This is a genomic window from Pseudomonas sp. KNUC1026, assembly GCF_021650705.1.
Classification (GTDB): Bacteria; Pseudomonadota; Gammaproteobacteria; order Pseudomonadales; family Pseudomonadaceae; genus Aquipseudomonas.
Genome location: NZ_CP087138.1, coordinates 3620001 through 4081373 on the forward strand (window position 1 = coordinate 3620001; position 461373 = coordinate 4081373).

Consider the following 461373-nt stretch of genomic DNA (forward strand, 5'->3'; position numbering starts at 1 on the left):
GCTGGAGAACCAGGCCGGTGGCTGGCCTTGTTCGACTCCGTCATAACGGGACGCATCCTCCGCGCGCGCCCAACCGGGTACCGCAGCAGCGAGCCCGCCTGCTGCTGCCGCGCCAAGCAGGCGCCGGCGAGACAAGTAAGCGGATTCGTCAGTGACTTCAGACTCCCGGCAATCGGAAGGCTTGAAAGATTTGATGATCATCAGGGGGCTCCACAAAACAGGTGAACAGCCATTTAACTGGTGTGACGCCCCCGCGCCGGGTTTATTTCACTTGCCGACGCTGCATTCGGATCAAATGCTGGATAGGCCCGGAAGCTGCGTACACAACGAAAATAAGCAGCAGGATGCGAGGCGGATCACTGAACACGACGGCAAATACCAGCACAACGGCCAAGATCGCCACGAAGGGTACACGCCCTTTGAGGTCCAGCTCCTTGAAGCTGTTGTACTTGATATTGCTGACCATCAGCATGCCCGCAGCCGCTACCAGCAAAGCCACCAGGAACGACAACTTGGAGCCTGGGATGTCGAAGTCGCTCAGCGCCCAGACTGTGCCAGCAACAACCCCGGCGGCGGCCGGGCTGGCCAGGCCGATGAAGTAACGTTTATCGGCCTTGCCCACCTGAGTGTTGAAGCGCGCCAGGCGCAGCGCCGCGCCGGCTACATAGATGAAGGCAACCATCCAGCCTACCTTGCCCATGTCGCCCAATGCCCAGCCAAAGGCCAGCAGCGCCGGAGCCATGCCGAACGCAATCATGTCCGACAGCGAATCGTACTCGGCACCGAAAGCGCTCTGGGTATTGGTCATGCGCGCGACTCGGCCATCGAGCCCATCGAGCACCATGGCCACGAAGATGGCGATAGCGGCGAAGGAGAAATACCGCGAGGCCTCCGCAGCGTTGCCGGCACTCAAGGCGCTCTGTGCGCTGATCGAGTTGATGATCGAATAGAAGCCGGCGAACAGGTTGGCGGTGGTGAACAGGTTCGGCAGCAGGTAAATCCCGCGGTGGCGCACCTTGCGCCCTTCGGCATCATGGCCTTCTTCAATGTGCTCATCGATAGGCAACAGGCTATCGGCGTCGGGTGCCTTGCCGGGCTCTTCGGGACGTTCGCTCATTCTCTGAATACCTTGCACAAGCATGTGAAAAATCTGACAGGTGCTCACGGCCAGCGTTCGGCCATAAGCATGCCTGCTTTATACCAGATCAGGGCCTCCCCGAACGAGAGACGGTTGGCCGACCCGCCCTCAATCATCTGGCACAGCCCCGCCATCAGGCGACAAAAGCTTTGCAAGCGCGCCTTAACAGTCCAAAATCGCGGCTTTTTTTACTGGCCAAGGCGCAAGCTTCCCGTTCCACCCCGCCTAGGCCGCGTTACAGAGCCCTGCATACGGAGCCCCCGAATGAACAAGCAGGCCACCGGCGCCACCGCGCGCCTGGATCAAACCGCCACCGCCCAAGGGTGGAACCGCGAAGACACCACCTGGATGCTGGGCCTGTTCGGTACCGCCATCGGCGCAGGCACCCTGTTCCTGCCGATCAATGCCGGCCTTGGAGGCTTCTGGCCGCTGCTGGTGCTGGCCGTGCTGGCTTTTCCGATGACGTTCTACGCTCACCGCGGGCTTACCCGCTTCGTGCTGTCGGGCAAAGGCGACGAGGACATCACCGGCGTAGTCACCGAGCACTTCGGGGCGAAAGCTGGCACGCTGATCACACTGCTGTATTTTTTCGCAATCTTTCCGATCCTGCTGATCTACAGCGTCGCCCTGACCAACACGGTCAGCAGCTTCCTCGAGCACCAATTGCATGTAACCGCTCCGCCACGCGCTGCCCTTGCCGCGTTGCTGATCGTCGGCCTGATGATCGTCGTGCGCTGCGGTGAACAAGCCACGGTCAAAGTGATGAGCTGGCTGGTGTATCCATTCATTACTGCGCTGGTACTGCTGGGCCTGTTCCTGATTCCGCACTGGACCGGCGGCATTCTCTCCACCGCCACGCAGCCGCCCGCCCCGGCCAGCTTGCTGGGCACCCTGTGGCTGGCGATCCCGGTCATGGTGTTCTCGTTCAACCACTCACCGATCATTTCGGCCTTTGCGGTAGACGCCAAGCGTCGCCACGGCGAGCAGGCCGAACAACGCAGCGGCCAGGTGCTGGCGCGTGCCCATGGCCTGATGGTGATCACTGTGCTGTTTTTCGTGTTCAGCTGCGTGCTCACACTGTCCCCGGCGCAACTGGCGGAGGCCAAGGCGCAGAACCTGTCGATTCTGCTCTTATCTTGCCAACCACTTCAGCAACCCGATGATCGCTTTTGCGGCACCATTGATCGCCTTCGTGGCCATCTCGAAGTCCTTCCTGGGCCACTACATCGGCGCCAGTGAAGGCCTTAAAGGATTGATCGTGAAAAGCGGCCACCGGCCAGGAGAAAAAGCCCTGGACCGTCTCGTTGCAGTGGCCATGGCGGTGGTGTGCTGGATCATTGCCACGCTCAACCCCAGCATCTTGGCAATGATCGAGACGCTCGGCGGCCCGGTGATTGCAGCCATTCTTTTCCTGATGCCGATGTATGCGGTGCGCAAAGTCCCGGCCATGCGCCGTTACGCCGGCCAGTGGTCGAATGTGTTCGTGGTTATCGTAGGCTTGATCGCGATTTCAGCGCTGGTGTATTCGCTGATTTGAAACTGAAGTGGGCCGCCTTGCGCGGCCCACCGGGGCATCGCCTAAAGCGACTCGGTGCCCAGCTCATCCCACACGGCTTCGGCCAGGTGAAACGTGGCGTTGGCCGCCGGGATCCCGCAGTAGATCGCGCTCTGCAGCAACACTTCCTTGATCTCTTCTCGGGTCACGCCGTTATTCCGCGCCGCGCGAAGGTGCAGCTTCAACTCCCCTTCCCTGTTCATCCCGATCAGCATGGCGATGGTGACCAGGCTGCGCGTGTGGCGCGGCAAGCCGGGGCGGGTCCAGATATCGCCCCAGGCATGGCGAGTGATCATTTCCTGAAACTCGCCATTGAATTCGGTGATGTTGCTCAGGCTGCGATCCACATGCGCATCGCCCAGCACAGCTCTGCGAACCTGCATGCCCGCTTCGTAGCGTTGTTTTTCGTCCATGCTCAGGCCTCCTGCAAAAAATCGATGACCGCACGGGTGAACGGCTCGCCCACCTCGACGTTGGACAGGTGCGCGGCATGAAACTGCATATGCCGTGCACCCCTGACACGCGCGCTTATGAATTCGCCATCCACGGGTGTGGTTACAGGGTCCTGGATGCCGGAAATCACCAGCAATGGCGCGTTGATCTGGCCCAGTTGCTCGCGAAAGTCCGCATCACGCACCGCCGCGCAGTTGGCGGCGTAGCCTTCGGGCGACGTGGCGGCAAGCATGTCGGTGATGCGCTTGGCGGCTTGCGGGTTGGCCTGAGCGGAACGCCGGCGTGAACCAGCGCGCAATGGACGCATCACCCAGGCCCGCCATGGCGGCCTCACGTTCGCGCAGCACGGTTTCGATGCGCGGGTTCCAGACCTGCTCGCTGCCGATCTTGGCGCCGGTGTTGCACAGAATCAGCCTGGCGATGCGCTCAGGGGCATTGATGCCCAGCCACTGGCCAATCTGGCCGCCCATCGACAGGCCACAAAAGTGGACCTTGTCCAGGCCCAGAGCGTCGAGCAGCGCCAACACATCGCGGCCTAACTGCTCCAGGCTGTAAGGCCCCGGCGTCACCAACGAGTTGCCGTGCCCTCGGGTGTCGTAACGCAATACCTGAAAATGTTCGGTAAGGCCGGGGATCTGCTCGTCCCACATGTGCAGGTTGGTGCCCAACGAGTTGGACAGCACCAGCACCGGCAAGCCTTGGCGGCCATCGAGCCGGTAATTGAGTTCGCCATCGGCGAGTTTGACGCTAGCCACGAAAGCCTCCTATCAAGCGTTGAACAGAGAGTGTTCCGCCACTGCCCGTGCCACCCATGCCTGGGCCTGGCCCAGGTAATGTGCAGGGTCGAGCAAGCGGTCCAATTCATCGGCACTCAGTTGGGCAGTCACCTGCGGCTCGTCGCCGAGTACCTCGCGCAGATGGCGCTGCTCGGCCACGGCGCGCTTGCAGCATTGCTCCACCAGGTGGTGCGCCGCATCGCGGCCGATGCGCTGGGCCAGTGCGATGCTGACCGCCTCGGCCAGTACCAGGCCCTGAGTGAGCTGAAGGTTGCGAGCCATCCGCACAGCATCCACCTCAAGGCCATCGACGATCACTTGCGCCTGCGCCATGCTGCCGGCAACCAGGCAGTTCAGTTCTGGCAGCGTTTCCCATTCGGCGTGCCATAGCCCGAGGCTGCGCTCGTGCTCTTGAGGCAACGCGCTGAACAGAGTGGCCACCAGGCCGGGCGCGCGGGTGGCCGCGCCGATCAGTGCAGCTGCACCCACCGGATTTCGCTTGTGCGGCATGGTCGATGAGCCGCCCTTGCCCGGCGCCGACGGCTCGAATACCTCGCCCGCCTCGGTCTGCATGAGCAGGCTGATGTCGCGGCCGAACTTGCCCAGAGTGCCTGCGACCAGGCCCAGCCAGGCGCCGAACTCGGCAATGCGATCACGCTGCGTGTGCCAAGGCTGTTCTGGTAGCGCCAACGCAAGCTCCTCCGCCAGCGCCTCGGCGACCGGCAGCGCTTGCGCGCGCCAATGCAGCGAGTGTGCCGGAGGCGCCACCGAACTGCAGCACCAGCAGGCGCGGCCTGAGCTCGCGCAGCCGTTGACGGTGGCGGTTCAACGCGCCCAGCGTACCGGCCAGTTTCATCCCCAGCGTGACTGGGGTGGCATGCTGCAACCAGGTGCGGCCAGCCATGGGCGTGCCCGCGTGTTCAGCCGCACGCTGGGCAAGGCTTGTGCAAAGTTGCGCCAACCCTTTATCCAGCAGCTCGATCGCCTGCCGTAGCTGCAGGATCAACCCACTGTCCATGGCGTCCTGGCTGGTGGCGCCCAGATGCACATAGCGCTCTGCCTCGGCATTGCCAGAAGCGATTCGCTTGCCCAGCGCCTTGACCAGCGGAATCGCCGAATTGCCCGCACTGGCAACTGCCACCGCCAACGCATCGAGGTCATACAGCTCGGCCTTGCAGGCCGCCTCGATGGGCTCGACGCAGGCCTGTGGAGCCAGTCCGACACGCGCCTCGGCGCGGGCCAGGCCCGCTTCGAAGTCGAGCATGCCCTGCACCCGGCCGTGATCACAGAACACGTCGCGCATGGCGCGGGTAGTGAAATAGGCGTCGAACAGGCCGTTACGCGGGCGATCAGTCATGGCAGAACCTTGTGGCGGTCAATGGTCTTCGTGAAGGTACGAGGGTTTTTTCGGGAGGCGCAGGCTGAACAGGAAGGCGATCACCATCATCACCGTCACGTACCAGTAGAAAGCGTTTTCATTGCCCGCAGACTTCAAGCTCAGGGCGACGAACTCGGCCGAGCCGCCGAAGATTGCGTTGGCAACCGCATAAGACAGCCCCACCCCCAGCGCCCGTACTTCCGGCGGGAACATCTCTGCCTTCACCAGGCCGCTGATGGAGGTGTAGAAACTCACGATCGCGAGGGCCACTACAATCAGCACGAACGCCAGGAACGGGCTGGTCACCGTTTTGAGAGTCAGCAGGATCGGCAGCGTGAACACGGCGCCCAAGGCACCGAACCACATCATCGAAGCGCGGCGGCCGATACGGTCGGCCAGCATGCCGAACAGCGGCTGCATGCACATGTACAGGAACAAGGCACCGGTCATGATGAAGCTGGCCGTTTCCGGGGTCATCTTGGCGGTGTTCACCAGGTACTTCTGCATATAAGTGGTGAAGGTGTAGAAAATCAGCGACCCGCCGGCGGTGTAGCCGAGCACGGTGATGAAGGCGGCACTGTGGTGCTTGAACAAGCCCGCGAGGCTGCCAGCGTTTTTATCGTTACGGGTTTGCGCGGTGCTGGTCTCTTCCAGCGAACGGCGCAGGAACAATGAAATCACCGCAGCCACGGCCCCGATCACGAACGGAATGCGCCAACCGAACTCGGTCAGCTCCTGCTTGTTGAACACCTGCTGAAGGATAACCACCACCAGCACTGCCAGCAGTTGGCCGCCAATCAGCGTCACGTATTGGAACGAGGCAAGAAACCCACGCTGGCCGCGCAGCGCCACTTCACTCATATAAGTCGCCGTGGTGCCATATTCCCCGCCCACCGACAGCCCTTGAAGCAGGCGCGCCAACAGCAACAGCACAGGTGCTGCCGTGCCGATGCTGGCGTAGGTAGGCAAGCAGGCGATGATCAATGAGCCGCCGCACATCATCAGCACTGAAATCATCATCGACTTGCGCCGCCCGAGACGGTCGGCTACCCGGCCGAACAGCCAACCGCCGATGGGCCGCATCAGGAAGCCTGCGGCGAACACACCTGCGGTGTTGACCAACTGCACGGTAGGGTTGTCGGACGGGAAGAACGAAGGGGCGAAGTAGAGTGCGAAAAAGGCATAGACGTAAAAATCGAACCACTCCACCAGGTTGCCCGATGAAGCGCCCACGATGGCAAAGATCCGTTTACGCCGCTCTTCACTCGTGTAATGAGGCGTTGTCATGTTTTATTTCTCATTAAGGGTGATATTGGGAAACATAACGTAACACTGTGACAACGCTCTCGGGCATTCAAATTGCCATCCATGGCCACCAGCAAACATGCCGGGACAGCAGCGTCTCGAGGTATCTGCTGGATATAAGCCGATCGTGGCATCGGCCCGCACCTGCAACTATCGATACCGGGCGGCGCTGGTTTCCCGAACTCGGTCAGACCCGCTCGACCGCCAGCGCCAGGCCCTGGCCCACGCCAACGCACATGGTCGCCAGGCCCAGGCGGCCACCGGTCTTTTCAAGATGATGAACGGCCGTCAGCACAAGCCGCGCGCCGCTCATGCCCAGTGGATGGCCGAGGGCAATCGCGCCACCATTGGGGTTAACGCGGGCGTCGTCATCGCTCAGGTCGAGGTCGCGCAATACCGCAAGGCCTTGTGCAGCGAACGCTTCGTTGAGCTCGATGACATCGAAATCGCTTACCGCGATGCCCAGCCGCTCGGTGAGCTTGCGCACCGCAGGCACTGGCCCGATCCCCATCACCCGAGGGGCAACACCGGCACTGGCCATGCCCAGCACCTTGGCGCGGGGTTTGAGGCCATGTTTTTTCACCGCCTCGGCGCTCGCCAGGATCAACGCCGCCGCGCCGTCGTTGACACCTGAGGCATTGCCGGCAGTGACGGTTTTGTCGGCGCCATTGACTGGCTTGAGCTTGGCGAGGGTCTCAAGTGAGGTGTCGGCGCGAGGATGCTCGTCCTGCTCCACCAGCGTTTCGCCCTTTTTATTGGCGATGCGCACGGGCACGATCTCTTCGGCGAAGAACCCTGATGCTTGTGCAGCGGCTGTACGCTGCTGGCTGCGAACCGCAAAGGCGTCCTGATCTTCCCGAGATACCTTCCAGTCATCGGCCACGTTGTCGGCCGTCTGCGGCATGGCATCCACACCGTACTGGGCTTTCATCAAAGGGTTGATGAAGCGCCAGCCAATGGTGGTGTCTTCGATTTTCATGTCTCGAGAGAACGCGGTAGCAGACTTGCCCATTACGAATGGCGCGCGAGACATCGATTCCACGCCACCTGCGATGGCCAGCTCCATCTCGCCGCTGGCAATGGCACGAAATGCAGTGCCTACCGCATCCATGCCTGACGCGCACAGGCGATTGAGTGTGACGCCAGGCACGCTCTGCGGCAGGCCTGCCAGCAACAGTGCCATGCGGGCAACGTTACGGTTGTCTTCCCCTGCCTGGTTGGCGCACCCCAGGAAGACCTCGTCGACCTGAGCCCAATCGACCTGCGGATTGCGCTCGATCAGCGCCTTGATCGGCACCGCAGCCAGGTCATCGGCGCGCACCGCCGACAAGGCGCCGCCGAAGCGGCCGATGGGGGTGCGAATGGCGTCGCAGATGTAGACTTCGCGCATCATGCCTCTCCCGGTGCCTGGCCGTGGGCCTTGGCGGTACGTTCTTCGAGGTCGCGCAGCGCGGCCAGCTCGGTCTCGCTCGGCGCTTGCGTGGCACTGACCTGCTCAGCGAAACGAATCGCCCACCCGGTGGCCTCGACGATCTGCTCGCGGGTTACGCCTGGATGAATCGAGGTTACGACGAACTCGTTGCTGCCGGCCTCCGGCTCCATGATGCACAGGTCGGTAATGATCGCGACCGGGCCCGCGCCAGGCAGGCCGAGGCGCTTGCGTGAGTCACCGCCCTCTCCGTGCCCGACCGACGTGATGAAATCAAGCTTGTCGACGAAACTGCGGTGCGACTGTTTCAGGATGATCAGGCAGCGCTTGGCGGAGCCTGCAATTTCCGGCGCACCGCCGGCGCCCGGCAGGCGTACTTTCGGCTGGAAATAGTCACCAACGACGGTGGTATTGATGTTACCGAAGCGGTCGACCTGCGCCGCACCGAGGAAGCCCACATCGATGCGGCCGCCCTGCAGCCAGTAACGGAAGATTTCACCGGTGGGCACCACGGTATCAGCGGTCTCGGCCAGTTCGCCGTCGCCGATCGACAGCGGCAGCACCGTGGGCTTGGCGCCGATCGGGCCGGATTCGTAGATCAGCGTTACGTCTGGAGAATGGGTCAACCGCGCCAGGTTCGCCGCTTTGGAGGGCAGGCCGATGCCGACAAAGCAGACAGCCTTGTTGTCCAGCCAGCGCGAGGCGGCCACGGTCATCATTTCCGAGGTGTTGTAGTTCGTGCTCATGCTCATGCCTCCGCCGCCAGCGATGCCTTGAATGCGTTGAAGTCCGCAGTGCCGCGTATGTGCTTGTCGATCCAGGCCGTGAACGCTTCGCGCGAGCGGCCGATCGGGTCCCAATCCTGGTAGAAGCGATTATCGCGCTCGTAATAGCCGTGGGCGTATGACGGGTGGGCACCCCCAGGCACATGGCATACGGCGGCCAGCGCCCAGGTGGGCAGTACGCAAGCATTCATTGGGGCATCGAGATCGTCGACGATCTCTTCAACGGTAACGATGCAGCGCCTGGCAGCGAGCGCAGCCTCTTTCTGGACCCCGAGGATGCCCCAGAGCAGCACGTTGCCCTTGCGGTCTGCCTTCTGCGCGTGGATGACTGTCACGTCCGGGCGAACAGAGGGCACCGCTGCCAGCACTTCGCCTGTGAAGGGGCACGTCACGCTCTTGATCAGTGGGTTGACCTTCGGCAGGTCGGAGCCGGCATAAGCGCGAAGCACCGCGAAGGGCAGGCCCGAAGCGCCAGCCACGTAGGAGTTGGCCAGGTCGGCGTGGCTGTGCTCTTCGATTTCCATCGCGTGAGGCCATTGCTTCTCGACCGCATCACGCAAGCGGTGCAGCGAGCCAACGCCAGGGTTGCCGCCCAGGAAAACACCAGGCGGCGCGCGCAACCTGCGCCGATCAACTGGTCGTAGATAAGATCCGGCGTCATACGCACCAGGGTCAGGTCTTTCTTGCCTTGGCGGATGATTTCGTGGCCGGCGGCCGTCGGAATCAGGTGAGTGAAGCCTTCCAGGGAAACCGTGTCGCCGTCGTGGACGAATTGCTTCACGGCATCGTGCAGCGAAATGATGTCAGCCATCTTGTGGACTCCAGGGGCATGAGTCGTTCTTGTAAGCATTGATCGAGGCGCGGCAAATGGGCGCCATGCGGATCGATTGCCAAAGATTACGACCGTCCCTTGAAGCAAAACAATTCGATAATCGACTAAGCGTTCGATAATCGAACGCTTACCGCTGCGATGTCAGCTGAAGAGCTGCGCGCTCAGGTTGCGGCTTGCGGTGAGCATACTGGGCAAGAACTTCTGTTCGAGGTCGGCGCGGCTCACCCGGCCAGCATGCGTGCTGATGTTCAAGGCTGCCAACACTTGCCCCGAAGCGTCATAAACCGGCACTGCGATCGAGCGCAGGCCTTGCTCCAACTCTTGATCGACGATGCACCAACCCTGTTGCCGGACACCCTGCAGGCACTCCAGCAGCGCGGCTTTGGAAGTGATGGTCTTGCTGGTCTTGGGCTGCAGGTCGACGTTTTCCAGGTACTCGCTCAAGCTGGCATCGTCCAGGGCCGACAGCAGGATACGGCCCATGGAGGTGCAATAGGCCGGCAGGCGCCCACCTACGTTCAGGTCTACCGAGATCAGCCGCTGAGTGACGGCCGAACGAGCAATATAGAGGATGTCCTCGCCCTCCAGGGTCGCCATGTTGCAGGCCTCGTGCAGCTGCTCGCTCATGTGGTCCAGATACGGCTGCGCCGATACGGCCAGCGGCGTGGAAGAAAGGTACGCATGGCCCAGCGTCAGCACCTTGGGCAACAGCGAATAGGTACGCCCATCGGTGGTGGCATATCCCAGCTTGATCAGGGTATGCAGGCAACGCCTCACCGCCGCGCGAGGGATTTCGGTGCGGTGGCTGATCTGCGCAATGGTCAGGTGGCGCTTGCGCTCCTGGAATGCCTGGACCACGGCGAGGCCGCGTGCAAGGGAGGTCATGAAGTCGGGATCACCGGCGAACGCCTGGATGCGCTTGGCCGGCGAAGCCACGATGGGAGGAGCCAGCGAGGCGAAGGAATTACGCAGTTGATCGTTCATGCAAGGGGCCTCCGGGCAACTCGATGCGGCCCTTGTTTCAAAGGGGGCGATCGGGCGATTATCGGACCAGTGACCGATAATCGCAATTGACCCTGATCGTCGGTCGCTATACCTTTGCCCTGCCGACGGCCCGGCATATGGGCTGCGGGATTTCCTGGGAGAGACTGGTCAGGTACCCACCACGGAAGTCCAGGCAAGGCCTTGCTGGTTCAGCGAGGCCTTTTTCTTTACCCGCAACAACAGCCAAGTTGGTTTCAAGGCAGAACTATCTCACTCATGAAGTGCAGGCTCGTAAAACTTTTTACAGCACATCTCTGAAACCTCGGCCCACATTGACGAGTCCCATATAACGCGGATAACGTTGATACCAAACCAGCCTGGCCGCCCCGCCTGCCTTCTCGAACCACGGCAGTGCGTGGCCACTTCGATACGAACTAATACCAACAGGTAAGCATGTGACCAAAGACGAACTGCGCGCGGAACTCGAGCGTCAGGAGCAACGCTTCAAGGATATCTACGGTGGTGAAGTCACCACTTACGCGGCTCAACCCGAGCCTGAACGCAAGCGCTGGCGCAAGCGCGCGACCGTGCAGGACAAAGCGTTCGCACACGAACTGCAGAAGATGGAAAAAGAGCTGCACGAACCCGCCCAGTGAGCTCTGCCCACCGCTGAATAACGAGGCGTTTTAACGCCTGCGGTCAACCGTTCGCGACTTATCCGGAAGCCGGCGCTTCGGCGCAGCCACTTTTCTGTCATAATCGCGCCCCCCAAAGAACGGTCACACCACCTTCATGATTGATCTATTCAGCGGATTGGACGCCTGGGTCATCGTCAGCTTGCTGCTGGCACTGGGCTTCGTCCTGGCCTTCGAGTTCATCAACGGCTTCCACGACACTGCAAACGCGGTGGCCACTGTCATTTACACCAAGGCCATGCCGCCCCATCTGGCGGTGATACTTTCGGGCCTGTTCAACTTCCTCGGCGTCCTGCTGGGCGGCGTGGGCGTGGCATACGCCATCGTTCACCTGCTTCCCGTCGAGCTGTTGATCAACGTGAATACCGGCCATGGCCTGGCAATGGTGTTTTCTCTGCTTGCCGCAGCCATCGCCTGGAACCTGGGCACCTGGTATTTCGGCATTCCAGCGTCCAGCTCCCACACCCTGATCGGCTCGATCCTCGGCGTGGGCCTGGCCAACGCGATGATCAATCACATCCCGCTGGGCGACGGTGTGAACTGGCAGAAGGCGATCGATATCGGCGCCTCGCTGGTGGTCTCGCCCCTGGTGGGCTTCGCACTGGCCGGGCTGTTGCTGATCGCCATGAAGAAGTTGCGCCCGGCCTCGAAGATGCACAAGACGCCGGAACAGCGCCGCCTGCTGGACGACAAGAAGCACCCGCCTTTCTGGGGCCGCCTGGGCCTGGTGCTGTCGGCGTTGGGCATGAGCTTCGTGCACGGCTCCAACGATGGGCAAAAGGGCATTGGCCTGATCATGCTGGTGCTGATCGGCATTGTGCCGAGCCAGTTCGTCCTCGACCTGTCCAGCACCACCTACCAGATCGAGCGCACCCGCGACGCCACCGTACACCTCAGCCAGTTCTACCAGCGCAACGCCTCCTCCCTCGGGGATTATCTTGCGCTGGGCAAGGCACGCGCCAACGACCTGCCAGGGCAGTTCCAGTGCGACCCCAGCCAGACCGAACCGACCATCGCTGCGTTGCTCGCCAACCTCAACAACGTCAGCGACTATCACAGCATGCCGCCGGAACGGCGCATAGAAACACGCCGTTACCTTTTGTGCCTGGATGACACCGCACGCAAGGTCGGCAAGCTTCCGGCGCTGGATGGCCGTGAAAAGGCCGACCTCGACAAGCTGCGCAAGGACCTGACCAGCACCACCGAATACTCACCGTTCTGGGTGATCCTGGCGGTAGCCCTGGCCCTCGGCATCGGCACCATGGTCGGCTGGAAGCGCGTGGTCACCACCATCGGCGAAAAGATCGGCAAGCAAGGCATGACCTATGCCCAGGGCGTTTCGGCCCAGGTCACTGCCGTCACCGCCATTGGCCTGGCCAACGTCTTCGCGCTGCCTGTGTCCACCACCCACGTGCTGTCCTCAGGCGTTGCTGGCACCATGGTCGCCAACCGCAGCGGCCTGCAAGGCAGTACCGTGAAGAACATCCTCCTGGCCTGGGTGCTTGCTCTGCCCGTCGCCATGCTGCTCGCCGCAGGCCTGTTCTGGCTGGCGTCCCGCTTCGTTTCCTGACTATCATCGGCCGGCCAGGTAACGCCTGGCCGGTCGCGCGCAACCGCTTGCACCCTCGAACATCTGCCCGCAACCAGGGTCCATGTGTGATTCCGAATCCGAAGGCAACCGGTCAGTGAAACAGTACCCACACCGAAGCTCCTGTATCCGAGGTGCCCGTTGAAGCGCGCCTTGTGGCTCGTCATCGCCATCGCGGCCGCCATCGGCATCCCCCTGGCCCTGGGAGGGGCGGAGTTGTTCGCACGGCTGCGCCAGTTCCCGATGCATCTTTTGCTGGGCATGTTCGCCATGATCATGCTGTGCTGGGTCATCAACAGCACCCGCACTCGCTTGCTGCTCGGCGACCAGGCTCGAAACGTCGGGCCTGTGCGCTGCCTGGGGTTGGTGATGGCCACCGAATTCGCGTATTGCGCTACCCCTGGCGGTAGCGGCGCACCATTGACCTTCATGGCCCTGCTCAGGCGCCATGGCATCCACCCCGCTCGAGCTGGCGCGGTCTTCGCCATGGATCAGATCAATGACCTGCTTTTCTTCCTCTGTGCGCTCATCGGAGTGCTGTGCTACGCCCTGCTTCATCATTTGAGCGAGCACATGCGGGGGCTATTGGTCAGCAGCGCGGTGCTCATCGTTGCAGCGCTGGTGGGTTGTGGCTTCCTGGCACGATATCACCGGCGCATGTTGAGCCTCTCCGGCAAGCTGCTGGCAAAATTACGCGTACGCCACGCCACGCGCTGGCGCTGGGCACGCCGTACGCTGCACTTCAGCGCTCAGCTGGCCGACACTCTGCGCCAGCCCAAACGGCGGCTGCTGCTGGCGTTCGTACTCACTTGCATACATTGGAGCCTGCGCTACAGCGTGCTCTACATCACGCTCATCGGCCTGGGCGCGGAGCTCGACTGGGCCTGGAGTTTCCTTGTACAGATGCTGGCGTTGTGCGCGGGGCAATTCAGCCTGTTACCCGGCGGCGCGGGCGCGGCGGAACTCACCTCAGCAGCCTTACTTGCGCCGATGGTAGGCAAGAGCACTGCAGCGGCGGCAATCGTCATTTGGCGCATAGTCACCTTCTACTTCTACCTGGTGGCCGGCGGCCCGCTGTTTCTGATACTTGTAGGCAAACCGTTGCTCAAGCGCCTGCTGCGGCTGCGCCAGGATCCGTGATTGCACAACCTGTCTGGGCCAGCAATGCATCTGTCATCAACTAATACTGCGGCCTTTGGATATTAGTTGCACATGCAATCAGTGCTGGCGGTTATTTACCTCGAATGCCCGGTGACAATGGGCTTTGGTAAAGATTCAGACACACACTCTCCCCCTCACATGTGGATGTTTTCACAATAATCGCATTACTTCGGTTTACTCCTACCCGCTCTCTGACTATTATTGCCAGCATTGTTAATACACCGCTCACTTCAAAAGGCCGCACATGTCGCTGATCAACGATTACCGCACCACAGAAGAAACCATCCGCGAACTGCAGGCACGCCTGGCCGCACTCAAGGAAGACAAAAACCTGCAAAGCGAACTGGAATTCGAATCCAAGCTGCGTGCGCTGATGGGTGAATATTCCAAATCCCTGCGCGATATCGTCGCTATTCTCGACCCGAATGCTTACCAGGCCAAAGCACCGCGCGCCGCTAAAGTCGCAACGCCGAAACGCGCTCGCAAGGTCAAGCAATACAAGAACCCGCACAATGGCGAAGTCGTCGAAACCAAGGGCGGCAACCACAAAACCCTGAAAGAGTGGAAAGCCAAGTGGGGCCCGGAAGAAGTCGAAAGCTGGGCTACACTGCTCGACTGATCCAACGCTGCCCCAACGATAACGCCAGCCTAGCTGGCGTTTTTCGTTTATAGCCCAAACCGTTCACGTATTCCTTGTACATGAACTGCCCACTGCTGAAGCACGGGCTCCTCCGCCAGCTGATATTCAGCAAGCGCAATATCGAACTGTGAAAGCGTATGCGGCGCACCTTGCCGCGCATCCACCAGCCGGCTGCGGCAGAAGGCGTGCCAGCGCTGTTGCTCTGCCTCGCTCAAGCTGCCGGGAAAGTTTCTTGCCCGGTATCGCCACAACAATTCCGCGAGGCGTGCGTCATCGAATATCCATTCAGAATTGACCAGTGCCGAAGCGGAAGCGCTGCGTATCTGATCGCACAGCCGCCGATCACGGTCGCCGATAAATCCGTCATACAGTTGCTGTTCAGGGTCCTCACTTGCAGGGAAACCATTGTTTCGATACACCTCTGCCAGCAAAGAAGGCCAATCACACGCGGCATTCGCCAAGGCGTCGGCGCGTTGTTTCAACTGCGCCATATCCAATCCCAGGCGCTCACGATCTTGCTCACGTAATACGGCCATCGGCGCGATAACCGGGCAACGGTTCACATGAATCAACTTCAGAGGAACGGGCAGCTCCCCTTGCGCCAACTCTTCCCTGCGCGTGTACAACCGTTGCGCCAACACCTCGGGTTCAACTTCCCACAGCACAGAAGGATCCAGATGCAGGTCGCAGACAATGAGTGCATTGCGATTGACGGGATGCCAGGCCAAAGGCAATACCACACCCAGGTAGGAGCGCGCGGCCGAAAAGCGCCCTGAAATATGCACCAATGGCTGCATCAGATGAATCTGATCGGTGACCGCGCGCTTGCCACGCAACTGAAACAGCCAGTCGAAGAGTTTGGGCTGCCGCTCCCGAATCAACTTCGCCAACGCAATCGTTGCATGCACATCGCAAAGCGCATCGTGGGCCTGGCCATGTTCCAGGCCGTTGGCGCTGGCAAGAGCCTCCAGCTTCAGACTGACCTGCCCATCCCGGTGGGGCCATTCGATACCATCAGGGCGCAATGCGTAGGCCGCACGTACAACGTCGATCAGATCCCAGCGGCTGTTACCGCCCTGCCATTCGCGCGCGTAGGGGTCGTAGAAGTTCCTGTACAGGCTATAGCGCGTCACTTCATCGTCGAAACGCAAGGTGTTGTAGCCAGCACCACAGGTGCCTGGGCGTGCCAGTTGCTCATGCACACGCGCCATGAACGCCGCTTCGCTGATGCCTCGTGCCTCCAGTATTTGTGGGGTGATGCCTGTGATACGGCAGGCTGCCGGGTGCGGCAGGATGTCGTCGCTGGGCCGGCAATAGATGTTCACCGGTTCATCGATCACATTGAGCTGGTGATCAGTGCGTAAGCCAGCCACCTGCAAAGGGCGGTCGCACCGAGGGTCGATACCGGTGGTTTCGTAGTCGTACCAGAAGATGCTCGCAGCCACCTGAGGCTCCTGTGCGGGAAGTCAAAGGGCGTATTCTGCCCCATCAGGCCAAACCTGTGAGCTTGCCGGCACAGCCACGCTTGCTCTGGCAAGCCTGCGCCGCTAGCATCGGCGCTTTCCCAGCCTACCGACGGCCGCAATGTCTTACGTACACGCAACGCCAGGGACCGGAACGCTGCTACGCCCCGTCGACACCCTGCTGCGGGTCGAAACGCCGGAAGGCATCGACCTGTTTCTCCGCCCTGCGGGCCTTGTGCCTCGCGCCCTCGCTTTCTCCATCGACCTGGCTATCCGCGGCGCAGTGCTGGGAATGGTCGGTGGCCTGTTGATGTTTCAGGGCGACCTGGGCGTCGGCGCATTGATGATGCTGTTCTTCTTCGTCAACTGGCTGTACATGGCCCTGTTCGAGGGTTTGCGCCAGGGCCGCTCACCTGGCAAGCAACTGCTCGGGCTGAAAGTGGTACACGACGACGGCACACCCATCGGCTGGCCTGCGGCGCTATTGCGCAACCTGCTGCGCGCGGTGGATGCCCTGCCCTTCGGCTATGCGCTGGGGCTGATCAGCTGCCTGCTCGACTCAAGCTTCAAGCGCCTCGGAGACCTGGCCGCCGGCACGCTGGTGGTTTATCAGGAGGCCGCGCTGAAAACGCCTGACCTGCCGCAGGTGCCACCCCAACCTGCCCCCTTCCCCTGAGCGTGGCCGAACAACGTGCCCTGATCGAACTCGCCGAGCGGCAGGCAAGCCTGCCACCGGCGCGCGTTCAGGAACTGGCTGCCTTGCTCGCGCCCGCGCTGGGTGTATCACCCGAACAGGCCATGCCACGCATCGAAGGCGTGGCGCGGGCATTGGTGGGGCCGCTATGAAGCAGAGCCTGTTCGAAGCGCGTTACCAGGAACAATGGGCCGCGTTCGAAAACACTCTCCAGCAGTTGGAGCGCCGTGATCGTGCCACCCAGGAACATGGGCATTTCAGCCAGCGCTACCGGCAGCTGTGCAACCACCTGGCGCTGGCCCAGGAGCGCCATTACTCAAGTCACCTGATCGATCGGCTGCGCCACCTGGCCCTGCGCGGCCACCAGCAGCTCTACCGCCAGCGCGCACGGCCGGCCAGCAGTATCGCGGCGTTCATCCTGCGCGGGTTTCCCCGCCAGGTTCGTGCCAACCGCGGTGTGGTGCTGGGTGCCTTTGCGGCACTGTTCGGGACCCTGGTGCTGGTGGCCTTGCTGGTGCGCGTATGGCCGGACCTGGTCTACAGCGTGCTCGCGCCCGACAAGGTGAGCGAGATGGAGCAGATGTACGACGCCAGCCAGAGCCACCTTGGCCGCGCCGCCGACCGCGCGAGCACCGAAGACTGGATGATGTTCGGCTTCTACATCATGAACAACATCGGCATCGCCTTTCAGACGTTCGCCAGCGGCCTGCTGCTGGGCCTGGGCAGCCTGTTCTACCTGTTCTACAACGGCCTGCAGATCGGTGCGGTCGCCGGGCACCTGTCGGGTACGCCTGCAGGTGTGCCGTTCTGGTCGTTCGTGATCGGGCACGGCGCCTTCGAGCTGACCGCCATTGCGCTGGCTGGGGCAGCGGGCCTGCGCCTGGGCTGGGCACTGGTAGCCCCGGGCCGCCTGTCGCGCGGCACAGCGTTGCGACTGGCCGCTGCGCAGGCGCTGCAGCTGGTCTACGGTGTGGCCCTGTTTCTGCTGATGGCTGCATTTCTCGAGGCCTACTGGTCGTCCAAAGGCAGCATCGCGCCGGCGATCAAGTTCGCTGTGGGTGCAGTGCTGTGGATCTTGGTGATCGCTTATTTGTGCCTGGCAGGCCGAGGTGAACATGAACCTGGCTGACGCCTCCGTCTCGATCCGGCCACGCTCGCGCTGGGAGGCCATCGACCTGGGCCTGCGCCTGGCTGGCCGCCACCGCCGGTTGCTGGTTCTGAGCTGGCTATGGCTGACCGTGCCAGCCTTTTTGCTGATCAGTACCCTGAGTTGGCGCAATCCTGCCGTTGCGGTGCTGGTGTTCTGGTGGCTGAAGCCGGCGTTCGACGTATTACCGCTGCACATCCTGGCACAAGGCCTGTTCGCGCAGCCGCCTACGGTGCGCCAAGCCCTGCGCGCCTGGCCGCGGCTGCTCGGCCGGCACACCCTCTCCAACCTGACCTGGCGACGCCTGAACCCCATGCGCAGCTTCGACTTGCCGGTGGCGCAGCTCGAGGGCCTGCGCAGCCATGCATATCGCGATCGCACCAACCTGCTGCATCGCCAGCAAGGGGGAGCAGCCACCTGGCTGACGTTGATCGGCGCGCATGTCGAGGCCATCTTGCTGATGGGGGCCAGCACCGTTTTGCTGCTGATGATTCCACTGAGCGAGAACAGCGACTGGGAATGGTTCGACAGCTTGCGCGGCATTGCCACCAAGGAGGAGGCATGGGTAGGCCACGTTTCCAACCTGCTGTATGTGCTGGTGGTTGCGTTCTGGGAGCCGATCTACGTTGCCTGTGGCTTCACCCTTTACCTGAACCGCCGCACCTGGCTCGAAGCCTGGGACCTCGAACTGATCCTGCGCAGCCTGCGGCAACGCCTGCTGCCGATGGTTGCCCTGGGACTGTGTTTCGCGCTGCCCTGGGTTAGCCAGGAAGCGAAAGCCGGGCAGCCGGAAGCTCCGCGGCTCACCCAGCAGCGGCTCGACAGCGCGCAGTCGCGCCAGGCGATAGACGCCGTCCTCAAGCAGCCACCGTTCAGCAACCCGCACACCGAGACCCGCTGGCACTGGCGAGGCGAGCAGGCTAAAGATAAAAAGCCCGCCCGGAGAAAACTCAACCCAGCAAGCCGGCGCCTGAACCGCCTGCCTATCTTCAACACATCGGCGAAATCATCCAGGCCCTGCTGTGGATCGCACTGATGGCCGCGCTCGGTTGGCTCGCCTGGCATTACCGGCGGCTGCTGCTTGGCCTGGGCCAGCGCATAGCGCGCAAACGCCCACAGAAGCCGGCTGGCCCTGCACAGCTGTTCGGCATGGACCTGGCACCAGAAAGCCTGCCGGACGACCTGGCCAGCCACGCCGAGCGCCTGTGGCAACAGGATCCTCGCCAGGCGCTTGGCCTGTTGTATCGGGGCCTGCTCAGCCGGTTGCTCAACGACTATCACGTACCTCTGCATGCAGCCGACACCGAGGGGCAGGTGTTGCGCCGCATCGAGCAGTTGCAGTTGTCAGGCCTGGACGACTTCGGCCACAAGCTTACCCGCCACTGGCAGGCCGCCGCCTATGGCCACCAGCCGCCAGGGTCCCAGGTGGGGGCAGAGCTTTGCCAAGGCTGGCGGCGGCTGTTCTCGGCAGGTGGCGCATGAAGCTCGAATATGCACTTTCGCCTTGGCAGCGCTGGTGTGCGCCGCGCTCGGTGTGTTGCTCTGGCAGCAACTGGAACGCACCGAAGAGGTGGTCGATAAAGGGCCATCAGCCGAAGCGCTGGCCAACCCTTACCTGGCCGCGCAGCGCTTCATGCAGGCTCAGCACCTGAATGTCTCGGTCACTACGCGGCTGTCGAAATACGAACAGTTGGCCCCAGCCGACAACAGCCTGATGATCCTCGGCAGCCGCAGGCGCATGACGCCGAGCCAGGTTGAGGGGTTGCTGAACTGGGTGCGGCAAGGCGGCAGGCTGGTCGTCGTCGCCGAAAGCCGCTGGAACAATGCAAAGGGCAGCAGTGGCGACCGGCTGCTCGACACCTTGAAAATCCGCAGCACCTACGCGAGCGCCCCGCTCAAGCCCGAGGCAAGAACAGCGGAGAAACCCGGCACGGCCGCCAGTGTGCGGAAGCCTCGTGCGCAAGACCTCACCGAGTTGTTCATCGAGAACGAGCAGGCGCCGGCCAGGCTTGGCTTCCAGCCGAGCAATCATCTGGAAGACCCGACCGACAAAGCCATGGCCTGGGCCAACAGCAGTTATGCAACGCACCTGATGCAGCTGGACTGGGGCGATGGGGTAATCACGATTCTCAGCGACGCCGACCTGTGGACCAACGCTCACGTGGGCGAATACGACAATGCCTGGCTGCTGTGGTACCTGAATCAGGACCGCGCGGTTACCTTGTTGCAGCGCGGCCAGAACGACTCCTGGTCAGCACTGCTGCTACGCTACTTCCCCCAGGCCCTGCTGGCTTTGCTGCTGCTGTCGCTGGCCTGGTGCGCCTTCCACGGTGTGCGCCGCGGGCCGATGGTGCCAACAGCGCCACCCAGCCGCCGCAGCCTGATGGAACACCTGCGCGCAAGCGCCAGCTTCATGCTGCGCCACCATGGCCAACAGCACCTGCTGCGCACCTTGCGCCAGGACCTGAACCACCGAGCCAGCCGTGCGCACCCCGGTTTCAACCAACTACCGGTGGCCGATCAATGGCAGGTGCTGGCCCGCCTGACCCGCCAATCCACCTCCAGCGTCGCCCAGGCCATGGCCCCGGGCGAAGCCGGCAAACGCATGCCCTTGCACCAGTTCACCCAGCAGGTGGCCCGGCTGCAAACCCTCAGGAATGCCCTATGAGCGAGAACACCCCCTGGATATCACCGCCGCCAGCGCCCTGGCCCAAGCCCTGCAACAGCAACTGCGCCAGGCCCTGATCGGCCAGGACGAGGTGATCGACGAGGTCATCACAGCCTTGATCGCCGGCGGCCATGTGCTGCTCGAAGGCGTGCCGGGATTGGGCAAAACCCTGCTGATCCGCGCCTTGGCGCGTTGCTTCGGCGGTGAGTTCGCGCGCATTCAGTTCACCCCAGACCTGATGCCCAGCGATGTCACCGGCCATGCCGTATTCGATTTGCAGACCGAGCAATTCGAACTGCGCCGCGGGCCGGTCTTCACTCACTTGCTGCTGGCCGATGAGATCAACCGCGCACCGGCCAAGACGCAGGCTGCCTTGCTCGAAGCCATGCAGGAGCGCCAGGTTACCCTCGAAGGCCGCGCCTTGCCGTTGCCACAACCTTTCATGGTCATGGCCACGCAGAACCCGATCGAACAGGAGGGCACGTACCCGTTGCCAGAGGCCGAGCTCGACCGTTTCATGCTCAAGGTGCACATCGGTTACCCGGCTGCCGAGCATGAGCTGGAGCTGGTGCGCCAGGTGAGCCGTTCCACCCGCGCCGACATGCTGGAAGTGCAGCCCATGCGGCAAGTGCTGGACGCCCAGCAGGTCAGCGACCTGCAACGGGCCGCGAGCACCCTGCCAGTGGATGAGCAAGTGCTCGATTACGCCGTGCGGCTGGCCCGAGCCACCCGCGAATGGCCAGGGTTGGCCGTCGGTGCGGGGCCGCGAGCCTCGATCGCGCTGGTGCGTTGCGGCCGCGCGCGTGCGGTATTGCGTGGCGGCACTTTTGTGACCCCGGACGACATCGAAGGCGGGGCCTTGGCCGTACTGCGCCACCGGATCCGGTTGGCACCAGAGCTGGACATCGACGGGCTGAGCGCCGACCAGGTGCTGGGGCAGTTGCTGGACCAGATCCCGGCGCCACGCAACTGATGCTGCGCCCGACTCGGCTGGCCCTTTATTGGCTAGGTGCGCTGGCGCTGGTGGGCCTGGCGCAGGGGCTGCTGACGGTATTCGGCGTGCTCGGCCCAGCCTTTGCCTCCGTGAGCTGGGCGCTGGTGCTGGCGATTCTGGTGCTGATGCTGCTCGATGCATTGCTGCTCACCCGCCGCCTGGCACCGGAGGTGAGCCGCCAGCTTCCAGGCAACCTTGCCATTGGCCGCAGTGGCGAGGTGTGGTTGCACATTCGCCAGCGCAGCCAGCGCCCTCTTACGCTTGAGGTGTTCGATCACCCACCGCCAGGTTTGGCGTTCGAGGATTTACCGCAGCAAGTCACTCTCAAGCCAGGCGAGCACGTGCGCCTGGCCTATCGCCTGCGCCCCCTGCGGCGCGGGCGTTTTCTGTTCGAGCGTTGCGAATTGGCGCTGAGCAGTGCGATAGGGTTGTGGACCCAGCGACGTTACCTGCCGGTAAGCAGCGAAGCGCGGGTGTTTCCGGATTTCGCCCGCCTGTACGGCGCTGAGCTTCGGGTCATGGACGCGTGGCTGGGGCAAATGGGCGTGCGCCAACGCCAGCGCCGCGGTGAAGGCCAGTCATTTCATCAGTTACGGGAATTTCGTGACGGCGACAGCATCCGCCAGATCGACTGGAAAGCCACGGCGCGCAAACGCGCCCCCATCGTGCGCGAGTATCAGGATGAGCGTGACCAGCAGATCGTGTTGTGGCTGGACACCAGCCGGCGCATGCGCAGCCAGGATGGCGAGCTGTCACACTTCGATCATGCGCTCAATGCCGGCTTGCTGCTGGCCTACATCGCTCTGCGCCAGGGCGATGCAGTCGGTGTCCGAACCCTGGTTCCCAGCCCTTGCCGCGTCTCGCCAGCCAAAGGCCAGCGGCAACTGGGCACGCTGCTCGGTGCGGTTTACGACTTGGACAGCCACTTGGGCCACGCTGACTTCAGTGAGGCGGCCAATACCCTACTCGTCTGGCAGAAACGCAGGGCGTTGGTGATCCTGCTGACCAATCTGCGTGACGAAGACGATGAGGAACTGCTACTGGCGCTCAAGCGCATTGGCCGCCATCACCGCGTGCTGGTAGCCAGCCTTCGCGAGGAAGTGCTCGACCAGGCGCAGCAATCGACCGTAGCCAGTACTGCGCAGGCGCTCGAATATTGCGCGGTGGTGGATTACCTCAGCGAACGCCGCGCCTTGCATGAGCGTCTGGCCGCGCACGGGATCCCGGTGCTGGACGTTCGCCCCGGCGAACTGGGAACCGCGCTGGTAGGCAAGTATCTGGAATGGAAGCGCGCTGGCGTGCTGTGAAGCCTCAGCTCAGGCAGAGGCGCTCATGGGCAGAAAACTGAAGTATTCGCGCAACGCGCCCACCAGCTGCTGATATTCGGCAGGCGCCTGAAGCAGCATGAAGCCGGAGTCATAATGGCCAGGAGTGGCATCTTCCTGGCACCACAGGCAACTGGCAGTCAGGTTGATCAATTGCAACTCACCGCCCGCCAAGGGCGCTTTCAACTGCAGCTCGAAATCCGGGCCCACCAGCAAGGGAAGTTGGCTGATCAACATCAGGCCATCTTCGGAGACGTTGCCCAGATAGCCGATCTGCTGGTCGGTATAGCGGTTGTACACCTTGAGGTAGTAAGGCAGTTGGTGCCTTTCGATGCGTCGTTCGATGTATCGAGTCATGTTTTTGCTTCCCAGACCTCATGCAAAAGGTCGGACACACAGCAGCCAACCGAAGTGCGAAAAAAGTAACTACACGCGCTGAGCTTAACGGATAGCTATCAATCTGCCAGCTCCGCAACACTACGTTTCATTTAAATTCACATAGGCGCTGGCTGCGGGACCGCGACGCCGGCGGGGCGCAAGTGGCCGGTTTGCTCCAGCGTGTCCAATCGAGCCTTGGCACGGAATGCGTATTGGCTGGTGGGGTACTGGTACAGAATCCACTGGTAGGTTTGCGCGGCGTCCACGAACAGGTTCTGGCGCTCCAGGCATTGCCCGCGCAGCAATGCCGCCTCAGGCCGGATGTAAGGGCGTGAAACCGTCTTGCGGTCGACCTGGGTCAGTTCCAGCAACACCTTGTCGCAATCACCGTCGGTGTAGGCGCGGTACGCACTGTTCAGGTGCTGATCGGCGGACCAGCGGTTGCAGCCGGCCACGCAGGCTAGCAGGGTTAGGGCAACAAGCATTCGCATGGCAATCTCCTGGAATACTTTGGATATCGGCCTCAGCGGCAAATTCTTCAGTCATATCTCGCGGGCAAAATCTCGGCAGTAGTGCAGTTGAACGATGACTACAGCCCCTTAGAGGAGTAGCCTTTCGCTGCGCGTCAATAAAGGAGCCAGTGCATGACCGTACGCCGTACCAAAATCGTCGCCACCCTGGGCCCGGCCAGCAATTCGCCGGACGTTCTGGAACAGCTGATCCTGGCTGGCCTCGACGTCGCTCGCCTGAACTTCTCTCACGGCACCCCGGATGAGCACAAGGCTCGCGCCCGCCTGATCCGCGACCTGGCGGCCAAGCATGGCCGATATGTGGCGCTGCTGGGCGACCTGCAAGGCCCCAAGATCCGCATCGCCAAGTTCGCCAACAAGCGCATCGAGCTGAAGGTAGGCGATCGCTTCACCTTCTCCACCAGCCACCCACTCACCGACGGCAATCAGGAAGTGGTCGGCATCGACTACCCGGACCTGGTCAAGGATTGCGGTGTAGGCGATGAGCTGCTGCTCGACGATGGCCGCGTGGTCATGCGCGTCGAAACCGCCACTGACGATGCGCTGCATTGCGTTGTTCTGATCGGTGGCCCGCTGTCCGACCACAAAGGCATCAACCGCAGGGGTGGTGGCCTGACTGCGCCGGCACTCACCGAAAAAGACAAGGCCGACATCAAGCTGGCTGCAGAGATGGAAGTCGACTACGTCGCAGTGAGTTTCCCGCGTGACGCCGCCGACATGGAATACGCCCGCCGCCTGTTGACCGAAGCCGGCGGCACCGCCTGGCTGGTGGCCAAGATCGAGCGTGCCGAGGCCGTGGCCGACGATGAAAGCCTCGATGGCCTGATCCGCGCCAGCGACGCCGTGATGGTCGCCCGGGGTGACCTGGGTGTCGAAATCGGCGACGCGGAACTGGTCGCCATTCAGAAGAAGATCATCCAGCACGCTCGCCGCAACAACAAAGCGGTGATCGTTGCCACCCAGATGATGGAGTCGATGATCCAGAACCCGATGCCGACTCGCGCCGAGGTTTCGGACGTCGCCAACGCTGTGCTCGACTACACCGACGCGGTGATGCTGTCAGCCGAGAGCGCTGCGGGTGCGTATCCGATCGAGGCCGTGCAGGCCATGGCGCGCGTGTGCCTGGGCGCTGAAAAGCACCCCACCAGCAAGAAGTCCAGCCACCGCCTGTATACCCAGTTCGAACGCTGCGACGCGAGCATCGCGCTGGCTGCGATGTACACCGCCAACCACTTCCCGGGCGTCAAGGCGATCATCGCCCTGACCGAGAGTGGCTATACCCCGTTGATCATGTCGCGCATTCGCTCGTCGGTGCCGATCTTCGCCTTTTCCCGCACCGTGAAACCCAGGCGCGCGTGGCGATGTTCCGCGGTGTATACACCATCCCGTTCGACCCGGCGGCATTGCCTCTGGGTGAAGTGAGCCAGGCTGCCGTCGACGAACTGCTCAAGCGCGGGCTGGTCGAGCAAGGCGACTGGGTGATCCTCACCAAGGGCGACAGCTACCATACCGTTGGTGGCACCAACGGCATGAAGCTGCTGCACGTAGGCGACCCGCTGGTCTGATGCCTTGAGCTGCTGACAGGAACGCCCCGTAACCGGGGCGTTTTCGTTCTTGCCTGTCGGGCAGTAGCCCCACCGCCTGTCGCACGTCGCCCGGCGAGCCGGCCTCCCACCGAGTCAGTGCAGGGCCCTCCCACCGACCACAACCGAGCAGTGGGAGGCTGGCTCGCCGGGCGACAGGCACACTGTGATGCGAGAACCTCGATACCGTCGCGGGCGATGTCCATCGCGAAGTAGGTCAGGATCTGGTCGGCACCCGCGCGCTTGATCGCCCCCAGGCTCTCCCGCATCACTCGCGCCTCGTCCACCGCGCCGGCCAATGCGCCGAACTTGATCATCGCGTACTCGCCACTGACCTGATAAGCCGCAAGCGGCAGGCGCGATGCCTCGCGGATATCGCGGATAACGTCCAGGTAAGCCCCGGCCGGCTTGACCATCAACACATCGGCACCCTCAGCTTCGTCCAGCAACGATTCACGCACAGCCTCACGGCGGTTCATCGGGTTCATCTGATATGCCTTGCGATCCCCCTTCAGCGCGGTGCCACCGGCCTCGCGGAATGGGCCGTACAGCGCCGAGGCGAACTTGGTCGAATAGGCCATGATCGAGGTGTTATGGAACCCTGCGCCATCCAGTGCGCTGCGGATGGCTTGCACCTGGCCGTCCATGGCCGCTGAAGGCGAGATGAAGTCAGCGCCGGCACGCGCAGCCGCGACTGCTTGCTTGCCCAGGTTCACCAAGGTGGCGTCGTTGTCGACCTCGCAGTCATGCAGCACACCGCAGTGGCCATGTGAGGTGTATTCACAGAAACAGGTGTCGGACATCACGATCATTTCCGGCACCGCTTCGCGGGTGGTGCGCACGAGCCGCGACACCAGGCCGTTTTCAGCCCAGGTATCGCTGCCGGTGGCGTCGAGGTGGTGCGACACGCCAAACAGCATGACCGAACGGATGCCTGCCCGCGCATAGCGCTCGATCTCGCTGGCGAGTTTTCTCTCGGGGATGCGGTTCACACCGGGCATGCTGGTAATAGGTACGAAGTCGTCGATCTCTTCTTCGACGAAGATCGGCAATACCAGATCCTCGAGGCGAAATTCCGTTTCCTGGTAGACCGAACGCAGGGCTTCGGAGCGCCGCAGGCGGCGGGGGCGGCTGACGGGAAACTGGCTGCTCATGGTAATGCTCTTGAACCTCTCAACTGACTCGCTCATAGCCTCCGAGTACGCCCTTTCTGGACAGCACCCATTGCCAGAGCTGGATATCGCGGGCACGAAACGCGCCCGCGCACGACAACAGATAGTAACGCCACATGCGGAAGAAACGCTCGCCCATCGCCTCGGAAAACTGTGGCCAGGTTTTTTCGAAGTTGGCACACCAGGCCATCAGCGTCTTGTCGTAGTCCGCGCCGAAGTTATGCATGTCCTCGGCCACGAACAAACCATCGATCGCATCGCCGATCTGCCCTACCGACGGCAAGTCGCCGTTGGGGAAGATGTACTTGTCTATCCAGGGATCAGGCGTGCTGTGGCGGCGGTTCTTGCCAATCGTGTGCAGGAGGAACAGCCCGTCTTCCTTCAGGCAGCGGTGGGCCGCCTCCATGTAGACGCGGTGATTCTTGCGCCCCACGTGTTCGAACATGCCAACGCTCACTACATGATCGAACTGCTCATCGACATCGCGGTAATCCTGCAGGCGAAAATCCAGCGGCAGGCCTGGGTAGCGGGCCTTGGCCCACTCGCACTGTTCGCGGGAGATGGTCACGCCTACGCACTCAACGCCATAGTGTTGCGCGGCATACGACATGAAACTGCCCCAGCCGCAGCCGATGTCCAGCACCCGCTGCCCGGGCTTCAGGTCGAGCTTGCGGCAGATCAGGTCCAATTTTGCTTCCTGGGCCTCTTCAAGGTTATGTGCATGCTTCCAATACCCGCAGGTGTAGGTCATGCGTGCATCGAGCATCTGCTCATAGAAATCGTTGCCGATGTCGTAATGCTGCTCCCCGACTTTCAAAGAGCGCGCCCTGGTTTGCAGGTTCACGAACTTCGCCTTCACCGCATGAAAGAGCAAGGCTGCCGGGTTGATCAGGTCGGCGATGCCCGAGCGCAACAGCTTGGCGAAGAACTCATCCAGCTGTCGCGCGTCCCATTCACCGTTCACGTAGGCCTCGCCCAGGCCAAGGTTGCCCTCGGCCAGGACTTTTTCCGGTACGTGCACGTCATTGAGCGTCATGTCCCAGGGCGCTCGCCCCTCCATACCGATGCCCGCCTTGCTCAACAGTTCGCAGGCGAACTTGAATGAGCGAGTGGTGCGGGAACTGCTCGAGGACGCGGATGAACCAGAAAACTTGGTCGGCATGACGATCTCCTGTTCAAAACGGCTTCAATCGGTACAGCAGGAATCCATGTTCGGATATTGATCAAAATGACGTGGCTATGTTGCTGAGCACCATCGCTGACCGACAAAGTGCAGCGACGGAGATGTCAAAGGCTTGCCACAGGGGGCGAGGGTTGCCAGTTAACTGCCGCAGCACCCCGCATGAATCAGAGCTTAAGCGGGGAAATGGCCTTGGCAAAGTCTCCAGAGAGAAAACCTAGTTACCGGGTTGGCAATAATACGCCGGCGGCAAAACAGCCGGCGCAGCGCCTCATTGCTCGGCAGGTTTGCCTTTGCGTGGCCCTTGGCCCTGCGGCGCGAAGCCGTCCGCGCGGAACATCTGGCGAATCCCGCGGACTGCCTGGCGGATGCGGTCCTGGTTCTCGATCAGTGCGAAGCGCACATGGTCATCGCCATAGTCGCCAAAGCCAATGCCTGGGGATACGCACACCTTCGCCTCGGCCAGCAGTTTCTTGGAGAACTCCAGCGAACCCAAATGCGCGTACGCTTCGGGAATCTTCGCCCAGACGTACATCGACGCCTTGGGGTTCTCCACCATCCAGCCAATCTCGTGCAACCCTTTGACCAATGTGTTGCGCCGCTGCCGGTACTGCTCGGCGATGTCGCGCACGCATTGTTGGTCACCTTCGAGTGCGGCAATGGCCGCTACCTGCAGCGGCGTGAACGTGCCGTAGTCGTGGTAGCTCTTGATTCGTGCCAGCGCATTGACCAGCTCCGGGTTGCCCACCATGAAGCCAATTCGCCAGCCAGCCATGTTGTAGCTTTTCGACAGGGTGAAAAACTCCACTGCGATGTCCTTGGCACCGGGCACCTGCATGATCGAAGGCGCCTTCCAGCCGTCGTAGACGATGTCGGCATAAGCCAGGTCATGGATCACCAGCACGTCATAACGCTTGGCAAGGGCCACCACGCGCTCGAAGAAATCCAGCTCCACACATTGCGATGTAGGGTTGGACGGGAAGCCCAGAATCATCATCTTGGGTTTCGGGATGGACTCGCGAATGGCCCGCTCCAGCTCTTCGAAAAAATCGACGCCGGGCACCAGCGGCACCGAACGCACTTGGGCGCCGGCAATCACGGCACCGTAGATGTGGATCGGGTAACTCGGGTTGGGCACCAGCACGGTATCGCCGTGGTCGAGGGTTGCCAGCATCAGGTGGGCCAGGCCTTCTTTAGACCCGATGGTGACGATGGCCTCGCTTTCTGGGTCAATGGCGACGTCATAGCGGTCGGCGTACCAACGAGAAATCGCTCGGCGCAGCCGTGGTATGCCCCTGGACGTGGAGTAACCGTGAGTGTCTTCGCGCTGCGCGACACTGACCAGCTTTTCGACGATATGCGGCGGCGTAGCGCCATCCGGATTGCCCATCGACAGGTCGATGATGTCCTCGCCACGGCGGCGGGCGGCCATCTTGAGCTCGGCGGTGATATTGAAGACGTAAGGGGGAGACGATCGATGCGCGCAAAACGGCGCGGCGGACGGGTGCCAGCCATGTGAACCTCGAAATGTACGTAAGCGCCCGGAACCGTCCGAGCGACGTTGGCCAACGCATTGGCCTGCCGGCACAGTAAGCGGGCCGCAGTGGCGCTGTAAAGCCCGGAAATGAAAAAACCCGGCACAGGGCCGGGTTTCTCATTCACTTCACGCTCAGGGCGCGGCGTAGGTCAGCAGCAGCTCGCTAGGTGCCTTGAAGTCCAGGGACATCGCCACGCTGAGCGCGGTGATGGTGAAGATCGAGAACACGAACAGCTTGCGAGCCCATACGCGGTCATCGGCAGCCTTGTAACCGGTCCAGGCCATGTACAGCCAGTACATCCCCATCGCTGCCGCTACTGCCAGATAGCTCATGCCGGCGTAACCGCCGAAGGTGAGCATCAAGGTGGCGAGCAGGAAAGCGAAGGTGTAGACCAGGATATGCTTCTTGGCGACCAGAATGCCCCGCTTCACCGGCAGCACCGGAATCGACGCAGCCAGGTAATCGTTGAAGCGGAAGATCGCGATTGCGTAGGAATGCGGCATCTGCCACAGGCTGAACATCACCAGCAGGGTCAGCGCAGCCAGGTCGAACGTACCACTGACTGCAACGTAGCCGATCACCGGCGGCATTGCCCCGGAGAGGCTACCCACCAATGTGCCGTGTACCGACTTGCGCTTGAGGTACAGGCTGTAGAGGCCGACGTAGATGATGAAGCCGATCAGGGCGAACAGCGCCGCCAGCAGATTGGCTTCCCAGTACAGCAGGCCAAGGCCCGCCACACCGAGCACCGTTGCGTACGCCAGAGCAACCGGGGCCGGAATCAGCCCCTGCACCATGGCGCGGTTCTTGGTGCGTTCCATCTTCACGTCGATGTCGCGATCAATGCAGTTGTTGAACACGCAACCCGACGCTACCACCAACGAGGTGCCGATCAGCGTGGCAAGCAACAGAGCCAGGCTGACATGCCCTTGCGAGGCGAGGAAGAAACCACCTGCCGCCGAAAGCACGTTACCGAAAATGATCCCCGGTTTGGTGATTTGGATAAAGTGCTTTACGGACATGCCGGTGTTCCTCACTTCGCCATCATGAAGTGGTGGATGCTGAACATGATCCACAGCGACAGGCCGACCAGGAACGCGATGATCACCGCCGAGAAGATGAACGCGATCACGTTCCAGCGCTGCTCGGATGAGCGGTCCAGGTGCAGGAAGTAGATCAGGTGAACGATCACCTGAACCACTGCGAAGGCCAGGATGGTCAGCAGCACCGCATCCTTGGACATGAAGCCGGGCACCATGACCAGGCCAAACGGGATCACCGTCAGGATGACCGACAGGATGAAACCGACCATGTAGGACTTGAAGCTGCCGTGGCTCGCGCCGCCGGCTGAATGATTGGAGTTAGCCATTACAGGGCCCCCATCAGGTAGACAACGGTGAACACACAGATCCAGACGACATCCAGGAAGTGCCAGAACAGGCTCAGGCAGCTCATGCGGGTCTGGTTGGTTTCGGTCAGGCCCTTTTTCGAGATCTGCGCCATCATCACCGCCATCCAAAGCAGGCCGCTGCTCACGTGCAGGCCGTGGGTACCGACCAGGGTGAAGAAGCCGGACAGGAAGCCGCTCTTGTCTGGGCCATAACCTTCAACGATCAGCTTGTGGAACTCGTTGATTTCCATGCCGATGAAGCCGGCACCGAACAGGAAGGTGATGAACAGCCAGAACAGCACGCCGCTCTTGTTGCCTTTGTGCATGGCCAGCATCGAGAACCCGAAGGTGATCGAGCTGAACAGCAGCAGGAAGGTCTCGACCAGAACGTAGTCCAGTTCGAAGATCTCGTGGCCCGACGGGCCACCTGCAACGTTCCCGGCCAGCACCGCGTAAGCGGCGAACAGGCACGAGAACAGAATGCAGTCCGTCATCAGGTAGATCCAGAAGCCGAAGACGGTCATGCCCCCGGCGTCGTGGTGGTGCTCGTCATGCCCGTGGTCGTGACCGTGGGCAATATCACCGTGAGTAACTGTATTGGACATGGTGTTAAGCCTTCTCCACTCGCGCCATACCGGCGTTGGCGTTAGCCAGAGTTTTCAAACGTTCAGCCTCGATGCGAGCTACTTCGTCAACCGGGACGTAGTAGTCGATATCGTCGTCGTAGCTGCGGACGATCAAAGTCACGATCATGCCCACAAAACCTACGCCCACTGCCCACCAGATGTGCCAGATGAAGGCGAAGCCGAACACCAGGCTGAAGGCTGCGATCAGGAAGCCCATGCCGGTGTTGCGTGGCATGTGGATCGGTGCGTAGTGAGCGGCCTTCTCGGTCGCCTGGGAGCGCTCTTTCATGCCCCAGTAAGCGTCCAGATCAGCAACGGCTGGCACTTCGGCGAAGTTGTAGAACGGAGGTGGCGAGGAAGTCGACCATTCCAGAGTACGGCCATCCCATGGGTCGCCAGTGACGTCCAGGTTCTTGTTGCGGTCGCGGATCGACACGTACAGCTGAATCAGCTGGCATGCGATACCGGCAGCGATGAACAGCGCACCGACCATGGCGATCATCAGCCATGGAGTCCACTCCGGGTTGTCGGTGTGGTTCAGGCGACGGGTCATGCCCATGAAGCCCAGCACGTACAACGGCATGAACGCCAGGTAGAAACCGACCAGCCAGAACCAGAAGGACGCCTTGCCCCAACGCTCGTTCAGGGTGAAACCGAAGGCTTTCGGGAACCAGAAGGCAAAGCCCGCCAGGTAACCGAACACGGCACCGCCGATGATCACGTTGTGGAAGTGAGCGATCAGGAACAGGCTGTTGTGCAGCACGAAGTCAGCACCCGGAACGGCCAGCAGAACGCCGGTCATACCACCGATACTGAAGGTCACGATGAAGCCAACGGTCCACAGCATCGGCGATTTGAACTCTATGCGGCCGCGGTACATGGTGAACAGCCAGGTGAAGATTTTCACACCTGTCGGAATCGCGATCACCATCGTCATGATGCCGAAGAAGGCGTTGACGTTGGCACCCGAACCCATGGTGAAGAAGTGGTGCAGCCAGACGATGAACGACAGTACCGTAATGGCCACCGTTGCCCAGACCAGCGAGACGTAACCGAACAGGCGCTTCTTGGCGAACGTCGAGGTAACCTCGGAGAACACACCGAACGCCGGCAGGATGAGGATATAAACCTCGGGGTGGCCCCACGCCCAGAACAGGTTGACGTACATCATCGGGTTGCCACCAAGCTCGTTGGTGAAGAAGTGCATGCCCAGATAACGGTCAAGCGAAAGCAGCAGCAGGGTGGCGGTCAGGATCGGGAACGAAGCGGCGATCAGGACAGCGGTGCAGAGGCAGTTCCAGGTGAATACCGGCATTTTCATCAGAGTCATGCCAGGAGCACGCATCTTCAGAATGGTGACGATGAAGTTCACACCAGTGAGCAAGGTACCCAGGCCGGATATCTGCAGCGACCAGATATCAGTCGTCGACCCCTACCCCCGGGCTGTATTGCAACCCCGCTAGCGGCGGATAGGCGACCCAGCCGGTCTTGGCGAATTCGCCGACACCCAGGGAGATGTTCACCAGCAGCACGCCGACGACGAAGAACCAGAAGCTCACCGAGTTCAGGAACGGGAAAGCCACGTCACGGGCGCCGATCTGCAGCGGCACGACGATGTTCATCAGGCCGATCATGAAAGGCATGGCCATGAAGATGATCATGATCACACCGTGAGCGGTGAAGATCTGGTCGTAGTGCTCAGGCGGCAGGTAGCCGGTGGAGCCGCCGGTGGCGACTGCCAGCTGCGAGCGCATCATGACGGCGTCGGCGAAGCCGCGCAGCAGCATGATCATGGCGACGGCGATATACATCACGCCGATCTTCTTGTGGTCGACCGAGGTCAGCCACTCTTTCCACAGGTAGCCCCACTTCTTGAAGTAGGTGACCGCAGAGACAACACCCAGGCCAAGAACCGCTACGATGGCGAGGGTCACCATCACTATCGGCTCATGGAAGGGTATCGCTTCCAGACTCAGTTTACCGAACATCTCTTACTCCTCTGCCCCAGCAGCTGCGTGCGTGCTCATGTCCATCCCGCCCATGTCGGCCGAACCTTCTTTCTTGTGCTCGGTGCCGTGCTCGCCATGGCCCTTGCCCGGGTTCATGCCTTCGTACTTGTTGACGATGGTCTGGAACAGGTTGGGGGCGTAGGAGCTGTACAGCTCGACAGGGTTGTTCTCGCTCGGTTTAAGCAAGGCGCTGTAAGTCGCCGCATCGAGCGACTTGGACGAACCTTTGACTTCTTTGACCCAGGCGTTGAAGTCCGCCTCGGAAGTGGCCACTGCCTTGAATTTCATGCCGGTGAAGCCCGCGCCGCTGTAGTTGGCGGAGATACCGTCGAATTCGCCGTTTTCGTTGGCGATCAGGTGCAGCTGAGTAGTCATGCCGGCCATTGCGTAGATCTGGCCGCCCAGCGCCGGGATGAAGAAGGAGTTCATCACGGAGTCGGAAGTGATACGGAAATTGACCGGGGTGTTGGCGGGGAAGACGATCTTGTTGACCGTTGCAATGCCCTGCTCCGGATAGATGAACACCCATTTCCAGTCCATCGAAACCACTTCGATGGTCACAGGCTTGGCTTCATGATCCAGCGGGCGATAAGGGTCGAGGCTGTGAGTGGTGATGTAGGTCACGGTGCCCAGCGCGATGATGATCAGCAGCGGGATGCCCCAGACGACCATTTCGATCTTGGTCGAGTGTGCCCACTCGGGCGCATAGGTGGCGCTCTTGTTGGAAGCACGGTACTTCCAGGCGAACGCGAAGGCCATGACGATCACGGGTACTACGACCAGCAGCATCAGGCCGAAGGCGATGAGGATCAGGTTACGCTCCTCGATCCCTACCTGACCCTTCGGGTTGAGCAGGGTCCAGTCGCACCCACTGAGAAAAAGCATGCCGATCAACGGCAATAGGCCAAATAGTCTGGGGTAACGCTTTTTACTCATCTCACGACCTCTAAGCAGCTTGCTTCATTGCAATGGTGTGTTGTGATTGCCAACACTTCGTCCTGCCAAGCGTCAGCATTTCTCGAGATTGATAACGGGCGTGCCCGTAACCCGCAACTGCGGTAGGCAAGCCTGTTCGATACTCTCTGCTATGACTCGTCGATTATAGGCAAGTCGTGCGTTCGCGCCCCATTCCTTTGGTGCGGACAATCAATGAAGGGTAACTACCCGGGTTTCTGCGGAGCTGGCGAAGCACTGGCAAACAAGGCGTACAGCCTTGATTTCAGCGGCTCGCAGGGGTTGGCCCGAACAGAAATTGCCGCGATTGTAGTGAGCTAGCCCCGCATTGAATATGGCTTATTTAGCAACAGTAACTTGCCGATTATGCAACAAAGCGCCCCTTTTCAAGCCCTTGCGACACGATGTCGCAGCAGGTGCGCAGAGCCTGAAAGCCTTGAGTGGTGCGGCCTTGAGCCATTATGCGCAGGCCGAGGCCGCGACAATGGCCCTTCCTGGAAGGGGGCTATTGTCGCGGTTTCGGCATGATTCATGATGGGTGAGCTAGACCGACGCGCGGCGCCGATTTCGGATAACGCCTACAGGTACCAGAACGGCGGTGAGCACGAATGCCAGCAGAGCCCACTGCGCGAGTGACAAGCCAAGGATCGGAGGGTAAGGCGTGCTGCAGAACCCCTGAACCTCGAACACGGTGGGCCACCACCGGGCGAAAGGCAGGCCATCGACGATCGGCTGCAAAGTGTCGACGCCGCAGCTCGAAAGGGATGGGCCAGCACCCACGCGTGATTGCCCGCCGCTGCGATGCCGGCCAGCGCACTGAGCACCACCAGCACCTCGAACACGGTAAGCGAACGGCGCCCAGGCAAGGCTGCGCCGACGAAGGCGAACAACGCTATCAGCAACAAGGCATAGCGCTGCAGGATGCACAGCGGGCACGGCATCTCTCCAAGTGCGATCTGCATATAGAGCGCGCCACCCACCAGTGCCAGGCAGATGATGCCTAGCAACACAAGAAAGCGGCGTTCACGCCCTAATCGCACAGCTTCGTCACGCATGGTTCAGTCCTGGAATCGGCAATGGCTGGAGGGCGGCTACGGTACCACCGATAGCCCGGGCCAGTTAAGGTGTGGCCCGTTGAAGGCACATTAAGCCACACGCCTATTCCAGCGCCTGCGCAGGGCCGAAGAACTCCCAATGGCACCGCTCGGCGGGCACCCCCAGTTCGCCCAACCAACGCTTCACGTCGCCCATGAATGCTTTCGGCCCCAGGAAGTAGGCATCCAGCCCTTCACCGCCTGGCAACCACTTGCGCAGCAGCTCGCGGTCCAGGCGCCCGGCAGCATCGCACTGGTCGCCTTGCCCGTGCACCCGATAGTAGAAGAGCTGGTTTGCATGCGAATGGGCCAATGCCTGCAGCCAGGGGCCGAACGCTTGTGCCTGAGCGTTACGGGCGCAATGAATGAAGTGCACACGACGCCCTGCTTCAAGCGCTGCCTGCAGCATCGGCAGCATCGGCGTGATGCCGACGCCTGCACTGATCAGCACAACCGGCCCTGCGCCCTCTTGCAGCACGAACCCGCCCGCAGGCGGGAACAGATCCAGGCTATCGCCCACCTTCAACTGATCATGCAGATAGCCAGACACCAGCCCACCCGCTTCACGCTTGACGCTGATCCGATACTCGCGCCCGTCACTGGGTGCCGACAGCGAGTAATTGCGCCGTGCCTCGCCCGTAGCATCAAGCAGTACGCGCAAGCCAATGTATTGGCCGGGCAGCGCCCGCAACACAGGCAGGCCGTCAACCGGCACGAAGTAAAACGAGGTGATGTGCTCGCTTTCCGCCACGCGGCGCCCAAGCCGGAACCTTCTTGCGCCACGCCAGCCGCCATGTGCCTGGGCGTGGCGGGCGTACTCGCCCTCCTCCGCGCCGATCAGGATGTCGGCCAGTTGCGCATACGCAGCGGCCCAGGCGTCCAACACGGCATCGGTAGCAACCTGCTCGCCGAGCACCTGGCGAATCGAGGTGAGCAGGCAGGTGCCAACGATGGGGTAATGTTCAGGAAGAATCTGCAGCGCAACATGCTTTTGCACGATCTGCGTTACCAACGGGCCGAGCGAATCGAGGCGGTCGATATTGCGCGCATACATCAATACAGCGTTGGCCAACGCGCGGGGCTGATCGCCGCGCGCCTGGTGTGTCTGGTTGAACAGCACCTTGACCTGCGGATACTGGTCGAACATCAACTGATAGAAGTGGCGAGTGAGAGCCTCGCCGCCGGTTTCAAGCAGGGGAACGGTGGCGCGGATGATGTCACGGTGGGCAGAGCTGATCATGGAGGGCTTCCAGAGTATTGAAGTTCTTCCTCTGCTCTACATAAGCCGTGCCAATGGCCGATGCCCGTGTTCACTGGGTTTCAAGCAGGCCCGAGTCACAACGACTACACTGTCGCCGCAGTCCGAACGACTACAGGAAGTCATAATGACCTCAACAGTATTACTCACCGCTCTATTGCCTCTGGTTACCGACCTCGCCCGTGAACTCCCGGAGCAGGAACGATTCCGCCGCCTGCTTCAAAGCCTGAGGCTGGTGCTGCCTTGCGATGCGGTAGCCCTGTTACGCCTTGAGGGCGAGCACCTGCAGCCCCTGGCGGTGGATGGCTTGGCCATCGACACGTTGGGCCGGCGCTTCAAGGTGGCAGACCACCCCGCCTGCAGATCCTCCTGAGCTCCCCCTCCCCACGCGCTTCCCCAGCGACAGCCCGTTGCCAGACCCCTACGACGGCTTGATAGAAGGATTGGGTGACGACCTGCATGTACACGACTGCATGGGCTGCCCGCTGTATGTAGATGACCGCCCTGGGGGTTGCTGACCCTCGATGCGCTCGCCGCAGACCGCTTTGCAGCGCATGCGCCCGAGACTCTGCAGGCGTTCGCCAGCCTTGCCGCCGCAACCGTGCGGGTCGCTGAACACATCGAACGGCTCGCCAGCCGCGCCGAGCACGAACGCCAGCGCGCAGACAGCTACGTTGCGCAGGCACAAAGCACGCCGATGATCGGCCAGAGCCCGGCACTCGAGCAGTTACGCCAGGAAATCGAAACCGTGGCCAGCACCTCGTTGGCAGTTCTGATCTCCGGGGAAACCGGCGTAGGCAAGGAGCTGGTCGCCCAGGCGCTGCATCGCAGCTCGGCGCGGGCTAACCGGCCGCTGATCAGCCTCAACTGCGCGGCGTTGCCCGATACGCTGGTCGAAAGCGAACTGTTCGGCCACGTGCGTGGTGCGTTCACCGGCGCCACCGCAGACAGGCGCGGCAAATTCGAACTGGCAGACGGCGGTACCTTGCTGCTCGATGAGGTCGGGGAACTGCCACTGCCAGTGCAGGCCAAGCTGCTGCGTGTGCTGCAAAGTGGGCAGTTGCAGCGGCTAGGCTCGGACCGTGAGCATCGCGTGGACGTACGGGTGATCGCGGCGACCAATCGCGACCTTGCCGAGCGCGTGCGTGAAGGGTTGTTTCGCGACGACCTCTACCACCGCCTGAGCGTATACCCGATCAGCGTGCCGCCGCTCAGGGCTCGGGGCCGTGACGTGCTGCTGCTTGCCGGCTATTTTCTCGAGCAGAACCGTGCGCGCATGGGCCTGGCTGCTTTGCGCCTGGCCAGTGACGCACAAGCCGCCTTACTCAGCTACGCATGGCCAGGCAACGTGCGCGAGCTGGAGCATTTGATCAGCCGTGCGGTGCTGCGGGCCCGGCCCAGGGATCGTGCAAGCGCCGGGATGCTCACCTTGACGGCGCAGGCGCTGGGGCTGGCGCCCTCCGACAACCCGCGCCCCCCCATGCCAGCCAGCCCTGCGCCGCAGGATACAGAGCCCACAGGGCTGCGCGAGGCGGTAGATGACTTCCAGCGCGAGCTCATCCAGTACACCCTGGAACGGCACCACATGCAGTGGGCCAGCACCGCTCGGGCGCTGGGAGTGGATCGCGCCAACCTCAACCGGCTGGCGCAGCGCCTTGGGCTCAAGCCTTCGAGCAATGGATGACCCGATTGGCGACAAGGCTCAAGCCAGGGCTGTCGCAGCCGATAGCCTGCTACCGGATTGGAAAAATACCCTTTATGTCTAGCCTCAAGGTTCACGCCGACGCGCTGTCACTGCTGCTGTTCACCCTGCGCAGCGGAAAACTGATGGCCATCAATTTGCTGAAGGTCAGCGAAATCATCGCCTGCCCTCCCCTGACCCGCCTCCCGGAGTCGCATCCCTACGTCAAAGGGGTAGCGTCCTTGCGCGGCAGCACGTTGTCGGTCATCGACCTGAGCCGCGCAATCGGTGAACGGCCGCTGGCCGACCCCAACGGCGGCTGCCTGATCGTCACCGACGTCAGCCGCTCCCGCCAGGGCCTGCACGTGCAGGCAGTGAGCCGCATCATTCACTGCCTGACCACCGATATTCGACCCCGACCTTATGCGACCGGGGACCGGTCATTCATCACCGGCGTCACGGAAGTGGATGGCGCCCTGGTACAGGTGCTGGACATCGAGAAAGTCATCCACAGCATCGCGCCTGCCGAGATTCTCCCGCCCGAAGACCAGGCGCTGAACATGGAAGAGGCCGAACTGCTCGCCCACGCTCGCATCCTGGTGGTGGACGACAGCCAGGTTGCCCTGCAGCAATCGACGCTGACCCTGCGCAACCTGGGTTTGGAGTGCCGTACCGCCCGCAGCGCCCGCGAAGCGCTGGACCTGCTGCTGGAACTGCAAGGCACGCCGGGGCAGATCAACATCCTGGTGAGCGATATCGAGATGTCGGAGATGGACGGCTTCGCCCTGGCCCGCACGTTGCGCGACACACCGGACTTCCACGAGCTCTACATATTGCTGCACACCTCGCTGGACAGCGCCATGAACGCAGAACGCGCCAAGGCCGCAGGTGCCAACGCCGTGTTGACCAAGTTTTCGTCGCCTGACCTGACCGAGTCGCTGGTAAAGGCCGCGCGCACGGTGCTCAAAGGGTAATCAGCCAACCGCCCAAGGCAACCAGGCGCTCGCCAAGCCACTGATTGGCATGCGCGTGGGCCAGCACGCCTCCCAACAGCGCGCCTATCGATAGCCAACCCAATGCCGGAAGGCGCTCCCGAGTGGCGACCCAGGTTGCTGCCACTCCGCCCGCCATTGCCAGCGCCCCGCTTTCCTCACCCGCCAGCGTGGGCAGAACGTCGAGGGCGCTGTAAACGCCCTGCCACACAAACGGCGAAAGGCCAGAGGCCAAACTGATCATGACGGGCCACTCATCTCTACGAAACGGCCAAGTTTCATGACTCGGTTTTTCGACAGCTATTGGACGATTCCGATAACTCTGTAGGAAAAAGGTAAATTCTTACTTAAACGTTTTACTCACCCTTGTGTCTGTGTGCTGCAGCTGTCAGTGATGTCATTTTCACGGCACACTGGCGGCCGGCGCACCGCGCTATAAAAACGCCTACTCACCCGCTCCGGTTTCTCGATGCGTACGCTCACCCGTTCGATCCTTGCATGCGCCACCCTCGCAGTCCTGGCCGGCGCCGCGCTCTGGCATACACACGCGAGCGACACGCCCGTCGCGCACACCGCGCATGCCGTGGCGGTGAAAGTTGCCATGGTCACGCAGGCCGACATCCCCCACCGGGTCGGCGGCATCGGTACCGTGCAATCGTTGCAGAGCGTGGTCATTCGCCCGCAGCTGGACGGCACGCTGATGCGCCTGTGGGTCAAGGAAGGCCAGTTCGTCGAAAAAGGCCAGATGCTGGCCAGCCTCGACGACCGTGACTGGCGCGCGCAGTTGGCGCAGGCAGAGGCTGAGCTTGCGCAGACACGCGCAGGGTTGCGGGCAGCGCAGGCGGACCTCGATCGTTACCAAAGCCTTGAGCAAGGACGACGGCATCTCGCGCCAGCAGTTGGATCAGCAACAAGCCCAGCGTGACCGGCTGGCCGCGACGATGCTGGGCAACCAGGCTGCGGTGCAGGCTGCGCAGGTCAAGCTTTCCTTTACCCAGATTCGCTCACCGCTGGCTGGGCGCGTCGGCATTCGAAATGTCGACGTCGGCAACTTCCTGCGTGTCAGCGACACCCAAGGCCTGTTCAGCGTGACCCAGTTGAACCCGATCGCCGTGGAGTTCGCCCTGCCCCAGCAGCAGTTGCCTGTGCTGCAAACCTTGCTGCGCGCACCCACTCCAGCGCCGGTGCTGGCCCTTCCAAGCGGCGAAATGGCCACCGGCACCCCGCTCGCGATCGGCCGCCTGCTGTTGATCGACAACCAGGTGTCAGAGCAGCACCGGCACCTTGCGTGCCAAGGCTGAGTTCGACAACCGCGACCTAACGTTGTGGCCGGGCCAACTGGTCAATATCCAGCTGCAGACGCAGCTGCAGAAAGGCGCTCTGGTGATACCCAGCCGCGTCTTGCAACGAGGCATCGACGGCACATTCGTTTATCGGGTGGAAAAGGACATCGCCGAGGCAGTCCCGGTGAAGGTACTGGACCAGAACAGCGAAGTCATCGTGGTAGAAGGCGTTGCGGCAGGCGACGCCTTGATCAGCGACGGCCAGTCGCGAGTGCGCCCTGGCGCCAAGGTGCAGGTGATAGCCGATGAGCCGCCCGCGCCGCCCTCCGTGCTGGGCACTGAACCGTGAGCCGCGCGCCCTCCGCCTGGTGCATCCGCCACCCCATCGCTACCTTGTTGCTGACCACCGCGCTGGTGCTGCTGGGCGCACTGGCCTTTCCACGGTTGGCGCTGGCGCCGCTGCCGGAGGCCGAGTTCCCGACCTTGCAGGTCAGCGCCCAGTTGCCCGGGGCCAGCCCGCAGACCATGGCAAGCTCGGTGGCAACGCCGTTGGAGGTGCAATTCAGCGCCATCCCCGGCATCACTCAGATGACATCGAACAGCGCGTTGGGCTCCACTACCCTGACGTTGATGTTCAACCTGAACAAGAACATCGACGCCGCTGCGCAGGAAGTGCAGGCCGCCATCAACACCGCCGCCGGCAAGCTGCCGCGCGACCTGCCCAACCTCCCCACCTGGCGCAAGGTCAACCCGGCCGACAGCCCGGTCCTGATACTCGGTGTAAGCTCGCGCAGCCTCACCGGCCCGCAACTGAGCGACGCCGTCGAAACCCTGCTGGCCCGGCAGATCAGCCAGATCGAAGGCGTAGGCCAGGTCAGCATCATCGGCCAGCAGCGCCCGGCGATTCGTGTGCAGGCCAAGGCTGACCGCCTGGCAAGCCTGGGCCTGACCCTGGCGGATCTGCGCCAGGCCATCCAGGCGACCAGCCTTAACCTGGCCAAGGGTGCGCTTTACGGGGACAGCCGCATCTCCACGCTCAGCGCCAATGACCAGTTGTTCGAGCCTGAGGAGTACGCCGAGCTGATCGTCGCCTACCGAAATGGCGCCGCCATTCGCCTCGGTGACGTGGCGACGGTACGTGCCGGTGCGGAGAACGACTACGTGCAGGCCTGGTCGGCCAACCAGCCGGGGGTGAACCTGGTGATCTCGCGCCAGCCTGGCGCCAACATCGTCGACACCGTAGAGCGCGTCCAGGCGGCGCTGCCTGCGCTGAAGGCCGGGCTGCCGGCCACGCTGGACATCGAAACCCTCAACGACCGCACCCAGACCATTCGCTCATCGTTGCACGAGGTGGAGCTCACGCTTGGCATCGCCATCGTGCTGGTCATCGCAGTCATGGCGCTGTTCCTGCGCCAGCTCTCGGCGACCTTGATCGTTTGCGCCGTGCTGGGCGTGTCGCTGATCGCCACCTTCGCGCTGATGTACGTCATGGGGTTCACCCTGAACAACCTGACGCTGATGGCGATCGTGATCGCTGTGGGCTTCGTGGTCGACGACGCCATTGTCGTGGTGGAGAACATCCATCGCCATCTGGAAGCCGGCGAGCCCCGGCGCGAAGCCGCACTAAAAGGCAGCGCAGAGATTGGCTTCACTGTGGTCTCGATCAGCTTCTCGCTGATCGCCGCGTTCATTCCGTTGCTGTTCATGGGGGGCGTGGTCGGGCGCCTGTTCAAGGAGTTCGCCTTGACCGCCACCGGCACCATCGTGGTGTCGGTGATCGTATCGCTGACCCTCGCCCCTACCCTGGCGGCCATGTTCATGAACGCGCCCAAGCCCCACCCCCAAGGCAAGCACGGCGCCAGCGAACGATTGATGGCGGGCTACGAGCGGGCACTCAACGCGGCGCTGAATCATCCACGCACGATGCTGGCCCTGTTCGGCGCCTCACTGGCGCTGGCGATGGCAGGCTACCTGTTCATTCCCAAAGGCTTTTTCCCGGTGCAGGACACAGGCTTCGTGCTCGGCACCAGCGAGGCGGCAGCGGATATTTCCTATCCCGACATGCTGGCCAAGCATCAGGCGCTGGCGCGCATCATCGCTGCCGACCCTGCGGTGCGGACCTGGTCGCACTCGGTGGGTGTCAGCGGCAGCAACCAGGCAGTTGCAACGGGCCGCTTCTGGATCTCGCTCAAACCGCGCGAGCAGCGCGATGTGTCGGCGAGCGAGTTCATCGACCGCATTCGCGGCCAACTGGCCCAGGTGCCGGGGATCGTGCTGTACCTGCGCGCTGGCCAGGATATCAACCTGGGCGTCGGTGCCAGCCGAGGCCAATATCAATACGTGCTCAAGAGCAATGACGGCGGTGCGCTCAACTTCTGGGCCGAACGCCTGACCGACACCTTGCGCAAGATGCCAGCGTTTCGTGACCTTTCCAACGACCTGCAATTGGGCGCCAACGTCACCCCGATCCAGATCGACCGGCGTGCGGCTGCGCGCTTCGGAATCACTACCGCCGATGTGGACCAGGCGCTTTACGACGCGTTTGGCCAACGGCAGATCAGTGAATTCCAGACCGATACCAACCAGTACAAGGTGGTGCTGGAGCTGGACGCCGCCCAGCGCGGCCAGGCACAGAGCCTGAACTGGTTCTACCTGCGCTCGCCGCTGACGGGTGAGCAGGTACCCATGGCTGCGCTGGCGCACGTTGGCACACCGCTGAACGGCCCATTGTCGATCGCCCATGACGGCATGTTCCCCGCCGCCAACCTCTCGTTCAACCTGGCGCGCGGCGCGTCGCTGGGCGATGCGGTCGAGCAACTCCAGCAGGCCGAGAAGGACATCGGCCTGCCGGCAAACGTGACTGGCAGTTTCCAGGGTGCAGCCCAGGCCTTTCGCAGCTCTCTGGCCAGCCAGCCGTGGCTGATCCTGGCGGCACTGGTGGCGGTGTACATCATTCTCGGTGTGCTTTACGAAAGCCTGGTCCACCCCTTGACGATCATCTCCACCCTGCCCTCGGCGGGCCTGGGTGCGCTGGCATTGCTGTGGCTCAGTGGGCAAGCCTTCACCATCATGGCGTTGATCGGGCTGGTGCTGCTGATCGGTATCGTGAAGAAAAACGGCATCCTGCTGATCGACTTTGCACTCAACGCCCAGCGCGAAGCGGGCCTTACCCCGCGCGAAGCGATCTACCAGGCATGCCTGGCGCGGGTCAGGCCCATTGTGATGACCACACTGGCAGCCTTGCTCGGCGCTGTGCCGCTGATGCTCGGCTACGGCAGTGGCGCCGAGCTGCGCCAGCCACTGGGCATCGCGGTGGTCGGCGGCCTGTTGGTGAGCCAGTTGCTCACATTGTTCACCACGCCGATCATCTATTTGCAGCTCGAACACCTGTTTCATCGGCGCCGATAAGGGCGCAAAAGGCTGGCGCCCGCGGTATTTTCGAACGTACGTTCGCACCAACCTCCTTATCGAATGTCGCCAACGTGCATGTAACACATTAAAAACAAAGGCAAAACGCGCTGGAGTCGCAGCCAGCCTGCCTGCATGATCGGCGAACCGCGCTGAATGTGCAGCTTGTGAGGGGGCATCGGGGTCCCTATCATATCGCCGCCCCGACTACCGGCCGATGCCGCCCCATGCCTACCACCCTGACCTCGCACAACGCCCGCGCCCAAAGGCTGCTCGCCACAGGCTGCCTGGCAGGGATCGCAGCGATCATTGCCCTGGTCACCTTCCTGCTGGCCCGTGAACACAGCCTGGCGCGCGCAACGGCAGTACGTAACTCGGCCAACATCGCGCAACTCATCGATGCCGATGTACAGCGCAACGTCGAACTGTACGACCTGGCCTTGCAGGGGCTGGCCGAAACCGTCAGCCACCCTGACTTCGCCCGCATCCCGCCACGCCTGCGGCATCAGATGCTGTTCGGCCGCGCCATCGCGGCGCCCCTGCGCGGCGACGTACTCTGGCTGGACACCGAGGGCAACGTGGTCGCCGACTCGTTGACCACGCCGCCTCGAGCGGGCAACTTTTCGGCCTGGGCGGACTTTCAGTACCTGCGTGACCACCCCGGCAATGCTCTGCACATCAGCCCACCGTTTCGCGACACCCTCGGCGACCTGGGCTGGTGCATCAGCTTCAGCCGCCGCATCGAAACAGCCGATGGCCGTTTCCTCGGCGTGGCCACCGGCGCGTTGCGGCTTGACTACTTCAATCATCTGTTCCGCGATCTGAACATCGGTGTCGATAGCAGCATCAGCCTGATCAGCGACACCGGTTACATTCTGGCGCGTGAAACCCTGGGGTCGGGAGAAGACGTAGCGGGCCAGAACTTCGCGCACTCTCCGGGCATGCGGCCTTTCCTGGAGGGTGGCCGCAGCGGCAGCCTGACTCAGATATCAGGGCTTGATGGTAAAGAGCGCGTCTACACCTATACACAGGTCGGCAAGCTACCGCTGAAGGTGGTAGTCGGCATCTCTACCGAGCAGGTGTTCGGGCCCTGGCGGCGAACCGCTGGCATGGTGGGATTCGCCACCGTCGCACTGTGCCTGGGGATTTTCATGCTTACATTGCTGCTGCGCCGCGAACTCAACCGGCGCCAGCGCGCCGAGCTGAACCTGGCCAACCTGGCCATGACCGACGGGCTTACCGGGCTTGCCAACCGCCGCAGGCTGGACCAGGCCCTGGAGCTGGAATGGCTGCGCGCCCAGCGCAACCGTGACACGCTCGCGGTGCTGATGATCGATGTCGACCATTTCAAGGTATTCAACGAGCGCCACGGCCATCACGGCGGCGACAGTGCGCTGCGCGGCGTGGCGCAAATCATCGGCGATTGCATCCATCGCCCCGCAGACCTTGCGGCGCGGTATGGCGGTGAAGAGTTCGTGGTAGTGCTGGCGCAAACGGAACTCTACGGCGCGCTGGTCCTTGCAGAGACCATCCGTAAAGCGGTGCAGATGCACCCGCCGATGGGCGCTGGCTTGTCGCGGGTCACCGTGAGCATCGGGGTCAGCGCATTGCGTGCTCGCCCTGGCGTGCCGCTCGACGCTCTGCTGTGCAGCGCCGACCAGGCCCTTTACCAGGCCAAGGCCGAGGGGCGTAACCGCGTGTGCTCTCTGGAGGGCGGGTTGGCTCAGGGCCCGGAGCAAAAAACGCCGGCAGAGCCGGCGCAATGAGGGATCCAGCATCTGCTGGCACGAGCGATGATCAGCTAGCGCGGGCGATATTACGCAACGCCTTGATTTGATCGTGGTTACGCTGAACGCCGTGGTACTGGCGCTCGACGATGGAAAACACGTTGGCCGGCAACGGCTCGGCCAAGGCCTCCTTGTAGGCCTTGAGAGCGACATCCTCGCCACGTTCGGCCTCATTGAGGATGGCCTCTTCGCTCTTGCCGGTAACCAGCGACTTCAGGTCGACCCAGCGGCGGTGAAGGTCGCCGGAAAAGCTGGTGGAGTCTTCAGGCGTGCCGCCCAGAAGGGTTACCGCCTCTTGCAACTCGCCTGCGGCAGCTGCGCATTCGTCAGAGCGTTTTACGAACAAGTTCTTGAGCTCGACGTTCTTGACATCGTCTGCACAGGTACGGAATCCTTCCTGGCCGTCCTTGCACGTCTCGATCAGATGATTGAGTACCGATACAACGTCTTTGCCTGACTTGGTCATGAGAAGTTCTCTGTTGAAGTGATGACTATCAACTTTGCAGAGGACGTGCCACATTTCGTTTTTTTGAAAAGCGCTGACAGATCAAAGGCTTAATGAAAAATTGATATTTGAAACCCCTTTGTTATGCAAGATCGAGTGAAAGACGGCATTGCAAAATGCAATTTACTCGAAGGCTTGCCATCGCATCATTTAAAGCGCCAGATAATGAATCCAAAGATGCTTGAGCAGCTCGCAACTCGAACGATGCCCTTCGGCAAATACAAGGGGCGTGTGCTGGCAGATCTGCCAGGTCATTACCTCGCCTGGTTCGCCCGCGAAGGCTTTCCGAAAGGCGAACTGGGCACGTTGCTCGCGCTCATGCTCGAGATCGATCACAACGGCCTGAAAGCGCTGCTCGACCCGTTGCGCGGGCAAAAAAATGGGGCGCCGACCAAGCGCCCCCAAAAGCCATGAAACAATCGCTCGTCAGCCGAGCAGCGCCAGTGCCTCGCGGCTGCATTGCTCCACCTGATCCCACTGGCCAGCCTTGATCCAGGCTTTGTCCAGCATCCAGGTGCCGCCCACGCACATGACGTTGGGCAGGCTCATGTAAGTATTGAGGTTGGAGGTATTCACGCCCCCCGTGGGGCAAAAGCGTACATCGCCAAAAGGGCCGCCGAACGCTTTGATCGCGCCCACGCCGCCGCTGATTTCGGCAGGGAACAGCTTGAAGCGGCGGTAGCCCAAGGCGTAGCCCATCATGATTTCCGAGGCAGTCGCCACGCCCGGCAGCAAGGGAAGCGGGCTGTCGACGCCGGCTTCGAGCATGTCCTGGGTGCAACCCGGGGTCACTACGAACTGCGCGCCCACATCTTCGACGGCCTTGAGCATGTCCCGATCCAGCACGGTGCCGGCGCCCACCAACAGGTTGGGGCGGTGCTCACGCAGCAGCTTGATGGCCTTGAGGCCGTACTGCGAGCGCAGGGTCACTTCCAATGCGGTCAACCCGCCGGCAGCCAGCGCATCGGCCAGCGGCAGGATTTCACTTTCCGAGTTGATCACGATCACCGGCAGGATCCGCGCGGTAGCGGCCAGCGCGTCGATCTGTTTGACCTTGTCCTGCATCAGGGCTTTGCGTTCAGGCGTCATGGCGGCTGATCCTTGTTTCCAGGGGCACCAGAAGATGCCCAGTGGAGCGTTCAGAAAAGCGCGCACCGGCATCTGCGCCAGGTCGTCCCCGGCCAGCGCCGTGCGCAGCGTGTCGAGTTTGCCCTGCCCCTGGATGGACAGGATCGGGTAGCGGGCGCCAGCCAGCAGCGAGCGGGTCGTACTCAACCGCTGGTGAGGCACACTGGGTGCCAGCATGGGGACGCAGCGCTTGGGATTGTTCTCCTCCAGAGCTTCGGCAAGCCCGGGGCTTGCCGGGAACAGCGAGGCGGTGTGGCCGTCATCGCCCATGCCCAGCACCAGCACGTCGATGTCACCCAGCTCAGCCAGCGCCTCGTCGGCCTGCGCAGCAGACTCTTCCTGGCTTTCAGTGGCGCGGTAGAGGCCAATGAACTTCGCCTTTGCCACAGAGCCTTGCAACAGATAGCGTTTGACCAGGCCCTCGTTGCTGTCGGCATGGGTGACAGGCACCCAGCGTTCATCGGCCAACGTGATGGTCACCTTGCTCCAGTCCAGCACACGCCGGGTCAGTGCCTGAAAGAACATCACCGGGCTTCGCCCGCCGGACACCACCAACGACGCATGGCCGCGTGCCTCGATACCGTCGCGCAGGTGCGCAACGACCACTTCTGCCAGCGACTCGGCCAACAAAGGTGGGCTTGCGAATTCGTGCGCCGAGAGGTGCTCGGGCAGTTTCAGTTCAGATATCGCCATACCAGGATCTCCCGTCGCGGGTAATCAGTGCGATGGAGCTCATCGGCCCCCAGGAGCCCGCCGCGTAAGGCTTGGGCGCTTCACCAGAGCGTTTCCACCCGGCGATCAACTGGTCGCACCATTTCCATGAGTATTCGATTTCGTCCTTGCGGACGAACAGGTTTTGGTTGCCCTGCATCACTTCCAGCAATAGCCGCTCATACGCGTCAGGGATTCGCGCACTGCGGTAGGCGTCGGAGAAATTCAGCTGCAGCGGGCCGCTGCGCAGCTGCATCCCCTTGTCCAGGCCTTGTTCCTTGGTCATCACCCGCAGCGAAATGCTTTCGTCCGGTTGCAGGCGGATGATCAGCTTGTTGCTGATCTGCATGCGCTGCTCCGGGGCGAAGATGTAATGCGGGGGTTCCTTGAAGTGAATCACGATCTGCGAAAGCTTTTGCGGCATGCGCTTGCCGGTGCGCAGGTAGAACGGCACGCCTGCCCAACGCCAGTTGCGGATGTCGGCGCGCAGTGCGACGAAGGTCTCGGTATCGCTGTGCGGGTTGGAGTTTTCTTCCTCCAGGTAACCCGGCACGCTGCGGCCTTCGCTGTAGCCGGCGATGTACTGGCCGCGCACTACATGAGTGTGCAGCGCTTCGCCGGTGATCGGTTGCAGTGCCTTGAGCACCTTGACCTTCTCGTCGCGAATTGCGTCGGCAGAGAGGTCTGCCGGCGGGTCCATGGCGATCAGGCAAAGCAGTTGAACCAGGTGGTTCTGAATCATGTCGCGCAGCTGGCCGGCCTTGTCGAAGTAACCCCAGCGGCCCTCGATGCCAACCTTCTCGGCCACGGTGATTTCAACGTGGGAGATGTAGTTCTGGTTCCACTGGGTTTCGAACAGGCTGTTGGCAAAGCGCAGCGCAATCAGGTTCTGGACGGTCTCTTTGCCCAGGTAGTGGTCGATGCGGTAAACGCGGTTCTCGGGAAAATGCCGCGCCACGGCGTCGTTGACGGTGCGCGAGGATTCCAGGTCATGGCCAATGGGCTTTTCGAGCACCGCTCGCGTGCGCTCGGCCAACCCGACCTTGGCGAGGTTTTCACAGATGGCGCCGTACACGGACGCTGGCGTTGCGAAATAAGCGATCACAGTGCCGCTGTCGCCGACGCGCTCGGCCAGGGTCACATAATCGTCAGCCTTGAGAAATCCACATGTACGTATTCAAGCCGCGCCTTGAAGCGGGCCAATGCGGTTTCCTCAAGCTGTTCGGCGGGCACGAATTCGCGCAGGTGCTCCTCGATCTGCCCCAGGTGATAGGCCGCGTCACCCGCTTCGCGCGCCAGCGCCAGCAGGCGCGTGTTCTCGTGCAGCAGCTCGGCGCGGTCGAGCTGAAACAGCGCCGGGAACAGCTTGCGCAGCGCCAGGTCGCCCATGGCGCCGAACAAAGCAAAGGTGCAAGGCTCAGAAATCGAAATCATGATATGAATTCTTTTATCAAGTTGAACAAGTATTACGGTTTTGCTCGCGGGCCTCAAGGCCAAATGTAGTAATAAAACAACAAAGCGAGCATGCTAACAGAATGCTGTGGTGAACAAGCCTACCCCCCAGTACGATAGACCACCCTCGATGACAGCCTCACAGACGCCCAAGGAGCCCAGCATGGAGCGAGTGCGTAACCTCCTCGAACAGATCCAGGAACGCCTCGATCACCTCAATAAGGCTGAACGCAAAGTCGCCGAGGTTATCCTGCATAACCCCCAGCAGGCCACCCGCTACAGCATTGCAGCGCTGGCCCAGGCTGCGACGGTCAGTGAGCCGACGGTCAACCGCTTCTGCCGCTCTTTCAATGTGAGTGGATACCCGGAGCTCAAGTTGCAACTGGCGCAGAGCCTGGCCAGTGGCGCAGCCTACGTGAGCCGCGCGGTGTCGGCCGACGATGACCCCGCCGCCTACACGCAGAAGATCTTCGGCAGCGCCATCGCCTCGCTGGATACCGCCTGCCAGCAGATCGACCCACGCCAGGTGAGCCGCGCCGTGGACATGATGATCCAGGCCCGGCAAATCCACTTCTTCGGCCTGGGCGCCTCGGCACCCGTGGCGCAGGACGCCTTGCACAAGTTCTTTCGCTTCAACCTGCCGGTCAGCGCCCATGCAGACGTGCTCATGCAGCGCATGCTCGCTTCGGTAGCGCACACGGGGGAATTGTTCGTGATCATTTCCTACACCGGCCGCACGCGCGAACTGGTGGAGGTGGCCCGGACCGCACGCGAGAACGGCGCCTCGGTGCTAGGCCTTACGGCTGCGGGCTCGCCGCTCGACGAAGCGTGCAGCGCCAGTGTGAACATCCCACTGCCCGAAGACACAGACATCTACATGCCGATGACCTCGCGGATCATTCAGTTGACGGTGCTCGACGTGCTGGCGACAGGCATGACCTTGCGCCGAGGCTCGGACTTTCAGCCGCATTTGCGCAAGATCAAGGAAAGTTTGAACGCCAGCCGCTATCCGTTGCTTTAGAGCTACTAGCCCCTAGCTTCAAGCTTGAAGGAAAAGCGGCTCCGAGTCGGGGCGTAAAGCCGCTTTCCCGCTTTGGGGCTTGAAGCTCGCAAGAGCTGCGAGTTCATAGCTTCAAGCTTCCAGACGAAGCGGCTCTGCGCTATTGCGCATAACCGCTCCCGCTTGCAGCTAGTGGCTACTAGCTACCAACTTTCTTAGAACTTCGACTGCACCTTCAAGCCAACCACAACCGCGTCATCAACCTGATCCACACCACCCGGGTGTTTGATGTACTGCACGTTCGGGCGAACGGTCAGCCAGTTGGTGACGTGGAAGCCGTAGTACAGCTCGGCGTCATACTCGGTGTCCTGCACTGGCACGAAGGCGGGGTTGTCGTAGTCGCCGATGCCGTTGAGAGTGTTGATCAGATCGGCACGGCGGCGGGCATCGTCGTTTACGTGGATGCGAGCCACGCCAACACCGATGTCATCCTTCGGCCGGCTGTCGAGCAGGCCTTTGTACACAAAGCCCACCTGCTGGTAGTTGTCGATGAAGTTGGTGGCTTTGTCATGCACGGTGGCGTTGGCGAACATGCTCAGGCCACGGCTGGCGTCGCCGTTGTGCGAAGTCAGCTGCTGTTGCGCAACGACCCACCAGCCGTGCTTGCTGCTATGGCTCTTGAAGTCGTTACCGGTAACTGCCTGCTGCTGGCCATTCACATCTTCGGCGACGTCGTTGGCGCTGGCGGTGCTGTAGTAGTAACCCACGCGGTACTCGCCCGGCAGGCCGTTCACGCGTGGCGACCATACCAGCTCCACCGGGAAGATAGTGCCCTTGGTGCCGCTGGCGTTGAGCTTGAAGCCGTTGCCGGTTTCCAGGTTCGACGGGTTCTGGTTGAACGCGCCCACTTGTGCGTAGAACTCGGGGTTGAAGTTCCACTTCACCCGCGCAGCCCACTGGCTCACTGGCCAGTTGTACCAGATGCCGCCGACCCAGTTACCGACCTGCGAGCCGCAGAAGGCGAGGTTCTGGAAGTCGCAAGGGAAGCTGTTGAAGTCTTCGCCCGGGCCGAAGCGGCCGACTTTCACGTCAAGCTTGTCGTCCAGGTAGCGCTGGCGATACCACATTTGTGTCAGGCGCCAGGTCTGGCCGCGGCCCCAGACTTCCTGTGGCGAACTGAACATGCCAGCGCGCGGGTCGCTGATACGGTCGTTGCCGATGTTGCGGCCGCTACGTTCGGTCACGGTGAAGCGGAAGTCGGCGCCTTGCCAGCCGAGGATCTTCTCCAGGTCCATCTTCACGCCCAGCGCGAACTGGTCACTGTACCGCGCCGTCTTGTCGTGGTCGTAGCCGCCCTTGACGTTGCTGGCGGCCTCGCCCACGTACTCGGCTGTAAAGTCATAGCCTTTGTCGTAAAGGTCTTTGCGCGTGCCGCCCCAGTCGCCGGTGGCGTACTGCGAAGCATCGAACTGGCCGAACTCACCGGCTGCCTGGGCGCTCACCGCCAGGCTCATGGCGCCGAGCACGAACAGGCTGCGAGCCACGCGCGTGTGTTTGGCAGATGTGTGATTACGCATGTTCATCCCTTGATCACCCTCATTATTGTTTTGCGTTTATTGTTGTTATCGCCGGGCGTACCGCCCCTCACCGCCCTTTGAACTGCGCGATGTTGCCGGCCGATGGCTCAGCCGGTGTGTTGCTCTGGATAGCCAGGCGCTCGCCGCTCTGGGCGTCGAACAGCAGGGCCTTGCCGGCATCGAAACCGACTGCCATGGCAGCGCCCAGGGCGGGTGCCTGGTCGGGTGCGACCCGGCAGCACACCTTGGTGCCGTTGATGGTGACGAACACCAGGGTGTCCGGGCCGGTCGGCTCGGTCACTTCGACCTGGGCCGGCAATTGCACGACGGTGCCTACTCCGGCCAGTGCCAGCTGCTCCGGGCGCAGGCCCAGGATCAGCTCACGGCCGGTGAGGTCTTGATCGGTGTGGCCCAGGGCCAGGTTCAGATGGCCATGGCCACTGTCCAGCGGCGCGACCCATTGGCTGCCTTCACGCACCGGCTTGACCGGAATGAAGTTCATCGGCGGCGAGCCGATGAAGCTGGCGACGAACAGGTTGGCCGGTTCGTTGTAGATCTCGCTCGGGGTGCCAAACTGCTGGATGATGCCGTCTTTCATCACCGCAACCTTGTCGCCCAGGGTCATCGCCTCGATCTGATCGTGGGTCACGTACACCGTGGTGGTTTTAAGGCGCTGGTGCATCAGCTTCATTTCAGTGCGCATTTCCACGCGTAACTTGGCGTCCAGGTTCGACAGCGGTTCGTCGAACAGGTAAATCTTCGGCCGGCGCGCCAGAGCGCGCCCCATCGCCACGCGCTGTTGCTGGCCGCCAGAAAGCTGGCTGGGTTTTCGCCCGAGCAAATGTTCGATCTGCAGCAGCTTGGCGACCCGCGCCACTTCCTGATCTATCTCGGCGGCAGGCACCTTGCGGATCTTCAGGCCGAATTCGATGTTCTGGCGCACGCTCATGGTCGGGTACAGCGCGTACGACTGAAACACCATGGCGATGTCACGATCCTTGGGGCTCATGCGGCTGATGTCGGCGCCGTCCACCAGGATCTCGCCGCCGGTGATGTTCTCAAGGCCCGCGATACAGTTCATCAGGGTCGACTTGCCGCAGCCGGAAGGGCCGACCAGGATCAGGAACTCGCCCGAGTCGATGCTCAGCTGAATGTTCTTGAGGGTGTCCGGCAACCCGCTGCCGTAGGACTTGTTGACGTTGCGCAGTTCAAGCGTTGCCATTGCGTTACCCCTTGACCGCGCCGGCCGTCAGCCCGCGCAGGAAATACTTGCCCGCCAGCACATACACCAGCAGGGTCGGCAGCCCGGCGATCATTGCCGCGGCCATGTCTACGTTGTATTCCTTGACCCCGGTGCTGGTGTTGACCAGGTTGTTCAGGGCCACGGTGATCGGCTGCGCGTCGCCACTGGCGAACACCACACCGAACAGGAAGTCGTTCCAGATCTGGGTGAACTGCCAGATGATGCACACCATGATGGTGGGCACCGACATCGGCAGCAGGATCTTGCCGAAGATGGTGAAAAAGCCCGCACCATCGAGCCGCGCCGCCTTGACCAGGGCCTCGGGGACGGCCACGTAGAAGTTGCGGAAGAACAGCGTGGTGAAGGCGATGCCGTACACCACGTGCATGATCACAAGGCCCGCTGTGGTGTTGGCCAGCCCCATCTTGCCGAGAGTGAAGGAGGCAGGTAGCAGCACGGTCTGGAACGGCAAAAAGCAGCCGAACAGCAACAGGCCGAAGAACAGCTGCGAACCGCGAAAGCGCCACATCGACAGCACGTAGCCGTTGAGCGCACCGATTGCCGTGGAGATCAGCACCGCCGGCACAGCGAAGCGCACCGAGTTCCAGGAAGTAGCCATGCACCGTGGCCCAGGCCTTTTCCCAGCCGATGGTGGTGAAGGCGGCCGGCAGGCTCAGCAGGTTGCCGGTGCTGATGTCGTCAGGTGTTTTGAAGCTGGTCAGCAGCATCACCGCCAGGGGCACCAGATACACGAGGCACGCCAGGATCAGGATCGCGTAGATCAGCACGCGGCTGGGGGTGAGCCCCGGTTTGAGCGTGGCGCTAGTCATGGCGCTTGCCTCGCAATTCCGAATACAGGTAAGGCACCAGGATCGCCAGGATCGCGGCCAGCATCAGCATCGCGCTCGCCGAGCCCATGCCCATCTGGCCACGGCTGAAGGTGAACGAATACATGAATACCGCCGGCAGGTCGGACGAGTAGCCAGGGCCACCGGCCGTCATCGCCATGACCAGGTCGAAACTCTTGATCGCGATGTGCGCCAGGATCATGAACGCACTGAAGAACACCGGGCGCAGGCTCGGCAGCACGATCCTCAGGTAGATGGTGGGCAGGCTCGCGCCATCGACCTGGGCGGCCTTGATGATCGAGCTGTCGACGCCGCGCAGGCCGGCCAGGAACATCGCCATGACAAAGCCCGACGCCTGCCACACCGCCGCGATGACGACGCAGTAGATCACTCGATCCTGGTTGATCAGCCAGTCGAACGTGAAACCGGTCCAGCCCCAGTCACGCAGGAGCTTGTCCAGGCCCATCCCGGGGTTGAGCATCCACTTCCAGGCAGTGCCGGTGACGATCATCGACAGCGCCATCGGGTACAGATAGACCGTACGGATGAACCCTTCACGGCGAATGCGCTGGTCCAGCAGCACTGCCAGCACCACGCCCACCACAAGGCTCACGAAAATGAACAACCCGCCGAACACCAGCAGGTTCTTGCTCGCCACCCACCAGCGGTCGTTGTCCCACAGGCGCATGTACTGGGCCAGCCCGACGAACTTGTAGCTGGGCATGAAGCTTGAATTGGTGAACGACAGCAGGAACGTCCACCCGATGTAGGCGTAGAAACCCACCAGCACCACCACCATGCTCGGCGCCAGCACCAGCTTCGGAAGCCAAGCCTGCAGGCGGTCGAGCACGGGCGTTGCCTTGGGCAATGCAGCGACGGAACTCATCGGCACTTACTCATGAAGGTGTGAAACGCCCGGCGCAAGGCACCGGGCGGGCAAGCCGAACGCTTACTGCGCGGCCTTGATCGCGGCGCCCAGTTGCTGGGCAGCCTTGGCCGGGTCGGCGTTCTTGTCGCTGATGAACGCGTTCACCGTATCGAACACTGCACCCTGCACGGCCAGGTTGGTGGCCATGTTGTGGGCCATGCTCGGCTGCGCACCGTCGCCCTTGCTGGCTTCGGCGAAGTCCTTGGCCGAGGCCTGGGCGCATTCGTCGAACTGCTTCATGTCGATGTCGTTGCGAACCGGGATCGAGCCCTTGTTCTGGTTGAACACGGTCTGGAAGTGGGTGCCCAGGGCAATTTTGGCGACATCTTTCTGCGCAGCGACCGTGCCTTCGTCCTTGACCTTGAACATGGCCAGGGAGTCGACGTTGTAGGTGTAACTGCCTGCGGTGCCCGGGAACGGCACGCATTGGTAGTCCTTGCCGGCAACCTTTTTGGCGTTGCTCCACTCGCTCTTGGCCCAGTCGCCCATCGCTTGCATGCCAGCCTTGCCCTGGATCACCTGGGCGGTCGCCTGGTTCCAGTCCTGCGGGCCGCGATTGGGGTCCATGTAGCCGGTGAGTTTTTTCAACGCAGCGAAGGATTTCGCCATGTCGGCGCCGGTCAGGGTTTTTTGATCGAGCTGGACGAAGGCCTTGTTGTAGCCCTCAGGGCCCATCACTGCCAGCACGATGTCTTCGAACACCGTGGAGTTCTGCCACGGCTGGTCACCGTGCGCGATCGGGATGATGCCTGCAGCCTTGAGCTTGTCGGCGGCGGCGAAGAGTTCGTCGAGCGTGGTCGGCGCCTTGGCGATGCCGGCCTTCTTGAAGGCTTCAGGGTTGATCCACAGCCAGTTGACCCGGTGGATGTTGAACGGCACCGCTACGTAGTGGCCATCGTACTGAACGATCTTGGCGACGGTCGGCGACAGCAGTTTGTCCCAGCCTTCGCTCTTGGCGACATCGTCCAGGCCATCTTCGGTCAGCAGGCCCAACTGGCCCCAGTCCTGAATGTCCGGCCCTTTGATCTGAGCGGCACCGGGCGGGTTACCCGACACGGCGCGGGTCTTGAGTACGGTCATCGCCGCAGCGCCACCGCCACCGGCTACCGCGTTGTCTTTCCAGGTGAAGCCATCGGCCTTGACCTGGTTGCGCAACACGTCCATCGCGGCGCTTTCGCCGGCGCTGGTCCACCAGTGGGTGACTTCGATCGAACCTTTGGAATCGGCTGCCAGAGCAGCGAGGGGAAACAACGAGGCAAGGGAAATAACCGCAGCCAAGCGGGTAGTGGCTTTCATGACGAGTCCTTTTGTTGTTTTTATCAACAGCAAGCTTCTAGCTAGCGCTGTCCGGGAGTTTAAACAGCAAGTGGAGGGGCTTGGGTAACGAAGGGGTGTGGAAATGTCACCGCACGGTGACAAAAGCATGAACCTCAACTTCACGGCCGACGTTAAACAAAAGCAGTACGTTGAAACACACGATCAAGTGCCCCATCAGCCTAGCCATGGAATACTTTGCCGCCTCCAATTTATAACTCCAGGGTTATAAAAAATAAGGGAAACGTGTAAGGTGCAAAGCAGGCAACTGATCAAAGAGCTGGAAGCCGATGGTTGGTATCACGTACGCACGACAGGCAGCCACCCTCTGTATGCACATCCTACAAAGCCAGGTGCCATCCCCGTCCCCCATCCCCGGAAAGACCTCCCCTGGGGACTCTCAGGGCGATTCGAAAAAGTGCAGGCCTGGCCACGACCACAGGACATTGAAACCATGCAATATCCAATCTGTATCGAATGGGGTGACAAGCACACGGCCACCGGTATTCAGATCCCTGATATCCCTGGCGCCGCCACCGCTGGCGACACGTTCGAAGATGCGTACAGGGCAGCGGTGGAGGTCGCTCATCTCATGCTGGAACAGATCATGAACAATGGCGAAGAAATCCCTCTGCCTACGTCGGCAGCTGCGCACCGGGCAAATCCGGAGTTCGCGCATATGGGTTGGGGCCTGCTGGATATCGACATCACCCCCTATCTGGGGCATGTCGAAAAGATCAATGTCACGCTACCCGGCAAGGTCATCCAGCGTATAGACCGCTTCGTGCGCGAGCACAACGTGAAGAGCCGGTCGAGCTTCCTGGCCGAAGCCGCCCTGGAAAAGCTCAATCGCTGAGCCGTTCGCGCCGCGGCAGGCTGAGGGTCACACGCAGGCCGCCTGCGGGCAGGTTCTGCAGGCTCACCTCCCCCCGTGGCTGTGGGCGATGTTGCGAGCGATGCCCAGGCCAAGCCCGTAGCCCTGCTGGTGTGCAGCCAGGCGAAAGTGCGGCTCGAAGACCTTCTCCAGGCGCTGCTGCGGCACGCCGGGGCCTTCGTCGTCCACGTGCAGCACGAAGCTTTCAGCGTTGTCTTCGATGTGCAGGTGCGCGCGGTGGCCGTATTTGAGCGCGTTGTCGATCAGGTTGCCCATGCAGCGGCGCAGCGCCAGCGGCTTGCCCGGATAAGGTTTGCGCGCCCGGCCATCGAGCGTGACCCGGCCATCGCCCTCCGGCGCCAGGTATGGCTCGATCACGCACAGCAGGCTGCGGTTCAGGTCGATTGGCTCGATGTTCTCGTGAATGTCGGTTTCTTTCACGCATTGCAGCGCACCCTTGACCAGCAGGTCGAGCTCATCCAGGTCGCGGGTGAATTTTGCCTGCAGCGCTTCGTCTTCCAGCAGCTCCACCCGCAGCCGCAGGCGGGTGATGGGCGTGCGCAGGTCATGGGAGATGGCGCTGAACAGCTGGCTGCGCTCTGTAAGGTAGCGGCTGATGCGTTGGCGCATGGCAATGAGCGCGCGGCTCACCTCGACCACTTCGCTGCCGCCGCCGGCCTCCTCCAGCGTGGCCGCCTCATCGCCCAGTGAAAGATCACGTGCCGCCCGCGCCAAGCGCTTGAGCGGGCGGCTCTGCCAGTGCACCAGCAGCCCGGTGAACAGAAGCAAAAAGGCGCCGGTCAGCACAATGAACCACAACTGGGGCGTAGGGATATGTTCCTGTTCGAGGCTGGTGTAAGGCTCGGGCAGCAGGGACGCGATGAACAGCCACTCGCCTTCGCTCAGGCGGATCTGCGTGACCAGCACCGGCGGGTTCAGCGGCTCCAGCGTCAGCGCGTAGTAGGCCCACGAGCGTGGCAACTCATCGAGCTTGAGCCCGCTGTTGAACAGCCGCAGGTCGTCGGGGCTGACGAACGCTACGGAGATGTCCATTCCGTTACCCAGTTGCGCGCGCAGGCCATCGTTGACCGCGTCGATAACCAGTTGGCTGCGCGAGGTGAGTGGCTGGGTCTGCATTTCAAGCGCGCGGTCGTTGAGAGAGGTGAAAAAGCGCGTGCCGCCCATGCTGCGCAACTGGTCCAGCACCAGCGGCCGGTAAGCCACCGGCAGCGAACGGAAGTAACTGACGCTGGCACCCATCGAGCGCGCCAGGCTGCGAGCGCTGGCTTGCAGGCCTTCTTCTTCGCTGGTGCGCAATTGCGACAGCCACACCGCGCTCGACAGTGCCTGGGCCAGCAGCACCGCGAGCAGTGAAAGCAGCAGCATGCGCCCCAGCAGCGAGCGAGGCTTAAACAGGCGCAACCTGGGCCGCCAGCACGTAGCCACTGCCGCGTATGGTGCGAATCAGCCGGGGAGGTTTGTCGGTGTCGCGCAGGCGCTGGCGCAGGCGGCTCACCGCCATGTCGACGATGCGATCCAGCGGCATCGGCTCGCGCCCGCGGGTGGCGTTGCCGATCGTGTCGCGGTCGAGAATCTGCTGCGGGTGGTCGAGAAACAACTTGAGCAGCGCAAAATCGGCACCGGAGAGCAACACTTCTTCACCATCGGCATGGAACAACCGGTGGCTGACGGTATCGAGGCGCCAGTCCTCGAAACCCAGCACATCGCCCGAACGCTCCTGGCCGAACTGCGCCCGGCGCAGCAGCGCCTTGATGCGCGCCTGCAATTCGCGCGGGCTGAAAGGCTTGCCCAGGTAGTCGTCTGCGCCCAGCTCAAGGCCGACGATGCGGTCGGCCTCATCGGAGCTGGCCGTGAGCATGATGATGGGAACATGGGGCTGGCGCGGGTGCTGGCGAACCCAGCGGCACAGGCTGAAACCGTCTTCGTCCGGCAGCATCACGTCGAGTATCACAAGGCCCGGTAATGCGGAGTCGAAGGCGGCGCGAAAGCGCTCGCCATCGGCCGCCACCTGGACGGTGAAGCCGGCGCGGCCAAGGTAGGCTTGCAGCAGCTCGCGGATGTCCTGGTCGTCATCGACCAGCAATATGGTTTTGCCCGCAGTGGTCGAGGGTCACCTGCGTAGGTCATGGGGTCAGCGACAGGGGGTGCCGCCGACGCAGCCTAAGGGCACGCCACGCCTTTGTCGAGACGGGCGTGCCGATTCACCCAGGTGTTGCTGCAAGGCAACGCCTGCACCGGTAAGGCCGGCGAATTCGGCAGTCACGACCCACACCGGGATGCCTTCGAAGTAATGGCTCATGCAGCCTTTGTCGCTGAAGCTGTCATTGAAACCACTGCGCAGGAACAGTTCGAGGAACCGCGGGATCACACCACCCACGATGTACACCCCGCCGCGCCCGCCGACGGTGAGCACGTTGTTGCCTGCCACCCGGCCAAGGAAGCGGCTGAACTGCTCGACGGTTTGCAGAGCAACGGCATCGCCGGCCAGGGCGCCTTGAGTCACTTCGGCCTGATTGGCGAACAGCGGCACACTGCCGTCGACCGCGCAGATTGCCTGGTACAGGCGCAACAGGCCGCCGCCGCTCAGGATGGTTTCGGCACTGACATGGCCGATCAGCCCTTCGATGTGCTGGCGCAGCTGCGCCTCGCGAGCATTGCCCACAGGCAGGTCGACGTGGCCACCCTCCCCCGGCAAGGCCATGTACCGCCCGCCTGGCAAGCTCAGCAGAGTACCCACGCCCAGCCCGGTGCCCGGCCCGATCACCACCGCAGGCCGGGCCGGATCGGGCTGGCCCTCGCGCACCGCCTGGAACTCGCCAGGCTTCAGGCGCGTCATGCCCAGTGCCATGGCGGTGAAGTCGTTGACCAGCGACAGATGATCGACCTTCAGCGCCTGGCAAAACGCCTTGCGCTCGATACGCCAGTGGTTGTTGGTGAAGCGGAATTCGTCGCCACCGACGGGCCCGGCGACCGACAGGCATACCGAACCCACGTCGCCCAGGGCCAGGCCTTTGGCCTTGAAGTACTCACCGATCGCCTGCTCGGGGCTGCTGTAGTCCGCGGTCGCGTACACCTGCACCGAGTGCAGCGCGTTGTCTTCCCACAGTGCGAAGCGCGCATTGGTCCCGCCAATGTCGCCCACCAGTGCCAGTTTCATTTGAGGGCTCCCAGGGCCGAGGTGAAGGCGCTGGCGCCCTGCTCGGCCGAGCTGAACGCCATGCGCATGAAGCCGAACAGTTCCCGCCCGCAGCCTTGGCTGCTGTCGATGGTCGGCTGTGCCACCTCACGGGCGGCCAGCTCTGCCGGTTCGACCAGCACCTTCAAGGTGCCGTTCACCCCATCGACGCGGATCACATCGCCGTCGCGCACACGGGCAAGCGGGCCACCGTCCACCGCTTCGGGGCAGACGTGAATGGCGGCGGGGATCTTGCCTGAGGCACCCGACATCCGTCCATCGGTCACCAGCGCCACTTTGAAGCCGCGATCCTGCAACACACCCAGGAACGGGGTCATCTTGTGCAGCTCGGGCATTCCGTTGGCGCGCGGCCCCTGGAATCGCACCACCGCCACCACGTCGCGCTCCAGCTCGCCGGCCTTGAATGCTGCCGCCAACTCGGCCTGGTCTTCGAACACCCGCGCTGGCGCTTCCACCACCTGATGCTCCGGTGCAACGGCCGAGACCTTCATCACACCGCGGCCCAGGTTGCCCTCCATCACCCGCAGCCCACCTTCCGGCGAGAACGGCCGCGCCACTGGCCGCAGGATGGTTTCGTCCAGGCTCTGCGACGGGCCTTCGCGCCATACCACTTTGCCGCCGTCCAGGAACGGCTCCTGGGTGTAACGGCGCAGGCCGGGGCCGGCAACCGTGTTGACGTCTTCGTGCAGCAGCCCTGCGTCCAACAGTTGGCCGATCAGGAATGCCATGCCGCCCGCGGCCTGGAAATGGTTGATGTCCGCTTTGCCGTTGGGGTAGACGTGCGCCAGGGTCGGCACTACCTCGGAGAGGTCGGCCATGTCTTGCCAGGTCAGTTCGATACCGGCGGCCAGGGCAATGGCCGGCAGATGCAGGGTGTGGTTGGTCGAGCCGCCGGTAGCGTGCAGTGCGACCGTGGCATTGACCAGCGCCTTCTCATCGACGATGCGCCCCAGCGGCATGAAGCTCGCCCCGCTGGCTTTGGTCATCCGCGTGACCTGCTGCGCGGCCTCGACGGTGAGTGCATCGCGCAGGGGGTGTTGGGGTTGATGAACGAGCTGCCCGGCAGGTGCAGGCCCATCACTTCCATCACCAACTGGTTGGTGTTGGCGGTGCCATAGAAGGTGCAGGTGCCAGGGCCGTGGTAGCTCTTCATTTCGGATTCGAGCAGCTCTTCGCGGCTGGCCTTGCCTTCGGCGTAGCGCTGGCGCACTTCAGCCTTTTCCTTGTTCGAAAGCCCTGTCGGCATCGGCCCGCCCGGCACGAAGATCGTGGGCAGATGGCCGAAACGCAGAACGCCCATCATCAGGCCCGGCACGATCTTGTCACGATTCCCAGGCAAAGCGTTGCGTCGAACATGTTGTGCGAGAGCGCCACGGCGGTGGAGAGCGCGATGGTCTCGCGGCTGGCGATGGCCAGCTCCATACCGGCCTCACCCTGGGTCACACCATCGCACATCGCCGGCACACCGCCTGCGAACTGGCCAACCGAATGCACCTCGCGCAGCGCCTGCTTGATCAGCGCGGGGAAGGTTTCATAGGGCTGGTGCGCCGAGAGCATGTCGTTGTAGGCCGAGACGATTGCGACGTTCGCCGCGTTGAGCAGGCGCAGAGTGTCTTTGTCATCGCTGCCGCAACCTGCCACGCCGTGGGCGAAGTTGGCACATTGCAGCTTGCCGCGCTGGGGCCCCTCGCTGGCAGCGGCGTCTATCATCTGCAGATAACGCTGGCGGGTGGCTTGGCTGCGCTGAACCAGCCGCTGGGTAACCTCGAGAACGCGGGGATGCATGGGAAGACTCCAGGCTAATCAGGGTGACCTTGGCCGGCCAGGCGGTAGCGGATCGGACTCAACCAACGCCTTTGCCATGGATCAAAACAACATGCCGAACCGGTCACTCGTTGTAGATAAAACAAAATACTGCCATCAAAAGGGCTTGTTTTCTATTTTTATGCGCATAATCTTGTAATTCCTACAACAAAACAGATTCGTGACCTGGCCCGGCGGGGGCAACCTTCACTCATCTGACAGCAGGTACTGCCAATGACTATTCGCATCGCAATCAACGGCTTCGGGCGTATCGGCCGCAACGTACTGCGCGCACTCTATACCCAGAACTACCGCCAGCATCTGCAGGTGGTCGCCATCAACGACCTGGGCGACAGCAAGATCAATGCCCACCTGCTCAAGTACGACACCGTGCATGGCGCGTTCGATGCAACCGTTGAGCATGATCAGGAAAGCCTGACTGTCAATGGTGACCGTATTGCGGTCAGTGCAGTTCGCAATCCTGCGGAGCTTCCGTGGAAAGCGCATCAGGTGGACGTGGTGTTCGAATGCACCGGCCTGTTCACCGAGCGTGACAAGGCAGCAGCGCACCTGGCGGCGGGCGCTGCCAAGGTGATCATCTCGGCGCCCGCCGAAGGCGCCGACGCGACCGTTGTGTATGGCGTGAACCACGATGTACTGCGCGCCTCGCACCAGGTGATCTCCAACGCCTCCTGCACCACCAACTGCCTGGCGCCGGTCGCTCAGGTGCTGCACCGCGAGTTCGGCATCGAGCAAGGCCTGATGACCACGGTGCACGCCTTCACCAACGACCAGACCCTGATCGACAGCTACCACAGCGACCCTTACCGCGCACGCGCGGCCACCCAGTCGATGATCCCCAGCGAAACCGGCGCTGCCGAGGCGGTGGGCCTGGTGCTGCCGGAACTTGCCGGCAAGTTGACTGGCATGGCCGTACGCGTGCCGGTCATCAACGTGTCATTGGTCGACCTCACGCTGAACCTCGCCCGCGAAGCCAGTGCCGAGCAGGTCAATGCCGTGCTCAAGGCCGCCGCCGAGCAATCCAGGGTGCTCGGTTACAACGACCTGCCGCTGGTCTCGAGTGACTTCAACCACAACCCGTTGTCGTCTATCTTCGACGCCAACCACACCAAGGCCAACGGCAAATTGCTCAAGGTCATGGCCTGGTACGACAACGAGTGGGGTTTCTCCAACCGCATGCTGGACAACTGCCTGGCCCTGTTCAACGCTCAGTGATGGACTGGGGCGAGGTGCTGGCAGTGGCAGCGTTTTTTTGCTAAGCTCAGCCCAGCGCTTGATCTCAGGAGGCTTCATGAGCGACACCGGCACGGCGCGAGTGCCCAGCGAAGAGGTGATGGACCAGGCCATCGACTGGATCATCGCCCTCAGGGCGCCAACATCCAGGCAATGCCAGGGATTCGATGCCTGGCTGGCCGAGGACCCTGCACACGCGCAAGCCTATGCTCGCGCCGCCGCGCTGTGGGACGGCAGCGTTGCCGAGGAGGTCGAACGGGTGCTGGCGCGGCAATGCCGCGCGGCACCGCGGCCCGCACGGCGGGGCCGCTGGGTGGCTGCGCTGGCGCTGCTGGCCATCGCTACGCCTGTAGCGCTGCTCTGGCTGGCAGGCCCCCTGCTGCACTAAGGCTGGATTTTTACCGGCAAAGGGCCGACACTCGGTGCGTCTCGCCGTCTGAAACGCCTGCCACAGCGCAGCGCGGCCACCGTCTCTCAGGCCCGCACCATGTCTTACGTTCCACCCGCCCGCTCCCGCCTGGCCCGTGCGCTGTACGGCATCCTCGCCTACACGAGCCTGGCCATCGGCATCATCGCCATTTTCATACCCGGCTTGCCCACCACCGAATTCGTGCTGCTGTCAGCATGGGCTGCGACGCGCAGCTCGCCGCGCCTGGCCGCCTGGCTGGCGCGGCACAAGCTGTTCGGGCCGATGATCGAAAACTGGCACAACGGCAAGCGCATCGCACGCAAGGCCAAGATCAGCGCTACCCTGAGCATGATTTTGTGCGCGGTGATCATGTGGTTAACGCTACGCCACTATTGGCCGATCTACGCCGCCATCGGCGGCATGGTACTGGTCAACCTGTGGATCTGGTCGCGCCCGGAGCCGGAGGCACGCTGACGCCGCGCGCCGGCCAGGCGCGTTCGCCCACCCTGTTGGAGACAGGCTTATGTTCAAACCCGGCCATTTACACCTGGAGCACCGCCCCGTACAAAAACACGACGCCGCCTATCAGCTGGATGTCCATTACGACCTGCAAACCACCGACCAAGGCCCTGGCATGCACTTTCGTGTCACCGGCGACATTGCCGGCAAACCGGTGGATACCAGCTTCGACCTGCCACGCGACATGGCAGTGAACTTCGCCAGCCACATCGACCGTATCGCCCGCCAGCACGGCCTGCCGAAAACCCAGGTAGTACCGGTCAGCCTGCACCGGCAATACGACGAGATGTTCAACGACATCCGTACCAAGCTGAACCTGCACAGCGGCGATGCCCTGAGCACCGAGCGCCTCGACCGCCTGTAAAGCCTTGCAGCTTGCTTCTACAATAGGGGCCTTCTCTCACACCGGCCCCTGCCTAATGCGCATCCACGTAAGTTTCCACGACCGCGTCGGTATCACCCAGGAAGTGCTGGCCCTGCTGGGCGCGCGCAACCTGAACCTGGATGCGGTGGAAATGGTGCCGCCGAATGTCTACATCGATGCGCCCACCTTGAGTGCCCAGGTGCTCGAGGAATTGCGCGGGGCATTGCTGGCCATTGCCGGGGTGCAGGCGGTCACGGTGGTGGACATCCTCCCCGGCCAGCGCCGCCACCTGCAGCTCGACGCATTGCTGGCAGCGATGGGCGACCCCGTTCTGGCCCTGGACAGCGCCGGCAAGGTGCTGCTGGCCAACCCGGCGATGGTGTCGCTGTACTGCCGCGACCCTGCCGGCGAGCCGATCGACAGCGTATGCGCCGCACCGGGCCTGCTTGCCGCATTGCAGGAGCAAGGCTTCCGCCTGCCGTTGCGCGAGGTGACGGTCAGCGGTGAAACGCTGCTGCTCGACGCCACCCCCATTCCCCACGCCGGCGCCCTGGTCACGCTCTACCCACCCAACCGCATGGGGGAACGCCTGGCAGCGTTGCAACACGGCCACGCCGACGGCTTTGATGCGTTGCTCGGCGAGGCGCAGGTGATACGCCAGCTCAAGGCCCGTGCCCAGCGCGTGGCAGCGCTCGATGCGCCTTTGCTGATCCAGGGTGAAACAGGCACCGGCAAGGAGCTGGTCGCACGGGCCTGCCACGCCGCCAGCCCAAGGCACAACGCGCCGTTCCTGGCGCTCAACTGCGCGGCGCTGCCAGAAAACCTGGCCGAGAGCGAGCTGTTCGGCTACGCCCCGGGCGCGTTCACCGGTGCGCAACGCGGCGGCAAGCCGGGGCTGGTGGAACTGGCTCACAAGGGCACGGTGTTTCTCGACGAGATCGGCGAAATGTCGCCTTATCTGCAAGCCAAGCTGCTGCGGTTCCTCAACGACGGCAGTTTCCGCCGTGTCGGCGGCGAGCGTGAGGTGCGCGTCGATGTGCGCATCCTCAGCGCAACCCATCGGGACCTGGCGCGGCGCGTGGCCGAAGGCAGCTTTCGTGAAGACCTTTACTACCGCCTCAATGTGCTGAACCTGGAAGTGCCGCCGCTGCGCGAGCGCGGCCAGGACATCCTGCTGCTGGCGCGCTGGTTCATGCGCCAGGCATGCACCCAGATCGGCCGCCCCATCTGCCGCCTGGCGCCCGCTACCTACCCTGCCCTGCTCGGCAATCGCTGGCCGGGCAACGTGCGCCAATTGCAGAACGTGATCTTTCGCGCCGCAGCGATATGCGATGCCAACGTGGTGGGCATCGGCGACCTGGACATCGCCGGCACCTCGGTGGCGGCCTCCGGCGAGCGCGAGGTAGTGAGCCTGGAACAGGCAGTGGAGGATTTCGAGCGCGCGCTGCTGGAGAAGCTTTACGAGCAGCACCCTTCCAGCCGGCAACTGGCGTCGCGGCTGCACACTTCTCACACGGCGATCGCCAATCGGCTGCGCAAATACGGAATCGGCGCTCGGCTGTAATCAAATCGATACGGCGTATTAAATTCGTTACAAACCTGATATGTCGCCATCGGCCAAGGCTTTGTCGCACAGAGACGTTTTACGGCGACGCAATCGTAACGAAAGCTTTACAGCATAAAAGTGCATGCCCCTGCGTAAAGCCCGTGAAATAGCCGTTTCACCAATTGGCAGCATCCTTGCAAAGCAACCGGGATAAGGCCACACGGCCATCGGTATCGTCCAAGGAGTCTGCATGAGCGAGTTGCGTTTCACCGCCGAACACGAATGGCTGCGGGTTGAGCAAAACGGCCAGGTCACGGTCGGCATCACGGTGTTTGCCCAGGAGGCGCTGGGCGATGTGGTTTATGTGCAACTGCCTGAACTGCAAACGTTCAGTGCTTATGCCGAAGTGTCGGTGGTCGAATCGGTGAAAGCGGCCAGCAGCATTTATATGCCGCTCGATGGCGAGATCGTCGAAGTGAACGCAGCGCTGAGCGACACCCCGGAGCTGGTGAACGAAGCGCCGCTGGGTGATGGCTGGTTCTTCCGCTTCGTGCCGGCAGACCCTTCGCAACTCGCCGGGCTGCTGGATGCGGCCGGCTATGATCAACTGATCTCGACCCAGGCTTGAGGAGGCCCGCCATGCCCGTTCGCACACCCTTGACCTGCGACAACGAATTCATCGAGCGCCACATCGGCCCCAACGAGCAGGAAACCCGGCACATGCTCGAACTGCTGGGCTATGCCTCGCTCGACGAGCTGACCCGCGCCGTGCTGCCGCCCAGCATCCAGGGCAGCAGCGTGCTCAACCTGCCTGCCGGGCAGAGCGAAGCAGCCGCGCTCGCTGCGCTCAAAGCCATTGCCCAGCGCAACCAGCCGATGAAAAGCTGGATCGGCCAGGGTTACTACAATACCCACACCCCGGCGCCAATCCTGCGCAACCTGCTGGAAAACCCAGCCTGGTACACCGCCTACACGCCCTACCAGCCCGAGATTTCGCAAGGCCGGCTGGAGGCGCTGCTCAATTTCCAGACGTTGGTCAGCGACCTCACCGGGCTGCCCATCGCCAACGCCTCGTTGCTCGATGAAGCCACAGCGGCTGCCGAGGCCATGACCTTCAGCAAGCGCTTGTCGAAAAACAAGAGCGCCAATGCCTTTTTCGCGTCCATCCACTGCCACCCGCAAACCCTGGCAGTGCTGCGCACCCGTGCAGAGCCACTGGGCATTGAAGTGGTGGTGGGCGACGAGCGCGAGCTGGCGGGCGTGGAACGCTTCTTCGGCGCATTGCTGCAGTACCCGGCCAGCCTTGGCGAGGTGTTCGATTACCACGCGGTGGTGGAGCAGCTCCACCAGGCCGGCGCACTGGTTACCGTCGCTGCTGATCTGCTGGCACTGGCCGTGCTCACGCCACCTGGCGAGTTCGGCGCTGACGTAGCCATTGGCTCGGCACAGCGCTTTGGTGTGCCGCTCGGCTTCGGCGGCCCGCACGCAGCGTTCTTCGCGACCCGCGATGCGCTCAAGCGCGACATGCCCGGCCGCCTGGTGGGCGTGTCGGTCGACCGCCATGGCCAGCCTGCCTACCGCCTGGCCATGCAAACCCGTGAGCAGCACATTCGCCGCGAGAAGGCCACCAGCAACATCTGCACCGCGCAGGTGCTGCTGGCCAATATCGCCAGCATGTTTGCGGTGTACCACGGCCCCGAAGGCATCCGCCGGATCGCCGAGCGCACTCATGCACTCACGGCGATCCTGGCTGCGGGCCTCGAGCAGCTGGGGGTGCAGGTCAAGTCGCAGGCATTCTTCGACACGTTGACACTGCACACAGGCGATCGCACCGCGCACTTTGCAGGCAAGGCGCGCACTGCGGGCATCAACCTGCGCGAGGTGGACGCTGCCCACTTGGCCATCTCGCTCGACGAAACCGCACTGCAGGCCGACGTAGAGGCGCTGTGGCAAGTATTCGCCGATGGCGAGCTGCCAGGCTTCAGCGCTCTGCAAGCCGGGGTGGAAAGCCGCTTGCCGGCCGCTCTGCTGCGCAGCTCCGCAATCCTGCAGTTCCCGGTGTTCAACCGCTACCACAGCGAAACCGAGCTGATGCGTTACCTGCGCAAGCTGGCCGACAAGGACCTGGCGCTGGACCGCAGCATGATCCCGTTGGGCTCCTGCACCATGAAGCTCAACGCCGCCAGCGAAATGCTGCCGGTGACCTGGAGCGAATTCTCCAACCTGCACCCCTTCGTGCCTGCCGAGCAGGCCCAGGGCTACAAAGCCATGGTCGACGAGCTGGAGCAGATGCTCTGCCAGGCCACCGGCTACGATGCCGTATCGCTGCAGCCCAACGCTGGCTCCCAAGGCGAATACGCAGGCCTGCTGGCGATCCGTGCCTGGCACCGCAGCCGCGGCGAAGCCCACCGCGACATCTGCCTGATCCCCTCCTCGGCCCACGGTACCAACCCGGCCACTGCGCACATGGCTGGCATGCGCGTGGTGGTGACGGCTTGCGACGCGCGCGGCAACGTCGATATCGAGGACCTGCGCGCCAAGGCGCTGGACCATCGCGAGCAACTGGCAGCACTGATGATCACCTACCCGTCGACTCACGGCGTGTTCGAGGAAGGCATTCAGGAAATCTGCGCCATCGTCCACGACAACGGCGGCCAGGTGTACATCGACGGCGCCAACATGAACGCGATGGTGGGCCTTTGCGCGCCAGGCCGCTTTGGCGGCGATGTCTCGCACCTGAACCTGCACAAGACCTTCTGCATTCCGCATGGCGGTGGCGGCCCAGGCGTCGGCCCGGTAGCGGTCAAGTCGCACCTGGCGCCATTCCTGCCGGGCCACGGCGAGCTGGAACGCCAGGAGGGTGCGGTGTCTGCCGCGCCGTTCGGCAGTGCCAGCATCTTGCCGATCACCTGGATGTACATCCGCATGATGGGCGGTGAAGGCCTCAAGCGCGCATCGCAGGTGGCGATCCTCAACGCCAACTACATTGCCCGTCGGCTCGAAGAACACTACCCGGTGCTCTACACCGGGAGCACAGGCCTGGTGGCCCACGAGTGCATCCTCGACCTGCGCCCGCTCAAAGACAGCAGCGGCATCAGCGTCGACGACGTGGCCAAGCGCCTGATCGATTTTGGCTTCCATGCCCCGACCATGTCGTTCCCGGTGGCTGGCACCTTGATGATCGAGCCGACCGAAAGCGAATCTCTCGAAGAGCTGGAGCGGTTCTGCGCGGCGATGATCGCCATCCGCGAGGAAATCCGCGCCATCGAAGCCGGCACGCTGGACAAGGACGACAATCCGCTGAAAAACGCCCCGCACACCGCCCACGAGCTCGCCGGCCACTGGCCGCACGGCTACAGCCGCGAGCAGGCGGTGTTCCCGCTGGCCTCGCTGGTCGATGGCAAATACTGGCCGCCGGTGGGCCGGGTGGATAACGTCTACGGGGATCGCAATCTGGTGTGCGCCTGCCCACCGATCGATGCCTATCAGGACGCCTGACCCACAAGGAGCCTTTCATGGCGCTTTCGGTGTTTGACCTGTTCAAGGTGGGAATCGGCCCGTCCAGTTCCCACACCGTCGGCCCGATGCGTGCAGCCGCGCGCTTCGCCGCCGGGCTCAAGCGCGACGGGTTGCTGGGCGCCACCGTCCAGGTGCGTGCCGAGCTGCACGGCTCGCTGGGCGCGACCGGCAAGGGGCACGGCAGCGACGTTGCGGTGTTGATGGGCTTGGAGGGCGAAGAGCCCGATACCGTCGACACCGCCTGCGTGCAACCGCGCGTTGCAGCGATTCGCCAGCAAGGCCGCCTGAACCTGCTGGGTGAGCATTCGATCGCCTTCGTGGAAAAGCAGCACTTGGCGTTGATCAGAAAGCCCCTGCCCTACCACCCTAACGGCATGGTCTTCCGCGCCTTCGACGGCGCCGGGCTGCAACTGCGCAGCCGCGAGTACTACTCGGTCGGCGGCGGCTTCGTGGTCGATGAGCAGGCCTTGGGGGTCGACCGTATCGTGCCGGACCAAACGCCGTTGGCTTTCCCGTTCACCACGGGGCGCCAACTGCTGGCGCACTGCGCCGAACAGGGCCAGTCCGTCGCCGCGATCATGCTGGCCAACGAGGCAGCCTGGCGCTCTGAGAGTGAAACTCGCGCTGGGTTGCTGCGTATCTGGAAGGTGATGCAGGACTGCGTACAGGCCGGTTGCCAGAACGAGGGCATCCTGCCGGGCGGGCTGAAGGTGCGCCGCCGGGCTGCCGCGTTGTTCCGCCAACTGAGCAGCCAGCCGCAGGCAAGCCTGCGCGATAGCCTCACGGTGCTCGACTGGGTCAACCTCTATGCGCTGGCGGTGAATGAAGAAAATGCCGCCGGTGGGCGCGTGGTCACTGCCCCCACCAATGGCGCGGCCGGGATCGTACCGGCGGTGCTGCATTACTACTGGCATTTTTGCCCGGGCGCGACCGAAGATGGCATTGTGCGTTTTCTGCTCACTGCTGCCGCCATCGGCATCCTGTACAAAGAAAACGCATCGATTTCCGGTGCCGAAGTCGGCTGCCAGGGCGAAGTAGGCGTGGCCTGCTCGATGGCGGCCGGCGGGCTTTGCGAGGTGCTGGGCGGCACTGCCCAGCAAGTGGAGAACGCGGCCGAAATCGGCATGGAACACAACCTGGGGCTGACCTGCGACCCGATTGGCGGGTTGGTGCAGGTGCCCTGCATCGAGCGCAACGCCATGGGTTCGGTCAAGGCCATCAACGCTGTGCGCATGGCCCTGCGCGGCGACGGCGTGCACCACGTCTCGCTGGATAAAGTGATCCGCACCATGCGCCAGACCGGCGCCGACATGAAAAGCAAATACAAAGAAACGGCCCGAGGCGGCCTGGCGGTCAACATCATCGAATGCTGACCGCGCATTCAATTGGAGTTATCGATGAGCGACAACCTCAAACACACCCCGCTGCACGCATTGCATCTGGAGCAAGGCGCGCGCATGGTCCCCTTCGCCGGCTACGACATGCCGGTGCAGTACCCGCTGGGCGTGATGAAAGAGCATCTGCACACCCGCGCCCAGGCCGGGTTATTCGATGTTTCGCATATGGGACAGATTCGCCTGAGCGGTGCAGGCGTCGCGCAAGCACTGGAGCAGCTGGTGCCGGTGGATATCGCAGATCTGCCGGTGGGGCTGCAACGCTACGCACTGTTCACCAATGAAACCGGCGGCATCCTCGACGACCTGATGGTGGCGCGCATGGCGGAGGACGAACTGATGCTGGTAGTCAACGCCGCCTGCAAGGACGCCGACCTGGCGCACCTGCGCGCTCACCTGGGCCAGGATGTGACCATCGAGCCACTGTTCGAAGCCCGCGCCCTGTTGGCACTTCAAGGCCCCGCAGCCGTCACGGTGCTCGCGCGGCTTGCGCCCGAAGTCGCCGACATGACGTTCATGCAGTACCGCAGCCTGGAGCTGGCGGGCCAGCCTTGCTATGTAAGCCGCTCGGGTTATACCGGTGAGGATGGCTACGAAATCTCGGTGCCGGCCGAGGCCGCCGAAGCGTTCGCACGTCGCTTGCTGGCCGAGCCTGAGGTCACGCTGATCGGCTTGGGCGCACGCGACTCCCTGCGCCTTGAAGCCGGGCTTTGCCTGTACGGGCATGACATGAACACCCAGACCACTCCCGCTGAGGCCAACCTCGGCTGGGCGATCTCGAAAGTGCGCCGGCCCGGTGGCGCCCGCGCTGGCGGCTTCCCCGGCGCCGAAGCGCTCGGCGGGCCGCTGAAACGCAAACGCGTGGGCCTGCTGCCGCAAGAACGCACGCCCGTGCGTGAAGGGTGCTCGGTCACGGACGCTGCCGGCGAAACCATTGGCGAGGTATGCAGCGGCGGCTTTGGCCCATCACTGGGCGGCCCGCTGGCGATGGGTTATCTGACCATCGAGCACTGCGAGCCCGGCACGCTGGTCAATGCACTGGTTCGGGGCAAACCGGTGCCGATGAAGGTGGTGACGATGCCGTTCGTGCCCTCGCGTTATTACCGCGGCAAGGCGTGAAACCTGGCTGACATCTGTGCGTGCTGTAGTGGGCTGCCCGATGCCAACGGGCAACGCCATTGCACCGCAAATGTGCGGCATCCGCGTGCTAAACGGGCCGGTGCTTAACTGGTCACGAACGGGCGTAAAAAAGGTATAAAAGGTGTCGATTCCGGGCTTGTCTTTGTAACTGAAGTTGGCGTAGAGTCCACGACACTGTGTTTGCATGGGGTGCTTAGGGCTTTCCTGCAACCCCAGCAACAGTAATCTTTCATTCAGAAAGAAGCTGACATCAAAACTGATAGAGCTTCAAGGAAATAAGACAATGGCTGAGCGTCAATCCGGTACCGTCAAGTGGTTCAACGACGAAAAAGGTTTTGGTTTTATCACTCCTGAGAGCGGTCCGGATCTGTTCGTACACTTCCGCGCCATCGAAGGTAACGGCTTCAAGAGCCTGAAAGAAGGCCAGAAGGTTACCTTCGAAGCCGTCCAGGGCCAGAAAGGCATGCAGGCTGACAAGGTTCAGCCGCAGTAAGCTGATCGCCTCTGGCGTAGAAGCAGCAAAAAAACCGGTTGCCATGGCAACCGGTTTTTTTATTCCCGCCTTTCAAGGCTGCACGCTGGTTGGGTTCGCCGCACGGCGCATGCTCAAGCCTCAGCACACTCCGTACGACACCCAGCCTCAAAGCCTCGATCAGCCAGCTCTTCGCAGCAGCCAGACGCCTGCCAACGCGCAGATCGCTCCCGGTACCACCACCGCAAGCAAGGGCGGGAAGCCGAACACCAGGCTCGATGGCCCCAGCAGGTCCTGGGCGATGCGGAACACGAAGCCCACCAGCACGCCGGTGAAAACACGCTGCCCCAAGGTAACCGAGCGCAGCGGGCCGAAGATGAACGAAATGGCCATCAGCACCAGCGCGGCGGTCACCAGCGGTTGCAGCACCTTGGTCCAGAACGCCAGCCAGTACTTGCCATTGGAAAGCCCCTGCTGCGACAGGTAGTGGATGTAGCCCCACAGCCCGCTGATCGACAGCGACTCAGGCGCAAGCACCACGGTGTTGAGCAGTTGGGGCGTCAGGGAAACTTCCCAGGTTTCACTCGGGGTGGTGGACACTTCGGTGCGCTCACCAAGGAAACGGGTCGCACTGACATCGTTGAGCAACCATTTGCCGTCTTCATAATGCGCACGCTTGGCGAAGCTGGCTTCTTGAAGATGGCGCTGATCGTCGAAGTGATAGCGCGTTACACCATAGAGCAGCCCATTGGGTTGCACCGTGTTGATGTGGATGAATTCGTTACCCTGGCGGTGCCATACGCCATGGCGGCCGGTTTGTGCGTCGCCGCTGCCCTGGGCAAGCGAACGCGCGGCCTGGGCGAGGTTTTCGGCAGGTGGGGCAACGTATTCACCGATCAGCAGGCCCGACACCATGATCAGCAGCATCGGGCGCATCACAGCCCAGACAATCCGCCCGATCGAAACGCCTGCGGCACGCATGATGGTCAGCTCGCTGCTGCTGGCAAGGCTGCCCAGGCCGATCAGGCAGCCGATCAGTGCAGCCATCGGCAACATGTCATAGAGCCGCCGCGGTGCGGTGAACAGCACGTAGTGCCCGGCGTCCATCACCGAATAGGTTGGGCTGACATCGCTCATCTCGTCGATGAAGGCGAACAGCGAAGCCAGGCCCAGGATGATACCCAGCACCGCCAGGATCGCCACCAGCACACTACGGCCGATGTAGTTGTCGAGCTTTCTCACTGGGCAGCCTCCAGGGTGTCACGGCGGCGAGCGCGCCAATGCTTGAGCGGCTCCCAGTAGAAAATCCCGAGGCCAATGGCCAGGAACAACGCATGCACCCACCACATGCCTACTTGCATGCGGCCTTTTTCAAGCGCCCCGCGCACGGCGATCAGCAGCGTGAGGTAAGCCATGTAAAGCAGAATGGCCGGCAGCAGCTTGAGAAAGCGGCCCTGGCGTGGGTTCACCTTGGCCAGCGGCACGGCCAGCAAGGTCACGATGAACACCAGCAGCGGCAGTGACAGGCGCCATTGCAGCTCGGCGCGGTCGGCTTTTTCGGAAGAGGCCCAGAGCACGCCGGTCGGGGTGGCTTCGCGGGCAGTGATGTCCTCGCTCACGTCCGGCTTGGGCAGCATCACGCCATAGGTGTCGTACTGGATGACCCGGTAATTCGCCTGCCCGGGCAAGCCGTCATAGCGGTAGCCCTTGTCGAGGATCAGGTAGCGGCTGCCGTCGGGCGCATTTCCTGGCGGCCCTTTTCGGCAACAAGCAAGGAAATCTGCGGCTCCTTCTTGTTGTCGGTGGCCTCCTTGCGCTCGGAAATGAATACCCCGCCAAGGCGCACGCGGTCATCGGAGAGGGTTTCGGTGTACGTCACGCGGGAGCCATCGCGCAGGCTCTGGAAGCGGCCAGGTTCAAGGGTGTCGAACTCGGTCAGGGCATCCTGCTGGTTGAGGATCTGCTGCACGCGCGTCACGCCGGCCGGGGCCAGGCCAAGGCTCAGCCACGCCACCACCAATGCCACGAGCGTCGCCGGGGCGAGCGTCATCAAAAGCAGGCGGCGCGGGCTCATGCCGGTGGCCGAAAGCACCGTCATCTCGCTTTCAAGGTACAGCCGGCCATAGGCCAGCAGAATGCCGAGAAACAGCCCCAGCGGCAGGATCAACTGCAGAAAGCCTGGCAGGCGATAGCCCATGATCTGGAACAGCACGCCCGGGTCAAGCGCGCCACTGGCCGCCTGGGCCAGGTACTTGATGAAGCGCCCGCTCATGATGATGACCAACAACACAGCGCTTACAGCGCTGAGGGTGGTCAGGACCTCTCGGGACAGATAACGGAAAACGATCAAACCAGATTACTCCCGGGATGACGGCAAATGGCTGGATAACGGGGCAGCCCGGCCGTGGGCAACCGGCCCTATGGACAGCGGCTCGGACAAAATTGCGCGCATTATCCTGTGATTGAGCCCTGCTGTCGATTCGACAACGCCTTGTGAAGCGGGAAAGGAACCCCCTGCGGGGTTGCCGCGACCGCCTGTCCCGCGCACACTGGGGCCTTTGGCACGTTTGTGCCCCGGCGATCCCGGCATCGCCGCCGCAACCATCCGATGAGGGTCCCCATGGAACTGGTCGTAAAGAGCGTCAACCCCGAAACCCTGAAAACCGCCACCCTGGTGGTCGCTGTGGGCGAGAACCGTGCCTTGGGCAAAATCGCCAGCAAGCTCGACGAGCTCAGCGGCGGCGCCATCAGCGCAGTGCTCAAACGGGGTGACATCACCGGCAAGGCCGGCCAGAGCCTGCTGCTGCACAGCCTGCCCAACCTCAAGGCAGAGCGCGTGCTGCTGCTGGGCACCGGCGCCGACGCCATGGGCGACCGCGCCTGGCGCAAGGCGATCGCCGGCGTGATCGGCACCCTCAAGAACCTGGGCGGCGCCGACGCGGTGCTGGCGCTGGACGAAGTCGAAGTCAAACAACGCGATGCCTACGCCAAAGCGCGCCTGGCCGCTGAAACACTGCTCGACGCAGGCTATGTATTCGACCGTTACAAGAGCACCAAGGCTGAGCCTCGCGCCCTGCAGAAGCTCACCCTGGTGACCACCAAGAGCAACAGTGCCGCCGTCGAGCGCGCGGTCAGCGAAGCGCGCGCGATCAACATGGGCACTACCTTGGCCCGCGATCTGGGCAACCTGCCACCGAACGTCTGCACCCCGGTGTTTCTGGGCGAGCTGGCGAACAAGTTGGGCAAAGAGCACAAAGGCCTGAAGGTCGAAGTGCTGGATGAGAAAAACTCGCTCAACTCGGCATGGGTTCATTCCTGGCCGTGGGCCAAGGCAGCGATAACCCGCCTCGGCTGATCGTCGCCCAGTATCAGGGCGGCAAGAAAGGCGAGCAGCCGTACGCGTTGGTGGGCAAGGGCATCACCTTCGACACTGGCGGCATCAGCATCAAGCCTTCGGCCAACATGGACGAAATGAAATACGACATGTGCGGCGCGGCCAGCGTATTCGGCACCCTGCGCGCGGTGCTCGAGCTGGAATTGCCGATCAACCTGGTGTGCCTGATGGCCTGCGCCGAGAACATGCCCAGCGGCAAGGCCACGCGCCCGGGCGATATCGTCACCACCCTCTCGGGGCAAACCGTCGAGATCCTCAACACCGACGCCGAAGGCCGCCTGGTGCTGTGCGACACCCTCACCTACGCCGAGCGTTTCAAGCCCAGGGCGGTAGTCGACATCGCCACCCTCACCGGCGCCTGCATCGTAGCCCTGGGCTCCAATACTTCGGGCCTGATGGGCAACAGCGATACCCTGGTCGAGCAATTGCTCGCCGCAGGTAAGCAGGCAGACGACCGCGCCTGGCAACTGCCGCTGTTCGATGAGTACCAGGACCAGCTCGACAGCCCCTTCGCCGACATCGCCAACATTGGCGGGCCAAAAGCCGGCACCATCACGGCGGGCTGCTTCCTGTCGCGCTTCGCCAAAGCCTACGAATGGGCGCACCTGGACGTCGCCGGTACAGCCTGGATCAGCGGCGGCAAGGACAAAGGCGCCACTGGCCGCCCGGTCCCCCTGCTGACCCAGTACCTGCTCGACCGCGCCCGCGACGGCGTGCGCGGCTGATGCCGAGGCGCCTGGCAACGGGCGCCGTGCAACGGGCGCCGCTATCCCATGCCACAAGTCGACTTCTATGTACTACCCAGCGCCGATGACCAGGCGCGGGTGGACTTTGCCTGCAAGCTGGTGGAAAAGGCCTGGCGCCTGGGCCACCGGATCTACGTCAACTGTACGAGCGCCGAACAAAGCCAGGCCCTCGACGAACGCCTGTGGAGCTTCAAAGGTGAAGCCTTCATCCCGCATGCACTGGCGGGCGCCGAGGCCGATGCGCCGATCCTGCTCGGGTACGGCGAGCCACCTGCCGCGCATGAGGACCTGCTGGTCAACCTCACCGACCAGGTGCCGCCGGCCCACGCACGCTTCACCCGGGTCGCCGAAATCGTCACCGAAGCGCCCACCGCCCGCCAGGCGGCACGTGAGCGTTTCCGTTTCTACCGGGAACAGGGCTATGCTCTGCAAGACCACCGTCTGACACGTTTTTGAGCCTTTCCCATGAGCAAGCCCCCTGCGTTGCCCGAGTCGCATCAGTTGCTCGATGACCTCGAATCCATCCGTGCGCTGCTTGGCGACGACACGCTCGAGCCGCCGTTGCTGACCGATACCGTGCATGCCGAGCCCGAGCCGCCCTCCCCGCTCAGCGAAGAGAGCATTCCGTTGCTGTCTGATCCTGTTTCGGTTCCGGTTCCGGTTCCGGTTCCGGTTCCGGTATCGGTTCCGGTCTCGGCTCCATCTGCGGTCTCTTCGCCTGCGGCCACGCCCGAGCAGAACCGCCAGGCCACGCTGCTGCATCTGGACGCCGAGCTGCGCGATGCCGCGCGCAAGATCATGCAGGATGTGATCGATGACTTCGCGCCCCACATCGAAACCGAAATCCGCCGGCGCCTGGAAGCGCGCATGGCGCATGTTCTGAAAGGCCAATAGGTTTTCAGGATTCCACCCAACAGCCAGCCCACTGGCTGCTTCGTAGAATCGTCGGCGGCTCCGGTTCCCCATCCCTGGAGCCGCCTTTGCCTCCGGCCCGCTACCCCTCCCTGGGCGCCCACGCCCGTTTCAAGGGCCGGAGGTTTTTTTCATCACCGGCGCTGGCCCACGGCGAGCCTACACCCGCGAAGGCTTCCCCGTTATACTGTCCGGCTTTCCGAATCAATGCCGAAACAGGGCCTGCCACGCATGGACAAGACCTACCAGCCACACGCCATCGAATCTGCCTGGTACACCACCTGGGAATCGCAGAATTACTTCGCCCCCCAGGGTGCTGGCGAGCCCTACACCATCATGATCCCGCCACCGAACGTGACCGGCAGCCTGCACATGGGCCACGGCTTCAACAACGCGATCATGGACGCGCTCATCCGCTTCCGCCGCATGCAGGGCCGCAACACCCTGTGGCAACCGGGCACCGACCACGCCGGCATCGCCACCCAGATGCTCGTCGAGCGCCGCCTCGAAGCCCAGGGCCAGAGCCGTCACGACCTGGGCCGTGAAGCGTTCCTGGACAAGGTGTGGGAATGGAAGGCCGAATCCGGCGGCAACATCAGCCGGCAGATCCGCCGCCTGGGCTCCTCGGTCGACTGGTCGCGCGAGCGCTTCACCATGGACGACGGCCTCTCCGACGCGGTCAAGGAAGCTTTCGTGCGCCTGCACGAAGACGGCCTGATCTACCGCGGCAAGCGCCTGGTGAACTGGGATACCAAGCTGCACACCGCCATTTCCGATCTGGAAGTGGAAAGCCATGACGAAAAAGGCCACCTGTGGAACCTGCGTTATCCGCTGGCCGATGGTGCACGCACGGCCGAAGGCAACAACTACCTGGTCGTGGCCACCACCCGCCCGGAAACCTTGCTTGGCGATGCCGCCGTTGCGGTCAACCCCAACGACGAGCGCTATCAGGCACTGATCGGCCAGTTCGTGGAGCTGCCACTGGTGGGCCGGCGCATCCCGATCATCGCCGATGACTACTGCGACCCCGAGTTCGGCACCGGCTGCGTGAAGATGACCCCGGCGCACGACTTCAACGACTACGAAGTGGGCAAGCGCCACAACCTGCCGCTGATCAACATCTTCGACAAGAACGCCCAGGTGCTGGCCAGCGCCCAGGTGTTCAACCTCGACGGCAGCGTCAACGATCAGTTGGACACCACCCTGCCAGCCGCCTATGCAGGCCTGGACCGCTTCGAGGCACGCAAGCGCATCGTGGCCGACATGGACGCCGCCGGCCTGCTGGTCAGCATCGACGATCACGGCCTGAAGGTGCCCAAGGGTGACCGCTCAGGCACCGTGATCGAGCCCTGGCTCACCGACCAGTGGTACGTCTCCACCAAGCCGCTGGCAGAACCCGCCATCGCTGCAGTCGAAGACGGCCGCATCCAGTTCGTGCCCAAGCAGTACGAAAACATGTACTTCTCCTGGATGCGCGACATCCAGGACTGGTGCATCAGCCGCCAGCTGTGGTGGGGCCACCGGATTCCGGCCTGGTACGACGAAGCCGGCAATGTGTACGTAGGCCGCAACGAAGCCGAAGTGCGTGCCAAGCACAAGCTGGGCGAAAACGTTGCGCTGCAGCAAGACAACGACGTGCTCGACACCTGGTTCAGCTCGGGCCTGTGGACCTTCTCCACCCTGGGCTGGCCGGAGCAGACCGACTTCCTCAAGACCTTCCACTCCACCGACGTGCTGGTCACCGGTTTCGACATCATTTTCTTCTGGGTCGCCCGGATGATCATGCTGACCATGCACCTGGTCAAGAATGAGGACGGCACGCCGCAAGTGCCGTTCAAGACGGTCTACGTGCATGGCCTGGTGCGTGATGGCCAGGGCCAGAAGATGTCGAAGTCCAAGGGCAACGTGCTCGACCCACTCGACATCGTCGACGGTATCGGCCTGGACGCTTTGCTCGACAAGCGCACCAGCGGCCTGATCCAGCCCAAGCTGGCCGACAAGATCGCCAAGCAGACCAAAGCCGAGTTCCCCGAAGGCATTGCCAGCTATGGCACCGACGCCCTGCGCTTCACCTTCTGCTCGCTGGCTTCCACCGGCCGCGACATCAAGTTCGACATGGGCCGTGTCGAGGGCTACCGCAACTTCTGCAACAAGATCTGGAACGCCGCCCGCTACGTGCTCGACAAAGGCGAAGACTGCGGCCAGAACGGCGAGGCCGTGGAGCTTTCGCTGGCTGACCGCTGGATCATCTCGCAGCTGCAGCGTACCGAGGCGGAAGTCACCCGCCAGCTCGATCAGTTCCGTTTCGACCTCGCCGCTCAGGCGCTCTACGAGTTCATCTGGAATCAGTACTGCGACTGGTACCTGGAACTGTCCAAGCCGGTGCTGTGGGACGAGAATGCGCCGGTCGAGCGCCAGCGCGGTACCCGCCGTACCCTGGTGCGCGTGCTCGAAGTGGCTCTGCGCCTGGCGCACCCGTTCATGCCGTTCATTACCGAAGAGATCTGGCAGCGCCTGGCGCCACTGGCCGGTATCGAAGGTAAAACGCTGATGTTGCAGCCCTGGCCGGTAGCCAACGAAGCGCGCATCGACGAAGCCGCCGAGCGCGACATCGAGTGGGTCAAGGAACTCATGCTGGGTGTGCGCAATATCCGTGGCGAAATGAACATCGGCCCGGGCAAGCCGCTGGCACTGTTCCTGAAAAACGCCGGTGCCGACGACCAGCGCCGCCTCGCCGAAAACGAGCCACTGCTGCGCAAGCTGGCCAAGATCGAGTCGTTCACCGTGCTGGCTGAAGGCGAGGAAGCGCCGCTGGCCGCCACAGCCCTGGTAGGCGAGCTTGAAGTGCTGGTGCCGATGGCCGGCCTGATCGACAAAGGCGCCGAGCTGGCGCGCCTGGACAAGGAAATCCAGCGCCTGCAAGGCGAGGTTCAGCGCGTGGGCGGCAAGCTGTCCAACGCGGCATTCGTCGACAAGGCACCGCCTGCGGTGATCGAGAAGGAGCGTGCCAGGCTTGCCGAGTCCGAGCAGGCCCTGGCCAAGCTCGCCGAACAGCACGCACGCATCGCCAGCCTCTGACCCCCTCCGCCCGCCCCTGCCTGGGGCGGGCAATCCCCATGGCGGCACCATGACACCCGAAAAACCCAGCCTGCACCCGCGCAACCGCCATCAAGGCCGTTACGACTTCCCCGCGTTGATCCGCCAATGCCCCGAGCTTGGCGAATTCGTCATCCTCAACCCTTACGGCAAGCAAAGCATCGACTTTGCCAACCCGGCAGCGGTGAAGGTGTTCAACCGGGCGCTGCTCAAAACGCTTTATGGCATCCGCTGGTGGGACATCCCGGAAGGCTACCTGTGCCCGCCGGTACCGGGCCGGGCGGACTACCTGCACGGCCTGGCAGACCTGCTCGCTGCAGGCGGTGAGGTGCCGCGCGGCGCGCAGGTACGGGCATTGGATGTTGGCACTGGCGCCAACTGCATCTACCCGTTGCTGGGCCATGCCGATTACCGCTGGAAGTTCGTCGGCAGCGACATCGACCCCGTCGCCCTCGCCTCCGCCCGCCAGGTGCTTGAAGCCAACGGCCTGGGCAAAGCGATCGAATTGCGCCAGCAAGCCAACCCCAGGCATATCCTCCAGGGCATCATCCAACCCGGCGAGCGCTTCGACCTGACCCTATGCAACCCGCCGTTTCATTCAAGCCCTGGCGAGGCTACCCGTGGTAGCGAGCGCAAATGGCGCAACCTGGGCAAGCTGGACCCGAAACGCAAACTGCCGGTGCTCAACTTCGGCGGCCAAAGCAACGAGCTGTGGTGCGAAGGCGGCGAGCTGGGCTTTCTAGGGCGGCTTGTGGATGAAAGCGCTGCGTTCGCCACTCAGGTGGGCTGGTTCAGCAGCCTGGTGTCCAAGAGCGCGAACCTGGCACCACTGAAGGCGCGGTTGCAGCGTGTGGGGGCGGCCCAGGTGCAGGTGGGCGAGATGGGCCAGGGGCAGAAGCGCAGCCGGTTTCTGGCCTGGCGGTTTGCCCTCTAGCATCAGAAAGGCTTGTCGGCGAATGGGGTTGTTCGAACTGGCATGTCGCCCGGCAAGCCGGCCTCCCACTCGAGGGGCTTGTGAGCCTGGCTTTTGATGGAAGCCCGGCTTGCCGGGCGAAAGGGCGGGCTGGTCGGCAAATAGGGTTGTCGAACTGGCATGTCGCCCGGCAAGCAGGCCTCCCACTGGCGGGGCTTTCAAGCCTGGCTTTTGGTGGGAGACCGGCTTGCCGGGCGAAAGGGCGGCCCCGACACCGATCACCCCAACTACTTACACCCACCCACAAAAAAACCGCGCCCCTGCCTGCGGCAGTGAGCGCGGTTTTCGGTAAGGGGTGAGCCTTACTTGTTGACCGCGTCGGTCAGCACCTTGGCAGGCACGAACTTGACGACTTTCTTGGCAGCGATTTCGATCGCGGCGCCAGTCGACGGGTTACGGCCGGTGCGGGCAGGGCGCTCGGTGATTTTCAGCTTGCCGATACCTGGCAGAGTGATTTCGTTGCCATTTTCCAGCTGATCCGCAACGATCTGGCCCAATTGATCCAGAGCATTCTTGGCGGTGGCCTTCGGTGCCGAGATGGATTCGGCGATGTCGGCGATCAGTTGGTCTTTGGTCAGTGCCATGTCGATGTTCCTTCCTGTCAATATTCAAGAGTGTGCGAAGCCGTTTCAGCCCATGGGCAAATGGCGATACAACAGCCCGGGCCCATGCCTCGCCGAACGGGCATGTAGAGGCTCGAAAGCGGGTTTGGTTCGCTGCAAATGCGCAGGCTTCGCAGGGCTATACGGCGCGGTTTCCGGGGCTTTGCCGGCCCGCTCCGGCAGACGGGGCAAAACTAGCACAGCACTGGGCAAATATCCGCCTTTATTCCGATAAATACTGAATTAAATTGCCCTTTTGTTTAAAAACTAAACAGTTCAGGCGACCTCTTGAGTACGGGCTGCCGACCGCTCGAACAAGTTGCGTTAAACTCTTTCCCTTTTGAGCCTCCCCGAGATTGCCATGCCGATCCGCCACTGCATCGTCCACCTGATCGACAAGAAGCCCGACGGCAGCCCCGCCGTGCTGCACGCCCGTGATTCGGCACTGGAGGCTTCGCAGGCGCTGGAAAACCTGCTGGCTGATCTCAATGAAAGCTATAACGCCAAACAGGGCAAAGCCTGGGGGCTTTTTCACGGGGAATCAGGCGCCTACCCTTTCAGCGGCTGGCTCAAAAGCTATCTGGAAGAAGAGCAGGACTTCACTGCCTTCAGCCGCAAGGCGGTGGAGCACCTGCAAAAGCTGATGGAAGAATCCAACCTGTCGGTGGGTGGCCACGTGCTGTTCGCCCATTACAACCAGGGCATGACCGACTACCTGGCCATCGCACTGCTGCACCACAGCGAAGGGGTTGCAGTGAATGCCGAGCTGGACGTCACGCCTTCACGGCACCTTGACCTTTCGCAGTTGCACCTGGCCGCGCGCGTCAACCTCTCGGAGTGGCGCAACAACGCTCAATCCAAACAGTACATTTCGTTCATCAAGGGCAAGAACGGCAGAAAGGTTTCCGACTACTTCCGTGACTTCATCGGCTGCCAGGAAGGCATCGACGGCCCGGGTGAAACCCGCACCCTGCTCAAAGCCTTCAGCGACTACGTCGAAAGTGAAGACCTGCCCGAAGAGGCGGCGCGGGAAAAAACCAACACCCTGGTCGAATACGCCACCACTCAAAGCAAACTCGGGGAGCCGGTGACCTTGCAGGAGCTGTCGGAGCTGATCGACGAGGACCGCCCGCAGGCCTTCTACGACCACATCCGCAACAAGGATTACGGGCTGTCACCGGAGATTCCTGCAGACAAGCGCACGATCAACCAATTCCGCCGTTTCACCGGCCGTGCCGAAGGGCTGTCGATCAGCTTCGAGGCCCACCTGCTGGGCTCGAAGATCGAATACGACGAAGAGGCCGGCACGTTGACCATCAAGGGCGTGCCGACCCAACTGGCCGATCAGCTCAAGCGCCGGCAGGGCTGACGCGAAAGCCCACACGCGGGAAGTGCACGTTGACCGTGCCGGCACGCGCATCCTCGCGTTGCACGATCAACTCCTCGGCACCGCTGTATACCAGCGTGCCGGCGACTGCCTCCACGCCATAATCGGTCGCCGCAACTTCCACAGTTTGCCCAACCAACGGGCCTTGGTCTGCCGGCCCCTGCGGCAAGGCGGCCGGGGTGCCGGCGCGGGCGATCTCGATGGCATCGGTGGCTCCCAGCTCGCTGCTCGCACCATGGCCGAAGCCCACAACGCGCGCGGCCCAGGCAGCTACCTGCGGGTAGGCATCGACCAGGGCGCGGTCACAGGCGTGCCTTGCAGGAACCACATGCAGTGCGCTAGCGCGAAGTCGGCATAGGTAGCGTCGCCCAGCAGGAAGTCACCTTCTACATGCGCCAGCTGGCGCTCCAGCCGCGCCATGATTGCGCCCCACTCTACCTGCGCCTGCTCGAGCGGCACACGCTGGGCATTACCACCACTGAACAGCTTGGCGCGGTCAGCCAGGAATGCCTGGCGCTGCTCGTCGTTGAAGCGCGCAAAGCGCACCGCCGCTGACTCGGGCTGGAAAACCAGCGCCACGGCGCGCGGGAACACTTGAGTATCAGCCCAGGCTGCGAAACCGCTGATGACCGCTTCCAGGTGCTGCGGGAACAGTGCAGGTTGCGCTTTTCCTGCTCAAGCCGGCGAGCGATGAGTGCGGTGTCACAATAGATATCGGCGCCTACCTGCAACACCGGGGTCTTGCGGTAACCGCCGGTCAACGCCATGAGGTCAGGCTTGGGCATCATCGGCGGAATGCCTACCGAGCGCCAGGACAACCCCTTGAACCCCAGCATCAACCGCGCCTTTTCGGCGTAGGGGGAGGCAGGATAGTGGTGCAGAATCAACTCGCTCATGGCAACGCCCTTGGCAGTGAAATAGGCCCTGAGCTTACGCGCTAACCTCGGTAGGCCGCTACCAGCGCTTCCTTGGCAGGTTTGCGCAACGCCTTGATCAGCCGCTCGTGGCGCAAAGCCTCGCCCTTGCTGCCCCACGCCTCGACGTACACCAGCGCCAGCGCACGGCTGGAGGCAAAGAAACGTGCGCCCTGCCCGCGCTGATGGGCAATGAAACGCCGCGCCGGGTTATCACTGATCCCGCAGTACAGCGCGCCGTTCTCGGCGCGGACCAGGTAGACGAACCACGGCTTGGGCGGCCCGTACGGCGGCTCAGCCATCGACGGCCTCACTGCGCACTTGCACATGCAGCGCCCGGCCTGCACCAAGGCCAAAGCTGATCGCCAGCACACCGATCGCGGCAAACAACCAGCCGATCGCGCTCCAGCCACCGGTCCAGTCGTGGATCACCCCCACCAACAGCGGGCCGAGCGAGGCCAGTGTGTAGCCCACGCCTTGGGCCATGCCCGATAGCGCCGACGCCACATGCGCATCGCTCGCCCGCAGCACGATGAGGCTCAAAGCGACGGCGAACATCGCCCCCTGCCCCAACCCCAACAGCACCGCCCAGCCCCACAGCCCACCCAGCGGGGCATAGAGGCAGCCGAACAGGCCAGCCAGGGTCAGGGACATCACAATCACCACGGCCGCGCGCTGGTCCCGCCCGCGAGTGGCCAGCCAGGGCGCGGTGAGCGAGCTGAGCATCTGCACCAGGATCGACACCGACGTCACCAGGCCTGCCTGCTCGGGCGACAGCCCGCGCCCCACCAGGATCGAAGGCAGCCAGCCGAACACGATATAAGCCAACGAAGACTGCGAGCCCATGTACAGCGTCACCTGCCAGGCCAGCGGGTCACGCAGCAGGCCGCGGACCTGGAAGCGCCCACGGTGTGCATGCCCGTGATGGCGGGTGTGCGGCCACCAGGCAAGTGCCGCCACCACCACCGGCACCACCCAGAAGCCCAGCCCGAAGCGCCAGCTTTCGCCACTGGCGTGGGCCAGCGGCACACTGGCGCCGGCGGCCAGGGCCGCGCCCATGCACAGCGCCATGGTGTACACCCCGGTCAGCGTGCCGGCGTGGCGCGGGAAGTCGCGCTTGACGATGCCCGGCAGCAGCACACCGATCACACCGATGCTGGCGCCGCTGACCAGGCTGCCTGCGAACAGCCCCAGTGGCCCGGCCACCGTGCGCAGCAAGATGCCCAGCCCAAGGGTGGCCAATACCATCAGCACTACCCGCTCGGCGCCAAAGCGCCGCGCCAGCCCGGGCGCCAAGGGCGCGAACAGCCCCAGGCAAAGCACCGGTAAGGTCGTCAGCAGGCCGGCACTTGCCCCGGACAGCCCCAGCTCAACGCTCACCTGCCCCAACAGCGGCGCCAGGCTCGACAGCGCCGGGCGCAGGTTCAACGCCACCAGGACCAGCCCAACCAACAGCCAGGCGGGCTTGATCCTCGGCGCTGAAGGAATGTCGGCCGGTGGGGTTTCACGCAGGGGGCAGTCATGGGCAGGGTCTCGTTGTCAGGAGTTTCAGTGGTCTGCGCCACTGTCGATCAGTTCGCGGCAAAGGCGTGCCGCTGCTGCGCTGTCACGGGCCTCAACGGCATCGACCATGTCGATGTGCAGGTCGAAAGTCGCCTGCTCACGCTGTTGCGGGTGCAGTGTCAGGCGTAGCGAATCAGCGACCACTTGCGAAAAGTACCGGTAGAGCTGGCTCAGCATGGGGTTGCGCGCAGCATCCACCAGGCGCTGGTGAAAGACCATGTCGCAGGCGATGTAACTGTCCAGGTCGCTATGGTAATGCTTGCCACTGCGGGCAAGCGCTGCACGCAATGCGGCGAGGTCTTCAGGGGTGCGCCGGGCACAGGCCAGCATGATCGCCTCGACCTCGATGATGCGCCGGGTTTCACGGGCCTGGTCGAGCGTGCAGCCCGACATCGCCTTGAGCGCATCGGAAGGGTCGGCTCGCCCACGCAGGTAGCTACCGTCGCCCTGGCGCACCTCGATCAGCCCGGTGAAGGCCAGCACCCGCACGGCCTCGCGCACGGTATTGCGGCTGATGCCCAGTTCCAGTGCCAGTTCAGGCTCGGTGGGCAAGCGCTCGCCGACGGCCCACTGCCCTCGCGCAATGCGCTCGCGCAATTGTTCCAGAGCCTGGTCGACCAGCGAACGTTTGAGAAGAGGTGATGGCATTTCGTCCAATCATCGGATGAATAGGCCGAAAAGGATAAGCGAGCCATTCCCGGGCCGCAACCCGGGAATGGCGCGCGGTGCGCCTCAGTGCAGGATCTGGCCGAGGAACAGCCGAGTGCGCTCGTTCTGTGGGCGGTCGAAGAAGTCGTCAGGCTTGGCCTGCTCGACGATCTCGCCCTTGTCCATGAAGATCACACGGTCGGCCACGGTACGAGCAAAGCCCATTTCGTGGGTCACGCAGAGCATGGTCATGCCGTCTTTGGCCAGGCCCACCATGGTATCGAGCACTTCCTTGACCATTTCAGGGTCGAGCGCCGAAGTGGGCTCGTCGAACAGCATGATCTTGGGCTTCATGCACAGCGCGCGAGCGATGGCCACGCGCTGCTGCTGGCCGCCAGAGAGCTGGCCGGGGTACTTGTTGGCCTGCTCCGGGATGCGCACGCGCTGCAGGTAGTGCATGGCGATCTCTTCGGCTTCCTTCTTGGGCATCTTGCGCACCCACATCGGGGCCAGGGTGCAGTTCTGCAGAATGGTCAGGTGCGGGAACAGGTTGAAGTGCTGGAACACCATGCCCACTTCGCGGCGCACGTTCTCGATCTGCTTGAGGTCATCGGTCAGCTCGATGCCGTCGACCACGATGCTGCCACGCTGGTGTTCTTCCAGGCGGTTGATGCAGCGGATGGTGGTGGACTTGCCCGAACCGGACGGCCCGCACAGCACGATGCGCTCGCCCTGGCGCACATTCAGGTTGATGTCCTTGAGCACGTGGAACTGGCCGTACCACTTGTTCACACCGTCCATGCGGATGATGCCTTCGGCGCCAGGCTGTTTGTTATCGTTCATCTCAATTCACTCCTAACGCTTGTGGCCAGTGTCCAGCTTGCGCTCCAGGTACTGGGAGTAGCGGGACATGCCGAAACAGAAGATCCAGAACACCAGGGCGGCGAACACGTAGCCCTCGGTGGCCATGCCGAGCCATTTGGGGTCGGCGGAAGCTTGCTTGACGCTGTTGAGCAACTCGAACAGGCCTACGATGTAGACCAGCGAGGTGTCCTTGAACAGCGCGATGAAGGTGTTCACCAGGCCTGGGATGGTCATCTTCAGGGCCTGTGGCAGGATCACCAGGCACATGCTGCGCCAGTAACCCAGGGCCATAGCGGAAGCGGCTTCATACTGGCCCTTGGGAATGGCCTGCATGCCGCCACGTACCACCTCGGCCACGTAGGCCGACTCGAACAGGATGATGCCGATCAGCGCACGCAGCAGCTTGTCGAAGCTCATGCCCTCGGGCAGGAACAGCGGCAGCATCACCGAGGCCATGAACAGCACGGTAATCAACGGCACGCCGCGCCAGAACTCGATGAAGGTCACGCAGACCACCTTCACCGCTGGCATCTTCGAGCGCCGCCCCAACGCCAGCACGATACCCAGAGGCAAGGCGCCGGCAATGCCGACCACGGCCAGGATCAGGTTCAGCGTCAGGCCGCCCCAGGCCGAAGTAGGCACATGCTCCAGCCCCAGTACACCGCCGGAGAGCAGGAAGAAGGCGATGATCGGGTAGAGAACGATGAATGCGATGCCGTACTTGGCCTTGGGTGCGAACTGCCGAACGAACAGCGGTGCAGCGCCGACGATGGCCAGCAGCACGGTCAGATCGACACGCCAGCGCTGCTCATTTGGGTAATAGCCGTAGATGAACTGGCTGAAGCGCTGCTCAATGAACAGCCAGCAGGCGCCGCCGCTGGAGCACTGCTCGCGGGTGTCGCCCAGCCAGGTAGCATCGAAGATCGCCCAGCTCAGCGAAGGCGGGACCACCAGCCAGATCAGGTACAACGCCAGCAGCGACAGCAGGGTGTTGAACCAGTTGGAAAACAGGTTGTTGCGCAGCCAGGCCACAGCGCCGACGGTTTTCACCGGTGGCGGTAGGTCGGGCTTGAATTGATGGGTGCTCATGCGCGTGTCCTCACCGCTCGATCAGCGCAATGCGCTTGTTGTACCAGTTCATCAGCAGGGAAATGCTGATACTGATCGCCAGGTACACCGTCATGGTGATGCCCATCACCTCCGGCGCCTGGCCGGTCTGGTTGAGCACGGTGCCGGAGAACAGCGAAACCATTTCCGGGTAGCCCACCGCAGCGGCCAGCGACGAGTTCTTCATCAGGTTCAGGTACTGGCTGGTCAAAGGCGGCACGATCACCCGCAGGGCTTGCGGAATGATCACCTTGCGCAGGGTCGGCCCATTGCGCAGGCCCAGCGAGTGAGCCGCCTCGCTCTGGCCATGGCTGACCGAACGGATACCGGAGCGCACGATTTCGGCGATGAACGCGGCGGTATAGACCGACAAGGAGATCACCACGGCGAGCAGCTCAGGGATCAGTACCCAGCCGCCGGCAAAGTTGAAGCCCTTGAGCGCGGGCACTTCCCAATGCACCGGTGAGCCGAAGGCCAGGATCGACAGGCCCGGCAGCCCGATCAGCATCGCCAGCCCCACCCAGAACTTGTGAAAGGGCTGGCCGGTTTCATCGAAGCGCTTGTTGGCCCATTTGGCCATCAGCACCACACCCACCACCGCCAGCACCAGCGCCACGAGGAACGCTCGCATGCCTTCGGCAGGGATGGCGCTCGGCATGTTCAGGCCACGGGCGCTGACGAAGAACAGGTCCATGAAGCTGTGCGCCTGGCGCGGGCCGGGCAGGCTGAGGAAAATCGCGAAGTACCAGAAGAGAATCTGCAGCAACGGGGGAATGTTGCGGAAGGTCTCGATGTACACCGTAGCCAGTTTGTTGATCAGCCAGTTCTTCGACAGCCTCGCCACACCGAGCGAAAAACCCAGCAGGGTTGCCAGCACGATGCCGATGACGCTCACCAGCAAGGTGTTGAGGATGCCGATCACCAGCACGCGGGAATAGGTGTCTGCTTCGGTGTAGTCGATCAGGTGCTGAGCGATACCGAAGCCGGCAGAGTTCTGGAAAAAGCCAAAGCCCGAGGTAATGCCCCGGTGCTGCTGGTTGACCTGCATGTTGTGAAACAGGTACCAGCCGATGCCGATCACCAGAACGACAGTCAAAATCTGGAATATCCAGGCTCGCGCACGCGGGTCGGTCAGTAATGAACCTTTGGGTGCGCCAGATGTGTTATGCATGGGATGCCCCGACGAATGTAGACAAAGCTTGAGCAAACGAAAACGGCAAGGCAGGGGCACAACCCATCGGGCCGCGTCCCTGCGCCTGCTTTCAGATGATTTCGGTTACCCGTACCGGTGCGCGAGGAACCCGCGCACCGGCGGTGGCATCAGCGCACGGGCGGTGCGTACTGGATACCGCCGTTCTTCCACAGGGCGTTCAAGCCGCGGTCGATCTGCAGCGGAGTGCCTTTACCGAGGTTGCGTTCGAACACCTCACCGTAGTTACCCACCTGTTTGACGATCTGCACCATCCAGTCCTTCGCCACGCCAAGGTCTTTGCCGAACTCGCCATCGGCGCCCAGCATGCGGCGCACGTCAGGGTTGGTGCTGCTCTTGGCCATTTCTTCGACATTCTTCGAAGTGATGCCGGCTTCTTCGGCATCGACCATGGCGAACAGCGACCACTTGACCACGTTCAGCCACTCGTCGTCGCCCTTGCGTACCAATGGGCCCAGAGGCTCCTTCGAGATGGTTTCAGGCATCACGACGTAGTCGGCAGGGCTCGCCAGCTTGGAGCGTTGTGCATAGAGCTGCGACTTGTCGGAGGTCAGCACGTCGCAACGGCCGCTTTCCAGCGATTTGGCGCTTTCGTCGGAGGTTTCGAAGGTGATGGGGGTGTACTTGAGGTTGTTGGCGCGGAAGTAGTCCGAGACGTTCAGCTCGGTGGTAGTGCCAGCCTGGATGCAGATGGTGGCGCCATCGAGTTCCTTGGCGCTACTAACGCCCAGCTTCTTGTTCACCAGAAAGCCCTGGCCGTCATAGTAGGTGACGCCGGCGAAAATCAGGCCCATGCCTGCGTCGCGGGAGCTGGTCCAGGTGGTGTTGCGCGACAGCACGTCGATTTCACCCGATTGCAGCGCGGTGAAGCGCTCCTTGGCGTTCAGCTGGCTGAACTTGACCTTGGAAGCATCGCCAAACACTGCAGCGGCGACTGCACGGCACACGTCGGCATCGATACCGACGATCTTGCCCGAAGCGTCTGGAACGGAGAAGCCTGGAAGGCCGTCGCTGACGCCGCACTGGACGAAGCCCTTTTTCTTCACGCCATCCAGAGTGGCCCCTGCCTGAGCCAGGCCGCTGGCGCCGAAGGCAACAGCGACGGCCAGTACTGCCAGGGTGGATTTCAACATCTTCATTCAAACCTCCAATGGGCTCTGTGTTGTGTCCGAGCTTTAAATTGCGCCGCACCCTTGTGAGGCACTTGCCGGCCCTGTGCTGGCTTGTTATTGGGCCGAGCGGCGCTACGAGCTTGAAGCGATCGGGAAAAGGTGTGCGCCTTACCGTTGAAAATCACTGCCTCGTTGCGCCGTGGATCATCCCGCTGACGCAGGCCCGTTCGCCTTGCTACCACTCGTTGGCGGAACACAATGCAACGGGGAGACCGGTCCAGAGTCTCTAGCCTGTGTGTTACCGGCTGATGAGAAACGAACGATCCTTTTTGCCTTAGCAAAGCCCATACCACACCGGGTAAAAATTCCCTTTAAGTGCGCGTCAAGCGGCAAAGTTGTAACCTTGCGACAACTTGTTCAGATATCCCCACATTGCGCCCTGATCCAGTGCACCCTTCAGTGCACAGGGCGGTAACGCTGGCACCATTTTGGAGCAACCATGACCCCACCCTTGATCCTCGAACCTACCCAACCTGCCGACGCCTGTGTCATCTGGTTGCATGGCCTGGGGGCGAGCCGCACCGACTTCGAGCCGGTCGCACGGATGCTGCAGCAACGTTTGCCCACTGTCCGCTTCGTGCTGCCCCAGGCCCCCACTCGCCCGGTGAGCATCAACGGCGGCTATCGAATGCCGAGTTGGTACGACATTCTTGCCATGAGCCCCGAACGTGCGATCGACCGGCCGCAACTCGAAGCTTCGGCGCATCAGGTCCTCAATCTGCTCGACGAACAGCAGGCCCAGGGCATCGCCCCGAAGCGCCTGCTGCTGGCGGGCTTCTCCCAAGGCGGCGCGGTGGTGCTGCACACCGCTTATATAGAAGCGGATCGGCCCATCGGCGGTGTGCTTGCGCTTTCCACCTACGCGCCGACCTTCGATGACAGCGTTGCACTCAGCGACGGCCAGCGCGCGATTCCCCTGCTCAGCCTGCACGGCGCTCACGACAACGTCGTGCTGCGGCCCATGGGCCGCTCGGCGTTCGACAAGCTCGAAGCGGCTGGCGTAGAGGCGCAGTGGCGCGAATACCCGATGGACCACGAAGTGGTGATGGAGGAGATCGACGACATCGGCGACTGGCTGGCCGCGCGGCTGGCGTAAACAGCCACCGGCGCGGCACTACGCTGCGCCCGGTTCTTGCATTACACTGCCCGGCGTACATTCCTTAACCAATCGATGAGAAGACCGTGCTCAAGGCACTCAAAAAATATTTGCAAAACCTGAGGCCGAGCCGTTGCCGGCCGCCCCGGCGCCGACCGTAGCGCCCGCTCGTGAAGCGCCTGTTGCGCCCGCCGCTCCCCAAGCCATCGCCAAGGCCCCCGAGCCTCGAAATGAACAACCGCGCCGCGAACGCGCAGCCGAGCGCCCACGCAAGCCGCGCCCTGCCAAGCCTGCCGCCCCCGCCTGGCGCCCCGAGGATTTCACAGTAGAGCCGCAGGAAGGCAAAACCCGCTTCCACGACTTCCCGCTTGGCGATGAGCTGATGCACGCCATCCACGACCTTGGCTTTCCCTACTGCACGCCGATCCAGGCCCAGGTGCTGGGGCATACGCTCAAAGGCAAGGATGCCATCGGCCGCGCCCAGACCGGCACCGGCAAGACCGCCGCGTTCCTGATTTCCACCATCAAGCAGTTGCTGCAGACTCCGCCGCCGAAAGAGCGCTTCATGGGCGAGCCGCGCGCGCTGATCATCGCCCCGACCCGCGAGCTGGTGGTGCAGATTGCCAAGGATGCCGAAGCGCTGACCCGACACGCACCGTTGAACGTCATGACTTTCGTCGGCGGCATGGACTTCGACAAGCAGCTCAAGCAGCTGGAAAGCCGTTACTGCGACATCCTGGTGGCCACTCCCGGTCGCCTGCTGGACTTCCAGCAGCGCGGCGAGGTGTACCTGGACATGGTCGAAGTGATGGTGCTCGATGAAGCCGACCGCATGCTCGACATGGGCTTCATCCCGCAGGTCCGCTCGATCATTCGCCAGACTCCGCCCAAAAGCGAACGTCAGACCCTGCTCTTCTCGGCCACCTTCACCGACGACGTAATGAATTTGGCCCGGCAATGGACGGTGAACCCGGCCATCGTCGAGATCGAGCCCGAGAATGTCGCCAGCGAAACGGTAGAGCAGCACGTTTACGCGGTGGCTGCGGCCGACAAGTACAAGCTGTTGTACAACCTGGTCAGCGACAACGGCTGGGAACGGGTGATGGTATTCGCCAACCGCAAGGATGAAGTGCGCCGCGTCGAAGAGCGCCTCGTGCGTGATGGCGTGAGCGCCGCGCAGCTGTCTGGCGACGTGCCGCAACACAAGCGCATCAAGACGCTCGAAGCCTTCCGTTCAGGGCAGGTGCGCGTGCTGGTGGCCACTGACGTCGCTGGCCGCGGCATCCATATCGACGGCATCAGCCACGTGATCAACTTTACCCTGCCCGAAGACCCGGACGACTACGTGCACCGCATTGGCCGCACTGGCCGTGCCGGTACCTCCGGGGTTTCGATCAGCTTCGCCGGCGAAGACGACGCTTACCAGTTGCCCGCCATCGAGGCCCTGCTGGGGCGCAAGATCAGCTGCGAAATGCCTGCCGACGAGCTGCTGCGGCCCGTGGCGCGCAAGGCACAGGCCTGATCGCGCTTTCAAGCCAATGGCCCCGTCGCGCGGCGAGCCGCCCTCCCACCAAAACTTCAGCAGTGCAGATCACTTGGTGGGAGGGCGGCTCGCCGCGCGACAACCCACCACCACAGTTGCTCAGCCTGTCCTCGCCTAGTTGAGCAATGTGGCCACCGCCAGCACCACGTACCAGAGCACTGCCGCGCGCTGCAGCAACGACCACAGTGCGTCCAGGCCTTCGACGGGCTGTTCGGGCGAAGCGCCGGTTGCCAACTGGCCGGCTTGGCCAACCAGTTCACGCGCACCGATGTACCAATGCAGCAGCTCTTGCAGCATCAAGCGCATCACCGCGATGAAGTTACCCACCAAGGCAAAACTGGCACCCAGCAAACGCGCCGGCAGCCAGTCCAGCGCATGGCGCAACTGCGCGGCGCGCTCGACCAGCGGCGCATGCCGGCTGTGCTCGGCCACCAGTGCCACCAGGCGATACCCCAGCACCATGACCGGCCCCAGCAAGGCATACCAGAACACCACACTGAAAAAACTCTCCAGCGCACGCCACAGCAACCAACCCTGCACCTCGCCGACCAATTGCGCAGGCGTTTCGGCGCCCACGCCGATATCACGCTCAGCAACGTGCAAGGCGGCGGTGTCGTCACCCCGGCGCCAGGCATCGCGCAGCGGGCCCAGCGCAGCCTTGGGGTCTCCTCGCCCCAGGCTGTAACCGAGCACCAGCAGGTGCACCGGCAGCGCCAGCAGGCCGTAGCCGACCGGCTTGATCACCACCAGCAGCAAGCCCAGCACCGCCATCGGTACACCGGCCAGGATCAGCAGGATCAACCAAGGATCGCGGGCCAGCGCGGGCACACGCTCAAGGCGTGCCAATTCACCCAACAGGAAACCATCACGTTGCAGGCGCTGGCGCAGCGCCGAGAACTTCTCGACCCACACGATCACCAGCAGCACCAGAAAAGTCATTTCCCCTCCTCCCGAACAACTCGGCACGATAACGCGCCCAATCGAAACATGGCCCCGGGTCGGTCTTGCGCCCCGGCGCGATGTCGCTGTGGCCGGTGATGCGTGCTGCACCGATGGCCGGAAAGCACTGCAACAGCTCGGCCGTCAGCTGTTGCAGGCAAGCATATTGAGCCTCTGTGAACGGCAACTCATCGGTGCCCTCCAGCTCTATCCCCACGGAAAAGTCGTTGCACCCTTCCCGCCCCTCGAAGCTGGACACACCCGCATGCCAGGCACGCTGGTGGCAACCGACGAACTGAGTCAGCACCCCGTCGCGCTCGATCAGAAAATGCGCCGAAACGCGCAGGTGCGCGATGCCTTCGAAATAGGGATGCTCGGCCGGGTCCAGCCGGTTCTGGAACAGCGCCGCTGGCCGGCCGGTGCCGAACTGCCCAGGGGGAGGCTGATGTTGTGAATCACCAGCAGCGAGACCTCGCCACCAGGGCGTTCATTGAAATTGGGAGAGGGACAGTGCTGTGCGCCATGGCACCAGCCTGTCTGGGGATCCAGATGGATCGCCTCGGGGAGCATAAACCGTCCTTGCCGTCGTAAACCGCTGGCCTGCGAGTATGCCGCGCAAAGGCGGCATCAGGAAGGGTTCACGCAGTCTTGAGCAAGCGCAGCCGCCCGACGACGGCGTCCATGGCGCGATCCACCAGCAGGTTGTCGTCCAGCACGCGCAGCTCGTTGCGCTGGATCGCCAGTGCCAGGGCGGCAGCCGAGCGCTCCAGCACCTTCATGCCAGTGCGGTTGACGAACACATACTTGCCCGTGCTTTCGATGATGGTGGTGAGCTTGCAGCGCAAAGGTTCGCCGTCCTCCTCCAACAACTCGACCCACGTGCCAGGGCGCAGCGCGGCAGCCTGTTGCGCCGCGGGGTCTTCATCGGAAAACTCAGGCGAAACCTCGGCCACCGTCGAAGGCGCCTGCCCCCAGCACAATCTCGCTCTCCACCCGCACCAGAGCGATATCGTCATCGCCCTGCTGCAGGGCCATGGCCGTGCGCTGGATGGCCTGCACATGCAAGGCCTCCAGCTGGCTGAAGAAATCGCTGGTGGCGAAAGGGTCGAACGCAGCGCTGGTCAACCCCTCGCGCAGCGCCTTGAGCAGGCCTGGCACCAGGCTCAGCAGGCGGTTGCGAGCCTGAATGCCATCGTGGGGCTCAACGCTCCAGACCAGGTCGTCCATGGTCTCCAGCGCAGCCTGCCACTCAGGCGCCTGTTCGCCGTGCTTGAGCCAGGTCAGCAGCAGCACCTTACTCCACGCTTCTTCCAGCAACCGCACTACTACCTGCGGCAAGGTCTTGCCCAGCAAGCGGCGGTTGAGCTCGAACTGCACATGCAACCGCGCAAGCTCAGCCCGCGCGCGGCCCTCTTCAGCGTCACGAGTGCGCTGCTCGAGCAGCTCGCTGCGGCGGCGCTCTTCTGCGGTGAAGGCCAGAAAGTCCACCAACAGCTCGGAAAACAGCGACGTGTCGTCCACGAAGTCATTGAGAAGGCGCTGCACAATCTGATCGATGCGGCCGTGCAGCGCGTCACGCTGCGAATCGTCGCGCCCGCTCCAGCCCATGGCCGCCTGGGCGATCTCGTTGAGCAAGCGCCGCGCCGGGTGGTTGGAGCGGCTGAAAAAGCTTTTGTCGAGCACCGCGACTTTCAGGATCGGGATCTGCAGGCGGCCAATCAGTGCGCGCAGCGAATCAGGCAGGTTGCGGTCATCCAGGATGAACTCGAACAACATCGCAACCAGATTGATCACGTCTTCATCGACCGTGCCCACGACACGCGCCTTGCCGCTTTTCAGGCTTACGCGGTTGAGCAGTTGCTCGAGTTGCTGGCGAAGGTCGTAATCCTCGGAGTGCTCCGGCTGCTGCGGTACGTATTGCTGAAGGTGCGACAGCAGGCGCATCAGGTCGTTGGTGGAGATGGGCATCACGGTAGCGGCCGGCTCACGGCGCACAGGCGGATTGCCACGCACCTGGTGCACCAGCTCCTGCAGGGCGGTGAACACTTCGCGGACGCTGTCATCCAGTGGTTCTTCCAACGGCATTGCCTGAGCGGGTGCAGTGTCGTCCTCGGGGGTACGCCGCCGGCCAGGGCGGTCATCGGCGCGCCGTGCAGGCGCAACCTTCAGCTCAGGCAGGATGCCAGTGGCGATCAGCAACTGGTTGGCATCGAAATACAAATGATCCGTATCGGACAGCACATAGCGATCGAACAGCTTGAGAATGATCAGCTTGACCTTGATCTCGACACCCAGCGTCTGCCCGGCCTGCACGAAGTAATCGCAGAGCATCGCCGGGCCCAGCGGGTTGCTGTCATCGGTCAGCACGCGCGGCACCAGGGCATTGAGGCGAGTGGTCAGTTGAGTAAGCGACAGGCCGTCGCGGGCCAGCACTTTGTTGACCATCGAGTCGAGCGCAACGGTACGCTCCAACTCTTCATTGGGCACCAGCGCCAGCTTGTCATAATTGAGCGGCGCAGGGCGCGAGGGACCGGTGTCGTACTGGCCTACCCGCACGAAGGCTTCATAGAATTTGTCGAGAAAACCGCGCTCGATGTTCTTGCGCTTCAGGCGCAGGTCGCGCATGGCTTCGAAGAACAAGTTCTGCTCGTTATTGCTCGGGGCCTTGTCGGCCATCTCGAAGAGCGTGTCGTCAGCATTGTCGAACAGCGCCTGCAAGCCCTCGCGCAGTTGCTGGGCGGCCTTGTCGCGCACCTGCAGCACCACCACCGGCAAGCGTGCCAGCGGCGCACTGGCAGCCGGGTCGGCCGCCGCGTTAAGGTGCACCACTTTGCCGTCGTTTTGCATGCTCGACTCCATGATCGGCGAATCCATACGCTATGAGTGAATAGCCGCGTCAAGCGCGGCCGACATGAACCGTGCAGCCTTTGAGAGGCAAACCTGAGGTTGGTTTCATCCGCTCGGCGGAAACGCCATTAAAAAGTCGCCAAATTACAGGCAGGCTACTTTCAAGGCAGGGACGGTTCTTTCGTAGAGTGATTGACAACAGAATTTGCGTTTTGCTCAGCCGTTCCGATCAAAGGCGCTTTTTCACCTGTGGAAAAACCCGCCCAAGCCGGCACCAAGGGTTCGCGCGCCTCGCCACGTGCCCTATAATCCGCCGCACTTTGCCCTGGAGCCGCCCATGCCGAACCTCAGCCTCGCCTCCCTCAGCGCCGAGATCGACGCCAACGTGCGCCGGGCCCTGGCAGAAGATGTCGGAACCGGCGACATCACCGCCCAGCTGATTCCCGAAAGCCGCCTGGCCAGCGCAACCGTGATTACCCGCGAGGCGTGCGTGATCGCCGGCAGCGCCTGGGTGGACGCAGTGTTTCGCAAGCTCGACCCGCGTGTGGCTGTGCACTGGCAAGTGGCCGATGGCGCGCGCGCCCAGGCCAACCAGCCGCTGTTCCGGCTCGAGGGCCCGGCTCGCTCGCTGCTCACCGGCGAGCGCAGCGCCCTGAACTTCCTGCAACTGCTCAGCGGCGTGGCCACACGCGCCCAGGCCTTGGCCGATCAGGTTGCGCACACCGGCGTGCGCCTGCTCGACACCCGCAAGACCCTGCCCGGCCTGCGCCTGGCGCAGAAGTACGCGGTCACCTGCGGTGGCTGCCATAACCATCGCATCGGCCTGTACGACGCTTTCCTTATAAAGGAAAACCACATCGCAGCCTGCGGCGGGATCGCCCAGGCTGTAGAGGCGGCCCATCGCATCGCGCCGGGCAAGCCGGTTGAAGTCGAGGTCGAGAATCTCGCCGAGCTGGAACAGGCCCTGGCCGCCGGCGCCGACATCATCATGCTCGACGAGCTGAGCCTGGGCGACATGCGCACCGCCGTCGCACTCACCCATGGCCGCGCCAAGCTCGAGGCCAGCGGCGGCATCAACGACAGCACCTTGAAGGTGATCGCCGAGACCGGCGTTGATTACATTTCCATCGGAGCCCTGACCAAAGACGTCAAAGCGGTCGACCTGTCGATGCGCCTGTCACTGTGATCGGCCTTTTTTCTTTCTGACATCAAGGGTGCTATGGACATCGGGCCACGACTGAAAACCGTACGTGAACGCCATCAACTCTCGCAGCGCGAGCTGGCGCGGCGCAGTGGAGTCACCAACGCAACCATCTCGCTGATCGAGCAGAACCGCGTCAGCCCTTCGGTCAGCTCATTGAAGAAGCTGCTCGAAGGCATTCCCATGACCCTTGCAGACTTCTTCGCAAGCGATGAGCCGCCTGCCGAAAACCCTTACATCTACCGCGCCGGGAGCCAGCCAGACCTGGGCCGCCGGGGCGTGCGCCTGCTGCTGGTGGGTGCCACCGTCAAGGACCGGCAGATGCGCATGTTGCGCGAGCTCTACGCACCAGGCGCCGACAGCGGCGAGCCGATCGTGCACCCCGAGGGCGAAGAGTGCGGGCTGGTCACCCGTGGCACCATCGAGCTGACCATCGATGGCGAGGTGAGCATCCTGCAGGCCGGCGACGGTTACTACTTCCCCACCACCCTGCCCCACAGCTTCAAGAACATCGGCCAGGATGAGGCGGAGATCATCAGCGCCAATACACCAGCCAACTTCTGATCGGCGCTGAAAAGGCTGCGCTAAAGATCTCGGGCAAGCTGCCGATGGCATGGCATAACAAGGGATACGGATCGTCCGCGGGTTGCACAACCACCCCCAAACGCCTTCGCTCCGAGACCATTGCCATGTCCATCAAACGCTCCCTCAAGGCCCGCATGCTCGCCCTCATCGGCGGCAGCCTGCTGGCCATCCTGTTGATTTCCGTCGCCTGCTTTCACTTCCTCGCCGGCAATGTGCGCGACTACCGCGCACTGGTCGACGGCCCTGTGCGCACCTCGCAACTGGTCGAACAGGCCAACCTGCAATTCAAGATCCAGGTACAGGAGTGGAAGAACGTGCTGCTGCGCGGCAAGCAGCCGGCCGACCTGGACAAATACTGGAGCCAGTTCGAAGCCCGCCACCGTGATGTGCAGAACCTGCTCGGGCAGCTGGCTGCACAGCCGGGCCTGGCCGCTGAAGCCAAAGGCCAGATCGACCAGTTGCGTGAAGGCCACCAGGCTTTGCTCGCGCAATATGCGCGTGGCCGTGACACCTTCGTCGCGGGCGGCGCCGACCCTATCGCTGGTGACAAGAGCGTGACCGGTATCGACCGCGCCATCAGTGACCAGATGAGTGCACTGGCCAAACGAATCGCCGAAGACGCCAAGGCGCAAGCCGAGGGTATCAGCGCCACTGCCGAGCGAACCGTGTGGCTGGGCTTCTCGGTGCTACTCGCCTCCGGCGTGCTGATCGCATTGCTCAGCCTGTGGCTGGTGAGCCGGCAATTGGTGCAACCGATCACCCAATTGATCGGCTATGTCGACGACCTCAGCAAAGGCCGCTTCGCCGAACGCGTGAGCAGCGACCGCGAGGACGAGCTGGGCCGCCTGGCCAATGCCGCCAATACACTGCGTGACTTCCTCGCCGAAACCTTCACTCGCCTCAAGCGCAACGCTACCGAGCTCGACGGCGCAAGCTCCGAGCTGCACCAGATCGCCCGGCAGATGGCACAGGGCAGCGAGGAGCAGTTCCAGCGTACCGACCAGGTGGCCACGGCCATGACAGAAATGTCCGCCACCGCCCAGGAGGTGGCCCGCCACGCCCAGGACGCCGCACAGGCGGCCGATGATGCCGACGCTTCGGCTCGCCAGGGCGATCGGGTGATGAAGACGACCATCGGCGCCATCGACCACATGCGCCGCGAAATAGAAACCACCGCCGAGGTGATCCGTAAGCTGGAAAACGACAGCGGCCGCGTCGGCAAGGTGCTTGAGGTGATCCGTGGGATTGCCGAGCAAACCAACCTGCTGGCCCTGAACGCCGCCATCGAGGCCGCCCGCGCGGGCGAGGCGGGCCGCGGTTTTGCCGTGGTCGCCGACGAAGTGCGCAGCCTGGCGCAACGCACCTCCTCGTCCATCAGCGAAATCAACCAGATCATCGACGCCGTGCAGCTAGGCACCACCGATGCGGCCAAAGCCATCGAAAGCGGCCAGGCCCGCAGCAGCGAAAGCGCCGAGCACATCAACCGCACCAGCGAGATCCTGCACCAGGTGAGCGAGGCGATCGAAGCCATTCGCGGCATGAACCGCCAGATCGCCACCGCGGCCGAGGAGCAGACGTCGGTGGCCGAGGACATTGCGCAGAACCTCACGGAAATCACCGCGATCGCCAGTGAGAACCAGCAGAGCGTGCAGCGCACCGAGCAGGCGAGCGGGAACCTGAATCGGTTGTCGGGGCAGATGAGTGAATTGACAGCGCGGTTGGGGGGCTGACACGTCGCGCGGCGAGCCGTCCTCCCACCGAATTTGTGGGAGGCCGGCTTGCCGCGCGCCGTGTAACGGGCGACAGCTCCCCACCAAAGTTCAGCCGCGCGACGAGCACACTCTCAAAACTCCAGCCGCTTTTCCTTCGACGGCGGGTGCCCGAAATACGCGGTGTAGCACTTGCTGAAGTGGCTGGGCGATACGAACCCGCAGGCCACTGCCACCTGCACGATCGACAGCGTCGAATGCTGCAGCAGCCGGCGGCCTTCTGTCACTCGCAGTTCCAGGTAGTAACGCAGCGGCGTGGTGTTGAGCTGGTCTTTGAACAGCCGCTCGATCTGCCGCCGCGAACGGCCGACGTAACCGGAGATCTGTGCCAGGTCCAGCGGCTCCTCCAGGTTCGCCTCCATCAGCTTGACCACATCGCGCAGCGGTGCGGTCATCTTCACCCGCAGCTTGGGGTTTACCCGGCGGTAGCGCGAGGCTTCGAAGGCCAGGATGTCGACGATGCCGTCTACCAGGTCAGTGCCCTGCTGCAAGCCGATCCATTCCAGCACCATGTAGAACGCCCCGTTGGGGCTGGCCGCAGTGAAGCGGTCGCGGTCGACCATGTAGCTTTCGCTGGTGACCTGGCTGTGCTGGGCGGTTTCGGCCAGGGCCGGGCGATGTTCGGGATGGATGGCACAGCGGTAACCGTCGAGCAGGCCGGCGTGGCCGATGAACCACGCACCATTCCACAACCCACCCAGGGCAATGCCCTTCTCCGATGCCTTGCGCAGCAGCACCTTGAGCTCGGCGTGGGCACGCAGCGGCGTGCGCAGGCCACCGCAGATCACCAGCAGGCTCAGGCCCTCCAGGCTGGCGGCGCTCAGCGCCTGGTCCGGGCGGATGACGATGCCCAGGTCGCTGCACACCTCCGCCATCTCCAGGCTGAACGTGGTGGTGCGAAACAGGTTGGGCCGCAGCAGGTTGGCCGTCACCAGCGTATCCAGTGCCTGAGTGAATGCCGGCAACGAGAAGTGATCGAGCAACACGAACCCCACATGGGCGCAGCCGGTCGGCGCCGCTTGCCCACCTTGCAGGTAGCGCAGGTTCTTGCCCTTGATGCCGCCGCTGAAAGTGCGCCGTTCCATGATGTTTCCCCACAAAAACCGGTAGTGCGCCTGAAACAACGACCGCCGCTTGAGCAGCGGCGGTCGTCAACGGATCAGGCAACGCGTTCAGGTATTACGAAGCGTCGATCCAGATGGTCTTGAGCTCGGTGTACTGGTCGTGCGCCCATTGCGATTTGTCACGCCCGCCAAAGCCCGACTCCTTGTAGCCGCCGAACGGCGTGGAGGCATCGCCCTCACCGAAGCAGTTCACGGTGACGATGCCGGCCCGGATACCGCGCGAGAGCTTCAGCGCATTGCGCAGGTTGCCGGTGTAGGCAGACGCCGCCAGGCCGTAGTTCGTGTCGTTGGCAAGCTCGATGGCTTCTTCCAGGGTTTCGAACGTGGTCACGCTCAGCACCGGGCCGAAGATCTCCTCCTTGAACAAGCGGCTTTCGGGCGTTACGCCATCGACGATGGTCGGCTGTACATAGACGCCCTGCTCGGTCTGCCCGCCGGTTACCACCCTGAGCTGCGCCTCGCTGGCGTGCTCCAGATACGAGCGCACCTTTTCGAAGTGCGCCTTGCTGACCATCGAGCCCAAGCGGTTGTCCGGGTCGAGCGGGTCGCCCAGTTTCCAGTCGCGCAGGTGCACCTGCACCCGCTCGAGCAGCTCATCCTTCACCTGGCTGTGAACGATCAGGCGCGAAGAGGCCGAGCAGTTTTCGCCCATGTTCCAGAACGCGCCGTTGACTACGTGCTGGGCGACCTGGTCGATGTCTTCGACATCATTCATCACCACGGCCGGGTTTTTACCGCCCAGCTCCAGCACCACACGCTTGAGGTTCGACTCGGCGGCGTACTTGAGGAACAGCCGGCCGGTGTCGGTGGAACCGGTGAAACTGACGCCGGCGATGTCCGGGTGGCGGCCAATCGGTTCGCCGGCCTCTTTACCGCTGCCAGGCACCACGTTGAACACGCCCGCAGGCACGCCGGCCTGGTGAGCCAGCTCCGCCACGCGCAGCGCGGTGAGGGTGGTTTCCTTGGCCGGTTTGACCACGATCGAGCACCCGGCGGCCAGCGACGGGCCGATCTTCCAGGCCAGCATCAGCAGCGGGAAGTTCCACGGCAGCACCAGGCCCACTACGCCGATCGGCTCGCGCACCACCATCGTGACGGCACCGTTGCCCACGGGCGCGGTGGCGTCGTAGATCTTGTCGATCAGCTCGGCATGCCAGCGCAGGGTGTGAATGGTTTCCGGTACATCGATGTTCTGGCACTCGCGAACGGGCTTGCCGCTGTCCAGGCTCTCGAGCACCGCCAGTTCGTGGGCGTGGTCTTCAAGCAGTTGGGCAAATTGTTGCAGCACCGATTTGCGCGCCGCCGGGTGCAGCCCGCTCCAGCGGCCGTCCTCGAATGCGGCCTTGGCGGCCGCCACTGCAACGTCCACGTCCTGGCTGTCGCAGGCGCTGATGCGTGCCAGCTCGGCGCCCGTGGCCGGGTTGGTGGTCACGAAGGTGTTGCCGCTTTTGGCGGCGACGAATCGCCCATCGATGAACGCCTGGGTGCGCAGCTCAAGGCTCGCGGCGATGTCGGCGTAGGCTTGTTTGCTCAGCAGGTCGGCCATGCTCAGGCTCCTTGAGTGATCAGCGAGACGTTTTTCTTGAGCTGGGCAACAACCTGCTCAAGCGCGGCTTTTTCTTCGGCGGTCATGCCTTTGAGCGGGGCGCGCACGCCGCCGTTGGGCAGGCCTGCCAGCTCGCAGCCGTACTTGATCGACTGCACGAACTTGCCACCTTCCAGGTAATCCATCAGCGGCAGCATGGCGGCCATGATGCGGCGGCCCTTGTCGAAATCCTTCTCCAGCACACAGGCCTCATACAGCGCGACGTGCTCGCGCGGTACGAAGTTGGAGCCGGCGCATACCCAGCTGCGGGCGCCCCAGGCGAAGAACTCCAGGGCCTGATCGTCCCAACCGCAGGACAACTGCAGGTTCGGCTGGGTGGTCGACAGGCGGTGCAGGCTGGCCATGTCGCCGGAGCTTTCCTTGATCGCCTGGATGTTCTTGCAACCGGCAACGGCCTCGAAGAACTCAGGGCCCATGGCCATGTTCATGCGGCCGGGGTAGTTGTAGAGCATGATCGGCAGGCCTGCGGCTTTATCCACCGCCAGCACGTGCTCGGCGATTTCCTGTTCGGGTCGGCAGCGCATAAGGCGGCGTGCCGACCAGGATGGCCTCGGCCTTGTGCGCCTTGGCGGCCTCGGCGAACTGGATCGAGTCTTCGGTACGAATCGCACCGGTGCCGATCACCAGCGGGATGCGGTTACCGACCACCTCGCGGGCCTGGGCGATCAATGCCAGGCGCTCCTCGTTGGAGTGGGCGTAATACTCGCCGGTGGAGCCGCCGATCACGATGCCGTGGACCTTGGCCTCGATCAGGTACTCAAGCACCTGCGCAAAACCTGCGTGGTCGATCTGGCCGCTGGCCTGCAGCGGGGTGATCGCGGGGGTGAAGATGCCGTCGAAGTTCACAGTGTTGCCTCCATCAAGTGATGCGTAAAAGGCAGGGCCAGGCCCTGCGGCTCGGCAGTGTGCTGGCCTCAGCTTTCCCGCCCTGCGCGGCGTTGCCCCCACAACAGGTTGAGGTTCACCCCCGCCGACAGGAACGGCTGCGGCGGGTTGGCGTTCGGGCCGGGTGCGGCCAGCAAGAAATCGGTCAGGTCGGTGCGCTCGCCGGCAAGCCAGTCGGCCAGCAAGGTGCCGGTGATGGTGCCGCGGGTGACGCCCAGCCCGTTGCAGCCCAGTGCGCCATACACGTTGGGCGCCAATTGGCCGAAGAAGCCGCTGTGGTTGCGGGTCATCGCCAGCGCGCCGCCCCAGGTGTACTGGAAGTCGACGTTGGGCAGCATCGGGAAGCGCCGGGCAAAGGACGCCTTGTGGCGCTGCAAAAGCGCTGCAAGTATCTGGGGTTGCTGCGCCCGTCAGGGTTGAAGCTGAAGCTGTTGCGGATCAGCAAGCGGTTGTCGGGGTGCGCCGCACCGTGGTGCCGAACGGGTCGGCCGGGATGGCGCCCCAGTAGGGCTTGCCGCCCAGGCGCGCCTGCTCCTCCTCGGTCAACTGGCGAGTGATGCTGCCGTAGGTGAAGATCGGCAGCATGCGCCCTTGCAGGAAGCCGAAGTGCTGGCCGAACGAATCGTCGGCCAGCACCAGCCGGCGCGCGGTGATCGAGCCGCCAGCGTGGGTGAGCACGGTACGGTCGTAGCCGTAGTCCACGTCCAGAATCGGCGTACGCTCATAAAGGGTGACGTTCGCCGGCAGGCTGTCGGCCAGGCCCTTGACCAGCGCCGAGGGCTGCACCAGCACGGCGCCGGGCGTGTACAGCGCCCGGCGGTAAAAATGCGTGCCGAGGTGCTGTGGCAATTCCTGCTCGCCAATCATCTGGTAAGGCTGTTCGAGTTTGTCGAGGCCGCCCCGATAGGCATCGAGCACCGCCAGGCCGCGCTCCTCGACTGCCGCCTGGTACTTGCCGCACGCGGTCATCTGGCAGTCGATGCCGTTGGCTTCCACTTGCTGGCGCAGCAGGGTTTGCCCGGCCATGTTCAGCTTCAGCACGATCTTGGCCACAGCGATGTCGCCGATGTAGTCCGGCGCGCCGATGTCATGGGGCAGGTCGATGGCAAAGCCTGCGTTGCGCCCGGACGGGCCCAGGCCCACTTCCTGGGCTTCGACCAGCACCACTTCGTCATCGGGGAAATTCAGCGCCAGTTGCCGTGCGGCAGCGAGCCCGGTAAAGCCTGCACCCACCACTACCCAAGGGGCTTCGTGGTGGCCACGGTGGCTCGGCCGCGGCGTGCGCGCGGCGCTGAGGTGGAACCAGCCACAGCTGGCGTCATCGGCGGGCAGAGAAGCACTTTCATCGGTACTGAGCCATGTTCGTCTGGGTGTGGGCCTGTTCGCAGGGCGTACAGGGCTGGCCCACCCGCTGGCGGGTGGGGTTGGTCATGCGTTAAGTCAGTGTGCCGCCAGGGCGGGTAACGCCTGGGGCCGCCTGAATTGCGGGCTGTGCGTATCGCGAAACTCCATCGGCGGCAGGCCGAAGAGGTCCTTGAAGCGCCGGTAGAAGTGCGGGTAGCTGATGAACCCGGTGGCCAGGGCCACGTCGGTGAGCGAGCGGTCGCTGTTGACGATCAACTGCCGCGCTCGGGCCAGCCGCAGCTCCAGGTAGTAACGCACCGGCGGCGCCTGCAGGTAACGGGCGAAGCGGCGTTCCAGCTGGCGCCGGGAAACGCCGATCCGGCCGGCGATCTGGTCGATGTCCAGCGGCTCTTCGATGTTGTCTTCCATCAGCGCCACCGCAACGCTGAGCGACTTGGGCAAACGCCGGGCCGGTTGGATAGCGGCAATCTGCTCCGGTTGATGCAGCCGCTTGATCTCGCCGGCATCCACCAGGGGCCGGCCTTGGGCAATCAACGCACGCACTTCCAGCATCAGCCCAAGCGCGGCACTCGCCTCGGCACAGGTGCCAACCCGGTCGCTCAACACATGGCCGGCACTGCCCAGCGCCAAGGTGGGGTGGTATTCCTTGATCGGTGCGCAGCTATCAGGGTGGCTGACGCACGCCCGGCCTTGCAGCAGCCCGGCCTGTGCCAGGTGAAAGGCGGCGTTCCACAACCCGCACACCACCACACGGTCGGCGGCCGCGCTGCGCAACACCCGGTTCAGCGCAGGGTCTGGCGCCAGCTTCACCCGGTGCCCACCCACGACCACCAGCACATCATGGTGCCAGCGGCCGGGCACGATGGTGTGGGTGTCGAGGTTCACACCGACGTCACTGCGCACCGGGCCGCCGTGCATGGACCAACTGCTGATCTGGTAGTCGATGCCATCCAGCGCAGCGCTGCTGTTGAGCGCGTCGAGAGCGGTGGAAAACGCCGTCAGCGAAAACCGCTCAGGCAGGATGAACGCCACTCGCACGCAACGGCTGGCCGGTACAAGGCTCAAGCCGTAGCCGGGGTTGCGCAATGCCACTGGGTGCTGGGTCGAGCCGTTCATGCGATCACCTGCCTGTGCGTGCCTTGAGAGTTACTTCTGCGCCGCTGCGCGCGCGTCCTTGAGCCAGCCATCCCATTCGGCCTGGTGCGCCCTGATCCATTCCTGGGCTTGCTTCTTGATGTCGTCCAGCGACTTCTCGCCCTTCTGCATGCGCAGGTTCTGGGCGCTTTCGTCGCCCGTGGCGATCTGCACTTCGGAGAGGAAGGTGCGCGCGGCGGGGTTCTTCTCGGCGAAGTCCTTGTTCAGCACGGCTTTGACGGAGTCGATCGGCGCGCCAAGGTTCTTGCCTTCGAAGGTGGTGTTCACGTCGTTCTTGCCGTCTGGCAGCGAGGTGAACGGCACTGGCAGCCATACCACGTCACGGCCTTCGACCAGCACGCCGGAGATCCACTGCGGCACCCAGGTGTAATAGAGGATCGGCTTGCCTTCCTTGTAGCGGGCGATGGTGTCGGCCATCAGCGCGAAGTACGAGCCGCGGTTATCCACCACCGTGTCGGTCAGGCCGTAGGCCTTGAGCTGGTGCTCGACGATCAGCTCGCAACCCCAGCCAGGGTTGCAGCCGGTCAGGTCGGCCTTGCCATCGCCGTTGCTGTCGAACAGCTTGGCGATCTCGGGTTTCTTCAGGTCCGAGACGTCCTTGATGTTGTATTTCTCGGCGGTCTTCTTGTCGATCATGAAGCCCTGCAGCACGCCCGGCATCACGTCGCCCACCTTGACCATGGCATCGTCGCCACCGGCCTTTTCATAGAAGGCGGCGTGCAGCTTGTCCCACATGTGCACGGTGAAATCGGCATCACCGTAGGACAGCGCCAGGAACAGCGCCGGGTAGTCGGTCTCCTTCGGCGTCTGCACGTCGTAACCCAAGGCCTTCAGGCCAGCGATGGCGATCTCGCCGCGAAAGCGCTCTTCGGCGATGGTCGGGAAGATCGGCGTGACCTTCACCCCTTCGCCGGGCTTTTCAGCGCTGGCTTGCGCGGTGGACGCCAGGGCGAGCCCCAATACCGAGGCGGCGACGCTGGCCAGGATTGCGTTCTTGCACTTGGAAAAAGTCATGAATCACCTGCTTGAGTTTTTTGAGTTAGGTGAAAGGCAAGTTCAGTGGGTTACCGCTTGTGCTACTGCTTTTTTCTTCTTTTTAAGGCGCATCACCAGCCCGACAGGCCCGGTGTGATACCAACGCTGGCCGGTGCCCAGGTGCGAGCTGCGCTCGCCCAGCGCCTGGGTGAAACGGTCGAGGAAGATCGCCAGCAACACCAGGCCGATACCGCCGACACTGGCCAAGGCCATGTCGAGACGGCCGATGCCGCTGAGCACCATCAGGCCGAGGCCGCCGACCGAAATCATCGAGGCAACCACCACCATCGACAGCGCCAGCATCAGGGTCTGGTTGACGCCGGCCATGATGGTCGGCGCGGCCAGCGGCAACTGCACCTTCATCAGCATCTGCCACGGCGTGCAGCCGAAGGCGCGGGCGGCCTCGACCTTGTCTTCAGGCACCTGGCGGATGCCCAGGTTGGTCAACCGCACCAGCGGCGATACCGAGAAGATGATGGTGACGATCACCCCAGGCACGTTGCCGATGCCGAACAGCATCACCACCGGCACCAGGTACACGAACGCAGGCAGCGTCTGCATCGCGTCGAGCACGGGGCGGATGATCATCTCCAAACGGTCGCTGCGGGCGCAGATGATGCCCAGCGGGATGCCGATCACTGCGCAGAAGAACAGCGAGGTGAGCACCAGTGACAGGGTGACCATCGCATCGCTCCACACGCCGATCAGGCCCAGCGCGGTGAGCAACACCACCGAGAGGAGGCCGATGCGCCGGCCACCGACCTGCCAGGCGACCAGGCCGGCCAGTACGATGAACAGGCCGGGCGGCACTGCCATCAATGCGGCCTGAATGCCATCGAGCACCTGATCGACCGGCCAGCGAATCGAGCGAAACACATCACGGAAGTTGTGCACCAAGTAACGCAATGCACTTTCAATCCACGCGCCCAGCGGCACGTTGATGGACTTGAACGGGTCAAGAATATTGAAATCCGACATGAACGATACCTCAGGCCCGATCAACTCGGGCCAGTGAAAAAACCGCGATCAATGCCCGCCCAGATAACTCAGCAAGCGGCCCTGGGAGATGCTGCCTTTATAGGTGCCTACTTCATCCACCACCGGCACCGGCGCCGTGGCCTGGGCAATGATGTTGAAGATTTCCTTGATCGGCGTTTCTGCGTTGAGCGGTGTTTGCCGGCCAGGCTCATAGTTGCTGTGGGCATCGACCTGCGCGATGTCGCCGGCTTTGAGGATGCGGCTGGCGTCGAAGCCGTTGAAGAAGGTGCGCACATAATCGTTGGCGGGGTTGCAGAGCAGATCGCGCGGCGTGCCGATCTGCACAACCTTGCCCCCTTCCATGATCGCGATGCGGTGGCCGATGCGCACGGCCTCTTCGATATCGTGGGAGATGAAGATGATGGTGCGGTTCTGTTCTTTCTGAAGCTTGATCAGCTCGCCCTGCATCTCGCTGCGGATCAGGGGGTCGAGCGCGGAAAACGCCTCGTCCATCAACAGGATCGCCGGGTCGTTGGCCAGCGCCCGGGCCAGGCCCACACGCTGCTGCATGCCGCCGGAGAGCTGATGCGGGAAGCAGTGCTCCTGGCCGCCCAGCCCCACCTGGCGAAGCGCCTCGATCGCGCGGCGGTTGCGCTCTTTTTCGGCAACGCCGCTTATTTGCAAGCCGAAGCCTGCGTTATCGAGCACGGTCATGTGCGGCATCAAGGCGAAGGATTGAAACACCATGCCCATGTCTTTGCGGCGAACTTGCAACAGGGCTTTATCGCCCAGGCCGGTGATTTCCTTGCCATTGAGAAAGATGGAGCCGGAACTGGGTTCGATCAGGCGATTGAACAAGCGCACCATGGTCGATTTGCCCGAACCGGACAAACCCATGATCACGAAGATCTCGCCCCGCATCACGGCAAAGTTGGCATCGAATACACCGATGACCTGGCCGGTTTTCTCGAACACTTCGGCTTTGGAGGCGCCAGCCTTTACCATTGAGAGCGCAACTTCCGGTTGCGGCCCGAATACTTTGTAGACGTTTCGGACGGAAATAATTTCGTCGGAGTGACTCATCGCATGCCTCCTTCGTGTCCCGCGCGCACAACTTCACCTAACGCGTAGTTATGAAAAATGTATCTAGATGGGCAGGAGCAATGCGTCTGTATCTTCACGACGAAATTCCTATTGTTATTGTTTGCCCGCGGAATAGGGCTTTCAGGCAAATCTATAGGCTGGGCCTGCGCAAATCCAACAACATTTCCAGAGGCGATTTGATAACGTGAGGTTATTGGTCGCGAACAGGCTAAAAAGCGCCGCCAGTGGGGATGTACCCCCAACCCGGCCCCTAACCTGCCAACGCCACGCCCGCCGCCACTTTGCCCATGCCGAGGCCCGAGATGTCCAAACACGTCGACCCCGATGCCCTGTTGCTGAAAATGCCTTCGTTGCGCGCAGTGAAGGCGTTCGTGGCGGCCGCGAAATATGAAAGCTTCACCCGCGCTGCCGAAGCGTTGTGCGTTTCCCAGGCGGCCATCAGCCGGCAGATTCGTGAGCTGGAAAGCTATCTGGGTGCGCAGTTGTTCAGCCGCGTCGGGCGTGCAGTCACACTCACCAGCGCCGGCGAGCTGTTCTTCGATGCGGCGCAGTTATCGTTCGTCAACATCGCCCAGGCCGCCGAACGCATCCGCAACAATCAGGCTGCCAAGCGAATGCTGACGCTGTGCTGCTCGCCCGCGTTCTCAGCGCTGTGGCTGGCGCACCACCTGCCGGACTTCTTCACCCAACACCCGGACATCGAGCTGAACCTCATTACCACCCAGAGCTTCCTGACCATGGAGCCGGGGGTGCAGCCGGATGTGTTCATTACCAAGCTGCCGAAGGTGCGCGATGGCTACCGCAGCACCGCGCTGTTTCATGACGTGATCTACCCGGTGTGCTCGCCCGCTTACCTGGAGCGCAACCCGCAGATCGCTACCCTGGAAGGCGTGCGCGAAGCCGCCCTGCTCAACCTCAGCCCTTATGGCCGCTCGCAGGTGGCCGAGCATGTCGACTGGGGCGTGTGGCTGGCCTTTCAGGGTGTGGATATCGATGAACGCCCTGCCAGCAGCCCGCAGATCTTTAACGCCAACGACTACAACCTGATCATCAGCATGGTGCTCACCCACCAGGGCGTGGCGCTGGGCTGGAATCACCTGGTGGCGGCGCTGCTGGAACAAGGGCTGCTGGTGCGGCCGATCAAGGAGCAAGTGGTGCTGCGCAACAGCCGGCATTACCTGTCGGTGCGCGAAGAGGCCGAAGACACCGAAGCGGTTCGGCACTTCCAGCAGTGGCTGCTGGGGCGCCTGGCGCACCGCAACGCCTGAGCTGTGGTTATCGTTTGAGCGACTAAAAAGTCGCTGGAGCCTGGCAAGCGGGCGCTTCATCTTAGATTTTGAATTCTGCCGCCCTGAAACCTACAACAATGAGGTGCTGCTGCATGTCGCTCTACGCGTTTTGCCGCGATTTTTCGTTCGCGCACGTTCCCGTTCCCACCCAGGCCATCCTCAAGAAAAGCGTGCTCGACATCGTCGGCGTGATGGCCGGTGCGGTCTCCAACCAGACCAGCCAGGCGCTTTATCGCTATGCACGCCTGCATTATCCCAGTGGCCAGTTCACCAGCCGGCTGCCCTTCGACGGGGAGCGGGTCGGCCTGCTGGGCGCCGGTTGGGCCGGCGGCTTCACCGCCGACAGCCTCGACGCGCACGAAGGCCACTTCACCTCCAAAGGCCATGCCGGCGCGACCGTGGTGCCAGCCTTGCTGGCGCTGGCCGACGCCTTGCACCAGCAGGGCCAGCGCATCACCGGGCTGCAATTACTGGAAGCGCTGTGCGTGGGCTATGAAACCGGCCTGCGAGCGGGGGTTTCGCTGATCTCCACCTCGCCGACCTACCACGCTTCGGGCGGCTTCTCCGCCATTGGCGTGGTGTGCGGCGGCGCACGCCTGATGGGGCTGGACGAAGCCACCTTCAACCACGCCCTCGGCATCGCTGAATATTTCAGTGCGCGTTGCCCGATGATGCGCCTTATCCAGCACCCCACCATGCTGCGCGACGCCCATGGCTCGGGCGCTTATGTGGGCCTGAACGCGCTGCTGATGGCCCGTGAAGGCATCACCGGTGCGCCTGCCGAGACAGTGACCGGCGACGTCGCCCAGCCCTATTGGCGCGACCTCGGTGAGCGCTGGGAAATCGACGCTCAGTATTTCAAGCCCTGGCCGGTGTGCCGATGGGCGCAGCCTGCCTTGACCGCGATGACGGCGCTGTTGGCCGAGCATCCGGGCATCAGCGCAGAAACGGTCGAGGCAATCCGCGTCGAAACCTTCTGGGAGTCGATGTGCCTGCAAGGCCACCGCCCCGCCGATGCCGACCAGGCGCAGTACGCCCTCGCCTTCCCGCTCGCCGCATTGATCGCACGGGGCCAGGTAGGCCCGGCGGAGGTGACCGGTGAGTCGATCCATGCGCCGGACATTCTGGCGGTGAGTGGCCGCATCGAGATCGTGGAAGCTGTGGACATTTCTGCACGCTTCCCCGAGGAAATTCTCTCGCGGGTAATCGTGACGCTGAAAAACGGCGAGCGCTTCGTGTCGCCCATCACGGCTGCGCTCGGCGACCCGGAGCGGCCAATGACGCCCGAGGACATTGACGCCAAGTTCGACCTGTTCGCCAGCGTGAACCTCAGCCCCGCTGCCTGCGCCCAGGTGAAACAGGCCGTGAAGAGCCTGGAAACTGCCCCTTCTGCCATCGACGCCCTGGCCCCGCTGTTCAACGCGGCCGCCCAATAACCCGCACGCACCCTGTTCCGGAGGATCGCCATGAGCGACAAACAAACCGTGATCGACCTGATTTCGCAGCGCAAACCCCGCCACTCACTGCCGCGCGAGCTGTACAGCGACCCTGAGGTGTACCGGCAGGACCTGGAACAGCTTTGGCACAGAGACTGGATATTCGCCGGCCACACGTTCGAAATCGAAAAGCCCGGCCAGTATTTCACCCTGCAGATCGGTGACTACCCCGTGGCCGTCGTGCGCAGCAAAGGCGGTGAAGTACGCGCCTTCCACAACGCCTGCCGCCACCGCGGCGCCAAAGTGTGCGAACACGAACAGGGCAAGGTCGCCAAGCTGGTATGCCCTTACCACAAGTGGACCTACGAACTGGACGGCAACCTGCTGTTCGCCGGCAACATGGGTGCCGACTTCGACAAGGCTCAGTACAACCTCAAGCCGGTGCATGTGGAGGTGGTGGAGAGCTACATCTATGTGTGCGTCGCAGCCAAAGCGCCAGACTTCGAAGCCTTTCGCGCGTCGGTCACGCCGTTCATCCAGCCGCACTTGCTGAACAACTGCAAAGTGGCGTTCAAAGCTGACCTGATCGAGAAAGGCAACTGGAAGCTGGTGTTCGAGAACAACCGCGAGTGCTACCACTGCGACGGGACACACCCCGAGCTGCTCAACTCGTTCGTTGAAAATCTTTCAGTGGCGGGCGTTGGCGGCGAAGACGACCCGGAACTTGCCGCGCACTGGGCCCGCTGCGAACGCGCCGGGCTGCCGAGCAAGTTGGTGATGGACATCAATGGGCGCTTCCGCATGACCCGCATTCCGCTGTCCAAAGGCGCAGTGAGCTACACCATGGACGGCCAGCCTGCCGTTAATGGGCGCCTGGATGCCAGCGGTGAGGCGGACATTGGCGCGCTGCTGTACTTCAACTATCCGTCTACCTGGAACCACTTTCTTGGCGACCACGCCTTGAGCTTTCGCGTGCTGCCGATCGGGCCTAACGAGACGCTGGTCACGACCAAATGGCTGGTGCCGGCCTCGGCGGTCGAAGGGGTGGACTATGACCTGGAGCGGCTGACCAAGGTGTGGATTGCGACCAATGACCAGGATCGGCAATTGGTGGAGGGAACGCAGGCGGGGTGAATTCGCCGTCGTACGAGCCGGGGCCGTTCTCGGAGGTGGCGGAGAATGGGGTTTGCCAGTTTGATGATTGGTATTGCGGGACGATGCTGGATCGGTTGCGGGGGGTGGTGGGGTTGAAGGCGGTGGGGTAGGTGCTGGAGGGCGGGGTTGGGAGGGGGATGGTGCCGGAGATAGGAATCGAACCTACGACCTTCGCGTTACGAGTGCGCTGCTCTACCGACTGAGCTACACCGGCGGTGGGGCGGCAAGGTAGCACCCCGAGACAGCAAGGCAACAGCCCCACTATTGGGATTTGCATCCTTTTGGAAGAAAATTGAGTGAAATGCTGGTATTGGCAGAGCAGGTCCAGACGCCGGCAGGGTCTCGACGCAACGATAAAATTCCACCTGATATCGCCGCAGGAGGGTTAACAATCGTGCACGCAAGGTACTGGCCGTTGGCATCTGATGAGATAGATACAGAACAGCTGGCTGAAACAAGAGTATCAGCACCTATATCCGCTAGATTGGGCGAAGTTTTTCCACCTGCAAGCGCTTGATCGACATTGACCTGCAACGCAGACAACTCTGCCAAAGAAGCCGCGACCTTCGACTTGACTTGGAACTGACTATATACGGGAAATGCTATGGCCGCCAAGATGCTGATGATCGCTATAACGATCATCAGCTCAATGAGCGTGAAGGCCCTGTCCGCCTTAATAGCTCTTCTCCTGCTCAACTAATCAAGAGCCACCGCAGCTCTTCGGAACCAGAGTCCCATCAGTTACATCTGTGGCACAAGACCAAGTACCGTTGGCACGCGTCCAAGTAACCTTCTTGCCTTGAATCGCAACTGGACCATTCTGCATGACGCATTGAATGGAGCCAGATCCATCGGAAGCTTTACCGACGGCAGTCAAAGCAGAACAGTTAGAAGTGGATTCAGCCGCGGCACCAACATCTGTGGATTTTGCAACGTCGGAACCACTCTGAATACGATCATCGACACCTACTTTCAGCGCAGAGGTTTCTGCGATGGCGGCAGCAATTTTCGACTTCGACTGATATTTCGAGTATTGCGGGATAGCGATTGCAGCAAGGATACCGATAATTGCTACCACGATCATCAGTTCGATGAGCGTGAAGCCCTTCTGATTATTCATCGTACATCTCCAGATTCAGGGGAAAGCCCTGTCAGGTTACGCACCAGCAATTCATATGCCAGACCTGAAATCGTCGAAATTTCAGATCTGAAAAAGTTTCTTCACATGTATCACATGCCACTAATGAGCCATGTCTGACAAAATTTGTCACCCCCACCCAATCTTATTGGCACACTCGCATGACTAGGCTATAACAGCTGCAATTGCGCAGTATCCGGATCTCCGAATGAATGATATCGCCCTTACCGGCCTGGCCAGACAGCTGGTCGTCACTGAGCTTCTCACCGAGCAGGCCGCCCAGCAAGCTTACCTGCAGGCCCAGCGTGGGCGGGTATCGCTTGTTCACTATCTGGTCCAGAACAAGCTCGTGGAAGGTCGAGTACTGGCTGAGGTTGCGTCCGACCAGTTCGGAGTGGCTCTCTTTGATATTGCGGCAATGGATCGCAGCAGCCAGCCCAAGGCTGCAGTAAGCGAAAAGCTTGTACGCCAACATCGTGCGTTGCCGCTCTGGAAACGCGGCAACAAGCTTTTCATTGGTATGGCTGACCCCACTAACCACCAGGCAATCACCGATATACAGTTCAGCACCGGCCTGACCGCCGAGGCTATTTTAGTAGAAGACGATAAACTCACCGCAGCTATAGACCAGTATTTTGAGGCTGCAACTACTGGCCTGGAGGATCTGGCCGACGTAGATCTCGACGGAGTGGATATAGACTCCGCGTCTACAGAACGAGACGAGCCCATCACTGCGGATGCAGATGATGCGCCGGTTGTTAGATTCGTCAACAAGATGTTGCTGGATGCCATCCGGGGCGGCTCTTCCGATCTGCACTTCGAACCGTACGAGAAAGCCTATCGTGTCCGGTTCAGGACCGATGGAATGTTGAGAGAAATGGCGAGGCCGCCCATCTCGCTGGCGAGTCGTATTGCCGCTCGCTTAAAAGTCATGGCGAGTCTCGATATCTCGGAAAGACGGAAACCTCAAGACGGCCGTATAAAAATGCGGATATCTAAAAATAAAGCTATTGATTTTCGCGTTAATACCCTGCCAACGCTGTGGGGTGAAAAGATCGTAATGCGTATCCTCGACCCATCAAGTGCACAAATGGGAATCGATGCACTGGGATATGAGGCATCCCAAAAAGAACTTTATCTGAGCGCCCTCAAGCAACCACAAGGAATGATTTTGGTTACCGGCCCTACCGGGTCCGGTAAAACCGTATCTCTTTATACCGGCCTCAATATATTAAACACCGTTGACATCAACATCTCCACAGCCGAAGACCCAGTGGAGATCAATATGGAGGGTATCAACCAGGTAAATGTCAACCCCAGGCAGGGGCTGGATTTCGCATCAGCACTGCGTTCGTTCTCAGACAAGACCCTGATGTAATCATGGTCGGTGAGATCCGGGACCTAGAGACAGCCGAGATTGCAATCAAGGCTGCTCAGACAGGGCATATGGTGCTATCCACCCTCCACACAAACAGTGCTGCCGAAACATTGACGCGCCTTCAGAACATGGGTGTGGCAAGCTTCAACATTGCAACGTCTGTCAACTTGATCATTGCGCAGCGGCTTGCTCGAAAGCTGTGCCCACTTTGCAAAAAAGAGGCCGATGTTCCAAAGGACGTTTTGATCGCTGAAGGTTTCCCCGTTGAGTCCTTAGGGTCGTTCAAAATCTACGAGCCCGTAGGGTGCAGCCATTGCAACGCGGGCTATAAGGGCCGTCAAGGCATATATGAGGTGGTTAAGATCACCCCCGCCTTGCAGCGTTTGATTATGGAAGGCGGAAACTCGATCGAAATTTCTATGCAAATGCGTAAGGAGGGCTTCAATGACTTGCGGATGTCCGGCCTGGAGAAGGTCATGCTGGGTATTACTAGCCTAGAAGAAGTCAACCGTGTGACCAAGGATTGATAATGGCCACTCCGACTTCTAAAGAAACTTCATTTGCATGGGAAGGGTTAGACCGTAAAGGTAACTCTGTAAAGGGCGAGCTGAGCAGCCAGAGCATAGCCTTGGTCAAGGCTCAACTTAGAAAACAGGGCATTACACCTGGCAAAATCAAAAAGAAATCCAGACCATTGTTCGGCGGAGGGAAACGAATAAAGCCTCTGGACATTGCATTCTTTACACGCCAAATGGCCACGATGATGCGCGCCGGAGTACCGTTACTGCAGGCTTTTGACATCATTACCGAGAGTGTAGACAACGTCAACTTCAAAAATCTTGTTTTGAATTTGAAAAACGAGGTCTCTTCTGGTAATACGCTGGCTCATGCCTTGAGGCAGCACCCTAAATACTTCGACGACCTCTATTGCAACCTTGTCGACGCTGGCGAACAAGCAGGCGCGCTCGAGACGCTGCTTGATCGCGTCGCGACCTATAAGGAAAAAACCGAAGCACTCAAGGCAAAAATCAAAAAGGCGATGACCTATCCTATAGCGGTGCTGATTGTAGCGTTCGTAGTGTCGGGCATCTTGCTTATAAAGGTCGTGCCGCAGTTTCAAATCGTATTTCAGGGCTTTGGAGCGGAGCTACCTGCTTTCACACAGATGGTTATTTCTCTGTCGGACTTTGTACAAAACTGGTGGTACATCATATTGCCAGCCTTATTTATAGCTGGGTTCGCAGTTGTACAGGTTCAGAAAAAAGCGAGCGGTTTCGAGATGCGCTGGATCATTTTTATCTGAAAATTCCGATTATCGGGGGCATTCTCTATAAGTCTGCTATCGCCCGATTTGCCAGGACCCTCTCCACCACCTTCGCAGCTGGCGTTCCATTGGTTGAAGCGTTGGACTCTGTATCAGGTGCGACGGGAAATGTTGTTTTCAAAACCGCTGTCAACCAGGTAAAGCAAGATGTTTCCACAGGCACGCCTCTAAACACCTCTATGCGGTCGGCAAAGGTATTTCCAAGCTTGGCTATACAGATGACAGCGATAGGGGAAGAGTCGGGCGCTCTCGATAACATGCTTGACAAGGTAGCGGGCTATTATGAAGAGGAAGTCGACAACGCCGTCGGCAGCCTTACGACTTTGATGGAGCCCATGATCATGGCCGTCTTGGGCATTTTGGTCGGCGGCCTCGTCATCGCCATGTACCTCCCCATCTTCCAACTCGGCTCCGTCGTCTAACCCATGCCCGCTCTTGACCTCCTGGCCACCTCCCCCCTGGCCCTGACCCTCTGCACCCTGCTCCTCGGCCTGCTCGTCGGCAGTTTCCTCAACGTCGTCATCCATCGCCTGCCCATCACGCTCGACCGCCAATGGCGAGCCCAGGCGCTGGACTACCGAACTCCCCGAGGAACCCCAACCCGAGCGTTACAACCTCGTCACTCCCCGCTCCTGCTGCCGCACTGCCAGCGCCCGATCCGCGCCCACGAGAATATCCCGCTGCTCAGCTACCTGTTCCTCAAAGGCCGCTGCGCCGGTTGCAAGGCGCGCATCAGCGCTCGCTATCCGCTGGTGGAGCTGGCCAGCGGCGTGCTCAGCGTCTTCATCGCCTGGCATTTCGGCGCTACCTGGCAGATGGCGGCGATGCTGGTGCTCACCTGGGGCCTGCTGGCGCTGAGCCTGATCGACATCGACCGCCAGTGGCTGCCAGATGTGATCGTGCTGCCCCTGCTGTGGCTGGGCCTGATCCTCAACACGCAAAACGTTTTCGCCCCACTACCGGACGCGCTGTGGGGCGCGGTGTTCGGCTACGGCTCGTTGTGGCTGGTGTTTCAGCTGTTCCGGCTGGTGACCGGCAAGGAAGGCATGGGATATGGCGACTTCAAGCTGCTGGCGATGTTCGGCGCCTGGGGTGGCTGGCAGTTGCTGCCGCTGACGGTGCTGCTGTCGTCGGTGGTGGGTGCGGTATTGGGGGTGATTTTGTTGCGTGCGCGGGGTGCGAGCAGCAGCACGCCGATCCCGTTCGGGCCGTACATTGCACTGGCGGGGTGGATCGCTTTGCTCTGGGGTGATCAAATAACCGGCCTGTACCTGCAATTCGCTGGATTTAGATGACCCACACTCCCTGGATTCTTGCCCTCACCGGCGGCATCGGCAGCGGCAAGAGCGCCGCCGCCGAGCGTTTCATGGCCCACGGCATTGAAGTGGTGGATGCCGACCACGCCTCGCGTTGGGTGGTCGAGCCGGGCCAGCCGGCGTTGACGCAACTGGTGGCGCATTTCGGCGAGCGCGTGCTGAACGCCGAGGGCACCTTGAACCGCGCAGTGCTGCGCGAGCTGATCTTCGCTGACCCCGATGAACGGCAGTGGGTCGAGGCGCTGCTGCACCCGTTGATTGGCGCGGAGATCGAGGCGCGCCTGGCGCGGGCAACGTCGCCTTATGCGATCTACATGGCACCGCTGGTGGTGGAAACCGGCAACCGCCGTGGCGCACGCCGGGTGCTGGTGGTGGATGTGCCCAGCGAGCTGCAGGTGCAACGCACCCTGGCCCGCGACGGCACCTCCGAAGCACAGGTGCGTGCCATTCTGCAGGCCCAGGCCAGCCGCGAGCAGCGCCTGGCCTGGGCCGATGATGTGATCGTCAATGACCGCGACCTCGCCTGGCTGCACGCCGAGGTCGACCGCCTGCATTCGTTTTACCTGACTTTACCTGGAGCACCTGCATGAGCCCGACCATCGTTCACTGCCCTACCTGCAACGCCCCTGTGGAATGGGGCCCGGCATCGGCGCAGCGGCCGTTCTGTTCGGAGCGTTGCAAGCTGATCGACCTGGGCGCCTGGGCCTCGGAAGAGCACAAGATCCCGGTGGCGCCTGATGCCGAGGACGAGCTGTTTTCCGAAGACCTGATGCCGCGCCAGCACTGAACCCTGCCATCACTGCTTCATGATTTAGCTGCTAGCCTCAGGTGATCGAACCTTTTGAAGTTCCCGCGCCGAGGCCGGCCTTATGGACGACATCGACTACCTGCGCCTGCTCACCGACCAGGCCGAACAGGCCAATGCGTTTCTTTCCAATGCGCGCAAGTGGGAGCGGGAGCGCTGGGTGTGCCAGCGCTTGCTGCAAGGCCTGAACCTCAGCTATCGCGGCGAGGAGTTCATGCCGGCCGGGCAGGAGCCCCCGGACGTGTCGTTTCGCGAGGCGCGTTTCGAGGTGTTCTTCGTGCTCGACCATGGCCGGCGGCTGAACGACGAATGGCGCGAGGAGCTGACACGCCGGCGCAGCGCGCTGTCGCTCAGCCAGCTGGTTCAGCGCCAGGCACGGCCGCGGCGCATTCGTGCCAAGGATTTGCTTCAGCGGCTCGGGCCGAACCCTGCGCAAGAAGGCAGCCAGTTACCATGAGCGGGGGATCGACCTGTCCGAGCTGGACCTGGTGGCGTTCGCCAGCCTGAAGCGGGAAGTGCTGGATTTGAACAGTCACTTCCCGGCGCCCACCGAGTACCTGCGCCAGGGTTGGCGGTCGCTGTCGCTGGTGGGGCCGACGTTCGTGCGGGTGCTGTATGCGCATCCGGATGCGCCGGATTTTCTAAGGGCCAATCTTGGGCGCAGTTTGATTTTTGATGTGGGGATTACGCTGTAATGGGAGCCCTGGAGTAAGGCACGTCGCCCGGCGAGCCGGCCTCCCACCGGACAAAACTGTGGCCCTGTGCCACTGCGGATATATTTCCGAGCCAGCAATTGATCCCCGTCAGTGAACCCTGTAGCTTTTCCTGCATCTGAAGCTCCATCGTTTCCGCTCGCGGTCACCTGAAAAGATGCCAACTGTGCCTACCCTCCCCCTCATGCGCCGCGCGATCGCACGGCCGGGCAGGTGTCGGCCGCGTGCTTCCCGACTTTCTGCCCCCTTGCCCTGCTCGAGCTGCCTTGCGCTCGCGGCGAGGGTGGCTGCCCGCTTTCCCAACCTTATGAGATATCTCCATGACACATCGCATCGTGATCGTTGGCGGCGGCGCCGGCGGCCTGGAACTGGCGACCCGCCTGGGCAAGAGCGTCGGTAAACAGGGCAAGGCCAAGGTCACCCTGGTCGACGCGAACCTCACCCATATCTGGAAGCCGCTGCTGCACGAGGTGGCCGCCGGCTCGCTGAACTCCTACGCCGACGAGCTGAACTACGTCGCGCAAGCCAAGTGGAACCACTTCGAGTTCCAGCTGGGGCGCATGCGCGCGCTGGACCGTGACGCCCGCACCATCACGCTGGAGCAGGCCCTCGATGAGCAAGGCGCCGAGCTGGTGCCTGAGCGCAGCATCGCCTACGACACACTGGTGATCGCGGTGGGCAGCACCACCAATGATTTCGGCACTCAAGGCGCGGCCGAGCATTGCCTGTTCCTCGACACCCGCAAGCAGGCCGAGCGTTTCCACCAGCAACTGCTCAATGCTTACCTGCGGGCCCACGCCGAGCCTGAAGCGCATGAGGGTGAAATCAACGTGGCCATCGTCGGCGCAGGCGCGACCGGCGTCGAGCTGGCAGCTGAGCTGCACAATGCGGCTCATGAGCTGGCGGCCTATGGCCTGGGCCGGATCAAACCCGAGAACCTGCGCATCACGGTGATCGAAGCCGGCCCGCGGGTGCTGCCAGCGTTGCCGGAACGCATCGGCACGCCGGTGCACCGCACCCTGGAGAAACTCGGAGTTACGGTGATGCTGGGGGCAGCAGTCAGCGAAGTCACTGCCGACCACCTGAAAACCCAGGACGGCACGGTGATCCCGGCGGTGATGAAAGTGTGGGCGGCCGGCATCCGCGCTCCGGGCTTTTTGCAGGACATCGCAGGGCTCGAAACCAACCGCATCAACCAGCTGGTGGTGCGCCCAACGCTGCAGACCACGCTTGACGACAATATCTTCGCCTTCGGGGATTGCGCGGCCTGCCCACAACCGGGCACCGACCGCAACGTACCACCGCGCGCGCAAGCAGCGCACCAGCAGGCATCGCTGCTGGTGAAACACTCAAGGCGCGCTTGGCTGGCAGCACCGCGCCTCTGTCGGAATATCGCTACAAGGACTACGGCTCGCTGGTGTCGTTGTCGCGCTTTTCGGCGGTGGGCAATCTGATGGGCAACCTGACCGGTAGCGTGATGCTGGAGGGCTGGTTGGCGCGGATGTTCTACGTGTCGTTGTACCGCATGCACCAGGTGGCGCTGTACGGCCCGTTCCGCACCTTGATGAGCATGCTCGGCAGCCGCCTGGGCCGTGGCACCGAGCCGCGCCTGAAGCTGCACTGATTAGGCAAGCAAAGGGCCGGCCGTGCAATGCGGTTGGCCCCATCGAACCTGTGCGCCGACGATCAACTTTGCGCGCAAAGCCTCGGACAAATCCGCAGAAATCATTATTATCACTGGGTGAACTTCGGTAGCCGCACCCACTCGCGGCCGCCATCAGCATTCGAGGGCGTCATGGGCAACGAAAGCATCAATTGGGACACACTGGGTTTCGACTACATCAAGACCGACCTGCGCTACCTGGCCTACTGGCGTGATGGCGCCTGGCAGCCGGGCGTGCTCACCGAAGACAACAAGCTGCACATCGCCGAAGGCTCCACTGCCCTGCACTACGGCCAGCAATGCTTCGAAGGCCTGAAGGCCTATCGCGCCAAGGACGGTTCGATCAACCTGTTCCGCCCTGACCAGAATGCCCTGCGCATGGCACGCAGCTGCGGCCGCCTGCTGATGCCCCAAGTGCCTACCGAAATGTTCATCGACGCCTGCAAACAGGTGGTCAAGGCCAACGAACGCTTCATCCCGCCCTACGGCAAAGGCGGCGCGCTGTACCTGCGCCCCTTCGTGATCGGCGTCGGCGACAACATCGGCGTGCGCACCGCTCCCGAATTCATTTTCTCGGTGTTCTGCGTGCCGGTCGGCCCTTACTTCAAGGGCGGCATGAAGCCGCACAACTTCTCGATCTCCGGCTACGACCGCGCCGCGCCCAACGGCACCGGCGCTGCCAAGGTCGGTGGCAACTATGCCGCCAGCCTGATGCCGGGCGCTGAAGCCAAGCAGGCGCACTTCGCCGACTGCATCTACCTCGACCCGGCCACCCACAGCAAGATCGAGGAAGTCGGCTCGGCCAACTTCTTCGGCATCACAGCCAATAATGAATTCGTCACACCCAAATCTGCCTCCGTGCTGCCAGGCATCACTCGCCTGTCGTTGATGGAGCTGGCGCAGACCCGCCTGGGCCTGACCGTGATCGAAGACGACGTACACATCGACAACCTCGACCGCTTCGTCGAGGCCGGCGCTTGCGGCACTGCCGCGGTGATCTCGCCCATCGGCGGCATCCAGCACAATGGCAAGCTGCATGTGTTCCACAGCGAAACCGAGGTCGGCCCGGTTACCCAGAAGCTCTACAAGGAGCTGACCGGCATCCAGTTCGGTGAAGTCGAAGGCCCGGCCGGTTGGGTCATCAAGGTTTAAAGGCGAGCTGCAAGCTCCAAGCTCCAAGCTCCAAGCTCCAAGAAAAAGCAGATTTTCGCCCAAACGAAAATCTGCTTTTTGCTTTTAACTTGCAGCTAGCAGCTTGCAGCTTGCCGCTAACCGTTTATCCCATAACCTGGGCAAACGCCTCGATAACCTGGTCCAGGTTCGAGTGGTTCAGGCCCGCAATGCAGATGCGCCCGGTTTCCACCGCATAGACGCCATGCTCAGCCTTGAGCGTGCGCACTTGCTCAGCCGATAGGCCGGTGTAGGCGAACATGCCTTGCTGATGAGCGAGGAAGTCGAAATCACGATCCGGCAAACGGGCTTTCAGGCCTTGCACCAACGCCGCGCGCATGGCGGTGATGCGCTCGCGCATTTCGGCCAGCTCACCCTGCCATTGCTGATTCAATCGCGCATCGCCCAGCACCTTCGCAACCAGCGTGGCGCCGAACATGGGCGGGCTCGAATAGTTGCGGCGCACGTTCAGCTTCATTTGCCCGAACACACGGTCCACGTCCGCCTTGACGGTGTGCAGGCTCAGCGCGCCAACGCGCTCGCCATAGAGCGAGAAGGTTTTGGAGAACGAGCTGGAGACCAGAAATTGCATGCCGCGGCGGGCGCACTCGCGAACCAGCCACGCGTCGTCGTCCAGGCCGTCGCCAAAACCCTGATAGGCGATGTCGAGAAAGGCGATGGCGTCACGGGCCTGCAGTGCATCGAGCAGCGGCAGCCATTGCTCGCGGGTGGGTTGCACGCCGGTGGGGTTGTGGCAGCACGGGTGCAGCAGCACGATAGCCTTGGCCGGCAGGGCCTGGAAGGCAGCCAGCGCACCGTCGAAATCGAAGCGGCGGGTTTGCGGGTGGAAGTACGGGTAGCGTTTTACCTCGAAACCCGCCCCTTGGAAGATGCCCAGGTGGTTGTCCCAGGTAGGGTCCGAGACCCACACGGCGGAATCGGGCCAGGCGCTTTTGAGCAGGTCGGCACCCACCTTGAGTGCGCCGGAGCCGCCAACGGTCTGGATGACCGCCACGCCGTGGGTGGGCAGCACGCTGCCAGCGAACAGCAGTTCAGCCACCACCTTGCGATAGGCCGCCGAGCCCTCCTGCGGCAAGTAGGTGCGCGGGGTATGTTCGGCCACCAGCGCGTCTTCGGCTTCACGCACCGACGGCAGCAGCGGGATAAGCCCGGCTTCGTCGTAATAGATGCCCACACCAAGGTTGACCTTGTTCGGCCGCGGGTCCTCGGCGAACTCCCCCATCAACCCCAGGATCGGGTCGCCGGCGTACAGGGGCAAATGTTCGAACATACACACCTCTTGTGATCGATAAACGAGGCCACCCGGGCCTGAGCCGGTGATTACCCCACAGGCCCTTCACAGCGTCAAGCGGCGTAAAGCCGGGCACTGTTTGCAAAGATTGCTCGCCCATTGACAGGCCGGCTGCGGCATCTCAGTATCGGCATCACAAGTCGTACGACAACCTACAATAAGCAGCCGAGACCCTTATGTCACAGCCTTCCTTTCACCGTATTCTGCTGACCGGAGCCGCTGGCGGCCTGGGCCAGATCCTGCGCGAACGCCTCAAACCCTTTGCAACCGTGCTGCGCTTGTCGGACATCGCGCCGATGCCCGACGCGGTTAACCCTGCGCAAGAGTTGCGCCGCTGTGATCTGGCCGACAAACAGGCTGTAGACGAGTTGGTGGCCGGCTGTAATGCCATCGTGCACTTCGGTGGCGTCTCTACCGAACACAGCTTCGAAACTGTTCTAGGCCCTGAATATCTGCGGCACCTATCACCTCTACGAAGCGGCGCGCCGGCACGGCGTCAAGCGGGTGATCTTCGCCAGCTCCAACCACGTGATCGGTTTTCACAAGCAGAGCGAAACCCTCGACGCCGCAAGCCCACGCCGCCCCGACAGCTACTACGGGCTATCCAAGTCCTTCGGCGAAGACCTGGCGACGTTCTATTTCGACCGTTACGGCATCGAGACCCTGAGCATCCGCATCGGCTCCTCCTTCCCCGAGCCGCAGAACGTGCGCATGCTCAGCACCTGGCTGAGCTACGACGACCTCACCCAACTGGTGGAACGCGGGCTGTTCTGCGAAGCCATCGGCCACACGGTGGTTTACGGCGCATCGGCCAACGCTGGCAGCTGGTGGGACAACCGCCTGGCTGCACACTTGGGCTACCAGCCACAAGACAGTTCCGAACCCTTCCGCGCACAGGTGATGGCGCAGCCGCAGCCGGCCGCCGATGACCCATTGCGGGTTTACCAGGGCGGTGCGTTCGTCGTGGCGGGGCCCTTCGAAGGGTAGCCAGCAAGCTAACTATTTCATATCATTACCGCACTTCAGGCACGTCCAGTGCCGCGCAAAACCCCAATCCAGATCACCTCCCCGGCCCGCGAGCGATGCTCGCGGGCTGCGGAGGGCGTTTGGGCTGTAAAGAAGGAGTGGTATGAATTTCACTGCAGTACGTCAAAACATCCTTGCGGGGCTGACGTCATCGTTTGCACTGGTACCCGAATGCATCGCCTTCGCTCTGGTAGCTCAGGTCAACCCGCTGATGGGCCTGTACGGGGCTTTCATCATCTGCACCCTCACCGCGCTGTTCCGGAGGCCGGCCGGGCATGATTTCCGGCGCTGCCGGTTCGATGGCCGTGGTGATCGTGGCGCTGGTGGTGCAGCACGGGGTGGAATATCTGCTGGCAACTACCTTGCTCAGCGGCGTGCTGATGCTGCTGTTCGGCGCACTGCGCCTGGGCAAGCTGGTACGCATGGTGCCGCACCCGGTGATGCTGGGGTTCGTCAACGGCCTGGCGATCATCATCGCGCTGGCGCAGCTTGAGCATTTTCGCAATGGCGAGCACTGGCTTAGCGGCACCCCGCTGCTGACCATGCTGGCTCTGGTGGCGTTGACCATGGCGGTGGTCTGGCTGCTGCCGCGGCTCACTCGCGCCGTGCCGCCGGCGCTGGTGGCGATCGTCGGTGTAGGTGTGCTGACGCAACTGTTGCAGTTGCCCACCAAAACCCTCGGTGACATGGCGCACATCGCCGGTGGCCTGCCCAGCTTTCACCTGCCACAGGTGCCCTGGAACTTCGAGACACTACGCATCATCCTGCCCTATGCGGTGCTGATGGCGCTGGTGGGCCTGCTGGAAACCCTGCTCACCTTCAACCTCACCGACGAAATCACCGAAACCCGCGGCCAGCCCAATCGCGAGTGCCTGGCCCTGGGCGCGGCGAACATGGCCTGCGGCCTGTTCGGTGCCATGGGCGGCTGCGCAATGATCGGGCAAACGGTGATCAACCTGAGTTCGGGCGGCCGTAGCCGGTTGTCGGGCATCACCAGTGGGGTGATGATCCTGCTGTTCGTGCTGTTCCTGTCGCCTTTGATCGAGCGCATCCCGCTGGCCGCGCTGGTGGGGGTGATGTTCGTGGTTGCCCAGCAGACTTTCGCCTGGGGCTCGCTGCGAGTGCTGGGCAAGGTGCCGCGCAACGATGCGCTGGTGATCGTGGCGGTGACCGTCATCACCGTGTTCACCGACCTCGCCACGGCGGTGCTGTGCGGCATCGTGATCGCGGCGCTGAACTTTGCCTGGCAGCATGCGCGGGATATCCATGCCGAAAGCCACGACGATGACACCGGCGCGCGCCTCTATACCCCGCGCGGCACGTTGTTCTTCGCCTCGACCACGCAGTTCCAGGCGCTGTTCGACCCCGCCAGCGATCCACAACGCGTAATCATCGACTGCGGCCATCTGCGCCTGGCAGACCACTCAGCGATCGCTGCACTGGAGGGCTTGCTGGGCCGCTATGCCAAGGCCGGCAAGCAGGTGCAGCTTACGCACCTGTCGCAACGCTGCCGCGAACTGCTGCACCGGGCCGGGGTGGCGGTTTGAAGTGAAATATTTCAAGGCGGCCCTCTTCTCAAATCGCCGCCTTTGTCTAAGATAGCCGGACCTTCGACCCTACCCCTCCGGCTTCTCGCCACTATGTCCGAACCGAATCCATGCCTGACCTGCGGCGCCTGCTGCGGGTCTTTTCGTGTGTCCTTCTATCGGGGCGAGTGCGCCTCGGCCGGTGGCCCGGTGCCTGATGAGCTGACCACCCAGATCAGCCCCACGCTGGTGGCCATGTGCGGCACCGACACCAAACCGCCCCGTTGCACAGCGCTGCTGGGCAAGATCGGAGAGCAGGTCAGTTGCGGCATCTACGGCCAGCGCTCGAGCACCTGCCGCGAGTTCGAGGCAGCGTGGTACGAAGGCGTCCCGAACGAGGCCTGCGACCGCGCCCGCTCCATCCATGGCCTGCCGCCACTGTTCCCGGCCGATACGCACCTGGCTGCCAGCGATGGAGCACTTGCAGAGCCCGTATTGCTGGGCACCTTGGCTGACCCTGGCGGGCTGATTGCGCTCGCGGCCGAGGCAGACCCCTTCGAGCCGCCTCAACAGCCGAGTTAAAGCCGTCGCGTCATCCTGCCGTCATGAAAGTGTTGCGAGTTGTGTCAGAGAATGGCTCCTCCATTCTCACCTGGCTCGCACTGCTGCGAGCCCGCCCCCTGCGTTCTAGCCAGGCAGTCAGGCCAGCGGGTGCTTACAGGAGGACTGCCATGCAGGTCACCCCGGTCGACGGCATCAATAATCCCAAGGACAACCCGCTCTGGAACAGCGCCGTGAACAAGGCGGTAGATAAGGACGGGCAGCAACACGACGACAACGCATTCGGCCCCAATCAGAAACGCCCCGAAGGCGACTACCGCAGCGCCCAACAGATCATCGACGATAGCCCGCTGCTGAAAAATCTGGGCAACCAGAGTGGCGTCAAGGACAAGCTCAAGGAGCGCGTCGGCGATTTCGAGAAAGACCCGGATGCCGCCTATCGAGCCACGCAGGTGCTGGAGCACATCGAAAAGCTCGACGAAAACGGCAAGCTGATTACGCGCAAGATCTCCGAGCGCAACGAGGCCGGCAATGGCAAGGTCGACGGTTTCACCAAAAGTGGTGAAGCCCGCCACGGCACCGAGGCCGGGCGCCTGCAGGATTTCGGTAAATATGGCTACGGCTTTCTGAAAGGCGACCTGCCCAGCACCCAGCCCAAGCAAGCACCCAAAGGCGATGCGCCCTCCAACCACTTGCCCCTGCCTGGCGAAGCGCGCCCTGACAACGACAAGCGCTCGGCACAGCAGATCATCGATGCCAACCCGCTGCTCAAGAACCTGGGCAATCAGAGCGGGGTGAAAGACAAGCTCAAGGAACGTGTCGGTGATTTCGAGCACGATGCCGACGCCACCTGGCGCGCGGTCCAGGTGCTCAACTACGTGGAAAACTACAACGAGCAAGGCAAGAAGGTCAGTGGCGGCGACGTAGGCAACGGCCGCATCGACGGCTTCACCAAAAGCGGTGAAGCCCGCCACGGCACCGAAGCCGGCCGCCTGCAGGACTTCGGCAGATATGGCTACGAGTCGCTCAAGGGCCTGGACGGCGGCAGCACCGACGACCAGATCAAGGACCTCAATGCGCGCTCGACCGAGCAGGCGGTCAAGGATGCCGGCGGCGACGCTTCGAAAGTGGGCGAGCAATATTTCAAGGACGGTACCAGCAGCGCGAGCGGCGCCGACAAGGCTGCCGCCATCATCCAGCTGTCCGAGGGCCTGGCCAATTTCAAGGCCGGCCAGGATGCCTTTCACGACACAGGCCCCAACGCGTCCAACACCTGGGAAGGCGAAGGCCCCTCGCCGGGCCAGCAGCGTAAGGACTTCATCGACAACGTGCAGGGCAAGATCGACAAGCTCAGCCAGGACAAGGACGTCCAGGCCTTCCTCAACACCAAGGGCACCGAGGCGCTGCAGAAGCTGGTGAACAAAGACCCGGCCCTGAAAGCCGAGCTTGAGCGCCGCCTCACCGCCAGCTCCAGCACCACCGCCCTGGAGCAGGCCTTCGCCGCCAAAGGCAAGGATGGCAAACCGGTCAGCACCAACGAAGCGCTGAGCAACTTCATCCAGTACCCCGACTTTTATGCCCAGGCCCTTGGCAAACAGCCTGATTACAAGAAGGCCCTCGAGAATGCGCCGCAGAGCATCAAGGACAAGGTAAAGGAAGGCTACGACAACATTACCTCCGGCAAGGAAATCCAGAGCCTGAGCGATGGCGGTACCGATCCCAAGAAGGCAGTGATCCAGTCGGCGGTGAACAAAGCGGTGTACGACGCCGTGGTCGACGACAAGACCAAGCAGGAAGGCACCGAGAAGTTCTTCAACGCCGTGGCCAAGATAGGCCGCGACGACGTGCTGAAAGACAAAAGCATGGATGACCTCTACCGCGGCCTGGGCGTGACCGGCGCGGACGACCCGCGCCTGGCCCAGGTCATCGAAGACAACATCGCCAATCTCGCCGAGCCGGGCAAGGAAGCGCCCAAGACCGCCGATGTGATCAGCGCCATTCGCAATGTCGAGGACGCCATCCGCGGCGGCGCCAAGTACGATGACGCGATCAAGAAGGTCGAGAAAACCTGGGGCGGCAAGCTGCCGTCGGGGGTCAGCGATACCTACAAGGCCGGCGTGATGCACATCGCCTCGGGTGCGCTGCTGGCCGGGGCCATCGGCGTGCGCATGGCCAACGGCCAGGGCGGCAGCACTGCTCAAACCGTCGGCCAGTCGTTCCAGGCGGCGGGCCTGTTCCTGGAAGGCGGGGCCAAGTTCGTGCAGGACCAGTTCGACCGCACGCAGCAGGGTGACTACAAATTCAACGCGCCCAAATACGTGAAGGATGTGGAAAACGTCGGCAAGAGCGTGGGCGGCGTGGCGGGCAACATACTTGGGCTGGTGACCGGCGCCATCTCAGCGAAAGATTCGGCCGCCAAGGGTGACAAGGTCGCGGCAGGTTTCCAGGGCACGTTTGCCGGCCTGAACGGCATCTCTGCAGTCGCGGGCGCTCTTGAAGTCGCCACCTACGTGGTGCCGCGTATCACCACAGTGGCAACCGGTGTCGCCGAAGCGGCAGGGCTGATCGGCGGGGCAGCAGGTGCCGTGGCGGGCGCCGTTGGCGGCATCGCGGCCGTGGGCGGGCTGATCTACGCCATCGTCGCCAGCATCAAGGCCGATGACGCCCGCAACAAGCAGGAACAGAAGTGGTACAGCGGGCTGGCAGACCAGTTCAAAGGCTTCGGCGTCACGCCACCACCGCTCGATGTGATCATCGCGCCGGAAAACGGCTACATAGACGTCGGCAACCCCAACGCCAACTACTGACCTCCCACCGCCAGCGCCCAGCTCAGGCTGGGCCTGGCACATTCCCTCTTCGCCTGCGTGTCGTTACCTTGGCAGATTCGGTCGCCACAGTGCGATTGCCCCGCCACACCCCTGCTAGCCTGACCCTCGCCTGCCATTCCTATAACGAAAACCGAGGGCACCCTATGAAAGCGATGAAACTCACCGCCTGCGCCGCACTGATGCTGGCCAGCAGTGGATTGTGGGCGGCCGAGCCTGCCGAGTGCAGCAACGTGCGCCTGGGCGCAGTGAACTGGACCGACGTGATCGCCACCAGCGCCATGACGCAAGTAGTGCTGCAGAGCCTGGGGTATGAGGTCAAGCAGACGACAGCTTCGCAGCAGATCATTCTGGGCAGCATGGCCGACAACAAGCTCGACACGTTTCTGGGGTACTGGCAGCCGACCATGCAATCGGTCGCCAAGCCTTACCTTGAGAAAAAACAGATCGAGGTCTACAGCCCCGCTGCACTGGGCGATGCGCAGTCCACCTTCGCGGTGCCCCGCTATGCCTACGACGCAGGCCTGAAAACCTTCGACGACATCGCCAGATTCAAGGAAAAGCTCGGCGGCAAACTCTATGTGATCGAGCCAGGCAGCGGCGCCAACCGTATTACAGGGGAGATGATCGCTCAGGACCGTTTTGGCCTCAAAGGCTTCCAGTTGGTGGAGTCCAGTGAGGCGGGCATGCTCACGGCGGTCAAGCGTGCGGTGTCGCGCAAGGAATGGGTGGTGTTCTTTGGCTGGAAGCCGCACCCGATGAACCTGCAGATCGACATGGTTTACCTCACCGGCAGCCAGGACGCCTTCGGCCCTGACGAAGGCGCCGCTACCGTGTCGGTCATGACCGCCGCCGGTTATGACCAGCGCTGCCCGAACGTCGGCAAGCTGTTGCACAACCTGAGCTTCACCTCGGGCCAAGTGAGCGCGGTGATGGCGCCGATCCTGGAGCGCACTGCGCCGGAGCAGGCTGCCAAAACCTGGCTCAAGGCCAATCCATCAGCACTGGAGCCTTGGCTGAAGGGCGTTACAACCCGTGACGGCAAGGATGCTTTGCCTGCGATGCAGGCTGCGCTCAAGTAGATGAAGCTCAGCCCCGGAATGCAGGCGCTGGTGGCCAAAACAATGGCCCACGCCTGCCCCGCCGGCGCCAGCCTTGCAGAGGAGCGCGCGGCCTACTCGCGCATGGCCGCAGCGTTCACGCCTCCTGCCCCAACCGGCCTGGAGGAGCAAGACGTGCTCGCGCCCGGCCACCCGACCTTGCGCTGCTACCGCCCCATTGGCCCTCGGCCGCCGGCAGGTTGGCCCACGTTGCTGTACCTGCACGGGGGGGCTGGATGGTCGGCGACTTGAACTCCCACGATTTCATCTGCCGGCCACTGGCGCTTGAGCTTGACGCTCAGGTGGTCGCAGTGAATTATCGGTTGGCGCCGGAGGCACCTTATCCGGCGGCCCTGGAAGATACCCTGTGGGCGTGGCGCTGGTTGGCACAGGCAGAAGGCATCGACTGCTCGCGGCTGGCAGTGGCCGGCGACAGTGCAGGCGGTAACCTGGCTGCGGCACTTTGCCTGGCTTTACGCGGCCAGGCTGGGCCGCAACCGCGCGCCCAGGCTCTGATCTATCCACTGTTGGGGCCTGGCGGTGAAGGCTCGTGGCAGGCGAAAGCCTATGCGCCCATGCTGAGTGCAGCCGATGTGCAGGCGTGCATGGCGGCTTACCTGCCTGATGAAGCGCAACGAGTTTTACCCTTCGCGCTGCCGTTGCTCGCCCCCGACCTGAGCGGCCTGCCAGCGGCATGGGTAGCGGTCGCGGAACACGACCCTTTGTACGATGACGGAGTGCGCTACGCACAGCGCACGGGCGGCGTGCTGGTCGAGGGGCCCGGCTTGCTGCATGGCGCGCTCAGGGCAACGGACGACCCGTGCGTGAGGGAATGGCGCCAGGCATTGGTGCGGCACGTGCTGACGCACTGGATATAGAACCGCTAGAAACAAAAAGGCCCCGCATTAGCGGGGCCTCTTCGTTATATGGTGGGTCGTGTAGGATTCGAACCTACGACCAATTGGTTAAAAGCCAACTGCTCTACCAACTGAGCTAACGACCCAAAAATGGTCGGGGTGAGGGGATTCGAACTCCTGACATCCTGCTCCCAAAGCAGGCGCGCTACCGGACTGCGCTACACCCCGAATTGGCTCCGCGACCTGGACTCGAACCAGGGACCCAATGATTAACAGTCATTTGCTCTACCGACTGAGCTATCGCGGAACGACTTACTCGGTACTACTTCAAAGCTTGTTGGTACAAAGCGATGAACCCTTCGACTCGTTTACGCTGTTGCGTTCGCATCGTTGAGGCGCGCCATTCTACACCTTCAAACTTCGCTGTCAACACCTCGTTTTCATTTAACTGGCTGTTTTGCCAATTCTTTTCTACGAAGCCCGGAGCTTTTGAAACAGCCCCACTGTGACAGCGGGGCGCATTCTAAAACCGGTTCGCGAAAAATGCAAAACTTTTAGTCAGGGCCTCAGGAAAAAGCCAATTCGTCTCCGGATACGTTAGCCCGCACTGTGTCGCCCGGGTGAAAACTGCCCTGCAGAATCAACTGCGCCAGCGGGTTTTCGATCCAGCGCTGAATGGCCCGCTTCAGCGGCCGTGCGCCGTACACCGGGTCATAGCCCACCGCAATCAGCTTATCCAGAGCCTCGTCCGACAGCTCCAGCGTCAGGTCACGTTCGGCCAGGCGGCTGCGCAGGCGGCCGAGCTGGATTTTCGTGATACCGGCAATCTGCTCGCGGCCGAGCGGGTCAAAGATCACCACCTCGTCGATCCGGTTGATGAACTCGGCGGAAATGCGTGCTCACGGCATCCATTACCGCCGCACGTTGTGCTTCGCGATCCCCTGCCAGCTCCTGAATGCGTGCCGAGCCGAGGTTGGAAGTCATCACCACCACAGCATTGCGGAAATCCACAGTCCGGCCGTGGCTGTCGGTCAGGCGCCCGTCTTCCAGCACTTGCAGAAGGATGTTGAATACATCCGGGTGAGCCTTTTCCACTTCATCGAGCAACACCACCGAGTACGGCTTGCGACGCACGGCTTCGGTGAGGTAACCGCCCTCTTCGTAACCCACATAGCCGGGCGGCGCGCCGATCAGCCGAGCGACGGAGTGCTTCTCCATGAATTCGGACATGTCGATCCGCACCATGGCCTCTTCGGTATCGAACAAAAATTCAGCCAGCGCCTTGCACAGCTCGGTCTTGCCCACGCCGGTAGGGCCGAGGAACATGAACGACCCGCTGGGGCGGTTCGGATCGGAAAGCCCGGCGCGCGAGCGGCGCACCGCGTTGGCCACTGCCACCACGGCTTCGTTCTGGCCGATCACACGCTGGTGCAGCAGGCTTTCCATCTTCAGGAGCTTTTCACGCTCGCCTTCGAGCATCTTGCTCACCGGGATACCGGTCCACTTGGAGACCACCTCGGCGATTTCTTCCTCGGTCACCTTGCTGCGCAGCAACTGGTTTTCACTGTTGCCGTGCTGGTCGACCATCTGCAGGCTGCGCTCAAGGTCCGGGATCACCCCGTATTGCAGCTCGGCCATGCGGCTCAGGTCGCCCTTGCGGCGCGCGGCCTCAAGCTCCTGGCGCGACTGCTCGATCTTCTGCTGGATCTGCGCCGAGCCCTGCACTTCAGCTTTCTCCGATGTCCAGATCTCTTCGAGGTCGGCGTACTCGCGCTCCAACCGTGCGATCTCTTCGGTGAGCTTCTCCAGGCGCTTGAGCGCGGCTTCGTCCTGTTCCTTCTTCAGCGCCTGCGACTCGACCTTCAACTGAATGAGGCGGCGCTCCAGGCGGTCCAGCACTTCGGGCTTGGAGTCGATCTCCATGCGGATGCGGCTGGCGGCCTCGTCGATCAGGTCGATGGCCTTGTCCGGCAGCTGGCGGTCAGTGATGTAGCGGTGGCTGAGCTTGGCAGCAGCGATGATCGCGCCATCGGTGATAGCCACTTTGTGATGCACCTCGTAGCGCTCCTTGAGGCCACGCAGAATCGCGATGGTGTCTTCCTCGCTCGGCTCGTCGACCAGCACTTTCTGAAAGCGCCGTTCCAGCGCTGCGTCTTTCTCGATGTACTGGCGGTACTCGTTGAGCGTGGTAGCCCCGACGCAATGCAGCTCGCCGCGGGCCAGGGCCGGTTTGAGCATGTTGCCGGCGTCCATCGAGCCTTCGCCCTTGCCGGCGCCGACCATGGTGTGCAGCTCATCGATGAACAAAATCACCTGCCCATCCTGCTTGGCCAGGTCATTGAGCACACTCTTGAGGCGCTCCTCGAACTCACCGCGGAACTTGGCGCCGGCGATCAGCGCGCCCATGTCCAGCGACAGCAGCCGCTTGCCACGCAGGCCGTCGGGCACCTCGCCGTTGATGATGCGCTGCGCGAGGCCTTCTGCGATGGCGGTTTTACCGACACCCGGCTCGCCTATCAGCACCGGGTTGTTCTTGGTGCGGCGTTGCAGTACCTGAATGGTGCGGCGAATCTCGTCGTCACGGCCAATCACCGGGTCAAGCTTGCCGTCTTCGGCGCGCTTGGTCAGGTCGACAGTGTACTTTTCCAGAGACTTGCGCGATTCCTCGACGTTGGCGTCGTTGACAGCCTCGCCGCCGCGCAGGTTGTTGATGGCGTTTTCAAGAGCCTTGCGGGTCACGCCCTGGCTGAGCAACAGCTTGCCGGCCTTGGTGTTTTCATCGAGCGCCGCCAGCAGCATCAGCTCGCTGGAGATGAACTGGTCGCCCTTCTGCTGCGCCAGGCGGTCGGCCTGATTGAGCAGGCGCGCCATGTCCTGCGACATGTTCACATCGCCCGTGGGGTTCTGGATCTTTGGCAGGCGGTCGAGCTCTTCGGTGAGCGCCTTGCGCAAGGCGGTTACGTCGAAACCCACCTGCATGAGCAGCGGTTTGATCGAACCGCCCTGCTGGTCGATCAGCGCCTGGATCAGGTGCACCGGCTCAATGGCCGGGTGGTCGTGGCCCACTGCCAACGACTGGGCGTCGGAGAGCGCCATTTGCAACTTGCTGGTCAAACGGTCTATTCGCATGGAGGTACCTTCCTGAAGAAAGGCAGGCCGGAGCGCGAACCCCTGAGAGATGAAGAGACAACCTGCCCGAGATACCCGCTTAGATAGGGCCGATTCCGGGAGATTCAAGCGGGCAGACGTTGACCTGGCGCAGTACTCAGCTTTCGAGCCATACCAGCGATGCAAAGCGGCCGGTGGGATTGGCGCGGCGATAGGAGAAAAAACGCTCGTCTTCGACGGTGCAGAACCCGCCACCATACACTGCGCTCACGCCAGCCGAAGCCAGGCGAATACGCGCCAGTGCATAGATGTCGGCGATGAACTTGCCCGGTGCCTGGCCAGCAACGAACGCTGCAGCAGCTTCTGGATGCGAGCCGACGAACGCTTCACGCACCTCGCCCCCGACCTCGAACTGCCGAGGGCCGATGGCAGGCCCCAACCACACCAGCACCTCGGCCGGCGCCACGGCCAGGCTGGAGACGGTGGCTTCCAGCACGCCCGCAGCCAACCCGCGCCAACCTGCATGAGCGGCAGCCACGCGGGTGCCCGCGCGGTCACAGAACAGAGCCGGGAGGCAGTCGGCAGTCATTACCGTGCAGGCGATGCCGGGCGTGGCCGACCAGCTGGCATCAGCCTCATCGACCTGTGCAGGGTTGGCGTGAGCGACAGCGGTGCCGTGCACCTGCCGGAGCCAGGCCGGCTGGATGTTGAACGGTTGAGCCAAGGCACTGCGGTTGCTGGCGACCGCCTCAGGCGAATCGCCAACATGATCACCCAGGTTCAAGCCTGCGTAGGGGCCGATGCTCGCTCCACCTTCACGGGTGGTAACGCACGCCCGCACGTTGGCCGGCGCCGGCCATTGCGGCAGGATCAACCCAGGCAGGGTATTCAACCGACGAATTCCGCGCGGTCCTGGCGCAGCAACTGGAGCAGCCAGATGATGTCGTCCGGGATGGGAGCTTCCCAGCCCATGCGCTCGCCGGTGTGCGGGTGGTCGAGCTCCAGAAAGCGCGCATGCAGTGCCTGGCGCGGGAAGGTCTTGAGTGCGTCGACCAGCGAAGGGCTCGCGGCCGGGGAATACGGAAGCGGCCGCCGTAAACGGGGTCGCCCACCAGAGGAAGTTCACATGGGCCATGTGCACGCGAATCTGGTGCGTACGGCCGGTTTCCAGCTTCACCCGCACATGGGTGTGCGAGCGGTAGCGTTCCAGCACACGATAGTGGCTGACCGCCGGCTTGCCGTTGTCCATTACGCCCATGCGCTGGCGCTGGGTGCCGTGGCGGCCGATGGGGGCGTTGATCTTGCCACCGGCAGTTACCACGCCTACCACCACGCATTCATAGATGCGGCTCACCGAGCGTGCCTGGAGCTGGGCCACCAGGTTGGTCTGGGCCTGCAGCGTCTTGGCGACCACCATCAGCCCGGTGGTGTCCTTGTCGAGCCGGTGCACGATGCCGGCACGCGGCACATTGATGATGTCGGGCACGTGATGCAGCAATGCATTGAGCAAGGTGCCGTCGGCGTGGCCGGCGGCAGGATGCACCACCAGGCCAGTGGGCTTGTTGATGACCAGGATGTGGTCGTCTTCGTAGACGATGTCGAGCTCGATCTCCTGGGCCACCCACTCGCCCTGGGCTTCCTGCTCGGCCTCGAGCTGCAGCACAGAGCCGCCGTGAACCACGTCGCGAGGCCGCAGCACGGCGCCGTCGACGGTGAGGCGGCCGTCCTTGATCCAGCCGGCGAGGCGCGAGCGGCTGAACTCGGAAAACAGCTGGGCGGCGACCTGGTCGAGGCGCTGGCCACCCAGGTCGGAGGTGACTTCGGCGCGTAACTGGATGGTTTCGGACATGCTTGAGCTACAAGTAAAGAACAAGGCGGGCGGCAAGCCTTTGGATCGGCTGCGCGCTTGTGGTTAAATACGGCGACTTTTGCCCGGGGAGTTCCACGGGGGTGCTCATCATATCAGGACGGTCGCTCTCAAGACAGGGACCGTTGGGGGACGCAAGCCGCTATGCAAGCAAGACACCTGCTGCTGATCGCCATCATCGGCCTGACCGCCGCCTGTTCGTCTAAAAAGGAAGTGGTCGACGAAAACCTGAGCGAAGTGGAACTGTACCAGCAGGCGCAGAAAGACCTCGACCACAGCGATTACAACGCCGCGACTGCCAAGTTGAAGGCGTTGGACTCGCGTTACCCGTTCGGCCGTTTCGCCGACCAGGCTCAGCTCGAGCTGATCTACGCCAACTACAAGAACTCCGAGCCCGAGGCCGCCAAGGCCGCAGCCGAGCGCTTCATCCGCCTGCACCCGCAGCACCCGAACGTCGACTACGCCTATTACCTCAAGGGCCTGACCAGCTTCGACCAGGACCGCGGCATCGTCGCGCGCTTTCTGCCGCTGGACATGACCCGCCGCGACCCGGGCGCCGCTCGCGACTCCTACAACGAGTTCGCCCAGCTCACCAGCCGTTACCCCAACAGCCGCTACGCACCCGATGCCAAGCAGCGCATGGTGTATCTGCGCAACCTGCTGGCGGCGTACGAGATTCACGTGGCCGATTACTACATCACCCGCCAGGCGTGGGTCGCTGCCGCCAACCGCGGCCGCTATGTAGTCGAGAACTACCAGGGTACGCCGTCCGTCGGCGATGGCCTGGCGGTGATGACCGAGTCGTATGAGCACATGCACCTGGACGACCTGGCTGCCACCAGCCTCGAAACCCTCAAGCAGAACTACCCGAACCACCCGAGCCTGAAGAACGGCAAGTTCGTACCGCAACGGTCTGACGACGAGAACCGCAGCTGGCTGTCCAAAGCCACGCTGGGCCTGATCGAAGGCAAGGCGCCCTCGCCTCCCACTTCCACTCGCGCCCAGGAAGACCTGATGCGCAAGTACCAGGAAGACAAGGACGCCATGCCCAAGGAACTGTTCCCCAAATCCCAGGGCGGTACCGCTGAGGACACTGACCAGCCAGTGGACCAGCCCAAGAAGCGCTCCTGGCTCAGCTACATGACTTTCGGCCTGTTCGGCTGATGCAACAAGCCCCGGCCTGCCGGGGCTTTTTCATGCGGGATACCTTTCGAGCATCATGATACGCATCCTCTTCTGGGCCGCCGTGATCTACGTAGCCTTCTGGCTCTGGCGCCGCTACAAGCTGGCAGGCCAGCGCAAGGCACCTGCCGGTAAAAAGGGCCATACCCTGACCATGGTCCGCTGCGCCCACTGCGGCGTGCACCTGCCTGACGACCGCGCCCTCAAGCGCGGCGAGCACTGGTTCTGCAGCCCCGCACACCTGGAGCAAGGGCCCGCTGGCCGTGCTCGGTAACGTCAACGCCAGCCAGGCGCAGCGCATGCTGCGCCTCTACCACGTGTATCGGCTGATCATCGGCCTGTCGCTGGTGCTGCTGATTTCCAGCGAATTCGACAGCCGGCTCATGGAGCTGGCCAACGTTACGCTGTTCCGCGCCGGCAGTTGGGCCTACCTGGGGCTCAACCTGCTAGCGGTGCTGCTGTTGCGCCATGCCCGCCACCCGGTACGCGCCTTCACCCTGGCGGCAGCGGACGTGATCATGCTCGCCGGGCTGTTCTACGCCGGCGGCGGCATCCCCAGCGGCATCGGCAACCTGCTGATCGCCTCGGTGGCCATGGGCAACCTGCTGCTACGTAGCCGTGCCGGCTTGCTGATCGCGGCCATGGCCTCTATCGGCATCATCTACATCACTTTCTACCTCAACTACGCGCGCGGTGTGGCACCGAACGACTATCTGCAAGCCGGCTCGCTGGGCGTCCTGTGCTTTGCTGTGGCGCTGATCGTGCAGGGGCTCACGCGCCTGCTGCGCACCAGTGAGAGCCTTGCCGAGCAGCGCGCCAGCGATGTCACCAGCCTCGAAGCGCTCAATGCCCTGATCCTGCAACGCATGCGCACCGGCATCATCGTGCTCGACGCCGAGAACCGCGTGCAGCTGGCCAACCAGGGCGCGCTGGCGTTGCTCGGCATGCCTAACCTGGCCGGCCAACTGATGGCGGTGCATTCGGCAGAGCTGATCGAGCGGCTGCTGCAGTGGCGCGTGAACCCGGCGCTGCGGGTCAAGAGTTTGCGCCTCAGGGACAGCGGCCCTTCGGTGCAACCCAATTTCGTGGCGCTGCGCCACGGCGAGCGCCAGCAGACGCTGGTGTTCCTGGAAGACCTGTCGCAGGTCGCGCAACAAGCGCAGCAGCTCAAGCTCGCAGCGCTGGGCAGGCTCACCGCCAGCATCGCCCATGAAATCCGCAATCCCCTGGGCGCCATCAGCCATGCCGGGCAACTGTTGCAGGAATCCACCGACCTGGAACAGCCCGATCAACGGCTGGTGCAGATCATTCTGGACCACTCCAAGCGGATGAACCTGCTGATCGAAAACGTGTTGCAGCTGTCTCGGCGGCGCCAGGCAGAGCCTGAGCTGTTGGATCTGCGGGCCTGGCTGGATACCTTCAGCCATGACTTCAACGCGACGGCACGCGAAAGCCAGCAGCTGCACATACGCATAGGCCTGGGCAACATTCGAACGCGCATGGACCCCAACCACCTGACCCAGGTGGTCACCAACCTTGTGGAAAACGGCCTGCGCTACAGCGGCCAACAGCACGCGCTGGCGCAGGTATGGCTGCACCTGTACGTCGAGCCCGCCAGCGGCCTGGCGGTGCTGGATGTGCTGGACGACGGCCCAGGGTTTGCTCCCGACAAGCTGCAACACATCTTCGAACCATTCTTCACCACCGAGACCAAAGGCACGGGCCTTGGCCTGTACATCTCCCGCGAGCTGTGCGAAAGCAACCAGGCCCACCTAGACTACAGGCCACGCGATCAGGGCGGCAGTTGCCTGCGCATTACCTTCGCCCACGCCAACAAACAAGGTTGAGCCATGAGTGCACGGCAAAAAATCCTGATCGTCGACGATGAGCCGGACATCCGCGAATTGCTCGAGATCACCCTCGGCCGCCTCAAGCTCGACACTCGCAGCGCCCGCAACGTCAGGGAAGCCCGCGACTGGCTGAGCCGCGAGGCCTTCGACCTGTGCCTGACCGACATGCGCCTGCCAGACGGCACGGGCCTTGAGCTGGTGCAGCACATCCAGCAGCGCCATGCTCAGTTGCCGGTCGCGATGATCACTGCCTTCGGCAGCATGGACATCGCCATCCAGGCCCTCAAGGCCGGCGCGTTCGACTTTCTGACCAAGCCGGTCGACCTTGCACGCCTGCGCGAGCTGGTGGCCAGTGCGCTGCGTCTGAGCCAGCCACCCGCCGTGGCAGCGGCCAGCGAGGCCGGCAACGGCACCCGCTTGCTCGGCCAATCGGCGCCGATGCAGAGCCTGCGCAAGCAAGTCGACCGGCTGGCGCGCAGCCAGGCGCCGGTTTACATCAGTGGTGAGTCCGGCAGCGGCAAGGAACTGGTCGCGCGGCTGATCCATGAGCAAGGCCCGCGTGCCGACAAAAGCTTCGTGCCGGTCAACTGCGGTGCGATACCCAGCGAACTGATGGAGAGCGAATTTTTCGGCCACAAGAAAGGCAGCTTCAGTGGCGCGGTAGAAGACAAGCCAGGTCTGTTCCAGGCGGCCAATGGCGGCACGCTGTTTCTCGATGAGGTCGCCGACCTGCCCCTGCCGATGCAGGTCAAGCTGCTGCGCGCCATCCAGGAGAAGGCCGTGCGCAGCGTGGGCGGCCAGGCAGAGGTGGTAGTCGATACGCGCATCCTGTGCGCCACGCACAAGGACCTGGCGGAGGAAGTCGCTGCCGGCACCTTCCGCCAGGACCTCTACTACCGCCTGAACGTTATCGAATTGCAGGTGCCACCCCTGCGCGAGCGCCGCGAAGACATCCCGTTGATTACCGCGCGGGTGCTGGAAAAACTCGCAGAAGGCAGCGGCCTGGCGCCGGTGACGTTGTCACCCGCCGCCGCAGAGGCATTGAAGAGCTACCGCTTCCCCGGCAACGTGCGGGAGTTGGAGAACATGCTCGAGCGCGCTTACACGCTCTGCGAAGACGACATCATCGATGTGGGCGACCTGCGCTTCAAGCAGGCCACGCCACAGGCCGCAGGCGGCGAAGGTGAGCCGAACCTCGCTCAGGTCGAGGACCTGGAGGATTACCTTGAGGGCATCGAGCGCAAACTGATCCTCCAGGCGCTGGAGGAAACCCGCTGGAACCGCACTGCAGCGGCTCAGCGGCTGAACATGTCATTCCGCTCGATGCGCTATCGCCTCAAGAAACTTGGGCTGGACTGAGCCGCGTATCTGGCGCGTAGGGCGCCGGGTCAATGATCGGCGCCTTGCCGGCAACCAGATTCGCCAGCAACTGGCACGAAGCCGGGGCCAATACCAGGCCATTGCGAAAGTGCCCGCAGTTCAACCACAGGCCAGGATGGCGGCTTACCGGGCCGATGAACGGAATGCCTTCCGGCGACCCAGGCCGCAGCCCCGCCCAGTGCCCTACCCTTTCAGCCTTTTCCAATCCCGGCAGCAGCGCCACGGCTGAGGCCTCCAGGCTTTCCAGCGCTTCGGCCGTGGGCGTTTTGTCGAACCCTGCGTATTCAAGGGTGCTGCCTACCAGAATATGGCCGTCGCGCCGTGGAATCGCATAGCGCCCCTTGGCCAGCACCATGCGTGGCAGGAAGTCGCTGGCGCATTTGTACAGAATCATCTGCCCTTTCACCGGCTCCACGGGCAACGCCATGCCGAGGGTCGCGAGCAGTTCACCGCTCCAGGCGCCGGCGGTCAGCACCACGCGGTCGGCGCGCAATTCGCCCTCGGCCGTGCGCACGCCCACCACCTGGTCACCTTCGAGCACGAAGCCTTGCGCACAGCAGTGCTCGCGCAATGTGACGTTCGGGCAATGGGCCAAGGCAGCCTTGAGGGATTTTACCAGCCGAGGGTTGCGCACGTTGGCGACGTCAGCCATGTAGATCGCCCGCTCGAAACCTGCCCCCAGGGCTGGCACCTGGCGATAGGTGGCCTCGATGCTCACGGCGCTGAGCGGCCGGCGTTCGCGCCTGGCCCATTCCAGTGCCCGGGCTTCGTCATCGAGGTCGAGCCAGTACAGGCCAGTGACATGCACTTCGGGGTCGACGCCGGTGTCAAGGAACAGGCGGTCGGCCAGTTGCGGGTAGAAATCCTGCGACCAGTGCGCCAGTGCGGTTACCGCCTGGCTGTAGCGCCAGGGGTACAGCGGCGAGACGATGCCGCCGCCAGCCCAGGAGGATTCGAGGCCCGCGCCCTGGCGGTCGATAACGGTGACCTGGCCGTCCAGTTCGGCCAGATTCAGTGCAGTCAGCAGGCCGATGGCACCGGCGCCGACGATGAGTGTTTGCATGGGTCAGCGGCCCCAGCAGGTAGCTACGGAGTCGCTACCGGAAACTGTACGCAAGCCGGTATTGGTCAGGGTGAACGTGCCGCACGTATCGCCCGCCATCAGGGTTCCTGGCCTGGGCGTGGCAGTCAGTGTCCAGGCGCTTGCGGTAGGCGCGGGGAAATTGAAGCTGTAATAGCTGTTATCGGCTACAGGCTGAAAATTCAAGTAGCTGCCGTTATTACGGGTGTAGTAGCGCTCGGCCGCCTGGGCCATTTCACCCATTTGCTCCACCACCGCCGCGCGCTGGGTTCGCTTGACGTATTTGGTGTACGCAGGGTACGCAATCGCCGCAAGGATGCCGATGATGGCGACCACTACCATCATCTCGATCAGGGTAAAGCCGCGCTGCCTGGAATCCATGAACTGCTCCGTCTATTGGATCTGCCGCCACATGATACGCCGGCTGGCGCCGGGCGGGGGCAGTACGTCTCCGCCACAGCCAACGGTGCACTCACCACCTGAATTGTTGAGCTGTCGCGTTACCAGAGCGCCGCTGGAAGTGTTCGCCTGCAACACGTCGGTGCCATTGCTGTCACCGAACAGCACCGCTACACCCCCTGCATAGCCGGAGGCGAGTACCAGCCCGCTGTTGGGCGTGGTGGTACCACTGATCATCGAGTTCACGAACATGCGCCCGCTGAATGCCTGCAATAACACGATCCGGCCAAAGCCTTGGGCTGAACAGGGGTCGGAGGTATCGACGCCCGCAGTGGTGAAGATGATCCGCCCGCGCGAATAGCTCGCCTGGAAGATCACTCGCTCGCCTACCAATGTGTTGTTGTAGCTCAAAGGCATGTACCAGCCTTTCTTGCTGGTGTAGTCGACCGTGTTCTGGCTGGTGGTCATGTAGGTGTCGCCGCCGGAGCTGTAACTGCCGGTGATCGACTGCGCGACAAGATCGGAGACCGTGTAGTTGGCGGTGCTGGAGTCGGTGTCGCGCACGGCGTAGAAGGCCTGCACGGTGCTGCTGGTCTTGTCGGTGGTTTCCATGAACTTGCCGGTGCCGACGAACACGTTGTAACCCCCGGCCGGGTTGGCCACCACCAAAGGCTGTGCAGTGATGGGCTGGTTGGCGCCGCCGCTGGTGGTCAGCAGCGGGTTGCCGGAAAACGCCACACCCCAATTCGCCGAAGAGCTGCTGGTCAGGTCGAACTTCCACAGGCGGCCTTTGAGGTCGCCGGCGTAGGCGTATTGCACGGTGTCCGAGGCATTGACCCGCAACGCCACCGATGACAGGCCATTATCGGTTTCCGACGTATTGATGGTGATCTTGCGGATCAGCGCTCCGGTCGACAGGTTGACCACGTACAACGCCGCATTGCCCGACGTGCTGCCGTAGCCGTTGGCGATAAAGGCCGCCCAGGTACCATCGGCCAGCCGCGCGACCTGCGGCTTGGCATAGGCGTAACCCAGGTCTGTGAAGCCGGTGGTGGTGCTGTTGATTTCCCAGAGGGATGACGGCGCGTTGTTGCCGTTGCTGTACAGCCGGATCGCGTAGTAAGCCTTGCCCCCTGCGCCCGTACCGCCCAGCGCGACGGTATTCCAGGCCCCGCCTATCTGCGCGTCGTAGATGCTGACCTGCCCATCGTTCTGGAACCGGTGCGCGGTGCCATTGGCGTAGCCGGTATCGGCCACGTTGATCAGGCCGTTGAGCGCAGTCGACGGCATGTAGGCGTAGCGGCGCACGCCAGTGGAAGCGGTCAGCACGTTGGTGAAGCCCAGGTTGTCGTTGAACACGACGCTTGGGGTCATGCCGGTAGCCTTGCTGGTGATGAAGGTGGAATAGCTGGTGTCACCGGCGGTGTCGGAGGCGTTGATATCGGTGGGCGAGGCATAGGCGACCGGCGAGTTGATGACGTCGCCGATCAGCACGGTGCGGGTGCGCAGGCTGGATTTGTTGGTGCCTTTGGTCCACTCCACCAGGTCGTTGCCAGTGGTGCCGAGCGGCAGCCCGGTGGTCATGGCCGTTTGCTGGGCGGCGGACAGGTTGGCGAAGTTGAAGGTCACTGCTGCATTGGTGGACGTATTCCACGACTGGTAAAGGCCAGTGGAAGTGCCCACCGCAACCGTGGAATCGGAGTTCCAGGCAGGCGTGCCGCTGTTGAGGCTGCCATCGGTGTTGAAGCTGAACGCCTTGATGGTTCCGCGCCAGTCGAGCGGGTTGTAAGTGGCTTGATAGTAATAGGAGCTGGAGGTGAGCGATGAGCTGTTCGCTGTACCGGTAGCCCCGGAGCCGGACTGCGCGCTGATGGCGTTGAGCGCGGCCGTGAGCGCCGTAGTCAACGAGTTGGCATCGCTGGCCTGGTAGTAAGTGCCGTGGCCATAGCGGGCGGCATCGGAGAGCATCTGGTTGGCCGCCGTGAAGCCCACGGTGTAGGTGAGCATGTTCTGCTGAGTGAAGTCGGTGGCGTCCCAGCTCTTGCCAGCAAGGTCGTTGCCGTTGGTTGCGGTACGCATGTCGATGTCGTAGGCGAATTTGGCCACATCGTCGAGATAGAGCGTGTCACCCTCGTCGTCACCGTTGAGGTTATCGCCATCGTTGTTGACGTTGTCCCAGTTCGGCAGCGTGTTGCTCGAGGTGTACGCAGGGTCCGATGTAGGGAACGTCCGGTCATAGGTCGGCAGGCCATCGGTGATGACCACGCCGAAGTTCTTCTGGCAGCGGTACTGGATGGGGCTGGTGTAGGTAGCGGGCGAGCTGTTGTAGAACGGCGACATGCCGCGCATGTAGCGGGTGATCTCGTAGTAGGTTTCCGCCAGTGGCGTGTTGGCCGAGGCGGTCAGCCCGCCAATCGCCGAGATCAGGTTGTTGTAGTTGGTGTTGGCCTGCGTTTGCGTGGTGGTGCTGGTGGCCTGCAGGTCGGTGATCGACTGCGAGATCTTGCCCCCGGGCCCGGGTTGCCACTCACGGGCGGGTTGAACGTGGCCAGGCCGATGCGCAGCGAGCGGTTGGCCGAGACCAGTTGCGAGGCCACGGTTCGCGCCACGTTGATGCGGTAATCGTTGGGGATCGAGCCGTCGGTGTAATCCTTGGTGGTCGAGTTGCCCATCAGGCCGATCAGGTAAGACAGGTAATTGGACGAATAGCGGGTGCCGCCATTGCCGACCGGGTCGGGCAACTTCAGGCAGTAGCGCGAGTTGCCGCGGTAAAGCCCGGTATAACCGGTCGAGCAGCCGCCACGGTAGAGGTAACCGACCAGGATGTTCTCGCTGGTCATGTCGACGCCGTAGATCGAGTTGCAGTTGTCGTTCGATGCGCAGGCGTAGATGGTCGGGCGCGTGACGGTCTGATCGAAGGCGGTGGAGCGGATGAGGTTGTTCATGCTGCCGGAGTTGTCCACCAGCATCATCAGGTTCGGCGGCACGGCGGCGGCGCTGAGCAGCGGCGATGGCGACGGCGTGAAAGCAGCCCAGGCAGGGGTGCTCAGGTACATGCCCAGCACCAGGCCGTAGAGCCAGGCCATCCAACCGCGCCGCGCTTCAGGGTTTCTTGGCATAAATACTCTCCAGCACCGTGCGCACGGCCGTGTTGTTCGGGTTCATGCCCACCGCCGTGATGCGGTAGAGCATCACTGAGGAGCCTTCGGCCGCATCGAAATTGACCGGCGCGGTGCCGGTGATGCCCAGGTATTGAATCGCGTACAGCCCATCGGCCAGGGTGCCCTTCCACACCACGCTGTTCTGGCCATTGCCGGGTGCGGCGACAGTGGAGGTGTCGATGGGCGGTTTGCAGGCTGCGGTGCTGGCGCACACTGCCTGATTGAAATTGGCCGCCGCCACGGCTTTTTCACCGACGCGCAGCGCCGACTCGGCCAGTTGCAAGGTGGTGTTGCGGGTCGCGACGCTCCCGGCCATCTTCTCCTGCAATGTGGCGTTCTGCATGGAGGAGATGCCGATCAGCGTCAGCAACAGCAGAAATACCAACGCCACGATCAGCACAGCTCCGCGCTGGCCTGCGGCATTGGGTGGGCACTGAATAAAGGGGCGGGCCATGGTCATAGCATCCGATTGCGCAGGGCTGCCGTCACGCTGAAGCGCTGGTCGGCTACCCCTGCGGCGACGTTGGCGTTACCGACGGGGTCGGTCACGGTGAAGCTGATGCGCACGCTGCGAATGCGCGCTGCCTGGGCAACCGTCACGGCGTTGACATAGCTGGTAACAGCCACGTCGCTGTCGGCATCGGTACTCGAGAGGCCAAACGAAAGCGCGAATGCCGATACGTTGCTCACCAGCACCTGCTGCGCATTGCCGGTACCGGTATAGATGGCCATGTTCGCCGACTTGTAGGTGTAGACCGTCTGGCGGATCGGGAATGATGACTGATCGGCAGCCACCGCACCTTGAGGTGGCGTGCCGGTGTACACGGTGGCGCCGGAGCGGCAGTCGGACACCACCGTCCACGCGGGCGCCCCGCTGCCATTGCCGCCAACGTCGGCGGTATTGAGGGTCAGCACAGTCCCGGCCGCATTGGTGGTTGAGGTGATCCAGGCATTGTTGTTGAGCAGGGTCGAAAAACTCTGGTTGGTGCTCAGGTCGCTGGCGCTGTTCGGCACTACCACGATGCACCCGTACATGCCGACCATGCGGATCTCCTGGCTCAGGCGGCTGAGCAGGTAACGCGCGTCTTCCTGCATGGCTGCGGAGCTGTTCTGCGCGCTGTAGGTGGCGCGCGCGGAGATGAAGATATTGGTGACGCCCAGGGTGATGACCAGGCCCAGAGCCAGGGACACCATCAGTTCGATCAGGCTGAGGCCACGCTGGTACTGGTTCATGGGGTTACCACCGTGTCCATTGCCACGCGGCTGACCAGCTTGAAGGTCTGCAGGTTGGCCTCACCGGTAGCAGCGTTGGAGGTGTTCACAGCACTCGCAGCGCGGGAGTCATCCCATTGCACGGTGATGGTGTACTGGTAGCCATTCTTTTCGATCTTGGCATCGGCAGTGGATCCCAACTGGTTATTGAGGGCACTGGAAAAATCGAACAGGTCCTGGGTCAAGGGGTGGCACTGCCGGCAGTGGGTGCAGCCGCTCGGTTGGCCAAGGTGTAGTTGGCCCCGGGGTTGGCGCGGATGCGGTCCATCATGTCGTAGGCGATGTAACTGGCCTTGGTGCGCAAGGTGGAGCTGTCGGTGAATTTCAAGGCGTTGAGCTGGATGGCAGCAGCGCCCAGCAAGCCGATGGCCATGATCAGCAGCGCCACCATCACCTCGATCAGGGTCGAGCCCCGCTGGTTGCGCATCATTGGCAGGCGTTCCCGTTGTTGAGGATCATGCGGCCGGTGGGGCACACCACGATGTTGCGGGTGATGGTGCCGTTGGTGTAGGTGAACACCAGAGCGCTCGCTGGCGAGACCATCGAGCCCAGATTGTTGAACTCCAGAAATAGTGGCGTGCCCGAACCGGCCAGTGCCGAGCCCGAGGCCAAAGCCGGAACAATACGAAGAGGGTTATTCTGATCGTTGGTTAACACCACCTTTAAGTCTCCCGCCCAGTTAGCGGTGCCATCGACTGGTCTCACCTGGACATTCAACCCACGATTGATCGCCTCGAGCCGCGCATAGTTGAGCGCCCGATAGAAATCGTTGGTTTCGGTGTCGGCCCGCCCTCGCGCCATCATCGTGATGAATGACGGCACGGCAATGGTGACCACTATCGCCAGCACCGCGATCGTGACCATCAATTCCACCAGCGTAAAACCCTTTAAACGTTGATGCATTGCCACTTCTCCTCGACGCGCCGACTATAACCGCGCCCCGGCACCGGACCACCGGGGCACAGGATATACGGTTATTTTTGAAGGACCAGCGCACGGAAGCACTGGTTTTGGAAAATTCTTTTCAAGGAGGAGAACGCCATGGAGGGCGCCTGCCAGAGAGGCTGGACATTGGTTGAGCTGTTATCGGCAACTATCGTGATAACGATAATGGCGGCGCTTGGCCTGCATCACCTGCCGCCTCTGGTCGAGCAGCAGAGGCGAGCCGTGCTGGCGGAGGAGTTGGCGCAATCGCTCAGAAGCGCAAGGCTCGAGGCGGTCATGCGCAACCAGCGCGTCGCACTGGTCCCGCTGGAGGGAGGCTGGAGCAACGGCTGGCAAGTGGTAGTGCCCAGGGCATCTGAGCACCTGGTGCTCCGGGAAGCCCTCGGTATTGCCAGCACACGCGTGATCCCTACTCGCAACGTTCAGGAACAGGTCGCGTTCGACTACCTCGGCCGCCCCGCTCTGGAAAACAACGGTGCCCTGGCTGGCTCGTTTCACTTCTGCGATAACCGCAACCCCGAGCGCCACCGCCGCGTGATCATCGCCCGCACCGGCCGCATACGCATCAGCACCGAGCCACCGGCAACGGCGCTGTGCGACAGGCCGATCAGCTGACCTGCCTGACCCGCAGTTCCTTGGGCATGGAAAAGGTGATGTTCTCCGGGCGCCCGGCCAGCTCGTCGGCGCCAATGGCGCCCGACGCATGCAGCTGGTCGATCACGCCACGCACCAGCACTTCAGGGGCCGAGGCACCGGCAGTGATACCGATACGCTCAACGCCCTCGAACCACTCGCGCTTGAGGTCTTCGGCACCGTCGATCAGGTACGCAGGGGTGCTCATGCGCTCGGCCAACTCACGCAGGCGGTTGGAGTTGGAGCTGTTCGGGCTGCCCACCACCAGCACTACGTCGCACTCATCGGCCAGTTGCTTGACCGCGTCCTGGCGGTTCTGGGTCGCGTAGCAGATGTCGTCCTTGCGCGGGCCACCAATGTGAGGGAAGCGCGCACGCAGAGCGTCGATCACCCGGCTGGTGTCGTCCATCGACAGCGTGGTCTGGGTCACGAAGGCCAGGTTCTCGGGGTTGTGCACCTGGAGGCTGGCAACGTCATGCTCGTCCTCGACCAGGTAGATGGCACCGCCATTGGCGGTATCGTACTGGCCCATGGTGCCCTCGACCTCCGGGTGGCCTTCGTGGCCGATCAGGATGGTTTCGCGGCCGTCACGGCTGTAGCGAGCCACTTCTATGTGCACCTTGGTGACCAGCGGGCAGGTCGCATCGAAAACCTTCAAGCCGCGGCCGGCGGCCTCCTGGCGCACGGCCTGGGAAACGCCATGGGCGCTGAAGATGACGATCACGTCGTCCGGCACCTGGTCGAGCTCCTCGACGAAGATCGCCCCGCGCGAGCGCAGGTCTTCGACGACGAACTTGTTGTGCACCACTTCATGGCGCACGTAGATGGGCGGGCCGAACACCTCCAGAGCACGGTTGACGATCTCGATGGCGCGATCGACACCGGCACAGAAGCCGCGTGGGTTGGCGAGTTTGATCTGCATAAAGGCTCCCGGCGCAAGGCCAGCGGCCAGGGCTCAGAGCGCCCTGACCTCGATGATGTCGACTTCGAAAGTCAGTGTCTTGCCGGCCAGCGGATGGTTGAAATCCACAGTCACCTGGGCGGCGTCGAAGGCTTTGACAATGCCGGGCAGCTCGGTGTTGGCGGCATCGTTGAAGATCACCAGCAAGCCATCGGACAACTCCATGCCCTCGAACTGCGAACGCGGCATTACCTGCACGTTCTGCGGGTTGGGCTGGCCGAAGGCGTTCTCCGGCAGGATGGTGAGCGAGCGCTTGTCGCCGGCCTTGAAGCCGAACAACGCAGCCTCGAAGCCCGGCAGGAGATTGCCGTCGCCCACCTTGAATACGGCGGGCGCCTTGTCGAAGGTGCTGTCGACGGTGTTGCCGTCTTCCAGGTGCAGGGCGAAATGCAGGGTCACTTCGGTGCCTTGGCCGATGCGTACGTCAGTCATGGGCCTTTTCTCCGGCGGGCTTCTTGGATTTGAGCATGTCCAGCGCAAGCATGATCGCCCCCACGGTGATGGCGCTGTCGGCCACGTTGAAGGCCGGGAAGCGCCAGGTGTCTTTCCAGTGCACCAGGATGAAGTCGATCACGTGGCCCAGCACCATGCGGTCGTACAGGTTGCCCAGCGCACCGCCCAGCACCAGCGCCAGCGCAATGGCGAGCCAGGTGTCGCCCTTGCCCAGGCGCTTGAGCCAGACCACCAGAATCACGCTGACCACCACGGCGATCAGCGCGAACAGCCAGCGTTGCCAGCCGGAATGGTCCGCCAGGAAGCTGAATGCAGCGCCGGTGTTGTAGGCCAGGGTCCAGCTGAACAGGTCAGGAATCACCACGATCTGCTCGTACAGGCCCAGGTGGCCTTCGAACCAGGCCTTGCTGACCTGGTCGATCACCACCACCAGAACGCTCAACCACAACCAGGCCAGGCGCCCGAAACGTGCCGTCAGATCAGGCATAGTGGCGCACCTCGCCGGAGCCTGCGATGTTGTCGGCGCAGCGGCCGCAGATTTCCGGATGCTCAGGGTTCACGCCCACGTCGTCGCGGAAATGCCAGCAACGGCCGCACTTGGTACCGCCGCTCTTGACCACCTTGAGCTTCAGGCCCGGCACGTCGGTTGCCACCGCCTCGGCCGGGGCCTGGGCGAACGGCGCCAGGCTTGCGCGGGAGGTGATCAGCACAAAGCGCAGCTCATCACCCAGCTTGGCAAGGTCGCCGCTCAAGGCCTCATCGGTGAACAGGGTCACTTCGGCTTGCAGGTTGCCACCGATCGCCTTGGCGGAGCGCTGGTTCTCGAGCTCCTTGTTCACCGCACCCTTGACCGCCATCACGCGGTCCCAGTACGCACGGCCCATCTCTGTACCCTCGGGCAGCTCGGCCAGGCCTTCGTACCAGGTGTTGAACATCACCGACTCGTTACGCTCGCCGGGCAGGTACTGCCAGACTTCCTCGGCAGTGAAAGCCAGGATCGGTGCGATCCAGCGCACCAGCGCCTCGGCGATGTGATAGAGCGCGGTCTGGCAGGAGCGCCGTGCCACGCTGTTTTCGGCGGTGGTGTACTGGCGGTCCTTGATGATGTCCAGGTAGAAGCCACCCAGCTCCTGCACGCAGAAGTTGTGCACCTTGGAGTAAACGTTCCAGAAGCGGTAATCGCGGTAGCTCTCTTCCAGCTCGCGCTGCAGCAGCAACGCGCGGTCCACCGCCCAGCGGTCAAGGGCGATCATCTGCTCGGCCGGCAGCAGGTGCTGGGCCGGGTCGAAGCCCTTGAGGTTGGAAAGCAGGAAGCGCGCGGTGTTGCGGATACGCCGGTAGGCATCGGCGCTGCGCTGCAGGATCTGCTCGGAGACTGCCATCTCGCCGGAGTAGTCGGTAGAGGCGATCCACAGGCGCAGGATGTCGGCGCCGAGCGTGTCGTTGACCTTCTGCGGTGCGATCACGTTGCCCAGCGACTTGGACATCTTGCGGCCGTTCTCGTCCACGGTGAAGCCGTGGGTCAGCAGCTCGCGGTACGGCGCGTGGCCGTCGATGGCGCAACCGGTGAGCAAGGACGAGTGGAACCAGCCACGGTGTTGGTCGGAGCCTTCCAGGTACAGGTCGGCGCGCGGCCCTTCGCTGTGGCCCAGCGGGTGAGAACCACGCAGCACGTGCCAGTGAGTAGTGCCGGAGTCGAACCACACGTCCAGTGTGTCGCTGATTTTCTCGTAGTCGGCGGCCTCGGCGCCCAGCAGCTCGGCAGCGTCGAGCTTGAACCAGGCTTCGATGCCTTCCTGCTCGACACGCAGGGCCACTTCTTCCATCAGTTCGACGGTGCGCGGGTGCAGTTCACCGGTCTGCTTGTGCAGGAAGAACGGGATCGGCACGCCCCAGTTGCGCTGGCGCGAAATACACCAGTCAGGCCGGCCGGCGATCATGTCACGCAGGCGCGCCTTGCCCCAGTCGGGGACGAACTCGGTTTGCTCGATGGCGGCCAGCGAGCGCTCACGCAGCGTGGCGCCCTCGACCGGCTCGCGATCCATGCCCACGAACCACTGCGCAGTGGCGCGGTAGATCAGCGGGCTCTTGTGGCGCCAGCAGTGCATGTAGCTGTGCTTGATGTTCTCGGTGTGCATCAGCGCATCGGCTTCGCGCAGTTTTTCAACGATCGCAGCGCCCGCCTTCCAGATGAACTGGCCGCCGAAGAACTCCAGGCTGTCGACGTAGACGCCGTTGCTTTGCACAGGCGTGAGGATGTCGTCGTTGCTCATGCCGTAGCGCTTGCAGGTGACGAAGTCGTCCTCACCGTAGGCCGGGGCCGAGTGAACCACGCCCGTGCCCGCGCCGAGCTCGACGTAGTCGGCCAGGTACACCGGCGACAGGCGGTCATAGAACGGATGGCGGAAATTCAGGTGTTCGAGCTTGGCGCCAACGGTGGTGGCCAGCACCTGGCCTTCGCGGCCGTAACGCTTCAGGCAGCCCTCGACCAACTCCTCGGCCAGCACCAGCAGGCGGTCGCCAACGTCCACCAGCGCGTAGGTGAACTCGGGGTTCACGTTCAACGCCTGGTTGGCGGGGATGGTCCACGGGGTGGTGGTCCAGATCACGATGCTGGCGGGCTTGGCAAGGCTTGGCAGGCCGAAGGCACTGGCAAGGGCAGCAGCGTCGGCCGCCGGGAACGCCACATCGATGGTGACCGAATCCTTGTCGGCATATTCGACCTCGGCTTCTGCCAGCGCCGAGCCACACTCGAAGCACCAGTTCACGGGTTTGAGCCCCTTGAACACGAACCCTGCGCGGACCATTTCGCCGAGCGCGCGAATCTCACCGGCTTCGTTGGCGAAGTTCATGGTCTTGTAGGGGTTGCTCCAGTCGCCCAGCACGCCCAGGCGGATGAAGCCGGCCTTCTGTTCCTCGATCTGCTCGCTGGCATAGGCGCGGCACAGCTCGCGGGTTTTGTCGGCGGGCAGGCCCTTGCCGTGAGTGACCTCGACCTTGTGCTCGATCGGCAGGCCGTGGCAGTCCCAGCCGGGCACGTAAGGCGCATCGAAGCCCGAGAGGGTCTTGGAGCGCACGATCATGTCCTTGAGGATCTTGTTGACCGCATGGCCAAGGTGGATGCTGCCGTTGGCGTAGGGCGGGCCGTCGTGCAGAACGAAGGTGGGCCGGCCTTTGCCAATTTCGCGCAGCTTCTGGTACAGCCCAATGCTGTCCCAGCGCGCCAGGGTCTGCGGCTCGCGCTGAGGCAGGCCGGCTTTCATCGGGAAGTCGGTGTCCGGAAGATTAAGCGTGGCTTTGTAGTCGGTCATTTCAGGCTCTTCGTTAAGGCGGGTTGCCCCTGCCAATGGGCTTGCCAGTAGGCTTGTGCGGCGGCGACATCGGCGCCGATCGCGGCCTTGAGCGCCTCCAGCGAGGCGAAACGCTGCTCGTCGCGCAGCTTGTGGTGGAACACCACCGTGATACGGCGGCCGTAGAGATCGCCGGTGTAGTCGAGCAGGTGAATCTCCAGGTGCGGGCGGCCATCGCCGGCAACGGTAGGGCGCACGCCGATGTTGGCGACACCCGGGCGGGCCTGGCCGTCGATTTCGGCGCTCACCAGGTAAACCCCGGTGAACGCCACGCGGCGGCGCTTGAGCTGCACATTGGCGGTAGGCCAGCCGAGCTGACGGGCGAGCTTTTGCCCGTGCAGCACCCGGCCCGTGATGCTGAAGGGCCGCCCCAGCAGGCGTTCGGCAAGGGCGAAATCACCCTGCGCCAGCGCCGCTCTGACCTGCGTGGAGCTCACGCGCGTGCCGGCCGATTCTACGGTGTGCGCGGCTTCCACGGTGAAGCCCAGGCGTGCGCCGGCATCAGTCAGGAACGCGAAATCACCCAGGCGATCGCAACCGAAGCGGAAATCGTCACCCACTTCCAGATGCTTGACCCCCAAACCCTGCACCAGCACGGTGTCAACGAACGCCTCGGCGCTGAGCTGGCGAAAACGCTGGTTGAACGCCAGGCACACCACCTGATCGACGCCCTCGGCGCGCAGTAGCTCGACCTTGTCGCGCAGGCGTGCCAGCCGCGGCGGCGCCTCACCCGGAGTGAAATACTCACGCGGCTGCGGCTCGAACAGCACCACGCAAGTGGGCAGGCCCAACTCCGCGCCGCGCTCGCGCAAGCGCGCCAGGATCGCCTGGTGGCCGCAGTGAACGCCGTCGAAATTGCCAATGGTGGCGACGCAACCCCGGTGCCGGGGGCGCAGGTTGTGGAGGCCTCGAACCAGCTGCATAACGCGCTTCTTGCTCATAAAGTGGGCGATTATAACCACAGCAGGGCACAAGCGACAGGCAAGAGACGCCCTGCCCGGCGCTTGCCGGATGAAACCGTCAGTGCAGGCCGCGCCGAGCGAAATGCCGCAGCCGGAAGCCCAGCAATACCAGCATGCCAAAATACACCGCCACCCCGGCGCCGATCAGCAGGCCGAGGCGCGCGAAACGCTCGTACATCAGCCCATCGCTCCAGGCCGGCATCACCTGCATCAGCCCCCACAGCACGGCAGCCATGGCCAGCACCGCCAACCCCAGCCGGGCCAGGAACCAGAGCCAGCCCGCCTGGGGCTGGAACAGCGCCTGGCGGCGCAACTGCCAGTACAGCAGCGACGCGTTGAGCGTTGCGCCGCCGCTGATCGCAAGGGCCAGGCCCGCATGTTTGAGCGGCCCTATGAAGACCAGGTTGAGCAATTGGGTGACCACCAGCGTGAAGATGGCGATTTTCACCGGGGTGCGGATGTTCTGCTGGGCATAAAAGCCCGGCGCCAGCACCTTGATCAGGATGATGCCCAGCAGGCCTACCGAATAGGCGATCAACGCCTGCTGGGTCATGGCGGCGTCAGTGGCGTCGAACTTGCCGTACTGGAACAGCGAGACGGTGAGCGGCTCGGCCAGCAATGCCAGCGCCACCGAGCACGGCAGCACCAGCAGAAAGCAGAGCCGCAGCCCCCAGTCGAGAATGCGCGAATACTCGTGGCGGTCCTTGTTGGCGTAGGTCTTGGCCAGCGTCGGCAGCAGGATCGTGCCCAGCGCCACACCCAGCACGCCGGAGGGCAGCTCCATCAGGCGGTCGGCGTAGTACATCCAGGACACCGAACCTGCCACCAGGAACGAGGCGAAGATGGTGTTGATGATCAGCGACACCTGGCTCACCGAAACCCCGAGGATCGCCGGGAGCATCTTGCTCATCACGCGGCGGGCGCCGCTGTGGCGCCAGTCGATGCGGGGCAGCACGAGCATGCCGATCTTCTTGAGGTGCGGCAACTGATAGAGAATCTGCAGCAACCCGCCCGCCAGTACGCCCCAGGCCAGCACCATCACTGGCGGGTGGAAATACGGCGTGAGGAACAAAGCGAAGACGATCTGGCTGACGTTGAGCAAGGTAGGCGTGAACGCCGGGACCGAAAAGCGGTTCCAGGTATTGAGCACGGCGCCGGCGAGCGAAGAGAGCGAGATCAGCAATATGTAGGGGAAGGTGACCCGCAGCAGGGCGCTGGTAAGCTCGAACTTTTCGGGTGTGTCGGCAAACCCCGGCGCGGTGACCCAGATCACCCAGGGCGCGGCAATGACGCCCAGCACCGTGACCACTGCCAGGGCGAGCGTGAGAAGGCCCGCCACATAGGCCACGAACGTGCGCGCGGCCTCCTCGCCCTGCTGGTTCTTGTACTCGGCCAGGATCGGCACGAAGGCCTGCGAGAATGCGCCCTCGGCAAAGATGCGGCGCAGCAGGTTGGGCAGCTTGAAGGCGATGAAGAAAGCATCGGTGGCCATGCCGGCACCGAAGATTCGCGCGATCAGGGTGTCGCGGACAAACCCGAGCACCCGCGAGATCATGGTGATGGAGCTGACCGCAGCAAGGGACTTGAGCAGATTCATTGATAGCCGGCGCGCGTTGACGAAAGGCGCAGAGTGTACCCGCCCCTGCTGCGAAAAAAACGATGATCGTGCGTGAACGACCATTCAGCGGAACTGCCGCATCACCCTTGACATCCCGGCTGCGCATCGGCATGATTCGCGGCCTTATTTGTCTGCTTAACCCCAAGTCTTTCCAAGGAGCTCGACGGTGGCCAACTCACCTTCTGCCAAAAAACGCGCAAAACAGGCTGAGAAGCGTCGCAGCCACAACGCCAGCCTGCGGTCCATGGTCCGTACCTACATCAAGAATGTAGTCAAAGCCATTGCTACCAAAGACGCCGACAAAGCCCAGACCGCTTACACCCTGGCCGTGCCTGTAATCGACCGCATGGCCGACAAGGGCATCATCCACAAGAACAAGGCTGCTCGCCACAAGAGCCGCCTGAACGCACACGTCAAGGCACTGAAAGCTGCCTGATCCGCGTTCTGTTCGAAAAAACCGGCCTCGAGCCGGTTTTTTAATGCCTGCGATTAAGGGCGCCTGCAGAGGGCGCCGGCACAGGGCGCCTCTCAGGGCGCCGGCGGATTACTCCACGGCAGAATAGGAATGGCCGTGACTGCGTTCTGCGGGCTGCCCTCGATCATGCGGTCGCTGTACACCAGGTAGACGAGCGTGTTGCGCTTCTGGTCGAAGAAGCGAACCACCTGCATGGTCTTGAACACTAGCGAGGTGCGTTCCTTGAATACAACCTCACCATCCTGCAGCGGCTTGGCGAAGCGAACAGGCCCCACCTGCCGGCATGCAATGGACGCCTCGGCACGATCCTCCGCAAGGCCCAGGCCACCCTTGACGCCACCGGTCTTGGCGCGCGAAAGGTAGCAGGTCACGCCCTCCACTTTCGGATCGTCGAAGGCCTCGACCACGATCTTGTCGTTCGGCCCGACAAACTTGAACACCGTAGACACTTCGCCCACCTGTTCCGCACGCACCAGCCCCGGCAGCAGCACCAGCGCCGCCAGGCACACCCTCATCGCGCGGCCCATTACACCAGCACCAGGTTGTCGCGGTGCACCAATTCAGGCTCAGCCATATAACCCAACGCTCCTTCGATAGCGTCCGAGGGCAGGCCGATGATCTTCTGCGCCTCGACTGCACTGTAATTACTCAGGCCGCGCGCCACTTCTCGCCCATCCGGCGCCAGGCACACGACCATCTCGCCACGGCGGAACGCACCCTCCACCGCCTTCACCCCTACCGGCAGCAAACTTTTATTGGCCTCGCGCAGCGCTTGCACGGCACCGTTGTCGAGGGTCAACGCACCGCGGGTCTGCAGATGCCCGGCCAGCCATTGCTTGCGCGCCGCGACCATGCCGCGCTCGGGCGTCAGCAGGGTACCCAGCTGCTCACCGGCCTTGAGGCGATCGAGCACGCGCTCGATGCGGCCGCCGACGATCAGCGTGTGCGCACCCGAGCGGGCCGCAAGCCGCGCAGCGCGCAGCTTGGTCTGCATGCCGCCACGGCCCAGCGCGCCACCCGTGCCACCAGCCACAGCGTCGAGCGCAGGGTCGTCGGCACGGGCCTCATGGATGAGCTGAGCATCGGGGTTGTTGCGCGGGTCGGCGTCGAACATGCCATCGCGGTCGGTGAGGATCACCAGCAGGTCAGCTTCGACCAGGTTGGCCACCAGCGCAGCCAGCGTGTCGTTGTCGCCAAAGCGAATTTCGTCGGTCACCACGGTGTCGTTTTCGTTGATCACCGGGATCACACCCAACCCCACCAGCGCGCGCAACGTGCTGCGCGCATTCAGGTAACGCTTGCGATCGGAGAGGTCGTCGTGGGTAAGGAGGATTTGCGCGGTGTGGCGGCCGTGCTTGCCGAAGCTCGATTCCCACGCCTGTACCAGGCCCATCTGGCCGATGGCCGCTGCGGCCTGCAGCTCATGCATTGCGCTGGGGCGGCTTGCCCAGCCCAGGCGGCTCATGCCCGCTGCCACTGCACCAGAAGACACCAGCACCAGCTCGATGCCAGCCTCATGCAGCGCGATCATCTGCTCCACCCACACAGCCATGGCTTCGCGATCAAGCCCTTTGCCATCGCCCGTCAACAGCGCGCTGCCGATCTTCACGACCCAACGCTGCGCCCCTGTCACCTTGCTCCGCATCATCTTCAACCCGATCAAATCCAATAGGGAAACAAAACGCCGCACATACGAAAACGCCGCTTGCCCGGCAGTGCAGGCAAGCGGCGTTAAGTGTACTGCAATGCGTCAATCGCGGACGTAAATGATTTCCGGGCCGTCCTCGTCGTCCTCTTCGTCCCAGTCATCGTCATCATCGCCGATGTCATGGACGCTCTTCACACCGCTGCGGCGCAGTGCGCGCGCATCGTCCAGCGCCTGAAGCTGGGCACGAGCCTCATCTTCGATCTGCTGGTCGAGTTCGGCGATCTGCTCGGCGAACACCGGGTCGTTGGCCAGGCGGTCGGCGCGCTGCTCGAGGTAATCGAGGATGTCGTAGCTGAGCTGGCGAGTGCCCTCTTTGGTGAGCGCAGAGACCACGTACACCGGGCCCTCCCACTGCAAACGCTCGACCACGGCCTTGACCTGCTCCTCGTGCTCTTCTTCGAGCAACTGGTCGCACTTGTTCAGCACCAGCCAGCGATCACGATCTGCCAGCGCAGGGCTGAACTTGACCAGTTCGTTGACGATGACTTCAGCGGCATCGGCCGGGCTACTGCCGTCGAGTGGCGCCATGTCAACGAGGTGCAGGAGCAGGCGAGTACGCGCCAGGTGCTTGAGGAAGCGGATACCGAGGCCCGCACCATGCGAAGCGCCTTCGATCAAACCGGGGATATCGGCGATCACGAAGCTCTTCCAGCGATCGACGCTGACCACACCCAGGTTGGGCACCAGGGTAGTGAACGGGTAGTCCGCCACCTTGGGCTTGGCTGCCGACACCGAGCGGATGAAAGTACTCTTGCCAGCATTGGGCAAGCCCAGCAGGCCCACATCGGCCAGCACTTTGAGCTCAAGCTTCAGGTCGCGCTGGTCGCCCGGCTTGCCGGGAGTGGTCTGGCGCGGCGCACGGTTGGTGCTGGACTTGAAGCGGGTATTGCCCAGGCCGTGCCAGCCGCCCTGCGCTACCATGATGCGCTGCCCGGCCTTGACCAGGTCGCCGATCACTTCCTGGGTGCCTGCATCGATGATGGTAGTGCCCACCGGCACACGCAGCTCCAGGTCTTCACCCTTGGCACCGGTGCAGTCGGTACTGCCGCCGTTCTGGCCACGCTGGGCGTCGAAGTGGCGGGTATAGCGATAGTCCACCAGGGTGTTGAGGTTTTCGTCGGCCACCAGGTACACCGAGCCGCCGTCACCACCGTCGCCGCCGTTGGGGCCGCCATTCTCGATGAACTTCTCGCGCCGGAAGCTCATGCAACCATTACCACCATCACCCGCCTTAACGCGGATGGATACTTCATCTACAAACTTCATGATTCACGCCTCTCGCCTCATGGCGAGCGTTGAACGGAAAATTTAAGGCTCTTGCAAAAATGAGCGTAGCGCCACATGCCCCAATCGCCCATGCCGACCTTTGCAAGAGGCTCAGCACAAACAAAAAAGCCCTGTCGCAGGACAGGGCTTTTCCAGCGAACGCGCGATCAGGCCGCGACGACGCTCACATAGCGACGATTGAATTCGCCTTTGACTTCGAACTTGACCACGCCTTCGACTTTAGCGAAGAGGGTGTGGTCTTTGCCGATGCCAACACCGTAGCCGGCGTGGAACTGAGTGCCACGCTGACGAACGATGATGTTGCCAGCCTTGATTGCCTGGCCGCCGTAGATTTTAACGCCAAGGCGTTTACTTTCCGAGTCGCGGCCGTTACGGGTACTACCACCAGCTTTTTTGTGTGCCATGAGTTCAATACTCCTGTTGGGGCTTCAGGCGAAGATCAGGCCTGAATACCGGTGATTTTGATCTCGGTGAACCACTGGCGGTGGCCCATACGCTTCATGTGGTGCTTGCGGCGGCGGAATTTGATGATGCGGATCTTGTCGTGACGGCCTTGCGAAACGACTTCAGCTACCACCTTGGCACCGGCGACGACAGGCGCGCCGATGTTCACGTCGTCGCCATTGGCAACCAGCAGAACGCGATCGAAGGTAACGGATTCGCCAGTGGCGACTTCCAGTTTCTCGACCTTAAGGTATTCACCTTCGGCGACTTTGTATTGCTTGCCACCGGTAACGATTACAGCGTACATGGATATTTCTCCGATAATCCTGCTCACCCAGCGCTTTATAGAAGGTATGGTGGCTGGCATGGCTGCAGCGGGCTGGAAACCTTGGCTGCAATTGCGTAAGGCAGGTGATGCCCAGGAAGTTCAGGGTGCGCGATTGTACGCAACGTTCAAGCACCGCGCAAGGGCGCGGCCGGTGAAGCGACAGAACGCAGGCCGCCCGCCCTGGGACGCGGCCCGCGCCACACGGGGCTTTGCCTTGACAGCCCCCCACGCGGCACCTAGCATGCCGCGCAACCTTATTGGAGCCTGAGTCGCTGATGCAACCCCAAGCTTTCTACCGCGTGGTGGCGGACGATTTTATCGCCGTCGATGAAATCATCAAGCAGCAGCTCACTTCGCGCGTACCGCTGGTCTCGAAAATCGGCGATTACATCACCTCGGCTGGCGGCAAACGCTTGCGCCCTCTGCTGGTGCTGCTGTCCGGCAAGGCACTGGGCTATGCCGAGGGCGACCTGCGCCTGCTGGCGGCAACCATCGAGTTCCTGCACACCGCTACCCTGCTGCATGACGATGTTGTCGACATGTCGGGCATGCGCCGCGGCCGCTCCACTGCCAATGCCATGTGGGGCAATGCCCCAAGCGTACTGGTGGGCGATTTCCTTTATTCACGTTCATTCGAAATGATGGTGCAGCTCGGCTCGATGCCGGTGATGCAGATCCTCTCGCACGCCACCCGGGTGATCGCCGAAGGCGAGGTCCTGCAGCTCACCAAGGTGCGCGACGCCAGCACCACCGAAGAAACCTACATGGAAGTGATCCGCGGCAAGACTGCGATGCTGTTCGAGGCATCCACTCACAGCGCCGCCGCCCTGGCCAAGGCACCCGAAGCCCAGCGCCAGGCGCTGCAGCAGTTCGGCGACCACCTGGGCGTAGCTTTCCAACTGGTCGATGACCTGCTCGACTACAAGGGCAACGCCGAAGAACTGGGTAAGAATGTCGGTGACGACCTGGCCGAAGGCAAACCGACCCTGCCTCTGATCCATACCCTGCGCGCAGGTACACCGGAACAGGCTGCACTGGTGCGCCAGGCCATCCAGAAGGGTGGCATCGACGAGCTGGAGCGCATCCGCGAAGCCGTGGAGGCATCCGGAGCACTGGCCTACACCGCACGCCTGGCGCAAGAGTATGCAGCCAAGGCCATCGCTTGCCTGGAATTGCTGCCAGCCAGCGAATACCGAGATGCACTGGTGGAACTCACCGAGTTCGCCGTCGCCCGCACCCACTGATCACGTGCTGCACCACACGCGCCACGGCCCGGACAGACCCGGCCGTGGCGCTGTCATTTCTCCTTCGAGGCCCATGCCATGAGCACCTTGCCACCCTGCCCCCAGTGCAACAGCGAATACACCTATGAAGACGGCACCCAGCTGGTGTGCCCGGAATGCGCCCACGAGTGGCAGGCCGGCGCCTCTCCAGCCGAGGACGACAGTGCTCAGGTGCGTGATTCGGTAGGCAACGTGCTGCAGGACGGCGATACCATCACCGTGATCAAGGACCTGAAGGTCAAGGGCACGTCGTTGGTGGTGAAGGTCGGTACCAAGGTGAAGAACATCCGCCTGTGCGACGGCGATCATGATATCGACTGCAAGATCGATGGCATCGGTGCAATGAAGCTGAAGTCGGAGTTTGTCCGCAAGGCTTGATCGAAGTCACTTGCATTCCTGAAAATAAGAATTATTCTCATTGAAAGCTGACTTTCAAGGAGAATGCCATGACCTACCTCATCGATGCCTGGCTCGACCGGCCGCAACCTTACCTGCGCATTCTTCACCGGGAAACCGGCGAGGTATGTGCGGTGCTGGAAGCTGAAGCGCTGGAGGAGCTGCGTGATCAGGGCGACCTGGATTTCACCGGGCTCAACTCAAGCGAACCGGTAGTGCTCAAGGAGCTGGTGCGCAACCTTTTCCTGTTCTGCTACGCCCGGGCCTTGCGCCCGGGTGTGGCATTGCACTGAGTGCTGAAAGAAGCGTCGCGCGGCAAGCCGCCCTCCCACCGGGTGATCTGAACCCGTGAGGTGGGAGAAGCAGGCTTACAGAACTTCCAGCAACTCGACGTCGAACACCAGCGCGCTGTGCGGCGGGATGCTGCCCACGCCTTGCGCGCCGTAGGCCAGCTCGCTCGGCACGTACAGGCGCCATTTGCTGCCGGCGTTCATCAATTGCAGGGCTTCGGTCCAGCCGGCGATCACGCCGCCCACCGGGAACTCGGCCGGCTCGCCACGCTGGTAGGAGCTGTCGAACACCGAGCCGTCGATCAGGGTGCCATGGTAGTGGGTACGCACGGTGCTTTCGCGGGTGGGCTGCGCGCCGCTGCCGCTGTTGATCACTTCGTACTGCAGGCCCGAGGCCAGAGTAGTCACGCCTTCGCGCTTGCCATTGTCGGCCAGGAACGCGCGGCCCGTTTCGGCGGCAGCAGCAGCCTTGGCTTCGGCTTCGACCTGCATGATTTCGCGGATCTTGCGATAGCTTTCGTTCAACGCCTGAGCATCGACGCGGCTTGCCTCGCCGTTGAAGGCATCGGACAGGCCGGCGATGATTGCTTCCAGGCTTGCACCGGGTGGCGGGTTGTCACGGATCTGGTCGCCCAGCTGGCGGCCGATCCCGTAGCTTACGCGGGCTTCGTCGGTGGACAGATTGACTTCGGACATGCAACAGCTCCGTCATGGGGCCGCGACAGGCGGCCCGGCAAAAAGGGTTGGGCAGCCTACCACATCAATGCTTGGTGAGCTTATCCAGCAGGCCCATGGCACAGGCCGACACCACGAAGGTCACGTGGATGATCACGTACCACATCAAGCGTTCGGAAGGGATGTTGCCGGCGTCCATGAACATGCGCAGCAAGTGGATCGACGAGATCGCCACGATCGAGGCTGCGACTTTCATCTTCAACGAGCTGGAGTCCATCTTGCCGAGCCAGCTGAGCTTCTCGGAGCCCTCGTCGATATCCAGTTGCGAGACGAAGTTCTCGTAGCCGGAAATCATCACCATCACCAGCAACCCACCCACCAGCGCCATGTCGATCAGCGACAGCAACACGAGGATGAGGTCGGCTTCGGCCAGGTCGAATACGTGCGGCAGCACGTGCAGCACTTCCTGAAAGAACTTCAGCCCCAGTGCGAGCAAGCCCAGCGAGAGGCCCAGGTAGATGGGGGCCAGCAGCCAGCGAGAGGCATACATGGTTTTTTCGAGCAAGCGTTCCATAGTGCGGTTGAACCAGCGGCCATATAAAAGGCCGCCAGTATACCGGGAGCGCCGGGGCAAAGCAGGATGCGGCCGATGGTCACTCCGGCCGGTGAAGCGACTCGCCAAGGTGCCTGCCGCGCTCGGCGTTGATCTTGCGCAGCTCACCGTGCAGATGCAGGTTCCAGATCTGAGGGTCCTCGTCAACCTGATAGCCGTGCAGCGTCAGGCTGTCGACGATCGCCCCAAGCACCGATTCGGCAACCTTCGGCCCTCTGAACGGGCCTTGGGCCTTGACTGCCGAAGGCTGCTCGCCGGCCATCCCGGCGGCGAACAGCAGCGTCCAGATCCCTTGCTCACCGGCCACTGGCCGGATCATGCATTCGATACGGGTTTGCAGCCCCAGGCATTTGCGGGACAGGCTCAAAGCGTGTTCCATGCGCTTGCTCCCTCGCGGCGTTGGCCAATGGTCTATTGAGCTTAGAAGAGCGCGCCGGTTCCACCCAGCCGGCCGATTACTGGCAGGGCTTGACCTCCGCCAGCGCCTCGACGTGATGCTCCTTCTCCGCTTCTTTCAACTCTTCTTCGCTGACCACTTCGGCGATGGCGCGCAGGCGCTCCACCACCCGTGCATTGATGCTGCCTTCGGGGAATTGGCCGTCGTCGTCCGGCGCGCCGGCGTCCTGCCCCACCAGCAGGCTCAGTGCTTCATCAGCCTGGCTGACCGCGTACACATGGAAACGACCCTCGCGCACGGCCTTGACCACCCGCTCGTCGAGCATCAGGGTTGCCACGTTCGCCTTGGGAATGATCGCAGCCTGCTCGCCCGTGAGCCCGCGCGCTTCGCACAGCCGGAAGAAGCCCTCGATCTTCTCGTTCACCCCTCCTACCGCTTGCACCTCGCCGAACTGGTTGATGGAGCCAGTGATGGCAAAGCATTGCTTGAGCGGCGTTTTCGACAGCGCCGAGATCAACGTACAGGCCTCGCCCAGCGAAGCGCTGTCGCCGTCGACGTAGCCGTAGGACTGCTCCAGCGCGATGCTCGCGGAAATCGCCAGCGGAAATTCCTGGGCATAGCGGCTGCCGAGGTAGCCGGTCAGGATCATCACGCCCTTGGAGTGGATCGGCTGGCCCAGGTTGACCTCGCGCTCGATGTCGACGATGCCGCTGCCGCCAGGATAAACCGTGGCCGAGATGCGTGCCGGCACGCCAAAGGCCGAGTCGCCGACTTCCAGCACTGTCAGGCCGTTGCACTTGCCCACTGCCGCGCCCTCGGTATCGATCAGCACGATGCCCGCGAGCATGTCATCGAGAATGCGTGCCGAGACGCGCCCGGTCCGGGTGGCCTTGGCCTTGAGTGCGCGCTCGATGTGGCCGGCGTCGGTGCGCTCGTCACCGGCTACCTGGCGGATGAAGTCGGCCTCGCTGACCAGTTGGAACAGGTCGCCGATCTTCGCCGACAAGCGGCCCTGATGTTCGGCCAGGCGCGCGCTGTAGGTGGCCAGGCGCGCGACGGCATCGGCGCTCAGGGGCGCCATGCCCTCTTCGGAGGTGCGCGTCTTGAGCAATTGGGCGAACTGCTCAAGGCTGTCGTCGCCCATCGGAATGTCTTCATCGAAGTCCACCAGCACCCGGAACATCTCCTGGAAGTCCGAGTCGTGGTCTTGCAGCGCGTAATAGATCTGCCGGGAGCCGACGATCACCACTTTGACCTGCAACGGGATCATCTGCGGTGCCAGAGTGACCGTGGCCAAACGGCCGTACTCGCCCACTGGCGATTCCATCTTCAGCTTGCGCGATTGCAGCGCGCGCTTGAGTGCTTCCCACACGAAGGGTTCGCTGAGGAGTTTTTCTGCTTCCAGGATCAGGAAGCCGCCGTTGGCCTGGTGCAACGCACCCGGGCGCAGCTGTCGGTATGAGGTGTAGAGCGCGCCCTGGTCGGTGCTGTATTCGATGCGGCCGAACAGGTTGTCGTAGGTCGGGTGGGGCTCGAACACCACAGGCGCGCCCGCGCCTGCGGCGTGGCCCGCGACCAGGCTGGGGCGTACTGCTCTTCGAGCATCTTGCGCGCGACGGCGTCGTTCTTCGGCTCATCCACGAACTGCTCGACCACCGTACGCAGCAGGTTGACCTGCATGGCTTGCAGATAAGCGCAAACACCGGCGTTCTCGGCGTACTTTTCCGACAACGGCGCCAACAGCGGTTGCAAGGCGAGGGTGATGGTCTCTTCATTGAGCTGGCGCAGCTGGTTGCTCGACTCGCGCTTCCATTGCGGCAGGCTGGCCAGTTCCTCGTTCAGGCGCTCTTCGAGGCCTGAAATGTTTTCGTGGAATCGCTCGCGCTCGGCGTCAGGCAGTTGCGAGAACTCAGCCTCGTCCAGCGCTTTGCCTTCGAGCATCGGGGTAAAGGCGATGTTGCTGCTGTCCCGATACAGCGCCACGTTCTTTTCCAGCGCCGCACGCTCGATCACGTCCAGAGCGCGGTCGTAGCGCTGGTTGAAGGCGCGGTCGATGGCGCTTTTTTTCTGCTGGAAAGAAGGGTGCTCGAACACTGCCGGGAAGGTGGCCAGCAGGTTGTCGATCAAGCCGTTGATGTCGGCCACCAGGGTGCCTGCGCTGCCAGGTGGCAGCTCAAGGGCCTTGGGATTACGCGGCTCATCGAAGTGGTTCACGTACAGCCAGTCGCACGGGGTGTGCAGGCGTTTGGCTTCGGTTTTCAGGTAGCGCTTGGCGAACGAGAAGCGGCCGGTGCCCGGTTCGCCCATTACAAAGACGTTGTAACCCGGTCGCGGCATCGCGACGCCGAATTGCAGGGCCTCGACCGCGCGTTCCTGGCCCAGCACCCCGCGAAACGGTTCGAGGTCATCGGTGCTGGCGAAGCTGAACTGCTCGGCGGTGAAAGGCCGGGCGAGCGCTTCGGGAGACAGGCGCAGGCGGGTGGCGACAGAGTCAGGCATCGGGTGTCCTTGTTCGTGCGAGGCAGATGTCGGCATTCTGGCGCCCTCGCGCGGTGCCATGCAAGGCGCACGTTCAGGCTCGGCTGCGAGGTTCCCGGTGCGGTGCGATTTTATTTTTTTCCGGGCGAGATGGAGCGGAACCGCTCAACATGAGCCAGACTCCAAATCGCGTGGCCGTTCCTGCAGTCGGCCCAGCCAATGGATCACACAACGACGAGAATAAAGCTATGAAACGGATTCTGCTCGGTACCCTGCTCACCGCCGCCTCGCTCAACGCCATGGCCCAGGCCCCAGGCGGCCCGGACTGCGGTTGGGGCAACATGTTGTTCGAAGGCCAGCGTGGCACCCCCGCCCACTTCCTGGCTTCCACCACCAACGGCACCTCCGGCAACGCTACCTTCGGCATGACCAGCGGCACCAACGGCTGCAACACCTCTGGCGCACTCACCTACGGCGGCAAGTCGTGGATCGCCATGAACGGCATGATGAACGAACTCTCCGAAGACATGGCCAAGGGCCAGGGCGAAGCGCTGACGACCTACGCGGTGGTCATGGGTGTGAAGCCTGAAGACCGCGCCTACTTCGAGTCGGTGACCCACAGCCACTTCAACCAGATCTTCAGCAGCTCCGACGTGACCGCCGAAGACGTGCACAACAACACCCTGAGCGTCATGAAGGGCGATGCTCGCCTGGCCAAGTACGCCGAACAGGCTTGACCTCCCCGCCCTGCCCCTCGTGGGCAGGGCTCGATTCGCTGGAACCCCCTGAATGCACAAATGCCTGGCTTGGCTGGCACTGTTGCTGTGCGCCCCGCTCCACGCCGCAACCACCTCTGACATCGAACGCTTGGCACAGGCGCCCTACTGGCTTTCGCTGGGCCATTACACCCCGGCAAAAGGTGGCGGCTGGCGCAGCTACGTCGATGACGACTCATTCTTCCTGGCTGCCGACGGCGCCCACCACCCTGACGCCGAGCTCAAGGCCACTCTGGCCGCCTTGTACGCACCGGCAGCTTCGGGAGATCAGAACGCGCAATGCCGCTATCCGGCACGGGCTCGCTGGCTCAGGTCGCAGCTATCGCTTACCGACCTGCCCCAGGTGCACTGCGGCGAATTCGACCAGTGGTTCCAGGCCATCGCGCCGGCCAGCACCGTACTGGTGTTCCCTGCCGCGTACCTGAACAGCCCGTCTTCGATGTTTGGCCACACACTGCTGCGTATCGACCAGGCCGATACTCGCGCCAACCAGACCGCCCTGCTGAGCTACGCGATCAATTTCGGCGCCTACGTAGCGCCCGGCGACAACAGCATTCTCTACGCCTGGAAGGGCCTGGCCGGCGGCTATCCGGGCCTGTTCTCGCTGGTGCCCTACCAGCAGAAGCTCGCCGAGTACAACAGCCTGGAAAACCGCGACCTGTGGGAATACCACCTGAACCTCACGGCCGAAGAAACCTCGCGAATGGTCGAGCATGTGTGGGAGTTGCGCCAGGTTCGCTTCGATTACTACTTCTTCGACGAAAACTGCTCCTACCGATTGCTGGAATTGCTGCAGGTGGCCCGCCCGGGCCTGAACCTGACCTCACAGTTCCCGCTGACCGCAATCCCGACCGACACGGTCAAAGCGGTCAAGCGTGCCGGGCTGATCGCATCGACCGACTATCGCCCCTCCCGCGAGCGCGAGCTGCTGGGCCGGGCCAAGCCGCTGACGTCTGAAGAAAACCAGTGGGCGCTGCGCCTTTCGGAAGATACCGCACTACTAAAGAGCCCGGAATTCAGGGCCTTGCCTGCCGACCGCCGAGCGCTGATACAAGACACCGCCTACCGCCTGGAGCGCTATCGCGCAACCGGCCAGGAGCGCGACCCCAAACGCGCGCAACGCAGCTTCGAACTGTTGCGGGCCATGAACGAACAGCCGCCACCGCCCCTGGAGCTTGAACGCCCCGGCCTGCCTGAGGAAGGCCACCCTTCCCGCAACTGGAGCGCCGGGTGGGCAGCCGAGACGGCCAGGCGTTCGGTGAGTACGGCCTGCGCATGGCCTACCATGACCTGGCCGACAACAGCTATGGCTTCCCGCTGGGAGCACAGATCGAGATCCTCGGCCTGAAGCTGCGCCAGTACGAGGGCAACCATTGGCAATTGCAGCGCCTGGACCTGGCCAACATCCGCTCACTGACACCGCGCACCGAGCTGTTGCAGCCGCTGTCATGGCAGGTGGGCGGCGGCCTTGAGCGAGTGCCCGGCCGCCATGGCGACCAGGTGCTTGCCACCCACCTGAGCGGTGGCGCAGGCGGCACCTGGGCATTGGCCGACCAGGCGTTGTTCTATGCGATGGGCACCGGGCGCGTGGAGCACAACAATGACTTCTCAGCCTTCGCTGTACCGGCTGTAGGTTTCGACAGTGGCATCCTGTGGCGCAACGGGCTGGGCAATCTGACGTTGCAAGCCAAGGGCGATTACTTCGCCAATGGCGAAGTACGCAGGCGGCTGAGCATCGGGCAGCAGTGGGAGTTGACCCGCGACCTTGGGTTACGACTGACCGCCGGTCGGGATTTCACTCACCTGGGCGGGGCCCGCAACGAAGCGATGCTGGAGCTGCGCTGGTATCACTACTGAAACTTTGCAATGGTTTGACAAAAACCCCACCGGGAAGGGTCTAACCTTTTACCTAACCCGGGCAATTCGCTCGTGGCTCCGTGAGGTATCGGACGATGAAGCGGTATGGGTGTGCATTGGCGCTCGTGGCGGCGCTTGCCGGCTGCCAAAGTGCGCATGATCAGATGGTTCAGCAAGGTTACCCACCCGCCTTTGCTGATGGTTATCACGACGGCTGCAGCAGCGGCCGTGCCGCCGCCGCCTCATTCGGTGGCCTGTACATCAAGAATGTGACGCGCTACAGCAGCGACAAGCTCTATGGCGGAGGCTGGGACGATGGCTTTCGACAGTGCCAGGCACAGGCGGTGAGCCGTGACCAGCAAGAGGTGCAGAACCGCGTGCTAAACGACCGCGACCGTGAGTGGGAGCAGGAAAAACGCGCATGACCTACCGCGCCTACCACGGTAACTGAGCACGTTTGCGGGCTGCGGCTGAAACTTGAAGTACCCAGTGATGGCCTAACGCTTCAAGGAAGGAGAAACCATGAGCCGAGCTTTTGTGAACGAAGACCACGCCGCCGCACAGGCCAGCGCACCGGTGCAGCGGCCGATCAGCGACCAACCGAACTATGTGACCGAGAGTGGCCAGGCGCAGCTGCATGCACGCGTCGCCGAGCTCAACGCCCTGCGCAGCGAGCAAGTGGCGCTGGGTGAGCGTGGAGACAAGCAGGCGATGGCAGACCTGGAACGGGACCTGGGATATTTTCAGCAACGGCTGGCCAGCGCCCGGGTAGTGCCGCCGGTGACCGCGACCGAGAAGGTACAGATCGGCAGTTGGGTCATTTTCGCGGACGAGAACAATGACCATACTCAGGTGTGCCTGGTGGGTGAAGATCAGGCCGATGTCGCGGTGGGGTTGATCAACTGGGCCTCGCCGCTGGGCAAGGCACTGCTGGGGGCGCGCGAAGGGGATGAGGTGAAGTGGTCAAGGCCAGCGGGCGATGCGGTGATCGAGATCGTGCGGATCAGTGTTACACCCTCAGCCTGATTGCCAGCAACCGCGAGCGCGCCGCCAAAACTTGGTGGGAGGCCGGCGAGCCGGCCTCCCACAAGTGCTCTGCCCTGGCAACTTGGCCGCAGAGCTTTACCGTATCAGGCCAGGCTTTTGTAACGAACGCGTTTGGGTTGCGCGGCCGCGTCACCGAGGCGCTTCTTGCGATCGGCTTCGTACTCGGTGTAGTTGCCTTCGAAGAACACCACTTGCGAGTTGTCTTCGTACGCCAGGATGTGAGTAGCCACCCGGTCCAGGAACCACCGATCGTGAGAAATCACGATCGCAGCACCGGGGAAGTCGAGCAGTGCTTCCTCCAGCGAACGCAAGGTTTCGACGTCCAGGTCGTTGGACGGTTCGTCGAGCAGCAGCACGTTGCCGCCTTCCTTGAGGGTCAGCGCCATGTGCAGGCGGCCACGCTCACCACCTGAGAGATCCTTGACGAACTTCTGCTGGTCGCCGCCCTTGAAATTGAAGCGGCCCACATAAGTGCGCGACGGGATTTCGTAGCTGCCGATGCGGATCACATCGGAGCCATCGGACACCTGTTCGAACACAGTCTTGCTGCCGTCGAGGTCTTCGCGGCTCTGGTCGACGCAGGCCAGTTGCACGGTGTCGCCGATCTCGATGCTGCCCGAGTCTGGCTGCTCTTTGCCCATCAGCATGCGGAACAGGGTGGATTTACCCGCGCCGTTACCGCCAATCACGCCGACGATAGCGCCCTTGGGAATGGAGAACGACAGGTTGTCGATCAGCACGCGGTCGCCATAACCCTTGGTGACGTTGTTGAATTCGATGACCTTGTCGCCCAGGCGCGGGCCAGCCGGGATGTAGATTTCGTTGGTTTCGGCGCGCTTCTGGAATTCCTGAGACTGCATCTCCTCGAACCGGGCCAAACGGGCCTTGGACTTGGCCTGGCGGGCCTTGGCGCCCTTGCGCACCCACTCCAGCTCTTCCTTCATGGCCTTTTCGTGAGCTGACTGCTGCTTGCTCTCCTGGGCCAGGCGGTCGGATTTGGTTTCGAGCCAGCCGGAATAGTTGCCCTCGTAAGGGATACCGGCGCCGCGGTCCAGCTCCAGAATCCAGCCGGCGACGTTGTCGAGGAAGTAACGGTCGTGGGTAATGGCTACCACGGTACCCGGGAAGTTGTGCAGGAACTGCTCCAGCCAGGCGACCGAGTCGGCGTCCAGGTGGTTGGTCGGTTCGTCGAGCAGCAGCATGTCGGGTGCCGACAGCAGCAGGCGGCACAGCGCCACGCGGCGCTTTTCACCACCGGAAAGGTGCTCGATCCTGGCATCCCATGCCGGCAGGCGCAGTGCGTCGGCAGCCACTTCCAGCTGGCGCTCCAGGTTATGGCCGTCGCTGGCCTGCAGGATCGCTTCGAGCTTGGCCTGCTCGGCGGCCAGCTTGTCGAAATCGGCATCGGGCTCGGCGTAGGCGGCGTAGACCTCGTCCAGGCGCGCCTGGGCGTCCTTGACCACCGAAACAGCCTCCTCGACCACTTCGCGGACCGTCTTGGCGGGGTCAAGTTGTGGCTCTTGAGGCAGATAACCTACATTGAGATCCGGCATCGGGCGGGCCTCGCCGTCGAACTCTTTGTCGACCCCGGCCATGATCCGCAGCAGCGTGGATTTACCCGCGCCGTTCAGGCCCAGCACGCCGATCTTGGCGCCGGGGAAGAACGACAGCGAGATGTTCTTGAGGATTTCACGTTTCGGCGGAACGACCTTGCTCAGCCGATGCATGGTGTAGACGTATTGGGCCATGGGAAACCTGACTTGGGTGACGATGACGATGGTCAAAGATAACTGGACGCAAGCGGGCGCTTGCCAAGGGCGTCAAAGCTACCGGAATGCGACGCCGTCGGCAAACAGCCGACAAACAGGGCTGGCACTTTGCCACAGCACGCGTCATGCTATTTCGTCGCTAGCCAAGGACCCGGTATACGACTATTTCCCGTCTCGTTTCCCGTCATCCGCACGGCTCCAGCGCAGGTATACCCGTTGAGCACTTTGCCCAAGCCCCCATTGCGCCACCAGGCTGCCAGACCGGCACGCCACTGGTCGGGTTCACTGCGTGCCACGTTGGCCCTGCTGGTGCTGATGCTCACAGGCTTGCTGTTCTGGCAATTGCTGGATCAATACCTGCGCAGCGAACAGGCCGAGCATGATCGTGCCGTCGAATTCGCAACTTCCCAGGCCGATCACCTGAGCATGAGCATGGCGCTGCTGGCACAGACCGCCCTGAATCAGCTGGCCAATGTCGACCCTCCCCTGAGCCCGGCCAACCGCCCTGCCCTGCTCGGGCAATTGCGCAACACGCTGCCAAGCCTGGCAAGCGTTGCCTGGATCGACGCCCAGGGCCAACCACAAGGCGCGGTGCCGCTGGCCAGCGATGCACTGAATGACCTGCTGGTTCGTGCTGGCGCGGAGGGCTTTCACTATGCACAGGGCCGCGACAGCAAAAGCCTGGTGCTGTTGCTGCGTGAGCCCTCGGCAGCAGAGCGCGGGCATTGGTTGCTGACGTTCAGCCCAGCACTGTTCGACCAGTTCAGCGAAGACATCCAGCAAGCGCGCGGCCGCGCCTGGCTGCTGGAAAACAGCGAAACGCGCCAGGTTGTCTTGCGCGATGGCAAGCCCGGCGATACCACGCCGGTCAGCGACACAGAGCAGAACCAGAGTGTTCTGGTGGTGCCGCTCGCCGGCAGCGACTGGGCCATGCGCGGCCTGTTCGACGCCGAGAGCGCCCGCGTTGCGCTGTTCAAAGGGCTTGCCGGCAAGCTGTTGCTGGGCGCCTTGTGCGCGATCCTGCCGGCGCTGGTGCTGCGCGACATTCGCCGCCGCCAACGCGCTCTACAAGAAGGCAAACGCCGTTATCACGATATTTTCGAAGGCGCCGGCGTCGGCCTGTGCGTGCTCGACCTCGCCGCGCTGCGTGCCGCCCTGCACAACCATGGCATCGATGGCCCTGAACAACTGGCGCAATGGCAGGGCAAAAACCCGCAGCATCGCCTGACGCTGCTGGCGGCCATGCGCATCTGTGAAGCCAACCACCTGGCACTGGAACTGCTGGCCGTAGCCGATGCTACCCAATTGCACGACCGCCTGTTCGGCGCATCGGCCGATGCCACGCCGCTGATCACCTCACTGCTCGACCTGGCCCTGGGCCAACCCTACGCGCACGAAGTCGAGCTGCAGACCCACGACGCTAGCGGCAACAAGCAGTACCTGTGGTTCGCCCTGCGCCCCAGCGCCGAGGCCGAAGCCGACGAAGTGGTGTTGAGCCTGGACGACATCACTCAGCGCAAGCAGGCAGAGCTTTCGCTGGCTGAGCGCGAGGCATTCTGGGCAGAGGTCATCCAGACCGTCCCCGACCACCTCTATGTTGCCAACGTGCGCAATCGCGAATTGCTCTACAGCAATGAGCACCTGGGCCTGGCGCTGGGTTATGTAGAAGGCGAGCTGGAGCAGATGGGGCCCAATTACTGGGAGAGCATGCTGCACCCCGAAGACCTGACGCTGGCGACTGCCCTGCGCCAACGCCAGCGCGACACCGCATACGAAAAACCACTGCACACCCAGCTGCGCTTTCGCCACAAGGAAGGTGGCTGGCGCCGTTTCGAGATTCGCGAGCAAACCCTCAGCACCGATGCCGACGGCAAGGTGGCGCGCATCATCGGCGTGGCCAAGGACATTTCCGATCAGGTCGAGGCCAGCCAGTCGCTGCGGGAAAGCGAGCGCCGCTACCGCTTGCTGGCCGAGAGCATCAGTGACGTGATCTTCTCGACCGATAGCCAGCTGTCGCTCAACTATGTCAGCCCTTCGGTGGTGACTGTTCTGGGTTATGAAGTCGAAGCCGTGTTCGACCATGGCTGGCAGTCGATCATCGCCAACCCTGCACAATTGCAGAACCTGCAGGCATTGCTGGAGCGTGTCGAAACGGCCCTGGGCAACCCGCTGGCATTGGCCGAACTGCGCCAGCAGGTCAAGACCGATTTCTTCCTGTTCGATTGCCTGCGCGCCGACGGCCGCAAGATCCCCATCGAACTGCGGCTGGTGCTGATCTGGGACGAGAAAGACAATTTCGAAGGCATTCTGGGCGTGGGCCGCGACGTGAGCCAGCAGCGCCGTGCAGAAAAAGACCTGCGCATGGCTGCCACGGTATTCGAGCACTCGACCTCGGCCATCATCATCACCGACCCGGCCGGCTACATCGTGCAAACCAACGAAGCCTTCGCGCGGGTGACCGGCTACTCGGCCGACCAGGTGCTGGACCAGTTGCCCAACCTGCTCACCGTGCCGGACCAGCAACAGGCGCATTTGCAGTACGTGGTTCGCCAGCTCGGCGAGCGCGGCAGCTGGGAAGGCGAGATCTGGCTCAAGCGCCGCAATGGCGAGCATTACCCTGCGTGGGTCGGCATTACCGCAGTGTTCGATGACGAAGGCGACCTGGCCAGCTATGTGTGCTTTTTCAGCGACATCAGCGAGCGCAAGGCCAGCGAGCAGCGCATCCACCGCCTGGCGTACTACGACGCCCTGACCCACCTGCCCAACCGCACGTTGTTCCAGGACCGGCTGCACAATGCCTTGCAACAGGCCGAGCGGCAGAAAACCTGGGTGGTGCTGATGTTCCTGGACCTGGACCGCTTCAAGCCGATCAACGACTCGCTTGGCCACGCCGCCGGCGACCGTATGCTCAAGGACATGGCCGTGCGCCTGCTGGCCTGTGTGGCCGATGACGACACCGTGGCACGCATGGGTGGCGACGAATTCACGCTGCTGTTGCAACCTCGCGCAAGCCGCGAGCAGGCGCTGAACCGCGCCGTGCATGTGGCCGAGCAGATCCTGGGAAGCCTGGTGCGGCCGTTCGTGCTGGAAGGGCGCGAGTTCTTCGTCACTGCCAGTATCGGCATCGCGCTCAGCCCGCAGGATGGCAACGAGCTGTCGCAACTGATGAAAAACGCCGACACGGCGATGTATCACGCCAAGGAGCGTGGCAAGAACAACTTCCAGTTCTACCAGGCCGACATGAACGCGTCGGCGCTTGAGCGACTGGAGCTGGAAAGCGACTTGCGCCATGCGTTGGAACAGCGCGAGTTCGTGCTCTATTACCAACCGCAATTCAGTGGCGATGGCCGCCGGCTCACCGGCGCCGAGGCCCTGCTGCGCTGGAACCACCCGCGCCGCGGCCTGGTGCCGCCCGGGGACTTCATCCCGGTGCTCGAAGAGCTTGGCCTGGTGGTGGATGTAGGCGAGTGGGTATTGCATGAAGCCTGCCGCCAGCTCAAGGCGTGGCATCAGGCACGGGTACGGGTGCCGAAAGTCTCGGTGAACATCTCGGCACGGCAGTTCGCCGATGGCCACCTCGGCCGGCGCATCGCTTGCATCCTCGAAGAGACCGAGCTGCCGCCGGCATGCCTGGAGCTCGAGTTGACCGAAAGCATCCTGATGCGCGAAGTGAACGAGGCCATGCAGATCCTGGACAGCCTCAAGCAACTGGGGCTGTCGATCGCGGTGGATGACTTCGGCACCGGCTACTCATCGCTGAACTACCTCAAGCAGTTCCCGATCGATGTACTGAAGATCGACCGCACCTTCGTCGACGGGCTGCCCGACGGCGAACAGGATGCGCAGATCGCCCGCGCGATCATCGCCATGGCCCACAGCCTGAACCTCGCGGTGATCGCCGAGGGTGTGGAAACCCATGAGCAATTGGGCTTCTTGCGCGAGCATGGCTGTGATGAGGTTCAGGGGTATCTTTTCGGGCGCCCGATGCCGGCGAACCGGTTCGCCGGGCAGTTCAGCAATGATGCGTTGTTCATGCTCGAATGAAGTGCCTTGGTGACTGATAACCGGACAGGCCATAACGCTTCATGCCGATATGGTCTATAGCGCCCATCATGGACAGCGATGCGAAATTGGTGGCCGCCCCCGATACCGTATTGGCCAATTGAACAACGGCACCGGGAACAGGCCCTGAAGCATTCATATGGGCCAGCGTGGCCATCGCGTCGTGCGCCCATTGCATACCGGTACGCCAGGCCGCGGTAGTGCCACTGATGTCGCCGGCGTATACGGCTGCGGACAGATCGTCATATAGCTCGGCATGCGGCGGGCTGAGCCCTTCCCGGCCAGCCGCCAGGAAGTTTCGATTCACGCCGCGCAGATTTTCGTTGAAGGGATGGCCACGGCGGAGCTCCACTACTCGTGAGACATATTCTCGGGTCGGCAAAGGGATCAGTGTCTTCATCGAAGTTTGCCCACGAACATCGGCGGCTATTTGTCCCAACTCTTTCATGAACATCGAGGTGGGGATAAAGCTGCGGCCACTTGGATCGGAATAATTGACCGGATCAGCCTGGCAGAACGCATAAGCGTTCATCCCGCCCTCTTGCATCGGGCTGAGTACATCGGGGCTGGCGAATCTCCCAAGGCTGGCGACGTACTGGCGGTGCCCGGCTCCCAACAGATAATCACCCCTGCGGGGCTCAACCAGTTCGCCATTGAAGCCGACACGTGTCGCGATGCTCGGCCGAACGCCAAAGGGCGTGTAGCCGACGCTCGCCAAGCCGCAACGGATGACCGAACGGGAGCAATCTGTAGCAACGTGCATGGCGATCATCCGATCAGAGTTTCAACCGGTTATACGCTGCGCGCCTCACGCCAGCACCCGGCATATATGCCAGGCAGGTGAGCCACCCTCACCCCGGCAATGATCTTGCGTCATGTGCCTACCTCGGGCAGATCAGGTAGAATGCGCGCCTTATTACCACCGCCGATCCCCGAGGACCGCCCATGTTCAGCCGTGATTTGACCCTTGCCAAGTTTGACGCCGACCTGTTCGCCGCCATGGAACAGGAAGCTCGCCGCCAGGAAGAGCACATCGAGCTGATCGCCTCGGAGAACTACACCAGCCCCGCAGTGATGGAAGCCCAGGGTTCGGCGCTGACCAACAAGTACGCCGAAGGTTACCCGGGCAAGCGTTACTACGGTGGTTGCGAGTACGTAGACGTCGTTGAACAACTGGCCATCGACCGTGCCAAGGAGCTGTTCGGCGCCGACTACGCGAACGTCCAGCCACACGCCGGCTCCCAGGCCAACGCTGCCGTTTACCTTGCGCTGCTGCAAGCTGGCGACACCATCCTGGGCATGAGCCTGGCCCACGGCGGCCACCTGACCCACGGTGCCTCGGTGTCCTCCTCCGGCAAGCTCTACAACGCTGTGCAGTACGGCATCGACGGCAACGGCCTGATCGACTACGACGAAGTCGAGCGCCTGGCCGTCGAGCACAAGCCCAAGATGATCGTCGCCGGTTTCTCGGCCTACTCCCAGGTGCTGGACTTCGCTCGCTTCCGTGCCATCGCCGACAAGGTAGGCGCCTACCTGTTCGTCGACATGGCTCACGTGGCCGGCCTGGTCGCTGCAGGTGTCTACCCCAACCCGATCCCGTTCGCCGACGTGGTCACCACCACCACCCACAAGACCCTGCGCGGCCCGCGCGGCGGCCTGATCCTCGCCAAGGCCAACGCCGACATCGAGAAGAAGCTGAACTCTGCTGTATTCCCTGGCGCTCAAGGTGGCCCGCTGGAGCACGTGATCGCGGCCAAGGCCGTGTGCTTCAAGGAAGCGCTGCAGCCTGAGTTCAAGCAGTACCAGCAGCAAGTGGTCAAGAACGCCCAGGCCATGGCCGAAGTGTTCATCCAGCGTGGCTTCGACGTGGTCTCCGGCGGTACCCAGAACCATCTGTTCCTGCTGTCGCTGATCAGCAAGGACATCTCGGGCAAGGACGCAGACGCTGCGCTGGGCCGTGCTCACATCACCGTGAACAAGAACTCGGTGCCCAACGATCCGCGCTCGCCTTTCGTTACCTCGGGCCTGCGCTTCGGCACTCCGGCCGTTACCACCCGCGGCTTCAAGGAAACCGAGTGCCGCGAGCTGGCCGGCTGGATCTGCGACATCCTCGAAGACTTGAATAATGAAGCAGTGATCGATGCCGTTCGAGCCAAGGTTGCCGACATCTGCAAAAAACTGCCGGTATACGGCAACTAAATAGCACCATCTAAAAGAGCCCGGCCATCAAGCCGGGCTTTTTTATGCCCCGCGCCTTACTGGGAAAGCCTTCCATCTCCGCCGTCGCCTGCCTGCGCCGTAGCCTGAAACGCCCCCATCCGACCGTGCATAAGCTGCATCGGTATCGATTCAGGGGGTGTACTGATCAATCACGCCTGCGTGCCAGCCCAGGCTTTCACAATGACAATCCATGAACATCGGGTCGATTGAGCCAACCCCCCAAGTGACCTGCCAAACACCCCATCCCTAGCGATAAGGAAATCGCCAATGCCGAACGACTTCAAGATGTCATTCACCGCGACGCTTTTGATCAATGGCCATCCCGTCCGTGCCATGGATGAATTCACCGACCTGCCGGTAACGGTGGGCGCTCATGCAGGAAACCCTACTGTCGATGTATCCCAGGCACTAGGCGTGCTGATGGGGCCGGACGCTGAATGGGACAGTGAACGAGACAGCGGCCTGATCGATTTTCACCTGCTCGACACTGCCCCTTGCTCCGCGTGCCTGCTGTACTTTCGCCATCAGCAAGGCAAGTACCGCGTGTATGTGCGCACGGGTGCCTACGCAGGGTTTGGCTGGTACACCTGCGCAGACCAGGTGCCTCGCCTTCAGCAAGGCATCAGTGTGCCGCCCCCGCTCTGGACGCTGCGCCATGCCTACAGCGATCAGGTGCTGACCCTCGACAAGATGCCAACCGGGAGAACGCCGATCTGCCTGGAACCGCCAGGTGCCCAGCGCAGCATATCGCTGGAAGGCATAGGTGACCGGCACAATGGCGGCTACCTGAAAGTGGCGGGCGCCGGCTCACGTACTCGGCTGAGCCTCAATATCGTGGAGCGCGAAGCTGACTGGCTTGCCTAAAGTTGCTCGAAGGCGATGCGGATTCGCTCTTCTGGCAAGTCATCGCCGATGAACACGATCACGCTTTCCCGCGCCTTCCCCTCCTCCCAGGCGCGGTCCCAATCGAAGCCATAGAGCTTGAGTACGCCCTGGAACACCAGGCGTCGATCTTCTCCCTCGATGTTCAACACGCCCTTGTACCGCAGCAATTGCCGGCCATGGTCTTCCAGCAACTGGTTCATGAACTCGCTCAGGCGGTCGATATCCAGCGGTGCTTCGCGGCGCAATACCAGGCTGCGGATTCGATCATGGCTTGCACCTTTAACCACGGGCCGCAAGGTCATGCCGGCGCCCACATCCGCATTGAGATTGAAGCCGCGAATATCGAGCAACTCCGGCAGGTCGACCTCGCCATGTTCCACCACCCGGATCGGTGCACGCGGGTTGATGCGCCCCAGGCGTTCGCTCAAGGCTGAGAAAGCCTCAGGGCTGACCAGGTCGGTCTTGCTCACCAACAGGCGATCGGCAAACCCTACCTGCGCCTGGGCGATGGTCTGCTTCAAATGCTCCTCGGCGTGAGCCGCATCGACCAGCGTGACGATCCCGTCGAGCAGGTAACGCTCGCGGATGTCTTCGTCGGTGAAGAAGGTCTGCGCAACCGGTGCAGGGTCGGCCAGGCCGGTGCATTCGATCACTAGCCGTTCGAAATGGATAGCGCCGCTGTCCAGCCGCTGCAACAGAAAGCGCAGGCCTTTGGTGAGGTCGGAATTGACGCTGCAGCACACGCAACCGTTGGCAAGCGTGAGGACCTGCACCGCCTCGTCGCCGAGCAACTCGGTGTCGATGCCGGTTTCTGCGAATTCGTTTTCGATGACAGCGAGCTTCAGGCCATGCTCGGCCTTGAGCAGGTAGCGCAGCAGCGTGGTTTTACCTGCACCGAGAAAGCCGCTGAGAATGGTGACCGGGATTGGGCTCACGAAACCTCCAGGCAAGAAAACGCCGCGGGCAGCACACCTGGCCGCGGCGAGGGTAAGCGGGAGTCAACAGCAGCGCGGCGAGCCTTTGCCTCCACCGTAACGGGCTTCCTGGCGTTCCCGGAAGAACGCCTCATAGCTCATCACAGGCAGGTCGGGATGCTTGTTGCGCATGTGCTCCACGTAGTTGTCGTAGTCAGGCATGCCCACCATCAGGCGGGCCGCCTGGCCCAGGTATTTGCCGAGCTTGCCGAGGTCATTGAACACGTGCAGCCCTCCTCACTGTTGGCCACCGAGGGCCTGGAACGGGGCTTCCTTGTCGGTGCGCTCCTTGCGACCCAGCGCTTTGTAGCCAGTGCGCAACGCGAAGATCAGTACGCTGAACACCACGATCAGGAACAGCACGGTCAAGGTGGCGTTGGTATAGGCATTGACCATCACCTGATGCATCTGCTCGGCGCTCTTGGCCGGCGCCAGCACCTGGCCTGCGGCCAGGGCATCGCTGTATTTGCGCGCCAGCGCCAGGAAGCCCACGGCCGGGTTCGGGTCCAGCAACTTGATCAGGCCTGCGGTGGTGGTGCAGATCAGCAGCCATACTGCCGGCAGCAGAGTCACCCACACATAACGCTCGCGCTTCATCTTGATCAGCACCACGGTGCCGAGCATCAGCGCGATACCCGCCAGCATCTGGTTGGAGATACCGAACAGCGGCCACAAGGTGTTGATGCCACCCAGCGGATCGACCACGCCCTGATACAGCAGGTAACCCCACAACGCTACGCAACCTGCGGTGCCGATCATGTTGGCGCCCCACGACTCGGTACGTTTGAGCGAGGGCACGAAGGTGCCGAGCAGGTCTTGCAGCATGAAGCGGCCAGCCCGTGTGCCTGCATCGACCGCAGTCAGGATGAACAGCGCTTCGAACAGGATCGCGAAGTGGTACCAGAACGCCATGGTGTTCTGGCCGGGCAGCACCTGATGGAGGATCTGCGCGATACCGACAGCGAGCGTGGGCGCGCCACCAGCGCGAGCCAGGATGGTGTGCTCGCCGATGTCGTTGGCTACTGCCTGCAAGGCATCGGGAGTAATAGCGAAGCCCCAGTTGCTGACCGCCGCCGCCACCGCCGTTACATCGGTGCCGACCACTGCCGCTGGGCTGTTCATGGCGAAGTATACGCCTGGTTCGATGACCGAAGCCGCCACCATGGCCATGATTGCGACGAACGACTCCATCAGCATGCCGCCGTAGCCGATGTAACGCGCGTTGACTTCGTTATCCAGCAGCTTGGGCGTGGTGCCCGAGGAAATCAGCGCGTGGAAACCCGACACTGCACCACAGGCGATGGTGATGAACAGGAACGGGAACAGCGTGCCCTTCCACACCGGCCCTGTGCCGTCGGTGAACTGGGTGAGCGCCGGCATTTTCAGCTCCGGCATGGTGATCAGGATGCCGATCGCCAGGGCGATGATGGTGCCGATCTTGAGGAAGGTGGAGAGGTAGTCACGCGGGGCGAGGATCAGCCACACCGGCAGCACTGCGGCCACAAAGCCGTAGCCGATCAGCATCCAGGTGATCTGCACGCCGGTGAAGGTGAAGGCCTTGGCCCAGGTGGGGTCCGCGGCGACCTGGCCGCCCAGGTAGATCGACAGCAGCAACAGCACCACGCCGATCAACGAGATTTCGCCGATGCGGCCGGGGCGGATGTAGCGCATGTAGACGCCCATGAACACCGCGATCGGGATGGTCGCCATCACTGTGAACACGCCCCACGGGCTTTCGGCCAGTGCCTTGACCACGATCAGCGCCAGCACCGCCAGGATGATGATCATGATCAGGAAGCAACCGAACAGCGCGATGGTACCGGGGATCTGGCCCATCTCCTCGCGCACCATGTCGCCCAGCGAGCGGCCGTTGCGGCGAGTGGAAAGGAACAGCACCACGAAGTCCTGCACGGCACCGGCGAAAACCACGCCGGCGATCAGCCACAAGGTGCCGGGCAGATATCCCATCTGCGCCGCCAGCACAGGCCCGACCAGCGGCCCTGCGCCCGCGATGGCCGCGAAGTGGTGGCCGAAGAGAATGTGTTTGTTGGTGGGCACGTAGTCGAGCCCGTCGTTGTTGACCACGGCAGGCGTTGCCCGGCGTGGGTCGAGCTGCATCACCTTGTTGGCGATGAACAGGCTGTAATAGCGGTACGCGACCAGGTACAGCGAGACCGCTGCAACCACGATCCACAAGGCATTGATCGATTCACCCCGGCGCAACGCGACCACGCCAAGGGCACAGGCTCCTATCACCGCCAGCACGAGCCATGGCAAATGGCGGGCTGGGCTTGCTGTGTTTTTCATAGTTATTTTTATCCGGCAGATGGGTTTTCGAGGACCACGCCCTGAGTCTAGCCAGACTCAAGGGAAATCTCATCCCCACGTTGGTCTAGAGCGGCTCGCGCAGGGTTCCCACGGCCGCCATGCAACTGGGCTATAGTCAGCCGACGCCAAGGAGTGTTTTACATGAGCCAAGAACGCCGTCGTTTCACCCGCATCGGTTTTGACAAGCCCACCCTGCTCGCCCAGGGCGGTGCCACCTGGGCAGTGCATCTGCTGGACATTTCGCTCAAGGGGCTGCTGGTGCAGCGGCCCGATGACTGGGCCGGCGACGCCAGCCAGCCATTCGGCGCCCAGGTCGACCTGGGTAACCAGGCAGTGGTGAAAATGGAAGTGACGCTCGCCCATAACGAGGGCGAGCACCTTGGGTTTCAATGCACACAGATCGACATCGAGTCGGCCACCCACCTGCGCCGGCTGGTGGAGCTCAACCTGGGCGACCCTGCAGAGCTGGAGCGGGAGTTGGGGGCGTTGCTGGCCCCGGCCCCTTAATCGAACGCCGGCAACCCCCACTGCTCGGGCTCGAACGCCAGCAAACTCTCCAACCTGCCATCGGCGTGGGTGTATTTCTCCGGGTCCATCGCCGAATCCGGCACCGCCAGGGCATACATGCCCGCAGCCTTCGCTGCCGTCACACCAAAGGGTGAATCCTCGAACACCAGGCAGTCGGCCGGCGCGACACCCATGCGCCGGGCAGCGGTGAGGAAGATGTCCGGTGCAGGCTTGGCAGCAGCGACTTCAGGGTCGTCGGCGGTGACGATGGTGTCGAACAGCGAAAACCACTCTTTGTGCTGCGCTGTTTTAAGCTCGAAATAGCCGCTCGATGAGCTGGTCCCCACGGCCACCGGCACGTTGTGCGCCTTGAGGTGGCGCACCAGCGCCTCCGCTCCGGCCATGCCCAGCGCGGAAGGAAAGCGCTCCACCATCAGCGGCTTGCGCATCTCCAGAAACTCATCCACCGAAATCGGCAGCCCGATGTTCTCCACCACGTAGGTGGCAAGGTCACGGGAGCCGCGGCCGATGATGTGCTGTTTGTGTTCCCAGCCGAAAGTCTTGCCGTAGCGCCCGGCGATGATCTGCATCACTTCGGTGTAGATGCCCTCGGTATCGAGCAGCAGGCCGTCCATGTCGAAGATCACGGCTTTGATGAGGGGGCGTTGGCTCATGGTGGCTCCTGGCGTTGGCAAAAGATGAACAGGTTATTCGAACAATGCGTCAAGCGCCTGTTCCAGACGCGTGACAGCGACGATCTGCAAACCGGGAGGCGCTTCCTTGGGCGCATTGGCCTGAGGCACGATGGCGCGCTTGAAGCCATGCTTGGCCGCCTCCTTGAGGCGCTCCTGGCCACTGGGCACCGGCCGGACTTCACCCGACAGGCCGACCTCGCCAAACACCAGCAGCCCGTGCGGCAGCGGGCGGTTGCGCAAGCTGGACATCACCGCCGCCATCAGCGCCAGGTCGGAAGCGGTTTCCAGCACCTTGACCCCGCCCACAACGTTGAGGAACACGTCCTGGTCATGGGTGGGAATGCCGCCATGGCGGTGCAGCACCGCCAGCAGCATGGCCAGGCGGTTCTGGTCCAGGCCCAGGGTCACGCGCCGGGGGTTGGCCAGGTGGCTGTCGTCCACCAGCGCCTGCACCTCCACCAGCATCGGGCGCGTACCTTCCCAGGTGGCCATCACCACGCTGCCGGCAATCTCTTCCTGCGCCCGGCTCAGGAAAATCGCCGATGGGTTGGACACTTCCTTCAGGCCGCGGTCGGTCATCCCGAACACGCCCAGCTCGTTCACCGCCCCGAAGCGGTTCTTCACCGCGCGCAGCAAGCGCAGGCGCCCATCGGACTCGCCCTCGAAATACAGCACCGTATCGACCATGTGCTCCAGCACACGCGGGCCGGCGAGCGAACCTTCCTTGGTGACGTGGCCCACCAGAAAGATCGCCGTGCCCGTTTGCTTGGCAAAACGCACCAGCAGCGCCGTGCTCTCGCGCACCTGCGCCACCCCGCCCGGGGCAGACTGCAACTGCTCGGTGAAGATGGTCTGGATCGAGTCGATCACCATCACCTTGGGTTTTTCATGGCGAGCGGTGGCGATGATCTGCTCGATGGAGGTTTCGGTCATCACCTTGAGCTTGTCTTGCGGCAGGCCCAGCCGGCGTGCGCGCATGGCCACCTGCTGCTGGGATTCCTCACCAGTGACGTACAGCGCCGGCATGCGCGCCGCCATGGCGCAGAGGGTTTGCAACAGGATGGTGGACTTGCCGATGCCGGGGTCGCCACCGATCAGCACCACCGAGCCGTCGACCAGGCCGCCGCCAAGCACGCGGTCGAGCTCGGCCGAGGCGGTGCTGAAACGCGGGATCTCCTCGATGCTGACCTCAGCCAGCGTCTTGAGCTGCGCCTGCTCGCCAGCCCAGCCGCTGCGGCCACTGGCGGCAGCTGGGGTGTTTCCACCAAGGTTTCGACCAGGGTGTTCCAGGCACCGCACTCGCCACACTGCCCCGCCCACTTGGGAAAGGTCGCGCCACACTCGGTGCAGCCGTACATGCGCTTGGCCTTGGCCATGCCCGCCTCCGTTTTTTTCGCAAAAGGGCGCCATGATAACCCGCTAACCGGTCAAGCACGGCGCTTGATCGAAGCAAACTATTGAGGCCAGGCTGTGTCACTTCAAGTGGCGCAGCGCAATGCGTTACCGCGTGGATTACACTGCGTGCACACTAAATTTTGTTACTGGGGGTAAAAGCATGAGCTTTCTTCAAGAGTTCAAGGCCTTCGCGGTCAAAGGCAACGTGGTCGACCTGGCCGTGGGTATCATCATCGGCGCGGCGTTCGGCAAGATCGTTTCATCGTTCGTCGGCGACATCATCATGCCGCCGCTGGGGCTGCTGATCGGCGGCATCAACTTCACCGACCTTGCCGTCACGCTACGGCCGGCCGAAGGCACCGCCCCGGCAGTGGTGCTGGCCTATGGCAAGTTCATTCAGACTATCGTCGACTTCATCATCGTCGCGTTTGCGATCTTCGTGGGCGTGAAGGCGATCAACAAGCTCAAGCGTGAAGAGGCCAAGGCGCCTACACTGCCGCCGGCGCCGAGCAAGGAGGAAGTGTTGTTGACTGATATTCGGGATATTTTGAAGGCGCAGAGCGGGAAGGTGCCGCCAGCGCTGTAATTTTTAATACTGGGCCGTTCGAGTGCAATGCTTGAGCGGCCTGGACGAAACTACGAACTGCACAAAAAAGAAATCAATAGATACAAAATTATCTGCTTTTTTAACCCCGCATACAACTTAGACATTTCAATACAAAACCAATATTGAACACTTCACCGCACGCGATTAAATTTCTCGACCGCTGGCCAGCGAGCTTAACTATCGAGATTAATTAATTACGGGCGCACACAGTGGCACAATCCGAACTAAAAAACATAATGGTTACTACCGGCAACGACCTCAAACCTAGCAAAGGATTGGTAATCGGCTCGGGAACAGGTATTGGCTCTGCAAGCCAGGAGATCCAGCACTTCCAAGCGAGTGTGAAAGGAAAATTCACATTCGAACTTGACGCAAGTGCATTGAATTCGCTCCGAAAGCCGGGAGTTAGCAATGAAAACCTGCACCTCTTGGCCATGAGCTGGCAGAGGCAGAATACAAGAAAAATAGCAGCACTTCCTGTGGAGCTGGATCGAGAAATAGCCGAAAAACTTTCTTCCCTGACACCCCCAGCCACCGAATCGGAGAGACTTCAACAACAGCAGGAAATTATCAAGCAACTGATCGAAACAAAAGTTCCGCGAATTGAAAGCCGTATAAACAGCTCCAAACGTCTCCAGGACATGCAGTACCTTCGGGCAGCGCTGGATATCAAGCTGTTGACGGCGTCAGTAGATGAACTCAACGAAAAGCTCTACGCCGTTCAGCTTCGCGCACAGGCCGAGCAACAGCGGCTTGAAGATGAACAGAAATTGGCTGCGCAGCAAGCTGCCGAGAATGAGGCTCGTCAGCAGGCCGAGAATGAAGCCCGTCAGCAGGAAAACATCCAGGCGACATCCGGCACTGCGCACAGGTTGCCCGCTGCATTGGCGGCTGCTCGCCCCATGGTTCTCGATGCAACCCGCCTTTACCCCATCATTGCGGGCGGTAGCGAAGCGTTCGTGGCCAGCCTGCGTAGTGCTGCTGGCTGGGCAGCATCGGCGGCTGCAGGTACCGGCAGTGGTCTGATGCTCGGTGTTACGGCGTTGTTATATCCCTCAAAGCTGGAGGCTCCTACACTCACCGCCAAGCCCGTGGTTACCAGCTTCCCGCTGGAACTGCTGGCACCAGAGCTGGCGCAGCGCCTGACCGAGGCACGTGAGGCGGTAGAGGCCCAGCGCGCAGCTGAAGTGCCACTGCGCCTGACCGCCGCCGCCATTGGTGAGGACAGCGACAAGGTCGCTTTGGCAGCGTTCAAGCCGACGGCAACGGTGCCGGCGACGGTCAAGGTGGTGCACGCCACACATGACCCTGCCACTGGCAACTACACCGCGCAAACCGCTGAGCAACCACCGCGCACCCTGTTGTGGACACCAGCGGTCAACCCGCCAGACCCCTCCACTGCCTTGCCAGCAGAAACGGTAGAGCCTGAAGCCTACGAAGGGCCTGCTGTAGAGCCGGTCGAATTGCAGGTGCTTGAGTTGCCCGTCGCCGAACCGGTGGAGATCGATGACCTGATCATCATCTTCCCGGTAGACAGCGGGATGGCGCCGATTTATGTGATGTATGTGAGTCCGCGGTATTTGCCAGGGGTGGTTACCGGGCATGGGCTAGAAGCAGGACCAGGCTGGATGGCCGCAGCAGTTGACGAAGGGGCACGGATACCACTGCAAATCGAGGAGCTGCTTTTAGGAAAAACATACAGTTCATTCGATACCTTTCGCCAAGCGATATGGCGAACTGACAGCTAGCCACCCTGAGTTATCCAAGGCGTTTACGACTGCTGATCTGAAACGGATGGCTAGGGGAGCAGCTCCGTCAGTGAGCTACGATGAGACGGCAGGCAAAAGGAAAGCTTATGAAATACACCACAGGGTACCTATAAAGCACGGAGGCGGAGTTTACGATCTTAGCAACTTAGTGATACTCACACCTAAGCAGCATGTACTTGAACATAAAAAACGAGAGAAAAGACACGTGAGTAGAAAACTGGAAGACTATACCGAAAACGAATTTTTAAAATTTGTCACAGACATATATGAAATGAACACTGAGAGCGACAGAGAACATCAGGAATGGATGGGGGACTTTGCTGAGCTTGTACAACACCCCCGCGGATGGGACCTAATTTTCCGCTACATTGATGGAATTGAAAACACCCCCACCGGCATTGTCGCTTACATAAAGAAATGGAGAGCCGAAAATAACCTTTCAGGCTTCAAAGAAAACTGAGCCCGGCGGCCGCCAGTCGTCTGGCTGGCGGCACTCAGCGGCAGCCCAGAACCTTTCTGTATTAGGCTCTGTACGAAACCAACTGTTTTAAACACCGCAACGACACGCCAGCGAAACCATAGCGGCAAAGCTCTCCGCCAGCTTGTCGTACCGTGTACCAATTCTGCGGTTGTCTTTTAGCCACCCGAACATCCGCTCGAATGATGCTCCGTTGCGCGTATTTGGGCTTGTCGAACAGGCGAGGCAAGCCCGGTTTAGGCTTGCGCTTCATGATCCGCAGGGGAATGACGGGTTGCATTCGAGAGCAGTCGCAGTGCTGCCTCAGTGTCATGGTCGGTCATCACGGCGGGAGCGGCCTTTGCGCTGCGCGCCTATGAAAGATCCGCTACCAAATCCCAAGCTTCATCTGAGATATCGTATCGACTGGCCATCAGAGGATTCCTTTCCCTGGATGGCGGGAGACTCTACGGCAACTGACCTGCGGTGTGGGTTTGGCTGGGTTTCTGCCAATTACGTACAGAACCTGGAAAACCTGACAATACTAACTCCGAAAGCTCACGTTAAGATCCATAAAAAAACAGGAGAAGGCAATGAATAAGAAGCTCGAAGACTACACAGAGGGAGAATTTCTGAAATTTGTCCAAGACATTTTGAAATGAATACGACCAGCGAAAAAGAGCATGAGCGCTGGGCCATACATTTCGGAGAAGTGACACAACACCCCCGCAGCTGGGATCTGATTTTTTATCCCATAGCAGGCGAAGACAATACCCCATCAGGTGTAGTCAACGAGGTGAAGCAATGGCGAGCAACCAATAACCTTCCAGGCTTCAAAGAAAGCGGGACTATCAGTAATTTTGTGTTCGGGCATCACATGCGTTTAAGGTGCATGACATGCCAAGCAAAAAGACCCCGGCCGGCAAGGCCAGAAAAGACCTCCCAGAGATCCCCAAAGACCTGGTCGAACAGTTCGTCAAAGGCCCGATGACAGCTGAGGCGATCCAGGACATCTCGATGGCCTTCAAGAAGGCGTTGGTCGAGCGCGCACTGGGTGCGGAGCTTGGCTATCACTTGGGCTATGCGTCCGGCGAGACGCGCCCGGAAGGCACCGATAACCAGCGCAACGGCACCAGCGGCAAGACAGTGCTGACTGACGATGGCCCGCTCAAGCTGGACATTCCCCGCGATCGCGACGGCAGTTTCGCGCCCATCCTGATTCCCAAGCATGAGCGCCGCTTCACAGGGTTCGACGACAAGATCATCGCCATGTATGCCCGTGGCATGACGGTACGCGAGATCCGTGCGTTTCTGCTGGAGCAGTACGGCACGGACGTCTCTCATGACTTCATCAGTTCTGTTACTGACGCCGTGATGGAAGAAGTGGGTGCATGGCAACAGCGGCCTCTGGAGCCGATGTATCCGGTCATTTTCTTCGATGCCTTGCGGGTGAAGATCCGCGATGAAGGTGTGGTCCGCAACAAGGCGATCTACTTGGCGCTGGGCGTTTTGCCGGACGGCACCCGTGACATTCTGGGTATCTGGATCGAGAACACCGAGGGTGCGAAGTTTTGGTTGAAAGTGTTCAACGACTTGCGCAACCGAGGCGTTGAGGATGTGCTGATTGCCGTCACGGACGGACTCAGGGGCATGCCGGAAGCACTGGCGGCTGTTTACCCTGAAACGACTCTGCAAACCTGCATCGTCCACCTGATCCGCAATAGCCTTGAATACGCCTCCTGGGACAAACGCAAAGGGCTGGCCAAAGCTCTGAAGCCGATTTATCAGGCACTCAATGCCGAGGCCGCCGAGCAGGCATTGAACGACTTCGAGGCTGGGCCCTGGGGCAAGCAGTATCCGACGGTTGTTGCCGCGTGGCGGCGGGCTTGGGATCGCGTGATCCCGTTCTTCGTGTTCCCGCAGGCAATACGCAAGGTGGTCTACACCACCAACGCCATCGAGAGCATCAACGCCCAGTTGCGCAAGATCATCAAGACGCGCGGGCACTTCCCGAATGACGAAGCGGCGACCAAGCTGATCTGGCTGGGACTGCGAAACATCACCGCCAACTGGGGCAAGGCTGCGCATGACTGGAAAAGTGCGATGAATCAATTTGCGATCCTGTATGAAGATCGCTTTACCAGGCCAACCTGGTGATTTCACTGTCCGTCAGGTGACGGGCGTTAACCGCCCGCACACAAAAAATCTGACAGTCCCAAGAAAGCTGAGCTCGCCAGCCGCTGGCCCCTAGGCTGGCGGCACTCAACGACTGCCCAGAACTTTTCTGTAATAGATAAGCAATATCATGAAAAAATAATTGTGTTTCACACCAGTCTTTTTGCTTACGGCTACCAGGCCACAAAATCCCCCAGTCCAGAAATCGATAATTAGCCTTTGCTTTACCAGAAAATTTTCAATAGAAACAAATTGAAACCTCAAAAAAAATGAGCTCACAACCTGATTTCATATTCGGTTTGCTCTCGTAAACAACCCAACCTACTGTGCCGTTCGTTCAACTTCAAAAATTTTTCTCTGAAGCTACGATTGCCCTCGGCGCTCCCACATCATGCACAAACGCCTAGAACACTACACCCACACCCAATTCCTCGACCTGATCACCTGCATCCTCGAACACCGCACCCAGGACAACGAGGAGCACCTGGCCTGGATCACCCAGTTCGCCTACGCCTCGCAGCACCCCAAAGCCACCGACCTGCTCTATTACCCCGAGCCGGGCGCAGACCGCTCTGCCGAGGGCATTCTCGAAGACGTGCTGGCGTGGCGGCATGTCGAGGACCTGCCAGGCTTTCAGGGCTGCCTGGCGATACCCGGGGCCATCAAGCGGGCCGAATGCCTGAGCGAGTGCAGTGAGGCCGATCTTCGAGTGTTCGTCAGTCAAATCCTTTACGCGTCACCCACTCAGGCGGCGAAGCGGGCAGCCTGGTTACGGCGGCTGAAGGCGCTGAGCGGGCACGCAAACCCCGCCGAACTGTTCGAGCATCACTGGCCCGAGCGCAAGCCCAGGGTTGCGCAGATCCTGGTGGCGCTGCGCAAAACCCAGCAGGCGTGACCTACCAATAGTTTTCGACCGCTACCTGCCCTGGCCTGCGGCTCAGGGCCAGTTGCATGTCACGGGTTTTGAGCAAGCCGCGGGTGTCTTCGATCATCTGTGGGTTGCCGCAAATCATTACCCGGGAGTGTTCGGGGCTTAGCGCCACGCCAGCGGCGGCTTCGAGGCCGCCGTTTTCGATGAGGGTGGTGATGCGCCCCTCCAGCGCGCCGGGGTACTGCTCGCGGCTCACGCAGGGGATGAACTGCAACTTGCCAGCGTACTCGACCAGGTAGTCGCGTTGTTCAAGGCCTGCAATCAGATTGCGATAGGCCAGCTCCTTGCCTTCGCGCGCGCTGTACACCAGCAGCAGGCGATCGAACCGCTCCCATGCCTCGAAGTCCTGCAGGATCGACAGAAACGGCGCGATGCCAGTGCCGGTGGCCAGCATCCACAGGTCGCGACCGTCGCCGAAGCGGTCCAGCGTGAGGAAGCCGAACGCCTGGCGGTCGATCAGCAATTCGTCTCCCGGCTTGAGCCGCGAGAGTTCGCTGGTGAACTCCCCCCAGGCACCACGATGGAGAAGAATTCGAGAAATTCATCGTGCGGCGACGACACCATCGAGTAGGCACGCCACACCACGCTGCCGTCAGCCTTGGTCACGCCCAGGCGCGCGAACTGCCCGGCGCGAAAGCGAAACCCCTTATCGCGGGTGGTGCGCAGGGTGAACAGGCTGGGAGTCAGCGTCTGCACGTCGAGCAGGGTTTGCCGGGTGAATTTCTCGTCGCTCATGGGGCCTCCGGGAACAAGGCGCCTAGTGTGGCGCAATCGGCCGTCGACAAACACCGGCGCTTTGTAGTGGCATCGGGCAAAACCTCGTAAAATCCGCGTTCGCCCGTTTTGAGCTCGCCTCGATGCCCGTCTTTTCCAGCCCCTTCGCCTCCCTCGACCTGATCCGCCACCCCGAGATGGCCGATGAGCCGTTGTTCGCGTTCGACGCGGCGGACGAGTACCTGCTCGCTCACCTGGCCGAGCAAAACCTGCCGCCGAGCGCCCGGGTGCTGGTGCTCAACGACAGTTTCGGTGCGCTGGGCGCAAGCCTGATGGGGCATTTCGAGGTCGTCAGCAGTGGTGACTCGTACCTGGCCACCATCGCCCTGGGCAAGAACCTCATCCGCAACGGCCGGGCGTTCGATGCCTTGGAAGTGCTCCCGGCCAGCGCGCCCTTCGACGGCCTGTTCGACCATGTGCTGGTCAAGGTGCCCAAGGCGCTGGCGCTGCTGGAGGAGCAGCTCATTCGGCTGCAGGCGCACCTCAAGCCAGGCGCGATGGTGGTGGCCGGCGGCATGATCAAGCATTTGCCGCGCTCGGCCGGGCAGTTGCTCGAAGACCTGATCGGCCCGATGCAGGCATCGCTGGCCGTCAAGAAGGCCCGTTTGCTGGCTTCGCGCTACGTGCCTCGGGAGCAGGAGCGCTCGCCCTACCCGACCCGTTACAGCCTCGACAAGCCCGCGCTGGAACTGGTCAACCACGCCAACGTGTTCTGCCGCGAGGGGCTGGACATCGGCACCCGTGCGCTGTTGCCGCACCTGCCGCGCAACCTGGGTGAATCACGAGTAGCCGACCTGGGCTGCGGCAATGGCGTGCTGGCGATCGCCACAGCCCTGGCCAACCCGGAGGCTCAGTTCACGCTGGTGGACGAGTCTTTCATGGCCGTGCAATCGGCTAGGGAGAACTGGCAGGCAGCACTTGGTGAGCGCCCAGCCACGTTTCGGGCTGCCGACGGCCTGGCCGGGCAACCCGCCGCATCGCTTGAAATGGTGTTGTGCAACCCGCCGTTTCACCAGCAGCAAGTGGTGGGTGACTTCCTCGCCTGGCGGATGTTCCAGCAGGCGCGTGAAGCACTGGTACCGGGAGGCGGCCTGCTGATCGTGGGTAATCGGCACCTGGGTTACCACACCAAGCTGGCGCGGCTGTTCCGAGGCGTGGAGCAGGTTGCGGCCAACCCCAAGTTCGTGGTGCTGCTGGCCTACAAGTAAGCCTGGCGCTCATTGCATCCGGCACTCCACTGGCGCAGGTTTCACGGTGAAGCGCACGTACGCCACTTCGCCCTGCACGTAAATGCGATACCAGGGCCGCACCAGCAGCGGCTCGCCGAGTTCCGGCACGGTGTAGCGATAGCGCAGGCGTACCGTTTCAAAACCCCAGGGCGTCAATTGCTCGGGCAGCATCAGGTAATGGTTGCCGAAGATATAGTCCATCGCCGGCCAGGCCTTGCCGATGCAGCTGGGGGTGAACAACGGGCCATTACCCTCGCGAAGGATGACGATCTCGCGGCTGGCTTGCACCTGAGGCTGGGCCAGCAAGTCTGCGCCCAGCAGCGTGCGGGTGAACTGCTCAAGGCTCTGCTTGGCGTGCATCACCTGGCCATGCGCGTAGGCGAAGGCCAGGAAACACCACAGCGCCGGCAACAGCAGCAGCACCAGTGCCTGGCGAAGGCGCTCGAACCCGACATACGCCAGCAGAAACAGGCCCACCAGCCAGGGAGAGAACCCCATCAGAGCGCGCGCTCCGAGGTTGTTGCGGATGTCACTCACCAGCAGCAGCAAGCCGCCGACCGAAAGGCTCGCACCCAGCACCGCCAGCAGGCACAGGCTGATGAACAGCCCCGGCTGCGGGCGCCGACTACCGCGCGCCATGATGACCGCAAGCCCCACCAGCGCGCCAAGCGCCAGCACAGAAAACACCACCGTGCTCACCGGGTTGAGAAAACCGGCAAGCCGCTCCGCGATCAGGCCCGCCCTCGTCACCCACTCCTGTGGCGGCCCCAGCACCAAACCGCCACGGTCACGCGTCAAGCTCTGATAACCGGTGATGCCATAGAGCGCACAGCCAGCCATTGCCACCAGCGCGTGCCGCCCTGCCAACTTCAACAAGCGCTTGCCATTGGCCTGGCGCATGGCGCGAGCCAGTACATCCACGCACGCAAGGCCGAGGAACACGTTCAGGGTCAGTTGATGGGTGCTCAGGGCAGCCCCCAGCAGCAGGCCAGGCACCACCCATCGCAGCACAAGCGATCGGCTTCGATGGCTGATGGCCCACACCGTCAATGCGATGCCGGAGCTCACGGTGAAGCAGTCGTAGTGGTAGGACAGCACCTGCAGGTAGAAGGGGTTGTACCAGAGCGGCAACAGGATCGCGCACTGCATTGGCGTGGGCCTGCCGAACCAGCGCCGCGCCAGGCGCTGCATGGCCCAGGCCATGGCCAGCAGCCCAGCGAACAGGGTCAGCGGGAAGATATCCGGCGCCACAGTGGTGGCACTCAAGGCACTGAGCAACCAGTTACCCAGCAGCCGGCCCTCCTCGCCCCAGACGGTCGAGGTCGTCAAGGCTCGGGCGTTGTCGTCGATGTAGGGGTAGTTGTTGATCAGCAGCGGCAGGCTGTAGAGCATCAGTGCCGCGCAGAACAGCCAACCGGCCTGTGCCGGCCGCAACTGTCGGTGCACCAGTTGGCCCATCCACCGAGCGCTCATGGCTTGTCGGCCGAGGGTTCGCCACTCGGGCTGCGGCGCTGGCCAGGGTCGATGTGATCGACGATATAGCGCGGCCGCGACTGAGTTTCGGTGTAGATACGCCCGACGTACTCGCCCAGCACACCGATGCCGATCAGTTGCACACCGCCCAGGAACAACAGCGCCGTCATCAATGAGGGATAACCCGCCACAGGGTTGCCCCACATCAGAGTCTTGAAGACTATCCAGCCCCCGAACAGCAAGGCCGAACACGCGACGGCGATGCCAATGTAGGTCCACACCCTCAAGGGCAAGGTCGAAAACGATGTGATGCCCTGGAGCGCCAGGTTCCACAGCTTCCAGCCATTGAACTTGGAGGTGCCCGCCGCGCGGGAGGGACGGGTATATTCGACGATGGCCTGATGCCCGCCCACCCATTGCATCAAGCCCTTCATATAAAGGTTGCGCTCGGGCATGGCCTTGATCTGCTCGACGGTCTTGCGCGAGAGCAGTCGAAAGTCGCCGACGTCTTCTTCGAAACGGTTCTGGCTGAGGGCGTTGAGCACTCGATAAAAGCCCCGTGCGGTCACCCGCTTGAGCCAGCCATCGGCGCGCCGGTCGACCCGCTTGGCCAGCACCACGTCAGCCCCGGCGAGCCAGCACTCGACCAAGCGCGGCACCAGCTCGACCGGGTCCTGCAAATCCACATCGATGGGGATGGCAGCATCGCCCAGGCAGTGTTCCAGGCCCGCCAGCAAGGCCGACTCCTTGCCGAAGTTGCGGCTCAGGCTGATCAGCACCACCCGTTCATCCTGAGCCACCAACGCCTGTATCAACGCTTCGCTTTCGTCGTCGCTGCCGTCGTCGACGAATACCAGCTCCAGGTCGAAGGCCTGGCGCTGGGCCATCGTGATCGCTGCCGCGTAGAACAGCGGGATCGCGTCGCGTTCGTTGTAGACCGGGACGATCAGTGAAATCAGCATGGCCGGCACCTGGGCCGGTACACCAGGTAGCGGGAGAACGTGTAACCCACGAACAGACTGAGCAGGCTGAATGTGCAGAACGTTGCCAAGGGTGGCCATTGGAGGCGCTGCGCCAGGTGGCCAGTGCTCCAGGCCAACAGGCCCATGAACCCCAGGAACATGAAGTACCCGCTGGCTGATCGCGGCGATTCGAAAGTGAAGCGCCCGTTGGCCAGGTAGCTGAAGGTGGCGGCGAACAGGAACGCCAGGGTGTTGCCCAGTGACTGGCTGGCCTGCGCCAGGTAAACCAGGGCGAAGAAGGCACCAGCGTGCAGCAGGGTGTTGGCCATGCCAATGCAGGCATAACGCAGGAAGGAGGAGCGCGCGACCATCGGGTTGCTCACAGGGCAGAGAACTCAGGCAAGCCTAAGTGCTCGCGCCCGTGTGCATAACTGGCAGATGTGTCAGGTACGGCGCTTCGGCTCAGTGTGTACGCATGCCTGCCGCCGACATCAGCAGGCGGATCAGGCCGGCAACCACCGCCAGGCTCACTACGCTGCCCAGCCAGATCAGCGCCAGCCAGCCCAGCCGCTGCCACAGGGGCTTTTTCGTCTGTTCGACCATGGCCGGCACCTCAGTGGTAGCCGTCTTCGGCGCTCACCTTGCCGCGGAACACGTAGTAGCTCCAGAAGGTGTAGCCGAGAATGAACGGCAGGATGAACAACGTGCCCACCAGCATGAAGCCCTGGCTTTGCGGCGGTGACGCGGCATCCCAGATGGTGATGGACGGCGGGATGATATGCGGCCACAGGCTGATGCCCAGCCCGCTGTAGCCGAGGAAAATCAGCGCCAGCGTGAGCAGGAACGGCGAGTAGTTGGCGCCGCGCCCCACACTCACCCACAGCCCGGCCACGGTTGCCAGCACCAGCAGCGGCACCGGCAGGAACCAGAACAGGTTGGGCAGGCTGAACCAGCGCTGCGCGATGTCGCCGTGGGCCAGCGGCGTCCACAGGCTGACGATGCCGATCACCGCCAGCAACACCAGCAGTAAAGGCCGGGTGACCTGGTGCATGCGCGCCTGCAACGGGCCGGTGGTTTTCATGATCAGCCAGGTGCTGCCCAACAGCGCGTAGGCCACGATCAGGCCCAGGCCGCAAAACAGCGAGAACGGCGTCAGCCAGCCCAGCGCCGGGCCCGCGTAATGGCGCTCGACCACCGGGATGCCATCGATGAACGCGCCCAGCGCCACGCCCTGGAAGAAGGTTGCGGTCAGCGAGCCGCCGATGAACGCCTTGTCCCAGATGTGGCGCTTGTTGGCGCGGGCCTTGAAGCGGAACTCGAAGGCCACGCCGCGGAAGATCAGCCCCATCAGCATGAAGATCAGCGGCAGGTACAGCGCCGAGAGCACCACCGAATAGGCCAGCGGGAAGGCGCCGAACAGCGCTGCTCCGCCCAGCACCAGCCAGGTCTCGTTGCCGTCCCATACAGGCGCGACGGTGTTCATCATCACATCGCGGTCGGCCTCGGCCTTGACGAACGGGAAGAGAATCCCGATGCCCAGGTCGAACCCGTCCATCACCACATACATCATCACCCCGAAGATGATGATCACCGCCCAGATCAGCGAAAGATCGACGCCCATGGCTCAGGCCTCCTTGTGTTCATGGCTGGCGGAAATCGGCCGTGCCGGTGTACGGGCCTGGCCCGGGCCACCGCTACCCTGCGCATCGCCTTCGTGCGCTTTGGGCCCTTTGCGCACCAGGCGCATCATGTAGCCAAAGCCCACCCCGAACAGCGAGAAATACACCAGCACGAACAGCACGAGCGTGATGCTCATCTGCACCGCATCGTGGTTGGAGGAAGCATCGGCGGTGCGCATCAGGCCGTAGACCACCCACGGCTGGCGGCCGATCTCGGTGGTGAACCAACCCGCGAGAATGGCGACGAGCCCTGCCGGCCCCATCCACAGCGCCACGCGCAAGAAGGGCTTGCAGCTGTAAAGCGTGCCGCGCCAGCGTAGCCAGGCGCTGACCACACCCACGGCGATCATCAGCAGGCCAAGGCCCACCATCACTCGGAACGACCAGAACACGACGGTGGAATTGGGCCGGTCCTCAGGCGGGAACGACTTGAGCGCCGGGATCTGCCGGTCGAGGCTGTGAGTCAGGATCAGGCTGCCCAGGTAGGGCACCTCCAGCGCAAAGCGGGTTTTTTCGGCTTTCATGTCGGGCCAGCCGAACAGGATCAACGGGCTGGGCTCGCCGGGCACGTTTTCCCAGTGGCCTTCGATGGCCGCGATCTTGGCCGGTTGGTGCTCCAGGGTGTTCAAGCCGTGCATGTCGCCGACGAATGCCTGTACCGGTGCCACCAGCAGCGCCATCCACATGGCCATCGAGAACATCTTGCGCACTGCCGGGTTGTCGCGGCCACGCAGCAAGTGCCAGGCCGCCGAAGCGCCCACGAAAAACGCCGTGGCCACGAAGGCGGCGATCGCCATGTGCATCAAGCGATAAGGGAACGATGGGTTGAACACCACCGCGAACCAATCCACCGGGATCACCCGGCCATCGACGATCTGGTAGCCCTGAGGGGTCTGCATCCAGCTGTTGGAAGAGAGAATCCAGAAGGTCGAGATCAGGGTGCCGATGGCGACCATGACGGTTGCGAAGAAGTGCAGCCCTCGCCCCACGCGGTTCCAGCCGAACAGCATCACGCCCAGAAAGCCCGCTTCCAGGAAGAACGCAGTGAGCACTTCATAGGTGAGCAAGGGCCCGGTGACAGCGCCGGCAAAGTCAGAGAAGCCGCCCCAGTTGGTGCCGAATTCGTAAGCCATGACCAGGCCCGAGACCACGCCCATGCCGAAGTTCACGGCGAAGATCTTCGACCAGAAGTGATAGAGGTCGCGATAGACCTGCTCATGGGTTTTCAGCCACAGCCCTTCGAGCACGGCCAGGAAGCTGGCGAGGCCGATGGTGATGGCAGGGAAGAGAATGTGAAACGACACAGTGAAGGCGAATTGCATTCGGGCGAGATCTAGGGCCTCTAAACCGAACATGGGTGGCTCCTCTCAGGCAAGGGCATTGATCCAGGTCAATGCGTAGAGCAAGAGTAGACCCATCACGTGCGCAGGTTTATGTGGTGGATCGACGCGCGGCACGTTGCCTCACCGCCTTTACAAAGTGAAAAATTCGTTAGCCAAGTAACTTTCTGAAACAGACAAGTGCTACGCTCGCCGCACCCTTCTATGTTCACACGGCTGTCATCGCGCCCATGGCTTCGCCCACGCTCTTGCGGCACCACCGCCCGTTCCTGGCTTTCTGGCTGGCTCGCGTTTGCACTGCCAGCGCCTTTCAAATGCTCACGGTGGCGATCGGCTGGCACCTGTACGAGCTGACCAGCAACGTGCTCGACCTGGGCCTGGTGGGGCTGGTCGAGTTCGCGCCGCGGGTGCTGTTCATGCTGCACACCGGGCATGTGGCCGACCGCTACGACCGTCGCCGGGTTGCGGCCATCTGCCAGTTCTTGCAGGCGTTGGTGGCACTCACGCTGGTGCTGTGCAGCCTGAACGACAGCGTCACGCGTAATCTGATCTTCCTCATGGCCTTCTGCCTTGGCAGCGCACGAGCGTTCGAAATGCCCACCACGCAGGCCCTGCTGCCGAACATCGTGCCCGCGGGGCTGTTCCCGCGCGCGGTGGCGGCTTCGGCTTCTGCCATGCAGGCGGCCACTATCGTCGCGCCGGCGTTGGGCGGCTTTCTCTATGCCCTGGGCAGTGTGTGGGTTTACGCCCCTTCGGCCGCGCTTTACCTGCTGGCCATCGGCCTGGTTTCGAGCCTGCCGGCGCGGGAGGGGATAAATACCGTCGGCAAGGCCACGCTGGACTCGCTGCTTGCCGGCATCCGCTTCATCCGCAGCCGCCCGGACATCCTCGGCGCCATCTCGCTGGACCTGTTCGCTGTGCCATCGGGCGGCGCCACCGCGCTGTTGCCGGTGTTCGCCCGCGACATCCTGCTCACAGGCCCCTGGGGCCTGGGCATGCTGCGCTCAGCGCCAGCGGTGGGCGCGCTGTTGATGTCGTTCTGGCTTTCGCGCTTTCCTATCGAGCGCAACGTCGGGCGGATCATGTTCACCGGTGTGGGCGTTTTCGGTGTAGCGACCATCGCCTTCGGGCTGTCGACCTCGTTCTGGTTCTCGTTGCTGGTGCTGGCAGTGCTGGGCGCGGCGGACATGATCAGCATGGTGATTCGCGGCGCCTTCGTGCAGCTGGAAACCCCTGATGAAATGCGCGGCCGGGTGAGCGCGGTCAACGGGCTGTTCATCGGCGCCTCCAACCAGTTGGGCGAGTTCGAGTCCGGCGCTACCGCGCACTGGTTCGGCACGGTGCCGGCGGTGGTGCTGGGCGGCGTCGGCACCCTTGTGGTGTGCGGTACCTGGATCAAGCTGTTCCCCAGCCTTGCCCAGCGCGACCACATGCACCGGCCCGCGCCAGGTCAATAGCGCGCTGTGCAGGCTGGGTTAGGCTTGAGCGGGTATTCAATCTGAGGACGGCCCGATGAAACTTGCCCTGTTCAGCACTCAGCCTTATGACGTGCGCAGCTTCGAGCACGCCCTGGCTTGCGAATACGCTCGGGACGGCCTGAGCGTGACTTACCTGCCTGCGGCGCTGGACCACGACACCGTGGCACTGGCCGAAGGCTTCGACGCGGTGTGCGCCTTCGTCAACGACACCCTCGATGCGGGCGTGCTGGACGCGCTCAAAGCCTACGGCGTGCGCGCCATTCTGCTGCGCTGCGCGGGCTTCAACCAGCTCGATCTGGAGCACGCCCAGCGCATCGGGCTGTTCGTGGCGCGCGTGCCGGCCTACTCCCCGAAGCGGTGGCCGAGCACACCCTGGCACTGATCATGGGGCTGAACCGGCGCATCCACCGGGCCTACAACCGCGTGCGCGAAGGCAACTTCATGCTCGAAGGGCTGCAGGGCTTCAACCTGCATGGCAAGACGGTGGGTGTCATCGGCACCGGTCAGATCGGCCTGGCGGTGGCGCGTATTCTCAAAGGCTTCGGCTGCCGCGTGCTGGGCTATGACCCCTACCCTGCCGAGGCCTTTCAGGCCCTGGGCAACTACGTGCCGCTGCCGGCGCTGCTGGAGCATGCCGATGTGGTTACGCTGCACTGCCCGCTCAGCAGCAGCACCCGCCACCTGATCGGGGCGGCGGCGCTGGCGGCGATGAAGCCGGGCGCGATGCTGGTCAATACTTCGCGCGGTGCACTGATCGACACCCAGGCGGTGATCGACGCCCTGAAAACGCGCCATCTGGGGCGTTGGCGATCGATGTGTACGAGCAGGAGAACCAGCTGTTTTTCCAGGACCTCTCCAGTGACCGGATCGAGGATGAGGTGTTCCTGAGGTTGATGAGCTTTCCGAATGTGCTCATTACCGGGCACCAAGGGTTTTTCACAGTCGAGGCGCTGGAGCAGATCGCCGAGACCACACTGGGGAATTTGCGGTGTTTTGCGCACGGGGTGGCCTGCCCTAATGCTTTGACTGCTTGATTGCTCTTCAGAAGAGCGTCGCGCGGCAAGCCGCCCTCCCACTCGATGATCTGCAATGGTTTTGAAGTGGGAGGCCGGCTTGCCGGGCGACGTGTAACGGGCGACGGGCGACATGCAACGGGCGCCGCTAACACCGCCCGCTTTTTCTTACGGCCGGCGGCTCGCAGCTTCCACCTTTTGCTATCATGCGCGGCTTTTTCGCCCCCTGGCACAGGCTGTGCTTCGCTTGCGGCGAAACCTCATCACCCTCCGGAGAACGGGCATGCTCGAAAGGCTGTTCAAACTCAACGCGCACGGCACCAACGTGCGCACCGAAATCCTTGCCGGGCTGACCACCTTCCTGGCCATGGCCTACATCCTGTTCGTAAACCCCAGCATCCTGGGCAGCACCGGCATGGACAAAGGCGCGCTGTTCGTCGCCACGTGCCTGGCTGCCGCCATCGGCTCGGCCGTGATGGGCCTGATCGCCAACTACCCGATCGCCCTGGCACCGGGCATGGGCCTGAACGCCTTCTTCACCTACACCGTGGTGCTGCACATGGGCCATACCTGGCAGGTGGCGCTGGGAGCAGTATTCATCTCGGCGGTGTGCTTTTTCCTGCTGTCGGTGCTGCGTATACGCGAGTGGATCGTCAACAGCATCCCGCTGCCACTGCGCTCCGCCATCGCCGCCGGCATCGGCCTGTTCCTGGCGTTGATCGCACTGCAGAACGCCGGCATCGTGGTCGACAACCCTGCCACCCTGGTGGGCCTGGGTGACCTGAAACAACCGGGCGCCATCCTGGCAGCGCTGGGCTTCATCATGATCGTCGGGCTGGAAGCGCTCAGAGTGCGCGGCGCGGTGCTGATCGGCATCCTGGCGATCACTGTGGTCTCGATCCTGCTGGGCTACAGCCCGTTCAAGGGCGTGACTTCCATGCCGCCGTCACTGGCACCGACCTTCCTGCAGCTCGACATCAAGGGCGCGCTGGACATCGGCCTGGTGAGCGTGATTTTTGCCTTTTTGTTCGTCGACCTGTTCGACAACTCCGGCACCCTGATCGGCGTTGCCAAACGCGCCGGGCTGATGGGCAAGGACGGCCACATGCCGAACATGGGCCGGGCACTGATCGCCGACTCCACCGCTGCCATGGCCGGCTCGCTGCTGGGCACCTCGACCACCACCAGCTACATCGAATCGGCCGCCGGCGTGAGCGCGGGCGGGCGCACCGGGCTTACGGCCTGTGTGGTGGCGGTGCTGTTCCTGCTGGCGCTGTTCTTCTCGCCATTGGCCGATAGCGTGCCAGCCTACGCCACCGCCCCAGCCCTGTTGTTCGTGGCCGTGCTGATGATGTCGGGCCTGGCTGAAATCAACTGGGACGACATCACCGAAGCCGCTCCGGTGGCCGCCACTGCACTGGCCATGCCCTTCACGTATTCGATCGCCAATGGCATCGCCTTCGGCTTCATCGCCTGGACCGGGATGAAACTGGCCAGCGGCAAGGTGCGGGAGCTCAACCCGGCGCTGGTGATCCTTTCGGTGCTGTTCGTGATCAAGCTGGGGTGGTTCAACGCATGAGCGGCAATACATTCAACCCGGCCAACTACGAAGCGCAGCTTGGCGAGAAAGCCGAACGCCTGCGCGAGCTGCTGGCGCCGTTCGACGCGCCACCTGCGCAGGTGTTCGATTCGCCGCGCGAGCACTATCGCCTGCGCGCGGAGTTTCGCCTGTGGCGCGAGGGCGACCAGCGCCACTACGCCATGTTCGCCCCGGGCGAGAAACACACGCCCATCCTCATCGAGCAATTCCCCATCGCCAGCGAGGCGATCAATGCGCTGATGCCGCAGCTCAAAGCTGCCTGGCAGGCAGGCCCGGCGTTGGGCTTCAAGCTGTTCCAGGTGGAGTTCCTGACCACCCTCGCGGGCGATGCGATGATCACCCTGTGCTACCACCGCCCGCTGGACGAGGCCTGGGAGCAGGCGGCGCGGCCGCTGGCCGAGCAGTTGGGCGTGAGCCTGATCGGCCGCTCCAAAGGCAAACGGGTAGTGATAGGCCGCGACTACGCCAACGAAACCCTGGACGTTGCCGGCCGGCCCTTTCATTACCGCCAACCCGAAGGCGCCTTCACCCAGCCCAATGGCCAGGTGTGCCAGAAGATGCTCACCTGGGCATACGAAGCGCTCGGCGAGCGCAGCGACGACCTGCTGGAGCTTTACTGCGGCAATGGCAACTTCACCCTGCCCTTGGCCACCCGCGTGCGCCAGGTGCTGGCCACCGAGATCAGCAAGACGAGCGTGAACGCCGCCCTGCACAACCTTGCCGACAACGGCGTGGAGAACGTGCGGCTGGTGCGCTTGTCTGCCGAAGAGCTGACCCAGGCACTCAACGAGGTGCGCCCTTTCCGTCGTTTGGAAGGCATTGACCTGAAAAGCTACGATTTCGGGACGATCTTCGTCGACCCGCCCCGCGCCGGCATGGACCCGGACACCTGCGAACTGGCGCGTCGCTTCGAGCGCATTCTGTATATCTCCTGCAACCCGGAGACGTTGGCGGCCAACCTCGCTCAATTGCACGATACCCATCGCATCGAGCGTTGCGCGCTGTTCGACCAGTTCCCCTACACGCACCACATGGAAGCGGGCGTGATGCTGGTTCGCCGCTAAACGTTTTTTTCACATTCAACTCACTATTCCCCAACCTGCTGCACCGCATGCTCGCGGCCGTTTCGACTTACTGGCCAGGAGCATGCCGATGCAGGCAACCGCCTTCTTCACCCGCCGCCGTGCTCCGCTCCTTGCCATCGCCGCCTTGCTGGTGGCTGCCTTGGTTGGGGCAAGCCTGGCAGGCCACCACCGCTCACGTGCTCAGGCTGCCGCGCCCGTGGTGGTTTCCGGCCCGGCCCACCACACCGAATGGGCACGCTCGGTCGACCCGTCGATCAACCTGTTCCAGATGAGCCCGGTGCTCTACCGCAGCGGCCTGCCCAGCGACGACCGCGACGTGCAGCTCAAGGCGCTGGGAGTTCGCAGCGTGGTCAGCTTCATCAAAGATGATGACCGCGAGTGGGTCAAAGATCCGAGCATTCGCCTGTACAGCCAGCCCATGCACGCCGACCGGGTGACCGACGACGAAATCCTGCAAGCCTTGCGTACCGTGCGCGCGGCGCAAGCCCAGGGCCCGGTGCTGATCCACTGCAAACACGGCAACAACCGCACCGGCATCGTCGCGGCGATGTATCGCATCACGTTCGATGGCTGGAGCCGAGAGGCTGCGCTGGCTGAAATGCAGAACAACGGCTTCGGCAGCGAAGACGACATGACCGATGCAGTGGAGTACCTGGAGCAGGCCGACGTCGATGCGATTCGCGTCGCCCTGGCCAATGGCTCGCCGTGTGCTCACGGGATGTCGTGGTGCGGGGTAAAAGAGCAACTGGGCATGCTCTGAATTGCCCAAGGCGGCGGCCGGTGCGATACTGCCGCCACTGTGAACCATTCTCATATAGCCCTGAGCACCCCACCCCTCGCCTGCTGCTGGTCGAAGACGACCCGACGCTGTGCGCTGCCCTGGGCGAACACCTGTATCGCCGCCGGTTCAGCCTGAGGCAATGCCGTGATGGCCTACAGGCGCTGGCGCTCGCGACGAGCGAACGGTTCGACCTGATCCTGCTCGACATTCTGCTGCCTGGCCTCGACGGCCTGGGCTTGTTGCGCCAATTGCGCAGCAACTGCAACGTGCCGGTGATGCTGATGTCGGCCCTCGGTGCGGAGCAGGATCGCATTACCGGCTTCACCCAGGGCGCCGACGACTACCTGCCCAAGCCGTTCAGCCTGGCCGAGCTGGATGCGCGCATCGACGCGCTGCTGCGCCGAGCGGCGTTGCATCCGGCACCCGCGCCGGCACCCAGCCTTGGCCTGGCGTTCGATGAGCACAATCATGACGTCAGCCATCAAGGCCGCTGCGCCAGCCTGACCCGCTCCGAATACCGCCTGCTGTGCGTGCTGCGCGATCACATGGGCAGCCCACTGAGCAAACCCTTTCTCTATCAGCAAGTACTGCACCGCGCCTATACTCGCCTCGACCGCGGGCTGGACGTTCACATCTGCAACCTGCGGCGCAAGCTCGGCCAGATCGGCCGTGCCGACCTCCAGCTGCTGGCCATACGCAATCAGGGCTACCAGCTCACTCTCAAGGCCTGTTGAATGAAAACCCGCCACTCGCTGCTGTGGAAGCTTGCTCTGCTGCAGGTCGGCTTTTGCCTGCTGCTCGCCTGGCTGCTGTACAGCTGGGGGTTGGAGGTTGAGCGCAGCACGTATTTCCTGTCCTCCAGTGAGCGCCAGTATCTGGCCGACTATGCCGCCGAGGCCGAAGACATCTGGGACCACCAGGGCCCGCCTGGCCTCGAGCGCTGGCGCCAGGCGCTCGAGGCTCGCGAGCATACCTGGGCCGCCGTGCTCGGCCCGCGCCTGCAAAGCCTCACTGCCACCGCGCTGAGCGATGACGAGATGGCGCACCTGACCTTCATGCGCAAACTCGACTGGCCAATGAGCAAACGCCTGAAGGACGAGCTGCCCTTCGTCAGCATCGACTTCCCACGCCACCCCGAAGATGGCCGCCTGGTGCTGCAATTGCCCGAGCGCCTGCTGCCCACCGGGGTGACCATGACCACCTATGCCCTGACCCATGGCGTGGTGCCAGGCCTGCTGGCGCTGGGATTGGGCCTGCTGCTGTATCGCCTGCTGGTGGCGCCGCTGGCCGAGCTGCGCGAGCGGGCCAACGCTCTGCGCGCCGACAACCTCGACAGCCCGGCCGGCGGCCATCTGGCGCGGCGCCGCGACGAGCTGGGCGAACTGGCTCAGGCCTTCGAACATATGGCCATCCGCGTGCGCCAAAGCCTGGCGCAACAACGGCAGTTGCTGCGCACCCTCAGCCACGAAATCCGCACGCCGTTGGCGCGGCTGCGCATTGCCGGTGACAGCCCGCTGGGCGAAACGGCCCTGCGCGAGCGCCTGGGCCAAGAGGTCGACAGCATGCAGCGGCTGGTGGACGACTCGCTGAACCTGGCCTGGCTGGACACTGAACGCCCCCAACTGGCAGCCGAGCCAGTGGTGGTAGCCTCGGTCTGGGAGGCGCTGGTGGCTGATGCGTGCTTCGAGCAGGGCTGGGCCGCGCAGCGCCTGCCCTGCGATCTGGATGAGCAATGCGTAGTGAGCGTGCACCTGGATAGTTTTGCCCAGGCCCTGGAAAACCTGCTGCGCAATGCCATGCGCCACTCACCCGAGGGCGGCACGGTGCGCCTGGCCGGCCAACGCGAGCGCGATTTCTGGCACCTGACTGTCACCGACCAAGGGCCCGGGGTGGATGAGCAGGACCTGGAACGGATCTTCGAACCTTACCTGCGGCTCGATGGCGCCAAGGGCCAAGGCTTCGGGCTGGGCCTGAGCATCGCCCGCAAGGCCATCACCCTGCAGGGCGGCACGCTCTGGGCAAGCCGCGCCGAACCCGGGCTATGCCTGCACCTGCGGATACCAGCGCAAGGTTAAGAAAGTTAATGCGCTTTACTCTCAAATAACAGTCAATATCATTCGTGATCTTTCAAGGCCCGCCTGTGCTGGCCAGCCGCCTCTGGAGATCACCATGGCCTCTCGCCTGCCCTTGCCCGCTCTGCTTGCGATACTGACCAGCACCTCGCTTGCCCATGCCGAGCAGGCCTCTCCTGCTGACCAGCCCATCGAGCTGGAAGCGCAAAACATAGTTGCTACGGCAAAGGAAGAAACCAAGCAAGCGCCCGGCGTGTCGGTCATCACCGCCGAGGACATCAAGAAGCGCCCACCGGCCAACGACCTCTCCGAGCTGATCCGCACCATGCCGGGGGTCAACCTCACTGGCAACTCCACCAGCGGCCAGCGCGGCAACAACCGGCAGATCGACATTCGCGGCATGGGCCCGGAGAACACGCTGATCCTGATCGACGGCAAGCCGGTCAGCAGCCGCAGCTCGGTGCGCTACGGCTGGCGCGGCGAGCGTGACAGCCGGGGCGACACCAACTGGGTGCCGGCCGACATGATCGAGCGCATCGAGGTGATCCGTGGCCCGGCCGCCGCGCGCTACGGCAACGGTGCTGCCGGCGGGGTGGTGAACATCATCACCAAACAGCCGACCCAGGAAACCCACGGCTCGGCCACGGTCTACACCGCCTTCCCGCAACACAAGGACGAAGGCGCGACCCAGCGGATGGATTTCGGGTTGTCCGGAGCGCTGAGCGACACACTTGCCTATCGCTTGTACGGCAACGTCGCCAAAACCGACGCCGATGACGCCGATATCAATAGCGGCCATGAGTCCACCCGCTATGGCAACCAGGTCGGCACCCTGCCAGCCGGGCGCGAGGGCGTGCGCAACAAGGACGTGAACGGCTTGCTCGCCTGGCAACTGACGCCTGAGCAAACGCTGGAACTGGAAGCCGGGTTCGGCCGCCAGGGCAACCTCTACACCGGCGATACCCAGAACACCAACAGCAACGCCAACGTCAAAAGCCTGCTGGGGCACCAGACCAATATCCTCTACCGCAACACCTGGGCGCTGACCCATCGCGGCGCGTGGGATTTCGGCGACAGCCTGGCCTACGTGCAGTACGAGAAAACCCGTAACCAACGCATCAACGAAGGCCTGGCCGGCGGCACCGAAGGTATTTTCAGCAACACCCATTTCTACACCAGCGAGCTGCGCAGCCTGACCGCGCACGGTGAGGTGAGCCTGCCGCTGCACTGGGGCGTGGACCAGAACCTCACCCTGGGCACCGAATGGGTGGAGCAAAAACTCGACGACCCGCTGGCCAACACCCAGGCCACCACCGCTGGCGGCGCCGTCAGTGGGCTTGCGTCCACTGGCCGCAGTGGTTCGAGCGAGGCGCGCATCGCTTCAGTGTTTGCCGAGGACAACATCGAACTGCGCCCCGGCACCATGCTTACCCCGGCCTTGCGCCTGGACCACCACAGCGTGGTCGGCGACAACTGGAGCCCGGGCCTGAACCTTTCGCAAGTGCTCACCGACACCCTCACGCTCAAGGCCGGCATCGCCCGTGCCTACAAAGCGCCGAACCTGTACCAGCTCAACCCCAATTACCTGCTTTATTCGAACGGCCAGGGTTGCTATGGCCAGACCACTTCCTGCTACCTGCAAGGCAATGCCGGCCTGAGCGCCGAAACCTCGGTGAACAAGGAGCTGGGCATCGAGTACAGGCACGACGACGTAGTGGCAGGCCTCACCTATTTCCGTAACGACTACAAGAACAAGATCGAGTCGGGCATGGCGCCGGTAGGCACCGCAACAGGCGGCACCGGCAGCACTGCCAATGCCTCGGTGTTCCAGTGGGAGAATGTGCCCAAGGCACTGGTGGAGGGGCTGGAAGGCACCTTCAACATGGACCTGGCGCCTGATCTGAAATGGAGCAACAACTTCACTTACATGCTGCGCTCGAAAAACAGGGAAACCGGCGATGTGCTGTCGGTCACGCCCAAGTACACGCTCAACTCGATGCTCGACTGGCAGGCCAGCGAGAAGCTCTCGCTGCAACTGGACGTGGCCTACTACGGCAAGCAGAAGCCCAAGAAATACGACTACCACGGTAACCCGGTCACCGGCAGCGCTCGCCAGCAACTGGCGCCCTACGCCATCGTCGGCACCCGCGGCACCTATCAGCTGACGCAGCACCTGAGCCTGACTGCCGGCATCGACAACCTGCTGGACAAGCGCCACTGGCGCGAAGGCAATGCTCAGGGCGTGAACAACATCGACGGGGCGGGGGCCGCCACCTACAACGAGTCGGGCCGCACGTTCTACACCAGCGTCAGCGCGTCGTTCCGATGCGCGCGCTGGCTCACTGGCTGATGGCGGCCGGGCTTGCGCTCGGCGGCCTGGCGCAGGCCGCGCCACAGGATGCGCCCATGGACACGCGCCTGCTGCAACGCAACGACCTTGCCTACCGCTTCGAGACGTTCACCCTCGATTCGGCCGACGGGCAGCGGCACTATCAGGTGTGGGTAGGCTTGCCGCATCGGCCTGCACCCGCGAAAGGCTACCCGGCGCTGTACATGCTCGACGGCAATGCGGCGGTGGAGGCGCTGGACCCGGCCTTGCTCGCGCAGCTTGACCAGGGCCAGGCGCCGGTCCTGGTGGCAGTGGGTTACGCCGGAGGGCAGCGCATCGACCGCAGTGGGCGCACCTTCGACTACACCCCGCAACGCCCGGCCGGTGAACAGCGCGACCCCATGACCGGCGAGCCCAGCGGCGGCGCGCAGGCTTTCCTGAGGCTGCTGCAAGGCCCCATTGCCGAAAGGGTCAACGCCCTTGCACCGGTGGATACACAGCGTACTGCCTTGTGGGGGCACTCCTATGGCGGCCTGTTCACCCTAGGCGTGCTGCTTGACCAGCCTTCGGCCTTCGCCACCTACATCGCCGCCAGCCCCTCGCTGTGGTGGGCACCAGGCTGGGCGACCCGGCGCAGTCTCGGGCTGGCTGGCCGGCTCGAAGCGCCGCGCCGGCTGTGGCTGATGCACGGTGAGGCAGAACCCGCGCGGCCCCGGCCGAACCTGCCACCGGCGCAGGAAACCGCCGCAGGCCTTGCGCGGGTGCTGAGCGCAGTGCCCAGGCTTTCGGTGCGCTACCAGGGCTTCCCCGGGCTGGGCCATGGCCCGATGCTCGCCGCGTCGCTGCGCCAGGCGCTGCGATGGCTAAATGAAGAAGGCGGAATGTAACTGCCGGGCTATCCTTTTTTTACAAATTTTTGACCATGAGGTCACTAGCGTGCGGCCGTCCCCGATGCGGCCCCGCTATTTGGTAAGGAAAGGTCCAGTAATGCGTTTGCGTCAGCGTCTTCCCGCCTTGAGCCCTGAACCGGCTGATCATGCTGTTCGCTGCCCTGCTGGTGGCGCTTTACAACTTCGAAGCGTGGGGCGCGCTGGTGCAGTTGATCCAGCTCACCGGCATCAAGCGGGTGCTGTTCGAGATCTCGTTCGCGGTGCTGCTGTGGTCGGCATTCTGCCTGCTGCTGTTGCCGTTTTCATTCCGCCCGCTGTTGCGCCCGGTGATCAGCCTGGTGGCTATCACTGCTTCGCTGGCGGCCTACTTCATGAACGACTACGGCATCACCATCGACCGGGTGATGATGCAGAACGTGATGGAGACCGACGCCGGCGAAGTGGGCGCGCTGATCAGCGGCAAGATGGCTGCCTATGTGCTGTTGCTGGGCGTGTTGCCAGCGGCGCTGGCCTGGTACTGGCCGGTGCGCTACCGGCCGGTGCTGCATGGCCTGCTGACGAAGCTGGCGCTGGCCTTCAGCGCCAGCGTGCTGCTGGTGCTGTCGGTGGTGAGCTTTTATTCCACCTATGCACCGGTCTTTCGCGAGCCCGACAAGCTCACTCACTTCATCAACCCCACCAACTACATCTACGCCACCGCGCGCACCGCCAGCGAAAAGCTCATGCTCGAACGCAAGACAGTGGTGCAGCCGATCGCGGCAGACGCCGCTCGCACACCCTCCGGGCAGCGCAAGAAGCTGATGATTTTCGTGGTGGGCGAAACCGCGCGCGCCGATCACTTCGGCCTCAACGGCTACCCGCGCCCGACCACCCCGGAGCTGGGCCAGCTGGACATCCTCAACTTCACCCAGGTGCACTCCTGTGGCACGTCCACTGCCGTGTCGGTGCCATGCATGTTCTCGATGTTCCCGCGCAAGGAGTACACCGACAAGAAGGGCAAGAGCTTCGAAAGCCTGCTCGACGTGCTGCAACGCACCGGCATGAAAGTGCTCTGGCTCGAGAACAACAGTGACTGCAAAGGAGTGTGCCTGCGCGTACCGCATCAGGACATCCCGAAAATCCAGCCCAGTGCCTTCTGCGACGGCAAGCGTTGCCTGGACGAATCATTGCTGGTGGGCCTGCAGCCTTACATCGACAAGTTGGATGAGGACACCCTCATCGTCCTGCACTCCGACGGCAGCCACGGGCCGGAATACTACGACCGCTACCCGGCCGACCAGGAGGTGTTCAAGCCGGTGTGCCACACCAACCAGCTCGGCAGCTGCACCCCGCAGGAGCTGCAGAACGTCTACGACAACACCATCCACTACACCGACCACTTCCTGGCTCAGGTGGTCGGCCTGCTCAAGCAGAATCAGCAACGCTTCGACACGGCCATGTGGTACGTCTCCGATCACGGCGAGTCGCTGGGCGAGAACGGGGTCTACCTGCACGCAGCGCCCTACGCCATCGCCCCCGAAGCCCAGACCCATGTGCCGATGGTGCTGTGGTTCGGCCAGGGCACGCTGGCTGATGCCGGCCTGAACCGCGATTGCCTGGAGGGCCGGCAGAACCAGGCCGGGCTCAGCCACGACTATGTGTTCCACTCGCTGCTGGGCTGGTTCGACGTCAGCACCAGCCTGTACCAGGCGCCGCTGGATCTGTTTGCGGGGTGCAAGCGGTGAGGCAACCAGCCACCCTTGAGCGCTGTTGGGGTGGGCGTTAGACTCGCGGGACATTGGCCCTCCCCGCTTGGAACGCCTGGCGGCTTTTGAGAAGACCCGACAATGCTGATCACCCGGCTGAAACTGAAGAACTGGCGAAACTTCAAAGAGCTGGATATCGCGCTAAGCCCCACAACCTACGTTCTGGGGCCCAATGCTTCAGGCAAATCCAACTTGCTGGATGCGCTTCGCTTTCTGCGCGACGTCTGCAAGCCTGGCGGTGGAGGGCTGCAGGCGGCCGTGCGAAAACGTGGTGGGCTCCAGCATATTCGCTGGCTGGGCGCAAAAAGAATAGCGAGGTCCTGATCCAGGTTGAGCTGAGCAATGCTCAAGGTGAACCTGCGCAATGGATTTATTCGCTGAGTTTCAAGGCAGACGCCCGTGTCGGGCAGGAAAAGGTCTGGAGGCACACTGAGCTGATTCTGGATCGCCCCAATGCTGGCGATCTGGAAGATGCGCTTCTGCTGAGCCAGACCTTCCTGGAGCAAAGCACTGCCAACAAAGCCTTTCGCGAGATCGCTCATTTTTTTGCCAGCACCGAGTACCAGCATCTGGTACCTGCGCTGCTCAAGCACAAGCACGCCAGTGCCGGCATGCTGGATGACGATCCCTTCGGGCAGGGCCTGCTTGAACGTATCGCCGCGTGTCCTGAGAAAAACCGGGCGACCAAGCTAAAGCGCTTGCAGGCCGCCCTGTCGGCGGTTGTCCCGACATTCCAGACGCTACGTTTCGAGCGAGATGCCGAAACGGGAGCCGCGCATCTGGAAGCTGTTTTTGGCCAACAGGGCGCGGCGCAATGGCAAAACGAGCAGCAGTTCTCTGATGGCACCTTGCGCCTGATCGGAATGCTGTGGAGCCTTCAGCAGGAAGCCTCTCTACTGCTGCTCGAAGAACCAGAGCTTTCCTTGAACGAAGCCGTGGTTGCACTCATACCGCTGATGATCGACCGCCTGCTTCGCGAGCAGAAAGCTTCGAGCAGGCAAGTACTGATTACCACTCATAGCGAGGCGCTGTTGGACAACCCACTGGACGGGCGCTCCATCATCCTTTTGGAAACCGGTGCCGAGAGCAGCCAAGCCCGTACAGCCACCGATCAGGAACTGCAACTGATGGACGCTGGCCTGTCGCCAGCGGCAGTTCTGCTGCCCAAGGCCCAACCTGCTGGCCTGAAAGCCCTGGGTTTTTCCTGATGCCCGGAGCGCTCTATATCGTGGGTGAGGATGGCCTCTGTTGTGCGCTTGCAAAGGCTCTTGTCAGGCAATGCACGACGTCATGGCATACCGGTTATGAACAGAACACCTCCGGATTTGGCGAATTCGTCAAATACGTCGCGAAGATGAATCAGGTAGCAAGCACTACGCTTCCGGTTCTGATGCTTGCTGATGGCGATCAGGCGCCCTGCCCTGTTGAGCAGATCAAGGCGTGGCTGCCGCCAAAACCCGCTGCCCGGTTAATGCTGCGCTTGGCAGTAAGGGAATCTGAAAGCTGGGTTCTTGCTGACCGCCAAGGGCTTGCAGCATTTCTGGACATCAGCATGGCACACATCCCAGCAGCCCCGGATGAACTGCGTGCGCCCAAAGAATCTTTGCTTACCCTGATCCGGAAAAGCAAAAAACGACTCCTTCGCGAAGAAATGCTGCCCGCCAAGCAGAGCCGCGCACCTGTGGGGCTGGGCTATGTGCTTCACCTTGAGAGTTTCCTGGCCGAAGGCTGGAGCCTGAAACGAGCTGCAGAAAACTCCCCGAGCCTGGCGCGCGCAGCGGGCAGAGTAAGCCAGGTGCTTGGCGCTGAGGGCTAATCGCGCTGGGGTATTACTCGCCACGCTCATACGTTGCAGTTGCAACGTCCTGCGCATACCACAGGACCTTCCGTGACCACCCCACTCACCCCACAACGCGCACGCCTGATGGCCCTGCTGGTCGCTGCAGCGTTCTTCATGGAAAACCTCGACGCCACGGTGATCGTCACGGCGTTGCCCGACATGGCGGCCAGCTTCGGGGTGAACCCGGTGGACCTGAACGTGGGCATCACCGCTTATGTGCTGACCCTGGCGGTGTTCATCCCGGCCAGTGGCTGGGTGGCCGAGCGCTGGGGTTATCGGCGTGTATTCCTGCTCGCGCTGGCGACTTTCACGTTGGCCTCCGTGCTGTGTGGGCTGTCGCAGACGCTCTGGCAGTTCGTGCTGGCGCGGGTGCTGCAAGGCGTAGGCGGCGCGATGATGGTGCCGGTGGGGCGCCTGGCGGTGCTGCGCAGCACCGAGAAAAAAGACCTGCTAACGGCCATCGCCTTCATCACCTGGCCCGGGCTGGTGGCGCCTGTGCTCGGGCCGCCGCTGGGCGGGTTGATCACTTCCAGCGCCTCTTGGCACTGGATCTTCTGGTTGAACCTGCCACTGGGGCTGATCGCGCTGTTGCTCACCCTGCGCCTGATGCCTGCCGGGCAAGCGCAAGAAGCTCCACGGCGCTTTGACTGGCTGGGCTTCGTGCTGTGCGCCGGCGGTTGCGCTGCGCTGCTGCATGGCCTGGATGAAGTCGGCCGAGCGCCAACGGCCCTGGCTGGCTGGGGCCTGCTCGGGGCCAGCGTGCTGCTGATCGCTGCACTGGCCTGGCATTGCCGCCGCCATGCCGCGCCTTTGTTGCGGCTCGAAGCGATCAAGGTGCCAACCTACCGCGTCACCTTCAATGGCGGATCGCTGTTTCGCGCGATGGTGAGCGCTCACCCGTTCCTGCTGCCACTGATGTTTCAGCTGGGCTTCGGCCTGAGCCCGGTGACATCCGGATTGCTGGTGCTGTGCCTGTTCGCCGGCAATATCGGCATGAAGCCCATGACCAATGCCGTGCTGCGGCGCTGGGGGTTTCGCGTCACATTGTTCGGCAGCGGCACGGTGCTCACGTTGGCGACCTTCGCCTGCGCGCTGGTCACGCCAGCAACGCCATTGTGGCTGCTGGCGCCGTTGCTGGTGATCTCCGGGATGGCCCGCTCGATGGGGTTCACGGCGTACAGCAGCCTGGCGTTCGTCGACATGCCAGCCCCCTTGATGAGCTCGGCCAACACGCTGTTCAGCATGGCTCAGCAACTGGCGTTCGGGCTGGGCATCGCGCTGGCGGTGATTTTCCTGCGCGGTTCGCAAACGGTATTGGGCGTGGCGGACGGCAGCCTTTCGGCTTATCACCTGGCCTTTGCCTTGATTGGGGTGGCGACCCTGCTATCGATGGCCGACCTGTTGCGGTTGCCCAGGGATGCAGGCGCGCAGGTGTCTGGGCATGGGCTTGCCAGGCATTGACCGATTGCCGCCCACTTTCGCAAACCCTGTTCACCAGCCGGTACAAAACCCGTTGATTTGTGTAACCGGCTGGTTCATTTTAAAAACCATGCAGCGCCCAGAAGGCTCTGCAATCTCCAAGAACAACAATCGAAGCCCTCGACACGAGTAAACCGCATGTCGCGCAAAACCATTCTGGCCGGTCTGATCGGCGCTGGTATCCAGCAATCCAAAACCCCACCCATGCACGAGGCCGAAGGTGCCAGCCAAGGTTTGGGCTATGTCTATCGGCTGATCGACCTCGACGTGCTCAAGCTCGGTAACGAGCACCTCCAGGAGCTGCTGGTCGCCGCCGAGCGCACCGGTTTCACCGGCTTGAACATCACTTTCCCGGCCAAGCAGGCGATCATCCCGCTGCTCGATGAGCTGTCACCGGAAGCACGTGGCATCGGCGCGGTGAACACCGTAGTGCTCAAGGATGGCAAACGGGTGGGCCACAACACCGATTGCCTGGGTTTTGCCGAAGGTTTTCGTCGTGGGCTGGAAGGCGCGCCGCGTGAGCGCGTAGTGCAAATGGGCGCCGGTGGCGCGGGATCGGCAGTGGCTCATGCGCTGCTGCTCGAAGGCGTGAAGCAACTGACCGTGTTCGATGTGGACCCGCAAAAGGCGCAGGCGCTGGTGGACAACCTCAACGCGCATTTCCCCGGCGCCCCCGCTCGCACAGGCACAGACCTGCCCGCAGCCGTTGGCCAGGCACAGGGGATCGTCAACACCACGCCCATGGGCATGGCCAAGCTGCCCGGCACGCCGGTGCCTGCCGAGCTGCTGCGCGCGGAGTTGTGGGTGGCGGAGATCGTCTACTTCCCGCTGGAAACCCAATTGCTGCACGACGCCCGCGCGCTGGGCTGCCGCACCCTCGATGGCGGGACGATGGCGGTCTTCCAGGCAGTGAAGGCCTTCGAGCTGTTCACCGGCCTGCCCGCAGATGCAGAGCGCATGACCGCGCATTTCAAGCGCATGATCTGAGCAACGACCCTTCCTGACATCCAAGCTGCACTCAAGGCACTGCCCTGCCAAAGGGCCTTGAGTGCAGCGCCCTGTTAGCGCTATGGTAGCGATACCATTCGCGCTTGCGCCGCTTCAGGATAAGAACAATATGTCGAAGATCACTTGCGTCAGAACCCTGCGCCTGCCCGAGCGGCCGAAGCTGCTATGGGTCGAAATCGAAACCGACGAAGGCCTTGTGGGCCTGGGTGAAACCTTTCGCGGTGCGGCCACGGTCGAAGCGGCGGTACACGAGTTGATCGCCCCGGTGCTGATCGGCCGCGATGCTCGCCAGATCGAAGCCATTTCCCTGGAATTGACTACGCCCTATGTAGGCTTTCACAGCGCCAGCGCCGAAATCCGCGCCGCTAGCGCCGTAGACATTGCCCTGTGGGACCTCAAAGGCCAGCGCCACGGCATCCCCATCCACGAAGCTCTGGGCGGCGCTTGCCGCGAGCGCATCCGGGTGTACAACACCTGCGCGGGCTACGACTTCAACACCCAGCAAGGTGCCCGCCGCGAAATCGCTGCCAGCGACCGCGCCCAAGGCCCTTACGACGACCAGCTCGCCTTCGCCCGTGACCCGGCAGCCCTGGCCCGCAGCCTGGTCGAGGAAGGCTACACGGCCATGAAGATCTGGCCGTTCGACCGCTTCGCTCGCCAGCCGGGCGCCAACAGCATCAGCCTGGCCGAAGTGCGCCAAGGCGCTGAAACCTTCCGCCAGATCCGCGAAGCAGTGGGCGACCGCATCGAGATCATGTGCGAGCTGCACAGCCTGTGGGACAGCACTGCTGCGCTGCGCATCTGCCAGGCCCTGGAGCCGTTCGACCTCTACTGGGTCGAAGACCCCCTGTGCAAGATGGACGACGCCAAGGCCCTGGCCGACCTGCGCAACCGTACCCAGGTACCGATCTGCGCCAGCGAAACCCTGGGCGGCAGCACGGCCTATCGCGACCTGTTGGCTGCCGGCAGCCTGGATTACCTGATGCTGGACCTGGTGTGGTGCGGCGGCTTCACCGAAGCCCGCAAGATCGCGGCCCTGGCCCAGGCCTACAACAAACCCCTCGCACCCCACGACTGCACCGGCCCGGTGGCGTTGTTCGCAGGCCTGCAACTGGCATTGCATGCGCCCACGGCGGTATTGCAGGAAGTGGTGCGGGCGTCGCTTTCGACCTGGTACGGCGAGCTTGTGACCGAACTGCCGCGCATCGTCGACGGCCATGCACTGGCGCCCTCCGCGCCCGGCCTGGGCACGGCGCTGCGCCCGGAAGTGAAACGGCGGCCCGACGCGATCCTTCGCGAAACCCGCGGGTAGCGGGGCTGCGCCCTACCCTTTGCGCACAAAGCGCAGCAACGTATCGACGAACATCTCCCGGTGATGCGCCTTGAGCACCGGGTCGTCGAAGTCCACCGCGAACAGGGCACCGAAGGTGTGCCGGTTGGAAACGCGGTAGAAGCAGAAGGCGCTGATCATCATGTGCACGTCGATGGCCTTCAGCCCTTCCCGAAACTCACCCAGCGCCTCGCCACGGCGCAGGATCTCGTCGAGCGCATTGAGCACGGTGGTGTTCATCGACTGAATGGCCTTGGACTGCTTCACGTACTGCCCGCAATTGATGTTCTCGTTGCAGACGATGCGCACGAAATCCACGTTGCGGTCATGGTGGTCGAAGGTGAATTCCACCAGCCGGCGGATGCCCTCTTCCGGTGGCAGCTCGGCCAGGTGCATGTTGCTTTCGGTGTTGCGAATATCGCCGTAGAGCTTTTCCAGCACTTCGATGTAGAGCTGCTCTTTACTGTTGAAGTAGTAATAGATCATGCGCTTGCTGGTTTGCGTGCGCTCGGCGATGGCATCCACCCGCGCACCGGCCAGGCCCTGCGAGACGAACTCGACGATGGCCGCCTGCAGGATGTTTTCACGGGTTTTCTCGGGATTGTTCTTGCGGCTTCTGCGCGCCGGGAGGGCGGCGGGAGCTTCGTCTGTTGTTGTCATTGGGGGCTCACGGCCGGAGGGTCCAGCGCCGATTATGATCCGGCGCGGGCCCCGATTGAAAGGCCGCCAGTCAAAGCCTGGCTTTATGGCCCGCGCCGCTGCGTGCCTTGGCCATCGCCGCCAGGCGAACTGCCACGTTTGCTGCGCCATAGCCGGCGTAACCGCCCTTGCGCTGCAGCACTTCGAAGAAGAACCGGTTCTCGAACGGCTCGGTGTACACGTGGAACAGCTCGCCGCCGTTGGCATCGCGGTCGTACAGCACGTTGTAGTAGGCCAGCTCGCTCAGGAATTCATCATCGAAATCGAAACGCGCGGCCAGGTCGTCGTAGTAGTTGAGCGGGATGTCGAGCAGCGGAAGGCCGGCTTCCTTGGCGTGGTTGACGGTGGCGAAGATGTCCTCGCAATCGAACGCGACATGGTGCACACCGGAGCCGCGGTAGGTGCTCAGCGCATGTGAAATGGCAGTGCCACGGTTCTCCGAGATGTTCAGCGGCAGCCGCACGGTGCTGCAACGGCTGCGGATCGCGCGGCTTTTCACCAGGCCGTAGGGGTCGGGCAACACCACTTCGTCGTCAGCCTTGAAGTCCAGGATGCTTTTGTAGAACAGTACCCAGTTGTCCAGCGCATCCGGCGGCAAGGCCATCGCCATGTGGTCGATGCGCCCCAGCGGGCCGGGGGTGGCAGGCGCGGGCTTTAGGTTGAAGTCGGTCTCGTAGATGGTGCGGCCCTGGGCATCGGCGTCGACCAGGTAGATCAGGCTGCCATCGGGCGCGCGCACGGCGGCCAGCTCGCGCTCGTTAGGGCCGACCAGGCCGCGATAAGGCTGGGCCTTGTAGGCCACGGCACGCTCGAGCGCCTTGGCGCTGTTCTGCACGCGCACGGCGGTGGCACACAGCGAGGGGCCGTGAGCCTCGAAGAAGTTGTGGGCGAACGAGTAGGGTTCTGAGTTGAGGATCAGGTTGATGTCGTTCTGGCGCAGCAGGGTCACGTTCTTGGAGCGGTGCCGGCCGGCTTCGGTAAAACCCAGTTGGCCCAGCCAGTGGCCCAGTTTGGCGCCGGTCGTCTCATCCACGGCGAATTCCAGAAACTCGACACCGTCATAGGGCGCCGCCGCTGGCGGAGCGAACAGGATCTCGGGCTTCGGCTCGCTGCCAGCCAGGCGCTCGCGGGTTTTCTCTTCCAGGTACAGCAGCGAGCGCAAACCGTCGGCAGCATTGGCACGCGGCGGCGCGGCGCGGAAGCCGTCGTTGAAATCTCCAGCGACAACGGGCCGCTGTAGCCGGTTTGCAGGATCGGCGCCAGGAAACCCGGCAGGTCGAAGTCACCCTGGCCAGGGAAGTTGCGGAAATGCCGGCTCCACTCCAGCACGTCCATCGCCAGCACCGGCGCGTCGGCCATCTGCACGAAGAAGATCTTGTCGCCGGGGATCTGTGCGATGCCGGCTGGGTCATCCTTGAGCGAGAGGGTATGGAAACTGTCGAGAATAACGCCCAGCGCCGGGTGATCGGCCTGGCGCACGATGTTCCAGACCTGGCTGTAACGGTTGACATGCCGGCCCCACGCCAGCGCTTCGTAACCGATGCGCAGGCCACGAGCGCCCGCGCGCTCGGCCAGCAGGCGCATGTCGTCGACCAGGATGCGCTCATCGCCCACCGAGTCGGGCGCTACCGTGCTGCACACCAGCACCAGATCGGTGCCCAGCTCCTGCATCAGGTCGAACTTGCGCTCGGCACGGTCGATATTGCGCTGCAGGCGCTCACGCGGCATGCCTTCGAAATCCCGGAACGGCTGGAACAGCGTGATGGCGATGCCCAGGTCGGCGCACATCTGGCGGATTTCGCGCGGGCTGCCGTCGTAGTAGAGCAGGTCGTTTTCGAAGATCTCGACGCCGTCGAAGCCCGCGGCGGCCACCGCCTCGAGTTTTTCCGGGAGGGTACCGCTCAGGGATACCGTGGCGATGGAACGATGCATGACTGGCTCCAGAAGGCAGCGGGCAGGCCTTGGAAAGTGGCCTGTCGAGCGCCTGGTCTACGCGTTTTTGTGAGGGTTCTTATACCGTATATGGCAGAGTTTCTCGCGTACTGCCTGGTTACTTTTCGTTCGATTATCGAACGGTTGTTGCGTTCCATGTGGATGGATCAGTGCCGCGCCTGTTTCTGGGCTCGGCGCTGCAACCAGGCGGCGGCAATGCCCGACAGGCAGATCACACAGATACCTACGACAGCGCTGGGCGACGGAGTGTGATTGAAGATCAGGATGCCGTAGATCCCGGCGAATACGATCTGGCAGTAACCGAACGGTGCCAGCAAGGCAGGCGCCGCGTGGCGGAAGGCCTGGGTGAGCAACAAGTGGGCGCCCATGCCGCAGCCGCCCAACACCAGCATGAACAAGCCGTGCGTCAACGTTGGCCATTGCCAGAAGTACGGCACGATGGCGCTCATGATGATCGTGTTGAAGATGCCGGCGAAGAAGTTGCTGGTGGTTGGGCTGTCGGTTCTGGAAACGATACGGGTGAGCAACTGGTAGGCGCAGAAGCACAACGCCGAACCGAAGGGGAAAGGATCGCCGGCGTGAACAACTCACCACCCGGATGCACGATCACCATCACCCCGCTGAAGCCAACAAGCACGGCCAGCCACTGCCCGGTGCTGACCCGCTCCTTGAGCAGCGGCACGGATAGCGCCGTGACCATCAACGGTGAGAGAAAATTGACCGCCGTGGCCTCGGCCAGCGGGATGTATTGCAGGCCCGAGATGAACAGCAAGCTGGTACCCAGCAGGCACAAAGCCCGCGCCACCTGCAGCAACGGCCTGCGTGTGCGCAGGATGCGCAGGCCCGATTGCGGCAGGAAGATCCCCATCATCAGCAGCGTGTGTACCAGATAGCGGACCCAGATCACCAGCATCACCGGGTAGAAGCCCGACAAATATTTCGAAAGCACATCGTGGCTGGCGAACAGCAGCGTGGCCACCACCATCAGCAGCATGCCCCGAAGAGGCTGTTGCGCGGCGTTGAGCGAGGTGTCGGGGGAAGTCATCGGCGGGAGGCGTTCCAGTACGCGACGGGTTTTACCTATTTAGAACAATGTTCCGAAGCCTGCGCAAGCGCCTCAGCCAAACCACTCCGACACCAGCACCGCTTCAGAAATCTCGGCGGCGGCTGCCAGCAGGGCCGGGGCCAGGGCTGTGAGTTTCTCATCCGGCAAACGCGCACCAGGCCCGGCAATGCTCAGCACTCCTACCGCCGCGCCATGCTGCGGGTGCAGCACCGCGCAGGCAATTGCGGCGGTGCCGATCGCCGAGCTGTCGCGCACTTGAGCGTAGCCGCGCTGGCGTGCCCGGCCAAGTCGCTCCAGAAGCTCGGCGTTGTGCCTGGGTGCGCCCGGCCCGATGGCATCTGGCGTCAATGGCCCTTGCGCCTCTACCAGAGCCAACGCCTGGGCGTCGCTGAGAGTCGCAAGCCAGGCGTGGCCGGAGGCGGTGGGGAACAGCGGCGCATCGCGGCCCATGTCCGGGTCATAGCGCAGCCCTGCGCCAGCGCCCTGGGCCTTGGCGATCCAGGTCAGGCGCTGCTGGGCAATCACACCCAGCCGCACCAGCTCGCTGCTGTCACGGGCAAGGCGGTCGAGAATCGGCTGCACCACATCTACCCCGCTGCCAGCCAGGTGTCGGAAGCCCATGGCCACCAGCCGGGTGGTAAGCAGGTAACGCGCGTTCTCAGCGTTCTGGCGGACATAACCCAGGCGCGAAAGCTCGGCCAGCATGCGGTGAGCCGCGCTCTTGGGCACTTGGGCTTCGTCAGCAAGGCTTTGCAGGGCAAGGCCCCGCGGCGCTTGCGCGAGCAGTTCGATCAGGTGGATGGCGCGTTCGATCTGGCTTCCGGCCATGGGGCATCTCGTCAGGAGGCGATGGCGCCCAGCGAGCGATTTCGCAGGGCGCTGCGGGTGATAGGGCAATGCGGCATAGAGTATGGAACATGGTTCCGCTTTTCCACACCGATGCGCTATCACGCTCAGCGGCTCCTGGCCCAGCGCAGTGAAGTCAGAAGTCGAAGAACACCGTTTCACCTTCGCCCTGGATGCGGATATCGAAACGGTAGGCCGTCTTGCCATCCACTTCGCAACGCTTGGCTACCAGCGTCTCGCGACGCTGTGGTTGCTCGATCAGGTTGAGGATCGGGCACTTGGCGTTGGCTTGGGCTTCGTCATCGAAATACAGCCGGGTTTGCAGGTGGATGTTGATACCCCTGGCGAACAGGCTGACGTTGATGTGCGGCGCCATCGGCACGCCGGCCCCGGTGTGCACCACGCCAGGCTTGATGGTGTTCAGCGTCCATTCACCCGCGTCGAAGGTGGTGGCGGTGCGGCCGAAGCTGTTGAAGGGCTTTTCCAGGTCGAACGCAGTGTCGTAGCGGCCGGAGGCATCGGCCTGCCAGAACTCCAGAAACGAGTCGCGCACCAGGTGGCCGTTGCCGTCGTAGACGTTACCCAGCAACAGGATGTGCTCGCCGGGCGCGCCGGGCCTGGCCATCTGGTTCCAGATTTCCTGGTCGCGCGGCGGGTTGCCGGCTGCAGCCAGGGCCAGGCCGATGTGCACGTAAGGGCCGGCCGTTTGCGAGGGGGTTTCCTTGAGCAATTCGATAGGCATGGGCGGCTCCTCAGCGGTTCTCGAAGTGGGTCTGGCGTTGGCCGCGCAGAACGATGTCAAAGCGGTAGGCCAGGCAATCCATGGGGTTGGCATTGGCCATGTCGAGCCTGGCGATCAGGCTCTGGACCGCTTCGGGGTCAACGATCGACTTGACGATCGGGCACATCGGGATCAGCGGATCGCCCTCGAAATACAGCTGGGTGATCAACCGGGTGGAAATCGACGGGCCGCTGATGGAAAAGTGGATATGCGCCGGCCGCCAGTCATTGGGGCCGTTGCGCCAGGGGTACGGGCCCGGCTTGATGGTGCGGAACTGGTAGTTGCCGTCTGCATCGGTCAGGGCGCGGCCGACGCCGCCGAAATTCGGGTCCAACGGGGCAAGGTAGCGGTCGTTCTTGTGGCGATAACGCCCACCGGCGTTGGCCTGCCACATTTCCACCAGCGTATGCGGCACCGGGCGGCCGTATTGGTCCAGCACACGGCCGGCAACGATGATGCGCTCACCCACCGGCAGGCCGCCGTTGTTGAAATTGAGCAGCAGGTCGTTGTCGTGCTCGCCGAACTTGAGATGAGAGAAATTGGGGCCGGTGCTTTCGCTGGCAGTTTGCGGAACGCTCACCAGCGCCTGGCGCGGGGAGCGGGCTACCGAGGTTTTGTAGTCGGGGGTCAAGGCTTTGGGGTGCCAGTTACGGTCACGGATGACGAAGCGGCTCTGATCCTGATCAGACACGTCGAGCTCCTGTTGTTCGAGTTATAGGGCACGCGCTCACGGGGCGCATGCCGGCCAGTGTCGAACAACCGGCGGCGTTTAAATACTGAAAAGACGATGGCCACTCATAACCTGTGAGTTATGAATGGCTGATCTGGCTCAAATCGCAGGCAATTGTTCCATTGGCCAGCGCGCCTGCACATGGATGCCCAGGCCTTCCTTCTGCCCTGCCAACAAACGCTGGCAACCGGCATAGGCGATCATCGCGCCGTTATCGGTGCAAAACCGTGGCCTGGCGTAGAAAACACCGCCCTTGAGGGCTGCGGTCATGTGCTCGAGCTCCGCGCGCAGGGCCTTGTTGGCACTGACGCCGCCCGCAATCACCAGATGCTTGAGGCCGGTTTGCTTGAGAGCCCGTTTGCATTTGATGGCGAGCGTCTCTACCACGGCCTGCTGGAAAGCGCGGGCCACGTCGCAGCGGGTTTGCTCGCCATCGTCACCGGCCGCCTGGCAGGCCTGCCAGGTATTGAGGGTGAAGGTTTTCAAGCCGCTGAAGCTGAAGTCCAGGCCAGGGCGGTCGGTCATTGGCCTTGGGAAGGTAAAGCGCCCGGGCGTGCCCTGCTCGGCCAGGCGAGCGATCTCGGGGCCGCCAGGGTACGGCAGGCCCATGAGCTTGGCGGTTTTGTCGAAGGCCTCGCCGGCGGCATCATCCAGGCTCTCGCCCAGCAACTGGTACTGGCCGATACCATCGACCCGCACCAATTGCGTGTGCCCGCCGGACACCAGCAATGCAACGAAGGGGAAAACCGGCGGCTGCTCCTCGAGCATCGGCGCCAGCAGATGGCCCTCCATGTGGTGCACACCCAGTGCCGGAATGCCCCAGGCGAACGCCAGCGCCTGCGCGCAGGAAGCGCCTACCAGCAGGGCCCCGACAAGGCCGGGGCCGGCGGTATAGGCGATGGCGTCGATGTCGCGGGCTTCACAGCCGGCGCCGGCCAGCACTTCCCGAATCAGCGGCAGCATGCGCTTGACGTGATCGCGTGAAGCGAGCTCGGGCACCACGCCGCCGTAGACACGGTGCTGGTCGATCTGGCTGAATAGCGCATCTGCCAGCAGGCCGCGCTCGCTGCAATAGAGGGCTACGCCGGTTTCGTCGCAGGATGTTTCCATTCCCAGTACTAGCATGGCTTCTGGTTTCGGGCCTTGGGCATATGAAGAAGGCGCGCATGATAGTCGCCGCTCGCCATGCCGGCCAGCGGTTTTCGATCAGAGGCTTTGCAAACCCCTTACGCAAGGGGTACTATTCGCAACCCTTAAAAACTGACGTATCCAGAGCGCTTTCCGCCATGGGGTACGTTGCCCCGGTAATGAATGAAGGTAGCTCTGGATGCCAGCCGTCAAAGTTAAAGAGAACGAACCCTTCGACGTAGCTCTGCGTCGTTTCAAGCGCTCCTGCGAAAAAGCCGGCGTACTGGCCGAAGTTCGTAGCCGCGAGTTCTACGAAAAGCCCACCGCCGAGCGCAAGCGCAAGGCTGCTGCCGCTGTAAAGCGTCACGCCAAGAAAGTTCAGCGCGAACAGCGCCGCGCCGTACGCCTGTACTGATACAGTCGCACGCTGCAAGCTTCTGCCTGGCCCGGCCCTCAAAAGCCGGGCTTTTGGCAATTGTGTTTTTGGAAAGTGGCACTCTGCTGTCAGTTGCCTGATGTCTCCCTCCAGTTTTTCCCGCCTCGCCCGATACGCTCCTCATTGAAGGGCTTAACGTGACCCACTGGCGCCAACGCCTGAAGGAACCCGTATGGCCGGGCTGATTCCACAGAGCTTCATCGACGACCTGCTCAACCGCACCGACATTGTCGATGTGGTCAGCTCGCGCGTGCAGCTCAAGAAAACCGGCAAGAACTACTCCGCCTGCTGTCCGTTCCACAAGGAAAAGACCCCCTCCTTCACCGTCAGCCCCGACAAGCAGTTCGATCACCGCTTCGGCTGCGGCGCCGGCGGTAACGCACTCGGCTTCGTCATGGACCACGACAACCTGGACTTTCCCCAGGCGGTCGAGGAAATGGCCAAGGCCTTGGGCATGGAGGTGCCGCGCGAGGACGGCCGGCGCAGCAACAAACCGCGCCAGCCTACCGACTCGCCGCTGTATCCGTTACTGGAGGCGGCCGCCGAGTTCTACCGCCAGGCCCTGAAGAACCACCCGCAACGCCGGGCGGCGGTGGAATACCTCAAGGGCCGCGGGTTGTCCGGCGAGGTGGCGCGAGACTTCGGCCTGGGCCTCGCACCGCCGGGCTGGGACAACCTGCTCAAGCACCTGGGCGCCGACACCTTGCAACAGAAGGTGATGATCGATGCGGGCTTGCTGATCGAGAACGCCGACTCCGGCAAGCGCTACGACCGTTTCCGTGACCGGGTGATGTTCCCCATCCGCGACAGCCGCGGCCGGGTGATCGCCTTCGGTGGCCGGGTGCTGGGCGACGACAAGCCCAAATACCTGAACTCGCCGGAAACCCCGGTGTTCCATAAGGGCCAGGAACTCTACGGGCTGTACGAAGCACGCAAGCACAATCGCAACCTCGACGAAGTGATCGTGGTCGAGGGCTACATGGACGTCATTGCGCTCGCCCAGCAGGGCTTGCGCAATGCCGTGGCAACCCTGGGCACGGCCACCAGCGAAGAGCACCTCAAACGGCTGTTTCGCCTCGTGCCCAGTGTGTTGTTCTGCTTCGACGGCGACCAGGCCGGCCGCAACGCCGCCTGGCGCGCGCTCGAGTCAACGCTTGCCAGCCTGCAGGATGGGCGCAAGGCGCGCTTTCTGTTTTTGCCCGAAGGCGAAGACCCCGATTCACTGGTGCGTGCCGAAGGCACCGATGCCTTCCGCGCCCGTATTCATCAGCACGCGCAGCCGCTGGCCGATTATTTCTTCCAGCAGCTGACCGAAGAAGCCGACCCGCGCTCGCTCGAGGGCAAGGCGCACATGGTCACCCTGGCGGCACCGCTGATCGATCGCATTCCCGGCGCCAACCTCAAGGCCCTGATGCGTGCGCGCCTGGCGGAAATCACCGGGCTGTCGGGCGAGGCATTGAGCCAACTGGCGCAACAGGCGCCGGCTGCGCCTCAATCGGTTGCGGCAACGGAATTTGACGTCGGCGGCATCGACTTCGACGGCCATGGCGGCGACTACGCCCCGGCCTACGCCGATTACGCTGCCGACGCCCAGCCGCAGCAATGGGCGCCGCGCCAAGGCGCCGAGCGCAAGCCATGGAAGAAGGACGGCGGAGGCGGCAAACCGTGGCACAAGGGCAAAGGCCGTGGCGATTTCGTACCACGTGCCCCGCGCCCGCCAGTGAGCGTCGAAGCTCCGGTACTCAGCGCGCTGCGAAGTTTGCTGCACCATCCGCAACTGGCTGGCCAGGTCGAAGACGCCAGCCATTTCGCCGATGAGAACCAGGTTTACTCGCAATTGCTGGTGGCGTTGCTGGAGGCACTTCAGAAGAATCCTCAGCTACGCTCCCTACAGTTGATCGCACGCTGGCACGGCACCGATCAGGGCCGCTTGCTGACTGCACTGGCCGAAAAGGAGTGGTTGATCGATGCCGACAACCTTGAACAACAGTTTTTCGACACCATAACCAGCTTGTCGGCGCGCCAGCGTGAGCGCGCCCTGGAGCTGCTGCTCAACAAGGCCCGGCAGGGCCACTCGCTTAGCGCAGAGGAAAAAGACCAGCTGCGCGATCTCTTCAACAGCAAGGCGAACGCACAAACCCCGACCTCAACTGGCGTGTGAGGTCCTAGCTGCGGTATAATCCTCGGCTTGTTTTTTGCCCGCCAAGACCTTAAGTGGATAGGGTGTTATGTCCGGAAAAGCGCAACAGCAATCTCGTATCAAAGAGTTGATCACCCGCGGTCGTGAGCAGGGCTACCTGACTTACGCGGAGGTCAACGACCACCTGCCGGAGGATATTTCAGATCCGGAACAGGTGGAAGACATCATCCGCATGATCAACGACATGGGGATCAACGTATTCGAGAGTGCCCCGGATGCGGATGCCCTGTTGCTGGCCGAGGCCGACACAGACGAAGCCGCCGCCGAGGAGGCCGCTGCCGCATTGGCTGCGGTTGAAACCGATATCGGCCGCACCACCGACCCGGTCCGCATGTACATGCGCGAAATGGGTACCGTCGAACTGCTGACCCGCGAAGGCGAGATCGAAATCGCCAAACGCATCGAGGAAGGCATTCGCGAGGTGATGAGCGCCATCGCTCACTTCCCCGGCACCGTCGATCACATCCTGAGCGAATACGACCGCGTCACCACTGAAGGTGGCCGCCTGTCCGACGTCCTCAGCGGCTACATCGACCCCGATGATGCCATCGCCGAGCCTTCCGAGCCTCCGCCTCCTGCCGACGCCAAAGCGGCGCCCGCTGAAAAGGATGAAGAGGAAGAAGAGGAAAGCGGCGACAGCGACGACGAGGAAGAGACCGAAAGCGGCCCCGACCCGGAAATCGCTCGCCAGCGCTTCGGCGCTGTAGCGGATCAGCTGAAAGTCACCCAGAAGGTTCTGAAAAAGCACGCCCGTGGCAGCAAGGAAGGCGTTGCCGAACTGCTGGCCCTGGCCGAGCTGTTCATGCCGATCAAGCTGGTGCCCAAGCAGTACGAAGGCCTGGTTGAAATGGTGCGCGGTGCTCTGGATCGCGTCCGCACTCAGGAACGCGCCATCATGCAGCTGTGTGTGCGTGATGCCCGCATGCCGCGTGCCGACTTCCTGCGCTCCTTCCCGGGCAACGAAGTCGACACCGCCTGGGCCGAAGGCCTGGCCGCCGGCAAGAGCAAGTACGCCGAAGCTCTGGGTCGCCTGAAGGCTGATGTACAGCGCTGCCAGGAAAAGCTCGTCGCACTGCAGAACGAATGCGGTCTGACCGTCGCCGAGATCAAGGACGTCAACCGTCGCATGTCCATCGGTGAGGCCAAGGCCCGCCGCGCCAAGAAGGAAATGGTCGAGGCGAACCTGCGTCTGGTGATCTCGATCGCCAAGAAGTACACCAACCGCGGCCTGCAATTCCTCGACCTGATCCAGGAAGGCAACATCGGCCTGATGAAGGCGGTGGACAAGTTCGAATACCGCCGCGGCTACAAGTTCTCGACTTACGCCACCTGGTGGATCCGCCAGGCGATCACCCGTTCGATCGCCGACCAGGCGCGCACCATCCGTATCCCGGTGCACATGATCGAAACGATCAACAAGCTCAACCGTATTTCCCGGCAGATGCTCCAGGAGATGGGCCGCGAACCTACCCCGGAAGAGCTGGGCGAACGTATGGAAATGCCTGAGGACAAGATCCGCAAGGTATTGAAGATCGCCAAGGAACCGATCTCGATGGAGACTCCCATCGGCGACGACGAAGACTCCCATCTGGGCGACTTCATCGAAGACTCCACCATGCAGTCGCCGATCGATGTGGCCACCGTCGAAAGCCTCAAGGAAGCCACCCGCGAAGTGCTCTCAGGCCTCACCGCCCGTGAAGCCAAGGTACTGCGGATGCGCTTCGGCATCGACATGAACACTGACCACACCCTCGAGGAAGTGGGCAAACAGTTCGACGTGACCCGCGAGCGGATCCGCCAGATCGAAGCCAAGGCCCTGCGCAAACTGCGCCACCCAACCCGTAGCGAGCACCTGCGTTCGTTCCTGGATGAGTGATAGCTGGCGTTGAAACACCGATCCCCGCCTCTGAGTGATCAGTCGCGGGGATTTTTTTGGGCTTGGTTTTTCGACGAATGGGGCGGTGCCAGGATCAAGAAGTGAACGCGTGAAAAAATCTGCACGTCTTTATTTCTGAATGGTTTTTCGGATGGTGCCAGGCGTAGGAGCTGGTTATAATCGGCGGCCTGTCAGGGCCTATAGCTCAGTTGGTTAGAGCAGAGGACTCATAATCCTTTGGTCCACGGTTCGAGTCCGTGTGGGCCCACCAGACATCCCCAAAGCCGCGCAATTGCGCGGCTTTTGCGTTTTCGGCATGTGTCTACGGCTAGCCACCCACGGTACCTTTCGCCATCCAATTACAAACCCGGCACGACCTGTTCATACTTGCGGTCAGTCAGCGCAGATTCGACTTCAAAGGTGATGGTCATACGCGAATCCAGTGCAAGCAAAGGCGCTGGCGCCAAGGTAATCTGGGCCTGGCCGCATCCGCAATTACTGACTGTCCAACAATGATCAAGCTCCCCCTCCACCACCAACTCTACCAACGCATCCGCACCGCCATCGAAACCGGCACACTCCAGCCAGGCGAACGCCTGCCTTCGGTCCGCGCATTGGCCAAGGAAATGGGCGTGGCGCGGGGTACCGTCGACCAGGCCTGGGCCCAGTTGACCGGCGAGGGCTACCTGCTGGCTCGCGGCGCAGCCGGCACGGTGGTGAACCCTAACCTGCGCCTGCCCAACACTCCGCATGCCAAACCCGAGACACTGCCAGCGCAGGGTGCGCACTTCCCCGACACCCTCTGGCGCCCCGCCACCCTGCTCCCCTTCCAGATGGGTGTGCCGGCGCTCGACGCATTCCCGCGCAAGCTGTGGGCACGCATGGGCGCACGCTACCTGCGCGCCATGGGCACAGAAGCACTGGACTATCCGCCGCCCCACGGCCTGCCCGATCTGCGCGCAGCCATTGCGGCGTACCTGCAGATGGCGCGCGGTTTGCGTTGCGAGGCAGGGCAAGTCTTCATCACCAGCGGCTGGCGGCACAGCCTGGCGCTGGTTGCGCAGGCATTGCTAAGCCAAGGGGATGCGGTGTGGGTAGAAAACCCCGGTTACCCGCCCACGCGCCAGTTGCTGCGCGAAGCAGGTTTTACGCCAGTGCCGGTCGCGGTCGATGAGCAGGGCCTGAATGTGGATCAAGGCATCATCGAAGCCGCCCACGCGCGCCTGGCGGTCGTGACGCCCGCCAACCAAAGCCCGCTGTCGGTGAGCCTCTCCCTCCCGCGCCGGCAGGCGTTGCTGGCCTGGGCGAGCCAGGCAAACAGCTGGGTGCTGGAAGATGACTACGACGGCGAGTTCCGCTACAGCAGCCGGCCTCTGCCGGCCCTGGCCAGCCTGGATGCGAGCTGCCGGGTGCTCTACTCGGGCACCTTCAGCAAAGTGCTGTTCCCCGGCCTGCGCGTGGCCTATCTGGTGGTGCCGGCAAGTGAGGTAGAGCGCTTCGAGCACACCAGCCGCTGCTTTTTCGCGGGCGCCGTGCCGGCGATGGTGCAGGCGCAGGTTCAGGCGTTCATGGCTGAGGGGCACTTCACCCGGCACATCGCGCGCATGCGCAAGCTCTATGCTCAGCGCCGCCTCGAGGCGGCCGATGCGCTGGCACAAGGGCTGGGCGCCGGGATGAGAGCGGAGCCTGCACCTGGCGGCATGCACCTGCTGCTGAAGCTGGCCGCGCATCTGGATGACCGATGGCTGGCCCAACAACTGCTCGCCCAAGGCATGGCTGTGCAGCCGTTGTCGCAGTGGTACGCAGCGGATCCCGCTGTTCCGGGCCTGCTGATTGGCTTCACCCATTGCAGCGACCCAGCGGATGCGTTTCGCCTGGGCCAGGCCATCCGGCGCCTAACAGGTTTTTAATTGAGCCCGGATTTATCCAATCCATACAGTTCATCGCAGCTTCCCGGCACTGCGGTGAAGGCCACCCCCAACCGATTCCAGCCATTGATGGCGATGATCAGGTAAGTCAGCTCAGCCACTTCTTTCTCGGAGAACTGCTCACGCACCTGAGCGTACTCGGCCTCGTTCACGCCCTTGGGTGGCAGGTGCGTGAGCACCTCTGTCCAGGCCAAGGCTGCGCGCTCGCGGGCCGAGAACAGCGGCGACTCGTGCCAGATCGCAACGTGGTGCAACCGCAGTTCACGCTCGTCGTGAATGCGCGCTTCCTTTACGTGCATGTCCACGCAGAAAGCGCAGCCGTTGAGCTGCGAAGAACGCAGCATCACCAGGTGCTTGAGCGGTGCCAGCCATGGCGTTCTGCGGGTGAGTTCGAGAGTGAAGTCCAGGTATTTGGCGCTGGCTTCGGCGGCGAGTTGGGTGTAGTCGAGGCGTTGGGTCATGGATGCTACCTATGCTGTGGAAATAACTGGACGCACATTAGGTAGTATTGGCCTAGTTAAATAGAGCCAAGAATTGCGTTTTGATTTAGGCCATGAGCCGATTAGCGAGATTATTCGGCTCATTGGGTGAGCCGAATAATGATCGGCCAATGCTCAAGCGGAAAAAGCCGCTGGCCGTTCTCGATCTATTTCAAGGCTTACGCTTGCGCGGCCCGGTATTGAACTTGGGCACTTTGCGCACCGCCTGAATCTCCGGCTGCGGCGTGTCGTTGTTTTCCACCCAGCGCCCCAGCGAGCCCTTGGCACCTGCGGTTTTCGGCTTCTTGGGCTTCTTCGGTTTCTTGATCACTTCACCGCTTGCGGTGGTTTCCGGCACGCGGTGGTCGGGCTCGAAGCCAGGCTCATCGACCCGCTTGATCACTTGCCGGGTCAACCGTTCGATTGCGGCCAACTGGTCGACTTCATCGGCGCACACCAGCGATACGGCCTCACCTGTGTTACCCGCGCGCCCAGTGCGGCCGATGCGGTGCACGTAGTCTTCGGCGTTGATGGGCAGGTCGAGGTTGACCACCTGCGGCAGGTCCTGGATATCCAGCCCACGCGCAGCCACGTCGGTGGCGACCAGAATCGCCAGCTCGCCGGCCTTGAACTGATCCAGCGCGCGCTGGCGTGTGGCCTGCGGGCGGTCGCCGTGGATGCCGTCGGCGGCGTAGCCCTGGCCTTGCAGGCGCTCGACCAGTTGGTCGACGCCGTTGCGGGTTTTGGCGAACACCAGCACCTGCTTCCAGCGCTTGGTTTTTAGCAGATGGCAGAACAGGTCGGCCTTGCGCTTTTTGTCCACCGTCACCAGCCATTGCTTCACGCTGCTGGCAGCAACGTTGCGCGGGCTGACTTCCACCGACAGCGGCTCGTCGAGCATCTGCCCGGCCAGCAGGCGGATCTCGTCGGAGAAGGTGGCAGAGAACAGAAGCGTCTGGCGGCGCTTGGGCAGGCTGGCATAAAGGCCGCGCAGCTCCTCGGCAAAGCCCAGGTCGAGCATGCGGTCGGCTTCGTCGAGCACCAGCGCCTGCACCTGGTTGAACTTGACCGCGTTCTGCCGGAACAGGTCCATCAGCCGCCCGGGCGTTGCCACCAGCAGGTCGACACCACGGCGCAGGCGCATCATCTGCGGGTTGATGCTGACGCCGCCGTACACCGCATAGGTGCTGACCGGCAGCGCCTCAGCGTAGGCACTCACGTTGGCGTGCACCTGCTCGGCCAGCTCGCGGGTGGGTACCAGTATCAAAGCACGCACCGAATTGCTGGAAACCTTTGCCCCCTCCTGCGCCAGGCGCTGCAGCAGCGGCAAGGCAAAGCCTGCGGTCTTTCCGGTGCCGGTCTGAGCGGCGGCCATCAGGTCGCGGCCAGCGAGCACGGCAGGAATGGCCTTTTGCTGGACTGGCGTGGGCTCGCTGTAGCCCAGGGCTTCCAGGGTGCGCAGCAAAGGGTCGATCAGGCCGAGGGAGGCGAAGGTCATGGCGGTACCAATCAGGGTGGGGCAAATGCGGGCGCGCAGTTTACACCAGTGTGCGCCCGCCGAGCGCCACTGCCCGGCTCAATGGCGCAGCAGCAGGCTGCCTTCGATGGGGATGTAGCGGCTGGCGGCGCGGATCAATGCGCCTGCGGTCAGCCCCGGCACACCGTAGGCGGTGGCCTGCACGCCATTGCGCTCGATCACTCGCTGCAGCAGCAGGTCGAAATCGCCGTCACCGGAAGCCAGCACGACTTCATCGACGTCAGGTGCGGCGTCGAGCACATCGATGGTGATACCAACGTCCCAGTCGCCCTTGGCCGAGCCATCGGCGCGCTGAATGTAGGGCTTGAGCTTCACGGTGAAACCCAGGTTGCGCAGGATCTGCTGGAACTGCTGCTGGCGCGGGTCGCCACGCTCGGTGGCGTAGGCATAAGCCTTGACGATCTGGCCCTCGCGGCTGATCTGCTGCCAGAAGGCCGAGTAATTGAAGTGGCAACCGTAGGCCTGGCGCACGGTGTAATACAGGTTCTGTACATCGGCGAACACAGCGATGGTCTTCACACCTGCCCCTTTTCGGCTGGATACGGAAGCGCCGCCCGAAGGCGGCGCTGCGTGGTCAGGCGAGCAGTATGCCAGCCCTTGGGGGTTCAGACGTAATCATCGTCGTCGAAGGTGCCGCCGTCGGCGCCGTCGCTGCCCCAATCGGTGTTGGCGAAGCCGCCTGGGTCCTGGTCGCTCCAGTTGCCTTGGTTGCCTTGGTCGGCCACCTGGCCTTGATCGTAGTTTGCCGGCTCATCGCGAATTACCTCGACGATCTCCTCCGGGGCACTGTTGTGGTGGAACAGGCTGCTGATGCCCTCGGCCAGCATCACACCACCGGCCACGCCCGCAGCGGTCTGCAGCGCGCCACGCATGAAACCGCCGCCGGCCGGCGCAGCCTGGGGCTGTGGCGGCGGCGCGTAATTCTGCTGCGGCGCAGGCTGGCCCCAGCCGCTGTTGGGGTCACGCCACCCACCTGCGCTGCGCGGAGCCGGCGCAGGTTCGCGGTTACCGCCACCGAACAGGTTGGAGAGAAAGCCGCCACCGCCCTGTTGAGCCGGCGCCTGAGCGCGGCTGCGCGCCTCATCGAGCTCGGCCTGGAGCTGGCGCTTCTGCTCGTCCATGCGCTTGAGCGCAGCTTCCTGCACCAGGATGGCCTGGGCCATGTAATAGGCCGCAGACGGCTGTGCAGCAAGGTGTTGCTTGATCAACTGGTCGGCCTGAGCGTCGCGCGCGCCGCCCTCGGCCTCGGCCTTTTTCAAACGGGTAAACAGGCCATCGATCAGGGTTTGTTCATCACTGTTCATGGCGACCTCGCAAGTTGCCCAAAGAATTGGCGCATTGGCCAGACGAGAAAACAATGCGGCCCGGCCCTGGGCCTTTCAATCCATACCACGCATTAAAGTTAATTTATCCAGCCGGCTGATCGGCTACAGTGACGCCTGCTTTGCCCACCCGATCTCGATGCGAACCCGATGAATCCGCTGACCGTTGTCCAAGACGCCTTGTATTTCTTCCGCCGCCACCTGCTGGCCATCGCTGCGCTGTGCCTGCCACCGATCGTGCTGGAAGCGCTGGCGGAGCAACTGGTAGCCCACAGCACCGGGCCCAAGGGCTCACCTGTGTTCGACATCCTCGTCGGCCTGCTGTTCTATCCCTTGTACACCGGCGCCCTGATCCTGTTCCTCGACGCCCGCAGCCACGGTGACAACCCACGCACCCAGGATCTTTGGGCCATGGCCCTGCGCCTGTGGCCGACTTTTGCCCTGCTGGCGGCACTCAATACGCTGTGCATCATGCTGGGGATGTCGTTGTTCGTGCTGCCGGGGTTGTGGGTGATGGCCAAGCTGGCGTTCTCGGAATACCTGATGGTGCTGCGGGGGTTGCCCCCGCTCACTGCAGTCAAACAGAGCTTTCTGCTCACGCAGGGCCACTTCTGGCGCATCCTGTCGTGCATCCTGCTGGTGCTGGTGCCATTGTGGGCAATTGATTGGGCGAGCAGCCAGGTCTACCCGCCGGAAGGCGGCAACAGGCTGGTGCAACTGGTGATCGATAGCCTCAACAGCTTCTTGCAACTGTTCACCACGGTCGTGCTGTATCGCCTGTTCATGCTGGTGGCCGACCCCAGCCTGCGTGAGCAGCGCTAAGGCAAACTGGTGAAACACCTGCGGACAGCCTGGATGCTGGCCCTGATGGCGCTGGTCGCACTCGGGCTATGGGCCTACAAAGCCAGCTGGCACCCGCCAAAACATGAGCCCCTGGCTGTGCAATGCCAGAAGCAAGCACCAGACCTGGTGCCTGGCCAGGCGCTGAAGGTGATGACCTGGAACCTCCAGTACCTGGCCGGCACCCGCTACGTGTTCTGGTACGACGAAAACCACGGCAGCGATACCCGCCCCACTGAGGCAGACCTTGCCCACACGCTCGATGAAGCCGTGCGGGTGATCCGCGCTGAGCGCCCCGACGTGCTGTTGCTTCAGGAGGTGGACAACGGCGCCAAGGCCTCCGCCTATCAAGACCAGTTGGCCCTGCTGCGCGAACGCCTGGCCGACCTCTACCCTTGCGCCGCTCAAACCTACACCTGGAAAGCGAGCTTCGTACCAGATCGCCACATCCTCGGCAGCGCCGGGCGTACGCTGGCAACGCTGAGCCGCTATCGCATCAGCCAGGCCGAACGCAGCGCTCTACCCTTGCCCGGCAATGCCATCAGCCGCCTGTTCGGCCCGCGCCATGCGGTGCTGACCACCTGGCTACCGGTGCAGCGCAGCACGCCGCTGGCGGTGCTCAACACCGAACTGGATCACTACCGCACAGGTGACGCGGCCCAGCGCGAGCAATTGATCACCCTGCTGCGGCACATCGACAAGCTGGAGAGCCAGGGCACGCCCTGGCTGGTGGGCGGCGACTTCAACGCGCTGCCGCTGGGCCAACACCCGTTGCTGGCGCCCGAACACCGCGAGCGTTACTCACCCACCAACGACCTGCACCTGCTGTGGGAACGCTATCCGATGATCCCCAGCAACGCCGAAGCCAGCGGCGCCGAACGCCAGCACTGGCTGAGTCATCGCCCCAACGGCAGCCCGCAGCCGGGCCCGAGCCGCACCCTGGACTACCTGTTCCACAGCCCGGCGCTGAGCCGCCTGGAGGCGCAGGTGCGCCAAGGCGACACTCTCGGCATCTCCGATCACCTGCCGCTGATCGCCCGCCTGCTCTTGCCCGATGCCCCCGTGGACCCCGAACAATGAGCATCGGCAAAATCTGGTAACAGTACCGAACAGGATTTTACCACCGCCGCTTCGTTAGCTTAGTGCTCCTTCCGACAACGAGGCTCTACATGAAACGTTTCTCGCTGCACCTGCTCGCCGCCGCCCTGCCACTGCTCGCCGCCACCCACGCCAGCGCCCACGGCCTCTGGACCGAACAACGCCGTGGCCACATCGAAGTGGTGGTCGGCGAAGGCGCCGAAGACGACGCCTTCAACCCCGCCCAGGTCAAAGCCGCCCACGCCTGGAATGGCAAAGGCGATGCACTGAAGGTCGAGATCGAGAAACTCAAGGACCACGCCCGCGTGGTGCCCGCCAAGGGCGCAGCGGTGGTGGCCGTGGAATTCGACGCAGGCGTCTGGACCAAGGACGCCGAAGGCCAATGGGCCGAGAAACCCAAAGCCGAGGTGAAGAACGCCGTATCCACCACCCAGGGCCTGCGCTACAGCCTGGCGATCAACGACCACTACACCCAACTGCCCAAGCTCGACAAACTGGGCCTGGTGATCGTGCCGCAAGTGGACCCGACCGCTGTCGGCCAGGGCAAGCCGCTGGCCGTGCAGGTGCTGTCCAACGGCAAGCCGGTCGAAGGGGTCAAACTCTACGAAGACTTCCGCAACATGCCTGAACAGGCCGGAGTCACTACCGACAAGGACGGCCGCGCGCAGGTCACCGTGCGCAACGAGGGCTTGAACGTGATCGCCGCCTACAGCGACGCCAAGGTCGAGGGCAACAAGGCCATCGATTCGTACGGCTACTTCAGCTCTCTGACGTTCGTCGGCGCCGAGCACCACGAGTAACGCCCCACCGCGGCTCAGCCTGCCCGGCTGAGCCGCGCTTTCATTTCCCGCACATCCCTGGCTGGCGGCAGGCCGAACAGGCGCCCGTACTCTCGGGTGAATTGCGGCACGCTTTCATAACCCACCTCAAAAGCGCAGCGGGCGACCGGCAGCCCCTCCAGCAGACGCTGCCTTGCCTCGATCAACCTCAACTGCTTCTGGTACTGCAACGGCGTGAGCGTGGTCACCTGCCGAAAGTGCGCGTGAAACGCCGACAGGCTCAGCCCAGCAGTTTCGGCCAATTGCTCCATGCGCAGCGGCTGGTTGAATTCGGCGCGGATCCGCCCGATCGCCCGGCTGATCTTTTCGCGCATGGCTGCTGGGCACGCCCAGCGCACGCAAGGCACCGCCGTGGCGGCCAGCCAGCAACCAGTAATGCAACTCGCGCATCAGTGGGCCCTGGAGAATCGGCACAGAGGCGGGGCGTTCGAGCAAGTTCAGCAACCGCAAGGCCGCCTGGGCCACCTCGGCATCGGTCGGCTCAACGCGCACCCCCGAGCTGGCGCTGAACGGCGCGCTGCCCATCTCCATCACCAACGCTTCGATCAGCCCGAGATCCAGCTCGATCACGAACGCGTAGTAAGGCCGGCCGGCGCTGGCCTGAGTGATCTGGCTGACGGTCGGCACGTCCGCACTGATGACCAGCGACTGCCCCGCAGAGAACTCGAACGCCTGATTGCCGATAGCCACTCGCTTGCTGCCTTGCAGCACCAGCGCCACCAAGGGCCGGGAGATGGCGTAGAGCAATTGCGTGGGTGAGGTTTCGCGCAACACCGACACCCCGGCAAACGGTGTACGGGCCACGCCTTGGTGTTGATGGGCATCGGCATACCGGCGGGCGACGTCGAGCAAGGTGGGCATGAGTGAGCACTCGCAGTTGAAGCGAGCCCATTTCAGCGCGCCCAGGCCCTGCGCACAACCCACGCCGGCTGAACAGGCAAGGCCTGGCGAGGATCAGGCAACTTCATCACCGGGACGGCCCTATCGTGGGTTTCCCTCACAGCTTTCAAGGAGCTCAGCATGGCCACCGTCTCGATCATCACCGGCGCCAGCCGCGGCCTGGGCCGCAACACCGCGCTGGCCATCGCCCGCCAGGGCGGCGACGTCATCCTCACTTACCGCGAAGGCCAGGCGCAGGCCCAGGCGGTGGTCGAGCAAATCCGCGCCATGGGCCGCCAGGCGCTCGCTCTGCCACTGGATGTCAGCGCCCTGCACACACTGCCCGCCTTCGCCGAAGCGGTTTCCGCAGCCTTGGCCAGCCACTGGCAACGGCCACGCTTCGACCACCTGATCAACAACGCAGGCCAAGGCGAGATGGCGCCGCTGGCAAGCACCACCGAAGCGCAGTTCGACGCGCTGTTCGGCACCCACGTGAAAGGCACGCTGTTCCTCACCCAGGCGTTGCTGCCGTTGCTCGAAGACGGCGGGCGCATCGTCAACTTCTCTTCGGGGCTGACCCGCGTGTCGATGCCCGGCTTCGCCGCCTACGCCGCCGCCAAGGCAGCGGTCGAAATGCTCACCGTGTACATGGCCCGCGAATGGGGCGAGCGCGGCATCACCGCCAACTGCGTCGCGCCTGGTGCCATCGAAACGGACTTTCTCGGCGGCGCAGTGCGCGACACCCCCGCACTCAACCAGCAATTCGCCGCGATGACTGCCCTTGGGCGCACAGGGGTGCCAGAGGATATCGGGCCGATGGTCGCCAGCCTGCTGGCACCGCAGAACCGTTGGGTGACGGGGCAGCGGATCGAGGTGTCGGGTGGGCAAGGGATCTGAGAGCAGCATGGCTGAGGCAGCACGTGGTCCAACGAAAACCTCAATTTTTTTACCGCGCCTGTTAAGCAGATTCTCAGGAAAACTGGCTCCGTCGAGCGACGTATCAGGATGAGCTTTGGAGCAGATACACTGCGTTTGCAAGACAAGGACCCAGGGCCGAAAGGCACTAGATCAGCATGTTAAAGGAAATACATGAATTACTATTCGCTTTGCCATGAGTACTTGATCGACGGTTTTACTGATGGGAACGTAAAGTTTTCTCCGGCGCTTGAAGATCATTATCAAACGGGAAGGGATTTTTGTTTTTCGAACACATCGGTTTCTCTTATCATGGATAAGAAAGTCAAGAGATTGACATCTGATTTCTTTTTGACCACTTGCGGAGCTTTCTTCATGTCTGAGGAAATGAAGGAGGTAGTCGACGACTGTAAAAATCAGCTGGTTTTCATTCCTGCAGAGACCAAATATTTCAATGGCGAGATTACGGAAAAGAAATACTATTTTATTCATGATAGTAGAAAAATTTCCTGTTTCGACTATTTTCAATCCGAGTACTCTGGAAAAGCACTGACTATCAAAAATAAACAATCGGGAGTGCTGGCGAAAGATCATAGAGTTCGAGGAGTCAAAAAATTTGTCGTTGATGCGTCATCATCTGAAGGGTTGGATTTTTTATTCGTCAACAACGTGATTTGGATAGATCCAGTCGTGTCGGAGCTCTTGGTTGAAAAGGTCAAAAAGCATAAGTTGTTAGTAAGGTTTGAACCCATCGGGTAGCGAATTGTGTTGTTGATATTGGACTTACAATAAAAGTAGCGAAATCAGTTGCGTGACAGGAGCAAAAATGGACAACTCATTGAAGAAAGCGCTCAAGGCATTTCTTTCAGCTGGCTCCCTGGAAAAAATGCAAGATCAATCACTGATAACGGCTCTCCGCGAAAACGACATAATCATACCGAGCATCGATATGAGCCATGATGAGCTTTTGGATAAGCTTCATCATCAAATAAATCTAACGATCAAAAAAAGAGTAGTGGATTCCTTTCTGTTTGGTTTGGAACATGGCCGTGCCGAGTATAGAGCGGCTTTGCCTGCATTCGCGATCGCTTCTAAATTACCGCATCATTCTTTTGAGTCAAATGACGCTGTGCAATGCGATATATGCGGGGGCTTTAAAACTCGAAGCATGAATTTCACGCTTTATAACATTATGCGATATGTAGACGGCGCTACCAACAGTGGAGCGCCTGAACAGCTCTATATTTTTTTGAAAAAGCACAATGAGTCTGAAATCAAAGAAGCCGTATCACTCTCTGCGTTTAGTGAGCTCTTGATGCTTCTAAGAAATTTGAGCGATGACGATACTCTTATGACGCTTGAAAGAAAGATGAGATCGCTTTCTTCTTGCAAACTGACAAAAAATGAGGCGCGCGGTTTGATTGATCTGTTAGGGCATCTCAGTGTTTTGGAAAGCCCTGAGCATAAAGGCTTTTTGTCAGGGTTTAAAAATATCGGCACAATGCCCAGAAAGTCTCGCTCCAGTGAGTGGAGCTATCCTGCAGATTTCTGGAAGGGCCAGTTTGGTGTCAATGAAGCTGCACTGAAGTTCTGGTTTGAGGAATATTTATAGAGTTTGATAGCCGTAAAGGAGTGCAGTGGATATAGGCAGGATATTGTGCTTTGGTGTTCGCGTTTGATGTTTTAGCAGGGGTGCATAATGAGCAAGGAAGATAGAATTTATTTTGAAAAAGAACTCACCAAACATCTGCGCGGTATTGAATATCCTGGATTGACAATCAGGGTCGTGAAAGCAGGTGTGAAATTCCTCTGGAACAAAACCGTCGTTGCTGAGCTTGATTTTCAGTTTGTGTTGAGGGCAAATTCATACACTCTGCAGGGGCGTGTGTTTGGCGGGCCGATATTTGAATGCTCCCAAAAACATATTCCACCTTACAGAAGCAATATCTATAACGAAGGATGTTTTTCCTTTACCACATCGGGAAGGCAGGATAAAAAATTTAGCGATAATGTATGTGGTGATATTGGCGCCCCTAAATTAGACGAAGTCGCTAGTATGTGTCAGCGTATCCGGCGATCGTTAGAGGGCTACTACGTTCCGCTGATCGCTGGATGTATCATTCCAAATCACAGCACTGTTCAGAATGTTTTAGAGTCGCCGACGGATTACGCCTATCCTGCTGTATTTATTCATTCCGCGATAACGTGCAACCCTGCGTGTATCGATAAACAGATGCTGGATAGGCTGTTATCCAATAACAAGATCATCAAAAATAAAGCTTTTGACCTGGCCTTGTTCAATAATCTTCAGGCGCTGTATGGCTGCTGTACAGGACCACAGGACAGCTAAAGCCAAACGGGTTTGCGAGGCCCCGTCGGGGCCCCATCAAGTCCCCCTCGGCTTCGCCCGCGCCGTAGGCTCGGCCACCAATGGATCTTCAGGCCAATAATGCTTCGGATACCGCCCCTTCAAATCCTTCTTCACCTCGGCATAGGTATTGCGCCAGAAGCTCGCCAGATCCTGCGTCACCTGCACCGGCCTGCGCGCCGGCGAGAGCAGGTGCAGCTTGACCACTTGCCGGCCGCCGGCGATGCGCGGGGTGTCGGCCAGGCCGAACAGCTCTTGCAGGCGCACCGCCAGCACCGGCGGATGCTCGCTGTAGTCCAGGCGGATATTGGAACCGGAAGGCACGCCAATGCTGACCGGCGCGAGGCTGTCCAGTTGTTGCGGCAAAGGCCAGGGCAGGCTGTTGCGCAGGATCGAGGCCAGGTCCAGCTGGCTGAAATGGCTGAGCCGGCTGACCTTGCCCAGGTAGGGCTGCAGCCAGTCTTCAAGCGTTGCCAGCAATGCGCCGTCGCTGACATCAGGCCAAGTGCTGCCAGGGCCGTCGAGGCTGCGCAGGAGCTGCACGCGGGCCTGCCATTGGCGCAATTCAGGCGTCCAGGGCAGCAGCTCCAGGCCCTTGCGCCGCACCAGCCCGAGCAGGGCGCTGGCACGCGCTTCGTCGCTCAGGCTGGGCAAGGCCTGGCGGCTGATCACCAGCTCACCCACGCGCACCTGGCGTTCGGCCTTGAGCACGCCCTCACGCTCGTCCCAATCGAGCAGGTCCACTTCCCGGCGCTGGTCGCTCAACACGCTATCGAACAACGCTTCATCCAATTCAGCGGCCAGCCAGATGCGTTCCTCACGCTGGCCCTGGCGGCTTCCAAGGTCGGCAATCGCCAGCCAAGGGTGCTTCATCAGCGCATCCGCCTCGCCGAACTGCGCAGCACGGCCGTTGGCCAGGCGGTAGTCGGCCCCACCGGCACGTCGTTGCTGGGCGATGCGGTCGGGGTAGGCGAAGGCCAGCAGCGCGCCGACCCAACGGGAGTGTCCGGGGTCGCTCACAGGCTTACGAGGCTGCCCACGCAAGCCGGCGCGGTATTGCCGGGCGACCTGCCGCACCCGCTGGGCGCCGCCGCGGCCCTGGCCGATGGCCGCAAGGCGCTTGTGCAGGTCGGCGCCGCTGCCGGGCAGCAGGTCGCGCTCGCTGAGCAATGCGGCTACGTCGCAGGCAAGGTCAGCCAGGCCCAGGGCCTGGCCACGCAGCAGCAGATGGGCGATGCGCGGGTGCGCCGGGAGCTCGGCCATGGCCTGGCCGTGCGGTGTCAGGCGGCCTTGCTCGTCCAATGCGCCGAGCCGCGCCAGCAGGTCACGGGCTTGGGCGCAGGCGGCCTGGGGCGGCAGGTCGAGCCAGCGCAGGTCTTGCGGTGCGACGCCCCACTGGGCCAGTTGCAGAGCAAGGCCGGATAGATCTGCCTGGAGCATCTCCGCCGGACTGAAGGCTGCCAGTTGTTCGTGCTGGTCCTGCGACCACAGCCGGTAGCACACACCTGGCTCCAGGCGCCCGCGCGGCCGGCACGCTGGGTGGCGCTGGCGCGGGAGATGCGCTGGGTGTCGAGGCGAGTCATGCCGCTGCGCGGGTCGAAGCGCGGCACCCGCTCCAGGCCCGAGTCGACCACCACACGCACGCCTTCGATGGTCAGGCTGGTTTCGGCGATGTTGGTGGCCAGCACGATCTTGCGCTGGCCGGCCGGCGCCGGGTCGATGGCTGCGCGCTGCGCATCCAGGCTCAGCTCGCCGTGCAGCGGGCACAGGCGAACGTCTGCCCGTTCCCCCAGCGCTTCGGCCAGTTGCTCGTGGGTGCGGCGGATCTCGCCCAGGCCCGGCAGGAACACCAGCAAGCTGCCTGCCTGCTCGTCCAGCGCTTGCAGGCAGGCTTGCACCACCCGTGGCTCGATGCGCTCGCCTGGCTGCGCCGGCCGGCTCCAGTGGGTGGCCACCGGGAACATGCGCCCTTCGCTGGTCAGTACCGGCGCGTCATCGAGCAGCCGCCCCAGGCGCTCACCGTCGAGCGTGGCAGACATCACCAGCACCTTGAGTGCAGGCTGCTCGCGCAGCAGCTCGCGCCCGTTGAGCGCCAGTGCCAGCGCCAGGTCGCCTTCCAGGTTGCGCAGGTGGAACTCGTCGAAGATCACCAGGCCCACGCCGTCCAGCGCAGGGTCTGCCTGCAGGCGGCGGGTGAGGATGCCCTCGGTCACCACTTCGATGCGCGTGCGCGGGCCGACCTTGCTTTCGAGCCGCACCCGGTAGCCCACGGTTTCGCCAACCGCTTCGCCCAGTTCAGAGGCCAGGCGCTGGGCGGCCGCGCGCGCGGCCAGGCGCCGTGGTTCGAGCATCAGGATGCTTTGCCCGGCCATCCACGGCTCATCGAGCAGCGCCAGCGGCACACGGGTGGTTTTACCGGCGCCGGGTGGCGCTTGCAGCACCACTTCGTGGCGCGCCAGCAAGGCTTGGCGCAGCGCCGGCAGCACGGCATCGATGGGCAGGGAATTCATGGGGCCTCCAGATCGCAGGCGCGCAGTATACGGCGTTGGCCAGCGCGATGGCCTGGCCGAACTGCGCTAAGATCAGCGCCGTGCACGCCATCAGGAACCCCTCATGCCCCATGTGAACGCCGAAGCGGTCATCGCCGATATCCAGGCCCAGGCGCAACGCCGTGGCTACACCCTCGATGAACAACAGAACGCTGCGGTGATTCGGCTCGGCGAGCTGGCCGCTGCATTGTCGCCGGCCTGGCTGGAGCGGTTGAAGAAGCCCAAAGGCGTGTACATCTGGGGGCCGGTGGGCCGGGGCAAGAGTTTCCTGCTCGATGCTTTTTTTTCCGCGCTGCCGATCACCGAGAAGCGGCGTGTGCACTTTCACGCCTTCTTTCGTGAGCTGCACGAACGCCAGTTCCAACATTCGAGCAGCGAACACGCCATGGAAGAGGCGCTGGAAGAAATGCTCCATGGCTGCAAGCTGCTGTGCTTCGACGAGTTCCACCTGCATGACATCGGCGATGCCATGCTGATCACGCGGTTCTTCAAGGCGCTGTTCAAGCGCGATTGCCTGCTGCTGACCACCTCCAACTACGCACCTGAAGGCCTGCTGCCCAACCCGCTGTACCACGAGCGCTTCCTGCCGAGCATTCGCCTGATCGAAGCGCGCATGGATGTGTTGTCGATTGCAGGCGGCGTGGACTACCGCACCCTGGCCACCGCCGAGCCCGACCCGTTCGGCAAGGGCGCGTTCGTCAGCCCCGCAGATGCAGGCCAGCGCCAGGCGCTGGGCTTGCCGGGGACGCCCCGGCGGCCGAGCGCCTGGCGATCAACCACCGTGAAATCAAAGTCATCAGCGCCGCCCAGGGCACCTTGCACATGCGCTTTGCCGACCTTTGCGAAGCGCCCACCGCGACCATGGACTACCTGGCGCTGATCAAGGCCTACCCGCGCTGGGTGATCGAGCAGGTACCGCGCATCTCCACGGCGTCGGCAGCCGCGCAGCAGCGTTTTCTCAACGTGGTCGACGTGCTCTACGACAACCGCTGCGAGCTCTACCTCAACAGCCCGTGGCCGCTGGAAGTGGCAGTGGACCACTGCGAGATCGCCGACATCGTGCGCACCCGCAGCCGGTTGTCGCAGCTACGGCAGATTGCCGAGGCCGAATCGGTAGCTATCAGCTGAGCACCTCCGGCAATGGCGTACTTTGGGTAGCATGGCCACGCCCACACCCGGTACGTGAAGGAACGCACCCCACATGACGGACCTGATTGCCCTCGGCCTGCCTGGCTACCTTGTGATCTTCGCGACCTTGCTGGTCGCCTACACCATCTTCGGCATCGCCGGCTTCGGCACGGCGCTGGTCGCAAGCCCTATCCTGGCGCTCTACGTGCCGGTATCGCAGATCGTCCCTTTGCTGGCGCTGCTGGACCTGGGCGCTGCCGTGGTGAACGTCAGCCGCGATGGGCGCCAGGCCAATTGGCAGGAGTTGCGCCGGCTGGTGCCGCTGATGATCGTGGGCAGCCTGATCGGCGCGGCGATCCTGCTCACTACACGGCCCGACTTTCTGCTGCTGGCGCTGGGCGTGTTCGTGGTGGGCTATTCGCTGTATTCCCTGAGCGGGCTCAAGCCCGACCGTGAGTTCAGCCCGCGCCATGCCCTACCCTTCGGCGCCATCGGCGGCGTGTTCAGCGCGCTGTTCGGCAGCGGTGGCTTCATCTACGCCATCTACCTGAGCGGGCGGCTGCGCGACAAGAACGCCTTGCGCATCACCCAGACCACGCTGATCGGCATGAGCACGCTGACACGCGTGGTGCTGTTCACCGTCGCCGGCGTCTACCTCGACACCCGCCTGCTGTGGCTGGCGCTGCTGCTGGCGCCGGGCATGCTGGTGGGCATCACCCTCGGCCGGCGGCTGACCCTGAAGATGTCCCGCGAGCAGTTTCTGAAGGTGATCAACCTGGTGGTGCTGGCGTCGGGGCTGATGCTGATCGGCCGCTACTTCACAGCGTGACGCTCAAGGGTAGAAGCGCAACGGCCACCACGGTATAACTGCGAACCGCGCCCCTGCCGGCGCGGTCTGAACCTCAGCCCTCCCCTGCGGCGCTTCGCTTTCTGGAGAATTTCATGCGCATTGCCCACCGTGTGATCGGCACCGCCCTGGTCGCCACCCTGCTCACTCAACTCACCGCCTGCGGCACCCTGTTCTGGCCCGACCGCCGTGGCCAGATCGACGGCAAGGTCGACCCGGTGGTGGCGGTGCTCGATGCCGTCGGCATCCTGTTCTATGTGATCCCGGGCCTGATCGCCTTTGGCGTCGACTTCGCCACAGGCGCGATCTACCTGCCCCACGGTACCCAGGCTCAGGTCGACCCGGCCAAGCTGCGCCCCGCCGTGAACCCCGACGGCAGCGTCGACAAAGCACGCCTGCAAACCATCCTCGAACAGGAACTGGGCCAGCACCTGCCGCTGAATGACCCGCGCCTGATCGAGCACAAAGGCAGCGTGCAGCAACTGGCGGCCTTCGGCCTGGTGCCTGCAGCCTGATGCCTGCCGCCACCGCCGACCGCCACGCTCGCCTGCTGCGCCTGGCCACCCGCGCCTCGCTGAGCGTGGCGAGCACCCTGATCGTGGCCAAGGCCGTTGCCTGGTATCTGAGCGGCTCGGTGAGCCTGCTGGCAGGCCTGACCGACTCGGTGCTGGACGGCGCTGCGTCGTTTCTCAACCTGCTGGCCATCCATTACGCGCTGCGCCCGGCCGACGACGACCATCGCTACGGCCACGGCAAGGCGGAGGCCCTGGCGGGTATGGGCCAGGCGCTGTTCATTGCCGTGAGTGCGGTGATCATCGCTGTGCAGGCGGCCGAGCGCCTGCACAGCCCCGAGCCTATCGGCGAAGCCGGGCTGGGCATCGCAGTCATGGTGCTGTCGCTGGTGCTGACCGTGGGCTTGCTGGTGATCCAGCACAAGGTGATCCGCGAAACCGGCTCGACCGCCGTGCGCGCCGACTCGCTGCATTACCGCTCCGACCTGATGCTCAACGGCAGCATTCTGGTAGCGCTGGTGCTGGCTGCTGCGGGCTTCCCTCAGCTCGACGCGCTGTTCGGCCTGGGCATTTCGGTATACATCCTTTGGAGCGCGGTGCAGATCGCCCGGGAAAGCATCGAGATCCTGATGGACAAGGAGCTGCCGCTGGATGTGAGCGAACAGATGATGGACCTGGCCTGCGCAGTGCCCGGCGTGCTGGGCGCGCATGACCTGCGCACGCGCGTGTCGGGCAACCATTGGTTCGTACAGTTGCATCTGGAGCTGCCGGGGCAACTGACGCTGTCGGCTGCACACGCGCTGTGCGAGCAGGCCGAGGCGGCCATCGTGGCGCAGTTCCCGAAGGCCGAGGTGCTGGTGCACGCCGACCCTCATGAAGTGCTCAAGCGTCAGTTGACGCCGTAGCCGCGCGTCACCAGGCAGTTCGCCAAAGTCTGCCGGTAGGTGTAGACCACCGCGTCAGCCGGGGCGTACGTAGCGGCGCGTGGGTCGAAACCGCTCTGCTGGGTCGCCCATTGCTGGCATTCGAAGCGATCACGCTCCAGTTGCTCCAGGCTCTGCCCGTTGCTTGGGTAAACCTGCACATCCCAGGTGTTTGCATTGGAAGCCACCGGCTGTGCGGGCACAGGCTCGCTGTAGGTTGCGTTGGCAGGCGGGTTGACCACCACGTAGTCCTGCTCGTTGTCCATCCACTGGTACCAGGTCCCGGCCGCCAGGAAGAACACAGAACCACCGATCCAGGTACGCGTGGCGTAGTCGGGCAGCGCACGGGTGCGGATGCCGTAAGGCGGCGTAACCACGACGTAGCGGCCAGCCTGCGGTTGATACCAATAACCGCCGGAGTAGTAGAAGTCCCGGCCGCCGTAGGGCACGCGCCAGTTCTGCCCCGGGAAGCGATCAATCATCTGCCCGGGGCGATAACGCGGCCCTGGGCCCCAACCATTGCCCCGGGGCGGGCCCCAACGGTCGTCACCACGGCGCTGGCCCGGGCCGCCCGCTTCGTAGCGGCGGTTTTGCGGCTGCAGGTCGCGGTAGTCGCCACGAATGGGAGGCTCGGTCTGGCGCACGCTGTCCGGATGGGGCTGCAGCGGGTTGCCGTTGCTGTAACCAGGCTGCGGCTGGCCACCATAGGGGTTGGCCTGCCAGCTCGGCGGCTGCGGTGCTGGCGGCTGGGTTTGCTGGAAACGCCCCATCGGCCCGCGCTGCTGCGGCTGAACCGGCTGTTGTGGTGGCTGCTGCGGCGCAGGCTGTGAAGGCCTGGGTGCCTGCGGCTGCGGCGTAGGGGTTTGCTGGAATCGACCGGCCGGCCCCTTGTTATCCTGGAACATGCCCGGCGGGCCGTTGGTGTCAGCCTGGGCGTGCCCTGCGATACAAAGGCTCAACAACCCGGCACTGGCCAGGCGCCACATGCTTGCGTTCATGGGACTGCTCATAGGGGAAAGGGGCATACCGGATAAGACTGGAAAAACCGAAGGCGGTTCGCCGCTACTCTACCAGCGCGCTGGCCGGGCGTATGGGCCGTGGCGCACATTTCATGCGGGCATAAAAAGGAAGGCTCAGGGCCTTCCTCGATCGATACGGCGTCCGGCTCAACGCTTGTGGCGCAGGCTCACCTCGCACCCTCTGCTGGGACGGTGCGCAGCCCGGTGGCCAGGCGCGGCCCTGTGGGGCCGGCGGCCGCGAAGGGCCCGCTAGGGCCGTTCGCTGTGGACGATTGTCCGGGCAGTGATTCTGTTGGAAATCTTAGGCCAGCCCCGCCGGCAGGTGTTTGCGAAGATTGCCGGGATAATCGGTACTTGCGCAATTTTTCGCTCAGCAATCATAATTCGACGCAATTGGTAAAAATTGAGGCCCTGCCCATGAGCAAGCTGGACCGCTACGACCTGAGCATTCTCGCCGAGCTGCAGCGCGATGCCCGTATTTCCAACCAGGAACTGGCCGAACGCATCGGCCTGTCGCCCTCGCCCTGTTCGCGGCGGGTCAAGCAGTTGGAGGACGACGGCTACATCTCGCGCCAGGTCGCCCTGCTGGACCGCAAGAAACTGGGCCTGAGCCTGACTGCCTACGTGTTCATCGGCATGGATCGCCATACCCCGGAGCGCTTCGAGAAGTTCGAGTCGATCATCCGCGGCCTGCCGCAGGTGCTGGAATGCAGCCTGGTAACCGGGATGGACGCCGACTACCAGCTCAAGGTGGTGGTGCAGGACATGGACCACTACCAGCAGCTGCTGTTGGGCCACCTCACGCGCATCGAAGGGGTGACCAGCGTGCGTTCGAGCTTCGTGCTCAATCAGGTGCTGGCCAGCACCGAAATGCCTCTTACCCACCTGCGCAATCAGAGCTGAGGGGCAACCTCGCGCCACTGCCCCGGCTGCAAGCCGTCGAGTGCGTACGGGCCGATGCGCACCCGCACCAGGCGCAGCGTAGGCAGCCCCACAGCGGCGGTCATGCGCCGCACCTGGCGGTTGCGCCCCTCACGGATCACCAGCTCCAGCCAAGCCGTAGGGATACTTTTGCGAAAACGCACTGGTGGGTTGCGCTCCCACAGCTCAGGCGCCTCCAGCCGGCGGCACTCTGCTGGCAGGGTCGGGCCGTCGTTGAGCTGTACGCCCTGGGCCAACTGCCGGATTTGCTCGTCGGTCGGCTCACCTTCAACTTGCACCCAGTAGGTTTTCGGCAGCTTGTGCTTCGGGTCGGCGATACGTGCCTGCAGCCGGCCGTCATTGGTGAGCAGCAGCAGGCCTTCACTATCGCGATCCAGCCGGCCGGCGGGGTAAACGCCGGGGACGTCGACGAAGTCCTTGAGGGTGGCGCGGCCGGCTTCGTCGTTGAATTGGGTGAGCACGTCGAAGGGCTTGTTCAGCAGCAGCAGGCGCGGGCTGGCCGGCGGGGCCTTGGGCGTGCGGCGTTTGAATGGCGGGCGTGAGGGGGCGGGCATGGTCTGGGGCAGGTCGGCTTTTGAAGCGAGTAGCTTAAGCAGCAAGGCCGGGGGCAGCAAGGCAGCCCTCAGCATCTTCGCGTCGCGCGGCAAGCCGCACTCCTACGCGGTGAACTGGGCCTGTCAAGGTAGGAGCGTGGCTGGCCACGCGACGCGATGATCTTCCAGCCACCCAAACCATCTTGAATATCTACCGGCTCAGCCCTTGGTCCCCCAAATCGAAGCCAGGCTCTGCAAGGTCGAGCCACTGGTGCCCTGTTGCCCCAGGTATTGCAGGATGATCGGTGCGAACTGCCCGATCATGCCACTGTTCATGCCCAGCTGGCCGAAGGCACTGCTCATATCCCCTTGAGACTGCACATTGCCCAGCGCCTTGCTCAGGCCGGCGGATTTGCCCGACTGGCCCAACAGCCCGGAAAGCCCCTCCAGCCCGCCGAGCGCGTTGTTGCCCGACAACTGATCCAGCCCCGGCACCTTCTGCGTCAGCTCCGCATACTGCGACGGCTGCAACTTGTTCCGGGCAAGGCCCAGCATGGCACCTGTGCCGCCGACAGCCTGTTCTGGCGTGACGTTGAGCTGGGTACCTAGGGTATTGAGCAAACCGGCTGCCTTGGGCGAAGCCGCAACGGCGGCACCGTTCTGATTGCCGTTCTGCAAGGTCGAGGCGGCATTCACGGCGTCGTTGAGGTTGAAGGCGAAGGCAGGAGTAATGAGAAACAACGAAGCGGTAGCGATGAGTTCCTTGAATTTCATTTGTAAAACCTGAGGTGCGGTTTGAATCATTCAGGCCATTTCTGCTTTGAAAAGTTCCTTTCGAAATAACCAGCCCAACACCTACTGCCGCCAGAGTAGCTATTCTCCATGATTTAAAGAACGATTAAAGATTGATCCATATGAAAACTCAACATCAAACGACCTACTTTGTGAAAGTTGACCCCCAGTGCACCAGCATTCATGGAAAATTTACGCCTTTCGGCTTTACAGGGCACGCACACAGAGCGCTAACATTCGCTTCAATTCGCGTTCAGGCCGCTGATTCGATTTATCCTTTAGGCAACGGCTTTAGAATATACAGTCCTTCATTACAACGAATTTTGCAGCCTGATTCGACTGGCCCTTTCAGGGCAGCACTAAATTCATATGTTTACTGCGAGCAAGATCCCGTCAATCGACAGGACCCAAGTGGAAGAAATTCTATTTTCAATTGGCTGTATAGAAAAGGAGCTCGCCTTTGGGCCGGGAAATATAAAACCGGCACCAAGATCTCAGCCACTGAACATCTTGAAATGGGCGAAGCTTTGAGTGACTTATGGATTTCTCCCAAAAAAGTCGGAGCACCGCGCCTGATTGATCGACAGAGTTCAGAGCTCGCTTTTGATTTAGGCAATTTCCAAAGTCATAACACCTTGATAAATCTTCACTCAGCCTCAGAATTCAAAAAACTGAAAATCAAAACAACCAGGAAATTTACCTACCACGATAGTTACGACTTTCTAGTGCTCAAAGAGCATGACGACAGCGTGACACACGCGGTCATTGGCCACCATTCGGCGTCACCAGTCATCAGTGCCGGATACCTTACCCGTGTTTCTGAAAGCAGTTGGGAGATCAGTAATCACTCCGGGCACTTCCTCCCTGGCCTGGACACCTTGGAGTGGGTCAGAGACCACATCATAGGACTGGGTTTCAAGGCAGAAATACGAGGATATTGAGTTACGCGCCATCAAACATCAAATTTGTAGACCGCTAAAAACTCAAAGAAGCATGGCCGCTCTTGCAGGACAAGGGCGGCCAATTCAGTCAAGCCGCGCTGAACATCTTGTGCGGGTCGATCACAAACTTCTTCGGCACGCCCGCATCGAACTCGCCGTAACCCTGCGGTGCCTGGTCCAGGCTGATCACCTGCACGCCCACCACTTCAGCGATATTGATGCGGTCCCACATGATCGCCTGCATCAGCGCGCGGTTGTACTTCATCACCGGGGTCTGGCCGGTGTGGAAGCTGTGCGACTTCGCCCAGCCCAGGCCGAAGCGAATGCTCAGCGCGCCGACTTTGGCGGCGGCATCGACGGCGCCCGGGTCTTCGGTCACGTACAGGCCAGGGATGCCGATCTTGCCGGCCACACGGGTCACCTGCATCAGCGAGTTGAGCACAGTGGCCGGGGCCTCGCTTTTGGCACCTTCGTGGCCGTGGCCGCGGGCTTCGAAGCCCACTGCGTCGACCGCGCAGTCCACTTCAGGCTCGCCGAGGATATCGACGATCTGCTCGTGCAGCGGGGTGTCCTTGGACAGGTCGACCACTTCGAAACCCTGCGCCTTGGCGTGGGCCAGGCGAGCAGGGTTGAGATCGCCGACGATCACCACAGCCGCGCCCAGCAGGCGAGCCGAAGCGGCAGCGGCCAGGCCGACCGGGCCGGCACCCGCAACGTACACAGTGCTGCCTGGGCCAACACCGGCCGTTACAGCGCCGTGGTAACCGGTGGGCAGGATGTCCGAAAGGCAGGTCAGGTCACGGATCTTTTCCATGGCCTTGTCGCGGTTAGGCAGCTTGAGGAGGTTGAAGTCGGCGTAAGGCACCAGTACGAATTCGGCCTGGCCGCCGGTCCAGTCGCCCATGTCGACGTAGCCGTAGGCACCACCGGCACGGGCCGGGTTGACGGTCAGGCACACGCCGGTGTGCTGCTCTTTGCACGAGCGGCAACGGCCGCAGGCAACGTTGAAGGGAACAGAAACCAGGTCGCCGATTTTCAGGTTCTCGACGTCCGAGCCCTTTTCGATGACTTCACCGGTGATTTCGTGGCCGAGCACAAGGCCGACCTGGGCAGTGGTGCGGCCGCGGACCATGTGCTGGTCGGAGCCGCAAATGTTGGTGGAAACGACGCGCAGGATCACACCATGCTCGATCTTGCGGCCGCGCGGGTCTTGCATTTTCGGGTAGTCGATATTGCGTACCTCGACCTTGCCAGCGCCCAGATACACCACTCCGCGGTTGCCAGACATGCTTTCACCTCGCTGTTGTTGTTGCGTGCAGACACTCACAGAATCGCAGTTCGCCAACGCCGGAACATTGCCGATCCCGACATCAGCGTAGCCAAAGGCACCACTTGCGCCGTTAAAGAACGACCGTACGGTTGGCGTTGAGAAACACCCGGCGCTCGATGTGGTAACCCACCGCCCGCGCCAGGGTCAGGCACTCGATGTCGCGGCCCTTGGCGATCAGGTCTTCGGGGTAGTGGCTGTGGTCCACCACCTCCACGCCCTGAGCGATGATCGGGCCCTCGTCCAGGTCGTTGTTGATGTAGTGCGCCGTTGCCCCGACCATCTTCACGCCCTTGTTGTAGGCCTGATGGTAAGGCTTGGCGCCCTTGAAGCCGGGCAGCAACGAGTGATGGATGTTGATGGCCCAGCCGTCCAGGCGCCGGCACAACTCAGGCGAAAGCACCTGCATGTAGCGGGCGAGAATCACCAGCTCTGCGCCGGTGCGCTCGATCACCTCGACGACCTGGCGCTCTTGTGCGGGCTTATCGTTAGGGTCGAGCGGGAAATGGTAGTAAGGGATCGAATGCCAACGCGCCAGCGGCTCCAGGTCCGGGTGGTTGGAGACCACCGCGACCACGTCCATGGCCAGTTGACCAATGCGCTGGCGGTACAGCAAATCGTTCAGGCAGTGGTCGGCCTTGGAGACCATGATCACCACCTTGGGCCGGTACTGCGGCGGCACCAGCTCGAAAATCATGCCAAAGGCCTGGCCACGCTCGGCCAGGCTCTGGCGGAACACCTGCTCGTCGAAGCCGGTGGGCTGGCGAAACTCCACGCGAATGAAGAAGCGCCCGCTCAGGCGGTCGTCGAACGAGTGGTGCTCGGTCACGTAGCAGCCCTGTTCGAACAGGAACCGCGTCACCGCGTCCACCGTTCCCAGCCGGCTGGGGCAGTCGGCGGTGAGAATCCAGGTATCGGGTGCGCGGCTCATGGGCAGCTCCTTATTCGACGATGGCCAGGCCGTATTCGGCGGAGGCATCCTGCAGCCACAACCACCAGTAGTCCGAGAAGCTGCGGCGAATTACCAGCTCCCAGGTGTCCTCGCCCATGCGGCGGATCACCAGTTGCGACTTGGCGAACACCGTGCCGATGCCTTTGCCTACCGGGAAGTTGCTTGGGTGCACGTCATAGCTGGTGGACTTTTTAAGTACGTCCACCACGTTCGGCCCGGTCAGTTCCAGCAGGCTCTGCCCGCCGCTGACGTTGACCACCTGAATGTGCTGGCCGGCCAGCGCGTCGCGCAGGCCTTGTTCAAGGGCCAGCTCTTCGCCACGCGGGCAGATCAGCAGCCACTCGTCCGGGCCCATCCATTGCAGCGAAAGCCGCTCATTGGCCACCACTGCCAGCGCACCCGGCAGCTCCAGGCCCAGGGCCTTGTGCACGCCTTCGGCGAAAGCAGAGTCATGGCCATCACCGCGCAGGGTCAGGTGGCCGAGCAGTTGTCTGTGGCGCAGGGTCACGCCTGCGTTCTTGCGACCTTTGCCGACCAGGCTGGGCAGGTCGGCATGGTGCAGCGGGGACTCGACCTTGACGTCATCGCCCGGGCGCTGCTGGTAAACATTGGCTGTGCTCATCTTCGACACCTTCACAAATCGTGGAACACCCCGGCCTGCCAAGGCCGGCCGGGGCGCCTGGGCTTATACGTTCTGCCGTTCGTTTTTCGGGTCGACGAACACCGACGAGCAGATCTCTGCCTCGATGTTGGTGCCATCGGCCATCGGCGCCCACACCCGCTCACCCATGCGCTTGAGGCCACCCTTGACCACGGCCAGGGCGAAGGAGCGGCCCAGGGTCGAGCTCATGTAGCTGGAAGTCACGTGGCCGACCATGTCCATCGGAATCGACTGTTTGGTGTCGAACACCAGCTGCGCGCCCTCCGGTAGTACCTTGTTCGGGTCCACAGGCTTGAGGCCCACCAGCTGCTTGCGGTTCTCGCGCACGCAGTCTTCGCGGTTCATGCCGCGCCAGCCGATCCAGGAGAACGGCTTGTTACGGCCAACGCACCAGCCCATGTTCAGGTCGTCCGGGGTTACCGAGCCGTCGGTGTCCTGGCCGACGATGATGAAGCCCTTCTCGGCCCGCAGCACGTGCATGGTTTCGGTGCCGTACGGGGTCAGGTTGTACTTCTTGCCCGCCTCGGCGATTTTTTCCAGCACGCCCATCGCGTAGTCGGCCTGGATGTTCACCTCGTAGGAAAGCTCGCCGGTGAAGGAAATCCGGAACACACGGGCCGGCACGCCGGCAACCTTGCCTTCCTTCCAGGTCATGAACGGGAAAGCGTCCTTGTCCAGATCGATATCGGTCACTTCGGCCAGCAGCTTGCGGCTGTTGGGGCCAGAGAGCGTCAGGGTGGCCCAGTGGTCGGTCACCGACGTGAACCACACTTTCAGCTCAGGCCATTCGGTCTGGTGGTAGATCTCCAGCCACTGCAACACGCGGGCGGCGCCGCCGGTGGTGGTGGTCATCAGGAAGTGGTTCTCGGCAAGGCAGGCGGTCACACCGTCGTCGAAGACCATGCCGTCTTCCTTGCACATCAGGCCATAACGGGCCTTGCCCACGTCCAGCTTGGTCCAGGCGTTGGTGTACACGCGGTTGAGGAACTCGCGCGCATCCGGGCCCTGGATGTCGATCTTGCCCAGGGTGGAGGCATCGAGCAGGCCGACGCTGTCACGCACAGCCTTGCACTCGCGGGCCACAGCGGCGTGCAGGTCTTCGCCACGCTTGGGAAGTACCACGGGCGCTTCCACTGGCCGACGTCCTCGAACTCGGCGCCATTGCGCACATGCCAGGCATGCAGCGCGGTGAAGCGCACCGGCTCGAAGATGTGACCGCAGTGGCGGCCGGCCACGGCACCGAAGGTGACCGGGGTGTAGTTGGGGCGGAACATCGTGGTGCCCATCTCGACGATCGAGATGCCGCGGCTGCGGGCCGCGATCGCCAGGCCGTTGATGTTGCTCAGCTTGCCCTGGTCGGTGCCGAAGCCCAGCGCGGTGTAGCGTTTGACGTGCTCGACCGACTCGAAGCCTTCGCGGGTGGCCAGCTCGATGGCGGCAGCGGTCACGTCGTTCTGTTGGTCGACGAACTGCTTGGGCGCACGTGCGGTGCCTTTGTCGTGCGGCACCTGAAACAGCGCCAGCGTTGGTTCTTCAGGTTTGGAGAGCACCTTGGGCAGCGTGCCCTCGACGATCTTGAAGCCGGCTTCGGCAGCGGCGCGGGCGCCCCCTTCGAAACCGTCGGCCAGTGCGTCGCCCAGCGGGTACACGCCGTTGATGCCGCCGACGCACACGCGTTTTTGCGGTGCTTCGGTGGGCACGAAGCCGAGGATGTCTTCACGCCAGGCCGGGCGGCCGCCCAGGTGCGAGGCCAGGTGAACCACCGGGCTGTAGCCGCCGGAGCTGGCGATCAGGTCGCAGTCGAGCCATTCACCATTGCTGGTGACCTTCATGGCCTTGGCGTCGATGGTGGCCACGCGGGCACCGCTCACACGCTTGGTGCCACGGGCCTCGATCACCGCGCAGCCGGTGAGGATACGCACGCCACGGGCACGGGCTTCCTCGACCAGCGCACCACGCGGGTTGCTGCGGGCATCGGCCACGGCGACCACTTGCAGGCCAGCGTCCACCCAGTCGAGCACGACGCGGTAGGCGTGGTCGTTGTTGGTCGACAGCACCAGTTTCTTGCCAGGCGCCACGCCATAACGGCGCACATACACCGACACGGCGCCAGCGAGCATGTTGCCCGGCACGTCGTTGTTGCCGTACACCAGCGGCCGCTCGTGGGCGCCGGTGGCCAGCACCACGCGCTTGGCACGGACACGGTGCACGCGCTGGCGAACCTGGCCGATCGGGCGCGGTCGCCCAAGTGGTCGGTCAGGCGCTGGTGGATAGTCAGGAAGTTGTGGTCGTGGTAGCCGTTCACGGTGGAACGCGGCAGCAGGGTCACTTCTGGCAGTTTGGCCAGTTCGCTGATCACGCCGGCAACCCATTCGCTGGCAGGTTTGCCGTCGAGGGTTTCACGGGTGTCGAGCAGGCTGCCGCCGAACTCTTCCTGCTCGTCGGCCAGGATCACGCGCGCACCGCTGCGTGCGGCAGCCAGGGCAGCGGCGAGGCCGGCAGGGCCGGAGCCGACCACCAGCACGTCACAGTGCTGGTTCATGTAGTCGTAGGTGTCCGGATCGTTCTCGGTCGGCGAACGGCCCAGGCCCGCCGCCTTGCGGATGTACTTCTCGTACGTCATCCAGAAGGACTTGGGATACATGAAGGTCTTGTAGTAGAAGCCGGGAGGCATCATCTTGCCGCCGACCTTGCCCAGGATGCCCATCATGTCGGTGTTGACGTTCGGCCAGCCGTTGGTGCTGGAGGCCACCAGGCCCGAGTACAGCGCCTGTTGGGTCGCGCGCACGTTGGGGATCTGGGTGGCTTCGGTGGAGCCGATCTGCAGCACAGCGTTGGGCTCTTCGGCACCGGCGGCGATGATGCCGCGCGGGCGCGAGTACTTGAAGCTGCGGCCGATGATGTCCACACCGTTGGCCAGCAGGGCCGAGGCCAGCGTGTCACCCTCGTAGCCGGTGTAGCTCTGGCCGTTGAAGTTGAAGGAGAGCTTCTTGTTGCGGTCGATGCGACCGCCATTGGACAGACGATTGACTTGGCTCATGCCTATTCCTCCCGCGCCGCTGATTCAGGCACGGCTGCAGCCGGTTTGGCGGTCACCTGAGGTTTCTCGCCGATCTTGTAGGTTTCCAGAATCTCGTAGGTCACGGTGTCACGGGTGACGTTGAAGTACTGGCGGCAGCCAGCGACGTGATCCCACAGCTCATGGTGAATCCCGCGCGGGTTGTCGCGGAAGAACATGTAGGTGCCCCACTCCTGGTCGGAGCAGGCGTTGGGGTCCAACGGCCGGGCGATGTGCGCCTGGCCCGAGGCATGAAACTCTTCCTCGGACCGCAGCTCGCCGCAATGGGGGCAGAAAATCTGCAACATGAATGGCTGCTCCTGTTAGTGGGCGACGGCGGCGGCGCCGTGTTCGTCGATGAGCGCACCGTTGTAGAAACGGTCCATGGAAAACGGCGCGGCGATCGGGTGCATCTCGCCCTTGGCCAGGCTTGCAGCGAACACGTTGCCCGAGCCCGGGGTGGCCTTGAAGCCGCCAGTGCCCCAGCCGCAGTTGAAGAACAGGTTCTTCACCGGGGTCTTGGAGATGATCGGGCAGGCGTCCGGGCAGGTGTCGACGATGCCGCCCCATTGGCGGTTCATGCGCACCCGCGAGAGCACCGGGAACATCTCGACGATGGCCTGGATAGCGTGCTCGATGATCGGGTAGGAGCCGCGCTGGCCGTAGCCGACCCAGCCGTCGATACCGGCGCCGATCACCAGGTCGCCCTTGTCGGACTGGCTGATGTAGCCGTGCACGGCGTTGGACATGATCACGCTGTCGATGATGGGTTTGATCGGCTCGGACACCAGCGCTTGCAGCGGGTGGGATTCCAGCGGCAGGCGGAAGCCCGCCAGCTTGGCCATGTGCCCGGAGTTGCCTGCGGTCACCACACCGACGCGCTTGGCACCGATGAAGCCTTTGGTGGTTTCCACACCGATCACGGTGTTGTTTTCCTTGCGAAAGCCGATCACTTCGGTTTCCTGGATCAGGTCGACGCCCAGCGCGTCGGCCGCCCGGGCGAAGCCCCAGGCCACGGCATCGTGGCGGGCCACGCCACCGCGGCGCTGCACGGTGGCGCCCAGTACCGGGTAGCGGGTGTTCTTGGAGCAGTCCAGGTACGGGATTTCAGCCGCTACCTGCTCGGTGTTGAGCAGTTCACCGTCTACACCGTTAAGGCGGTTGGCGCTGACGCGGCGTTCCGAATCACGGATGTCCTGCAGGGTGTGGCACAGGTTGTACACACCGCGCTGGGAGAACATCACGTTGTAGTTCAGGTCCTGCGACAGGCCTTCCCACAGTTTCATGGCGTGCTCGTAGAGCTTGGCCGACTCGTCCACCAGGTAGTTCGAACGCACGATGGTGGTGTTGCGGGCGGTGTTGCCGCCGCCCAGCCAGCCCTTCTCGACCACCGCCACGTTGGTGATGCCGTGTTCCTTGGCCAGGTAGTAGGCCGTGGCCAGGCCGTGGCCGCCACCGCCGACGATCACCACGTCGTAGACTTTCTTGGGCACCGGCGTGCGCCACATGCGCTGCCAGTTCTCGTGGTGGCTCAGGGAATGCTTGAAGAGGCCGAAGCCTGAATAACGTTGCATGCTCGTTTACTCCAGCAGGCTCAGCGGTAAACCGGGAATTCGGCGCACAGGGCCGCGACGTTGCGGGCAACGTCAGCTTCCACATCGGCGTCACCGAGGTTGTCGAGGATGTCGCAGATCCAGCCGGCCAGTTTCACGCACTGCTCGACCTTGAAGCCGCGGCTGGTGACGGCCGGGGTACCGATGCGCAGGCCCGAGGTCACGAACGGCGATTGCGGGTCGTTGGGCACCGCATTCTTGTTCACGGTGATGTGCGCGCGGCCCAGGGCAGCGTCAGCATCCTTGCCGGTCAGGCCCTGGCGAATCAGGCTGACCAGGAACAGGTGGTTCTTGGTACCGCCGGACACCACGTCGTAGCCACGTTCGATGAACACACCGGCCATGGCCTCGGCGTTATCGATCACTTGTTGCTGGTAGGTCTTGAAGCCAGGCTCCAGCGCTTCCTTGAAGCACACGGCCTTGCCGGCGATCACGTGCATCAGCGGGCCGCCCTGGGCGCCAGGGAACACGGCTGCGTTGAGCTTTTTCTCGATGTCGGCGTTGGCCTTGGCCAGGATCAGGCCGCCACGCGGGCCGCGCAGGGTCTTGTGGGTGGTAGTGGTGACCACGTCAGCGAACGGAATCGGGTTGGGGTACAGGCCAGCGGCTACCAGGCCGGCAACGTGGGCCATGTCGACGAACAGCAGCGCGCCCACTTTGTCGGCGATGGCGCGGAAGCGGGCGAAGTCCAGCACCTGCGAGTAGGCAGAGAAACCGGCCACGATCATCTTGGGCTTGTGCTCGTCAGCCAGGCGCTCGACTTCGTCGTAGTCGATCAGGCCTTTTTCGTCGATGCCGTACTGCACGGCGTTGTAGAGCTTGCCCGACGAGCTGACCTTGGCGCCGTGGGTCAGGTGGCCGCCGTGGGCAAGGCTCATGCCCAGGAGGGTGTCGCCGGCTTGCAGCAGCGCCAGGTACACCGCGGCGTTGGCCGAGGAACCGGAGTGCGGCTGGACGTTGGCGTAGTCTGCGCCGAACAGTTGCTTGGCGCGGTCGATGGCCAGTTGCTCGACCACGTCTACGTGCTCGCAACCGCCGTAGTAGCGCTTGCCCGGGTAGCCTTCGGCGTACTTGTTGGTCAGGCCGGTGCCTTGGGCTTCCATCACGCGCTTGCTGGTGTAGTTCTCCGAGGCGATCAGCTCGATGTGGTCTTCCTGGCGCTGTTCTTCGGCATTGATGGCCTTGAGCAGTTCGTCGTCGTAACCCTTGATGGTGTCTTGCTTGCTGAACATCGCTGATCTCCTGGCGGCGCCTTCGGGGCCTGTTATGAGGAAGGCCCAGCGCACGGCAGGGGCCCTTGCCAGCGATGTTAGGGCCAGCCCTTCCCTATCAGATGCCTGCCCGCGCCACGCACCGGCGCATTTACGACATGCCATGCAAGGGCGTGCCTGCAACGCCCTGCGGCAGGGCTTGAGGCGGCTCAAAGCCCGTTATTCCAGTGGCTCGGGGCCCTGAACGGGCCTTCTGCCATTGCTTCGAGACGGTGCGGCGTGGCGCCGCAGGCGCCGAAAAGCGACATTCTGAAGCGGCCAGTCGCCCCGCGCGCAGCAGATGGGTAGGATAGGCCCTCGCCCGGCTCACGAGGCCTGGCTACACGAACCACAGGGAATGGCCGATGAACAACAACAGCCAGCAGTTCGCCAGCGACAACTATTCAGGCATCTGCCCTGAAGCCTGGGCCGCCATGCAGGCAGCCAACCAGGGCCACCAGCGCGCCTATGGCGACGACGAATGGACCGCCCGCGCCGCCAACCACTTTCGCCGGATTTTCGAAACCGACTGCGAAGTGTTCTTCGCCTTCAACGGCACCGCCGCCAACTCCCTGGCCCTGGCGGCGCTGTGCCAGAGCTACCACAGCGTGATCTGCGCCGAGAGCTCGCACGTCGAAACCGACGAATGCGGGGCGCCGGAGTTCTTCTCCAACGGCTCCAAGCTGCTGACGGCCAACACTGTAGACGGCAAGCTCAGCAGCGAAGCGATCCGTGAGGTTGCGCTCAAGCGCCAGGACATTCATTACCCAAAGCCACGGGTGGTGACGCTGACCCAGTCCACCGAAGTGGGCACGGTCTACCAACCCGCCGAGCTGGCACAGATCAGTGCGACCTGCCGGGAGCTGGGCCTGCACCTGCACATGGATGGGGCTCGGTTCAGCAACGCTTGCGCGTCGCTCGGCTGCACGCCAGCGGAGCTGACCTGGAAAGCGGGCGTGGACGTGCTGTGCTTCGGTGGCACCAAGAACGGCATGGCGGTGGGCGAGGCCATCCTGTTCTTCAACCATGAGTTGGCCGAAGACTTCGACTATCGCTGCAAACAGGCTGGGCAACTGGCCTCGAAGATGCGCTTCCTGTCAGCGCCCTGGGTAGGCCTGCTCGAGGACGGGGCCTGGCTGCGCTATGGCGCGCATGCCAATGATTGCGCACAGCTGCTTGCCACTCTGATCGCGGATGTGCAGGGGGTGGAGTTGATGTTCCCGGTCGAGGCCAACGGAGTGTTTCTGCAGATGCCGGAGCCGGCAATCGAAGCGCTGCGCGCCCGCGGCTGGCGCTTTTACACCTTCATTGGCGGGGCTGCGCGCTTCATGTGTTCCTGGGATACCGAGGAGCACAGGGTGCGGGAGCTGGCGGCGGATATTCGGGCGGTGATGGCTGCCTGACCCGCGCACTGGGTGGGAGGCCGGCTTGCCGGGCGCCGTGCAACGGGCGACAAGCTGATCGAGAAGGCCCCGTCGCGCGGCAAGCCGCCCTCCCACTTTCTGAACCGCACCGCCGAACCTTAGTGGGAGGCCGGCTCGCCGGGCGACGGCCTAGCGCTGCTCCAGCGTACGCTCGAGATCTTCGACCGTGCTGTCGACCTGCTGGCGGGCCTCGATCAACTGTGAACACAGATTCATTGCCGTCAGCACCAGCAAGCGGTCCCCTACCAGGCTGGGAAACTGCTTCTTGGTGGAGGCAAGGACCTCCTGCAGCATCTGTGCAGCCTGAAGCAGTGTTTGCTCCCCGCCAGGCGGGGCCTTGAGCGTGTAGTCGTGATCCAGAATGGTCACGACTTCAGTGCGCTCGTATCGGTCGGTCATGCCGTCACCGCCCCGGGTGACGCCCGATCGATCAGCGCCTGAATGCGCGCGGCGGTAGCGCCTTGTTGCTCTTCCTGCTCCAGCAGCGACAGTTGCAGGGTGTCGTTCTCTTCTCGGGCCTGGGCCAACTGGGCATTCAATTCGCCGTTGCTGTGCTCCAGCGCCTGGTTACGCTGCAGCAGTTCATTGACGAGTGTTTCCAGATGATTCAGAGACGCTTCCAACATAATGATTTCCCGGGTTTTTCAGGTGTTTAGCAAGGCGGCTACCATAGTAAAAAAGCCTCTGCGTAGCCAGCCAACTTCCGACACATCCGGATGATTTCATTGTCGGAAAATTCCGTGATCAGCAAGCCAATCACGGGTGGGGCATGGACTGTGTTTAAGGGGTGATGTTCCCCGCCAGAGGTGAAGCCGGACCAACGGCACCATTACGTTCACGATTGGCCCTAATGCGAAGGTCGACTTGACCGATACAGCAGCAACCCTTTAATCGGCGGCAGGGATGCGCCATTTCACTCTCAGGTACCTCCCGAATGGCCATGCGTAACTTTTCAATCGCCCAGCGCTCGCTGCTGGGTTTTGCTGTGATCGGCCTGTTGATGATCGCCCTAGGCGTTTTTGCCCTGAGCCAGATGACCAAGATCCGTTCGGCAGGCGTGAACATCGAGCAGAACAGCCTGCCCAGCATCACCAACCTCGACCAGTTCACCCAGCTCACCCTGCGCCTGCGCGTGCTCTCCTACCGCCTGCTGCTCAATCGCGAGCCTGAGGTACTGGACAAGACCCTGCAGACATTCGACACCCGCAACGAGCAGATCCGCGCGGCTCAGGCCCGCTACGAGAAACTCATCGACGGCGCTGAGGAAACCCAGGCGTACGAGCAGTACAAGACCCTGCTCGCCCAATATCGCCAGCTCGAAGCGCGCATGCGCCAGCTGTCGGCGGCCGGCCAGCTCGAGGAACTGCGCGGCATGCTCAACAGCGACCTGCTGAGCAACTCCGATGCGGTGAACAAGGTGCTCGACCAGCTCGTCACCATCAACACCGAGCAAACCCGTAAATCCAACGCAGTGGCAGCCGAGCAATACGACACCGCCTTCGTGCTGGTGATTGCCATGTTGATCCTGGCCACCGCCCTGACCTTGCTGTTCGCCTGGCTGCTGACTCGCAGCATTACCCAGCCGATCAACCGCGCCGTGGATGCCGCAGAACAGATCGCCCAAGGCGACCTCACCCAGGCCATCACCGTAGACGGCAAGGATGAAGCTGCACGCCTGCTCACCGCCATGCAGCGCATGCAAGGCCGCCTGCGCGACACACTGCAGCACATCGCCGGTTCCGCCACGCAACTGGCCTCGGCCGCTGAAGAGCTCAATAGCGTCACCGAAGAAGGCGCACGTGGCCTCAGCCAGCAGAACAACGAAATCGAACAGGCCGCTACGGCAGTGAACGAAATGACCAGCGCAGTGGAAGAAGTTGCCCGCAACGCTGTGAGCACCTCGGAAGCCTCGCGTGAAGCCACCAGCTCCGCCAGCGACGGCCGCGACCTGGTCACCGAAACCCTCAACGCCATCGAGCGCATGAGCGGCGACGTGCAGGCTACCTCTGACCTGGTAGGCAACCTCGCCAACGAATCGCGCAACATCGGCCAGGTGCTGGATGTGATCCGTGGCCTGGCCGACCAGACCAACCTGCTGGCGCTCAACGCTGCCATCGAAGCGGCGCGCGCAGGCGAGGCTGGCCGTGGTTTCGCCGTGGTTGCCGACGAAGTGCGCGCGCTTGCACACCGCACCCAGCAGTCCACCGCCGAGATCGAGCGAATGATCGGCAGCATCCAGAGCGGTACCGACAAAGCCGTGGACGCGATGCGCAGCAGCACCGACCGCGCCGAGTCGACCCTGAACATCGCCCGCGGCGCGGGCATGGCGCTGGAGACCATCCACGGAGCGGTGGCGCAGATCAACGAGCGCAACCTGGTGATCGCCAGCGCCGCCGAGGAACAGGCGCAAGTGGCCCGTGAGGTCGACAAGAACCTGGTGAACATTCGCGACCTGTCGGTGCAGAGCGCCGCCGGTGCACAGCAAACCAGCTCGGCCAGCACGGAGCTGTCGAAGCTGGCCGTAGACCTGAACACCATGGTCGGGCGCTTCCGCGTCTAGGCCTTTGGTAGGACTCAAGGCCGCCTGCGGGCGGCCGACACAGCCAGTAATAAGAACGACCTTTCCAGAGCCCCTGCCATGTCTTTATTCCAACGTTTCCGTGCCGGCCCTGCCGCCGCCCAGGCGCACACGATCCAGTGCAGCCAGGCCGGGCTGCGCGAGCAGCTGGCGCGGCTGCGTTGCCAGCCTACGTTCATCACCGGCTTCGTTTCCCCGCACCTGGACATCGACGCGGTCGCTCGCCAGGTCCATGAGCGTTTCCCTGGCTGCCCGATGGCGCTGAGCACCAGCGCCGGCGAGCTGTGCACCGGGCAAAACCGCCTGTACTGCGCGGCCTCCGGCACCTGGGACCAGATCGTGCTGGCGGTTTTCGATGCCTCGATCATCGCCAGCGCCGAGGTGGTCAGCGTGCCGCTGCACTGCGAGGACATTCGCCAGGGCAACGTGCGCCTCAGCCTGCCCGAGCGCGTACGCACGATTGCGCAATCGTTGCGACAGGTGCGGGTCAACACCACTGTCGACGCCCGCGATACCTTGGCGTACAGCCTGTTCGACGGCCTGAGCGCGTCGGAGTCGTTCTTCATGGAGGCGCTGTACGAGTCGGGGCGATTCCCCTGCCTGTTCGTCGGCGGCTCGGCCGGCGGCAAGTCGGATTTCCAGCACACCTGGCTGCACGACGGCAAAAAACGCTACGAGAACCACGCGCTCATCACGTTCCTCAAAAGCGCGCCTGGCGTGCGCTTCAGCGTGTTCAAAAGCCAGAACTTCGAGCCCACCCCTACTACCTTCAGCGTCCTCACCGCCTCGCTTGAAAGCCGTACCATCCGCCAGGTCATCGACAACAAGGGGCGTATCGCCTCGCTGGTGCGGGCGTTGTGCGATGTGCTGGGTTGCCAGCCGGCCGAACTGGAGAAGCGCCTGGCAGATTACTCATTCGCCATTCGCGTGGGCGGCGAGCTGTTCGTGCGCTCAGTGGCCAACATCGATGTGGCCAATGAGGTGGTGCACCTGTTCTGCGACGTCGCACCGGGCGAGGAACTGGTGCTGGTCAAACGCACACCACTGGTTGCCAGCACCCAGCGCGACTTCGAGACCTTCCTGCGCAACAAGCCAGGCCGCGCGGTTGCCGGGTTGCTCAACGACTGCATCCTGCGCAGGCTGAACAACCCGCAAGAGCTGGACCGCATGGGCAACGTCTTCGGCGACGTACCGGTGATCGGCTTCTCCAGCTTCGGTGAAATCCTGGGCCTGAACCTCAACCAGACCCTCACCGCCGTGTTCTTCTTCCAGGTGCCGCCAGGCGCGCGCTTCGACGACGACTACGTCGACCGTTTCCCGGCTCACTACGGTGAATTCAAGGCGTTTTTCCTGCACCGGCAGATCAAGAAACTTGCCGGGCTCAGCCAGGTGGTAGTGAGCCAGATCGAAGCGTTCAAGCAGGGCAACTACCACAGCGACATCGACCACGCCGGCCTGGACGATCACATCCGCCCGGTGTTCGAGGGCATGGCGGCACTAGGCAATATCCTTGAAGAGGCCGAAGCCGGCCGCGAGGTGCTCGACACACAGCTCAGCGAGCAGGCCCAGGCGCTTCACGAGAGCATGGACACGTTGACCGAAACCATCGCGCAGCAAAGCGATATCAGCCGCCGCGCCGAAGAGACCGTCAGCAGCCTGAACGACAAGGGTGCAACCGTGGTGGAAAGCGCCAACGCCCTTTCGCAGTCGAGCTTGCGCATCCAGAGCATCGTGCAGGTGATTCAGCAGATCGCTGGGCAAACCAACCTGCTGGCGCTCAATGCGGCCATCGAGGCGGCGCGGGCGGGGGAAATGGGCAGGGGCTTTGCGGTGGTTGCCGACGAAGTGCGCAACCTGGCGCAGATCACTCACAAGAACGCGGCTGAGATTGGCGTGGATGTGCAGCAGTTGTCACAGGCGATCGAGCAGGTGGCGGGGCATATCCAGCAGCAGACGGGCGATGTGAATGCGCTGGGGGAGATGCTGGCCTCGCTGGAGGACTCGACTCAGCAGAGCGTCGAGACCTCGCGGCGGACAAAGGCGGTGGCCGATACGCTGAAGGGGCTGACTCAGGGCTGAGCCGTGTGCGCCGTCGCGCGGCAAGCCGCCCCTCCCGCTCGGCTGAAGGCGCCGCTGCCGGATCACCTGGTGGGAGGCCGGCTTGCCGGGCGATCAATATTCGTCGCGCGGCGAGCCGCCCTCCCACTTGGCGCCCTCCCAATTGGCTGAAGGCGCAGCCGGATCACTTGGTGGGAGGCCGGCTAGCCGGGCGACGTGCAAGGGTCGACGGGCGACAGAGCTATCAATACTCTACGCGCACATCCCCTTTCGGCACGCTGCAGCACGAGAGAATGTAGCCTTCGGCTTCGTCTTCCTCGGTGATACCGCCGTTGTGGTCCATCTCCACCTCGCCGCTGACCTTGAGCACCTTGCAGGTGCCGCAGATCCCCATGCCGCAGGCCTTGGGAATGTACAAACCCAGTTTCGCGGCAGCGGCATGCACGGTTTCGCCCGGCGCCACACGAATGCTTTTGCCTGAATCAGTGAATTCGACCATGTTGAGTTCGGCCGCTGGCACTTCCGGCGCATCCGCGGCCTGCTCGGCATGCTCGACGGCATCGGCCTTGGCTTCGGCCGGTGTGGCGCCGAAGGATTCCTCGTGATAGCGGCTCATGTCGAAGCCGGCGTCCTGCAGCAGGCGCTTGACGGCCGTCATGTACGGCGTCGGGCCGCAGCAGAACACTTCACGCTCAAGGAAATCCGGCGCGATCAGTTCCAGCATGTGCCGCGACAGGTAGCCACGGTAACCCGCCCAGGGCTCGCCCAGGCCGTGGCGCTCGCAGATCACGTGCAGGCCGAAGTTGGGAATCCGCGAAGCCATCTGCTCCAGCTCGCGGTGGTAGATCACATCCTTGGGCGAGCGGGCGCTGTGCACGAACACCATGTCGACGTTGGCGTTGGTGTCGTAGAACCAGCGGGCCATCGACATCACCGGCGTGATGCCGACGCCGCCCGAGAGGTAGAGCACTTTCGGCGCCGCGAAGTCGATGGCGTTGAACAGCCCCACCGGGCCGTGCACCGGCAGTTCGAAGCCTTCGTGCATGTTGTCGTGCAGCCAGTTCGAGACCTTGCCGCCCGGCACGCGCTTGACGGTAATGGAAAAGCTGTAAGGCACCGAGGGCGCACTGGAAATGGTGTAGGAGCGCATCACCGGCTGGCCGTCGATTTCAAGCTCCAGGGTCACGAACTGGCCGGGCTTGAAGAAGAACAGCACCGGCTGGTCGGCCATGAAGCAGAACGTGCGCACGTCCCAGGTTTCCTGGATGACTTTCACACAACGAACCACGTGGCGACCGTTGGCCCAGGTCTGGGTTGTCACCGGGTTCAGGAAGTTATTGGACATGATGCTCTCCACGGCCGACTGCCGGCCTTTCATGGGAGCGATTCTGCAAGCGCCCATTGCCGCCGACTTTCCTATTCGCGACATTCACATACTTATGGCGACCAGCCCCATCAGGGCTGCATTGGCGCGTCGGGAACGGATTTGGCCGTGTCGCGTTTGGGCAAGGTTCCGGCCATCGCCGGTCGCACACTCCACCGCAAATGAAACACTGATTTCATCCGCCTTGCGTCGCCTACCGTGAAGCGCCGAAGGGCGCCCTAATACCCAATCGCCGGCCACCGTGGGTGGCCATGAGGAATATCGATGGACGTCACCCAAAAACTGACCCTGGGCGATCCACTGGAACCGGCCCGCAAGGCCACTGCCGAGATGCTGCAGACCCGCGAGCGCACCTACTCGCTGCCGCAGCCTTTCTATTGCGATGAGCGCGTGTTCGACATCGACATGCAGGAGGTTTTCCACAAGGAGTGGCTGATCGCCGGCATGACCTGCGAAGTGCCGGCCAAGGGCAACTACCTCACCCTGCAGATCGGCAAGAACCCGATCGTGGTGATCCGCAAACCCGACGGCAGCATCCAGGGGTTCCACAACGTCTGCCGCCACCGCGGCTCGCGGCTGTGCACCAAGGAAAAAGGCAAGGTCGCCAAGCTGGTGTGCCCGTACCACCAGTGGACCTACGAACTCGACGGCCGCCTGCTGTACGCCGGTACCGAAATGGGCGCTGATTTCGACATGTCGAACTTCAACCTCAAGCAGGTCCATACCAAGGTCGCCGGTGGCTACATCTTCATCTGCCTGGCCGAAAACCCGCCGGCAATCGACAATTTCCTCAGCACCCTGGCCCATTACATGGAGCCCTACGACATGGAAAACACCAAGGTGGCGGTGCAAACCACCTTGATGGAGAAAGCCAACTGGAAGCTGGTGCTGGAGAACAACCGCGAGTGCTACCACTGCAGCGGCTCGCACCCTGAATTGCTGCACACCTTGCTGGAATGGGACGACACCAACGACCCGCGCGCCAGCCAGGAATTCAAGGACCACGTGGCCGAGTCTGCCGCCGCCTGGGAAGCCGAGAAGATCCCGTACCTGCACGCCGGCTTCGGCCTGCGCAACCGCATCGTGCGCATGCCGCTGCTCAAGGGCACCGTGTCGATGACCATGGACGGCAAGCAGGGCAGCAAGAAACTGATGGGCCGCATCAAGAACCCCGACCTGGGCTCGATGCGCATCCTGCACCTCCCGCACTCCTGGAACCACTGCATGGGCGACCACGTGATCGTGTTCACCGTGTGGCCGATCAGTGCCCAGGAAACCATGGTCACCACCAAATGGCTGGTACACAAGGATGCGGTCGAAGGCGAAGACTACGACATCGCCCGCCTGCGCGAAGTGTGGGACGCCACCAACGACCAGGACCGTCGCCTGGCTGAAGAAAACCAGACCGGCATCAACTCCACCGCCTACCAGCCTGGGCCTTATTCCAAGACCTACGAGTTCGGTGTGGTGAACTTCATCGACTGGTACAGCGAGCGTGTGCTGGCCAACCTGGGCGCAGAGCCTGCGCCGTATCTGAAGGAAGTGAAGGTTCACGAGTAAGGCGCTGGGCCAGCCTGCTTATCAGGCTGGCCTTGCCTGTTTGGCGAGCGCTCAGAACATCGAGATATCCCACAAGGGTGAACGAGGCTTGAAGCCTATTCCGAAGCCAGGCATGAGGCGCGACAACCGCGACACCGCCTCCCGCATGTTCACCTTCTGGGCCCTGATACCCTTCCAATAATGCAGGTTGCGAAACCCTGCCGACACGATCCCTGCCCCGGTACCGCTCCACATCATGACCTGGGCCCTACTGGACTCGGAATCCACCATCCTCCAGATCGCCCCTCCAACTCCCACGAGCGCAGCCAAAGCGCCCACTTGAGTGCTGCGGCGCAGATACCCTTTTGGCTGCCTGTCAACCTGAAGAGCGCCCAGAGCACCGAGCGTGAGGGTGTTGATGGCTACGGTCAGAAGCGGCCCTGTCAGCGCTGTGCTGAACTGCCCTGAATGGTCGATACGATTCACCGGGTCCGCCAGGCAATAGGCATAAGCGTTCACTCCGCCCTCACCGAAAGGTGAGCACCGGTCCGGCCAGAGGAAACGCATCATGAGAGCGCTGTAGGCTCGGTAACCGTTACCAAACGCCTGCAGGGCGGCCACAGGCTCCACGTAGACACCGACGTAGCCCAGGCGGCCTGCCCGGTTCGGGCAGCCAGTACCAAACGGTGAGTAACACCAGCGCCCGGTGCTTGAGCTGAACAGCACTGAGCGCTGGATGTCGGTGTACAGCGAAAGGGTGGCCACGGCTCGATCCGAATGGAACGTCGCAATCACCCTACCGCAACTCGGCAGGGCTGCCAGCTGCAAGAATTGCCAGGGAAGCAATGCACCCGAGCGGGCGCCTCAGGTTCAGCGGATAACGCCTTCCTCTATGAGCAGCTTCAACACCGCCTCGGCGCCTTCCTGGGCACTGACACCCTTGAGCACCTGCCCACTGCCCCCGCTGGCTTTGGCCGTTGCAGCCTTCATGCGGTCGGCGCCGCTCTTGGCCTTGATCACCTTGAGCCGCTTCGGCCTTGGCTTGGCCGGTTGCAGCTCAGCGTCGCCCAGCAATACGTCGTCGACAATCTCGACCTCATGGGCTTGCAACTCGCCCCGCTGCGCGGGGCCGTAGGCGCTCTGACGCGGGCCGGGTGCGGCATTGTCGACCGTGGCGATCATCGGCAGGCGCACCTTGAGCCGGCGCCGCTGGCCCCGTGGCAAGGCTTGCAGCACCTGAGCCGAGCCATTGTCGATCGACTCCACCTCAGCCAGGCCCACCACGACCGGCCAACCCAGTTGCTCGCCCAACAGGAACGGCAGCATGCCCGAGCCTTCGCCGGTTTCAGCCTGTGTGCCGCTGAGCACGATCTGCGCCTTGGCCTCACGCAGGTAGTCCACCAGTGCTGGCAGTGCATCGGCGCCCGCAGGCTGCTCGAGCACCTGCAGGCTCGGCAGGCCCATCCCCAGGTAAGCGCGCAGGGAAGGCTCATTGGCATCCCCGGCGTGCACCACTTGCAAATCGCTCCCTGCCAGTTGCAGGCCCAGCTCCACGGCGCGGGCATCCTGCTCGGCGCGGCGCGCACGGCCGGAGGTGGGGTGGGCGCCCACCGACACCAGGCTTACGATCTTCACAGTCATGGCTTCACCTTATGCCGCTTCGCGCTTGGCGCCGTTTCGGTAGTTGTGCACCGCGTCGATCAGCGCTTTCAGGATTTCACTGCTGTCGCCGACGATGGAAAGGTCCGCACGCTTGATCATGTCGCAGCCAGGGTCCATGTTGATGGCGATGACTTTTTCGCAGGCACCGATGCCCTGCAAGTGCTGGATAGCGCCGGAGATGCCCACAGCCATGTACACCCGCGCCGTGACCCAGGTCCCGGTGGCGCCCACCTGACGGTTGCGCGCCATGTGGCCGTTGTCCACCGCCACCCGCGACGCCCCTTCGGTAGCACCCAGAGTTTCGGCAGCATTGTGGAACAGCGCCCAATCGGTGATGCCGTTGCCTCCAGACAGGATGAACTCGGACTCGGCCATGGGAATGGCGGCGGGGTCCACTGCTACTGCGCCCAGGTCTTCAACGCGCGGCAGGCTGCGCACCACGTCGCTGTCGAGGGCGACCGGCAGCACCTCATGGCGAGTCTCGTCCACTGGCTCGGCGCACTCGGCGGCCGCCAGCACCAGGCGCGGTAGCGGCCGGGTAACGTCCTGCTGCCCTGCCCCGGCGCGGCCGGTGCAAAGCCCGTCCTTGACCTGCCACACACGCGTGGCAGGGCGTTCGCCCAGGCTGGCGCCCAGGCGCCGGCCCAGCTCGCCGCCACCGGTGCGGCTGTCGGGCAGCAGCCAGTGGCGTGGGTTGAACTGGTTATCCACAGCGCGCAGCCCGCGGATGCGTTGCTCGGGCACATAGCCTTCGAATTCAGAGCCGTTGAGCTGCAGCAAGCGGTCGACACCAGCGGTATCGAACGCGCTCTCCTTGTGTTCACCGAAGATCACCGCCAGCACCGCACCCTCCTTGCCGGCCAACTGATGGGCCATGCCCAGCAGGTCGCGGTCGTGGCTGCTCAGGCGGCCACCGACCATGTCGGGCACTACGGCAATGTAGAACGCCGGCTCTGCGACCTGGTGCAGCGGCAACTTGACCTCGGCACTCGCCGCACGGCGCACGTTGCCGCCTTGCTGCGCACCACTGCGGTCGATCCGTTTGAGGCCGTTAGGCCCCATGAAGCCCAGGCCATGCGGGTTCTTGCGGATGATGCCATTGGGCCCCATCCATTGCTGTTGTTGCGGTTGCATCGCTGCGTGCAGCGGGTGCAGCCGGTTGCGGGCGATCCACTCGGCACGAGGGTCGCGACGGATGATGTCGCTCATCAATTCACCTCCGCAGGTTCAGCCTTGCGCACAGCCGGCTTGGCCGGTGCGGCATCCGCTTCGATCAGCGCATCGGCGACCAGCTCGGCAATGTCTTTGATCGCCGGGCGCGGCTCGACCACGCCTTCGAGCATCGCCGTGCATTGCGGGCAGCCCACAGCCACCAGCTCCGCCTCGGTTTCACGGATGTCTTCCATGCGCATGTCGGGAATCCGCTGCTTGCCAGGGATATCGGTGATCGGCGCACCGCCGCCACCACCACAGCATCGCGAACGGAAGCCAGAGCGTTGCATTTCGCGCACTTCGATCCCCAGCGCACGCAGCACCTGGCGCGGCGCCTCGTACTCGCCGTTGTATCGGCCCAGGTAGCACGGGTCGTGATAGGTCACGCTGCCGCCTTTGTGCTGGCCCAGGTTGAGCTTGCCGGCACTGACCAGCTCGGCGATGAAGGTGCTGTGGTGCAGCACTTCATAGTTGCCACCCAAAGCGCCGTATTCGTTCTTGAGCACATGGAAGCTGTGCGGGTCGCAACTGACGATGCGCTTGAAGCTGTATTTGTTCAGGGTCTGGATATTGCGGCGGGCCAGCGCCTGGAAGGTCGCCTCATCGCCCAGCCGGCGCGCCACATCACCGCTGTCGCGCTCCTCCAGGCCAAGCACGGCGTAATTCACGCCTGCTGCCTTGAGCACTTTGACGAACGCGCGCAGAGTGCGCTGGTTGCGCATGTCGAACGCACCGTCGCCTACCCAGAACAGCACATCGGCCTGTTTCACATCAGCCAGCAGCGGCATGTTCAGGTCTGCCGCCCAGTTCATCCGCCCGCCGGGCGCGAAGCCGCCGGGGTTGTCGGTAGCGATCAGATTCTCCAGCACCTCGGCGCCCTTGTTCGGGGTCGCGCCCTTTTCCAGGGTGAGGTGGCGGCGCATGTCGACGATGGCGTCCACGTGCTCGATCATCATCGGGCACTCTTCCACGCAGGCGCGGCAGGTGGTGCACGACCACAGCGTCTCGGCATCCACCAACGCCTTGCCTTGCAGCGACACGATCGGCAGGTGCGGGCCGCCGCTGTGCTCGCCCAGAGGTTTACCCGGATACGGGGAGCCTGCGAAATTGGCGTCGTTGCCACCGGCCAGGCCGATGACCATGTCCTGAATGAGTTTTTCGGGTTCAGCGGCTGGCCGGCCGCAAAGGCTGGGCACATCGCCTCGCACTTGCCGCACTGCACGCAGGCGTCGAAGCCCAGCAACTGGTTCCAGGTGAAGTCTTTGGGTTTTTCCACACCCAGCGGTGCGCTGGAATCGAGCAGGTCCAGCGGCTTGAGGCCGGTAGAGCGGCCGCCGCCGAAGCGCTCGGCGCGGCGGTGCCAGGCCAGGTGCAGAGCGCCGGCGAAGGCGTGCTTCATCGGCCCGCCCCAGGTCATGCCGAGGAACTGCTCGGATACGCCCCAGGCCACACCGATGCCGAGGATCACCGCCAGCACCCAGCCGCCGAAGTTCTCCGGCAGAATGCCGGCCACCGGCAAGGTCGCGATAAAGAAGCTCGCCGAGAACACCAGCAAGCTCTTGGGCAAGCGCATCCACGGGCCTCTGGAAAGGCGCGCAGGCGGGTTGAGGCGCCGCTTGTATACGAACAGCGCACCGCAGAACATCAGCACGGTGGCCGCCAGCAAGGCGAAGCCGAGAATACGGTTGTGCAAGCCAAAGCCGTGCACCAGGATGGCCAGCACTGCAGCCAGCACGAAGCCACCGGCCGTGGCCACGTGGGTATTGGCCATGTATTTGTCACGGGCGACCACATGGTGCAGGTCGACCATGTAACGCCTGGGCATCGCGAACAGGCCGCCGACCAGGTCGACCTTCGACGGCCGGCCACGCCGCCACATCGCTACGCGCCGCGCAGCCCCCAGCGCAGCCAATGCGAGCGCGGAGAACAGCAGAATGGGCAGGATCACGCTCAACATAAGCAAGCACCTTCGAGCTTCAAGCCTCAAGCTAAAAGCTGCAAGCCAGGCGCAGTCGGCCTTGTCTTGCAGCTAGCAGCTTGCAGCTGGCAACTGCAGTTAGAAGTCTTTACACAGGCGCACAGCGTCGTAGATCGCCGCATGCACGTTGCGCTGGGCCACACAGTCACCGATGCGATACAGCAGGTAGCCTTCGCCCGGCTGGCTGAGGATCGGCTGCGGCGCAATGGCGAACAGTGCGTCGATGTCGATCTGGCCCTTGTTGCGCGACCCTTCCTTGAGCCCGTAGTACAGAGCCTCGTCAGGGCGTACACCGTTCTCCACGACCACCTGGTCGACCACCCGCTCTTCTTTGGCGCCGGTGTACTCGTTCTCCAGCACCGCCACCAGCTTGTCGCCCTCGCGGTAGACCTTTTCCAGCATCAGGTCGCCGGTCATGATCACTTCCTTGGGGTACATGCTGCGGTAGTAGGTGGGGAAGGTGGTCCCGCCCATCGCTACGCCTGGCTTGATGTCGTCGGTGACGATTTCCACCTGGCTGCCCTTGTCGGCCAGGAAGTCAGCAGCAGACATGCCGCTGAACTCGCAGATGGTGTCGTACACCAGCACGTTCTTGCCCGGTGCGACCTTGCCGTCGAGGATGTCCCAGCTGCTGACCACCAGGCCCTCTTCGGCGCCCCAGTGCTCGTTCTGCTCCATGAACGGATGGCCGCCGTTGGCCAGCACGATCACGTCCGGGCGCAGGTCCTGGATGGTCGGGATGTCCGCCGCAGTGCCCAGGCGCAGGTCGACCTTCAACCGCGCCAGCTCCAGCTGATACCAACGGGTGATACCGGCGATCTGGTCACGCTGCGGCGCGCGCGAGGCCGTGGTGATCTGCCCGCCAATCTGGTCTTTCTTCTCGAACAGGGTCACGTCGTGGCCGCGCTCGGCCGAGACACGCGCAGCCTCCATGCCCGCAGGGCCGGCACCGACGATCACTACCTTGCGCTTGGGCCCGGTGGTTTTTTCGATGATGTGCGGCACGCCCATGTATTCACGGGAGGTGGCAGCGTTCTGAATGCACAGCACGTCCAGGCCCTGATACTGGCGGTCGATGCAGTAGTTGGCGCCCACGCACTGGCGAATCTGATCGACCTGGCCCATCTTGATCTTGGCGATCAGGTGCGGGTCGGCGATGTGCGCGCGGGTCATGCCGACCATGTCGACATAGCCGCCTTCGAGGATGCGCTGGGCCTGGTTCGGGTCCTTGATGTTCTGCGCGTGCAGCACCGGGACCTTGACCACTTCCTTGATGCCCGCCGCCAGGTGCAGGAACGGCTCCGGCGGGTAGCTCATGTTAGGGATGACGTTGGCCAAGGTGTTGTGGGTGTCGCAACCCGAGCCGATCACGCCGAAGAAGTCGACCATGCCGGTGGCGTCGTAGTACGCGGCGATCTGCTTCATATCCTCGTGGCTGAGGCCATCGGGGTGGAATTCGTCACCGCAGATACGCATGCCCACGCAGAAGTCGTCGCCGACCTCGGCACGTACGGCCTTGAGCACTTCCAGGCCGAACTTCATGCGGCCTTCGAAGCTGCCGCCCCATTCGTCGGTGCGCTTGTTAACGCGCGGGCTCCAGAACTGGTCGATCATGTGCTGGTGCACCGCCGACAGTTCCACGCCGTCCAGGCCGCCTTCCTTCGCCCGGCGCGCGGCCTGGGCGTAGTTGCCGATCACCCGCTGGATCTCTTCGGGCTCGATGGTCTTGCAGGTGGCCCGGTGCACAGGCTCACGGATGCCGGACGGCGACATCAGCGTCGGCCAGTGCTCGCCGTCCCAGCGCGAGCGGCGGCCCATGTGGGTAATCTGGATCATGATCTTGGCGCCATGCTTGTGCATGGCGTCAGCCAGGTTCTGGAAGTGCGGGATGATCTTGTCGGTCGACAGGTTCACCGATTTCCACCAGCCCTGGGGGCTGTCGATGGCCACCACGGACGAGCCGCCGCAGATGGCCAGGCCGATACCGCCTTTGGCTTTCTCCTCGTAATACTTCACGTACCGGTCGGTGGTCATGCCGCCGTCGGTGGCGTACACCTCGGCATGGGCCGTGGACAGTACGCGGTTACGGATGGTCAGTTTGCCGATCTGTATCGGCTGGAACATTGCTTCGAAAGCCATCTCACGGTCCTCGGCTTACAGCGGTTTGACGACGAACAGCCCGTCATCGTGGCCCTCTTCGGAGCCTCCGTAGACTTGTTCTGCGACGGTACGGATCGAGCTGCCACGGGCTGCCAGGATCTGGTCCATGGCGCCAGCGGAACCAGCCGGTGAACATGTAGTCGACCTTGCGGCCGCATTTGCCATACACGTACACGAAGGCCGAGTGCTCGAGCTTGACGCTGCAGGTGCCGGCGTCCAGGTCGATGTCCTGGATCTTGAACAGGCCCCAGCCGCGCTGCGACAGGCGCTTCATGTAGTGCTCGAACACCGCTACGCCTTCAAGGCCGTGGCATTCGGCTTCTTTTTCACACCAGTGCCAGGCGGACTTGTAGCCGGCCTTGTAGAGGATGCTGGCGTACGCTTCGGCGCCCAGCACTTCTTCGATACCGATGTGGTTGTTGACGAAGAAATGCCGCGGCACGTAGAGCATCGGCAGCGCGTCGGAGGTCCAGACTCCGGTCTCGCTGTCGACTTCGATCGGCAATTCGGGGGCGTGTTTGGCCATGGAAACTCAACTCCATCAAATAAGGTTCGAGAGCCCCGGCACGCTTGGCCGGGGCGGGCATCAGGAAAGCGGGGTCATTCGCCCCAGACGTCGGCCAGCACGCGCACCCAGTTCTCGCCCATGATCTTGCGCACCACGCGCTCGGAATGGCCGCGTTTGAGCAGGGTTTCGGTGAGGTTCGGGAATTCGCCTACGGTGCGGATTCCCAGCGGGTTGATGATCTTGCCGAAGTTGGTCAGGCGGCGGGCATAGCCCTTGTCATGGGTCAGGTACTCGAAGAAGTCCTGGCCATGGCCTTGGGTGAAGTCGGTGCCGATGCCGATGGCGTCCTCACCGACGATGTTCATGGTGTATTCGATCGCTTCGGCGTAGTCGTCGATGGTCGAATCGATGCCCTTGGCCAGGAACGGCGCAAACATGGTCACGCCGACGAAGCCGCCGTGGTCGGCGATGAATTTCAGTTCCGCGTCGGACTTGTTGCGCGGGTGCTCTTTGAGGCCCGAAGGCAGGCAGTGGGAGTAGGTGACGGGCTTCTTCGACTCCAGGATGACTTCCTCGGAGGTTTTGGAGCCAACGTGGGACAGGTCGCACATGATGCCGACGCGGTTCATCTCGGCAACGATCTCGCGGCCAAAGCCTGAGAGCCCGCCATCGCGCTCGTAGCAGCCTGTGCCAACCAGGTTCTGAGTGTTGTAGCACATCTGCACGATGCCTACGCCCAGTTGCTTGAACACTTCCACATAGCCGATCTTGTCTTCGAAAGCGTGGGCGTTCTGGAAACCGAACAGGATGCCGGTCTTGCCCTGTTCCTTGGCTTTGCGGATGTCGGCAGTGGTGCGCACTTGCAGCACCAGATCACTGTTTTCACGCATCAGCTTCTGGCTGGCGGCAATGTTGTCGACAGTCGCCTTGAAGCCTTCCCAGACCGACACGGTGCAGTTGGCCGCTGTCAGGCCACCTTTGCGCATGTCTTCGAACAGCTCGCGGTTCCATTTGGCGATGATCAGGCCATCGATGACGATGCTGTCAGCGTGGAGTTCGGCTGGTCTCATCAGGCAGTCCCCTTTGTAGTGGTGGCACCGAACTGGCTGCCGGCGCTTTGGGGGGAGCATATGCCTGCGGCCTTGGTCGCTCGGATGCAAAAACGACAGGGGAGTTTCCGAAAGCGTCAACGCCTGCCAATGGGCGCACAGGGCGGGGTTGGCCAGATGAAATACCAAGGTCGCGCTGTCATTTGCGACGCCCATGCGCCAGAATCCGGGCATCACATTTAGTTACACGACGGGGAGCGTCGTCCGATGAAATCACTGCTGTGGCTGCTGGCATTCATTTCGGTGGGGGCTTATGCGGCCGATGACGACGGGCCCACGCCCTGCGACAACGTGGAAACCGCCCAGCAGAGCCTCGACTGCTCGGCCTACAACCGCAAGACCGCCGAAAGCGAGCTCGAAGACGCCTACAACGGCCTGACTGCCCGCATCAGCGCCCAGTATGGCGACCAGCCCAAGCTGCTCAAGGATTACCTGGCCAAGATCGGCGCGGCTCAGGATATCTGGCGCACCCTGCGCACTGCCGATTGTGCCGTGGAGGTCATGGAGGCCGACAAGGACGCCAACGCTGCCCAGACCGCCGAGAACGATTGCATGGCACAGCGCAGCGACGAGCGCTCGGAGTACCTGCAAGGGATCGGCACCCAGGCCGACGAGACCGATACGCCCGACAACTGATCCCACCTCAGGAAATATTGCGCCTTATACGTCGCTCGATTCGCATCCATAGTCCGGCCCGCTCGTTCACGAGCCAACCCGAACGGCGCCCCGGCGCCACAGACTCAAGGAATGCAATCATGAGCATGGATAAAGCTATCGAAATCCTGAAAAAAGAAGGTGAAGAGCGCGTACTGCTGGTCGGCAGCACCCTGTGCATCTTCGCTGAAAACGTCCCGCTGAAAGTGGCCGAGGACGTTGCCGCCTGCATGCGCATCATGGATATGTCCTCGGACAGCAAGTTCGACAAGGAAACCCAGCAGCGCGAGTGGTACAACAACTACACCAAAGGCCTGGCTCAACTGGGCTGGACCATGACCGGCGCGGCGCATGCCGAGGAAGCGGTCGAGGCCGAGAACGAAACTCTGGGCAGCGTCGCTGTGAAGCTGGTCACCCGTGAAATGGGTGCCGGCCATCGCCTGAGCCGCTGCCTGAACCGCGGCTTCACAGCAATCGCCTCCACGCCGCAAGCCAAGGCGCTGTTCGAACGCAGCAGCACCAGCGTTTCGGGCAAATCCAGCACCTTCCAGGCCGTGGACTGCGAGCTCAGCGCGCAGGGCATGCCGATCATGCACATGAAGAGCTTCCAGATCGCCTACGACCAAAGCAAAGCCGCAGAAGGCGGCGTGCTGCGCAAGCTGGAATCGGCCTCCACCAAGGTCTACCGTGCTTCCCAGCAAGGCACCTTCAGCCTGCGCCAGTTCGAAACCCTTCGCGCCAAGATCGCCGCCAAGCTGGAAAGCCGCGCCGACGACGTGCTGGGCCTGGATTGATGCCCCGCCGCGCGCCTTGAGCCGAGGCGCGCGGCACCTGCCGAGTGAACCTTGTGACCCCTTCCCTGCATGAAGACGTACTGGCCAGCATTCGCCAGGCGACATTGGCGGCCAACGCCGCTGAAGACCTCGAAGCTGCACCGCTGCAATGGCTCGGGGCCTATATGGCGCATATTCGGACACTTGGCTGGCAAGCCACCGAACAGCACAGCCAGACCTACTCGTTCACCCCGGCTGCCGAACTCCTGCCTACCCTGATGAAAGGCACCCTCCCCGCTCCCCAGGCGCCCAACACTCGCTTTCGAAAACTCACCCGCCATCTGATCGATGCAGGTTTCAACGATCACCAACCCTTGCGGCCCCGCGCCAGCGACAGGAATGCCGCCGCCCACGTGCTTCACGACTTCGTCGAGCGCGCCGACGGCAGCATCGCCTTGAGCCTCTACCACTTGAGCGGCCAACCCGATCCAAACGCACCCAAACTGCGCCTGCCACTGACGAACGTGACCTGGCTCGCTGTGCTTACGGTCGAGGATTTCCCCACACTGCACCAGCGCCTGGCAGCTGGCGCACAAACTGCGCCGAGCGTGCTCGAAGGATTCTAGCCACGCCGATCATCGCGCGGGCTCTTGCCGAACCGGGCCTTGTAACGGCGGGCGAAATACGACGGCAGCTCGAAGCCACAGGCGACACTCACTTCAGTCACACTCATGTCGGTCTGGCGCAGCAGGTGCTGGGCTTTGTCCAGGCGTATGCGCAGATAGAGGTTGCTGGGCGTCTCGTTCAAGTGCGCGCGGAACAACCGCTCCAGTTGGCGCCGCGTCACGCCAATTCCCTCAGCCAGTTCCAGCGTCGTCAACGGTGGCTCGCTGTGTTGCTCCATCTCGGTGATGACCTGCACCAGCTTGCGATTGCTGGTGCCGTAGCGTGAAACCACCTGCATGCGCTGGTGATCCTTGCGCGGCCGGATGCGGCCCAGCACGAATTGCTCCGAGACCTGGATCGCAAGCTCTGCGCCGTGCGCCTGGGTAATCAGGTCGAGCATCAGGTCGATGCTGGCAGTGCCGCCGGCGCAGGTAATGCGCGCGCCGCTGGCCTCGAACAGTTCAGGCGTGGTTTCCAGTTGAGGAAACCGCTCGCTGAAGGCATCGCGCGCCTCCCAGTGCAGCGCGACGCGGCAGCCGCCCAGCAGGCCCGCCTGCGCCAGGATGAACGCACCCGTGTCTACGCCCCCCAACGTAGCCCCGTCGCGGGCTTGCTGCCTGAGTGCGCGCGCCAGCGCCTGGCTGTAATGCGCCAGCGGGTTGAAACCGGCGACCACAAATACGTAAGCGGCGCCGGCCAGTTGGTCGAGGCGCATGTCGGCGTCGACCGACATGCCGTTGCTGGCGACCACCGGCCCACCCTCAAGGCTTGCGACCGTCCAGCGATACGCACCTGGGCGAAAGCGATTGGCGACGCGTAGAGGCTCGATGGCGCTGATGAAACCGATCGCCGAAAAGCCGGGCATCAGAATGAAACAGTAGTCCTCAGGCATGCTGGCCTCCGCGCCACGATGGCGGTTCATACCGCAGCCAGGGGTCGGTGATCAAGTGCGCAGTCTGGCTGAGTGGCATCGAGGGCGCGCTCCGGCAGGTCGACCGGGTGCAAGTGCCGGTCGCCTGCGTGAGCCTGTGGCCAGCCCTGGCTGCGTAACGTGGCGCTCATCAACGCACTGGAGCCACGCCGTGAACCCTGAAGTCATCGTTACCTGCGCCCTGACCGGGGCTGGAGACACCACCGCCAAGAGCCACCTGGTGCCTATCACACCGCAGCAGATTGCCGAGGCCGCGCTGGAGGCTGCGCGTGCCGGTGCGACCGTGGTGCACTGCCACGTGCGCGACCCTCGCACCGGCCAGTTCAGCCGCGACGTGGCGCTGTATCGCGAGGTGATGGAGCGAATCCGCGAACGCGACACCGACCTGATCGTCAACCTCACCGCAGGCATGGGCGGTGATCTGCAGATCGGCCCGGGTGAAACCCCGACCGAATTCGGCCCTGCCACCGACCTGGTCGGCCCCCTCGCCCGCCTGGCGCATGTCGAAGCGCTGCTGCCGGATATCTGCACATTGGACTGCGGCACGCTCAACTTCGGTGATGGCGACACCATTTATGTGTCCACTCCGCACAACTGCGTGCCGGCGCCAAACGCATCACCGAGCTGGGTGTGAAGGCTGAACTGGAGATTTTCGACACCGGCCACTTGTGGTTCGCCAAACAGATGATCAAGGAAGGCCTGCTGCACGACCCATTGTTCCAGCTGTGCCTGGGCATCCCGTGGGGCGCGCCGGCCGATACCACCAGCATGAAGGCCATGGCCGACAACCTGCCTGCGGGCGCGACCTGGGCCGGCTTTGGCATCGGCCGCATGCAGATGCCGATGGCAGCGCAAGCGGTGCTGCTCGGCGGAAATGTGCGCGTAGGGCTGGAAGACAACCTCTATCTCGACCGAGGCGTGCTCGCCAGTAACGGCCAGCTGGTGGAGCGTGTGAGCGAGATCCTTCACCGCCTGGGGGCTGGTGTACTTACGCCTGCCGAAGGCCGTGCCCGTATGAACCTGCCCAAACGCGGCTGACCCGGAGAACTGCAGATGAGCTATATCACCGACATCAAGACCTTTGCGGCACTGGGCAGCGGCGTGATCGGCAGCGGCTGGGTTGCACGCGCGCTGGCTAACGGGCTGGACGTGGTCGCCTGGGACCCTGCCCCCGGCGCCGAAGCAGCGCTGCGGGAGCGAGTTGCCAACGCCTGGCCGGCGCTGGAAAAACAAGGGCTGGCAGCAGGCGCTTCACCTGAACGCCTGCGCATGGCGAGCACGGTCGAAAACTGTGTGGCCGAGGCCGACTTCATTCAGGAAAGCGCACCGGAACGGCTGACGCTGAAACTCGAACTGCATGCCACCATCAGCGCGGCAGCACGCCCTGATGCGCTGATCGCCTCGAGCACCTCGGGGCTGTTACCCAGCGATTTCTACGCCAAGGCCAGCCACCCGGAGCGCTGCGTGGTGGGGCACCCGTTCAACCCGGTCTATCTGTTGCCTTTGGTGGAGGTGGTAGGCGGGCAGCATACCGCTCCTGCGGCCATCGACGCCGCCCGGCTGGTCTATCAGCGCCTGGGAATGCGGCCTCTGCACGTGCGCAAGGAAGTACCGGGGTTCATCGCCGACCGGCTGCTGGAAGCGCTGTGGCGCGAGGCATTGCACCTGGTCAACGACGGCGTGGCCACCACTGGTGAAATCGATGATGCCATTCGATACGGTGCCGGCCTGCGTTGGTCGTTCATGGGCACCTTCCTGACCTACACCCTGGCCGGTGGCAAATCCGGCATGCGCCATTTCATGCAGCAGTTCGGCCCGGCCTTGCAGCTGCCATGGACCTACCTGCCCGCCCCGGCACTGACTGATCAGTTGATCGATGATGTGGTCGATGGCACCACGGCGCAGCTGGGCCAGCATCGCATCGAGGCACTGGAGCGTTACCGCGATGACGCCCTGCTGGCAGTGATGGCTGCGCTCGAAAAGGTACGCGCAGAGCATGGGGTGGACGTCGATGCCTGAACCCTTGATTACCTGGCACGGGGAAGTACCGAGTGAGTGGACCGACTACAACGGCCACCTACGCGATGCGTTCTACTTGTTGATTTTCAGCTACGCAACCGATGGGTTCATGGAGCACATCGGGCTGGGGGAAGCGCAGCGGGAAACGAGTGGGCATTCGTTGTTCACGCTGGAGTGCCACCTCAACTTCCTGCACGAGGTGCATCAAGGCGCGGAAGTTGCCGTGCATACGCAGTTGCTGGCGTGCGACCACAAGCGGGTGCAGCTTTACCACAGCCTGCACATCAAAGGAGAAACACTGACACTGGCCGCCAGTGAACAGATGCTATTGCATGTAGCGCTCGATGGGCCGAAAGCAGTGCCCTTTCAGGACTCGATGGCAGCACACCTCGCTGACTTGGCAAGGCAACACAGCAAAGGGCCCAAGCCGGAATGGACCGGGCGAATGATCGGAATGCCAAAGGCAATAAAGTGATGCGAAATCCAGGGAACACCCCGCTTAAAGCCGTAAAAGCGAGGCGTTCCCTGACGCTTGAAACAGGCCGGCGCTTGCGGTGACCAAACCGCTTGCGACCATGGTCTGGGTGCCAGTGTGCAGGGCTGCCCGGTACTTCAGCACTTTGAAAGCGACGCTTTCATGCTCATGGCTGCCAACGCAACGACACCTGCTTGCCCAGCCGCGCGCGGTTTACCAGAATCAGCCTATCTGCCCGCACAAGGACCTTCACCATGATGCACGCTGACCTCATCGACCAAGACGACCTGATCGCCAAGTTGCGCTGTATCGGCTTCGAAGTGCCTCCTGGCGCGTCTGCCGAGCAGGCATGCGAGTGCGCGGTACGCGGCCTGGACTCGGCACGTGCCAATGCACTCAGAGGAATGGTTGAGCAGTTGCTCCGCGGCAACGCGACTATTCTGCCGGCGGTACGTGAAGCGCTGGACAAGACGCTGCTTCCAGCGCTGGCGCGGTTTCTTCAGCAACGCGCCGGTTGAGCATTGCTGGGCCCTGCACCGCTGGATCTGGCCAGGGCCCGCCTCAGACCGCGCACGCTGCCGCTAAAGCAACGTGCGCCTTGGTCACACCCTCACACTGGCAAACGTCGACTCGTTACGCGCCTGGCTCAACGCAGCCATAGGCCCGGACAGCGGCGCCATCACCATGGCTTGCGGAATTGGCATCATCGCCACCTGCTGGGTGGTGTTGGAACTGACGCGTTCATCACGCGGAGGAATGCCGAAGTATTCGCGGTAGCACTTGGAGAAGTGCGGCGTGGAAACGAAGCCGCACACTGAAGCCACCTCGATGATCGACATCGGCGTTTGCTTGAGCAATTGCCGAGCGCGGATCAGGCGCAATTTGAGGTAATAACGCGACGGCGAACAATGCAGGTACTTCTGGAACAGCCGCTCCAGCTGGCGCCGCGAAACTTGCACATACACCGCCAGCTCGTCAAGGTCGATCGGCTCTTCGAGGTTGGCCTCCATCAGCGCGACGATTTCCTGAAGCTTCGGCTGGTTGGTGCCGAGCATGTGTTTGAGCGGTACGCGCTGGTGATCCTGTTCGTTGCGAATGCGCTCGTACACGAACATTTCGGAGATTGCCGCCGACAGCTCGCGGCCGTGGTCGCGGCTGATCAGGTGCAGCATCATGTCCAGCGGCGCGGTGCCACCGGAGCTGGTGAAGCGGTTGCGGTCCAGAGTGAACAGGCGGGTGCTCATGGCCACACGCGGAAAGGCCTCCTGCATCGCGGCCAGGCATTCCCAGTGCACACTGCACTCGAACCCGTCGAGCAGGCCGGCACAAGCCAGCGCCCAGCTACCGGTGCATACCGCGCCGAGGCGGCGCGACTGGCGAGCCTGAGCCTGCAGCCAGCTCGCGTGCTCACGGGTGACGGCGCGCTGGATGCCCACGCCGCCGCAGACGATCACGGTGTCCAGCGCAGGCGCCTGGGCAACCGAGGCGTCAGGGGTGATCTGCAGGCCATCGCTGGCCCATACCTGGCCGCCGTCCAGGGTCATGGTGGTCCAGCGATACAGCTCGCGCCCGGAGAGCTGGTTGGCCATGCGCAGCGGCTCGACCGCCGAGGCCAGCGAGATCAGGGTGAAGTTGTCCAGCAGGAGAAATCCGATCGACTGCGGGGTACGGGTCTGGGCGGCGGTGCCGGCATTGAAAGACGTCATCACTGTGTCTCCTCACAAGGCGGTTTGGCCTCACATAGGGAGGCTCTTGTTGTATTCGCGGCCGAGGTCGGCCGTCGTTGGCAATGAGAGAGCAAATGCCGTGCCGAGAACGGTGGGGTCGCTTAGAGAAACCTGTATGCGACGTCGCAAACGGTCTGTGGCGGGGGTAATTCGCCTATGCCGAAACATGCTGAAACATGCGTGCTCAAAGGGTTTGAGCACTTTAGTAGCACCCTCAATAAAAAAGGGGCCGTTACCGGCCCCAGAGGTGTCACCGCAAGCACATTTGGAAGAGGTGTGGGGTACTGCGCCAAAAGGCAGCGCTAGAGGCGCTGCGTGTACGAAAAGCGGGCATGGGCCATCAGCATTCGATGGCATTCACGGCCAGGCCGCCGCGAGAAGTTTCCTTGTATTTGTCGTGCATGTCCGCGCCCGTGTCGCGCATGGTGCGGATGACCTTGTCGAGGGAAATAAAATGCGAGCCATCCCCGCGTAATGCCATTTGCGCGGCGTTGATAGCCTTCACCGCAGCGATGGCATTGCGCTCGATGCACGGCACCTGGACCAACCCGCCGACCGGGTCGCAGGTAAGCCCCAGGTTGTGTTCAAGGCCAATCTCGGCCGCGTTTTCAAGCTGCTCGGGCGTAGCGCCAAGCACCTCGGCCAACCCCGCCGCAGCCATCGCACAGGCAGAGCCGACCTCGCCCTGGCAGCCAACTTCAGCACCTGAAATGGAGGCGTTCTTCTTGCACAGAATGCCCACCGCCGCTGCGCCGAGGAAGAAATCGACGACGTTGGCCTCGCTGACCTGATCGCTGAAGCGCATGAAGTAATGCAACACGGCCGGGATAATGCCCGCCGCGCCATTGGTGGGCGCTGTCACCATGCGCCCGCCGGCAGCGTTCTCTTCGTTTACCGCCAGCGCATAGAGGTTCACCCACTCCATGGCGTTGAGGGTCGAGCCGATCACATTGGGCTTGCCCAGCTCCTGCAGGCTCCGGTGCAAGCGTGCAGCGCGGCGGCGTACGTTGAGCCCGCCTGGCAGGATGCCTTCTTCGCGCAGGCCCTGGATCACGCAGTCCTGCATGGCGTGCCAGAGCTTGAGCAGGCCGGAACGAATTTCATCTTCGCTGCGCCACACCTTCTCGTTGGCCATCATCAGCTCGGAAATACGCAGGTTGTGCTGCTTGCACAACCGGAGCAACTCTTCGGCGCTGTTGAAATCGTAAGGCAGCTCGGTGTTGTCGGCATCCAGCACGCCACTGGCAGCTTGCGCAGCATCGACCACGAAACCACCGCCTACCGAGTAATAAGTGTCTTCGTGCAGTACGCCGCTATCACCCTCGGCGACCAGCGTCATCGCGTTAGGGTGGTAAGGAAGATTTTCTTCGAGCAAGCGCATGTCGCGCTCCCACACGAAAGGCACCGCGAACCGGCCGTCGAGCTGCAGCATATTCTGCTCACGCAGTTGCGCCACGCTTGCACCGATGATCGACGGGTCGACCGAATCGGGCCACTGCCCCATCAAGCCGAGGATGACCGCGTTGTCGCTGCCATGGCCGATACCGGTGGCGGACAGCGAACCGTACAGGCGCACCTCGACGCGGCGTACGCGGTTCAGCTCGCCGCGCTCGCGCAGCCCCTGAACGAAGAGCGCTGCCGCCCGCATGGGCCCTACGGTGTGCGAGCTTGACGGCCCGATCCCGATCTTGAACAGGTCGAACACACTGATGGCCATTATTTTTAAACCTCCTGGGCTAATCGCAGTCTGCGATCCTGCTACGCTCACGCTCGCATACCGCCATTTGCCTTGATCATCGGCCTTTTGGTGGTGGATTCGTCGTCTGCAACCGACTTGCTCTTGTCCAGCAACGCCCCGGCTCAAAAGCGGCCGTTTTCAGGCGCCAAACGGTCGATTTAGCGGCCCTAGCCCAGTGGATCGCTACTGTATGCGACCTCATCGACACTGGATGCGACCCTGCCTGTACTGGTTACGACCCCCCAGTAGGCGAAGCAAACCCGCTGGGGGATTATCGAAAACGACCCGCTTGCAAGGTGAAGTCGGCCAGAGCAGCCGCAGGCAGCGAATCCTCATGTGATCTCGCAGCAACCAAAGAAACGACGCCCCCTGGGTCGTCGACGTGAATCGCCAAGGAGTCCTCTCGATGAAAGCTTCACCTTCCGTGTTGTTGGCTACGCTGCTCAGCTTGCCGGTCATGGCCCATGCTGCCGAACCGGAGCAATGCTCCACCGTTAACTTCTCCGACGTCGGCTGGACCGACGTAACCGTTACCACCGCTACAGCCAGCGCCGTGCTGCAAAGCCTGGGGTACAAGACCAACACCACCATGATCTCCGTGCCGGTGACCTTCAAAAGCCTGGCCGACGGCAAGAACATGGACGTGTTCCTGGGCAACTGGATGCCCACCATGGAAAACGACATCAAGCAATACCGTGATGCCGGCACCGTGGTGCAGGTCCGCGCCAACCTGGAGAACGCCAAGTACACCCTCGCGGTGCCAGAGGCACTCTGGGAAAAGGGCCTCAGGGATTTCGCCGACATCGTCAAGTTCAAGGATGAGCTGGGCGGCAAGATCTACGGCATCGAGCCAGGCAACGACGGCAACCGCACCATCCAGACGCTGATCGACAAGAACGCCTTCGGCCTGAAAGACGCAGGCTTCAAGGTGGTCGAGTCGAGCGAGGCCGGCATGCTGGCTCAGGTCGACCGGGCCGAAAAACGCGGCACCGCGATCGTGTTCCTGGGCTGGGAACCGCATCCGATGAACAAGCGGTTCAAGATGAAATACCTCACCGGTGGCGATGACTCCTTCGGCCCGAACTTCGGCCAGGCGACCGTCTACACCGTTACCCGCAAGAACTATCAGCAGGAATGCCCGAACGTTTCGCAGTTCCTGAAGAACCTGAGCTTCACCCTGGACATGGAAAACACCCTGATGGGTAACGTCCTGGACGATAGACAAAAACCCGATGCAGCCGCGAAAGCCTGGCTGAAGAAGAACCCACAGGTTCTCGACAGCTGGCTCAACGGCGTGACCACCATCGATGGCAAACCTGGCCTGGAGGCCGCCAAAGCAAAACTGACCCAATAAAGCCGCTGAGCTCCCGGCGGCCAGGGCCGCCGGGATTTGTAGACAAACCGCAGGTGGATGCCCGATACCATGCTGACAGATCACAAACTTCCTCTAGGCGAGTACATCGCCGCCTTCGTCGACTGGCTCACGCGCCACGGCGCCAATGTCTTCGACTGGATTGCCGCGACGCTCGAAGGCATCATCCACGGCTTCACCAGCGGCCTTACCTGGTTCAACCCCTACGTGCTGGTGGTGCTGTTCTCGGCCCTGGCGTACTACATCCAGCGCAAACTCAGCCTTACCATTTTCGTCGCCCTGTCGTTCCTGCTGATCCTCAACCTGGGTTACTGGCAGGAGACGATGGAAACCCTCGCCCAAGTGACTTTCGCAACATCGGTGTGCGTGGTCGTCGGCGTACCACTGGGCATCATCGCGGCACACAAGCCCTGGTTCTATACCGGCATGCGCCCCATGCTCGACCTGATGCAGACGGTGCCGACCTTCGTGTACCTGATCCCTACCCTGACTCTGTTCGGCCTGGGCGTTGTGCCTGGCCTGATCTCTACGGTGGTGTTCGCCATCGCCGCACCGATCCGCCTGACGTACCTGGGCATCTGCGACGTGCCTCACGAACTGATGGATGCCGGCAAGGCCTTCGGCTGCTCCGGCCGCCAGTTGCTCACCCGCATCGAGCTGCCGCATGCCATGCCGAGCATCGCCGCAGGCGTTACCCAATGCATCATGCTGTCTCTGTCGATGGTGGTGATCGCCGCTCTGGTCGGTGCCGACGGCCTCGGCAAGCCGGTGGTCAACGCGCTGAACACCGCTGATATCGCCCTGGGCTTCGAAGCTGGCCTGGCCATTGTGTTGCTGGCGATCATGCTCGACCGCATTTGCAAGCAGCGTGAAGTCAAAGCTGGAGGTGACGCATGAGCATCATCCGTTTCGAAGATGTCGACGTCATTTTCTCCGAGCGCCCGCGCCCTGCGCTGGAGATGCTCGACCAGGGCCTGTCACGTCCGGAAATCCTCAAGAAGACCGGCCTGGTGGTGGGTGTCGAAAAAGCCAACCTGGAAATCAACAAAGGCGAGATCTGCGTGCTCATGGGCTTGTCCGGCTCGGGCAAGTCGAGCCTGCTGCGCTGCATCAACGGCCTGAACACCGTGAGCCGCGGCAAGCTGTTCGTCGAGCACGAAGGCTCGCAGATCGACGTAGCCAACTGCACACCTGCGCAGTTGAAGATGATGCGCACCCAGCGCATCGCCATGGTGTTCCAGAAATTCGCCTTGATGCCTTGGCTGACCGTTCGCGAAAACATCAGCTTTGGCCTGGAGATGCAGGGCCGCCCTTCCGAGGAGCGGCGCAAGCTGGTGGATGAGAAGCTCGAGCTGGTGGGCCTGACCCAGTGGCGCAACAAGAAGCCCGACGAGCTCTCCGGCGGCATGCAGCAGCGCGTGGGCCTGGCCCGTGCGCTGGCGATGGACGCCGACATCCTGCTGATGGACGAGCCGTTCTCGGCACTCGACCCGCTGATTCGGCAAGGCCTGCAGGACGAACTGCTGGACCTGCAGCGCAAGCTGCAAAAAACCATCGTGTTCGTCAGCCACGACCTGGACGAGGCGCTCAAGCTGGGCACGCGCATTGCCATCATGAAAGACGGCAAGATCATCCAGTACAGCAAACCGGAAGACATCGTGCTCAACCCGGCCGACGACTACGTGCGCACTTTCGTCGCCCACACCAACCCGCTCAACGTGCTGCGCGGCCGCAGCCTGATGCGTCCGCTCACCGCCTGCACCGGCAGTGGCCGCGATGCGTTGCTCGACCCGGGCAGCGACACCTGGCTGAGCCTCTCGGAAAACGGCTACCTGCAGGGTGCCCGCCAAGGCAGTGCGGCGCTGGACGTTCAGAACTGGGCGAACGGGCAGGATATCGAGAGCCTGGCGCGCCGGCCGACGTTGGTACACGCAGACATCTCGATGCGCGACGCCCTGGCGATCCGCTACCACACCGGCAACAAACTGGTGCTGCACGACGACAACCGCGTGGTGGGCATTTTGGGTGACACCGAGCTGTACCATGCGCTGTTGGGTAAAAATCTCGGCCATCACGAAGAACACGGGCAAGTAGTGCCGCTTCGTAAAGCCAACTGATACCCGGCAGCAAGCTCATAGCTGCAAGTCTCAAGTTCGAAGCGAGGTGCTTTGGGCTTGGGCTTGCAGCTTTTGCGTTTGTAGCGTGTGAAGTTTGTCGTGGCGAGTACAATCCCTCCCCTTGCATAGCCATTGACGACGTCGTTTTCGTTAATTGAACGACCAATCAAAATAAAATAGACTGGCCCTCGCCAGTGCCAGATGGTTCGCCATGGGCACATGGGCCGTGAGGAGATTCACCGATGCCTAAAGTCGGGATGCAACCCATACGCCGCCAACAGCTGATCGAGGCCACCTTGCAAGCGGTCGATCAAGTAGGCATGGCCGAGGCGAGCATCGGAAAGATCGCCAGGATGGCCGGGGTATCGAACGGCATCATCAGCCACTATTTCCAGGACAAGAACGGCTTGATCTTCGCCACCATGAGCTACCTGCTCAAGGAGCTGTCGACCAAGACCGCCGAACGCCGCCGCGCATTGACCTGCGGCAGCCCGCGCGCGCACTTGCAGGCAATCATCGAGGGCAACTTCGATGCCAGCCAGGTGAGCAACGCCGCGATGAAAACCTGGCTCGCCTTCTGGGCCGCCAGCATGCACCAGGCTTCACTGCATCGCCTTCAACGGATCAACGATCACCGGTTGTATTCGAACCTGTGCTGCCAGTTCCGCCGCACCCTGCCGCTTGCGCAAGCCCGCAGCAGCGCGCGAGGGCTCGCCGCGTTGATCGACGGCCTGTGGCTGCGCGGTGCGCTCTCCGGTGACGCCTTCGACACCGCGCAAGCCCAGCGCATCGCGCTCGACTACGTGGACCAGCTATTAGCCAAACCTCACGCTCCAGCGTGATACTGCCGAAGCGTCGGTAACGGGTTATTGCGCCTGAAGCTGGTAGCTCGGCACACCCAGCAGATACAGCACGCCGTCCAGGCCCAACGTGGAAATAGCCTGCTGGGCCGACTGGCGCACCAACGGCTTGGCACGGAAGGCGACGCCGAGGCCGGCCAGGGCCAGCATTGGCAGGTCGTTGGCGCCATCGCCCACGGCAATGGTCTGGGCCAGGGTCAACCCTTCCTTGCTCACCAGCTCACGCAGCAGGTCAGCCTTGCGCTGGGCATCGACGACGGGCTCGATGGCAACACCTGTGCATTTGCCATCGACGACTTCCAGCTCGTTGGCGAACACATAGTCGATACCCAGGCGCGCCTGGACCTGCCTGGCGAAATACGTGAACCCGCCAGACAGGATCGCGGTTTTGTAGCCCAGCTTGCGCAGCCCAGCGAACAGCTCTTCGGCACCTTCGCTCAGGCGCAGCGAGGCACCGATCGAATCCAGCACACTCACGTCCAGGCCCTTGAGCAAGGCCAGGCGTTCTTTGAAGCTGGCACGGAAGTCCAGCTCGCCGCGCATGGCGCGCTCGGTGATTTCCGATACTCGCTCGCCGACCCCAGCGGCCTTGGCCAACTCGTCGATCACTTCGGCTTGAATCAGCGTGGAATCCATATCGAACACCGCCAGGCGGCGGTGGTTGCGTTCGAGGGTGGCCGCCTGGATGGCGACATCCATATCAAGCTCGGTGGCGGCGGCGAGGCAATCGGCGCGCAGGCTTTGGGCATCGGCGGGCTCACCGAGCAGCATCAGCTCTACACAAGCGCTGTCGCCCCCTTGCAGCGGCGTGATGCCTGACAAGCGCTTCACGCTTTCAACCTGGAGCCCGTGAGCCTGGGCGATTGCCGTCACCCGGGCCAGTTGCTCGGCAGTCACCCGCCGTGCCAGTAACGACAGAACATGGCGCGGTTGCATCTCGTGCTGCATATAGGTGGCGTACTGCGCCTCGCTGAGCGTGAAGGTATCCAGGTTCACGCCAAGGGCTTCGAGTTCATCCTCGAGTGCGTCGCAACGCCCTGCAGCCACGCGCACGATCAACCCGATGCTTTGAGTACCGAGTACTGTGTCACTTTTGACCTCCAGCAACTCGGCACCGGCCTTCACCAGCAAGGCTGTAACATCGCCAAACAAGCCAGGCGTTTGCTCGGTGGTGATGTTGATCAGGACGATTTGAGCCAAGGCACACCTCAGTTTCACGAAAAAAACCGCATTCTACCCAGTTTCCGTGCCGGACGGCGCTTTGACGCCTAATAGCCCCTCGCTATACTGCGCAACAAATTTATGGCCAGAGAAAAGCGAAGTGAACCGGCCCGCGCCTGTCAAAAACGATAATTTCTTCCTGCTGATCTTTCGCGCCCTGCGCCATCGCCGCACCCCGATCGCTCTGCGAATCGCCAGCCACAACGTCATTCTGGTGGCCGTGGCATTGGTGATCTACACCTGCGTGATGGGTTTGCAGTTCAAGGAAGCCATGCACACGCAGGCCGATGCGGTGGGCACCAGCCTGACCACCCAGACTGCCTCCTCCGCGACCGAACTGTTGATGTCCAACGACATCCTCAGCCTCAACGTGCTGCTGGGCAACCTCGCCAAGAACCCGCTGGTGGCGCACGCTGCCATCTACAGCGCCGACGGCAGAACCATCGCCGAAGCCGGGCAGAAGCCCAGGACCGGCCTGCTGACGATGTCTGGCGGGGTATACGAGCAGAAGATCAGCTTTCAGGATGTGAACACCGGCACCTTGCGCGTGAGCCTGGACATGAGCCAGTTCCAGCAGCCGATGACCATCAGCCTGCAAAGCATGGGCATTCTCAGCGTGATCCTGCTGGCGCTGTCGCTGGCTTTCAGTTTGCGCATCAGGCGCAACATCACGCTGCCGCTGTTGCAACTGCGCGTCTGGTTGCGTGACCTTGACCCGTACACACCCGGCGTCGAACGCCAGGACGAGATCGGCGACCTGGCGCGTAACCTTCAGAAGAAATTCGCCGCGCCCATGCCCGAGCCGGAGCCAGAACCTGTGCTGGAACCGGAGGCTGATGAGGATGACGACGAGCCAGCAAGCCCGCCACCTGCCAACGCCAAGGCAGCCTTCGGCAGCAAACCGGCGCCGCAGCGCCAGGTACGCGCAGAAGAAGATGACGAAGACGACGATGTCTTCGCCGACCTGGGCAGTTTCGACGATGAAGGCCAGGCCCCACGCAAAGTGGCAGCACCTGCAAACGCCGCAGCAACACCGGCCGCTCCACGCGCGCCGCAATTCACGGCGCTGCTGGCCGTTCAGCTGGGTGCTCAGGAACAGTTGCGCCGGTTGCCTCGCACCCGCCTGCTGGAGCTGCTGGAGCGTTATCGCGACGTCCTGGCACAAGCGGCATCGGTGTATCAGGGTGTGGTGCATACCTTGAGCGACGGCAGCTCGTTGATCCTGTTCCACAGCGACGACTGTGGTGACGACTACCTCACCAATGGCCTGTGCTGCGGTGAACTGCTGCGTGCGATGGGCCACCAGTTGCAGATCGAAGTCGCCGACAGCGGCATCACCCTGCAACTGCAGCTTGGCCTGATGCTCGCCGATGACCTCTATGGCATCAGCCAGGTCGACCTGTTGCTCACCGAGCCTGCCCAGGCTGCGCTGGCGCTGTCGCAACACAGCCGCAACCTGCTGCTGGTGGAGCGACGTGTAGGCGAGGACCTGCTGATACGCCAGCGCGCCCGTATCCGCCCGATTGCCAGCCCCGAAGGTGCATGCTGCGTCGAGCGGCTGCTGGAGCCGTACCCGTCACTGCTGGAGCGCCAGTTGGCGCGGATGTCCGACCGCAACTAGACAAGCAGATCGCCCTGCATGCGTTCCAGCAAGCCCTGGATCGCATCCAGGCGCAGGCCGGGGTCGTCGGTTTCCAGCAGGCGCAGTTTTTCCTGATCCTCGAAGGGCAGCAGGTAAGCCAGCTTGTTGCCCAACGCATGTTGGCCACTGGCATGGCTGCCCATCGCCAGGGACTCCACCATCGGGTGCTCGGCCAGCGCCACCAAAAGGGCCAGCAGGTCGTCATCACGCTCTTCCAGAGGCGCATCAGGCAGTTCGTTGAGCCATTGCACCTCACCGATCAGCAACTGGTCCTTCTGGGTGTGAGTGTCGAGCACTCTGAAGCGCCGCCCTCCCTCCACACGAATACCCAGCAGGCCGTTGTCCTGCTTTTGAAAATCCCGAATCAGGGCCTCGCAGCCGACCTTTGCATGCTCGCTGGGCGGCGCGCCGACTTCCTGGCCCTGGACGATGCACACCACGCCAAACCCGGTGCCGGCTTTCATGCAGCGGCCGATCATGTCCAGGTAGCGCGCCTCGAATATCTGCAAGTCCAGTGTGCAGCCCGGGAACAGCACGGTATTGAGGGGAAACAGCGGCACATTCATGGTTGCATCCTTCATCAAACGAACAGGCTGATCGACAACGGCAACAGGATCGCGGTACTGACCCCCATCAGGCTCATGCCCAGCGCCGCAAAGGCGCCGCACTCCTCGCCTTCGGCCAGCGCTACCGAGGTGCCGACGGCATGGGCACAGATGCCCAGCGCCATACCCCGCGCGGCAGGTGCCTCGACCTTGAGCAGGCGCAGCACGCCAGGGCCGACGATGGCGCCCACGACGCCTGTGATCAATACGAACACCGCCGCCATGCCGGCCACACCACCCAGCTGATCAGCCACCAGCATGGCGATCGGCGAGGTGACCGACTTGGGCGCCAAGGTCATCAGCAGCAAGCGGTCGGCGCCCAGCCAGGCACCGAGTGCCAGGCCTGACAGCGTTGCAAACACACCCCCTGCCACCAGCGTAGCCAAGGTCGGCCACAGCAATTGGCGGATGCGCCGCACATTCAGATAAAGCGGCACAGCCAAGGCCACGGTGGCAGGCCCGAGCAGAATGCCGAGGATCTCGGTGTTGCGCTTGTATTCATCGAAGGCCAGGCCGCACAACCAGAGCACGGTGATGACCGCGACCATCGACAGCAACACCGGCTGCAACAGCACCAGGCGGGTTTTTTCGAACAGTTTGAGCGCCAACTGGTAGGCGCCCAGGGTGATGCCCAAGGCGAACAACGGGTGATGCACCACCGCGCCCACGGCTTGCTGCCAGGCCAGCATCATCGCTCACCTCCGCGCGACAAGCGGTTCATCAGCCAACCGGCGAAGGCGATGCTCAACACCACCGATACACACAATGAGCCAACGATCGCCCAGAAGTGCTCGGCAATCACCCCGGCATAGGCCATGACGCCCACCGCCGGCGGCACCAGCAACAAAGGCAGGTAACGCAACAGTGATGCAGAAGCTTCGCTCACCGCCGCCGGCACTTCGCCGTTCCACATCAGCCATGCGAACAGCAGCAACAGCCCGATGATCGGCCCGGGCAGCAGCGACAGGCCCAGCGCGTTGAGGCCCGTGCCCAGCAGTTGGAAGAAAATCAGCCATGTCAGGCCGCGCAACAGCATAGAATCGCCCCCTTCGTTGGTCGCGGCAGTATACCCACCGAACCCGGCAAGCGAACCCGCCCCGGCCGTACGATGGTCGGATGCCGCTGCCTGCCCCTTCTGGAGAATCGACACGATGCGACATGTTCCCGTTGCCGACCTGCCTCGATACGTCGGCCAACACCTGGGCCACTCGGATTGGCTGTTGATCGACCAGGCACGTATCGACCTGTTCGCAAACGCCACCGGCGATCACCAGTTCATTCATGTCGACCCCGAGCGCGCGGCCGCTACGCCATTTGGAGGCACCATCGCTCACGGCTTCTTGCTGTTGTCGTTGATGCCCCAGTTGATGGCAGGCGTGATGGTGTTGCCCGAAGGCCTGAAGATGACCGTCAACTACGGTGTCGAGCACGTGCGTTTTCTTCAGCCGGTGCCCGCAGGTTCGCAGGTGCGCCTGGCGGCAGAGCTGCTGGAGGCCCGTGAAAAACACCCTGGCCAGTGGCTGCTGCGGGCGCGTGCAACCCTCGAAATCGCTGGGCGGGAGAAGCCCGCCTGTGTCGCCGAGCTGCTTTCATTGTGTTTCATCTGACGGCTGTGTCTTAAGGCCATTATCTACGGCATACTCGGCGCCTCGATTTTCCGGACCGGACCATGCGCCTGATCTACCCCCTCGCCCTGGCCTTGCTGCTCTCTGCGTGCGGCGAGGGTGAATCCCTGCTGCCTCCCGATGCGCGCCTGCCCGACGGCGGCCGCTACCGGGGCGATATCGTCAATGGCGTGCTGCAAGGCAACGGCCGCATCGACTACCCCAACGGCAGTTGGTACGAAGGGCAATTCGAGCATGGCCAATACAACGGCCAGGGCCAGTGGCACGGCAGCGACGGGCACATCTACCGCGGCGGCTTCGCTGGTGGCCTGTTCGATGGCCAGGGCAGCCTGACCACGCCCAAGGCAGCTACAGCGGCGGCTTCAGCCAAGGCAAGCGCGAGGGTGAGGGCACGCTCAAAGAACCGGGCCGCACCTACCGCGGCAACTTCCACAACGATCAGTTCTCTGGCAATGGGCACCTCGAGCTGGCTGACGGCACCACGCTGCAGGGCCAGTTCGAGCAAGGCCGCCTCAACGGCGAAGGGCTGCGCAGCGACGACGCCGGCAATCAGTTCAGCGGCCACTTCGTCAACGGCCAGCTGGACGGCCACGGCAACTTCGTCGGCACCGATGGCGATCAGTACACCGGCGCCTTCAGCAAGGACCAGATGGAGGGCCACGGCCGTTACGAGACTCAAGGCGGCGACGTGTGGGTCGGCACCTTCCACAGCGGCGCGCCTAATGGGCTGGGAGAGCTGATCGGCGCCGACGGCAGCCGTTATGTCGGTGAATTCGCTGACTGGCATTTCAACGGCAACGGCCGCCTGACCCTGGCGGACGGCACGATCTACCAGGGCCAGTTCCAGAACGACGCCTATCAAGGCCGCGGCACGCTGACACGCAAGGACGGTAAGGTCGAGAGCGGCGCCTGGGCCAATGGCCAGCGCGTGCGCGACGGCCAGGGCCGCCTGCTGCCCGACCCGCTGGAGGTCGGCCTGCTCAAGCAAGGCCAGTTGCTGGATAACGCCCTGGCGCAGATCCCGCAATCCACCCCGGCGACCGAGCTGTACAGCCTGGTGCTCGCCGGTGACGGCCAGCAAAGCGTGTTCATGCGCGAAGCGGACTACGTCACCCAACTGCTGGCTACCCGTTTCGGCGCCCGTGGGCAGGTGACGCTGGTCAACCACCGCGATCACCTGGCCGACCGCCCCATGGCCAGCCGCGAGACACTGAGCCGCGCCATCCAGGCACTGGCCCGGCGCAGTGGCCCGGAAGACCTGATTTTCATCTACCTCACCAGCCACGGCACCCGTGACCACGACCTGGTACTCGACCAGCCGCGTCTGGAGCTGGGCAACCTGCCTGCTGACGAGCTGGCTTCGCTGCTGGCCCCACTGAAGAATCGCGACAAGGTGGTGGTGATTTCCGCCTGCTACTCCGGCGGGTTCATCCCGGCGATCAAGGACAACCACACTTCAGTGATGACCGCGGCGAGCGCCGACCATGTGTCCTTCGGTTGCTCGGAGGAGGCAGATTTCACCTATTTCGGCGATGCGCTGTTCGCTCAGGCCCTGCATCAGACGGACGACCTTGAACAGGCCTTCAACCAGGCCAGCGCGATCGTCGCGGCGCGGGAGCTGAGCGAAAACTACGAGCCGTCCGAGCCGCAGTTGTGGGCACCGAAGCCTGTGCTGGAGCACTGGCGCCTGCTGCGCGCCCAGCAGGCCAGCCGCGCCCTGCAAAGCGCCGGGCTGAGCCGCCACTGAGTCATCGCGCCCTGCCGAAGGTCCAACCTGGCAAGCACGCAGCTTTGGCTGCTCTGCGCTACAGTCAGGTTGATGGCCATGAGAGGGACTTCCGATGTATCTCACACCGCAGCACATTTTGCTTGCCGGGGCCACGGGCCTGACCGGTGAGCACCTGCTCGACCGCCTGCTCAGCGAACCCACTGTCAGCCGCGTGCTGGCGCCCAGCCGCCGGCCGCTTGCTCCGCATTCACACCTTGAAAACCCGGTCGGTGAACTGGCCGACATACTTCCGACCCTGGGTGGGCGGGTAGACATCGCCTTCTGCTGCCTGGGCAGTACGTTGAAGCAGGCAGGGTCACAGGGCGCCTTTCACGCCATCGATCATGATCTGGTCGTTGCCTTCGCTGACCGCGCCCGTGAGCTCGGCGCCAGGCACTTGCTGGTGATCAGTGCGGTGGACGCCTCGCCCGATGCCTCGGCGTTTTACAACCGGGTCAAAGGCGAGATGGAGGAGTCGCTCAAGTCGCAGAACTGGCCGCAACTGACACTGGCGCGCCCTTCCCTGTTGCTTGGCCAGCGCCAGGAAACACGTTTGGTCGAGCAACTGGCCGGGCCGCTGTCCAGGCTGATTCCGGGCAAATACCACGGTATCGAAGCCTCGCACCTGGCCAGAGCTCTGTGGCGGCTGGCGCTGGAAGAGCAGGAAGGTGTCAGAACCGTTGAGTCCGATGAGTTAAGAAGGCTGGGCCGGTGAAATCGGCCACCTGCAAATGTTGCCAGTTGGCTCATGGTCGCTCTGTTACTAATCTGCTGGAAGTAAGGTTGGATCGAGCGACCAAGATGAATATCAATCTTCTGGCTACTTCAGCTACAAAAAGCGTAATTGCGCAACACGCCGGTGCTCGAAACTGTTATGGGCCATATGGCTACGCAGCAAGCGTCTCGCGGCGAGTTGGCTTCAATGGGCAAGCGCTGGAGCAGCACTCACCTCTTTATTTACTCGGCAATGGATATCGGGCTTACAGCTCTTCTTTACAACAGTTCCACTCTGCGGACACTCTGAGCCCGTTTGGGGCCGGGGGGCGAAATACCTACGTTTACTGCATCGGCGACCCTGTCAATCATAGCGATCCCTCAGGCGCCTTCATCCAACAGATCATACGGCGATTCTCTATCTTTCATTACACGACCACGGTGGGAAAACTAGGTATCCAGAAAACAGGAAAGCTCCTCGCAGGCCCCGGAAACCTCGGCAAGGGCGTGTATTTCACCAGAATGACACCCAAGGCAGGCTTCGGAAAACATGAGATAAAACTTGCACTGCGAAACCCCGGTATCCCGGACGCGAGCATTGCCCATAACCTCAAACTCGACACCAAGACTCTTGAAGGGCTGAATATTGCGTTCAAAGTAGATGGCAATACAGTCTTCGTACCTGCCGAACACTCGCTGGACCTGCAAAGCCTGAAAGGACACTGGGGCAAAACATTCGATAAGTCTCAGTCGAAATTACGCACCTAGTTACCGCCTTCGGCGTGATAACTCACACCCAGGGTCGCCAGCAATGACAGCGGCAGCACGATGGTATCGAATACCGCGCTAGCAGGCATGTCCAGCCGCGGCCAACTCGGCGCTTCTGTCCCGAAGTGATCTTTCGCACAGCAACCGCCCTGCGCGGCGTACCAGTCCAGGCGAGTGCCGGCGTACACCAGCGGGCCGCCCGGTTTGTCGGCATCGAGCACGCTCAGGCTGGCGCAGCCGCTGAGCAGCGCCAGGCAAAGGCAGAACAGCAGCTGCTTATTCATCGTGCGCCACGTGGTGTTCGCCCCAGCGCGGGAGCATGTCTTGCGGGATATCGAGCAGGTTCAGCACCCGAGCCACCACGAAATCCACCAGGTCATCGATGGTTTGCGGCTGGTGATAGAAGCCCGGCGAAGCCGGCACGATCACCGCGCCCATCCGCGACAGCTTGAGCATGTTCTCCAAGTGAATGGTGGAGTAAGGCGCTTCGCGTGGCACCAGGATCAACTGCCGGCGCTCCTTGAGGGCGACGTCGGCGGCACGCTCGATCAGGTTGTTGCAGGCGCCGGTGGCGATGGCCGAGAGTGTGCCGGTGGAGCAAGGCACCACCACCATCGCCGATGGAGCGCCGGAGCCGGACGCCACCGGCGCCATCCAGTCCTCCTTGCCATACACACGAATCTGGCCATTGGCAGCGCCGGTGTATTCGGTCAGGAAGGCCTGCATGGCCTGCGGTTTGGCCGGCAACGCCACGTCGGTTTCGGTGGCCATCACCAACTGCGCCGCCTTGCTGATCAAAAAATGCACTTCACGGTCTTCACTGACCAGGCAATCGAGCAGCCGCAGGCCGTATTGCGCGCCAGAGGCGCCGGTCATGGCCAGGGTCACGCGTTGCGGGCCGGTCATTTCAGTGCCTCGGCGAGCTTGCCGTGCAGGCCGCCGAAGCCGCCATTGCTCATGATCACTACCTGGGTGCCTGGCACAGCGGCGGCCTTGACCTGCTCGATGATGGTGTCGAGGCTATCGGCCACGGTGGATTTGACTGTGCACTGAGCAGCAGTCGCGGCCAGGTCCCAACCCAGGTTGGGCGGGGCGTACCAGATCACCTGGTCGGCATCGAGCACACTCTCGGGCAGCCCGTCACGGTGCGCGCCGAGCTTCATGGAGTTGGAGCGTGGTTCGATGATCGCGATCACCGGCGCCCGGCCTACTCGCTTGCGCAGGCCGTCGAGGGTCAGGGCAATCGCGGTAGGGTGGTGAGCAAAGTCGTCATAGATGGCCACACCGTTGACCTGCCCGACCAGCTCCATTCGCCGCTTCACGCTCTTGAATTCGCACAGCGCGGCGATGCCCATGGCCGGCACCACGCCTACATGGCGGGCCGCAGCGAGCGTAGCCAGAGCATTGGCGACGTTATGCTGACCGGTCAGGCCCCACTCGACCACGCCCTGCAACTGGCCATCGAACAGCACTTCGAAGCGCGAGCCGTCGTCTGCCAGCAAGCGTGATTGCCATTGGCCGCCTTCGCCAGTGGTTTGCATTGGGCTCCAGCAGCCCATGCTCAGCACGCGGTGCAGCGCGGTTTCGGCTTCCGGGTAAACGATCAGCCCTTCACCGGGAATGGTGCGCACCAGATGGTGGAACTGCCGCTCGATGGCAGCCAGGTCCGGGAAGATGTCCGCGTGGTCGAATTCCAGGTTGTTGAGGATTGCGGTGCGCGGGCGGTAGTGCACGAACTTGGAGCGCTTGTCGAAGAAGGCGCTGTCGTACTCATCGGCCTCGACCACGAAGAACGGCGTATCACCGAGCCGCGCCGACACGGCGAAGTTCTGCGGCACACCGCCGATCAGAAAACCCGGCGCCATGCCGGCGTGCTCCAACACCCAGGCCAGCATGCTGCTGGTGGTGGTTTTACCGTGAGTACCTGCAACCGCGAGCACCCAGCGGCCTTGCAACACATGGTCGGCCAGCCACTGTGGGCCGGAAACATAAGGCAGCCCCTGGTTCAGCACATGTTCCACTGCCGGATTGCCGCGCGACAGTGCGTTGCCGATCACGACCAGGTCGGGGGCCGGTTCCAGGTGGGCGGCGTCATAGCCCTGCATCAGTTCGATGCCCTGGGCTTGCAGCTGCGTGCTCATCGGCGGGTAGACGTTGGCGTCGGAGCCGGTCACGCGGTGGCCCAGTGCCTTGGCCAGCACCGCCAGCGAGCCCATGAAAGTGCCGCAGATACCAAGAATGTGAATATGCATGTTCGACCTCGGGAAATCTTGCCGCAGGGTAGCCCAAGCGGCAGAAAATCTCACCCGGTCATCGCGCCAGCCCGTGACGGTGCAGCTTGCGGTACAGCGTATTGCGGCTTACGCCCAGGTTGGCCGCTACCCGTGTCATGTGCCAGCGCTCCTGCTCGAGCACACGCAGCAAGGCTGCGCGCTCGGCATCGGCCAGCGGCGCGACCGGCTCCTCCAGCGGCCGATGCCGGCGCAGTTCTGCCGGCAGGTCATCGAAACGCACAATGCCTTCCTCGCACAGTGCCACCAGCGTGCGCAGCACGGTGCGCAACTGCCGCACGTTGCCCGGCCAGTCGTGTGCCAGCAACGCCTGGCGCGCGGCCGCTTCCAGCCGCACGGTTTCGCCGCAGGCCTCAAGGCCGAGCAGGTGATCGATCAATGTGCCCTTGTCGGCGCGCAGGCGCAGGGGCGGCACGCTCACTTCCAGGCCATTGAGGCGGTAGTAGAGATCTTCGCGGAAGGTGCCGGCGTCGACCCGCTCGCGCAGGTCATGATGCGTTGCGCTGATGATGCGCACATCCAGCGCCTGCGGCTCGCCGCCGATGGGCACGACCTGGCGGTCTTCGAGCACCCGTAGCAAGCGGGTCTGCAAAGCCAGCGGCATGTCGCCGATCTCGTCGAGCATCAAGGTGCCGCCGTCGGCCTCCAGCAACTTGCCACGCATGCCCTCCTTGCGCGCTCCGGTGAAGCTGCCGGCGGCATAACCGAACAGCTCACTCTCGATCAGGCTCTCTGGCAAGGCAGCGCAGTTCAAGGCCACGAATGGTCGCGCGGCCCGGCTGCTGGCCTGGTGCACGGCCCGGGCGAAGGCTTCCTTGCCCGAGCCGGTTTCGCCCTGAATCAACAGAGGCACATCGCGCTCGTAGACCTTCAATGCCCGCTGATGCTCACGCGCCACCACCGGGTCTTCGAGGCACCAGCGCGAGCGCTTGGCCAAGGTGGGCGGCGCGGCGGCCGGGGCACGCGCTACCAGAGGAGCAACGCCGCGCACGCTGGCGAACAACGTGCGGCCATCGTGGCAGCGCAACGGCCAGCGCAGGGCCGCGCTGTCATTGGCACGGCCGAACAGCTCGCTCGGGCGGCAATCGAACAGCGCCTCCAACGACTGCTGCTCCACCGCGCTGCGCGGCAGGCGCAGCAGGTTCAGGCCGCTCTGGTTGATCGCCAGAACGCGCCCTTCGTTGTCGAACGCCAGCAGGCCCTCGCTGAACAGGCCGGTGGGGTCCGCCTGCAGGTGAAAGCGCAGCAACCATTGGTGCTCGAAGTGCCGGAGGAAATACGCGCTCTCGATCATCTTGGCCGAGAGGTTGACCAGGGTCATGGTGTGGAACTGGCTCTGGCGCGAGTCCTGGGCGCGGGCCGAGGATACGTCCAGCACCGCCATCAATTCACCGTAAGGGTCGAACACCGGGCTGGCCGAACAGGTCAGGCCCGTATGGCGGCCACGGAAGTGCTCCTGTTGATGGATGGTGATGGCCTGGCGCTCCACCAGGCAGGTGCCGATGCCGTTGGTGCCTTCGCGCGCTTCGCTCCAGTCGGCCCCCAACCACAGCCCGGCACGCTCGAACACCTGGCGTTCGCTCGGGGCGGTGACGCAGTTGAGGATCACGCCGCGCGCGTCGGTGAGCAGCACCGCGTGGCCGGCGCCAGCCAACTGCTGGTGCAGGTGGTTCATTTCGCCGTCGGCGATCATCAGCACCTGGCGCAGGCGCTCGCGGCCCGCCAGTACCTGGCTGTGCTCGACCACCGAGGGCGCAAGCGCCTGGGACGGGTCCAGGTGATAGTCACGCAGGCAGCGCTGCCAGGAGCGAGCAATGGAAGGGTCGCTGAGCGGCCCGCCGGGCTCGCCTGCGGCAACGGTCATGACGTGGTGCGCGTGGCGGCGCAATTGCTCGCTGTGCATGGTACTCAGGCTCCCTGTTCGGGTCCGGCCAGCATGGGCCAGGCTCCGGCGCAAGGCAATCCCGCTACGACCATGGGAGCAAGGGAATGCACCAAAAGTCGTACGAAATGTCACTCAGGACTGTCCCATAAATGACACAGATCCTCGGTTTTTCTGCTCCGATGCTGCCATTGAGGCCCTGCCCAAGGCGCTGGCCCGACCTTTGCTCTACGCTTGATAGCGCCACAGAGCGCGTGTTCTCACCTAAAACAAGAGCCAGGAGACACCTACCATGCGTTACGCACATCCCGGGACCGAGGGCGCCAAGGTTTCCTACAAGAGCCAGTACGGGAACTACATCAATGGCGAGTTCGTCCCGCCGGTCGATGGCCAGTACTTCTCCACCACTTCGCCAATCAACGGCAAAGTGATCGCCGAGTTTCCTCGCTCCACTGCCAAAGACATCGAAAAAGCAATCGACGCCGCCCATGCTGCCGCCGAGGCCTGGGGCGCTACTTCCGTGCAGGCCCGTTCGCTGGTGCTGCTCAAGATCGCCGACCGTATCGAGCAAAACCTGGAAACCCTGGCCATCACCGAAACCTGGGACAACGGCAAGGCCGTTCGTGAAACCCTCAACGCCGACATCCCGCTGGCGGCCGACCACTTCCGCTACTTCGCGGGCTGCCTGCGCGCGCAGGAAGGCAGCGCCTCGGAAATCGACGGCAACACCGTCGCGTACCACATTCACGAGCCGCTGGGCGTGGTCGGGCAGATCATCCCCTGGAACTTCCCGATCCTGATGGCCGCCTGGAAGCTCGCCCCTGCCCTGGCTGCCGGCAACTGCGTGGTGCTCAAGCCGGCCGAGCAAACGCCACTGGGCATTACCGTGCTGGTCGAGCTGATCGGCGACCTGCTGCCGCCAGGTGTGCTGAACGTGGTGCAAGGTTTCGGCAAAGAAGCCGGTGAAGCCCTGGCCACCAGCAAGCGCATCGCCAAGATCGCCTTTACCGGCTCCACCCCGGTGGGCTCGCACATCCTCAAGTGCGCTGCCGAGAACATCATCCCCAGCACCGTCGAGCTGGGCGGCAAGTCGCCGAACATCTTCTTCGAAGACATCATGCAGGCCGAGCAGAGCTTCATCGAAAAAGCGGCCGAGGGCGTGGTGCTGGCGTTCTTCAACCAGGGTGAGGTATGCACCTGCCCATCACGCGTGCTGGTTCAGGAGTCGATCTACCCGGCATTCATGAAAGAGGTGATGAAGAAGGTCGAGCAGATCAAGCGTGGCGACCCGCTGGACACCGACACCATGGTCGGCGCTCAGGCCTCTGAGCAGCAATTCGACAAGATCCTCTCCTACCTCGAGATTGCCAAGCAGGAAGGCGCCGAGTTGCTGGCCGGCGGCCAGGTGCAGAAGCTCGAGGGCGACCTGGCATCGGGCTATTACATCCAGCCGACGCTGCTCAAGGGCAACAACAAGATGCGCGTGTTCCAGGAAGAAATCTTCGGCCCGGTGGTGAGCGTGACCACCTTCAAGGACGAAGCCGAAGCCCTGGCGATTGCCAACGATACCGAGTTCGGCCTCGGCGCTGGCGTCTGGACCCGCGACATCAACCGCGCCTACCGCATGGGCCGCGGCATCAAGGCCGGCCGTGTGTGGACCAACTGCTACCACCTCTACCCGGCCCACGCCGCGTTCGGTGGCTACAAGAAGTCCGGCATTGGCCGTGAAACCCACAAGATGATGCTCGACCACTACCAGCAGACCAAAAACCTGCTGGTGAGCTACGACATCAACCCGCTCGGGTTCTTCTGACCCACCCGCTACAAGCTGCTCACCGGCCTGGTGGGCAGCTTGCAGCTTCCTCCTTCCGCCTGCCGTATACTGCGCACTTTTTCGCCTGCCTGACGCAGGCCGCTGAACAGGTGTGCATATGGACTTCAACCCGCTTGACCTCATCCTGCATCTCGACGTTTACCTCGACATGCTGGTCAATCATTACGGCGCATGGATCTACGCCATCCTGTTCGCCGTCATCTTTTGCGAAACCGGCCTTGTGGTCATGCCCTTCCTGCCGGGCGATTCGTTGCTGTTCATCGGCGGCGCAGTGGCTGCCGGCGGCGGGATGGACCCGGTACTGCTTGCGGCGCTGCTGATGGCTGCGGCGATCCTGGGCGACAGCACCAACTACGTGGTCGGGCGCACGCTCGGCGAACGGCTGTTTCGCAACCCGAATTCGAAGATCTTCCGCCGCGACTACCTGGAGCAGACCCAGGCGTTCTATGCCCGCCACGGCGGCAAGACGGTAACGCTGGCGCGCTTTCTGCCGATCATCCGCACCTTCGCGCCCTTCGTGGCCGGTATCGGCAAGATGCCCTATCCGCGCTTTCTTGCCTTCAGCGTGCTGGGCACCCTGGCGTGGGTAGGCGGGCTGGTGGCGTTGGGGTACTTCTTCGGCAACGTGCCGTTCATCAAGCAGCACCTTACTGGGTTGATCCTGGCGATCATCGTGCTTTCGCTGCTGCCGATGCTGATCGGCCTGGTGCGCTCGCGCCTGAACCGCACAGCGAAAAGCCACTGATGGGCTGGTGGCGCGCCTGGCGCCGGCGCAGGGCTCTGGCGCGGCAGCCGATCCCGGATGCGCTGTGGGCCGAGGTGTGCCACCGCCTGCCAGTGCTCGACGGCCTGAGCGACGAAGAAACCGACCTGCTGCGGGAACGGGCCACCCTGTTTCTGCAGGAAAAGGCCCTGACCGCCTTGCCGGGCCTTGAACTGGACGATGCCGCTCGCGTTCACCTGGCAGCGTTGGCGCAATTGCCGCTGCTGCACCTGGAGGAGCTGGACTGGTACCAGGGCTTTCACGAGATCGTGCTGTACCCCGACGACTTTCTCAGCCCCCAGCGCCACCGCGACGCTGGCGGCATCGAGCATGAATGGGATGCAGAGCACAGCGGCGAGGCCTGGCAGCAGGGCCCGGTGATCCTGGCCTGGCCAGGCGTGCTGGCCAGTGGCGAATGGGAGGGCTACAACCTGGTGGTGCATGAGCTGGCGCACAAGCTCGACATGCTTAACGGCGATGCCAATGGCCTGCCTCCGCTGCATGGCAACATGCGCATACAGGCCTGGGCGCAGGCCATGCAGGCGGCCTACGACGACCTGAATCAACAGCTGGACGAGGACCCCGACCGCGAAACGGCCATCGACCCTTACGCGGCCGAAAACCCCGCCGAATTCTTCGCCGTAGCCTGCGAATACTTCTTCAACGCCCCGGATTTGCTGGCCGGCGCCTACCCCGCCGTTTACGAGCAACTGAAGCTTTTTTCCGGCAAGACCCGCTGGCACGTTTCGAACGCCTGCGCCTGGCCCACGAACAGCCGGCGCCATAGCACTATGGTCGAGCGGCACGGTCCGATGCGTGGCACGGCCGGGCGTATGTGCCTATAATCGCCGCCACTTTTGCCGGCAACGGCCAAATCGATCCGACTGATAAACGGGGGCAACACCCAATGAGCTACAGCAAGATCCCTGCGGGCAAGGACCTGCCGAACGACATCTACGTCGCTATCGAAATCCCGGCCAACCACGCGCCCATCAAGTACGAAATCGACAAGGACAGCGACACGCTGTTCGTCGACCGCTTCATGGCCACCCCGATGTTCTACCCGGCCAACTACGGCTACATCCCCAACACCCTGGCTGACGACGGCGACCCGCTGGACGTGCTGGTGGTCACCCCGTACCCGGTCACCCCGGGTGCAGTCATCCGCGCCCGCCCTGTCGGCGTGCTGCACATGGACGACGAAAGCGGTGGCGATGCCAAGGTGCTGGCCGTTCCTCACGACAAGCTGAGCCAGCTGTACGTCGACGTGAAGGAATACACCGACCTGCCCGCCCTGCTGCTGGAGCAGATCAAGCACTTCTTCGAGAACTACAAAGACCTCGAAAAAGGCAAATGGGTGAAGGTCAAGGGCTGGGAAGGCGCCGAGTCGGCCCGTGCCGAGATCACCAAGGCCGTCGCCGCCTACAAGGGCTGAGTCTCGGAAAACTCCGCTGGCGGGGGCGCACTCATCTCAGTATGATCGCCGCCCACAGCGTGGCCCGGCTCCGGGCCATCGGCAGGCGGCCTACCGTAGCGCGCCTGCTATCCTCTTCGTCGGCCCTTGTGGCTGAACTGTTTAACGGCGAGTGCGGGGTGTCACAAACAACCCAAGCCCGTCCGCGAGAAGCCGGCCACAAGCCGGCTTTTTAATGCCTTGAAATCCATTCCTGCAGTTGCCTTGGAGCCTCTTTTCAGCAAGCGGGAAGGTCTATCAAAGCCTCGGGGTGATGACTTGCGATACGCAGCAGCGTCTGAGCAGCACCCGTCGGCTGGCGTCGGCCCTGCTCCCAGTCTTGCAACGTGCGCAAGCTGACGCCCAGCAATTGTGCAAAAGCGTTCTGCGACACCCCCACCTTCGCCCTTGCCTGCGCAGCTACTGACACCTCGACCTGCGTAACACGAGCAGCTTGGCCAGCCTTCATTTCTCGCACCGAGGCCAGTAATTCCTCTTGGAACTGCTCCATTTCATGATCCACGATCGACCTCCTCTCTTAACTGGTTCAGGAACACGGCAGGCAAGTTATCGAATTTCGCCTTGGTGTATAGAATCAGGAGCCAAAAACATCCATCGCAAAGCGTGTTGTAAATAATGCGCGCGCCTGCTCGCTTGCCTATCCCGGCCCGTGACCAGCGCACCTTTCTGAGCCCACTGCTGCCTGGTATCACATCACCAGCAAACGGATTTACGGCAAACCAAGTGATGAACTCCAGACGCTCCGCATCAGCCCATACGGGTTTGGCGCAGCGCTTGAAGGTGCCTATCTCGATAATCGTATACATGCACCCGGAATACGGCAGTGCCGTACACCTGAATTCGCAAATGTTTTACGTCATGAGTCTTGAGGCGGTTTGCAGTTTCCCTATCACCCCATCAAACTCACCTGCGCTCCCACGATCCGCCATCGCCCTTTCATCTTCACCCACGTTTGCTGCTGCCGCCCCACCCGCTCGCTCCCCTCACGGGTGAACTCGGTGCTGCACAGCGCAAACGCATCGCCATAGGTGGTGATAACCGTATTGCGCAAGGCGCGCTGTAACCCCGCCGCCAGCCGTGCGTTGCGAAACGCGCGGATGGCGGTGATGCCGTAGAGGTTTTCGGTAGCGCCCAGGCGCACGGTGCGTTCGTCGTTCCAGAACAGCTCATCGAGCACGGCGGTGTCGTTACTGACCAAGGCCTGTTCGTAACGCTCGAACGCGGCGGTGACCTCGGCGAGCACCTGGGGCTGGTCGATCTGCTCAGGCGACATAGGTCACCTTCATCTGCTCGAGGGCGCGGGCGGCGCGCAGGCAGACGCCTTCGCGAAACGGGGCGGCGATCAGTTGCACGCCGATCGGCAAGCCATTTTTGGCTTGCAGCGGCACGCTGACCACCGGCAGGCCGAGGAAGGAAATCGGCTGTGCGAGCATGCCCATGCTGGCGCGAGTCGGCAGGTCGGTATCGTTGATGCGCATCGTCTCCTGGCCGATCAGTGTGGCGGTGGTGGGCGTGGACGGAGCGATGAGCACATCGAACGTGTCGAACAGCGGCAGCACCTGTTGCTGGAAGTGCCGGCGCATGCGCTGGGCCTGCACGTACCAGGCTGCGGGGATCATCGCGCCAGCGAGCAGGCGTTCGCGCGAGAGTGGCTCGAACAGCTCGGGCGTTGCTCGCAGGGCCGGCAGGTACTGGTTGCCCCCTTCGCTGGCGCTGATGATGAACGCGGCCGTGCGTGCCAGCTCTGCATCCGCCATTAGCACTTCTTCGTTGGCCTGCAAGGCTTTAGCAACGCGCGCAACGGCTTCGCGGGCGTTTTCGTCGCACCATTGCTGGAAGTAACCGCCGAGCACGCCGACGCGCAAACCCTCGGCGCCGCGGGCGAGTTCCGGGACGGTGTGGCCTACCGGCTGATCGGCCTGGAACGCATCGTCCGGGTCCAGGCCCTGAAGCACATCGTAAACATAGGCCAGGTCGCTTGCTCGCCGTGCCATGGGGCCGATGTGGTCGAGGCTGCCTACGAACGGGTGGGTGCCGGCGCGTGACAAGCGGCCGAAAGTGGGCTTGAGGCCGAACACGCCACAGAGCGAGGCAGGCACGCGGATAGAACCGTTGGTGTCGCTGCCCAGGGTGAAATTGACCAGTTTCGCCGCAACCGCTGCAGCCGAACCACCTGAGGAGCCGCCAGCGATGCGATCAGTGTCGTGCGGGTTGCGCGTGGCGCCGTAGTGGGTGTTTTCGGTGGTGAAGCCGTAGGCATAGGCGTCCATGTTCAGCAGGCCGGTGAGCAGGCCGCCGTTGGCGCTGAGCTGGCGCACCGCCCAGGCATCGCGCTCGGCCGGCGGGCGCGTTTCGAACAATCGGGCACCGGCGACTGTAACCTGGCCGGCCACGTCGAAGAGGTTTTTCACCGCATAGGGCACGCCGGCCAAGGGCGGCAAGGGCCTGCGCTTGCCGATAGCGTTGTCGAGCGCGTGAGCTTCTTCGAACAGGCGCTGCATGGTGAACTTCGTCCAGGCATTGAGCGCTTTGTTCTGCTCGGTGATCGCTGCCAGGGTGTGTATCGCAATTTCGCCGGCGGTGATGTCGTCCTTGGCCAATTCACGGCGGATATCAATAATCGAACAGGCGGCGATCTTCATGCCTTGTACACCCCCGCGACGTCCACACGCTCATCCAGTGGGTACGCCATCAACGGCTCGGCCATCGCAGCGATACGGGTGAACTGCGCCTGCAATTCCTGGCGGCGCGGCGCATCCAGTTCCAGCGCCAGCACCTGTTCCATCTGAGCAAGGTAGGCAGCCCAATCGGCCACGGGTGTCTGTGACATGCTGTTCCTCCGTCGGGCCTATGGGCCGGGTTCGTGTTGCATTATCATCGCGCCAATGAAACGAAAGTTACAAGGCACTCCATGAATCCACTCGATGAACGCTTGCGCGAGCACTACGCCCAGCTGGCGCCTCAGGAACAGCGTATCGCTGATTTCGTGCTTGACCACTACAACGACCTTGCCAGCTACAACAGTGCTGAGCTTGCGCGGCTGACCGGCGTTTCGAAAGCGACCGTGAGCCGCCTGTTCAAGCGCCTGGGCTACGACAAGTTCAAGGACCTGCGCGAAGAGCTGCGCACCCTGCGCCAGACCGGCATGCCGGTGGCCGACAACCGCGATGTGGTGCAAGGCAACACGTTGCTCGCGCGCCACTATCAGCAGGAGTTGGCGAACCTGGCGCACTGGGTCAGCACCATCGATGCCGAGCAGTTCGGCCAGGTGGTGCGGGCACTCGGCACAAGCGCGCGGGTATTCGTGCTGGGCATGCGTAATGCTCACCCCGCTGCGCTCCACTTGCGCCAGCAGCTGTTGCAGATCCGTGGGCAGGTTCATCTGCTGCCGCAACCAGGGCAAACGCTCGCCGAGGAGCTGGTCGACCTGAGCCCTGAAGACATGGTGGTGGTGCTGGCCTACCGGCGCAGGCCAAAGATCATCCGCACCCTGCTGCAGGCCTTGCGGGAACGGCAGGTGCCTACGCTGGTAATGTGCGAGCCGCAGGCCCAGGCGATCATCGAGCTGGGCACCTGGCAGCTGTGTACGCCGCTGGACAGCGTGTCGGCCTTCGACAGCTACGCCAGCGCCAACAGCCTGATCAACCTGCTGGCCAATGCGGTGCTGCACGAGCACCTGAGCCAGGGCCGCCAGCGCATTCACCAGATTGCCGAACTGTATGAGGCCCTGGACGAGCTGGAGCACCGCTGACGCACCACTTCAGCGCAACCGCCTGAAAGGGGCGCCATTTTGGCGCCCTGTCTCTACCCGCCCGAACCACACCACACATGCCCGAAAAGTGGCTGCTGTCCCTGCAAACCCTCTGAACGCAAGGCCCGCACAAGAAATGCACTGCCTCATCGCTGAATGGCACATTGGTTGCAAAATCACAATCAACGAACCTTTCGTTTCACTACCCTCTCGACCCAGGTGCGAACATGAAGAAGGCATTGACCGTGGTACTGGCAGGCGCGCTGTTGCTGACCCAAGCCGCCAGCGCATTGGCTGACCAGTTGCAGGACATCGAGAAACGCGGCGTGCTGCGCGTTGCAGTGCCGCAGGATTTTCCACCGTTCGGCTCGGTGGGCACCGACTTGCAGCCACAGGGTTACGACATCGACATGGCCGCCTATCTGGCCAAGCAGATGAAACTGAAGTTGCAACTGGTACCCGTCACCAGTGCCAATCGGGTGCCCTACCTGCAAACCGACAAGGTCGACCTGGTGATCTCCAGCCTGGGCAAGAACCCCGAGCGTGAGCAGGTCATCGACTTCAGCCGCGCATACGCGCCGTTCTTCCTCGGCGTGTTCGGTGGCAAGGATGCAGTGCTCAAAGATGCAAGCGAGCTGGCCGGTAAAACCGTGGGCGTGACCCGCGGCGCAGTCGAGGACATGGTGCTCACCCAGGTGGCGCCGGCCGGTACCGAGGTCAAGCGCTACGAAGACAACAACACCACGCTTTCGGCCTACCTCTCCGGGCAGGTGCAGTTCCTCGCCACCGGTAATCAGGTGGTTGCGGCCATTGCGCGGCAGAACAGCGAGCGGGCGCCGGTGGCCAAGTTCACCTTGAAGAATTCGCCCTGTTTCATCGGCCTGCGCAAGGATGAGCCGGCGCTCAAGGCCAAGGTCAACGCGCTGATCGACCAGGCGCAACAAGACGGCACCCTCAACGGCCTGTCGGAGCAGTGGCTCAAGGCGCCGCTGCCGGCCGACCTGGGCGCCTGAGCCAGTATTGCCATGGCCCAGCTCAATTTCATGGCCCTTTGGCCGTACTGGCCGGCACTGCTGGCCGGCCTGTGGGTGACGATCAAGCTCAGCGTCGCCGCCACGGTCGGCGGGGTGGCACTGGGCATTGCTGGGGCCGCACTGCGCAGCGGGCGGCCCGGCATTGCCAGCCGGCTCTGGGGCATTTACGTCGAGCTGATCCGCAACACGCCGTTCGTGGTGCAGCTGTTTTTCATCGTCTTCGGCCTGCCCAGCCTGGGCATGAAGCTGACCGCTGGGGAAGCGGCGCTGCTGGCAATGCTGATCAACCTGGGGGCCTACAGCACCGAGATCATCCGGGCCGGTATCCAGGCTACCCCGCGTGGGCAGTGGGAAGCGGCACGCGTGCTGGGCCTGACCCGCGCTCAAGCATTCACACGGGTGATCCTGCCGCCCTCGCTCAAGCGCATTTATCCGGCGCTGGTGAGCCAGTGCATCATCGTGATGCTGGGTTCTTCGGTGGTGTCGCAGGTTTCTTATGAAGAGCTGACCTTCTCGGCCAACCTGATCCAGTCGCGCACCTTCCTGAGTTTCGAGGTGTACCTGGTGACCACCCTGATGTACCTCGCCCTGTCGATCGCCATGCGCCAACTGCTGCTGGCGGCCGGGCGCAGATGGTTTGGAGAGCAGCCATGAGTGGTGCATTCACCGATTGGGACATCCTGCGCAACCTGCTGCTGGCCGCGCGCTGGACGGTGCTGCTATCGCTGACCGCGTTCATCGGCGGCACACTGGTGGCCTCGGCGCTGGTGGTCGCGCGGCTGTCGCGCCACCGCTGGGCGCACCGGCTGATCCGCGCCTACACCGAACTGTTTCAGGGCACGCCGCTGCTGATGCAACTGTTCCTGACCTTTTTCGGCGTGGCCCTGCTTGGCGTGGACGTTTCGCCCTGGACGGCCGCAGCGCTGGGCCTGACGCTCTACACCAGCGCCTTTCTGGTGGACATCTGGCACGGCAGCATCCGCGCCCTGCCCCGTGGCCAGTGGGAAGCCTGCCGCTGCCTGGGCCTCGGTTTCGGCCAGGCGCTGTACCGGGTGATCGTGCCGCAGGCGTTGCGCATCGGCCTGGCGCCCACAGTCGGTTTTGCGGTGCAGGTGGTCAAGGGTACGGCGCTGGCCTCGATCATCGGCTTCGTCGAACTGACCAAGGCCGGCACCATCCTCAACAACGTTACCTTTGCGCCGTTCAAGGTGTTCGGGCTGGTCGCGCTGGGCTATTTCCTGATGTGCTACCCGCTGTCGCGCTACAGCCAGTATCTGGAGAAGAAATTCAATGCCGCTCATCACCATTGATCAGGTGCAGAAGTACTACGGCGACAACCATGTGCTAAAGGGCGTGGACCTCGACATCGAAGTGGGCGAGGTGGTGTCGATCATCGGCCGCAGCGGCTCGGGCAAAAGCACCTTGCTGCGTTGCATCAACGGCCTGGAAAGCTACCAGCAAGGCAGTATCAAGCTGGCGGGCATGACCGTCACCGACCGCGAATCGCAGGCGCGCAACATCAGCCGCCAGGTAGGCATGGTGTTCCAGAGTTTCAACCTGTTCCCGCACATGACCGCGCGTGAAAACGTGATGCTCGCACCGCGCCGGGTGCTGAAGAAAAGCGATGCCGAATGCCGTGAACTGGCCGCGCGCATGCTGGAGAAAGTCGGCCTGGGCGACCGCCTGGACTACTACCCCGCCAACCTCTCTGGCGGCCAGCAGCAACGGGTGGCCATTGCTCGCGCCCTGGCCATGTCGCCCAAGGTGCTGCTGTGCGACGAGATCACCTCGGCGCTCGACCCGGAGCTGGTGGGCGAAGTGCTCAAGGTGCTGGAACAGCTTGCCAGCGAAGGCATGACGCTGATCCTGGTCACCCACGAGATGAACTTCGCCCGCGAAGTCGGCGACCGCGTGGTGTTCATGCACCAGGGCCGGGTGTGGGAACAAGGCCCCAGCCGCGAGCTGTTCGCCAACCCCCAGACCGCCGAACTCAAACAATTCATTTCCTCCGTGCGCGGGCTGAACTGACCCCTGCCTTTGAACGAGAGTTGCCTGCCGATGAACACCTCTGCCTTTGCCCCGGTCAACCCGCCCGCGCGCCTGCTCATGGGGCCCGGCCCGATCAACGCCGACCCGCGTGTGTTGCGCGCCATGGCCAATCAATTGGTAGGCCAGTACGACCCGGCGATGACCGGCTACATGAATGAAGTGATGGCGCTGTACCGCGGTGTGTTTCGCACCCGGAACCCGGCCACGCTGCTGATCAACGGCACCTCGCGCGCCGGCATCGAAGCGGTGCTGGTGTCGGCGATCCGCCCGGGCGACAGGGTGCTGGTGCCGGTGTTCGGGCGCTTCGGCCACCTGCTGTGCGAGATCGCCCGGCGCTGCCGTGCCGAGGTGCACAGCATCGAGGTGCCGTGGGGCGAAGTGTTCGACCCGCAGCAGATCGAAGACGCGATCAGGCAGGTCAAGCCCCGGCTGCTGCTGACAGTGCATGGCGACACCTCCACCACGATGCTGCAACCACTGGCGGAACTGGGTGAGATCTGCCGGCGCCACGAAGTGCTGTTCTACACCGACGCCACCGCATCGCTGGGCGGTAACCCGCTGGAGGCCGATGCCTGGGGCCTGGACGCGGTTTCAGCCGGCCTGCAGAAGTGCCTCGGCGGGCCACCCGGTACCGCGCCGGTGACCCTCAGCCCGCGCATGGAAGCTTTGATCCGCCAGCGCAAGTGCGTCGAGGCCGGCATCCGCAGTGCCGATGACCAGGACGGCGACGACCAGTTGATCTACTCCAATTACTTCGACCTGGGGATGATTCTCGACTACTGGAGCCCGCAGCGGCTGAACCACCACACCGAGGCGACTTCGGCGCTGTTTGGCGCACACGAGTGCGCGCGTATCCTGCTCGAAGAAGGCCTGGAGGCCGGCATCACCCGCCACAAATTGCACGGCGATGCGATGCGCAAAGGCCTGGAAGGCATGGGCCTGAAGGTGTTCGGCAACCCGGCGCACAAAATGAACAACGTTGTGGCGGTGTACATCCCTGAAGGCGTGCATGGCGAGCAGGTGCGCCAGCTGATGCTGCAAGACTTCGGCATCGAAATAGGTACCTCGTTCGGCCCCCTGGCTGGCAAGGTGTGGCGCGTCGGCACCATGGGCTACAACGCCCGCAAGGACTGTGTGATGCAGACCCTCAGCGCATTGGAGGCGGTGCTCAACCATTCGGGGTTGCGCACCACCCAGGGCGCTGCGATGCAGGCCGCCTGGAACCACTACCAAGAGCCGCAGCCATGAACAGCGAGCAGGCTCGCTGCGCCGCCGCGCGCATCATGGCCCGCTGCGACGAGCTGGCGGCGATCAGTGAAAGCTCTACGCACCTCACTCGGGTGTACCTCTCGCCCGAGCACCTGCGCGCCAACCAGTGCGTCGGCCAGTGGATGCGGGATGCGGGGATGCGTGTGTGGCAAGACAGCGTCGGCAACATCTGCGGCCGCTACGAAGGCCAGCAGGCCGGCGCCCCGGTGGTGCTGCTCGGCTCGCACCTGGACACCGTGCGTAATGCCGGCCGCTACGACGGCATGCTCGGGGTAATCAGCGCCATCGAAGCGGTGCACCATCTCAATGCCCAAGGCATTCGCCTGCCACTGGCGGTCGAAGTGGTGGGCTTTGCCGATGAAGAAGGCACACGCTTCGGTATCACCCTGCTTGGCAGCCGCGGCCTGGCCGGCACCTGGCCCGCCGAGTGGGCCGACACGCCTGATGCCGAGGGCATCACCGTTGCCCAGGCGATGGCCGCAGCGGGGCTGGACATCGCTCAGGTCGCCAGCGCCGCTCGCCCGCGTGAACAGATTGCGGCCTATCTGGAACTGCACATCGAACAAGGGCCGTGCCTTGAGCGCGAAGACCTCGCTCTCGGGGTAGTGACCGCCATCAACGGCGCGCGCCGGCTCAACTGCACTTTCACAGGCCACGCCGGGCATGCCGGTACGGTGCCGATGCGGCATCGCCAGGATGCGCTGGCGGGCGCTGCACACTGGATGGCCTGGGCCGAGCAACACACGCTTCAGGCCCCTGGGCATCAGGTCGCTACCTTTGGCACCTTGCAATGCTACCCGGGCGCTGTGAACGTGATCCCTGGCGAGGTGAAGCTCTCGCTCGATGTTCGAGGCCCGGAAAGCCCGCCACTGAATCGCTTGCTGGCCGAGTTGCTGGCGCACGCCGAACAGCTTGCCCAGGCGCGCGGCTTGAGTTTCAGCGCCGAGGAGTTCTATCGCATCGAAGCCACTGGCTGCGACCCGCGCCTGCAACACAGTGCTGAAGCGGTGCTGGAGCGTGTGCAGGGCTGCAGCTTTTCGCTGCCCAGCGGGGCCGGCCATGATGCGATCGCACTGGCCGAGCACTGGCCGTCGGCAATGTTGTTCGTGCGCTGCGCAGGGGGCGTGAGCCACCACCCGGCCGAAGCGGTCAGCGTTGAAGACGTGAGCCTCGCCGTGCAGGCCTACACCCACTGGATCACCGACGTGGCAAACGCCGCCGGAGCCTGACCAATGCAGCCAGCGAACCTTCCTGCCCACGGCATCGCCGTGGCGCCCCACGCCCTGGCCTCCAACACCGCGCTGGCCGTGCTACGCGACGGTGGCAATGCCATCGAAGCGATGGTCGCTGCAGCAGCCACCATCGCAGTGGCCTACCCGCACATGAATGGCATTGGCGGCGACAGCTTCTGGCTGATCAGCGCCAACACCACCACTGGCCGGCAGGTCATCGGCGTGGAGGGCTGCGGCAGTGCGCCTTTGAAGCTACCCGAGGGTTATTTCGAAGGGGTGCAGAGCGTCCTCTTTCGCGGCCCGAAAGCCGCGCTGACCCTGGCGGGCACAGTCAGCGCCTGGGAACGCAGCCTTGAACTGTCACGCAGCCTGCTCGGCGGCCAACTGCCGCTCTCACGGCTGCTCGAGGACGCCATCGCCCACGCGCGCAACGGCGTGCCGGTCACCGCCAGCCAGCACCGCAGCACCCTGAGCAAGTTGCCGGAGCTTGAGCAGGTGGCAGGTTTCGCAGAGACCTTCCTGGCAGGCGGCGCGGTACCTGAAGTGGGGGCCAGGTTCCGCCAGCCTCGCCTGGCAAACACCCTGGAGCATCTGAGCCGGGCCGGGCTCGCCGACTTTTACCAGGGCGAGTTGGCACGCAGCATGGCCGATGACCTTTCGCGCCTGGGCAGCGCCCTGGCCCTGGAAGACTTCCAGCAGCACCGTGCGCAAACCTGCACACCGCTGGTGCTGCAACACAGCCAGGGCCTGGTGTACAACCTGCCGCCGCCCACCCAGGGGCTGGTGTCGCTGATGATCCTCGGGCTGATGGACCGCCAGCCTGGTGCGCAGGCCGACCATTTGAGCGCCAGCTATGTACACAGCGCGGTAGAGGCGGCCAAACAGGCGTTCGCAGTGCGTGACCGGCATATCACCGACCCACGGCACATGAGCGTCGACGCGGCGAGCTTCCTGGAGGCGGCGCACCTGGATACGCTGGCCGCCCGCATCGACCCCTTGGCCGCCGCCCCCTGGGGCGCGGGCAAAGGCCCGGCCGATACCGTCTGGCTGGGCGTGATCGACGCCCAAGGCAACGCGGTGTCGATGATCCAGAGCATCTACCACGAGTTCGGCTCCGGCATCGTGCTGCCAGAGAGCGGAGTGAACTGGCAGAACCGCGGCGCCTCCTTCTCGCTCGCGCCTGGCCACATCAATGCACTGGCACCGGGCAAACGCCCTTTCCACACGCTCAACCCAGCGCTGGCGCACCTGGCCGATGGCCGGCTGCTGGCCTACGGCAGCATGGGCGGCGATGGGCAGCCGCAGAACCAATCAGCAGTGTTCACTCGCGTGGCGACTCATGGGCTCAGTGCCCAGGAAGCGGTGAGCGCTCCACGCTGGCTGCTGGGGCGCACCTGGGGGCAGGCATCGGATTCGTTGAAACTTGAGGGCCGTTTCCCGGAGAGCACCGTGGCCCAGTTGCGAGCACTGGGGCATGAGGTCGAGCTGTTGGCTGATTACGATGAAACCTGTGGCCATGCTGGTTGTTTGATCCGTTACCCCGACGGTTCGCTCCAGGGCGGTAGCGACCCCCGAAGCGATGGGGCCGTAGCCGCAGGGTGAAACCACGGCGCCTCAGCCAGCCAGCGCTGCGGGATCAGGCAGGCGCTCGAGTGCCTGGGCCAGGGCGTGCTCCAACGGCACCCCGCTGGCCAGCGCTTCGCCCACCTGCTTGATCGACGCAAGGGCCTGGTCTGCGCTCAGCGAGCGGATCATCAGCCGGCGCGCCAACGCGCCGGTTTCGGGCTCGGAGGGCAAGCAGGCCCAGGTTTCGCTGCGATGGGAGAACGCAGCCCAGGCCAAGGAACCTGCGCTGTTCTCGCTCAAGCCGAAAAGGTCTTCGAAGACCATGCCCAGGGTGCCGGCCGGCTGTTGCTCGGGCCGCCGCCAGCAGCGCACTTCCAGCGCCTCGCGCCGAGCCCGTTCAATGTAGCGGCGCAGTTTGCCGGGGATGGTGGCGGCGGCCTTGGCCCGGTTGTAGTAGGTGTGCCGGGCCAGGCTCGCGGCATCGCGCACCACTCGCCAGATCACCGACCACAGCTGCGCCACGCAATAGTGCTCAAGCCCTACACGCAGAATGCTGCATATCTCGGCGCGCTCCTCTTCGAACAGTTCATGGGCGTAGAGCGCTGCCTGAACCTCGAAGTAGGCCATGCAATCGGCCACCGAATAATCCAGCCACAGGTCGTAGAGCCGCGGGGCGTCGTCGAACAACCGGCCGTGCTGGGCTTTTATCAGCGCAGGCAGCGCTTCGCCGGAAGGTGCGGGCGCCAGGGCATAGACCTTGGACGCTGGCCGCCCCACCAGGTTGCCATTCTTGAGATAGTAGGTGCCCTCACTGGCCTTCGACGGTTCTTCGCGCAGCACCCCCGCCAGGCGCAGCCGGTCCAGAAACTGGGGAACATGGGCAGGTGCCAGCCCGTGGCATTCGGTGGTGCGAAACTCCGCCGTGCAAAGGCGCGGCGCCAGAACCGCGTCCAGCGCCAGCAACAGCAGAGCGCTGTCATCCGCCAGGGCGCTGTAGCTGGGCGCAGACACAGGTTGGGCCTGCATGTACGCCTGGAGTTGCTCGGCCAGGTCGCGCTCTTCCTGGGCCCTGGCCTGCAACATCGCTTCGCCCAGCCTGGCTGCGCAAGGGTCGCAAGGCCGGTGCGCACCTGCCAGCGAAGAGCGCACGGCAGAGCGGCTGTTGATCTCTATGGCCGCCTGGCAGCGCGGGCAACGCTGGTTTTCGTCGAACACCCGGCAATGTTCACGCAGAAGCTGGGTGACCTGGGAAGACTGGCGCAGGTCGCGAAACGGCAACAGGTCGCGCACCCGCTCCTGGAAACGGCCATCGGCGTCAATTGCCCAATAGCGCTCGGCAAGTACGGCGATCTCCGGATCGTCAGTCAGCATGTGAAGAGTGATGTTCATCGGCCGCCCGGCTCCAGTGGTTGTCAGCAAATGTGAGTGGGGGCGAACCTTAGCGGGCAGAGCGGGAGGCATCCATCAGACGATTCTGATGATTCTGTAGGATTAATTACCGATTACAGGAAAAGAGGCCCACGCCGCTTCCAGAGCGTGGGCCCGAGCCTATCTAGCCGAGCGGCGCCCACAGTGTGGGTGCGCCTTCAGGGCTCCAGCCTGGATTGGAGACATGTGCCTGGACGCAGCGGTAGCGTGCACCCTTGTAAGTGACCAGGTCACCGACGCGATAGCTCACACCGGCAGAACTCCACTCACTGGCACCCCCCTCTCCAGCAGTCGTTACCAGCAACACATTGCTGGGTACCGATTCTCCCTCGGCGCTGAAGGCGGTGACGAAGAATTCGTACTCGACACCTGCTGCAAGCCCTACCGCATCGTAAGCCAACGCTGGCGGTTTGACTTGCTCCAGCAGCCTGCCATCGCGATAAACACGGTAGCCGTCGACGCCTGCCTGCCCGCTGGCAGGCGCGCCCCACATCAGGCTGGCCGAACTGGCGGTAGTGCCCATCGCGTGCAACGCCAGTGGCTCGCTCGGTTTACCACCCCCTCCAGCGGTAAAGTGGCTGCGCTCACGCGAGCAGGCTCCGAGCGCTGGCCTTGGGCGTCTATCGCGACCACCTCATAGGCATAGGTCGTTCCAGGCTCAAGGCCTTCGTTCAGCCACTGCAGCTCGCCGGCGCTCAGATAGGCAGCGGGCTTGCCATCGCGTGAGATTTCATAGCCTGCTGCAAGGGTCCCGGAGGAACTGGCCTGCCAGGCCAGGCCGAGGCTGTTCGCAGTGCGCGTGCTGACGTGCAGGCTGGACGGGGTGCCAGGCTTGCCAGCCGAGCCGCCCTTGAAGTCCAGGTCGACCGCCTGATAGAACGCCATGCCGGTGTCGGCTACTTCCCATACGGCCAGCAGTACGTGGTAACCCTCACGGTAAGGCAGCGTGATTTCGTGCACGGTCGGGTCAGGCGGCAGCAGTTCATCGCGGTACTGCCAGGTCGGTACCAGATCGAATTGCACCGTGCTGAACGGCTCGGCCTCGAACTGCGCGCGGCTGAGTTTTTTCGACGGGTCCCAATCGGGGCGCGTGATGAAGTAATTCCAACGCCGCGCCGCATGAATCGCTGCGTAATGCCATTCGAAGCGCAGGCTCTGCCGTGGCTGAACTGCGTGTGTCGGCCAGGGCGCTCCGGTTTCGCTGGCCACTTCATCGAGCAAGCGTGCCTGCGGGTGGCCCGCACTGGCGATCTCGCCATCGGCCGGTTGCAAGTGGCTGGGCGAATCATCGGCCCCCCCGACAGGGTCGATCAGGCCCACTTCGTAGGCCGGGAAGAACTTGCCCGCCTCCAGCGAATACGGGATCGAGGCGTCCATCCCCGCCACGCCGCGCTCCCAAGCCAGCACTGCGCGGGACTTGGGTAGAAATACGCCGCCGTGAGCCGGCGTGATGGGCGCGCCCCGGCTGCTCGTTACTGCCCAGAGATTGCGCGCCAGGTCCGGTGCCCAATCCGCTCGGGCGGTATGCTTGCCTTTGCACAGGTAACTCGAGCCTTTCCACATCACACCGTCCCCCCGCACATATTGAGTACCTTCCTGCCATTGATCGGGCTCCGGGTCTGGATCTGGATCTGGGTCTGGGCCTTCGCCGCCTTCGGTGATCGAGCGGTAACGTTCGACGAACTCCCAGCCGTAAGGCGCGCCGCTTTTGCTGTGGCCTGCGTCCCAGTTGATCGACCAGGTCATCAGCCCGCGTACCGCGCTACCTTGCTCGGCAAGCCGGCGCAGAGCGTTCAAGGCCTTTTGCGGTTGGTCCACGTAACCGGTAGCGGCCGCATCGACGTTGGAGGGCAGGCCTATCACAAATTTGTCGGCTGGAATCTTCAGGTAGCCGCGGGTGCCGTGCACGAGGCTGTCGGTCAGGTAAAAGAGGAAGTCTTCCTTGAGCTCGTCGTCGTTCTGGGTCAGCCAGGTGTTTATTTCATCGACCCAGACACCATCGCCGCCCTGGTTATAGAACTGCGGAGCGATGAAGTCGTAGTAGCCCTCCAGGTTGCTGATGTAGGGCTCGTAGGCGTTGCCGGGCTTGAGATCAGGGGAATTCCGGCGCCATGCTGATGATGAAGTGCTTGCCAAGGCCTGCGTAGTGTTCGCGCACCAGCTTCAGCGCCTGTGGGATCACCACAGCGTTGGCTCCAGCCTTGATCGCGCTTTGCTCAAGGTCGATGTCCAGCCCGTCGAAACCGTAGGTTTCCACCAGGCGTACCAGCTCCAGTGCAAAGGCCTGTTCGTCGCCCTCGGCAAACTCGATCTCTGCATCGGCGCCGCCCAGCGAAATCAGCACCGCGCGCCCTTGGGCGTTGAGCACACCGACCTGCTGGCGGAAGGCATCGTCACTGAGTGCGTAAGGTTTGAAGGTGGGGATGCCGTGGCCCTTCATGAAGGCCACCGCCACGACGTTGTAGGGGGTTGGTACGTCAGTCAGCTGCAACTCGGCAAACTCGCCGCGCTGGTAACCGTCGCCACCCGGGTTGGGCGCCCAGTTATGCCAGAACCCCATCAAAATCTGTTTGCCGCGCAAATCGGGCATCGCGCTGGCGGCATCTTCGAGCGGCAATCCCGCTTTCGATCGCTTGCGCGCGATCCTTGCCTTGAGCGCATCGGCGGCGCGCTCGAACCAGCGAATTGGCTTGGCCATGCTTTCAGTCCTCAGTAGGTCGATGCGCAGGACTGCAGGGCAAGCGCAAGGCGACAGGTGTGTCGCCGACACCCATGTTAGGGACAACGGCTCGAACGCAAAGCTGGCAAATCTATTGGTTTTGAACGCCGCTTACAGGCCGAGCCCGCGCAGTGCGGCTTCAGTGCGAGTGCCCACACCAAGGGCCTTGAACAGCGAGGAAACGTGAATACGCACTGTGAATGGCGAGATACCCAGCGCTCGGGCGATCTCCTTGTTGCTCTTGCCGGCGGTGATCAGGCGCAGCACATCCTGTTGCCTTGGCGTCAACGGCACGGGTGCAGCGCAGGCCAGAGCCGGTTGATCGGCCAGGCACACCAGCGCCTGGCCCGCGCAGGCGGCCAGCAAGGTGTCGCAAAATTGCCCGGCGGCCACGCTTTTGCCGATAAATCCGTTGGCGCCCGCCGCCATTGCCTGCCGCGCTACCGAAGGCCGCTCGAGCATCGACACCACCACAATCACGGTGCGTGGGAACGCCTGGCGCAAGTCGGCGATGTGGGCGGTGCCGTGGGTACCCGGGAAGCACAGGTCGAGCACAATCAGCCGTGGCTCGCTTCCCGCCTTGGCCAGTTGCCACACCTGCGCAACCGACGCTGCCTGCTCGATGGTGGCATTGGGCATCAAACGTTTAACATTGCGCACAACCCCTTCCCTGAACAGCGGGTGGTCGTCGGCGACTATGATGCGATCGGCCACTGGCTTACACGCCCCACGCCTGAGGAAAGCACCGCCATGCGCGCCTTGAAGGACAACGAACTGGAGCAAGCCAGCGTGAGGCTGGCGGTCGCTGGCTGCGCTGCGCTGTATGTGGGGGTGGTGTCTGTATTGCCCGGTTCGGTGTTCGCATCGTTCGCTCCGGTGTTGGCCTATAGTGTTTTTTTCTGATTGTATCTGCACTGTTACGCCGCGAAATCAAGTGCCGGCCCGGCTACTATCCGCGCCGCCGGCTGGTGGAAATGCTCCATGACTACGCCGCCATCACCTTCGCCATGGTGCTGGGTGGCGAAGCTGCGCTTCCGCTTTACGCGGTGCTGTTGTGGGTCACGGTGGGCAACGGCTTGCGCTTTGGCCGCCGGGACCTGGCCATTGCCACTGCATTGGGGCTGGGGTCGCTGGCGTTGAGTTGGTACATGACGCCGATGTGGCGGGCGCACCCGTTCATGGTGGCTACCTTGGGGCTGGCAATGGTTGCCGTGCCCAGCTATGCCTGCTTCCTCACGCGGCAAGCCCATCGGCTGGCTGCCGAGCATCAGCGCGGCCATCTGGAAAATGCACGCTTTCTGGCACAGGCGAGCCACGACCTGCGCCAGCCCATCCAGTCGATCGGGCTGTTCACCAACTGCCTGCGCGAGAGCCCGCTCGATGCCACGCAACAGCGCATGGTCGACAACATCGACCAGTCGCTGCTCAACGCATCGCAGTTGTTCCGCCGCTTTCTCGACGGCTACCAGATGGATCGCCGGCCACTGTTGCCAGTGGTGCAGGCCGTTGACCTGCACCAGTTGGTTCAGGAAGTGCTTCGCACGTTCGAACAGGACGCCCAGGCCAGCGGCGCCAGGCTCCGCGCGCGGGTGACCCGGCATTTCGTGGAAAGCGACCCGGCCCTGCTCAGCCGCATGCTTCAGAACCTGATCGCCAACGCGCTGAAATACGCGCCCGGCAGCCGCATCCTGGTGGGCACGCGGCGCTGCGCTGCAGGTTGGTCGGTGCAGGTGCATGACGCGGGGCCGGGTATAGCGAAGGGGCAACTGGGCCGGCTGTTCGATGAGTTCTATCGCAGCAAGGCGAGCGATTCGGTTCAAGGGCAGGGCCTTGGGTTGGCGATCGTCAAGAAGCTCGCTCGCAGCATGAATATGGAAGTGAAGGTCAACTCCCGGCCTGGCCACGGCACAAGCGCCAGCACAGGCCCGCTGCGGGCGATCACGGCTGCGCCGCCGCTCGACTTGCTCCAAGGCCTGCGCGTGTGGCTTGAGCCGAGCGATGGCCTGCTGGCAGTCGAGCAGCAGCTCTGCGCCTGGGGCTGCGAGGTGGTAGGACCTGAGCAGGCGCACGAGGTGCGCATCGCGCGCCATTGGCTGCCAGGCCATCCCGCGCGCCAGGTCATCATCGGCGCGGCGGGCGATCATGACGGCGCCTTGGCGCTGGCCGAGCCGGTCGACCCGGCGCAACTGCGCTCGGTGCTGCTGAGCAGCCGCAGCGCGCTTGCCGGGCAACCGATCACTGGTAGCTGAAGTCTTTCACGACGCCCTTGGCGAAACGCACGGTGACGTTGCGCGGGCCGTTGCCTGCCGCCCCGCCCTGCCCCTTGAGGGCGCTGTTGGCGAACTCGAAGATGTCGGAGGCATAGCCGCCCTGTGAGGTGTTGCGGTTGATGCTGCTGTTGACCCGGTTGCGCGTCTGGGTGGGCAGCGAGTTGGTCAGGCCACTCAACGGGCCGTTATCGCTGGCGCTTGCGGTGCCGGTGTCTCGCAGGTATTGCCAGGTTTCCTCACCAGCGCCGGTGGCCTGCCGGGTGGTCGGCGCGCCCATGGCGGTCAATACCTGGTCGGAAGTGGTTTTGCCGGGCACCAGGGTGCGGTTGAGCTGCACCAGGTCGAAGGGTCGGGTTTGCGCCGGCTGGCCGGTCAGGCTGTTGATCACATTGAGCCCACCGCCGCCACCATTGGGCATGTTGGCGCAGCCCGCCAGGGTCAAGGCAGCGATCACGAAAAGAGGCTTTTTCACAGGTCCGGTTCCTTGCGCGGGACCCCCGCCACACCCCGTTCGGGGTACTGCGAGCTCGCCGGGTCCATGGCGCTGTTGTATGCAAAGTGAATGAGGGTGCGTTTGCCGCGACAGTAAACACCTCACCCCTTTTCGCACCAATAGTACGGATGTACTAACTCAAGGCACTCGAGCCGGCCCGTGGTGTCGCGCCGCTACACCAGCAAATCTTCGAAAAACGCACCGTATGGCTTGCTCGGGTGGCGGATCTGGATTTCGAGAATCCACAGGCCCGACGACGGCCGGCCCGGGTAGTCGCCCAGGTCGCCGGCCTTGTAGATGGCATGGGGAAAGTCGCTGACGCGATGGCCCTTGATGTCCAGGTTCAGCTCCCAGCCCATCTCGCTGGCACGCTGCCGGGCGAAATCGTACAGCTCGGGGCCGGTGGCGCCGGTGGTGCGCCACTGCGCCTCGACCTCGACATAGAGCGATTTGGCGGCCGCAGCGCAGGCAATCATTTCAGGATCGTTGCCAGTGGTGAAGCTGGCGCCGGCATCGCCTTCGTGGCCACCGTACACCGCGCCCAGGTCGATGAAATAGATGTCGTTCTCGCCCAGTACCGGGTCGCCATCGGAGCGCTGGTGGAACATCTTCAGTGTGTTGGCGCCGAAACGCACGAGCAACGGATGCCAGATGCGCGGGGTTTCCAGTTCTGCCAGCACCTGCTTGCCGACGGCGCGCGCATCGGACTCGCGCATCCCCGGCTCGATGCGCGCGGCCAGGCGTTCGATCACTTGCCAGGTACTGGCCTGGGCCTGTTGCATGGCGGCAAGGCTGTATTGCTGGCCGGTGGCTTCTTTGGAGTAGGCGGTCACGGTGGTGGCTCCTGAAGTACTGCATGGCGTGTAATGCCTGCGACTATAGCCCCCGCCGCCTGGCTGCGCAGCTTTCCGTTAGCCCGCGCGCGCGGGTTTGCCCAGTGCAGGCGATTTGCCCAGCCAGCCCGGCTCTGCTAACGTCGCGGCCGTTCATAACCGGTTACCGAGGCGCCTGACATGGCCCGTAAAAAAGCTCCCGTAGACTTCGAAGCGTCCCTGGTGGAACTGCAAACGCTGGTCGAAAGCCTGGAGAACGGCGAGCTGTCGCTGGAAGACTCGCTGGCCGCCTTTGAAAAAGGCATCGGCCTCACTCGCGAATGCCAGGATGCCCTGAGCCAGGCCGAGCAGAAGGTACAACAACTGCTCGAACGTGACGGCGAGCTGGTTGAGGCGCCCCTGGACCTGGACGGCGCCGAATGATCACGCAGTATCAGGCCCAGTGCCAGGCGCGGGTCGATCAAGCGCTGGCGACACTGTTCCAACCGCCTTTGGCTGACCTCGCTCGCCTCTATGAAGCGATGCGCTACAGCGTGATGAACGGCGGCAAACGGGTGCGCCCGCTGCTGGCCTACGGCGCCTGCCAGGCATTGGGCGCAGCGCCCGAGCGTGCCAACGGCGCAGCCTGTGCGGTAGAGCTGATCCATGCGTATTCGTTGGTGCACGACGACCTGCCGGCGATGGACGACGATGACCTGCGCCGCGGCCAGCCGACCACCCACAAAGCCTTTGACGAAGCGTGCGCGATCCTGGCAGGTGACGGCCTGCAAAGCCTGGCCTTCACCGCCCTCACCTCGCCTGCTCTGGGCGAGCTGAGCGATGCCACCCGCCTGGAAATGGTCCGCACCCTGGCCCGCGCGGCAGGGCCGGCTGGCATGGTGGGCGGCCAGGCCATCGACCTGGGCTCGGTGGGCAAGCACCTGGACCAGGCAGCGCTCGAGCGCATGCACCGGCACAAGACCGGTGCTCTGATCGAAGCCAGCGTGCGCTTGGGTGCGCTTTCCAGCGAACGCGCCGACAGCAGCGACCTCAACGCCTTGCAAGCCTATGCCCAGGCCGTGGGGCTGGCCTTCCAGGTGCAGGACGATATCCTCGACGTGGAGAGCGATACCGCGACACTGGGCAAACGCCAGGGCGCCGACATCGCCCGCGACAAACCGACTTACCCGGCACTTCTGGGCCTGGCCGAGGCCAAAGCCTATGCGCTGGAGCTGCGCGACCAGGCCCTGCATGCGCTGCGCCCCTTCGACGCCGCCGCCGAGCCTCTGCGCGAGCTGGCGCGTTACATCGTCGAACGCCGGCACTGAGCCTTCGACGCCCTGGTTGGCCGCCAATGAGTGCTGGGTAGCTGTTCCCTGGCACTCATTGGGTTAAACTGCGGCCTTTTACACACGCCAAAAAAACGACCCGCCTGATGCCTACGACGTTTCAAGAGATTCCCCGCGAACGCCCGCTCACGCCCCTGCTCGACCGCGCCGCGTCTCCCGCTGGCCTGCGCCGGCTGGGTGAAGCCGAGCTGGAAGAACTGGCGGACGAACTGCGCCTGGAGCTGCTGTATTCGGTCGGCCTGACCGGCGGGCATTTTGGCGCAGGCCTGGGTGTGATCGAACTGACCATCGCCCTGCACTACGTCTTCGACACTCCCGACGACCGCCTGGTGTGGGATGTCGGCCACCAGGCCTATCCGCACAAGATCCTCACCGAACGCCGTGGGCGCATGCCCTCGCTGCGCCAGAAGGACGGCCTCGCCGCCTTCCCGCGCCGCAGTGAAAGTGCCTTCGATACCTTTGGTGTCGGCCACTCGAGTACCTCGATCAGCGCCGCGCTGGGCATGGCCATTGCCGCTCGCCTGCAGGGCAGCGAGCGCAAGTCGATCGCGGTGATCGGCGACGGTGCGCTCACTGCGGGCATGGCCTTCGAGGCGCTCAACCACGCGCCGGAAGTGAACGCCAACATGCTGGTTATCCTCAACGATAACGACATGTCGATCTCGCGCAACGTGGGCGGGTTGTCCAATTACCTCGCCAAGATTCTCTCAAGCCGCACATACGCCAGCATGCGCGAGGGCAGCAAGAAGGTGCTGTCACGCCTGCCCGGTGCCTGGGAAATCGCCCGCCGCACCGAAGAATACGCCAAGGGCATGCTCGTGCCCGGCACGCTGTTCGAAGAGCTGGGCTGGAACTACATCGGCCCTATCGATGGCCATGACCTGCCCACGCTGGTCGCTACGTTGCGCAACATGCGTGACCTCAAAGGCCCGCAGTTCCTGCACATCGTCACCAAAAAGGGCAAGGGCTTCGCGCCGGCCGAGGTCGACCCGATCGGCTACCACGCCATCACCAAGCTCGAGCCGCTGAACCCGCCGGCTGTGCCGAAAAAGGCCAGCGGCCCGAAATACTCGGCCGTCTTCGGCCAGTGGCTGTGCGACATGGCCGAAGCCGACCCGAAACTGGTGGGCATCACGCCGGCCATGAAGGAAGGCTCCGACCTGGTGGCGTTCAGCGAGCGCTTCCCGGAGCGCTATTTCGACGTCGCCATCGCAGAACAGCACGCCGTAACGCTAGCCGCCGGTATGGCCTGCGAAGGTGCCAAGCCGGTAGTGGCGATCTATTCCACCTTCCTGCAACGTGCCTACGACCAGCTGATCCACGACGTGGCCGTGCAGAATCTCGACGTGCTGTTCGCCATCGACCGCGCGGGCCTGGTGGGCGAAGACGGCCCGACCCACGCCGGCAGCTTCGACCTCTCCTACCTGCGCTGCGTGCCCGGCATGCTCATCATGGCGCCGAGCGACGAGAACGAGCTGCACCTGATGCTGAGCACTGGCTACCACTATCCAGGCCCAGCTGCGGTGCGCTACCCGCGTGGCAGCGGCCCGAATGCGGTGATCGAAGGCGGCCTGCAGACGCTTGAAATCGGTAAGGGCGTTCTGCGCCGCCAAGGGAGCAAGGTCACGGTGCTGGTATTCGGCGTGCAATTGGCCGACGCGCTGGTCGCAGCCCAGGCACTGGATGCAACAGTGGCAGACATGCGCTTCGTCAAACCACTGGATGAGGCCCTGATTCTGGAGCTGGCCGCCAGCCACGACTTGCTGGTGACCGTCGAGGAAAACGCAATCATGGGTGGCGCTGGTAGCGCGGTGGGCGAGTTCCTGGCGCGTGAGGGCGTCACCAGGCCGTTGCTTCATCTGGGTTTGCCAGACACCTACGTCGAACACGCCAAGCCGGCGCAAATGCTTGCCGAGTGCGGGCTGGACGCCGCCGGCATCGAAGCGGCCATTCGCCAACGCCTGGCGAAGTAGCCGCTTGCCCGCCAGGCTTCAGCTGGCGGGCGTCCCCATCATGTGCCCCAACTTCACGGCTTTTGTTGCCAGGTAATACTTGTTGTGCGGGTTGTGCCCGGTGTGCAGCGGCACACGCTCGGCCACGGCCACGCCCAGGTCAGCCAACGCCTTGACCTTGCGCGGGTTGTTGGTCATCAGCCGCATCGCCTTCACCCCCAGGTGTTCGAGCATCGGCTGGACGATCCGGTAATCCCGCTGGTCAGCGGCAAAGCCCAAACGCTCGTTGGCCTCGACCGTGTCAGCGCCGCCATCTTGCAGTTCGTAAGCGCGGATCTTGTTCAACAGGCCAATCCCGCGCCCTTCCTGGCGCAGGTACAGCAGCACGCCGCGGCCTTCGCGAGCGATGGCCTGCAATGCCGCCTCAAGCTGCGAACCGCAGTCGCAGCGCTGGCTGAACAGGGCGTCGCCCGTCAGGCATTCGGAATGAAGACGGCCAAGCACCGGCGCGCCGTCGGCGATATCACCCAAAGTCAGGGCAACGTGCTCGCGCCCGCTTTCCTCTTCGCGAAAGCCATGCATGGTGAAGGTGGCAAAGGGGGTGGGGAGTTGGCAGGCGGCAACGAACGCAACAGGCACAGGGCGCTCCTGAACGGGCTTGAAAGAAAAGTGTGACAGTGTAACAGCAGCCTCGGGCGGAGGCTTATTCCAAATTATCGCCCACACCTATCGAAGCGGTCGATCCTGGCTTGCCGATGCGGTCGAATGGGTAAGGTTGCTGCCAGCGGGCGAAGATTGGCCGCAGAGCGCCAGCGGGTACCAATTCGTCCATGCGCCTGTCGAACAGGTCGCGCAGGCGATGGCCCTCACTGGTATTGGCAAAGCCAAGGTAAAGCGGTAACTCCGCCAGGTGAGACAGGCGGTAATCCTGAGGGTTGGGCGCGGCCTGCAATATCACCTGGATTTCGCTGTGTGCGTCGATGTAGTAGTCGATGCGGCCCTTGTCGAGCATCGACAGGATGCCGACCCGGCGTTGCACCTGTTGGTAGTCACGAACACCTGGCAGGTAGCGCTGGAGTTCGTAGCCGTGCACCCAGGCCAGCCGGTAATCACCCAAGTGGTCGGGCTTGGGCGCCGGGTTGCGGGCTGAGCCGAGGGCATAGATGTGATCGACGTCGTAGGGCCAGCGCGGGTACAGCACTTCGCGCTCCTGATGGTAGGAGCCGACCCAGATATCGGCCTGCCCGTCGCGCACCAGCCCGATGGACCGCAGGTAGAGATCGGTGCGTACCTGCACCTTGTAACCGGCCGGCTCGAAGATCGCCCGTAACAGGTCCCAGGCGAGCCCAGTGCCGTCGGCATTGGTGTAGTCGGCCCATTCTTCGCTGACCACCCGGATGTTCCCAGGCTCGGCACGGCCCGCCAGAGGCAGGCTCATGAACAGCACCAGCCAAATCCATTTAGCCACCGCGTGACTCCCTGGTGGTCAGCCCACCGCCCAGACGATCAATTGCATGCTAGCCCAGGCGAACACACCGGCGAGCACGTCGTCGAGCATGATCCCCACTCCGCCATGCACATGCCGGTCGATCCAGCGGATCGGCCAAGGCTTGAGAATATCGAAGAAGCGAAATACCAGGAACCCGATCAGTAACCAGTGCCAGCCCGCCGGCACTAGCCAGAGCGTGATCCACATGCCGACGATCTCGTCCCAGACGATCCCTTCGTGGTCGTGCACGCGCAGGTCGTCGGCGACTTTACCGCACAGCCAGAAGCCGAACAGCATCGACACGCCGAGCATCAGCCAGTAGCCCCAGTCGGGCAGCATTTGCCACAGGGGAATGAACGGAATGGCTACCAGCGAGCCCCAGGTACCGGGGGCCTTGGGCAAGGTCCCGGAGCCGAAGCCGAAGGCGATGAAGTGCCAGGGATTGCGCCATACCGAGGGCGGTACGAACTCGCCTGGCACCTGATGAGGATGTTCGCTCACGGGGTCTCCCGAAAGTGTTGATAACCGCGCACGGCGGGCGTGATGTCCTGCCCTGCGTCGTCGATCAATTGGACGCCTTGCCCGGCCAGCACCTGGCCGATCGCCAGGATCGGCCAGCCCGCTGCTTGCAGAGGCGCGAGGGCCTCGCCGGGCAGGCTGAAAGCAAGAATATAGTCGTCACCGCCGGCCAGTGCCGCTTGCAATGCGGCCGCCTCGCCGTGCACGGCCCGCAAGGCATCAGACACCGGCACCCGGGATCGTTCGATCCGGATCGCCACGCCCGATGCCTGGGCGATGTGCCCGGCATCGGCGAGCAGCCCGTCGGAAATGTCGAGCGCCGCGCTGGCATGGCCACGCAGGGCCTGGCCCAGCGCAAGTTGCGGCTCTGGCGACCAATAGCGGGCGAGCAGTGGCTCGGCCAGCTCGGCAGGCGCCTGCAACTGGCCCAGCACCAAAGGCAGCGCACCGGCAGCATCGCCCAGCGGGCCGCCCACGCAGAACAGCTCGCCTGCACGCGCGCCGGAGCGCACCAGCGCCTGCCTGGCAGGCACACTGCCGAACACGGTCAACGTCAGGCTCAACGGGCCACGGGTGGTGTCGCCGCCGATCAGCCGCAAGGCGCAACGCTCGGCCATGCGCGACAGGCCGGCGGCGTAACGCTCAAGCCAGTCGGCGGAAAAAGCAGGGAGGGTCAAGGCCAGCGTGAAGCCCAGCGGGCGAGCGCCCATTGCAGCCAGGTCGCTGGCGGCCACGGCGAGCGAGCGCTGGCCGAGCAGGAACGGATCGGCGCGCTCGGGGAAGTGGACACCACTGACCAGCGTGTCGGTAGACACCGCCAACTGCTCGCCCGCCGCCGGGGCCAGCAGCGCGCAGTCGTCGCCGATGCCCAAAGCGACTTCGCCGCCGTGCCCTGCACAGGGCGCGGCGGCGAAGTAACGGCCGATGAGTTCGAACTCACCCATGTTCACGATGCTCAGCGCTTGTTCGCCTTCACTTCAGGCCCACGCAGCTGCGGCGCGAGCTTGTCGAGCACGCCGTTGACGAACTTGTGGCCGTCGGTGGAGCCGAACAGCTTGGCCAGCTCGATGCCTTCGTTGATCACTACGCGGTAAGGCACGTCGACCCGCTTGAGCATTTCGAAGGTGGAAAGCCGCAATACAGCCAGCTCGACCGGGTCGAGCTCGTCCAGGGCCAGGTCCAGGCACGGCACCAGGGCTGCGTCGATTTCGGTCTTGCTCGCCGGCACGCCGTGCAGGATCTCGCGGAAGTAGGCGCCGTCGACGTCGGAGAAGTCGTTGTCGACACGGAACTGGGCCTCGATCTCGTTGAGCGAGTGCCCGGCCATCTGCCATTGGTACAGCGCCTGAGTCGCCAGCTTGCGCGCCTCGCGGCGGCGGGCCGAACGGTTCTTGGCCTGGGCGGGGTCGAGGGGGCTGCGCGGGTTGAAACGCTCGTTGTCGTCGTTGCTCACTTGGCCTCCAACTGCCCGAGCAGGCTGATCATCTCGAGGGCCGAGAGAGCGGCTTCGGCGCCTTTGTTGCCGGCCTTGGTGCCGGAGCGCTCGATGGCTTGTTCGATCGAGTCGACGGTCAGTACGCCGAAGGCAACCGGCAGGCCGAATTCCATCGATACCTGGGCCAGGCCCTTGGTGCATTCGCCAGCGACGTATTCGAAGTGCGGGGTGCCGCCACGAATGACCGCGCCCAGCGCGACGATAGCGTCGTAGTCACCCTGCTGGGCGACCTTCTGGGCCACCAGCGGAATCTCGAACGCACCAGGTGCGCGGATGATGGTGATGTCGCTTTCACTCACGCCATGGCGAACCAGGGCATCGATGGCGCCACTGACCAGGCTTTCGACGACGAAGCTGTTGAAGCGGCCGACCACCAGGGCAAAGCGACCTTTGGGGGCGATGAAAGTACCTTCGATGGTCTTCACGGTCATTGCGGGTCTCGTATTTAAAGAGCCGGGCCGCATCATTGCGGCCCGTGGGAGAGTAGTCGAGGCAAGTGGCGCCGGGCGCCACTCACTCCGATGGGACGTATTCTACAACTTCCAGGTCGAAGCCGGAAATGGCGTTGAACTTCATCGGCGAGCTCATCAGGCGCATCTTGCGCACACCCAGGTCGCGCAGGATCTGCGAACCGGCACCGACGATGCTGTAGGTGGTGGGCTTCTTGACCGGGGTGTGGTCGGTGGCCTCGCGAATCTGCGCCAGCAGCGCGTCGCCATCCGGCGCGTGGCCCAGCAGCAGCACCACGCCACTGCCCGCTTCTGCAACGGTCGTCATCGCCGCACGCAGGCTCCAGCGGCCAGGTTGGCGCACCATGAGCAGGTCACGCAGCGGGTCCATGTTGTGAACGCGCACCAGCGTCGGCAGGTCGCCACCGATTTCGCCCAGGGTCAGCGCCATGTGCACCTCGCCTTCGACCGAATCGCGGTAAGTGACCAGCTTGAAATGGCCCAGCTCGCTGTCCAGCGGCTGCTCGGCCACACGCTGCACGGTGCGCTCGTGGATCATGCGGTAGTGAATCAGGTCGGCGATGGTGCCGATCCTGATGTTGTGCTCGGCGGCGAAGGCTTCGAGTTCAGTGCGGCGCGACATGGTGCCGTCGTCGTTCATGATCTCGCAGATCACCCCGGCCGGCTCGTAACCGGCCATGCGCGCCAGGTCGCAGGCCGCTTCGGTATGGCCGGCGCGGGCAAGGGTGCCGCCAGGCTGGGCCATCAGCGGGAAGATATGGCCGGGGCTTACGATGTCTTCGGCGACCGCTTCGCGGGCGGCGGCCGCTTGCACGGTGCGCGCGCGGTCGGCAGCGGAAATACCGGTGGTGACGCCTTCGGCGGCCTCGATCGAGACAGTGAACTTGGTGCCGAAGCCTGAGCCATTGCGCGGCGCCATCAGTGGCAGGCGCAGGGTCTCGCAGCGCTCGCGGGTCATCGGCATGCAGATCAGGCCGCGGGCAAAGCGCGCCATGAAGTTGATGTGCTGAGCCTGGCAGCATTCGGCGGCCATGATCAGGTCACCTTCGTTCTCGCGGTCTTCGTCATCCATCAGGATGACCATTTTGCCTTGGCGAATGTCTTCGACCAGTTCTTCGATCGTGTTGAGCGCCACGCGGCACCCCCTTGCAGTCAGGATTTCAGATAGCCGTTGGCGGCCAGGAAGCTTTCTGTGATGCCGGAGGCCGTGGGCTCTGCGGCTTTGTCGCCCATCAACAGGCGTTCCAGGTAGCGGGCCAGCAGGTCGACCTCAAGGTTCACCCGCCGCCCTGGGCGATAGTCGGCCATGATGGTCTCGGCCAGGGTGTGCGGCACGATGGTCAGCTCGAACTCGGCGCCGTCTACCACGTTGACCGTGAGGCTGGTGCCGTCGACGGTGATCGAGCCCTTGTGGGCGATGTACTTGGCCAGCGCCTTGGGTGCACGCACGCGGAACTGGATAGCGCGAGCATTATCGGCGCGCGACACCACCTCGCCAATACCGTCGACATGCCCGCTGACCAGGTGGCCGCCCAGGCGGCTGGTGGGTGTCAGGGCCTTTTCGAGGTTGACCGGGCTGCCGGCTTTCAGGTCGCCGAATGCAGTGACGTCGAGCGTTTCGCGGCTGACGTCGGCCCAGAAGCCGTCGCCTGGCAGCTCTACCGCGGTAAGGCATACGCCGTTGACCGCGATGCTGTCGCCCAGCTTGACGTCGGCCAGGCGTAGCTTGCCGGTGTGCACGTAAACACGCACATCACCGCCTTTGGGGTGATCGTGCGGATGCTGCCGATCGACTCGATGATGCCGGTGAACATGAAAGTGCCTCCAGAAGAAATCGGTTTACGCGGCCACGATGGGCACGGCGGTGATCAGCCAGTCGTCGCCCACCGCGCGCACCTGGGTGATCTTCAGCCGCGGTGCATCAGCCATATGGGCCAGTGGCCAATCAAGCAGCGGGCGGGCCGCAGAGCCCAGCAGGCATGGCGCCATGAACAGCTGGAACTCATCGACCAGGCCTTGCCGGGCGAACGCGCCTGCAAGGCGCGCGCCCGCCTCCACCAGCAGCTCGTGAATACCGCGAGCCGCCAGCAAGCGCAGCAGGCTCGGCAGGCAAACCTGGCCGTTGTCACCCGGCAATGCCAGCAGCTCGGCCTGAGCTTTGGCATAAGCCTGTGTATCGGCCGGCAGGCTGTGGCACACCACAAGCGATGGGCCGGCGTTGAAAAACGGCGCATCCAGCGGCACGCGCAAGCGGCCGTCGATCAGAATGCGCAAGGGTGGGCGCGCCAGGGCAAGGGCTTGCTGCTCATCGGGCAGGCCCAGCTCAGCGGCGCGCACCGTCATGCGCGCGCCATCGGCAATCACACTGTCGGCGCCGGTGAGCACGGCACTGGCACTGGCGCGCAGACGCTGCACGGCGCGGCGGGCGTCGGGGCCGGTGATCCACTGGCTTTCGCCACTGGCCATGGCGGTGCGGCCGTCCAGGCTCATGGCAAGCTTGGCGCGCACAAAAGGCAGGCCCTGTTCCATGCGCTTGATGAAGCCGGGGTTCAACGCTCTGGCCTCGGCCTCGAGCACACCGACACGCACCTCGATACCGGCCTCGACCAGGCGCGAAAGGCCCGCACCGCCGACCTGCGGATTCGGGTCACGCATCGCGGCGACTACCCGAGCAACACCCGCGTCGATCAGTGCATTGGCGCACGGCGGCGTGCGGCCGAAATGGCTGCAAGGCTCAAGGGTGACGTAAGCCGTGGCGCCCCGCGCCTGCTCGCCGGCCTGGCGCAAAGCATGGACTTCGGCATGCGGCTCGCCGGCACGGCGGTGCCAGCCCTCGCCCACCACCTCGGTACCGAGTACGATCACGCAGCCAACGCGCGGGTTGGGGTGGGTCGAGTACAGGCCCAGCGCCGCCAGTTCCAGTGCCCGTGCCATGTAGCGGTGATCGAGTGCATCTTGCTCGGCGGCGTTGCTCATGGATCAGCGGGCTCACGAGCCAGCCGGTCGATCTCCTCGCGGAACTCGTCCAGGTCCTGGAAGCGCCGATACACCGAGGCGAAGCGGATGTAGGCCACTTCATCGAGCTTGCGCAGCTCGCCCATCACCAGCTCGCCCACCACCAGCGACTTGACCTCGCGCTCGCCCGTTGCCCGCAGCTTGTGCTTGATGTGGCCAAGCGCAGCCTCAAGGCGCTCGATGCTCACCGGGCGCTTCTCCAGCGCCCGCAGCATGCCGGCGCGGAGTTTTTCTTCGTCGAAGGGTTGGCGCGTGCCGTCCTGCTTGATCAGGCGCGGCAACACCAGCTCGGCGGTTTCGAAGGTGGTGAAGCGCTCTCCGCACGCCAGGCATTCGCGGCGGCGGCGCACTTGCTCGCCTTCGGCGACCAGGCGGGAGTCGATGACTTTGGTGTCGTTGGCACCGCAGAAGGGACAGTGCATGAGGGCAGGCCACAGCGCTTGCAATAAAGGACGGCCATGGTAGCGCATCCACCCGGCAAGACAAGGCCGAGGCTTTGCGGTATACAGTGATGCCGCCACAGCCAGGACCCCGGCCCCATGAAAGTACGTTCACTAGCCTTGCTCGGACTGTGCGGGCTGCTTGCCGCCTGCGGCAGCGACGCGCCAAAGCCTCAACCTGCCAAACCCGCCGCGCAGGTGCCCGCCCCCGATATCACCGCCCCCGAAGCCCCGGGCCCGCTGCCGGCGTGGCAACGGGAAATCAGCGGCACCCTCGAAGGCGTGCCCGCCGGCGCGCAGGTCGAGCTGGCGCTGCTGGTGGTCGATGAAAAAAGCCGGCCGCAGCGCCTGCTGGCGAGCACCACCGTGGCCGGTACCAACCGCGCGCTCGCGTTCCAGCTGCGTTTCGCGCCCGAAGCCTTTCCGCAGAACGCTCGTGTCGAGCTGCGCGGCCGCGCCAGCCAGGCGGGTGTCCTGACGCTGCGCCTGGCACCTCAGACCATCAGCCAGGGCACCACGCAAAACCTGGGCAACCTGCAGATGTACAAGGCGCCCTGAGTGGCCACGGCCGCCCTCGGGCAGGCACTGGCGCAACTGCTTGGCGACGCGAGCCTGGCGCGTACCGAGCTGCCGGGCACCGAGCTTGCCCTTTGGTTGATCGACCCTGAGCACATGGCGCGGCCGTTCAGCCCTGAGGAAACCCGGCGCATCCTCGATGAGCCACCCTACTGGTGCTTCTGCTGGGCCAGCGGCCTTGCCCTGGCACGCTGGTTAGCTGAGGCGCCACACTGGGTCGCTGGCAAGCGGATACTGGATTTCGGCGCAGGCTCCGGCATCGCCGGCATTGCCGCAGCCCGCGCGGGGGCGGCCGAAGTTGTTGCATGCGACCTCGACCCGCTGGCCCTGCAAGCCTGCCAGGCCAATGCGGCGCTCAACGGCGTGAGCCTGTCGCTGAGCACAGACTTCTTCAGTGAAGCCGACCGTTTCGACCTGATCCTGGTGGCCGACGTGCTCTATGACCGCGCCAACCTGCCACTGCTGGGCCAGTTCCTCAGCCGCGGCCGCGAGGCGCTGGTAGCCGACTCACGCGTGCGCGATTTCAACCATCCGCTGTACCGCCCGCTTGGCACGCTGGATGCCCTGACGCTGCCGGACCTGGCCGAGCCGGAAGCCTTTCGCAAGGTCAGCCTGTACCACGCCCGGCGGCCCTGACTTCCGGCGCTGGGGTAGAGCCTTTATAGTGGCTGGCATTGCCTAACGGTCATGTTGGAAACCACGATGAGCCAGGACACTTCTTACATCTTCGATGTCACCGATGCCGATTTTCAGCAGCAGGTGATCGAAGCCTCGTTCAACCAGCCCGTGCTGGTGGATTTCTGGGCCGAATGGTGCGCGCCGTGCAAGGTGCTGATGCCGATGCTGCAGCAGATCGCCGAGAGTTACCAGGGCGCGCTGTTGCTGGCCAAGGTGAACTGCGACGTCGAGCAGCAGGTGGTGGGCATGTTCGGCATCCGCAGCCTGCCGACCGTGGTGCTGTTCAAGGATGGCCAGCCGGTCGATGGCTTCGCCGGTGCCCAGCCCGAGTCGGCAGTGCGGGCGATGCTCGAACCGCACGTGCAGATGCCCCCACCCGCAGCGGACGACCCCTTCGAACTGGCCCAGGCGCAGTTCAGCGAAGGCCAGTACGCTCAGGCCGAAGCCACGCTCAAGGCGCTGCTCAGCGAAGACAACAGCCAGGTTGGCGCCCTGATCTCTACGCCCGTTGCCTGGCCGAACGCGGTGAGCTGGCCGAGGCGCGCACCATTCTCGACTCGATCAAGAGCGATGAGCACAAGGCTGAGCTCGCCGGCGCCAAGGCGCAACTCACCTTTTTGAGCCAGGCCGAAACCTTGCCCGACGCTGCCGAGCTCAAGGCCCGTGTGGCGCAGAACCCTGGTGACGACGAAGCGGTTTACCAATTGGCCGTGCGCCAGCTGGCGCGCCAGCAGTACGAAGCCGCACTGGATACCCTGCTCAAGTTGTTCGTGCGTAACCGCGCGTGGAACGAAGGCTTGCCGCACAAGACGCTGCTGCAGGTGTTCGACCTGCTGGGCAACGATCACCCGCTGGTGACTACCTACCGCCGCAAGCTGTTCGCCGCGCTTTACTGAACGCCTGCCGGGCGCCCGGGTCAGTATTTCTTTGCAACTGACCCGGGAGAAGCCCATGAGCACCTCACACCCTATTGTTACCCTCAACGACGGCATCAGCATGCCGCAGCTGGGGCTGGGCGTCTGGAAGGCCAGCGACAGCGAAGCCACGCTGGCGGTGAGCGAGGCGATCCAGGCCGGCTACCTGGCCATCGACACCGCCGCGATCTACAAGAACGAAGCCGGCGTCGGTGAAGGTGTGCGCAAGGCTGGCAAGCCGCGCGACAGCCTGTTCATCACGACCAAGGTGTGGAATGACGACCAAGGCCATGACTCGGCCATCGGCGCACTGGAAAGCAGCCTGCAACGCTTGAAGATGGACCACGTCGACCTGCTGCTGATCCACTGGGCGCAGCCGTCGAAAGACCTCTACGTGGAAACCTGGCAGGCATTGATCGAGTTGAAGAAACGCGGCCTGACGCGCTCGATCGGCGTATCGAACTTCCACGCTCCGCACCTGCGCCGCATCATCGACGAAACCGGCGTAACGCCATCGGTCAACCAGATCGAGCTGCATCCCTACCTTCAACAGAAGGAACTGCGTGCACTGCATCAGGAGCTGGGCATCCATACCGAAGCCTGGAGCCCGCTGGCACAAGGCAAGGCCATCGAAGACCCGGCCATCGAAGAGATTGCGCGCAAGCATGGCAAGAACGCCACGCAAGTGATCATTCGCTGGCACCTGGACAGCGGCCTGATCGTGATCCCCAAATCAGTGACGCCAGAGCGCATTCGCAGCAATGCGCAGGTGCTGGACTTCAAGCTGGATGCCGAGGACATGGCAGCCATCGCGCGGCTCGATCGGCACGAGCGCCTCGGGCCGGACCCGGATACGTTCTAACCCACCCAGCAATACAGCGGCGCGTCGGCATCTGTCTGCACCCGCACCTGCGCGCAGTGGCGCAGGCGCACCAGCAGGCGCTTGGCGGCGCCCGCACTGCCTGCCAGGCCTTCGAGCTGTTCCATCAGCTCGGGGCCTGGCACCTGGCCTGCCTGTTCTACCAGGCGCAGTGCGGCCAGCCACTTAGCGTCGTCGGGGCTCGCCTTCGCGCCTGGCGCGCCTGGCGTCACCGGCGCTGGCGCTGTCACTGGCTGCACTGCCAATTGGCTGCCCAGGCGCTGCCAGTCGGCGTCGTCCAGTTCGATGGCCAGGTCCACTGGCCACGGCCCTACAGTTCCCTTGATTCTGATCATGCTGGTGCTCGCCTGAAATTCAGCGGCGACCATAGCGCAAGGCTGGTGATGGCGCAAAATGCGTTATAACATTACCCACCTTTTTCAGAATCGCTGTGGAGCCCTATTCGATGCGCCCTCTGCTGCTCGCCCTGCCCTTCGCCCTTTTGCCTTTCACTGCCGCTTACGCCCACGATGAACACGAACACGGCAGCCTTGGCGCTCATGAACACGGCACCGCCCAACTCAACGTCGCCCTGGATGGCGAAACCCTGGAAATCGAGCTGGACAGCCCGGCGATGAACATCGTCGGCTTCGAGCACGCGCCCACCACGCCTGAACAAAAGGCCCAGGCCGCCGCCGCCCAGCAGCGCCTCGACGAGCCCGAGACGCTGTTCGCCCTGCCTACTGCGGCCCAATGCACCACCGCCCAGAGCGATGTGGGCAGCCCTGTGTTCGGTAACGCCGCCGAGAGCAAAGGTCACGAAGGCCACGAGCACGCCGATGTCGATGCCCACTACCAGTTCCAGTGCGACAACCCGTCGGCACTGGCCAGTATCGATTTCGCGCCGTTCTTCAAGGCCTTCCCGGGTACCCGCAAGATCGTGGTGCAGGCCATCACCAGCAACGGCCAGAAAGGCCTGCAGGCCACGCCCGCCAACAGCTTGCTGAAGTTCTGAGATGGCCGCCGACCTGATCGACCTGGCCGAGGTGGGTTTCGCCTGGCCCGGCCAGCCTGAACTGCTGGACATCCCAGAGCTGAACCTGGCCCGTGGCCAGAGCCTGTTCCTGCGTGGCCCCAGTGGCAGCGGCAAGACCACCCTGCTGGGCTTGCTCGGCGGTGTGCAAAAGCCGCAGCGCGGGCGTATCCAGGTGCTGGGGCAGGATTTGGCGCAGCTCTCCCAAGGCGCTCGCGATCACTTCCGGGTCGATCACACCGGCTATATCTTCCAGCAGTTCAACCTGCTGCCGTTTCTTTCGGTGCAAGAGAACGTAGAGCTGCCGTGCCGTTTCTCGGCCCTGCGCCGCCAGCGGGCCGAACAACGGCACGGCAGTGTCAGCGCTGCCGCCGCGGCGCTGCTGGAGCATCTGGGCCTGAAACATTCTGGGCTGTTGGCGCGCCGCGCCGGTGCGCTTTCGATCGGCCAGCAGCAACGAGTCGCTGCGGCACGTGCATTGATTGGCCAGCCGGAACTGGTGATCGCAGATGAGCCGACTTCTGCACTGGACGCCGATGCGCGGGAAGCTTTCATCCAATTGCTGTTTCAGGAATGCCGCGAGGCCGGCGCGGGGCTTCTGTTCGTCAGCCACGATCAGAGCCTGGCACCGTTGTTCGACCGCGCGGCCTCACTGGCCGAGCTCAACCGCGCCACGCGCCCGGAGGCGATCTGATGTACCTGCTGCGCCTGGCCCTGGCCAGCCTTGCCAACCGCCGCTTCACCGCCTTCCTCACAGCATTTGCCATCGCCTTGTCGGTGTGCCTGCTGCTGGCCGTGGAGCGCGTGCGCACCGAGGCCCGCGCCAGCTTTGCGGCCACCTTGAGCGGCACTGACCTGGTGGTCGGCGCGCGCTCGGGTTCGGTCAACCTGCTGCTGTATTCGGTGTTTCGCATCGGTAACGCCACCAACAATATTCGCTGGGACAGTTACCAGCATTACGCCCAGGACCCGAGGGTGAAGTGGGCGATCCCGCTCTCGCTGGGTGATTCGCACCGCGGCTATCGCGTGCTGGGCACCGACCACAATTACTTCGAGCACTACGAATACGGCCACCATCAGCACCTGGCCCTGGCCGAAGGCCGGCCGTTTGCCGACGACCCGTTCGAGGTCGTGCTGGGCGCGGAAGTGGCCGAGGCGCTGCATTACCACCTGGGCGACAAGGTGGTGCTGGCACATGGGGTGTCGACCATTAGCCTGGTCAAGCACGACGACAAGCCTTTTACCGTTGTGGGTGTGCTCAAGCGTACCGGCACACCGGTCGACCGCACACTGCACATCAGCCTGGGCGGCATGGAGGCGATCCACATCGACTGGCAAAACGGTGTGCCCGCACGTGGCGAGGGCCGAGTGAGCGCCGAACAGGCGCGGCACATGGACCTGACGCCCAACGCGATCACGGCGTTCCTGCTGAGGCTCAACAGCAAAGTCACAACCTTCACACTGCAGCGCGAGATCAACGACTTCCGTGGCGAGCCGATGATGGCGATCCTGCCAGGCGTTGCGCTGCAAGAGCTCTGGAGCCTGATGGGCACTGCCGAGCAGGCGCTGTTCGTGGTTTCGGCATTCGTGGTGTTGACCGGGTTGATCGGCATGCTCACCGCTATCCTCACCAGCCTCAACGAACGCCGCCGCGAGATGGCGATCCTGCGCTCGGTGGGCGCACGGCCGTGGCATATCGCCGGGCTGCTGGTGGCCGAGGCCTCGGCTTTGGCCGTGGTCGGCATAGCAGCCGGCGTGGCCCTGCTGTATGCGTGCATCGCAGGTGCCCAGGGTTACGTTCAGGCCCAGTACGGCATCTACCTGCCGTTGTCGCTACCCAGTGCCTACGAGCTGAGCCTGCTGGGCCTGATCCTGGGCTGTGCGGTGCTCATGGGCACGGTGCCGGCCTGGCGCGCCTATCGGCAGTCGCTGGCTGACGGGTTGTCGATCCATGTGTAGGGCATGGATGGCAGGCCTCGCCTTGTGGGCCATGGCCGCCGTGGCAATGGCGGCGCCGGTGCATGTGTTGACCTGGGATGACCTGATACCTGCGGACGCGCCAAAGCTCGCGCCGCAGATGGCGCCACTGCATGACCTTTCGAAAATGGGCACGGCGTTGCAGGAAGACGCCCCGGCCGCCCATCAGCAGGCGCCCCACGCGCCGGTGGTGCAGGGCCTCGATGGCCAGCGGGTGCGCTTGCCCGGCTACATCGTGCCGCTGGAGGTAAACGAAGAAGGCCGCACGACCGACTTTTTGCTGGTGCCCTACTACGGCGCCTGCATCCACGTGCCGCCACCGCCATCGAACCAGATCGTGCACGTGACCTCGGAGCTGGGGGTGAAGGTCGAGGAGTTGTACCAGCCCTACTGGATCGAAGGGCCACTGCAGGTCAAGGCCAGCAGCAGCGAGCTGGCCGAAGCAGGCTATCAGATGGTCGGTGAGCGTATAGCCGTTTATGAGTTATCGGAATGATCAATCACGGCTAACGTTGCGTCAGGTCAATTCCGCGGCTTTCAGGGCTTCTATCATGGCTTCAGAACTTTTTGAATGCCTAAGGAGCACCCATGAAAACCGCGCTGCTCGGCGCCTCTCTGGCCGCACTGGCCATGGCCCTGCCTTCCCTCGCCCAAGCCCACCAGGCGGGTGATTTCATCGTCCGCGCTGGCGCCGCCACCGTGGCGCCCAACGAAGGCAGCGGCAACCTGCGTGTAGACGGCGTCAGCGTCGGCAGCACAAAGGCCACTCTGGATAGCGACACCCAGCTGGGCCTTGCCTTCGCCTACATGCTCGACGACCACTTTGCCGTAGAACTGCTGGCTGCCACTCCGTTCAACCACAGCGTGGGCGTGAAAGGTGCGGGTCTGGACGGCAAGCTGGCCGATATCGAGCAACTGCCGCCGACTCTGTCGCTGCAGTACTACCCGCTGGCGCCGACTTCGAAGTTCCAGCCTTACGCAGGTATCGGCATCAACTACACGCTGTTCTTCGATGAAGATCTCACCAGCGAGCGCAAGGCGCAGGGTTTCAGCAACCTGAAGATGCAGAACTCTGTGGGCCTGGCTGGCCAGCTGGGCTTCGATTACCAGCTCACCGACCACGTGATGTTCAACGCCTCGGTCTGGTACGTCGACATCGATACCAAGGGCACCGTGGACGGCCCGACCGCGCTGGGCGCCAGCAAAACCAAGGTCGATGTGGATGTCGACCCATGGGTTTACATGGTAGGCCTGGGCTACAAGTTCTAAGCCGCCAACGCTGCCGGCGGAGCTACTCCGCCAGCAGCTTGCGCAAACCTTCCACCAACGGCGTGGGCGCCGCGACATCGAAGCGCTCCAGCAGCCGTTGGTTATTCGCCCGCGAATGGCGAATGTCCCCCGCCCGCGCCGGCTGGTAGCTGATCGCAGGCATCGCACCTACCACTTCCCCGAGCGCCGCCAGCAACCCGTTGAGCGAAGTGGCCTCGTTCAGCCCCACATTCACCGCCCCCTCCTCTACCTGCTCGGATTCGAGCGCCTGCACCAGCAGCTTCACCAGGTCTTCGACGTAGAAGAAGTCGCGCGTTTGCTCGCCGTCGCCGAACACGCTGATGGGCACACCGGCCAGGGCGCGCTGGGCGAAGATGCTGATCACCCCGGAATAGGGCGAGGAAGGGTCCTGGCGCGGGCCGTAGATATTGAAGAAGCGAAAGATCACCGGCTCCAGGCCATGCTGGCGCTGGTAGAACTCCAGGTATTGCTCGCTGGCGAGCTTGTCGCTGGCATAGGGCGTCAGCGGTGCCTTGGGCGTGCTCTCCAGCACCTCGGCGCCTTCACCGTTGTTGCCGTACACCGCAGCGCTGGACGCGAACAACACCCGACGAATGCCGGCGAGCCGCATCGCTTCGCACAGGTTCAAGGTGCCGATGAAATTGCTCTGGTGGGTTTTGACCGGGTCGTCCACCGATGCCTGTACCGAGGCCACAGCTGCCAGGTGAACCACCGCACGGCAACCCTGTGCCGCAGCGGCCACAGCCTGGGCATCGGCGACGTCGGCCACGACCAGTTCCAGCGCCGGGTTGGCCAGCGGCAGATTGCTGCGCTTGCCGGTCGAGAGGTCATCCAGCACGCGCACCGGGTAGCCCGCGGCCAACAGCGCGTCGGCCAGGTGCGAACCAATGAAGCCGGCGCCGCCGGTGATCAGGACAGGGGCGTCAGCCATGGCGAAAGTAACGTTCCAGCAGGGCCGGGAGGCCGGCGCGCCAGGCGCGGGGCTTGATCCCGAAAGTATGAAGGATCTTCTTGCACGCCAGCACCGCGTGCTGGGGCTCTTCGAAGGCATCGGGCAACGCGGCATGGGACTGCGGGCTGATCTGCTCGGCGGCCAGTGAATGCAGCGCCGCCGCTTCGCCGAGAATCGCCTGGCCCAGCGCCAGCGCCGTAGTGGCTTCGTTGCCGGCGTAGTGATAAGTGCCCCACAACGGCGCTTCGCAATCGAGCTGTTTGAGCACAGACAGGATTACCCGAGCGGCATCGTCTACAGGTGTGGGGTTGCCGCGGCGGTCATCGGCCAGTTGAACCGTCTGGGCGCGGATGACCTGATCGAGAAAGCGGCCCATGATGCCGTCTCGACTTTCATCGAGCAGCCAGCCGAAGCGCAGCATCACATGCTGTGGGCAGATCGCCCGCACGCTTTGCTCGATCCGCCACAACGCCTGGCCGCGCAGGCCCAGCGGCAAGGGTTCGTCCTTCTCGCTGTAGGCTGTGGCGCGCGCGCCATCGAACACGCGATAACTGGAAGGCTGCACCAGCACCACGCCATGGTGCGTGCACAGCTCCGCCAACCGCTCCACTGCCCGCTCCTGTTTTGCCAGCCGCAGCGCGTCGATACCGCCTGCCTGGAACCAGTCGAAGTAGTACGCCAGGTTGACCACCACGTCCGGGCGGTTCTCATCGAGCAGTTGGGTAAGGCTTGGGGCGTCCCAGCCGGCCTCGGGCGGGCGCGGGGCGAGGAAGTTGATGTCTTCTTCGGCCCCTTGGCGGATCAGAGCTTGCCCCAGGGCGTTGCCGCCGCCCAGGAGCATCAGGCGCATTCGCATTGGTTCAGCGGGTCCGGTAACGGTTGAGCGAGTTCATGGTGCCCACGCTTGGAATAAAGCGGCCATTTTGCGGGTTTTGGGGGCGTTAGTCACCCCATGACGTAAGGGCAGCAACACGCTATGGTGCGCACCCGCCCCTTTTCCGGAAGCCACCTGCATGGCAAACCCTTTGCGCAACCTGCTGATGCTCATCCTGCTGGCCAGCACCCCATTGGCTTCAGTTCGTGCCGAAGGCACACCGGGGTGTTCGACTTCTACGTGCTGAGCCTGTCGTGGTCGCCCAGCTATTGCCTGAGCAAGCCGCAGGATATTCAGTGCCAAGGCAAAGGCTACGGCTTCGTATTGCACGGGCTTTGGCCGCAGTACGCCAACAATGGCTGGCCGCAATTCTGTGAACCCTTCGTGCCGCTAAGCGCGGCAGAGCGAGCAAAAGGCATGACGCTGTTCCCTTCGCCCGCACTGATGGCCCACGAATGGAAAAAACACGGCACCTGCAGTGGCCTGGGCGCTCAGGGTTACCTGGACGCCTCGGATAAAGCGTTGGCAGCTGTGGTTATACCGGCGCCACTTGAGCCTTCCGACAACGCCCAACGGCTGGGCGCTCGCCAGATCAAGGCACTGTTTCGAGAACGCAACCCGGCCATCCCGGAAGATGGCCTGGCGGTGTACTGCGCGCGGGGGCAACTGAGCGAAGTGCGGGTGTGCCTGGGTAAAGACCTGCAGCCCACCTCCTGCGGCGCAGCACTCAGAGGGCAGTGCAAGCAGAATGACCTGCTGATCCCCGGCGTGCGCTGATTACCACTCCACGCTGATCTTGCCGAAGTGGCCGCCCGCCTCCTGCAGGCGGAACGCCTCGGCCAGGCCATCCAGCGGGAAGCTGCGGTCGATCACCGGGCGCACCGCGCTCAGCTCCAGCGCCTTCACATACTCTTGCTGCTGCAAGCGCGTGCCCACGATCAGCCCCTGCAGGCGCACTTGTTTGGCCATCAACAGCGCGGTGGGGACGTCGCCCTGGCGGCCGGTCAGCACGCCGATCAGCGAGATATGGCCGCCTACCCTCACAGCGCGTATCGACTGGCCCAACGTACCTGGGCCACCCAGTTCGATGACGTGGTCTACGCCTTTGCCTTGAGTGAGTTCGCGTACCTGCTCGGACCACTCCGGGTGTTCGCGGTAATTGATGGTGGCGTCGGCGCCCAACTGCCGAGCACGCTCAAGCTTGTCGTTGGAGGAAGAGGTCACGATCACCCGCGCGCCCATCAATTTGCCGATCTGCAATGCTGCGATCGACACTCCGCCGGTGCCCAGGGTAAGAATGGTGTCGCCGGCCTTGAGTTGGCCATCGCCCACCAGGGCCCGCCATGCCGTCAGCCCGGCGGTTGTGATGGTCGCCGCCTCGGCATGGCTCCAACCACGGGGCGCCAGGGTAAACGCCTGGGTATCGCGCACTACGTACTGGCAGGCGAAGCCATCGATGCCGTCACCGGGCGTATGGCCGAAATGGCCAACTGCGGCGAATGCGGGGCCGGATAGCCAGTGAGGGAAGAACGTCGACACCACGTGGTCGCCTGGCTTGAATTCGCTCACCCCCTCGCCGACAGCCTCGACGACACCAGCGCCATCGGACAGCAGCAGGCGGCCATCCTCAGTCGGGATGCCACCATTGGCCACCAGCAGGTCGTGGAAATTCAGCGAGCTTGCGTGTATCCGCACACGCACCTGGCCCTTGCCGGGCTGGCCTGGGTCAGGCAGGTCGCGCAGTTCGATATTGTCCAGCCCACCAGGGGCCTTGAGCACCATCGCCTTCATGAAAAACGCTCCACACCGATCAGAATGGCTGATCAGTGTAGAGCGTATTGGCGACGCGTGAGGCGAGTCAGTTTTGCGGGCGTTGCTTGGTACCGTCGAGCTCTGCCTTCTTGCCAGTGCTGATCTCGGTGATCTGCGCAGATTTGGCGATGGCGAAATCGAAGGTGTCCTGCATCTTGGCAATCGCCTCGGTCGCGGTGCCTTTCAAGCCGCCGTTGGCTGCCCAGTCGAAGTTCCAACCGCCCGAAAGGTTATCGGCGCCGGCCACATCATGGGTTTCGATGGCAGTGAATACATCCGGGTGGGTGACCATGTAGTTGGCTGCGGCCTTCACGTCCGCCGGCGCGCTGTTGCTGATGGCCAACTGCTTGAGCTCATCGGCGGTGATAGCACCCTTGCCTTTCTGGCGCATGTAGTCCGCGATGGTCTTGCTGGACTTGGCAATGTCCAGGCGGCTGTCGAATGCGTTGCCGGTATTGCTCGGCGATGAGCCGTTATTGCTGGTGGGCGAGACGTTGGTCATGGCGGCTTCCCTGAGAGGTGAGGATGGCACCTTCACGATGTGCCATGACCGTGACACTACCATGAAGGAATTCGGGAAAAGCCTGCGCTTTCACAGCAATTCACAACGCGTTGAAGATTTCACGACGTTTCACGGTGGAATGAAAAACCCCGGCGCGGGGGCCGGGGTTCGATGCAGCGCACGTTTCAATCAGAACGGTAATGACTACCAAAAACTCAAAAAAACCCAGTGAGTGAGTGAGTGAAAACCAATTTATAAGAGGCCTACAGACGCATACCCAGCAATACACCAAGAAGAATCGTAAATTTTTTTGTAAGGAATCATCGGTTTTTGGCCCAAAAACTTTACAAAAACGAAACGGTCAATGAGCAGGATACCGTTCGTCGGACTTCAAGGTGCCTCATCGCCGGCCTTGAGAAAGCAAACCATCACGAGGATGGGCCTCCCAAGTGGTCGACGGCTACGATGCAGATGCCCGAAACACACCATGGTCTGGCTGGCCAGATCTCAAAAGCTGCTCAGACCGTCGCTGAAGACCCCATCCTCCTCGCAGCGCTCGTTGTAGCGCTCAATAGCCCTCCGGTTCTCAACCAGCCATTCATGACACGCTGACTGCCCTACATCGTCTGAACCCTTTTCACAGGGCTGAGGATCGTCACCATAAGACATAAACCATCTCCGATATCATCACACGGCCCATGAATAGCTGACACTGCCTAGGCATTGCAAAGCCCATAGATCAAAGTCCGGGGACGTCTGTGAGGATCGACGTCTCGATAGCGCGCTCGGGGAGCTTGCAGAAGCGCTAGAAGCGCACCTGGCATTAGATGCCGAACAATGTAAAGACGAGCTCAGCGCTCAGGACATGCGATCAACACTCATGGGGTGGACATCTACTGCCAGTATCGACTGACAGTCGTCCTTGCGACTCTCAGGAAACGGACGGCTTCAGCCTTTGTCATGCCCTGTCCTTGGCACTCTTGCACCTTTTGTTTAAGTTCATCCGTGCGCTTGGCGCGCACCCCGCCAATCAAATCGTCACTTGCTGGGATCGGAAGCGTGACGATACCGTCCGCGATCAATGCATCCAGGAAGAGAGCTTCATGGCGCTGAGTCACACGTGGATCAGATCCGGCTTCTGCTGCCTGAGCTAGCAGCAAGAGAGTGCTCGGACTCACCTGCAAAACAGTTGAGATCGCCGCTAGGCTGCGCAGCGATAGCGACTTGCGACCTTGCTCGACGGAGATCAAGAACCGTCGCTCCAAGACGTCGGCAAACGCTTCAAGGCTAAGCCCTCGCTGAACGCGCAACATACGAATCGCGCGCCCGAGCCCTTGGTGGATATCAGACAATTCTAGCGCTCGCAAAAGCGAGCATATGGCCACACCCCGATGACCATGCACGATGACTTATAGATCACTATAGGATACACTCCGTCAGCCGAACCGCCTCACCCAAGGCTCCAAGCCACGAATCAATATATAGCTAAATACTCTTTATGAACCTCCACGTCCTGTCCGACCTTCATGTCGAATTTGAAGAGTTTTCACCATCGGTACCGCCTGAAACAGATGTGGTGATTCTTGCTGGGGACATCTATACAAAGGCACGCGCAGCCCGCTGGGCGAAGGTAAATTTCCCACCGGGGACACCAGTCATCTTGATCGCAGGGAACCACGACAGCTACCAGACATCCTTGCAAAGTGCCCACCGCCATCTGCGAGCAGATGCAGGGGATGAAGTCCATTTCCTGGAAAACGAGGCCTTTGAGCATCAAGGCGTCAGATTCCTGGGATGTACGTGTTGGACTGATTTCAACTCTACAGGGGCGCAGGCCATAGCAATGCTGAAGGCGCAGGCCACGATGAACGACTACCGATTTATACGGTACGAACCCAGATATCGGAGGCTGCTACCCAACGACACTAGAGCCATCGCAGAAGCATCTAAGGAGTGGCTTTTAGAAGAGGTGCGGAAGCCCTATTCCGGAAAAACAGTCGTAGTTACCCATATGCCCCCTCTGATGCAGTTCTTCCCTGCTGATCACCGTCCTGGCGATCTCGATGCGGCTTACGCAAACCACTGGCCAGAGTTTCTTGATTGCAAAATCGACTTATGGGTATTTGGACACACTCACCACTCAGTCGATGAAGCAATTGGGGGCATCCGGTTCGTTTCTAATGCCCGAGGGTATCCACAAGAACTGACTGGCTTTCGACCTAGCCTGCTAATAACCATCTAGCCCCCAAATGGTATTGCTCTCCACTTACGCAGAGTGGACAAACTCGCCTTAAAATTTACCTTAGAAAATACTTAATGAAACTTCCACGCATTGTCTATGAGGCCCAGCAATTCCAGTACCCAGTCCCTATCACTGGTTATCTGGTCAACGCTCAACTACAGAGTGACGATTTAATATTTGCCTACATTTTCTGCGACACAAAGTCCCGCTTCGAAGACGGGGCACTTATATCGACCTCTTCGGTTACCGAAATCAGCGTAGACCTCCCCCGACACGTCGCCCATACAAGAACTGGAAGTCACTACGTGATTTGCAACTATTACTTCCCTCACGGATTTTCTGATACAGGGCGTAGCGTCTCAATTGGATTCAGGGACATTTGCTCGCTTCAAAAACACTGAGCTTGGTGATTTTATGAAAATTTCGGGAGTTGTTTTCGATGCTTTCGGCACTTTGATTGATGTCAAAAAGCGCACAAACCCATTCCTACAACTGCTGAAGCACGGCAGGCGACAAGGGCGTAAATATAGGGGTGGCGACACACAGATCATCATGACCCAAGACTTGGATCTAACCGAGGCAGCACTGAGTTTAGAGATCAGAATAGGTTACTTGGGCCTGCAGCGCCTTGAGCGCCTCCTGGAGGAGGAGCTCGATAGCATGACGCTCTTTCCTGATGCGTTGGAGGCGATCAGACATGCTGAGAGAGGCCGGTATTCGGATCGCAATATGCTCCAATCTCGCCAGCGTGTATGGGCCTCCGGTGCAACAGTTGCTGCCAGGCCTTGATGCCTTCGGGTTCAGCTACCAGATCGGCGCGACCAAACCCAGCCCCGTTATGTACATGGAAACTTGTAAATTGCTTGGAGTCGCGCCGGGAGAGCTTTTAACAACAGGGGAGCGGGTTCTGATGATCGGTGACTCACGACCATTCGATAGGGATGGAGCTAGGGCGAACGGAATAAGCGGCTTTTGGATCAACCGCCGGGATGGAGGAGATTTCTCGAATCTGGTCGATTTTGCAGAGATGGTCGTGGCCAACGTAAACGCCCCGTAGCCACCAAATACAGAGCAGGTAAATGATCTTGGACACTGCGCTTCTGATTATTTTCAAAGCCACTCATGATACGACCCGAAGCCAAAGTCGAAAAATCTATCGAGATACGAGTAACATTGACCCCTTACTGCACTCAACCTGAGAAATATTCTTCAGTTTTTTCCTAAAAGTCCGCCAATACGGATCCGTTCAGCGCGTCACGCAACATTCGCCATTGCGGTAGATACTGATCAAGCAGCCCGGTAAACCGATCGTTGTGATGACGCTCCAGCAAATGCGTCAGCTCGTGCACAAGGATGTACTCCAGGCATTGCACTGGCTTTTTCGCAAGTTCCAGATTCAGCCAAATGCGCCGCGTTTCGATGGTGCACGTACCCCATTTGGTTTTCATGCGCTTGATTCCATAAGCGCTAACCGTAACACCTAGGACTGGCTGCCACTTGTCCAATAGCTCTGGCACTAGCTTTTTTAGTTCTGAGCGATAAAAGGCATGGAGAATTTTCTGCTTTTCCTCTGGCGTCGTGTTAGGGCGCACAGTCAAAAGCATAGAAGCCTTCCCTCTGAGCGTCAGCTTGGGCATGCCGCACTCCTCTATTACCCTGAGCCGATACCGCTGCCCTAGAAAATAATGGCTCTCGCCGCTAACCATACGCCTCTGGGACTGCCGGGGCTGAGCCTGAAACTTCGCACGCTGGCGCTTGATCCAGGCCAGTTTGCCTACCACCGCCAGGCGTACAGCTTCGTCATCTACTGCTAACGGCGCGGCCACGCGTACGCGCCCTTGTGGCGGATAAACGCCCAAGTGCAGATTCTTGATCGGCTTACGCACGACCTCAACGGTCAAACCGCTGACCGTAATATTGCGGGACTTAATACTCATTCTGATGCTTTACCAGTTCCAGCACGGCTTCCAGCCGCTCGTTGTCCTGCCCCGCCGAGTAGCTGCTCTGAGATTCGGCTGCGTCTTTGCGCCACTGATCCAGCACGTTTTTGATCGCCAGGCGCACGCGTTTGATCTTCATCGCATTGCCTCGCCAGTCGTCCTGCCGGCTGTCCAGCACAGCCGCGTCCACTGCTAGGGCTAGACCTGCATCATGTCCGAGGTTGTCATACAGATGCTTTCGCGCATTGCTATTGATCGAGCGAGGATAGCTGTTGGCGCTGGTGGGATTCTTCGCCTGCTTGGTCAGCTCCACCACCTCTGCCAGGTATTGCTGGTAGCTAATTGCATCCTCCTTACGCTTGGCGATTAACGCACCGAGCAGAGAGGACATGGTTTCGTAATACTTCGGGTTGATCGGCGACTCGTCAATGATCAACTTGCGCACGTTGTTCTCAATGGTCTCGGCCACGGCTTCCTGGCTTTGTCGAATACCTTTGGGTAGAACGTCAATTGCATCAACGCCACGCTCTACAATCAGCTGGATCAGCGACATATCGTCGAAGGCGGAGATCTTCTCGCTGTCATCGGCGCGGATGTAAGTGTCGATCAAGAAGCGCATGTCCGGCTCGTAAGCCTTGAGGTCGATGTAGTCACCGCTGGCCAGCTTCACCTCGTCTCGTACTTTGGTGAAGTGATCAACCTCATCCTTGATCTCGCGGATTTCCCTAACGCTATAGCCGGCCTCTTCCAGCTCATTCGCCAAATTACCGTAGCTGCGAATCAGCGCCGAGGTCATCTTGTACAGGTTCAGCCGCTTCGGCTCGTTGGCCTTGAGTACCTCGGCGTTACCTGAATCGGCGCCGCAGAAGAAGCGAATGTAGGCAGGCGTGTCCTTAGGCTTCTCCACCGGTTCGCACAGGGCCTTGATCGCCTCGCGGGCTTCCTCCAGGTCTTCCTGGGCCTTGCTCAGCCGATCTTCCAGCAGGCCTGCCACATCGGCTTTGTCGTAGCCGTCCAGTGCACCGCTGGTGTAATCGCCGATGGCGCCTTCCAACTGCTTGAACAAGTCCTTGTAGTCGACAATGTAGCCGTACTGCTTGTCTTCACCATCCAGGCGATTGACCCGGCAGATAGCTTGGAACAATCCATGGTCACGCATCTGCTTGTCGATGTAGAGGTAGGTCGCTGAAGGCGCATCAAAGCCTGTCAGCAGCTTGTCCACCACTATGAGCAGGCGCATCTGCCCTGGCTCCTTGATGAAGCGCTGCTTCACCTCCTTCTCGAAGGTTTCCGGGTCTTTGTCACCCAGCATCTGGTTGTAGATTTCGTACTGGCGCAGCTTCTCTGTCAGCCCCTCTCCAGTGGCTTCGCCCTTTATATCCGCTAGCGAAGGCTTGTAGCTGGTGACGATGGCGCACTTGTCGCCCATCCCAGCCTTACAGAACAACTCATAGCATTTGCATGCCTCGAAGATGCTGCTGGTCACCAGCATGGCATTACCCCGGCCATCGGCCAGGCGGTGCTTGGTGGCCATATCCAGCAGTATATCGGCGACGATTTTCTCCAGCCGCGACTGGCTCGACAGCACTTTCTGCATGGTGCCCCAGCGCTGCTTTAGCTGGGCCTTGGCTAGGCTGTTCAGGCCCTTGGTCTTGGCCTCAAACCACTGATCTATCTTCTGCTGCGAGGTGATGTTCTGGTCGATGTCGCGGGCTTCATAGCGTAGGTCAAGTACCACGCCATCTGCCACGGCTTCATTGAATTTGTAGGTGTGGATGTAGCGGCCAAACACCTCGATGCTCTTCTGCTTGTCTGCCTTCAACAGAGGCGTGCCGGTGAAGCCGATAAATACGGCATTGGGCAGGATGACCTTCATCGCTTTGTGTAGCTCACCGGACTGGGTGCGGTGGCACTCGTCGACGAATACATAGAGGTCGCCCTTGGCGTGGAAGTCCGGCGGCAGGCTCTTGCGCAGCTCCTCCACAAAGTCTTCTATATCCGCATCCTCGCGGGTGCCGAACTTGTGGATCAGCGAGCACGGTAGCCAGGGCAATGGCTGGTTGAGCTTGTCGATCAGATCGGCACCGCTGGTGGTACGCACGATCTGCTCGTTGACGCCGGTAAACACCTTCTCGATCTGTTCATCCAGCTCGGTGCGGTCGGTGATGATCAGCACCCGTGAGTCCTTGATATTTTCCCGAATCCACTTGGTGAGCCAAACCATGGTAAGGGACTTACCCGAACCCTGGGTGTGCCAGATGATCCCACCCTCGCGTCGACGCAGATAGCGCTGAGCCTCGCGGATGCCAAAGTACTGGTTGTGCCGGCAGAGCTTTTTGACCCCGCTGTCGAACACTATGTAGTCGTGGATCAGCTCCAAAAAGCGCGTCTTGTTGCACAGTTGAAGCAGATGCCGATCCAGCAGATTGTAGGATGCGGCGCCCTCCTCGCTTTCTTCCTTCCAGGTCAGGTAATACTTCTCGCCAGTCTGGATAGTGCCGTAGCGCAGGCCCTGGGTATCGTTGCCGGCCATCACGTACTGCATGGTAGAGAAGAACGGTTGAATAAATTCGGTCTTCTGATTATCCAGATTCTGGCGGATGCCGTGATTGACCGCCTTCACCGAGCGTTTGAGTTCTAGCACACCAAGGGCGATGCCATTCACATAGAGCACGATATCCGGGCGCTTGGTATGGGCCTTGGCATCGGCGCCCTTGATAGTGACTTCCTCGGCGATGGCGAAGTGGTTCTTGTCAGCCTGCTTCCAGTCGATCAGCCAGACGGTCTGGGTGTTTTCACCCACCTCAGGCTTGATCTTCACCCCATAGCGCAGCAGCTCGTAAACTGCTCTGTTGCGGTCATACAGGCCCTTGCTGGCATCGTTGGCGACCCGGTTTAGTTCGAAGATGGCCCGGCTGGCAAGATTAGCTTCAGTGCCCTGCTCAAGTAGCCAGCCACGAAGCAGTTCCGCCTCGATATTGGCGTTGTTCTGGCGTTCGGCCCAGTCGCCGAGGTGCTCATAGCCCAGCGCCTGGTGAAACAGTTTGGCCACGCGTTGCTGAGTCTTTTTTTCGATCTGGCCGACTGAGTTCATCGGTGCACTTCCTTCTGCAAATTAATGCCTATTCAGTCAGCAAGCCACGGAAGCCACTGACTCCATGGGCGATCCTGAGCTATTTGGTTAACGGCCACAGCTCCAAGAATGGGAGCCATGGAGGTGGCAACCATTAGTCCTTTAGCGAACTGGTTCAGCATCCCTGCACCCTCTATCCAACAAGCCGAATGCGACCGGTTAGGAGTTCCTGCATCATGCCCTGCTTGAGTTGGCGGGCTTTGTCGCAGCGGGCTTCGAGAGCAGCGAGTTCGGTGTCCATATCCGAGAGAATGGTGGCGATGGCAGCTTGCTCTTCGATTGGCGGTAGCTTGATTAAAGTTGAACTTACGAGGCCGGTGTTGAGGTTCATTTGCGAACCAGTTTGCCCATGCTTCGACCAGCCCGGCTCAATCCATTTGAGTACGTAGTAAATGAAACACTTGTCTGCTTGAAGATTGTCGAACACGACAAATCCGTCGTGGATACAAACATCAATTTTCGTGATTACAGGGCGGCCAACCGTTGCACATATGCTCATGATGAGACTGCCATTTTCAACAGGACGACTGTGAGCAACTCCAGCAGATGAAAGTCGCTGCGTTGTTGACTCCAGATACATGCCTGAACTGGTCACGTCCGAAATCCTTACCCAGCCTACGGTTGAACCTTTATCGAACCACTGTGGACTATCAATAGGACGCGGTGATGCACCGCGTTGGATCTTTGCCACCTCTCCTAAGCGCTTTGCCTCCCACTCCCCACTAAGCCCCGGCAGGCGGCGCTGGCCGGTGAGGAGCAGTTGCATGGTGGCTTGCTGGATGTCGTGCTTTTTGACGATCAGTTGATCCAGACTGCTGATTAAGGTGTCTATGCCCGACATTGCTGATGCAATATACTTCTGCTCTTCTAGTGGCGGAAGAGGGATGGCCAGAACTTTAAAGTACGGAAGACCAATTGTTTTGATGGTGTTTCCGTTAGCGATTCGTTCAAACTCGGGCTTCTTAGATTGGAGCCAGTAATACAGAAAATGGTTGTCCAGTCGCTGGCCGCAAGTCCAGGCCATGAAGTGCTGACTGACAGCCATATCAGCAGCCATAATTGCGCTTTTCCCTACCCCGGCATCTCGGCTGAGCACTACCGTGCCTTTCTGATGCATAACAGCAGAAGAATTCTTGATACCTTCAACCGTTATCGTTGCCGAAGTTTCCTCAATGTAAACTGAATCGAGTCGAGCTGAGTCCTGAAGAGAAATCCACTTGATAGGGCCGCCCCAGTATTCAGGGTGCTTCTTATCCGGTGTATGGCCACTTCCACGCTTGGCTATGGAGTCTAGTAATACCTCCTCCCAATCGTGTCTTGTGACGTCTGCCTCCGTAGGCATGCTTATCTCATCTGCTGGATTCATACCGCAAACCCCATCTTCACCAGATGCATATTAACTTTTGCCGTCAGCACTTCCACCTCGGCATTCAGCGCCGGCAGCGGTATGGCATAGCGTTCGGCCAGCTGGCGGATACGGCCAGTGAGGGCCTGGGAAACCCGATCCAGTTCGGTCTGCACATCGGCTCGCAGGGTGGCCAGCCATTTATCGTCCACGACAAGGGCTTTCAGCTCAGCCTCGCTGAGTTGGGCATAGTGCGCCAGCACCTTAGCATTCAGCATCTTCTGCCCCGCTTTGGCCTTCTTGTTGGCTTCGGCCTCTCGCTCGATCAGCGCCAGGCATTGCTCCAGCGCCTGGTATTCTTCATCGGCGTCTTGGTTGTGCTTGATGACTTTCATACGTGCCTTGACGCTGGTGGCGGTGAGCTTGCCTTTGTCGGTCTTGCCTTCAGCCAGTGGGCCATCTTCACCGCCCTGCTCCTCCTCAAGCTCTTCCAGCTCACGGCTGACAGCGTCGCGTTTTGCCTCTAGTTCGCTGATGGCGGTAGCTTCGGTGGCGAAGTAGCGACGCACGATCAGCTCGGGCGGCAGCAGATCGATATTGGGTTCACCCTGGCTTGAGCCACTGGCTATTAGGGGCCTCCAGCCATCGATAACCAGTTGGTATACATCGTCCTGCAAGGTGGAGTACCAATAGTCTTGGAGATGCTGGTAGACGTCGTAGGCATCCAGCAGCGGTGCGGCTTCGAAGCGATGCAGCAGATCTTCGGCCAACTCTTTGAGCAGCGCTTTGGGCTGGTCGCCAATAGCGATGCCGGCTAGGTTCGGGCGATGTTCGGCAAGCCAGATCTCGAACAGGCACGCTACCGTTTGGCGAAAGGCTTCGAACTCGGGGTGGCCGAAGATGGTCGGCTTGATCTCGCTGACGGCGACTTTGAGGCTGAGGTAGCCGGGGCGCATTGGTTCGAACAGCGCGCCGCGCAGGTTTGGCATTACCTGCCAGTAGGCATGCAGGGCGTCGATATCACGCTCGGGAATGCCGCCATGCAGGTGGGCCTCGATGTCCTGAAGATCCTCTTCTTCGCTTGTGTCGATATAGCGCGGGATATTCAGGTTGAAGTCGTTGGCTTCGATCTCGGCCATCGGCACCAGACGCGCGAATTTCTCCACCTCAATTTGCTGAGTGAAGGTATCGACGATCTTGTGGATGTCCTGCTCACGCAGACGGTTCTTGTTGCCGTCCTTGATAAACCTCTTATTGGCGTCGATCAAGAACAAGCCCTTACGCCCGGCACTGCCTTCTTTGTCCAGCACGATGATGCAGGCAGGAATGCCGGTGCCGTAGAAGAGGTTGGCCGGTAGGCCGATGATACCTTTGATGTAACCCTGCTGAAGGATTCGCTTGCGGATGGCTGCTTCAGCTCCGCCCCGAAAAAGCACGCCGTGGGGCAGAATCACCGCTGCCTTGCCGGTGCTTTTTAACGAAGTGAGCATGTGCAGGAGAAACGCGTAGTCGCCATTCTTCTCAGGTGGAATGCCGTAGCTGAAACGGTTGTACTCGTCTTCTGCCGGTTTGAAGCCATTGCTCCAGGCCTTGGTGGAGAACGGTGGGTTGGCGACGATGAAGTCGAACAGCTTGAGGTTGCCCATCGGGTCTTTGAAATGCGGTGCGGACAGGGTGTTGTCCTTCCAGATTTCCGCCGTGGGGCAGTCGTGCAGGATCATATTCATCTTGGCCAAGGCGCTGGTGGCGTTGTCCATTTCCTGACCGTAGATGGCCAGATCCAGGCCGGAGACGCTCTTGGCTTCGTCGTGTGCCTTGAGCAACAGCGAGCCCGAGCCACAGGTGGGATCATAGATGCTCTGCTTGCTATCGGTAGCACCGGCCAGGCCGATAACCTGGGCCATGATCCGTGAAACTTCAGCAGGGGTGTAGAACTGCCCTTTACTCTTGCCGGACTCGGTGGCGAAGTGCCGCATCAGGTATTCGTAGGCATCACCGAGGATGTCATCACCCTGCGCGCGGTTGCTGCGGAAATCGAGGCCGGGCGAATTGAAGATGCTCACCAGATTGGACAGGCGGTCAACCATTTCCTTGCCCTTGCCGAGCTTCTCCTGGTCGTTGAAGTCGGCCACGTCGATGACGCCGGTGAGGTTATTGGCCTCGGCCAGGCGGGCGATGATCTGGTTGATCTTGTCGCCGATCTCTTTGTCACCCTTGAGCGCCACCATATCGGCAAAGCTACCGCCTTTCGGAACCTCGATCAGCGAGTTGGGATCGCCCGCGTACTTGTCCGACACGTACTTCACGAACAGCAGCACCAAGACGTAGTCCTTGTACTGCGAGGCGTCCATCCCGCCACGCAGCTCGTCGCAGGATTTCCACAGGGAAGAATAGAGTTCGGATTTCTTGATGGCCATCGAGCGTACTACCTAGCAATGCGGGATGGCAGGTCGCTAAGGAGCAAGGCCTCATGCGCGTCCCTGCCAAAAGGATGGTGAGAGTACCAGAAACGCGTATCGGGCTTCATCTTGCGCCGTACTATGGATTGAAAGTTGCCTCGGAGACTATTCCCCCTGAAGCAACACGTCCCTGCAGACTTATTAGCTACAGAAACGCCATATGGGAGTTACGAGCCGTTCTTTGGCAGTTCAAGAAACGGGAAGCCACCTAAAGGTTAGGCGACGGGAACTGTAAAATCGGCGATTTGCTGGATATCGTGAGCGTGTGTCTAGCTCTCGAAATAGCCACGTAGAACAGTTTCGCAGCGGCAAATCTCTGTGTGGTGTAATGCGAAGCGTCGGGAATCAGCACATGGTCAAACTCCAACCCCTTCAATAGCAGAGGGGTTGAGATCGTTCTGGCAATAGGTGCCCTACCTGAAAGGCTTAGGCGTTGCCTTACCGCTTCAGAGGCCGTTACCAAGCTATGATGCCGTCCTTCTACCAGCTCACTCAAAGCGCGCCTCGTGTCTGCGATGAGTTCGCCACGGAATGTCCTCGAAAGGGGATGGCTTCTTTCTAGCTTCAGGACGTCCAGTGCGTTGATTGCAGAGCCACCGACCGAGAGTTTTGCCCATGCGGCATAAATCTCAATGTCGAGCACTGGATCAGAAGGCTTTTCAGGGCTAGGGGCAGCACGGGTGATCGCGTCATCGACCAGCGACCTCAGCGCATCAGCACGTGCCTGTGGTGTCGATCCCGGCATGTCCCAGACTTCTGCGAAAATCATCAGACGCCGTGCAGCTATCTCTTCGATCGCTTGAAAGGCACCTCTGGTACTTTTGGCCAGTTGATCACATGTCTTACGCCAACAGTTGATGGCTGCTGTGGTACCTGACCGGGTATCGAACCCATCGAAGAACAACGACATGTCAAAGGCATCATTGCTCTGGATATAGGTGATAGGCCCATCTCGAAGGTCAATCGGGTGGCCGATCATGAGCTTCTGCCGAGTCTCAGCAATCCATCGCCCTAGCTCCACATTCGCACTGGCCCAGCGGTGAGGCACGACGAGATCGAATGCTGGAGTAAAGCCGGTTGCAACAGTGGTGTTCCAGGAAATTTTGGTCTCAACAAACTCAAAAATCCCCTGCATCGGATCCCCAAACACTACGGTCGGGACGATGCACGATAGCCACATGGCAATGGAATGCTGGTGCTGCTCGCAATCCTGGTATTCGTCGATCAGTACCCGGTCATAGGAGGCCTTGATGACCTCTTGAACCACAGGACTTTGCAGGATTGATATAGCACCGAGATAGACATCGTCCCAGTTGGGCTTAGTGGGATGCAGCGCCTGCCTCCCGGAGCGATTAGGAAAGGCCTGAACATATCTCCGCGCCCACGAAGCAATGGTATCCACCACCACCGACTCGCTGGGCACATGCATTCGCTTCAGCCGTGACCTAATGGCATGCACGCCCGCATGTGTATGGGTGAGCACCAGAGTCCTTTGGCCCAGCCCGGCGACCTTGGCAATCAGCTCCGTCTTCCCATGGCCGGCTGGAGCAACTACAGCCTTTCGGCTCAGGGCCAGAATCGACTCAGGCGTCACCATATAGCCACTGCTCGACAGAGTTAAGGCAGGCTCCTAGCGGAGAACCGGGCGAGCCCGCCACGATATTCGAAACCAGGAAGGATATCGTCCGGCCACGCTCGGCGGTCTTGAACCAGCTTTTCGCTGCAGCCAGATTACTCAGACGCTTACGATATTCGGTGAGGTCGGTCGCCAAATCCCAGTCATTGAAGCTTTCTAAGGTATCTACCTCTGGAAACTCTTTTGCTAGGTGATCATTGAGCGTCGGCTCACTCACAAATCCTGCGGCCAAATCCAGCAGGCCATCGACATGGTCGTTCGAGGCCGACAGGAAAACTGCCATCTCGGTGTTAAGCTCGTCACCGTACTCAATGACTTTTACACCTTGAGATTTGAGATTGGTGACAAAATGAGTCTTCAGTTTCCGATCCGAATCCCGGAACAGACCAACCTGATACCCTAGGGCGCGTAGGGCAAGAGCCAACGGCGGCCCTGCAGATCCGCCACCATCGACGATGGCTGCACCTAATTGCTCGATAGGGACGCCATCGTGCCGGTCTGGGTAATGCTCCCGTAAGCCGAGCATCAAGCCCAATTCTGTCGCTCCCTCGCAGAGAAGGATTCGCCGAGCGAATAGTGCTCGTGGAGCCCCCTCATGACGCGGGATATGTCTCCATTCGATGAGGCATGCTTAATGTCAGCGATAGCAGCCGGCGACCGAGATACGATGAACAAGGAGGGTGGCGGCAGCTCAGCGAGAACCACATCCGAGTGTGTGGTCATCAAGATCTGGCCTTTTGCGAGCTGATCGCCTTCAGGTTCCTTCTGCCATTTCTTCAACTGCGCCATGGCCCCAAGAACGCGATGAGGTTCAAGACCTTGTTCCAACTCGTCTACTAGGACAATCGCCCCTTCACTTATCGCCGAACGCTGTACAGTAAGCGGATGGCGAACACACCTTCAGAATCCCCAGATTAAGGGCGATGGTGTCCACCTTAAAATACGTGGACACCATCGTCCTTAATTCAGAGGAACACCATGCGTCAGCGCACCTCTTATCCCAAACTCTTCAAGGCCCAAGTTGTCCAGGAATGCCTGAGCCCCGATGTATCCATTGCCAGCGTGGCGCTGCGGCACGGCATCAACGCTAATCTGGTTCGCAAGTGGATACCTATCTATCGTGACCGGCAGGCTTCTGCCTTGCCTGCATTTGTACAGTTGAAGCTTGAGAACGCTGCGGCGACGCCTGCTCTGCAGGATGTAGCCCGCATCGATATTTCCTCAGGGCAGCAAGCAGTCACTGTGAACTGGCCGATCTCCGACCCGGACGGCTGCGCCCGCTTTATCCGTAGCCTCTCCCAATGATTCGCATCGACGCCATCTGGCTCGCCACCGAGCCTATGGACATGCGCGCCGGTACCGAAACTGCCCTTGCCCGTGTGATCGCCGTGTTCGGTGCGGCGAAGCCGCACTGCGCTTATCTGTTCGCCAACCGCCGCGCTAATCGGATGAAAGTACTCGTGCACGACGGCGTGGGTATCTGGCTGGCCGCGCGCCGCCTGAACCAGGGCAAATTCCATTGGCCTGGCACACACCGGGGCCTGGAAGTCGAACTCGACGCCGAACAACTTCAAGCGCTGGTGCTGGGCCTGCCTTGGCAACGGGTTGGCGCTAACGGCGCGATTACGCTGCTCTGAATTGGGGCCTTTAGCTGTGTCGGGTGGGCTGCTTTGGTAAAATCCACGGCATGACTTCCACGCCTAATCTCGACCAAATGACCCCTGATCAACTGCGCGCACTCGCTGCGCAGTTGCTGTCGAAGGTCGACACCATGGGCCGCAAGATCCATCGTGACGAGACGATCATCGAGCAGCTCTCTCACGAAATCGCCATTCTCAAACGCCACAAGTTTGCCAAGCGCAGTGAGCAGATCAGTCCGGCGCAAGGCAGCTTGCTGGATGACTTGCTCAGCACTGACCTCGAAGCCATCGACGCCGAGTTGAAAGCACTTCGTCCAGCGCCTGCACCGGACGAAGCACGCCAACAACCTAAACGTGCGCCGCTGCCGCCGCAGTTTCCGCGTACCGTCATTTATCACGAGCCAGAGAACACTCAATGCTCCTGTGGCTGCCAACTTCAACGCATCGGCGAAGATGTTAGCGAGAAGCTGGATTACACCCCTGGCGTGTTCACTGTTGAGCAACATGTACGTGGCAAATGGGCCTGCCGTCATTGCGAAACACTGACTCAAGCGCCGGTACCGGCGCAGGTGATCGATAAGGGGATCCCCACCGCTGGCTTGCTGGCCCACGTGATGGTGGCAAAATTCGCTGACCATCTTCCGCTGTACCGGCAGGAAAAGATCTTCGGTCGTGCCGGCCTGGCGATACCGCGTTCGACGCTGGCTCAGTGGGTCGGCCAAACCGGCGTACAACTGCAACCCCTGGTAGATGCGCTGCGTGAAGCCGTGCTGGCCCAGCAAGTCGTCCATGCTGATGAAACACCGGTGCAGATGCTGGCCCCGGGCGAAAAGAAAACGCACCGAGCGTATGTCTGGGCCTACTGCACGACACCGTTCTCGGCACTGAAAGCGGTGGTCTACGACTTCAGCCCCAGCCGTGCAGGCGGACATGCGCGCAATTTCCTGGGCACCTGGGACGGCAAGCTGGTGTGCGATGACTTCGCAGGCTACAAAGCCGGCTTCGAGCAGGGCATTACCGAAATCGGCTGCATGGCCCATGCCCGGCGCAAGTTTTTCGACCTGCATGTGGCGAACAAAAGCCAGTTGGCCGAACAGGCGCTGCACTCCATCGGCGGGTTGTACGAAATCGAACGGCAGGCCAAGGACATGAGCGATGAAGACCGCTGGCGATTACGCCAGGAAGTTGCGGTGCCCATCGCTGAAAAGTTGCACGAGTGGATGATCGCTCAACGCGCGCTTGTGCCCGAGGGATCGGCCACAGCCAAGGCACTGGATTACAGCCTGAAACGCTGGATAGCGCTGACACGCTACCTGGATGATGGGGCTGTGCCTATCGACAATAACGCCGTGGAGAACCAGATCAGGCCGTGGGCGCTCGGTAGATCGAACTGGCTCTTCGCAGGATCACTGCGCAGCGGTAAACGGGCAGCCTCGATCATGAGCCTGATCCAGTCCGCCCGCATGAATGGGCACGATCCGTACGCGTACCTGAAGGATGTGTTGACGCGGTTGCCGACACAGAGGTTTAGCGAGATTGATGAACTGCTACCAAGCTTCTGGCAGCCGTCTTGCACCGCTCATCCATCACTAAAGCAAGAGTTCCATACTCTCAGCCACTAGCTATGCCTACCAGAGGTTCCCATTTCAATGGGCACTTTAATAAAAAACACCTGAACACCATCTGCTTCAAGCCTCTCGAAAAGCGTATTACATTCCTGCTCCGTAATCGCGAGACTCAGTTGAACTGGCATGTCAGATAGTTCGATAAAGTGCGCGGAGTGCAGCTTTCGGTCTCGACCAAATCCTTCTGTTGCTACGTTGAGTGTCGCTCCTTCAAAGCCTAGGTCGCGTGCAAGATCCATGAGCCATTCACTGATTTGCTGATGGCCGTGACGGCGATCTTGCTGGGTATAAAATGTAACCAAGTAACCATTAACAGAATTCATGCTATAACCCTCACCTTGGATTGAATAAAAAGTAGGTGGCCATTCCTAGCGCAGTCAGGCACAGAGACCCAACCACGTGCACTGTGATCGCTGCAAGCGCCATCAACAGTCGTCCTTGCTGGATCAAGACCATGGTCTCGGCGGAAAATGTAGAGAAAGTCGTCAAGCCTCCGCAGAAGCCTGTGATCAGGAAAAGCCGCCATTCAGGAGCAATACCAGGCAGGTTTGCAAAAAACGCAACGGCGACGCCTATGATGTAGGCGCCTATAAAATTGGCGACGACGGTACCTGGCGGTAACGAAGGAAACCAACTGTTGAGTTTCAGGCCCAGCGCCCAGCGAAGCCATGCGCCAAGCGCAGCACCTCCAGCGATAGCCATCAGTGACTTCAGCACGATGTGAACCCTTCCCACAGAACGGTGGGATAAGGCAAGCGCTGATTTAATAGGTAGTAACGTCGAAAATACATTTCCTGTCCTCGTCTATGGACAGGGCGCACCTACGCACCCTGTCAGGGGTTAGCGTAGGCATCATCAGCACGGGGCGGTTGTGAGGAGGAATGCCATCTCCTTGGAGGCAACATATCACTCCCATAATTGTCAGGTAAATAGCGCGTTACGATCAACGATGCGAGCGTCACTTATATCGATGTCCAGGGGGTTGATGAATATTGAAGATGCGCGCAGACATCGTCTGTACTATCGCTCCGTTGCAGCCTTGAATAGATGGGTGGAAGCCTACTGCTTCAGGGTGCAGAAAATTGCCTTACTTTGATCCACTGGATGGCGGAGTGGATGCTCGTATCCTGATATTGCTGGAGTCTCCGGCGAGGGACAGCTCATGGCCACGCTTCGTTTCTCGCGACAATGCAGGGCCTGCGCAGCGAAACCTGAAGCGCTTCCTGGAACAGGCATGCCTCGCGCGTGAGCAGACCATTTTGTGGAACCTCTATCCATGGCTGCCGGATCTGGGCAGCCCTGCACAAGCCATCAGCCGCTCGAAAATCATTGAGGGCGTCGAACTCCTGAAAGAGGTACTGGATCTGCTCCCGCGCCTTCGCGTGGTGGTCTTGGCCGGACGCGTGGCGCAGAGAGGGGCACCGGGAATCGAACATTATCGCCCCGAGCTCAGGCTACTCGCCATGCCTCACCCAAGCCCGCTTTCAGTGTGTCAGCACCCCGATGTCACTAAAGAAATCGTCTCCACGCTCACCCGAGCGGCGCAACTGGCAAGCGTCTAATCGTCAGCGACTGGCGCGCTTGGCGTTCAGTGACGCGATACAAGGCGATACGAACAAATTGCCACGGTATGCACCGGCAGCAGTTTTGCTTGCAACCACCAGCCACATGATGGCCAGCAGCATCACCAGGATAACGCCCAGCACATCAAAAAAGGCCAGGTTCAGCGTCGCGCCGAGCTTCAACGTTGTCACCGCATACACCCCCAGCGGGAAGGTGAAGCCCCACCAGCCAAGATTGAAGGGTATGCCGCCCTTGGCGTAACGCGCAGTGATCAACAGCGCCAACAGCATCCACCATAAGCCCAAACCCCAGAACAGGACACCCGACACCACCCCGATCCCCCCGGCCACCGCGCCGATGCCTGGCATGCCGTGAGCGGCGAAGATTGCGGGTGCATCGTTGCCAATGACCAACATGCCCAGAGCACCGGTACCAATCGGCCCCAGCGATAACCAAGAGGACGCCGCCATGCTCTCATGGGGCAACTTATGAAGTGCCAGACGCAGTACCAGAATAACCAAAATGCTCAAGGCCACTGGAACCGAGTAGGCCCACAAGACGTAGCTGGTGATCAGCATCGTGAACTGAGCGCTGGTATCAGCAAGATGCGGTGCAATGGTACCGCCGCTCGCCGCTGCCACTTCCGCCGCTACCACCGGAAGCAGCCATACAGCAGTCATCTGATCGATGCTGTGCTCCTGCCTTGTAAACATCATGAACGGGATCAACACCCCACACGCCAGTGCCATGGCGACGTCCAGCCACCAGAGCACATGAGCCAAGGGGATCACACCGTCTCCCCAGTTTGGGAGGCCGTACTGAACCAGGCCGTTGATGATCGTTGCCAGCCCCATCGGTATCGTGCCGAAAAACATCGAAACCGTGGAATGCCCAAAGATCTGTTTAGCTTCATCGAAGAAGAACACCCAGCGGGCGGCGTACATCAAGGTGAAGACGGTGAACAGCAGGATATTGAATAGCCAAAGGGCCTCGCCAACACTTGCAAGCAGCGTACTGTGACCTGGCAACTGCCCCAGGGCCAAGGCAAGAATGCCGGTGCCCATCGTGGCGGCAAACCAATTAGGCGTGAACTGCCGAATCGCCTCTTTGGGATTGGAAAGCGCCGAGAGTGGCTGGCCGCCCTGCATGATCTTGGTAAGGCTGATCTCGCGCATAAAACCTCCGAATGATTGCGATGCGGCAACAGGTTCAGAATAGCGGCATGCGCTTATCTGGAAAAACGGGTATTTTGAATATGGCATACCTATTTTAAAGGTAAGAAAGTGAAGCTCACACTTCGGCAACTGGATATCTTCCGCGCTATCGCCCAACTGGGTTCAACCACCCAAGCCAGTGCAGCCCTTGCCCTGTCGCAATCAGCCACCAGTGCGGCACTCCATGAACTCGAAGGCGCATTGGGTATTCGACTCTTTGACCGCGTCGGCAAACGCCTGGTGCTGAACGAAAACGGCCAGACACTGTTGCCCAAGGCTATCCGCCTGCTGGAGGCTGCGCTGGAGATCGAGGATGGTTTTCGGACTGACGTGGTCGCGCGGCTGCAAGTAGGTTGCAGCACGACGATTGGCAACTACATCATGCCGCAGTTGATGCAAGACATGGCCAAGCGCGCCGGCGGGATGCAGATCGATGTCATCCTGGGCAACAGCGCAGAGATCGCCCGGCAGGCGGCACAGTTGTCAATTGACGTTGGCCTGGTCGAAGGGCCGAGCCACCAGCCCACTCTGGCCGTGCAGGCCTGGTGTGAAGACGAGTTGATCATTGTCGCAGCGGCAGATGACCCGCTGGCCCACAAGGGGCGGCTCTCGCTTGGTGACCTGCAAGACGCGCGATGGCTGGTGCGCGAAGAGGGATCGGGCACGGCTGAAGAGGTGCAACGCTGGCTTTTTCCACACCTGGGTGCCTGGCGCAATGCCCGGCAGATTGGCAGTTCAGAAGCCATCAAGCGGATGGTAGCGGCGGGCGTCGGAATCAGTTGCCTTTCCTATTGGGTAGTCGGAGACCTCATCGCCGAAGGCAGCCTGATCTCGTTGAACCACGTGATTCCTGAGCACAAGCGGCAGTTGCACGCGGTTTATCACAGGGACAAGTTTATCTCTCGCTCTCTTGAAACCTTTTTCAGTGTGATCAAGGATTTTGCGTCGGCCAACGCCAGATGAGGGGCCACGCGATGCCCTCATCAAAATGGAAGACGTGTTCACCAGCCGCTTACGCTGTACAGCCAATGTCGCCAAGCGCCGGGTTCCGAGCCCTGCCAGCCGCAGTGGTACGGAACCATCGTGCAATGCAATCGACCCCGAGTTAAATCCTCCCCGCCCCAATTCCAAATCCGGGCAGTAGGACTCATTGATGTAAGCACCAAGAGAACGAGCGGCGGTTTCCGCAGACGCAGCTGCCTGCGCCAGCTCCGTGATTGCACCAAGATTCGCGCTCTGGCGAGCGGAGCGGTAAGCATGAGCCAGCATCTGAGCGGTCTCGTCGTTCGCCTCCGTCATTTTCGAAAGGACTGACCCTTGGGCCCAAGTGAGATGCCGCGCTTCGTCCCCAGCGAGACGAATAAGACAAAACATTGCCCTGTCCCTATTCGAAAGCACCCGAGGTACGGGGTACCGATCACAGACCAAAGACCAAACCGGCTCCATGGTAGCGTCGACCGAAAGTCTCACCGTGAGAACAGGCTCATCGGCGTCTTCAGGCTCATCGTTCAGTTGACCACTTGGAGAAAGGCCACGCAGATACAGGCCGAAACGACCATCTGATAGCAAAGCACGCGACAACTCGCCAATTGAAACCTCGACCTCGATGTCCTCAGCGGTATTGGCGTGGTGGAAGTCAGCCTCGTTGAAGGTCATCCACCGAGGAGAAAGCGCTGCCTCCACCGCGTCCAGAACGGTGGTCTTGGCACTGTCGCCTACGCCGATCAGGCAGCAGATTGACTGCTCCATCAGGTTCCATTCGAGATGCTTGATGCCCCTGAAATTCTTGACCTTCAACTGCTCAACGCGCATCAATCACCTGAAAAAGTGGCGTATTGCAATCAAGGTTAGCTGTATACCCAGAATTCTCCAGAAAAATTCGGCTTTACCCGCTGTCGCGAGACCCGACGTGCAGGTATGGCGAAGTGTTGACAGCTGAACAGCAGCTGATCAATGGACGTGCTCATCTAGGCACTGCCGGCTCTTTTGCAAAAGCTGCAATGACTCGCTCGTCAGGCGGCTTGGCACAGCGACGGCAGGGCATCTTCAAGCATGGCCTTGAGACCCACCTGGCGGGAGAATGCGCGTGGAGGCAGAGCAACCGCCTCTTTCACGGCATCAACGTCGCCAACGAATATGACCTGGATCTGGGCTCTGGTCAGCGCTGTGTAAGCGAACGTGCGATCAAGCACCTTGGACTTCACCACGGGAATGATGACCCGTCGGAACTGGGAGCCTTGGCTCTTGTGAACGGTGATCGCATACGCGTGCTGAATGAGGTCAACGTCAGAGTGGAACAGGTAGTGCTGAGCACCCTCAAAATCAGCTCGGGCGAGCGCTGAACGCCACAGCGGTCGCTCCTCAGTACCTATATTGACATTGATGGGCTCATCAAAGACGGTCAACAACCGACCTAGCCGACCGTTTTGTAGGTTCCTGCTCCAATCGTTGGCCGTGTAGATAAGCAGATCGCCCTCACAAAACCCTGTTTGTTCGAGAACGCCCGAATCATCATTAATCACCTCAAGCTGACGAGCACCTGCCGCATAGCGCAGGTGGCACAGTCGGTTGATTGGCTCAACTCCTGCGTATGGGCTCGACCGAGTAGCGGCCAGGATCTGAGAGTTGCCCCTGTCCATTTCATAGAGACGCATTGTTTCAGAGATGATTTCCGCCTCTGCACATGGGACGAAGACCACCTCTGCACTCTCCAGCGCACTGAAAGCGGGCCACTTGCCTTCTCGAATAGCGCTTGCTGCAACGGGAATCTCAGATCCCTTGGCCTGCCGCTTAACCTCAGTCAGACGGGTAACTGGGATCGCTGCAAGCTGGCAGAGCACGTGGAAGACCAGGCCGGCACCAATCGGTGGAAGCTGGAACGGATCACCGACAAGCACTAGGTGCGTTCCGGCTGGCAGCTTCTGCGTGAGCTTGTAGAAGGTGACGACGTCCAACATAGAAGCTTCGTCGATCACAACAACTGGGCACTCGCCCATATCCCCTTCCGTCACGCTGCGAAGGAAGCCCGCAATCGTCATCGCAGTCTCTTGCGTCGCTTCAGTCATACGAGCAGCCGCCCGCCCCGACAAGGCCATTTGAAACCTTGGCCGGCCAAGCGTATCCAGCGCTTTATAAAGGGCTTTGAGCACGGTCGTTTTGCCAACACCGGCTCCGCCAGTAATGATGCTGAAGCGATTGTTAAACGACGTTTTCACAGCATCACGCTGAGCGTCATTCAACGTAAAGGCGCTCAGTCCCAGGTGGTCTCGCTCAGACCCTTCGAAATCAGCAATGATGCGAGTGACATCGGTCTGAAACAGCGGCAACTGGACATCTGGCTCACGCAGCAATGACAGGATGAATTCTGCGCAGCTCCGCTCCATGATGTACGTGCCTGGAGCATGAAGCATCACATCACCGCTCGCTGTCTCTCGAGCGATGAACTGCCCACTTGTTGTGCCCTGAAGCAGCGCCTTGGCCAGTGCAGCCGTGGGTGCCCGGTGAGGGGCTAATAGCCTGCTGACCGTCTGGTGGAGATCGGAGATCGTCGCACAGGTATGTCCTTTCTCGGCAATACGATAGAGCGCTTCCTCCATAGCCGCCCGAAGACGCCGAGGATCATCGAGTTGAACAGAGAATCGCTCACGAGCGACCCCATCTACCGTCGCCCAGCTACCGCTGAAACTGAGCAATCGGTACGGGTCGTCCTGAAGCGCCAAAATGGTGTTGCCCTTGTGAAACTTGATGGCCTTACGAGCCAGATCAAGGGGAATACCCTTGTCCTGAACAAACCTCAGCGTCTTGGCATCGCCATTCTCAAGCCAGGCACTAAATAGGTCAGTTCGGACGCTCTCGGACGGGAGGATCTTGCTGATCGCGTGGTGGTTTGAGAAGTCCAGGATGTCGTAGAGAGCCTCCTGGTGAGCGTCCCACAGTTTCGTGGCTTTGACTTCACCCACGCCTGGCGCATTGTCTGCGAGCCACTGAATAAGCTGGCTACCACTTGGTCGTACCAGCCGAATATCTTGAGCGTTGACCTGAATCTCCGAAACCTTGAAGCCAGAGTGCTCACGATGCACGACCGTACTTTCGCCGTACACGTCGTAGATCCCGCCAACCTCGACCGTCGAGCTGGGGGCCGTGCTGGCAGGCACAGCAATCACAATGGCTGTCGATCTATCGTTGACGCCCGACTCAACATCCACCCTGTGCCCAAAGGCAATGCATCCTTTGCGGTTTGCGGATCGAATGCGGGTCACACGCACGGTGACGTTCAACAATGAAGGATACGAGCCATTCATCGTGGCATCCGCCCTGTTTCATCCAAAAATGCAGACATTAGCCTGCAGCGCTCAAGCATGGATTTGGCCTTACCCAGCTCCGCTCGCAGCGAAGCGTTTTCCTGCTCAAGGTTATTAAGTCGCTGACTATCTTGGCGGCGTTGCTTGGCCTGGACATCCCTGATGACTGGCTTGTCTGCCATTTGATTAGAGCCATCACCCTCAGCAGGTAGGACTCCGCGCTTGCGTAGTTCCGCCTCCAGCTCTTCCAATTCGGCCTTGATGGTTGGGTTTTGAGCTAGAGCACTCCGGGCGAAGCCACATTCAGCAAAAATCTCAGAGCGCTTGAGCTGACCTCGATACACATATTCTCGGAAATCATCATCCGACTTCGACTGGGCCCACGCTCTAAACGCAGCGAGGTTATCCCCGCCTTTTTGCTGACCATTAGCCATCAGGTTTTCTTCTCCGCCGAATCTCGGTCAATCACAGGAAGCTGATCATCAAGCACTGCCCTTGATATCCCGCGTTTCTGTGCGTTGTATTGCCAGCGAATGAACTGCTCCGTGAAACGCTCATTTTCAGAGGTCAATCGAGCGACTTCGCTCTCAAGCTTTCGGATTTTTTGCTCGGCAATCGCGAGGCTTTCGGGGCGCTTACTGGGCATAAGCCCCGTCTTGAGATACGTTTTTTTGCGTCGTATGCCTCCTTCACCGCCTGATGGGCATAAAGAGTCTGACGAGTCGGGCGAAAGCCAAGTACCTCCGCCCCTTTGCTGCAAAGCCCCTCCCAGGTGAGCTTTCCTGACCAAGCGTCGATGAGGTCTACCAGTATCTGGGTGTGACGTTTCGTTAGGTGCATGGCCATGTCAGAACATATCCATCGCGAAATCCAGCAAAGGTAGTTCAGGAACAGGTTCGGACAGCTGCTTTGCATCCTGGCGGGCAGAAACCTCGCGCTTCAGCAGACTGTATTCCTGGTCATTGTTGAGCATGATTACGCTGCCATCCCGCACGTCAGGGTTTTCCATGATCTCGATAAGCTGGTCGAGCCGCTCCAAGGTCTTAATTTGATGCTGACTCCAACGATCAGCCCCAAAGTATCCCGACGCATCTGCAGCTTTAGCCCTTTCAAGCTGAACACATGTGAGCTGTCGCTGCATTTTGAGCCGCTCCAGTTTTTCAACGTCACCTTTTACGCAGGCATGCTCCGTACAGTTCAAGCAATCCATATGCTTCTGGCATGGCAACATCGAGTAGTCGTGGACGCAGTAACCGTAAATAGTGATATGGGCGATGGCATCCCCAATGGCCTCCAGGTCGGCCAGAGTCACCGGGGCGTTGGCTTGAACTTTATCAAGTACCCCTTCAGGTAAAGCGTTCTCGCTGATCTTGACGTACTCGTCCTCAGACATGTGGTTATACACAGGGTTCTGATGGATGTTTGCCCGCCCAGACCATCTCGCAATATCCAACTGCCCAACATTCCCACGTTGAGCAGCGGTGTTGAGGAGGTGCCGAATCTGGTGAGACGTCATTGTAATTTCGGAGCCGTCTGGGTTTTTATATCCGTTGCGACTCCAAATACTTCGCTCTTGTCCATTAATGAAGTTCAGGTCAGTTGTGAATGCACTTTTACCAGGAACCCATAGCTTTACCCGGCTGGTGGTCAAGTCCAGTCGAAACTCATGCGCTCGATAGCAACACAAGGCTTGCGAGTACTTGAGATTCCGCTCGACATCTAGCCAGGGGAATCCTTTGGGCAGTACTGAATGGCAGTACTCATTGAGGAACGAGAGCGTTAGTGGTTCATTGCGCTGTCGCCATTGCTTGTAGGGCGCATAATTTTGGAAGTAAGCCTCGATAGCCGAACGGCTGTTGTCAGCTCGCAGCCCCAGCGCAAGACAGGCTTGTTCGTCTGTCAGCGGTGCATCCTCTGAAACGTCTGGGCATTCATCATGCCGGTAGAATTTCGTAGGATTGGTTTCATACCACCTCGCCAGAGCCCGACCCTCTTCGGATAGCTCGGTGAGACGCCTGACAGCCTCCTCAGTGATGTCTTCGATAAATGGAAGCACATATTTGATATCCCAGGCGTACCCCTTACCCGCAAAGAAGCGAAGGCCAAGCCGTTCAACACCCTTTTTGTCTTTTTGACGATGTAAGACATTCAAGGGAAGCTTCTGAACCTCAGTAATCCTTGATGGAGCTGACATCAGCAAGGCAAAGATCGACGATGTGAATCGATCACGTGGATGCAGGGAGTCGTTAGCAAAAATCTCTGCCATAGCAGCCATATGAGCATCGTCGGGTAACGTCCCATCGCGCTTTGCCTTAGTCGCCGGGTCAGTCCGGTCAATCTCCTTTGGTTTGGAAATTGGATTTCTCCACTCCAAGCGACTAGGAACGATCTTGCTTTCGTTGAGAAATTTGACCAGTCTCTCTAGCGCGTTTCCTGCTTGGTAACTGGAGGCTTCATATTCACGAGCGATACCACCAGCGACATCAAGTACCGTAGTGTCCACGAGAGAAATATCGGCAACACCTTTTACTGACAGCAATGCAGGCTCTATGCAGCGCAATGCCTTTAGCTCGTTGACTAATTTCGTCCTATTGATGCCCTGCTGATAGCGCACATAGGCTTTAGCAAACGGCATAATTTCCGAGTTAAGAAGCTGGGCAGAGGTGTAGCCTCGCGAAGGCGCACCTTTGATCGTAAAGTTTCCAACACTCGGCCAGGCGTTTGAGTACCAGTCCAGATCTGCGCCGAATACAGTTAGGCGGTCACGGCAGAGCTCAATGAACTCGGCGAGGTTTTGCCGGGCATCTTTTTCAGCCTTAGGTACAAAGACAATAATATCAGCCACGTGCAATCACTCCTTTGGCCACTTCGCACCGATGAATCACATCGCTCACCGCCAGAATCAGCCGATCATTCGTCGATGCGACTTTTAGGTCACCCGTCAGGTCTCTGACGCGATCACGCTGCTCTATCAACCCTTCCAGACTCTTCGTGTGGGCCATCCAGCCAAGGCTGAAAGTAAGCGCAGGTGTAGCACGCAAGCGGAGCCAGGGCGTTGCAGAAACCATAGCTGCCGCAGTTGCCAACCCCGGCCCTTCCATTCGTTACCCTGCTAGATGGGTCTCTCCCGCGAAGCGCATCGCTTTCCGACGAGATCAGGACGCCTCTGAATGCCTGAGCAATCGGAGCTAGCTGCATTGCGACGGCCTTGTTTATCCGCTCTACAATTTCAGGGATGTTTCGGACATACACACCAGCATTTTGGGTGTCCGAATGATCAAGAGCCTCTGCAATCACGTATTCGCCTTGACCTTCACGGGCCAGATTTGTCCCGAGGGTATAGCGAAAGCGATTGGGGTTTAGGTGCAGCGGAAATCCTGTGCGCTCACTTACGACCCCTAGCGTGACACCTGCTTCTCTGACAATGACGCCGACGTCATGAGATGGGATGTGTAGCTGGTCGGAGCTCAGTACTGAGCGGATATCGTCAGGTGAAAGGTGATCACCGACATTAGGGAACAGTGGGAGCTCACCCCTTACTTCAGGCGGGATGGATTTAACCTTCAGCGCCCTGCAAAACAGTTTCGTAACCTCATCTGCCTGCTGATTTAGCAACAGCCAAAGATCTTCGATTACCGCAAATTTCTTGAAAGTCGAACGCCATTTCATCCCGCGCTGTTTGGCGCGGGGAAAATTTACGAAATATTTTTCCCCAACGTGAATTAGGTCTTTGATTTTCAGTGCAGAGACTTGCGCTGGGCGGCGCCCAGTCATAGCCAACGCCATCACCAGGCATGTATCTGACAAGGTAAGGCGTTTTTGCACAAATGCATGCGTAGTAGCCTCAATAACACCCTGCATCTCAATGTCTGTGAGCGGCCCCTCGTCAGGGCACATGGACTGAACAGCGCGTCCCTTTTCATTTCCCTTGATGACAAGGTTGTCGAGGAGAGTGAGCGTTTCCTCCGGAATACCCGAATAACCCAGCCTCGCCCATTGCTTGAGGAATACTCGGGTTGTGGATAGATACCACTCTCGATTGCGGTCTAGGCTTGCCTTGTAGGAAATGACGGACTCCACCGAGAACAACACTGCGCCGTTGAGTTCTCGGACGTAGTGAGCAAGACGCTCCATGAGATTTTTCACATGGGACGGGGAGCTATGTTTTGCATAGAATGCCAGCACTTGCCTAAAAGTAAAGGCATTGCCAGGAAACTCATTACAGAAGTTTCCAACAGGCATATCAATATCTTTACTGAGGCGCCAGCGATCACCACCGAGTTCGACGACGTAGCCTTCACGGGATAGAAACGTCTCACCCTGATGCTGATGGACAACTCTGTTTGTTTCCACCGCCGAGGCGAGCATTTCACTCATCACCAGCTCCTGGCTTACGGTTCATGTATCGCTCTTGAAGCTCAAGGCCCGCTTTCTGCGCCTTTTCCTTCGTACGCCTAACGTTGTAGATAGCTGCAGTTCCGGAGGTCTCACTCCAGCCCATCCAGTAGGAACGGGTTTTTTCCTCTTCCTCGGGGCTCATTCCACGCTCCTCAGCTATACGAGAGAATTCGTAGTTCCAGTTGTGCCGCAGCGCATGGGCATGAAAACCAGCCCCTTCAACAAGATCACCCAGCGCTCCCATCCACTTGCCGAACGCGCCGATGGAGAGCGGTGCCCCCTCTGTGGGGCCTGATTTGTGCGTGATGAACAAGAAGTCATGCCGACGAGCACCAGGCACCTTAGTACGCTGCTTCGAGACGTACTCGTAGACCCGCTTCATGAGCTCAGGATGTATGCGCAAGCGCCTTGGCAAGGTTTTGACAGTTGGCTGATGCTTTCGCATATCGGCAACCGAGTCTGGTCGCCGCACTACCGACATGGTGTTCGCACCAAAATCGAAATCTGAAATCCTCAGATTAAGCAGTTCCCCCCGCCTGATCCCTGTCAGCTTGAGGATGAAGAAAACCAATGCGTTCCGAAGCTGGACACCATATTGCTTAGCTGGGTTGTTCGGAGCATCTGGCCTGAGGGCATCTTCAATCACCTGGATCACCTCATCGGTGAGGTGTATTTCATCCCGGTCTTGGGAAGACTTTTGAGGCTTACTGGGCCGATGCGCCTTGATGGCCTCAACCATCTTCTTGATTCGTTCGTCATCAACCCCCGGTGCCTGCCTGTGCGCCAGGAACTCAAGATAACTGGCGACGATAGATAGCCGGAAGTAGTGAACGCTGACGCCTACCACCTTCAGCTTTTTCTTGATTGGGGTGACCTTTTGCGTCTTATCGGTGAGCAACGAACGCTGAAGGAAGTCGCACAGGTCTCTGATCTGGTTTTGATCAAGCAGCTCGCTACGCGAAAGCATCGACTCCACGCTGAGGCCAGAATGAGCCTCCCAGGCGCAGAAGGCCTTAAGTGCGTTGAGCGCATTCGTGATTGAGCTGGCGGCAAGTGAGCGAGCTCGCAGCACCCAGGTTGCGAACAGAGTGGGATAGAAAAGCGGCATGCCTTGGCCATCGACCAAGACCGAAAACCTTTCGCCGTCCGACCCTCTGAACCGTCGTATTGAGATATCCATGTCCGCACCAATACTTAACACTTTTACATGGTTGCAGAACATAGAAAACACGTCAACAAAAACTTTACAGCCATAAAACGCAAAACCCCCGCAGCGCGGGGGTCTTGGCTTGAAACTTTACAAAAAGTTCCGAGGTTGGCTCTAGAACGGAATATCATCATCGAAACTGTCGAAGTCCGCCGCAGGCTGTTGCGCTTGCTGAGGCGCAGCCTGCTGCTGGCGCGGGGCCTGCTGTGGGCGCTGGGCCTGTTGGCGAGGCGCTTGCTGCGCATAGTTGCCGCCGCCACCGCCTTGGTCGTAATTACCCTGGCCTTGCTGGCCACCCTGGCCCTGCTGGCGGCTGCCCAGCAGTTGCATGGTGCCTTGCATGTCGACGACGATCTCGGTGGTGTAGCGCTTGATGCCGTCTTTTTCCCACTCGCGGGTCTGCAGCTTGCCTTCGACGTAGATCTGCGAGCCTTTGCGCACGTATTCGCCGGCGACTTCGGCAACACGGCCGAACAGCGAAACACGGTGCCATTCGGTGCGCTCGACCTTCTGGCCGCTCTGCTTGTCGGTCCACTGCTCGCTGGTCGCCAGGCTGAGATTGGTGACCGCGTTGCCGTTGGGCAGGTAGCGCACTTCCGGATCCTGGCCGACGCTGCCGACCAAAATGACTTTGTTAACCCCGCGGGCCATATCGTTCTCCCGGGAACGCCCCTATCAAGCCGGATTGACCAGCGCTTCGATGGCGGAGCGATCCACTGTTTTAGTATCGAATTTGATGTAGACGGCGGCCTCTTCGGCCACCACCACGGCGTCTGTCACTCCCGGGACGGCCATCAGCCGTTCGCTCAGGCTGGCATCGCCCAATGCCTGGTTCGCCAGCGGCATGCGCAGGCTGGTGACGTAGGGTGGTTCGCGCATGGTACCAGCAATCACCAGCCACAGGGCGAGCAAAACGGCGCTTCCGAGGAACGCACCACTCAGGCCACCGTGCTGGTAGAGCCAGCCACCGAGAATGCCGCCGAGCGCTGCGCCCAGAAACTGGCTGGTGGAGTACACCCCCATCGCAGTGCCCTTACCGCCTGCCGGCGACACCTTGCTCACCAGCGAAGGCAAGGATGCTTCGAGCAGGTTGAACGCGGTGAAGAACACCACCGTGCCCACCACCAGGCGCTCAAGGCCGAAACCCCATACCCAGAAAAACAGCTCGGTGAGCATCAGAACCGCAACCGCCCCCAGGAGGACGCGTTTCATCTTGCGCTTTTTCTCGCCGTAGATGATGAACGGAACCATTGCAAAGAATGAGACGAACAACGCGGTGAGGTACACCCACCAATGCTGCTCCTTGGGCAGGCCGGCGCGCTCCACATAGGCAAGCGGCAGCGCCACGAAGCTGCACATCAGCACGCCGTGGAGAATGAAAATACCAGCGTTCAGGCGCAACAGTTCGCCGTTGCGCAAGGTTGGCTTCAGCGCCTGGCGCGCCACGCCCGATTCGCGGTGTTGCAGCAACCCATTGCCGCGCGGCACCACGAAGGCGACCAGCAGCAGGCCGACCATCGCCAGCACCGCTGTAGCCAGGAACAGCCCCGACAACCCGAAAGCGCGGGTCAGCAAAGGCCCCACCACCATCGCGACTGCGAACGAAAGCCCGATGCTCATGCCGATCATCGCCATGGCCTTTGTGCGGTGCTGTTCGCGCGTGAGATCGGAAAGCAGCGCCATCACCGCTGCCGAGATGGCCCCCGCGCCTTGCAGCACGCGCCCGCCGATGACGCCCCAGATCGAATCCGCATGCGCCGCCAGCAGGCTGCCCAGTGCGAACAGCACCAACCCCACATAGATCACGGGCCGGCGGCCGATGCGGTCGGAAACGATACCGAAGGGGATCTGCAGCAGCGCCTGGGTCAGGCCATAGGCGCCAATGGCAAGGCCGATCAGTGCCGGGGTAGCGCCGGCCAGGTCCATGCCGTAGGTGGCCAGCACTGGCAGCACCATGAACATGCCCAGCATGCGGAAAGCGAACACCAGCGCCAGGCTGCCAGCGGCGCGTGTTTCGCCGGCGCTCATGCGTTCGCGATGAAGATCGTGCATGAAAAAACCTCGTATGAACCGGCGGCGATTCTACCAGTCGGATCGGTTAACGGCACGGCCGGCGACGCTTTGCCACATTAAGGGATCTTCACGGCCACCCGTCGAGTTTCCTACATGCTCCAGCGTGCTTTCATACAGCTGTACAGAGCGTTGCCGCGCCCCCGTATACTGCTAGGTTTCCGCCCGCCGAGCGAGGCTGCTTTGGACAAGATCCTGATTCGTGGGGCACGTACCCACAACCTGAAAAACATCGATTTGACCCTGCCCCGTGACAAGCTGATCGTCATTACCGGGCTCTCTGGCTCAGGCAAGTCTTCCCTCGCCTTCGACACACTTTACGCCGAGGGCCAGCGCCGCTACGTCGAGTCGCTGTCGGCCTATGCTCGGCAGTTCCTGTCGATGATGGAAAAGCCCGATGTGGACACTATCGAGGGCTTGTCGCCGGCGATTTCCATCGAGCAGAAGTCCACTTCGCATAACCCCCGCTCCACCGTCGGCACCATCACCGAAATCTACGACTACCTGCGCCTGCTCTACGCACGCGTCGGCACACCGCGCTGCCCGGACCACGACGAGCCACTCGAGGCGCAGACCGTCAGCCAGATGGTCGACCAGGTGCTGGCTGAGCCGGAAGGCCGCCGGTTGATGTTGCTCGCCCCGGTGATCCGGGAGCGCAAAGGCGAGCATCTGGCGGTATTCGAAGAGCTGCGTGCTCAAGGCTTCGTGCGGGCCCGTGTGGATGGCCGCCTTCACGAGCTGGACGAACTGCCCAAGCTGGACAAGCAGAAGAAACACACCATCGAGGTCGTGGTGGACCGGTTCAAGGTTCGCGCCGACCTGCAACAGCGGCTGGCCGAGTCCTTCGAGACCGCGTTGAACCTGGCCGATGGCATTGCGCTGGTGGCGTCGATGGACGAAGAAGGTGGCGAAGACACCATCTTCTCCGCACGCTTCGCCTGCCCCATCTGCGGCCATTCAATCAGCGAGCTGGAACCGAAGCTGTTCTCCTTCAACAACCCCGCTGGTGCGTGCCCGACCTGCGACGGGCTGGGCGTGAAGCAGTTCTTCGACGCCAAGCGCCTGGTCAATGGCGAGCTGACGCTGGCCGAAGGTGCCATACGTGGCTGGGACCGGCGTAACGTTTACTACTTCCAGATGCTTGGCTCGCTCGCCGGGCACTTCCGTTTCAGCCTCGAAGAGCCATTCGAAAGCCTGCCGGCCGATGTGCAAAAGGTGCTGCTGTATGGCACTGGCAAGCAGAGCGTGGACTTCAAATACCTCAATGACCGGGGTGACATCGTCAAGCGCTCGCACCCGTTCGAGGGGATCATCCCCAATCTTGAACGGCGTTACCGGGAGACCGAATCCAACACGGTTCGCGAGGAGCTGGCCAAGTTCCTGAGCACACAACCTTGCCCGGATTGCCGTGGCACGCGCCTGCGCCGTGAGGCTCGCCATGTGTGGGTCGGCGAGAAAACGCTGCCGGCGGTGACCGGCATGCCTATCGGCGAAGCCTGGGAATACTTTGGCCAACTGAGCTTGACCGGCCGGCGTGGCGAGATCGCCGACAAGATCCTCAAGGAAATCCGCGAGCGCCTGCAGTTCCTGGTGAACGTGGGCCTGGATTACCTGACTCTGGACCGCAGTGCGGACACCCTCTCCGGTGGCGAGGCCCAACGTATTCGGCTCGCCAGCCAGATCGGCGCGGGGCTGGTGGGCGTCATGTACATCCTGGACGAACCTTCAATCGGCCTGCACCAGCGCGACAACGACCGGCTGCTGGCGACGCTCAATCATCTGCGCGATATCGGCAACACAGTGATCGTGGTCGAGCACGACGAGGATGCGATTCGCCTGGCGGACTATGTGGTGGATATCGGCCCGGGGCCGGCGTACATGGCGGGCAGATCGTCGCCGAGGGCACACCGGACGAAGTGATGGCACACCCGGATTCCGAGACCGGCAAGTACTTGTCGGGGCGCAAGAAGATCGTGGTACCCGCCAAGCGCACCCCGCGCAACAAGAAGCTCGCTGTCACCATCAAAGGGGCTCGTGGCAACAACCTGCAAAAGGTCGACCTCGAGATTCCGGTAGGCCTGCTAACATGCGTCACGGGCGTATCTGGCTCGGGCAAGTCGACGCTCATCAACAACACTCTGTTTCCGTTGAGTTCAACCGCGCTCAACGGCGCGACTACGCTCGAAGCTGCGGCGCACGACAGCATCAATGGCCTGCAGCATCTGGACAAGGTCGTAGACATCGATCAAAGCCCGATCGGCCGTACGCCCCGCTCCAACCCCGCGACCTACACAGGCCTGTTCACCCCGATTCGCGAACTGTTCGCAGGTGTTCCGGAGGCCCGCGCGCGCGGTTACGGCCCGGGCCGCTTCTCGTTCAACGTCAAGGGCGGCCGCTGCGAGGCTTGCCAGGGCGATGGTTTGATCAAGGTGGAGATGCACTTTCTGCCGGACATCTACGTGCCCTGCGACGTTTGCAAGAGCAAGCGCTATAACCGCGAAACCTTGGAGATCCGTTACAAGGGCAAGAGCATCGACGAGGTGCTGGACATGACGATCGAAGATGCCCGCGGTTTCTTCGATGCAGTGCCTGCCTTGGCGCGCAAACTGCAAACCCTGATGGATGTCGGCCTCTCGTACATCAAGCTTGGGCAGTCGGCCACAACCCTGTCAGGGGGCGAGGCGCAAAGGGTCAAGCTCTCACGTGAGCTGTCCAAGCGTGATACCGGCAAGACGCTGTACATCCTCGACGAACCGACGACAGGTCTTCACTTCGCCGATATCCAACAGTTGCTGGATGTACTGCACAGGTTGCGTGACCACGGCAACACGGTGGTGGTGATCGAGCACAACCTGGACGTGATCAAGACGGCCGACTGGCTGGTGGACCTCGGGCCTGAGGGCGGCTCGAAGGGCGGCCAGATCATCGCGTGCGGCACGCCGGAGGAAGTGGCGCAAATGCCTCAGTCCTACACGGGCAAGTACCTCAAGCCGTTACTGGAGCGCGACCGGGCATGAGCAAAAACGCCGCCCTATTGGGGCGGCGTTTTTTGTCAGCAGTGGTTCAGGCGCGCGCTTGAGACTGCAGGTAGTTCTCCAGTCCAATGGATTTGATCAGGCCCAGCTGCTTCTCAAGCCAGTATGTATGGTCTTCCTCCGTGTCGCTCAGCTGCACTCGCAGAATCTCACGGCTCACGTAGTCGCCGTGCAGCTCGCAGAGCGCGATACCCTTGCGCAATGCCTCGCGCACTTTGTACTCCAGGCGCAAGTCACTTTCGAACATGGTCGGCACACTGGTGCCAACATCCAGGTCATCAGGCCGCATGCGGGGCGTGCCTTCAAGCATCAGGATGCGACGCATCAAGGCGTCAGCGTGCTGCGCCTCTTCTTCCATCTCGTGGTTCATACGCTCGTAGAGAGCAGTAAAGCCCCAGTCTTCGTACATACGCGAGTGAACGAAGTACTGATCGCGGGCCGCCAGCTCGCCGGTCAACAGCGTGTTGAGGTAATCGATGACATCTGGATGACCTTGCATGGGGCCACATCTCCACAAGTTGCAAAGTCGATATTGTGAACCAAGGGATTGCTCAGGTCACCTGCCATGCGGTGATATCAGGCTAAAATTCGCCGAAAAATATGCTTAAAAACGCGAAAACCGCCCAATTGAGGGCGGTTCTCCTTATCGTTGCGAATACGGTACGCGTTACGCCAGGCTAACACCCAGTTTATCGGCGATACCTAGGCCATAAGCGGGGTCTGCTTTGTAGAAGTGCTGCAGCTGCCGCTGAAGCACATCCGGGCTGACCCCAGCCATTGCGCCGGCGATGTTGCTGATCAGAAGTGCCCGTTGTTCATCACTCATCAGGCGGAACAGCGCACCTGCGTGGCTGTAGTAATCACCGTCCTCACGATGGTCCCAACGGCCTGCAGCACCACTGAGGGCCAACGGCGGCTCAGAGTAGCGTGGCGCTTGCTTGGGGGCGTTCGCATAACTGTTGGGTTCGTAATTCGGGGTACCGCCGCCATTACTGCCCAAGGCCATCGCGCCGTCACGCTGATAACTGTTCACTGGGGATTTAGGGGCATTTACCGGCAGTTGCTGGTGGTTGGTACCCACGCGATAACGATGCGCATCGGCGTAGGCAAATACCCGGCCCTGTAACATACGATCTGGCGAAAGGCCGACACCTGGCACCACGTTGCTTGGAGCAAAAGCCGCCTGCTCGACTTCAGCAAAGTAATTTTGGGGGTTGCGATTCAGCTCGAGAATCCCGACCTCGATCAACGGATATTCTTTCTGGGACCAGGTCTTGGTGACGTCAAAGGGGTTCTCATGATGAGCTTGGGCCTGCGCCTCGCTCATGATCTGGACGCAGGCACGCCATTTTGGAAAGTCATTGGAGTCGATGGCGCTGAACAGGTCGCGCTGAGCGTAATCCGGATCTGTGCCGGCCAGGCGCGCAGCTTCTGCCGGAGCGAGGTTCTTGATGCCTTGCTGGCTCTTGAAGTGCCATTTGACCCAGTGCCGCTCTCCATCCTGGTTGATCAGGCTGAAAGTATGGCTGCCAAACCCGTGCATGTGGCGGTAGCCATCAGGAATGCCGCGATCGGAGAAAAGAATGGTGACCTGGTGAGTGGCTTCCGGCGAGTGCGACCAGAAGTCCCACATCATCTGGGCACTCTTCATGTTGGTCTGCGGATGGCGCTTCTGAGTGTGAATGAAATCGGGAAACTTCAGCGGGTCGCGGATGAAGAACACCGGGGTGTTGTTGCCCACGATGTCCCAGTTACCTTCTTCGGTGTAGAACTTGACTGCGAAACCCCGCGGGTCGCGCTCAGTGTCGGCCGAGCCTCGCTCGCCACCTACCGTGGAAAAACGCAGGAGCACTTCGGTCTGCTTGCCAATTTCACTGAAAAGCTTGGCGCAAGAGTAACGGGTAATATCGGCGGTTACCGTAAAGGTACCGAAGGCTGCTGACCCCTTGGCATGTACACGGCGCTCGGGGATATTTTCACGGTTGAAGTGAGCCAACTTCTCGATCAGGTGGAAGTCGTCGAGCAAGAGCGGGCCACGTGGGCCGGCGCTGCGGGAGTTCTGGTTGTCTGCGACTGGGGCGCCGCTGGCGGTGGTCAGGATCTTTCCCTGGCTCATGCTGAATTCGTCCTCTATCAGGTGGCTCTAGCGAGCGGCCTACACTGCCGCATGGGCCCAGTATATGGAGCCTGGATAGAAGCTCTAATTTATTAAGCCACTGCGCCTGATAGATTTAATTTTGGGAAATAAAAAACCGGGCCTAGGCCCGGTTCTTTATTTCTGAGTGGCGCGTGCCTTACTCAGCAGCTTCCACGGTACCAGCGACCGGACGGTCAACCAGTTCCACATAAGCCATAGGTGCGTTGTCACCAGCACGGAAACCGCACTTGAGGATACGCAGGTAGCCACCGTTACGGTTGGCATAGCGAACGCCCAGCTCTTTGAAGAGCTTGCCGACTGCTTCTTTCGAACGGGTACGGTCGAAAGCCAGGCGGCGGTTGGCGACGCTGTCTACCTTGGCCAGGGTGATCAGCGGCTCGGCAACGCGGCGCAGTTCCTTGGCTTTCGGCAGGGTAGTTTTGATCAGCTCGTGTTCGAACAGCGACACCGCCATGTTTTGGAACATGGCTTTGCGGTGCGAACTGGTGCGGCTCAGGTGACGACCACTCTTACGATGACGCATGGTGAATTCCTTACCGAAACTCTACGTTCGGTGATTACGACGATCAGGCCGTAGCCTTGTCGTCCTTCTTAAGACTTGCAGGCGGCCAGTTGTCGAGGCGCATGCCGAGGGAAAGACCGCGGGAGGCCAGAACGTCCTTGATTTCGGTCAGGGACTTCTTGCCAAGGTTCGGAGTCTTCAACAGTTCTACTTCAGTGCGCTGAATCAGGTCACCGATGTAGTAAATGTTTTCCGCCTTAAGGCAGTTCGCCGAACGAACAGTCAGTTCCAAATCATCTACCGGGCGCAGCAGGATCGGATCGATCTCGTCTTCCTGCTCTACCACCACTGGTTCGCTGTCGCCTTTGAGGTCGACGAACGCGGCCAACTGCTGTTGCAGGATGGTCGCGGCACGGCGGATAGCCTCTTCAGGGTCCAGGGTACCGTTGGTTTCCAGGTCAATGACCAGCTTGTCCAGGTTGGTACGCTGCTCAACACGGGCGTTCTCGACCACATAGGCGATACGACGCACCGGGCTGAACGAGGCGTCCAGCTGCAGACGGCCGATGCTACGGCTCTCGTCTTCGTCGCTCTGGCGAGCGTCGGCCGGCTCGTAACCACGACCCCGGGCAACGACGAGCTTCATGTTCAGCGCGCCGTTGGAAGCCAGGTTCGCAATCACGTGCTCGGGATTGACGATCTCGACATCATGATCCAGCTGGATATCGGCAGCGGTAACCACCCCCGAACCTTTTTTCGACAAGGTCAGCGTCACTTCGTCACGACCGTGCAGCTTGATCGCGAGGCCTTTCAGGTTCAGAAGGATCTCGATGACATCTTCCTGAACACCCTCGATGGCGCTGTACTCATGGAGTACGCCATCGATCTCTGGCTTCTACGACTGCACAGCCAGGCATGGAGGACAACAGGATGCGACGCAGCGCGTTGCCCAGAGTGTGACCGAAACCGCGCTCGAGAGGCTCGAGCGTGATCTTGGCGCGGGTTGGGCTGACGACCTGCACATCAATATGGCGGGGCGTCAGAAACTCATTTACCGAAATCTGCATGGATGCACCTACTTTCTAGCCCTTACTTGGAGTAGAGCTCGACGATCAGGTTTTCGTTGATGTCGGCGGACAGATCAGCGCGAGCCGGGACGTTTTTGAACACGCCGGATTTCTTCTCGCTGTCTACATCGACCCACTCAACGCGGCCACGCTGGGCGTTCAGTTCAAGGGCTTGAACAATACGCAGCTGGTTCTTCGATTTCTCGCGAACGGCCACTACATCACCTGGACGAACCTGATACGACGGAACGTTTACAGTAACGCCATTGACGCTGATCGCCTTGTGCGAAACCAGCTGGCGGGACTCGGCGCGGGTAGCACCAAAGCCCATACGGTAAACGACGTTATCCAGACGGCACTCAAGCAGTTGCAGCAGGTTTTCGCCAGTGGCGCCTTTTCTGCTGGCAGCCAGTTTGTAGTAACCGCTGAACTGGCGCTCGAGAACACCATAGATGCGACGAACTTTCTGTTTCTCGCGCAGCTGGGTGCCGTAGTCGGACTGACGGCCACGGCGTTGGCCGTGAATACCCGGTGCGGTTTCGATATTGCACTTCGATTCCAGAGCGCGAACGCCGCTCTTCAGGAACAGGTCAGTGCCTTCACGACGAGACAGTTTGCATTTTGGACCAATGTAACGTGCCATTTTCTACTGTCTCCTGGATTACACGCGACGCTTCTTCGAAGGACGGCACCCGTTATGCGGGATTGGCGTCACATCGGTGATGCTGGCGATTTTATAGCCGCAGCTGTTCAAAGCACGAACAGCAGACTCACGGCCTGGGCCTGGACCTTTGACGTTGACGTCGAGGTTCTTCAGACCGTATTCCAGGGCAGCCTGGCCAGCACGCTCTGCAGCCACTTGGGCAGCGAACGGGGTGGATTTGCGGGAGCCACGGAAGCCCGAACCACCGGAGGTCGCCCACGACAGAGCGTTGCCCTGACGGTCGGTGATGGTCACGATGGTGTTGTTGAAAGACGCATGGATGTGGGCGATGCCATCAACCACTGTCTTTTTGACTTTCTTACGAGGACGAGCAGCAGGTTTTGCCATGTCTAAATTCCTGTCGATTCGCTGGTGCGATTACTTGCGGATCGGCTTGCGTGGGCCCTTGCGGGTACGCGCGTTGGTCTTGGTACGCTGACCGCGAACCGGCAGACCACGGCGATGACGCAGGCCGCGGTAGCAACCCAGATCCATCAAGCGTTTGATCTTCATGTTGATGTCACGGCGCAGATCACCTTCGGTGGTGATCTTGGCGACTTCGCCACGCAGCTGTTCGATTTGCTCGTCGCTCAGATCCTTGATCTTCGCGGCTGGGTTGACCACCAGCGTCTGCACAGATTTTCTGGGCAGTAGTGCGCCCTACACCATAGATGTAGGTCAGCGAGATAACAGTATGCTTGTTATCTGGAATGTTAACGCCTGCAATACGGGCCATTCAGTGGGACTCCAATTGACAGCTACCTACGCCCCGGAAGCCAAGAAATAGGGCGCGAGATAATATCGCTGTAGTAACAAATAATCAACCCAGCAGCACACTAGCTGCTGGGTTTGGGCACAGCTCACACTCAGCCTTGGCGCTGTTTGTGGCGTGGTTCCGCGCTGCAGATCACTCGCACGATACCTTCACGGCGGATAATCTTGCAGTTGCGGCACAGCTTTTTCACCGATGCGCGAACTTTCATCACCAACTCCTCGAACCTTACGGGTCACTGTAGCGCAGCAGACTGCTGCCGCCGTAGCCCTTCAGGTTGGCTTTCTTCATCAGGGATTCGTACTGGTGAGACACGAGGTGGGATTGTACTTGGGCCATAAAGTCCATCACAACCACGACCACGATCAGCAACGAGGTCCCGCCAAGGTAGAACGGAACGTTTGCTGCTACCACCAGGAACTGGGGAACCAGGCACACGGCCGTCATGTATAGAGCACCGAACATGGTCAAGCGGGTCAGAACGCCATCAATATAGCGCGCCGACTGCTCGCCCGGACGGATACCCGGAATAAAGGCACCGGATTTCTTCAGGTTCTCCGCTACGTCTTTTCGGGTTGAACATCAATGCCGTGTAGAAGAAGCAGAAGAAGATGATCCCTGCACTAAACAGCAGAATGTTCAACGGCTGACCAGGAGCGATCGACTGCGAAAGGTCCTGCAGCCAGCCCATACCTTCGGACTGACCGAACCAGGCGCCCAGCGAAGCCGGGAACAGCAAGATGCTGCTTGCGAAGATGGCCGGAATAACGCCTGCCATGTTCACTTTCAGCGGCAAGTGGCTCCGTTGCTCGGCAAAGACCTTGCGGCCCTGCTGGCGCTTGGCGTAGTGCACCGCAATGCGACGCTGGCCACGCTCGATGAAGACCACGAAACCGATGATCGCTACTGCAACCAGACCCACAGCAATCAGGGCGAAGATATTGATATCGCCCTGACGGGCAGACTCGAAAGACTGCCCAACTGCACGTGGCAAGCCAGCGACGATGCCTGAGAAAATCAGCATCGAGATGCCATTGCCCACGCCGCGCTCAGTGATCTGTTCGCCGAGCCACATCATGAACAGTGCGCCGGCCACGAAGGTCGACACCGCCACGAAATAGAACGCGAACCCACCAGCGAACGCAACGCCCTGGTTGGCCAAACCAATGGACATGCCAATGGCCTGGACCAATGCCAGCACTACGGTGCCATAGCGGGTGTACTGGCTGATCTTGCGACGGCCAGCTTCACCTTCCTTCTTCAACTGCTCCAGTTGCGGGCTGATCGCGGTCATGAGCTGCATGATGATCGACGCCGAAATGTACGGCATGATCCCCAGTGCAAAGATACTCATGCGCTCCAGCGCGCCGCCGGAAAACATGTTGAAAAGGCTAAGAATGGTCCCCTCATTCTGTCGGAACAGATCCGCCAGGCGGTCCGGGTTGATGCCGGGCACCGGGATGTGTGCGCCGATCCTGTAGACGATAATCGCCAGGAACAGGAAACGCAGACGAGCCCAGAGTTCGGACAACCCGCCCTTGCCGAGCGCAGAGAGAGCACCTTGCTTAGCCATTTATTCCTCGAACTTGCCGCCAGCTGCTTCGATAGCCGCACGCGCACCTTTGGTGGCGCCGATACCTTTCAGAGTCACTGCACGAGTAACTTCGCCGGACAGCACGACTTTCACGCGCTGAACGTTCTGGTTGATAACGTTGGCTTCCTTCAGAGACTGAACAGAAACCACATCACCTTCCACCTTGGCCAGCTCGGAGGTGCGCACTTCGGCGCGATCCATAGCCTTCAAGGAGACGAAGCCAAACTTCGGCAGACGACGGTGCAGAGGTTGTTGACCACCCTCGAAGCCCGGAGCGATAGAGCCGCCGGAACGGGAAGTCTGGCCTTTATGGCCGCGACCACCGGTTTTACCCAGGCCGCTACCGATACCGCGACCAGGACGGTGCTTCTCGGGACGAGAACCCGGAGCCGGGCTCAGATCATTGAGTTTCATCGATTAACCCTCGACGCGCAGCAGGTAGTAAGCCTTGTTGATCATCCCGCGATTTTCCGGGGTGTCCTGGACTTCTACGGTGTGACCAATGCGGCGCAGACCCAGACCCTTAACGCACAGTTTGTGGTTGGGCAGGCGGCCAGCAGTGCTTTTAATCAGAGTAACCTTGACGGTAGCCATGATCAGAGAATCTCCTCAACACTCTTGCCACGCTTGGCGGCGATGGAATCAGGAGACTGCATGGCTTTCAAGCCGTTGAAAGTGGCGTGAACCACGTTCACCGGGTTGGTGGAGCCATAGCACTTGGCCAGAACGTTCTGCACACCGGCGACTTCCAGAACGGCGCGCATTGCACCGCCGGCGATGATGCCGGTACCTTCCGAAGCAGGCTGCATGTACACCTTCGAGGCGCCGTGAGCGGCCTTGGTGGCGTATTGCAGAGTAGTGCCTTTCAGGTCTACCTGAATCATGTTGCGGCGTGCAGCTTCCATCGCTTTCTGGATGGCAGCAGGCACTTCGCGGGATTTGCCACGGCCGAAGCCGACGCGACCCTTGCCATCACCTACCACGGTCAATGCGGTAAAGGTGAAGATACGGCCGCCTTTGACGGTCTTGGCTACGCGGTTAACCTGAACCAGCTTCTCGATGTAGCCTTCGTCGCGTTTTTGCTCGTTGTTCGACATAACTTAGAACTCCAGCCCGCCTTCACGAGCACCATCAGCCAGTGCTTTGACACGGCCATGGTACTTGAAGCCGGAACGGTCGAAAGCGACTTGAGAAATACCGGCGGCCTTAGCACGCTCGGCAACCAGCTTGCCAACCTTGGTGGCGGCATCGACGTTGCCGGTAGCACCGTCACGCAGCTCTTTGTCCAAAGTCGAAGCACTGGCCAGGACTTTGCTGCCGTCGGCCGAGATGACCTGGGCGTAGATATGCTGCGAAGAGCGGTACACGCACAGACGCACGGTTTCGAAGCTCGTGCATTTTCAGGCGTGCTTTGCGAGCGCGACGCAGACGAGTAACTTTTTTGTCGGTCATTTGCTAGGCCCTGACTTCTTCTTGGCTTCTTTACGGCGGACGACTTCATCCGCGTAACGGACACCCTTGCCTTTGTACGGCTCTGGACGGCGGAAGTCGCGGATTTCCGCGGCAACCTGGCCCACGAGCTGCTTGTCGACACCTTTGATGACGATGTCAGTCTGGCTTGGGGTTTCAGCGGATACACCTTGTGGCAGTTCATATTCCACAGGGTGAGAGAAGCCCAGCGACAGCGACAGAACCTGGCCTTTAGCCTGAGCCTTGTAGCCCACACCAACCAGTTGCAGCTTACGCTCGAAGCCTTGGCTTACGCCCATAACCATGTTGTTCACCAGTGCACGGGTAGTACCGGCCATGGCGCGGGTCTGCTGATCGCCATTGCGGCCAGCGAAACGCAGTTCGCCACCTTCCTGGGTCACTTCAACCGAGTTATGAACATTCAGTTCCAGAGTGCCCTTGGCACCCTTGATCGACAGCTGCTGACCGGCGAATTTTACTTCAACGCCAGAGGGCACCTTGACGGGGTTTTTAGCAACGCGAGACATGCTTGGCTCCCCTTAGAACACGGTGCAGAGCACTTCGCCGCCGACACCGGCAGCGCGCGCAGCGCGATCCGTCATCACACCTTTGTTGGTGGAGACGATGGAAACGCCGAGGCCGCCGCGTACTTTCGGCAGGTCTTCGACAGCTTTGTATTGACGCAGGCCAGGGCGACTAACGCGCTTGACCTCTTCGATGACCGGACGGCCTTCGAAGTATTTCAGCTCGAGGGACAGCGATGGCTTCGCGTCGCCAGTGACCTGATAACCCGCGATGTAGCCTTCGTCTTTGAGAACTTTGGCAACAGCTACCTTCAGTTTGGAAGAAGGCATGCTTACAACGGACTTTTCAGCCATCTGGGCATTACGGATGCGAGTTAGCATGTCCGCTAACGGGTCCTGCATACTCATGGGCTAGATGCTCCTGATACAAGATAAACGAGCCTTGCGGCTGCATAGATCGCCCGAACGGCCACGGCAACGATGCCCGGGCTCGGGCGAGCCGATCATTCTAGAGATACCCCGGAAACGAATCAAGCCCCACAAGGGGCTTGATCGTAGATAGCGGAAGCTGGCGGACGAATGGCCCGCCAGCCAACGACTTACCAGCTGGCTTTGACCAGGCCTGGTACGTCGCCGCGCATTGCAGCTTCGCGCAGCTTGTTACGCGAGAGGCCGAACTTACGGTATACACCGTGAGGACGACCGGTCAGGCGGCAACGGTTACGCATGCGCGAGGCGCTGGCGTCACGTGGTTGCTTCTGCAGTGCGATGGTAGCGTTCCAGCGCTCTTCCGGAGTAGCTTCCAGATTCACGATGGTTGCTTTCAGCGCAGCGCGCTTGACTGCGAACTTGGCGACCGTCTTCTGGCGCTTCAGCTCACGGTTTTTCATGCTCTTCTTAGCCATTATCCGACTCCAATCAGTTGCGGAACGGGAACTTGAATGCACGCAGCAGAGCGCGGCCTTCTTCGTCCGTACGAGCAGTGGTGGTCAGGGTAATGTCCAGACCGCGAAGAGCATCGATCTTGTCGTAATCGATTTCCGGGAAGATGATCTGCTCTTTGACACCCATGCTGTAGTTGCCACGGCCATCGAAGGACTTGGCATTCAGGCCGCGGAAGTCGCGGACCCGAGGCAGGGAGATCGACAGCAGACGATCCAGGAACTCATACATACGTTCGCGACGCAGAGTCACCTTGACACCAATCGGCCAGCCTTCACGAACCTTGAAGCCTGCAATCGAGTTGCGAGCGTAGGTCACGATCGGCTTTTGACCGGTGATTTTTTCCAGGTCGGCAACAGCGTGCTCAATGACTTTCTTGTCACCGATCGCCTCGCCCAGACCCATGTTCAGGGTGATTTTGGTAACGCGCGGAACTTCCATCACGTTTGCCAGCTTAAGTTCTTCCTTAAGCTTGGGCGCGATTTCCTTCCGGTAAATCTCTTTCAGTCGTGCCATGGTCATTTACCTAGCAGTGTTCAAGCATCAACCGCTTTTTGGGTCGACTTGAAGACACGAATTTTCTTACCGTCTTCGACTTTGAAACCAACGCGGTCAGCCTTGTTGGTCTCGCCATTGAAAATGGCAACGTTGGAAGCGTGCAGCGGCGCCTCTTTCTCGACGATACCGCCTTGAATGCCAGCCATCGGATTCGGCTTGGTATGACGCTTGACCAGGTTGACCCCACCAACGACCAGACGGTCGTCAGCGAGCACCTTCAGCACCTTACCGCGCTTGCCCTTGTCTCTTGCCGGCGATCACGATGATCTCGTCGTCACGACGAATCTTTTGCATGTCGGATCTCCTTACAGCACTTCAGGGGCGAGCGAGACGATCTTCATGAACTTCTCGGAACGAAGTTCACGGGTCACTGGCCCGAAGATACGGGTGCCGATAGGCTCCTGCTTGTTGTTCAGCAGGACCGCGGCGTTGCCGTCGAAGCGGATGATCGAACCATCAGGGCGACGAACGCCATGACGAGTACGAACGACGACCGCTGTCATGACCTGGCCTTTCTTGACCTTGCCACGAGGAATCGCTTCCTTGACGGTTACCTTGATGATGTCACCGATACCGGCGTAACGACGGTGCGAGCCGCCCAGTACCTTGATGCACATGACGCGACGAGCGCCGCTGTTATCGGCCACATCGAGCATCGATTGAGTCTGAATCATAAAATATCTCCGACCCCTAGCCCTTAGACTTCAACAGCGCGCTCAACGACTTCAACCAGAGCCCAGCACTTGGTCTTGGCCATCGGGCGAATTTCCCGGATGGTGACCTTGTCGCCGATGTGGCACTGATTGCTTTCGTCGTGGGCGTGCAGCTTGGTCGAACGCTTGACGTATTTACCGTAGATCGGGTGCTTTACGCGACGCTCGATCAGAACGGTGATGGTTTTGTCCATTTTATCGCTGACGACACGGCCAGTCAGCGTACGGACGGTCTTTTCGGCTTCAGCCATGATCACTTACCTGCCTGCTGGTTAAGCACAGTCTTCACGCGAGCGATGTCACGCTTCACTTGCGAGAGCAGGTGAGACTGCCCCAACTGACCAGTCGCCTTCTGCATACGCAGGTTGAACTGGTCGCGCAGCAAGCCGAGCAGTTGCTCGTTCAGTTGCTGTGCTGATTTCTCACGAAGTTCGTTCGCTTTCATCACATCACCGTCCGCTTAACAAAGGAGGTTGCCAGTGGCAGCTTGGCAGCGGCCAGGGCAAATGCCTCGCGAGCCAGTTGCTCGGAAACACCCTCGATTTCATACAGGACCTTGCCTGGCTGAATCTGGGCAACCCAGTACTCCACGCTACCCTTACCTTTACCCATCCGCACTTCGAGAGGCTTCTTGGTAACCGGCTTGTCCGGGAACACGCGGATCCAGATCTTGCCGCCACGTTTTACGTGACGGGTCAGCGCACGACGCGCGGACTCGATCTGACGAGCGGTGAGACGACCACGAGCGACAGCTTTCAGTGCGAATTCACCGAAGCTGACTTTGCTACCGCGCTGAGCCAGACCACGGTTGTGGCCGGTCATCTGCTTGCGGAATTTTGTACGCTTTGGTTGCAACATTTGGCGTACCCCTTACTTGGCAGCTTTTTTACGAGGCGCTGGTGCTTGAGGCTTCAGCTCTTCCTGGCGACCACCAATCACTTCGCCTTTGAAGATCCAAACCTTTACACCGATCACACCATAAGTGGTGTGAGCTTCGTAGGTTGCATAGTCGATGTCGGCACGCAGGGTGTGCAGAGGCACACGACCTTCGCGATACCATTCAGTACGTGCGATTTCAGCACCGCCGAGACGACCGCTGACCTGGATCTTGATGCCTTTGGCACCAATGCGCATGGCGTTCTGAACGGCGCGCTTCATGGCGCGACGGAACATCACACGACGCTCCAGCTGCTGGGCTACGCTCTGGGCAACCAGCATACCGTCGAGTTCCGGCTTGCGGATCTCTTCGATGTTGATGTGCACAGGCACACCCATTTGCTTGGTCAGGTCCTGACGCAGTTTTTCAACATCCTCACCTTTTTTGCCGATCACGATGCCGGGACGAGCGGTGTGGATGGTGATGCGTGCGGTTTGAGCCGGGCGATGAATATCGATACGGCTAACGGACGCGCTTTTTAGTTTGTCTTGGAGGTACTCACGCGTCTTCAGATCTGCAAGCAGATAATCGGCGTAAGTCTTACCGCCTGCATACCAGACGGAGGTGTGCTCCTTGACGATTCCCAGGCGGATGCCAACGGGATGTACTTTCTGACCCATCTGATCGACTCCGTTACTTGTCCGCAACCTTGACAGTGATATGGCAAGACCGCTTGACGATGCGATCAGCGCGGCCTTTGGCACGCGGCATGATGCGCTTCAGCGAACGCCCTTCGTTGACGAAAACGGTCGAAACCTTGAGGTCATCGACGTCTGCGCCTTCGTTGTGCTCGGCGTTGGCAACGGCCGATTCAAGGACTTTCTTCATGATTTCAGCGGCTTTTTTGCTGCTGAAGGCCAACAGGTTGAGCGCTTCGCCCACCTTCTTCCCGCGGATCTGGTCGGCGACCAAGCGGGCTTTCTGGGCGGAGATTCGAGCGCCCGACAGCTTAGCGGCTACTTCCATTTCCATACCCCTTAGCGCTTGGCTTTCTTGTCAGCTGCGTGCCCGCGATAGGTGCGGGTAGCGGCGAACTCGCCCAGTTTATGGCCAACCATGTCTTCGCTCACCAGCACAGGAACGTGCTGACGACCGTTGTGTACAGCGATGGTCAAACCAACCATTTGCGGCAGGATCATCGAACGACGCGACCAGGTTTTCACCGGTTTGCGATCATTCTTTTCCGCCGCCACTTCGATCTTCTTCAACAGGTGAAGATCGATAAAAGGACCTTTTTTCAGAGAACGTGGCACTGTCGTATCCCTCTATTTACTTGCGACGACGGACGATCATTTTGTCGGTACGCTTGTTCGCACGAGTCTTCGCACCCTTGGTTGGGAAGCCCCATGGCGATACCGGATGACGACCACCGGACGTACGACCTTCACCACCACCATGCGGGTGGTCAACCGGGTTCATGGCAACACCACGAACGGTTGGGCGAACGCCACGCCAGCGTTTGGCACCAGCTTTACCCAGCGAACGCAGGCTGTGCTCGGAGTTCGAGACTTCGCCCAGGGTCGCGCGGCACTCAGCCAGCACTTTACGCATCTCGCCAGAGCGGAGACGCAGGGTCACGTATACACCTTCACGAGCGACCAGCTGAGCCGAAGCACCAGCGGAACGAGCGATCTGAGCACCTTTACCAGGCTTCAGTTCGATCGCGTGAACGGTGGAACCGACTGGAATGTTGCGCAGCTGCAGGGTGTTGCCTGGCTTGATAGGAGCCAGAGCACCCGAGATGACCTGATCGCCAGCGCTGACGCCTTTCGGAGCCAGGATGTAACGACGCTCGCCATCAGCGAACAGAACCAGTGCGATGAAAGCAGTACGGTTCGGATCGTATTCGATACGCTCGACAGTGCCGGCGATGCCGTCTTTGTCGTTGCGACGGAAGTCGACCAGACGATAGTGCTGCTTGTGGCCGCCACCTACGTGACGCGTAGTGATGCGGCCATTGTTGTTACGACCACCAGACTTCGATTTCTTTTCGAGCAGGGCAGCGTGAGGAGCGCCTTTATGCAGCTCCTTGTTGACGACCTTGACCACAAAACGGCGGCCAGCGGAAGTCGGTTTGCATTTAACGATTGCCATGATGCACCCCTTCCTTACTCAGCACTGCTGCTGAAATCGAGATCTTGGCCTGGTTGAAGGGCAACGATGGCCTTCTTCCAGTCATTGCGCTTGCCCAGACCGCGAGCAGTACGCTTGGTCTTACCCAGAACATTCAGGGTAGTGACGCTGGCGACTTTCACGTCGAACAGGCTTTCAACGGCCTTCTTGATTTCCAGCTTGGTAGCATCGGTCGCGACCTTGAAGACGAACTGGCTTTTCTTTTCAGCCAGAACGGTGGCCTTCTCGGAGACGTGCGGGCCAAGCAGAACTTTGAATACGCGTTCCTGGTTCATCCCAGCAGCTCCTCGAATTTCTTCACGGCGGACACGGTGATCAGCACCTTGTCGTAGGCGATCAGGCTGACCGGATCAGAACCCTGGACGTCACGAACGTCAACGTGCGGCAGGTTGCGAGCGGCCAGGTACAGGTTCTGGTCAACGGCTTCGGAAACAATCAGCACGTCGGTCAGGCCCAGACCATTGAGCTTGCCCAGCAGGTCTTTGGTTTTCGGGGCTTCAACAGCGAAGTCCTGAACCACGACCAGGCGATCGGTACGCACGAGCTCAGCGAGGATGGAGCGCAGCGCGGCGCGGTACATCTTCTTGTTGAGCTTTTGCGAGTGATCTTGAGGGCGAGCCGCGAAAGTGGTACCACCGCCACGCCACAGCGGGCTACGGATAGTACCGGCACGGGCGCGACCGGTGCCTTTTTGGCGCCATGGGCGCTTACCGCCACCAGCGACATCCGAACGGCTCTTTTGAGCTTTGCTGCCTTGACGGCCGCCAGCCATGTAAGCGACAACGGCCTGGTGAACCAGGGTCTCGTTGAATTCGCCACCAAAAGTCAGCTCGGAAACTTCGATCGCTTGCGCGTCATTTACATTCAGTTGCATGTCAGTTTCCCCTTAACCGCGAGCCTTAACAGCTGGACGCACAATCACGTCACCGCCAGTTGCACCAGGAACGGCGCCCTTGACCAGCAGCAAATTGCGCTCAGCGTCGACGCGGACAATTTCCAAGGACTGAACGGTCACGCGCTCGGCGCCCATGTGACCGGACATCTTTTTGCCCTTGAATACACGACCAGGAGTCTGGCACTGGCCGATGGAGCCCGGGACGCGGTGGGAAACGGAGTTACCGTGGGTGTTGTCCTGACCGCGGAAGTTCCAGCGCTTGATGGTACCGGCGAAGCCTTTACCTTTGGACTGGCCGGTAACATCTACCATTTGGCCAGCAGCGAACAGGTCTGCCTTGATCAGGTCGCCGGCCTGGTAATCGCCTTCTTCAAGGCGGAATTCCAGGACGCTACGGCCCGCAGCAACGTTTGCCTTAGCGAAATGACCCGCCTGAGCAGCGGTCACGCGCGAAGCACGACGCTCGCCGACAGTCACTTGAACTGCACGGTAGCCATCGGATTCTTCGGTTTTGAACTGGGTGACGCGATTCGGCTCGACCTCGATGACCGTAACCGGAATAGAGACACCATCTTCGGTGAAAATGCGGGTCATGCCGCACTTACGACCGACTACACCAATAGTCATGTTGTAAACCTCATGAGTGTACGGGGCTTTCACCCGCTATGGCCGCCCATTTCAGAGCGTTACACGACCAAGCTTCTGCTTAGCCGAGGCTGATCTGTACTTCCACGCCTGCCGCGAGATCCAGTTTCATCAGCGCATCGACAGTTTTGTCGGTGGGCTGAACGATATCCAGAACGCGCTTGTGGGTGCGAATTTCGTACTGATCGCGCGCGTCTTTGTTGACGTGCGGAGAAACCAGAACGGTAAAACGCTCCTTACGGGTAGGCAGTGGGATCGGACCACGCACTTGTGCACCAGTACGTTTCGCGGTTTCCACGATTTCCTGGGTGGATTGGTCGATCAGGCGATGGTCAAATGCCTTCAACCTGATGCGGATTTGCTGATTTTGCATTGGATTTCAGACTCCAGGCTCATTCCCAACGGGCGCAATATGCCCGTTAAAAGGAGGCGTGATTCTATAGATGGCCAATTACAGTGTCAACCGCATAAAAAAAGCCCCCGCTGAGCGGGGGCCTTTTCTACCAGCGAGCCGAACTTATTCGACGACGCTTGCTACAACACCAGCACCAACGGTACGGCCGCCTTCGCGAATTGCGAAGCGCAGACCTTGATCCATGGCGATTGGCTTGATCAGGGTGACAGTCATCTGAATGTTGTCACCAGGCATGACCATCTCAACACCTTCCGGCAGTTGGCAGTCGCCAGTCACGTCAGTAGTACGGAAGTAGAACTGAGGACGGTAGCCTTTGAAGAACGGAGTATGACGGCCGCCTTCTTCCTTCGACAGAACGTAGACTTCGCCAACGAACTTGGTGTGCGGCTTGATTGAGCCTGGCTTGGCCAGAACCTGACCACGCTCAACGTCGTCACGCTTGGTACCACGCAGCAGCACGCCGCAGTTCTCGCCAGCACGGCCTTCGTCCAGCAGCTTGCGGAACATCTCGACACCGGTGCAAGTGGTTTTGGTGGTCGGACGCAGGCCGACGATTTCCACTTCTTCCTGAATCTTGACGATGCCGCGCTCTACACGACCAGTCACAACAGTACCGCGGCCGGAGATCGAGAACACGTCTTCGATCGGCAGCAGGAACGGCTTGTCGATGGCACGCTCAGGCTCAGGAATGTAAACGTCCAGAGTCTCGACCAGCTTCTTGACAGCCGAAGTACCCATCTCGTTGTCGTCCTGGCCGTTCAGGGCCATCAGAGCCGAACCGATGATGATCGGAGTGTCGTCACCTGGGAAGTCGTAGGTGCTCAGCAGGTCGCGAACTTCCATCTCGACCAGTTCCAGCAGCTCAGCGTCATCAACCATGTCGGCCTTGTTCAGGAACACGACGATGTAAGGAACGCCTACCTGACGGGACAGCAGGATGTGCTCACGGGTCTGAGGCATCGGACCATCGGCGGCCGAGCAAACCAGAATCGCGCCGTCCATCTGCGCAGCACCGGTGATCATGTTCTTGACGTAGTCGGCGTGACCCGGGCAGTCAACGTGCGCATAGTGACGTACGGCAGAGTCGTACTCAACGTGCGCGGTGTTGATGGTGATACCACGAGCCTTCTCTTCCGGGGCGCTGTCGATCTTGTCGAAGTCAACCTTGGCGGAACCGAAAACCTCGGAGCAAACGCGAGTCAGCGCTGCGGTCAGGGTGGTTTTACCGTGGTCAACGTGACCGATGGTGCCAACGTTGACGTGCGGTTTGTTACGTTCGAATTTTTCTTTAGCCACGACTGTGAACCTCTTGCCTAAAGGGCTGAATTAGCCTTGTTTCTTGATCAGAGCTTCGACGATGTTCGACGGAGCTTCGGCGTATTTGGAGAATTCCATGGAGTAGCTGGCACGACCCTGGGACATGGAACGAACGTCGGTTGCGTAACCGAACATTTCACCCAGCGGCACTTCGGCACGGATAACCTTGCCGGAGACCGAGTCTTCCATACCCTGGATCAGACCACGACGACGGTTCAGGTCACCCATCACGTCACCCATGTAGTCTTCCGGAGTCACAACTTCGACCTTCATGATCGGCTCAAGCACTTGACCGCCGCCTTTGGCCGCCAGCTGCTTGGTTGCCATCGATGCAGCGACCTTGAACGCCATTTCGTTCGAGTCGACATCGTGGTACGAACCGTCAAATACAGTCGCCTTCAGGCCCAGCAGAGGGTAGCCGGCAACAACGCCGTTCTTCATCTGCTCTTCGATGCCCTTCTGGATTGCCGGGATGAATTCCTTCGGAACCACACCACCTACAACCTCGTTGACGAACACCAGACCTTCGGTGATGTTGCCGCTCTCGTCCACATCGGGTTGCGAGAAGCGGATCCAGCAGTGACCGAACTGGCCGCGGCCGCCGGATTGGCGAACGAACTTGCCTTCGATCTCGACGTTGTCCTTGGTGATGCGCTCGCGGTAGGAAACCTGCGGCTTGCCGATGTTGGCCTCAACACCGAACTCACGCTTCATACGGTCAACGAGGATGTCCAGGTGAAGCTCACCCATACCGGAGATGATGGTCTGGCCGGTTTCTTCGTCGGTCTTGACGCGGAACGACGGGTCTTCCTGGGCCAGCTTGCCCAGTGCGATACCCATCTTCTCCTGGTCAGCCTTGGTTTTCGGCTCGACAGCTACCGAAATCACAGGCTCAGGGAAGTCCATACGCTCAAGAATGATCGGCTTGTCGATGGCGCACAGGGTTTCACCAGTGGTGACATCCTTCATGCCGATCAACGCAGCGATATCGCCAGCGCGAACTTCCTTGATCTCTTCACGGGTGTTGGCATGCATCTGGACCATACGGCCGACGCGTTCTTTCTTGCCTTTCACCGAGTTGATGACCGAGTCACCGGAGCTCAATACGCCCGAGTAGACGCGAGCGAAGGTCAGAGTACCTACGAACGGGTCGGTTGCGATCTTGAACGCCAGCGCCGAGAACGGAGCATTGTCGTCGGCTTCACGACGATCGTACTGCTCGTCGGTGATGTTTTCCTTCGGCGTTTCAGCCAGGTCCGGGTGGATACCGCGAATCGCAGGGATCTCGGTAGGTGCCGGCAGGAAGTCGACAACGGCGTCCAGCATCAGCGGAACACCCTTGTTCTTGAACGACGAACCGCAGACCGCAGGAACGATCTCGCCAGCCAGGGTGCGCGCACGCAGGCCTGCCTTGATCTCTTCGAGGGTAAGTTCACCCCCTTCGAGATACTTGTTCATCAGCTCTTCGGTAGCCTCGGCGGCCGCCTCGATCATGTTCGAGCGCCACTCTTTGGCCAACTCAAGCAGCTCCGCAGGAATTTCTTCCTCACGGTAGTTCATGCCCTTGTCGTCTTCGTTCCAGTAGATGGCCTTCATCTTGATCAGGTCGACCTGACCTTCGAAGTCATCTTCTGCACCGATAGCCAGCTGGACCGGAACCGGGGTGTGACCCAGGCGGTTCTTGATCTGGCCGATCACGCGCAGGAAGTTGGCACCAGCACGGTCCATCTTGTTCACGTAAACGATACGTGGAACGCCGTACTTGTTGGCTTGGCGCCATACGGTTTCGGACTGAGGCTCAACACCGGAGGTGCCGCAGAACACAACGACAGCACCGTCGAGCACGCGCAGCGAACGCTCTACTTCAATGGTGAAGTCAACGTGGCCGGGGGTATCGATGATGTTGAAGCGATACTGGTTCGGGAACTGTTTGGTAGAACCCTGCCAGAAGGTGGTGGTAGCCGCGGAGGTAATGGTAATACCACGCTCCTGCTCCTGAACCATCCAGTCCATGGTCGCGGCGCCATCATGCACCTCGCCCAGCTTGTGGTTCACACCCGTGTAGAACAGGATCCGCTCGGTGGTAGTGGTTTTACCCGCATCCACGTGAGCACAGATACCGATGTTACGGTACAGATTAATCGGAGTTGTACGAGCCATAGAGCCCTCGCAAGGTTAAATACGCTGAGATTAGAAGCGGTAGTGCGAGAACGCCTTGTTGGCTTCAGCCATACGGTGGACGTCTTCACGCTTCTTGACTGCGGCGCCTTTGCCTTCAGCAGCATCCAGCAACTCACCAGCCAGGCGCAGCGCCATGGACTTCTCGCCGCGCTTGCGGGCGAAGTCTACCAGCCAGCGCATGGCCAGAGCGTTACGACGGGATGGGCGAACTTCAACCGGCACCTGGTAGGTAGCACCGCCTACACGGCGGGACTTGACTTCGACCAGCGGAGCGATGGCGTCGAGAGCTTTCTCGAAGATCTCCAGGGGATCGGCGTTCTTGCGCGACTTGACGGTATCCAGAGCACCGTAAACGATGCGCTCGGCCACAGCCTTCTTGCCGCTTTCCATCACGTGGTTCATGAATTTGGCGAGAATTTGCGATCCGTATTTAGGATCGTCGAGAATCTCACGTTTTGCTGCTACACGACGTCTTGGCATGATAAGCCCTCAAACGGTCTTCAGGTTAGCCCGGGACTGGCGATTCGCTGCCCGACCTTACTCTTATCGACTCAGTAAAAATGGTGACTGCAGAACTGCAACAAGCGAGCCTTATTTCGGACGCTTGGTACCGTACTTCGAACGACCCTGGTTACGGCCCTTGACACCCGAGGTATCCAGAGAACCGCGAACGGTGTGGTAACGCACACCTGGCAAGTCTTTTACACGACCGCCACGGATCAGCACGACACTGTGCTCTTGCAGGTTGTGGCCTTCACCGCCGATGTACGAGGAAACCTCGAAACCGTTGGTCAGACGCACACGGCATACTTTACGCAGTGCCGAGTTAGGTTTTTTCGGCGTGGTGGTGTACACGCGGGTGCACACGCCACGACGCTGCGGGCAGTTCTGCAGCGCAGGCACGTCGGATTTCTCGACGATACGCTTGCGCGGCTGACGTACCAGCTGGTTGATAGTTGCCATCTACTAGCTCCACTGTTGTCTTTCGACATAAACAAAAGTGGCAGGGCCGAGGCCCCGCCAATTTAGGGGTACAAGAGTCTAAAGAGGATACTCCGCCCCGTCAAGACGAGGGCGCCACCCTCCCCGGCTGATGCCGGTGGGGTGGCGCCCGTCTCGATCAGTTGCCGCTGGAGTTCAGCGCTTCGGTCAGTGCGGCTTCGACCTCACTGGCGCTGACACGCAGCGGTTTGTCCGCATCACGGCGACGCTTGCGTTCGCTGTGATAGGCAAGGCCGGTACCGGCCGGGATCAGGCGACCAACAACGACGTTTTCCTTCAGGCCGCGCAGGTAGTCACGCTTGCCAGTCACTGCCGCTTCGGTAAGAACGCGGGTAGTTTCCTGGAACGAAGCCGCCGAAATGAACGACTCGGTCGACAACGAGGCCTTGGTGATACCGAGCAGCACACGAGTGTACTTGGCGATGAACTTCTCTTCGGTAACCAGGCGCTCGTTCTCGCCCAGAACATGGGTGAGTTCGACCTGATCGCCTTTGATGAAGCTGGAGTCGCCCGACTCGCTCACTTCGACCTTGCGCAGCATCTGCCGCAGAATAGTCTCGATGTGCTTGTCGTTGATCTTCACACCCTGCAGGCGGTAAACGTCCTGGATCTCGTTGACAATGTACTTGGCCAGCGCGCTCACACCCAGCAGGCGCAGGATGTCATGCGGATCGCTCGGGCCGTCCGAGATAACTTCACCTTTGTTGACCTGCTCACCCTCGAACACGTTCAGGTGGCGCCATTTCGGGATCAGCTCTTCGTACGGGTCGCTGCCATCGGTCGGAGTGATAACCAAGCGGCGCTTGCCTTTGGTTTCCTTGCCGAATGCGATAGTCCCGCTGATTTCTGCCAGGATCGAAGCTTCCTTGGGCCGGCGGGCTTCAAACAGGTCGGCAACGCGTGGCAGACCACCGGTGATGTCACGGGTCTTCGAGGTTTCCTGTGGAATCCGCGCAACCACGTCACCCACACCCACCTGGGCGCCATCGGCTACACCGACCAGTGCGTTGGCGGGCAGGAAATACTGCGCAGGCACGTCGGTGCCCGGCAACAGCAGGTCCTTGCCGTCAGCGCCAACCAGCTTGACCGCAGGGCGAATTTCCTTGCCTGCAGCGGGGCGGTCCTTGACGTCCAGCACTTCGATGTTGGTCAGGCCAGTCAGCTCGTCAGTCTGGCGCTTGATGGTGATGCCTTCTTCCATCCCAACGAAGTTAACCGTACCTTTCATCTCGGTAACGATCGGGTGGGTGTGCGGGTCCCACTTGGCGACGATGGAACCAGCGTCGACCTTGTCGCCTTCCTTCACGGAAAGCACGGCACCGTAAGGCAGCTTGTAGCGTTCACGCTCACGGCCAAACTCATCGGCTACTGCCAGCTCGCCGGAACGGGATACGGCAACGAGGTTCCCATCCAGACGCTCGACGTGCTTGAGGTTGTGCAGGCGAACCATGCCGCCGTTCTTGACCTGTACGCTGTCCGCGGCGGAAGTACGGCTTGCCGCACCACCGATGTGGAAGGTACGCATGGTCAGCTGGGTACCCGGCTCACCGATCGATTGGGCAGCAATAACGCCGACCGCTTCACCGATGTTGACCTGGTGACCACGAGCAAGGTCGCGACCGTAGCACTTGGCGCAGATGCCGAAACGAGTTTCGCAGCTGATCGGCGAGCGAACGATCACTTCGTCGATGCTGTTGAGCTCGATGAACTCGACCCAACGTTCGTCGACGAGCGTACCGGCAGGAACGATAACGTCCTCGGTGCCTGGCTTGAACACATCGCGAGCGATCACACGACCCAACACGCGCTCACCCAGCGGCTCAACCACGTCGCCACCTTCAATGTGCGGCGTCATGAGCAGACCCTGTTCGGTACCGCAGTCGATCTCGGTCACCACCAGGTCTTGCGCTACGTCCACGAGACGGCGAGTCAGGTAACCCGAGTTCGCAGTCTTCAACGCGGTATCGGCCAGACCTTTACGCGCACCGTGCGTGGAAATGAAGTACTGAAGAACGCTCAGGCCTTCACGGAAGTTCGCCGTGATCGGCGTCTCGATAATCGAGCCGTCCGGTTTGGCCATCAGGCCACGCATACCGGCCAGCTGGCGAATCTGAGCAGCCGAACCCCGGGCCCCGGAGTCAGCCATCATATACATGGAGTTGAAGGACTCCTGATCGACCTCATTGCCCTCGCGGTCGATGACTTTCTCTTTCGAGAGGTTGGCCATCATCGCCTTGGACACTTCGTCGTTGGCCTTCGACCACAGGTCGATCACCTTGTTGTACTTCTCGCCCTGGGTTACCAGGCCGGAGGCGTACTGGCTTTCGATTTCTTTCACTTCATCGGTAGCAGTGCCGATGATGCGTGCCTTTTCATCAGGGATGACGAAGTCGTTCACACCGATGGACACACCGGAAATGGTCGAATAGGCGAAACCTGTGTACATCAGCTGGTCGGCGAAGATGACGGTTTCCTTCAGACCCACCACGCGGTAGCACTGGTTGATCAGCTTGGAAATCGCCTTTTTCTTCATCGGCTGGTTGACGACATCATACGGCAGGCCAGCCGGGACCACCTGGAACAACAGCGCGCGGCCGACAGTGGTGTCGACAATGCGAGTGTTGGTCTGCGAGGTGCCGTCACGCTCGTTGACGGTCTCGGTGATGCGGACCTTGATGCGTGCATGCAGAGCTGCCTCGCCGGCACGGAATACCCGGTCGACTTCCTGCAGGTCAGCGAATACGCGGCCTTCACCCTTGGCGTTGATCGCCTCACGAGTCATGTAGTACAGGCCCAGAACCACGTCCTGGGAAGGCACGATGATCGGCTCGCCGTTGGCTGGCGAGAGGATGTTGTTGGTCGACATCATCAGCGCGCGAGCTTCCAGCTGTGCCTCGAGGGTCAGCGGAACGTGCACAGCCATCTGGTCACCGTCGAAGTCGGCGTTGTACGCCGCACAGACCAGCGGATGCAGCTGAATGGCCTTGCCTTCGATGAGCACGGGCTCGAACGCCTGGATGCCCAGACGGTGCAGAGTCGGCGCGCGGTTGAGCAGAACGGGGTGTTCGCGAATCACTTCAGCCAGAACGTCCCAGACCTCGGGCAGCTCGCGCTCGACCATCTTCTTGGCGGCTTTGATGGTGGTGGCCAGGCCACGCACTTCCAGCTTGCCGAAGATGAACGGCTTGAACAGCTCCAGAGCCATTTTCTTGGGCAGACCGCACTGGTGCAGACGCAGGGTCGGGCCCACGGTGATCACGGAACGACCGGAGTAGTCCACGCGCTTACCGAGCAGGTTCTGACGGAAACGACCTTGCTTACCCTTGATCATGTCGGCGAGCGACTTGAGCGGGCGCTTGTTCGAACCGGTGATGGCACGGCCACGGCGGCCGTTATCCAGCAATGCGTCAACCGCCTCCTGGAGCATGCGCTTCTCGTTGCGCACGATGATATCGGGCGCAGACAGATCCAGCAGACGCTTCAGGCGGTTGTTACGGTTGATGACACGGCGATACAGGTCGTTCAGGTCGGACGTCGCGAAGCGACCACCGTCCAGCGGCACCAGCGGGCGCAGATCAGGCGGCAGCACGGGCAGGACGGTCAGGACCATCCACTCAGGCAGGTTGCCGGACTCCTGGAACGCTTCCATCAGCTTGAGGCGCTTGGACAGCTTCTTGATCTTGGTCTCGGAGTTGGTCTGCGGAATCTCTTCGCGCAGGCGGCCAGTCTCGTGCTCCAGATCGATAGCATGCAGCAGCTCGCGAACGGCTTCCGCACCCATGCGGGCGTCAAAGTCGTCACCGAACTCTTCCAGTGCCTCGAAGTACTGCTCGTCGTTGAGCAGCTGGCCTTTTTCCAGGGTGGTCATGCCCGGATCGATCACAACGTAGCTCTCGAAATAGAGAACGCGCTCGATATCACGCAGGGTCATGTCCATCAGCAAGCCGATACGGGACGGCAGCGACTTCAGGAACCAGATGTGGGCAACAGGCGACGCCAGTTCGATGTGCGCCATCCGCTCGCGGCGGACCTTGGCGAGGGCAACTTCCACGCCGCACTTCTCGCAGATCACACCGCGGTGCTTGAGGCGCTTGTACTTGCCGCACAGGCACTCGTAATCCTTTACCGGGCCAAAGATCTTGGCGCAGAAAAGGCCGTCACGCTCAGGCTTGAACGTACGGTAGTTGATGGTTTCTGGTTTCTTGACTTCACCGAACGACCACGAACGGATCATTTCAGGCGAGGCCAGACCAATGCGGATGGCGTCGAATTCTTCGACTTGACCCTGGTTCTTCAGCAAATTCAACAGGTCTTTCAAGGCCTTTTCCTCCTGGCGGAGCAGGGAGAGGGCTAATGCCCCCTCCCCTTCACGTCACGTGTTATTCGGTTTCCAGATCGATGTCGATACCCAGGGAACGGATTTCCTTGATCAACACGTTGAAGGACTCGGGCATGCCCGGCTCCATACGGTGATCGCCGTCCACGATGTTCTTGTACATCTTGGTCCGACCGTTCACATCGTCCGACTTGACCGTCAGCATTTCCTGCAGGGTGTAGGCTGCACCGTACGCTTCCAGTGCCCAAACCTCCATCTCCCCGAAACGCTGACCACCGAACTGAGCCTTACCACCCAGCGGCTGCTGGGTAACCAGGCTGTAGGAACCGGTGGAACGCGCGTGCATCTTGTCGTCCACCAGGTGGTTGAGTTTCAGCATGTACATGTAACCGACGGTCACCGAACGCTCGAACTTGTTACCGGTACGGCCATCGAACAGCACCATCTGGCCGCTCTCTGGCATGTCGGCGAGCTTGAGCATCGCCTTGATCTCGCTCTCCTTCGCACCATCGAAAACCGGCGTAGCCATCGGCACGCCTTTCTTCAGGTTACTGGCGAGCTCGAGTACCTCTGCATCGCTGAAGGTTTCAAGCTCTTCCTGGCGGCCGCCGATCTCATTGTAGATCTCGGTGAGGAAACCACGGATTTCCGCTGCCTTACGCTGTTCTTCGAGCATGCGGTTGATCTTCTCGCCCAAGCCCTTGGCCGCGAGGCCCAGGTGGGTTTCGAGGATCTGACCGACGTTCATACGAGACGGTACACCCAGCGGGTTCAGGACCACGTCGACCGGAGTGCCATGGACATCGTGCGGCATGTCTTCGACCGGCATGATTACCGAAACCACACCCTTGTTACCGTGGCGACCGGCCATCTTGTCGCCCGGCTGGATGCGACGACGAATAGCCAGGTACACCTTGACGATCTTCAACACGCCCGGCGCAAGGTCATCACCCTGCTGCAGCTTGCGCTTCTTGTCTTCGAACTTGTCGTCAAGCAGGCGACGACGGTCAACGATGTACTGCTGAGCTTTTTCAAGCTGCTCGTTGAGCGCGTCTTCAGCCATGCGCAATTTGAACCACTGGCCGTGCTCGAGACCGTTCAGAACATCGTCGGTGAGCTCAGTGCCCTTTTTAAGGTTGGCACCACCATCGACGACCTGGCCTACCAGAGCCGAACGCAGGCGCTCGAAGGTCGCGCCTTCGACGATGCGGAACTCTTCGTTCAGGTCCTTGCGGATCTGGTCGAGCTGGCTTTTCTCGATCGACAACGCGCGCGAATCACGCTCGACGCCATCACGAGTGAAGACCTGGACGTCGATGACAGTACCCTTGGTGCCGGTCGGCACGCGCAGGGAAGTATCCTTAACGTCACTGGCTTTTTCACCGAAGATCGCGCGAAGTAGCTTCTCTTCCGGAGTCAGTTGAGTCTCGCCTTTCGGTGTGACCTTACCGACCAGAATGTCGCCCGGGCCAACTTCGGCGCCCACGTAAACGATACCGGCTTCGTCCAGCTTGTTCAGCGCAGCCTCACCCACGTTCGGGATGTCCGCGGTGATTTCCTCTGGGCCAAGCTTGGTGTCGCGTGCGACACAGGTCAGCTCCTGAATGTGGATGGTAGTGAAACGATCTTCCTGTACCACACGCTCAGACAAGCAGATGGAGTCTTCGAAGTTGAAGCCGTTCCACGCCATGAACGCAATACGCATGTTCTGGCCCAGTGCCAGCTCGCCCATGTCGGTCGACGGGCCGTCAGCCATGATGTCACTGCGCTGTACCACATCACCCTTGCTCACCAGCGGACGCTGGTTGATGCAGGTGTTCTGGTTGGAGCGGGTGTATTTGGTCAGGTTGTAGATATCTACACCGGCCTCACCTGTCTCGACTTCATCGTCCGCTACGCGCACGACGATACGACTCGCGTCCACGGAATCGATCACGCCGCCGCGGCGAGCAACCACGCAGACACCGGAGTCACGGGCGACGTTGCGCTCCATGCCGGTACCTACCAGCGGCTTGTCGGCGCGCAGCGTGGGGACAGCCTGGCGCTGCATGTTCGAACCCATCAATGCACGGTTGGCGTCATCGTGCTCCAGGAATGGGATCAGCGATGCGGCGACCGACACAACCTGCTTGGGCGAAACGTCCATCAGGGTGACGTCTTCCGGCGCCTTGACGGTGAACTCGTTCAGGTGACGAACAGCCACCAGCTCGTCGATCAGTTGTTTCTGTTCGTTCATCGAGGCCGAAGCCTGAGCGATGACGTGATCGGCCTCTTCGATCGCGGACAGGAACACGATGTCGTCGGAAACAACGCCTTCCTTCACAACGCGGTACGGGCTTTCGAGGAAGCCATACTGGTTGGTGCGGGCGTAGGCGGCCAGCGAGTTGATCAGCCCGATGTTCGGACCCTCAGGCGTTTCGATCGGGCATACGCGACCATAGTGAGTCGGGTGTACGTCGCGAACTTCGAAGCCTGCGCGCTCACGAGTCAGGCCGCCAGGGCCGAGTGCGGAAACACGGCGCTTGTGGGTGATCTCGGACAGCGGGTTGTTCTGGTCCATGAACTGCGAGAGCTGGCTGGAACCGAAGAACTCCTTCACCGCAGCAGCCACCGGCTTGGCGTTGATCAGGTCCTGCGGCATCAAGCCTTCGCTTTCAGCCATCGACAGACGTTCCTTGACTGCACGCTCAACGCGCACCAGGCCAACACGGAACTGGTTCTCGGCCATCTCGCCCACGCAACGAACGCGGCGGTTACCCAAGTGGTCGATGTCATCGACGATGCCGCGGCCGTTACGGATATCGACCAGGGTACGCAGCACGGCGACGATGTCTTCCTTGCTGAGTACGCCGGAGCCTTCGATCTCGGTACGGCCGATGCGGCGGTTGAACTTCATGCGGCCGACAGCGGACAGGTCGTAACGCTCGGCGCTGAAGAACAGGTTGTTGAACAGGGTCTCGGCGGCATCCTTGGTTGGTGGCTCGCCAGGGCGCATCATCCGATAAATTTCGACCAACGCTTCGAGCTGGTTGGTAGTCGAGTCGATCTTCAGGGTATCGGAGATGAACGGGCCACAGTCAATGTCGTTGGTGTACAGGGTCTCGATACGGACGACCTGTGCTTTGGCGATCTTGACCAGAGCGTCAGTGGACAGCTCGGTATTGCATTCGGCGATGATTTCGCCGGTAGCCGGGTGCACGATCGCCTTGGCGGTGGTACGGCCCAGTACATAGTCCAGCGGAACTTCGAGCTCTTTGATGCCCGATTTTTCCAGCTGATTGATGTGGCGCGCGGTGATCCGGCGACCTTGCTCGACAATCACCTTGCCGGCGCCATCAGTGATGTCGATCATCGCGACTTCACCACGCAGGCGCTGCGGCACCAGTTCCAGGCTCAGTTGCTCGCCTTTGATATGGAACACGTTGGTGGTGTAGAAGGTGTCGAGCACTTCTTCAGTGCTGTAACCGAGCGCGCGCAGCAGCACGGAGGCCGGCAGCTTGCGACGACGGTCGATACGCACGAACACGCAGTCCTTGGGGTCGAATTCGAAATCGAGCCAGGAGCCACGGTAGGGAATGATACGAGCGGAATAAAGCAGCTTGCCCGAGCTGTGAGTCTTGCCACGGTCGTGGTCGAAGAACACACCCGGCGAACGGTGCAACTGGGAAACGATAACGCGCTCGGTACCGTTGATAACGAAGGTACCGTTCTCAGTCATCAATGGGATTTCGCCCATGTAGACTTCTTGTTCCTTGATGTCTTTGATCGCTTTGTTCGACGACTCTTTGTCGAAAATGATCAGACGCACCTTCACCCTCAACGGAACGGCAAAGGTAACACCGCGCAGCACGCACTCTTTGACATCGAACGCGGGCTCGCCCAGGCGATAACCAACGTACTCCAGGGCAGCATTGCCGGAGTAGCTGATGATCGGGAAAACAGATTTGAAGGCCGCGTGCAGGCCGACGTCGCGGAACTGATCCTTTGACACTCCCGCCTGCAGGAATTCACGATAAGAATCCAGCTGGATGGCCAGGAGGTAAGGCACATCCATGACGTCCGGCAACTTGCTAAAGTCCTTGCGGATACGTTTTTTCTCAGTGTATGAGTAAGCCATCAGCGTTCCCCAGCTTGGTCACCTGCTTGTTTGGCCTCTCCCGGCGGGAGTAGCCAGAAAATCTTGCGAACCCCATGGCTCGCAGCACCCTCTCAAGGGTGGATCTTGCACGTTGCAGCGCCACGAACTCGCAGCAGCTGTAACGGAAAAAGGCCGGTGGCGCGAGCCACCAGCCGTCAGCCTTGGGCGTAAACCTCAGGCTGTTGCTCCAAGGTCGAAACTTACTTGACTTCGACTTCAGCGCCAGCTTCAACCAGAGCTTTCTGCAGAGCTTCTGCTTCGGCTTTGGAGACGCCTTCTTTGATGGCTTTAGGAGCGCCGTCAACCATGTCCTTGGCTTCTTTCAGGCCCAGACCGGTGGCTTCACGAACAGCCTTGATCACGTTAACTTTCTTCTCGCCAGCGGCTTTCAGAATAACGTTGAACTCGGTTTGCTCTTCAACAGCGGCAGCAGCGGTAGCCGGGCCAGCAGCAACAGCTGCAGCAGCGCTCACGCCGAACTTCTCTTCCATCGCTTTGATCAGCTCAACGACTTGCATAACCGACATTTCGGAAACGGCGTTGATGATATCTTCTTGAGACAGAGCCATGACTCTAATTCCTGTATTGGGGACGGCCTTCTCGGCCATCACAATAAACAAATAAACTGAAAGGGTTGGCGAGGCTTAGGCCGCGCTTGCTTCTTTCTGGTCGCGAATAGCCGCCAGGGTACGAGCCAGCTTGCTGGTAGCGCCTTGAATCACGCTCATCAGCTGCGAAATGGCTTCGTCGCGGGTCGGCAGAGTTGCCAGTACGTCGATCTGATTGGCTGCGAGGAACTGGCCCTCAAACGATGCCGCCTTGATCTCGAACTTGTCCTGACCCTTTGCGAACGCCTTGAAGATACGAGCGGCAGCGCCCGGATGTTCGTTGGAGAATGCAATCAGGGTCGGGCCTTTGAACGCGTCATTGAGGTTGCTGAAAGCAGTGCCATCAACGGCGCGGCGCAGCAGGGTGTTACGTACGACACGTACGTATACGCCAGCTTCGCGGGCCTCTTTACGGAGTCCGGTCATTGCGCTTACAGTCACGCCACGGGCATCGGCCACGACAGCAGACAGAGCGACTTTGGCAGCCTCGTTGACTTCAGCGACGATGGCCTTCTTGTCTTCGAGTTTAATTGCCACGGGTTTACTCCTGGTGTTAACCGTTTCATCCAGCCGAGGCCGGATGTCGTTTTGGTGTCTGATTCGGTAACGAATCGGGAGCACCATCTGCGTAGGCTGTAGGTTTAAGGCTTTCGCCGCCTACGGTCTTGGATAGCCCCCGCCAGGCAGGGACCCCAATCTTGTTGCGGCGCGCAATGCGCGCCGCCTTGCATCAAGCGGTCAGCGAGCCTTGGTCGATGACCAAGCCTGGGCCCATGGTGGTGCTCAGGGTGACGCGCTTGATGTAGATACCTTTCGAAGAAGCAGGTTTGATACGCTTGAGATCAGCGATCAGCGCTTCAACGTTTTCCTTCAGCTTGTCAGCTTCGAAACCGACCTTGCCGACGGAAGTGTGAATGATACCGTTCTTGTCAGTGCGATAGCGAACCTGACCAGCCTTGGCGTTCTTGACCGCAGTGGCCACGTCAGGGGTCACGGTACCGACTTTCGGGTTAGGCATCAGGCCGCGCGGGCCGAGCACCTGACCCAGCTGACCCACAACGCGCATGGCATCAGGCGATGCGATCACGACGTCATAGTTCAGGTCGCCGGCTTTCATTTCGGCAGCCAGATCGTCCATGCCGACGCGGTCAGCACCCGCCGCCAACGCTGCTTCAGCGTTCGGGCCCTGAGTGAAGACAGCAACGCGAACAGTCTTGCCAGTGCCATGCGGAAGCACGGTAGCGCTGCGAACGACCTGGTCGGATTTACGCGGGTCAACGCCCAGGTTCACGGCGATGTCGAACGACTCGGTGAACTTGACCTTGGACAGCTCAGCCAGAAGAGTGGCGGCCTCTTCGAAACCGTACAGCTTGCCAGCTTCGATCTTGGCGGCGATCGCCTTTTGACGCTTGGTCTGCTTAGCCATTACACACCCTCCACGTTCAGGCCCATGCTGCGGGCAGAGCCGGCGATGGTGCGCACGGCAGCGTCCATGTCAGCGGCGGTGAGATCAGCCTGCTTGGTCTTGGCGATCTCTTCCAACTGGGCGCGAGTTACGGTACCAACCTTGACGGTATTCGGGCGAGCCGAACCACTGGCCAGGCCTGCAGCCTTTTTCAGCAGTACCGAAGCAGGGGTACTTTTGGTTTCGAACGTGAAGCTACGATCACTGTAAACAGTGATGATAACTGGAGTCGGCAGGCCTGCTTCCATACCTTGGGTACGGGCGTTGAAGGCCTTGCAGAATTCCATGATGTTCACGCCATGTTGACCCAGAGCCGGACCAACGGGTGGGCTAGGGTTGGCCTGGCCGGCCTTGACTTGCAGCTTGATATAAGCCGTGATCTTCTTAGCCATGAGCTACTCCACTATCGGGTTCAAGCGCCGCACTGGCGGCTCCCCGGTTTGCTTTCGTTTATCCCAGTGACGACAAAACCCCGCAGCCATTGCCTGCGGGGTATGGGACCTCTGCGCCAGTCAGACCTTTTCGACCTGGCTGAACTCGAGCTCCACCGGAGTGGAGCGACCGAAAATGAGCACTGCAACCTGAATGCGGCTCTTTTCGTAGTTAACCTCTTCGACGCTGCCATTGAAGTCCGCAAAAGGACCATCGATGACGCGCACAACTTCGCCTGGCTCGAACAAGGTTTTAGGCTTGGGCTTATCGCTACCGTCGGCGACACGACGCAGAATAGCTTCAGCCTCCTTGTCGGTGATGGGAGCGGGCTTGTCGGCAGTACCACCAATGAAGCCCATGACACGAGGGGTGTCCTTGACCAAGTGCCAAGTCCCTTCGTTCATTTCCATCTGAACCAAGACGTAGCCGGGGAAGAACTTGCGCTCGCTTTTGCGCTTTTGACCATTGCGCATCTCTACCACTTCTTCAGTGGGGACGAGAATTTCGCCAAAGCCTTCTTCCATACCAGCCAATTTCACACGCTCAATCAATGAGCGCATAACATGCTTCTCGTAACCCGAGTAAGCATGAACAACGTACCAGCGCTTAGCCACGAGACACCTTTAGCCTACAATCAAGGAAACCAGCCAGCCTAGCAGGGAATCCAAACCCCACAACAGCAAAGCCATGATCAAGACCACTGCCACTACAATCAGGGTGGTCTGGGTAGTCTCTTGGCGAGTCGGCCAAACGACTTTACGAATCTCGGTACGAGCTTCCTTCACAAGGGTAAAGAACGACTTGCCTTTACCAGTCTGAAGCGCTACAAAAGCGGCAACAGCAGCAATGACCAGCAGACCCAGGACGCGGTACAGCAGCGGCGAACCAGCAAAATACTGATTACCGACGACACCCACCACAACCAGCGCTACGACGGCAAGCCACTTGAGCAGGTCGAAACGAGTGTCTTGGGCTTCTGCCTTAGGAGTCATTAGGGAAATCCTGTGAAAAGAAAGCCAGGTCCACCGAGAGTGAATCTGGCAGGCCAGGAGGGAATCGAACCCCCAACCTACGGTTTTGGAGACCGTCGCTCTGCCAATTGAGCTACTGACCTAAAACTGAATCAGGCCGGCCATTATGCCGGCCCGATGGAGACATTACAAGCCTTTATTCTACAACGCTTGCTACAACACCAGCACCAACGGTACGGCCGCCTTCGCGAATTGCGAAGCGCAGACCTTGATCCATGGCGATTGGCTTGATCAGGGTGACAGTCATCTGGATGTTGTCACCAGGCATGACCATCTCAACGCCTTCCGGCAGCTGGCAGTCGCCAGTCACGTCAGTAGTACGGAAGTAGAACTGAGGACGGTAGCCTTTGAAGAACGGAGTATGACGGCCGCCTTCTTCCTTCGACAGAACGTAGACTTCGCCAACGAACTTGGTGTGCGGCTTGATCGAGCCTGGCTTGGCCAGAACCTGACCACGCTCGACGTCGTCACGCTTGGTACCACGCAGCAGCACGCCGCAGTTCTCGCCAGCACGGCCTTCGTCCAGCAGCTTGCGGAACATCTCGACACCGGTGCAAGTGGTTTTGGTGGTCGGACGCAGGCCGACGATTTCCACTTCTTCCTGAATCTTGACGATGCCGCGCTCTACACGACCAGTCACAACAGTACCGCGGCCGGAGATCGAGAACACGTCTTCGATCGGCAGCAGGAACGGCTTGTCGATGGCACGCTCAGGCTCAGGAATGTAAACGTCCAGAGTCTCGACCAGCTTCTTGACAGCCGAAGTACCCATCTCGTTGTCGTCCTGGCCGTTCAGGGCCATCAGAGCCGAACCGATGATGATCGGAGTGTCGTCACCTGGGAAGTCGTAGGTGCTCAGCAGGTCGCGAACTTCCATCTCGACCAGCTCCAGCAGCTCAGCGTCATCAACCATGTCGGCCTTGTTCAGGAACACGACGATGTAAGGAACGCCTACCTGACGGGACAGCAGGATGTGCTCACGGGTCTGAGGCATCGGACCATCGGCGGCCGAGCAAACCAGAATCGCGCCGTCCATCTGCGCAGCACCGGTGATCATGTTCTTGACGTAGTCGGCGTGACCCGGGCAGTCAACGTGCGCATAGTGACGTACGGCAGAGTCGTACTCAACGTGCGCGGTGTTGATGGTGATACCACGAGCCTTCTCTTCCGGGGCGCTGTCGATCTTGTCGAAGTCAACCTTGGCGGAACCGAAAACCTCGGAGCAAACGCGAGTCAGCGCTGCGGTCAGCGTGGTCTTGCCATGGTCAACGTGACCGATGGTGCCGACGTTGACGTGCGGCTTATTCCGTTCGAACTTTTCCTTAGCCATCTATTCGATCTCCGCGGGAAGATTTAAGCGAATCACCTGATAAAACAAAGGCAGATATTTTCATATCTGCCTCTGCAAAAGTGGAGCTCTTGAGCGGATTTGAACCGCTGACCTCACCCTTACCAAGGGTGTGCTCTACCAACTGAGCTACAAGAGCATAACACTGTGCAACAACAGCAAACTTGGAGCGGGTAGCGGGAATCGAACCCGCATCATCAGCTTGGAAGGCTGAGGTTCTACCACTAAACTATACCCGCGGAGCCTGCAGCTCTCGCTAAAATGGTGGAGGGGGAAGGATTCGAACCTTCGAAGTCGAAGACGTCAGATTTACAGTCTGATCCCTTTGGCCGCTCGGGAACCCCTCCGAACGTGGGCGGCATTTTAACCTACTCCACCCTGCTGTCAAGCTTTTTCTCATTAAAATCTTGAGGTTAGCGATTACGACAGTGCTTTACAGTGTTGCTTATCCCTGTGAAGCGGGCGCTATTCTATTCAACTTATTCGGGAGTTGCAATGCCCTCGCACGGCATTATTTTCCGTTTCAAGTCTTTGATATCGCCGGCCACCTCCGAAAGCGATGCATCATCGACCACTTCCCTGCTGGCAGGCGCCACACGCAACCAATACAGGTGGGCAGCGCCTTCCTGCGCCTGGTAAACCGACGCCTCAACTCGTGCACTTTTGAGCCGCCCGGCCAGCACCTCCAAGTGAGCAGCCGTGGAATACCCCCCAAGAAACAAACACGACTGCCCACGAGGCTGAGGGCTTGCGGGTGTAGAGGCTTCGCTCAAAAGGCGGATATCACCTGCTCCGTTACGCTTTGGCATCAGAGAAGTGATTTCCTTGGGTCGAACGGGTGCCTCCAGTTGGCTCCATCCGAAATAGAAAATGTTCAGAACCAGCAGTAGCAAAAACAACCAACGCATGAGCACCTCAGGACAAAGGGCAAGCGATGGCCAGCCCTTTGAATACCAGATCCGGAATGTAGCGGGCATCGGGGGCGACATCACTTACCAAAGCGGCATCCCCCCTGTGAGAAAAAGGCGGTAATCCGCACCCGACAACATCCTCGCCTGCTCGACTTGGGTGGCGACGAAACCTCGGAGCATAAGCACACAACCGCGCTCGACCGCTTGCACAGTTGCCGTACCAGGAGCAAGACGAGCCTTGGCTGTATTGGCCGAGTCATCATCGTATCGAATACGCCGCGTATGTGTACGCAGCTGGCTTCGCATGAGGGGCAAACCAGGGCAAATGTAACCACCAAGGTGCTGCCCATCGGCATCGACAAAATCAGAAGTGACTGCAGTGCCAAAGTCGATGACAACGCACGGGCCACCCGCTTGCGCATAGGCACCCAGAATTGCAACCCAACGATCCATGCCCAGCCGGTGATAATCATCGTAGCCATTTTGCACGCCGGCACATTCTTGTGCAGGGATCGCCAAGTGCGTGGGAATGGAAAAGGCAGACTCCACCAGATCGGTTAGTTTGCGGGTCTCCTCCTCGTTACGCACACTCACCACCCGGCACACGCGCAGATGCACATCACTGGCCGCACTGAGCACGTGGAGAAGCTCGTTATTGCTTTCCACCGCACCCGCACCCACCACTGAGCTATCAGCTGCCAGTACTCTCCACTTAACAAAACTGTTTCCGCAATCGAGCTCAAGAATCATGGCTCAGCCTCAAGCTCAACTCTCCACCACTGAACACCTGCTCCACGCCGTTCACCTCCAGGCGCAATCCACCTTGAGCGTCCACACCAAGCGCCACACCTGAAACTTGCAGCCCCCCTGAAGCGAGCTGCACGGAGCGGCCTTGCCAGAGATGGTTCGATTCCCACTCAGCCTGCAGCCCTGCAAACCCGTAGTCGCTATGCAGTTTCAGATAGCCCAGCAGGTGGCGACAGAGCGCTTGCACCAACTGGTTCCGATCAATCGACTTCGCCGAGGCTAATTGCAAAGAAGTCCAGGCTTGATCAATGGCCTCTGCGGCGCACATATTGACGTTAATACCAATGCCCAGGACAACGTGGCAAACATCCGCAGGGTCGCCGACCAGCTCGAGGAGAATGCCTGCCACCTTTTTACCATCGCACAGCACGTCGTTCGGCCATTTAAGGCCTGCATCGATGCCATATTCGCGGACGAGCTTGAGTACTGCCAGGCCGGCTACCAGGCTCAACGCCTCCAGCCTACGCATTCCGCCCTCAATGCGTAATCCCATACTGAAATAGAGATTTTGCCCAAACGGGCTTACCCATTGCCGACCACGGCGCCCCCGACCTGCACTTTGCGCCTCCGCCAGGACCAACAGAGGCATGGCACGGTGGGCAGCAACCTGCCGCAGCACTTCCGCATTAGTGGAATCCAGGATGGTATGCACCTCAACGGCCACGCCCTGCTCGCCCAGCGCACCTTGGAGCACGGCCTCATCCAATAGATGTAGGGGAGAAGCAAGCTGATACCCTTTCCCTCGCACCTTATAGACGGGTATCTGGTATTCGGCCTCCAACTGCTGCAATTGCTTCCACACAGCACTACGGCTTACTCCAAGAGCTCGCCCTAGCGCCTCACCCGAATGGAAGCGGCCGTCAGCCAATAATCTCAACAACGCCAGCATGCCTGAACCTGCCTTGGAATCCGGCCCGAATGATAGCCACCGACGTGCGCATTGCAAAGCACTGTACAGCGGATGAAACCGCACTTTTCAACGCCCAAAAGACAAAACCCCAATCGTTTTCACGATTGGGGTTCTGCGGGTTTGAATCTTGACGATGACCTACTCTCACATGGGGAAACCCCACACTACCATCGGCGATGCGTCGTTTCACTGCTGAGTTTCGGGATGGGATCAGGTGGTGCCAACGCTCTATGGTCGTCAAGAAATTCGGTAGCTGCCGCGCCTGAGCGTTGCAGCGAATTCAGGTATGTGATGTTTGTGTGTATCGATGCGCATTTTCGGCTGTGTCGCTTCACCACCGCATCTGCGCTTGGCAGATTGCTTGGGTGTTATATGGTCAAGCCTCACGGGCAATTAGTATGGGTTAGCTCAACGCCTCACAGCGCTTACACACCCCACCTATCAACGTCGTAGTCTTCGACGGCCCTTCAGGGGATTCTGGATCCCAGTGAGATCTCATCTTGAGGCAAGTTTCCCGCTTAGATGCTTTCAGCGGTTATCTCTTCCGAACATAGCTACCCGGCAATGCCACTGGCGTGACAACCGGAACACCAGAGGTTCGTCCACTCCGGTCCTCTCGTACTAGGAGCAGCCCCTCTCAAATCTCAAACGTCCACGGCAGATAGGGACCGAACTGTCTCACGACGTTCTAAACCCAGCTCGCGTACCACTTTAAATGGCGAACAGCCATACCCTTGGGACCGGCTTCAGCCCCAGGATGTGATGAGCCGACATCGAGGTGCCAAACACCGCCGTCGATATGAACTCTTGGGCGGTATCAGCCTGTTATCCCCGGAGTACCTTTTATCCGTTGAGCGATGGCCCTTCCATACAGAACCACCGGATCACTAAGACCTACTTTCGTACCTGCTCGACGTGTGGGTCTCGCAGTCAAGCGCGCTTTTGCCTTTATACTCTACGACCGATTTCCGACCGGTCTGAGCGCACCTTCGTACTCCTCCGTTACTCTTTGGGAGGAGACCGCCCCAGTCAAACTACCCACCATACACTGTCCTCGATCCGGATGACGGACCTGAGTTAGAACCTCAAGGTTGCCAGGGTGGTATTTCAAGGTTGGCTCCACGCAAACTGGCGTTCACGCTTCAAAGCCTCCCACCTATCCTACACAAGCAAGCTCAAAGTCCAGTGCAAAGCTATAGTAAAGGTTCACGGGGTCTTTCCGTCTAGCCGCGGATACACTGCATCTTCACAGCGATTTCAATTTCACTGAGTCTCGGGTGGAGACAGCGCCGCCATCGTTACGCCATTCGTGCAGGTCGGAACTTACCCGACAAGGAATTTCGCTACCTTAGGACCGTTATAGTTACGGCCGCCGTTTACCGGGGCTTCGATCAAGAGCTTCGCTTGCGCTAACCCCATCAATTAACCTTCCGGCACCGGGCAGGCGTCACACCCTATACGTCCACTTTCGTGTTTGCAGAGTGCTGTGTTTTTAATAAACAGTCGCAGCGGCCTGGTATCTTCGACCAGCCGGGGCTTACGCAGTAAATGCTTCACCCTGGCCGGCGCACCTTCTCCCGAAGTTACGGTGCCATTTTGCCTAGTTCCTTCACCCGAGTTCTCTCAAGCGCCTTGGTATTCTCTACCCAACCACCTGTGTCGGTTTGGGGTACGGTTCCCGGTTATCTGAAGCTTAGAAGCTTTTCCTGGAAGCATGGCATCGACCACTTCGCACTCTAGGAGCGCTCGTCATCAGCTCTCGGCCTTGAACACCCGGATTTGCCTAAGTGTTCGGCCTACCACCTTAAACTTGGACAACCAACGCCAAGCTGGCCTAGCCTTCTCCGTCCCTCCATCGCAATAACCGGAAGTACAGGAATATTAACCTGTTTTCCATCGACTACGCTTTTCAGCCTCGCCTTAGGGACCGACTAACCCTGCGTCGATTAACGTTGCGCAGGAAACCTTGGTCTTTCGGCGTGGGAGTTTTTCACTCCCATTGTCGTTACTCATGTCAGCATTCGCACTTCTGATACCTCCAGCAAGCTTCTCAACTCACCTTCACAGGCTTACAGAACGCTCCTCTACCGCGTCACCTAAGTGACACCCGTAGCTTCGGTACCTGGTTTGAGCCCCGTTACATCTTCCGCGCAGGCCGACTCGACTAGTGAGCTATTACGCTTTCTTTAAAGGGTGGCTGCTTCTAAGCCAACCTCCTAGCTGTCTAAGCCTTCCCACATCGTTTCCCACTTAACCAGGATTTTGGGACCTTAGCTGACGGTCTGGGTTGTTTCCCTTTTCACGACGGACGTTAGCACCCGCCGTGTGTCTCCCATGCTCGGCACTTGTAGGTATTCGGAGTTTGCATCGGTTTGGTAAGTCGGGATGACCCCCTAGCCGAAACAGTGCTCTACCCCCTACAGTGATACATGAGGCGCTACCTAAATAGCTTTCGAGGAGAACCAGCTATCTCCGAGCTTGATTAGCCTTTCACTCCGATCCACAGGTCATCCGCTAACTTTTCAACGGTAGTCGGTTCGGTCCTCCAGTCAGTGTTACCTAACCTTCAACCTGCCCATGGATAGATCGCCCGGTTTCGGGTCTATACCCAGCGACTAAACGCCCTATTAAGACTCGCTTTCGCTACGCCTCCCCTATTCGGTTAAGCTCGCCACTGAATATAAGTCGCTGACCCATTATACAAAAGGTACGCAGTCACAGAACAAAGTCTGCTCCCACTGCTTGTACGCATACGGTTTCAGGTTCTATTTCACTCCCCTCTCCGGGGTTCTTTTCGCCTTTCCCTCACGGTACTGGTTCACTATCGGTCAGTCAGTAGTATTTAGCCTTGGAGGATGGTCCCCCCATGTTCAGACAAAGTTTCTCGTGCTCCGTCCTACTCGATTTCACTGCAAAGAGATTTTCGTGTACGGGGCTATCACCCACTATGGCCGCACTTTCCAGAGCGTTCCACTAATCTCGATACAGCTTAAGGGCTGGTCCCCGTTCGCTCGCCACTACTAAGGGAATCTCGGTTGATTTCTATTCCTCAGGGTACTTAGATGTTTCAGTTCCCCTGGTTCGCCTCTTGCACCTATGGATTCAGTACAAGATACCTAGGTTATCCTAGGTGGGTTCCCCCATTCAGAGATCTCCGGATCGCAGTCTATTTGCCGACTCCCCGGAGCTTATCGCAGGCTATCACGTCTTTCATCGCCTCTGACTGCCAAGGCATCCACCGTATGCGCTTCTTCACTTGACCATATAACCCCAAACAATCTGAGGCTGTATGAGTGAAGACGACATTCGCCGAAAATCCGCAAGTAGATACTCACAAATTTTACCTTGACCTGAACTGTGCCAGTGAAAGCACAGCTTCAGTCAATTTCTATCACATACCTAAATTTTTAAAGAACGATTCTGGAAAAACCAGAAAGCAAGGTTCGATACGAACATTGATTTCTGTATTCTCACAAGGGACATGGTGGAGCCAAGCGGGATCGAACCGCTGACCTCCTGCGTGCAAGGCAGGCGCTCTCCCAGCTGAGCTATGGCCCCTAAACTGGTAGGTCTGGGCAGATTTGAACTGCCGACCTCACCCTTATCAGGGGTGCGCTCTAACCAACTGAGCTACAGACCTATATAGGGTCTAATCGTCTTTACAATCGAATCAAGCAATTCGTGTGGGTGCTCATGAGTGGCTGGGTCGTCGATTAAGGAGGTGATCCAGCCGCAGGTTCCCCTACGGCTACCTTGTTACGACTTCACCCCAGTCATGAATCACACCGTGGTAACCGTCCTCCCGAAGGTTAGACTAGCTACTTCTGGTGCAACCCACTCCCATGGTGTGACGGGCGGTGTGTACAAGGCCCGGGAACGTATTCACCGCGACATTCTGATTCGCGATTACTAGCGATTCCGACTTCACGCAGTCGAGTTGCAGACTGCGATCCGGACTACGATCGGTTTTGTGAGATTAGCTCCACCTCGCGGCTTGGCAACCCTCTGTACCGACCATTGTAGCACGTGTGTAGCCCAGGCCGTAAGGGCCATGATGACTTGACGTCATCCCCACCTTCCTCCGGTTTGTCACCGGCAGTCTCCTTAGAGTGCCCACCTTAACGTGCTGGTAACTAAGGACAAGGGTTGCGCTCGTTACGGGACTTAACCCAACATCTCACGACACGAGCTGACGACAGCCATGCAGCACCTGTGTCAGAGTTCCCGAAGGCACCGATCCATCTCTGGAAAGTTCTCTGCATGTCAAGGCCTGGTAAGGTTCTTCGCGTTGCTTCGAATTAAACCACATGCTCCACCGCTTGTGCGGGCCCCCGTCAATTCATTTGAGTTTTAACCTTGCGGCCGTACTCCCCAGGCGGTCAACTTAATGCGTTAGCTGCGCCACTAAAGTCTCAAGGACCCCAACGGCTAGTTGACATCGTTTACGGCGTGGACTACCAGGGTATCTAATCCTGTTTGCTCCCCACGCTTTCGCACCTCAGTGTCAGTATCAGTCCAGGTGGTCGCCTTCGCCACTGATGTTCCTTCCTATATCTACGCATTTCACCGCTACACAGGAAATTCCACCACCCTCTACCATACTCTAGCCTGCCAGTTTTGGATGCAGTTCCCAGGTTGAGCCCGGGGATTTCACATTCAACTTGGCAAACCACCTACGCGCGCTTTACGCCCAGTAATTCCGATTAACGCTTGCACCCTCTGTATTACCGCGGCTGCTGGCACAGAGTTAGCCGGTGCTTATTCTGTCGGTAACGTCAAAACTGCAAGGTATTAACCTACAGCCCTTCCTCCCAACTTAAAGTGCTTTACAATCCGAAGACCTTCTTCACACACGCGGCATGGCTGGATCAGGCTTTCGCCCATTGTCCAATATTCCCCACTGCTGCCTCCCGTAGGAGTCTGGACCGTGTCTCAGTTCCAGTGTGACTGATCATCCTCTCAGACCAGTTACGGATCGTCGCCTTGGTGAGCCATTACCTCACCAACTAGCTAATCCGACCTAGGCTCATCTGATAGCGTGAGGTCCGAAGATCCCCCACTTTCTCCCGTAGGACGTACGCGGTATTAGCGACCGTTTCCGGTCGTTATCCCCCACTATCAGGCAGATTCCTAGGCATTACTCACCCGTCCGCCGCTCGCCACCAGGAGCAAGCTCCCGTGCTGCCGCTCGACTTGCATGTGTTAGGCCTGCCGCCAGCGTTCAATCTGAGCCATGATCAAACTCTTCAGTTCAATACTGCTTTTGGGTTTTGAGAAAACCCTAAACTTGGCTCAGCCATCGCAATCTTCGTATAACGAAGAAAAACTCATTCGAATTCTCGTATGAGTCATTGTGAGGCTGATAATCTGTTGACCATCAGTCCAACTCACAAGCACCCACACGAATTGCTTGATTCAGTTGTTAAAGAGCGGTTGGTTGATTCTTTCGTCTCAACCGAGGCGCGCATTCTACGCTTTCCTCATTTCGTGTCAAGCGTTTATTTTCAGAAGTTTTCGTTAAAACCTTTGAAACATCAACCACTTGACTCGCTTCGCTACCTCTTGAAGCGGGAGGCGAATTCTACAGCGTTACAACCTGCTGTCAACCACCTTTTTCACCGCATTCAATCCGGAGACTGAAGCCCCTCCAACCGCTCCAAAATCGCTAACTCGTTGAATCTCAAGGAGTTTCGCGTTCCGTTGTCGCTGGAAGTGGGGCGCATTATAAGGGGATTGGAAACGCCGTCAACACTTATTTCGAAATAACCGGGCAATAGCTTTATTGCCCGGTATAACGCCTATCAGCTGACCTGATTGAGCGCTTCGCCCACCGCATCGAACAGTGTTGCCATCTCTGCAGCAGTCGCATTGAACATCGGCCCGAACTGCAGCGTGTCGCCGCCGTAACGTACATAGAAGCCTTTGTCCCACAACTTCATGGCAGCCTCGAACGGTCGCACGATGGCGTCGCCATCGCGCGGCGCCAGCTGGATCGCACCCGCCAGGCCGAAGTTGCGGATATCCACTATGTTCGCTGCCCCCTTCACGCCATGCAGGTGACGCTCGAAGTCCGGTGCCAACGCGGCAGCAGCCTGAACCAATTGCTCGTTCAACAGGATATCCAGGGCTGCGATCCCGGCCGCGCAGGCAACCGGATGCGCCGAGTAGGTGTAGCCGTGCGGGAATTCCACGGCGTACTCCGGCGTGGGTTGACTCATGAAGGTCTGATAGATCTCGCTGGTAGCGATAACCGCCCCCATGGGAATTGCACCGTTGGTGACCTGCTTGGCAATGCACATCAGGTCCGGCGTCACACCGAAGGTTTCGGCGCCGAATAAAGTACCCGTGCGGCCAAACCCGGTAATGACTTCATCGAAGATCAACAGGATATTGTGCTGATCGCAGATCTCACGCAGCCGCTTGAGGTAGCCCTTCGGGGGCGGCAGCACACCAGCCGATCCGGCCATTGGCTCCACGATCAGCGCCGCGATATTGGATGCATCGTGAAGCTCGATGCGCTTGAGCAACTCATCGGCCAGGGCGATACCGCCCTCCTCTGGCATTCCCTTGGAGAAGGCGTTGCCAGGCAAGAGCGTATGAGGAATGTGATCCACGTCCAGCAGTTGCCCGAACATCTTGCGGTTGCCATTGACCCCGCCCAGGCTGGTGCCCGCAATGTTGACGCCATGGTAGCCGCGTGCCCGGCCGATGATCTTGGTCTTGGACGCATGGCCTTTGAGGCGCCAGTACGCCTTGACCATCTTCAGCGCCGTGTCGGCGCATTCGGAGCCCGAGTTGGTATAAAAGACGTGATTGAGATTGCCAGGCGTGAGAGAGGTGATCTTTTCCGCCAGCTGGAACGACAGCGGATGCCCATATTGAAAGGCAGGCGAATAGTCGAGCACACCCAATTGCTTCGCTACCGCTTCCTGGATTTCCTTTCGGGTATGGCCAGCGCCGCAAGTCCACAGGCCCGAGAGGCTGTCATAGATCTTGCGGCCGCGATCATCGACAAGGTGCCGCTCATGAGCCGCCACGATCAGGCGCGGGTCACGCTGGAAGTTACGGTTGGCCGTATAAGGCATCCAGTGCGCGTCCAGCTTCAGCTGGCTGGCCAGCCCTTGGGGTGCATTTTCCAGCATGTTCATCTCAAGCCCTCGAGTCGACAGCGTTTGTTGTTGCCGCCTACGTTGGCACGCGGCTAAAGTCTCGAAAAGGCTGTTTTACCTATCCTCATTCCGGCGAGAACTAAACAATGAGCCGTCGAGAGACTCTTGCCCAGGTCAGCGACTTCGACATCCGCCTGCTGCGGGTCTTTCGCAGTGTGGTCGAAAGCGGTGGCTTTTCCGCAGCAGAGAACGTGCTGGGCATAGGCCGCTCGGCGATCAGCCAGCAGATGAGTGACCTGGAGCAGCGCCTGGGCCTGCGCTTGTGCCAACGCGGCAGGGCTGGTTTTTCGCTGACAGAGGAGGGCCGAGAGGTTTATCAATCTTCACTGCGCCTGCTGGGTGCGATGGAAACCTTCCGCACAGAAGTCAACGGCCTGCACCAGCACCTGCGCGGAGAGCTGAACATCGGCCTGACCGACAACCTGGTCACCGTGCCCCACATGCGCATCACCCATGCCCTGGCCCAGTTGAAAGATCGCGGCCCGGACGTGCGCATCCAGATCCGCATGATCGCCCCCAATCAGGTCGAACAAGGCGTGCTCGACGGCAGCCTCAACATTGGCGTGGTGCCTCAGGCAAGCCCGCTTCCCGGCCTTGAGTATCAGACGCTGTATAGCGAGCGCTCTCTGCTTTATTGCGCCGTAGGCCATCCGTTGTTCTATGCCGACGACACTTATATAGAAGAGGCCCGCCTGGACAGCCAGGATGCCATCGCTCCGACCTTTCGCCTCCCTGCCGATGTTCAGGCCAGTTACCAGCGCTTGAATTGCACCGCCAGCGCCTCCGACCGAGAAGGCATGGCGTTTCTCATCTTGACCGGCCGGTACATTGGCTACCTCCCTGACCACTACGCGCAAAGCTGGGTGCAACAAGGCCGGCTGCGCGCGCTCAAGCCCAGCCAGCGGTTCCATGACCTGAACCTGGCGTGGGTGACCCGCAAAGGTCGCCGGCCGAACCTGGTGCTGGAAAGCTTCATCGAAAGCCTGAGCCAGGCCCGATGACATCGTGCAGCCGCTCGGCCTTGCTCATGCACTGCGCCTGAACTATCAACGCACTCACTGAACGCGACGGACTCACACGCATGCCCGCCAGCCACGAAACCCCTGATACTGCCAAACCTGCTTCACGTATCCGCCAGAAGAACCAGGCCGCCATCTTGCGCGCAGCCGAACAGGAATTCGCCTGCCACGGCTTCAAAGGCACCAGCATGAACACCATCGCACTCAATGCCGGGCTGCCGAAGGCCAACCTGCACTATTACTTCAGTACCAAGCTCGAGCTGTATATCGCGGTGCTGCGCAACGTACTGGAGCTATGGGAAAGCAGCTTCAACCACCTTCGTGCATCGGATGACCCCGGCGAGGCCCTGGGGAACTATATTCGCGCCAAAATGGCGTTTTCCCGCCAGCATCCGGAGGCCTCGCGCGTCTTCGCGCTGGAAGTCATCAGCGGCGGCCTTTACCTGAGCGAACATTTCGGAGCGGATTACCGCGAGTGGTTTCGCGGCCGCGCAGCAGTGTTCGAACACTGGATCGCCAGCGGACAGATGGACCCGGTCGACCCGATCCACCTGATTTTCCTGATCTGGAGCAGCACACAGCACTACGCCGACTTCACCACGCAGATTTGCCAGATCACCGGCAGCAAGCGCTTGAGCCGGCACGACTTCAACATCGCCACTGACAACCTGATTCACATCGTGCTCAAAGGATGTGGTATCAGGGCGCCGCAACCCTGAACGCCCAGCACCATGCCTTCGACGCTCATCGACCTGTGTGAATACCGGGAAGACATCCGCAAAAGCCGCTTCATTGCCTTGGCTGGTCCAGCCGAAAGCCCCGAACAGGCGCAGGCGTTTCTGGCGCGCCACAGCGACATCGGCGCGACGCACAACTGCTGGGCCTGGAAGCTGGGCAGCCAGTACCGCAGCAGCGACGATGGCGAGCCCGGCGGCACCGCTGGCCGGCCGATCCTGGCGGCAATCGAAGCGCAAGGATGCGATCAGGTCGTCGTGCTGGTGATTCGCTGGTACGGCGGCATCCAGCTAGGTACCGGAGGCCTCGCTCGTGCTTACGGCGGCTGCGCCAACAAATGCCTGCAGCAGGCAGCCAAAATCGAACTGGTCATGCGCGAGCAATTCATACTGGCCTGCACCTTCAGCGAACATGCTCTGGTACGCCTGCGTATTCAGGAAGCAGGTGGCCTGATCGAGGACGAAGCTTTCACCGCCGAAGGCGTAAACCTGCGCATCGCATTGCCGCCGCCGGCGGCCACGGCGCTGGCGGAACAACTGACCGATCTGAGCCGTGGGCGCATTCGACTCAGGCTATCGCAGCCTTAACCCAACATCGCACACGCTGCAGTATGCTTGCCCATTCACATCTGCCGGGAGAAACAAGCATGGCCAACCAAACCGCATTGATCATCGGCGCCTCGCGTGGCCTGGGCCTCGGGCTGGCCGAGCGTTTCAGCGAAGCAGGCTGGGCAATCACCGCCACTGTTCGTTCGCCTGATGGCGCAAGCGCGCTGCAATCCTTGAGCAATGTCAGCGTCGAGTCGCTGGACATGAACCATCTTGATCAGATTACCGCGCTGGCCCAACGGCTGGCCGGGCAGGTCTTCGATGTGATCTTCATCAACGCCGGCATCATGGGCCCGGTGGGCGACCTGGGCCCGGTCACCGAAGCACAGGTCGGCGAGCTTTTCCTGACCAACGCCCTCTCGCCCATTCGCGTGGCCAAAGCCCTGGCTGGCCAATTACGGCCAAATACCGGCGTGCTGGCGTTCATGAGTTCGGGCCTTGGCAGCGTGCAATCGCCAGATGCTGTCGAAGCCGCGCTCTACAAAGCCAGCAAAGCCGCACTCAACTCGATGGTGAACACCTTCAACAGCCAACTGCCTGAACCGCGCCCCACCGTACTGTCGATGCACCCGGGCTGGGTGAAGACCGATATGGGCGGCGAGGACGCCGAGATCGACGTGCTCACCAGCACCAGCGGCATGTTCGCCCAGCTGCAGGCCTGGGCAGGCAAAGGCGGCCATCACTTCATCAACTACCGCGGCGACGTATTGCCCTGGTAACTCGCTACAACCCCATCAGCGATAGCATCACGAACGTCGCGAACAGTACGAAGTGCGTCATCCCCTCAATGGCATTGGTTTCACCGTCATTGAGGTTGATGGCGCATACCAGCAGCGTGATGAAGGCCATCACCGTCTGCACCGGTGTCATCGCCATCTGGAAGGGCTGGCCGTTGACCAGCGCCATCAGCTCCATCACCGGCACCGTCAGGATCACCGTCGAAAGCGATGCGCCCAGCGCGATGTTGACGACCGACTGCATGCGATTGGCCAGCGCTGCACGCAATGCAGTGAGGATCTCGGGCGCTGCGGAAATGCCCGCCACCAGAATCGCTGCCACCATCGGTGGCGCGCCGGTCCCTTTCAGGCCTACATCCATGGCCTGGGACATCACCTCGGCCAGTGCACCGATCAACGCTACGCCAAACACAAGCACTGCGACCGAAGCGCTCGTGCTACCGGCGGGCTCGTGCTCCGAATTGCGCGAGCGCTTCTTCTCCGGGTAGTGATAGCTGAAGAAATAACTGTGCGGGCCTGCCTGCATGCGCAGGAACACGCCGTAAAGCAGCACCATCGCGCCGATAGTAAAGGCCGAGTACAAATGCCAGTTGGCCTCTGGGATGAACTCCGGCACCACCATCGACACCCCCATAGCGGTGAGGATCATCACGCTGTAGGTGCGCGCCGAGTCATCGTTGTATGGCTGCTCGCCATGCTTGATACCACCCATCAACGCGGCGAGGCCCAGAATGCCGTTGATGTCGAGCATCACTGCCGAGTAAATGGTATCGCGCACCAGTGTCGGTGACGGCTCGTTGCTCATCATGATCGCCAGGATCACCACCTCCACCAGCACCGCTGCAAGGGTGAGGATCATGGTGCCGTAGGGGTCGCCGACTTTCTCGGCCAGCACCTCGGCATGGTGTGCCACCCGCAGCGAGGCGCAAACGATCGCCGCGATCAACGCACCTGCAGCAGCCAGGGCCACGCCCTGGCCGTTGCCCAGCAGGCTGTGTTCCAGCGGGTAGGCAAGCACTGCGGCGAGCACTGCCACCACCAGCAGCTTTTCCTCAAGGATGACCCTGATCATGTGTTTCCTTACGAAAGAATCGACAAATTGTTGCTAAAGACTACATGGATTGCATGATGGTTTCCGGACTCCCCGGTAGAATGGCGTTTTGCAACACGCTGGAGTAACACCATGTATGACTGGCTGAATCAGCTGCCCAAGGCAGAACTGCACATGCACCTGGAAGGCTCGCTCGAGCCGGAGCTGATGTTCGAGCTCGCCCGGCGCAACAACATCGCCTTGCCCTGGGACAACGTGGAGACTCTGCGCACCGCTTATGCCTTCAACAACCTGCAGGAATTTCTCGACCTTTATTACCAGGGCGCGAACGTACTGCGCACTGAACAGGATTTCTACGACCTTACCTGGGCGTACCTCAAGCGTTGCCATGCGCAGAACGTGATCCACACCGAACCCTTCTTCGACCCGCAGACCCATACCGACCGCGGTATCCCCTTCGAGGTCGCGCTCAACGGCATCAGCCAGGCGCTCGCCGATGGCAAGAAGCAGCTTGGCGTCGACAGTGGGTTGATCCTGAGCTTCTTGCGCCACCTGCCGGAAGAACAGGCCCAGGCGACACTCGACCAGGCGCTGCCCTACCGTGACCAGTTCATCGCCGTGGGCCTGGACAGTTCCGAGAAAGGCCACCCGCCGAGCAAGTTCAAACGCGTGTTCGACCGCGCACGAGCCGAGGGCTTCCTGACCGTGGCACACGCTGGCGAGGAAGGGCCACCCGAGTACATCTGGGAGGCACTGGACCTGCTCAAGATCCAACGCATCGACCACGGCGTTCGCGCCATCGAAGACGAGCGGCTGATGCAGCGAATCATCGATGAACAGATCCCGCTGACGGTGTGCCCGCTGTCGAACACCAAACTGTGCGTGTTCGACCATATGCGTGAACACAACATCCTGCAGATGCTGGAGCGTGGTGTGAAGGTGACCGTGAATTCCGACGACCCTGCGTACTTCGGCGGGTACCTGACCGAAAACTTCCATGCGCTTCACGAACACCTGGGCATGACGCAAGACCAGGCCAGGCGACTGGCTCAAAACAGCCTCGACGCTCGGCTGACAGCCTAACCCTCGCCGAATCGCGCCAATGCCTCGCGGCCTTGGCGCGTCACTTCAAAAGCCCGAGCCCCTTCCACCCGGCGCAGCCAGTTCATCTGCAAGGCGGTGCGCAACAGGCAAGCCCCCAAAGCACCGCCTATATGCGCACCGGCCCCGCACCAACCTTCGCAAAGGATGGCTCGCTGCCGCTCCCGTGCGGGTAACGCCTGCACAAACACGCCCCGCGCCGCAAAGCCCGATGCGCCCCGGGCGTCAGCCGCAGCTGCGGCCCCTCGAGCTCGAGCCAGCCCCCTGCCTGCAAGCGGCTCAACAGCGCTGCTGCCACTTCACCGCCCAGGTGCTCGCCGCAGCAACGTGCCTGGCGCATGGTGGCCGTAACCGGTGACCCGCACTCGGCGGGTTGCGCAGGCCGCGGCGCACTGATGACGCACACATGCGCCAACGCCTCCACCGCCGCACCCACTTCGGGCCCGGCGATACGAAAGTAGCGTTTGCGGCCACGGGCCTCGGGGGTAAGCAGCCCTGCTGCACACAACCTGGACAGATGGGCCCCCGCCGAAGACAGAGACACCCCCGCCAGGCGTGCCAATTCATCGCCCCCTCGCGAGGCTCCGTCGATCAGGGCCCAAAGCAGGGCACTACGCTTGGGGTCGGCTAGCAGCGTGGCCACCTGGCTGATGGCGGGGGCGTATTCCATGCTCAATCCTTGTAAGAAACACGTAATCAGGCGCCTGGCTGCCGCGCCGCTGCCAAGGATTATAAGCAGAGCCGGCCAGCCAGGAATGGCAGTGGGAAAGGCTGCATATCGTGTTTTTCAGGGTTGTGAGCTAATGCCCGGCATGCGGCCGAAAGGCAAAGCCAGCAAATCCGGGAGAGTGTTCGATACCGTTCAGCTTTATCCCACAAAGAACAAAGCATTTCCCTGCAACATCTGTGGAAATTTCCTGCGCGAGAACTAGACTGATCGCGCACCTTGGCGGGCGCATTTTGCTATCCAGAGTGAATCAACGCAGCCCACGGCCCTTGGCCACCCCTATCACATGAGGCGCTTGGCGATGAAGATTCAGTTGACTGAAATCCTGAAACCACAAGGGCAGTTCTGGCAGGTACGCATGGGGCACAACACGGTCAGCTTCCGCAGCGAAATGGAAGCCAAGCAGTTCGTGAGCACGTTGCAGCGCCGCCTGCAGGCCCCGCATCACCTGCCCCAGCAGCCGTCCATGGCAGTCTGAGGCACTTCAACCGCTCGTTGTGCGCAAGCGGCCGGTGGCCAGGCACACGCAAGCTGCCAGCAGACCGCAGGTAGCAAGCACGCCCGCCATCGGCACGGCGCTGCCATCAGCGAGCCTGCCTACTAGCGAGGCGCTTACCGAAGCGATGCTGAACTGCAGGCACCCCAGCAGCGCAGACGCGCTGCCGGCACGGTGCCCTTGGCCGTTCATGGCGCAAGCCGAGGCATTGGGCAGGATGCAGCCCAATGTGGCCATGCACACGAACAACGGCACCAGCAACGGCCACAGAACCGGAGGTTGCCAGGCGGCCACCAGCAGCAGGCAAAGCCCGGCTGCTGCGTGCACCCACACCATCCGCGAAAGAATACGCCCCGGTCCCAGGCGCGGGAGCAGGCGTGCATTGACCTGCGCTGCCACGATGAAGCCAAAGGCATTGGCGCCGAACACCCAGCCAAAATGCTCGGCAGGCACGCCATACAGCGTAATGACCACAAAAGCCGAACCGGTGATGTAGGCGAACATGCCCGCGATGGCCAGCGCCCCGATCAGCGCATGGCCCATGAACAGGCGGTCGACGAGCAAGCGGGCATATTGGCGCAAGGCCCCGCTCAACGGCTGCCGCGGCTTGCCTGCCGGCATGCTTTCAGGCAAGCGCAGCGCCACTGCGGCCAATGCCAGGCCGCTGAACAGGGTCAGGCACACGAAGATCCAGCGCCAGCCCACCGTGTTGACCAGAATCCCGCCCAGCATTGGAGCCAGGATCGGGGCAAGGCCCATCACCAGCATCAACTGCGAGAACACCTTGGCGGCCCCTACCGTGTCGCACTTGTCGGTCACGATCGCCCGCGACAGCACCATCCCGGCACAGCCGCCCAGCGCCTGGACGAACCGCGCCACCACCAGCGTCGGCAAATCCGGCGCCAGCGCGCAACCCAACGAGGCCACCGAAAAGAAGGCGATACCGACGAGCAATGGCACGCGCCGCCCATATCGGTCGGCAATGGGCCCATAGACCAATTGCCCGATGGACAGCCCCAGAAAATAGGAAGCCAGGGTCGCCTGAACATGCGCTTCGTCGGTGCCGAAGGCGTGGGCCATGGCCGGGAAGCCGGGCAGGTAGAAGTCGATCGCGAGCGGCCCGAAGGCGCTGAGCGCGCCAAGGATCAGCAGCGTGGTGAGGTTCATGGAAAGCCTGCGGGGATTAAACCGCCAAGTCTAACCCCGCAGGCAGGCAATTGCTTGTCAGGCGGGCCGGGCGGTATAGCCTTCCTCTTCGATCAGCTTGGCCACACTGGGCGCGTCCAGCTGGCTTTGCACCTGAACACGCCCCTCAGCCAGGTTCACGTCTACCTTCGCCTTGGGGTCTTGCGCCTGGATGGCCTGCGTCACAGCACGAACGCAGTGGCCACAGGTCATTCCTTGTACGGAAAAAGTGTGCATGGGTTGCCTCCTGGGAATCGATGCCGCACAGTCTCGACCTTGCCATGGGGGCAAGGTCAAGTTTCGCGCCGTACGGCCGATGCCCTGTCCAGCCCTTGCCATATGTGAACGCGCTTTTCACAGGAGTATTGCCATGCGCCGGCTCGCTGCCTCGTTCCTCGCCCTGCTCGCCTGGCCTCTTGCACCCATGGCCATGGCGGCCGGCCCTTCGGATTACACCGTGCTGATCATTTCGCGCGAGCGCCTGGAAGTGGGCACGCCCTGCGAAATCGGCCTGTACATGCAGGACCAACTGGTCGGCCGGCTGTTCCAGGAGCAGTCGATGTCGTTCAACCTGCCGCCGGGACAGGTGTCGATCCGCCTGCGAACCCTGCCCGGCGCGGCGCCGGGCTGCGAACAAGGCATGGGCGCCCCGAACGCCACCAACATCGCCTTGCGCGCCGGGCAAATCCAGAAGTATCGCGTGGTCAACGGCCTCAACGGGCTGTACCTCACCCCTGCCGCGCTGAACTATCCCGACTGATCGCTTGACCTTGCCCGCGTGGCAAGGTTGATGCTCATGGCCTGACTACAAGGAGGCGCCCATGGGCAGCACGCAATCTCTGGACCTGGCCATCGATGGCATGACCTGCACCAACTGCGCCGGGCGCGTGGAGCGGGCATTGCGCAAGGTCGATGGCGTGCACGAGGCCAGCGTCAGCTTCGCCAGCGAACGCGCCCGCGTCGCCTTTACAGCACCCGCTACCCCGAGGCGTTGATCGCACGTATCGAGCAAGCCGGTTACGGCGCGCAAGTGCCAGCTTCGGCACCCGAGCAGGCACACGCAGCCCAGGTACACGACCGCCACGCATTGCTCATGCTGATTGCCTCCGCCTTGCTGACCCTGCCATTGCTGCTGCCTATGCTCTGGCCAGCTCTGATGCTGCCGGCCTGGCTGCAATGGCTGCTGGCAAGCCCGGTGCAATGGATCGTGGGCGCGCGCTTCTACCGTGGCGCCTGGCACGCGCTGCGCTCAGGCACTGGCAACATGGACGTGCTCGTCGCACTGGGCACCACAGCGGGTTACGGGCTGAGCCTCTACCTGATGTGGGCCGCCCCCGCTGGCCATCCTCTCCATCTCTATTTCGAAGCCAGCGCCACCATCATTACCTTGGTACTGCTCGGCAAATACCTCGAAGCACGGGCCAAGCGCCAGGCATTGAGCGCGATCCGCTCGCTGCAGGCACTGCGCCCGGAACAGGCTACGTTGTGGCACGCAGGCCAGGAGCAGCGGGTGGCGGTGAGCAGCCTGCGCGTGGGCGACCTGGTGGTGGTGCGCCCTGCCGAGCGCTTCGCGGTCGATGGCCGGGTACGCGAGGGCCAGAGCCAGGTCGACGAGGCATTGATCACAGGCGAAAGCCTGCCGGTTCGCAAGGCGCCAGGCGATGCAGTCAGCGCGGGCGCCATCAACGGTGAGGGCCGCTTGCTGGTAGAAACCTGCGCAGTTGGCCAGGAGAGCCTGCTCGAACGCATCATCCGCCTGGTCGAAAGCGCCCAGGCCAGCAAGCCGCCGATCCAGCAGCGGGTCGACCGCATCAGCCAGATATTCGTACCCTCCATCATCGGCCTGGCAGCGCTCACGCTGATTGGCTGGTGGCTCTATGGCGCGGGCCTTGAGCAAGCGCTGGTTCATGCCGTCAGCGTGCTGGTGATCGCTTGCCCTTGTGCGCTTGGGCTGGCCACCCCGGCCGCGCTGATTACAGGGACCGGGGTAGCCGCACGCCACGGCATCTTGATCCGCAATGCCCAGGCATTGGAGCGCGGTACTCGCATCGAGGCCGTGGCGTTCGACAAGACCGGTACCCTCACGCTCGGCAAGCCCACACTGGTAGGCCTTGAAGGCGACGACACCTCACATGCCCTGGCCTTGGCAGGAGCCCTGCAAGCTGGTAGCGAACACCCGCTGGCCCACGCCGTGCTGCAGGCCTGCGACGAAAGAGGTGTGGCCACGCCTGCCGCGCAAAACATCAAATCGCTGCCGGGCCGTGGCATCGAAGGCGAAGTGGAAGGTGAAACCCTCGCCTTGGGCAATGAGCGCCTGTTGCATGACCACGCGCTGCAACCTGGCACGCTTGCCGTACAGGCGGAGCGCTGGGCCGGCGAGGGGCGTACGGTGTCATGGCTGATCGGTACAGCGCCTGCTCGCGTGTTGGGCGTTCTGGCTTTCGGCGACCAGTTGCGGCCTGGCGCCAAGGCGGCGGTGCAACGCCTGCACGAGCACGGCATCACGGTGCACCTGCTCAGCGGCGATGGCCAGGGCGCAGTGCGCCACGCGGCCCAGGCACTGGGCATCGAGCATGCCCAGGCGCAGCAACTGCCGCAGGACAAAGCCGCCTACCTGCACGCTTTGAGCGCCCGGCAAGCCGTGGCCATGGTCGGCGACGGCATCAACGATGCGCCGGCACTGGCCGCCGCAGACCTGAGCATCGCCATGGGCAGCGGCACGGACGTGGCCATCAACAGTGCCGACATTGCCCTGATGGCCAGTGACCCACGGCGCGTGGCCGACGCGCTGGACATCTGCCAGCGCACCTGTGGCAAGATCCGGCAAAACCTGTTCTGGGCGTTCATCTACAACCTGGTCGGCATCCCGCTGGCCGCACTGGGCATGCTCGACCCGGTATTCGCCGGCGCTGCCATGGCGCTGTCGAGCGTCAGCGTGGTGAGCAATGCGTTGCTGCTCAAGACATGGAAACCCGCAAGCCTGGAGGACACCCCATGAATATCGGCCAGGCCGCGCAACGCAGCGGCCTCAGCGCGAAGATGATCCGCCATTACGAGGCGATCGGCCTGCTCGCCAGTGCTCAGCGCAGCGCGAGCGGCTATCGGATTTACAGCGAGCAGGACCTGCACACCTTGAGCTTCATCAAGCGCGCACGTGACCTGGGCTTTTCGCTCGAAGAGGTGGCGCGGCTGCTGGCCTTGTGGCAAGACCGCGGCCGCGCGAGTGCCGACGTCAAGGCCGTTGCAAGGGAACACATTGCGGCCTTGGAGGCCCGCATCGCGGAGCTCGCCAGCCTGCGCGACACCCTGGCGCACCTGGTGGACCACTGCCAGGGCAACGACCGGCCGGACTGCCCGATCCTCGAACAGCTGGGCGCTGGCTGCGCCCACTGCGGCTAGTGCATCCAGGGCGGCGTCGGCTCTTCCTGGCGTTCATCGTCGCCCGCCAGTAACGCCTGGCGCCGCGCTTCCTCGCGCTTGGCTGCCTCGATTTCGCGCATCACCGCATTCACGTCAGCGCTGTGCTCTTCTTCCTTGAACTGACCAGTCAAGACGGTTTCAGGCGTCAGCTCACCCGCCTTGTACAAGGCCCACATTTCCGGAGCGAAACGGGTGCTGCGCAATTCCGGCGCGAAGTGGCCGAAGTAGCTGGCCATGTTGTTCACGTCGCGCTCAAGCATCGAGAACGCGTGGTTGTTGGCCGCAGCGTCCACCGCCTGGGGCAGGTCGATGATCACCGGCCCGTCGGGGCCGAGCAGTACGTTGAATTCCGACAGGTCGCCATGCACCAGCCCGGCGCACAGCATCAGCACGATCTGTTCGATCAGGAACGCGTGGTACTGGCGCGCCTGATCCGGCTCCAGGTCCACGTCGTTGAGCCGCGGCGCAGCATCACCATCGGCGCCGACGATCATTTCCATCAGCAGCACGCCGTCGAGAAAATCGTACGGCTTGGGCACTCGCACCCCGGCGTTGGCCAGGCGAAACAATGCCGCCACCTCGGCGTTCTGCCAGGCCTCCTCGGCCTCCTTGCGCCCGTATTTGCTGCCCTTGGCCATGGCCCGGGCCTGCCGGCTGTTACGGGTCTTGCGGCCTTCCTGGTACTCGGCCGCCTGGCGGAAGCTGCGCTTGTTGGCTTCCTTGTATACCTTGGCGCAACGCAACTCACGGCCACAGCGCACCACGTACACTGCAGCCTCCTTGCCGCTCATCAACGGGCGCAGCACTTCATCGACCAAGCCGTCTTCGATCAACGGTTCAATGCGTTTTGGCGTTTTCATCGGTTCGGTATCGGTCCTCGGGTCACCGGAGCGGGCGAATGCTTTTGTCCATGCACGGGCATGCAAGCAGCCCGCCAACGCGCCAGCATAGCGGGTTTGTTCAAGAGTGGAACAATTCCCCGGTGTTTGCCCGAACAATGCCTTGAAGGCGGCGATATAGGCGGAGGTTGATTCATAGCCGCAGCCTAGAGCGGCCTGGGTCACTCCGGCGCCATCCTGCAGGGCCTCAAGCGAGGCCAACAGGCGCATGCGCTGGCGCCAGGCACGAAACCCTAGTCCGGTTTCCCGCTGAAAGAGCCGCGTCAAAGTCTTGCCGGCCATCCCCAGCTGCGCCGCCCAGCGCTCCAGGCTCGCGTCGGCATCCGGGCGGTGCATCAAGCTGTCGCACAGCGCCAGGAGCCGCGCATGGTGGGGCATGGGCAAAGAAAATTGCACCTCCGGCAGCAGCGCCAATTGATCCAGCAACACGCTCACCAAACGCGCCTCGGCGCTGTCGCCTTGTGGATACTCTACCGGCAACTCACAGAACGCCTTGATCAGCTCGCGTGCGAGCGGCGTCACCTCCAGTACTCGGCAACGCGCCTCGGCCCAGGGGCAGGCCTGGGCGTCGACGTACAGGCTGCGCATCTGCGCGCGCATGCTGGTGGTGACGCGGTGTTCCAGCCCCGCCGGTATCCACACGCCCCACTGTGGCGGTGCGAAGAAGCTGCCATGGTCGGTATGAATACCCAGCACGCCACTGATTGCGTAGGAAAACTGCACCCAGCCGTGGCGGTGAGGCGGCGTCCATGAGCCGGCCGACAGGCTCTCGGCGCGCGCGTACAGCGGGCGCGGCAGTTGCGAGAGTGCAGGAATGGCGCGCGGCAGAGGGATTTGTCCGTTTGGCGGCATCGCTTGGCCTTATAGCGCAAGACGGAAACAGGCTGAAACAGTACCCTGAGCCTGAAAAACCGTCACTCAATTTTACGAAGCAGCGGGTCTTGCGATGCAATTGCTCAACCAACTCAAGCGGCTGGTCACAGACTGGTTCCTCTGCGGCATGGTGCTGGCCACCGTGCTTGCGTATTTCTTCCCAGGCTTCGGCGCTCACGGCGGCGCCATGCACGCCGAGCTGGTGGTGAATGTCGGCGTGTTCGTGGTGTTCTTCCTGCACGGCATCAATCTCTCCAGCGAGCAGATCCGCCATGGCATGAAGAACTGGAAGCTGCACGCCATGGTGCAAGGCTTCACCTTCATCGTGTTCCCATTGATCTGGCTGTTCGCCTACTTCGTATTGGGCCAGCGGATTTCGCCAGCGCTGATGCTGGGTTTCTTCTACCTCTGCGCCCTGCCCTCGACCATTTCGTCGTCAGTGGCCCTGACCGGCAGCGCCTTCGGCAACGTGCCGGCAGCGATCCTCAATGCCAGCCTCTCCAGCGTGCTGGGCATCTTCATCACACCGTGGCTGTGCAGCCTGGTGGTGGGCAGCGGTGCTGGCGGCATCGACCTTGGCCCTACCCTGCTGAGCCTGTGCCTGATGCTGTTGCTGCCTTTGGTGTTGGGCCAGTTGCTGCGCCCGCTGCTGGGCAAATGGTTCGCTCGCTACAAGCGCTACACCAGCGTCATAGACAAGGTCGTGATTCTGCTGCTGGTGTACGCGGCCTTCTGCGACTCGATGGTCTCGGGCCTGTGGCAGCAACAGGGTGACGGCGTGCTGGTGACCGCCTTCGCCGGGGTGGCACTGCTGCTGGCGGTGATCCTGTTCCTGACCACGCGCACCGGGCGGCTGCTGGGGTTCAACCATGCCGACCACGTGGCGGCGGTGTTCTGTGCCACCAAAAAGTCCCTGGCCGCTGGCGCGCCGATGGCTGCGCTGATCTTCCAGGGCAACGGCGCGCTGGGCCTGATCCTGCTGCCGATCATGATTTATCACCCCCTGCAGTTGATCGTCTGCTCGGTGATGGCCGAGGGTTATTCGCACCGCTTCAAAAGCGCCCAGGTGGCGGCGACCGCCTGAACGCTGCTCCTCGCAGGCGGTCCACAAAAGGACTGACCTGCGGTGGAGCGTGACATGAACGACCCCTACCTGAGATTCGTCAATTCCGAATTCGGCCGCAAACTGGCCCGCGCTGCGGGCTTGCCACAGCCCGCACCGCTGGAGCGCTGGCAACCTGGCCAGCAAGGCTCGGTGGGCGGCCCCCTGGTGGTGGGTGGCGGCCCGCTGGCAGCGCAAGCTGCCGACATCGGCAAACAATTGGCGCCACAGGCGCTGCGCTTTCAACAGGCGACGTTGGCGCTCGATGAATGGCTTCCCGAGAGCAGCGCGCCGGTCAAGGCGGTTGTCTTCGACGCCAGCGACCTGTTGACCACTGCGCAGCTTAGTGCCTTGCCCAACTTCTTCCAGCCACTGATGCGCCACCTGGCAAACCACGCTCGCGTGCTGATCCTCGGCCGCCTGCCTGACCCTGCCGCCGATACCGAAGGCTACGTCAGCCAACGTGCGCTGGAGGGCTTCAGCCGTTCGCTGGCCAAGGAGTTGCGCGACGGCGCAACGGCACAATTGCTGTATGTCGACGAAGGTGCCGAGCCTCAGCTCGAAGGTGCGCTGCGGTTTTTCCTGTCGACCAAGAGCGCCTACATCAGCGGCCAGGTGCTGCACCTGCGCCCCGCTGCCCACGCACCCGGTGACTGGGTTCGGCCACTGGCAGGCCGCCGCGCATTGGTCACCGGCGCCGCGCGCGGCATCGGCGCAGCCATTGCCGAAACCCTCGCCCGCGATGGCGCGCAACTGCTGCTGGTGGATGTGCCCAGCGCTCAGGCCGATCTCGATGCGTTGGCCCAGCGCCTGGGCGGGCAGAGCCTTGCGCTGGACATCAGCGCCGCAGATGCCTCGGAGCAACTGGTGAAGACGTTTGGCGAGGGCCTGGACATACTCGTACACAACGCCGGCATCACCCGGGACAAAACGGTTGCCAACCTCTCGCCGGACCTGTGGGACCCGGTAATCGCCATCAACCTTGAAGCGCCGCGGCTGATCACCGAGGCATTGTTCGCTGCCGGAACCCTGCGTGACGACGCCCGAGTGGTACTGCTCGGTTCGGTCAGCGCCATCGGCGGCAACCGCGGCCAGGCCAATTATGCCGCCAGCAAGGCCGGGCTGGTGGCGTTGGCGCATGCCTTGGCACCGCGGCTGGGCGAGCGAGGCATCGGCATATCGGTCGTTGCACCAGGCTTTATCGAAACCAGGATGACCGAACAGATGCCCTTCGCGCTGCGCGAAGCCGGCCGGCGAATGAACGTGCTCGGCCAGGGTGGTCAGCCGCAGGATGTTGCCGAAGCCGTTGCCTGGCTGGCGCAACCGGTTGGCGGCGCGCTCAGTGGCCAGGTGCTGCGAGTGTGCGGCCACAGTTATCTGGGGGCCTGAACATGACCCAATGGCAGACGCTGGACCAACCACCGGCCACCGCTGGTCTCTATGCACGGGCGGCGCTGCGCCAGCGCGTCACCGGTAATGCCCTGCCTGATATCGGCCTGCGTTGCGTGCTGGCGCCAGACGCGGTTCGCCTGGGCGCTTATCGCCAGGTGTGCGGCTACGATAACGACGGCCTGCTGCCGGCCACCTACCCGCAGGTGCTGGCGTTCAACCTGCAACTGGCGTTACTTACCGATCCAGGCTTTCCCTACCCGCTGGCCGGGCTGGTGCAGTTGGCCGAACGCCTGCGCCTGCATCGTCCGCTGGGTGCAGTCAACCGAGTGAGCGCCAGCGTCAGCGTGCAAGGCCTGCGCCCCCATGAGCACGGTGCGGTCTTCACGCTGGTCACGCGCATCGATGACGCCCTTGGGCTGCTCTGGGAGGCCGAAGCCGACCTGCTGTGCCGCAAGGCACAGGTCGATGGGCAGAGCCTGGCAGACCCGCAGCCGGCCGACCTGCCTGCCGACGAAGTCGCACACTGGCTCGCCGGTAAAGACATCGGACGCCAGTACGCCCGGGTCGCGGGCGACTTCAACCCTATCCATCTGGGCCAGGCCAGTGCGCGGCTGTTCGGTTTCAAACAGGCCATCGCCCCCGGCATGTGGGCCTTGGCCCGTGCCCTGGCGGCGCTTGGCTCACGAGTACCTGCGGCGGGCTGCGAAATTCAGGCGCAATTTCTCAAGCCCATCTCGCTGCCCAGTGAAGTGGTGCTCAAGGCCAGCAGCGGCGGCGAGCACGGGTGTTTTTCGCTCACCGGCGGCGACGGCTCATTGCACTTGGCCGGGCTCTGGCAGCCGTTGGGCTAGCCTGCACATTTCTTCTAGACGCCACCCAGCACGGGTGGCTAACTGCAGCTTATGCACAGCAAACACTGGATCGACCTGGCTCGCGACGCCGACACCGGCATCGAAACGCTGCGCGCGCATTTCGGTGAAGGCCGGGCCTACGACCCGCACTGGCATGACAGTTACCTGGTGGGCGTGACCGAGCAGGGCATCCAGCGTTTCAACTGCCGGCGCACCCTGCACGACAGTACCCCCGGCAAAACCTTCATCGTCGAACCCGGCGAGATTCACGACGGCGACGCGCCGCATGCCGAAGGCTTCACCTACCGCATGCTCTATCTGGAACCCGCCTGGCTGCAGCAGCACCTGGCCGGCCAGTTCGAACACGCCCCGCCCGGCGCCTTGCCCGGTTTCGGCGACACCCTGCAGCACGACCCCGAACTGGCCCGCGCTGCGACGTTCGCTTTCAGCGCGTTGCACCAGAACGAGCTGCGCATCGTGCGGCAGATGGCAGTGGACGGCCTGCTCGAACGCCTGACCCGGCACCTGCAATGGCGCCAGCGCAATGAACGGGACCCGCGCCTGCCCGCGGTGGCGCTGCGAGCACGTGAGGTGATCCACGCCCACGCCTTCACCGACCTCAGCCTGGAAGCGCTGGCCCAGGCCTGCGGCGTTGACCGCTACCGCCTCACTCGCGCGTTCAAGGCCGCCTTCGGCCTGCCGCCGCATGCGTACCTTGTGCAACTGCGCCTGGCCCTGGCTCGCCAGCGCCTTGCTGCCGGGGCGGAGCCGGCGGAGCTCGCCGCGCAATTGGGTTTTGCCGACCAGAGCCACCTGGGCCGCTGGTTCGTGCGCGCCTATGGAATGAGCCCTGGCCAGTACCGCAACGCTCGCAACTGACTGCCCAAACCTTCCAGACGCCACCGTTCGCCGCCATTAGCCTGAGCACTCTGCCCTTGCCGGAGCCTGCTCATGCTCGCTTTCATGCTGTTCGCGTTCGTTTCTTCCATCACCCCCGGCCCCACCAACCTGCTGGTGCTCAGCACCAGCGCGCGCTTCGGCCTGCGTGCCAGCATCGCGCCGGTGTTCGGCGCCTGCGCCGGCGCGGCACTGGTGGTCTGCCTGGTGGGCACGAGCTTGGGCCAGACGCTACTGCGCGTGCCCGGTGTGCAACTGGGCATGACGGCATTGGGCCTGGCGTGGCTGACATGGCTGGCCTGGGGCCTGTTCAACGCCCCCGGCGTAATCGATACCAACAGCAATGGGCGCCGCCTGGGCCTGTGGAGCGCTGCCGCCTTGCAGTGGGTCAACCCCAAAACCTGGGTCATGGCCGTGGCAACGGTCGGGGTATTCACCGCCGGCAGCAGCGAGCCTTCGCGGCAGGTGCTGCATCTTTCGCTGCTGTTCTTTCTGATCGCGCTGCCGTGCATGGCCTGCTGGGCATTGCTCGGCGCAGGCTCGGCACGCTGGCTGCGTTCGGAACGTGGGCTGCGCTGGATGAACCGGACGTTGGCGATCGTGCTGTTTCTTTCATCCTGGGGCGCCCTGCTGCGTGCTTGATTCGGGCGCGCCGGCAGAGGAAGCTATGCCCATCGCGCCGCGGCCTGCGGCGCACCTGCCATTGATTGTGCGATGAACCTCCAAGCCCTGACCGAACGCCTGCACCGCATCCGCGACACCAACGACTGGAAGCGCTTTCACAGCCCGAAGAACCTGGCCATGGCCGCCAGTGTCGAAATGGCCGAGCTGGTGGAAATCTTCCAGTGGCTCAGCGAAAGCGAGTCAAGCCGCCTCCCGCCTGAGCAACTGGCCCATGCCGGCCAGGAAATCGGCGATGTGGTGCTGTACCTGCTGTTGCTGTGCAGCGAGCTGGGGCTGGACATGAACACGGTGGTCAGCGCCAAGCTGGCCGACAGCGAACGGCGCTTTGCCAAATGAGCGATCGCCACTTCGATGCACTGGCCACCCGTTTTGCCGAAAAGATCTACGGCGGCGCCAAGGGTGCGATACGCCTCGCGGTGTTGCAGGCAGACCTCACCGAGGCCCTGCCAGCGCGGCCGCTGCGCGTGCTCGACATCGGTGCGGGGCTTGGCCACATGAGCCTGTGGCTGGCCCAGCAAGGGCATCAGGTGACACTCGCCGAACCAGCCCTGCCGATGCTCGACGGCGCACGAGAGCGCTTTGCCGAAGCCGGTATCAATGCCGAATTCATCCACAGCCCCTGGCAAGGCCTGGCCGAAGCCGAGCTGCCGCCGTTCGACCTGGTGCTGTGCCACGCCGTGCTGGAATGGCTGGCCGAGCCGTTCGCCATTCTGCCCGCACTGCACCGCCTCACAGCCCCTGAAGGCTGGCTGTCGCTGGCGTTCTACAACCGCGACGCGCTGGTGTACCGCAACCTGCTCAAGGGCCACTTCCGCAAACTGCGCAAGGACAGCCTGGCCGGTGAAAAGCAAAGCCTGACGCCGCAGATGCCGGTCGACCCGCGCGAGCTGGATGCGCAACTCGCAATGGGCTGGCAGGTCGAACAACGTAGCGGGGTGCGAGTGTTCCACGATTACATGCCCAGTGAGTTTCAGGCCAAGGCGCCGCTGGACGCGCTGCTGGAAATGGAACTGGCCCACCGCCGCCACCCGGCCTTCGCAGGCCTTGGGCGTTACCTGCACTGGATCTGCCGGCCACGCAGTGCCGGCCAGGAGTAAACCTATGCGTCGCCTGCTCCTCGCAATGGCCTGCCTGGCCCTGGCGGCCTGCTCCAGCCCCAACCCTTATGTGGCCAGCTCCCTGCCGCTGCCGCCAGCCCCGGCACAGGCGGCACACACCTTCGACGCCAGCGCCTACCCCGCTGCCCCGCGCGACTATTCGCGCTACCAGAGCTGGGCCTGGCTCAACGACCATCTACCTGCGGGCAACGCGCTGGCTTCACCTGAAGAGATCGCCGAAGCGGTCAGCACCGGGTTCGACCAGCGCGGCCTGCGCCCTGCACGCATCGGGACGATGCCTGGCCTGCGGGTGGCCGCTGAAGTCACCACCGAGCGCCGCCTGCGCCAGGTGCAGGACAACTACGCCAGTGGCCCTTATTACGGAGGGCCATACGGGGTAGCTATTACGCGCCGCCAGTGGTGCGCACCTACGAATACCAGGTCACCGTAGTGCGCCTGCGCCTGTTCGATGGCAGCAGCCTGCAAGAGGTCTGGAACACCCAAGCCGAGACTGCCAGCCAAGGCAGCCAATCCCAGCGCGCCGATGCCCTGCGCGCAGCCGTGGGCAAAGCCCTGAGTGCCTTTCCACCGCGTTGAGCACCGTTCGGAGAATCCATCATGCGCCGCCTGTTGACCGCCCTGTGCTTCACCACCCTGCTGGCTGGATGCCAGGCCCCCATGGCCACCAAGGATTACGACCCCAGCCGCGACTTTGCCGCCTACCGCAGCTGGAGCTGGCAAACCCCGGCCTTGCAATACCGCCCCGACGACCCGCGGCTGCGCAGCGACCTCACCGAACAGCGCGTGCGTGAAGCCCTGGCCAGCGGCCTTGACCAGCGCGGCCTGCGCCCTGCCGCACCGAATGCGGCAGCCGATGTGAAGGTCCAGGCGTACCTGATCGTCGACAACCGCCAGCAGCAAATCACCACCCAACCGGTCGGCCCCTGGGGCTATTGGGTGGCCCGTGGGGCGCACCCGGTTGGGCCGAAACCCGAACGGTGGATTACCAGGTCACCACGCTTCAGGTCGACCTGCTCGACGGCCGTGATGGCAAGCTGGTGTGGCGTGGCAGCACCGAGCAGATGCTCAACCCCGACGCCACGCCAGCACAGCGCAACGAGACCATTCGTCGGGGCATCGACCGCATCCTGGCCAACTATCCGCCTCGCTGACGGCGCAATGCCGGGGGCGGTGCGTTCCAGAACACGCCATCGCCCTTGACGGCCGTGCGATTCGGTACTGAGCTTTGGGGAGAACCTCTGCCAAGGAATGCCCGTGGCGCCTGCTGCGGGCGAAGTATCGGTCTGTAAGGGATGGCGCGCGCCATGCAAAGCCTTGTATTGCTGATCTGGTTTGCCCTGTGCGCCGAGCAGGATGTGCGCCTGCGCCGCGTTGCCGACAACCTCACCCTGGGCGGTGGCGTATGCGCCCTGCTCTATCTGTTCTGCACCGGCCATACCTGGCTTGGCGCCCCGGCTGCCGATGGCGCCTGGGCTCTTGCGCTGAGCATGCTGCTGACCCTGCCGCTGTACCACGCAGGCCGCCTGGCCGGCGCTGACGTCAAGCTGCTCGGCACCCTGGCCCTGGCCACCGACGGCATGCACCTGCTCGCCACCGTGTGCGGCGCGCTGCTGCTCGTGCTGGCCTGGCTGATGCTGGGCGAGCGCATATGGAAGCCGCTGAGCCGCAAGGTCAAGCAGCGCCTGGCAGCACTGGCACCCAAAGCTGGGGATGCCCCGCCGTTGAGCCCGTTCATGCTGGCAGGCTTCGTCGGCACGCTGATCTGGGTCTAGAAGATTTCGAATTCGACCCGCGCGGTCTGGCCGGCTTCGTCGAGCACGCTGACTTCTACGCGGCCGGTCTTTTCAAGGCTCAGGCTCACCGGCCGGTCGCTGTCGTTGTCCACCCACGGCGCGCCGTCGACGAACCACCAGCGGTGCCCTGCCCCACCGATGACCGACAGCGCCAGGCGCAGGGGCCCTTCACTGTTGGCCGGCCGGCGCAGGTGGTCACCGTTGCGCACCCCCACGATCGACAGCCCCGGCAGCGGCCCGGGGTTACGCGGCGGGCACTCAACTGACGCAGCGGGCAGGCGCGCCGCGCGGCGCTCGGCGTTGGGCAGCCAGGGTTCGAGCGGCGCAGGCCACAGGGCGATGTCGCGCGGCTGCGCACCCGGGCAGCCAGCAGCCACGCGCAAGCCCGCGGCATTGACGAACACCTTCTCCACCAGGCCCGTGCCGGCCGGCTGGTCGGCTGCGAGCAGAGTGGGCGGCGTGGTGCCTTCCAGGGTCCAGGCAAAGCGCTGTCGGCGGCAGTTCGGGTCTTGCCGGGAGAGGGGCTGGCCCAGCGGCCAACAGATCGCCGCCACGCCGACACCCGGCGGGATAGGGTCGGCGGGCGGGTTGATGCCGCGCTGCGCGTCGCGGTTGCTGAGCAGGTCGTGTACTTGCAGCAGCAGTGGCGCGGCCGAGGCCAGGCCGAACTGGCCGGGCACCGGCGTGCCGTCGGGCCGCCCGATCCACACGCCGACCAGAAAGCGCGGCCCTACGCCGATGGCCCAGGCATCACGGAAGCCATAACTGGTGCCGGTCTTCCAGGCCAGCGCCTGGCGTTGAGCCAAGGCGGCGGTGGGGTCCAGGTCGGGCCGGGCATGGCCACTGAGGATGCGCCGCAGCAATCCACGCGGCACCGGGCGACATCATCGACCGTTCGCGGAGCAAGTCCTGGGGCTGGAAACGCAGGCTCGCCGTGCGGCCAGCACGGGCGAAGGTGCTGTAGGCGGCTACCAGGTCGTCCAGGTGCGTGCCGGCCCCACCAAGGATCAGCGCCAGGTTCGGCTGTGCCCCTTGCGGCAGGCTCAGTTGCAGGCCGCCATTGCGCAATTGCCCATCGAAACGCTTGGGCCCCAAGGCTTCGAGCAATTGCACCGCGGGCAGGTTGAGCGAAAGCGATAACGCGGAGCTGGCCGCCACCGGGCCGCTGAACCCGGAATCGAAATTGCCCGGCCGGTAGTCGCCGTAACGGCGCGGCACGTCCTGCAACAGGGACTCGGAATGGATCAGCCCCGCATCGATGGCCATGCCGTAGAGAAACGGCTTGAGCGTCGAGCCCGGCGAACGGGTTGCCTGCACCATGTCGACGTGGCCGAAGCGCTTGGTGTCGTTGAGGTCTACCGAGCCGACATAGGCCCGCACCGCCATGGTCTGCGCCTCCACCACCAGCACTGCCGCCGAAGTGCGCGCCGGCAGCCGGGCGCGCCAACCGAGCAGCAGGTCTTCCAGGCGGCGTTGCAAAGGGGCATCGAGGGTGGTGCGGATCAGCTCCGGGCTGCCCGGCCCGTTCAGCCGCCTTGCCAGCAGGGGCGCCAGCGCCGGCTCCTGGCGCGGGGCCAGCCACACCGGCTCCTGCAAGGTGTCGGCCACCACCTTGGGCGACCACACGCCGAAGGCCTGCAGCCGGAGCAGCACCTTGTCGCGTGCCTGCTGTGCCCGCTCGGGGTGCCGATCCGGGCGCAGCCGGCTCGGCGCTTGCGGCAACACTGCGAGCATGGCAGCTTCGGCGGGGGTGAGCTGGCCTGGCGGTTTGCCCAGGTACGCCCAACTGGCGGCGGCGACGCCTTGCAGCGTGCCGCCGAACGGGGCGCGGTTCAGGTACAGGGTGAGAATCTCGCGCTTGGACAGATGCCATTCCAATTGCGCGGTACGCCACAGCTGGCGCAGCTTGCCGGCGAAAGTACGCGAGTGGGGGTCGAGCAGGCGCGCTACCTGCATCGACAGCGTGCTACCGCCGGAGACGATATGGCCGCCGGTGAGGTTCTGCCAGAGCGCGCGGCCGAGGGCCAATGGGTTCACGCCAGGGTGCTCGTAGAACCAGCGGTCCTCGTAGGTGAGCAGCGCATCCAGGTACAGCGGCGACACTTGTTCCACCGTGACGGGATAACGCCACACCCCTTCACTGTCGGCGAAGCGCCACAACGGCGTGCCATCCTCGGCCAGCACCACCCGCGCCATGTCATCGCCCGGCAACGGCAGCGGCCAGATCCGATCCGCCAGCCACAGCGATGCACACAGCACGACCACGCTGGCGCCCAGCCGGCGCAGCCACTTCACAGCGCAACCGCCATTGGGGAACTCGCCCATGGCCGCTGCGGCCAAAGGAGCAAGCCCGGCATGGGTGCCGGATCGATCAGGAAGACAACATGCATGTAGAAGGCTTTTTCGAATGGCTTGGCCAGGCCCTGGGAGCGATCATCCGCGGGATCGTCGACGCCCTGACCTGGGTATTCAGTGGCCTGGCCAACGCCGGCGGCAACTTTGTCGAAGGCATGGCCCGCACCTTGGGCATGGACACTTCGCTGATCAGCATCCTCGCCCTGATAGTGGGCCTGTGCATGCTGTACGCGGCGGTGCGCGCGTTCATGCGCGCCTCCATCGTGCTTGGCATCATCTGGGCCTTGCTGGGGCTGTGGCTGCTGAGCTGGATCATTCACTAAATGCCCTGCCGCAAGCCAGGCTTGCGGCAGGGTTACCGGCTCAGTTGCCGCGTACGGTCAGGTCGCCCGGCACCGCGCCGGTGCCTTGCAGGTTCGGCCGGTACATCGACTCCACCTGCGGCGGCGGCACGCGGTAAGTGCCGGGGGTAACGGCACGGGCCAGGTACAGCAGGTGCGTGGTGGCGTAACCGTCCAGGTTCAGCGCCGCCACGAAACGATCGTCGCGGGCCTCCTGGTGGCGAATGTCGGCATTCTGCATCGCGTCACGCCACTCCTTTACGTTGCTGCTGGCGTTGTCCAGGCTGGCAGCGCTTTGCGCCAGGTTCTGGTTCTCGATCTCCAGGCCCGCTGGCAGCAGGTCGACCACCAGTGCGTCCGGCACCCGCTGGGTTGCCTTCACCGCCAGGTGCACCAGCACCAGGTCGCCACTCTTGACCTGCGCCAGGTTCAGCGGCCGGCCGTTGAGGCTCAGGTAGTCACGGCTGATCGACAGGTTGTTCGACACCGGCGCCGGTGCCTGCAGCGGGTAGCCGGAGACGGTCAGCTGCTGGTAGATCGTTTCGCTGCCGGTGTTGCGCAATGCCAGCGGCGATGCCAGCCCGGCGCCTTCCAGGCGGATGCCCGGCTGGCTGTTGGAGACCGCCTGAACCTGGCCAGCTACATCCAGCTCGCCCTTCCACGGTTTTTCGTCTTTGCTCAGCAGCTCGCGCCCGGCCAGGAACAGCGAGTTGCGCTCCTGGGTCGACAGCCAGCGGTTGGCCGCCACCTGATCGGCCAACGCAAACAAACGCTCGTCGACCTGGCCACTGGCGAGTTTGTTTTCCTGAAGCAGCGACAGGATCAAGGCCTGGTCACGCAGCGGCGAGCCGTAGTCGTGCAGCCAGGCGTTGGGCTTGCGTGAGATGGCCAGGCCCGCTTGCAGCGCCTGTTGCGAACGCGGCTGGTCGCCCATCTTTTGCAGGGCGATGGCCAGTTGCACCAACGGAAGGCCGGAGCGGGCCTGGTCGCGGCGTTCGAACACTGCACGCAGCGCGCCGAGCGGCGCCTGCTGGCTACGTGCGAGCACCAGCCCTGCGTAAGCCTGTACGGCAAAACGGGTGGCTTCGGTGTCGTCGCTGTAGTCGATCTCGATCAGGTTGGGTTCCTGCACGTAGCGCAGCAGCCGCTCGCTGGCTTTCTTGAGTGCGTCGGCCGGTACAGCGAAGCCCTGATCGCGGGCGCGCAGCAGGAAGTCGGTGACGTAGGCGGTCAGCCAGTATTCCTCTGGGCTGTCGGAGGTCCACAGGCCGAAGCTGCCGTTGTAGCGCTGCATGCCCAGCAGCCGCTCGATGCCCAGCTCCACCTTGCGCTCGCGGTCGGCCTGCGAATCGCCCGTAAGGCCCAGCCGCTTGAGGGTGGCGGCGTCGGCGTAGAGCGAAGGGTACAGGCCGCTGGTGGTCTGCTCCAGGCAGCCGTAGGGGTATGCCTTGAGCTCGGTGATCTGCTCGCCGAGGTTCAGCGGCGGGCGGCTGGAGAGGCTCAGCAACGCCTGGCGGCCGGCCGGCTCGAACGCTTCGAGCTCGCCCTCGGGCAGGCGCCATTCGCCATCCTTGAGCACTGCGCGGTAGTGGCGCTGTACGGCCGGATAGGCCGGGCGCACGCCGATTTTCCATTCACGGCTGAACACCTCGGCAGGCTCGCCCGGCAGGTCGAGGCCATTGACCTTGACCTGCAACTGGCCCTGGCCGAAGCCGCCAGCGGCCAGCACCGGGAAGCGCAGGGTGGTGCGCTGGCCCTGGGCCAGTTTGATACTGCGCGGCGCTGCCTCGGGCAACGACAGCAAGCCACTGGCACTGAGGTTGAGGGTCAGGGTTTGTTCCTTGCCGGAGAGGTTGGTCAAGTCCAGCGCCACCTGGGCGCGGTCACCCCCTGCCAGAAAGCGCGGTGCCGAAAGCTCGGTCACCAGCGGCGCTGCCACCACCGTCTTGCCCTGCGCAACGCCGAAATGGTCGCCGCTCCAGGCTTGGGCCATCAGCCGCAGTTCGCCGTTGAAGTCCGGGATATCGACGCTCACCTCACCCTGCCCGTTGGCATCGAGCTGCACCGGCACAGCCTGCTGGGCAACGATGGTCACACTGGTGTCCGGGCGCTTGCCGCCTTTGGCCATGCCGGCGTCACCGCCAAAGGCCAGGCTCGCCAGGCGGCCACCGCCTTCGATCAACTGGCCATAGACGTCCAGTTGGTCAGCGCCATAGGCCTTGCGGCCGTACATGCCGGTGAACGGGTCGGGGGTGGCGAAGCTGGTGATGTTGAGGATGCCGACATCCACTGCCGACACCAGCACATAAGCCTGGCTGGCCGGGCTGCCGTCCGCATTCCTGGCGGCGACTTTCACCTTCAGCGGCTGCTTGGGCCGCATGGTGGCAGGTGCGTCGAGGTTCACGGCCAGCTTGCGCGCATTGCGGTCCAGCGGCAGGTGCAGCAAGCCGACGGCCCGCTTGGGCGTGACATTGACCTTGCGTTCGCCAGGGCGAACCACAAGGGCGCTCAGGTACAGGTCGTGGCGCTGCCATTTGGGGTCGATCTTGACCGAGTAGGCTTTGCCCTCGGCGGGCACGTCGATCTCCTGCCACCACAGCGGGCCTTCGGCCGACTCGACCATCAGGTAGCCCTTGCCGGCGGCGGGCGGGGTCACGGTGACGGTAGCGGTGTCGCCATCGGCATAGGCCGGTTTGTCGAGGGCGAGCTTGACCTGGTCGGGGCGCACGGCGCCGCCGTCGGTGTTGTCCTGCCAGGCGTAGCCGGCCCAGAAGCGCAGGCTGCTGATCATGCCGGTTTCAGGGTCTTCGACCTCGACGCGGTACGGGCCCCACTCCACCGGGAAGTTGACCTTGACGGTGCCGTCCTTGGCGATGTCGTAGCTGTCTTCGCTCAGGTTCAGGTACTTGGCGTTGTAGTTGTAGCTCCAGCCGTCGCTGTCGGAATAATTCCAGTAGTAATCGCGGCGCTCGCGGATCAGCCGCACTTTCACACCCTTGGCTGCCAGCTTGTGGCCCTCGGCGTCGGCAACCAGGATCTCGAACTCGGCCGGGCCATCACCGTCGATGTGGGGCATGGCATCGGTGTCGTCTTCTTCGCCGTATTCATCGCTGCCGCTGCCGCTGAACAGTGGGCGGATGCCCGGCAGGCGCTCGGCCGGCCACACCGGTTGCTTGAACGTGCGGGTGATCGGGCGGCCGCCGGCTTCCTGCAAGCTGGCCTGGACGATGATCTGCAGCGGCGACTGGGCCTCGGCCCATTGGCTTTCGATGTCGATCTGGGCTGTGCCGTCTTCGCCCAAGGCACTTTCTTCGAGCTCCAGGTCCTGCTTGAGCTGCTCTTCGGTGATCGAACCGAATTCATAGCCCGGCAGCGCAGGCACCGCCTCGCGCAACGGGCGCACGTAGATCTGGCCGCTCAGGCGATTGCCCGAAGCCGGCGCGCCATACAGGTAACGCCCCTCGACGCTGATCTGCGCGGTGTCGGCCGGTGCGAGCGGCGTGTCGCTGCCTTTGAGTTCGAGCGCCATGCGCTCGGGCAGGAAGTCCTCGACCTGGAATTCGTACACCTCCGGGCGGCCATCGCCCAGGTCGAACAGCAGTTGCCAGCGGCCGGTGGGCGCTTCGCCTGCCAGCGGCAGCGCATACTGGAACAGGCCGTTGGCGCCTGCCTCCCAGACGAACTTGCGGCTGACCTGGTCGTCCGGCTTGCGCACTTCGACGGTGATCGGCTGGGCCTTGGTCGGCTTGCCGTCGCTGTCGCGCAGCAGGCCGTTGATGAGCACGGTTTCGCCGGGGCGATAGAGGTCGCGCGGGCCGAACACGAAGAATTGCAGCGGGTGCGCGGCAGGGCCGGCGATGTCGAATTCGGCGAGGTCGAGTGCGGCGCTGTTCAGCCGCAGCAGGCTGGTCTGGCCATTCTGGCGCGCCAGCAGCACATCGGCTTTAGGCGCCAAAGGCAGTTGAGCATGGCCGTCGCTGTCGGTCTTGCCCTGGGCCAGAGAGTGGCCCTCGGCATCGAGCAGCTCGACCTCTACGCCGCCAAGCGACTTGCCGCCCTCCAGGGCCTGGGTGAATACGTCCAGGCGCTTCTGATAACGGTGCGCCGAGAGCCCGATGTCGCTCAGGCTGAACAGCGTGGCCGGTTGCGAATAGTTGTAGGTGCCCGCAGCGTGCATCACCGCCAGGTACAGGCCGGTCTCCTGCAACGGCTTCACGCCGGAGAGCGGCAGCATGAGGTTTTCACGGGTGTTGCGCGCCGGGTTGAGGTCGAAGCGGCCGGTGTACACCAGCTCGGCCATGCCCAGCAGGTCTTTGGATTCGTAGTACTCCAGCGAACTGCCACGGCCCCAGCGCGACAGGAAGGCTGGCACCTGCTCGGGCTTGATGCGGAAGAAGTCGACGTCGACGCGGTTCACGTTCAGCGCGATCACCGGCAGGCCCTCGGCGAGCCGGGTGGGCAGCAGCGAGCCGCGGCTGGCGAAGCCTACGGTGGCCTGCAGGTCTCGGGTTTCGAGGCGCGCGGAGTATTCGCTGGGCAGTGCCTTGCCATTGACCGCGCGCAGGCCGGCGTCCACGGTCAGCACCAGCTTGCGCTTGGGCTCCAGGTGGCGCAGGTGCGCCTCCATGAGGTTGTCGGAGAGCTCCCAGGCGCCGTCGACCTTGCCGCTGACGGAGTCGACCAGGTGCAGGCGGCTGGCGTAGTCGGCCTTGGGATCGAGCGGCACGCTGAAGGTGACAGAGAGTGCGCTGGCACCCTCGAGCTGCACTTCGGAGACGTCGGAGATGGCCAGGTCGCGATTGGCGTAACGCTTGGCCAGCGCGGCGGTATCGGCCGGCGCAGCGGCGGGCTTACCCTGCGGCGCCTGGGCCTGGGCGGCCACGGGGGCCTCGGCTTTGGCCGGCGCCTTGCCGGAACTGGACGAATCGCAGGCACTGAGCAATGCCAACGCGCACCCCAGCAACAATCCCTTGTTGAACATGAATCCCTCTTCAGGCAGGTACCGAAACGGCGGCAACTATATCTCACGGGAGGATCTTTTTAGCGTCGGCTGCGTAAAATCAATCAACCTGAATAAACCGATGAATTTCATGTACCAGGATTGGCAGCACCGCCCCACTCATCGCCGCGTCTGGGCGCTCGCCGCGCCGATGATTCTTTCCAACACTTCCGTGCCGCTGGTGGCGTTGGTAGACAGCGCCGTCATCGGCCACCTGCCCCACGCTCATCAATTGGGCGCGGTGGCGGTGGGGGCAAGCCTGTTCAACCTGCTGGCCTGGGCATTCGGCTTTCTGCGCATGGGCGCCACGGGCTTCACTGCGCAGGCGGCCGGGCGCGAGGACGGTGCGGCCTTGAGGCAGATTCTTGCGCAGGGCCTGGCGCTAGCGGTGGGGTTCTCGCTGTTGCTGGGCGCGCTGGCAATCCCCTTCGCTGGCTGGGCGTTGCATTGGATGAACCCGAGCGCGGAGCTTGAGCAAAGCGCTCTGGCGTTCCTTTACATCCGTTTGCTGGCACTGCCTGCAACCCTCGGCGGCTATGCGCTGACGGGCTGGTTTCTCGGCACCGGCAACGCCCGGGCGCCGCTGTGGATCATGCTCAGCACCAACGGCCTGAACATCGTGCTCAATCTGTACCTGGTGCTGGGGCTGGGCTGGGGCGTGCAAGGCTCGGCCTGGGCGTCGGTGGTGGCCGAATGGGCGGCGCTGCTGCTGGGGCTTACCCTCACGCGCCCGGCCTTGCGGGCTTGGCCAGGGCGGCTGGCCGTCGCGCCGCTCAAGCGCTGGGCAAGCTGGCGGCCACTGCTGGCGGTGAACCGGGATATCTTCCTGCGCAGCCTGGCGCTGCAAGGCGTGTTCTTCCTGATTACGGTGCAAGGCGCACGCCTGGGTGATGCAACCGTGGCCGCCAATGCCCTGCTGCTCAACGGCCTGGTGCTGACCGCGCAGGCGCTGGACGGCCTCGCTCACGCGGTGGAGGCTTTGTGCGGCCACGCCATCGGCGCACGCGACCGCACCGCTCTGCGCCGGGCACTGGTGGTCAGCGCCGGCTGGTCGTTGCTGGCGAGTGTGGCGTTTGCGCTGTTCTTTCTCGTCGCTGGCGGCCCGTTCATCACCTTGCAGACAGACATCCCCAGTGTGCGCGAGGCGGCAGCTGCGTACCTGCCGTACCTGGCGCTTCTGCCGTTGGTGGCGGTGTGGAGCTACTTGCTGGACGGGCTGTTCATTGGTGCCACACGGGCGCGGGAGATGCGCAACACCATGTTGGCGAGCGTGGCGCTGGCAGCGCCTGTTGCACTGGCAACGATGGGGTTGGGCAACCATGGGTTGTGGATCAGCTTTCTGTGGTTCATGGCCTTGCGGGGGGTGACGCTGGGGTGGGTGGCGTGGCGGCTGGATGTGCGAAGGCTTTGGGTTTGATCAGTCGTGGATGGGCGCGTCGCGCGGCGAGCCGCCCTCTTGGCTGGGTTGTGTGGTGCGGTTGAGTAGTGGGGGCCTGTCGCCCGGCAAGCCGGCCTCCCACTTTTGGTTGTGTGGTGCGGTTCAAGTAGTGGGAAGGCTTGCGCCCGGCAAGCCGGCCCCTCCACTTTTTGGTTGTGTAGCGCAGATCAAGTAGTGGGAGGGCGGCTTGCCGCGCGACGCTTGCTTTCGCCGTCCGGCACCTCAACCCTTCACGGCGACAGATAAGACGACCGCGTCAGCCCCAACCGCAACGCATCCAGGTACTGCGTCCGCTCACGCGCGCTGATCTGCGCACTGGCGACCTTGTCGCGGTAGTGCGTCATCAGCTCCTCGGGCGAGAGGTGCACATAGCGCAGCATGTCCTCGATGGTGTCGTGGGTTTCGATGCCGGCGTGGTACACGCTGCCGCTCGGGGTCTGGTAGATATTCACCGAGTCGGTATCACCGAACAGGTTGTGCATGTCGCCCAGGATTTCCTGGTACGCGCCCACCAGGAACACGCCCAAAAGGTAGTCCTCGCCCGGGTTCACCGGGTGCACCGGCAGGCTGGTCTCGATGCTCTGCTCGTCGACGTACTGCTTGATCTTGCCGTCGGAGTCGCAGGTGAGGTCTTGCAGCACCGCGCGGCGCACCGGCTCTTCGTCGAGCCGATGCAGCGGCAGGATCGGCAGCACCTGGTCGATTGCCCAGGTGTCGGGCAGGCTCTGGAATACCGAGAAGTTGCAGATGTACTTGTCGGCCAGCTTGTCGTTGAGCTCGTCCAGAATCACCCGGTGCGAGCGCTGCCGCGCCTTGAGCATGTTGTGCAGCTTGCGGCAAACGGCGAAGTAGCACTGCTCAGCCAGTGCCTTCTGCGCCAGCGTCACCTTGCCATCGGCGTATTGCGCGGCAATGTCGCCCAGGTAATGAGTGGCGCGCCAGTAGATCTCGGTGACCATTTCCGGGTCGACCGGGCCGAGCAGGTCGGCCAGCCATTGCAGGGTCGGCGGCAGCTCATCGCGGCTGGGCAGTTCCGGCGGGGCGTCGTTGTGGCGCTCCACGTCGGTGACCTGCATCACCAGCATCGCGTGGTGCGCGGTCAGCGCCCGGCCGCTTTCGGAGAAGATGTGCGGGTGCGGAATGCCCTGCGCGTCGCAGAACTCCTTGAGCATGCCCACCACCACACCGGCGTAGTCGTCGATGTCGTAGTTGATGGAGCTGGCGTTGCGCGAGTGGGTACCGTCGTAGTCGACGCCCAAACCGCCGCCGACGTCGATGTGGTCCATGGGCAGGCCGAGTGCGCGCAGTTCGCCGTAGTAGCGGATGGCCTCTTTGAAGCCCTGCTGATAGTCGGCGAGGTTGGCGATCTGCGAACCCATATGAAAGTGCAGCAGGCGAATGCCCTGCTCCAGCCTGGCCGCGCGAAAACGGTCGACCACGGAAATCAGCTGCGCGGCGGAGAGCCCGAACTTGGATTTCTCGCCGCCGGTGTCAGCCCATTTGCTCGACGACAGCGACGACAGGCGCACGCGCAGGCCGATCTGCGGCTGCACCTGCAACTCGGTGGCTTCCTCGATCACCAGCCCGACTTCGGACTCTTTTTCGATCACGATGAACACGCTGTGGCCGAGCTTCTGGCCAATCAGGGCCAGGCGAATGAATTCGCGGTCCTTGTAGCCGTTGCAAACGATGGTGCCGCCCTTGGGGGCCAGTGCCAGCACGGCGAGCAGCTCAGGCTTGGAACCGGCTTCCAGGCCGATGGACACGTTTTGCGTCGCGATGATGTTCTCCACCACCGCTTCCTGCTGGTTGACCTTGATCGGGTACAGCGCCGTGTAGGCGCTCTGGTAACCGAGCCGGGCGATGTTGTCGTCGAAGGCGCCGGTGAGCGCGCGCACGCGGTGCTGGAGGATGTCGGGGAAGCGCACCAGCAGCGGCAACGACAGGCCGCTCTTGCACAGTTCGTTGACCTGGTCATACAAGTCGATCGGCTGGCTGTCGGGCCCATTGGGGCGCACTTCGACGCGCCCGGCCTCATTGATCGCGAAATAGCCGGCACCCCAGTGCCGAATGCCATAGACCCCACGGCTGTCGGCCACGGTCCACTGGCTGCCATCGTCTTTGCGTGTGCGTCGTACGGACATCGAAGCCCCCTGTATCAGGTCCAAGGCCCCGCTGCGGCACGCGCCGCGCGGGGAATGACAGAATTACCCTGTGCGTGTCGGGCAGGCCCCTGGGTAGACCCCAGGCCCTGCACCATGGTTGCCTCAGCCGCCGCTCTTCTTGGCTTTGAGCCCCTGCCTGGCCAGTTCGGCCAGCAGCACGTCGACGTGATCACCCTGGATCTCGATCACCCCATCCTTGAGCGCGCCACCGGTGCCACAGCGCTTCTTGAGAGCGGTGGCGAGCGCCTTGAGGGCTTCGCCGGCCAGGGGCGTGCCGCTGACGGTAGTGACGGTCTTGCCACCACGGCCTTTGGTTTCGCGGCGTACGCGGCAGATTCCGTCGCCTTCCGGCACCTGGGGCTGGCCGCAGATGCATTCGGCTACAGGCTTGCCGCAGTCGGGGCAATGCCGGCCGCTGTCGGTGGAGTAAACGAGGCCGCCGAGAGCGGCGAAGGATGAGGCTTTGCTGGCCATCGTTGCCTCTTGCGCGTTGACAGGTGTAAGGCCGCGCAGTTTAACGGCAAAGCCGCCCAGTGCTAAGTACACAATCGCGGCATTTTGCCGGGTTTATGCGACCTTGGAGGCAAGGTAGCGCTCGAGCGCCAGCAATGAGTCGGGGCACCAGAGCGCGTCAGGGGTGCGCTCGCCGATCGCCTGCAGCGACATGAAGTGCGCCTGGCTGATCTCCTCGGGCTGCAATCGCAGCGGCCCATCCCAGCAGGCGGAAAACACCGCGCACCAGAGCCGGTTGCCCAGTGCGTCGAAGAGAAAGCGCCCGTGCTCGTTCAGCACAACGCCCGACACCCCGAGTTCTTCTTCAAGCTCTCGGGCGGCCGAGAGCGCATAACTCTCATCGGCCTGCACCATACCGCCTGCGGCCACGTCCCAGTAGCCGGGGTACACGGCCTTGCTCATCGTGCGCTGCTGCACGCACAACTCGCCGGCGCTGTTGAACAGCAGAATGAACGTGCCGCGCCCGATCAACCCGCGCGTGCGCAGCTCGGCCCTCGGCAACGCCCCCAGCAACTGGTCGTGCTCATCCACCCAGGCAATGTGTTCGGCGTCGGAGGCGGCGCGGTGCGCCACCTCCTGTTCGCTGACTGGCACCGGTCAGCCCTGCGACAGCAACTGGCGCAGGTCCAGCACTGCAGCGTTGGCCCGCGAGAGGTAGTTGGCCATCACCAGCGAGTGGTTGGCGAAGATGCCGTACCCACTGCCGTTGAGCACCATCGGGCTCCACAGCGGCTCCTGGGCAGCTTCCAGCTCCCGGATGATCTGGCGCACGCTCACGGTCGCGTTCTTCTGGCCAGCACGTCAGCGAAGTCCACTTCGATCGCACGCAGCAAGAGCGAAAGAGCCCAGGCCTGGCCGCGCGACTCGTAGAACACGTTGTCGATCTTCAGCCACGGGGTTTCTTCGTACTCCTCGTCAACCTGAGGCGCCTGGCCTGCGACTACCGTGTCGGTCTTGGAGGCAGCGTTGAGCTTGACGCGGCCAACACTGGCCGAAAGGCGTTGCGACATCGAACCCAGGCGCGTGGAGACGTCGCCCAGCCAATTGTTGAGGTTGTCAGCCCGGGTGTAGAAGAAGGCCGCTTTTTGATCCGGCGAGCTCAGGCGTTTTTCGTAGTTGTCCAGCAGGTCGATACCGCGCTGGTATTCCGATTCGCTCGACGGGAACATCCAGCTGCGGTTATCGAAGTTGAAGCGTGGCTCTGCCTGAGCCAGGTCGCCATCCTCGGCGGACTGCGACTGCGAGCGGGAGAAGTCTTTGCGCAGGGCGCGGCTCATGTCACGCACCTGAACCAGAACCCCATATTCCCAGCTGGGCATATTGTCGAGCCACAGGCCTGGCGGGAACCTGTCATTGGCCAGGTAGCCACCGGGCTTGTCGAGCAGGGTCTGGGTGATCGTCTTGA

The 461373-nt window shown here is 62.0% G+C and carries 378 protein-coding genes, 11 tRNA genes, 3 rRNA genes, 76 pseudogenes and 1 riboswitch (2 of these 469 running past the window's edge); of the genes and pseudogenes, 200 read left to right on the forward strand and 268 right to left on the reverse strand.

Annotated elements, in window-relative coordinates; genetic code table 11:
- Together msrP and pssA are read right to left on the reverse strand one after the other, a co-directional pair.
- A protein-coding gene (gene msrP / locus LN139_RS16990) for a protein-methionine-sulfoxide reductase catalytic subunit MsrP (RefSeq protein ID WP_236355318.1) crosses the window boundary here: on the reverse strand, positions 1-201 show its beginning. It extends 813 nt beyond the left edge of the window; the window shows 201 of its 1014 coding nt (coding positions 1-201); its start codon is at positions 199-201; the stop codon falls past the left edge of the window.
- 61 nt (positions 202-262) lie between these two features.
- On the reverse strand, positions 263-1117 hold the full coding sequence (gene pssA / locus LN139_RS16995) for a CDP-diacylglycerol--serine O-phosphatidyltransferase (RefSeq protein WP_236355319.1): 855 nt from the start codon (positions 1115-1117) through the stop codon (positions 263-265).
- 285 nt (positions 1118-1402) lie between these two features.
- Between pssA and LN139_RS17000 the strand changes: the two are divergent.
- Positions 1403-2675, forward strand: a pseudogene (locus LN139_RS17000) (aromatic amino acid transport family protein).
- A 41-nt stretch (positions 2676-2716) separates the two neighbouring features.
- On the opposite strand, the gene pcaC reads toward LN139_RS17000, so the two are convergent.
- The 8 genes and pseudogenes from pcaC to pcaR all read right to left on the reverse strand — a co-directional run bounded on the left by pcaC (position 2717) and on the right by pcaR (position 10635).
- Positions 2717-3106, reverse strand: a complete 390-nt coding sequence (pcaC, locus tag LN139_RS17005) for a 4-carboxymuconolactone decarboxylase (RefSeq protein WP_236355320.1) — start codon at positions 3104-3106, stop codon at positions 2717-2719.
- A 2-nt stretch (positions 3107-3108) separates the two neighbouring features.
- Positions 3109-3901, reverse strand: a pseudogene (gene pcaD, locus LN139_RS17010) (3-oxoadipate enol-lactonase).
- Between the two features lie 12 nt (positions 3902-3913).
- A pseudogene (locus LN139_RS17015) lies at positions 3914-5279 on the reverse strand (3-carboxy-cis,cis-muconate cycloisomerase).
- Positions 5280-5297: 18 nt separating this feature from the next.
- Positions 5298-6587 (reverse strand): MFS family transporter, encoded by a 1290-nt coding sequence (locus LN139_RS17020; protein WP_236355321.1) that lies wholly within the window; start codon positions 6585-6587, stop codon positions 5298-5300.
- 205 nt (positions 6588-6792) lie between these two features.
- Positions 6793-7998 (reverse strand): 3-oxoadipyl-CoA thiolase, encoded by a 1206-nt coding sequence (pcaF, locus tag LN139_RS17025; protein ID WP_236355322.1) that lies wholly within the window; start codon positions 7996-7998, stop codon positions 6793-6795.
- Positions 7995-8780, reverse strand: a complete 786-nt coding sequence (locus LN139_RS17030) for a CoA-transferase subunit beta (protein ID WP_236355323.1) — start codon at positions 8778-8780, stop codon at positions 7995-7997. Before LN139_RS17030 ends, pcaF begins: the two co-directional genes overlap by 4 nt.
- Before the next feature lie 2 nt (positions 8781-8782).
- A pseudogene (locus LN139_RS17035) lies at positions 8783-9630 on the reverse strand (CoA transferase subunit A).
- A gap of 162 nt (positions 9631-9792) precedes the next feature.
- Positions 9793-10635 carry a pca regulon transcriptional regulator PcaR gene (gene pcaR / locus LN139_RS17040; RefSeq protein WP_236355324.1) on the reverse strand — a complete coding sequence of 281 codons (843 nt, stop codon included), beginning with the start codon at positions 10633-10635 and terminating at the stop codon, positions 9793-9795.
- A gap of 455 nt (positions 10636-11090) precedes the next feature.
- Between pcaR and LN139_RS17045 the strand changes: the two genes are divergently transcribed.
- The 4 genes from LN139_RS17045 to mvaT all read left to right on the forward strand — a co-directional run bounded on the left by LN139_RS17045 (position 11091) and on the right by mvaT (position 14698).
- On the forward strand, positions 11091-11291 hold the full coding sequence (locus LN139_RS17045) for a hypothetical protein (RefSeq protein WP_236355325.1): 201 nt from the start codon (positions 11091-11093) through the stop codon (positions 11289-11291).
- A 136-nt stretch (positions 11292-11427) separates the two neighbouring features.
- Positions 11428-12900, forward strand: coding sequence for an inorganic phosphate transporter (locus LN139_RS17050; protein WP_236355326.1), 1473 nt, complete (start codon positions 11428-11430; stop codon positions 12898-12900).
- Between the two features lie 159 nt (positions 12901-13059).
- A complete protein-coding gene (locus LN139_RS17055; RefSeq protein WP_236355327.1) occupies positions 13060-14058 on the forward strand; it encodes a lysylphosphatidylglycerol synthase transmembrane domain-containing protein in 999 nt (332 codons plus the stop codon).
- Positions 14059-14323: 265 nt separating this feature from the next.
- On the forward strand, positions 14324-14698 hold the full coding sequence (gene mvaT / locus LN139_RS17060; RefSeq protein ID WP_236355328.1) for a histone-like nucleoid-structuring protein MvaT: 375 nt from the start codon (positions 14324-14326) through the stop codon (positions 14696-14698).
- Between the two features lie 47 nt (positions 14699-14745).
- Here mvaT and sbcB read toward each other — a convergent pair whose 3' ends face one another.
- Positions 14746-16164, reverse strand: coding sequence for an exodeoxyribonuclease I (sbcB, locus tag LN139_RS17065; RefSeq protein WP_236355329.1), 1419 nt, complete (start codon positions 16162-16164; stop codon positions 14746-14748).
- A 139-nt stretch (positions 16165-16303) separates the two neighbouring features.
- Between sbcB and LN139_RS17070 the strand changes: the two are divergent.
- The 7 genes and pseudogenes from LN139_RS17070 (at position 16304) to LN139_RS17100 (ending at position 22992) form a co-directional block, all read left to right on the forward strand.
- A pseudogene (locus tag LN139_RS17070) lies at positions 16304-17028 on the forward strand (RDD family protein).
- Positions 17025-18005 (forward strand): stage II sporulation protein M, encoded by a 981-nt coding sequence (locus tag LN139_RS17075; RefSeq protein WP_236355330.1) that lies wholly within the window; start codon positions 17025-17027, stop codon positions 18003-18005. Before LN139_RS17070 ends, LN139_RS17075 begins: the two are co-directional and overlap by 4 nt.
- Positions 17992-19059 carry a hypothetical protein gene (locus tag LN139_RS17080; RefSeq protein ID WP_236355331.1) on the forward strand — a complete coding sequence of 356 codons (1068 nt, stop codon included), beginning with the start codon at positions 17992-17994 and terminating at the stop codon, positions 19057-19059. Before LN139_RS17075 ends, LN139_RS17080 begins: the two co-directional genes overlap by 14 nt.
- Positions 19059-19505 (forward strand): DUF4129 domain-containing protein, encoded by a 447-nt coding sequence (locus LN139_RS17085; protein WP_236355332.1) that lies wholly within the window; start codon positions 19059-19061, stop codon positions 19503-19505. The genes LN139_RS17080 and LN139_RS17085 overlap by 1 nt, the downstream gene beginning before the upstream one ends.
- Positions 19506-19527: 22 nt before the next feature.
- Positions 19528-20691 (forward strand): DUF4350 domain-containing protein, encoded by a 1164-nt coding sequence (locus tag LN139_RS17090; RefSeq protein WP_236355333.1) that lies wholly within the window; start codon positions 19528-19530, stop codon positions 20689-20691.
- Positions 20681-21664, forward strand: a complete 984-nt coding sequence (locus tag LN139_RS17095; RefSeq protein ID WP_236355334.1) for an AAA family ATPase — start codon at positions 20681-20683, stop codon at positions 21662-21664. The genes LN139_RS17090 and LN139_RS17095 overlap by 11 nt, the downstream gene beginning before the upstream one ends.
- A 2-nt stretch (positions 21665-21666) precedes the next feature.
- A complete protein-coding gene (locus tag LN139_RS17100) occupies positions 21667-22992 on the forward strand; it encodes a DUF58 domain-containing protein (protein WP_236360473.1) in 1326 nt (441 codons plus the stop codon).
- Between the two features lie 9 nt (positions 22993-23001).
- On the opposite strand, the gene LN139_RS17105 is transcribed toward LN139_RS17100, so the two are convergent.
- Both LN139_RS17105 and LN139_RS17110 read right to left on the reverse strand, forming a co-directional pair.
- Positions 23002-23367: a PilZ domain-containing protein gene (locus LN139_RS17105; RefSeq protein ID WP_236355335.1), complete on the reverse strand. Its 366-nt coding sequence runs from the start codon at positions 23365-23367 to the stop codon at positions 23002-23004.
- 137 nt (positions 23368-23504) lie between these two features.
- Positions 23505-23879: a tetratricopeptide repeat protein gene (locus LN139_RS17110; RefSeq protein ID WP_236355336.1), complete on the reverse strand. Its 375-nt coding sequence runs from the start codon at positions 23877-23879 to the stop codon at positions 23505-23507.
- Positions 23880-24032: 153 nt separating this feature from the next.
- Here LN139_RS17110 and pyk point away from each other — a divergent pair.
- A pseudogene (gene pyk / locus LN139_RS17115) lies at positions 24033-25483 on the forward strand (pyruvate kinase).
- Between the two features lie 200 nt (positions 25484-25683).
- Here the strand turns inward: pyk and hemB are convergent.
- The 10 genes and pseudogenes from hemB to hmpA form a co-directional block, all read right to left on the reverse strand.
- Positions 25684-26655, reverse strand: a pseudogene (gene hemB, locus LN139_RS17120) (porphobilinogen synthase); the annotation flags it as partial.
- A gap of 19 nt (positions 26656-26674) precedes the next feature.
- Positions 26675-27835: a cyclopropane fatty acyl phospholipid synthase gene (gene cfa / locus LN139_RS17125; protein ID WP_236355337.1), complete on the reverse strand. Its 1161-nt coding sequence runs from the start codon at positions 27833-27835 to the stop codon at positions 26675-26677.
- A 289-nt stretch (positions 27836-28124) separates the two neighbouring features.
- Positions 28125-29368 (reverse strand): annotated as a pseudogene (gene alaC, locus LN139_RS17130) (alanine transaminase).
- Positions 29369-29522: 154 nt separating this feature from the next.
- Positions 29523-30413, reverse strand: coding sequence for a heme o synthase (gene cyoE, locus LN139_RS17135; RefSeq protein ID WP_236355338.1), 891 nt, complete (start codon positions 30411-30413; stop codon positions 29523-29525).
- Positions 30414-30424: 11 nt separating this feature from the next.
- The gene (cyoD, locus tag LN139_RS17140) at positions 30425-30760 is read right to left on the reverse strand and encodes a cytochrome o ubiquinol oxidase subunit IV (RefSeq protein ID WP_236355339.1); all 336 of its coding nucleotides are present in this window, start codon (positions 30758-30760) and stop codon (positions 30425-30427) included.
- Positions 30760-31386 carry a cytochrome o ubiquinol oxidase subunit III gene (locus LN139_RS17145; protein WP_236355340.1) on the reverse strand — a complete coding sequence of 209 codons (627 nt, stop codon included), beginning with the start codon at positions 31384-31386 and terminating at the stop codon, positions 30760-30762. Before LN139_RS17145 ends, cyoD begins: the two co-directional genes overlap by 1 nt.
- A 4-nt stretch (positions 31387-31390) precedes the next feature.
- Positions 31391-33395: pseudogene (gene cyoB / locus LN139_RS17150) on the reverse strand (cytochrome o ubiquinol oxidase subunit I).
- A gap of 3 nt (positions 33396-33398) precedes the next feature.
- Positions 33399-34352: a ubiquinol oxidase subunit II gene (gene cyoA, locus LN139_RS17155; RefSeq protein ID WP_236355341.1), complete on the reverse strand. Its 954-nt coding sequence runs from the start codon at positions 34350-34352 to the stop codon at positions 33399-33401.
- 561 nt (positions 34353-34913) lie between these two features.
- A pseudogene (locus LN139_RS17160) lies at positions 34914-35425 on the reverse strand (disulfide bond formation protein B).
- A 103-nt stretch (positions 35426-35528) separates the two neighbouring features.
- Positions 35529-36704 (reverse strand): NO-inducible flavohemoprotein, encoded by a 1176-nt coding sequence (hmpA, locus tag LN139_RS17165; protein ID WP_236355342.1) that lies wholly within the window; start codon positions 36702-36704, stop codon positions 35529-35531.
- Between the two features lie 145 nt (positions 36705-36849).
- On the opposite strand from hmpA, the pseudogene norR reads away from it, so the two are divergent.
- Positions 36850-38406, forward strand: a pseudogene (gene norR, locus LN139_RS17170) (nitric oxide reductase transcriptional regulator NorR).
- Positions 38407-38480: 74 nt separating this feature from the next.
- A complete protein-coding gene (locus LN139_RS17175) occupies positions 38481-39377 on the forward strand; it encodes a chemotaxis protein CheV (RefSeq protein WP_236355343.1) in 897 nt (298 codons plus the stop codon).
- On the opposite strand, the gene LN139_RS17180 is transcribed toward LN139_RS17175, so the two are convergent.
- Complete coding sequence (locus tag LN139_RS17180) at positions 39367-39639, reverse strand: hypothetical protein (RefSeq protein WP_236355344.1); 273 nt, start codon at positions 39637-39639, stop codon at positions 39367-39369. The genes LN139_RS17175 and LN139_RS17180 overlap by 11 nt on opposite strands.
- Positions 39640-39864: 225 nt before the next feature.
- Here LN139_RS17180 and LN139_RS17185 point away from each other — a divergent pair.
- The 3 genes and pseudogenes from LN139_RS17185 to LN139_RS17195 all read left to right on the forward strand — a co-directional run bounded on the left by LN139_RS17185 (position 39865) and on the right by LN139_RS17195 (position 45852).
- Positions 39865-41027, forward strand: a pseudogene (locus LN139_RS17185) (efflux RND transporter periplasmic adaptor subunit).
- The gene (locus LN139_RS17190) at positions 41024-44086 is read left to right on the forward strand and encodes a multidrug efflux RND transporter permease subunit (protein ID WP_236355345.1); all 3063 of its coding nucleotides are present in this window, start codon (positions 41024-41026) and stop codon (positions 44084-44086) included. The pseudogene LN139_RS17185 and the gene LN139_RS17190 overlap by 4 nt, the downstream one beginning before the upstream one ends.
- A 227-nt stretch (positions 44087-44313) precedes the next feature.
- Complete coding sequence (locus LN139_RS17195) at positions 44314-45852, forward strand: GGDEF domain-containing protein (protein WP_236355346.1); 1539 nt, start codon at positions 44314-44316, stop codon at positions 45850-45852.
- Between the two features lie 31 nt (positions 45853-45883).
- On the opposite strand, the gene LN139_RS17200 is transcribed toward LN139_RS17195, so the two are convergent.
- Positions 45884-46339 carry a ferritin-like domain-containing protein gene (locus LN139_RS17200; RefSeq protein ID WP_236355347.1) on the reverse strand — a complete coding sequence of 152 codons (456 nt, stop codon included), beginning with the start codon at positions 46337-46339 and terminating at the stop codon, positions 45884-45886.
- Positions 46340-46543: 204 nt separating this feature from the next.
- On the opposite strand from LN139_RS17200, the gene LN139_RS17205 reads away from it, so the two are divergent.
- Positions 46544-46792, forward strand: a complete 249-nt coding sequence (locus tag LN139_RS17205; RefSeq protein WP_329611050.1) for a DUF3820 family protein — start codon at positions 46544-46546, stop codon at positions 46790-46792.
- A gap of 12 nt (positions 46793-46804) precedes the next feature.
- On the opposite strand, the gene LN139_RS17210 is transcribed toward LN139_RS17205, so the two are convergent.
- The 3 genes and pseudogenes from LN139_RS17210 to zwf all read right to left on the reverse strand — a co-directional run bounded on the left by LN139_RS17210 (position 46805) and on the right by zwf (position 49651).
- Complete coding sequence (locus LN139_RS17210; RefSeq protein WP_236360475.1) at positions 46805-47467, reverse strand: bifunctional 4-hydroxy-2-oxoglutarate aldolase/2-dehydro-3-deoxy-phosphogluconate aldolase; 663 nt, start codon at positions 47465-47467, stop codon at positions 46805-46807.
- A 21-nt stretch (positions 47468-47488) separates the two neighbouring features.
- Positions 47489-48199: pseudogene (gene pgl, locus LN139_RS17215) on the reverse strand (6-phosphogluconolactonase); the annotation flags it as partial.
- Positions 48186-49651, reverse strand: a pseudogene (gene zwf, locus LN139_RS17220) (glucose-6-phosphate dehydrogenase). The pseudogenes pgl and zwf, both read right to left, overlap by 14 nt.
- Positions 49652-49841: 190 nt before the next feature.
- On the opposite strand from zwf, the gene LN139_RS17225 reads away from it, so the two are divergent.
- Positions 49842-50690, forward strand: a complete 849-nt coding sequence (locus tag LN139_RS17225; RefSeq protein ID WP_236360477.1) for a MurR/RpiR family transcriptional regulator — start codon at positions 49842-49844, stop codon at positions 50688-50690.
- Positions 50691-50884: 194 nt separating this feature from the next.
- On the opposite strand, the gene LN139_RS17230 is transcribed toward LN139_RS17225, so the two are convergent.
- The 5 genes and pseudogenes from LN139_RS17230 to LN139_RS17250 form a co-directional block, all read right to left on the reverse strand.
- Positions 50885-52246 carry a carbohydrate porin gene (locus LN139_RS17230; RefSeq protein ID WP_236355349.1) on the reverse strand — a complete coding sequence of 454 codons (1362 nt, stop codon included), beginning with the start codon at positions 52244-52246 and terminating at the stop codon, positions 50885-50887.
- Between the two features lie 67 nt (positions 52247-52313).
- Positions 52314-53468 (reverse strand): ABC transporter ATP-binding protein, encoded by a 1155-nt coding sequence (locus LN139_RS17235; protein WP_236355350.1) that lies wholly within the window; start codon positions 53466-53468, stop codon positions 52314-52316.
- Between the two features lie 4 nt (positions 53469-53472).
- Positions 53473-54319 (reverse strand): annotated as a pseudogene (locus LN139_RS17240) (carbohydrate ABC transporter permease).
- Positions 54312-55223, reverse strand: a complete 912-nt coding sequence (locus LN139_RS17245) for a carbohydrate ABC transporter permease (protein WP_236355351.1) — start codon at positions 55221-55223, stop codon at positions 54312-54314. The pseudogene LN139_RS17240 and the gene LN139_RS17245 overlap by 8 nt, the downstream one beginning before the upstream one ends.
- A gap of 63 nt (positions 55224-55286) precedes the next feature.
- Positions 55287-56561 carry an ABC transporter substrate-binding protein gene (locus tag LN139_RS17250; RefSeq protein WP_236355352.1) on the reverse strand — a complete coding sequence of 425 codons (1275 nt, stop codon included), beginning with the start codon at positions 56559-56561 and terminating at the stop codon, positions 55287-55289.
- Positions 56562-56832: 271 nt separating this feature from the next.
- Between LN139_RS17250 and LN139_RS25790 the strand changes: the two are divergent.
- Together LN139_RS25790 and LN139_RS17255 are read left to right on the forward strand one after the other, a co-directional pair.
- Positions 56833-56967 (forward strand): annotated as a pseudogene (locus LN139_RS25790) (type II toxin-antitoxin system HicA family toxin); the annotation flags it as partial.
- A gap of 66 nt (positions 56968-57033) precedes the next feature.
- A complete protein-coding gene (locus LN139_RS17255; protein WP_236355353.1) occupies positions 57034-57435 on the forward strand; it encodes a type II toxin-antitoxin system HicB family antitoxin in 402 nt (133 codons plus the stop codon).
- Here the strand turns inward: LN139_RS17255 and LN139_RS17260 are convergent.
- The 4 genes and pseudogenes from LN139_RS17260 to edd all read right to left on the reverse strand — a co-directional run bounded on the left by LN139_RS17260 (position 57425) and on the right by edd (position 62455).
- A pseudogene (locus LN139_RS17260) lies at positions 57425-58839 on the reverse strand (ATP-binding protein). The gene LN139_RS17255 and the pseudogene LN139_RS17260 sit on opposite strands and share 11 nt — an antisense overlap.
- Before the next feature lie 22 nt (positions 58840-58861).
- Entirely contained in the window at positions 58862-59560 is a 699-nt protein-coding gene (locus LN139_RS17265; protein WP_236360479.1) for a response regulator, read from the reverse strand.
- Positions 59561-59686: 126 nt separating this feature from the next.
- A pseudogene (locus tag LN139_RS17270) lies at positions 59687-60631 on the reverse strand (glucokinase); the annotation flags it as partial.
- Positions 60628-62455 (reverse strand): annotated as a pseudogene (edd, locus tag LN139_RS17275) (phosphogluconate dehydratase). The pseudogenes LN139_RS17270 and edd, both read right to left, overlap by 4 nt.
- Positions 62456-62707: 252 nt before the next feature.
- On the opposite strand from edd, the gene gap reads away from it, so the two are divergent.
- The 10 genes from gap to LN139_RS17325 all read left to right on the forward strand — a co-directional run bounded on the left by gap (position 62708) and on the right by LN139_RS17325 (position 73111).
- Positions 62708-63709, forward strand: a complete 1002-nt coding sequence (gene gap / locus LN139_RS17280; protein WP_236355354.1) for a type I glyceraldehyde-3-phosphate dehydrogenase — start codon at positions 62708-62710, stop codon at positions 63707-63709.
- A 76-nt stretch (positions 63710-63785) separates the two neighbouring features.
- Complete coding sequence (locus LN139_RS17285; protein WP_236355355.1) at positions 63786-64115, forward strand: DUF4880 domain-containing protein; 330 nt, start codon at positions 63786-63788, stop codon at positions 64113-64115.
- Between the two features lie 99 nt (positions 64116-64214).
- Positions 64215-64610, forward strand: coding sequence for a YbaN family protein (locus LN139_RS17290; protein WP_236355356.1), 396 nt, complete (start codon positions 64215-64217; stop codon positions 64608-64610).
- A 49-nt stretch (positions 64611-64659) separates the two neighbouring features.
- A complete protein-coding gene (locus LN139_RS17295; protein WP_236355357.1) occupies positions 64660-65019 on the forward strand; it encodes a DUF5064 family protein in 360 nt (119 codons plus the stop codon).
- Positions 65020-65074: 55 nt separating this feature from the next.
- On the forward strand, positions 65075-66583 hold the full coding sequence (locus LN139_RS17300; protein WP_236355358.1) for a sigma-54-dependent transcriptional regulator: 1509 nt from the start codon (positions 65075-65077) through the stop codon (positions 66581-66583).
- A gap of 232 nt (positions 66584-66815) precedes the next feature.
- A complete protein-coding gene (gene gcvH, locus LN139_RS17305; protein ID WP_236355359.1) occupies positions 66816-67193 on the forward strand; it encodes a glycine cleavage system protein GcvH in 378 nt (125 codons plus the stop codon).
- Between the two features lie 11 nt (positions 67194-67204).
- Positions 67205-70063 carry an aminomethyl-transferring glycine dehydrogenase gene (gene gcvP, locus LN139_RS17310; protein ID WP_236355360.1) on the forward strand — a complete coding sequence of 953 codons (2859 nt, stop codon included), beginning with the start codon at positions 67205-67207 and terminating at the stop codon, positions 70061-70063.
- Between the two features lie 17 nt (positions 70064-70080).
- Positions 70081-71457 (forward strand): L-serine ammonia-lyase, encoded by a 1377-nt coding sequence (locus tag LN139_RS17315; protein ID WP_236355361.1) that lies wholly within the window; start codon positions 70081-70083, stop codon positions 71455-71457.
- 24 nt (positions 71458-71481) lie between these two features.
- Positions 71482-72597, forward strand: coding sequence for a glycine cleavage system aminomethyltransferase GcvT (gcvT, locus tag LN139_RS17320; RefSeq protein WP_236355362.1), 1116 nt, complete (start codon positions 71482-71484; stop codon positions 72595-72597).
- A gap of 304 nt (positions 72598-72901) precedes the next feature.
- Entirely contained in the window at positions 72902-73111 is a 210-nt protein-coding gene (locus tag LN139_RS17325) for a cold-shock protein (RefSeq protein ID WP_236355363.1), read from the forward strand.
- A 159-nt stretch (positions 73112-73270) separates the two neighbouring features.
- Here LN139_RS17325 and lptG read toward each other — a convergent pair whose 3' ends face one another.
- Positions 73271-74332, reverse strand: coding sequence for an LPS export ABC transporter permease LptG (gene lptG / locus LN139_RS17330; protein WP_236355364.1), 1062 nt, complete (start codon positions 74330-74332; stop codon positions 73271-73273).
- Positions 74329-75440 (reverse strand): annotated as a pseudogene (gene lptF, locus LN139_RS17335) (LPS export ABC transporter permease LptF). Before lptF ends, lptG begins: the two are co-directional and overlap by 4 nt.
- Before the next feature lie 270 nt (positions 75441-75710).
- Between lptF and LN139_RS17340 the strand changes: the two are divergent.
- From LN139_RS17340 to rlmF, 5 genes and pseudogenes are all read left to right on the forward strand, one after another.
- A pseudogene (locus LN139_RS17340) lies at positions 75711-77209 on the forward strand (leucyl aminopeptidase).
- A gap of 48 nt (positions 77210-77257) precedes the next feature.
- Positions 77258-77686: a DNA polymerase III subunit chi gene (locus tag LN139_RS17345; RefSeq protein ID WP_236355365.1), complete on the forward strand. Its 429-nt coding sequence runs from the start codon at positions 77258-77260 to the stop codon at positions 77684-77686.
- Positions 77687-77695: 9 nt separating this feature from the next.
- Positions 77696-78124 (forward strand): DNA polymerase III subunit chi, encoded by a 429-nt coding sequence (locus tag LN139_RS17350; RefSeq protein ID WP_236355366.1) that lies wholly within the window; start codon positions 77696-77698, stop codon positions 78122-78124.
- Positions 78125-78373: 249 nt separating this feature from the next.
- Positions 78374-81220, forward strand: a complete 2847-nt coding sequence (locus LN139_RS17355; protein ID WP_236355367.1) for a valine--tRNA ligase — start codon at positions 78374-78376, stop codon at positions 81218-81220.
- A gap of 49 nt (positions 81221-81269) precedes the next feature.
- On the forward strand, positions 81270-82172 hold the full coding sequence (rlmF, locus tag LN139_RS17360; RefSeq protein ID WP_236355368.1) for a 23S rRNA (adenine(1618)-N(6))-methyltransferase RlmF: 903 nt from the start codon (positions 81270-81272) through the stop codon (positions 82170-82172).
- 341 nt (positions 82173-82513) lie between these two features.
- Here the strand turns inward: rlmF and LN139_RS17365 are convergent, their stop codons facing one another.
- Complete coding sequence (locus LN139_RS17365) at positions 82514-82795, reverse strand: HU family DNA-binding protein (protein ID WP_236355369.1); 282 nt, start codon at positions 82793-82795, stop codon at positions 82514-82516.
- 379 nt (positions 82796-83174) lie between these two features.
- Between LN139_RS17365 and yejK the strand changes: the two genes are divergently transcribed.
- Positions 83175-84182: a nucleoid-associated protein YejK gene (gene yejK, locus LN139_RS17370; protein WP_236355370.1), complete on the forward strand. Its 1008-nt coding sequence runs from the start codon at positions 83175-83177 to the stop codon at positions 84180-84182.
- On the opposite strand, the pseudogene LN139_RS17375 reads toward yejK, so the two are convergent.
- From LN139_RS17375 to LN139_RS17410, 8 genes and pseudogenes are all read right to left on the reverse strand, one after another.
- Positions 84163-85096 (reverse strand): annotated as a pseudogene (locus tag LN139_RS17375) (glutathione S-transferase family protein). The gene yejK and the pseudogene LN139_RS17375 overlap by 20 nt on opposite strands.
- A gap of 41 nt (positions 85097-85137) precedes the next feature.
- A complete protein-coding gene (locus LN139_RS17380) occupies positions 85138-85416 on the reverse strand; it encodes a GIY-YIG nuclease family protein (protein ID WP_236355371.1) in 279 nt (92 codons plus the stop codon).
- Entirely contained in the window at positions 85409-86626 is a 1218-nt protein-coding gene (locus LN139_RS17385; protein WP_236360481.1) for a CynX/NimT family MFS transporter, read from the reverse strand. The genes LN139_RS17380 and LN139_RS17385 overlap by 8 nt, the downstream gene beginning before the upstream one ends.
- Positions 86627-86662: 36 nt before the next feature.
- Entirely contained in the window at positions 86663-87325 is a 663-nt protein-coding gene (locus tag LN139_RS17390) for a FadR/GntR family transcriptional regulator (protein WP_442964332.1), read from the reverse strand.
- A gap of 84 nt (positions 87326-87409) precedes the next feature.
- Positions 87410-88168, reverse strand: a complete 759-nt coding sequence (locus tag LN139_RS17395; RefSeq protein WP_236355373.1) for an amino acid ABC transporter ATP-binding protein — start codon at positions 88166-88168, stop codon at positions 87410-87412.
- Between the two features lie 12 nt (positions 88169-88180).
- A complete protein-coding gene (locus LN139_RS17400; protein ID WP_236355374.1) occupies positions 88181-89278 on the reverse strand; it encodes an amino acid ABC transporter permease in 1098 nt (365 codons plus the stop codon).
- A gap of 10 nt (positions 89279-89288) precedes the next feature.
- Positions 89289-90467, reverse strand: coding sequence for an amino acid ABC transporter permease (locus LN139_RS17405; RefSeq protein WP_236355375.1), 1179 nt, complete (start codon positions 90465-90467; stop codon positions 89289-89291).
- Between the two features lie 149 nt (positions 90468-90616).
- Positions 90617-91645, reverse strand: a complete 1029-nt coding sequence (locus LN139_RS17410) for an amino acid ABC transporter substrate-binding protein (RefSeq protein ID WP_236355376.1) — start codon at positions 91643-91645, stop codon at positions 90617-90619.
- A gap of 472 nt (positions 91646-92117) precedes the next feature.
- On the opposite strand from LN139_RS17410, the gene LN139_RS17415 reads away from it, so the two are divergent.
- Both LN139_RS17415 and rhlB read left to right on the forward strand, forming a co-directional pair.
- Positions 92118-92774, forward strand: a complete 657-nt coding sequence (locus tag LN139_RS17415) for an alpha/beta hydrolase (RefSeq protein WP_236355377.1) — start codon at positions 92118-92120, stop codon at positions 92772-92774.
- A 133-nt stretch (positions 92775-92907) separates the two neighbouring features.
- The gene (rhlB, locus tag LN139_RS17420) at positions 92908-94296 is read left to right on the forward strand and encodes an ATP-dependent RNA helicase RhlB (protein WP_236355378.1); all 1389 of its coding nucleotides are present in this window, start codon (positions 92908-92910) and stop codon (positions 94294-94296) included.
- A gap of 135 nt (positions 94297-94431) precedes the next feature.
- On the opposite strand, the gene ampE is transcribed toward rhlB, so the two are convergent.
- The 3 genes and pseudogenes from ampE to LN139_RS17435 form a co-directional block, all read right to left on the reverse strand.
- On the reverse strand, positions 94432-95256 hold the full coding sequence (gene ampE / locus LN139_RS17425; RefSeq protein ID WP_236355379.1) for a regulatory signaling modulator protein AmpE: 825 nt from the start codon (positions 95254-95256) through the stop codon (positions 94432-94434).
- Between the two features lie 16 nt (positions 95257-95272).
- Positions 95273-95811, reverse strand: a pseudogene (ampD, locus tag LN139_RS17430) (1,6-anhydro-N-acetylmuramyl-L-alanine amidase AmpD); the annotation flags it as partial.
- Between the two features lie 83 nt (positions 95812-95894).
- A pseudogene (locus tag LN139_RS17435) lies at positions 95895-98103 on the reverse strand (DUF1631 domain-containing protein).
- Between the two features lie 337 nt (positions 98104-98440).
- Here LN139_RS17435 and nadC point away from each other — a divergent pair.
- The 4 genes and pseudogenes from nadC (at position 98441) to LN139_RS25800 (ending at position 101619) form a co-directional block, all read left to right on the forward strand.
- Positions 98441-99289 (forward strand): carboxylating nicotinate-nucleotide diphosphorylase, encoded by an 849-nt coding sequence (nadC, locus tag LN139_RS17440; protein ID WP_236355380.1) that lies wholly within the window; start codon positions 98441-98443, stop codon positions 99287-99289.
- A gap of 33 nt (positions 99290-99322) precedes the next feature.
- Entirely contained in the window at positions 99323-99868 is a 546-nt protein-coding gene (locus tag LN139_RS17445) for a cupin domain-containing protein (RefSeq protein ID WP_236355381.1), read from the forward strand.
- 608 nt (positions 99869-100476) lie between these two features.
- Positions 100477-100686: pseudogene (locus tag LN139_RS25795) on the forward strand (methyl-accepting chemotaxis protein); the annotation flags it as partial.
- Positions 100687-100914: 228 nt separating this feature from the next.
- A complete protein-coding gene (locus tag LN139_RS25800) occupies positions 100915-101619 on the forward strand; it encodes a methyl-accepting chemotaxis protein (RefSeq protein ID WP_442964448.1) in 705 nt (234 codons plus the stop codon).
- A gap of 113 nt (positions 101620-101732) precedes the next feature.
- Here LN139_RS25800 and LN139_RS17455 read toward each other — a convergent pair whose 3' ends face one another.
- The 8 genes and pseudogenes from LN139_RS17455 to LN139_RS17490 all read right to left on the reverse strand — a co-directional run bounded on the left by LN139_RS17455 (position 101733) and on the right by LN139_RS17490 (position 110889).
- On the reverse strand, positions 101733-102743 hold the full coding sequence (locus LN139_RS17455) for a GlxA family transcriptional regulator (protein WP_236355383.1): 1011 nt from the start codon (positions 102741-102743) through the stop codon (positions 101733-101735).
- Between the two features lie 94 nt (positions 102744-102837).
- On the reverse strand, positions 102838-104328 hold the full coding sequence (locus LN139_RS17460; protein WP_236355384.1) for an aldehyde dehydrogenase: 1491 nt from the start codon (positions 104326-104328) through the stop codon (positions 102838-102840).
- Between the two features lie 2 nt (positions 104329-104330).
- Positions 104331-105234 (reverse strand): annotated as a pseudogene (locus LN139_RS17465) (dihydrodipicolinate synthase family protein).
- Positions 105235-105302: 68 nt separating this feature from the next.
- A pseudogene (locus tag LN139_RS17470) lies at positions 105303-106605 on the reverse strand (NAD(P)/FAD-dependent oxidoreductase).
- A gap of 108 nt (positions 106606-106713) precedes the next feature.
- Positions 106714-107754 (reverse strand): GlxA family transcriptional regulator, encoded by a 1041-nt coding sequence (locus tag LN139_RS17475; RefSeq protein WP_236355385.1) that lies wholly within the window; start codon positions 107752-107754, stop codon positions 106714-106716.
- Between the two features lie 30 nt (positions 107755-107784).
- Positions 107785-108807 carry a glycine betaine/L-proline ABC transporter substrate-binding protein ProX gene (gene proX, locus LN139_RS17480; protein WP_236355386.1) on the reverse strand — a complete coding sequence of 341 codons (1023 nt, stop codon included), beginning with the start codon at positions 108805-108807 and terminating at the stop codon, positions 107785-107787.
- A gap of 42 nt (positions 108808-108849) precedes the next feature.
- Positions 108850-109806: a glycine betaine/L-proline ABC transporter permease ProW gene (gene proW / locus LN139_RS17485; RefSeq protein ID WP_236355387.1), complete on the reverse strand. Its 957-nt coding sequence runs from the start codon at positions 109804-109806 to the stop codon at positions 108850-108852.
- 48 nt (positions 109807-109854) lie between these two features.
- Positions 109855-110889: a quaternary amine ABC transporter ATP-binding protein gene (locus tag LN139_RS17490; protein ID WP_236355388.1), complete on the reverse strand. Its 1035-nt coding sequence runs from the start codon at positions 110887-110889 to the stop codon at positions 109855-109857.
- A 323-nt stretch (positions 110890-111212) separates the two neighbouring features.
- On the opposite strand from LN139_RS17490, the gene LN139_RS17495 reads away from it, so the two are divergent.
- From LN139_RS17495 to LN139_RS17505, 3 genes and pseudogenes are all read left to right on the forward strand, one after another.
- The gene (locus tag LN139_RS17495; RefSeq protein ID WP_236355389.1) at positions 111213-112178 is read left to right on the forward strand and encodes a LysR substrate-binding domain-containing protein; all 966 of its coding nucleotides are present in this window, start codon (positions 111213-111215) and stop codon (positions 112176-112178) included.
- A gap of 113 nt (positions 112179-112291) precedes the next feature.
- Positions 112292-113635, forward strand: a complete 1344-nt coding sequence (locus LN139_RS17500; protein ID WP_236355390.1) for an MmgE/PrpD family protein — start codon at positions 112292-112294, stop codon at positions 113633-113635.
- A 30-nt stretch (positions 113636-113665) separates the two neighbouring features.
- A pseudogene (locus LN139_RS17505) lies at positions 113666-114900 on the forward strand (aromatic ring-hydroxylating oxygenase subunit alpha).
- Between the two features lie 28 nt (positions 114901-114928).
- On the opposite strand, the gene LN139_RS17510 reads toward LN139_RS17505, so the two are convergent.
- The 3 genes from LN139_RS17510 to LN139_RS17525 all read right to left on the reverse strand — a co-directional run bounded on the left by LN139_RS17510 (position 114929) and on the right by LN139_RS17525 (position 115910).
- Positions 114929-115004 (reverse strand) — tRNA-Thr (locus tag LN139_RS17510).
- A gap of 47 nt (positions 115005-115051) precedes the next feature.
- Positions 115052-115432, reverse strand: coding sequence for a pilin (locus LN139_RS17515; protein ID WP_442964333.1), 381 nt, complete (start codon positions 115430-115432; stop codon positions 115052-115054).
- 58 nt (positions 115433-115490) lie between these two features.
- Positions 115491-115910, reverse strand: a complete 420-nt coding sequence (locus LN139_RS17525) for a pilin (RefSeq protein ID WP_236355391.1) — start codon at positions 115908-115910, stop codon at positions 115491-115493.
- A gap of 436 nt (positions 115911-116346) precedes the next feature.
- Between LN139_RS17525 and pilB the strand changes: the two are divergent.
- The 8 genes and pseudogenes from pilB to LN139_RS17565 all read left to right on the forward strand — a co-directional run bounded on the left by pilB (position 116347) and on the right by LN139_RS17565 (position 124279).
- A pseudogene (gene pilB, locus LN139_RS17530) lies at positions 116347-117833 on the forward strand (type IV-A pilus assembly ATPase PilB).
- Positions 117834-117835: 2 nt separating this feature from the next.
- Positions 117836-119052: pseudogene (locus LN139_RS17535) on the forward strand (type II secretion system F family protein).
- Between the two features lie 3 nt (positions 119053-119055).
- On the forward strand, positions 119056-119925 hold the full coding sequence (locus LN139_RS17540) for a prepilin peptidase (protein ID WP_236355392.1): 870 nt from the start codon (positions 119056-119058) through the stop codon (positions 119923-119925).
- Complete coding sequence (gene coaE, locus LN139_RS17545; protein ID WP_236355393.1) at positions 119922-120536, forward strand: dephospho-CoA kinase; 615 nt, start codon at positions 119922-119924, stop codon at positions 120534-120536. The genes LN139_RS17540 and coaE overlap by 4 nt, the downstream gene beginning before the upstream one ends.
- Complete coding sequence (gene yacG / locus LN139_RS17550; RefSeq protein ID WP_236355394.1) at positions 120533-120733, forward strand: DNA gyrase inhibitor YacG; 201 nt, start codon at positions 120533-120535, stop codon at positions 120731-120733. Before coaE ends, yacG begins: the two co-directional genes overlap by 4 nt.
- 82 nt (positions 120734-120815) lie before the next feature.
- Positions 120816-121446, forward strand: a pseudogene (locus LN139_RS17555) (DUF1780 domain-containing protein).
- A gap of 338 nt (positions 121447-121784) precedes the next feature.
- Positions 121785-123088 (forward strand): annotated as a pseudogene (locus tag LN139_RS17560) (NAD(P)/FAD-dependent oxidoreductase).
- Positions 123089-123259: 171 nt separating this feature from the next.
- Complete coding sequence (locus tag LN139_RS17565; RefSeq protein WP_236355395.1) at positions 123260-124279, forward strand: branched-chain amino acid aminotransferase; 1020 nt, start codon at positions 123260-123262, stop codon at positions 124277-124279.
- 124 nt (positions 124280-124403) lie between these two features.
- On the opposite strand, the gene LN139_RS17570 is transcribed toward LN139_RS17565, so the two are convergent.
- Positions 124404-125588, reverse strand: coding sequence for an amino acid aminotransferase (locus LN139_RS17570; RefSeq protein ID WP_236355396.1), 1185 nt, complete (start codon positions 125586-125588; stop codon positions 124404-124406).
- A 197-nt stretch (positions 125589-125785) separates the two neighbouring features.
- Between LN139_RS17570 and LN139_RS17575 the strand changes: the two are divergent.
- The 7 genes and pseudogenes from LN139_RS17575 to LN139_RS17605 all read left to right on the forward strand — a co-directional run bounded on the left by LN139_RS17575 (position 125786) and on the right by LN139_RS17605 (position 133525).
- Positions 125786-126596 (forward strand): annotated as a pseudogene (locus tag LN139_RS17575) (NAD-dependent epimerase/dehydratase family protein).
- 142 nt (positions 126597-126738) lie between these two features.
- Positions 126739-128182 (forward strand): annotated as a pseudogene (locus LN139_RS17580) (SulP family inorganic anion transporter).
- Between the two features lie 93 nt (positions 128183-128275).
- A pseudogene (locus tag LN139_RS17585) lies at positions 128276-128620 on the forward strand (YkgJ family cysteine cluster protein); the annotation flags it as partial.
- Positions 128621-128892: 272 nt separating this feature from the next.
- Positions 128893-131529 (forward strand): hypothetical protein, encoded by a 2637-nt coding sequence (locus tag LN139_RS17590; protein ID WP_236355397.1) that lies wholly within the window; start codon positions 128893-128895, stop codon positions 131527-131529.
- A gap of 164 nt (positions 131530-131693) precedes the next feature.
- The gene (choX, locus tag LN139_RS17595; protein WP_236355398.1) at positions 131694-132629 is read left to right on the forward strand and encodes a choline ABC transporter substrate-binding protein; all 936 of its coding nucleotides are present in this window, start codon (positions 131694-131696) and stop codon (positions 132627-132629) included.
- Positions 132630-132899: a hypothetical protein gene (locus LN139_RS17600; protein WP_236355399.1), complete on the forward strand. Its 270-nt coding sequence runs from the start codon at positions 132630-132632 to the stop codon at positions 132897-132899.
- A complete protein-coding gene (locus LN139_RS17605; protein ID WP_236355400.1) occupies positions 132884-133525 on the forward strand; it encodes an alpha/beta hydrolase in 642 nt (213 codons plus the stop codon). Before LN139_RS17600 ends, LN139_RS17605 begins: the two co-directional genes overlap by 16 nt.
- Before the next feature lie 49 nt (positions 133526-133574).
- Here LN139_RS17605 and LN139_RS17610 read toward each other — a convergent pair.
- The 6 genes and pseudogenes from LN139_RS17610 to rluD form a co-directional block, all read right to left on the reverse strand.
- Positions 133575-133650: transfer RNA gene (locus LN139_RS17610), tRNA-Lys, on the reverse strand.
- 5 nt (positions 133651-133655) lie between these two features.
- Positions 133656-133732, reverse strand: a tRNA-Pro gene (locus LN139_RS17615).
- A gap of 3 nt (positions 133733-133735) precedes the next feature.
- Positions 133736-133811: transfer RNA gene (locus tag LN139_RS17620), tRNA-Asn, on the reverse strand.
- Positions 133812-134070: 259 nt separating this feature from the next.
- Positions 134071-136633, reverse strand: a pseudogene (gene clpB / locus LN139_RS17625) (ATP-dependent chaperone ClpB).
- 136 nt (positions 136634-136769) lie between these two features.
- Positions 136770-137495: a peptidoglycan editing factor PgeF gene (pgeF, locus tag LN139_RS17630; protein WP_236360485.1), complete on the reverse strand. Its 726-nt coding sequence runs from the start codon at positions 137493-137495 to the stop codon at positions 136770-136772.
- Between the two features lie 5 nt (positions 137496-137500).
- Positions 137501-138461 (reverse strand): annotated as a pseudogene (gene rluD, locus LN139_RS17635) (23S rRNA pseudouridine(1911/1915/1917) synthase RluD).
- A 162-nt stretch (positions 138462-138623) separates the two neighbouring features.
- Here rluD and LN139_RS17640 point away from each other — a divergent pair.
- The 4 genes from LN139_RS17640 to LN139_RS17655 are packed head-to-tail and all read left to right on the forward strand — an operon-like array spanning position 138624 to position 142870.
- Positions 138624-139643, forward strand: coding sequence for an outer membrane protein assembly factor BamD (locus LN139_RS17640; protein WP_236355401.1), 1020 nt, complete (start codon positions 138624-138626; stop codon positions 139641-139643).
- Positions 139644-139698: 55 nt separating this feature from the next.
- Positions 139699-139935, forward strand: a complete 237-nt coding sequence (locus tag LN139_RS17645; protein ID WP_236355402.1) for a PP0621 family protein — start codon at positions 139699-139701, stop codon at positions 139933-139935.
- 25 nt (positions 139936-139960) lie between these two features.
- Positions 139961-141508 (forward strand): sensor histidine kinase, encoded by a 1548-nt coding sequence (locus LN139_RS17650; RefSeq protein ID WP_236360487.1) that lies wholly within the window; start codon positions 139961-139963, stop codon positions 141506-141508.
- Positions 141509-141511: 3 nt separating this feature from the next.
- Complete coding sequence (locus LN139_RS17655; RefSeq protein ID WP_236355403.1) at positions 141512-142870, forward strand: sigma-54-dependent transcriptional regulator; 1359 nt, start codon at positions 141512-141514, stop codon at positions 142868-142870.
- Here the strand turns inward: LN139_RS17655 and thiO are convergent.
- The 7 genes and pseudogenes from thiO to LN139_RS17690 all read right to left on the reverse strand — a co-directional run bounded on the left by thiO (position 142848) and on the right by LN139_RS17690 (position 149707).
- On the reverse strand, positions 142848-143954 hold the full coding sequence (thiO, locus tag LN139_RS17660; protein ID WP_236355404.1) for a glycine oxidase ThiO: 1107 nt from the start codon (positions 143952-143954) through the stop codon (positions 142848-142850). The genes LN139_RS17655 and thiO overlap by 23 nt on opposite strands.
- Before the next feature lie 3 nt (positions 143955-143957).
- Positions 143958-144353: a type IV pilin protein gene (locus LN139_RS17665; RefSeq protein WP_236355405.1), complete on the reverse strand. Its 396-nt coding sequence runs from the start codon at positions 144351-144353 to the stop codon at positions 143958-143960.
- 12 nt (positions 144354-144365) lie between these two features.
- Positions 144366-147490 (reverse strand): annotated as a pseudogene (locus tag LN139_RS17670) (pilus assembly protein).
- On the reverse strand, positions 147474-147986 hold the full coding sequence (locus LN139_RS17675) for a pilus assembly PilX family protein (protein ID WP_236355406.1): 513 nt from the start codon (positions 147984-147986) through the stop codon (positions 147474-147476). The pseudogene LN139_RS17670 and the gene LN139_RS17675 overlap by 17 nt, the downstream one beginning before the upstream one ends.
- A 2-nt stretch (positions 147987-147988) precedes the next feature.
- On the reverse strand, positions 147989-148765 hold the full coding sequence (locus LN139_RS17680; protein WP_236355407.1) for a prepilin-type N-terminal cleavage/methylation domain-containing protein: 777 nt from the start codon (positions 148763-148765) through the stop codon (positions 147989-147991).
- Positions 148762-149234 (reverse strand): annotated as a pseudogene (pilV, locus tag LN139_RS17685) (type IV pilus modification protein PilV). The gene LN139_RS17680 and the pseudogene pilV overlap by 4 nt, the downstream one beginning before the upstream one ends.
- A complete protein-coding gene (locus tag LN139_RS17690) occupies positions 149231-149707 on the reverse strand; it encodes a GspH/FimT family pseudopilin (protein ID WP_236355408.1) in 477 nt (158 codons plus the stop codon). Before LN139_RS17690 ends, pilV begins: the two are co-directional and overlap by 4 nt.
- Positions 149708-149914: 207 nt before the next feature.
- On the opposite strand from LN139_RS17690, the gene LN139_RS17695 reads away from it, so the two are divergent.
- The gene (locus LN139_RS17695; RefSeq protein WP_236355409.1) at positions 149915-150364 is read left to right on the forward strand and encodes a GspH/FimT family protein; all 450 of its coding nucleotides are present in this window, start codon (positions 149915-149917) and stop codon (positions 150362-150364) included.
- Here the strand turns inward: LN139_RS17695 and ispH are convergent.
- The 6 genes from ispH to murJ form a co-directional block, all read right to left on the reverse strand.
- A complete protein-coding gene (gene ispH, locus LN139_RS17700) occupies positions 150357-151304 on the reverse strand; it encodes a 4-hydroxy-3-methylbut-2-enyl diphosphate reductase (protein ID WP_236355410.1) in 948 nt (315 codons plus the stop codon). The genes LN139_RS17695 and ispH overlap by 8 nt on opposite strands.
- 33 nt (positions 151305-151337) lie before the next feature.
- Positions 151338-151775, reverse strand: coding sequence for an FKBP-type peptidyl-prolyl cis-trans isomerase (locus LN139_RS17705; RefSeq protein ID WP_236355411.1), 438 nt, complete (start codon positions 151773-151775; stop codon positions 151338-151340).
- Positions 151768-152283, reverse strand: a complete 516-nt coding sequence (gene lspA, locus LN139_RS17710; RefSeq protein WP_236355412.1) for a signal peptidase II — start codon at positions 152281-152283, stop codon at positions 151768-151770. Before lspA ends, LN139_RS17705 begins: the two co-directional genes overlap by 8 nt.
- Entirely contained in the window at positions 152276-155107 is a 2832-nt protein-coding gene (gene ileS / locus LN139_RS17715) for an isoleucine--tRNA ligase (RefSeq protein WP_236355413.1), read from the reverse strand. The genes lspA and ileS overlap by 8 nt, the downstream gene beginning before the upstream one ends.
- Positions 155104-156069 (reverse strand): bifunctional riboflavin kinase/FAD synthetase, encoded by a 966-nt coding sequence (ribF, locus tag LN139_RS17720; protein WP_236355414.1) that lies wholly within the window; start codon positions 156067-156069, stop codon positions 155104-155106. Before ribF ends, ileS begins: the two co-directional genes overlap by 4 nt.
- A 97-nt stretch (positions 156070-156166) precedes the next feature.
- A complete protein-coding gene (gene murJ / locus LN139_RS17725; RefSeq protein ID WP_236355415.1) occupies positions 156167-157705 on the reverse strand; it encodes a murein biosynthesis integral membrane protein MurJ in 1539 nt (512 codons plus the stop codon).
- A gap of 187 nt (positions 157706-157892) precedes the next feature.
- Between murJ and rpsT the strand changes: the two genes are divergently transcribed.
- Positions 157893-158162 carry a 30S ribosomal protein S20 gene (gene rpsT / locus LN139_RS17730; RefSeq protein ID WP_097087348.1) on the forward strand — a complete coding sequence of 90 codons (270 nt, stop codon included), beginning with the start codon at positions 157893-157895 and terminating at the stop codon, positions 158160-158162.
- Positions 158163-158254: 92 nt separating this feature from the next.
- On the opposite strand, the gene LN139_RS17735 is transcribed toward rpsT, so the two are convergent.
- From LN139_RS17735 to rplU, 5 genes are all read right to left on the reverse strand, one after another.
- The gene (locus LN139_RS17735) at positions 158255-158716 is read right to left on the reverse strand and encodes a CreA family protein (protein ID WP_236360489.1); all 462 of its coding nucleotides are present in this window, start codon (positions 158714-158716) and stop codon (positions 158255-158257) included.
- An 11-nt stretch (positions 158717-158727) separates the two neighbouring features.
- Positions 158728-159846: a glutamate 5-kinase gene (proB, locus tag LN139_RS17740; protein ID WP_236360492.1), complete on the reverse strand. Its 1119-nt coding sequence runs from the start codon at positions 159844-159846 to the stop codon at positions 158728-158730.
- A gap of 105 nt (positions 159847-159951) precedes the next feature.
- Positions 159952-161175 (reverse strand): Obg family GTPase CgtA, encoded by a 1224-nt coding sequence (cgtA, locus tag LN139_RS17745; RefSeq protein WP_236355416.1) that lies wholly within the window; start codon positions 161173-161175, stop codon positions 159952-159954.
- Between the two features lie 167 nt (positions 161176-161342).
- Entirely contained in the window at positions 161343-161600 is a 258-nt protein-coding gene (gene rpmA / locus LN139_RS17750) for a 50S ribosomal protein L27 (protein WP_097087344.1), read from the reverse strand.
- Positions 161601-161635: 35 nt separating this feature from the next.
- A complete protein-coding gene (gene rplU / locus LN139_RS17755) occupies positions 161636-161947 on the reverse strand; it encodes a 50S ribosomal protein L21 (RefSeq protein ID WP_236355417.1) in 312 nt (103 codons plus the stop codon).
- Between the two features lie 296 nt (positions 161948-162243).
- On the opposite strand from rplU, the gene LN139_RS17760 reads away from it, so the two are divergent.
- The 3 genes from LN139_RS17760 (at position 162244) to LN139_RS17770 (ending at position 163940) form a co-directional block, all read left to right on the forward strand.
- Complete coding sequence (locus tag LN139_RS17760; protein ID WP_236355418.1) at positions 162244-163212, forward strand: polyprenyl synthetase family protein; 969 nt, start codon at positions 162244-162246, stop codon at positions 163210-163212.
- A 78-nt stretch (positions 163213-163290) separates the two neighbouring features.
- Positions 163291-163629, forward strand: coding sequence for a zinc ribbon domain-containing protein YjdM (locus LN139_RS17765; RefSeq protein ID WP_236355419.1), 339 nt, complete (start codon positions 163291-163293; stop codon positions 163627-163629).
- Between the two features lie 68 nt (positions 163630-163697).
- A complete protein-coding gene (locus tag LN139_RS17770; RefSeq protein WP_236355420.1) occupies positions 163698-163940 on the forward strand; it encodes a PA4570 family protein in 243 nt (80 codons plus the stop codon).
- A gap of 75 nt (positions 163941-164015) precedes the next feature.
- On the opposite strand, the gene LN139_RS17775 is transcribed toward LN139_RS17770, so the two are convergent.
- From LN139_RS17775 to LN139_RS24940, 4 genes and pseudogenes are all read right to left on the reverse strand, one after another.
- Entirely contained in the window at positions 164016-164633 is a 618-nt protein-coding gene (locus LN139_RS17775) for an FKBP-type peptidyl-prolyl cis-trans isomerase (RefSeq protein ID WP_236355421.1), read from the reverse strand.
- A 64-nt stretch (positions 164634-164697) separates the two neighbouring features.
- Complete coding sequence (locus LN139_RS17780) at positions 164698-165186, reverse strand: TIGR00645 family protein (RefSeq protein WP_236355422.1); 489 nt, start codon at positions 165184-165186, stop codon at positions 164698-164700.
- 79 nt (positions 165187-165265) lie between these two features.
- On the reverse strand, positions 165266-165604 hold the full coding sequence (locus tag LN139_RS17785; protein WP_236355423.1) for a PA4575 family protein: 339 nt from the start codon (positions 165602-165604) through the stop codon (positions 165266-165268).
- Between the two features lie 76 nt (positions 165605-165680).
- Positions 165681-168121 (reverse strand): annotated as a pseudogene (locus LN139_RS24940) (AAA family ATPase).
- A gap of 227 nt (positions 168122-168348) precedes the next feature.
- Between LN139_RS24940 and LN139_RS17800 the strand changes: the two are divergent.
- The 4 genes and pseudogenes from LN139_RS17800 to LN139_RS17815 all read left to right on the forward strand — a co-directional run bounded on the left by LN139_RS17800 (position 168349) and on the right by LN139_RS17815 (position 171759).
- Positions 168349-168837 (forward strand): DUF3015 domain-containing protein, encoded by a 489-nt coding sequence (locus LN139_RS17800; protein WP_236355424.1) that lies wholly within the window; start codon positions 168349-168351, stop codon positions 168835-168837.
- A 52-nt stretch (positions 168838-168889) separates the two neighbouring features.
- Positions 168890-170733, forward strand: a pseudogene (locus LN139_RS17805) (Lnb N-terminal periplasmic domain-containing protein).
- 164 nt (positions 170734-170897) lie between these two features.
- The gene (locus tag LN139_RS17810) at positions 170898-171158 is read left to right on the forward strand and encodes a hypothetical protein (protein WP_442964334.1); all 261 of its coding nucleotides are present in this window, start codon (positions 170898-170900) and stop codon (positions 171156-171158) included.
- Positions 171159-171255: 97 nt separating this feature from the next.
- Positions 171256-171759: a GreA/GreB family elongation factor gene (locus LN139_RS17815; RefSeq protein WP_236355425.1), complete on the forward strand. Its 504-nt coding sequence runs from the start codon at positions 171256-171258 to the stop codon at positions 171757-171759.
- 104 nt (positions 171760-171863) lie between these two features.
- On the opposite strand, the gene ettA is transcribed toward LN139_RS17815, so the two are convergent.
- Positions 171864-173528, reverse strand: coding sequence for an energy-dependent translational throttle protein EttA (ettA, locus tag LN139_RS17820; RefSeq protein ID WP_236355426.1), 1665 nt, complete (start codon positions 173526-173528; stop codon positions 171864-171866).
- 237 nt (positions 173529-173765) lie between these two features.
- On the opposite strand from ettA, the gene LN139_RS17825 reads away from it, so the two are divergent.
- On the forward strand, positions 173766-177593 hold the full coding sequence (locus tag LN139_RS17825; RefSeq protein WP_442964335.1) for an EAL domain-containing protein: 3828 nt from the start codon (positions 173766-173768) through the stop codon (positions 177591-177593).
- Here LN139_RS17825 and LN139_RS17830 read toward each other — a convergent pair.
- Positions 177580-178374 carry an RHS repeat-associated core domain-containing protein gene (locus LN139_RS17830; RefSeq protein WP_236355427.1) on the reverse strand — a complete coding sequence of 265 codons (795 nt, stop codon included), beginning with the start codon at positions 178372-178374 and terminating at the stop codon, positions 177580-177582. The genes LN139_RS17825 and LN139_RS17830 overlap by 14 nt on opposite strands.
- Before the next feature lie 182 nt (positions 178375-178556).
- Here LN139_RS17830 and glyA (LN139_RS17835) point away from each other — a divergent pair, with 182 nt between their 5' ends.
- Positions 178557-179810 carry a serine hydroxymethyltransferase gene (gene glyA, locus LN139_RS17835; RefSeq protein ID WP_236355428.1) on the forward strand — a complete coding sequence of 418 codons (1254 nt, stop codon included), beginning with the start codon at positions 178557-178559 and terminating at the stop codon, positions 179808-179810.
- A 288-nt stretch (positions 179811-180098) separates the two neighbouring features.
- A complete protein-coding gene (locus LN139_RS17840; RefSeq protein ID WP_236355429.1) occupies positions 180099-180695 on the forward strand; it encodes a hypothetical protein in 597 nt (198 codons plus the stop codon).
- Here the strand turns inward: LN139_RS17840 and yjiA are convergent.
- The 3 genes from yjiA to LN139_RS17855 all read right to left on the reverse strand — a co-directional run bounded on the left by yjiA (position 180692) and on the right by LN139_RS17855 (position 183997).
- Positions 180692-181651 carry a GTPase gene (gene yjiA, locus LN139_RS17845; protein ID WP_236355430.1) on the reverse strand — a complete coding sequence of 320 codons (960 nt, stop codon included), beginning with the start codon at positions 181649-181651 and terminating at the stop codon, positions 180692-180694. The genes LN139_RS17840 and yjiA overlap by 4 nt on opposite strands.
- A 63-nt stretch (positions 181652-181714) precedes the next feature.
- Positions 181715-181915, reverse strand: a complete 201-nt coding sequence (locus LN139_RS17850; RefSeq protein ID WP_236355431.1) for a YbdD/YjiX family protein — start codon at positions 181913-181915, stop codon at positions 181715-181717.
- 12 nt (positions 181916-181927) lie between these two features.
- Positions 181928-183997 carry a carbon starvation CstA family protein gene (locus LN139_RS17855; RefSeq protein WP_236355432.1) on the reverse strand — a complete coding sequence of 690 codons (2070 nt, stop codon included), beginning with the start codon at positions 183995-183997 and terminating at the stop codon, positions 181928-181930.
- 162 nt (positions 183998-184159) lie between these two features.
- On the opposite strand from LN139_RS17855, the gene LN139_RS17860 reads away from it, so the two are divergent.
- Positions 184160-184525 carry a PilZ domain-containing protein gene (locus LN139_RS17860; RefSeq protein ID WP_236355433.1) on the forward strand — a complete coding sequence of 122 codons (366 nt, stop codon included), beginning with the start codon at positions 184160-184162 and terminating at the stop codon, positions 184523-184525.
- On the opposite strand, the gene LN139_RS17865 is transcribed toward LN139_RS17860, so the two are convergent.
- Both LN139_RS17865 and radA read right to left on the reverse strand, forming a co-directional pair.
- On the reverse strand, positions 184522-185199 hold the full coding sequence (locus LN139_RS17865; RefSeq protein WP_236355434.1) for an HAD-IA family hydrolase: 678 nt from the start codon (positions 185197-185199) through the stop codon (positions 184522-184524). The genes LN139_RS17860 and LN139_RS17865 overlap by 4 nt on opposite strands.
- A gap of 33 nt (positions 185200-185232) precedes the next feature.
- A pseudogene (radA, locus tag LN139_RS17870) lies at positions 185233-186596 on the reverse strand (DNA repair protein RadA).
- 179 nt (positions 186597-186775) lie between these two features.
- Here radA and mscL point away from each other — a divergent pair.
- From mscL to LN139_RS17885, 3 genes are all read left to right on the forward strand, one after another.
- Positions 186776-187201 carry a large-conductance mechanosensitive channel protein MscL gene (gene mscL / locus LN139_RS17875; protein ID WP_236355435.1) on the forward strand — a complete coding sequence of 142 codons (426 nt, stop codon included), beginning with the start codon at positions 186776-186778 and terminating at the stop codon, positions 187199-187201.
- Between the two features lie 230 nt (positions 187202-187431).
- A complete protein-coding gene (locus LN139_RS17880; RefSeq protein WP_236355436.1) occupies positions 187432-188970 on the forward strand; it encodes an S-type pyocin domain-containing protein in 1539 nt (512 codons plus the stop codon).
- A 46-nt stretch (positions 188971-189016) separates the two neighbouring features.
- Positions 189017-189451 (forward strand): bacteriocin immunity protein, encoded by a 435-nt coding sequence (locus LN139_RS17885; protein WP_329610969.1) that lies wholly within the window; start codon positions 189017-189019, stop codon positions 189449-189451.
- 61 nt (positions 189452-189512) lie between these two features.
- On the opposite strand, the pseudogene LN139_RS17890 reads toward LN139_RS17885, so the two are convergent.
- A pseudogene (locus LN139_RS17890) lies at positions 189513-189776 on the reverse strand (transposase); the annotation flags it as partial.
- Positions 189777-190041: 265 nt separating this feature from the next.
- Between LN139_RS17890 and LN139_RS17895 the strand changes: the two are divergent.
- The 3 genes and pseudogenes from LN139_RS17895 (at position 190042) to LN139_RS17905 (ending at position 192518) form a co-directional block, all read left to right on the forward strand.
- Positions 190042-190439 (forward strand): annotated as a pseudogene (locus tag LN139_RS17895) (bacteriocin immunity protein).
- Positions 190346-191605: an IS256 family transposase gene (locus LN139_RS17900; RefSeq protein WP_236355438.1), complete on the forward strand. Its 1260-nt coding sequence runs from the start codon at positions 190346-190348 to the stop codon at positions 191603-191605. Before LN139_RS17895 ends, LN139_RS17900 begins: the two are co-directional and overlap by 94 nt.
- A gap of 409 nt (positions 191606-192014) precedes the next feature.
- The gene (locus LN139_RS17905) at positions 192015-192518 is read left to right on the forward strand and encodes a bacteriocin immunity protein (RefSeq protein ID WP_236355439.1); all 504 of its coding nucleotides are present in this window, start codon (positions 192015-192017) and stop codon (positions 192516-192518) included.
- Position 192519: 1 nt separating this feature from the next.
- Here the strand turns inward: LN139_RS17905 and LN139_RS17910 are convergent.
- Positions 192520-193289 (reverse strand): annotated as a pseudogene (locus tag LN139_RS17910) (ferredoxin--NADP reductase).
- 122 nt (positions 193290-193411) lie between these two features.
- Between LN139_RS17910 and LN139_RS17915 the strand changes: the two are divergent.
- Complete coding sequence (locus tag LN139_RS17915) at positions 193412-194536, forward strand: methyltransferase (RefSeq protein ID WP_236355440.1); 1125 nt, start codon at positions 193412-193414, stop codon at positions 194534-194536.
- Positions 194537-194545: 9 nt separating this feature from the next.
- Here the strand turns inward: LN139_RS17915 and LN139_RS17920 are convergent, their stop codons facing one another.
- The 6 genes from LN139_RS17920 to LN139_RS17945 form a co-directional block, all read right to left on the reverse strand.
- The gene (locus tag LN139_RS17920; protein ID WP_236355441.1) at positions 194546-196030 is read right to left on the reverse strand and encodes a glucosyltransferase domain-containing protein; all 1485 of its coding nucleotides are present in this window, start codon (positions 196028-196030) and stop codon (positions 194546-194548) included.
- Positions 196027-196992, reverse strand: coding sequence for a glycosyltransferase family 2 protein (locus LN139_RS17925; RefSeq protein WP_236355442.1), 966 nt, complete (start codon positions 196990-196992; stop codon positions 196027-196029). The genes LN139_RS17920 and LN139_RS17925 overlap by 4 nt, the downstream gene beginning before the upstream one ends.
- Positions 196986-197363, reverse strand: a complete 378-nt coding sequence (locus LN139_RS17930) for a GtrA family protein (RefSeq protein ID WP_236355443.1) — start codon at positions 197361-197363, stop codon at positions 196986-196988. The genes LN139_RS17925 and LN139_RS17930 overlap by 7 nt, the downstream gene beginning before the upstream one ends.
- A gap of 91 nt (positions 197364-197454) precedes the next feature.
- Entirely contained in the window at positions 197455-197595 is a 141-nt protein-coding gene (locus LN139_RS17935; RefSeq protein WP_236355444.1) for a DUF2474 domain-containing protein, read from the reverse strand.
- Between the two features lie 10 nt (positions 197596-197605).
- Entirely contained in the window at positions 197606-198613 is a 1008-nt protein-coding gene (gene cydB, locus LN139_RS17940) for a cytochrome d ubiquinol oxidase subunit II (RefSeq protein WP_236355445.1), read from the reverse strand.
- 3 nt (positions 198614-198616) lie between these two features.
- Complete coding sequence (locus tag LN139_RS17945; RefSeq protein ID WP_236355446.1) at positions 198617-200026, reverse strand: cytochrome ubiquinol oxidase subunit I; 1410 nt, start codon at positions 200024-200026, stop codon at positions 198617-198619.
- Positions 200027-200241: 215 nt separating this feature from the next.
- Here LN139_RS17945 and LN139_RS17950 point away from each other — a divergent pair, with 215 nt between their 5' ends.
- From LN139_RS17950 to LN139_RS18020, 15 genes and pseudogenes are all read left to right on the forward strand, one after another.
- Complete coding sequence (locus LN139_RS17950) at positions 200242-201468, forward strand: MFS transporter (protein WP_236355447.1); 1227 nt, start codon at positions 200242-200244, stop codon at positions 201466-201468.
- Between the two features lie 55 nt (positions 201469-201523).
- Positions 201524-202523 (forward strand): annotated as a pseudogene (locus LN139_RS17955) (2-hydroxyacid dehydrogenase).
- A gap of 262 nt (positions 202524-202785) precedes the next feature.
- Positions 202786-204081, forward strand: a complete 1296-nt coding sequence (locus tag LN139_RS17960) for an NCS2 family permease (protein ID WP_236355448.1) — start codon at positions 202786-202788, stop codon at positions 204079-204081.
- The gene (gene trmA / locus LN139_RS17965; protein WP_236355449.1) at positions 204078-205166 is read left to right on the forward strand and encodes a tRNA (uridine(54)-C5)-methyltransferase TrmA; all 1089 of its coding nucleotides are present in this window, start codon (positions 204078-204080) and stop codon (positions 205164-205166) included. The genes LN139_RS17960 and trmA overlap by 4 nt, the downstream gene beginning before the upstream one ends.
- Positions 205167-205254: 88 nt before the next feature.
- Positions 205255-205947, forward strand: a complete 693-nt coding sequence (locus LN139_RS17970; protein ID WP_236355450.1) for a dual specificity protein phosphatase family protein — start codon at positions 205255-205257, stop codon at positions 205945-205947.
- A gap of 20 nt (positions 205948-205967) precedes the next feature.
- Positions 205968-206702: a response regulator transcription factor gene (locus LN139_RS17975; protein WP_236355451.1), complete on the forward strand. Its 735-nt coding sequence runs from the start codon at positions 205968-205970 to the stop codon at positions 206700-206702.
- Positions 206703-208043, forward strand: a complete 1341-nt coding sequence (locus LN139_RS17980) for a HAMP domain-containing sensor histidine kinase (RefSeq protein ID WP_236355452.1) — start codon at positions 206703-206705, stop codon at positions 208041-208043. It begins immediately after the preceding gene.
- Positions 208044-208137: 94 nt separating this feature from the next.
- Complete coding sequence (locus tag LN139_RS17985) at positions 208138-210390, forward strand: TonB-dependent siderophore receptor (protein ID WP_236355453.1); 2253 nt, start codon at positions 208138-208140, stop codon at positions 210388-210390.
- Entirely contained in the window at positions 210366-211256 is an 891-nt protein-coding gene (locus LN139_RS17990) for an alpha/beta hydrolase (protein ID WP_236355454.1), read from the forward strand. The genes LN139_RS17985 and LN139_RS17990 overlap by 25 nt, the downstream gene beginning before the upstream one ends.
- A gap of 149 nt (positions 211257-211405) precedes the next feature.
- Complete coding sequence (locus LN139_RS17995) at positions 211406-212983, forward strand: phosphoethanolamine transferase (protein WP_236355455.1); 1578 nt, start codon at positions 211406-211408, stop codon at positions 212981-212983.
- Between the two features lie 86 nt (positions 212984-213069).
- The gene (locus LN139_RS18000) at positions 213070-214212 is read left to right on the forward strand and encodes an AAA family ATPase (RefSeq protein WP_236355456.1); all 1143 of its coding nucleotides are present in this window, start codon (positions 213070-213072) and stop codon (positions 214210-214212) included.
- On the forward strand, positions 214212-214820 hold the full coding sequence (locus tag LN139_RS18005) for a DUF4276 family protein (protein WP_236355457.1): 609 nt from the start codon (positions 214212-214214) through the stop codon (positions 214818-214820). Before LN139_RS18000 ends, LN139_RS18005 begins: the two co-directional genes overlap by 1 nt.
- Before the next feature lie 72 nt (positions 214821-214892).
- Positions 214893-216305: an MFS transporter gene (locus tag LN139_RS18010; RefSeq protein ID WP_442964336.1), complete on the forward strand. Its 1413-nt coding sequence runs from the start codon at positions 214893-214895 to the stop codon at positions 216303-216305.
- Between the two features lie 156 nt (positions 216306-216461).
- A complete protein-coding gene (locus tag LN139_RS18015; protein ID WP_236355458.1) occupies positions 216462-217310 on the forward strand; it encodes a shikimate dehydrogenase in 849 nt (282 codons plus the stop codon).
- 130 nt (positions 217311-217440) lie between these two features.
- Positions 217441-218643, forward strand: a complete 1203-nt coding sequence (locus LN139_RS18020) for a mandelate racemase/muconate lactonizing enzyme family protein (protein ID WP_236355459.1) — start codon at positions 217441-217443, stop codon at positions 218641-218643.
- Positions 218644-218655: 12 nt separating this feature from the next.
- Here the strand turns inward: LN139_RS18020 and LN139_RS18025 are convergent, their stop codons facing one another.
- The 7 genes and pseudogenes from LN139_RS18025 to tsaD form a co-directional block, all read right to left on the reverse strand.
- Positions 218656-219321, reverse strand: a complete 666-nt coding sequence (locus tag LN139_RS18025) for a TetR/AcrR family transcriptional regulator (RefSeq protein ID WP_236355460.1) — start codon at positions 219319-219321, stop codon at positions 218656-218658.
- Between the two features lie 70 nt (positions 219322-219391).
- Positions 219392-221292: pseudogene (quiC, locus tag LN139_RS18030) on the reverse strand (3-dehydroshikimate dehydratase QuiC).
- A gap of 167 nt (positions 221293-221459) precedes the next feature.
- Positions 221460-222358, reverse strand: a pseudogene (locus tag LN139_RS18035) (DMT family transporter).
- 72 nt (positions 222359-222430) lie between these two features.
- On the reverse strand, positions 222431-223207 hold the full coding sequence (locus LN139_RS18040; protein WP_236355461.1) for an IclR family transcriptional regulator: 777 nt from the start codon (positions 223205-223207) through the stop codon (positions 222431-222433).
- A 154-nt stretch (positions 223208-223361) separates the two neighbouring features.
- Positions 223362-223967, reverse strand: coding sequence for a protocatechuate 3,4-dioxygenase subunit alpha (gene pcaG, locus LN139_RS18045; RefSeq protein WP_236355462.1), 606 nt, complete (start codon positions 223965-223967; stop codon positions 223362-223364).
- Between the two features lie 10 nt (positions 223968-223977).
- A complete protein-coding gene (gene pcaH / locus LN139_RS18050; RefSeq protein ID WP_236355463.1) occupies positions 223978-224697 on the reverse strand; it encodes a protocatechuate 3,4-dioxygenase subunit beta in 720 nt (239 codons plus the stop codon).
- Between the two features lie 138 nt (positions 224698-224835).
- Entirely contained in the window at positions 224836-225861 is a 1026-nt protein-coding gene (gene tsaD, locus LN139_RS18055; RefSeq protein WP_236355464.1) for a tRNA (adenosine(37)-N6)-threonylcarbamoyltransferase complex transferase subunit TsaD, read from the reverse strand.
- Positions 225862-226063: 202 nt separating this feature from the next.
- Between tsaD and rpsU the strand changes: the two genes are divergently transcribed.
- The 5 genes from rpsU to pdxR all read left to right on the forward strand — a co-directional run bounded on the left by rpsU (position 226064) and on the right by pdxR (position 232286).
- Positions 226064-226279 (forward strand): 30S ribosomal protein S21, encoded by a 216-nt coding sequence (gene rpsU, locus LN139_RS18060; protein ID WP_003255575.1) that lies wholly within the window; start codon positions 226064-226066, stop codon positions 226277-226279.
- 193 nt (positions 226280-226472) lie between these two features.
- On the forward strand, positions 226473-228461 hold the full coding sequence (gene dnaG, locus LN139_RS18065) for a DNA primase (protein ID WP_236355465.1): 1989 nt from the start codon (positions 226473-226475) through the stop codon (positions 228459-228461).
- A gap of 67 nt (positions 228462-228528) precedes the next feature.
- Positions 228529-230376: an RNA polymerase sigma factor RpoD gene (rpoD, locus tag LN139_RS18070; RefSeq protein WP_236355466.1), complete on the forward strand. Its 1848-nt coding sequence runs from the start codon at positions 228529-228531 to the stop codon at positions 230374-230376.
- A 194-nt stretch (positions 230377-230570) separates the two neighbouring features.
- Positions 230571-230647, forward strand: a tRNA-Ile gene (locus LN139_RS18075).
- 241 nt (positions 230648-230888) lie between these two features.
- Positions 230889-232286, forward strand: coding sequence for a MocR-like pyridoxine biosynthesis transcription factor PdxR (pdxR, locus tag LN139_RS18080; protein WP_236355467.1), 1398 nt, complete (start codon positions 230889-230891; stop codon positions 232284-232286).
- On the opposite strand, the gene LN139_RS18085 is transcribed toward pdxR, so the two are convergent.
- The 4 genes from LN139_RS18085 to LN139_RS18100 all read right to left on the reverse strand — a co-directional run bounded on the left by LN139_RS18085 (position 232283) and on the right by LN139_RS18100 (position 235624).
- Complete coding sequence (locus LN139_RS18085) at positions 232283-232765, reverse strand: carboxymuconolactone decarboxylase family protein (protein ID WP_236355468.1); 483 nt, start codon at positions 232763-232765, stop codon at positions 232283-232285. The two genes, pdxR and LN139_RS18085, sit on opposite strands and share 4 nt — an antisense overlap.
- Positions 232766-232955: 190 nt before the next feature.
- Positions 232956-234281: a DEAD/DEAH box helicase gene (locus LN139_RS18090; protein ID WP_236355469.1), complete on the reverse strand. Its 1326-nt coding sequence runs from the start codon at positions 234279-234281 to the stop codon at positions 232956-232958.
- Positions 234282-234359: 78 nt separating this feature from the next.
- On the reverse strand, positions 234360-234839 hold the full coding sequence (locus LN139_RS18095) for a LabA-like NYN domain-containing protein (RefSeq protein WP_236355470.1): 480 nt from the start codon (positions 234837-234839) through the stop codon (positions 234360-234362).
- 86 nt (positions 234840-234925) lie between these two features.
- Positions 234926-235624, reverse strand: coding sequence for a DUF2076 domain-containing protein (locus LN139_RS18100; RefSeq protein ID WP_236355471.1), 699 nt, complete (start codon positions 235622-235624; stop codon positions 234926-234928).
- Positions 235625-235792: 168 nt separating this feature from the next.
- Between LN139_RS18100 and LN139_RS18105 the strand changes: the two genes are divergently transcribed.
- From LN139_RS18105 to LN139_RS18115, 3 genes are all read left to right on the forward strand, one after another.
- Positions 235793-236464 carry a hypothetical protein gene (locus LN139_RS18105; RefSeq protein WP_236355472.1) on the forward strand — a complete coding sequence of 224 codons (672 nt, stop codon included), beginning with the start codon at positions 235793-235795 and terminating at the stop codon, positions 236462-236464.
- 6 nt (positions 236465-236470) lie between these two features.
- Positions 236471-237562: an endonuclease/exonuclease/phosphatase family protein gene (locus LN139_RS18110; protein WP_236360503.1), complete on the forward strand. Its 1092-nt coding sequence runs from the start codon at positions 236471-236473 to the stop codon at positions 237560-237562.
- Between the two features lie 89 nt (positions 237563-237651).
- Positions 237652-238380, forward strand: coding sequence for a DUF4198 domain-containing protein (locus LN139_RS18115; RefSeq protein ID WP_236355473.1), 729 nt, complete (start codon positions 237652-237654; stop codon positions 238378-238380).
- Positions 238381-238394: 14 nt separating this feature from the next.
- Here the strand turns inward: LN139_RS18115 and LN139_RS25805 are convergent, their stop codons facing one another.
- Both LN139_RS25805 and LN139_RS25810 read right to left on the reverse strand, forming a co-directional pair.
- Positions 238395-238733, reverse strand: coding sequence for a helix-turn-helix domain-containing protein (locus LN139_RS25805; RefSeq protein ID WP_442964337.1), 339 nt, complete (start codon positions 238731-238733; stop codon positions 238395-238397).
- 91 nt (positions 238734-238824) lie between these two features.
- Positions 238825-239280, reverse strand: a pseudogene (locus LN139_RS25810) (AraC family transcriptional regulator); the annotation flags it as partial.
- 159 nt (positions 239281-239439) lie between these two features.
- On the opposite strand from LN139_RS25810, the gene LN139_RS18130 reads away from it, so the two are divergent.
- The 4 genes from LN139_RS18130 to LN139_RS18145 all read left to right on the forward strand — a co-directional run bounded on the left by LN139_RS18130 (position 239440) and on the right by LN139_RS18145 (position 242563).
- The gene (locus LN139_RS18130; protein WP_236355476.1) at positions 239440-240195 is read left to right on the forward strand and encodes an SDR family NAD(P)-dependent oxidoreductase; all 756 of its coding nucleotides are present in this window, start codon (positions 239440-239442) and stop codon (positions 240193-240195) included.
- A gap of 192 nt (positions 240196-240387) precedes the next feature.
- The gene (locus tag LN139_RS18135; RefSeq protein ID WP_236355477.1) at positions 240388-240972 is read left to right on the forward strand and encodes an imm11 family protein; all 585 of its coding nucleotides are present in this window, start codon (positions 240388-240390) and stop codon (positions 240970-240972) included.
- 67 nt (positions 240973-241039) lie between these two features.
- The gene (locus LN139_RS18140; RefSeq protein WP_236355478.1) at positions 241040-241825 is read left to right on the forward strand and encodes a hypothetical protein; all 786 of its coding nucleotides are present in this window, start codon (positions 241040-241042) and stop codon (positions 241823-241825) included.
- An 87-nt stretch (positions 241826-241912) separates the two neighbouring features.
- Entirely contained in the window at positions 241913-242563 is a 651-nt protein-coding gene (locus tag LN139_RS18145) for a hypothetical protein (protein WP_236355479.1), read from the forward strand.
- Between the two features lie 36 nt (positions 242564-242599).
- On the opposite strand, the pseudogene hrpB reads toward LN139_RS18145, so the two are convergent.
- Positions 242600-245091 (reverse strand): annotated as a pseudogene (hrpB, locus tag LN139_RS18150) (ATP-dependent helicase HrpB).
- 103 nt (positions 245092-245194) lie between these two features.
- On the opposite strand from hrpB, the gene zapE (LN139_RS18155) reads away from it, so the two are divergent.
- The 5 genes from zapE (LN139_RS18155) to LN139_RS18170 all read left to right on the forward strand — a co-directional run bounded on the left by zapE (LN139_RS18155) (position 245195) and on the right by LN139_RS18170 (position 248522).
- Positions 245195-246010 carry a cell division protein ZapE gene (gene zapE, locus LN139_RS18155; protein WP_268944770.1) on the forward strand — a complete coding sequence of 272 codons (816 nt, stop codon included), beginning with the start codon at positions 245195-245197 and terminating at the stop codon, positions 246008-246010.
- On the forward strand, positions 245926-246258 hold the full coding sequence (zapE, locus tag LN139_RS24945) for an AFG1/ZapE family ATPase (RefSeq protein ID WP_268944881.1): 333 nt from the start codon (positions 245926-245928) through the stop codon (positions 246256-246258). Before zapE (LN139_RS18155) ends, zapE (LN139_RS24945) begins: the two co-directional genes overlap by 85 nt.
- A gap of 73 nt (positions 246259-246331) precedes the next feature.
- Positions 246332-247087, forward strand: coding sequence for a sulfite exporter TauE/SafE family protein (locus tag LN139_RS18160; protein WP_236355480.1), 756 nt, complete (start codon positions 246332-246334; stop codon positions 247085-247087).
- A gap of 113 nt (positions 247088-247200) precedes the next feature.
- Positions 247201-247620, forward strand: a complete 420-nt coding sequence (locus LN139_RS18165; RefSeq protein WP_236355481.1) for a polyribonucleotide nucleotidyltransferase — start codon at positions 247201-247203, stop codon at positions 247618-247620.
- Entirely contained in the window at positions 247620-248522 is a 903-nt protein-coding gene (locus LN139_RS18170) for a cation diffusion facilitator family transporter (protein WP_236355482.1), read from the forward strand. Before LN139_RS18165 ends, LN139_RS18170 begins: the two co-directional genes overlap by 1 nt.
- On the opposite strand, the gene LN139_RS18175 is transcribed toward LN139_RS18170, so the two are convergent.
- On the reverse strand, positions 248507-249538 hold the full coding sequence (locus LN139_RS18175; protein WP_236355483.1) for a DUF6515 family protein: 1032 nt from the start codon (positions 249536-249538) through the stop codon (positions 248507-248509). The two genes, LN139_RS18170 and LN139_RS18175, sit on opposite strands and share 16 nt — an antisense overlap.
- A gap of 438 nt (positions 249539-249976) precedes the next feature.
- Between LN139_RS18175 and LN139_RS18180 the strand changes: the two genes are divergently transcribed.
- Positions 249977-250462, forward strand: coding sequence for an Lrp/AsnC family transcriptional regulator (locus LN139_RS18180; protein ID WP_097087183.1), 486 nt, complete (start codon positions 249977-249979; stop codon positions 250460-250462).
- Here the strand turns inward: LN139_RS18180 and LN139_RS18185 are convergent.
- Together LN139_RS18185 and LN139_RS18190 are read right to left on the reverse strand one after the other, a co-directional pair.
- Positions 250453-251055, reverse strand: coding sequence for a pseudouridine synthase (locus tag LN139_RS18185; protein ID WP_236360505.1), 603 nt, complete (start codon positions 251053-251055; stop codon positions 250453-250455). The two genes, LN139_RS18180 and LN139_RS18185, sit on opposite strands and share 10 nt — an antisense overlap.
- Before the next feature lie 198 nt (positions 251056-251253).
- Entirely contained in the window at positions 251254-251808 is a 555-nt protein-coding gene (locus tag LN139_RS18190) for a DUF2780 domain-containing protein (RefSeq protein ID WP_236355484.1), read from the reverse strand.
- A gap of 140 nt (positions 251809-251948) precedes the next feature.
- Between LN139_RS18190 and LN139_RS18195 the strand changes: the two genes are divergently transcribed.
- Positions 251949-252767 (forward strand): RHS repeat-associated core domain-containing protein, encoded by an 819-nt coding sequence (locus tag LN139_RS18195; RefSeq protein WP_236355485.1) that lies wholly within the window; start codon positions 251949-251951, stop codon positions 252765-252767.
- Positions 252768-252855: 88 nt separating this feature from the next.
- On the opposite strand, the gene fdhA is transcribed toward LN139_RS18195, so the two are convergent.
- The 7 genes and pseudogenes from fdhA to glyA (LN139_RS18230) form a co-directional block, all read right to left on the reverse strand.
- Positions 252856-254055 carry a formaldehyde dehydrogenase, glutathione-independent gene (gene fdhA, locus LN139_RS18200; RefSeq protein ID WP_236355486.1) on the reverse strand — a complete coding sequence of 400 codons (1200 nt, stop codon included), beginning with the start codon at positions 254053-254055 and terminating at the stop codon, positions 252856-252858.
- Positions 254056-254167: 112 nt separating this feature from the next.
- The gene (purU, locus tag LN139_RS18205) at positions 254168-255025 is read right to left on the reverse strand and encodes a formyltetrahydrofolate deformylase (protein ID WP_236355487.1); all 858 of its coding nucleotides are present in this window, start codon (positions 255023-255025) and stop codon (positions 254168-254170) included.
- A gap of 10 nt (positions 255026-255035) precedes the next feature.
- Positions 255036-255668, reverse strand: coding sequence for a sarcosine oxidase subunit gamma (locus LN139_RS18210; RefSeq protein ID WP_236355488.1), 633 nt, complete (start codon positions 255666-255668; stop codon positions 255036-255038).
- A 63-nt stretch (positions 255669-255731) separates the two neighbouring features.
- A pseudogene (locus LN139_RS18215) lies at positions 255732-258747 on the reverse strand (sarcosine oxidase subunit alpha).
- 2 nt (positions 258748-258749) lie between these two features.
- Entirely contained in the window at positions 258750-259073 is a 324-nt protein-coding gene (locus LN139_RS18220) for a sarcosine oxidase subunit delta (RefSeq protein WP_097087166.1), read from the reverse strand.
- A 15-nt stretch (positions 259074-259088) separates the two neighbouring features.
- Positions 259089-260339, reverse strand: a complete 1251-nt coding sequence (locus LN139_RS18225; RefSeq protein ID WP_236355489.1) for a sarcosine oxidase subunit beta family protein — start codon at positions 260337-260339, stop codon at positions 259089-259091.
- A gap of 20 nt (positions 260340-260359) precedes the next feature.
- Positions 260360-261610 (reverse strand): serine hydroxymethyltransferase, encoded by a 1251-nt coding sequence (gene glyA / locus LN139_RS18230; protein ID WP_236355490.1) that lies wholly within the window; start codon positions 261608-261610, stop codon positions 260360-260362.
- Positions 261611-261993: 383 nt separating this feature from the next.
- Here glyA (LN139_RS18230) and LN139_RS18235 point away from each other — a divergent pair, with 383 nt between their 5' ends.
- Positions 261994-263031 (forward strand): threonine aldolase family protein, encoded by a 1038-nt coding sequence (locus tag LN139_RS18235; RefSeq protein WP_236355491.1) that lies wholly within the window; start codon positions 261994-261996, stop codon positions 263029-263031.
- 150 nt (positions 263032-263181) lie between these two features.
- Here the strand turns inward: LN139_RS18235 and LN139_RS18240 are convergent, their stop codons facing one another.
- Together LN139_RS18240 and LN139_RS18245 are read right to left on the reverse strand one after the other, a co-directional pair.
- Positions 263182-263451 (reverse strand): cell division protein ZapA, encoded by a 270-nt coding sequence (locus tag LN139_RS18240; protein WP_236355492.1) that lies wholly within the window; start codon positions 263449-263451, stop codon positions 263182-263184.
- The gene (locus LN139_RS18245; RefSeq protein ID WP_236355493.1) at positions 263448-263678 is read right to left on the reverse strand and encodes a hypothetical protein; all 231 of its coding nucleotides are present in this window, start codon (positions 263676-263678) and stop codon (positions 263448-263450) included. The genes LN139_RS18240 and LN139_RS18245 overlap by 4 nt, the downstream gene beginning before the upstream one ends.
- 314 nt (positions 263679-263992) lie before the next feature.
- Between LN139_RS18245 and LN139_RS25815 the strand changes: the two are divergent.
- The 4 genes and pseudogenes from LN139_RS25815 to LN139_RS25830 form a co-directional block, all read left to right on the forward strand.
- Positions 263993-264757 (forward strand): annotated as a pseudogene (locus LN139_RS25815) (MCP four helix bundle domain-containing protein); the annotation flags it as partial.
- Complete coding sequence (locus LN139_RS25820) at positions 264749-265612, forward strand: methyl-accepting chemotaxis protein (RefSeq protein ID WP_442964449.1); 864 nt, start codon at positions 264749-264751, stop codon at positions 265610-265612. The pseudogene LN139_RS25815 and the gene LN139_RS25820, both read left to right, overlap by 9 nt.
- Before the next feature lie 78 nt (positions 265613-265690).
- Positions 265691-266842, forward strand: a pseudogene (locus LN139_RS25825) (FIST signal transduction protein); the annotation flags it as partial.
- A 372-nt stretch (positions 266843-267214) separates the two neighbouring features.
- Positions 267215-267709 carry a methyl-accepting chemotaxis protein gene (locus LN139_RS25830; RefSeq protein ID WP_442964450.1) on the forward strand — a complete coding sequence of 165 codons (495 nt, stop codon included), beginning with the start codon at positions 267215-267217 and terminating at the stop codon, positions 267707-267709.
- A 223-nt stretch (positions 267710-267932) separates the two neighbouring features.
- Here the strand turns inward: LN139_RS25830 and gbcB are convergent, their stop codons facing one another.
- A complete protein-coding gene (gene gbcB / locus LN139_RS18260; protein WP_236355496.1) occupies positions 267933-269033 on the reverse strand; it encodes a glycine-betaine demethylase subunit GbcB in 1101 nt (366 codons plus the stop codon).
- Between the two features lie 303 nt (positions 269034-269336).
- On the opposite strand from gbcB, the gene gbcA reads away from it, so the two are divergent.
- Positions 269337-270632 carry a glycine-betaine demethylase subunit GbcA gene (gene gbcA / locus LN139_RS18265; protein ID WP_236355497.1) on the forward strand — a complete coding sequence of 432 codons (1296 nt, stop codon included), beginning with the start codon at positions 269337-269339 and terminating at the stop codon, positions 270630-270632.
- Positions 270633-270683: 51 nt separating this feature from the next.
- Here the strand turns inward: gbcA and LN139_RS18270 are convergent, their stop codons facing one another.
- The 7 genes and pseudogenes from LN139_RS18270 to LN139_RS18300 all read right to left on the reverse strand — a co-directional run bounded on the left by LN139_RS18270 (position 270684) and on the right by LN139_RS18300 (position 279201).
- Entirely contained in the window at positions 270684-271376 is a 693-nt protein-coding gene (locus tag LN139_RS18270) for an RHS repeat-associated core domain-containing protein (protein WP_236355498.1), read from the reverse strand.
- A gap of 105 nt (positions 271377-271481) precedes the next feature.
- Complete coding sequence (etfB, locus tag LN139_RS18275) at positions 271482-272252, reverse strand: electron transfer flavoprotein subunit beta (protein WP_236355499.1); 771 nt, start codon at positions 272250-272252, stop codon at positions 271482-271484.
- A 9-nt stretch (positions 272253-272261) separates the two neighbouring features.
- On the reverse strand, positions 272262-273482 hold the full coding sequence (etfA, locus tag LN139_RS18280) for an electron transfer flavoprotein subunit alpha (RefSeq protein ID WP_236355500.1): 1221 nt from the start codon (positions 273480-273482) through the stop codon (positions 272262-272264).
- Positions 273482-275442: pseudogene (dgcB, locus tag LN139_RS18285) on the reverse strand (dimethylglycine demethylation protein DgcB). The gene etfA and the pseudogene dgcB overlap by 1 nt, the downstream one beginning before the upstream one ends.
- A 99-nt stretch (positions 275443-275541) precedes the next feature.
- Entirely contained in the window at positions 275542-277602 is a 2061-nt protein-coding gene (gene dgcA, locus LN139_RS18290) for a dimethylglycine demethylation protein DgcA (protein WP_236355501.1), read from the reverse strand.
- Positions 277603-277617: 15 nt separating this feature from the next.
- A pseudogene (locus LN139_RS18295) lies at positions 277618-278149 on the reverse strand (DUF5943 domain-containing protein).
- A 74-nt stretch (positions 278150-278223) separates the two neighbouring features.
- Positions 278224-279201, reverse strand: a complete 978-nt coding sequence (locus LN139_RS18300) for a dipeptidase (protein ID WP_236355502.1) — start codon at positions 279199-279201, stop codon at positions 278224-278226.
- Between the two features lie 246 nt (positions 279202-279447).
- On the opposite strand from LN139_RS18300, the gene LN139_RS18305 reads away from it, so the two are divergent.
- The 3 genes from LN139_RS18305 to LN139_RS18315 all read left to right on the forward strand — a co-directional run bounded on the left by LN139_RS18305 (position 279448) and on the right by LN139_RS18315 (position 281293).
- Entirely contained in the window at positions 279448-279876 is a 429-nt protein-coding gene (locus LN139_RS18305; protein ID WP_236355503.1) for a lysozyme inhibitor LprI family protein, read from the forward strand.
- 119 nt (positions 279877-279995) lie between these two features.
- A complete protein-coding gene (locus LN139_RS18310; protein ID WP_236355504.1) occupies positions 279996-280688 on the forward strand; it encodes a hypothetical protein in 693 nt (230 codons plus the stop codon).
- Positions 280689-280741: 53 nt separating this feature from the next.
- Positions 280742-281293: a hypothetical protein gene (locus LN139_RS18315; RefSeq protein ID WP_236355505.1), complete on the forward strand. Its 552-nt coding sequence runs from the start codon at positions 280742-280744 to the stop codon at positions 281291-281293.
- On the opposite strand, the gene LN139_RS18320 is transcribed toward LN139_RS18315, so the two are convergent.
- Both LN139_RS18320 and LN139_RS18325 read right to left on the reverse strand, forming a co-directional pair.
- On the reverse strand, positions 281290-282225 hold the full coding sequence (locus LN139_RS18320) for a GlxA family transcriptional regulator (protein WP_236355506.1): 936 nt from the start codon (positions 282223-282225) through the stop codon (positions 281290-281292). The two genes, LN139_RS18315 and LN139_RS18320, sit on opposite strands and share 4 nt — an antisense overlap.
- A gap of 26 nt (positions 282226-282251) precedes the next feature.
- Positions 282252-282395 carry a hypothetical protein gene (locus LN139_RS18325; protein ID WP_236355507.1) on the reverse strand — a complete coding sequence of 48 codons (144 nt, stop codon included), beginning with the start codon at positions 282393-282395 and terminating at the stop codon, positions 282252-282254.
- A 20-nt stretch (positions 282396-282415) separates the two neighbouring features.
- Here LN139_RS18325 and LN139_RS18330 point away from each other — a divergent pair.
- The 4 genes and pseudogenes from LN139_RS18330 (at position 282416) to LN139_RS18345 (ending at position 285276) form a co-directional block, all read left to right on the forward strand.
- Positions 282416-283302, forward strand: a pseudogene (locus tag LN139_RS18330) (3-keto-5-aminohexanoate cleavage protein).
- Positions 283303-283317: 15 nt separating this feature from the next.
- Entirely contained in the window at positions 283318-284283 is a 966-nt protein-coding gene (locus tag LN139_RS18335; RefSeq protein ID WP_236355508.1) for an L-carnitine dehydrogenase, read from the forward strand.
- Positions 284276-284758: a thioesterase family protein gene (locus LN139_RS18340; protein WP_236355509.1), complete on the forward strand. Its 483-nt coding sequence runs from the start codon at positions 284276-284278 to the stop codon at positions 284756-284758. The genes LN139_RS18335 and LN139_RS18340 overlap by 8 nt, the downstream gene beginning before the upstream one ends.
- Before the next feature lie 254 nt (positions 284759-285012).
- Positions 285013-285276 carry a hypothetical protein gene (locus LN139_RS18345; protein ID WP_236355510.1) on the forward strand — a complete coding sequence of 88 codons (264 nt, stop codon included), beginning with the start codon at positions 285013-285015 and terminating at the stop codon, positions 285274-285276.
- A gap of 84 nt (positions 285277-285360) precedes the next feature.
- On the opposite strand, the gene LN139_RS18350 is transcribed toward LN139_RS18345, so the two are convergent.
- Positions 285361-286464, reverse strand: coding sequence for a GlxA family transcriptional regulator (locus LN139_RS18350; RefSeq protein WP_236355511.1), 1104 nt, complete (start codon positions 286462-286464; stop codon positions 285361-285363).
- A gap of 361 nt (positions 286465-286825) precedes the next feature.
- Positions 286826-288202 carry an L-serine ammonia-lyase gene (locus LN139_RS18355; RefSeq protein WP_236355512.1) on the reverse strand — a complete coding sequence of 459 codons (1377 nt, stop codon included), beginning with the start codon at positions 288200-288202 and terminating at the stop codon, positions 286826-286828.
- Positions 288203-288629: 427 nt separating this feature from the next.
- Here LN139_RS18355 and LN139_RS18360 point away from each other — a divergent pair, with 427 nt between their 5' ends.
- From LN139_RS18360 to betI, 4 genes are all read left to right on the forward strand, one after another.
- The gene (locus LN139_RS18360; protein ID WP_236355513.1) at positions 288630-289577 is read left to right on the forward strand and encodes a choline ABC transporter substrate-binding protein; all 948 of its coding nucleotides are present in this window, start codon (positions 288630-288632) and stop codon (positions 289575-289577) included.
- Between the two features lie 69 nt (positions 289578-289646).
- Positions 289647-290492 (forward strand): choline ABC transporter permease subunit, encoded by an 846-nt coding sequence (gene choW, locus LN139_RS18365; RefSeq protein WP_236355514.1) that lies wholly within the window; start codon positions 289647-289649, stop codon positions 290490-290492.
- Positions 290489-291712 (forward strand): choline ABC transporter ATP-binding protein, encoded by a 1224-nt coding sequence (gene choV, locus LN139_RS18370; RefSeq protein ID WP_236355515.1) that lies wholly within the window; start codon positions 290489-290491, stop codon positions 291710-291712. Before choW ends, choV begins: the two co-directional genes overlap by 4 nt.
- Positions 291713-291954: 242 nt before the next feature.
- On the forward strand, positions 291955-292554 hold the full coding sequence (gene betI, locus LN139_RS18375) for a transcriptional regulator BetI (RefSeq protein WP_236355516.1): 600 nt from the start codon (positions 291955-291957) through the stop codon (positions 292552-292554).
- Positions 292555-292578: 24 nt separating this feature from the next.
- Here betI and serB read toward each other — a convergent pair whose 3' ends face one another.
- A complete protein-coding gene (gene serB, locus LN139_RS18380) occupies positions 292579-293772 on the reverse strand; it encodes a phosphoserine phosphatase SerB (protein ID WP_236355517.1) in 1194 nt (397 codons plus the stop codon).
- A gap of 121 nt (positions 293773-293893) precedes the next feature.
- Here serB and LN139_RS18385 point away from each other — a divergent pair, with 121 nt between their 5' ends.
- Positions 293894-295414, forward strand: coding sequence for an AhpA/YtjB family protein (locus LN139_RS18385; RefSeq protein ID WP_236355518.1), 1521 nt, complete (start codon positions 293894-293896; stop codon positions 295412-295414).
- On the opposite strand, the gene LN139_RS18390 is transcribed toward LN139_RS18385, so the two are convergent.
- The 3 genes from LN139_RS18390 to LN139_RS18400 are packed head-to-tail and all read right to left on the reverse strand — an operon-like array spanning position 295411 to position 297076.
- Positions 295411-296001 (reverse strand): LON peptidase substrate-binding domain-containing protein, encoded by a 591-nt coding sequence (locus LN139_RS18390; protein ID WP_236355519.1) that lies wholly within the window; start codon positions 295999-296001, stop codon positions 295411-295413. The genes LN139_RS18385 and LN139_RS18390 overlap by 4 nt on opposite strands.
- Positions 296002-296015: 14 nt before the next feature.
- Complete coding sequence (locus LN139_RS18395) at positions 296016-296732, reverse strand: LrgB family protein (protein ID WP_236355520.1); 717 nt, start codon at positions 296730-296732, stop codon at positions 296016-296018.
- Complete coding sequence (locus LN139_RS18400; protein WP_236355521.1) at positions 296729-297076, reverse strand: CidA/LrgA family protein; 348 nt, start codon at positions 297074-297076, stop codon at positions 296729-296731. Before LN139_RS18400 ends, LN139_RS18395 begins: the two co-directional genes overlap by 4 nt.
- Positions 297077-297191: 115 nt before the next feature.
- On the opposite strand from LN139_RS18400, the gene LN139_RS18405 reads away from it, so the two are divergent.
- From LN139_RS18405 to LN139_RS18420, 4 genes and pseudogenes are all read left to right on the forward strand, one after another.
- Positions 297192-297647 carry a MaoC family dehydratase gene (locus LN139_RS18405; RefSeq protein WP_236355522.1) on the forward strand — a complete coding sequence of 152 codons (456 nt, stop codon included), beginning with the start codon at positions 297192-297194 and terminating at the stop codon, positions 297645-297647.
- Positions 297648-297709: 62 nt separating this feature from the next.
- Positions 297710-299412, forward strand: a pseudogene (locus LN139_RS18410) (C13 family peptidase).
- A gap of 94 nt (positions 299413-299506) precedes the next feature.
- Positions 299507-300148, forward strand: a complete 642-nt coding sequence (locus LN139_RS18415; RefSeq protein ID WP_236355523.1) for an oxidoreductase — start codon at positions 299507-299509, stop codon at positions 300146-300148.
- Between the two features lie 86 nt (positions 300149-300234).
- Complete coding sequence (locus LN139_RS18420; protein ID WP_236355524.1) at positions 300235-300915, forward strand: RHS repeat-associated core domain-containing protein; 681 nt, start codon at positions 300235-300237, stop codon at positions 300913-300915.
- Here LN139_RS18420 and LN139_RS18425 read toward each other — a convergent pair.
- Genes LN139_RS18425 through LN139_RS18440 form a run of 4 tightly spaced genes read right to left on the reverse strand, consistent with a single transcriptional unit; the run spans position 300912 to position 305109 of the window.
- Complete coding sequence (locus LN139_RS18425) at positions 300912-301199, reverse strand: YceK/YidQ family lipoprotein (RefSeq protein WP_236355525.1); 288 nt, start codon at positions 301197-301199, stop codon at positions 300912-300914. The two genes, LN139_RS18420 and LN139_RS18425, sit on opposite strands and share 4 nt — an antisense overlap.
- Complete coding sequence (gene ubiX / locus LN139_RS18430) at positions 301192-301821, reverse strand: flavin prenyltransferase UbiX (protein WP_236355526.1); 630 nt, start codon at positions 301819-301821, stop codon at positions 301192-301194. The genes LN139_RS18425 and ubiX overlap by 8 nt, the downstream gene beginning before the upstream one ends.
- Entirely contained in the window at positions 301818-303167 is a 1350-nt protein-coding gene (mpl, locus tag LN139_RS18435) for a UDP-N-acetylmuramate:L-alanyl-gamma-D-glutamyl-meso-diaminopimelate ligase (RefSeq protein WP_236355527.1), read from the reverse strand. Before mpl ends, ubiX begins: the two co-directional genes overlap by 4 nt.
- A gap of 58 nt (positions 303168-303225) precedes the next feature.
- Positions 303226-305109 (reverse strand): sigma-54-dependent Fis family transcriptional regulator, encoded by a 1884-nt coding sequence (locus tag LN139_RS18440; protein WP_236355528.1) that lies wholly within the window; start codon positions 305107-305109, stop codon positions 303226-303228.
- A gap of 271 nt (positions 305110-305380) precedes the next feature.
- On the opposite strand from LN139_RS18440, the gene exaC reads away from it, so the two are divergent.
- From exaC to ppa, 4 genes and pseudogenes are all read left to right on the forward strand, one after another.
- Positions 305381-306901 carry an acetaldehyde dehydrogenase ExaC gene (gene exaC / locus LN139_RS18445; RefSeq protein WP_236355529.1) on the forward strand — a complete coding sequence of 507 codons (1521 nt, stop codon included), beginning with the start codon at positions 305381-305383 and terminating at the stop codon, positions 306899-306901.
- A 118-nt stretch (positions 306902-307019) separates the two neighbouring features.
- Positions 307020-307667, forward strand: coding sequence for a DedA family protein (locus LN139_RS18450; RefSeq protein WP_236355530.1), 648 nt, complete (start codon positions 307020-307022; stop codon positions 307665-307667).
- Positions 307667-308472: pseudogene (locus tag LN139_RS18455) on the forward strand (zinc-dependent peptidase). Before LN139_RS18450 ends, LN139_RS18455 begins: the two are co-directional and overlap by 1 nt.
- 120 nt (positions 308473-308592) lie before the next feature.
- Complete coding sequence (gene ppa, locus LN139_RS18460) at positions 308593-309120, forward strand: inorganic diphosphatase (RefSeq protein ID WP_236355531.1); 528 nt, start codon at positions 308593-308595, stop codon at positions 309118-309120.
- A 256-nt stretch (positions 309121-309376) separates the two neighbouring features.
- On the opposite strand, the gene LN139_RS18465 is transcribed toward ppa, so the two are convergent.
- The 5 genes from LN139_RS18465 to hpxX form a co-directional block, all read right to left on the reverse strand.
- Entirely contained in the window at positions 309377-309661 is a 285-nt protein-coding gene (locus LN139_RS18465; protein WP_236355532.1) for a helix-turn-helix domain-containing protein, read from the reverse strand.
- Positions 309651-309965 carry a transcriptional regulator gene (locus LN139_RS18470; protein ID WP_236355533.1) on the reverse strand — a complete coding sequence of 105 codons (315 nt, stop codon included), beginning with the start codon at positions 309963-309965 and terminating at the stop codon, positions 309651-309653. The genes LN139_RS18465 and LN139_RS18470 overlap by 11 nt, the downstream gene beginning before the upstream one ends.
- Before the next feature lie 83 nt (positions 309966-310048).
- Positions 310049-310432 (reverse strand): oxalurate catabolism protein HpxZ, encoded by a 384-nt coding sequence (gene hpxZ / locus LN139_RS18475; RefSeq protein WP_236355534.1) that lies wholly within the window; start codon positions 310430-310432, stop codon positions 310049-310051.
- Positions 310422-311801 carry an AtzE family amidohydrolase gene (locus tag LN139_RS18480; protein ID WP_236355535.1) on the reverse strand — a complete coding sequence of 460 codons (1380 nt, stop codon included), beginning with the start codon at positions 311799-311801 and terminating at the stop codon, positions 310422-310424. Before LN139_RS18480 ends, hpxZ begins: the two co-directional genes overlap by 11 nt.
- On the reverse strand, positions 311798-311989 hold the full coding sequence (gene hpxX / locus LN139_RS18485; protein WP_236355536.1) for an oxalurate catabolism protein HpxX: 192 nt from the start codon (positions 311987-311989) through the stop codon (positions 311798-311800). Before hpxX ends, LN139_RS18480 begins: the two co-directional genes overlap by 4 nt.
- Before the next feature lie 81 nt (positions 311990-312070).
- On the opposite strand from hpxX, the gene LN139_RS18490 reads away from it, so the two are divergent.
- The 8 genes from LN139_RS18490 (at position 312071) to LN139_RS18525 (ending at position 320096) form a co-directional block, all read left to right on the forward strand.
- Positions 312071-312910 carry a MurR/RpiR family transcriptional regulator gene (locus tag LN139_RS18490; protein ID WP_236355537.1) on the forward strand — a complete coding sequence of 280 codons (840 nt, stop codon included), beginning with the start codon at positions 312071-312073 and terminating at the stop codon, positions 312908-312910.
- 227 nt (positions 312911-313137) lie between these two features.
- The gene (locus tag LN139_RS18495; RefSeq protein WP_236355538.1) at positions 313138-313923 is read left to right on the forward strand and encodes a transporter substrate-binding domain-containing protein; all 786 of its coding nucleotides are present in this window, start codon (positions 313138-313140) and stop codon (positions 313921-313923) included.
- Positions 313924-313935: 12 nt separating this feature from the next.
- Positions 313936-314598: an amino acid ABC transporter permease gene (locus LN139_RS18500; protein ID WP_236355539.1), complete on the forward strand. Its 663-nt coding sequence runs from the start codon at positions 313936-313938 to the stop codon at positions 314596-314598.
- On the forward strand, positions 314595-315254 hold the full coding sequence (locus LN139_RS18505; RefSeq protein WP_236355540.1) for an amino acid ABC transporter permease: 660 nt from the start codon (positions 314595-314597) through the stop codon (positions 315252-315254). Before LN139_RS18500 ends, LN139_RS18505 begins: the two co-directional genes overlap by 4 nt.
- Complete coding sequence (locus tag LN139_RS18510) at positions 315235-315972, forward strand: amino acid ABC transporter ATP-binding protein (protein WP_236355541.1); 738 nt, start codon at positions 315235-315237, stop codon at positions 315970-315972. Before LN139_RS18505 ends, LN139_RS18510 begins: the two co-directional genes overlap by 20 nt.
- A 30-nt stretch (positions 315973-316002) precedes the next feature.
- Complete coding sequence (locus tag LN139_RS18515; protein WP_236355542.1) at positions 316003-317241, forward strand: pyridoxal-phosphate-dependent aminotransferase family protein; 1239 nt, start codon at positions 316003-316005, stop codon at positions 317239-317241.
- Positions 317238-318491, forward strand: coding sequence for an allantoate amidohydrolase (gene hpxK / locus LN139_RS18520; RefSeq protein ID WP_236355543.1), 1254 nt, complete (start codon positions 317238-317240; stop codon positions 318489-318491). The genes LN139_RS18515 and hpxK overlap by 4 nt, the downstream gene beginning before the upstream one ends.
- 3 nt (positions 318492-318494) lie before the next feature.
- Complete coding sequence (locus LN139_RS18525; RefSeq protein WP_236355544.1) at positions 318495-320096, forward strand: gamma-glutamyltransferase family protein; 1602 nt, start codon at positions 318495-318497, stop codon at positions 320094-320096.
- A 12-nt stretch (positions 320097-320108) separates the two neighbouring features.
- On the opposite strand, the gene LN139_RS18530 is transcribed toward LN139_RS18525, so the two are convergent.
- From LN139_RS18530 to LN139_RS18550, 5 genes and pseudogenes are all read right to left on the reverse strand, one after another.
- On the reverse strand, positions 320109-321449 hold the full coding sequence (locus tag LN139_RS18530; RefSeq protein WP_236355545.1) for a hypothetical protein: 1341 nt from the start codon (positions 321447-321449) through the stop codon (positions 320109-320111).
- Positions 321450-321612: 163 nt separating this feature from the next.
- A complete protein-coding gene (locus LN139_RS18535; RefSeq protein ID WP_236355546.1) occupies positions 321613-322011 on the reverse strand; it encodes a carbohydrate-binding protein in 399 nt (132 codons plus the stop codon).
- Positions 321981-322985 carry a lytic polysaccharide monooxygenase gene (locus tag LN139_RS18540; RefSeq protein WP_329611052.1) on the reverse strand — a complete coding sequence of 335 codons (1005 nt, stop codon included), beginning with the start codon at positions 322983-322985 and terminating at the stop codon, positions 321981-321983. The genes LN139_RS18535 and LN139_RS18540 overlap by 31 nt, the downstream gene beginning before the upstream one ends.
- Positions 322968-324078 (reverse strand): annotated as a pseudogene (locus tag LN139_RS18545) (glycosyl hydrolase family 18 protein); the annotation flags it as partial. The pseudogene LN139_RS18545 and the gene LN139_RS18540, both read right to left, overlap by 18 nt.
- A gap of 240 nt (positions 324079-324318) precedes the next feature.
- Positions 324319-324921 (reverse strand): LuxR C-terminal-related transcriptional regulator, encoded by a 603-nt coding sequence (locus LN139_RS18550; protein WP_236355547.1) that lies wholly within the window; start codon positions 324919-324921, stop codon positions 324319-324321.
- Positions 324922-324957: 36 nt separating this feature from the next.
- Here LN139_RS18550 and LN139_RS18555 point away from each other — a divergent pair, with 36 nt between their 5' ends.
- Together LN139_RS18555 and LN139_RS18560 are read left to right on the forward strand one after the other, a co-directional pair.
- On the forward strand, positions 324958-325110 hold the full coding sequence (locus LN139_RS18555; protein WP_236355548.1) for a hypothetical protein: 153 nt from the start codon (positions 324958-324960) through the stop codon (positions 325108-325110).
- Between the two features lie 71 nt (positions 325111-325181).
- A complete protein-coding gene (locus tag LN139_RS18560; RefSeq protein ID WP_236355549.1) occupies positions 325182-326456 on the forward strand; it encodes a sensor histidine kinase in 1275 nt (424 codons plus the stop codon).
- Here the strand turns inward: LN139_RS18560 and LN139_RS18565 are convergent.
- Both LN139_RS18565 and LN139_RS18570 read right to left on the reverse strand, forming a co-directional pair.
- Entirely contained in the window at positions 326443-326949 is a 507-nt protein-coding gene (locus tag LN139_RS18565; RefSeq protein WP_236355550.1) for a hypothetical protein, read from the reverse strand. The two genes, LN139_RS18560 and LN139_RS18565, sit on opposite strands and share 14 nt — an antisense overlap.
- Before the next feature lie 194 nt (positions 326950-327143).
- The gene (locus LN139_RS18570; protein ID WP_236355551.1) at positions 327144-327803 is read right to left on the reverse strand and encodes a M24 family metallopeptidase; all 660 of its coding nucleotides are present in this window, start codon (positions 327801-327803) and stop codon (positions 327144-327146) included.
- A gap of 180 nt (positions 327804-327983) precedes the next feature.
- Between LN139_RS18570 and LN139_RS18575 the strand changes: the two genes are divergently transcribed.
- The 3 genes from LN139_RS18575 to dxs all read left to right on the forward strand — a co-directional run bounded on the left by LN139_RS18575 (position 327984) and on the right by dxs (position 331104).
- Positions 327984-328226 carry an exodeoxyribonuclease VII small subunit gene (locus LN139_RS18575; RefSeq protein ID WP_236355552.1) on the forward strand — a complete coding sequence of 81 codons (243 nt, stop codon included), beginning with the start codon at positions 327984-327986 and terminating at the stop codon, positions 328224-328226.
- Positions 328223-329110 (forward strand): (2E,6E)-farnesyl diphosphate synthase, encoded by an 888-nt coding sequence (gene ispA / locus LN139_RS18580; RefSeq protein WP_236355553.1) that lies wholly within the window; start codon positions 328223-328225, stop codon positions 329108-329110. The genes LN139_RS18575 and ispA overlap by 4 nt, the downstream gene beginning before the upstream one ends.
- 107 nt (positions 329111-329217) lie before the next feature.
- Positions 329218-331104: a 1-deoxy-D-xylulose-5-phosphate synthase gene (gene dxs / locus LN139_RS18585; protein WP_236355554.1), complete on the forward strand. Its 1887-nt coding sequence runs from the start codon at positions 329218-329220 to the stop codon at positions 331102-331104.
- 18 nt (positions 331105-331122) lie between these two features.
- On the opposite strand, the gene ribA is transcribed toward dxs, so the two are convergent.
- The 10 genes and pseudogenes from ribA to nrdR form a co-directional block, all read right to left on the reverse strand.
- Positions 331123-331722: a GTP cyclohydrolase II gene (gene ribA / locus LN139_RS18590; RefSeq protein WP_236355555.1), complete on the reverse strand. Its 600-nt coding sequence runs from the start codon at positions 331720-331722 to the stop codon at positions 331123-331125.
- Between the two features lie 64 nt (positions 331723-331786).
- A complete protein-coding gene (locus tag LN139_RS18595; protein ID WP_236360509.1) occupies positions 331787-332521 on the reverse strand; it encodes a substrate-binding periplasmic protein in 735 nt (244 codons plus the stop codon).
- A gap of 48 nt (positions 332522-332569) precedes the next feature.
- Positions 332570-333073 carry a phosphatidylglycerophosphatase A family protein gene (locus LN139_RS18600; protein ID WP_236355556.1) on the reverse strand — a complete coding sequence of 168 codons (504 nt, stop codon included), beginning with the start codon at positions 333071-333073 and terminating at the stop codon, positions 332570-332572.
- Positions 333070-334035: a thiamine-phosphate kinase gene (thiL, locus tag LN139_RS18605; protein WP_236355557.1), complete on the reverse strand. Its 966-nt coding sequence runs from the start codon at positions 334033-334035 to the stop codon at positions 333070-333072. Before thiL ends, LN139_RS18600 begins: the two co-directional genes overlap by 4 nt.
- An 11-nt stretch (positions 334036-334046) precedes the next feature.
- Complete coding sequence (gene nusB, locus LN139_RS18610; protein WP_236355558.1) at positions 334047-334544, reverse strand: transcription antitermination factor NusB; 498 nt, start codon at positions 334542-334544, stop codon at positions 334047-334049.
- Positions 334541-335017, reverse strand: a complete 477-nt coding sequence (ribH, locus tag LN139_RS18615; RefSeq protein WP_236355559.1) for a 6,7-dimethyl-8-ribityllumazine synthase — start codon at positions 335015-335017, stop codon at positions 334541-334543. Before ribH ends, nusB begins: the two co-directional genes overlap by 4 nt.
- Positions 335018-335099: 82 nt before the next feature.
- Entirely contained in the window at positions 335100-336191 is a 1092-nt protein-coding gene (ribBA, locus tag LN139_RS18620) for a bifunctional 3,4-dihydroxy-2-butanone-4-phosphate synthase/GTP cyclohydrolase II (RefSeq protein ID WP_236355560.1), read from the reverse strand.
- Positions 336192-336208: 17 nt separating this feature from the next.
- Positions 336209-336870: pseudogene (locus LN139_RS18625) on the reverse strand (riboflavin synthase).
- 25 nt (positions 336871-336895) lie between these two features.
- Positions 336896-338032 carry a bifunctional diaminohydroxyphosphoribosylaminopyrimidine deaminase/5-amino-6-(5-phosphoribosylamino)uracil reductase RibD gene (gene ribD, locus LN139_RS18630; RefSeq protein WP_236355561.1) on the reverse strand — a complete coding sequence of 379 codons (1137 nt, stop codon included), beginning with the start codon at positions 338030-338032 and terminating at the stop codon, positions 336896-336898.
- A complete protein-coding gene (nrdR, locus tag LN139_RS18635; RefSeq protein WP_236355562.1) occupies positions 338029-338493 on the reverse strand; it encodes a transcriptional regulator NrdR in 465 nt (154 codons plus the stop codon). The genes ribD and nrdR overlap by 4 nt, the downstream gene beginning before the upstream one ends.
- Before the next feature lie 117 nt (positions 338494-338610).
- On the opposite strand from nrdR, the gene LN139_RS18640 reads away from it, so the two are divergent.
- The 4 genes and pseudogenes from LN139_RS18640 to LN139_RS18655 all read left to right on the forward strand — a co-directional run bounded on the left by LN139_RS18640 (position 338611) and on the right by LN139_RS18655 (position 341541).
- Entirely contained in the window at positions 338611-339069 is a 459-nt protein-coding gene (locus LN139_RS18640) for a hypothetical protein (protein ID WP_236355563.1), read from the forward strand.
- Complete coding sequence (locus LN139_RS18645) at positions 339070-339723, forward strand: class I SAM-dependent methyltransferase (RefSeq protein ID WP_236355564.1); 654 nt, start codon at positions 339070-339072, stop codon at positions 339721-339723.
- Between the two features lie 66 nt (positions 339724-339789).
- A pseudogene (trxA, locus tag LN139_RS18650) lies at positions 339790-340661 on the forward strand (thioredoxin).
- 55 nt (positions 340662-340716) lie between these two features.
- Entirely contained in the window at positions 340717-341541 is an 825-nt protein-coding gene (locus LN139_RS18655; RefSeq protein WP_236355565.1) for an aldo/keto reductase, read from the forward strand.
- Here the strand turns inward: LN139_RS18655 and LN139_RS18660 are convergent.
- Positions 341538-341894 (reverse strand): hypothetical protein, encoded by a 357-nt coding sequence (locus LN139_RS18660; protein WP_236355566.1) that lies wholly within the window; start codon positions 341892-341894, stop codon positions 341538-341540. The two genes, LN139_RS18655 and LN139_RS18660, sit on opposite strands and share 4 nt — an antisense overlap.
- Before the next feature lie 110 nt (positions 341895-342004).
- Here LN139_RS18660 and LN139_RS18665 point away from each other — a divergent pair, with 110 nt between their 5' ends.
- The 5 genes from LN139_RS18665 (at position 342005) to LN139_RS18685 (ending at position 345817) form a co-directional block, all read left to right on the forward strand.
- A complete protein-coding gene (locus tag LN139_RS18665; RefSeq protein ID WP_236355567.1) occupies positions 342005-342553 on the forward strand; it encodes a DUF2796 domain-containing protein in 549 nt (182 codons plus the stop codon).
- A 1-nt stretch (position 342554) separates the two neighbouring features.
- Complete coding sequence (locus LN139_RS18670; RefSeq protein WP_236355568.1) at positions 342555-343265, forward strand: ABC transporter ATP-binding protein; 711 nt, start codon at positions 342555-342557, stop codon at positions 343263-343265.
- Positions 343265-344530, forward strand: coding sequence for an ABC transporter permease (locus LN139_RS18675; RefSeq protein WP_236355569.1), 1266 nt, complete (start codon positions 343265-343267; stop codon positions 344528-344530). Before LN139_RS18670 ends, LN139_RS18675 begins: the two co-directional genes overlap by 1 nt.
- Positions 344523-345044, forward strand: coding sequence for a DUF3299 domain-containing protein (locus LN139_RS18680; RefSeq protein WP_442964338.1), 522 nt, complete (start codon positions 344523-344525; stop codon positions 345042-345044). The genes LN139_RS18675 and LN139_RS18680 overlap by 8 nt, the downstream gene beginning before the upstream one ends.
- A 92-nt stretch (positions 345045-345136) precedes the next feature.
- Complete coding sequence (locus LN139_RS18685; protein ID WP_236355571.1) at positions 345137-345817, forward strand: OmpW/AlkL family protein; 681 nt, start codon at positions 345137-345139, stop codon at positions 345815-345817.
- 22 nt (positions 345818-345839) lie between these two features.
- On the opposite strand, the gene LN139_RS18690 is transcribed toward LN139_RS18685, so the two are convergent.
- Together LN139_RS18690 and LN139_RS18695 are read right to left on the reverse strand one after the other, a co-directional pair.
- Positions 345840-346769 (reverse strand): NAD-dependent epimerase/dehydratase family protein, encoded by a 930-nt coding sequence (locus tag LN139_RS18690; RefSeq protein WP_236355572.1) that lies wholly within the window; start codon positions 346767-346769, stop codon positions 345840-345842.
- Positions 346762-347646 (reverse strand): sugar nucleotide-binding protein, encoded by an 885-nt coding sequence (locus tag LN139_RS18695; protein ID WP_236355573.1) that lies wholly within the window; start codon positions 347644-347646, stop codon positions 346762-346764. The genes LN139_RS18690 and LN139_RS18695 overlap by 8 nt, the downstream gene beginning before the upstream one ends.
- A gap of 120 nt (positions 347647-347766) precedes the next feature.
- Between LN139_RS18695 and LN139_RS18700 the strand changes: the two genes are divergently transcribed.
- Positions 347767-348441: a ribonuclease T2 family protein gene (locus tag LN139_RS18700; RefSeq protein WP_442964339.1), complete on the forward strand. Its 675-nt coding sequence runs from the start codon at positions 347767-347769 to the stop codon at positions 348439-348441.
- Here LN139_RS18700 and LN139_RS18705 read toward each other — a convergent pair whose 3' ends face one another.
- Positions 348442-349455 (reverse strand): zinc-dependent alcohol dehydrogenase family protein, encoded by a 1014-nt coding sequence (locus LN139_RS18705; RefSeq protein ID WP_236355575.1) that lies wholly within the window; start codon positions 349453-349455, stop codon positions 348442-348444.
- 67 nt (positions 349456-349522) lie between these two features.
- Positions 349523-349978, reverse strand: coding sequence for a hypothetical protein (locus LN139_RS18710; protein WP_236355576.1), 456 nt, complete (start codon positions 349976-349978; stop codon positions 349523-349525).
- Between LN139_RS18710 and LN139_RS18715 the strand changes: the two genes are divergently transcribed.
- The gene (locus LN139_RS18715; protein ID WP_236355577.1) at positions 349977-350210 is read left to right on the forward strand and encodes a hypothetical protein; all 234 of its coding nucleotides are present in this window, start codon (positions 349977-349979) and stop codon (positions 350208-350210) included. The genes LN139_RS18710 and LN139_RS18715 overlap by 2 nt on opposite strands.
- Positions 350211-350485: 275 nt before the next feature.
- On the opposite strand, the gene LN139_RS24960 is transcribed toward LN139_RS18715, so the two are convergent.
- Both LN139_RS24960 and LN139_RS18720 read right to left on the reverse strand, forming a co-directional pair.
- A complete protein-coding gene (locus LN139_RS24960) occupies positions 350486-350647 on the reverse strand; it encodes a type II toxin-antitoxin system CcdA family antitoxin (RefSeq protein ID WP_268944771.1) in 162 nt (53 codons plus the stop codon).
- 224 nt (positions 350648-350871) lie between these two features.
- Complete coding sequence (locus LN139_RS18720) at positions 350872-351291, reverse strand: helix-turn-helix domain-containing protein (RefSeq protein WP_236360511.1); 420 nt, start codon at positions 351289-351291, stop codon at positions 350872-350874.
- A gap of 185 nt (positions 351292-351476) precedes the next feature.
- On the opposite strand from LN139_RS18720, the gene LN139_RS18725 reads away from it, so the two are divergent.
- The 3 genes from LN139_RS18725 to LN139_RS25835 all read left to right on the forward strand — a co-directional run bounded on the left by LN139_RS18725 (position 351477) and on the right by LN139_RS25835 (position 353277).
- Positions 351477-352220: a metallophosphoesterase gene (locus LN139_RS18725; RefSeq protein ID WP_236355578.1), complete on the forward strand. Its 744-nt coding sequence runs from the start codon at positions 351477-351479 to the stop codon at positions 352218-352220.
- A gap of 363 nt (positions 352221-352583) precedes the next feature.
- A complete protein-coding gene (locus LN139_RS18730) occupies positions 352584-353009 on the forward strand; it encodes a hypothetical protein (RefSeq protein ID WP_236355579.1) in 426 nt (141 codons plus the stop codon).
- Positions 352918-353277: an HAD family hydrolase gene (locus LN139_RS25835; RefSeq protein ID WP_442964340.1), complete on the forward strand. Its 360-nt coding sequence runs from the start codon at positions 352918-352920 to the stop codon at positions 353275-353277. The genes LN139_RS18730 and LN139_RS25835 overlap by 92 nt, the downstream gene beginning before the upstream one ends.
- Positions 353278-353440: 163 nt before the next feature.
- On the opposite strand, the gene LN139_RS18735 is transcribed toward LN139_RS25835, so the two are convergent.
- From LN139_RS18735 to LN139_RS18765, 7 genes are all read right to left on the reverse strand, one after another.
- The gene (locus tag LN139_RS18735; RefSeq protein ID WP_236355580.1) at positions 353441-354157 is read right to left on the reverse strand and encodes a M48 family metallopeptidase; all 717 of its coding nucleotides are present in this window, start codon (positions 354155-354157) and stop codon (positions 353441-353443) included.
- Positions 354147-357254 carry a type I restriction endonuclease subunit R gene (locus tag LN139_RS18740; RefSeq protein WP_236355581.1) on the reverse strand — a complete coding sequence of 1036 codons (3108 nt, stop codon included), beginning with the start codon at positions 357252-357254 and terminating at the stop codon, positions 354147-354149. Before LN139_RS18740 ends, LN139_RS18735 begins: the two co-directional genes overlap by 11 nt.
- A gap of 172 nt (positions 357255-357426) precedes the next feature.
- The gene (locus LN139_RS18745; RefSeq protein ID WP_236355582.1) at positions 357427-358635 is read right to left on the reverse strand and encodes a restriction endonuclease subunit S; all 1209 of its coding nucleotides are present in this window, start codon (positions 358633-358635) and stop codon (positions 357427-357429) included.
- Positions 358636-358655: 20 nt separating this feature from the next.
- A complete protein-coding gene (locus LN139_RS18750) occupies positions 358656-361055 on the reverse strand; it encodes a type I restriction-modification system subunit M (protein ID WP_236355583.1) in 2400 nt (799 codons plus the stop codon).
- A 250-nt stretch (positions 361056-361305) separates the two neighbouring features.
- Positions 361306-362694, reverse strand: a complete 1389-nt coding sequence (locus tag LN139_RS18755) for a UvrD-helicase domain-containing protein (protein ID WP_236355584.1) — start codon at positions 362692-362694, stop codon at positions 361306-361308.
- Complete coding sequence (locus LN139_RS18760) at positions 362681-363259, reverse strand: hypothetical protein (protein ID WP_329611053.1); 579 nt, start codon at positions 363257-363259, stop codon at positions 362681-362683. The genes LN139_RS18755 and LN139_RS18760 overlap by 14 nt, the downstream gene beginning before the upstream one ends.
- Entirely contained in the window at positions 363259-363561 is a 303-nt protein-coding gene (locus tag LN139_RS18765; protein WP_236355586.1) for a hypothetical protein, read from the reverse strand. Before LN139_RS18765 ends, LN139_RS18760 begins: the two co-directional genes overlap by 1 nt.
- A gap of 150 nt (positions 363562-363711) precedes the next feature.
- Here LN139_RS18765 and tnpA point away from each other — a divergent pair, with 150 nt between their 5' ends.
- From tnpA to tnpC, 3 genes are read left to right on the forward strand one after another with little or no spacing between them, the layout of a single operon-like run.
- Positions 363712-364038 carry an IS66-like element accessory protein TnpA gene (gene tnpA / locus LN139_RS18770; RefSeq protein ID WP_028695435.1) on the forward strand — a complete coding sequence of 109 codons (327 nt, stop codon included), beginning with the start codon at positions 363712-363714 and terminating at the stop codon, positions 364036-364038.
- On the forward strand, positions 364035-364370 hold the full coding sequence (gene tnpB, locus LN139_RS18775; protein ID WP_236355587.1) for an IS66 family insertion sequence element accessory protein TnpB: 336 nt from the start codon (positions 364035-364037) through the stop codon (positions 364368-364370). Before tnpA ends, tnpB begins: the two co-directional genes overlap by 4 nt.
- 50 nt (positions 364371-364420) lie before the next feature.
- A complete protein-coding gene (tnpC, locus tag LN139_RS18780) occupies positions 364421-365995 on the forward strand; it encodes an IS66 family transposase (RefSeq protein WP_236360514.1) in 1575 nt (524 codons plus the stop codon).
- Here tnpC and LN139_RS18785 read toward each other — a convergent pair.
- Entirely contained in the window at positions 365992-366321 is a 330-nt protein-coding gene (locus LN139_RS18785; protein ID WP_236355588.1) for a DUF190 domain-containing protein, read from the reverse strand. The two genes, tnpC and LN139_RS18785, sit on opposite strands and share 4 nt — an antisense overlap.
- A 10-nt stretch (positions 366322-366331) precedes the next feature.
- Positions 366332-366715: a fluoride efflux transporter CrcB gene (crcB, locus tag LN139_RS18790; protein ID WP_236355589.1), complete on the reverse strand. Its 384-nt coding sequence runs from the start codon at positions 366713-366715 to the stop codon at positions 366332-366334.
- 122 nt (positions 366716-366837) lie between these two features.
- A riboswitch (Fluoride riboswitch) is annotated at positions 366838-366899 on the reverse strand.
- A gap of 211 nt (positions 366900-367110) precedes the next feature.
- Here crcB and LN139_RS18795 point away from each other — a divergent pair.
- The gene (locus LN139_RS18795) at positions 367111-367560 is read left to right on the forward strand and encodes a uracil-DNA glycosylase (RefSeq protein ID WP_236355590.1); all 450 of its coding nucleotides are present in this window, start codon (positions 367111-367113) and stop codon (positions 367558-367560) included.
- Between the two features lie 3 nt (positions 367561-367563).
- Here the strand turns inward: LN139_RS18795 and LN139_RS18800 are convergent, their stop codons facing one another.
- On the reverse strand, positions 367564-368709 hold the full coding sequence (locus LN139_RS18800; RefSeq protein ID WP_442964451.1) for a TDT family transporter: 1146 nt from the start codon (positions 368707-368709) through the stop codon (positions 367564-367566).
- Between the two features lie 135 nt (positions 368710-368844).
- On the opposite strand from LN139_RS18800, the gene LN139_RS18805 reads away from it, so the two are divergent.
- On the forward strand, positions 368845-369738 hold the full coding sequence (locus LN139_RS18805) for a LysR family transcriptional regulator (protein ID WP_236355592.1): 894 nt from the start codon (positions 368845-368847) through the stop codon (positions 369736-369738).
- 660 nt (positions 369739-370398) lie between these two features.
- Here LN139_RS18805 and LN139_RS18810 read toward each other — a convergent pair.
- From LN139_RS18810 to LN139_RS18850, 9 genes and pseudogenes are all read right to left on the reverse strand, one after another.
- Positions 370399-370587, reverse strand: a pseudogene (locus LN139_RS18810) (DUF2813 domain-containing protein); the annotation flags it as partial.
- A gap of 200 nt (positions 370588-370787) precedes the next feature.
- The gene (locus LN139_RS18815; RefSeq protein ID WP_236355593.1) at positions 370788-373076 is read right to left on the reverse strand and encodes an ATP-dependent DNA helicase; all 2289 of its coding nucleotides are present in this window, start codon (positions 373074-373076) and stop codon (positions 370788-370790) included.
- Positions 373073-373510, reverse strand: coding sequence for a VPA1267 family protein (locus LN139_RS18820; RefSeq protein ID WP_236355594.1), 438 nt, complete (start codon positions 373508-373510; stop codon positions 373073-373075). Before LN139_RS18820 ends, LN139_RS18815 begins: the two co-directional genes overlap by 4 nt.
- A complete protein-coding gene (locus tag LN139_RS18825; protein ID WP_236355595.1) occupies positions 373510-373722 on the reverse strand; it encodes a hypothetical protein in 213 nt (70 codons plus the stop codon). The genes LN139_RS18820 and LN139_RS18825 overlap by 1 nt, the downstream gene beginning before the upstream one ends.
- Before the next feature lie 201 nt (positions 373723-373923).
- A complete protein-coding gene (locus LN139_RS18830) occupies positions 373924-375921 on the reverse strand; it encodes an integrase (protein ID WP_236355596.1) in 1998 nt (665 codons plus the stop codon).
- 113 nt (positions 375922-376034) lie between these two features.
- Complete coding sequence (locus LN139_RS18835; RefSeq protein WP_329610971.1) at positions 376035-377453, reverse strand: site-specific integrase; 1419 nt, start codon at positions 377451-377453, stop codon at positions 376035-376037.
- Positions 377446-378696, reverse strand: coding sequence for a tyrosine-type recombinase/integrase (locus tag LN139_RS18840; RefSeq protein WP_236355597.1), 1251 nt, complete (start codon positions 378694-378696; stop codon positions 377446-377448). Before LN139_RS18840 ends, LN139_RS18835 begins: the two co-directional genes overlap by 8 nt.
- Before the next feature lie 99 nt (positions 378697-378795).
- A complete protein-coding gene (gene ssb, locus LN139_RS18845; protein ID WP_236355598.1) occupies positions 378796-379332 on the reverse strand; it encodes a single-stranded DNA-binding protein in 537 nt (178 codons plus the stop codon).
- Positions 379333-379356: 24 nt separating this feature from the next.
- Entirely contained in the window at positions 379357-380733 is a 1377-nt protein-coding gene (locus LN139_RS18850) for an MFS transporter (protein ID WP_236355599.1), read from the reverse strand.
- 201 nt (positions 380734-380934) lie between these two features.
- Between LN139_RS18850 and uvrA the strand changes: the two are divergent.
- Positions 380935-383768: pseudogene (gene uvrA / locus LN139_RS18855) on the forward strand (excinuclease ABC subunit UvrA).
- A 46-nt stretch (positions 383769-383814) separates the two neighbouring features.
- Here uvrA and bfr read toward each other — a convergent pair.
- The 56 genes and pseudogenes from bfr to LN139_RS19135 form a co-directional block, all read right to left on the reverse strand.
- Complete coding sequence (gene bfr / locus LN139_RS18860; protein ID WP_236355600.1) at positions 383815-384285, reverse strand: bacterioferritin; 471 nt, start codon at positions 384283-384285, stop codon at positions 383815-383817.
- Positions 384286-384453: 168 nt separating this feature from the next.
- Positions 384454-385902, reverse strand: a complete 1449-nt coding sequence (locus LN139_RS18865) for a catalase (protein ID WP_236355601.1) — start codon at positions 385900-385902, stop codon at positions 384454-384456.
- Positions 385903-386080: 178 nt separating this feature from the next.
- Positions 386081-386467, reverse strand: coding sequence for a 50S ribosomal protein L17 (gene rplQ, locus LN139_RS18870; RefSeq protein ID WP_097086956.1), 387 nt, complete (start codon positions 386465-386467; stop codon positions 386081-386083).
- 43 nt (positions 386468-386510) lie between these two features.
- Positions 386511-387513: pseudogene (locus LN139_RS18875) on the reverse strand (DNA-directed RNA polymerase subunit alpha).
- A 22-nt stretch (positions 387514-387535) separates the two neighbouring features.
- Positions 387536-388156 carry a 30S ribosomal protein S4 gene (rpsD, locus tag LN139_RS18880; protein WP_236355602.1) on the reverse strand — a complete coding sequence of 207 codons (621 nt, stop codon included), beginning with the start codon at positions 388154-388156 and terminating at the stop codon, positions 387536-387538.
- An 18-nt stretch (positions 388157-388174) separates the two neighbouring features.
- On the reverse strand, positions 388175-388564 hold the full coding sequence (rpsK, locus tag LN139_RS18885) for a 30S ribosomal protein S11 (RefSeq protein WP_236355603.1): 390 nt from the start codon (positions 388562-388564) through the stop codon (positions 388175-388177).
- A 30-nt stretch (positions 388565-388594) separates the two neighbouring features.
- Positions 388595-388952, reverse strand: a pseudogene (gene rpsM, locus LN139_RS18890) (30S ribosomal protein S13).
- Positions 388953-389082: 130 nt separating this feature from the next.
- Positions 389083-389199, reverse strand: a complete 117-nt coding sequence (gene rpmJ / locus LN139_RS18895; protein WP_011531897.1) for a 50S ribosomal protein L36 — start codon at positions 389197-389199, stop codon at positions 389083-389085.
- 17 nt (positions 389200-389216) lie between these two features.
- A pseudogene (secY, locus tag LN139_RS18900) lies at positions 389217-390561 on the reverse strand (preprotein translocase subunit SecY).
- On the reverse strand, positions 390562-390996 hold the full coding sequence (gene rplO / locus LN139_RS18905) for a 50S ribosomal protein L15 (protein ID WP_236355604.1): 435 nt from the start codon (positions 390994-390996) through the stop codon (positions 390562-390564).
- Positions 390997-390999: 3 nt separating this feature from the next.
- Positions 391000-391176 (reverse strand): 50S ribosomal protein L30, encoded by a 177-nt coding sequence (rpmD, locus tag LN139_RS18910; RefSeq protein ID WP_097086946.1) that lies wholly within the window; start codon positions 391174-391176, stop codon positions 391000-391002.
- A gap of 2 nt (positions 391177-391178) precedes the next feature.
- Complete coding sequence (gene rpsE, locus LN139_RS18915) at positions 391179-391679, reverse strand: 30S ribosomal protein S5 (RefSeq protein ID WP_097086944.1); 501 nt, start codon at positions 391677-391679, stop codon at positions 391179-391181.
- Positions 391680-391682: 3 nt separating this feature from the next.
- Positions 391683-392034 (reverse strand): annotated as a pseudogene (gene rplR / locus LN139_RS18920) (50S ribosomal protein L18).
- Entirely contained in the window at positions 392031-392579 is a 549-nt protein-coding gene (rplF, locus tag LN139_RS18925; protein WP_236355605.1) for a 50S ribosomal protein L6, read from the reverse strand. Before rplF ends, rplR begins: the two are co-directional and overlap by 4 nt.
- A 12-nt stretch (positions 392580-392591) precedes the next feature.
- A complete protein-coding gene (gene rpsH / locus LN139_RS18930; RefSeq protein ID WP_097086939.1) occupies positions 392592-392984 on the reverse strand; it encodes a 30S ribosomal protein S8 in 393 nt (130 codons plus the stop codon).
- 191 nt (positions 392985-393175) lie between these two features.
- Positions 393176-393481 carry a 30S ribosomal protein S14 gene (gene rpsN / locus LN139_RS18935; RefSeq protein ID WP_236355606.1) on the reverse strand — a complete coding sequence of 102 codons (306 nt, stop codon included), beginning with the start codon at positions 393479-393481 and terminating at the stop codon, positions 393176-393178.
- A 13-nt stretch (positions 393482-393494) separates the two neighbouring features.
- Positions 393495-394034 carry a 50S ribosomal protein L5 gene (rplE, locus tag LN139_RS18940; protein ID WP_236355607.1) on the reverse strand — a complete coding sequence of 180 codons (540 nt, stop codon included), beginning with the start codon at positions 394032-394034 and terminating at the stop codon, positions 393495-393497.
- Positions 394035-394054: 20 nt separating this feature from the next.
- Positions 394055-394370 (reverse strand): annotated as a pseudogene (gene rplX, locus LN139_RS18945) (50S ribosomal protein L24).
- Positions 394371-394381: 11 nt separating this feature from the next.
- Positions 394382-394750 carry a 50S ribosomal protein L14 gene (rplN, locus tag LN139_RS18950; RefSeq protein ID WP_003289207.1) on the reverse strand — a complete coding sequence of 123 codons (369 nt, stop codon included), beginning with the start codon at positions 394748-394750 and terminating at the stop codon, positions 394382-394384.
- Between the two features lie 23 nt (positions 394751-394773).
- Complete coding sequence (rpsQ, locus tag LN139_RS18955; RefSeq protein ID WP_236355608.1) at positions 394774-395040, reverse strand: 30S ribosomal protein S17; 267 nt, start codon at positions 395038-395040, stop codon at positions 394774-394776.
- Between the two features lie 2 nt (positions 395041-395042).
- Positions 395043-395234 carry a 50S ribosomal protein L29 gene (gene rpmC / locus LN139_RS18960; protein WP_002555481.1) on the reverse strand — a complete coding sequence of 64 codons (192 nt, stop codon included), beginning with the start codon at positions 395232-395234 and terminating at the stop codon, positions 395043-395045.
- Positions 395234-395647: a 50S ribosomal protein L16 gene (gene rplP / locus LN139_RS18965; protein ID WP_097086931.1), complete on the reverse strand. Its 414-nt coding sequence runs from the start codon at positions 395645-395647 to the stop codon at positions 395234-395236. The genes rpmC and rplP overlap by 1 nt, the downstream gene beginning before the upstream one ends.
- A 12-nt stretch (positions 395648-395659) precedes the next feature.
- Positions 395660-396346 (reverse strand): 30S ribosomal protein S3, encoded by a 687-nt coding sequence (rpsC, locus tag LN139_RS18970; RefSeq protein WP_097086930.1) that lies wholly within the window; start codon positions 396344-396346, stop codon positions 395660-395662.
- Positions 396347-396359: 13 nt separating this feature from the next.
- Complete coding sequence (rplV, locus tag LN139_RS18975) at positions 396360-396692, reverse strand: 50S ribosomal protein L22 (protein ID WP_003103908.1); 333 nt, start codon at positions 396690-396692, stop codon at positions 396360-396362.
- Between the two features lie 11 nt (positions 396693-396703).
- Entirely contained in the window at positions 396704-396979 is a 276-nt protein-coding gene (rpsS, locus tag LN139_RS18980) for a 30S ribosomal protein S19 (protein WP_097086928.1), read from the reverse strand.
- A 16-nt stretch (positions 396980-396995) separates the two neighbouring features.
- Positions 396996-397820, reverse strand: a complete 825-nt coding sequence (gene rplB / locus LN139_RS18985) for a 50S ribosomal protein L2 (RefSeq protein ID WP_097086925.1) — start codon at positions 397818-397820, stop codon at positions 396996-396998.
- A gap of 14 nt (positions 397821-397834) precedes the next feature.
- Positions 397835-398134, reverse strand: a complete 300-nt coding sequence (gene rplW, locus LN139_RS18990; protein ID WP_097086923.1) for a 50S ribosomal protein L23 — start codon at positions 398132-398134, stop codon at positions 397835-397837.
- Entirely contained in the window at positions 398131-398733 is a 603-nt protein-coding gene (gene rplD / locus LN139_RS18995; RefSeq protein ID WP_097086921.1) for a 50S ribosomal protein L4, read from the reverse strand. Before rplD ends, rplW begins: the two co-directional genes overlap by 4 nt.
- 12 nt (positions 398734-398745) lie before the next feature.
- Positions 398746-399381: a 50S ribosomal protein L3 gene (rplC, locus tag LN139_RS19000; RefSeq protein WP_236355609.1), complete on the reverse strand. Its 636-nt coding sequence runs from the start codon at positions 399379-399381 to the stop codon at positions 398746-398748.
- A gap of 79 nt (positions 399382-399460) precedes the next feature.
- The gene (gene rpsJ / locus LN139_RS19005) at positions 399461-399772 is read right to left on the reverse strand and encodes a 30S ribosomal protein S10 (RefSeq protein ID WP_003186070.1); all 312 of its coding nucleotides are present in this window, start codon (positions 399770-399772) and stop codon (positions 399461-399463) included.
- 144 nt (positions 399773-399916) lie between these two features.
- Positions 399917-401110, reverse strand: a complete 1194-nt coding sequence (gene tuf, locus LN139_RS19010) for an elongation factor Tu (protein WP_236355610.1) — start codon at positions 401108-401110, stop codon at positions 399917-399919.
- A 30-nt stretch (positions 401111-401140) separates the two neighbouring features.
- Positions 401141-403291, reverse strand: a complete 2151-nt coding sequence (fusA, locus tag LN139_RS19015; RefSeq protein WP_236355611.1) for an elongation factor G — start codon at positions 403289-403291, stop codon at positions 401141-401143.
- A 30-nt stretch (positions 403292-403321) separates the two neighbouring features.
- The gene (rpsG, locus tag LN139_RS19020) at positions 403322-403792 is read right to left on the reverse strand and encodes a 30S ribosomal protein S7 (RefSeq protein ID WP_097089725.1); all 471 of its coding nucleotides are present in this window, start codon (positions 403790-403792) and stop codon (positions 403322-403324) included.
- A 111-nt stretch (positions 403793-403903) separates the two neighbouring features.
- The gene (rpsL, locus tag LN139_RS19025; protein WP_003186084.1) at positions 403904-404275 is read right to left on the reverse strand and encodes a 30S ribosomal protein S12; all 372 of its coding nucleotides are present in this window, start codon (positions 404273-404275) and stop codon (positions 403904-403906) included.
- Positions 404276-404432: 157 nt separating this feature from the next.
- Positions 404433-408632, reverse strand: coding sequence for a DNA-directed RNA polymerase subunit beta' (gene rpoC, locus LN139_RS19030; RefSeq protein ID WP_236355612.1), 4200 nt, complete (start codon positions 408630-408632; stop codon positions 404433-404435).
- A gap of 61 nt (positions 408633-408693) precedes the next feature.
- Complete coding sequence (gene rpoB, locus LN139_RS19035; RefSeq protein WP_236355613.1) at positions 408694-412767, reverse strand: DNA-directed RNA polymerase subunit beta; 4074 nt, start codon at positions 412765-412767, stop codon at positions 408694-408696.
- Positions 412768-412988: 221 nt separating this feature from the next.
- A complete protein-coding gene (rplL, locus tag LN139_RS19040) occupies positions 412989-413357 on the reverse strand; it encodes a 50S ribosomal protein L7/L12 (RefSeq protein ID WP_236355614.1) in 369 nt (122 codons plus the stop codon).
- 75 nt (positions 413358-413432) lie between these two features.
- Positions 413433-413933, reverse strand: coding sequence for a 50S ribosomal protein L10 (gene rplJ, locus LN139_RS19045; protein ID WP_236355615.1), 501 nt, complete (start codon positions 413931-413933; stop codon positions 413433-413435).
- A gap of 193 nt (positions 413934-414126) precedes the next feature.
- On the reverse strand, positions 414127-414822 hold the full coding sequence (gene rplA / locus LN139_RS19050; protein WP_236355616.1) for a 50S ribosomal protein L1: 696 nt from the start codon (positions 414820-414822) through the stop codon (positions 414127-414129).
- Positions 414822-415253, reverse strand: coding sequence for a 50S ribosomal protein L11 (gene rplK, locus LN139_RS19055; RefSeq protein ID WP_236355617.1), 432 nt, complete (start codon positions 415251-415253; stop codon positions 414822-414824). Before rplK ends, rplA begins: the two co-directional genes overlap by 1 nt.
- A 120-nt stretch (positions 415254-415373) precedes the next feature.
- Positions 415374-415907, reverse strand: coding sequence for a transcription termination/antitermination protein NusG (gene nusG / locus LN139_RS19060; RefSeq protein ID WP_097089743.1), 534 nt, complete (start codon positions 415905-415907; stop codon positions 415374-415376).
- Between the two features lie 9 nt (positions 415908-415916).
- Complete coding sequence (gene secE / locus LN139_RS19065; protein ID WP_236355618.1) at positions 415917-416285, reverse strand: preprotein translocase subunit SecE; 369 nt, start codon at positions 416283-416285, stop codon at positions 415917-415919.
- Positions 416286-416331: 46 nt separating this feature from the next.
- Positions 416332-416407: transfer RNA gene (locus LN139_RS19070), tRNA-Trp, on the reverse strand.
- Between the two features lie 53 nt (positions 416408-416460).
- Complete coding sequence (tuf, locus tag LN139_RS19075; RefSeq protein ID WP_236355610.1) at positions 416461-417654, reverse strand: elongation factor Tu; 1194 nt, start codon at positions 417652-417654, stop codon at positions 416461-416463.
- 81 nt (positions 417655-417735) lie between these two features.
- Positions 417736-417811 (reverse strand) — tRNA-Thr (locus LN139_RS19080).
- A gap of 26 nt (positions 417812-417837) precedes the next feature.
- Positions 417838-417911: transfer RNA gene (locus LN139_RS19085), tRNA-Gly, on the reverse strand.
- Between the two features lie 23 nt (positions 417912-417934).
- A tRNA-Tyr gene (locus LN139_RS19090) sits at positions 417935-418019 on the reverse strand.
- A gap of 132 nt (positions 418020-418151) precedes the next feature.
- Positions 418152-418580: a hypothetical protein gene (locus LN139_RS19095; protein ID WP_236355619.1), complete on the reverse strand. Its 429-nt coding sequence runs from the start codon at positions 418578-418580 to the stop codon at positions 418152-418154.
- A 7-nt stretch (positions 418581-418587) separates the two neighbouring features.
- A pseudogene (locus tag LN139_RS19100) lies at positions 418588-419333 on the reverse strand (pantothenate kinase).
- Positions 419323-420279 carry a bifunctional biotin--[acetyl-CoA-carboxylase] ligase/biotin operon repressor BirA gene (birA, locus tag LN139_RS19105; protein ID WP_236355620.1) on the reverse strand — a complete coding sequence of 319 codons (957 nt, stop codon included), beginning with the start codon at positions 420277-420279 and terminating at the stop codon, positions 419323-419325. Before birA ends, LN139_RS19100 begins: the two are co-directional and overlap by 11 nt.
- 146 nt (positions 420280-420425) lie before the next feature.
- Positions 420426-420542 (reverse strand): 5S ribosomal RNA (rrf, locus tag LN139_RS19110).
- Between the two features lie 130 nt (positions 420543-420672).
- A 23S ribosomal RNA gene (locus LN139_RS19115) occupies positions 420673-423562 on the reverse strand.
- 220 nt (positions 423563-423782) lie between these two features.
- Positions 423783-423858, reverse strand: a tRNA-Ala gene (locus tag LN139_RS19120).
- A 5-nt stretch (positions 423859-423863) separates the two neighbouring features.
- Positions 423864-423940: transfer RNA gene (locus tag LN139_RS19125), tRNA-Ile, on the reverse strand.
- 74 nt (positions 423941-424014) lie between these two features.
- Positions 424015-425553: ribosomal RNA gene (locus LN139_RS19130) — 16S ribosomal RNA — on the reverse strand.
- Together the 16S, 23S and 5S rRNA genes with 2 tRNA genes alongside form the textbook arrangement of a ribosomal RNA operon.
- A 548-nt stretch (positions 425554-426101) precedes the next feature.
- The gene (locus tag LN139_RS19135) at positions 426102-427448 is read right to left on the reverse strand and encodes an aspartate aminotransferase family protein (RefSeq protein ID WP_236355621.1); all 1347 of its coding nucleotides are present in this window, start codon (positions 427446-427448) and stop codon (positions 426102-426104) included.
- Positions 427449-427555: 107 nt separating this feature from the next.
- Between LN139_RS19135 and LN139_RS19140 the strand changes: the two genes are divergently transcribed.
- The 4 genes from LN139_RS19140 to LN139_RS19155 all read left to right on the forward strand — a co-directional run bounded on the left by LN139_RS19140 (position 427556) and on the right by LN139_RS19155 (position 430550).
- The gene (locus tag LN139_RS19140; RefSeq protein WP_236355622.1) at positions 427556-428470 is read left to right on the forward strand and encodes a LysR family transcriptional regulator; all 915 of its coding nucleotides are present in this window, start codon (positions 427556-427558) and stop codon (positions 428468-428470) included.
- 80 nt (positions 428471-428550) lie between these two features.
- Positions 428551-429207, forward strand: coding sequence for a TetR/AcrR family transcriptional regulator (locus LN139_RS19145; protein WP_236355623.1), 657 nt, complete (start codon positions 428551-428553; stop codon positions 429205-429207).
- A gap of 12 nt (positions 429208-429219) precedes the next feature.
- Positions 429220-429810, forward strand: coding sequence for an IMPACT family protein (locus tag LN139_RS19150; protein ID WP_236355624.1), 591 nt, complete (start codon positions 429220-429222; stop codon positions 429808-429810).
- Between the two features lie 59 nt (positions 429811-429869).
- Positions 429870-430550: an SDR family oxidoreductase gene (locus LN139_RS19155; protein ID WP_236355625.1), complete on the forward strand. Its 681-nt coding sequence runs from the start codon at positions 429870-429872 to the stop codon at positions 430548-430550.
- Positions 430551-430554: 4 nt separating this feature from the next.
- On the opposite strand, the gene LN139_RS19160 is transcribed toward LN139_RS19155, so the two are convergent.
- Entirely contained in the window at positions 430555-431640 is a 1086-nt protein-coding gene (locus LN139_RS19160) for a calcium:proton antiporter (RefSeq protein ID WP_236355626.1), read from the reverse strand.
- Between the two features lie 111 nt (positions 431641-431751).
- Between LN139_RS19160 and LN139_RS19165 the strand changes: the two genes are divergently transcribed.
- On the forward strand, positions 431752-432702 hold the full coding sequence (locus LN139_RS19165; RefSeq protein ID WP_236355627.1) for an adenosine deaminase: 951 nt from the start codon (positions 431752-431754) through the stop codon (positions 432700-432702).
- Here LN139_RS19165 and LN139_RS19170 read toward each other — a convergent pair.
- Positions 432699-433390: pseudogene (locus LN139_RS19170) on the reverse strand (ArsR/SmtB family transcription factor). The gene LN139_RS19165 and the pseudogene LN139_RS19170 sit on opposite strands and share 4 nt — an antisense overlap.
- A 358-nt stretch (positions 433391-433748) precedes the next feature.
- Here LN139_RS19170 and LN139_RS19175 point away from each other — a divergent pair.
- Positions 433749-433925, forward strand: a complete 177-nt coding sequence (locus LN139_RS19175) for a hypothetical protein (protein WP_236355628.1) — start codon at positions 433749-433751, stop codon at positions 433923-433925.
- Between the two features lie 6 nt (positions 433926-433931).
- On the opposite strand, the gene LN139_RS19180 is transcribed toward LN139_RS19175, so the two are convergent.
- Both LN139_RS19180 and LN139_RS19185 read right to left on the reverse strand, forming a co-directional pair.
- Positions 433932-435110 (reverse strand): multidrug effflux MFS transporter, encoded by a 1179-nt coding sequence (locus LN139_RS19180; protein WP_236355629.1) that lies wholly within the window; start codon positions 435108-435110, stop codon positions 433932-433934.
- A gap of 57 nt (positions 435111-435167) precedes the next feature.
- Positions 435168-435365, reverse strand: coding sequence for a heavy-metal-associated domain-containing protein (locus tag LN139_RS19185; RefSeq protein WP_236355630.1), 198 nt, complete (start codon positions 435363-435365; stop codon positions 435168-435170).
- A 133-nt stretch (positions 435366-435498) separates the two neighbouring features.
- Here LN139_RS19185 and LN139_RS19190 point away from each other — a divergent pair, with 133 nt between their 5' ends.
- From LN139_RS19190 to cueR, 3 genes and pseudogenes are all read left to right on the forward strand, one after another.
- Positions 435499-435888: a hypothetical protein gene (locus LN139_RS19190; RefSeq protein ID WP_442964341.1), complete on the forward strand. Its 390-nt coding sequence runs from the start codon at positions 435499-435501 to the stop codon at positions 435886-435888.
- Between the two features lie 61 nt (positions 435889-435949).
- A pseudogene (locus LN139_RS19195) lies at positions 435950-438126 on the forward strand (heavy metal translocating P-type ATPase).
- The gene (gene cueR, locus LN139_RS19200) at positions 438123-438527 is read left to right on the forward strand and encodes a Cu(I)-responsive transcriptional regulator (protein WP_236355631.1); all 405 of its coding nucleotides are present in this window, start codon (positions 438123-438125) and stop codon (positions 438525-438527) included. The pseudogene LN139_RS19195 and the gene cueR overlap by 4 nt, the downstream one beginning before the upstream one ends.
- Here cueR and LN139_RS19205 read toward each other — a convergent pair.
- Together LN139_RS19205 and LN139_RS19210 are read right to left on the reverse strand one after the other, a co-directional pair.
- Positions 438524-439408 carry a PA4780 family RIO1-like protein kinase gene (locus LN139_RS19205; RefSeq protein WP_236360518.1) on the reverse strand — a complete coding sequence of 295 codons (885 nt, stop codon included), beginning with the start codon at positions 439406-439408 and terminating at the stop codon, positions 438524-438526. The two genes, cueR and LN139_RS19205, sit on opposite strands and share 4 nt — an antisense overlap.
- A gap of 117 nt (positions 439409-439525) precedes the next feature.
- Positions 439526-440299: pseudogene (locus LN139_RS19210) on the reverse strand (AraC family transcriptional regulator); the annotation flags it as partial.
- A 94-nt stretch (positions 440300-440393) separates the two neighbouring features.
- Between LN139_RS19210 and LN139_RS19215 the strand changes: the two are divergent.
- From LN139_RS19215 to LN139_RS19260, 10 genes and pseudogenes are all read left to right on the forward strand, one after another.
- Positions 440394-441404, forward strand: a complete 1011-nt coding sequence (locus LN139_RS19215; RefSeq protein ID WP_236355632.1) for a bile acid:sodium symporter family protein — start codon at positions 440394-440396, stop codon at positions 441402-441404.
- A gap of 54 nt (positions 441405-441458) precedes the next feature.
- On the forward strand, positions 441459-442811 hold the full coding sequence (locus tag LN139_RS19220; RefSeq protein WP_236355633.1) for a 3-oxoacyl-ACP reductase: 1353 nt from the start codon (positions 441459-441461) through the stop codon (positions 442809-442811).
- 2 nt (positions 442812-442813) lie between these two features.
- Positions 442814-443665 carry a MaoC/PaaZ C-terminal domain-containing protein gene (locus LN139_RS19225; protein ID WP_236355634.1) on the forward strand — a complete coding sequence of 284 codons (852 nt, stop codon included), beginning with the start codon at positions 442814-442816 and terminating at the stop codon, positions 443663-443665.
- A gap of 51 nt (positions 443666-443716) precedes the next feature.
- A complete protein-coding gene (locus LN139_RS19230) occupies positions 443717-444544 on the forward strand; it encodes a helix-turn-helix domain-containing protein (protein ID WP_236355635.1) in 828 nt (275 codons plus the stop codon).
- Positions 444545-444616: 72 nt separating this feature from the next.
- On the forward strand, positions 444617-445204 hold the full coding sequence (locus LN139_RS19235) for a LysE family translocator (protein ID WP_236355636.1): 588 nt from the start codon (positions 444617-444619) through the stop codon (positions 445202-445204).
- Positions 445205-445276: 72 nt separating this feature from the next.
- On the forward strand, positions 445277-445582 hold the full coding sequence (locus LN139_RS19240; RefSeq protein ID WP_236355637.1) for a MazG-like family protein: 306 nt from the start codon (positions 445277-445279) through the stop codon (positions 445580-445582).
- Positions 445579-446343: a methyltransferase domain-containing protein gene (locus LN139_RS19245; RefSeq protein ID WP_236355638.1), complete on the forward strand. Its 765-nt coding sequence runs from the start codon at positions 445579-445581 to the stop codon at positions 446341-446343. The genes LN139_RS19240 and LN139_RS19245 overlap by 4 nt, the downstream gene beginning before the upstream one ends.
- A gap of 4 nt (positions 446344-446347) precedes the next feature.
- Positions 446348-446940: pseudogene (locus LN139_RS19250) on the forward strand (DUF4136 domain-containing protein).
- Positions 446941-446961: 21 nt separating this feature from the next.
- A pseudogene (locus LN139_RS19255) lies at positions 446962-447515 on the forward strand (DUF4136 domain-containing protein).
- Between the two features lie 153 nt (positions 447516-447668).
- Positions 447669-448136 (forward strand): A24 family peptidase, encoded by a 468-nt coding sequence (locus LN139_RS19260; protein ID WP_236355639.1) that lies wholly within the window; start codon positions 447669-447671, stop codon positions 448134-448136.
- On the opposite strand, the pseudogene pbpC reads toward LN139_RS19260, so the two are convergent.
- Positions 448133-450482 (reverse strand): annotated as a pseudogene (gene pbpC, locus LN139_RS19265) (peptidoglycan glycosyltransferase PbpC). The gene LN139_RS19260 and the pseudogene pbpC sit on opposite strands and share 4 nt — an antisense overlap.
- A gap of 59 nt (positions 450483-450541) precedes the next feature.
- On the opposite strand from pbpC, the gene LN139_RS19270 reads away from it, so the two are divergent.
- Positions 450542-450835, forward strand: a complete 294-nt coding sequence (locus tag LN139_RS19270) for a hypothetical protein (RefSeq protein ID WP_236355640.1) — start codon at positions 450542-450544, stop codon at positions 450833-450835.
- 40 nt (positions 450836-450875) lie between these two features.
- Here LN139_RS19270 and LN139_RS19275 read toward each other — a convergent pair whose 3' ends face one another.
- Positions 450876-455834 (reverse strand): alpha-2-macroglobulin family protein, encoded by a 4959-nt coding sequence (locus LN139_RS19275; protein WP_236355641.1) that lies wholly within the window; start codon positions 455832-455834, stop codon positions 450876-450878.
- A gap of 100 nt (positions 455835-455934) precedes the next feature.
- On the opposite strand from LN139_RS19275, the gene LN139_RS19280 reads away from it, so the two are divergent.
- Positions 455935-457269, forward strand: a complete 1335-nt coding sequence (locus LN139_RS19280) for an MATE family efflux transporter (RefSeq protein WP_236355642.1) — start codon at positions 455935-455937, stop codon at positions 457267-457269.
- A 251-nt stretch (positions 457270-457520) separates the two neighbouring features.
- Here the strand turns inward: LN139_RS19280 and speA are convergent, their stop codons facing one another.
- The 4 genes and pseudogenes from speA to LN139_RS19300 form a co-directional block, all read right to left on the reverse strand.
- On the reverse strand, positions 457521-459434 hold the full coding sequence (speA, locus tag LN139_RS19285) for an arginine decarboxylase (protein ID WP_236355643.1): 1914 nt from the start codon (positions 459432-459434) through the stop codon (positions 457521-457523).
- Positions 459435-459557: 123 nt separating this feature from the next.
- A complete protein-coding gene (locus tag LN139_RS19290) occupies positions 459558-459929 on the reverse strand; it encodes a translation initiation factor Sui1 (protein WP_236355644.1) in 372 nt (123 codons plus the stop codon).
- 93 nt (positions 459930-460022) lie between these two features.
- Positions 460023-460562, reverse strand: coding sequence for an NUDIX hydrolase (locus LN139_RS19295; RefSeq protein WP_236355645.1), 540 nt, complete (start codon positions 460560-460562; stop codon positions 460023-460025).
- A gap of 3 nt (positions 460563-460565) precedes the next feature.
- Positions 460566-461373, reverse strand: a pseudogene (locus tag LN139_RS19300) (DUF2333 family protein); it runs 346 nt beyond the window's last position.

What these genes read in the sequence shown, in the direction of transcription:
- pssA (WP_236355319.1), bottom strand. Translation starts at nt 1,117, where the DNA reads ATGAGCGAACGTCCCGAAGAGCCCGGCAAGGCACCCGACGCCGATAGC.
- pcaC (WP_236355320.1), bottom strand. Translation starts at nt 3,106, where the DNA reads ATGGACGAAAAACAACGCTACGAAGCGGGCATGCAGGTTCGCAGAGCT.
- LN139_RS17020 (WP_236355321.1), bottom strand. Translation starts at nt 6,587, where the DNA reads ATGACAACGCCTCATTACACGAGTGAAGAGCGGCGTAAACGGATCTTT.
- pcaF (WP_236355322.1), bottom strand. Translation starts at nt 7,998, where the DNA reads ATGATGCGCGAAGTCTACATCTGCGACGCCATTCGCACCCCCATCGGC.
- LN139_RS17030 (WP_236355323.1), bottom strand. Translation starts at nt 8,780, where the DNA reads ATGAGCACGAACTACAACACCTCGGAAATGATGACCGTGGCCGCCTCG.
- pcaR (WP_236355324.1), bottom strand. Translation starts at nt 10,635, where the DNA reads ATGAACGATCAACTGCGTAATTCCTTCGCCTCGCTGGCTCCTCCCATC.
- LN139_RS17050 (WP_236355326.1), top strand. Translation starts at nt 11,428, where the DNA reads ATGATTGATCTATTCAGCGGATTGGACGCCTGGGTCATCGTCAGCTTG.
- mvaT (WP_236355328.1), top strand. Translation starts at nt 14,324, where the DNA reads ATGTCGCTGATCAACGATTACCGCACCACAGAAGAAACCATCCGCGAA.
- LN139_RS17075 (WP_236355330.1), top strand. Translation starts at nt 17,025, where the DNA reads ATGAAGCAGAGCCTGTTCGAAGCGCGTTACCAGGAACAATGGGCCGCG.
- LN139_RS17080 (WP_236355331.1), top strand. Translation starts at nt 17,992, where the DNA reads ATGAACCTGGCTGACGCCTCCGTCTCGATCCGGCCACGCTCGCGCTGG.
- LN139_RS17085 (WP_236355332.1), top strand. Translation starts at nt 19,059, where the DNA reads ATGGCCGCGCTCGGTTGGCTCGCCTGGCATTACCGGCGGCTGCTGCTT.
- LN139_RS17095 (WP_236355334.1), top strand. Translation starts at nt 20,681, where the DNA reads ATGCCCTATGAGCGAGAACACCCCCTGGATATCACCGCCGCCAGCGCC.
- LN139_RS17105 (WP_236355335.1), bottom strand. Translation starts at nt 23,367, where the DNA reads ATGACTCGATACATCGAACGACGCATCGAAAGGCACCAACTGCCTTAC.
- LN139_RS17110 (WP_236355336.1), bottom strand. Translation starts at nt 23,879, where the DNA reads ATGCGAATGCTTGTTGCCCTAACCCTGCTAGCCTGCGTGGCCGGCTGC.
- cfa (WP_236355337.1), bottom strand. Translation starts at nt 27,835, where the DNA reads ATGCCGACCAAGTTTTCTGGTTCATCCGCGTCCTCGAGCAGTTCCCGC.
- cyoE (WP_236355338.1), bottom strand. Translation starts at nt 30,413, where the DNA reads ATGTCCGTAAAGCACTTTATCCAAATCACCAAACCGGGGATCATTTTC.
- cyoD (WP_236355339.1), bottom strand. Translation starts at nt 30,760, where the DNA reads ATGGCTAACTCCAATCATTCAGCCGGCGGCGCGAGCCACGGCAGCTTC.
- LN139_RS17145 (WP_236355340.1), bottom strand. Translation starts at nt 31,386, where the DNA reads ATGTCCAATACAGTTACTCACGGTGATATTGCCCACGGTCACGACCAC.
- cyoA (WP_236355341.1), bottom strand. Translation starts at nt 34,352, where the DNA reads ATGAGTAAAAAGCGTTACCCCAGACTATTTGGCCTATTGCCGTTGATC.
- hmpA (WP_236355342.1), bottom strand. Translation starts at nt 36,704, where the DNA reads ATGATCAGCTCTGCCCACCGTGACATCATCCGCGCCACCGTTCCCCTG.
- LN139_RS17175 (WP_236355343.1), top strand. Translation starts at nt 38,481, where the DNA reads ATGTCTAGCCTCAAGGTTCACGCCGACGCGCTGTCACTGCTGCTGTTC.
- LN139_RS17180 (WP_236355344.1), bottom strand. Translation starts at nt 39,639, where the DNA reads ATGATCAGTTTGGCCTCTGGCCTTTCGCCGTTTGTGTGGCAGGGCGTT.
- LN139_RS17195 (WP_236355346.1), top strand. Translation starts at nt 44,314, where the DNA reads ATGCCTACCACCCTGACCTCGCACAACGCCCGCGCCCAAAGGCTGCTC.
- LN139_RS17200 (WP_236355347.1), bottom strand. Translation starts at nt 46,339, where the DNA reads ATGACCAAGTCAGGCAAAGACGTTGTATCGGTACTCAATCATCTGATC.
- LN139_RS17205 (WP_329611050.1), top strand. Translation starts at nt 46,544, where the DNA reads ATGAATCCAAAGATGCTTGAGCAGCTCGCAACTCGAACGATGCCCTTC.
- LN139_RS17210 (WP_236360475.1), bottom strand. Translation starts at nt 47,467, where the DNA reads ATGACGCCTGAACGCAAAGCCCTGATGCAGGACAAGGTCAAACAGATC.
- LN139_RS17230 (WP_236355349.1), bottom strand. Translation starts at nt 52,246, where the DNA reads ATGCGTAATCACACATCTGCCAAACACACGCGCGTGGCTCGCAGCCTG.
- LN139_RS17235 (WP_236355350.1), bottom strand. Translation starts at nt 53,468, where the DNA reads ATGGCAACGCTTGAACTGCGCAACGTCAACAAGTCCTACGGCAGCGGG.
- LN139_RS17245 (WP_236355351.1), bottom strand. Translation starts at nt 55,223, where the DNA reads ATGAGTTCCGTCGCTGCATTGCCCAAGGCAACGCCCGTGCTCGACCGC.
- LN139_RS17250 (WP_236355352.1), bottom strand. Translation starts at nt 56,561, where the DNA reads ATGAAAGCCACTACCCGCTTGGCTGCGGTTATTTCCCTTGCCTCGTTG.
- LN139_RS17255 (WP_236355353.1), top strand. Translation starts at nt 57,034, where the DNA reads ATGCAATATCCAATCTGTATCGAATGGGGTGACAAGCACACGGCCACC.
- gap (WP_236355354.1), top strand. Translation starts at nt 62,708, where the DNA reads ATGACTATTCGCATCGCAATCAACGGCTTCGGGCGTATCGGCCGCAAC.
- LN139_RS17285 (WP_236355355.1), top strand. Translation starts at nt 63,786, where the DNA reads ATGAGCGACACCGGCACGGCGCGAGTGCCCAGCGAAGAGGTGATGGAC.
- LN139_RS17290 (WP_236355356.1), top strand. Translation starts at nt 64,215, where the DNA reads ATGTCTTACGTTCCACCCGCCCGCTCCCGCCTGGCCCGTGCGCTGTAC.
- LN139_RS17295 (WP_236355357.1), top strand. Translation starts at nt 64,660, where the DNA reads ATGTTCAAACCCGGCCATTTACACCTGGAGCACCGCCCCGTACAAAAA.
- LN139_RS17300 (WP_236355358.1), top strand. Translation starts at nt 65,075, where the DNA reads ATGCGCATCCACGTAAGTTTCCACGACCGCGTCGGTATCACCCAGGAA.
- gcvH (WP_236355359.1), top strand. Translation starts at nt 66,816, where the DNA reads ATGAGCGAGTTGCGTTTCACCGCCGAACACGAATGGCTGCGGGTTGAG.
- gcvP (WP_236355360.1), top strand. Translation starts at nt 67,205, where the DNA reads ATGCCCGTTCGCACACCCTTGACCTGCGACAACGAATTCATCGAGCGC.
- LN139_RS17315 (WP_236355361.1), top strand. Translation starts at nt 70,081, where the DNA reads ATGGCGCTTTCGGTGTTTGACCTGTTCAAGGTGGGAATCGGCCCGTCC.
- gcvT (WP_236355362.1), top strand. Translation starts at nt 71,482, where the DNA reads ATGAGCGACAACCTCAAACACACCCCGCTGCACGCATTGCATCTGGAG.
- LN139_RS17325 (WP_236355363.1), top strand. Translation starts at nt 72,902, where the DNA reads ATGGCTGAGCGTCAATCCGGTACCGTCAAGTGGTTCAACGACGAAAAA.
- LN139_RS17345 (WP_236355365.1), top strand. Translation starts at nt 77,258, where the DNA reads ATGCCACAAGTCGACTTCTATGTACTACCCAGCGCCGATGACCAGGCG.
- LN139_RS17350 (WP_236355366.1), top strand. Translation starts at nt 77,696, where the DNA reads ATGAGCAAGCCCCCTGCGTTGCCCGAGTCGCATCAGTTGCTCGATGAC.
- LN139_RS17355 (WP_236355367.1), top strand. Translation starts at nt 78,374, where the DNA reads ATGGACAAGACCTACCAGCCACACGCCATCGAATCTGCCTGGTACACC.
- rlmF (WP_236355368.1), top strand. Translation starts at nt 81,270, where the DNA reads ATGACACCCGAAAAACCCAGCCTGCACCCGCGCAACCGCCATCAAGGC.
- LN139_RS17365 (WP_236355369.1), bottom strand. Translation starts at nt 82,795, where the DNA reads ATGGCACTGACCAAAGACCAACTGATCGCCGACATCGCCGAATCCATC.
- yejK (WP_236355370.1), top strand. Translation starts at nt 83,175, where the DNA reads ATGCCGATCCGCCACTGCATCGTCCACCTGATCGACAAGAAGCCCGAC.
- LN139_RS17380 (WP_236355371.1), bottom strand. Translation starts at nt 85,416, where the DNA reads ATGGCTGAGCCGCCGTACGGGCCGCCCAAGCCGTGGTTCGTCTACCTG.
- LN139_RS17390 (WP_442964332.1), bottom strand. Translation starts at nt 87,325, where the DNA reads ATGCCATCACCTCTTCTCAAACGTTCGCTGGTCGACCAGGCTCTGGAA.
- LN139_RS17395 (WP_236355373.1), bottom strand. Translation starts at nt 88,168, where the DNA reads ATGAACGATAACAAACAGCCTGGCGCCGAAGGCATCATCCGCATGGAC.
- LN139_RS17400 (WP_236355374.1), bottom strand. Translation starts at nt 89,278, where the DNA reads ATGAGCACCCATCAATTCAAGCCCGACCTACCGCCACCGGTGAAAACC.
- LN139_RS17405 (WP_236355375.1), bottom strand. Translation starts at nt 90,467, where the DNA reads ATGCATAACACATCTGGCGCACCCAAAGGTTCATTACTGACCGACCCG.
- LN139_RS17410 (WP_236355376.1), bottom strand. Translation starts at nt 91,645, where the DNA reads ATGAAGATGTTGAAATCCACCCTGGCAGTACTGGCCGTCGCTGTTGCC.
- LN139_RS17415 (WP_236355377.1), top strand. Translation starts at nt 92,118, where the DNA reads ATGACCCCACCCTTGATCCTCGAACCTACCCAACCTGCCGACGCCTGT.
- ampE (WP_236355379.1), bottom strand. Translation starts at nt 95,256, where the DNA reads ATGACTTTTCTGGTGCTGCTGGTGATCGTGTGGGTCGAGAAGTTCTCG.
- nadC (WP_236355380.1), top strand. Translation starts at nt 98,441, where the DNA reads ATGCCGAACCTCAGCCTCGCCTCCCTCAGCGCCGAGATCGACGCCAAC.
- LN139_RS17445 (WP_236355381.1), top strand. Translation starts at nt 99,323, where the DNA reads ATGGACATCGGGCCACGACTGAAAACCGTACGTGAACGCCATCAACTC.
- LN139_RS25800 (WP_442964448.1), top strand. Translation starts at nt 100,915, where the DNA reads ATGTCCGCCACCGCCCAGGAGGTGGCCCGCCACGCCCAGGACGCCGCA.
- LN139_RS17455 (WP_236355383.1), bottom strand. Translation starts at nt 102,743, where the DNA reads ATGGAACGGCGCACTTTCAGCGGCGGCATCAAGGGCAAGAACCTGCGC.
- LN139_RS17460 (WP_236355384.1), bottom strand. Translation starts at nt 104,328, where the DNA reads ATGGCCGACCTGCTGAGCAAACAAGCCTACGCCGACATCGCCGCGAGC.
- LN139_RS17475 (WP_236355385.1), bottom strand. Translation starts at nt 107,754, where the DNA reads ATGAACGGCTCGACCCAGCACCCAGTGGCATTGCGCAACCCCGGCTAC.
- proX (WP_236355386.1), bottom strand. Translation starts at nt 108,807, where the DNA reads ATGACTTTTTCCAAGTGCAAGAACGCAATCCTGGCCAGCGTCGCCGCC.
- proW (WP_236355387.1), bottom strand. Translation starts at nt 109,806, where the DNA reads ATGTCGGATTTCAATATTCTTGACCCGTTCAAGTCCATCAACGTGCCG.
- LN139_RS17490 (WP_236355388.1), bottom strand. Translation starts at nt 110,889, where the DNA reads ATGAGTCACTCCGACGAAATTATTTCCGTCCGAAACGTCTACAAAGTA.
- LN139_RS17495 (WP_236355389.1), top strand. Translation starts at nt 111,213, where the DNA reads ATGTCCAAACACGTCGACCCCGATGCCCTGTTGCTGAAAATGCCTTCG.
- LN139_RS17500 (WP_236355390.1), top strand. Translation starts at nt 112,292, where the DNA reads ATGTCGCTCTACGCGTTTTGCCGCGATTTTTCGTTCGCGCACGTTCCC.
- LN139_RS17515 (WP_442964333.1), bottom strand. Translation starts at nt 115,432, where the DNA reads ATGATCGTTATAGCGATCATCAGCATCTTGGCGGCCATAGCATTTCCC.
- LN139_RS17525 (WP_236355391.1), bottom strand. Translation starts at nt 115,910, where the DNA reads ATGAATAATCAGAAGGGCTTCACGCTCATCGAACTGATGATCGTGGTA.
- LN139_RS17540 (WP_236355392.1), top strand. Translation starts at nt 119,056, where the DNA reads ATGCCCGCTCTTGACCTCCTGGCCACCTCCCCCCTGGCCCTGACCCTC.
- coaE (WP_236355393.1), top strand. Translation starts at nt 119,922, where the DNA reads ATGACCCACACTCCCTGGATTCTTGCCCTCACCGGCGGCATCGGCAGC.
- yacG (WP_236355394.1), top strand. Translation starts at nt 120,533, where the DNA reads ATGAGCCCGACCATCGTTCACTGCCCTACCTGCAACGCCCCTGTGGAA.
- LN139_RS17565 (WP_236355395.1), top strand. Translation starts at nt 123,260, where the DNA reads ATGGGCAACGAAAGCATCAATTGGGACACACTGGGTTTCGACTACATC.
- LN139_RS17570 (WP_236355396.1), bottom strand. Translation starts at nt 125,588, where the DNA reads ATGTTCGAACATTTGCCCCTGTACGCCGGCGACCCGATCCTGGGGTTG.
- LN139_RS17590 (WP_236355397.1), top strand. Translation starts at nt 128,893, where the DNA reads ATGCAGGTCACCCCGGTCGACGGCATCAATAATCCCAAGGACAACCCG.
- choX (WP_236355398.1), top strand. Translation starts at nt 131,694, where the DNA reads ATGAAAGCGATGAAACTCACCGCCTGCGCCGCACTGATGCTGGCCAGC.
- LN139_RS17600 (WP_236355399.1), top strand. Translation starts at nt 132,630, where the DNA reads ATGAAGCTCAGCCCCGGAATGCAGGCGCTGGTGGCCAAAACAATGGCC.
- LN139_RS17605 (WP_236355400.1), top strand. Translation starts at nt 132,884, where the DNA reads ATGGTCGGCGACTTGAACTCCCACGATTTCATCTGCCGGCCACTGGCG.
- LN139_RS17640 (WP_236355401.1), top strand. Translation starts at nt 138,624, where the DNA reads ATGCAAGCAAGACACCTGCTGCTGATCGCCATCATCGGCCTGACCGCC.
- LN139_RS17645 (WP_236355402.1), top strand. Translation starts at nt 139,699, where the DNA reads ATGATACGCATCCTCTTCTGGGCCGCCGTGATCTACGTAGCCTTCTGG.
- LN139_RS17650 (WP_236360487.1), top strand. Translation starts at nt 139,961, where the DNA reads ATGCTGCGCCTCTACCACGTGTATCGGCTGATCATCGGCCTGTCGCTG.
- LN139_RS17655 (WP_236355403.1), top strand. Translation starts at nt 141,512, where the DNA reads ATGAGTGCACGGCAAAAAATCCTGATCGTCGACGATGAGCCGGACATC.
- thiO (WP_236355404.1), bottom strand. Translation starts at nt 143,954, where the DNA reads ATGCAAACACTCATCGTCGGCGCCGGTGCCATCGGCCTGCTGACTGCA.
- LN139_RS17665 (WP_236355405.1), bottom strand. Translation starts at nt 144,353, where the DNA reads ATGGATTCCAGGCAGCGCGGCTTTACCCTGATCGAGATGATGGTAGTG.
- LN139_RS17675 (WP_236355406.1), bottom strand. Translation starts at nt 147,986, where the DNA reads ATGGCCCGCCCCTTTATTCAGTGCCCACCCAATGCCGCAGGCCAGCGC.
- LN139_RS17680 (WP_236355407.1), bottom strand. Translation starts at nt 148,765, where the DNA reads ATGAACCAGTACCAGCGTGGCCTCAGCCTGATCGAACTGATGGTGTCC.
- LN139_RS17690 (WP_236355408.1), bottom strand. Translation starts at nt 149,707, where the DNA reads ATGCATCAACGTTTAAAGGGTTTTACGCTGGTGGAATTGATGGTCACG.
- LN139_RS17695 (WP_236355409.1), top strand. Translation starts at nt 149,915, where the DNA reads ATGGCGGCGCTTGGCCTGCATCACCTGCCGCCTCTGGTCGAGCAGCAG.
- ispH (WP_236355410.1), bottom strand. Translation starts at nt 151,304, where the DNA reads ATGCAGATCAAACTCGCCAACCCACGCGGCTTCTGTGCCGGTGTCGAT.
- LN139_RS17705 (WP_236355411.1), bottom strand. Translation starts at nt 151,775, where the DNA reads ATGACTGACGTACGCATCGGCCAAGGCACCGAAGTGACCCTGCATTTC.
- lspA (WP_236355412.1), bottom strand. Translation starts at nt 152,283, where the DNA reads ATGCCTGATCTGACGGCACGTTTCGGGCGCCTGGCCTGGTTGTGGTTG.
- ileS (WP_236355413.1), bottom strand. Translation starts at nt 155,107, where the DNA reads ATGACCGACTACAAAGCCACGCTTAATCTTCCGGACACCGACTTCCCG.
- ribF (WP_236355414.1), bottom strand. Translation starts at nt 156,069, where the DNA reads ATGCAGCTGGTTCGAGGCCTCCACAACCTGCGCCCCCGGCACCGGGGT.
- murJ (WP_236355415.1), bottom strand. Translation starts at nt 157,705, where the DNA reads ATGAATCTGCTCAAGTCCCTTGCTGCGGTCAGCTCCATCACCATGATC.
- LN139_RS17735 (WP_236360489.1), bottom strand. Translation starts at nt 158,716, where the DNA reads ATGAGGGTGTGCCTGGCGGCGCTGGTGCTGCTGCCGGGGCTGGTGCGT.
- proB (WP_236360492.1), bottom strand. Translation starts at nt 159,846, where the DNA reads ATGCGGAGCAAGGTGACAGGGGCGCAGCGTTGGGTCGTGAAGATCGGC.
- cgtA (WP_236355416.1), bottom strand. Translation starts at nt 161,175, where the DNA reads ATGAAGTTTGTAGATGAAGTATCCATCCGCGTTAAGGCGGGTGATGGT.
- rpmA (WP_097087344.1), bottom strand. Translation starts at nt 161,600, where the DNA reads ATGGCACACAAAAAAGCTGGTGGTAGTACCCGTAACGGCCGCGACTCG.
- rplU (WP_236355417.1), bottom strand. Translation starts at nt 161,947, where the DNA reads ATGTACGCTGTAATCGTTACCGGTGGCAAGCAATACAAAGTCGCCGAA.
- LN139_RS17760 (WP_236355418.1), top strand. Translation starts at nt 162,244, where the DNA reads ATGCAACCCCAAGCTTTCTACCGCGTGGTGGCGGACGATTTTATCGCC.
- LN139_RS17765 (WP_236355419.1), top strand. Translation starts at nt 163,291, where the DNA reads ATGAGCACCTTGCCACCCTGCCCCCAGTGCAACAGCGAATACACCTAT.
- LN139_RS17770 (WP_236355420.1), top strand. Translation starts at nt 163,698, where the DNA reads ATGACCTACCTCATCGATGCCTGGCTCGACCGGCCGCAACCTTACCTG.
- LN139_RS17775 (WP_236355421.1), bottom strand. Translation starts at nt 164,633, where the DNA reads ATGTCCGAAGTCAATCTGTCCACCGACGAAGCCCGCGTAAGCTACGGG.
- LN139_RS17780 (WP_236355422.1), bottom strand. Translation starts at nt 165,186, where the DNA reads ATGGAACGCTTGCTCGAAAAAACCATGTATGCCTCTCGCTGGCTGCTG.
- LN139_RS17785 (WP_236355423.1), bottom strand. Translation starts at nt 165,604, where the DNA reads ATGGAACACGCTTTGAGCCTGTCCCGCAAATGCCTGGGGCTGCAAACC.
- LN139_RS17800 (WP_236355424.1), top strand. Translation starts at nt 168,349, where the DNA reads ATGAAACGGATTCTGCTCGGTACCCTGCTCACCGCCGCCTCGCTCAAC.
- LN139_RS17810 (WP_442964334.1), top strand. Translation starts at nt 170,898, where the DNA reads ATGGTTCAGCAAGGTTACCCACCCGCCTTTGCTGATGGTTATCACGAC.
- LN139_RS17815 (WP_236355425.1), top strand. Translation starts at nt 171,256, where the DNA reads ATGAGCCGAGCTTTTGTGAACGAAGACCACGCCGCCGCACAGGCCAGC.
- ettA (WP_236355426.1), bottom strand. Translation starts at nt 173,528, where the DNA reads ATGGCCCAATACGTCTACACCATGCATCGGCTGAGCAAGGTCGTTCCG.
- LN139_RS17830 (WP_236355427.1), bottom strand. Translation starts at nt 178,374, where the DNA reads ATGCACGTTGCTACAGATTGCTCCCGTTCGGTCATCCGTTGCGGCTTG.
- glyA (WP_236355428.1), top strand. Translation starts at nt 178,557, where the DNA reads ATGTTCAGCCGTGATTTGACCCTTGCCAAGTTTGACGCCGACCTGTTC.
- LN139_RS17840 (WP_236355429.1), top strand. Translation starts at nt 180,099, where the DNA reads ATGCCGAACGACTTCAAGATGTCATTCACCGCGACGCTTTTGATCAAT.
- LN139_RS17855 (WP_236355432.1), bottom strand. Translation starts at nt 183,997, where the DNA reads ATGAAAAACACAGCAAGCCCAGCCCGCCATTTGCCATGGCTCGTGCTG.
- LN139_RS17860 (WP_236355433.1), top strand. Translation starts at nt 184,160, where the DNA reads ATGAGCCAAGAACGCCGTCGTTTCACCCGCATCGGTTTTGACAAGCCC.
- LN139_RS17865 (WP_236355434.1), bottom strand. Translation starts at nt 185,199, where the DNA reads ATGAGCCAACGCCCCCTCATCAAAGCCGTGATCTTCGACATGGACGGC.
- mscL (WP_236355435.1), top strand. Translation starts at nt 186,776, where the DNA reads ATGAGCTTTCTTCAAGAGTTCAAGGCCTTCGCGGTCAAAGGCAACGTG.
- LN139_RS17885 (WP_329610969.1), top strand. Translation starts at nt 189,017, where the DNA reads ATGGCTAGGGGAGCAGCTCCGTCAGTGAGCTACGATGAGACGGCAGGC.
- LN139_RS17900 (WP_236355438.1), top strand. Translation starts at nt 190,346, where the DNA reads ATGCCAAGCAAAAAGACCCCGGCCGGCAAGGCCAGAAAAGACCTCCCA.
- LN139_RS17905 (WP_236355439.1), top strand. Translation starts at nt 192,015, where the DNA reads ATGCACAAACGCCTAGAACACTACACCCACACCCAATTCCTCGACCTG.
- LN139_RS17915 (WP_236355440.1), top strand. Translation starts at nt 193,412, where the DNA reads ATGCCCGTCTTTTCCAGCCCCTTCGCCTCCCTCGACCTGATCCGCCAC.
- LN139_RS17920 (WP_236355441.1), bottom strand. Translation starts at nt 196,030, where the DNA reads ATGAGCGCTCGGTGGATGGGCCAACTGGTGCACCGACAGTTGCGGCCG.
- LN139_RS17925 (WP_236355442.1), bottom strand. Translation starts at nt 196,992, where the DNA reads ATGCTGATTTCACTGATCGTCCCGGTCTACAACGAACGCGACGCGATC.
- LN139_RS17930 (WP_236355443.1), bottom strand. Translation starts at nt 197,363, where the DNA reads ATGGTCGCGCGCTCCTCCTTCCTGCGTTATGCCTGCATTGGCATGGCC.
- LN139_RS17935 (WP_236355444.1), bottom strand. Translation starts at nt 197,595, where the DNA reads ATGGTCGAACAGACGAAAAAGCCCCTGTGGCAGCGGCTGGGCTGGCTG.
- cydB (WP_236355445.1), bottom strand. Translation starts at nt 198,613, where the DNA reads ATGGGCGTCGATCTTTCGCTGATCTGGGCGGTGATCATCATCTTCGGG.
- LN139_RS17945 (WP_236355446.1), bottom strand. Translation starts at nt 200,026, where the DNA reads ATGTTCGGTTTAGAGGCCCTAGATCTCGCCCGAATGCAATTCGCCTTC.
- LN139_RS17950 (WP_236355447.1), top strand. Translation starts at nt 200,242, where the DNA reads ATGGCTTCGCCCACGCTCTTGCGGCACCACCGCCCGTTCCTGGCTTTC.
- LN139_RS17960 (WP_236355448.1), top strand. Translation starts at nt 202,786, where the DNA reads ATGCTCGAAAGGCTGTTCAAACTCAACGCGCACGGCACCAACGTGCGC.
- trmA (WP_236355449.1), top strand. Translation starts at nt 204,078, where the DNA reads ATGAGCGGCAATACATTCAACCCGGCCAACTACGAAGCGCAGCTTGGC.
- LN139_RS17970 (WP_236355450.1), top strand. Translation starts at nt 205,255, where the DNA reads ATGCAGGCAACCGCCTTCTTCACCCGCCGCCGTGCTCCGCTCCTTGCC.
- LN139_RS17980 (WP_236355452.1), top strand. Translation starts at nt 206,703, where the DNA reads ATGAAAACCCGCCACTCGCTGCTGTGGAAGCTTGCTCTGCTGCAGGTC.
- LN139_RS17985 (WP_236355453.1), top strand. Translation starts at nt 208,138, where the DNA reads ATGGCCTCTCGCCTGCCCTTGCCCGCTCTGCTTGCGATACTGACCAGC.
- LN139_RS17990 (WP_236355454.1), top strand. Translation starts at nt 210,366, where the DNA reads ATGCGCGCGCTGGCTCACTGGCTGATGGCGGCCGGGCTTGCGCTCGGC.
- LN139_RS17995 (WP_236355455.1), top strand. Translation starts at nt 211,406, where the DNA reads ATGCTGTTCGCTGCCCTGCTGGTGGCGCTTTACAACTTCGAAGCGTGG.
- LN139_RS18005 (WP_236355457.1), top strand. Translation starts at nt 214,212, where the DNA reads ATGCCCGGAGCGCTCTATATCGTGGGTGAGGATGGCCTCTGTTGTGCG.
- LN139_RS18015 (WP_236355458.1), top strand. Translation starts at nt 216,462, where the DNA reads ATGTCGCGCAAAACCATTCTGGCCGGTCTGATCGGCGCTGGTATCCAG.
- LN139_RS18020 (WP_236355459.1), top strand. Translation starts at nt 217,441, where the DNA reads ATGTCGAAGATCACTTGCGTCAGAACCCTGCGCCTGCCCGAGCGGCCG.
- LN139_RS18025 (WP_236355460.1), bottom strand. Translation starts at nt 219,321, where the DNA reads ATGACAACAACAGACGAAGCTCCCGCCGCCCTCCCGGCGCGCAGAAGC.
- LN139_RS18040 (WP_236355461.1), bottom strand. Translation starts at nt 223,207, where the DNA reads ATGGCCGGAAGCCAGATCGAACGCGCCATCCACCTGATCGAACTGCTC.
- pcaG (WP_236355462.1), bottom strand. Translation starts at nt 223,967, where the DNA reads ATGCCTATCGAATTGCTCAAGGAAACCCCCTCGCAAACGGCCGGCCCT.
- tsaD (WP_236355464.1), bottom strand. Translation starts at nt 225,861, where the DNA reads ATGCTAGTACTGGGAATGGAAACATCCTGCGACGAAACCGGCGTAGCC.
- rpsU (WP_003255575.1), top strand. Translation starts at nt 226,064, where the DNA reads ATGCCAGCCGTCAAAGTTAAAGAGAACGAACCCTTCGACGTAGCTCTG.
- dnaG (WP_236355465.1), top strand. Translation starts at nt 226,473, where the DNA reads ATGGCCGGGCTGATTCCACAGAGCTTCATCGACGACCTGCTCAACCGC.
- rpoD (WP_236355466.1), top strand. Translation starts at nt 228,529, where the DNA reads ATGTCCGGAAAAGCGCAACAGCAATCTCGTATCAAAGAGTTGATCACC.
- pdxR (WP_236355467.1), top strand. Translation starts at nt 230,889, where the DNA reads ATGATCAAGCTCCCCCTCCACCACCAACTCTACCAACGCATCCGCACC.
- LN139_RS18085 (WP_236355468.1), bottom strand. Translation starts at nt 232,765, where the DNA reads ATGACCCAACGCCTCGACTACACCCAACTCGCCGCCGAAGCCAGCGCC.
- LN139_RS18090 (WP_236355469.1), bottom strand. Translation starts at nt 234,281, where the DNA reads ATGACCTTCGCCTCCCTCGGCCTGATCGACCCTTTGCTGCGCACCCTG.
- LN139_RS18100 (WP_236355471.1), bottom strand. Translation starts at nt 235,624, where the DNA reads ATGAACAGTGATGAACAAACCCTGATCGATGGCCTGTTTACCCGTTTG.
- LN139_RS18105 (WP_236355472.1), top strand. Translation starts at nt 235,793, where the DNA reads ATGAATCCGCTGACCGTTGTCCAAGACGCCTTGTATTTCTTCCGCCGC.
- LN139_RS18115 (WP_236355473.1), top strand. Translation starts at nt 237,652, where the DNA reads ATGAAACGTTTCTCGCTGCACCTGCTCGCCGCCGCCCTGCCACTGCTC.
- LN139_RS25805 (WP_442964337.1), bottom strand. Translation starts at nt 238,733, where the DNA reads ATGCGCGAAAAGATCAGCCGGGCGATCGGGCGGATCCGCGCCGAATTC.
- LN139_RS18130 (WP_236355476.1), top strand. Translation starts at nt 239,440, where the DNA reads ATGGCCACCGTCTCGATCATCACCGGCGCCAGCCGCGGCCTGGGCCGC.
- LN139_RS18135 (WP_236355477.1), top strand. Translation starts at nt 240,388, where the DNA reads ATGAATTACTATTCGCTTTGCCATGAGTACTTGATCGACGGTTTTACT.
- LN139_RS18140 (WP_236355478.1), top strand. Translation starts at nt 241,040, where the DNA reads ATGGACAACTCATTGAAGAAAGCGCTCAAGGCATTTCTTTCAGCTGGC.
- LN139_RS18145 (WP_236355479.1), top strand. Translation starts at nt 241,913, where the DNA reads ATGAGCAAGGAAGATAGAATTTATTTTGAAAAAGAACTCACCAAACAT.
- zapE (WP_268944770.1), top strand. Translation starts at nt 245,195, where the DNA reads ATGCCCCATGTGAACGCCGAAGCGGTCATCGCCGATATCCAGGCCCAG.
- LN139_RS18160 (WP_236355480.1), top strand. Translation starts at nt 246,332, where the DNA reads ATGACGGACCTGATTGCCCTCGGCCTGCCTGGCTACCTTGTGATCTTC.
- LN139_RS18165 (WP_236355481.1), top strand. Translation starts at nt 247,201, where the DNA reads ATGCGCATTGCCCACCGTGTGATCGGCACCGCCCTGGTCGCCACCCTG.
- LN139_RS18170 (WP_236355482.1), top strand. Translation starts at nt 247,620, where the DNA reads ATGCCTGCCGCCACCGCCGACCGCCACGCTCGCCTGCTGCGCCTGGCC.
- LN139_RS18175 (WP_236355483.1), bottom strand. Translation starts at nt 249,538, where the DNA reads ATGAACGCAAGCATGTGGCGCCTGGCCAGTGCCGGGTTGTTGAGCCTT.
- LN139_RS18180 (WP_097087183.1), top strand. Translation starts at nt 249,977, where the DNA reads ATGAGCAAGCTGGACCGCTACGACCTGAGCATTCTCGCCGAGCTGCAG.
- LN139_RS18185 (WP_236360505.1), bottom strand. Translation starts at nt 251,055, where the DNA reads ATGCCCGCCCCCTCACGCCCGCCATTCAAACGCCGCACGCCCAAGGCC.
- LN139_RS18190 (WP_236355484.1), bottom strand. Translation starts at nt 251,808, where the DNA reads ATGAAATTCAAGGAACTCATCGCTACCGCTTCGTTGTTTCTCATTACT.
- LN139_RS18195 (WP_236355485.1), top strand. Translation starts at nt 251,949, where the DNA reads ATGAAAACTCAACATCAAACGACCTACTTTGTGAAAGTTGACCCCCAG.
- fdhA (WP_236355486.1), bottom strand. Translation starts at nt 254,055, where the DNA reads ATGTCTGGCAACCGCGGAGTGGTGTATCTGGGCGCTGGCAAGGTCGAG.
- purU (WP_236355487.1), bottom strand. Translation starts at nt 255,025, where the DNA reads ATGAGCCGCGCACCCGATACCTGGATTCTCACCGCCGACTGCCCCAGC.
- LN139_RS18210 (WP_236355488.1), bottom strand. Translation starts at nt 255,668, where the DNA reads ATGAGCACAGCCAATGTTTACCAGCAGCGCCCGGGCGATGACGTCAAG.
- LN139_RS18220 (WP_097087166.1), bottom strand. Translation starts at nt 259,073, where the DNA reads ATGTTGCAGATTTTCTGCCCCCATTGCGGCGAGCTGCGGTCCGAGGAA.
- LN139_RS18225 (WP_236355489.1), bottom strand. Translation starts at nt 260,339, where the DNA reads ATGCAACGTTATTCAGGCTTCGGCCTCTTCAAGCATTCCCTGAGCCAC.
- glyA (WP_236355490.1), bottom strand. Translation starts at nt 261,610, where the DNA reads ATGTTCAGCAAGCAAGACACCATCAAGGGTTACGACGACGAACTGCTC.
- LN139_RS18235 (WP_236355491.1), top strand. Translation starts at nt 261,994, where the DNA reads ATGAACAACAACAGCCAGCAGTTCGCCAGCGACAACTATTCAGGCATC.
- LN139_RS18240 (WP_236355492.1), bottom strand. Translation starts at nt 263,451, where the DNA reads ATGACCGACCGATACGAGCGCACTGAAGTCGTGACCATTCTGGATCAC.
- LN139_RS18245 (WP_236355493.1), bottom strand. Translation starts at nt 263,678, where the DNA reads ATGTTGGAAGCGTCTCTGAATCATCTGGAAACACTCGTCAATGAACTG.
- LN139_RS25820 (WP_442964449.1), top strand. Translation starts at nt 264,749, where the DNA reads ATGCAAGGCCGCCTGCGCGACACACTGCAGCACATCGCCGGTTCCGCC.
- LN139_RS25830 (WP_442964450.1), top strand. Translation starts at nt 267,215, where the DNA reads ATGGACACGTTGACCGAAACCATCGCGCAGCAAAGCGATATCAGCCGC.
- gbcB (WP_236355496.1), bottom strand. Translation starts at nt 269,033, where the DNA reads ATGTCCAATAACTTCCTGAACCCGGTGACAACCCAGACCTGGGCCAAC.
- gbcA (WP_236355497.1), top strand. Translation starts at nt 269,337, where the DNA reads ATGGACGTCACCCAAAAACTGACCCTGGGCGATCCACTGGAACCGGCC.
- etfB (WP_236355499.1), bottom strand. Translation starts at nt 272,252, where the DNA reads ATGACTGTGAAGATCGTAAGCCTGGTGTCGGTGGGCGCCCACCCCACC.
- etfA (WP_236355500.1), bottom strand. Translation starts at nt 273,482, where the DNA reads ATGAGCGACATCATCCGTCGCGACCCTCGTGCCGAGTGGATCGCCCGC.
- dgcA (WP_236355501.1), bottom strand. Translation starts at nt 277,602, where the DNA reads ATGGCTTTCGAAGCAATGTTCCAGCCGATACAGATCGGCAAACTGACC.
- LN139_RS18300 (WP_236355502.1), bottom strand. Translation starts at nt 279,201, where the DNA reads ATGAGACCAGCCGAACTCCACGCTGACAGCATCGTCATCGATGGCCTG.
- LN139_RS18305 (WP_236355503.1), top strand. Translation starts at nt 279,448, where the DNA reads ATGAAATCACTGCTGTGGCTGCTGGCATTCATTTCGGTGGGGGCTTAT.
- LN139_RS18310 (WP_236355504.1), top strand. Translation starts at nt 279,996, where the DNA reads ATGAGCATGGATAAAGCTATCGAAATCCTGAAAAAAGAAGGTGAAGAG.
- LN139_RS18320 (WP_236355506.1), bottom strand. Translation starts at nt 282,225, where the DNA reads ATGCCTGAGGACTACTGTTTCATTCTGATGCCCGGCTTTTCGGCGATC.
- LN139_RS18325 (WP_236355507.1), bottom strand. Translation starts at nt 282,395, where the DNA reads ATGAGCGCCACGTTACGCAGCCAGGGCTGGCCACAGGCTCACGCAGGC.
- LN139_RS18335 (WP_236355508.1), top strand. Translation starts at nt 283,318, where the DNA reads ATGAGCTATATCACCGACATCAAGACCTTTGCGGCACTGGGCAGCGGC.
- LN139_RS18340 (WP_236355509.1), top strand. Translation starts at nt 284,276, where the DNA reads ATGCCTGAACCCTTGATTACCTGGCACGGGGAAGTACCGAGTGAGTGG.
- LN139_RS18345 (WP_236355510.1), top strand. Translation starts at nt 285,013, where the DNA reads ATGATGCACGCTGACCTCATCGACCAAGACGACCTGATCGCCAAGTTG.
- LN139_RS18350 (WP_236355511.1), bottom strand. Translation starts at nt 286,464, where the DNA reads ATGACGTCTTTCAATGCCGGCACCGCCGCCCAGACCCGTACCCCGCAG.
- LN139_RS18355 (WP_236355512.1), bottom strand. Translation starts at nt 288,202, where the DNA reads ATGGCCATCAGTGTGTTCGACCTGTTCAAGATCGGGATCGGGCCGTCA.
- LN139_RS18360 (WP_236355513.1), top strand. Translation starts at nt 288,630, where the DNA reads ATGAAAGCTTCACCTTCCGTGTTGTTGGCTACGCTGCTCAGCTTGCCG.
- choW (WP_236355514.1), top strand. Translation starts at nt 289,647, where the DNA reads ATGCTGACAGATCACAAACTTCCTCTAGGCGAGTACATCGCCGCCTTC.
- choV (WP_236355515.1), top strand. Translation starts at nt 290,489, where the DNA reads ATGAGCATCATCCGTTTCGAAGATGTCGACGTCATTTTCTCCGAGCGC.
- betI (WP_236355516.1), top strand. Translation starts at nt 291,955, where the DNA reads ATGCCTAAAGTCGGGATGCAACCCATACGCCGCCAACAGCTGATCGAG.
- LN139_RS18390 (WP_236355519.1), bottom strand. Translation starts at nt 296,001, where the DNA reads ATGAATGTGCCGCTGTTTCCCCTCAATACCGTGCTGTTCCCGGGCTGC.
- LN139_RS18395 (WP_236355520.1), bottom strand. Translation starts at nt 296,732, where the DNA reads ATGATGCTGGCCTGGCAGCAAGCCGTGGGCGCGGTGGTGCATCACCCG.
- LN139_RS18400 (WP_236355521.1), bottom strand. Translation starts at nt 297,076, where the DNA reads ATGCTGTTGCGCGGCCTGACATGGCTGATTTTCTTCCAACTGCTGGGC.
- LN139_RS18405 (WP_236355522.1), top strand. Translation starts at nt 297,192, where the DNA reads ATGCGACATGTTCCCGTTGCCGACCTGCCTCGATACGTCGGCCAACAC.
- LN139_RS18415 (WP_236355523.1), top strand. Translation starts at nt 299,507, where the DNA reads ATGTATCTCACACCGCAGCACATTTTGCTTGCCGGGGCCACGGGCCTG.
- LN139_RS18420 (WP_236355524.1), top strand. Translation starts at nt 300,235, where the DNA reads ATGAATATCAATCTTCTGGCTACTTCAGCTACAAAAAGCGTAATTGCG.
- LN139_RS18425 (WP_236355525.1), bottom strand. Translation starts at nt 301,199, where the DNA reads ATGAATAAGCAGCTGCTGTTCTGCCTTTGCCTGGCGCTGCTCAGCGGC.
- ubiX (WP_236355526.1), bottom strand. Translation starts at nt 301,821, where the DNA reads ATGACCGGCCCGCAACGCGTGACCCTGGCCATGACCGGCGCCTCTGGC.
- mpl (WP_236355527.1), bottom strand. Translation starts at nt 303,167, where the DNA reads ATGCATATTCACATTCTTGGTATCTGCGGCACTTTCATGGGCTCGCTG.
- LN139_RS18440 (WP_236355528.1), bottom strand. Translation starts at nt 305,109, where the DNA reads ATGCACAGCGAGCAATTGCGCCGCCACGCGCACCACGTCATGACCGTT.
- exaC (WP_236355529.1), top strand. Translation starts at nt 305,381, where the DNA reads ATGCGTTACGCACATCCCGGGACCGAGGGCGCCAAGGTTTCCTACAAG.
- LN139_RS18450 (WP_236355530.1), top strand. Translation starts at nt 307,020, where the DNA reads ATGGACTTCAACCCGCTTGACCTCATCCTGCATCTCGACGTTTACCTC.
- ppa (WP_236355531.1), top strand. Translation starts at nt 308,593, where the DNA reads ATGAGCTACAGCAAGATCCCTGCGGGCAAGGACCTGCCGAACGACATC.
- LN139_RS18470 (WP_236355533.1), bottom strand. Translation starts at nt 309,965, where the DNA reads ATGTATACGATTATCGAGATAGGCACCTTCAAGCGCTGCGCCAAACCC.
- hpxZ (WP_236355534.1), bottom strand. Translation starts at nt 310,432, where the DNA reads ATGTCGCCTGAGCAGATCGACCAGCCCCAGGTGCTCGCCGAGGTCACC.
- LN139_RS18480 (WP_236355535.1), bottom strand. Translation starts at nt 311,801, where the DNA reads ATGAAGATCGCCGCCTGTTCGATTATTGATATCCGCCGTGAATTGGCC.
- hpxX (WP_236355536.1), bottom strand. Translation starts at nt 311,989, where the DNA reads ATGTCACAGACACCCGTGGCCGATTGGGCTGCCTACCTTGCTCAGATG.
- LN139_RS18490 (WP_236355537.1), top strand. Translation starts at nt 312,071, where the DNA reads ATGAATCCACTCGATGAACGCTTGCGCGAGCACTACGCCCAGCTGGCG.
- LN139_RS18495 (WP_236355538.1), top strand. Translation starts at nt 313,138, where the DNA reads ATGAAGAAGGCATTGACCGTGGTACTGGCAGGCGCGCTGTTGCTGACC.
- LN139_RS18500 (WP_236355539.1), top strand. Translation starts at nt 313,936, where the DNA reads ATGGCCCAGCTCAATTTCATGGCCCTTTGGCCGTACTGGCCGGCACTG.
- LN139_RS18505 (WP_236355540.1), top strand. Translation starts at nt 314,595, where the DNA reads ATGAGTGGTGCATTCACCGATTGGGACATCCTGCGCAACCTGCTGCTG.
- LN139_RS18510 (WP_236355541.1), top strand. Translation starts at nt 315,235, where the DNA reads ATGCCGCTCATCACCATTGATCAGGTGCAGAAGTACTACGGCGACAAC.
- LN139_RS18515 (WP_236355542.1), top strand. Translation starts at nt 316,003, where the DNA reads ATGAACACCTCTGCCTTTGCCCCGGTCAACCCGCCCGCGCGCCTGCTC.
- hpxK (WP_236355543.1), top strand. Translation starts at nt 317,238, where the DNA reads ATGAACAGCGAGCAGGCTCGCTGCGCCGCCGCGCGCATCATGGCCCGC.
- LN139_RS18525 (WP_236355544.1), top strand. Translation starts at nt 318,495, where the DNA reads ATGCAGCCAGCGAACCTTCCTGCCCACGGCATCGCCGTGGCGCCCCAC.
- LN139_RS18530 (WP_236355545.1), bottom strand. Translation starts at nt 321,449, where the DNA reads ATGAACATCACTCTTCACATGCTGACTGACGATCCGGAGATCGCCGTA.
- LN139_RS18535 (WP_236355546.1), bottom strand. Translation starts at nt 322,011, where the DNA reads ATGGGCACTACCGCCAGTTCGGCCAGCCTGATGTGGGGCGCGCCTGCC.
- LN139_RS18555 (WP_236355548.1), top strand. Translation starts at nt 324,958, where the DNA reads ATGCGCGCCTTGAAGGACAACGAACTGGAGCAAGCCAGCGTGAGGCTG.
- LN139_RS18560 (WP_236355549.1), top strand. Translation starts at nt 325,182, where the DNA reads ATGCTCCATGACTACGCCGCCATCACCTTCGCCATGGTGCTGGGTGGC.
- LN139_RS18575 (WP_236355552.1), top strand. Translation starts at nt 327,984, where the DNA reads ATGGCCCGTAAAAAAGCTCCCGTAGACTTCGAAGCGTCCCTGGTGGAA.
- ispA (WP_236355553.1), top strand. Translation starts at nt 328,223, where the DNA reads ATGATCACGCAGTATCAGGCCCAGTGCCAGGCGCGGGTCGATCAAGCG.
- dxs (WP_236355554.1), top strand. Translation starts at nt 329,218, where the DNA reads ATGCCTACGACGTTTCAAGAGATTCCCCGCGAACGCCCGCTCACGCCC.
- LN139_RS18595 (WP_236360509.1), bottom strand. Translation starts at nt 332,521, where the DNA reads ATGAGCCTGCCTCTGGCGGGCCGTGCCGAGCCTGGGAACATCCGGGTG.
- thiL (WP_236355557.1), bottom strand. Translation starts at nt 334,035, where the DNA reads ATGGGTGAGTTCGAACTCATCGGCCGTTACTTCGCCGCCGCGCCCTGT.
- ribH (WP_236355559.1), bottom strand. Translation starts at nt 335,017, where the DNA reads ATGACCGTGAAGACCATCGAAGGTACTTTCATCGCCCCCAAAGGTCGC.
- ribD (WP_236355561.1), bottom strand. Translation starts at nt 338,032, where the DNA reads ATGAGCAACGCCGCCGAGCAAGATGCACTCGATCACCGCTACATGGCA.
- nrdR (WP_236355562.1), bottom strand. Translation starts at nt 338,493, where the DNA reads ATGCACTGTCCCTTCTGCGGTGCCAACGACACCAAAGTCATCGACTCC.
- LN139_RS18640 (WP_236355563.1), top strand. Translation starts at nt 338,611, where the DNA reads ATGAAAGTACGTTCACTAGCCTTGCTCGGACTGTGCGGGCTGCTTGCC.
- LN139_RS18655 (WP_236355565.1), top strand. Translation starts at nt 340,717, where the DNA reads ATGAGCACCTCACACCCTATTGTTACCCTCAACGACGGCATCAGCATG.
- LN139_RS18660 (WP_236355566.1), bottom strand. Translation starts at nt 341,894, where the DNA reads ATGATCAGAATCAAGGGAACTGTAGGGCCGTGGCCAGTGGACCTGGCC.
- LN139_RS18665 (WP_236355567.1), top strand. Translation starts at nt 342,005, where the DNA reads ATGCGCCCTCTGCTGCTCGCCCTGCCCTTCGCCCTTTTGCCTTTCACT.
- LN139_RS18670 (WP_236355568.1), top strand. Translation starts at nt 342,555, where the DNA reads ATGGCCGCCGACCTGATCGACCTGGCCGAGGTGGGTTTCGCCTGGCCC.
- LN139_RS18675 (WP_236355569.1), top strand. Translation starts at nt 343,265, where the DNA reads ATGTACCTGCTGCGCCTGGCCCTGGCCAGCCTTGCCAACCGCCGCTTC.
- LN139_RS18680 (WP_442964338.1), top strand. Translation starts at nt 344,523, where the DNA reads ATGTGTAGGGCATGGATGGCAGGCCTCGCCTTGTGGGCCATGGCCGCC.
- LN139_RS18685 (WP_236355571.1), top strand. Translation starts at nt 345,137, where the DNA reads ATGAAAACCGCGCTGCTCGGCGCCTCTCTGGCCGCACTGGCCATGGCC.
- LN139_RS18690 (WP_236355572.1), bottom strand. Translation starts at nt 346,769, where the DNA reads ATGGCTGACGCCCCTGTCCTGATCACCGGCGGCGCCGGCTTCATTGGT.
- LN139_RS18695 (WP_236355573.1), bottom strand. Translation starts at nt 347,646, where the DNA reads ATGCGAATGCGCCTGATGCTCCTGGGCGGCGGCAACGCCCTGGGGCAA.
- LN139_RS18700 (WP_442964339.1), top strand. Translation starts at nt 347,767, where the DNA reads ATGGTGCGCACCCGCCCCTTTTCCGGAAGCCACCTGCATGGCAAACCC.
- LN139_RS18705 (WP_236355575.1), bottom strand. Translation starts at nt 349,455, where the DNA reads ATGAAGGCGATGGTGCTCAAGGCCCCTGGTGGGCTGGACAATATCGAA.
- LN139_RS18715 (WP_236355577.1), top strand. Translation starts at nt 349,977, where the DNA reads ATGGCGGCTTCCCTGAGAGGTGAGGATGGCACCTTCACGATGTGCCAT.
- LN139_RS18710 (WP_236355576.1), bottom strand. Translation starts at nt 349,978, where the DNA reads ATGACCAACGTCTCGCCCACCAGCAATAACGGCTCATCGCCGAGCAAT.
- LN139_RS24960 (WP_268944771.1), bottom strand. Translation starts at nt 350,647, where the DNA reads ATGTCTTATGGTGACGATCCTCAGCCCTGTGAAAAGGGTTCAGACGAT.
- LN139_RS18720 (WP_236360511.1), bottom strand. Translation starts at nt 351,291, where the DNA reads ATGTTGCGCGTTCAGCGAGGGCTTAGCCTTGAAGCGTTTGCCGACGTC.
- LN139_RS18725 (WP_236355578.1), top strand. Translation starts at nt 351,477, where the DNA reads ATGAACCTCCACGTCCTGTCCGACCTTCATGTCGAATTTGAAGAGTTT.
- LN139_RS25835 (WP_442964340.1), top strand. Translation starts at nt 352,918, where the DNA reads ATGCTGAGAGAGGCCGGTATTCGGATCGCAATATGCTCCAATCTCGCC.
- LN139_RS18735 (WP_236355580.1), bottom strand. Translation starts at nt 354,157, where the DNA reads ATGAGTATTAAGTCCCGCAATATTACGGTCAGCGGTTTGACCGTTGAG.
- LN139_RS18740 (WP_236355581.1), bottom strand. Translation starts at nt 357,254, where the DNA reads ATGAACTCAGTCGGCCAGATCGAAAAAAAGACTCAGCAACGCGTGGCC.
- LN139_RS18745 (WP_236355582.1), bottom strand. Translation starts at nt 358,635, where the DNA reads ATGCCTACGGAGGCAGACGTCACAAGACACGATTGGGAGGAGGTATTA.
- LN139_RS18750 (WP_236355583.1), bottom strand. Translation starts at nt 361,055, where the DNA reads ATGGCCATCAAGAAATCCGAACTCTATTCTTCCCTGTGGAAATCCTGC.
- LN139_RS18755 (WP_236355584.1), bottom strand. Translation starts at nt 362,694, where the DNA reads ATGGTGACGCCTGAGTCGATTCTGGCCCTGAGCCGAAAGGCTGTAGTT.
- LN139_RS18760 (WP_329611053.1), bottom strand. Translation starts at nt 363,259, where the DNA reads ATGCTCGGCTTACGGGAGCATTACCCAGACCGGCACGATGGCGTCCCT.
- tnpA (WP_028695435.1), top strand. Translation starts at nt 363,712, where the DNA reads ATGCGTCAGCGCACCTCTTATCCCAAACTCTTCAAGGCCCAAGTTGTC.
- tnpB (WP_236355587.1), top strand. Translation starts at nt 364,035, where the DNA reads ATGATTCGCATCGACGCCATCTGGCTCGCCACCGAGCCTATGGACATG.
- tnpC (WP_236360514.1), top strand. Translation starts at nt 364,421, where the DNA reads ATGACTTCCACGCCTAATCTCGACCAAATGACCCCTGATCAACTGCGC.
- LN139_RS18785 (WP_236355588.1), bottom strand. Translation starts at nt 366,321, where the DNA reads ATGAATTCTGTTAATGGTTACTTGGTTACATTTTATACCCAGCAAGAT.
- LN139_RS18800 (WP_442964451.1), bottom strand. Translation starts at nt 368,709, where the DNA reads ATGCAGGGCGGCCAGCCACTCTCGGCGCTTTCCAATCCCAAAGAGGCG.
- LN139_RS18815 (WP_236355593.1), bottom strand. Translation starts at nt 373,076, where the DNA reads ATGAATGGCTCGTATCCTTCATTGTTGAACGTCACCGTGCGTGTGACC.
- LN139_RS18820 (WP_236355594.1), bottom strand. Translation starts at nt 373,510, where the DNA reads ATGGCTAATGGTCAGCAAAAAGGCGGGGATAACCTCGCTGCGTTTAGA.
- LN139_RS18825 (WP_236355595.1), bottom strand. Translation starts at nt 373,722, where the DNA reads ATGCCCAGTAAGCGCCCCGAAAGCCTCGCGATTGCCGAGCAAAAAATC.
- LN139_RS18835 (WP_329610971.1), bottom strand. Translation starts at nt 377,453, where the DNA reads ATGAGTGAAATGCTCGCCTCGGCGGTGGAAACAAACAGAGTTGTCCAT.
- LN139_RS18840 (WP_236355597.1), bottom strand. Translation starts at nt 378,696, where the DNA reads ATGTTCTGCAACCATGTAAAAGTGTTAAGTATTGGTGCGGACATGGAT.
- ssb (WP_236355598.1), bottom strand. Translation starts at nt 379,332, where the DNA reads ATGGCCCGCGGGGTTAACAAAGTCATTTTGGTCGGCAGCGTCGGCCAG.
- LN139_RS18850 (WP_236355599.1), bottom strand. Translation starts at nt 380,733, where the DNA reads ATGCACGATCTTCATCGCGAACGCATGAGCGCCGGCGAAACACGCGCC.
- bfr (WP_236355600.1), bottom strand. Translation starts at nt 384,285, where the DNA reads ATGCAAGGTCATCCAGATGTCATCGATTACCTCAACACGCTGTTGACC.
- LN139_RS18865 (WP_236355601.1), bottom strand. Translation starts at nt 385,902, where the DNA reads ATGAGCCAGGGAAAGATCCTGACCACCGCCAGCGGCGCCCCAGTCGCA.
- rplQ (WP_097086956.1), bottom strand. Translation starts at nt 386,467, where the DNA reads ATGCGTCATCGTAAGAGTGGTCGTCACCTGAGCCGCACCAGTTCGCAC.
- rpsD (WP_236355602.1), bottom strand. Translation starts at nt 388,156, where the DNA reads ATGGCACGTTACATTGGTCCAAAATGCAAACTGTCTCGTCGTGAAGGC.
- rpsK (WP_236355603.1), bottom strand. Translation starts at nt 388,564, where the DNA reads ATGGCAAAACCTGCTGCTCGTCCTCGTAAGAAAGTCAAAAAGACAGTG.
- rpmJ (WP_011531897.1), bottom strand. Translation starts at nt 389,199, where the DNA reads ATGAAAGTTCGCGCATCGGTGAAAAAGCTGTGCCGCAACTGCAAGATT.
- rplO (WP_236355604.1), bottom strand. Translation starts at nt 390,996, where the DNA reads ATGAAACTCAATGATCTGAGCCCGGCTCCGGGTTCTCGTCCCGAGAAG.
- rpmD (WP_097086946.1), bottom strand. Translation starts at nt 391,176, where the DNA reads ATGGCTACCGTCAAGGTTACTCTGATTAAAAGCACTGCTGGCCGCCTG.
- rpsE (WP_097086944.1), bottom strand. Translation starts at nt 391,679, where the DNA reads ATGTCGAACAACGAGCAAAAACGCGACGAAGGCTACATCGAGAAGCTG.
- rplF (WP_236355605.1), bottom strand. Translation starts at nt 392,579, where the DNA reads ATGTCTCGCGTTGCTAAAAACCCCGTCAAGGTGCCCTCTGGCGTTGAA.
- rpsH (WP_097086939.1), bottom strand. Translation starts at nt 392,984, where the DNA reads ATGAGTATGCAGGACCCGTTAGCGGACATGCTAACTCGCATCCGTAAT.
- rpsN (WP_236355606.1), bottom strand. Translation starts at nt 393,481, where the DNA reads ATGGCTAAGAAGAGCATGAAAAACCGTGAGCTGAAGCGCCAGAAGACG.
- rplE (WP_236355607.1), bottom strand. Translation starts at nt 394,034, where the DNA reads ATGGCACGACTGAAAGAGATTTACCGGAAGGAAATCGCGCCCAAGCTT.
- rplN (WP_003289207.1), bottom strand. Translation starts at nt 394,750, where the DNA reads ATGATTCAGACTCAATCGATGCTCGATGTGGCCGATAACAGCGGCGCT.
- rpsQ (WP_236355608.1), bottom strand. Translation starts at nt 395,040, where the DNA reads ATGGCTGAAGCCGAAAAGACCGTCCGTACGCTGACTGGCCGTGTCGTC.
- rpmC (WP_002555481.1), bottom strand. Translation starts at nt 395,234, where the DNA reads ATGAAAGCGAACGAACTTCGTGAGAAATCAGCACAGCAACTGAACGAG.
- rplP (WP_097086931.1), bottom strand. Translation starts at nt 395,647, where the DNA reads ATGTTGCAACCAAAGCGTACAAAATTCCGCAAGCAGATGACCGGCCAC.
- rpsC (WP_097086930.1), bottom strand. Translation starts at nt 396,346, where the DNA reads ATGGGTCAGAAAGTACATCCCGTTGGCATCCGCCTGGGAATCGTCAAG.
- rplV (WP_003103908.1), bottom strand. Translation starts at nt 396,692, where the DNA reads ATGGAAGTAGCCGCTAAGCTGTCGGGCGCTCGAATCTCCGCCCAGAAA.
- rplB (WP_097086925.1), bottom strand. Translation starts at nt 397,820, where the DNA reads ATGGCAATCGTTAAATGCAAACCGACTTCCGCTGGCCGCCGTTTTGTG.
- rplW (WP_097086923.1), bottom strand. Translation starts at nt 398,134, where the DNA reads ATGAACCAGGAACGCGTATTCAAAGTTCTGCTTGGCCCGCACGTCTCC.
- rplD (WP_097086921.1), bottom strand. Translation starts at nt 398,733, where the DNA reads ATGCAACTGAATGTAAATGACGCGCAAGCGATCGAAGTTTCCGAGCTG.
- rplC (WP_236355609.1), bottom strand. Translation starts at nt 399,381, where the DNA reads ATGACTATTGGTGTAGTCGGTCGTAAGTGCGGCATGACCCGCATTTTC.
- rpsJ (WP_003186070.1), bottom strand. Translation starts at nt 399,772, where the DNA reads ATGCAAAATCAGCAAATCCGCATCAGGTTGAAGGCATTTGACCATCGC.
- fusA (WP_236355611.1), bottom strand. Translation starts at nt 403,291, where the DNA reads ATGGCTCGTACAACTCCGATTAATCTGTACCGTAACATCGGTATCTGT.
- rpsG (WP_097089725.1), bottom strand. Translation starts at nt 403,792, where the DNA reads ATGCCAAGACGTCGTGTAGCAGCAAAACGTGAGATTCTCGACGATCCT.
- rpsL (WP_003186084.1), bottom strand. Translation starts at nt 404,275, where the DNA reads ATGGCAACTATCAACCAGCTGGTACGTCAGCCGCGCAAGCGTATCGTC.
- rpoB (WP_236355613.1), bottom strand. Translation starts at nt 412,767, where the DNA reads ATGGCTTACTCATACACTGAGAAAAAACGTATCCGCAAGGACTTTAGC.
- rplL (WP_236355614.1), bottom strand. Translation starts at nt 413,357, where the DNA reads ATGGCTCTGTCTCAAGAAGATATCATCAACGCCGTTTCCGAAATGTCG.
- rplA (WP_236355616.1), bottom strand. Translation starts at nt 414,822, where the DNA reads ATGGCTAAGCAGACCAAGCGTCAAAAGGCGATCGCCGCCAAGATCGAA.
- rplK (WP_236355617.1), bottom strand. Translation starts at nt 415,253, where the DNA reads ATGGCTAAGAAGATCACGGCTTATATCAAGCTGCAAGTCAAGGCCGGC.
- secE (WP_236355618.1), bottom strand. Translation starts at nt 416,285, where the DNA reads ATGACTCCTAAGGCAGAAGCCCAAGACACTCGTTTCGACCTGCTCAAG.
- tuf (WP_236355610.1), bottom strand. Translation starts at nt 417,654, where the DNA reads ATGGCTAAGGAAAAGTTCGAACGGAATAAGCCGCACGTCAACGTCGGC.
- LN139_RS19095 (WP_236355619.1), bottom strand. Translation starts at nt 418,580, where the DNA reads ATGCGTTGGTTGTTTTTGCTACTGCTGGTTCTGAACATTTTCTATTTC.
- birA (WP_236355620.1), bottom strand. Translation starts at nt 420,279, where the DNA reads ATGCTGGCGTTGTTGAGATTATTGGCTGACGGCCGCTTCCATTCGGGT.
- LN139_RS19135 (WP_236355621.1), bottom strand. Translation starts at nt 427,448, where the DNA reads ATGAACATGCTGGAAAATGCACCCCAAGGGCTGGCCAGCCAGCTGAAG.
- LN139_RS19140 (WP_236355622.1), top strand. Translation starts at nt 427,556, where the DNA reads ATGAGCCGTCGAGAGACTCTTGCCCAGGTCAGCGACTTCGACATCCGC.
- LN139_RS19145 (WP_236355623.1), top strand. Translation starts at nt 428,551, where the DNA reads ATGCCCGCCAGCCACGAAACCCCTGATACTGCCAAACCTGCTTCACGT.
- LN139_RS19150 (WP_236355624.1), top strand. Translation starts at nt 429,220, where the DNA reads ATGCCTTCGACGCTCATCGACCTGTGTGAATACCGGGAAGACATCCGC.
- LN139_RS19155 (WP_236355625.1), top strand. Translation starts at nt 429,870, where the DNA reads ATGGCCAACCAAACCGCATTGATCATCGGCGCCTCGCGTGGCCTGGGC.
- LN139_RS19160 (WP_236355626.1), bottom strand. Translation starts at nt 431,640, where the DNA reads ATGATCAGGGTCATCCTTGAGGAAAAGCTGCTGGTGGTGGCAGTGCTC.
- LN139_RS19165 (WP_236355627.1), top strand. Translation starts at nt 431,752, where the DNA reads ATGTATGACTGGCTGAATCAGCTGCCCAAGGCAGAACTGCACATGCAC.
- LN139_RS19175 (WP_236355628.1), top strand. Translation starts at nt 433,749, where the DNA reads ATGAAGATTCAGTTGACTGAAATCCTGAAACCACAAGGGCAGTTCTGG.
- LN139_RS19180 (WP_236355629.1), bottom strand. Translation starts at nt 435,110, where the DNA reads ATGAACCTCACCACGCTGCTGATCCTTGGCGCGCTCAGCGCCTTCGGG.
- LN139_RS19185 (WP_236355630.1), bottom strand. Translation starts at nt 435,365, where the DNA reads ATGCACACTTTTTCCGTACAAGGAATGACCTGTGGCCACTGCGTTCGT.
- LN139_RS19190 (WP_442964341.1), top strand. Translation starts at nt 435,499, where the DNA reads ATGCGCCGGCTCGCTGCCTCGTTCCTCGCCCTGCTCGCCTGGCCTCTT.
- cueR (WP_236355631.1), top strand. Translation starts at nt 438,123, where the DNA reads ATGAATATCGGCCAGGCCGCGCAACGCAGCGGCCTCAGCGCGAAGATG.
- LN139_RS19205 (WP_236360518.1), bottom strand. Translation starts at nt 439,408, where the DNA reads ATGAAAACGCCAAAACGCATTGAACCGTTGATCGAAGACGGCTTGGTC.
- LN139_RS19215 (WP_236355632.1), top strand. Translation starts at nt 440,394, where the DNA reads ATGCAATTGCTCAACCAACTCAAGCGGCTGGTCACAGACTGGTTCCTC.
- LN139_RS19220 (WP_236355633.1), top strand. Translation starts at nt 441,459, where the DNA reads ATGAACGACCCCTACCTGAGATTCGTCAATTCCGAATTCGGCCGCAAA.
- LN139_RS19225 (WP_236355634.1), top strand. Translation starts at nt 442,814, where the DNA reads ATGACCCAATGGCAGACGCTGGACCAACCACCGGCCACCGCTGGTCTC.
- LN139_RS19230 (WP_236355635.1), top strand. Translation starts at nt 443,717, where the DNA reads ATGCACAGCAAACACTGGATCGACCTGGCTCGCGACGCCGACACCGGC.
- LN139_RS19235 (WP_236355636.1), top strand. Translation starts at nt 444,617, where the DNA reads ATGCTCGCTTTCATGCTGTTCGCGTTCGTTTCTTCCATCACCCCCGGC.
- LN139_RS19240 (WP_236355637.1), top strand. Translation starts at nt 445,277, where the DNA reads ATGAACCTCCAAGCCCTGACCGAACGCCTGCACCGCATCCGCGACACC.
- LN139_RS19245 (WP_236355638.1), top strand. Translation starts at nt 445,579, where the DNA reads ATGAGCGATCGCCACTTCGATGCACTGGCCACCCGTTTTGCCGAAAAG.
- LN139_RS19260 (WP_236355639.1), top strand. Translation starts at nt 447,669, where the DNA reads ATGCAAAGCCTTGTATTGCTGATCTGGTTTGCCCTGTGCGCCGAGCAG.
- LN139_RS19270 (WP_236355640.1), top strand. Translation starts at nt 450,542, where the DNA reads ATGCATGTAGAAGGCTTTTTCGAATGGCTTGGCCAGGCCCTGGGAGCG.
- LN139_RS19275 (WP_236355641.1), bottom strand. Translation starts at nt 455,834, where the DNA reads ATGTTCAACAAGGGATTGTTGCTGGGGTGCGCGTTGGCATTGCTCAGT.
- LN139_RS19280 (WP_236355642.1), top strand. Translation starts at nt 455,935, where the DNA reads ATGAATTTCATGTACCAGGATTGGCAGCACCGCCCCACTCATCGCCGC.
- speA (WP_236355643.1), bottom strand. Translation starts at nt 459,434, where the DNA reads ATGTCCGTACGACGCACACGCAAAGACGATGGCAGCCAGTGGACCGTG.
- LN139_RS19290 (WP_236355644.1), bottom strand. Translation starts at nt 459,929, where the DNA reads ATGGCCAGCAAAGCCTCATCCTTCGCCGCTCTCGGCGGCCTCGTTTAC.